The organism is Streptomyces sp. NPDC021212 (genome assembly GCF_044332925.1).
In the GTDB taxonomy this organism is placed as follows: domain Bacteria; phylum Actinomycetota; class Actinomycetes; order Streptomycetales; family Streptomycetaceae; genus Streptomyces.
In genome coordinates this window covers 1-451,743 of the sequence record NZ_JBIRPZ010000010.1, presented here as the reverse complement: position 1 = coordinate 451,743, position 451,743 = coordinate 1, and the positions used below count along the sequence as shown (strand labels likewise).

The 451,743-nt window shown below is 71.7% G+C and carries 387 protein-coding genes, 8 tRNA genes and 8 pseudogenes; 219 read left to right on the top strand and 184 right to left on the bottom strand.

All coding sequences use genetic code 11. The annotated features are described in order from the left end of the window. A partial coding sequence (locus ACH4SI_RS27925) for an acetyl-CoA carboxylase biotin carboxyl carrier protein subunit (protein WP_398300226.1) occupies positions 1 to 304 on the top strand: 304 nt, incomplete at its 5' end. Between the two features lie 92 nt (positions 305 to 396). Here the strand turns inward: ACH4SI_RS27925 and ACH4SI_RS27920 are convergent. Further along, positions 397 to 1,308 carry an alpha/beta hydrolase gene (locus tag ACH4SI_RS27920; RefSeq protein WP_398300224.1) on the bottom strand — a complete coding sequence of 304 codons (912 nt, stop codon included), beginning with the start codon at positions 1,306 to 1,308 and terminating at the stop codon, positions 397 to 399. A 226-nt stretch (positions 1,309 to 1,534) separates the two neighbouring features. Here ACH4SI_RS27920 and ACH4SI_RS27915 point away from each other — a divergent pair, with 226 nt between their 5' ends. Next, positions 1,535 to 2,347, top strand: a complete 813-nt coding sequence (locus ACH4SI_RS27915) for a 4'-phosphopantetheinyl transferase family protein (RefSeq protein WP_398300222.1) — start codon at positions 1,535 to 1,537, stop codon at positions 2,345 to 2,347. A gap of 21 nt (positions 2,348 to 2,368) precedes the next feature. Continuing rightward, positions 2,369 to 3,220 carry an alpha/beta fold hydrolase gene (locus ACH4SI_RS27910; RefSeq protein ID WP_398300220.1) on the top strand — a complete coding sequence of 284 codons (852 nt, stop codon included), beginning with the start codon at positions 2,369 to 2,371 and terminating at the stop codon, positions 3,218 to 3,220. Here ACH4SI_RS27910 and ACH4SI_RS27905 read toward each other — a convergent pair. Continuing rightward, complete coding sequence (locus ACH4SI_RS27905; RefSeq protein WP_398300218.1) at positions 3,217 to 3,852, bottom strand: TetR/AcrR family transcriptional regulator; 636 nt, start codon at positions 3,850 to 3,852, stop codon at positions 3,217 to 3,219. The genes ACH4SI_RS27910 and ACH4SI_RS27905 overlap by 4 nt on opposite strands. Positions 3,853 to 3,923: 71 nt before the next feature. On the opposite strand from ACH4SI_RS27905, the gene ACH4SI_RS27900 reads away from it, so the two are divergent. Beyond that, positions 3,924 to 4,577, top strand: coding sequence for an O-methyltransferase (locus tag ACH4SI_RS27900; RefSeq protein ID WP_398300216.1), 654 nt, complete (start codon positions 3,924 to 3,926; stop codon positions 4,575 to 4,577). 62 nt (positions 4,578 to 4,639) lie between these two features. After that, positions 4,640 to 4,858, top strand: a complete 219-nt coding sequence (locus tag ACH4SI_RS27895) for a DUF2277 domain-containing protein (RefSeq protein ID WP_398300214.1) — start codon at positions 4,640 to 4,642, stop codon at positions 4,856 to 4,858. A gap of 371 nt (positions 4,859 to 5,229) precedes the next feature. Here the strand turns inward: ACH4SI_RS27895 and ACH4SI_RS27890 are convergent, their stop codons facing one another. The 7 genes from ACH4SI_RS27890 to ehuB form a co-directional block, all read right to left on the bottom strand. Continuing rightward, positions 5,230 to 5,814, bottom strand: a complete 585-nt coding sequence (locus ACH4SI_RS27890) for a Uma2 family endonuclease (protein ID WP_398300212.1) — start codon at positions 5,812 to 5,814, stop codon at positions 5,230 to 5,232. A 200-nt stretch (positions 5,815 to 6,014) separates the two neighbouring features. Then, positions 6,015 to 6,088: transfer RNA gene (locus tag ACH4SI_RS27885), tRNA-Lys, on the bottom strand. A 64-nt stretch (positions 6,089 to 6,152) separates the two neighbouring features. Further along, complete coding sequence (locus ACH4SI_RS27880; protein WP_398300210.1) at positions 6,153 to 6,914, bottom strand: IclR family transcriptional regulator C-terminal domain-containing protein; 762 nt, start codon at positions 6,912 to 6,914, stop codon at positions 6,153 to 6,155. A 203-nt stretch (positions 6,915 to 7,117) separates the two neighbouring features. Further along, positions 7,118 to 7,888, bottom strand: coding sequence for an ectoine/hydroxyectoine ABC transporter ATP-binding protein EhuA (gene ehuA / locus ACH4SI_RS27875; RefSeq protein WP_398300209.1), 771 nt, complete (start codon positions 7,886 to 7,888; stop codon positions 7,118 to 7,120). Between the two features lie 22 nt (positions 7,889 to 7,910). After that, positions 7,911 to 8,561 (bottom strand): ectoine/hydroxyectoine ABC transporter permease subunit EhuD, encoded by a 651-nt coding sequence (gene ehuD / locus ACH4SI_RS27870; protein ID WP_398300207.1) that lies wholly within the window; start codon positions 8,559 to 8,561, stop codon positions 7,911 to 7,913. Next, positions 8,558 to 9,301: an ectoine/hydroxyectoine ABC transporter permease subunit EhuC gene (gene ehuC / locus ACH4SI_RS27865; protein WP_398300205.1), complete on the bottom strand. Its 744-nt coding sequence runs from the start codon at positions 9,299 to 9,301 to the stop codon at positions 8,558 to 8,560. Before ehuC ends, ehuD begins: the two co-directional genes overlap by 4 nt. Then, entirely contained in the window at positions 9,298 to 10,212 is a 915-nt protein-coding gene (gene ehuB / locus ACH4SI_RS27860) for an ectoine/hydroxyectoine ABC transporter substrate-binding protein EhuB (RefSeq protein ID WP_398300275.1), read from the bottom strand. The genes ehuC and ehuB overlap by 4 nt, the downstream gene beginning before the upstream one ends. 130 nt (positions 10,213 to 10,342) lie before the next feature. On the opposite strand from ehuB, the gene ACH4SI_RS27855 reads away from it, so the two are divergent. After that, entirely contained in the window at positions 10,343 to 10,852 is a 510-nt protein-coding gene (locus ACH4SI_RS27855) for a DUF3830 family protein (RefSeq protein WP_398300203.1), read from the top strand. A gap of 52 nt (positions 10,853 to 10,904) precedes the next feature. On the opposite strand, the gene ACH4SI_RS27850 is transcribed toward ACH4SI_RS27855, so the two are convergent. Then, entirely contained in the window at positions 10,905 to 12,317 is a 1,413-nt protein-coding gene (locus ACH4SI_RS27850) for an amidase (protein WP_398300202.1), read from the bottom strand. A gap of 43 nt (positions 12,318 to 12,360) precedes the next feature. Beyond that, on the bottom strand, positions 12,361 to 13,308 hold the full coding sequence (locus tag ACH4SI_RS27845; RefSeq protein ID WP_398300200.1) for a D-2-hydroxyacid dehydrogenase: 948 nt from the start codon (positions 13,306 to 13,308) through the stop codon (positions 12,361 to 12,363). 209 nt (positions 13,309 to 13,517) lie between these two features. Between ACH4SI_RS27845 and ACH4SI_RS27840 the strand changes: the two genes are divergently transcribed. The 6 genes from ACH4SI_RS27840 (at position 13,518) to ACH4SI_RS27815 (ending at position 21,196) form a co-directional block, all read left to right on the top strand. Next, a complete protein-coding gene (locus ACH4SI_RS27840; protein ID WP_398300199.1) occupies positions 13,518 to 14,489 on the top strand; it encodes a decarboxylase in 972 nt (323 codons plus the stop codon). A gap of 83 nt (positions 14,490 to 14,572) precedes the next feature. Next, entirely contained in the window at positions 14,573 to 15,316 is a 744-nt protein-coding gene (locus ACH4SI_RS27835; protein ID WP_398300198.1) for a decarboxylase, read from the top strand. A gap of 124 nt (positions 15,317 to 15,440) precedes the next feature. Further along, entirely contained in the window at positions 15,441 to 16,670 is a 1,230-nt protein-coding gene (locus tag ACH4SI_RS27830; protein WP_398300197.1) for an EfeM/EfeO family lipoprotein, read from the top strand. Next, positions 16,667 to 17,911, top strand: coding sequence for an iron uptake transporter deferrochelatase/peroxidase subunit (efeB, locus tag ACH4SI_RS27825; protein ID WP_398300196.1), 1,245 nt, complete (start codon positions 16,667 to 16,669; stop codon positions 17,909 to 17,911). Before ACH4SI_RS27830 ends, efeB begins: the two co-directional genes overlap by 4 nt. 170 nt (positions 17,912 to 18,081) lie before the next feature. Beyond that, positions 18,082 to 19,923 carry a phospholipase C gene (locus tag ACH4SI_RS27820; RefSeq protein WP_398300195.1) on the top strand — a complete coding sequence of 614 codons (1,842 nt, stop codon included), beginning with the start codon at positions 18,082 to 18,084 and terminating at the stop codon, positions 19,921 to 19,923. A gap of 139 nt (positions 19,924 to 20,062) precedes the next feature. Beyond that, the gene (locus ACH4SI_RS27815) at positions 20,063 to 21,196 is read left to right on the top strand and encodes an LLM class flavin-dependent oxidoreductase (protein ID WP_398300194.1); all 1,134 of its coding nucleotides are present in this window, start codon (positions 20,063 to 20,065) and stop codon (positions 21,194 to 21,196) included. Positions 21,197 to 21,210: 14 nt separating this feature from the next. On the opposite strand, the gene ACH4SI_RS27810 is transcribed toward ACH4SI_RS27815, so the two are convergent. After that, complete coding sequence (locus ACH4SI_RS27810; protein ID WP_398300273.1) at positions 21,211 to 22,857, bottom strand: putative bifunctional diguanylate cyclase/phosphodiesterase; 1,647 nt, start codon at positions 22,855 to 22,857, stop codon at positions 21,211 to 21,213. A gap of 634 nt (positions 22,858 to 23,491) precedes the next feature. Here ACH4SI_RS27810 and ACH4SI_RS27805 point away from each other — a divergent pair. The 3 genes from ACH4SI_RS27805 to ACH4SI_RS27795 all read left to right on the top strand — a co-directional run bounded on the left by ACH4SI_RS27805 (position 23,492) and on the right by ACH4SI_RS27795 (position 27,275). Beyond that, a complete protein-coding gene (locus tag ACH4SI_RS27805; protein WP_398300192.1) occupies positions 23,492 to 24,760 on the top strand; it encodes a M6 family metalloprotease domain-containing protein in 1,269 nt (422 codons plus the stop codon). 132 nt (positions 24,761 to 24,892) lie between these two features. After that, positions 24,893 to 26,548, top strand: a complete 1,656-nt coding sequence (locus ACH4SI_RS27800; RefSeq protein WP_398300190.1) for an AMP-binding protein — start codon at positions 24,893 to 24,895, stop codon at positions 26,546 to 26,548. A gap of 121 nt (positions 26,549 to 26,669) precedes the next feature. Continuing rightward, complete coding sequence (locus tag ACH4SI_RS27795; protein WP_398300188.1) at positions 26,670 to 27,275, top strand: DNA-binding response regulator; 606 nt, start codon at positions 26,670 to 26,672, stop codon at positions 27,273 to 27,275. A 40-nt stretch (positions 27,276 to 27,315) separates the two neighbouring features. Here the strand turns inward: ACH4SI_RS27795 and ACH4SI_RS27790 are convergent, their stop codons facing one another. From ACH4SI_RS27790 to ACH4SI_RS27780, 3 genes are all read right to left on the bottom strand, one after another. Then, entirely contained in the window at positions 27,316 to 28,566 is a 1,251-nt protein-coding gene (locus ACH4SI_RS27790; protein WP_398300186.1) for a sensor histidine kinase, read from the bottom strand. A 150-nt stretch (positions 28,567 to 28,716) separates the two neighbouring features. Continuing rightward, positions 28,717 to 31,167: a TOMM precursor leader peptide-binding protein gene (locus ACH4SI_RS27785; protein ID WP_398300184.1), complete on the bottom strand. Its 2,451-nt coding sequence runs from the start codon at positions 31,165 to 31,167 to the stop codon at positions 28,717 to 28,719. A 14-nt stretch (positions 31,168 to 31,181) separates the two neighbouring features. Then, positions 31,182 to 31,382, bottom strand: coding sequence for a hypothetical protein (locus tag ACH4SI_RS27780; protein ID WP_398300182.1), 201 nt, complete (start codon positions 31,380 to 31,382; stop codon positions 31,182 to 31,184). A gap of 176 nt (positions 31,383 to 31,558) precedes the next feature. On the opposite strand from ACH4SI_RS27780, the gene ACH4SI_RS27775 reads away from it, so the two are divergent. From ACH4SI_RS27775 to ACH4SI_RS27750, 6 genes and pseudogenes are all read left to right on the top strand, one after another. Then, a complete protein-coding gene (locus ACH4SI_RS27775; protein ID WP_398300180.1) occupies positions 31,559 to 32,383 on the top strand; it encodes a BTAD domain-containing putative transcriptional regulator in 825 nt (274 codons plus the stop codon). 355 nt (positions 32,384 to 32,738) lie between these two features. Then, a pseudogene (locus ACH4SI_RS27770) lies at positions 32,739 to 33,311 on the top strand (cyclase family protein); the annotation flags it as partial. 8 nt (positions 33,312 to 33,319) lie between these two features. Next, entirely contained in the window at positions 33,320 to 34,573 is a 1,254-nt protein-coding gene (locus ACH4SI_RS27765; RefSeq protein WP_398300178.1) for an FAD-dependent monooxygenase, read from the top strand. 127 nt (positions 34,574 to 34,700) lie between these two features. Next, positions 34,701 to 35,657 carry an NAD-dependent epimerase/dehydratase family protein gene (locus ACH4SI_RS27760; protein ID WP_398300176.1) on the top strand — a complete coding sequence of 319 codons (957 nt, stop codon included), beginning with the start codon at positions 34,701 to 34,703 and terminating at the stop codon, positions 35,655 to 35,657. Next, complete coding sequence (locus ACH4SI_RS27755; RefSeq protein WP_398300174.1) at positions 35,654 to 36,328, top strand: SDR family NAD(P)-dependent oxidoreductase; 675 nt, start codon at positions 35,654 to 35,656, stop codon at positions 36,326 to 36,328. Before ACH4SI_RS27760 ends, ACH4SI_RS27755 begins: the two co-directional genes overlap by 4 nt. A gap of 13 nt (positions 36,329 to 36,341) precedes the next feature. Continuing rightward, positions 36,342 to 37,574: a nucleotide disphospho-sugar-binding domain-containing protein gene (locus ACH4SI_RS27750; protein ID WP_398300173.1), complete on the top strand. Its 1,233-nt coding sequence runs from the start codon at positions 36,342 to 36,344 to the stop codon at positions 37,572 to 37,574. Between the two features lie 76 nt (positions 37,575 to 37,650). Here ACH4SI_RS27750 and ACH4SI_RS27745 read toward each other — a convergent pair. The 7 genes from ACH4SI_RS27745 to ACH4SI_RS27715 all read right to left on the bottom strand — a co-directional run bounded on the left by ACH4SI_RS27745 (position 37,651) and on the right by ACH4SI_RS27715 (position 44,345). Next, a tRNA-Lys gene (locus ACH4SI_RS27745) sits at positions 37,651 to 37,724 on the bottom strand. Positions 37,725 to 37,780: 56 nt separating this feature from the next. Further along, positions 37,781 to 38,419 carry a bifunctional DNA primase/polymerase gene (locus ACH4SI_RS27740; protein ID WP_398300171.1) on the bottom strand — a complete coding sequence of 213 codons (639 nt, stop codon included), beginning with the start codon at positions 38,417 to 38,419 and terminating at the stop codon, positions 37,781 to 37,783. 178 nt (positions 38,420 to 38,597) lie between these two features. After that, a complete protein-coding gene (locus tag ACH4SI_RS27735; RefSeq protein ID WP_398300169.1) occupies positions 38,598 to 38,963 on the bottom strand; it encodes a hypothetical protein in 366 nt (121 codons plus the stop codon). A gap of 166 nt (positions 38,964 to 39,129) precedes the next feature. Continuing rightward, entirely contained in the window at positions 39,130 to 40,497 is a 1,368-nt protein-coding gene (locus ACH4SI_RS27730; RefSeq protein WP_398300167.1) for an AAA family ATPase, read from the bottom strand. Continuing rightward, entirely contained in the window at positions 40,494 to 42,116 is a 1,623-nt protein-coding gene (locus tag ACH4SI_RS27725) for a hypothetical protein (RefSeq protein ID WP_398300165.1), read from the bottom strand. Before ACH4SI_RS27725 ends, ACH4SI_RS27730 begins: the two co-directional genes overlap by 4 nt. Continuing rightward, positions 42,107 to 43,381 (bottom strand): hypothetical protein, encoded by a 1,275-nt coding sequence (locus tag ACH4SI_RS27720; RefSeq protein WP_398300163.1) that lies wholly within the window; start codon positions 43,379 to 43,381, stop codon positions 42,107 to 42,109. Before ACH4SI_RS27720 ends, ACH4SI_RS27725 begins: the two co-directional genes overlap by 10 nt. After that, entirely contained in the window at positions 43,275 to 44,345 is a 1,071-nt protein-coding gene (locus tag ACH4SI_RS27715; protein ID WP_398300161.1) for a phosphatase PAP2 family protein, read from the bottom strand. The genes ACH4SI_RS27720 and ACH4SI_RS27715 overlap by 107 nt, the downstream gene beginning before the upstream one ends. Before the next feature lie 300 nt (positions 44,346 to 44,645). Here ACH4SI_RS27715 and ACH4SI_RS27710 point away from each other — a divergent pair, with 300 nt between their 5' ends. Beyond that, a complete protein-coding gene (locus ACH4SI_RS27710; RefSeq protein ID WP_398300159.1) occupies positions 44,646 to 45,239 on the top strand; it encodes a histidine phosphatase family protein in 594 nt (197 codons plus the stop codon). Positions 45,240 to 45,261: 22 nt separating this feature from the next. Here the strand turns inward: ACH4SI_RS27710 and ACH4SI_RS27705 are convergent, their stop codons facing one another. Next, positions 45,262 to 46,629, bottom strand: a complete 1,368-nt coding sequence (locus ACH4SI_RS27705; protein WP_398300157.1) for a tetratricopeptide repeat protein — start codon at positions 46,627 to 46,629, stop codon at positions 45,262 to 45,264. A gap of 186 nt (positions 46,630 to 46,815) precedes the next feature. On the opposite strand from ACH4SI_RS27705, the gene ACH4SI_RS27700 reads away from it, so the two are divergent. The 3 genes from ACH4SI_RS27700 (at position 46,816) to ACH4SI_RS27690 (ending at position 49,527) form a co-directional block, all read left to right on the top strand. Next, entirely contained in the window at positions 46,816 to 47,229 is a 414-nt protein-coding gene (locus ACH4SI_RS27700) for a hypothetical protein (RefSeq protein WP_398300155.1), read from the top strand. Positions 47,230 to 47,286: 57 nt separating this feature from the next. After that, entirely contained in the window at positions 47,287 to 48,180 is an 894-nt protein-coding gene (locus ACH4SI_RS27695) for a spermidine synthase (protein ID WP_398300153.1), read from the top strand. Positions 48,181 to 48,363: 183 nt separating this feature from the next. Then, entirely contained in the window at positions 48,364 to 49,527 is a 1,164-nt protein-coding gene (locus ACH4SI_RS27690) for a chitinase (RefSeq protein WP_398300151.1), read from the top strand. A gap of 17 nt (positions 49,528 to 49,544) precedes the next feature. Here ACH4SI_RS27690 and ACH4SI_RS27685 read toward each other — a convergent pair whose 3' ends face one another. From ACH4SI_RS27685 to ACH4SI_RS27665, 5 genes are all read right to left on the bottom strand, one after another. Further along, entirely contained in the window at positions 49,545 to 51,143 is a 1,599-nt protein-coding gene (locus ACH4SI_RS27685) for a cytochrome bc complex cytochrome b subunit (RefSeq protein ID WP_398300149.1), read from the bottom strand. Between the two features lie 152 nt (positions 51,144 to 51,295). Then, positions 51,296 to 52,726 (bottom strand): GH1 family beta-glucosidase, encoded by a 1,431-nt coding sequence (locus tag ACH4SI_RS27680; protein ID WP_398300147.1) that lies wholly within the window; start codon positions 52,724 to 52,726, stop codon positions 51,296 to 51,298. Between the two features lie 93 nt (positions 52,727 to 52,819). Next, entirely contained in the window at positions 52,820 to 53,734 is a 915-nt protein-coding gene (locus ACH4SI_RS27675) for a carbohydrate ABC transporter permease (protein WP_398300145.1), read from the bottom strand. Between the two features lie 16 nt (positions 53,735 to 53,750). Beyond that, entirely contained in the window at positions 53,751 to 54,776 is a 1,026-nt protein-coding gene (locus ACH4SI_RS27670; protein WP_398300143.1) for a carbohydrate ABC transporter permease, read from the bottom strand. A 6-nt stretch (positions 54,777 to 54,782) separates the two neighbouring features. Continuing rightward, positions 54,783 to 56,114, bottom strand: coding sequence for an ABC transporter substrate-binding protein (locus ACH4SI_RS27665; protein WP_398300141.1), 1,332 nt, complete (start codon positions 56,112 to 56,114; stop codon positions 54,783 to 54,785). Between the two features lie 276 nt (positions 56,115 to 56,390). Between ACH4SI_RS27665 and ACH4SI_RS27660 the strand changes: the two genes are divergently transcribed. Then, positions 56,391 to 57,437 (top strand): LacI family DNA-binding transcriptional regulator, encoded by a 1,047-nt coding sequence (locus ACH4SI_RS27660; protein ID WP_398300139.1) that lies wholly within the window; start codon positions 56,391 to 56,393, stop codon positions 57,435 to 57,437. Positions 57,438 to 57,489: 52 nt separating this feature from the next. Here the strand turns inward: ACH4SI_RS27660 and ACH4SI_RS27655 are convergent, their stop codons facing one another. After that, positions 57,490 to 58,920 (bottom strand): glycoside hydrolase family 6 protein, encoded by a 1,431-nt coding sequence (locus tag ACH4SI_RS27655; protein WP_398300137.1) that lies wholly within the window; start codon positions 58,918 to 58,920, stop codon positions 57,490 to 57,492. A 182-nt stretch (positions 58,921 to 59,102) separates the two neighbouring features. Here ACH4SI_RS27655 and ACH4SI_RS27650 point away from each other — a divergent pair, with 182 nt between their 5' ends. Further along, entirely contained in the window at positions 59,103 to 59,339 is a 237-nt protein-coding gene (locus ACH4SI_RS27650) for a hypothetical protein (RefSeq protein WP_398300135.1), read from the top strand. A gap of 316 nt (positions 59,340 to 59,655) precedes the next feature. Then, a complete protein-coding gene (locus tag ACH4SI_RS27645; protein WP_398300133.1) occupies positions 59,656 to 62,553 on the top strand; it encodes a glycoside hydrolase family 48 protein in 2,898 nt (965 codons plus the stop codon). Between the two features lie 39 nt (positions 62,554 to 62,592). Here the strand turns inward: ACH4SI_RS27645 and ACH4SI_RS27640 are convergent, their stop codons facing one another. From ACH4SI_RS27640 to ACH4SI_RS27620, 5 genes are all read right to left on the bottom strand, one after another. Continuing rightward, complete coding sequence (locus ACH4SI_RS27640; RefSeq protein WP_398300131.1) at positions 62,593 to 63,609, bottom strand: glycosyltransferase family 2 protein; 1,017 nt, start codon at positions 63,607 to 63,609, stop codon at positions 62,593 to 62,595. Next, positions 63,606 to 63,974 (bottom strand): hypothetical protein, encoded by a 369-nt coding sequence (locus tag ACH4SI_RS27635; RefSeq protein WP_398300129.1) that lies wholly within the window; start codon positions 63,972 to 63,974, stop codon positions 63,606 to 63,608. The genes ACH4SI_RS27640 and ACH4SI_RS27635 overlap by 4 nt, the downstream gene beginning before the upstream one ends. Positions 63,975 to 64,020: 46 nt before the next feature. Then, positions 64,021 to 66,501: a glycosyltransferase gene (locus ACH4SI_RS27630; protein ID WP_398300127.1), complete on the bottom strand. Its 2,481-nt coding sequence runs from the start codon at positions 66,499 to 66,501 to the stop codon at positions 64,021 to 64,023. A gap of 112 nt (positions 66,502 to 66,613) precedes the next feature. Further along, positions 66,614 to 67,975, bottom strand: a complete 1,362-nt coding sequence (locus ACH4SI_RS27625) for a hypothetical protein (RefSeq protein ID WP_398300125.1) — start codon at positions 67,973 to 67,975, stop codon at positions 66,614 to 66,616. A 199-nt stretch (positions 67,976 to 68,174) separates the two neighbouring features. Then, positions 68,175 to 69,701 carry a N,N-dimethylformamidase beta subunit family domain-containing protein gene (locus ACH4SI_RS27620; protein ID WP_398300123.1) on the bottom strand — a complete coding sequence of 509 codons (1,527 nt, stop codon included), beginning with the start codon at positions 69,699 to 69,701 and terminating at the stop codon, positions 68,175 to 68,177. A gap of 100 nt (positions 69,702 to 69,801) precedes the next feature. Here ACH4SI_RS27620 and ACH4SI_RS27615 point away from each other — a divergent pair, with 100 nt between their 5' ends. Continuing rightward, positions 69,802 to 70,074 carry a hypothetical protein gene (locus ACH4SI_RS27615; RefSeq protein WP_398300121.1) on the top strand — a complete coding sequence of 91 codons (273 nt, stop codon included), beginning with the start codon at positions 69,802 to 69,804 and terminating at the stop codon, positions 70,072 to 70,074. Between the two features lie 55 nt (positions 70,075 to 70,129). Here the strand turns inward: ACH4SI_RS27615 and ACH4SI_RS27610 are convergent, their stop codons facing one another. Genes ACH4SI_RS27610 through ACH4SI_RS27600 form a run of 3 tightly spaced genes read right to left on the bottom strand, consistent with a single transcriptional unit; the run spans position 70,130 to position 72,959 of the window. After that, on the bottom strand, positions 70,130 to 70,894 hold the full coding sequence (locus ACH4SI_RS27610; RefSeq protein ID WP_398300119.1) for a HEAT repeat domain-containing protein: 765 nt from the start codon (positions 70,892 to 70,894) through the stop codon (positions 70,130 to 70,132). A 41-nt stretch (positions 70,895 to 70,935) separates the two neighbouring features. Continuing rightward, the gene (locus ACH4SI_RS27605; protein ID WP_398300117.1) at positions 70,936 to 72,384 is read right to left on the bottom strand and encodes an MFS transporter; all 1,449 of its coding nucleotides are present in this window, start codon (positions 72,382 to 72,384) and stop codon (positions 70,936 to 70,938) included. Further along, a complete protein-coding gene (locus ACH4SI_RS27600; RefSeq protein ID WP_398300115.1) occupies positions 72,381 to 72,959 on the bottom strand; it encodes a TetR/AcrR family transcriptional regulator in 579 nt (192 codons plus the stop codon). The genes ACH4SI_RS27605 and ACH4SI_RS27600 overlap by 4 nt, the downstream gene beginning before the upstream one ends. A gap of 85 nt (positions 72,960 to 73,044) precedes the next feature. Between ACH4SI_RS27600 and ACH4SI_RS27595 the strand changes: the two genes are divergently transcribed. The 4 genes from ACH4SI_RS27595 (at position 73,045) to ACH4SI_RS27580 (ending at position 75,277) form a co-directional block, all read left to right on the top strand. Beyond that, the gene (locus ACH4SI_RS27595) at positions 73,045 to 73,782 is read left to right on the top strand and encodes a Clp protease N-terminal domain-containing protein (protein ID WP_398300113.1); all 738 of its coding nucleotides are present in this window, start codon (positions 73,045 to 73,047) and stop codon (positions 73,780 to 73,782) included. 123 nt (positions 73,783 to 73,905) lie between these two features. Then, on the top strand, positions 73,906 to 74,139 hold the full coding sequence (locus tag ACH4SI_RS27590; protein ID WP_398300111.1) for a hypothetical protein: 234 nt from the start codon (positions 73,906 to 73,908) through the stop codon (positions 74,137 to 74,139). A 153-nt stretch (positions 74,140 to 74,292) separates the two neighbouring features. Continuing rightward, on the top strand, positions 74,293 to 74,895 hold the full coding sequence (locus tag ACH4SI_RS27585; RefSeq protein ID WP_398300109.1) for a histidine phosphatase family protein: 603 nt from the start codon (positions 74,293 to 74,295) through the stop codon (positions 74,893 to 74,895). Positions 74,896 to 74,992: 97 nt separating this feature from the next. Next, complete coding sequence (locus ACH4SI_RS27580) at positions 74,993 to 75,277, top strand: hypothetical protein (protein WP_398300107.1); 285 nt, start codon at positions 74,993 to 74,995, stop codon at positions 75,275 to 75,277. 56 nt (positions 75,278 to 75,333) lie between these two features. Here the strand turns inward: ACH4SI_RS27580 and ACH4SI_RS27575 are convergent. From ACH4SI_RS27575 to ACH4SI_RS27560, 4 genes are all read right to left on the bottom strand, one after another. Then, positions 75,334 to 75,406 (bottom strand) — tRNA-His (locus tag ACH4SI_RS27575). 94 nt (positions 75,407 to 75,500) lie between these two features. Then, positions 75,501 to 76,109, bottom strand: coding sequence for an oligoribonuclease (gene orn / locus ACH4SI_RS27570; protein WP_398300105.1), 609 nt, complete (start codon positions 76,107 to 76,109; stop codon positions 75,501 to 75,503). Positions 76,110 to 76,114: 5 nt separating this feature from the next. Then, entirely contained in the window at positions 76,115 to 77,446 is a 1,332-nt protein-coding gene (locus ACH4SI_RS27565) for a helix-turn-helix domain-containing protein (protein ID WP_398300103.1), read from the bottom strand. Between the two features lie 501 nt (positions 77,447 to 77,947). Then, entirely contained in the window at positions 77,948 to 78,361 is a 414-nt protein-coding gene (locus ACH4SI_RS27560) for a hypothetical protein (protein WP_398300101.1), read from the bottom strand. 540 nt (positions 78,362 to 78,901) lie between these two features. On the opposite strand from ACH4SI_RS27560, the gene ACH4SI_RS27555 reads away from it, so the two are divergent. After that, positions 78,902 to 79,423 (top strand): universal stress protein, encoded by a 522-nt coding sequence (locus tag ACH4SI_RS27555; RefSeq protein WP_398300099.1) that lies wholly within the window; start codon positions 78,902 to 78,904, stop codon positions 79,421 to 79,423. Positions 79,424 to 79,780: 357 nt separating this feature from the next. Here the strand turns inward: ACH4SI_RS27555 and glmS are convergent, their stop codons facing one another. From glmS to ACH4SI_RS27540, 3 genes are all read right to left on the bottom strand, one after another. After that, positions 79,781 to 81,625 carry a glutamine--fructose-6-phosphate transaminase (isomerizing) gene (gene glmS / locus ACH4SI_RS27550; RefSeq protein ID WP_398300097.1) on the bottom strand — a complete coding sequence of 615 codons (1,845 nt, stop codon included), beginning with the start codon at positions 81,623 to 81,625 and terminating at the stop codon, positions 79,781 to 79,783. Positions 81,626 to 81,718: 93 nt separating this feature from the next. Then, on the bottom strand, positions 81,719 to 81,994 hold the full coding sequence (locus ACH4SI_RS27545; protein ID WP_398300095.1) for a hypothetical protein: 276 nt from the start codon (positions 81,992 to 81,994) through the stop codon (positions 81,719 to 81,721). A 67-nt stretch (positions 81,995 to 82,061) separates the two neighbouring features. After that, the gene (locus tag ACH4SI_RS27540; RefSeq protein WP_398300093.1) at positions 82,062 to 82,982 is read right to left on the bottom strand and encodes a DUF4429 domain-containing protein; all 921 of its coding nucleotides are present in this window, start codon (positions 82,980 to 82,982) and stop codon (positions 82,062 to 82,064) included. Positions 82,983 to 83,087: 105 nt separating this feature from the next. On the opposite strand from ACH4SI_RS27540, the gene ACH4SI_RS27535 reads away from it, so the two are divergent. Then, positions 83,088 to 84,761 (top strand): beta-N-acetylhexosaminidase, encoded by a 1,674-nt coding sequence (locus tag ACH4SI_RS27535; RefSeq protein ID WP_398300091.1) that lies wholly within the window; start codon positions 83,088 to 83,090, stop codon positions 84,759 to 84,761. Here ACH4SI_RS27535 and ACH4SI_RS27530 read toward each other — a convergent pair whose 3' ends face one another. Genes ACH4SI_RS27530 through ACH4SI_RS27515 form a run of 4 tightly spaced genes read right to left on the bottom strand, consistent with a single transcriptional unit; the run spans position 84,762 to position 90,629 of the window. After that, positions 84,762 to 85,928 (bottom strand): acyl-CoA dehydrogenase family protein, encoded by a 1,167-nt coding sequence (locus tag ACH4SI_RS27530; protein WP_398300089.1) that lies wholly within the window; start codon positions 85,926 to 85,928, stop codon positions 84,762 to 84,764. It lies immediately after the preceding gene. 3 nt (positions 85,929 to 85,931) lie between these two features. Further along, positions 85,932 to 86,864 carry a hydroxymethylglutaryl-CoA lyase gene (locus ACH4SI_RS27525; RefSeq protein ID WP_398300087.1) on the bottom strand — a complete coding sequence of 311 codons (933 nt, stop codon included), beginning with the start codon at positions 86,862 to 86,864 and terminating at the stop codon, positions 85,932 to 85,934. Further along, complete coding sequence (locus tag ACH4SI_RS27520) at positions 86,864 to 88,945, bottom strand: acetyl/propionyl/methylcrotonyl-CoA carboxylase subunit alpha (RefSeq protein WP_398300271.1); 2,082 nt, start codon at positions 88,943 to 88,945, stop codon at positions 86,864 to 86,866. The genes ACH4SI_RS27525 and ACH4SI_RS27520 overlap by 1 nt, the downstream gene beginning before the upstream one ends. 31 nt (positions 88,946 to 88,976) lie before the next feature. Further along, positions 88,977 to 90,629 (bottom strand): carboxyl transferase domain-containing protein, encoded by a 1,653-nt coding sequence (locus ACH4SI_RS27515; RefSeq protein ID WP_398300269.1) that lies wholly within the window; start codon positions 90,627 to 90,629, stop codon positions 88,977 to 88,979. A 98-nt stretch (positions 90,630 to 90,727) separates the two neighbouring features. Here ACH4SI_RS27515 and ACH4SI_RS27510 point away from each other — a divergent pair, with 98 nt between their 5' ends. The 3 genes from ACH4SI_RS27510 to ACH4SI_RS27500 all read left to right on the top strand — a co-directional run bounded on the left by ACH4SI_RS27510 (position 90,728) and on the right by ACH4SI_RS27500 (position 93,520). Further along, entirely contained in the window at positions 90,728 to 91,351 is a 624-nt protein-coding gene (locus ACH4SI_RS27510) for a TetR/AcrR family transcriptional regulator (RefSeq protein ID WP_398300085.1), read from the top strand. A gap of 52 nt (positions 91,352 to 91,403) precedes the next feature. Next, positions 91,404 to 92,561 (top strand): acyl-CoA dehydrogenase family protein, encoded by a 1,158-nt coding sequence (locus tag ACH4SI_RS27505; protein WP_398300083.1) that lies wholly within the window; start codon positions 91,404 to 91,406, stop codon positions 92,559 to 92,561. Between the two features lie 65 nt (positions 92,562 to 92,626). Beyond that, positions 92,627 to 93,520: an acyl-CoA thioesterase gene (locus ACH4SI_RS27500; protein ID WP_398300081.1), complete on the top strand. Its 894-nt coding sequence runs from the start codon at positions 92,627 to 92,629 to the stop codon at positions 93,518 to 93,520. A gap of 91 nt (positions 93,521 to 93,611) precedes the next feature. Here ACH4SI_RS27500 and ACH4SI_RS27495 read toward each other — a convergent pair whose 3' ends face one another. The 3 genes from ACH4SI_RS27495 to ACH4SI_RS27485 form a co-directional block, all read right to left on the bottom strand. Next, a complete protein-coding gene (locus ACH4SI_RS27495; protein ID WP_398300079.1) occupies positions 93,612 to 94,421 on the bottom strand; it encodes a phosphatase in 810 nt (269 codons plus the stop codon). Positions 94,422 to 94,598: 177 nt separating this feature from the next. Continuing rightward, complete coding sequence (locus tag ACH4SI_RS27490; RefSeq protein WP_398300077.1) at positions 94,599 to 96,182, bottom strand: DEAD/DEAH box helicase; 1,584 nt, start codon at positions 96,180 to 96,182, stop codon at positions 94,599 to 94,601. A 104-nt stretch (positions 96,183 to 96,286) separates the two neighbouring features. Continuing rightward, complete coding sequence (locus ACH4SI_RS27485) at positions 96,287 to 96,490, bottom strand: cold-shock protein (RefSeq protein ID WP_210986900.1); 204 nt, start codon at positions 96,488 to 96,490, stop codon at positions 96,287 to 96,289. Positions 96,491 to 96,882: 392 nt separating this feature from the next. Between ACH4SI_RS27485 and speB the strand changes: the two genes are divergently transcribed. The 5 genes and pseudogenes from speB (at position 96,883) to ACH4SI_RS27460 (ending at position 103,941) form a co-directional block, all read left to right on the top strand. Further along, entirely contained in the window at positions 96,883 to 97,869 is a 987-nt protein-coding gene (speB, locus tag ACH4SI_RS27480) for an agmatinase (RefSeq protein ID WP_398300074.1), read from the top strand. 143 nt (positions 97,870 to 98,012) lie between these two features. After that, a complete protein-coding gene (locus tag ACH4SI_RS27475; RefSeq protein WP_398300072.1) occupies positions 98,013 to 98,957 on the top strand; it encodes an alpha/beta hydrolase in 945 nt (314 codons plus the stop codon). Further along, positions 98,950 to 100,137 (top strand): acyltransferase, encoded by a 1,188-nt coding sequence (locus ACH4SI_RS27470; RefSeq protein ID WP_398300070.1) that lies wholly within the window; start codon positions 98,950 to 98,952, stop codon positions 100,135 to 100,137. Before ACH4SI_RS27475 ends, ACH4SI_RS27470 begins: the two co-directional genes overlap by 8 nt. A gap of 628 nt (positions 100,138 to 100,765) precedes the next feature. Further along, a pseudogene (locus ACH4SI_RS27465) lies at positions 100,766 to 101,091 on the top strand (response regulator transcription factor); the annotation flags it as partial. A 120-nt stretch (positions 101,092 to 101,211) separates the two neighbouring features. Further along, the gene (locus ACH4SI_RS27460; RefSeq protein WP_398300068.1) at positions 101,212 to 103,941 is read left to right on the top strand and encodes a discoidin domain-containing protein; all 2,730 of its coding nucleotides are present in this window, start codon (positions 101,212 to 101,214) and stop codon (positions 103,939 to 103,941) included. 126 nt (positions 103,942 to 104,067) lie between these two features. Here the strand turns inward: ACH4SI_RS27460 and ACH4SI_RS27455 are convergent, their stop codons facing one another. Together ACH4SI_RS27455 and map are read right to left on the bottom strand one after the other, a co-directional pair. Continuing rightward, on the bottom strand, positions 104,068 to 105,096 hold the full coding sequence (locus ACH4SI_RS27455; protein ID WP_398300066.1) for a helix-turn-helix domain-containing protein: 1,029 nt from the start codon (positions 105,094 to 105,096) through the stop codon (positions 104,068 to 104,070). Positions 105,097 to 105,183: 87 nt separating this feature from the next. Beyond that, positions 105,184 to 105,951, bottom strand: a complete 768-nt coding sequence (gene map, locus ACH4SI_RS27450; protein ID WP_398300064.1) for a type I methionyl aminopeptidase — start codon at positions 105,949 to 105,951, stop codon at positions 105,184 to 105,186. Positions 105,952 to 106,006: 55 nt separating this feature from the next. On the opposite strand from map, the gene ACH4SI_RS27445 reads away from it, so the two are divergent. Together ACH4SI_RS27445 and ACH4SI_RS27440 are read left to right on the top strand one after the other, a co-directional pair. Beyond that, positions 106,007 to 106,294: a helix-turn-helix domain-containing protein gene (locus ACH4SI_RS27445; RefSeq protein ID WP_398300062.1), complete on the top strand. Its 288-nt coding sequence runs from the start codon at positions 106,007 to 106,009 to the stop codon at positions 106,292 to 106,294. A gap of 178 nt (positions 106,295 to 106,472) precedes the next feature. Further along, positions 106,473 to 110,318 carry an ABC transporter ATP-binding protein gene (locus ACH4SI_RS27440; RefSeq protein ID WP_398300267.1) on the top strand — a complete coding sequence of 1,282 codons (3,846 nt, stop codon included), beginning with the start codon at positions 106,473 to 106,475 and terminating at the stop codon, positions 110,316 to 110,318. A gap of 105 nt (positions 110,319 to 110,423) precedes the next feature. Here ACH4SI_RS27440 and ACH4SI_RS27435 read toward each other — a convergent pair whose 3' ends face one another. Further along, on the bottom strand, positions 110,424 to 110,867 hold the full coding sequence (locus ACH4SI_RS27435; protein ID WP_398300060.1) for a hypothetical protein: 444 nt from the start codon (positions 110,865 to 110,867) through the stop codon (positions 110,424 to 110,426). Between the two features lie 165 nt (positions 110,868 to 111,032). Here ACH4SI_RS27435 and ACH4SI_RS27430 point away from each other — a divergent pair, with 165 nt between their 5' ends. Beyond that, on the top strand, positions 111,033 to 112,439 hold the full coding sequence (locus tag ACH4SI_RS27430; RefSeq protein WP_398300058.1) for a S28 family serine protease: 1,407 nt from the start codon (positions 111,033 to 111,035) through the stop codon (positions 112,437 to 112,439). Positions 112,440 to 112,578: 139 nt separating this feature from the next. Here the strand turns inward: ACH4SI_RS27430 and ACH4SI_RS27425 are convergent, their stop codons facing one another. The 3 genes from ACH4SI_RS27425 to ACH4SI_RS27415 all read right to left on the bottom strand — a co-directional run bounded on the left by ACH4SI_RS27425 (position 112,579) and on the right by ACH4SI_RS27415 (position 116,476). Continuing rightward, complete coding sequence (locus tag ACH4SI_RS27425; protein ID WP_398300056.1) at positions 112,579 to 114,468, bottom strand: glycoside hydrolase family 3 protein; 1,890 nt, start codon at positions 114,466 to 114,468, stop codon at positions 112,579 to 112,581. Positions 114,469 to 114,600: 132 nt separating this feature from the next. Continuing rightward, a complete protein-coding gene (locus ACH4SI_RS27420; protein WP_398300054.1) occupies positions 114,601 to 115,101 on the bottom strand; it encodes a hypothetical protein in 501 nt (166 codons plus the stop codon). Positions 115,102 to 115,561: 460 nt separating this feature from the next. Continuing rightward, positions 115,562 to 116,476, bottom strand: a complete 915-nt coding sequence (locus ACH4SI_RS27415) for a LysR family transcriptional regulator (RefSeq protein WP_398300052.1) — start codon at positions 116,474 to 116,476, stop codon at positions 115,562 to 115,564. Positions 116,477 to 116,568: 92 nt separating this feature from the next. Here ACH4SI_RS27415 and ACH4SI_RS27410 point away from each other — a divergent pair, with 92 nt between their 5' ends. Together ACH4SI_RS27410 and ACH4SI_RS27405 are read left to right on the top strand one after the other, a co-directional pair. Then, the gene (locus ACH4SI_RS27410; protein ID WP_398300050.1) at positions 116,569 to 117,531 is read left to right on the top strand and encodes an EamA family transporter; all 963 of its coding nucleotides are present in this window, start codon (positions 116,569 to 116,571) and stop codon (positions 117,529 to 117,531) included. Between the two features lie 100 nt (positions 117,532 to 117,631). After that, the gene (locus tag ACH4SI_RS27405; RefSeq protein ID WP_398300048.1) at positions 117,632 to 119,191 is read left to right on the top strand and encodes an alpha/beta fold hydrolase; all 1,560 of its coding nucleotides are present in this window, start codon (positions 117,632 to 117,634) and stop codon (positions 119,189 to 119,191) included. 26 nt (positions 119,192 to 119,217) lie between these two features. Here ACH4SI_RS27405 and ACH4SI_RS27400 read toward each other — a convergent pair whose 3' ends face one another. Beyond that, positions 119,218 to 120,015: a sugar phosphate isomerase/epimerase family protein gene (locus ACH4SI_RS27400; protein WP_398300045.1), complete on the bottom strand. Its 798-nt coding sequence runs from the start codon at positions 120,013 to 120,015 to the stop codon at positions 119,218 to 119,220. A 98-nt stretch (positions 120,016 to 120,113) separates the two neighbouring features. Then, positions 120,114 to 121,259, bottom strand: coding sequence for a methyltransferase (locus tag ACH4SI_RS27395; RefSeq protein ID WP_398300265.1), 1,146 nt, complete (start codon positions 121,257 to 121,259; stop codon positions 120,114 to 120,116). A gap of 209 nt (positions 121,260 to 121,468) precedes the next feature. Here ACH4SI_RS27395 and ACH4SI_RS27390 point away from each other — a divergent pair, with 209 nt between their 5' ends. From ACH4SI_RS27390 to ACH4SI_RS27365, 6 genes are all read left to right on the top strand, one after another. After that, positions 121,469 to 121,630 (top strand): hypothetical protein, encoded by a 162-nt coding sequence (locus tag ACH4SI_RS27390; protein WP_398300043.1) that lies wholly within the window; start codon positions 121,469 to 121,471, stop codon positions 121,628 to 121,630. 340 nt (positions 121,631 to 121,970) lie between these two features. Next, positions 121,971 to 122,312 carry a DUF6507 family protein gene (locus ACH4SI_RS27385; RefSeq protein ID WP_398300041.1) on the top strand — a complete coding sequence of 114 codons (342 nt, stop codon included), beginning with the start codon at positions 121,971 to 121,973 and terminating at the stop codon, positions 122,310 to 122,312. Further along, positions 122,313 to 123,386 carry a hypothetical protein gene (locus tag ACH4SI_RS27380; RefSeq protein WP_398300039.1) on the top strand — a complete coding sequence of 358 codons (1,074 nt, stop codon included), beginning with the start codon at positions 122,313 to 122,315 and terminating at the stop codon, positions 123,384 to 123,386. It abuts the gene before it with no gap. A gap of 7 nt (positions 123,387 to 123,393) precedes the next feature. Then, positions 123,394 to 124,320, top strand: a complete 927-nt coding sequence (locus ACH4SI_RS27375) for a hypothetical protein (RefSeq protein ID WP_398300038.1) — start codon at positions 123,394 to 123,396, stop codon at positions 124,318 to 124,320. Then, positions 124,317 to 124,766, top strand: coding sequence for a hypothetical protein (locus ACH4SI_RS27370; protein ID WP_398300036.1), 450 nt, complete (start codon positions 124,317 to 124,319; stop codon positions 124,764 to 124,766). The genes ACH4SI_RS27375 and ACH4SI_RS27370 overlap by 4 nt, the downstream gene beginning before the upstream one ends. Next, positions 124,763 to 125,557, top strand: coding sequence for a hypothetical protein (locus ACH4SI_RS27365; protein ID WP_398300034.1), 795 nt, complete (start codon positions 124,763 to 124,765; stop codon positions 125,555 to 125,557). The genes ACH4SI_RS27370 and ACH4SI_RS27365 overlap by 4 nt, the downstream gene beginning before the upstream one ends. Before the next feature lie 238 nt (positions 125,558 to 125,795). Here the strand turns inward: ACH4SI_RS27365 and ACH4SI_RS27360 are convergent, their stop codons facing one another. Beyond that, on the bottom strand, positions 125,796 to 126,488 hold the full coding sequence (locus tag ACH4SI_RS27360; RefSeq protein ID WP_398300032.1) for a cyclase family protein: 693 nt from the start codon (positions 126,486 to 126,488) through the stop codon (positions 125,796 to 125,798). Here ACH4SI_RS27360 and ACH4SI_RS27355 point away from each other — a divergent pair. Together ACH4SI_RS27355 and ACH4SI_RS27350 are read left to right on the top strand one after the other, a co-directional pair. Further along, positions 126,370 to 126,942, top strand: coding sequence for an IS607 family transposase (locus ACH4SI_RS27355; protein ID WP_398300263.1), 573 nt, complete (start codon positions 126,370 to 126,372; stop codon positions 126,940 to 126,942). The two genes, ACH4SI_RS27360 and ACH4SI_RS27355, sit on opposite strands and share 119 nt — an antisense overlap. After that, a pseudogene (locus ACH4SI_RS27350) lies at positions 126,935 to 128,582 on the top strand (IS200/IS605 family accessory protein TnpB-related protein). Before ACH4SI_RS27355 ends, ACH4SI_RS27350 begins: the two are co-directional and overlap by 8 nt. On the opposite strand, the gene ACH4SI_RS27345 reads toward ACH4SI_RS27350, so the two are convergent. The 6 genes and pseudogenes from ACH4SI_RS27345 to ACH4SI_RS27320 all read right to left on the bottom strand — a co-directional run bounded on the left by ACH4SI_RS27345 (position 128,562) and on the right by ACH4SI_RS27320 (position 133,176). After that, on the bottom strand, positions 128,562 to 129,068 hold the full coding sequence (locus ACH4SI_RS27345; protein ID WP_398300030.1) for a hypothetical protein: 507 nt from the start codon (positions 129,066 to 129,068) through the stop codon (positions 128,562 to 128,564). The pseudogene ACH4SI_RS27350 and the gene ACH4SI_RS27345 overlap by 21 nt on opposite strands. Before the next feature lie 32 nt (positions 129,069 to 129,100). Next, positions 129,101 to 129,541: an IclR family transcriptional regulator C-terminal domain-containing protein gene (locus tag ACH4SI_RS27340; protein WP_398300028.1), complete on the bottom strand. Its 441-nt coding sequence runs from the start codon at positions 129,539 to 129,541 to the stop codon at positions 129,101 to 129,103. Positions 129,542 to 129,620: 79 nt separating this feature from the next. Then, the gene (locus tag ACH4SI_RS27335) at positions 129,621 to 129,902 is read right to left on the bottom strand and encodes a hypothetical protein (RefSeq protein WP_398300026.1); all 282 of its coding nucleotides are present in this window, start codon (positions 129,900 to 129,902) and stop codon (positions 129,621 to 129,623) included. Positions 129,903 to 129,972: 70 nt separating this feature from the next. Next, complete coding sequence (locus ACH4SI_RS27330; protein WP_398300024.1) at positions 129,973 to 131,130, bottom strand: fumarylacetoacetate hydrolase family protein; 1,158 nt, start codon at positions 131,128 to 131,130, stop codon at positions 129,973 to 129,975. Positions 131,131 to 131,567: 437 nt separating this feature from the next. After that, positions 131,568 to 132,086 (bottom strand): annotated as a pseudogene (locus tag ACH4SI_RS27325) (GNAT family N-acetyltransferase); the annotation flags it as partial. 31 nt (positions 132,087 to 132,117) lie between these two features. Beyond that, entirely contained in the window at positions 132,118 to 133,176 is a 1,059-nt protein-coding gene (locus ACH4SI_RS27320) for a LacI family DNA-binding transcriptional regulator (RefSeq protein ID WP_398300023.1), read from the bottom strand. A 262-nt stretch (positions 133,177 to 133,438) separates the two neighbouring features. Between ACH4SI_RS27320 and ACH4SI_RS27315 the strand changes: the two genes are divergently transcribed. From ACH4SI_RS27315 to ACH4SI_RS27260, 12 genes are all read left to right on the top strand, one after another. Further along, positions 133,439 to 134,605 (top strand): Gfo/Idh/MocA family protein, encoded by a 1,167-nt coding sequence (locus tag ACH4SI_RS27315; protein WP_398300022.1) that lies wholly within the window; start codon positions 133,439 to 133,441, stop codon positions 134,603 to 134,605. Between the two features lie 7 nt (positions 134,606 to 134,612). Then, entirely contained in the window at positions 134,613 to 135,587 is a 975-nt protein-coding gene (locus ACH4SI_RS27310) for a PmoA family protein (RefSeq protein WP_398300021.1), read from the top strand. Between the two features lie 5 nt (positions 135,588 to 135,592). Beyond that, the gene (locus tag ACH4SI_RS27305; RefSeq protein WP_398300020.1) at positions 135,593 to 136,342 is read left to right on the top strand and encodes a cupin; all 750 of its coding nucleotides are present in this window, start codon (positions 135,593 to 135,595) and stop codon (positions 136,340 to 136,342) included. A 64-nt stretch (positions 136,343 to 136,406) separates the two neighbouring features. After that, positions 136,407 to 137,696: an ABC transporter substrate-binding protein gene (locus ACH4SI_RS27300; protein WP_398300018.1), complete on the top strand. Its 1,290-nt coding sequence runs from the start codon at positions 136,407 to 136,409 to the stop codon at positions 137,694 to 137,696. Continuing rightward, on the top strand, positions 137,693 to 138,655 hold the full coding sequence (locus ACH4SI_RS27295) for a carbohydrate ABC transporter permease (RefSeq protein ID WP_398300016.1): 963 nt from the start codon (positions 137,693 to 137,695) through the stop codon (positions 138,653 to 138,655). The genes ACH4SI_RS27300 and ACH4SI_RS27295 overlap by 4 nt, the downstream gene beginning before the upstream one ends. Continuing rightward, positions 138,652 to 139,527, top strand: coding sequence for a carbohydrate ABC transporter permease (locus ACH4SI_RS27290; RefSeq protein WP_398300014.1), 876 nt, complete (start codon positions 138,652 to 138,654; stop codon positions 139,525 to 139,527). Before ACH4SI_RS27295 ends, ACH4SI_RS27290 begins: the two co-directional genes overlap by 4 nt. A 6-nt stretch (positions 139,528 to 139,533) precedes the next feature. Then, positions 139,534 to 140,121, top strand: coding sequence for a hypothetical protein (locus ACH4SI_RS27285; protein WP_398300012.1), 588 nt, complete (start codon positions 139,534 to 139,536; stop codon positions 140,119 to 140,121). Next, positions 140,118 to 141,917, top strand: a complete 1,800-nt coding sequence (locus ACH4SI_RS27280; protein WP_398300010.1) for a hypothetical protein — start codon at positions 140,118 to 140,120, stop codon at positions 141,915 to 141,917. The genes ACH4SI_RS27285 and ACH4SI_RS27280 overlap by 4 nt, the downstream gene beginning before the upstream one ends. A gap of 139 nt (positions 141,918 to 142,056) precedes the next feature. Beyond that, positions 142,057 to 143,217 (top strand): Gfo/Idh/MocA family protein, encoded by a 1,161-nt coding sequence (locus tag ACH4SI_RS27275; RefSeq protein ID WP_398300008.1) that lies wholly within the window; start codon positions 142,057 to 142,059, stop codon positions 143,215 to 143,217. Next, positions 143,214 to 144,383 (top strand): dihydrodipicolinate synthase family protein, encoded by a 1,170-nt coding sequence (locus ACH4SI_RS27270; protein WP_398300006.1) that lies wholly within the window; start codon positions 143,214 to 143,216, stop codon positions 144,381 to 144,383. The genes ACH4SI_RS27275 and ACH4SI_RS27270 overlap by 4 nt, the downstream gene beginning before the upstream one ends. Beyond that, entirely contained in the window at positions 144,380 to 145,210 is an 831-nt protein-coding gene (locus ACH4SI_RS27265) for a sugar phosphate isomerase/epimerase family protein (protein WP_398300004.1), read from the top strand. Before ACH4SI_RS27270 ends, ACH4SI_RS27265 begins: the two co-directional genes overlap by 4 nt. A gap of 22 nt (positions 145,211 to 145,232) precedes the next feature. Then, entirely contained in the window at positions 145,233 to 145,640 is a 408-nt protein-coding gene (locus ACH4SI_RS27260; RefSeq protein ID WP_398300002.1) for a DUF6336 family protein, read from the top strand. Here the strand turns inward: ACH4SI_RS27260 and ACH4SI_RS27255 are convergent. The 4 genes from ACH4SI_RS27255 to ACH4SI_RS27240 form a co-directional block, all read right to left on the bottom strand. Next, positions 145,628 to 146,023: a signal peptidase I gene (locus ACH4SI_RS27255; RefSeq protein WP_398300261.1), complete on the bottom strand. Its 396-nt coding sequence runs from the start codon at positions 146,021 to 146,023 to the stop codon at positions 145,628 to 145,630. The genes ACH4SI_RS27260 and ACH4SI_RS27255 overlap by 13 nt on opposite strands. A gap of 86 nt (positions 146,024 to 146,109) precedes the next feature. After that, positions 146,110 to 146,451 (bottom strand): hypothetical protein, encoded by a 342-nt coding sequence (locus tag ACH4SI_RS27250; protein WP_398300000.1) that lies wholly within the window; start codon positions 146,449 to 146,451, stop codon positions 146,110 to 146,112. Further along, positions 146,448 to 147,080, bottom strand: coding sequence for a sigma-70 family RNA polymerase sigma factor (locus tag ACH4SI_RS27245; protein ID WP_398299998.1), 633 nt, complete (start codon positions 147,078 to 147,080; stop codon positions 146,448 to 146,450). The genes ACH4SI_RS27250 and ACH4SI_RS27245 overlap by 4 nt, the downstream gene beginning before the upstream one ends. A gap of 65 nt (positions 147,081 to 147,145) precedes the next feature. Then, complete coding sequence (locus tag ACH4SI_RS27240; RefSeq protein ID WP_398299996.1) at positions 147,146 to 147,475, bottom strand: hypothetical protein; 330 nt, start codon at positions 147,473 to 147,475, stop codon at positions 147,146 to 147,148. 233 nt (positions 147,476 to 147,708) lie between these two features. Here ACH4SI_RS27240 and ACH4SI_RS27235 point away from each other — a divergent pair, with 233 nt between their 5' ends. Beyond that, the gene (locus tag ACH4SI_RS27235; protein ID WP_398299994.1) at positions 147,709 to 148,875 is read left to right on the top strand and encodes a serine hydrolase domain-containing protein; all 1,167 of its coding nucleotides are present in this window, start codon (positions 147,709 to 147,711) and stop codon (positions 148,873 to 148,875) included. Positions 148,876 to 149,049: 174 nt separating this feature from the next. Here ACH4SI_RS27235 and rbsD read toward each other — a convergent pair whose 3' ends face one another. The 5 genes from rbsD to ACH4SI_RS27210 form a co-directional block, all read right to left on the bottom strand. Then, positions 149,050 to 149,448 carry a D-ribose pyranase gene (gene rbsD / locus ACH4SI_RS27230; RefSeq protein ID WP_398299992.1) on the bottom strand — a complete coding sequence of 133 codons (399 nt, stop codon included), beginning with the start codon at positions 149,446 to 149,448 and terminating at the stop codon, positions 149,050 to 149,052. Next, positions 149,445 to 150,371 (bottom strand): ribokinase, encoded by a 927-nt coding sequence (locus tag ACH4SI_RS27225; protein ID WP_398299990.1) that lies wholly within the window; start codon positions 150,369 to 150,371, stop codon positions 149,445 to 149,447. Before ACH4SI_RS27225 ends, rbsD begins: the two co-directional genes overlap by 4 nt. A 110-nt stretch (positions 150,372 to 150,481) precedes the next feature. Continuing rightward, positions 150,482 to 152,431, bottom strand: coding sequence for a substrate-binding domain-containing protein (locus ACH4SI_RS27220; protein WP_398299988.1), 1,950 nt, complete (start codon positions 152,429 to 152,431; stop codon positions 150,482 to 150,484). Continuing rightward, positions 152,421 to 154,085, bottom strand: coding sequence for a sugar ABC transporter ATP-binding protein (locus ACH4SI_RS27215; RefSeq protein ID WP_398299986.1), 1,665 nt, complete (start codon positions 154,083 to 154,085; stop codon positions 152,421 to 152,423). The genes ACH4SI_RS27220 and ACH4SI_RS27215 overlap by 11 nt, the downstream gene beginning before the upstream one ends. After that, complete coding sequence (locus tag ACH4SI_RS27210) at positions 154,082 to 155,098, bottom strand: LacI family DNA-binding transcriptional regulator (protein ID WP_398299984.1); 1,017 nt, start codon at positions 155,096 to 155,098, stop codon at positions 154,082 to 154,084. Before ACH4SI_RS27210 ends, ACH4SI_RS27215 begins: the two co-directional genes overlap by 4 nt. A 219-nt stretch (positions 155,099 to 155,317) precedes the next feature. Here ACH4SI_RS27210 and ACH4SI_RS27205 point away from each other — a divergent pair, with 219 nt between their 5' ends. Both ACH4SI_RS27205 and ACH4SI_RS27200 read left to right on the top strand, forming a co-directional pair. After that, positions 155,318 to 157,525, top strand: a complete 2,208-nt coding sequence (locus ACH4SI_RS27205) for an ATP-dependent RecD-like DNA helicase (protein WP_398299982.1) — start codon at positions 155,318 to 155,320, stop codon at positions 157,523 to 157,525. A 175-nt stretch (positions 157,526 to 157,700) separates the two neighbouring features. Next, a complete protein-coding gene (locus tag ACH4SI_RS27200) occupies positions 157,701 to 159,005 on the top strand; it encodes a citrate synthase (protein WP_398299980.1) in 1,305 nt (434 codons plus the stop codon). Positions 159,006 to 159,398: 393 nt separating this feature from the next. Here the strand turns inward: ACH4SI_RS27200 and ACH4SI_RS27195 are convergent, their stop codons facing one another. The 3 genes from ACH4SI_RS27195 to ACH4SI_RS27185 all read right to left on the bottom strand — a co-directional run bounded on the left by ACH4SI_RS27195 (position 159,399) and on the right by ACH4SI_RS27185 (position 162,715). Next, positions 159,399 to 161,693: a heavy metal translocating P-type ATPase gene (locus ACH4SI_RS27195; protein WP_398299978.1), complete on the bottom strand. Its 2,295-nt coding sequence runs from the start codon at positions 161,691 to 161,693 to the stop codon at positions 159,399 to 159,401. Beyond that, on the bottom strand, positions 161,690 to 161,911 hold the full coding sequence (locus tag ACH4SI_RS27190) for a heavy-metal-associated domain-containing protein (protein WP_398299976.1): 222 nt from the start codon (positions 161,909 to 161,911) through the stop codon (positions 161,690 to 161,692). The genes ACH4SI_RS27195 and ACH4SI_RS27190 overlap by 4 nt, the downstream gene beginning before the upstream one ends. Positions 161,912 to 162,064: 153 nt before the next feature. Then, positions 162,065 to 162,715, bottom strand: coding sequence for a TetR/AcrR family transcriptional regulator (locus ACH4SI_RS27185; RefSeq protein ID WP_398299974.1), 651 nt, complete (start codon positions 162,713 to 162,715; stop codon positions 162,065 to 162,067). Between the two features lie 175 nt (positions 162,716 to 162,890). Here ACH4SI_RS27185 and ACH4SI_RS27180 point away from each other — a divergent pair, with 175 nt between their 5' ends. Then, positions 162,891 to 165,248, top strand: a complete 2,358-nt coding sequence (locus ACH4SI_RS27180; RefSeq protein WP_398299972.1) for an MMPL family transporter — start codon at positions 162,891 to 162,893, stop codon at positions 165,246 to 165,248. A gap of 22 nt (positions 165,249 to 165,270) precedes the next feature. Here the strand turns inward: ACH4SI_RS27180 and ACH4SI_RS27175 are convergent, their stop codons facing one another. The 8 genes from ACH4SI_RS27175 to ACH4SI_RS27140 form a co-directional block, all read right to left on the bottom strand. Beyond that, positions 165,271 to 165,480, bottom strand: coding sequence for a helix-turn-helix transcriptional regulator (locus ACH4SI_RS27175; protein WP_398299970.1), 210 nt, complete (start codon positions 165,478 to 165,480; stop codon positions 165,271 to 165,273). Between the two features lie 140 nt (positions 165,481 to 165,620). Continuing rightward, positions 165,621 to 166,643: a Gfo/Idh/MocA family oxidoreductase gene (locus ACH4SI_RS27170; protein ID WP_398299968.1), complete on the bottom strand. Its 1,023-nt coding sequence runs from the start codon at positions 166,641 to 166,643 to the stop codon at positions 165,621 to 165,623. Between the two features lie 38 nt (positions 166,644 to 166,681). Then, positions 166,682 to 167,539: a sugar phosphate isomerase/epimerase family protein gene (locus ACH4SI_RS27165; protein ID WP_398299966.1), complete on the bottom strand. Its 858-nt coding sequence runs from the start codon at positions 167,537 to 167,539 to the stop codon at positions 166,682 to 166,684. A 96-nt stretch (positions 167,540 to 167,635) separates the two neighbouring features. After that, positions 167,636 to 168,655, bottom strand: coding sequence for a Gfo/Idh/MocA family protein (locus ACH4SI_RS27160; RefSeq protein WP_398299964.1), 1,020 nt, complete (start codon positions 168,653 to 168,655; stop codon positions 167,636 to 167,638). 44 nt (positions 168,656 to 168,699) lie between these two features. After that, a complete protein-coding gene (locus ACH4SI_RS27155) occupies positions 168,700 to 169,620 on the bottom strand; it encodes a sugar phosphate isomerase/epimerase family protein (RefSeq protein WP_398299962.1) in 921 nt (306 codons plus the stop codon). Between the two features lie 182 nt (positions 169,621 to 169,802). Then, complete coding sequence (locus ACH4SI_RS27150; RefSeq protein WP_398299960.1) at positions 169,803 to 170,675, bottom strand: ATP-binding cassette domain-containing protein; 873 nt, start codon at positions 170,673 to 170,675, stop codon at positions 169,803 to 169,805. Positions 170,676 to 170,680: 5 nt separating this feature from the next. Continuing rightward, entirely contained in the window at positions 170,681 to 171,748 is a 1,068-nt protein-coding gene (locus ACH4SI_RS27145) for an ABC transporter permease (protein ID WP_398299958.1), read from the bottom strand. Between the two features lie 7 nt (positions 171,749 to 171,755). Then, positions 171,756 to 172,769: a sugar ABC transporter substrate-binding protein gene (locus tag ACH4SI_RS27140; protein ID WP_398299956.1), complete on the bottom strand. Its 1,014-nt coding sequence runs from the start codon at positions 172,767 to 172,769 to the stop codon at positions 171,756 to 171,758. A 302-nt stretch (positions 172,770 to 173,071) separates the two neighbouring features. Here ACH4SI_RS27140 and iolC point away from each other — a divergent pair, with 302 nt between their 5' ends. The 7 genes from iolC (at position 173,072) to ACH4SI_RS27105 (ending at position 182,086) form a co-directional block, all read left to right on the top strand. Continuing rightward, positions 173,072 to 174,019: a 5-dehydro-2-deoxygluconokinase gene (iolC, locus tag ACH4SI_RS27135; RefSeq protein ID WP_398299954.1), complete on the top strand. Its 948-nt coding sequence runs from the start codon at positions 173,072 to 173,074 to the stop codon at positions 174,017 to 174,019. A 50-nt stretch (positions 174,020 to 174,069) separates the two neighbouring features. Further along, positions 174,070 to 174,948, top strand: coding sequence for a deoxyribose-phosphate aldolase (locus ACH4SI_RS27130; protein WP_398299952.1), 879 nt, complete (start codon positions 174,070 to 174,072; stop codon positions 174,946 to 174,948). Positions 174,949 to 174,981: 33 nt separating this feature from the next. Then, the gene (gene iolB / locus ACH4SI_RS27125; protein ID WP_398299950.1) at positions 174,982 to 175,896 is read left to right on the top strand and encodes a 5-deoxy-glucuronate isomerase; all 915 of its coding nucleotides are present in this window, start codon (positions 174,982 to 174,984) and stop codon (positions 175,894 to 175,896) included. Next, complete coding sequence (gene iolD / locus ACH4SI_RS27120) at positions 175,893 to 177,770, top strand: 3D-(3,5/4)-trihydroxycyclohexane-1,2-dione acylhydrolase (decyclizing) (RefSeq protein WP_398299947.1); 1,878 nt, start codon at positions 175,893 to 175,895, stop codon at positions 177,768 to 177,770. The genes iolB and iolD overlap by 4 nt, the downstream gene beginning before the upstream one ends. A gap of 28 nt (positions 177,771 to 177,798) precedes the next feature. Next, on the top strand, positions 177,799 to 179,304 hold the full coding sequence (locus tag ACH4SI_RS27115; protein ID WP_398299945.1) for a CoA-acylating methylmalonate-semialdehyde dehydrogenase: 1,506 nt from the start codon (positions 177,799 to 177,801) through the stop codon (positions 179,302 to 179,304). Between the two features lie 142 nt (positions 179,305 to 179,446). Then, positions 179,447 to 179,890: a hypothetical protein gene (locus ACH4SI_RS27110; protein ID WP_398299943.1), complete on the top strand. Its 444-nt coding sequence runs from the start codon at positions 179,447 to 179,449 to the stop codon at positions 179,888 to 179,890. Positions 179,891 to 179,965: 75 nt separating this feature from the next. Then, a complete protein-coding gene (locus ACH4SI_RS27105; RefSeq protein ID WP_398299941.1) occupies positions 179,966 to 182,086 on the top strand; it encodes an FUSC family protein in 2,121 nt (706 codons plus the stop codon). Positions 182,087 to 182,173: 87 nt separating this feature from the next. On the opposite strand, the gene ACH4SI_RS27100 is transcribed toward ACH4SI_RS27105, so the two are convergent. The 3 genes from ACH4SI_RS27100 to ACH4SI_RS27090 are packed head-to-tail and all read right to left on the bottom strand — an operon-like array spanning position 182,174 to position 185,659. Next, entirely contained in the window at positions 182,174 to 182,932 is a 759-nt protein-coding gene (locus ACH4SI_RS27100; protein WP_398299939.1) for a succinate dehydrogenase/fumarate reductase iron-sulfur subunit, read from the bottom strand. Beyond that, positions 182,929 to 184,911 carry a fumarate reductase/succinate dehydrogenase flavoprotein subunit gene (locus ACH4SI_RS27095; RefSeq protein ID WP_398299937.1) on the bottom strand — a complete coding sequence of 661 codons (1,983 nt, stop codon included), beginning with the start codon at positions 184,909 to 184,911 and terminating at the stop codon, positions 182,929 to 182,931. Before ACH4SI_RS27095 ends, ACH4SI_RS27100 begins: the two co-directional genes overlap by 4 nt. A 1-nt stretch (position 184,912) precedes the next feature. Continuing rightward, the gene (locus tag ACH4SI_RS27090) at positions 184,913 to 185,659 is read right to left on the bottom strand and encodes a succinate dehydrogenase cytochrome b subunit (RefSeq protein WP_398299935.1); all 747 of its coding nucleotides are present in this window, start codon (positions 185,657 to 185,659) and stop codon (positions 184,913 to 184,915) included. An 83-nt stretch (positions 185,660 to 185,742) separates the two neighbouring features. Here ACH4SI_RS27090 and ACH4SI_RS27085 point away from each other — a divergent pair, with 83 nt between their 5' ends. Beyond that, complete coding sequence (locus ACH4SI_RS27085) at positions 185,743 to 186,678, top strand: LysR family transcriptional regulator (protein WP_398299933.1); 936 nt, start codon at positions 185,743 to 185,745, stop codon at positions 186,676 to 186,678. Between the two features lie 15 nt (positions 186,679 to 186,693). On the opposite strand, the gene crcB is transcribed toward ACH4SI_RS27085, so the two are convergent. Genes crcB through ACH4SI_RS27070 form a run of 3 tightly spaced genes read right to left on the bottom strand, consistent with a single transcriptional unit; the run spans position 186,694 to position 187,846 of the window. Next, positions 186,694 to 187,068, bottom strand: coding sequence for a fluoride efflux transporter CrcB (crcB, locus tag ACH4SI_RS27080; protein ID WP_398299931.1), 375 nt, complete (start codon positions 187,066 to 187,068; stop codon positions 186,694 to 186,696). Beyond that, on the bottom strand, positions 187,065 to 187,397 hold the full coding sequence (locus ACH4SI_RS27075) for a DUF190 domain-containing protein (protein WP_398299929.1): 333 nt from the start codon (positions 187,395 to 187,397) through the stop codon (positions 187,065 to 187,067). The genes crcB and ACH4SI_RS27075 overlap by 4 nt, the downstream gene beginning before the upstream one ends. Further along, on the bottom strand, positions 187,394 to 187,846 hold the full coding sequence (locus ACH4SI_RS27070) for a fluoride efflux transporter FluC (RefSeq protein ID WP_398299927.1): 453 nt from the start codon (positions 187,844 to 187,846) through the stop codon (positions 187,394 to 187,396). Before ACH4SI_RS27070 ends, ACH4SI_RS27075 begins: the two co-directional genes overlap by 4 nt. Positions 187,847 to 187,965: 119 nt before the next feature. Here ACH4SI_RS27070 and ACH4SI_RS27065 point away from each other — a divergent pair, with 119 nt between their 5' ends. Together ACH4SI_RS27065 and ACH4SI_RS27060 are read left to right on the top strand one after the other, a co-directional pair. Beyond that, positions 187,966 to 188,187 carry an MbtH family protein gene (locus ACH4SI_RS27065; RefSeq protein WP_398299925.1) on the top strand — a complete coding sequence of 74 codons (222 nt, stop codon included), beginning with the start codon at positions 187,966 to 187,968 and terminating at the stop codon, positions 188,185 to 188,187. An 81-nt stretch (positions 188,188 to 188,268) separates the two neighbouring features. Further along, positions 188,269 to 189,258, top strand: coding sequence for a zinc-binding alcohol dehydrogenase family protein (locus ACH4SI_RS27060; protein ID WP_398300259.1), 990 nt, complete (start codon positions 188,269 to 188,271; stop codon positions 189,256 to 189,258). Position 189,259: 1 nt separating this feature from the next. Here the strand turns inward: ACH4SI_RS27060 and tgmB are convergent, their stop codons facing one another. Next, on the bottom strand, positions 189,260 to 190,192 hold the full coding sequence (tgmB, locus tag ACH4SI_RS27055) for an ATP-grasp ribosomal peptide maturase (RefSeq protein WP_398299923.1): 933 nt from the start codon (positions 190,190 to 190,192) through the stop codon (positions 189,260 to 189,262). 21 nt (positions 190,193 to 190,213) lie between these two features. After that, complete coding sequence (gene tgmA, locus ACH4SI_RS27050; RefSeq protein ID WP_398299921.1) at positions 190,214 to 190,405, bottom strand: putative ATP-grasp-modified RiPP; 192 nt, start codon at positions 190,403 to 190,405, stop codon at positions 190,214 to 190,216. Positions 190,406 to 191,275: 870 nt separating this feature from the next. Here tgmA and ACH4SI_RS27045 point away from each other — a divergent pair. The 3 genes from ACH4SI_RS27045 to ACH4SI_RS27035 all read left to right on the top strand — a co-directional run bounded on the left by ACH4SI_RS27045 (position 191,276) and on the right by ACH4SI_RS27035 (position 194,002). Continuing rightward, entirely contained in the window at positions 191,276 to 192,589 is a 1,314-nt protein-coding gene (locus ACH4SI_RS27045) for a hemolysin family protein (RefSeq protein WP_398300257.1), read from the top strand. After that, complete coding sequence (locus ACH4SI_RS27040; RefSeq protein WP_398299919.1) at positions 192,586 to 193,611, top strand: hemolysin family protein; 1,026 nt, start codon at positions 192,586 to 192,588, stop codon at positions 193,609 to 193,611. Before ACH4SI_RS27045 ends, ACH4SI_RS27040 begins: the two co-directional genes overlap by 4 nt. A gap of 124 nt (positions 193,612 to 193,735) precedes the next feature. Further along, positions 193,736 to 194,002 carry a GlsB/YeaQ/YmgE family stress response membrane protein gene (locus ACH4SI_RS27035; RefSeq protein ID WP_398299917.1) on the top strand — a complete coding sequence of 89 codons (267 nt, stop codon included), beginning with the start codon at positions 193,736 to 193,738 and terminating at the stop codon, positions 194,000 to 194,002. A 62-nt stretch (positions 194,003 to 194,064) separates the two neighbouring features. Here the strand turns inward: ACH4SI_RS27035 and ACH4SI_RS27030 are convergent, their stop codons facing one another. The 4 genes from ACH4SI_RS27030 to ACH4SI_RS27015 all read right to left on the bottom strand — a co-directional run bounded on the left by ACH4SI_RS27030 (position 194,065) and on the right by ACH4SI_RS27015 (position 200,227). Continuing rightward, complete coding sequence (locus tag ACH4SI_RS27030; RefSeq protein ID WP_398299915.1) at positions 194,065 to 195,288, bottom strand: MFS transporter; 1,224 nt, start codon at positions 195,286 to 195,288, stop codon at positions 194,065 to 194,067. Between the two features lie 82 nt (positions 195,289 to 195,370). After that, positions 195,371 to 196,111, bottom strand: a complete 741-nt coding sequence (locus ACH4SI_RS27025) for an arylmalonate decarboxylase (RefSeq protein WP_398299913.1) — start codon at positions 196,109 to 196,111, stop codon at positions 195,371 to 195,373. A 46-nt stretch (positions 196,112 to 196,157) separates the two neighbouring features. After that, positions 196,158 to 196,382: a tautomerase family protein gene (locus ACH4SI_RS27020; protein WP_398299911.1), complete on the bottom strand. Its 225-nt coding sequence runs from the start codon at positions 196,380 to 196,382 to the stop codon at positions 196,158 to 196,160. A gap of 17 nt (positions 196,383 to 196,399) precedes the next feature. Next, entirely contained in the window at positions 196,400 to 200,227 is a 3,828-nt protein-coding gene (locus ACH4SI_RS27015) for an amino acid adenylation domain-containing protein (protein WP_398299909.1), read from the bottom strand. A 406-nt stretch (positions 200,228 to 200,633) separates the two neighbouring features. Between ACH4SI_RS27015 and ACH4SI_RS27010 the strand changes: the two genes are divergently transcribed. Continuing rightward, positions 200,634 to 201,134, top strand: coding sequence for a MarR family winged helix-turn-helix transcriptional regulator (locus ACH4SI_RS27010; protein ID WP_398299906.1), 501 nt, complete (start codon positions 200,634 to 200,636; stop codon positions 201,132 to 201,134). Between the two features lie 153 nt (positions 201,135 to 201,287). Here the strand turns inward: ACH4SI_RS27010 and ACH4SI_RS27005 are convergent. After that, a tRNA-Arg gene (locus ACH4SI_RS27005) sits at positions 201,288 to 201,363 on the bottom strand. A 380-nt stretch (positions 201,364 to 201,743) separates the two neighbouring features. Here ACH4SI_RS27005 and ACH4SI_RS27000 point away from each other — a divergent pair. The 7 genes from ACH4SI_RS27000 to ACH4SI_RS26970 all read left to right on the top strand — a co-directional run bounded on the left by ACH4SI_RS27000 (position 201,744) and on the right by ACH4SI_RS26970 (position 210,941). Beyond that, positions 201,744 to 203,360, top strand: coding sequence for a dynamin family protein (locus ACH4SI_RS27000; RefSeq protein ID WP_398300255.1), 1,617 nt, complete (start codon positions 201,744 to 201,746; stop codon positions 203,358 to 203,360). 6 nt (positions 203,361 to 203,366) lie between these two features. Further along, complete coding sequence (locus ACH4SI_RS26995) at positions 203,367 to 205,472, top strand: GTPase (protein ID WP_398299903.1); 2,106 nt, start codon at positions 203,367 to 203,369, stop codon at positions 205,470 to 205,472. A 203-nt stretch (positions 205,473 to 205,675) separates the two neighbouring features. Further along, complete coding sequence (locus ACH4SI_RS26990; protein WP_398299901.1) at positions 205,676 to 206,128, top strand: single-stranded DNA-binding protein; 453 nt, start codon at positions 205,676 to 205,678, stop codon at positions 206,126 to 206,128. 207 nt (positions 206,129 to 206,335) lie between these two features. After that, positions 206,336 to 207,766, top strand: a complete 1,431-nt coding sequence (locus ACH4SI_RS26985) for a Cys-Gln thioester bond-forming surface protein (protein ID WP_398299899.1) — start codon at positions 206,336 to 206,338, stop codon at positions 207,764 to 207,766. 241 nt (positions 207,767 to 208,007) lie between these two features. After that, positions 208,008 to 209,672 (top strand): energy-dependent translational throttle protein EttA, encoded by a 1,665-nt coding sequence (ettA, locus tag ACH4SI_RS26980; RefSeq protein ID WP_398299897.1) that lies wholly within the window; start codon positions 208,008 to 208,010, stop codon positions 209,670 to 209,672. 4 nt (positions 209,673 to 209,676) lie between these two features. Then, complete coding sequence (locus tag ACH4SI_RS26975; RefSeq protein ID WP_398299895.1) at positions 209,677 to 210,147, top strand: acyl-CoA thioesterase; 471 nt, start codon at positions 209,677 to 209,679, stop codon at positions 210,145 to 210,147. Continuing rightward, on the top strand, positions 210,144 to 210,941 hold the full coding sequence (locus ACH4SI_RS26970) for a hypothetical protein (RefSeq protein WP_398299893.1): 798 nt from the start codon (positions 210,144 to 210,146) through the stop codon (positions 210,939 to 210,941). Before ACH4SI_RS26975 ends, ACH4SI_RS26970 begins: the two co-directional genes overlap by 4 nt. A gap of 14 nt (positions 210,942 to 210,955) precedes the next feature. On the opposite strand, the gene ACH4SI_RS26965 is transcribed toward ACH4SI_RS26970, so the two are convergent. Then, complete coding sequence (locus tag ACH4SI_RS26965) at positions 210,956 to 211,360, bottom strand: globin (RefSeq protein ID WP_358617572.1); 405 nt, start codon at positions 211,358 to 211,360, stop codon at positions 210,956 to 210,958. Positions 211,361 to 211,474: 114 nt separating this feature from the next. On the opposite strand from ACH4SI_RS26965, the gene ACH4SI_RS26960 reads away from it, so the two are divergent. After that, positions 211,475 to 212,509 carry a methyltransferase domain-containing protein gene (locus ACH4SI_RS26960; RefSeq protein WP_398299890.1) on the top strand — a complete coding sequence of 345 codons (1,035 nt, stop codon included), beginning with the start codon at positions 211,475 to 211,477 and terminating at the stop codon, positions 212,507 to 212,509. A 60-nt stretch (positions 212,510 to 212,569) separates the two neighbouring features. On the opposite strand, the gene ACH4SI_RS26955 is transcribed toward ACH4SI_RS26960, so the two are convergent. From ACH4SI_RS26955 to ACH4SI_RS26895, 13 genes are all read right to left on the bottom strand, one after another. Then, a complete protein-coding gene (locus ACH4SI_RS26955; RefSeq protein ID WP_398299888.1) occupies positions 212,570 to 213,814 on the bottom strand; it encodes an FHA domain-containing protein in 1,245 nt (414 codons plus the stop codon). 60 nt (positions 213,815 to 213,874) lie between these two features. After that, positions 213,875 to 215,242, bottom strand: a complete 1,368-nt coding sequence (locus ACH4SI_RS26950; protein ID WP_398299886.1) for a VWA domain-containing protein — start codon at positions 215,240 to 215,242, stop codon at positions 213,875 to 213,877. Positions 215,243 to 215,362: 120 nt separating this feature from the next. Continuing rightward, positions 215,363 to 216,646: a PP2C family protein-serine/threonine phosphatase gene (locus ACH4SI_RS26945; protein ID WP_398299884.1), complete on the bottom strand. Its 1,284-nt coding sequence runs from the start codon at positions 216,644 to 216,646 to the stop codon at positions 215,363 to 215,365. Between the two features lie 3 nt (positions 216,647 to 216,649). Next, positions 216,650 to 219,142, bottom strand: a complete 2,493-nt coding sequence (locus tag ACH4SI_RS26940) for a tetratricopeptide repeat protein (RefSeq protein WP_398299882.1) — start codon at positions 219,140 to 219,142, stop codon at positions 216,650 to 216,652. Beyond that, entirely contained in the window at positions 219,135 to 220,478 is a 1,344-nt protein-coding gene (locus ACH4SI_RS26935) for a hypothetical protein (protein WP_398299880.1), read from the bottom strand. Before ACH4SI_RS26935 ends, ACH4SI_RS26940 begins: the two co-directional genes overlap by 8 nt. Before the next feature lie 201 nt (positions 220,479 to 220,679). After that, positions 220,680 to 221,726 carry a glutamate ABC transporter substrate-binding protein gene (locus ACH4SI_RS26930; protein ID WP_398299878.1) on the bottom strand — a complete coding sequence of 349 codons (1,047 nt, stop codon included), beginning with the start codon at positions 221,724 to 221,726 and terminating at the stop codon, positions 220,680 to 220,682. Positions 221,727 to 221,746: 20 nt separating this feature from the next. Next, positions 221,747 to 223,156 (bottom strand): hypothetical protein, encoded by a 1,410-nt coding sequence (locus tag ACH4SI_RS26925; RefSeq protein WP_398299876.1) that lies wholly within the window; start codon positions 223,154 to 223,156, stop codon positions 221,747 to 221,749. Between the two features lie 124 nt (positions 223,157 to 223,280). Further along, positions 223,281 to 224,420, bottom strand: a complete 1,140-nt coding sequence (locus ACH4SI_RS26920; protein WP_398299874.1) for an N-acetylglucosamine kinase — start codon at positions 224,418 to 224,420, stop codon at positions 223,281 to 223,283. Beyond that, a complete protein-coding gene (locus ACH4SI_RS26915) occupies positions 224,411 to 225,673 on the bottom strand; it encodes a 6-phospho-beta-glucosidase (RefSeq protein WP_398299872.1) in 1,263 nt (420 codons plus the stop codon). The genes ACH4SI_RS26920 and ACH4SI_RS26915 overlap by 10 nt, the downstream gene beginning before the upstream one ends. Next, positions 225,670 to 226,575: a carbohydrate ABC transporter permease gene (locus ACH4SI_RS26910; protein WP_398299870.1), complete on the bottom strand. Its 906-nt coding sequence runs from the start codon at positions 226,573 to 226,575 to the stop codon at positions 225,670 to 225,672. Before ACH4SI_RS26910 ends, ACH4SI_RS26915 begins: the two co-directional genes overlap by 4 nt. Positions 226,576 to 226,589: 14 nt before the next feature. Beyond that, a complete protein-coding gene (locus ACH4SI_RS26905) occupies positions 226,590 to 227,543 on the bottom strand; it encodes a carbohydrate ABC transporter permease (RefSeq protein ID WP_398299868.1) in 954 nt (317 codons plus the stop codon). 11 nt (positions 227,544 to 227,554) lie between these two features. Then, positions 227,555 to 228,883, bottom strand: a complete 1,329-nt coding sequence (locus ACH4SI_RS26900) for an ABC transporter substrate-binding protein (protein WP_398299866.1) — start codon at positions 228,881 to 228,883, stop codon at positions 227,555 to 227,557. A 121-nt stretch (positions 228,884 to 229,004) separates the two neighbouring features. Then, on the bottom strand, positions 229,005 to 230,225 hold the full coding sequence (locus ACH4SI_RS26895) for an ROK family transcriptional regulator (protein WP_398299864.1): 1,221 nt from the start codon (positions 230,223 to 230,225) through the stop codon (positions 229,005 to 229,007). Between the two features lie 229 nt (positions 230,226 to 230,454). Here ACH4SI_RS26895 and ACH4SI_RS26890 point away from each other — a divergent pair, with 229 nt between their 5' ends. Beyond that, entirely contained in the window at positions 230,455 to 232,389 is a 1,935-nt protein-coding gene (locus ACH4SI_RS26890) for a protease pro-enzyme activation domain-containing protein (RefSeq protein WP_398299861.1), read from the top strand. A 31-nt stretch (positions 232,390 to 232,420) separates the two neighbouring features. Here ACH4SI_RS26890 and ACH4SI_RS26885 read toward each other — a convergent pair whose 3' ends face one another. Continuing rightward, positions 232,421 to 233,506, bottom strand: a complete 1,086-nt coding sequence (locus ACH4SI_RS26885) for a mechanosensitive ion channel family protein (RefSeq protein WP_398299859.1) — start codon at positions 233,504 to 233,506, stop codon at positions 232,421 to 232,423. Positions 233,507 to 233,920: 414 nt separating this feature from the next. Here ACH4SI_RS26885 and ACH4SI_RS26880 point away from each other — a divergent pair, with 414 nt between their 5' ends. Next, positions 233,921 to 234,457 carry an HNH endonuclease gene (locus ACH4SI_RS26880; RefSeq protein ID WP_055552818.1) on the top strand — a complete coding sequence of 179 codons (537 nt, stop codon included), beginning with the start codon at positions 233,921 to 233,923 and terminating at the stop codon, positions 234,455 to 234,457. A 73-nt stretch (positions 234,458 to 234,530) separates the two neighbouring features. On the opposite strand, the gene ACH4SI_RS26875 is transcribed toward ACH4SI_RS26880, so the two are convergent. Further along, positions 234,531 to 237,521 carry a beta-N-acetylglucosaminidase domain-containing protein gene (locus ACH4SI_RS26875; RefSeq protein WP_398300253.1) on the bottom strand — a complete coding sequence of 997 codons (2,991 nt, stop codon included), beginning with the start codon at positions 237,519 to 237,521 and terminating at the stop codon, positions 234,531 to 234,533. 453 nt (positions 237,522 to 237,974) lie between these two features. Here ACH4SI_RS26875 and ACH4SI_RS26870 point away from each other — a divergent pair, with 453 nt between their 5' ends. From ACH4SI_RS26870 to ACH4SI_RS26845, 6 genes are all read left to right on the top strand, one after another. Continuing rightward, entirely contained in the window at positions 237,975 to 238,232 is a 258-nt protein-coding gene (locus tag ACH4SI_RS26870) for a hypothetical protein (RefSeq protein ID WP_398299857.1), read from the top strand. Beyond that, entirely contained in the window at positions 238,232 to 240,334 is a 2,103-nt protein-coding gene (gene malQ / locus ACH4SI_RS26865) for a 4-alpha-glucanotransferase (protein WP_398299855.1), read from the top strand. Before ACH4SI_RS26870 ends, malQ begins: the two co-directional genes overlap by 1 nt. A gap of 308 nt (positions 240,335 to 240,642) precedes the next feature. Next, positions 240,643 to 242,322, top strand: coding sequence for an alpha-L-fucosidase (locus tag ACH4SI_RS26860; RefSeq protein ID WP_398299853.1), 1,680 nt, complete (start codon positions 240,643 to 240,645; stop codon positions 242,320 to 242,322). A 49-nt stretch (positions 242,323 to 242,371) separates the two neighbouring features. Further along, a complete protein-coding gene (locus tag ACH4SI_RS26855) occupies positions 242,372 to 242,614 on the top strand; it encodes a hypothetical protein (RefSeq protein ID WP_398299851.1) in 243 nt (80 codons plus the stop codon). Between the two features lie 215 nt (positions 242,615 to 242,829). After that, positions 242,830 to 243,804 carry an acyl-ACP desaturase gene (locus ACH4SI_RS26850; protein ID WP_398299849.1) on the top strand — a complete coding sequence of 325 codons (975 nt, stop codon included), beginning with the start codon at positions 242,830 to 242,832 and terminating at the stop codon, positions 243,802 to 243,804. A gap of 21 nt (positions 243,805 to 243,825) precedes the next feature. Further along, positions 243,826 to 245,619, top strand: a complete 1,794-nt coding sequence (locus ACH4SI_RS26845) for a tetratricopeptide repeat protein (protein ID WP_398299847.1) — start codon at positions 243,826 to 243,828, stop codon at positions 245,617 to 245,619. A 214-nt stretch (positions 245,620 to 245,833) separates the two neighbouring features. Here the strand turns inward: ACH4SI_RS26845 and pepN (ACH4SI_RS26840) are convergent, their stop codons facing one another. Both pepN (ACH4SI_RS26840) and ACH4SI_RS26835 read right to left on the bottom strand, forming a co-directional pair. Beyond that, positions 245,834 to 248,410, bottom strand: a complete 2,577-nt coding sequence (pepN, locus tag ACH4SI_RS26840; protein WP_398299845.1) for an aminopeptidase N — start codon at positions 248,408 to 248,410, stop codon at positions 245,834 to 245,836. Between the two features lie 187 nt (positions 248,411 to 248,597). Further along, complete coding sequence (locus tag ACH4SI_RS26835) at positions 248,598 to 249,623, bottom strand: aspartate-semialdehyde dehydrogenase (RefSeq protein WP_398299843.1); 1,026 nt, start codon at positions 249,621 to 249,623, stop codon at positions 248,598 to 248,600. Between the two features lie 336 nt (positions 249,624 to 249,959). Here ACH4SI_RS26835 and ACH4SI_RS26830 point away from each other — a divergent pair, with 336 nt between their 5' ends. After that, complete coding sequence (locus tag ACH4SI_RS26830) at positions 249,960 to 251,693, top strand: TIGR03767 family metallophosphoesterase (RefSeq protein WP_398299840.1); 1,734 nt, start codon at positions 249,960 to 249,962, stop codon at positions 251,691 to 251,693. Between the two features lie 22 nt (positions 251,694 to 251,715). On the opposite strand, the gene ACH4SI_RS26825 is transcribed toward ACH4SI_RS26830, so the two are convergent. Both ACH4SI_RS26825 and pepN (ACH4SI_RS26820) read right to left on the bottom strand, forming a co-directional pair. Then, the gene (locus tag ACH4SI_RS26825) at positions 251,716 to 252,762 is read right to left on the bottom strand and encodes a hypothetical protein (protein ID WP_398299838.1); all 1,047 of its coding nucleotides are present in this window, start codon (positions 252,760 to 252,762) and stop codon (positions 251,716 to 251,718) included. A gap of 136 nt (positions 252,763 to 252,898) precedes the next feature. After that, positions 252,899 to 255,547, bottom strand: coding sequence for an aminopeptidase N (pepN, locus tag ACH4SI_RS26820; RefSeq protein ID WP_398299836.1), 2,649 nt, complete (start codon positions 255,545 to 255,547; stop codon positions 252,899 to 252,901). Positions 255,548 to 255,702: 155 nt separating this feature from the next. Between pepN (ACH4SI_RS26820) and ACH4SI_RS26815 the strand changes: the two genes are divergently transcribed. After that, a complete protein-coding gene (locus ACH4SI_RS26815; RefSeq protein ID WP_398299833.1) occupies positions 255,703 to 256,338 on the top strand; it encodes a DsbA family protein in 636 nt (211 codons plus the stop codon). Between the two features lie 116 nt (positions 256,339 to 256,454). On the opposite strand, the gene ACH4SI_RS26810 is transcribed toward ACH4SI_RS26815, so the two are convergent. Both ACH4SI_RS26810 and ACH4SI_RS26805 read right to left on the bottom strand, forming a co-directional pair. After that, the gene (locus ACH4SI_RS26810) at positions 256,455 to 257,096 is read right to left on the bottom strand and encodes a superoxide dismutase (RefSeq protein ID WP_398299831.1); all 642 of its coding nucleotides are present in this window, start codon (positions 257,094 to 257,096) and stop codon (positions 256,455 to 256,457) included. A 173-nt stretch (positions 257,097 to 257,269) separates the two neighbouring features. After that, the gene (locus ACH4SI_RS26805; protein ID WP_398299829.1) at positions 257,270 to 258,691 is read right to left on the bottom strand and encodes an amino acid permease; all 1,422 of its coding nucleotides are present in this window, start codon (positions 258,689 to 258,691) and stop codon (positions 257,270 to 257,272) included. Positions 258,692 to 258,958: 267 nt separating this feature from the next. Between ACH4SI_RS26805 and ACH4SI_RS26800 the strand changes: the two genes are divergently transcribed. Next, positions 258,959 to 259,552: a biotin transporter BioY gene (locus ACH4SI_RS26800; protein WP_398299827.1), complete on the top strand. Its 594-nt coding sequence runs from the start codon at positions 258,959 to 258,961 to the stop codon at positions 259,550 to 259,552. A gap of 71 nt (positions 259,553 to 259,623) precedes the next feature. On the opposite strand, the gene ACH4SI_RS26795 is transcribed toward ACH4SI_RS26800, so the two are convergent. Continuing rightward, entirely contained in the window at positions 259,624 to 261,054 is a 1,431-nt protein-coding gene (locus ACH4SI_RS26795; RefSeq protein WP_398299825.1) for an amino acid permease, read from the bottom strand. A 182-nt stretch (positions 261,055 to 261,236) separates the two neighbouring features. Here ACH4SI_RS26795 and ACH4SI_RS26790 point away from each other — a divergent pair, with 182 nt between their 5' ends. Both ACH4SI_RS26790 and ACH4SI_RS26785 read left to right on the top strand, forming a co-directional pair. Continuing rightward, on the top strand, positions 261,237 to 261,725 hold the full coding sequence (locus ACH4SI_RS26790) for a ribose-5-phosphate isomerase (protein WP_398299823.1): 489 nt from the start codon (positions 261,237 to 261,239) through the stop codon (positions 261,723 to 261,725). Beyond that, a complete protein-coding gene (locus ACH4SI_RS26785; protein ID WP_398299821.1) occupies positions 261,725 to 262,534 on the top strand; it encodes an Fpg/Nei family DNA glycosylase in 810 nt (269 codons plus the stop codon). The genes ACH4SI_RS26790 and ACH4SI_RS26785 overlap by 1 nt, the downstream gene beginning before the upstream one ends. Before the next feature lie 33 nt (positions 262,535 to 262,567). Here ACH4SI_RS26785 and ACH4SI_RS26780 read toward each other — a convergent pair whose 3' ends face one another. Beyond that, positions 262,568 to 263,797 (bottom strand): GNAT family N-acetyltransferase, encoded by a 1,230-nt coding sequence (locus tag ACH4SI_RS26780; protein ID WP_398299819.1) that lies wholly within the window; start codon positions 263,795 to 263,797, stop codon positions 262,568 to 262,570. Between the two features lie 128 nt (positions 263,798 to 263,925). Between ACH4SI_RS26780 and ACH4SI_RS26775 the strand changes: the two genes are divergently transcribed. From ACH4SI_RS26775 to ACH4SI_RS26765, 3 genes and pseudogenes are all read left to right on the top strand, one after another. Beyond that, on the top strand, positions 263,926 to 265,071 hold the full coding sequence (locus ACH4SI_RS26775; protein WP_398299817.1) for a PP2C family protein-serine/threonine phosphatase: 1,146 nt from the start codon (positions 263,926 to 263,928) through the stop codon (positions 265,069 to 265,071). A 511-nt stretch (positions 265,072 to 265,582) separates the two neighbouring features. Then, positions 265,583 to 265,968, top strand: a pseudogene (locus tag ACH4SI_RS26770) (ATP-binding cassette domain-containing protein); the annotation flags it as partial. Then, a pseudogene (locus tag ACH4SI_RS26765) lies at positions 265,965 to 268,463 on the top strand (FtsX-like permease family protein). The pseudogenes ACH4SI_RS26770 and ACH4SI_RS26765, both read left to right, overlap by 4 nt. 62 nt (positions 268,464 to 268,525) lie before the next feature. Here the strand turns inward: ACH4SI_RS26765 and ACH4SI_RS26760 are convergent. Next, the gene (locus tag ACH4SI_RS26760; RefSeq protein ID WP_398299815.1) at positions 268,526 to 269,707 is read right to left on the bottom strand and encodes an acyltransferase family protein; all 1,182 of its coding nucleotides are present in this window, start codon (positions 269,705 to 269,707) and stop codon (positions 268,526 to 268,528) included. Between the two features lie 563 nt (positions 269,708 to 270,270). Between ACH4SI_RS26760 and ACH4SI_RS26755 the strand changes: the two genes are divergently transcribed. Next, positions 270,271 to 270,465 carry a hypothetical protein gene (locus ACH4SI_RS26755; protein WP_398299813.1) on the top strand — a complete coding sequence of 65 codons (195 nt, stop codon included), beginning with the start codon at positions 270,271 to 270,273 and terminating at the stop codon, positions 270,463 to 270,465. Positions 270,466 to 270,546: 81 nt separating this feature from the next. Here ACH4SI_RS26755 and ACH4SI_RS26750 read toward each other — a convergent pair. Then, a tRNA-Gly gene (locus ACH4SI_RS26750) sits at positions 270,547 to 270,620 on the bottom strand. A gap of 151 nt (positions 270,621 to 270,771) precedes the next feature. Between ACH4SI_RS26750 and ACH4SI_RS26745 the strand changes: the two genes are divergently transcribed. The 5 genes from ACH4SI_RS26745 to clpX all read left to right on the top strand — a co-directional run bounded on the left by ACH4SI_RS26745 (position 270,772) and on the right by clpX (position 275,559). Then, positions 270,772 to 270,848, top strand: a tRNA-Pro gene (locus ACH4SI_RS26745). A 154-nt stretch (positions 270,849 to 271,002) separates the two neighbouring features. Then, on the top strand, positions 271,003 to 272,472 hold the full coding sequence (gene tig, locus ACH4SI_RS26740; protein ID WP_398299811.1) for a trigger factor: 1,470 nt from the start codon (positions 271,003 to 271,005) through the stop codon (positions 272,470 to 272,472). A gap of 283 nt (positions 272,473 to 272,755) precedes the next feature. After that, the gene (locus ACH4SI_RS26735; RefSeq protein WP_361481694.1) at positions 272,756 to 273,370 is read left to right on the top strand and encodes an ATP-dependent Clp protease proteolytic subunit; all 615 of its coding nucleotides are present in this window, start codon (positions 272,756 to 272,758) and stop codon (positions 273,368 to 273,370) included. Positions 273,371 to 273,431: 61 nt separating this feature from the next. Next, complete coding sequence (locus tag ACH4SI_RS26730; protein WP_039941924.1) at positions 273,432 to 274,088, top strand: ATP-dependent Clp protease proteolytic subunit; 657 nt, start codon at positions 273,432 to 273,434, stop codon at positions 274,086 to 274,088. Between the two features lie 184 nt (positions 274,089 to 274,272). Then, positions 274,273 to 275,559, top strand: a complete 1,287-nt coding sequence (clpX, locus tag ACH4SI_RS26725; protein ID WP_123104843.1) for an ATP-dependent Clp protease ATP-binding subunit ClpX — start codon at positions 274,273 to 274,275, stop codon at positions 275,557 to 275,559. Between the two features lie 77 nt (positions 275,560 to 275,636). On the opposite strand, the gene ACH4SI_RS26720 is transcribed toward clpX, so the two are convergent. The 3 genes from ACH4SI_RS26720 to ACH4SI_RS26710 all read right to left on the bottom strand — a co-directional run bounded on the left by ACH4SI_RS26720 (position 275,637) and on the right by ACH4SI_RS26710 (position 278,511). Then, positions 275,637 to 276,488 (bottom strand): hypothetical protein, encoded by an 852-nt coding sequence (locus ACH4SI_RS26720; RefSeq protein ID WP_398299808.1) that lies wholly within the window; start codon positions 276,486 to 276,488, stop codon positions 275,637 to 275,639. Between the two features lie 75 nt (positions 276,489 to 276,563). Continuing rightward, complete coding sequence (locus ACH4SI_RS26715) at positions 276,564 to 277,553, bottom strand: hypothetical protein (protein ID WP_398299806.1); 990 nt, start codon at positions 277,551 to 277,553, stop codon at positions 276,564 to 276,566. Positions 277,554 to 277,584: 31 nt separating this feature from the next. Then, positions 277,585 to 278,511 carry a hypothetical protein gene (locus ACH4SI_RS26710; protein ID WP_398299804.1) on the bottom strand — a complete coding sequence of 309 codons (927 nt, stop codon included), beginning with the start codon at positions 278,509 to 278,511 and terminating at the stop codon, positions 277,585 to 277,587. Between the two features lie 120 nt (positions 278,512 to 278,631). On the opposite strand from ACH4SI_RS26710, the gene ACH4SI_RS26705 reads away from it, so the two are divergent. From ACH4SI_RS26705 to obgE, 17 genes are all read left to right on the top strand, one after another. Then, positions 278,632 to 281,265, top strand: coding sequence for a valine--tRNA ligase (locus ACH4SI_RS26705; RefSeq protein ID WP_398299802.1), 2,634 nt, complete (start codon positions 278,632 to 278,634; stop codon positions 281,263 to 281,265). A gap of 188 nt (positions 281,266 to 281,453) precedes the next feature. Next, positions 281,454 to 282,917 (top strand): peptidoglycan D,D-transpeptidase FtsI family protein, encoded by a 1,464-nt coding sequence (locus ACH4SI_RS26700; protein WP_398299800.1) that lies wholly within the window; start codon positions 281,454 to 281,456, stop codon positions 282,915 to 282,917. A gap of 66 nt (positions 282,918 to 282,983) precedes the next feature. After that, entirely contained in the window at positions 282,984 to 284,504 is a 1,521-nt protein-coding gene (locus ACH4SI_RS26695; RefSeq protein WP_398299798.1) for a bifunctional folylpolyglutamate synthase/dihydrofolate synthase, read from the top strand. A 1-nt stretch (position 284,505) separates the two neighbouring features. Further along, positions 284,506 to 284,859 (top strand): DUF4233 domain-containing protein, encoded by a 354-nt coding sequence (locus ACH4SI_RS26690; protein WP_123104829.1) that lies wholly within the window; start codon positions 284,506 to 284,508, stop codon positions 284,857 to 284,859. Positions 284,860 to 284,947: 88 nt separating this feature from the next. Next, positions 284,948 to 285,361: a nucleoside-diphosphate kinase gene (gene ndk, locus ACH4SI_RS26685; protein ID WP_398299795.1), complete on the top strand. Its 414-nt coding sequence runs from the start codon at positions 284,948 to 284,950 to the stop codon at positions 285,359 to 285,361. Positions 285,362 to 285,669: 308 nt separating this feature from the next. Continuing rightward, positions 285,670 to 286,689: a rod shape-determining protein gene (locus ACH4SI_RS26680; RefSeq protein WP_398300250.1), complete on the top strand. Its 1,020-nt coding sequence runs from the start codon at positions 285,670 to 285,672 to the stop codon at positions 286,687 to 286,689. Positions 286,690 to 286,841: 152 nt separating this feature from the next. Beyond that, complete coding sequence (mreC, locus tag ACH4SI_RS26675; RefSeq protein ID WP_398299793.1) at positions 286,842 to 287,783, top strand: rod shape-determining protein MreC; 942 nt, start codon at positions 286,842 to 286,844, stop codon at positions 287,781 to 287,783. A 6-nt stretch (positions 287,784 to 287,789) separates the two neighbouring features. Continuing rightward, the gene (mreD, locus tag ACH4SI_RS26670; RefSeq protein WP_398300248.1) at positions 287,790 to 288,590 is read left to right on the top strand and encodes a rod shape-determining protein MreD; all 801 of its coding nucleotides are present in this window, start codon (positions 287,790 to 287,792) and stop codon (positions 288,588 to 288,590) included. An 85-nt stretch (positions 288,591 to 288,675) separates the two neighbouring features. Beyond that, the gene (mrdA, locus tag ACH4SI_RS26665) at positions 288,676 to 290,823 is read left to right on the top strand and encodes a penicillin-binding protein 2 (RefSeq protein ID WP_398299791.1); all 2,148 of its coding nucleotides are present in this window, start codon (positions 288,676 to 288,678) and stop codon (positions 290,821 to 290,823) included. After that, complete coding sequence (rodA, locus tag ACH4SI_RS26660; protein ID WP_398299789.1) at positions 290,820 to 292,022, top strand: rod shape-determining protein RodA; 1,203 nt, start codon at positions 290,820 to 290,822, stop codon at positions 292,020 to 292,022. Before mrdA ends, rodA begins: the two co-directional genes overlap by 4 nt. Positions 292,023 to 292,073: 51 nt before the next feature. Continuing rightward, positions 292,074 to 293,666 carry a CHAD domain-containing protein gene (locus ACH4SI_RS26655; RefSeq protein ID WP_398299787.1) on the top strand — a complete coding sequence of 531 codons (1,593 nt, stop codon included), beginning with the start codon at positions 292,074 to 292,076 and terminating at the stop codon, positions 293,664 to 293,666. Between the two features lie 189 nt (positions 293,667 to 293,855). After that, positions 293,856 to 295,781, top strand: coding sequence for a TIGR03960 family B12-binding radical SAM protein (locus tag ACH4SI_RS26650; RefSeq protein WP_398299785.1), 1,926 nt, complete (start codon positions 293,856 to 293,858; stop codon positions 295,779 to 295,781). A 117-nt stretch (positions 295,782 to 295,898) separates the two neighbouring features. Continuing rightward, positions 295,899 to 296,678, top strand: coding sequence for a TIGR03936 family radical SAM-associated protein (locus tag ACH4SI_RS26645; protein ID WP_398299783.1), 780 nt, complete (start codon positions 295,899 to 295,901; stop codon positions 296,676 to 296,678). A gap of 223 nt (positions 296,679 to 296,901) precedes the next feature. Next, a complete protein-coding gene (locus ACH4SI_RS26640; protein WP_398299781.1) occupies positions 296,902 to 300,942 on the top strand; it encodes a ribonuclease E/G in 4,041 nt (1,346 codons plus the stop codon). A gap of 259 nt (positions 300,943 to 301,201) precedes the next feature. Beyond that, complete coding sequence (gene rplU, locus ACH4SI_RS26635) at positions 301,202 to 301,522, top strand: 50S ribosomal protein L21 (RefSeq protein ID WP_398299779.1); 321 nt, start codon at positions 301,202 to 301,204, stop codon at positions 301,520 to 301,522. Between the two features lie 14 nt (positions 301,523 to 301,536). Then, complete coding sequence (gene rpmA, locus ACH4SI_RS26630) at positions 301,537 to 301,794, top strand: 50S ribosomal protein L27 (protein ID WP_123101452.1); 258 nt, start codon at positions 301,537 to 301,539, stop codon at positions 301,792 to 301,794. Between the two features lie 138 nt (positions 301,795 to 301,932). Beyond that, the gene (obgE, locus tag ACH4SI_RS26625) at positions 301,933 to 303,366 is read left to right on the top strand and encodes a GTPase ObgE (RefSeq protein WP_398299776.1); all 1,434 of its coding nucleotides are present in this window, start codon (positions 301,933 to 301,935) and stop codon (positions 303,364 to 303,366) included. A 191-nt stretch (positions 303,367 to 303,557) separates the two neighbouring features. Here the strand turns inward: obgE and ACH4SI_RS26620 are convergent, their stop codons facing one another. Next, entirely contained in the window at positions 303,558 to 305,645 is a 2,088-nt protein-coding gene (locus tag ACH4SI_RS26620; protein ID WP_398299774.1) for a hypothetical protein, read from the bottom strand. A gap of 302 nt (positions 305,646 to 305,947) precedes the next feature. Between ACH4SI_RS26620 and proB the strand changes: the two genes are divergently transcribed. The 5 genes from proB to ACH4SI_RS26595 all read left to right on the top strand — a co-directional run bounded on the left by proB (position 305,948) and on the right by ACH4SI_RS26595 (position 311,190). Continuing rightward, positions 305,948 to 307,132, top strand: a complete 1,185-nt coding sequence (proB, locus tag ACH4SI_RS26615) for a glutamate 5-kinase (protein ID WP_398299772.1) — start codon at positions 305,948 to 305,950, stop codon at positions 307,130 to 307,132. Between the two features lie 212 nt (positions 307,133 to 307,344). Next, a complete protein-coding gene (locus ACH4SI_RS26610) occupies positions 307,345 to 307,836 on the top strand; it encodes a hypothetical protein (protein WP_398299770.1) in 492 nt (163 codons plus the stop codon). A 109-nt stretch (positions 307,837 to 307,945) separates the two neighbouring features. Further along, on the top strand, positions 307,946 to 309,250 hold the full coding sequence (locus ACH4SI_RS26605) for a glutamate-5-semialdehyde dehydrogenase (RefSeq protein ID WP_398299768.1): 1,305 nt from the start codon (positions 307,946 to 307,948) through the stop codon (positions 309,248 to 309,250). Positions 309,251 to 309,355: 105 nt separating this feature from the next. Then, positions 309,356 to 309,985: a hypothetical protein gene (locus ACH4SI_RS26600; protein ID WP_398299766.1), complete on the top strand. Its 630-nt coding sequence runs from the start codon at positions 309,356 to 309,358 to the stop codon at positions 309,983 to 309,985. A gap of 134 nt (positions 309,986 to 310,119) precedes the next feature. Further along, on the top strand, positions 310,120 to 311,190 hold the full coding sequence (locus ACH4SI_RS26595) for a hypothetical protein (protein WP_398299764.1): 1,071 nt from the start codon (positions 310,120 to 310,122) through the stop codon (positions 311,188 to 311,190). A gap of 20 nt (positions 311,191 to 311,210) precedes the next feature. Here the strand turns inward: ACH4SI_RS26595 and ACH4SI_RS26590 are convergent, their stop codons facing one another. Further along, positions 311,211 to 312,371, bottom strand: coding sequence for a M48 family metallopeptidase (locus tag ACH4SI_RS26590; protein WP_398299762.1), 1,161 nt, complete (start codon positions 312,369 to 312,371; stop codon positions 311,211 to 311,213). A gap of 118 nt (positions 312,372 to 312,489) precedes the next feature. On the opposite strand from ACH4SI_RS26590, the gene ACH4SI_RS26585 reads away from it, so the two are divergent. From ACH4SI_RS26585 to ACH4SI_RS26510, 16 genes and pseudogenes are all read left to right on the top strand, one after another. Beyond that, positions 312,490 to 312,639, top strand: coding sequence for a hypothetical protein (locus ACH4SI_RS26585; RefSeq protein ID WP_167542520.1), 150 nt, complete (start codon positions 312,490 to 312,492; stop codon positions 312,637 to 312,639). 101 nt (positions 312,640 to 312,740) lie between these two features. Continuing rightward, positions 312,741 to 312,911 carry a hypothetical protein gene (locus tag ACH4SI_RS26580; protein ID WP_039938999.1) on the top strand — a complete coding sequence of 57 codons (171 nt, stop codon included), beginning with the start codon at positions 312,741 to 312,743 and terminating at the stop codon, positions 312,909 to 312,911. 59 nt (positions 312,912 to 312,970) lie between these two features. Beyond that, the gene (nadD, locus tag ACH4SI_RS26575) at positions 312,971 to 313,582 is read left to right on the top strand and encodes a nicotinate-nucleotide adenylyltransferase (protein WP_398299759.1); all 612 of its coding nucleotides are present in this window, start codon (positions 312,971 to 312,973) and stop codon (positions 313,580 to 313,582) included. A gap of 10 nt (positions 313,583 to 313,592) precedes the next feature. After that, the gene (locus ACH4SI_RS26570) at positions 313,593 to 315,416 is read left to right on the top strand and encodes an LCP family protein (RefSeq protein ID WP_398299757.1); all 1,824 of its coding nucleotides are present in this window, start codon (positions 313,593 to 313,595) and stop codon (positions 315,414 to 315,416) included. Between the two features lie 144 nt (positions 315,417 to 315,560). Next, the gene (gene rsfS / locus ACH4SI_RS26565; protein WP_055552914.1) at positions 315,561 to 316,001 is read left to right on the top strand and encodes a ribosome silencing factor; all 441 of its coding nucleotides are present in this window, start codon (positions 315,561 to 315,563) and stop codon (positions 315,999 to 316,001) included. After that, positions 315,998 to 316,651, top strand: coding sequence for a histidine phosphatase family protein (locus ACH4SI_RS26560; protein WP_398300246.1), 654 nt, complete (start codon positions 315,998 to 316,000; stop codon positions 316,649 to 316,651). Before rsfS ends, ACH4SI_RS26560 begins: the two co-directional genes overlap by 4 nt. A gap of 121 nt (positions 316,652 to 316,772) precedes the next feature. Next, a tRNA-Ala gene (locus tag ACH4SI_RS26555) sits at positions 316,773 to 316,845 on the top strand. Between the two features lie 313 nt (positions 316,846 to 317,158). Next, a complete protein-coding gene (locus ACH4SI_RS26550; protein WP_358617751.1) occupies positions 317,159 to 317,317 on the top strand; it encodes a hypothetical protein in 159 nt (52 codons plus the stop codon). 5 nt (positions 317,318 to 317,322) lie between these two features. After that, positions 317,323 to 317,556: a hypothetical protein gene (locus ACH4SI_RS26545; protein WP_009717962.1), complete on the top strand. Its 234-nt coding sequence runs from the start codon at positions 317,323 to 317,325 to the stop codon at positions 317,554 to 317,556. A gap of 112 nt (positions 317,557 to 317,668) precedes the next feature. Further along, positions 317,669 to 317,741: transfer RNA gene (locus ACH4SI_RS26540), tRNA-Ala, on the top strand. Between the two features lie 287 nt (positions 317,742 to 318,028). Then, complete coding sequence (gene leuS, locus ACH4SI_RS26535; RefSeq protein ID WP_398299754.1) at positions 318,029 to 320,905, top strand: leucine--tRNA ligase; 2,877 nt, start codon at positions 318,029 to 318,031, stop codon at positions 320,903 to 320,905. A gap of 118 nt (positions 320,906 to 321,023) precedes the next feature. Continuing rightward, entirely contained in the window at positions 321,024 to 321,743 is a 720-nt protein-coding gene (locus tag ACH4SI_RS26530) for a hypothetical protein (protein WP_398299752.1), read from the top strand. Between the two features lie 81 nt (positions 321,744 to 321,824). Then, positions 321,825 to 322,670 carry a DegV family protein gene (locus ACH4SI_RS26525; RefSeq protein ID WP_398299750.1) on the top strand — a complete coding sequence of 282 codons (846 nt, stop codon included), beginning with the start codon at positions 321,825 to 321,827 and terminating at the stop codon, positions 322,668 to 322,670. Between the two features lie 791 nt (positions 322,671 to 323,461). Further along, a complete protein-coding gene (locus tag ACH4SI_RS26520; protein WP_398299748.1) occupies positions 323,462 to 324,256 on the top strand; it encodes a helix-hairpin-helix domain-containing protein in 795 nt (264 codons plus the stop codon). Further along, positions 324,253 to 326,745 (top strand): annotated as a pseudogene (locus ACH4SI_RS26515) (ComEC/Rec2 family competence protein); the annotation flags it as partial. The gene ACH4SI_RS26520 and the pseudogene ACH4SI_RS26515, both read left to right, overlap by 4 nt. Before the next feature lie 83 nt (positions 326,746 to 326,828). Continuing rightward, positions 326,829 to 327,497: an O-methyltransferase gene (locus ACH4SI_RS26510; protein ID WP_398300244.1), complete on the top strand. Its 669-nt coding sequence runs from the start codon at positions 326,829 to 326,831 to the stop codon at positions 327,495 to 327,497. A 131-nt stretch (positions 327,498 to 327,628) separates the two neighbouring features. On the opposite strand, the gene ACH4SI_RS26505 is transcribed toward ACH4SI_RS26510, so the two are convergent. Then, positions 327,629 to 327,874 (bottom strand): hypothetical protein, encoded by a 246-nt coding sequence (locus ACH4SI_RS26505; RefSeq protein ID WP_398300242.1) that lies wholly within the window; start codon positions 327,872 to 327,874, stop codon positions 327,629 to 327,631. Positions 327,875 to 327,951: 77 nt separating this feature from the next. Here ACH4SI_RS26505 and holA point away from each other — a divergent pair, with 77 nt between their 5' ends. Next, complete coding sequence (holA, locus tag ACH4SI_RS26500) at positions 327,952 to 328,941, top strand: DNA polymerase III subunit delta (protein ID WP_398299746.1); 990 nt, start codon at positions 327,952 to 327,954, stop codon at positions 328,939 to 328,941. A 25-nt stretch (positions 328,942 to 328,966) separates the two neighbouring features. On the opposite strand, the gene ACH4SI_RS26495 is transcribed toward holA, so the two are convergent. Together ACH4SI_RS26495 and rpsT are read right to left on the bottom strand one after the other, a co-directional pair. Then, a complete protein-coding gene (locus ACH4SI_RS26495) occupies positions 328,967 to 329,917 on the bottom strand; it encodes a hypothetical protein (protein ID WP_398299744.1) in 951 nt (316 codons plus the stop codon). 259 nt (positions 329,918 to 330,176) lie between these two features. Then, positions 330,177 to 330,443, bottom strand: coding sequence for a 30S ribosomal protein S20 (rpsT, locus tag ACH4SI_RS26490; protein WP_398299742.1), 267 nt, complete (start codon positions 330,441 to 330,443; stop codon positions 330,177 to 330,179). A gap of 194 nt (positions 330,444 to 330,637) precedes the next feature. Between rpsT and lepA the strand changes: the two genes are divergently transcribed. From lepA to hemW, 4 genes are all read left to right on the top strand, one after another. Next, complete coding sequence (gene lepA / locus ACH4SI_RS26485) at positions 330,638 to 332,521, top strand: translation elongation factor 4 (protein WP_398299739.1); 1,884 nt, start codon at positions 330,638 to 330,640, stop codon at positions 332,519 to 332,521. Between the two features lie 196 nt (positions 332,522 to 332,717). Then, on the top strand, positions 332,718 to 334,607 hold the full coding sequence (locus tag ACH4SI_RS26480) for an AMP-dependent synthetase/ligase (RefSeq protein WP_398299737.1): 1,890 nt from the start codon (positions 332,718 to 332,720) through the stop codon (positions 334,605 to 334,607). 116 nt (positions 334,608 to 334,723) lie between these two features. Continuing rightward, a complete protein-coding gene (locus ACH4SI_RS26475) occupies positions 334,724 to 336,688 on the top strand; it encodes a SpoIIE family protein phosphatase (protein ID WP_398299735.1) in 1,965 nt (654 codons plus the stop codon). Between the two features lie 157 nt (positions 336,689 to 336,845). Then, complete coding sequence (gene hemW, locus ACH4SI_RS26470) at positions 336,846 to 338,078, top strand: radical SAM family heme chaperone HemW (RefSeq protein ID WP_398299733.1); 1,233 nt, start codon at positions 336,846 to 336,848, stop codon at positions 338,076 to 338,078. A 134-nt stretch (positions 338,079 to 338,212) separates the two neighbouring features. Here the strand turns inward: hemW and ACH4SI_RS26465 are convergent, their stop codons facing one another. Together ACH4SI_RS26465 and ACH4SI_RS26460 are read right to left on the bottom strand one after the other, a co-directional pair. Next, positions 338,213 to 339,037, bottom strand: coding sequence for a DUF3097 domain-containing protein (locus ACH4SI_RS26465; protein ID WP_398299731.1), 825 nt, complete (start codon positions 339,035 to 339,037; stop codon positions 338,213 to 338,215). Positions 339,038 to 339,077: 40 nt separating this feature from the next. Beyond that, entirely contained in the window at positions 339,078 to 339,800 is a 723-nt protein-coding gene (locus tag ACH4SI_RS26460) for an MBL fold metallo-hydrolase (protein WP_398299729.1), read from the bottom strand. Between the two features lie 176 nt (positions 339,801 to 339,976). Between ACH4SI_RS26460 and hrcA the strand changes: the two genes are divergently transcribed. From hrcA to ACH4SI_RS26380, 16 genes are all read left to right on the top strand, one after another. Continuing rightward, entirely contained in the window at positions 339,977 to 340,993 is a 1,017-nt protein-coding gene (hrcA, locus tag ACH4SI_RS26455) for a heat-inducible transcriptional repressor HrcA (RefSeq protein ID WP_398300240.1), read from the top strand. Beyond that, positions 340,994 to 342,127: a molecular chaperone DnaJ gene (dnaJ, locus tag ACH4SI_RS26450; protein ID WP_123106629.1), complete on the top strand. Its 1,134-nt coding sequence runs from the start codon at positions 340,994 to 340,996 to the stop codon at positions 342,125 to 342,127. It begins immediately after the preceding gene. A 74-nt stretch (positions 342,128 to 342,201) separates the two neighbouring features. After that, positions 342,202 to 343,290, top strand: a complete 1,089-nt coding sequence (locus ACH4SI_RS26445) for a nitronate monooxygenase (protein WP_398299726.1) — start codon at positions 342,202 to 342,204, stop codon at positions 343,288 to 343,290. Then, positions 343,287 to 344,030, top strand: coding sequence for a 16S rRNA (uracil(1498)-N(3))-methyltransferase (locus tag ACH4SI_RS26440; protein ID WP_398299724.1), 744 nt, complete (start codon positions 343,287 to 343,289; stop codon positions 344,028 to 344,030). Before ACH4SI_RS26445 ends, ACH4SI_RS26440 begins: the two co-directional genes overlap by 4 nt. A 63-nt stretch (positions 344,031 to 344,093) precedes the next feature. Continuing rightward, positions 344,094 to 344,627: a hypothetical protein gene (locus ACH4SI_RS26435; protein ID WP_398299722.1), complete on the top strand. Its 534-nt coding sequence runs from the start codon at positions 344,094 to 344,096 to the stop codon at positions 344,625 to 344,627. 21 nt (positions 344,628 to 344,648) lie between these two features. Then, complete coding sequence (locus ACH4SI_RS26430) at positions 344,649 to 345,959, top strand: ATP-binding protein (protein ID WP_398299720.1); 1,311 nt, start codon at positions 344,649 to 344,651, stop codon at positions 345,957 to 345,959. 61 nt (positions 345,960 to 346,020) lie between these two features. Beyond that, the gene (locus ACH4SI_RS26425; protein WP_398299718.1) at positions 346,021 to 347,100 is read left to right on the top strand and encodes a tetratricopeptide repeat protein; all 1,080 of its coding nucleotides are present in this window, start codon (positions 346,021 to 346,023) and stop codon (positions 347,098 to 347,100) included. A 57-nt stretch (positions 347,101 to 347,157) separates the two neighbouring features. Then, positions 347,158 to 347,517, top strand: coding sequence for a histidine triad nucleotide-binding protein (locus tag ACH4SI_RS26420; RefSeq protein ID WP_398300238.1), 360 nt, complete (start codon positions 347,158 to 347,160; stop codon positions 347,515 to 347,517). A gap of 5 nt (positions 347,518 to 347,522) precedes the next feature. After that, complete coding sequence (locus ACH4SI_RS26415; protein WP_398299716.1) at positions 347,523 to 348,440, top strand: ribonuclease Z; 918 nt, start codon at positions 347,523 to 347,525, stop codon at positions 348,438 to 348,440. A gap of 134 nt (positions 348,441 to 348,574) precedes the next feature. Beyond that, a complete protein-coding gene (locus ACH4SI_RS26410; RefSeq protein ID WP_398299714.1) occupies positions 348,575 to 349,687 on the top strand; it encodes a PfkB family carbohydrate kinase in 1,113 nt (370 codons plus the stop codon). Between the two features lie 171 nt (positions 349,688 to 349,858). Continuing rightward, positions 349,859 to 350,863 carry a PhoH family protein gene (locus tag ACH4SI_RS26405; RefSeq protein WP_398299712.1) on the top strand — a complete coding sequence of 335 codons (1,005 nt, stop codon included), beginning with the start codon at positions 349,859 to 349,861 and terminating at the stop codon, positions 350,861 to 350,863. Positions 350,864 to 350,945: 82 nt separating this feature from the next. After that, on the top strand, positions 350,946 to 351,443 hold the full coding sequence (gene ybeY / locus ACH4SI_RS26400) for an rRNA maturation RNase YbeY (RefSeq protein WP_398299710.1): 498 nt from the start codon (positions 350,946 to 350,948) through the stop codon (positions 351,441 to 351,443). Beyond that, on the top strand, positions 351,440 to 352,747 hold the full coding sequence (locus ACH4SI_RS26395) for a hemolysin family protein (protein ID WP_398299707.1): 1,308 nt from the start codon (positions 351,440 to 351,442) through the stop codon (positions 352,745 to 352,747). Before ybeY ends, ACH4SI_RS26395 begins: the two co-directional genes overlap by 4 nt. Before the next feature lie 348 nt (positions 352,748 to 353,095). Further along, the gene (locus ACH4SI_RS26390) at positions 353,096 to 355,783 is read left to right on the top strand and encodes a beta strand repeat-containing protein (protein WP_398299705.1); all 2,688 of its coding nucleotides are present in this window, start codon (positions 353,096 to 353,098) and stop codon (positions 355,781 to 355,783) included. A gap of 123 nt (positions 355,784 to 355,906) precedes the next feature. Then, a complete protein-coding gene (locus ACH4SI_RS26385; protein WP_398299702.1) occupies positions 355,907 to 356,269 on the top strand; it encodes a cytidine deaminase in 363 nt (120 codons plus the stop codon). Between the two features lie 72 nt (positions 356,270 to 356,341). After that, positions 356,342 to 357,355: a GTPase Era gene (locus ACH4SI_RS26380; protein WP_398299700.1), complete on the top strand. Its 1,014-nt coding sequence runs from the start codon at positions 356,342 to 356,344 to the stop codon at positions 357,353 to 357,355. Positions 357,356 to 357,436: 81 nt separating this feature from the next. Here ACH4SI_RS26380 and ACH4SI_RS26375 read toward each other — a convergent pair whose 3' ends face one another. Continuing rightward, positions 357,437 to 357,703, bottom strand: coding sequence for a protealysin inhibitor emfourin (locus ACH4SI_RS26375; protein ID WP_398299698.1), 267 nt, complete (start codon positions 357,701 to 357,703; stop codon positions 357,437 to 357,439). Between the two features lie 28 nt (positions 357,704 to 357,731). Further along, positions 357,732 to 358,814, bottom strand: coding sequence for a M4 family metallopeptidase (locus ACH4SI_RS26370; protein WP_398299695.1), 1,083 nt, complete (start codon positions 358,812 to 358,814; stop codon positions 357,732 to 357,734). Positions 358,815 to 359,138: 324 nt separating this feature from the next. Between ACH4SI_RS26370 and leuA the strand changes: the two genes are divergently transcribed. Together leuA and ACH4SI_RS26360 are read left to right on the top strand one after the other, a co-directional pair. Further along, the gene (gene leuA, locus ACH4SI_RS26365; protein ID WP_398299692.1) at positions 359,139 to 360,917 is read left to right on the top strand and encodes a 2-isopropylmalate synthase; all 1,779 of its coding nucleotides are present in this window, start codon (positions 359,139 to 359,141) and stop codon (positions 360,915 to 360,917) included. 166 nt (positions 360,918 to 361,083) lie between these two features. Next, a complete protein-coding gene (locus tag ACH4SI_RS26360; RefSeq protein WP_398299690.1) occupies positions 361,084 to 361,797 on the top strand; it encodes a TerB family tellurite resistance protein in 714 nt (237 codons plus the stop codon). On the opposite strand, the gene ACH4SI_RS26355 is transcribed toward ACH4SI_RS26360, so the two are convergent. Further along, on the bottom strand, positions 361,794 to 362,258 hold the full coding sequence (locus ACH4SI_RS26355) for a carboxymuconolactone decarboxylase family protein (protein ID WP_398300236.1): 465 nt from the start codon (positions 362,256 to 362,258) through the stop codon (positions 361,794 to 361,796). The two genes, ACH4SI_RS26360 and ACH4SI_RS26355, sit on opposite strands and share 4 nt — an antisense overlap. Before the next feature lie 28 nt (positions 362,259 to 362,286). Here ACH4SI_RS26355 and ACH4SI_RS26350 point away from each other — a divergent pair. Next, positions 362,287 to 362,682 (top strand): annotated as a pseudogene (locus ACH4SI_RS26350) (MarR family winged helix-turn-helix transcriptional regulator); the annotation flags it as partial. A 16-nt stretch (positions 362,683 to 362,698) separates the two neighbouring features. Here the strand turns inward: ACH4SI_RS26350 and ACH4SI_RS26345 are convergent. The 3 genes from ACH4SI_RS26345 to ACH4SI_RS26335 form a co-directional block, all read right to left on the bottom strand. Next, on the bottom strand, positions 362,699 to 363,805 hold the full coding sequence (locus tag ACH4SI_RS26345) for a hypothetical protein (RefSeq protein ID WP_398299688.1): 1,107 nt from the start codon (positions 363,803 to 363,805) through the stop codon (positions 362,699 to 362,701). An 89-nt stretch (positions 363,806 to 363,894) separates the two neighbouring features. Further along, complete coding sequence (locus ACH4SI_RS26340; protein ID WP_398299686.1) at positions 363,895 to 364,086, bottom strand: YegP family protein; 192 nt, start codon at positions 364,084 to 364,086, stop codon at positions 363,895 to 363,897. Positions 364,087 to 364,154: 68 nt separating this feature from the next. Beyond that, complete coding sequence (locus ACH4SI_RS26335; protein WP_398299684.1) at positions 364,155 to 364,814, bottom strand: GNAT family N-acetyltransferase; 660 nt, start codon at positions 364,812 to 364,814, stop codon at positions 364,155 to 364,157. 102 nt (positions 364,815 to 364,916) lie between these two features. Between ACH4SI_RS26335 and ACH4SI_RS26330 the strand changes: the two genes are divergently transcribed. The 5 genes from ACH4SI_RS26330 to ACH4SI_RS26310 all read left to right on the top strand — a co-directional run bounded on the left by ACH4SI_RS26330 (position 364,917) and on the right by ACH4SI_RS26310 (position 368,826). Continuing rightward, entirely contained in the window at positions 364,917 to 365,126 is a 210-nt protein-coding gene (locus tag ACH4SI_RS26330) for a helix-turn-helix domain-containing protein (RefSeq protein ID WP_009718008.1), read from the top strand. Further along, the gene (locus tag ACH4SI_RS26325) at positions 365,126 to 365,674 is read left to right on the top strand and encodes a Clp protease N-terminal domain-containing protein (RefSeq protein ID WP_398299681.1); all 549 of its coding nucleotides are present in this window, start codon (positions 365,126 to 365,128) and stop codon (positions 365,672 to 365,674) included. Before ACH4SI_RS26330 ends, ACH4SI_RS26325 begins: the two co-directional genes overlap by 1 nt. Positions 365,675 to 365,715: 41 nt before the next feature. After that, positions 365,716 to 366,231 carry a GNAT family N-acetyltransferase gene (locus tag ACH4SI_RS26320; protein WP_398299679.1) on the top strand — a complete coding sequence of 172 codons (516 nt, stop codon included), beginning with the start codon at positions 365,716 to 365,718 and terminating at the stop codon, positions 366,229 to 366,231. A gap of 77 nt (positions 366,232 to 366,308) precedes the next feature. After that, positions 366,309 to 367,730 (top strand): M20 family metallopeptidase, encoded by a 1,422-nt coding sequence (locus ACH4SI_RS26315; RefSeq protein ID WP_398299677.1) that lies wholly within the window; start codon positions 366,309 to 366,311, stop codon positions 367,728 to 367,730. Positions 367,731 to 368,091: 361 nt separating this feature from the next. Next, on the top strand, positions 368,092 to 368,826 hold the full coding sequence (locus ACH4SI_RS26310) for a class I SAM-dependent methyltransferase (protein WP_398299675.1): 735 nt from the start codon (positions 368,092 to 368,094) through the stop codon (positions 368,824 to 368,826). Between the two features lie 17 nt (positions 368,827 to 368,843). Here ACH4SI_RS26310 and ACH4SI_RS26305 read toward each other — a convergent pair whose 3' ends face one another. Together ACH4SI_RS26305 and ACH4SI_RS26300 are read right to left on the bottom strand one after the other, a co-directional pair. Then, the gene (locus tag ACH4SI_RS26305; protein WP_398299673.1) at positions 368,844 to 369,068 is read right to left on the bottom strand and encodes a Clp protease N-terminal domain-containing protein; all 225 of its coding nucleotides are present in this window, start codon (positions 369,066 to 369,068) and stop codon (positions 368,844 to 368,846) included. After that, the gene (locus ACH4SI_RS26300) at positions 369,065 to 369,496 is read right to left on the bottom strand and encodes an ATP-binding protein (protein WP_398299671.1); all 432 of its coding nucleotides are present in this window, start codon (positions 369,494 to 369,496) and stop codon (positions 369,065 to 369,067) included. The genes ACH4SI_RS26305 and ACH4SI_RS26300 overlap by 4 nt, the downstream gene beginning before the upstream one ends. Before the next feature lie 161 nt (positions 369,497 to 369,657). On the opposite strand from ACH4SI_RS26300, the gene ACH4SI_RS26295 reads away from it, so the two are divergent. The 10 genes from ACH4SI_RS26295 to ACH4SI_RS26250 all read left to right on the top strand — a co-directional run bounded on the left by ACH4SI_RS26295 (position 369,658) and on the right by ACH4SI_RS26250 (position 380,466). Beyond that, entirely contained in the window at positions 369,658 to 370,509 is an 852-nt protein-coding gene (locus ACH4SI_RS26295) for a helix-turn-helix domain-containing protein (RefSeq protein WP_398300234.1), read from the top strand. A 10-nt stretch (positions 370,510 to 370,519) separates the two neighbouring features. Continuing rightward, positions 370,520 to 370,723 carry a DUF397 domain-containing protein gene (locus ACH4SI_RS26290; protein WP_398299669.1) on the top strand — a complete coding sequence of 68 codons (204 nt, stop codon included), beginning with the start codon at positions 370,520 to 370,522 and terminating at the stop codon, positions 370,721 to 370,723. 15 nt (positions 370,724 to 370,738) lie between these two features. Then, positions 370,739 to 371,485: a DNA repair protein RecO gene (gene recO / locus ACH4SI_RS26285; protein WP_063734250.1), complete on the top strand. Its 747-nt coding sequence runs from the start codon at positions 370,739 to 370,741 to the stop codon at positions 371,483 to 371,485. Positions 371,486 to 371,521: 36 nt separating this feature from the next. Next, positions 371,522 to 372,358 (top strand): isoprenyl transferase, encoded by an 837-nt coding sequence (locus ACH4SI_RS26280; RefSeq protein WP_398299666.1) that lies wholly within the window; start codon positions 371,522 to 371,524, stop codon positions 372,356 to 372,358. Positions 372,359 to 372,376: 18 nt separating this feature from the next. Continuing rightward, positions 372,377 to 372,904, top strand: coding sequence for a hypothetical protein (locus ACH4SI_RS26275; protein ID WP_398299664.1), 528 nt, complete (start codon positions 372,377 to 372,379; stop codon positions 372,902 to 372,904). A 110-nt stretch (positions 372,905 to 373,014) separates the two neighbouring features. Continuing rightward, positions 373,015 to 373,365: an SseB family protein gene (locus ACH4SI_RS26270; RefSeq protein WP_398299662.1), complete on the top strand. Its 351-nt coding sequence runs from the start codon at positions 373,015 to 373,017 to the stop codon at positions 373,363 to 373,365. Continuing rightward, on the top strand, positions 373,352 to 373,942 hold the full coding sequence (locus tag ACH4SI_RS26265; RefSeq protein WP_398299660.1) for a hypothetical protein: 591 nt from the start codon (positions 373,352 to 373,354) through the stop codon (positions 373,940 to 373,942). Before ACH4SI_RS26270 ends, ACH4SI_RS26265 begins: the two co-directional genes overlap by 14 nt. Then, positions 373,939 to 378,327 carry a DUF6531 domain-containing protein gene (locus ACH4SI_RS26260; RefSeq protein ID WP_398299657.1) on the top strand — a complete coding sequence of 1,463 codons (4,389 nt, stop codon included), beginning with the start codon at positions 373,939 to 373,941 and terminating at the stop codon, positions 378,325 to 378,327. The genes ACH4SI_RS26265 and ACH4SI_RS26260 overlap by 4 nt, the downstream gene beginning before the upstream one ends. 2 nt (positions 378,328 to 378,329) lie before the next feature. Continuing rightward, on the top strand, positions 378,330 to 378,692 hold the full coding sequence (locus ACH4SI_RS26255; RefSeq protein WP_398299655.1) for a DUF6188 family protein: 363 nt from the start codon (positions 378,330 to 378,332) through the stop codon (positions 378,690 to 378,692). 376 nt (positions 378,693 to 379,068) lie between these two features. Continuing rightward, positions 379,069 to 380,466: a cytochrome P450 gene (locus ACH4SI_RS26250; RefSeq protein ID WP_398299653.1), complete on the top strand. Its 1,398-nt coding sequence runs from the start codon at positions 379,069 to 379,071 to the stop codon at positions 380,464 to 380,466. A 134-nt stretch (positions 380,467 to 380,600) separates the two neighbouring features. Here the strand turns inward: ACH4SI_RS26250 and ACH4SI_RS26245 are convergent, their stop codons facing one another. Next, complete coding sequence (locus ACH4SI_RS26245) at positions 380,601 to 381,413, bottom strand: AraC family transcriptional regulator (RefSeq protein ID WP_398299651.1); 813 nt, start codon at positions 381,411 to 381,413, stop codon at positions 380,601 to 380,603. 49 nt (positions 381,414 to 381,462) lie between these two features. On the opposite strand from ACH4SI_RS26245, the gene ACH4SI_RS26240 reads away from it, so the two are divergent. After that, positions 381,463 to 381,897, top strand: coding sequence for a DUF2000 family protein (locus ACH4SI_RS26240; protein ID WP_398299649.1), 435 nt, complete (start codon positions 381,463 to 381,465; stop codon positions 381,895 to 381,897). A 40-nt stretch (positions 381,898 to 381,937) separates the two neighbouring features. Here the strand turns inward: ACH4SI_RS26240 and ACH4SI_RS26235 are convergent, their stop codons facing one another. Continuing rightward, positions 381,938 to 382,615 carry a hypothetical protein gene (locus ACH4SI_RS26235; protein WP_398299647.1) on the bottom strand — a complete coding sequence of 226 codons (678 nt, stop codon included), beginning with the start codon at positions 382,613 to 382,615 and terminating at the stop codon, positions 381,938 to 381,940. 152 nt (positions 382,616 to 382,767) lie between these two features. Here ACH4SI_RS26235 and ACH4SI_RS26230 point away from each other — a divergent pair, with 152 nt between their 5' ends. The 3 genes from ACH4SI_RS26230 to ACH4SI_RS26220 are packed head-to-tail and all read left to right on the top strand — an operon-like array spanning position 382,768 to position 384,110. Further along, positions 382,768 to 383,226: a hypothetical protein gene (locus tag ACH4SI_RS26230; RefSeq protein ID WP_398299645.1), complete on the top strand. Its 459-nt coding sequence runs from the start codon at positions 382,768 to 382,770 to the stop codon at positions 383,224 to 383,226. A 55-nt stretch (positions 383,227 to 383,281) separates the two neighbouring features. Continuing rightward, entirely contained in the window at positions 383,282 to 383,680 is a 399-nt protein-coding gene (locus ACH4SI_RS26225; RefSeq protein ID WP_398300232.1) for a helix-turn-helix transcriptional regulator, read from the top strand. A 10-nt stretch (positions 383,681 to 383,690) separates the two neighbouring features. After that, positions 383,691 to 384,110, top strand: a complete 420-nt coding sequence (locus ACH4SI_RS26220; protein ID WP_398299643.1) for a VOC family protein — start codon at positions 383,691 to 383,693, stop codon at positions 384,108 to 384,110. Between the two features lie 10 nt (positions 384,111 to 384,120). On the opposite strand, the gene ACH4SI_RS26215 is transcribed toward ACH4SI_RS26220, so the two are convergent. From ACH4SI_RS26215 to ACH4SI_RS26200, 4 genes are all read right to left on the bottom strand, one after another. Continuing rightward, positions 384,121 to 384,540 (bottom strand): Fur family transcriptional regulator, encoded by a 420-nt coding sequence (locus ACH4SI_RS26215; RefSeq protein WP_398299641.1) that lies wholly within the window; start codon positions 384,538 to 384,540, stop codon positions 384,121 to 384,123. Positions 384,541 to 384,650: 110 nt separating this feature from the next. Beyond that, the gene (locus ACH4SI_RS26210) at positions 384,651 to 385,538 is read right to left on the bottom strand and encodes a metal ABC transporter permease (RefSeq protein WP_398299639.1); all 888 of its coding nucleotides are present in this window, start codon (positions 385,536 to 385,538) and stop codon (positions 384,651 to 384,653) included. A gap of 1 nt (position 385,539) precedes the next feature. Continuing rightward, entirely contained in the window at positions 385,540 to 386,466 is a 927-nt protein-coding gene (locus ACH4SI_RS26205) for a metal ABC transporter ATP-binding protein (protein ID WP_398299637.1), read from the bottom strand. 26 nt (positions 386,467 to 386,492) lie between these two features. Continuing rightward, positions 386,493 to 387,464 carry a metal ABC transporter substrate-binding protein gene (locus ACH4SI_RS26200; RefSeq protein ID WP_398299635.1) on the bottom strand — a complete coding sequence of 324 codons (972 nt, stop codon included), beginning with the start codon at positions 387,462 to 387,464 and terminating at the stop codon, positions 386,493 to 386,495. A 153-nt stretch (positions 387,465 to 387,617) separates the two neighbouring features. Here ACH4SI_RS26200 and ACH4SI_RS26195 point away from each other — a divergent pair, with 153 nt between their 5' ends. The 3 genes from ACH4SI_RS26195 to ACH4SI_RS26185 all read left to right on the top strand — a co-directional run bounded on the left by ACH4SI_RS26195 (position 387,618) and on the right by ACH4SI_RS26185 (position 390,451). Next, positions 387,618 to 389,000 (top strand): glycine--tRNA ligase, encoded by a 1,383-nt coding sequence (locus tag ACH4SI_RS26195; RefSeq protein WP_398299633.1) that lies wholly within the window; start codon positions 387,618 to 387,620, stop codon positions 388,998 to 389,000. Positions 389,001 to 389,133: 133 nt separating this feature from the next. Next, on the top strand, positions 389,134 to 389,436 hold the full coding sequence (locus tag ACH4SI_RS26190; protein ID WP_398299632.1) for a hypothetical protein: 303 nt from the start codon (positions 389,134 to 389,136) through the stop codon (positions 389,434 to 389,436). A 178-nt stretch (positions 389,437 to 389,614) separates the two neighbouring features. Beyond that, the gene (locus ACH4SI_RS26185; RefSeq protein ID WP_398299629.1) at positions 389,615 to 390,451 is read left to right on the top strand and encodes a hypothetical protein; all 837 of its coding nucleotides are present in this window, start codon (positions 389,615 to 389,617) and stop codon (positions 390,449 to 390,451) included. Here the strand turns inward: ACH4SI_RS26185 and ACH4SI_RS26180 are convergent. Beyond that, entirely contained in the window at positions 390,448 to 390,900 is a 453-nt protein-coding gene (locus ACH4SI_RS26180) for a hypothetical protein (RefSeq protein ID WP_398299627.1), read from the bottom strand. The genes ACH4SI_RS26185 and ACH4SI_RS26180 overlap by 4 nt on opposite strands. Before the next feature lie 172 nt (positions 390,901 to 391,072). On the opposite strand from ACH4SI_RS26180, the gene ACH4SI_RS26175 reads away from it, so the two are divergent. Together ACH4SI_RS26175 and ACH4SI_RS26170 are read left to right on the top strand one after the other, a co-directional pair. Further along, a complete protein-coding gene (locus ACH4SI_RS26175) occupies positions 391,073 to 392,287 on the top strand; it encodes a sensor histidine kinase (RefSeq protein ID WP_398299625.1) in 1,215 nt (404 codons plus the stop codon). Then, complete coding sequence (locus ACH4SI_RS26170) at positions 392,275 to 392,919, top strand: response regulator (protein ID WP_398299623.1); 645 nt, start codon at positions 392,275 to 392,277, stop codon at positions 392,917 to 392,919. The genes ACH4SI_RS26175 and ACH4SI_RS26170 overlap by 13 nt, the downstream gene beginning before the upstream one ends. Before the next feature lie 26 nt (positions 392,920 to 392,945). Here ACH4SI_RS26170 and ACH4SI_RS26165 read toward each other — a convergent pair whose 3' ends face one another. From ACH4SI_RS26165 to ACH4SI_RS26155, 3 genes are all read right to left on the bottom strand, one after another. Further along, entirely contained in the window at positions 392,946 to 393,530 is a 585-nt protein-coding gene (locus ACH4SI_RS26165) for a TetR family transcriptional regulator (RefSeq protein WP_398299621.1), read from the bottom strand. 7 nt (positions 393,531 to 393,537) lie between these two features. Further along, complete coding sequence (locus ACH4SI_RS26160; protein ID WP_398299619.1) at positions 393,538 to 394,560, bottom strand: aldo/keto reductase; 1,023 nt, start codon at positions 394,558 to 394,560, stop codon at positions 393,538 to 393,540. A gap of 191 nt (positions 394,561 to 394,751) precedes the next feature. Continuing rightward, positions 394,752 to 396,221 (bottom strand): MFS transporter, encoded by a 1,470-nt coding sequence (locus tag ACH4SI_RS26155; RefSeq protein WP_398300230.1) that lies wholly within the window; start codon positions 396,219 to 396,221, stop codon positions 394,752 to 394,754. Positions 396,222 to 396,353: 132 nt separating this feature from the next. On the opposite strand from ACH4SI_RS26155, the gene ACH4SI_RS26150 reads away from it, so the two are divergent. Further along, positions 396,354 to 397,232 (top strand): helix-turn-helix transcriptional regulator, encoded by an 879-nt coding sequence (locus ACH4SI_RS26150; RefSeq protein WP_398299617.1) that lies wholly within the window; start codon positions 396,354 to 396,356, stop codon positions 397,230 to 397,232. Here the strand turns inward: ACH4SI_RS26150 and ACH4SI_RS26145 are convergent. Next, the gene (locus ACH4SI_RS26145) at positions 397,199 to 398,698 is read right to left on the bottom strand and encodes an MFS transporter (RefSeq protein WP_398299615.1); all 1,500 of its coding nucleotides are present in this window, start codon (positions 398,696 to 398,698) and stop codon (positions 397,199 to 397,201) included. The genes ACH4SI_RS26150 and ACH4SI_RS26145 overlap by 34 nt on opposite strands. A 124-nt stretch (positions 398,699 to 398,822) precedes the next feature. Between ACH4SI_RS26145 and dusB the strand changes: the two genes are divergently transcribed. The 5 genes from dusB (at position 398,823) to ACH4SI_RS26120 (ending at position 407,993) form a co-directional block, all read left to right on the top strand. Continuing rightward, positions 398,823 to 399,974: a tRNA dihydrouridine synthase DusB gene (gene dusB / locus ACH4SI_RS26140; protein ID WP_398299613.1), complete on the top strand. Its 1,152-nt coding sequence runs from the start codon at positions 398,823 to 398,825 to the stop codon at positions 399,972 to 399,974. A gap of 90 nt (positions 399,975 to 400,064) precedes the next feature. Continuing rightward, positions 400,065 to 401,315: a hypothetical protein gene (locus ACH4SI_RS26135; RefSeq protein WP_398299611.1), complete on the top strand. Its 1,251-nt coding sequence runs from the start codon at positions 400,065 to 400,067 to the stop codon at positions 401,313 to 401,315. Then, positions 401,312 to 403,525 (top strand): caspase family protein, encoded by a 2,214-nt coding sequence (locus ACH4SI_RS26130; protein ID WP_398299609.1) that lies wholly within the window; start codon positions 401,312 to 401,314, stop codon positions 403,523 to 403,525. The genes ACH4SI_RS26135 and ACH4SI_RS26130 overlap by 4 nt, the downstream gene beginning before the upstream one ends. Positions 403,526 to 403,551: 26 nt before the next feature. After that, positions 403,552 to 404,508, top strand: coding sequence for an AAA family ATPase (locus ACH4SI_RS26125; protein ID WP_398299607.1), 957 nt, complete (start codon positions 403,552 to 403,554; stop codon positions 404,506 to 404,508). Then, positions 404,508 to 407,993, top strand: coding sequence for an SAV_2336 N-terminal domain-related protein (locus ACH4SI_RS26120; RefSeq protein WP_398299605.1), 3,486 nt, complete (start codon positions 404,508 to 404,510; stop codon positions 407,991 to 407,993). The genes ACH4SI_RS26125 and ACH4SI_RS26120 overlap by 1 nt, the downstream gene beginning before the upstream one ends. Here the strand turns inward: ACH4SI_RS26120 and ACH4SI_RS26115 are convergent. Continuing rightward, on the bottom strand, positions 407,981 to 409,306 hold the full coding sequence (locus ACH4SI_RS26115; protein WP_398299602.1) for an MGH1-like glycoside hydrolase domain-containing protein: 1,326 nt from the start codon (positions 409,304 to 409,306) through the stop codon (positions 407,981 to 407,983). The two genes, ACH4SI_RS26120 and ACH4SI_RS26115, sit on opposite strands and share 13 nt — an antisense overlap. 492 nt (positions 409,307 to 409,798) lie before the next feature. On the opposite strand from ACH4SI_RS26115, the gene ppdK reads away from it, so the two are divergent. Then, a complete protein-coding gene (ppdK, locus tag ACH4SI_RS26110; RefSeq protein ID WP_398299600.1) occupies positions 409,799 to 412,516 on the top strand; it encodes a pyruvate, phosphate dikinase in 2,718 nt (905 codons plus the stop codon). A gap of 424 nt (positions 412,517 to 412,940) precedes the next feature. Further along, positions 412,941 to 414,008, top strand: coding sequence for an ArsR/SmtB family transcription factor (locus ACH4SI_RS26105; RefSeq protein WP_398299597.1), 1,068 nt, complete (start codon positions 412,941 to 412,943; stop codon positions 414,006 to 414,008). Here ACH4SI_RS26105 and ACH4SI_RS26100 read toward each other — a convergent pair. The 10 genes from ACH4SI_RS26100 to ACH4SI_RS26055 form a co-directional block, all read right to left on the bottom strand. Beyond that, on the bottom strand, positions 413,966 to 414,838 hold the full coding sequence (locus tag ACH4SI_RS26100) for a carbohydrate ABC transporter permease (protein ID WP_398299595.1): 873 nt from the start codon (positions 414,836 to 414,838) through the stop codon (positions 413,966 to 413,968). The two genes, ACH4SI_RS26105 and ACH4SI_RS26100, sit on opposite strands and share 43 nt — an antisense overlap. Continuing rightward, a complete protein-coding gene (locus ACH4SI_RS26095; RefSeq protein ID WP_398299592.1) occupies positions 414,838 to 415,752 on the bottom strand; it encodes a carbohydrate ABC transporter permease in 915 nt (304 codons plus the stop codon). Before ACH4SI_RS26095 ends, ACH4SI_RS26100 begins: the two co-directional genes overlap by 1 nt. Beyond that, complete coding sequence (locus ACH4SI_RS26090; protein WP_398299590.1) at positions 415,752 to 417,017, bottom strand: ABC transporter substrate-binding protein; 1,266 nt, start codon at positions 417,015 to 417,017, stop codon at positions 415,752 to 415,754. The genes ACH4SI_RS26095 and ACH4SI_RS26090 overlap by 1 nt, the downstream gene beginning before the upstream one ends. 95 nt (positions 417,018 to 417,112) lie before the next feature. Beyond that, the gene (gene pcaC / locus ACH4SI_RS26085) at positions 417,113 to 418,288 is read right to left on the bottom strand and encodes a 4-carboxymuconolactone decarboxylase (protein ID WP_398299588.1); all 1,176 of its coding nucleotides are present in this window, start codon (positions 418,286 to 418,288) and stop codon (positions 417,113 to 417,115) included. 324 nt (positions 418,289 to 418,612) lie between these two features. Further along, positions 418,613 to 419,998, bottom strand: coding sequence for a 3-carboxy-cis,cis-muconate cycloisomerase (gene pcaB, locus ACH4SI_RS26080; protein ID WP_398299586.1), 1,386 nt, complete (start codon positions 419,996 to 419,998; stop codon positions 418,613 to 418,615). A 4-nt stretch (positions 419,999 to 420,002) separates the two neighbouring features. Next, entirely contained in the window at positions 420,003 to 420,581 is a 579-nt protein-coding gene (pcaG, locus tag ACH4SI_RS26075) for a protocatechuate 3,4-dioxygenase subunit alpha (protein ID WP_398299584.1), read from the bottom strand. Next, positions 420,581 to 421,348 (bottom strand): protocatechuate 3,4-dioxygenase subunit beta, encoded by a 768-nt coding sequence (gene pcaH / locus ACH4SI_RS26070; RefSeq protein ID WP_398299582.1) that lies wholly within the window; start codon positions 421,346 to 421,348, stop codon positions 420,581 to 420,583. Before pcaH ends, pcaG begins: the two co-directional genes overlap by 1 nt. 11 nt (positions 421,349 to 421,359) lie before the next feature. Next, positions 421,360 to 422,565 carry a thiolase family protein gene (locus ACH4SI_RS26065; protein WP_398299580.1) on the bottom strand — a complete coding sequence of 402 codons (1,206 nt, stop codon included), beginning with the start codon at positions 422,563 to 422,565 and terminating at the stop codon, positions 421,360 to 421,362. After that, the gene (locus tag ACH4SI_RS26060; RefSeq protein WP_398299578.1) at positions 422,562 to 423,341 is read right to left on the bottom strand and encodes a CoA-transferase subunit beta; all 780 of its coding nucleotides are present in this window, start codon (positions 423,339 to 423,341) and stop codon (positions 422,562 to 422,564) included. Before ACH4SI_RS26060 ends, ACH4SI_RS26065 begins: the two co-directional genes overlap by 4 nt. Then, entirely contained in the window at positions 423,338 to 424,159 is an 822-nt protein-coding gene (locus ACH4SI_RS26055; RefSeq protein ID WP_398299576.1) for a CoA transferase subunit A, read from the bottom strand. The genes ACH4SI_RS26060 and ACH4SI_RS26055 overlap by 4 nt, the downstream gene beginning before the upstream one ends. Positions 424,160 to 424,369: 210 nt before the next feature. On the opposite strand from ACH4SI_RS26055, the gene ACH4SI_RS26050 reads away from it, so the two are divergent. Beyond that, entirely contained in the window at positions 424,370 to 424,807 is a 438-nt protein-coding gene (locus ACH4SI_RS26050; RefSeq protein ID WP_398299574.1) for a MarR family winged helix-turn-helix transcriptional regulator, read from the top strand. 43 nt (positions 424,808 to 424,850) lie between these two features. Here ACH4SI_RS26050 and ACH4SI_RS26045 read toward each other — a convergent pair whose 3' ends face one another. Continuing rightward, the gene (locus ACH4SI_RS26045; protein WP_398299572.1) at positions 424,851 to 425,657 is read right to left on the bottom strand and encodes an IclR family transcriptional regulator; all 807 of its coding nucleotides are present in this window, start codon (positions 425,655 to 425,657) and stop codon (positions 424,851 to 424,853) included. A gap of 253 nt (positions 425,658 to 425,910) precedes the next feature. Between ACH4SI_RS26045 and ACH4SI_RS26040 the strand changes: the two genes are divergently transcribed. The 3 genes from ACH4SI_RS26040 (at position 425,911) to ACH4SI_RS26030 (ending at position 428,760) form a co-directional block, all read left to right on the top strand. Then, positions 425,911 to 426,897, top strand: a complete 987-nt coding sequence (locus ACH4SI_RS26040) for a zinc-binding dehydrogenase (protein WP_398299570.1) — start codon at positions 425,911 to 425,913, stop codon at positions 426,895 to 426,897. Between the two features lie 81 nt (positions 426,898 to 426,978). Next, positions 426,979 to 428,343, top strand: coding sequence for an MFS transporter (locus ACH4SI_RS26035; RefSeq protein ID WP_398299568.1), 1,365 nt, complete (start codon positions 426,979 to 426,981; stop codon positions 428,341 to 428,343). A gap of 87 nt (positions 428,344 to 428,430) precedes the next feature. Further along, positions 428,431 to 428,760, top strand: a complete 330-nt coding sequence (locus tag ACH4SI_RS26030) for a hypothetical protein (protein WP_398299566.1) — start codon at positions 428,431 to 428,433, stop codon at positions 428,758 to 428,760. A gap of 166 nt (positions 428,761 to 428,926) precedes the next feature. Here ACH4SI_RS26030 and ACH4SI_RS26025 read toward each other — a convergent pair whose 3' ends face one another. From ACH4SI_RS26025 to ACH4SI_RS26015, 3 genes are all read right to left on the bottom strand, one after another. Continuing rightward, positions 428,927 to 429,739, bottom strand: a complete 813-nt coding sequence (locus tag ACH4SI_RS26025; RefSeq protein ID WP_398299564.1) for a putative protein N(5)-glutamine methyltransferase — start codon at positions 429,737 to 429,739, stop codon at positions 428,927 to 428,929. A 164-nt stretch (positions 429,740 to 429,903) separates the two neighbouring features. Beyond that, positions 429,904 to 430,833: an oxidoreductase gene (locus ACH4SI_RS26020; protein WP_398299562.1), complete on the bottom strand. Its 930-nt coding sequence runs from the start codon at positions 430,831 to 430,833 to the stop codon at positions 429,904 to 429,906. Between the two features lie 109 nt (positions 430,834 to 430,942). Continuing rightward, positions 430,943 to 431,368, bottom strand: a complete 426-nt coding sequence (locus tag ACH4SI_RS26015; RefSeq protein WP_398299560.1) for a hypothetical protein — start codon at positions 431,366 to 431,368, stop codon at positions 430,943 to 430,945. Position 431,369: 1 nt separating this feature from the next. Between ACH4SI_RS26015 and ACH4SI_RS26010 the strand changes: the two genes are divergently transcribed. Further along, positions 431,370 to 432,044, top strand: coding sequence for a hypothetical protein (locus ACH4SI_RS26010; protein WP_398299558.1), 675 nt, complete (start codon positions 431,370 to 431,372; stop codon positions 432,042 to 432,044). 26 nt (positions 432,045 to 432,070) lie between these two features. On the opposite strand, the gene ACH4SI_RS26005 is transcribed toward ACH4SI_RS26010, so the two are convergent. The 5 genes from ACH4SI_RS26005 to ACH4SI_RS25985 form a co-directional block, all read right to left on the bottom strand. Next, positions 432,071 to 434,440, bottom strand: coding sequence for a beta-glucosidase (locus ACH4SI_RS26005; RefSeq protein ID WP_398299556.1), 2,370 nt, complete (start codon positions 434,438 to 434,440; stop codon positions 432,071 to 432,073). A 39-nt stretch (positions 434,441 to 434,479) separates the two neighbouring features. After that, positions 434,480 to 435,328, bottom strand: a complete 849-nt coding sequence (locus tag ACH4SI_RS26000) for a carbohydrate ABC transporter permease (RefSeq protein ID WP_398299554.1) — start codon at positions 435,326 to 435,328, stop codon at positions 434,480 to 434,482. A gap of 56 nt (positions 435,329 to 435,384) precedes the next feature. Continuing rightward, the gene (locus ACH4SI_RS25995; RefSeq protein WP_398299552.1) at positions 435,385 to 436,284 is read right to left on the bottom strand and encodes a carbohydrate ABC transporter permease; all 900 of its coding nucleotides are present in this window, start codon (positions 436,282 to 436,284) and stop codon (positions 435,385 to 435,387) included. Continuing rightward, on the bottom strand, positions 436,284 to 437,594 hold the full coding sequence (locus tag ACH4SI_RS25990; protein WP_398299550.1) for an ABC transporter substrate-binding protein: 1,311 nt from the start codon (positions 437,592 to 437,594) through the stop codon (positions 436,284 to 436,286). Before ACH4SI_RS25990 ends, ACH4SI_RS25995 begins: the two co-directional genes overlap by 1 nt. A 213-nt stretch (positions 437,595 to 437,807) precedes the next feature. Further along, positions 437,808 to 438,851: a LacI family DNA-binding transcriptional regulator gene (locus tag ACH4SI_RS25985; protein ID WP_398299548.1), complete on the bottom strand. Its 1,044-nt coding sequence runs from the start codon at positions 438,849 to 438,851 to the stop codon at positions 437,808 to 437,810. 123 nt (positions 438,852 to 438,974) lie between these two features. Between ACH4SI_RS25985 and ACH4SI_RS25980 the strand changes: the two genes are divergently transcribed. Both ACH4SI_RS25980 and ACH4SI_RS25975 read left to right on the top strand, forming a co-directional pair. Then, entirely contained in the window at positions 438,975 to 440,039 is a 1,065-nt protein-coding gene (locus tag ACH4SI_RS25980) for an endo-1,4-beta-xylanase (RefSeq protein ID WP_398299546.1), read from the top strand. A 14-nt stretch (positions 440,040 to 440,053) separates the two neighbouring features. Further along, positions 440,054 to 441,469, top strand: coding sequence for an endo-1,4-beta-xylanase (locus ACH4SI_RS25975; protein WP_398299544.1), 1,416 nt, complete (start codon positions 440,054 to 440,056; stop codon positions 441,467 to 441,469). Here ACH4SI_RS25975 and nirD read toward each other — a convergent pair. The 8 genes from nirD to ACH4SI_RS25935 all read right to left on the bottom strand — a co-directional run bounded on the left by nirD (position 441,450) and on the right by ACH4SI_RS25935 (position 449,914). Further along, the gene (nirD, locus tag ACH4SI_RS25970) at positions 441,450 to 441,833 is read right to left on the bottom strand and encodes a nitrite reductase small subunit NirD (protein ID WP_398299542.1); all 384 of its coding nucleotides are present in this window, start codon (positions 441,831 to 441,833) and stop codon (positions 441,450 to 441,452) included. The genes ACH4SI_RS25975 and nirD overlap by 20 nt on opposite strands. After that, the gene (gene nirB, locus ACH4SI_RS25965; protein ID WP_398299539.1) at positions 441,830 to 444,451 is read right to left on the bottom strand and encodes a nitrite reductase large subunit NirB; all 2,622 of its coding nucleotides are present in this window, start codon (positions 444,449 to 444,451) and stop codon (positions 441,830 to 441,832) included. Before nirB ends, nirD begins: the two co-directional genes overlap by 4 nt. A 99-nt stretch (positions 444,452 to 444,550) precedes the next feature. Beyond that, entirely contained in the window at positions 444,551 to 445,786 is a 1,236-nt protein-coding gene (locus ACH4SI_RS25960; RefSeq protein WP_398299537.1) for a cytochrome P450, read from the bottom strand. Beyond that, positions 445,783 to 447,066, bottom strand: coding sequence for a cytochrome P450 (locus ACH4SI_RS25955; protein WP_398299535.1), 1,284 nt, complete (start codon positions 447,064 to 447,066; stop codon positions 445,783 to 445,785). Before ACH4SI_RS25955 ends, ACH4SI_RS25960 begins: the two co-directional genes overlap by 4 nt. Then, a complete protein-coding gene (locus ACH4SI_RS25950) occupies positions 447,063 to 447,692 on the bottom strand; it encodes a GTP-binding protein (protein WP_398300228.1) in 630 nt (209 codons plus the stop codon). The genes ACH4SI_RS25955 and ACH4SI_RS25950 overlap by 4 nt, the downstream gene beginning before the upstream one ends. A 64-nt stretch (positions 447,693 to 447,756) precedes the next feature. Continuing rightward, complete coding sequence (locus ACH4SI_RS25945; protein WP_398299533.1) at positions 447,757 to 448,116, bottom strand: DUF742 domain-containing protein; 360 nt, start codon at positions 448,114 to 448,116, stop codon at positions 447,757 to 447,759. Next, the gene (locus tag ACH4SI_RS25940) at positions 448,113 to 448,556 is read right to left on the bottom strand and encodes a roadblock/LC7 domain-containing protein (protein ID WP_398299531.1); all 444 of its coding nucleotides are present in this window, start codon (positions 448,554 to 448,556) and stop codon (positions 448,113 to 448,115) included. The genes ACH4SI_RS25945 and ACH4SI_RS25940 overlap by 4 nt, the downstream gene beginning before the upstream one ends. Further along, on the bottom strand, positions 448,556 to 449,914 hold the full coding sequence (locus ACH4SI_RS25935; protein ID WP_398299529.1) for an ATP-binding protein: 1,359 nt from the start codon (positions 449,912 to 449,914) through the stop codon (positions 448,556 to 448,558). The genes ACH4SI_RS25940 and ACH4SI_RS25935 overlap by 1 nt, the downstream gene beginning before the upstream one ends. Before the next feature lie 193 nt (positions 449,915 to 450,107). Here ACH4SI_RS25935 and ACH4SI_RS25930 point away from each other — a divergent pair, with 193 nt between their 5' ends. Further along, the gene (locus ACH4SI_RS25930; RefSeq protein ID WP_398299527.1) at positions 450,108 to 450,890 is read left to right on the top strand and encodes a sulfite exporter TauE/SafE family protein; all 783 of its coding nucleotides are present in this window, start codon (positions 450,108 to 450,110) and stop codon (positions 450,888 to 450,890) included. On the opposite strand, the gene ACH4SI_RS25925 is transcribed toward ACH4SI_RS25930, so the two are convergent. Next, on the bottom strand, positions 450,869 to 451,231 hold the full coding sequence (locus ACH4SI_RS25925; RefSeq protein WP_398299525.1) for a hypothetical protein: 363 nt from the start codon (positions 451,229 to 451,231) through the stop codon (positions 450,869 to 450,871). The two genes, ACH4SI_RS25930 and ACH4SI_RS25925, sit on opposite strands and share 22 nt — an antisense overlap. Next, positions 451,143 to 451,514: a TetR/AcrR family transcriptional regulator gene (locus tag ACH4SI_RS25920; protein WP_398299523.1), complete on the bottom strand. Its 372-nt coding sequence runs from the start codon at positions 451,512 to 451,514 to the stop codon at positions 451,143 to 451,145. Before ACH4SI_RS25920 ends, ACH4SI_RS25925 begins: the two co-directional genes overlap by 89 nt. On the opposite strand from ACH4SI_RS25920, the gene ACH4SI_RS25915 reads away from it, so the two are divergent. Beyond that, entirely contained in the window at positions 451,513 to 451,650 is a 138-nt protein-coding gene (locus ACH4SI_RS25915) for a hypothetical protein (protein WP_398299521.1), read from the top strand. The two genes, ACH4SI_RS25920 and ACH4SI_RS25915, sit on opposite strands and share 2 nt — an antisense overlap. Positions 451,651 to 451,743: the final 93 nt, after the last annotated feature.

Here is a 451,743-nt window from a genome sequence, read left to right as displayed (position 1 = left end):
CGCCTCGCTCGGCGTGGCTGCCGCCCCGGCCGCCGGGTCGAAGAAGCCCAAGCGCAAGGCGGTCAAGAAGGGCGGCTCCGCCGCCTCCGGCGACGTCCTGGCCTCCCCGATGCAGGGCACCATCGTCAAGGTCGCCGTCTCCGAGGGCGACACCGTGGCCGAAGGCGACCTCGTCGTCGTCCTCGAAGCCATGAAGATGGAACAGCCCCTCAACGCCCACCGCGCCGGGATCGTGAAGAACCTGAACGCGGACATCGGCGCCTCCGTCAGCTCCGGCGCCGTCGTCTGCGAGATCAAGGACTGACCCCGCACCGCTCTCCACTCATCGGCAGGCCCCACCCCGACCACGAGAATTCAAGCAGCGGGGGAGGGGCCTGCCGATGTTTCTTGAGGCGATCAGTCCTTCAGCGTCCGCTCCAAAAAGCCCAGCACCGTGTCCGCGTACACATCCGGCTGGCTCTTGATGCCCTGGAGATGCTCGGTGTCCGGCAGAGTGTGCACCTCGGCCAGCGGATAGCGCTCGCCCAGCGCCCGCACGCCCTCGGCCGGGATCATCGTGTCGCGCTCACCGGCCAGGAAGAGCATCGGCGTGCGCTCGTACGCCCCCTCCGCCGCCGGCGGCCACTGCACCCGCAGCATCGCCAGGGCCGACGACGCGGCCACCGTCTCCAGGGCCTTCCGGGACGGCCCGGTGCGCAGCGGTCCTGGGATCGGCAGCCCGTCGGCCGCGACGAAGTTGCGGAACAACGGGGAGAGTTCGAGGGCCGGGCCGCTGTCGCAGATCACCGCGTCGACCGGGCAGTCCGCCGCCCGTCCCAGCAGGTAGAAGGAGGGGAAGGCGGAGATGGAGAAGCCGAAGACGGCGAAGCGCGCCTCCGCGTACTCCTCCGTCGCGCGCAGATGCTTGATGACCGCCACCACGTCATCGGTGTGGCGGTCGCTCATCCCCCAGCACGCCGGGTCCGAGACGCTCTTGCCGTGGTTGCGGTGGTCGAACAGGGCGACCGTGTAGCCCGCCCGGTTCAGCATCGCCGCCTGTGCCAGGCTCGCCGACTTGCTCAGCCCCAGCCCGTGCCCGAGCACCACCACCCGCGACATATCGCCCGGGCAGAGCCACACATGCAGCCCGCGCGGCTTCCCGTTCAGCGGCACCTGGACGTCGGTGCTGGTCAGGCCCAGGTCCTCGGGCTTCTTGTGATGCGGCCGCCGGGGCGGGTGGTAGATGAAGTACGAGAGGAAGGCGCCGTAGAACGGAGCCACCGGGAGAGTCGCCGCGGAGGCCGCCTTCGTCAGGAATCCCGTCGCCATGTCGCAAACCCCCATTACAGATTGTGCCCGGTCGTGCGCGATCGTAGTGGTGTCGCCCGGTGACCGGGGCGGCCGGGATCGGAACGTGTCCGAAGTCACCGGGCGTTCCCGTACGGCAACGTCGCGTCGTGGCACGGGCGTTGCCGGTGCGACGGGCGGGTACGGTCGTCGGTGGACGGACGCCGGACGGCGGACACGGATGAACTCCAACGGAGGTAACGGAACAGTGCCGCTCATACGCCCTGCCGACGACCCTCCGGTCTCCGACGGCTGGGGACCCCTCGCCGCCCCGCCCCGCCCCGAGGACCGCCCCGGTCCCGGCGAGGTCGCCGTATGGCTGCTGCGGATCCCGCCGTCGGCCGCCGCTGCCGCCGCGGTCGCGGACCGGCTGCTGGACGCGCGCGAGCGCGAGCGCGCCGCGGGGATGCGGCACGAGACGGCGCGCGAGCGCTACGTCACCTCGCACGTGGGGCTGCGGACGCTGCTCGGCGGATACCTGGGGACGGACCCGGCGGACGTCGAGTTCATCCGCGAGACCTGCGGCATGCCGGACTGCGACAAGCCGCACGGCCGCCCCGCCGTCGCCGGTGACGGCACGTTGGCCTTCTCGCTCTCCCACGCCGGGGACGCCGCGCTGTGCGCCGTGTCGGGCGGCGCGCCCGTCGGCGCCGACATCGAGGAGCGCAGCCCCCGGCGCACCGGCGCCCGGCTCGACGGCCTGATCGGCCAGCTGCATCCCGGCGAGCGCGCGGCGATCGCGGCGCTGCCGGACGAGGAGCGGCGGGAGCGGGCGTTCATGAGCTGCTGGGTGCGCAAGGAGGCGTATCTGAAGGGGATCGGGACCGGGCTGCCGGGCGGTCTCCGCACCCACTACGTCGGCCTCGCGGAGGAACTGGGCGCCCCGGTCCCTGACGACGCGTCCACCCCGCCGGGCTGGGCCCTCGCCGACCTGCCCGCCCCGCCCGGCTACCACGCCGCCGTCGCCGTCCGCGCCGACACCGCCCCGGTCGTGACCCTCACCGGTCTACGGCTGGGGTGACGGCCGGAGTACCGTCGGCATATGGCGCATCGTGACGAGGTGGAACTCTCCGCAGGCACCATCGAGTACGAGGACACCGGGGGTGAGGGGCCGGTCGCCGTCCTGCTGCACGGCGTCGCCATGGACGGCTCGCTGTGGCGCGAAGTGGTCGCCGGGCTCCGCCCCGGCATCCGCTGCGTCGTCCCCACCCTGCCGCTGGGCGGTCACCGCCGCCCCATGCGCCCCGACGCCGATCTGTCCGTCCTCGGGGTGGCCCGGCTGGTCGCCGAATTCCTGGAGCGGCTGGACCTCACGGACGTCACCCTCGTCATGAACGACTGGGGCGGCGCCCAGGCCCTCGTCGCCGACGGCCGCGACGAGCGGATCGGGCGGCTGGTCATCACCTCGTGCGAGGCGTTCGAGAACTTCCCGCCGGGCCTGCCGGGCAGGAACCTGCACACCTCCGCCCGCCTCCCGGGCGGTCTGCGCACCGCCTTCACGCTGCTCAAGCTGCGCCCCATGCGGCGGCTGCCGATGACCTGGGGCTGGATGACCAAACGCCCGGTGCCGCCGGAGGTCATGGACGCCTGGTTCCGGCCGCTGTGGACCTCCCCGGACATCCGCCGCGACCTGCGGAAGTACGTGCTCGGCGTGCCGCCGGCCGCGGAGCTGCTGCGCTGGGCCGAGCGGCTGCGCGCCTTCGACCGGCCCGCGCTGGTGGCGTGGGCGTCCGAGGACCGCGTGATGCCCCCGGAACACGGCCTCCGGCTGGCGGCGCTGCTGCCGCAGGGCCGCCATGTGGAGATCCCCGACAGCTACACCCTGATCCCGCTGGACCAGCCCCACCGGCTGGCCGCGCTGACGCGCGCCTTCATGCTGGACGACGCCCTCTAGGCCAGCCCGTGGCGCCGTAGAAACGCGTCGACCAGCCGGTCGGTGAACTCCTCGTCTACGGGCTCGCCGGTCACCAGCACCCGGTAGTGGACGGGGCCCATGAGCTGGTCGAGCTCGGCAGCGAGATCCAGGCCGGACGGCAACTCGCCCCGCTCCACGGCGCGTTCCAGCGCGACGCGGTCGCGGCGGCGCTGCCCGTCCAAGTACCGGGCCCGGAACTCCCGGCCGAACTCCGGATCGTGCTGGGCCTGGGCGATCAGGGCCCGGAACACGGCGCCGGCGTCGGAGGCGCTGAGGAACCAGGCCAGCTGGCGCAGATAGCCGCGCAGGTCGACGGCGAGATCGCCGGAGTCCTGCTGGGTGACGTCCTCGGCCACGTCCTGGAGGAAGGCGTCCATGAGGACGTCGGTCTTGGTGCTCCACCAGCGGTAGATGGTCTGCTTGGCCACCCCCGCCCGGGTGGCGATGCCCTCCATCGTGACGCCCGCGAAGCCCTTCTCCACCAACAGGTCATCCGACGCCAGCAGCACCGCCTGCCGGGCCTCCTCGCTGCGCCCGTGCCGGTTGCCGTGGTGGCGCGGCGCCGATCGTCCGGTGTTGCCCGCCTCGGCGGTGTGTGTCGCGCGTGCCATCTCGCCTCCCCGGAACAGCATATCCATCGCCTTCCTAGACAAGACTCAACGTCGCGTCTACTCTAGCCGTCATGACACACACCCTTGCCGACCCCCGGGTCGAGACCGCCCTCAGCCGGATGTTCGCGCTGGCCGAGCAGGACGACGCCACCGCCGCGCGCCTCGGCGGGCTGGCGCCGGAGTCGACGCCCCACCGGGAGCTGGCCGACATCGCGGCCGGGATCTACATGCCGATATCCGCCGAGGGAGGGAAGCTGCTCTACAACCTGGTCCGCGCCATCCGCCCGGCCACCGTGGTCGAGTTCGGCATGTCCTTCGGGATCTCCACGCTCCATCTGGCCGCCGGCGTGCGGGACAACGGCACCGGGCGCGTCATCACCACCGAGATGAGCAAGGAGAAGATCGCCGCGGCCCACCGCACCTTCGCCGAGACCGGGCTCGACGACCTGATCACCGTCCTCGAAGGGGACGCCCAGGAGACCCTCGCCGACGTCGAAGGCCCGCTGGAGCTGGTCCTTCTCGACGGCTGGAAGGACCTCTGCCTGCCCGTGCTGCGGCAGCTCGAACCCCGCCTGCGGCCCGGCGCCCTCGTCGTGGCCGACGACGTCGACCAAGGCGAAGGCATGCTGCGGCCGTACCTCGACTACGTACGCGACCCCGCGAACGGCTACCGATGCGTGACGTTCCCCATCGAGGACGGCATGGAGATCAGCTGCCGCCTGTGAACCCCGGCCGCCGCTTCCGCTGACCGGCCGCGTTGTCGGACCGGCGGCGTACCGTCGTCGGTATGTGCAGATCCATCAAGACGCTCCGCCCGCCGTATGCCGAATCGGTCACCGAGGAGGACATGCGCGCGGCCGCGCTGCAGTACGTACGCAAGATCAGCGGCTTCCGCCGGCCCGCCCCGCACAACGCCGAGGCCTTCGACAAGGCGGTCGAGACGATCGCCGCAGCCACCGGGGAGCTGCTGGGCACGCTGGAGGTAAGGGGCGGCCGCACAAGCTGAATGGCCCGGGTGCCGTCACCCGGGCCATTCAGCTTGATCACTTGTGTGCCCCTGACGTCAGGGCTCAGCTGACGTGAACCTGGCGGCGCCGAGAGAGGCGTCCTTCACGGAGTGAATACAGTGATCATGGGCAAGAGCGGCAGCCGTATCCGTGGCAAGGTTTGAGAGCCGGGCGGGCACCTGCGACTCTCGTTCAATTGCGCATAGCACCCTGCGAAGGATGCTCCGGTTCCTTCCGGAGCTAACGATATGCAGTAGGGATGCGATGGACCCTAGTTCTGACTCCGCTTCACGCCAAGCCTTTTGACGAGGGCCGGGCGGCTTCTCAGGGCGCCGTAAGCGTGTGACGCGCGGCCGTGGCTGCCGGAGCCTCAGCGGACGTAGTTCTTCAGGAGCTCCGTGTCCAGCGTGATGCCCACCGGGTCGGGAAGGACTACCTGCTCGCCGAAGGGTGCCCGGTGGATGTCGAGGTAGCAGCCGCTCTTCGGGGCGGGGTTGGTGTGGACGATGACCGCACAGGCGTCACGGTCCACAAGCAGGTACACGGGGATGCCTGCGGTCGCGTAGGCAGTCGGCTTTTCCCGGCGGTCGCGGCTGTCGGTGTCCCGGTCGTACGACGTGACCTCCACGGTCATCAGCACCCCGTCGGGGTCGGCCCACTCGCCCTGCCCCGCGAAGTGCGCGACAGGTGCCAGCGAGCCGTCCGGGCGGGCCCGTCCCTTGTGGTACTCCCCGACCTTCAGCCCCTGAGACGTGTGCAGGTCGAATTCTGGGCGACTCTGCATGCATTGCCTGAGCAGCCACATGATGATCGTCTCGTGATCCCCGTCGGCCACGCACTTCTCCTCGATCCGCCCGTTGATGAACTCCAACGTGACGGTTTCGGGCGCGGTAGAGGCAATCTCCTCGAACTCCTCCACCAGCATGTGGGACGTGCGCTCGGTCATAACCGTCATGTTGCACCTCTTTCCTGGAGGAAGCCAGTGTTCCTGGGCGCGCGCGGCGGGGGCACAGTCTGTGGCAGATCACTCCCAGGAGTGACGGTTGGACGTCAGGCGGTGACGCGCGCGGAATGCGGGCGAGGCGGGAGCGAGCGTGTCTGCTGAAATGCGACTGGGGCTTCTCGATGAATCGAGAAGCCCCAGTCACTGCCATGTGCGCCGCCAGGGACTCGAACCCCGGACCCGCTGATTAAGAGTCAGCTGCTCTAACCAACTGAGCTAGCGGCGCCTGCTGACGACGTAAATACTACCTGGTCCGGGAGGGTGCTTTTGACCAACATGGGCGATCAAGATCAGATGGTCAGCGAGAGCAGCATCGGCGCCGCCTCACGATTGAGCAGGTAGGCGGCCTGCCGCAGCCGGTGGGCGCGCTCCAGGGGGAGGGACAGCGCCAGGCAGCCGACCGTATGCCCTGCCGTGACGGGGACGGCCGCGCAGACCGTGCCCACGGCGTACTCCTGGAGATCGAGCACGGGAACGGTGGGCGGCTGGCTGTCCAGCTTGCGGAAGAGCACCTTCTCGCTGGTCGTCGTCCGTGAGGTGAGCCGCACCGTCTTGTGGCGGGAGAGATGATCGCGGCGGCCGTCGTGGTCGAGCTGGGTGAGCAGGCACTTTCCGACCGCCATCGCATGTGCGGCGGAGCGGAAGTCCACCCACTCGTTGACCTTGGGCGTATGCGGGCTGTCCGCATACTGCGTGATCTTGACTTCGCCGTCCACGTAGCGACTGAAGTAGACCGCCGCGCCCACCGAGTCACGGAGCGCGCCGAGCGACTTCTGCAGCTTGTCCTCGACGTGGCGCCCGCGCCCCGGGGCCCCGGTGTCCAGCAGGGTGAGGGACGCGCCGCCGATGTACGCCCCGTCGGCGATCTGCTCGACGTACCCCTCGCGGCGCAGCATCCGCAGCAGCTCGGTGAGCCGGTCGCTCGGCAGCCGGGTCTCGCGGGCTATTCCGGCGTGGCTCACCCCGCCGGAATGCCGGGCGACGACCTCCAGGACGCGCAGGGCGTGCCGCACCGAGCGAAGCGGTGCGATCGGCTCGGGCCCCAGCACCACGGCGTCCCCTCTCGCAGGTGGTGACCGCTTGCGTCATCGCCGTCGCTGCGGGTCACGGTCGTGGGGTAGCCCGCACGGCGCCCGCAGGAGGCGGTTTCGTACCACGATAGCCGCCAAGGGGGCGATATGGAGCGGAAGTTGAGCGATGGCATGTGCCACCGTCAAACCGCCCACATCGCCCCCTTGCGCACGGGCCCACCGTGCTACAGCACGGCGCTCAGGAACTCCCGGGTCCGCTCGTGCTCCGGCTCCGAGAAGATCTTCTCCGGCGGCCCGGACTCGATGACCCGGCCCGCGTCGAACATCAGCACGTCGTCGGAGATGTCCCGCGCGAAGTTCATCTCGTGCGTCACGCACAGCATGGTGATGTCCGTCGTGTGCGCGATGTCCCGCAGGACGTCCAGCACGCCGGCCACCAGCTCCGGGTCGAGCGCCGAGGTCACCTCGTCCAGCAGCATCACCTGCGGCCGCATCGCCAGCGCGCGGGCGATCGCCACCCGCTGCTGCTGCCCGCCGGACAGCTGCGTCGGGTACATGTCGCGCTTGTCGCCGAGGCCGACGAGGTCGAGCAGCTCTCGCGCCCGCGTCTCGGCCTCGTCCTTGTCCAGGCCCAGGACGTGCACCGGGGCCTCGGTGATGTTCCGCAGCACCCGCATGTTGGGGAAGAGGTTGAACTGCTGGAAGACCATGCCGATCTTCTTGCGCACCTCACGGGTGTGCTTCTCGCCCGCCGGGACCAGCTTGCCGCCCCGGTCCTCGTGGGTGAGGTAGTCCCCGTCGACCTTGATCGTGCCCACATCGGGCTTGAGCAGCGTCATCAGCAGCCGCAGGATCGTGGTCTTGCCGGAGCCGGACGGGCCGATCAAGGTGACGTGCTTCCCGGAGGAGACCGAGAAGTCGAGGTCGTCCAGGACCGTATTGCTGCCGAAGCGCTTGGTCACCTTGTCGAAGCGGATCAGTTCACTGCCGTCCACGGCAGGATTCGTGTGGTCGGTTTCAGTGGCCAAGACGACGCTCCAGGGCTCGCATGAGAAGAGATGCCGGATAGGCGATGAGGATGAAGGCGATGCCGACCATCGTGAACGGCTCGATGTAGTGGAAGGACGACGAGGCCTCGCCCCGCGCCTTCTGCAGCATGTCGACGACGCCGATCAGCGCGAGCATCGGGGAGTCCTTCAGCATCGCGATCACGTAGTTGCCGAGGGCCGGCACCACGCGGCGGATCGCCTGCGGAAGGATCACCGCCAGCCAGGTACGCCTGCGGGGGAGGCTGAGCGCGGTGGCCGCCTCCCACTGGCCGACCGGCACGCCGTCGATACCGGCCCGGTAGACCTCGGCGGTGTACGTCGAGTAGTGCAGCCCGAGCGCGATCACACCGGTGGTGAGCGCCGAGAACTTGATGTCCCAGGTGGGCAGCACGTAGAAGAAGAAGAACAGCTGCACCAGCAGCGGGGTGTTGCGGATGAATTCCGTCACCGCCGACACCGGCCAGCGGACGAAGCGGCTCGGCGAGCGGAACGCCATCGCCCACACCAGCCCCAGCGCGAACGCCAGGATCGAGCCGAGGGCGGTGGCCTCCAGTGTGATCAGCAGCCCGTGGCCCAGCTGCGGGAGGAAATCCCTGGCCACGTCCCAGTTCCACTTCACTGGGCACCTCCTCCGACGACGATGTTGCGCGACTGCTCGGTCTCCTGCTTGCCCAGCAGCTTGCGCGTGACCAGCGAGCCCTTGGCCGGAGCCTGGCCGATATTCGCCTTGGCGCGCCGCTCCAGCAGCCGCATCAGCCGGGTCAGGACGAAGGCCAGCACGAAGTAGAGGACCAGGATGATCGAGTAGATCTGCGCACTCTCACCCGTCGCCAGCCGGGAGAGCTGGGCGGCGAAGGTGATGTCGGCGACGTTCACGGCCGAGACCAGGGCCGTCGCCTTCAGGATCTCGATCAGGAGGTTGTTGAACGGCGGGATCATCTCGGGGATCGCCTGCGGCAGGATCACCCGCCGCATCCGCTGCGCCGGGGTGAAGCTGAGCGCGATGGCCGCCTCGCCCTGCGCGGGCGCCACGGAGGCGATCGCGCCGCGGACGATCTCGGAGCCGTACGCCCCGTAGTTCAGCCCGATGGCCAGCACCGCCGCCCACATCGGGAACAGCTGCCAGCCGAAGGCCAGCGGCATCACGAAGGCCAGCCAGAACATCAGCACCAGGGCCGACGTACCGCGGAAGATCTCCACGTAAGCGCCGGTGAGGAAGCGGACGAGCCGCAGCCGGGAGGAGCGCGCCATGCCGATGCCGAAGGCGACGACGAGGGCGAAGAGCGCGCTGAACAGGGTCAGCTGGACCGTGATCCAGACGCCCGGAAGAAGCCAGTGTTCCCACAGCCCGGCCGTCATTTGCACAGCTCCTCTGCGGTCAGATCGGTCATCTCGCCCTCGGTGAAACCGAAGGGCCGCACGATGCGCAGCAGCTCACCGCTCTTCTTCATCTTGTGCAGCTCGACATTGAAGGCGTCACGGAGCTTGGTCTCCTCCGGACGGAAGGCGAAGCCGCCCGCCCCGATGTCCGGTTTGCCGTCGAGCATCGCCTGGAACGGCTCCGTGGCCTCGGCCCGTTTGCTGTTCCGCTGCTTGACCACGTTGTGCACGGTCACGGTCGTGCCCGCGAACACATCGGCCCGGCCCTGCTCCACCGCCAGCAGACCGGCCAGCTGGTCGGGGAGGATCAGCATGTCGCTCTCCTTGACCCCGGCGTTCTTGGCGTAGTCGATCTCGGCGTAAGCGGTGCCGGTGGCCATTTTGGCCTTCTGCTTGACGATGTCCTCGTAATTGTGAAGATTCTTGGGGTTGCCCTTGCGGACGATGAACGCGTCCCGCATGCGGTAGTCGGGGTCGGAAAAGATCACCTGGGCGCAGCGCTCGGGATTGATGTACATCCCCGCGGAGACCACGTCGAACTGCTGCGAACGGAGTCCCGGAATCAGGGAGCCGAACTCGGTCGGCACCGGCTGGACCTTGTCCACCCCCAGCCGCTTGAAGATGACCTTCGCGATCTCCGGTGCCTCACCGGTGAAATCGCCGTTTTTGTCGATATAGCCGAATGGGATCTCCCCCGCAATTCCCAGCCGGACCGTGCCCTGCGCCCGCAGGCGCTCCAGCAGATTGCCCCCGTCCTTGGCATTCGTGCTGGACACCCGGCTACAGCCGACCGCGCCCAGCAGACCAAGAGCCGCGCCGCCGACCAGAAGCGATCGACGAGTTGCCCCTTTTGCTCTGGTATCGATGTCTTTCCCACGTGGTGGAGCCATGGGCGCGCGGCTACCCGAACCCAGGAAAAATATGCAGGTCGTTTCCAGCCCTTGATACAGACGTTGCTGGGTATGCCCCCTGGGGAAGGACTGGTAAGCACTGGTTCCTAAGTGACCTGGAGGAATGTCGATGGTTGACCGAGCCGACCGGTTCATCGAGGTCTCGCTCGAGAAGCGTGGGGTGACCTGCACCGCGAAACTCCTCGACGACCGCGCGCCCATCACCTGCGAGGCGGTCTGGAACGCGCTGCCGCTGGGGGGCGACGTATATCACGCCAAGTACGCGCGGAACGAGATCTACACGCTGCTGGCACCCTTCGCCCCCGAGGAGCCACCGCTGGAGAACCCCACGATCACCCCCATCCCCGGGGACCTGTGCTACTTCACCTTCTCCGACACCCAGCTCGGCACGAAGTCCTACGGCTACGAGGCCCAGGCCAAGCACCAGGGCAAGCGCCAAGTGGTCGACCTCGCGCTGTTCTACGAGCGGAACAACCTGCTCATCAACGGCGACGCGGGCTGGGTCCCGGGCATCGTCTGGGGTTCGGTGGTCGACGGCCTCGACCGCATGGCCGACGCCTGCCAAGACCTCTGGCGCGCAGGCGCCCTGGGCGAAACCCTGAGCTTCCGCCGAGCCTGATCCCCCCCAGCCGGGCCCGGGGCTCGCGCCCCGGGCCCCGGGCCCCGCATCGTCACACCACCGGCGCCGGCACGCCCTCCGCGACCCCGGCCCCGTACAACGCATGCGCCACCCGCAACACCACCGCATCCGCATGCCGCGCCCCCACCAACTGCACCCCGATCGGCAAACCCGAGGCCGTCATCCCGCACGGCACGGACGCCGCCGGCTGCTGCGTCATGTTGAAGGGGTACGTGAACGGCGTCCACCCCGTCCACCGCGTGTGCCCCGACCCCTCGGGAACCTCCACCCCCGCCTCGAAGGCGGTGATCGGCACGGTCGGCGTGACCAGCAGGTCGTACGCGGAGTGGAAGCGCCCCATCGCATGCCCGAGGGCCATCCGTACGTCCACCGCCGCCAGATAGTCCAGCGCGCTGTACGCGGCCCCCTGGGCGCAGACCTCCCGCAGCCCCGGGTCGAGCAGCTCCCACTGTTCCTGGCCGAGCGGCTGCACCACCCGCGCCGCGCCGCTGAACCACAGCGTGTGGAAGGCCTCCACGGGGTCCTCGAACCCCGGATCGATCTCTTCCACGACCGCGCCGAGACCGGCCAGCAGATCCACGGCCCGCCGCACGGCAGCCGCCACCTCGGGGTCGACGTCGACCGCGCCGCCGAACGACGGGCTGTAGGCGACCCGCAGCCCGTCGACCGAGCCGCCGCCCGCGGAGATCGCCTCCCGGAAACTTCCCCCGAAGGGGGCGAGCTGCGACCAGTCGCGCCAGTCCGCCCCGGTGATGACGTCCATGACGAGCGCGGCATCGGCCGCGTCCCGGGTCATGGGCCCCACATGGGCGAGGGTCCCGAAGGCGCTGGCCGGGTATATCGGAACCCTCCCGTAGGTGGGTTTGAGCGCGAAGACGCCGCAGAAGGACGCGGGGATGCGGACCGATCCGCCGCCGTCCGTCCCGAGGGCGAGCGGACCGGCGCCCAGCGCGACCGCGGCCGCACCGCCGCCGCTGGAGCCCCCCGCGGTGCGCCCGGGGTCGTACGGATTGCCCGTCACCCCGTACACGGGGCTGTCCGTGACACCTTTCCAGCCGAATTCCGGGGTGGTCGTCTTGCCGAGAAACACCGCACCGTGGTCCCGCATCCGGGCCACCGCGGGCGCGTCCTCGTCCCACGGCCCGTCCGTCCGTGCCGTGCGCGACCCGCGCAGCGTGGGGCCGCCGCGCATCAGCAGGATGTCCTTCACCGAGACCGGAACGCCGTCCAGGAGCCCGACCGGTTCGCCGCGCCGCCACCGTTCGGCGGATTCCTCCGCCTGGCGCAGCGCTTCCTCGTGATCCACCCGGCAGTAGGCGTTGACCCTCGGCTGGATCTGCTCGATCCGGTCGAGGGCGGCTCGTGTGGCCTCGACGGGGGAGAGATCGCCGGAGCCGTACCGCTCGAGGAGTTGAACCGCTGTCAGGTCGTGCAGGTCGGTCATCCAGGTCTCCGTTCAGATCGTGCAGATCATCAAGGCCGTGCGATCAGTCCACCGGTACGTAGCCGAGGCGTTTGTCGACGATGTTGAGCAGGGGCTCGCCGGCGCTCCAGCGGTCGTAGTTGTCCTGGAACTGTTCGGCGAGATGGTCGCGCCAGCCGACCGTGTCGCCGCTCATATGGGGCGAGACGAAGAGCCCGGGCACGTCCCACAGGGGGTCGTCGGGGGCCAGCGGCTCGTTCTCGAAGACGTCCAGCGAGGCGCCCGCGATGTGCCGTCCGAGGAGGGCCGCCTTGAGGTCGTCCTCGATGACGAGGGGGCCGCGCCCGACGTTGATGAAGCGGGCGGTGGGCTTCATGCGGGCGAAGGCGGTCCGGTCGAACATGCCGCGCGTGGCGTCGGTGAGCGGGGCGGCGGAGATCACCCAGTCGGCCTGCGCGAGCAGCTCGGGCAGCTCGTCGTTGCCGCGTACGCCCGGGCGCGCCGTGCGTCCCACCAGGTCGACCTCGATGCCGAGCGCGGACAGGGTGGTGCCGATGGCCCGGCCGATGGGCCCGGCGCCGACGACGGCCGCGCGCGTCCCGGCCAGCCGCATCGTCTCGCGGTGCTGCCAGCGCCGCTGCCGCTGCAGCTCCCAACTGCCCAGGAAGTCCTTGCCCATGGCGATGACCAGGCCGGCGACGTACTCGGCGATGGGCTGCTCGAAGACGCCGCGCGCGTTGGTCAGCACGGTGTCGGAGGCGGTCAGTTCGGGGCTCAGCAGCCGGTCCACCCCGGCGCTGGCGGTGTGGACCCAAGCCGGCCGGGGGCCGTCGCCGGGCCAGGCGTCGCGTACCGCGTCGGAGGTGAAATTCCAGACCAGGAGGACATCCGCGGAAGGCAGGGCGTCGGGCAGGGTCTTTTCGTCGCACACCACGACCTGGGCCCGGCCGGCCAGCCGGTCCAGCCGGACCGGGGGCTGATCGCCGAAGACGAGAACAGTGCTTTCGGACATAGGCGGGAAACCGTTTCGAAACGTGGGTGGGTTTTGCTGACAACGGTTGGGGCAGGCGCCAAGGTTTGCGGGGATTGACCACGCTAGGCAGCGGAAACTACCGTCGTCAACAACGGCATCTGTCCCGACGTCCCGGCATCAGGCCGGTGCTCTCTCTTATATCTCTGGCCAATGGTCCAGCCCTCCCTTTCTGTATTGGGGCTCGATATATGGACGTCTCCTTTCTGGGTGGCCCGCAGCCGCAGCGTGGCGTGGGCGTCGTCGCACCGTTCGACTTCGCGCTTGATCGCGAACTGTGGCGCTGGGTGCCGGACGAGGTCTCCCTGCACCTCACCCGGACCCCCTTCGTCCCGGTCGAGGTCAGTCTCGACCTGGCACGGCTCGTGAGCGAGCACGAAACCCTTCAGGACGCGGTGCGGGCGCTGAGCGCGGTCGCACCGGAAGTGGCGGCTTACGCCTGCACGTCGGGCAGCTTCGTCGGCGGCGTGGCCGGTGAGCGCGCGATGTGCGCGGCGATGACGCAGGCGGGCGAGCTTCCGTCGCTCACCACCTCGGGCGCCCTGCTGGAGGCGCTGCGGGAGATCGGCGCCCGGCGGGTCGCGGTGGTGACCCCGTACACCCGGTCCGTGACCGACTCGCTGGAGGAGTACCTCGGCGAGGCCGGTATCACGGTGACGGGCCGGGCCTATCTCGGACTGACCCGGCACATCTGGAAGGTGCCCTACCGCGACGTGGTCGACATGGCGCGGGAGGCGGTGGTCGGGTCGCCCGACGCGCTCTTCATCAGCTGCACCAACTTGCCGACGTACGACGTGATTCCGCAGCTGGAGGCGGAGTTGCGGATGCCCGTGCTGTCGGCCAATCAGGTGACGATCTGGGCGGCGCTGAAGGAGGTCGGTGCCCAGGCCGTCGGCCCGTACCAGGCGCTGCTGGACCCGGCCGCGCGGCGGGGCCCGGCGGGGATGGCGGCGTCGTCGGCGCCGGTGGCCGACCCGATGGCCTCGATGGCCCCGCTGTCGGATCCGGTGGCGGACGCCGAGCCGGGGCCGGAGGCGGCGCTGGCCGGGGCCGCGTCGCCGGGGCCGGACGCCGATCCGGCGGACGGGCTCGACCCGGGGTTCGGGCCCGGGGTCGGCGAGGGCCCGTTCCTCGACGACTCGGGAGGCCCGTCTGCGAGGTGAGGGAACCCGCCGGGTGGCTGCGGTGTATCAAAAGTGACAGTGCAGGGGCGGCGCTCACGGGGGCCGCAGGTAAGGAGGCAGTCATGACGGAGGCGACGCACGCGACGCCGGACACGGTGGGTTTTCTCTACCCGGGCTATTCCGCCGAGGACGACTATCCGCGCCTGGAAGGGCTGCTCGGCGCCAGTGTGCGGCTCCCGCTCGTCCACACCGACATCGGTGAGGACGCGCACCGGGTGGACGCCCTGCTGGAAATGGGGTCCGGGGCCCGTCTCGCGGCCGGGGTCGCCGAGCTGAAGGAGCGCGGCGCCCAGGCGGTGATCTGGGCCTGTACCAGCGCGAGCTTCGTCTTCGGCTGGGAGGGCGCCCGGGAGCAGGTGCGCGAGCTGGAGGAGACGGCCGGGCTGCCCGCCTCCAGCACCTCCTTCGCCTTCGCCCACGCGGTGCAGGCGCTGGGCGTCGAGAAGCTGGCCATCGCCGCGACCTATCCGGAGGATGTCGCGGAGTATTTCAGGACGTTTCTGAAATCGGCGGGCGCGGAGGTCGTCTCCACCCAGGGCAGCGGCATCATCACCGCCGCCGAGGTCGGCACCTGGGGGAAGGACGAGGTGCTGAGGATGGCCCGCCATGGTGACCATCCCGACGCCCAGGCGGTGCTGCTGCCGGACACCGCCCTGCACACCGCCGCCTGGCTGCCCGACCTGGAGGCGGACTTGGGCAAGCCGGTGCTCACGGCGAACCAGGTCACGGTCTGGGAGGGGCTGCGGCTGCTGGGCCGCAGGCCGGTCCATGACCGGCTGGGCACGCTGTTCGCCGCGAGCGACTGAGAGAGGAGCAGGCGGCGGAAAAAGGGAGGCAGGCGGTGACGGATCGGTGAACCGGGCGGGAATTCCCTCTCTCCGGACATCCCCGGCAGGGTTCCGCTTCCAGGAATCTGCTTAGCATGCAGCCGTGCGCCGTCTTCCTCCCTCCTTCCCCGGGTCGCAACGCCCGCTGCTGATCACCGGTGCGGTGACGGTGGTCGCGGCGGTGGCCGCGGCCACGCTGGCCACCGGCGGAGGGGCGTCGGACGGCCGGGCGCCGGGGGCCTCCGCCACCGCGGCCGACGGGCTGCGGCACACCACGGTCGAGGTGTCGGAGGGCGGCTGCGGCAAGGGCTGGGCCCATCCTCACCGCGGTAAGCAGGTCTTCGACCTGACGAACACCTCCAGCAGGGCGGCCGAGGTCTATCTGACCAACCCGGCGAACGGCTCGGTCTACGGGGAGGTCGAGGGGCTGGGGCCGGGCACCACCCGCCCGCTGCGGGTCATCCTCGGCGGAGGCTCCTATGCCTTCCGCTGCCTGCCCGACGACACGGACGCGGTCACCGGACCCACGGTGACCGTGGCCGGACCGGCGCGCGGCGGCGGTCCGGCCGCCGTTCCGGTCACCCAGCAGGACCTGATCCCGCCGACCATCGCCTACCAGAGTTACGTCCAGGACCGCATGGGCGAGCTGGTCCGCCGCACCGACGCACTGCGCTCGGCCATCCGCCAGGACGATCCGGCCGCCGCCCGCGCGGCCTGGCTGCCGGCCCATCTGGTGTACGAGCGGATGGGCGCCGCCTACGGCACCTTCGGCGACGCGGACGGGGCGATCAACGGCACCACGGCGGGGCTGTCCGGCGGTGTCCACGATCCGGGCTTCACCGGCTTCCACCGCATCGAGTACGGGCTCTGGCACGACGCGTCCGCGAGCAGTCTGCGCGGTGCCGCCGACCAGCTCGACAAGGACGTCCGCGCGCTGCGGGAGCGCTGGCCGCAGCAGCGAATGGATCCCGCGGACCTGGGCCTGCGGGCGCACGAGATCATGGAGAACACCGTGCAGTTCGAGCTGACCGGCCGCACCGACTACGGCAGCGGCACCAACCTGGCCACCGCGCGGGCCAACCTCGACGGCACCCGGGCCGTGCTGGACCGGCTGCGCCCGCTGCTGACGTCCCGGGATCCCGGGCTGCCGGAGATCGACTCCTGGCTGGCCCGCACCCGCAAGGCCCTGGACGCCGCCCACCGGGGGGACCGCTGGATCCCGGTGGACCGGCTCGATCGCGGGCACCGGGAGAAGATCAACGCGGCGGCGGGCGCCCTGGTGGAGCGGCTGGCCGATGTGGCGGCACTGACGGATGTGCGGAGGACAGGGTGAGCGAGGTGCGGCGGCGGGGCTTTCTGTGGAGCGCCGCGGCGGGCACGGTCGGCGCGGTGGCGGGTGCCTCGGCCGCCCCGGCCGCCGTGCGGGCGGGTGACGCGGGGACGGACGGTCCGGGTAGTACGGGAGGGGCGCCCGCGCGGGTTCCGTTTCACGGCGGGCATCAGGCCGGGATTCTCACCCCGCCGCAGCGTGCCACCGCGTTCATCGCCTTCGACGCCACCGCCGAGGGGCGTGCCGAGCTGACCGAGCTGTTCCGTACCCTCACCGCGCGCTGCCGCTTCCTCACCGCCGGCGGCACCCCGGATCCGGTGGGGATCACCGCGCCGCCGGTCGACTCCGGCACCCTGGGGCCGCTGGTCACCGCCGACCGGCTGACGGCGACGGTCGGCGTGGGGGCCTCGCTCTTCGACGGGCGCTATGGGCTGAAGGACCACAAGCCCCGGCGACTGCGCGCCATGCCGTCCTTCCCCGACGACGACCTCGACCCCGCCTGGTGCCATGGCGATCTGAGCCTCCAGCTCTGCGCGGAGAACACGGACACGGTGCTGCACGCGCTGCGCGACATAGCCCGGCACACCCGGGGTGCGCTCCAGGTGCGCTGGCGCATGGACGGCTTCATCAGCCCGCCCCGCCCCTCCGGCACCCCGCGCAACCACATGGGCTTCAAGGACGGCACCGCCAACCCTGACGCCGGGGACGCCCGGCTGATGGACCGTCTGGTGTGGGCGGGCGGGCGCTCCGGGGAGCCGGGCTGGGCGACGGGCGGCAGCTATCAGGTGGTCCGGCTGATCCGGATGCTGGTGGAGTTCTGGGACCGGGTGTCGATCACCGAGCAGGAGCGGATGTTCGGCCGCAGCCGGGAGTCCGGCGCACCGCTGGACGGGCGGCACGAGTTCGACACCCCGCGCTTCGCCCAGGACCCCAAGGGCGACATCATCCCGCTGGACAGCCACATCAGGATGGCCAATCCCCGCACGGCGCGCACCGACGACCAGCGCATCCTGCGCCGTGCCTACAACTACGACCGGGGCATGGACGGCAACGGGAATCTGGACATGGGCCTGCTGTTCTGCTGCTATCAGCAGGATCCGACCCGGCAGTTCGAGGCCGTGCAAAAGCGTCTCGCGGGCGAGCCGCTGGTCGACTACATCAGCCCGTTCGGCGGCGGCTATTTCTTCGCGCTGCCGGGTGTGCGGGACCAAGCGGATTGGCTGGGCCGGGCCTTGCTCTCCTGAGCATCCGGTGCTGTCCCGCCCCACCCCCTGGTCAAGAATGCCTCAAGAATTCCTTGTGTTTTCCTGACCCTCTATTCATTCACCCTCCTCCGTGGATTCCATCGGGATGTCCGGCCCGCGGCCGAGGATCACGGCGCAGGCGTGAAAACGGATACGTGTGGAGGCATGGCATGGGCGGTAGAGGACGAGCGAAGCGCTGGAGTGCCCTGGCCGGCGCCGCGGTGCTGGCGACCGCGGGCGGGGTGGCACCCGCATGGGCCGCGCCCGCCGAGGAGGTGGCGCAGCGGACCGCGACGCCCGTGAAGCATGTGGTGGTGATCTTCGACGAGAACGTCTCGTTCGACCACTACTTCGGCACCTATCCCCAGGCCGCCAACACCGACGGCACGAAGTTCACGCCCGCCAAGGGCACCCCGAAGAACATCGACACCCTCGCCCACGCGGGCCTGCTGGAGAAGAACCCCAATCTCTACAAGCCCAAGCGGCTCGCGCCCTCGCAGGCCATGACCTGCGACCAGAACCATTCCTACGGCGCCGAGCAGTACGCGGCCGATGGCGGCAAGGCCGATAAGTTCGTGGAGAACACCGAGGTCAGCAAGTGCTCCGGGCTGTTCGGCGAGCCCGGTCTGGTGATGGACTACTACGACGGGAACACGGTCACCGGGCTGTGGAACTACGCCCAGCACTATGCGCTGAGCGACCGTTCCTTCAGCTCGGGCTACGGTCCGTCCAGCCCGGGCGCCGTCGAGCTGGTCTCCGGTCAGACCCACGGCATCATCTCCACCGACCCGAAGTCCTCCACCGAGGACCCGAAGCAGACCGACAAGCCGGATCCGGCCACCGTGGCCTCGCCCGACGCCCAGGGTGTGGGCACGATGATCAACGACCCGGACCCGGCCTTCGACGACTGCTCGGACAAGGACCACACCAGCAGCAGCGCCCTCGGGCAGCTCAAGGGCAAGAACATCGGCGACCTGCTCAACGCCAAGGACGTGAGCTGGGGCTGGTTCCAGGGCGGCTTCCGGCCCAGCACCCCCTGGGACGGCACGCAGGGCAGCTACGCCAAGTGCGCGGGCTCCACGCACACCAACGTCGGCGGCGCGTCCTCGGTGGACTACAGCCCGCACCACGCGCCGTTCCAGTACTACAAGTCCACGGCCAATCCCCATCACCTGCCGCCCAAGAGTGTGTCGGAGATCGGCCACAGCGGTCAGGCCAACCACAACTACGACCTGACCGACTTCGACGCCGCCCTCAAGACCGGCCATCTGCCCGCGGTCAGCTTCCTGAAGGCCGCCGAGTACCAGGACGGCCACGCGGGCTACTCGGACCCGGTCGACGAGCAGCACTTCCTCGTCAAGCAGATCAACGCGATCCAGCAGTCCCCGCAGTGGAAGGACACCGCGGTCGTCGTCGCCTACGACGACAGCGACGGCTGGTACGACCACGCGTACGCCAAGCCCGCCAACGGCTCCCGCGACACCACGACCGGCTCGAACGGCAAGGCGACCGACAGCCCCGCCTGCCAGTCCGCCCCTCGGCCCGCGGGCGGCTACCAGGACCGCTGCGGCCCCGGCCCGCGCCAGCCGCTGCTGGTGATCTCCCCGTACAGCACGTCCAACAAGGTCGACCACACCCCCACCGAGCAGACGTCGATCACCCGCTTCATCGAGGACAACTGGCACACGGGCCGGATCGGTGACGCCTCCTTCGACGCCCGGGCCAACTCGCTGTCCGGCATGTTCGACTTCCGCCACCCGAACAACACCCAGGTGCTGCTGAAGCAGGACGGTTCGGTGGACTCGGTGCACCGGTCCGGGCATTACACGACCAGCGCCCTGGCCGCCAGTGCCCCGATCGCCGACGCCCTCACCCCGCACCGCCTCGCCGCGGCCGACGGGAGCGCGGGCGCGGGCGGCTCGGCCACCCTGCCGATCGGCATCACCGCCGGTGCGCTCGTGTTCGGCAGCGCGGCCACCGTCCTGGTGCTGCGCCGCCGCCGTACCGCCTGACGCCGCCCGGCCCCCGGGACCCCATGGGACACACGAAACCCAGGGGTCCCGGGGCCGGGAATAAAGCGGAGCCTTCATCCGGTTGACTCTGCCCGGTGGACGAACGTGCACCGCAGTGCGACCAGGGAGGCGGGCCACCGTGGCCGATGAGCGGGACCGGCGGGACGAAGAGCGGGACGAAGAGCGCGACACCATCCGGGCCAGGGCCCGGGGGAGCGCACCCGTACCGCTGTCGGTGCTGGACCTGGCGACCGTCGGCAGCGGGCTGACCGCCACCCGGGCGCTGCGCACCACCACCGAGCTGGCCGGGCTCGCCGAGCGCCGCGGCTTCCACCGCTTCTGGGTGGCCGAGCACCACTCCATGCCGGGCGTCGCCAGTTCCTCCCCGGCCGTCATCCTCGCCCATCTGGCCGCGCACACCGAGCGCATCCGGCTCGGCTCGGGCGGGGTGATGCTGCCCAACCACGCCCCGCTCGTCATCGCCGAGCAGTTCGGCACGGTGGAGGCGCTCGCTCCCGGCCGGGTGGACCTCGGCCTCGGCCGCGCCCCCGGCACGGACGGCGCGACGGCGGCGGCGCTGCGCCGCACCGACCGGCTGCGCGAGGGCGCCGACGAGTTCCCGCAACAGCTCGCCGAGCTGATCCGGTTCCTGGACGACGACTTCCCCGACGGCCACCGGTACGCCCGTATCCACGCGGTGCCCGGGCCCGTCCAGGGGACGGTCCCCGGCGGGGTGCAGTCCGCCGGCCGGCCCTCGGTGTGGCTGCTGGGGTCCAGCGGGTTCAGCGCCCGGCTCGCGGGGCAGCTGGGCCTGCCGTTCTCCTTCGCGCACCACTTCTCCTCGGCCCACACGATCCCCGCGCTCGACCTCTACCGCGAGTCGTTCCGGCCGTCCGCGGTGCTGGACCGGCCGTACGCGTCGATCGGCGTCTCGGCGTTCGCGGCCGAGGACGCGAAGGAGGCCCACCGGCAGGTGCTCACCGGCGCCCTCTCCATGCTCCGGCTGCGCACCGGGCGCCCGGGTCTGGTGCCGTCGCCGGAGGAGGCCGAGGCACACGAATTCAGCGAGATCGAGCGCGACTTCGTGAACAGCTGGCTGGCCAACGTGGTGTACGGGACGCCGGACGAGGTCCGCGAGGGGCTGGACGACCTGGTCAAGCGCACCGGGACGGACGAACTCAAGATCACGACGACGGCGCACGGACCGGAGGCCAAGCTCCGTTCGTACGGCTTGATCGCGGACGCGTACGGCCTGCCGGACGCGCCCGCGTAAGCGCCCCCCAGCTCCTAGCCGACGGCCGGGCAGGCGGGGAGCATGGGAGGGATGCGGTCCGGCGGGACCGGGCGGGAGTAGAACCAGCCCTGGCCCGTGTCGCAGCCGATCCGCCCCAGCCGCTCCGCCTGCTCCGCGCTCTCCACGCACTCCGCCACCACCGTGAGCCCCAGCCGGTGCGCCAGCTCCACCAGCGCCCGGACGATCGTCTCGTCCGCCGGATTGGGGTGTTCCTCGGCCCGGAAGCCCTGGACGAAGGAGCCGTCCAGCTTGAGCGTGGAGACCGGCAGTCGGCTCAGATAGGCGAGGTTGGAGTAGCCGGTGCCGAAGTCGTCGATCGCGATGGCCACCCCCATGTCGCTCAGCTGCTGGAGCGCCTGGAGCGGACGGCCCGCCGAGCCCATGACCGCCGACTCGGTCAGCTCCAGCTGGAGCAGCCGCGGCGGCAGCCCCGTCTCGGCGAGGATCGTGCCCACGTCGGAGACCAGGTCGGAGTCCCACACCTGGCGCACGGCGACATTCACGCTGACCACCAGGGGATGCCGCGGATGGGCCTGCTGCCAGGCACGGGCCTGACGGCACGCGGTACGCAGCACCCAGCGCCCCAGCGGCACGATCGCGCCGTTCTCCTCGGCCAGCGGGACGAACCGATTCGGCGAGAGCCGGCCGAACTGCGGATGGTCCCAGCGCACCAGCGCCTCCACGCCCCGTACGACCCCGTCGACCAGGCCGACCAGCGGCTGGTAGTCCAGCACGAACTCCTCCCGCTCGACCGCCGGTCGCAGCGTGCTGGACAGCGCCTGACGCGTCATGCGGTGGGCGTTGCGCTCGGGGTCGAAGAGGGTCCAGCGCGCCTTGCCGTCCTCCTTGGCCCAGTAGAGCGTGGTGTCCGCGGCCTGCATGAGCCAGGTGGTGTGGGTGCCCGCCGCGGGCCGCTCCACGACGCCGATGCTCGCCGACACCGACAGCCGCTGCCCGCCCACGTCGAACGGCCGCTGGAGCGCGGCCAGCACGGAGCGGGCCAGCTCGCACACCTGCTCGGTGCCGCTGGACTCCCGCACCAGCAGGGCGAACTCGTCACCGCCGAGCCGTGCCACCAGATGGTCGCCGGGCGCCGCGCATTCGGTGAGCCGCTGGGCCACCGCGCGCAGCAGCCGGTCGCCGACCCGGTGGCCCAGGGTGTCGTTGATCGCCTTGAAGCCGTCCAGGTCGAGGTAGCACAGCCCGATCCGGCCGGTGCCCGCGCGGTCGTACGCCCCTGCCTCCAGCGCGGCGGCCAGCCGCTCGAAGAACAGGTTCCGGTTGGGCAGCCGGGTCACCGGGTCGTGCATCTGCAGATGGCGCAGCCTGCCCTGGAGGTCCCGGCGCTCGCTGATGTCGGCCATCGACAGCAGCAGACTGCAGCTGTCCGGGGCCGGTTCGACGGTGATCTCGGCCCACAGCGCATGGCCGTCGGAGTGATGCAGCCGACGGGTGCACGTCATCCGTTCGCGGCGGCCGAGCAGCACATCGCGGTAGTCGCTCCAGGCGCGCGCGTCCTCCTGTAACTCCGCCAGCTCGGCGGCGCCGCGGGCGGCCAGCTGGGCGGGGTCGGCGCCCAGCAGGGTGCCCAGCGCGGAGTTGGCGTCGAGGACCCTGCCCTCGCGGTCGATGACCGCCATGGCGAGCCGCGCCGCGTTGAAGGCGGCGCGGTAGTCGACGGGCACGGCGCCCGGGGGAGTGCCTGGGGGAGCTCCCGGTGGCGTGCCGGGGGCGCACGGTGGTGTGCCCGGTTGCGCGCCCGTGGCGGCTGCCGGAGCGGGGGGTGCACCGGCGCCCGCTCCGCTGGGGGGAGCGCTGGGGGGTGTATTACGCTCAGTGATCGTCGGCAGCGTCGCGCCGGGCGCGCGGCCCTGCCAGTCGGGGGTTCCGCTCACCGCTCGCTCCCGCGTGGCGTTTGTCTTGTCCAGGTATGTCATCTGTGTCGTACACGTCTCGTGCATCTCTCACACCGGGTGCCGGGCGGGCGGCAAGGGCCCGCCTGAATAGGTAATCCCCGCTGGAAATGTGCCGATCATAGAGGCTCGTACTCCGCGCGTTCCATCGACGCCATCGCGATCACCGCCGCCTTGACAAGGTGTTTGGTCGTATCTGTTCGACTCTGGCGCGGGCGCACCGCCCGCTTGACCGGATGTGACCGTCTGTTACGTACCCGGATCCCGGCCGGTTCACTCGACCGGTCCAGCCGAACAGGGCGCACCGCGCCAATCCGACCCAGGGTGGAGTGGGTGTTCCCACTTCGCCCGGGAGGTCGGCATGGCGCGTCCTCAAGCGGCCGCGGGGGCGTCGCGGCCGACCCGGTTGCGCCGGGCCCAGGCCGTGCTGACCTCGCTGAGCGCCGTGGTCGCCACCACCGTGGTGGCGGGCCCCGCCACGGCCGCGGGCGCGGGCGGCCCCTGCGCCCTGGAGCGCACCGGCGCCCACCACTCCGAGGGTCTTGACACCTGGAACGCCGACTACCCCCGCCCGGTCCGCTCGCTCCGCGCGGCCATGATCTTCCTGTCCTTCCCGGACGCCGCCCCCAAGGTCACCCCCGACCGGCTGGCCGCCGACCACACCCCCACGACCGGCGACTTCTTCCAGCGCGCCTCCTACGGACGCTTCTCGCTGCGCGTCCACCCGCTGCGGAAGTGGATCGCCATGCCGAAGGCGTCCACCGCGTACGCCATACAGCGCGACTGGAACTCCGCGCGCCGCGCCGCGTATCTGCGCGACGCCATCCGCGCCGCCGATCCGCACGTGAACTTCGGCCGTTACGACATCGTCTACCTCGTCGCCGATCCCGATGCCCCCGGCGTCGACGCCGACGCGACGAAAGTGGTCAACTTCGAGCGCCCGCTGCACGCCGACGGTAAGGATCTGCGCCGCCTGGTGACCGTCTTCGAGCACCATCCGCCCGATCGCAACGTCCTCGCCCATGAGACCGGGCACGTCTTCGACCTGCCCGACCTCTACCACCGCCCCAGCACCGCCGACAACAGCGGCGACTGGGACACCTACGTCGGCGACTGGGACCTGATGGGCAGCCAGTTCGGGCTCTCCCCCGACCCCTTCGGCTGGCACAAGTGGAAACTCGGCTGGCTCACCGGCCGGCAGGTGGCCTGCGCCCGGGACCTCGGCCCGAAGATGTACACCCTCCAGCCCCTCAGCGCCCCCATGGAGGGCCGCCCCCCCGGCGCCGACACCCGCACCCGGCTGGTGGTGGTCCGCACCGGCCCCACCACGGCCCTGGCCATCGAGGCGCGCGGCGCGCTGGGCAACGACGCGGGCACCTGCACCGAAGGCGTCCTGGTCTACCGGGTGCGCAACGACGCCGCCTCCGGCGAGGGCCCGGTCCGGGTGCTGGACGGCCACCCCGCCACCTCCGCCTGCTGGAACGAGTCCGTCTACCCGGAGCTGGCCGACGCCCCGCTCGGCGTCGGCGACTCCCTCCTGGCCAAGGAGGAGGCGGTCCGCGTGACCGTCACCGGCCGCGCCGCCGGAGGCTCCTGGGCCGTCCGGGTCACCCGCGGCGAGCGCTCCTAGACCGGTTCTCCGGCGGCCGGACCGGTCCTCACCGCGGCGCCGCACCGGCACCCGAACCGTGATCAAGCAGCGTTCGAGGTGGCGCTCCGAGACTGTGGCCTCGTTTTGATCTCCGGCGCCCGGGAGCTGACCATGCCACGACACGCGAATCTGGCCGAGGCACTGAGAGAACGGGCCCGGCACGGCGGCGCCCACACCGTGGCGCTGGCCCACCCGGACGGAACCGGCGGCGAGCGGCGAGTCTCCTACGCCGAACTCGACGCCCGCGCCGGCGCCGTCGCCGCCTGGCTGCGCGGACGGGACGCCGCCGGGCGCAGGGTGCTCGTCGTCATGGACCCCGGCCCGCACATCGCGGCCGCCCTGCTCGGCTGCCTGTACGCGGGCGCCGTCGCCGTCCCCGTGCCCGCGCCCACCGCCTCCCGCACCGCCGCCGAGCGCACCGCGGCGATCGCCCGGGACGCCGCCGTGGGCCTCGTCCTCACCGAGACCGCGCACGCCACCGAGACCTCCCGCCGCCTCTCGCTCGTCGGCCGTGCCGACCTCACCTGCCTGCCCGTCGACCGGCTGCCGCCCCACGGTGCCTCCGATCGGGCCCCCGAAAGGTCCGCCCCGACCGCGCGCACCGATCCGGACAGCCTCGCGCTGCTCGCGTACGACTCCGGGCCCGCCACCGCCCCGCGCGGCGCCCGGCTCACCCACGGCAACCTCCTCGCCGTCATGCACGCCCTGCGGGCCACCCTCGGTACCGGCCCCCGCTCCCGGATCGGCGCCTGGCTGCCCCGCCGCCATGCCCCCGGTCTGATCGGGCAGGTGCTGCACCCGCTGTGGCTGGGCGCCACCGCCGTCCCGCTGCCTGCGCGCCCGTTCCGTACCGACCCGGCCGCCTGGTTACGGGCCATCAGCCGCCACGGCATCACCGAAGCCGTCGCCCCCGACACCCACTACGCCCGCTGCGCCGCGTTGACCGCCGACGAACAGCCCACCGGGCTCGACCTCTCCCGCTGGCGGACCGCGCTCAACGCCGGGGAGCCCGTCTCGCCCGCCACCATGGCCGCCTTCGCCCGCCGCTACGCCTCCGCCGGGCTGCGCCCCGGAACCTTGGTCGCCGGATACGCGCCCGCCGAGGGCGCGCCCCTGCTGATCGCCGAGGGACGCGCCCCGGTGCCCGGCGCGGAGTTCGGCGTCGTCGACCCGCTGACCTGCCGTCGGCTGCCCGAGGGGGCGGCCGGAGAGATCTGGGCGCGCGGCGCCGCCGTCGCCGCGGGCCACTGGGGACGGCCCCTGGACACCCTGCCGCTCTTCGCCGCCCGGACCGCCGACGGACCGGGCGGATACCTGCGCACCGGCGACCTCGGGCACACGGCGGACGGCGGCATCCGCATGACCGGCCGGGTCCACGATGCCCTGCTGGTGGACGGGGTCACCGTGCATCCCCAGGACGTCGAGCGCGAACTGCTTTGCTGCGGGCGGGCCCTGGGGTCGGCCCGGGTGTTCTGCGCCGGGCCCGGCGCCGGGCCGCTGGTCGTCGTGCAGGAGGTCCGTACGGCGAGCGCCGCCCGGACCGGACTGCCCCGGCTCGCCGCCCGGATCCGGGCCCGGGTGGCGGAGGAGTTCGGCGTCACCACCGGCGCGGTGCTGCTCGTCCGCGCCGGTACGGTGCGCCGGGACGGAGCGGTGAAGGTACGCCGCGCCCAGCTGCGCGACTGGTATCTGCGCGGTGAACTGCGCGCCCTGCACGCGGAGTACGCGCCCGGACTCACCGAACCGTGCCGGGGCGGCGCGGCCTGAACGGCGGCCGCGGCGTAATACGTCTGTTCGGCACGGGGAATCGGGCGGAAAAAGCTGCGAGGCCCGGAAACCCTTGGGAATAATCGTCATACGGGGCCGGTGGGGGAAGGGGCGGGGTGAAATGGTCAGGGTGCTCATCGCCGAAGACATGCATATGCTGCGCAAGGCGCTGGTCGCCCTGCTGGAATTCGAACCCGATATCGAGGTCGTGGCCGAATTCTCCAGCGGCGCCGATATTCTGCCGCGGGCCCGTCAGCTCCGCCCGGACGTCGCGATTCTCGACATCGATCTGCCCGGCGTGGACGGGCTGACCGCCGCTGCCGAGCTGCACACCGCCGTTCCCGAATGCCGGACCATGATGCTCACCAGCCTCGGCCGCCCCGGAAATCTGCGGCGCGCCCTCGCGGCCCATGTCGCCGGTTTTCTGCTCAAGGACAGCAGCCCGGCCACCCTGTGCGATGCCATTCGCGCGGTCGCGCGGGGCGAGCGGGTCATCGATCCGCAACTCGCCCTGGCCGCCCTGGACGACGGCCCGCAGCCGCTGACCCCGCGCGAGCTGGAGGTGCTGCGGATGGCCTCCGAGGGTGAGGAGGCCACCCGTATCGCGGCCCGGCTCTTCCTGTCGGTGGGGACGGTGCGCAACTACCTGACCTCCGCCGTCACCAAGCTCAACGCGCGCAACCGGGTCGACGCCATCCGGATCGCCCGCGAGGCGGGCTGGCTGTAGCGGGCGCTGAGCAGGTATCCCCGTCAGACCGTCACGCCGTTCAAGCCGTCACCGCCGGGCCGAACTCCTCCTCCGTACCGCGCCCCCGCCCGCCGCGCGGCGCCTCCGTGGCCACCTCCAGCTCGGCCCGCAGCTCGAACCGGCCGTCGGACCGCAGGTCCGCGGACAGCCGCCCGCCGAGCCCCGACAGCCGCACCCGGAGGTTGCCGATCCCGCTGCCGCCGTCGGCACCGGCGGTGCCGGGGGCGCTGTCGGCGCGCAGGAGGGGGGATGGCTTGCCCACCCCGTCGTTCACCAGCGTCAGCCGTACCGTGGACCCCGCCCGCCGGGCCGTGATCGCGCAGTGGTCCGCCTTGCTGTGCCGCAGCACGTTGGTCAGCCCCTCGCGCAGCACGCTCGCCAGCACCGTGTCCACCCGCTCGGGCAGCGGCCCGCAGTCGATGTCCGCGGTGGCCCGGATGCCCGCCGCGGCCAGCATGGACCGGGCCGTCTCCGCCTCCGCGGCCAGCGACATCTTGCGGTAGCCGCTGGCCACCGCGCGTACGTCGGCGAGCGCCTGACGGGACGTCTGGAGGATCTCGGCCAGCTCCTGCCGGGCCCGGTCGTTCTGCCGGGGCACCAGCCGGTGCACCAGCTCGCACTTGAGGGTGATGGTGGAGAGGCTGAGCCCGAGCAGATCGTGGACGTCCCGGGAGAACCGCAGCCGCTCCTGCGCGACCGCCAGCCGGGCCAGCTCCGCGCGCGACCGGGAGACCTCGGCGACGAGCCCGGAGAGCCGGGAGAGGCCGAACACCACCAGCCCGGTGATCGTGGTGGAGACGGTCGTGTACGCGACCTTGTCCCAGCCGAACCCCACCTGGAACAGCAGCACATCGGTGATCACCAGGATCGCGGCGAACGTCGGCCACGACACCGCCGGAGCCAGCACCAGCAGCGCGGAGCCCGCAAGGAAGCCGGGCATGCCCAGCCACGCCTGCTCGAAGACGGCGAACGGCAGGAAGGTCAGCGTCGCCTGGAGCAGCAGCGTCCAGTGCCGGGCGGCGGCCAGCCGGGGCGCCAGCGCGGGGAAGGAGTGCGTCAGCTGGATGCCCAGCAGCACGGCCAGCACGGGCAGGATCTCCAGCATCCGCACCACCGCGTCCATCGCGCTCCCCGGGGGAAGCCCTTCGGCCACGTACGTCACGGCGACGGTGAAGTAGCCCAGGAGCACCACCACCGTGATCACCACGGCCAGGCGCGGCGCCAGGTCGTCGTGGTCGCGCGGCGGCTTTTTCCCGGCATCGTCGGGCAAGAGGCTCCTCTGCACTCGTCCTCCGGATGGTCGGGCCGGATTGGGCGGCTTGCCCGAGAGTATCCGATCTTTTGCGGGGGAGGAGGGGGTGCGGCGAAGACTCATGGTGTACACAGAGTTACGGGTTGTCACCGGCGATCACAGGAAGAATCACAGGAAAAGGGGAACGGGATTCAGCTCGCCGTACGCGGTCGGCCGCCGCAGCCGCCCCAGGGTCACCGGGACCTCGTAGAGCCGGCCGGGGGCGAACCGGGGCCAGTGCGGGCGCAGTCCGGGCACCAGCACCTTGGCCACGGGCAGTCCCACATCCGGCCGGGTCTGGTCCAGCACCAGCAGCTCCATCCCGCGCGCCCGGACCGCCTCCCGGACGGCCCGTACGGCGGCCAGGGCGTCACCGTCCGGGGGAGCCGCCATCCACGGTGGGGGCGCCGCGTCCCGGTCGGGCGTCAGATAGGGCTGGTTGGCGGTGGTCGCGGTACGGAACCAGCGCAGCGCCTCCGGGTCGGCCGCGCCGTATCCGCCGCCGTCGGCGCGGGCCTCGACCACCGCGGGCAGCATCTGGTTCAGCTCGGCGAAGGCGTGGCACAGCGCGGTGTGCCGGTCGAAGTGGGCGCCGAAGCCCAGCGTGATGTCCTCGGCGGGCTTGTCGGTCCGGCGGGAGAGCGCGGCGACCACCGGGATGCCGAAGTCGGTGGTGAGGTCCAGGGCCCACACCTCGCGCCGCAGTCCGGCGTGGGCGCGGCGCAGTTCGGTCAGCCAGGGGTCGTCGAAGGTGTCGAGGGCGAGCGCGGGCTGACGCGTGCGGTTGTACCACCACAGGGCGACAGCGTCCCGCTCCACCAGCTCCAGGAAGCCCCGTACGACGGCGTCGGCCAGGGTGGACCCGGCCGCCGCGCCGTTGGAGTCCGCCTGGCAGCAGCGGTGTCCCGGGGGCTGCGGGGCGCCGTAGTACAGCAGCGCGGTGGGCAGCAGCCGGTGCCGCTCGGCGGTGAGCGACCACACCGGCGTCCAGTCGAGTTCGGCGTCCACGTCGAACGGGTCGGGAAGCCGGTGGCGCGCGGGCGTGGCCCGGTCCGGGAGCCTTCGCGCGAACTGCCGCGGGTCCACGAGCTGGACGGTGTCCGGATGCACCGCCTCCGCCGGATCCAGCGCGCGGTAGGCGGCGCGGCGGCGCGGCTCGTCGCCCTGGAAGTGGCCGCTGTAGTGCTCCAGGGCCTCGCACAGGGCGCTCGCCCGGGCCTGCTCGGCGGTCCGCCCCTTGCCGTGGGCGGCGGCCCGCAGCCCGGACCGCACCGCGTCCAGCCCGCTCGGCGGGGCGGTCGGCCCGGCCGGGGTGGCGTGCGGGCTGTACGTGACGTACGCGGCGTAGGAGGGATGCCGGGCGTGGTAGCAGTTGAGGAACGCCGGGCCGCGCGGATCGCGGCGGATCTCGGTGACCAGCCCGGTGACGGGGTCGACCAGGTGGCCGTACCGCTCCATGACGCGGCGCGGTGAGGCGTCGTCGGCGGCGGCAGCGTCTCCATGGTTGTCATGCGGCTCACGCGGCGACGGCAGGGCCAGCGGTGCCCGTATCCGCTCCGCGACCAGCGCCGGATTCCCGCACCCGGCGCACTGCGGGCGGCGGGAGAGCGGATGGCGGTTCACGGTGGCGGTGAGGCTGTCCAGGGTGCACAGCGTCCGCTGCCCCGGATGCCGGTGCCCGGCCAGCCACTTGGCGGCCTCCAGCGCGGCCAGCTGGAGCGCGGCCGCGCGGCTCGCGGGCAGGGAGGCGGGCGGCCGCGGCACCGGCCCCGGGCGGCCCAGCCTGCGCTGGAGGTACGCCTCGGCCTGCCGTCCCCGCCAGAGCCGGTCGGCCAGACACGCCCAGCACGGGTCGTCGGGGGCGCCGAGGAACGGGCCGAGCCACGCCTGGGTGCCCACCGGTTTGACGGGCAGCCAGCGGCGGCCCGCGGCGCGATGGGCGGCGTCGACCGCGGCGAGCCGCGGATCGAGATAGTCGTCGCACACCACAAGGGTGAGTTCAGCGTCGCCGTGTTGACGCGGGTCGACTTGACGTACGGCCCATCGGCACTCCCGGCCCTGCGCGGCCGTCGCCGCCGCCCGGTCGTCCGGTTCCTCCTGCGCCGGGGACACCGGCCGCAGCCCCGCCGCCCGCAGCGCCCGGACGACTTCGGCGGGGTCGGCCGAACCGAGGATCACCGATGCCACGGAGGCGGCGGCCGGGCGGGCGGCCGGGCGCGCGGCCGGGCGTATGGAGCGGCCGTCGCCATCGCCGCCGCTCAGCCCGGCCAGCTCCCAGTACGCCTCCTCGGGCCCGGGTGTGTGCGCGGGCTCCCGCTCGGACACCAGCCCGGCCGCCCGCAGCCGCGCGATGACCCGCTCGGCCTGCCCCGCGGGCACCGCGTCCGGCCGGCCGCCGGGCGCGCGGGCGGCCTCGGTGAGGATGTGCGCGAGGTCCCGCGACCCGTCCAGCAGCGGCGCGAGCGCGGCGATCGCCCGGCCGTGCAGCGCGGTGACGCCGTGCTCGGAGACCAGATAGACGGCCTCGCCCGGCACCGGCTCGACCCGCAGATGCGGGGTGAATCCCAGTTCGCCCACCATGCGTCCGCGCCCCCTCATTCCCCGCTGAACGTGCAGATGCAGATGCGCGGTGCGACGACCGGCCAGGAGGCGTCGGTCAGGTCCTCGATGACCAGGTCGTCCAGGTCGGTCAGGTCGTGAGGGGCGTCCGGGCCGTCAGGGCCGGGATCCGGGACCACCCCGGCCGTGTCGGCCAGGGACTGCGTGGGTTGCGGGGGGATGGAGGCTTCCGTCATCACAGGCTCTCCTCGGGTGTGAATTTGTCATGGGTCGAACTCCCAGGACTCATACCGAGTTCGGGATTCCGGCACTGGTCGGATGCACCGCTCACCCGCGAGTCTTTTGTGTGCCTCGATGGCACGGCCGCGCGGCCAGGAGGCACCTGACGGACCGTTGACGGAGGTACAGGACCATGGACATCAAGGTGTTGGGGCCGCTGAGCGTCGAGGCGTGCGGTCAGTCGATCGTGCCCAGCGCGGGCAAGCCGCGGCAGATCCTTGCACTGCTTTCCGTCTACGCCAACCAGATGCTGCCGGTGCCCACTCTTATGGAGGAAATCTGGGGCACGCAGATGCCGCGCAGTGCGCCCACCACCTTGCAGACCTACATCCTCCAGCTCCGCCGCAGGCTGGCCGCCGCTTACGGCCCCCAGGCGCCGCAGGCGTCGAAGGACGTGCTGGCCACCCGGTACGGCGGCTATGTCCTGGAGGCGCAGCCCGGCGCGGTCGACATCCATGAGTACGACCGGCTGGTGGCCGCGGGGCGCGACGCGCTCGACGCCGGGGACGATGTCGAGGCGTCCCTGCTGCTGCGCGAGGCGCTCGCGGTCTGGCGCGGTCCGGCGCTGGTGGATGTGCGGGTCGGTCCGGTCCTGGAGATCGAGCTGGCCCGGCTGGAGGAGAGCCGACTCGGCGTCCTGGAGCGCCGCATCGAGGCCGATCTGCGGCTGGGCCGCCATGCCGAGCTGCTGACCGAGCTGACCGAGCTGACCGCCCGTCATCCGCTGCACGAGGGGCTGCACGCCCAGTGCATGGCCGCGCTGTACCGGGCGGGCCGCCCCTGGCAGGCGCTGGAGGTCTACCAGGGGCTGCGCGCCCGGCTGGTCGAGGACCTGGGGCTTGAGCCGTCGCCACGGCTCCAGAAGCTCCAGCAGGCGGTGCTCGCCTCCGACCCCGCGCTCGACGTCGACCTCGAAGGGCAGTGGCGCCGGCCGGTGCTCGACCTGTTCGCCGCCTGACCCGCCCTTCCGGGACGGTCCGTCCGACGCCCTGCCCCATTTGGCTGCTTGACCGCTCCACCGCTCCACCGCTCCACCGCTCCACCGCTCGACCCGCCGTACAGGCCCCGTCACCTCCCCAGGGCCCTCCCGGTGCCCCCTCCCCCCAACGCCCGGCGCCGCCCTTCAGCCGGGTCTGCTACGGCTCCGCTGCCCGATCCCCCCGCGCGGGCAAGCGGAGCCGTAGCGCATTTCCTGCCGACCGTCAGTCCGCTACACCCCGTCCGCTACACCCCGTCCGTAAAACTGCCCGCCCGACACACCGCCCGTCCGACACCAGCCGAGGGGGCGCGCCTTGCGCATCATCGATCTGTCCACACCGGTGGACGCCCCCGCGCCCTGCGGCGCCACCGGTGCGTACGGGAGGCCGCGCGTCATCGACCGGATGCCGGTGGAGTGGTGCCTGCGCCCGGCGCACGTCCTGGACATCACCGGCGCCGACCCGGACACCCGCACCGCCGGGGTCGAGGACATCGAGAAGGCGCTCGCCCGGACCGGCTGCCGCCCGCGCCCGCTGGACGTCGTCCTGCTGCAGACCGGCGCCGCCTGCTGGGCCGGTACGCCCCGCTACTTCACCGACTTCACCGGTCTCGACGGCCCCGCCACCGACTACCTCCTCGACCTGGGGGTCCGGGTGATCGGCACCGACGCGTTCAGCCTCGACGCGCCCTTCCGCGACATGATCCGCCGCTATCACGCCACCGGCGACCGGTCGGCGCTGTGGCCCGCGCACTTCGCGGGCCGCCGCCGGGAGTACTGCCAGATCGAGCGGCTGGCGGGGCTGGACACCCTGCCGCCCACCGGGTTCCGGGTCGCCTGCTTCCCCGCGCGGACCCCGGGTGCGGGCGCGGGCTGGACCCGCGCGGTGGCCCTTCTCGACGAGGTGTGAGCCCGGTGGTGACGGCGCACCAGGAGATCGACACCGAGGTCTGTGTGGTCGGCGGCGGCCCGGCCGGTCTCGTCCTGGCCCTGCTGATGCTGCGCTCGGGGGCGCGGGTGACGGTGCTGGAGCGCGCCCGCGCGCACGAGCGGGATTCCCGCGGCGAGATCCTGCAGCCCGGCGCGCTGGCGCTGCTGGACGAGCTGGGGGTGCTCGCCGGGGCGCGGGCGCGCGGCGCCCAGGAGCACGACCGGTTCCGGCTGTTCGAGGGTGACCGGATGCTGCTGGAGGCCGACTACCGGCTCCTCCCCGCCCCGTACGACCATCTGCTGTCCCTGCCCCGGACGCATCTGCTGGACGAACTCCTCGCCCACTGCCGCCGCTCGACCGGCTTCCGCTATCTGCCCGGCCGGAGGGTCGGCGGTCTGGTGTGGCGGGACGGGCGGATCGCGGGGGTCACCGCCGACGGTCCGGCCGGGCGCTGCACCGTGCGGGCCCGGGCCGTGGTCGGCGCGGACGGCCGCTACTCCCGGGTCCGGCGGCTGGCCGGTATCGCCGCGGGCCGCACCGAGTCGCTGCACCAGGTGCTGCTGTGGTGCACGCTCAGGGCGGGCGGCACGGACGCTCCGCCGCTCCGCGAGGTGCGGGTGTTCCGCACCGGGGACGGCCCGGTGGTGGTCTACGGTTCCTGGCCGGACCGCGTCCACCTCGGCTGGACGCTGCCCCAGCACGGCCACCGCGCCCTCACCGCGCTCGGCCCGGACCGGGTCAGGGAGCGGCTCGCGCGTGCCGTGCCGCCGTACGCCACGGCCATCCGCGAACAGGTCCGCGCCCTGGGCGACCTCGGGCTGCTGGACGTCTTCTCGGCCCGCGCCCGGCGCTGGGTGGACGACGGGCTGGTGCTGATCGGCGACGCCGCCCACACCCATGGCCCGATCGCCGCCCAGGGCATCACGCTCGCGATCCAGGACGCGGTGGTGCTGCACCCCGTGCTGGCCGGCGCGCTGGCCGCGGGCGACCTCGGCGCGGATCGCCTCGCCGCCTTCGAAGGGCGCCGGGGGCCCGATGTCGCGGCCGTCATACGGATGCAGACCCGGCAGAGCCAGGCCCTGCTCTCGGGCAGCGCGTTCGCCACCCGTGTGCGCCCCTGTCTCGCCCGCGCGCTGCGCCACACCCCACTGCACCGCAAGATGCTCCAACGCATCGCGTTCGGCGGTCCGTCGATCCGCGTCATGGATGCCCGGGACGCCAGGGCGTGCGGTCGCCCATGAGCGGGCCCCGGCCCGCGTTGGCCCCGGCCCGGGTCGAGGCGGGCTCGAGTCAGGGCGGCGACCATGGCGTTCTCACGAGAACGCCATGCCGGGATCGACCGCGAGGAGGGCGCCCATGGTGCCGACGGTGTCACACGCAGCCGGGCTGTCCGTCGTCGTGCTGGGCGGCACCGGGGCCATGGGCGGCGCGGTCCGGCGCGCCTTCGAGGCCGTGGGCGCCCGGGTGCTGGTGGTCTCCCGGCGTGAGCCGGAGCCCGGTGAGGTCGTCTCCTGGGCCGGGCTGGATCTGACCCGCGCACCGGCCGGGCAGCTCTCCGCCCTGCTCGCCGAGGCCGCCCCCGATGTCGTGGTGAACGCGGCGGGGCTCACCGGCGGCGCCACCGAGGAGCAGTTGGCCGAGGCCAACGCCGGGTTGGTGCGCACCCTGGTGGAGGCCGCCGCGGCGCTGCCGTACCGGACCCGGCTGGTGCAGCTGGGCACCGTCCACGAGTACGGCCCGGTGTGCCGCGGCGTCGGCATCACCGAGGACCTGCCGCCCGCGCCGGTCTGCGCGTACGGCCGTACCAAGCTGCTCGGCGCGCAAGCCCTGCTGCGCGCCACCCGGGCCGGCGCGGTGGACGGCACGGTGCTGCGGATCGCCCATGTCTTCGGCCCCGGGGCGCCCCGCGCCGACCTCCTGGGCACCGTCGCCCGCCATCTGGCCTCCCACGGCCCCGGCCCGCTGCGGCTGGAACCGCTGGCGGGGCGCTGGGACTTCGTGGACGTCCGTGATGTCGCCGCCGCGGCCCTCGCGGCGGCGACGGCGCCCCGGGCGAGCGGACAGGTCGTCAACATCGGCTGCGGCCAAGCGCTGAGCGTGCGCCGGCTGGTGGAGCGGATGATCGTGCTCAGCGGGCTCGGCGTGCCGCTGGTGGAGGAGCCGGGGGCCGGCGGTCACCCCGCGGGCCCCGCCTGGCAGCGGGTGGACATCTCCCGGGCCCGGCTGCTGCTGGGCTGGCGGCCGCGGTTCGGCACGGTCCGGTCGCTGCGCGACCAGCTGGCCGAGGCGGGAGCGCCGGACCGGGCGGTGGTGGCGCGACCATGATGGATCTCGGCCTGGCCGGGCGTACGGTCCTGGTCACCGGTGCCACCGGCGTCGTCGGCCGGGCCGCCGCCCGCGCCTTCGCGGCGCAGGGCGCGCGGGTGGCGTTGGCCTTCCGTAACCGCCGCGAGGTCGCCGAGGAGCTGGCCGCCGAGCTGGCGGGCCCCGACGGCAACCGGGCCTTCGCGGTGCCGTACGCACTGGAGGACTCCGCGTCGCCGCGCTGGGTCGTGGCCGCCGTCGAGGAGCGCTGGGGCGCGCTCGACGTCCTGGTGGCGAACGCGTGGCGGCGGGGCGCGCGATGCGATCCGCGCGCCCGTTTCGAGGACATCCCCGAGGGGGACTGGCTGCCGGTCGTCGCGGACAGCCTGGCCCCGGTGATCCGTACGGTGCAGTGCGCCGTCGTCGGGATGCGGGAGCGCGGCTGGGGCCGGATCGCGCTGGTGTCCTCACGCCGGGTGCCCGACGAGTTCCACGGCGCGGCCGAGGCCGGGCTGCAGGGCCTGGCCCGCGGCCTCAGCGGACAGGTGGCGACGGACGGCGTGCTGGTCAACGCGGTGTGCCCGGAGGGCGCGCCCTCCGGGGCCGGGGCCGCGGCGCGGACCCTGCTGTTCCTCTGCTCGGCGGCCAACACCCATCTCACCGGCCACACCCTCACGCTCACAGGCGGCTGACCGGGGAGGGATCGTGCGCGTCCTGTTCACGACCTGGGCCCCGGGCGGGCATCTGGTCGCGCTGGTGCCGCTCGCCCGGGCGTTCCTCGCGGCGGGGCACCAGGTGCGGGTCGCGGTCCCGGGCGGCTGCGCGGCGGCGGTCGCGCGGGCCGGGCTGATGCCGGTGCCCGCCGGTGTGCTGCCCCGCGCGCTCGGCACGCCACCGGCCGTGGCGCGCCGCTGGCGCGGCATCTGGCCCGCGGACTGGCCGGTGCGGCCCGGGGTGCTCGGCCCGGAGCAGCGCGGGGCGCTGCGCGCCCTCGGCGACCGGCGGGTGGCCATAGCCGAGGCGATGGCCCAGGGGCTGGTGGCCTACGCCCGCTGCTGGCAGCCGGAGCTGGTGGTGCACGACGCGAGCACGTACGCGGGCACGGTGGCCGCGGCGGCGCTGGGCGTGCCCGCGGTCGGCCAGCTGTGGGGGAGCGCGGCGCTGCTGCGCCTCGACCGGCAGCGGCTGGACGGGCCGCCGCTGCCCGGCTACGCCCGCCTGATGCGGCGTTACGGCGCGGACCCGGCGCGCGAACCGGAGCTATGGCTCGACCCCTGCCCGCCGAGCCTGGCCCTGCCCTCGCCGGAGCGGCGGCTTCCGGTGCGGTTCGTCCCGTACGAGTCGCCGTATGAGACGCCGTACGAGTCGCCGCATGGGGCGTGCGAAGGGGCGTACGGCGCGGCGGGCGACCCGTCGTACGATCCGGTCCGCCCCGGGCCGGGCCCCGGGCCCACCCGGATCTGTGCCGCGTGGGAGGACCCCGCGGGCCCGCCCGAAGCCGTGCGGGCGGCGCTGCGGGCGGCCGAGGCGCGCGGGGTGGAGGTCGTCCGGCTGGGCAGCGCCGCCGAGGGGCGGCCGCCCGCCGGACCGCTGCACCGGGCGCTGCCGGGCTGCCGCGCGGTGCTCCACCAGGGCGGCGGGGCCGCCGTGCTGGTCGCGGCCGCGGCCGGGGTGCCGCAGCTGATCGTCGCGCCCCGTCCCGAGCAGCAGCTCAACGGCGCGCGGGTGGCCCTCACGGGCGCCGGGGCGTATAGCCCCGCCGACGTCCTCGGCGGTTCGCCGCGCACCGCCCGGGCCGCCGGCGCCCAGCTGGCCCGGGACCTCTTCGCGCTGCTGGAACAGCCTTCGTACGTGGTCGCGGCCCGCGCGCTGCGGGAGGAGGCCCGGTCGATGCCCGGCCCGGAGGCGGCGGTCGTACGGCTGACGGCCCGCGCCTAGGCCGACCCCTGGGAGCTGGAACCCTGGGACATACGAAAGGCCCCTCACGCGTGGTGAGAGGCCCTTCGTATGTCGGTGCGCCGCCAGGGACTCGAACCCCGGACCCGCTGATTAAGAGTCAGCTGCTCTAACCAACTGAGCTAGCGGCGCCTGCTGACGTAGGAGACCTTAGCACCCGGGTCAGGCGAAGTGAAAATCGATACCTTTCAGCCCGGAAACAGCGCGGGTTCGCTGGTCACAGCCGTGTCGTCGGCGTCCGTATCGGCGTCCGTGTCGGCGGCGGCACGGAGCGTGCGGGCCGCCCGCACGCAGGCCCACAGCAGCACCTCGGGCCCGGGGAGCCACGGGCTGCGGACGTCGGGGGCGACGAGCCAGCGGGGCGAGGGGGCGTCGTACGAGGCGATCTCCGCCGGGGGCTCGGGCTCCGCCGGGCCGGGGTCCAGGGGGTCCAGGGGGTACAGGGGCGGCACGGTCACCGTGTCCCCCCAGCCGTAGCAGAGCAGCGGCGGCGCCGTGCCGCCCCACTCCTCCCAGCTGAGCAGCGCGGGCAGCCGCTGGGCCGCGCCCGGGGTGGCGAACAGCATGACCCGGCCGCCCTGAGCGGCCACCGGACCCGTGCCGGGTCCATCGGTCCATAACCGGCTCACCACCCGGCGCCCGAAGAGCGCGTCCATGCTGACGACGTCGAATGCGGTGCCGCACGGCAGCGGGACCGAGGCCGCCGGATGCTCTGCCCAGAGCGCGTGGACGCCGCGGGGGGACCGGCTGGCGGAGGCGAGCCAGTCCGCGCCGGCCGGGGTGACGTAGGAGGCGGTGTGAAGTGAGTCCCGAGGCGTTCTGCTCATGTTTCTACAATTACCGTCGGCAGGGGAGGCGTAGGGGGATGCGGCAAAACCGGGACATGGCGCGGGGCGATGGGGTACCTTCCCCTCGCATATGCCCCCGGCGCATGATCGCGGCAGGACGCCACTCGTTCGTGGGGTTTTTTCGTTTCGTGGGGTTTTTCCGTACGGAGCGCGCCCATCAGTCCGGCAGCTCGCCACTTTGTATTAGTTCGCGACCGAACTCGATCATCTTTTTGGCGTAGTCCTCGGTCCACTCCGCCCGCTCGGCGATCACGGCGGGGGTCAGCCGGTCGAACCGTCTCGGGTCGGCGAGCTGCGCGGCCGCCATCGCCTGGAACTCCATGGCCCGGTCCGTCGCCGCGCGGAACGCGAGCACCAGCTCGGTCGAGCGGGTGAGCAGTTCGCGGGGATCCTCGATCGACTCCAGGTCGAAGAAGTGCGCCTCGTCCTTGACCGCGGCGGCAGGTTCGAAGAGCAGCGCGGCCGGTTTCATTCGCCGTGGCGCGGCGCTGTGCGGGCCGTGAGCCGCATCCGGCTCGGGCATGTGATCTCTCCTCCTGGGTCGTGAGACACGTTCGGTGCACGGTGCGTCCTGCTCCCATTGTCGCGCGAGAGGCAAGAGCGCCGCCTTCACCAGGGGTGTCTCCCCACCGGCCCCTCTCCCGAACCCAGCGCCCGGCCCCGGGATCGGCCGGCGGACCGGCCCACCCCTAGGGTCGCCAGGAGACGCGGTGTTCGGCCAGATGCGACAGGACCGCGTGGTTCGCCTCCCAGCCGTCCGGGAACTTCACCGTCACCCCCAGCTGCACCGGCTCCGTCGACGGGTGCTCGTCCAGCAGCTCCGCCACCCCCGCCCGGCACACCACCACACACGCGTGCCGGTGGCGCGACGCCAGCACGCACAGCCGGCCCGTCTCCAGGTGGAAGGCCGTCGCGTCCGGGCGGCCGGACAGCGGGTGCAGCACCACCGTCAGATCGAACTCACGTCCCTGGAGTCGGTTCGCCGTATCGACGGTGACGCCCGACACGCCCAGCTCCGCCAGCGCCGCCCGCACGGCCGCCGCCTGGTCGCGGTGGGCGGTGCCGACGGCGATCCGGTCGGCGGTCAGCGGCACCGGCTCGTCGGCGCGCTCGCTGACCGCGGCGCCGCCCCGGTCCAGCGTCCGCCGGACCACCTGGGCCACGGCCGCCACCGCCTCCGGGTCGGTGCGCGGCGTACGGCGGGCGGGCAGCTCCAGCAGCCCCCACCCCGCGACGGCGGCCTCGTCCAGCACCCGGTCAGGGCCCGAACCGTCCGAGGCCACCCCGAAGCTCAGCCGCCGGTCGCCGTGGTCCGTACCGCTGCGGAAGGGCGTGTACGGATAGAACGCGTCCGAGACCAGCGGCGCCGCCGACGCGGGCAGCCGCCAGGACACCGGCAGCCGGTGCTGCGGGAGCTGCGGATTGTGGGCCAGGAGCGTGGTCACCGCGCTCGCCGACGGGTCGTACGAGAGCCCCGCCCACTGATCGGCGCCCACCACGCTGAACGGGTCGAGCTGCCCGGGGTCGCCGACGAACAGCGCCCGCTCGAAGAGCCCCGCGACGGCCAGCAGCGCGTCCGAGCGCATCTGGTACGCCTCGTCCACGATCGCGTGGCTCCACGGCTCGACGTTCTTGACGTGCGCCCACTTGGCGGCCGTGGAGACGACGATGCCGAGCCCGGCCAGATCGGCTACCTTCGCCGAGCAGCGCACCGCCGGATGCCCGTCGAGCACCGGGTCGTACGGATGCGGATCGCTGCTGTGCAGCCGGCCGACCGGAAGGTCCGGGTCCGCCGTGGCGAGCCGGTCCACCAGGTCGTCCACCTGCGCGTTGGTCTGCGCGACCACCATCAGCGGCCGCCCGGCGGCGGCCAGCTCCCGGGCCGCCCGGACGACCAGCGTGGACTTGCCCGCACCGGGCGGGGAGTCCACGACGACACCGCGGTGCGTGCCGTGCAGCGTGTCGTGCAGGATCGCGTCGGTCGCGCGCGCGGCCGCGGCCGACGGGTCGAACGGCTCGCCCCTCCCCGCACGGGCCGCCCGGTCCGTGGCGATCACAGATAATCCTCCTCGGTCACGGGGTCGGGGGCCTGATCGGGCGCGGCGGCGCCCGGCGGGCCGCCGTGGGTCCAGGGCGTGCTCTCGGGGTCGGGCAGGTCCGGGCCGCCGCGCGGGGCGTGCTCGAACAGGGTCCAGCACACCCGGTCGCCCGGCTCGGGCACCGAACCCGGCTCCGGCTCCTTGCCCCGGCCCATCCCACCGGTCAGCCGGACCACGAACGCGACGGACGCCCGCCCGGGCTCCACGGGCTCCTCGGCATCCCCGGGTTCGTCGGCCTCCCCGGCGAACTCCGCGGTCTGCGTCCGGCCGTCGTCCATCACCCGGTACAGCTTGATCCGCTCGGCCAGATGCGGACGGTCCGCGGTGCGCACCGTGACCAGCGGCCTCGGCCGCGGCACCTTCGCCTCCGACCAGGCCATCTCCACCTCGGTGACCTCGCCGGCGAACGCTTCACCGGACAGCCGCCGCCCCGCCATGACCAGCGGATCGTCCAGCGCCTCGTGCGCGTCCAGCTGGGCCTGCGCGGTCTCCCGCGCCGCGAGCTTCTGCGCCGCCGTCACCGCGTCGTCCCGCCTGGGCTGGGGCGGCTCACCGGCCCGGATCCGGTCCCGGTGGGCCGTGTACGACCAGCGGTCCCGCTTCCAGCGGTCCGCCACCCGTGCCCCCTCCGGCAGGCCCCGCAGCAGATCCACGCCCCGCCACAGCGCGTCCCAGGTGGGCCGTAGCTGGGACGCGAGCAGCTCGCGCAGCTCCGCCTCGGCCGCCCGCAGCCGCGCCTCCCCGCCCGCCACGCCGCCGGTCACCTCGGACCGCGCCGCGTCGTACCGGGACATCGCCGGGGCCAGCAGCTTGTTGTCGAAGGCCGGATCGGTGGCGGGGCCCGCGGGCGGGTGCAGCAGCTGCCCGTCCCCGTCCCGCGCCGACTCGGTGTGCAGCGCCGCCTCCGCGCCCGAAACACCCTCAGGCGGGTCGATCCAGGCCAGCAGCGACCCCAGGTGCTGGTCCTCCAGGTTGCTCTGCCCGGTCGCCCAGTGCCGGCCCAGCAGCTCGGTCAGCGACAGCAGCAGCGAGGAGCCGGGCACCCGGGACCGCTCCCCGTAGTGCGTCAGCCACCGGCCGAGCAGCGGCACGCGCGCGGGCGCGGGGAACGGCGTCTCCGGGTCCTGCTCGGCGGTGCGCCGGAACCGCATCGACCGCCCCAGCAGCCGTACGAACGCCACGCCCGCGCCGCTGGGCACCAGCAGCTGCGGCGCGTCCGCGCACAGCTCGACCTGGACCGGCACCTTCTTCCCGGTCTCCGGGTCGGTCTCCTTGCGCTCCTCCAGCTCGACGTCGTCCGCGTACCCCTCCAGGTACGGAAGCATCTCCTCCGCCAGCTCGGAGAGGAACGCGAACCGCAGGTCACGGTTGCGCGGCTGCGCCACGATCAGCAGCCGCGGCGCCTCCCGGTCGGTGCCCACCAGGGCGCCGAGCGGTGCGCCCGTCTCGCCCGCGGTGGTCAGCGGCACGAACGCCAGCGGCCGCCGTGAGAGATGACGGTGCCGCACCGTGGCGACGGGCCGCGCCCGGCCCGCCCGGACGGCCTCCATCCGGGCCAGCGTGGTGATCAGCGACATACCGCCTCCGCGGGTCCCGCGGCGAGGGCGAGGGCCTCGGCGCGCAGGGCCGCCGCGCGCCGCAGGGTGTCCACGGCCGGGTCGCCGGTCGGCGCCGGGTCGTCGCCACCCTCGAGGGCGGCCGCCAGCACGGCCTCCACCGTGGTCAGCCCGCCCAGCTCGCCCCGGACTCCGCGCCCCAGCGACTCGACGGCGCCCTCCGTCCGGGCCCGCGCCCGGCAGTGGAGGGCCAGTTCGCAGGTGGACAGGCACTCGGGCGCGTACGCCGCGTCCACCGCCTCGACCGCGGCGGTCAGCTCCTCGACGGGCCGGGTCGCGGTCCGGCCGTCCTCGGTGAGCCGCAGGTCGAAGGTGGTGCCCTCGGGGAGGGCGGCGGCGATCTCCTCGATCCGGGTGAGCCGGCCCAGCTGCCGCCGGGTCACGGAGAGCTGCTTGCGCACATCGACGAACTCGGCGGTCGGCAGGTTGGAGAAGTCCTTGGGACAGACGAGCAGCACCTCGTGGCGCACCCGGGCCGAGACGCCGTCCTGCTTGCCCTCCGGGCCCTCCACGGGCTCCCCGAGGTGGGCCGCGATCCGCTCCAGGGCCAGGGCGTAGACGGCCGACTGCCGGGCCGCCGCGCCGACCTTGGCCGGGTCGGCGGCGCCGTCCACCATGGGGAAGGACTTGATCTCGATGACCGTCCAGGAGCCGTCGGGGTGCACCACGACCGCGTCCGGCTCCAGGAAGGCGGGGGAGCCCGCGACGTCCAGGCTCACCATCGGGTGGTCGAACAGCGCCCACCGCCCTGCCGCCGTGGCCTCCCGCAGCGCCAGCGCCGTACGGGCCGTACGCCCCTGGGGACCGGCAGCGGTCAGGTCGGGGGTCGCGGTGGTGTCCGGATCGGGCGCGGCCGAACCGTCGGCCAGCCGCTCGTGCAGCAGCCGCATGAGCAGCGCCCCGCGGTCGGCCTTGACCCGGGCCTCGAAGCTGTTGCCGCGCTGGTGCGCGAACTGGGACTGACCGAAGGGCGCGGGCGTCCCGAGCGCCCGCGCGAGCGCCCCCTTGTCGACCCCGGCGCCGTCGAGCAACGAGCGGCGGCGGCAGCCGGGGTTGGCCGCCAGTGCGGCCAGCGCGCGGGCGTCCATCGGATGCGGATCGATGGACGGGCCGCGCAGCTCAGCGAGCTGTTGCCGGAGCGCCGTCGGAGCTGCCGCCGCCCGTGCCGGTGCCCCGGGCGCGGCCGGCACCGGCACCGGCTTCCCGTCCGACGCCGTCGCCGCCATCCGTACGTTGCCTGTCCGCGCCCCTGCCCTGCTGTCGGGGGATCCGTTCCCGTTCACGGGCCGAAGTCTCGCACTTGTCACTGACATTCGCGGCCGCGCCCGTGTTTCCGCCCGTGTTTCCGGTGGCGCCCGCCTCAACGGCAGCGTCGGCCGTACGGGCCGCGGGGACGGTCGCGGGGGTGGCGCCGGCCGGGCGGAAGCGCTCGCGGACGGCGGCCGCGAGCCGCAGCGCGGGCCGGGTCAGCAGGGCGCCGGCCCCGACGGCGGCGGCACCGGCGGCCGCGTCGAGGAAGTAGTGGTTCGCGGTGCCCATCACCACGAGGGCGATGACCAGCGGATAGACCACGGCGACGATCTTCGACCACACCGAGCGCCCCTGCCACCACAGCGCTATTCCGCACCACAGCGCCCAGCCCACATGGAGGCTCGGCATCGCCGCGTACTGGTTGGTGAGCCCGCCCATGCCGCGCGGTGCGCTCGCGTCGCCGCCCCACCAGCCGTACGAGCTGTACTGGGCCATCGTGTCGACGAAGCCCTGGCCCGCCTCCAGGAGCCGCGGCGGGCAGGTCGGCACCACGACGAACCCGATCAGGCCGATCATCGTGGTGATCAGCAGCCAGGTGCGGGCGAAGCGGTAGTCCGCGGCCCGGCCGCGCTTCCACAGCCACACCAGGACCGCCGGGGTGGCCGCGTAGTGCAGCGACGCGTACACGAAGTCGGCCGGTATGCCTATCCAGGCGTGGCTGGTGAACAGGTCGTTGAGCGGTGACTCGAAATCGATGTTGAACCGCCGCTCGAAACGGAGGATTCCCAGGCCGTGGTTGACGGCCGTGGTCACATCGCCTTGGCCCAGAAGCCGACCGCCCGCGTACGCGAGGTACACCACCGCGATCAGCGGCAGCTCGGTCCACCAACGGGGCCGACTGCCCAGTGTCACTCCGGCACGGGGCGCGGTTTGGGGCATCCGGACGCTCTCCCAGTCAAAAATCAGGCGGCCACGACATGGCGCGCGATCAACCGTACGGTGTAGTCGAGGCGGCCCCCGCACCGCCCCCGGGGTCCTACGGCCGATGACCGCGCGAGGGGGAAGACGCCGGGAGTCCCCCCGAGGTTGCCTCTCGATCACGTGCGCGATGATGGGTGGACAGCGGACGGACAGAGTCTTGTTCCCCAGGGCGCGTACAGCGCAGAAATCCGCGGGCGGCCGGGTGGCACGGCGCACGGGGCGCGCGGCAGGCACGTATCCGGTGAAAGGCGACCCCTCATGGCACCACGCATCCTCCTGGCCCGGCACGGACAGACGCAGTGGTCGCTCGCCGGTAAGCACACCGGCCGTACGGACATCGCGCTGCTGGACGAGGGGCGGCGCGGCGCCAAGCTGCTCGGTGAGCGGCTGCACCAGGCCCCCTGGGCGGGCCTGCCGGACGTCGAGGTGCGCACCAGCCCGCTCGTACGCGCCAAGGAGACCTGCGAACTGGCGGGCTTCGGCGACCGGGCCCAGCCGTGGGACGCCCTGCTGGAGTGGGACTACGGCGCGTACGAGGGGATGACCCCGGGCGAGATCAAGTCGGCCCGCCCCGGCTGGCTCATCTGGCGCGACGGCGTCCCGGAGGGCGAGTCGCTCGCCGCGATCACGGCCCGGGCGGATGAGGTGGTGGGGTGGGCGCGCTCCGCCGACCGCGATGTGCTGGTCTTCGCGCACGGCCACATCCTGCGGACCCTGGGGGCCCGCTGGCTCGGCTACGACGTCTCCTTCGCGGCCCGCATACGCCTCGACCCCACGTCCCTGTCGATCCTGGGCTGGGCGTACGGCGAACCGGCCATCGAGCGCTGGAACGACACCGGGCCCCTGGCCTGACCCTCCGCCACCGGATCCCCCGTCAGACCGGGCTCTCGCGGCCGGCCTGCTGATAGCGGGCGAGGAAGTCCGCGACCGCCGCGTTGCGGCCGTGCGGGCGCAGCAGGCGGGCGGTGTCCTCCAGCATGCGGCGGATCCGGGAGGACGTGACCTGGTTCAGCAGGCCCAGGGCGCGGCCCGCCGCCGCGGCGGCCGCCTCCGGCTCGCCGTCCGCGACCAGGTCGCTCGCCAGTTCCGTGGTGAACAGGGCGATGTTGCGGGTGAAATGGGGCTTCTGGAGGGAGACCGCGCGGCGCGCGTGCTTCGCCGCGCGCCCCCAGTCGCCCAGGGCCGACCAGCACTGCGCCTCCAGCCCCTCGAGTTCGGCCTCGCCGAAGAAGGTCATCCACTCCGGGTCGTCGCCGCAGGGGCCGCGGCCGAAGAGCGACTGGGCGCGCAGCAGGGCCCGTTCGCAGCCGCTGCGGTCCGCCAGCCAGGCCCGGCCGCCCGCCTCGCGCAGCGCGATGAGCGCCAGCAGCCGGGGCGAGGCGAGCCGCCGTGCGGCCCGCTGCGCGGCCTGGGCGGCGCGTACGGCCTCGCGCGGGCGGCCCGCGTCGCGGGCCAGGAACGCGGTGTTGCAGAACGCGTGGGCCTCCAGGGCGGGATCGCCCGTGACGCGTGCGGTGGCCAGCGCCTCCGCGTAGTGCGAGCGGGCGTCGGTGAGCCGCCCGGAGTCATGGGCGAGCCAGCCCACCGAGATGGCCAACTCGCCGGCGCCCGCGTACAGCCGCTCCGCGACGGACCGGTTGTAGCCGCCCGCGTCGAGCAGCGCGTAGGCGGCGCTCAGCGGGCGCGCGGTGTGGACGTAGAGACTGTCCGCGCCGTGCCGGTCGTCCAGCAGCCGGATCCGCCGCACGGCCTCCTCCACGGCGGACGCCTCGGCCTGCCCGGCCCGTCGGGGGGTCCGCACGGCCTCGGCGGCGGCCACCGCGCCGCCGGCCATGAACGCACGCCGTAGCAGTTCGCTCTCCTCGAAGACGTCGATGTCGGCCGGGGCGCGGGGCTCCGGCTCCGGAAGCGGCACCGGCTCCGGACGGGGCGCCGGTACCGCAGCGGGCCCGACCGGGCGGCCCCGGACCGCCTCGCGGGGAATGAACCCCAGGTCGGTGAGGGCGCGGCCGGGGAACATATGGCGGAAGACGCGCTCGTAGGCGTAGTTGGGGCAGCGGATCGCGCCCGACTCGACGCGGCCGATGTAGCGCGCGTCGCAGGAGACCTGTTCGCCGATCTCGCGGGCCGCCCGCCGTACGGACGCCGCGAACTCGGCAGGTGAGAGCTGCCCGCGTAACAGCCGGAACGCGGTGTTCGGCCGGGGGGGCGAGGAAGACGACGATTCCGGAAGCGGCCTCATGGTGACCCTCCCTACGGTGCTGCCGTATCGGCGGGGGAGAACCGTACCGGTTAAGGCGTTCCTGACATTGGGGCATTTCCGGCAAGAAAGACAAGTCACCTGCGATCTGCCATGAACTGCCATCCTTTACGGCGGCATTCGGCCGTAGCCGTTGACACTGCCGAGCGTTGAACCCTGTGCAACCCGATGAAGAGGGAGGCCGGAGTGGACATCAGCCGCTCGCGGACGACTGCCCAACATCACCCGCGCCAGGACTGCGATCTGGTCACCGTGCCGGCCCGTCAGGGACTGGAGGCGGTGGACATCCTGCGCCGCGGCTGCGACGGCCTCGGCCCCGTGATGCACGACAACGCCTGCGACACCCTCGGCTTCCTGGTGCCCCCCGGCACCGCGGACGGCTGGGACATGCCGGGCAGCGCCTGCACCGAGACCGCCGGGCGCGGCATGCGCATAAGCGACGGCGGCGCCGCGGGGCAGGGCCCCACCCACTGGCTGGTGCCGCCGGACGCCGCGTACACCGGCGCCACGGACCCCGCGGAGCTGCGGGCCGCGCTCGGTGAGGCGGCCCGCACGATCGAGGCCGTCGACCGCTGTCAGTAGCCGCTGGTCAGGAGGGTGGCGGACCGGCTGTCGGTGGCCCGGCCCATACTGGGGCACATGGCGAAAGGCACGAAGAAGCGAGCGGCGGCGCGCGGGCGCGCGGCGGGCCGGGGGCGTGCCCCCGAGCCGATCATCGCACCCGTCGACGGGGGCCTCGCCGAGCTGGTGCCGGACCGCGACCGCCCGCGCGGCTGGACGCTGCTGCTGGACGGCAAGCCGCAGTCACACGTGGACCTGGACGACCCCGCCCACCTCGACTTCGAGTATCAGCGGCGGCTCGGCCACGCCGCCGACCTCGCCGCTCCGCAGGGGCGCCCGCTGCACGCCGTCCATCTGGGCGGCGGTGCCTTCACCCTGGCCCGCTACATCGCGGCGACGCGGCCCCGCTCCACCCAGCAGATCGTCGAGATCGACGCCGCGCTCGTCCAGTTCGTACGGCGCGAGCTGCCGCTCGACCCGGGCGACCGGATACGGGTGCGGGGCGCCGACGCCCGGGCCGGGCTCGCCAAGGTGCCCGAGGGCTGGGCCGATCTGGTCATCGCGGACGTCTTCAGCGGGGCCCGCACCCCCGCGCACCTGACCAGCCTGGAGTTCCTGGCCGAGGTCCGGCGGGTGCTGCGCCCCGGCGGGCTGTACGCCGCGAACATCGCCGACGGCCCGCCGCTGGCCCATCTGCGCGCCCAGATCGCCACCGCCCGCGCCGCGTTCGCCGAGGTGTGCCTGACGGCCGACCCCGCCGTGCTGCGCGGCCGCCGCTTCGGCAACGCCGTCCTGCTGGCCGCCGACCACGAGCTGCCGGTGGCCGAGCTGACCCGCCGCGCCGCCGGGGACCCGCACGCCGCCCGGGTCGAGCACGGCCGTGCGCTGGCGGACTTCACCGGCGGCGCGGCCCCGGTCACCGACGCGACCGCCACGCGGTCCCCGGCGCCCCCGGCGGCCGTCTTCGACTGACCGTTTCGGCTGACGGTTTTCGACTGACCGGTCCTCGACCGGCCGGCGAGCGGTGCGGCCCTGCCGATCAAGCGGAACGGCAAAACTGTGGCCATTCCACAGAGCTCGTCGTGGACCCCCGATTCCGCTCACTACCGTGGCGCGCGTACGACCACCCCCAACTTCGTTATGCAGGGCAGGCAGATGATGAGCCGCAGAAGCCGCCGCCGCAGCAGCACCATGGGCCGGAGCACGATGGCGATCGGAGCGACCGCCGTCGTCCTCGTGGCCGGAGGGGCGGCGTTCGCGCTGAGCGGCGCGATCGGCGGCGGGGAGTCGGTGGACGAGGCACCGGACCTGGGAGCGGGCGCGGGAACCGGGACGGGACCGGGGGCCGCGCCGGGGACGACACCGGGCACGGAACCGGGGACGACACCGGGGGAGGAGCCGGGGAACGACGCGGGGAAGCCCGCGAACGCGCGCTTCGCCCCGTACATCGACACCTCGCTCCACGTCCCCTACGACATGGTCGGCACCGCGAAGAAGACCGGCGTCAAGGAGTTCACCCTCGGCTTCGTCTCCCCCGGCGGCGGCTGCACCCCCCAGTGGGGCGGCAGGACCGGTCTCGGCGCCGACAAGGTGGCCGGGCAGACCGCGGCGCTGCGCGCGGCGGGCGGCGACATCCGGGTCTCCTTCGGCGGCCAGTCCGGGAACGAACTGGCCCTGGCCTGTTCCTCGGTGGAGGAGCTGGCCGCGGCGTACGGCGAGGTCGTGGACCGGTTCGGGCTGACCAAGGTCGACTTCGACATCGAGGGCAAGGCGCTGGAGAACGCCGCGGCCAGCACCCGCCGGGCGAAGGCCCTCACCGCGTTACAGAAGCGGAAGCCGGGCCTGGACGTCTCCTTCACCCTGCCCGTGCTGCCCACCGGCCTCACCAAGGACGGCGCCGAGCTGGTCGCCGACGCCAGGGAGAACGGGGTGAAGGTCTCCGCGGTCAACATCATGGCCATGGACTACGGCACCTTCTTCGACGGCGACATGGGCCAGTACGCGATCGACGCGGCCACCGCGACCCAGAAGCAGCTCAAGCGCGCGCTCGGGCTGAGCGACGAGGCGGCGTGGAAGACCGTCGCCGTCACCCCGATGATCGGCGTCAACGACGTCAAGAACGAGATATTCACGGTCGACGACGCCGCACAGCTGGTGCGGTTCGCCGAGGCCAAGGGGCTGGGCCGGCTGTCGATGTGGTCCGCGACCCGCGACAAGCAGTGCGCGGGCGGCACCCGGAAGGCCGCGTCGGCCATCTGCAGCTCGGTCGAGCAGGACGCGCTCGCCTTCACCAAGGCGCTGGCCGGCTACCGCGGCTGACCCGCCCAAGGCCCCGGCTAGTGGTGTGGGGTCTCCTGGTGTTCGCGGTACTCCTCGGCCGTCGGCTTGGCGATCTGACCGCCCTCGCCGAAGTAGAAGCGGGACAGCCGCGCCCGCAGCCGCACCGTGCGGGACAGCTTCCGTTCGACCCCGGCCCCGTCGACGGCCGGTGGCAGCTCCAGGGGCTCGTACTGCTCGTCGGCCATCAGCGTGTACCGCTCGCCCGGTGACAGCGGCTCGTGCACCTCGATGTACTCGCCGTGCGGCAGCCGATGGATGGTGCCGGTCTCGCGGCCGTGCAGCACCTTGTCCCGGTCGCGCCGCTGCAGACCGAGACAGACCCGTCTGGTGGCGGCGAACACCACGAGCGGCACCAGGAAGAAGCCGATCCGGCCGGCCCAGGTGATCGCGTTGATCGACAGATGGAAGTGGGACGCGAAGAGGTCGTTGCCGCCGCCGATCAGCAGGACCGTGTAGAGGGCGATCCAGGCCGCTCCGAAGGCGGTGCGGGTGGGGGCGTTGCGCGGGCGCTGGTTCAGATGGTGTTCGCGCTTGTCGCCGGTGATCCACGCTTCGAGGAACGGATAGAGCCAGATGGCGAGCAGCACCATCGGGAAGACCACGAGGGGGATGAAGATACCCAGGACCAGGGTGTGGCCCCAGAGGTTGATCTCCCAGCCCGGCATCAGCCGGATCAGCCCCTCGGAGTAGCCCATGTACCAGTCGGGCTGGGCGTCGGTGGACACCTGGTCGGGCCGGTAGGGGCCGTACATCCAGATCGGATTGATCTGGGCGATGCCCGCCATCAGGGTGGTGATGCCGAAGACGAGGAAGAAGAACCCCCCGGATTTCGCGACGTAAACCGGCCACAGCGGGGGACCCACGATATTCATGTTCTTCTTGCCCGGCCCCGGGTGATGGGTGTGCTTGTGATAGACGAGCAGAATCATGTGGAGAGCCAGCAGGCCGAGCATGATACCGGGGATGAGCAGCACATGGAGGGTGAAAAGCCTGGAGACGATGATCGTCCCGGGGAACTGCCCGCCGAAGAAGAAGAACGACAGATACGTGCCAACGATCGGAACCGACAGCATCGCGCCCTCCATGAAGCGCAGCCCGGTGCCGGAGAGCAGGTCATCGGGGAGCGAATAGCCCATGAAGCCGTCGAACATGCCGAGAATCAGCAGTCCGGCGCCGGAGAGCCAGTTGATTTCGCGTGGCTTGCGGAAGACGCCGTTGAAGAACGTGCGCATCATATGGGCGATCATGCTCGCGATGAAGAGCACGGCCGCCCAGTGGTGGATCTGCCGCATCAGCAGGCCGCCGCGCACGTCGAAGCTGATGTCCATCGTGGACGCGAACGCCTGCGACATGCGGATGCCGTTGAGCGGCGTGTAGCGGCCGTTGTAGACGACCTCGTTCATGGCGGGTTCGAAGAACAAGGTCAGATAGACGCCCGTCAGAATGATGATGACGAACGTATAGAGGGCGATCTCGCCGATCAGGAAGGACCAGTGGTCGGGGAAGACCTTCCGCAGATTGGCCTTGGCCATCTTGAAGAGGCCGACGCGCCCGTCGAACCACCCGGCAAGTGCCTCGCCCTTTGCTTTGCTCATATCTCATGCATTTACCAGCACCTTCCGCCGTCCGCCCCGTCGGCCGGGCGTGTGGACCACGCCGTAATCCATTCGGCGGAATGCCGGTTGCGGGCGGTGATGAAAGCGCGACTCCGCCCACCCCCCAGGCTGGGCGGAGCCGCAGTCCGGGGTTATGCGTCCGGCAGCTCTCCGGTGCGGGCGACCTCCGCGTACCAGCGGGCGCTGGACTTGGGGACGCGGGCCTGGGTGGGGTAGTCGACGTAGACCGCGCCGAAGCGCTTGCTGTAGCCGTACGCCCATTCGAAGTTGTCCATGATCGACCAGAGGAAGTAGCCGCGCAGGTCGGCGCCGTCCTCGATGGCCCGGTGGGCGGTGGCCAGGTGGGCGCGGAGATACTCGATCCGCTCCGGGTCGTGGACCTGGCCGTCCGCGTCCGGCTTGTCGTCGTACGCGGCGCCGTTCTCGGTGATGTAGAGCGGCACGCCCGGAGCCTCCCGGGTGTAGCGCATCAGCAGGTCGTGCAGCCCGGTCGGGTCGACGGTCCAGCCCATCTCGGTGCGCTCGCCCGGCGTCTGGTGGAACGCGACCCGCTCGGAGCCCGGCCAGGGGGAGTGGGCGCTGGCCCCGTGGCCGTCGTGCCGGGCGGGCCGGCCCCCGTTGTCGGTGGCGGCTGATACCAATGAGGGCGTGTAGTAGTTGATGCCGAGCGCGTCGAGGGGGTGCTTGATGACGGCCAGGTCGCCATCGCGGACGAAGGACCAGTCGGTGATAGCCGCCGTGTCCTCGATGAGGTCGCTCGGATACGCGCCGCGCAGCAGCGGCCCGCTGAACACCCGGTTGGCCAGCGCGTCGATACGGCGCTGAGCGTCCAGGTCGGCGGGGTCCTGGGTGAGCGGGCGGACCACGGCCGGGTTGAGGCTGATGGCGATCTGGGCGCGGGCCGGGAGGACGGCCCGCAGCGCCTGCGCGCCGAGGCCATGGGCCAGGTTGAGGTGGTGGGCGGCGCGCAGCGGGGCGAGCCGCTCGGTGCGGCCCGGGGCGTGCACCCCGGAGCCGTAGCCGAGGAAGGCGCTGCACCACGGCTCGTTGAGGGTGGTCCAGAACTCGACGCGGTCGCCCAGCGCCTCCGCGACGATCCCGGCGTACTCGGCGAACCGCTCGGCCGTCTCGCGTTCCGGCCAGCCGCCCCCCGCGGCGGAGCCGCTGGGAAACCGGGTCTCCAGCTCCTGGGGGAGGTCCCAGTGGTAGAGGGTCAGCACCGGCTGGATCCCGGCGGACAGCAGCTCGTCCACCAGGCCGCGGTAGAAGTCGAGACCGCGCTGCACGGCGGGCCCGCGGCCGGTGGGCTGGACGCGTGACCAGGAGACCGAGAAGCGGTAGGCCCCCAGGTTGAGGTCGGCCATGAGCCGGATGTCCTCGCGGAAGCGGTGGTAGTGGTCGACCGCGACATCGCCGGTGTCGCCGCCGAGCACCTTGCCGGGGGTGTGGCTGAAGGTGTCCCAGATGGACGGGGTGCGGCCGTCCTCCTGCGCGGCGCCCTCGACCTGATAGGCGGCGGCGGCCGCGCCCCACAGGAATCCGGGCGGGAAGGAAAGGGTCATGGAAGCGCTCCCATTCGAGGTCGTGGTGCGGGGAGGGACGGGGAGAGGGAGGCGATGGCGGCGCGGGTGGCGCAGAGGGGGCGGGCCGGCGGCTCAGCCCTTGACCGCGCCCTGCATGATGCCTCCCACGATCTGCTTGCCGAAGAGCACGAACGCGATCAGCAGCGGCAGGGTGCCGAGCAGCGCCCCCGCCATGATCAGCGATTGATCGGGGGTGTACCCACGGCTCAGACCGGTCAACGCCACCTGCATGGTCGGGTTGCCGTTCTGCGTGAGCGCGATGAACGGCCAGAAGAAGTCGTTCCACGACTGGACGAAGGTGAGCATCCCCAGCACCGCCATTGCCGGGCGGGCCGCCGGGAAGACGACGTGCCAGATGATGCGCAGGCTGCTGGCGCCGTCCACCCGGGCCGCCTCGATCAGCTCGGTCGGCAGCGCCTGGGAGAGGTACTGCCGCATGAAGAAGACCCCGAAGGCACTGACGAGCGTCGGCACGATGACCGCCTGGAGCTGGTCGGTCCACTCCAGCTTGGCCACCATCATGTACAGCGGCACCACGCTGAGCTGCGGTGGCACCATCATCGTCCCGATGGTGAGCATCAGCAGGATGTTCTTGAAGCGGAAGCGCAGCTTGGCGAAGGCGAAGCCCGCGATGGTCGAGAACAGCACAGTTGACGCCGCGACCGTGCCCGCCACCACCGTCGTGTTGAGCAGCGCGGTGCCCATGTTGGCACCGTTCCACGCCTTGTCCAGGTTGTTGAAGAGGTTGCCGCCGAACCACAGGGGCGGGGGTGTCTGGGCCAGCCGGGTGTTGGTGCGGGAAGCGGCCATGGCGGTCCACACCAGCGGGAAGAGCGAGCCGACGGTGAACAGGATCAGCACGGCGTAGGTGATCTTGCCCCCGTGCAGCTGCCTGCCCGCTTGGTTGCGGCCCTTTCCGCTCCGTGGAGCGGTGCGCGTGGGAGCTGCCGCATCATGCCTGCGCCGGGAAGGGACAGTGACGCTCATGGTTTTCTCGTCTCCCTCACTGGCTCTTCCGCAGCCGTCGCGCGAACAGCGCGTTGGCCGCGGCGATCAGCAGCAGGATCAGGAACATCGTCCAGGCGATGGCGGAGGCCCGGCCCAGGTGCAGATTCACCCAGCCCTGCTCGTACATGTACAGGCCGAGCGTCTGGTACTGGTGATCGGCGCCGCCGGTGGCCGTCCCGGCGGTGTTGAACAGCAGCGGCTCACCGAAGAGCTGGGTGGCCCCGATCGTGGAGACGACGACCGTGAAGAGGATGGTGGGCCGCAGCGACGGGACGGTGACATGCAGGAACTGCTCCCAGCGCGATGCCCCGTCCAGCGCCGCCGACTCGTACAGATCGTTCGGCACGGCCTGCATGGCGGCCAGGTAGATCAGCGTGTTGTAGCCGGTCCACCGCCAGATGACGATCGTCGACACCGCGATCTGCGAGGTCCAGGTGCCGTTCTGCCAGTCGACGCCGTCCAGTCCGACCAGTCCCAGAGACCAGTTGACCATGCCGTAGTCACGCCCGAAGAGCAGCGCGAACACCAGGGTGGCGGCAGCGACGGAGGTGGCGTACGGGGTGAGGATCGCCACCCGGAAGAACATCGAGGCGCGCAGCCGGTAGTTGAGCAGATGCGCGATCCCGAGGGCCATCAGCAGCTGGGGAACGGTGGAGATCACCCCGATGGTGAAGGTGTTCCGCAGCGCTTTCCAGAAGAACTCGTCCTCCCACAGTCTGGAGTAGTTGTGCCACCCCGCCCACTCCATATGGGTGGGGTCGGTGAGTTCCACTTGGTGCAGCGAGGCCCACCCTGTGTAGAGCAGGGGGAAGAGGCCGAAGGCGGCGAAGAAGATGAAGAAGGGGGCGATGAAGGCGTACGGGCTCCATCGCACATCCCGGCGGTAGCGGCGGCTGCGCCGGTCACGACGCCGCTGCTCGGCCGGGTCGGGTGCCTGCGCGGTCCCGGCGCGCGGGGCCGCGCCCCCCTGCCCTGTGGGGGGCGCGGCCGTATCAGGGGTGGTACCGGAAGAGGTGGTCATTCCGGGTCACTTGTCCAGCGCGTTGTCGGTCGCCTTGATCGCGGCCTTCCAGCCCTCGTCGGCGGACTTGCCCTGCTGCTCGACCTGGAGCAGGCCGACATCGGTGAAGTTCTGCTTGATGATGGCGTCCTTCGGACCCAGGACCTGCGTCGGGCTGTCCTTGGCGGCCTGGGAGAAGATCTTGCCGATGGGCGCGTTGTCGTAGTACGGGAGCTTGGCGCCGGCCACCTGGGGCAGCTCGTACGCGGCCTGGGCACTGGGGAAGCTCGCCTGCTTCTCGAAGAGCGTGGCCTGCTGCTCGGGCGCGGTCAGCCAGGTGGCGAGCTTGACCGCCTCGTCCTTGTTCTTCGCGGCCTGTGGCACGGAGAGGAAGGAGCCGCCCCAGTTGGCGGGCTTGGGGGCGGCGGCGACGTCCCACTTGCCCTTGTACTTGTCCCCGGCGTACTCCTTGATCTGGCCGAGCATCCAGGCCGGGCAGGAGACGGTGGCGAACTTGCCGTTGGCGAGTGCCTGCTGCCAGGGCTTGGTGAACTCCTGGAGCCTGGCGGAGAGCTTGGACGCGGACGCCTCGGTCGCCAGCTTCCACGCCTGCTTGACGACCGGGCTGTCCTTGTAGACGGTCTTCCCGCTCTTGTCGTAGTAGACCTCCGAACTGCCGGAGACCGCCGCGTTGAACAGTCCGCCGGCCGAGTCCAGGAACGCGGCACCGCCCGGCGCCTTCTTCGCGTATTTCTTGCCGGCGTCGATGTACTTCTGCCAGTCGCCCGCCCAGAGCTGGGAGACCGCATCGCGGTCGGCCGGGAGTCCGGCCTGCTGGAAGAGGTCCTTGCGGTAGCAGATCGCCATCGGTCCCACGTCCGTGCCGAGGCCGATCGTCTTTCCGTCCTTGGTGGTGGCCTGCGCCCACTTCCAGCCGAGGAAGTTTTCCTTATTGACGCCGTCCGCCTTCGAAAGATCAACGAACTTGTCGGCCTGGGTGGTGGTGACCTCATTGATGTTGCCCACCTCGACCGCCTGGATGTCGGCGAGTCCACTGCCCGAGCCGAGATGGGTGAGCAGCTGCGGGTAGTAGTTCGAGGCCGGGTCGATCACACTCTCTTCGATCTTGATGTCCGGGTGCTGCTTCATGTACTCGTCATAGAGCCCGGACTGTTTGAAACCCATGACGCCGTACGTGCCGACGGTCACGACCGTCTTGCCCTTGCTGTCTCCGCCGCCGGACGAGTTGTCGTTGTCGTCGCCGTCGTCGGCGCAGCCGCTGAGCAGCCCGGCCCCTAACGCGGCGATGGCCGCCAGGGCCACCGCTCTGCTGCGGTACGTACCAGTGGTCCTGCGCATTCCGTCCTCCTAGCGCCCTGACGTACCGCTCCCGGCCAAAAAGGGGGAATCCATGGGGCTTTGAGATGCATCGGCACGGGCGGGCAGTGTGCGGGTTGTGTATGACTCAGGTACTGTGGGAGCGCTCCCAGGTTGATGTGTTGAAGGGTTGCGGCTCCCTGCTGGGGTGTCAAGGGACAGAGCGGAACAACTTCTGGAAACCACACTGCTGTTGAATGTCCACCGCAGCCGCCCAGATGGGGTGGATCTGCTGGGTACGGAGGCTGGAGGCGCGAGATGGCAGGAACCCGGCGGCATGGTGCGGGGCGCGGCAGGCCCACCCTCGAGGAGGTCGCGGCCCGCGCCGGCGTCGGCCGCGGCACCGTCTCCCGGGTGATCAACGGCTCGCCGAGGGTCAGCGACCGCACCCGTACGGCCGTCGAGCAGGCCGTCGCCGAACTCGGCTACGTGCCCAACCGGGTGGCCCGCGCGCTGGCCGCCAACCGGGCCGACGCCGTCGCGCTGGTCATACCCGAGCCCGAGACCCGGCTGTTCGCCGAGCCGTACTTCTCGGACATCATCCGCGGCGTCGGCGCCGAGCTGGCCGACACCGATCTGCAGCTGCTGCTGACCCTCATCCGCACGCCCAAGGAGCGGCAGCGCTTCGCCGATTACCTCTCCGCGCACCGGGTCGACGGCGTCCTGCTGGTGTCCGTCCACGCGGACGACCCGCTTCCGGACCTGCTGGAGCGGATCGAGATGCCCGCGGTGCTCAGCGGGCGCCGCTCGGCGCACGAGTCGGTGCCGTACGTCGACTCGGACAACACCGGCGGCGCGCAGTCCGCCGTGGAGCACCTCATCGGGCGTGGCCGCACGACCGTCGCCACCATCACCGGACCGCTGGACATGTACGTCGCCCAGTGCCGCCTGGACGGCTACCGCGCCGCGGTCCGGGCGGCGGGCCGCGAGCCGGAGCCCGAGCTGGTGGCGTCCGCCGACTTCACCGAGGAGGGCGGCCGCCGCGCCATGCGGCAACTGCTGGAGCTGCGCCCCCACCTCGACGCGGTGTTCGCGGCCTCGGACGTGATGGCCGCGGGCGCCCGGCAGGTGCTGCGCGAGTCCGGGCGGCGGGTCCCGGAGGACGTCGCGCTGGTCGGCTTCGAGGACTCCGCCGTCGCCCGCCACATGGACCCGCCGCTCACCAGCGTCCGGCAGGCGACCGAGGAGATGGGCCGGGCGATGGTGCGAGTGCTGCTGGAGGAGATCGAAGGCTCCTCGGAACGCCCCGTCAAGCGCCCCCAGGTGGTGCTGCCGACGCAGTTGGTGCGGCGCGGGTCTTCCTGAACAGATAAGGGCCCCGCGCACGTCCATGACGTGGCGGGGCCGACGGGACGGACTACAGCGCCGGGTAGGCGTTCCTCAGCAGCTCCTGGAACTGGGCCGAGAACCAGTGGCCCGACAGCGGCGCGTTCGCGAGCGCGCCGGACATGTTGTAGCCGTTGCGCGCGTTGCCCGTGTAGGTCGGGTCGCACATGCGGTCGAAGCCCTTGCCCTCGTCGTTGGGGACCTGGGAGCTGGCGCCGTCGGACTCGCCCGGGGGCTTCATCCACACGTACGCGTCGATCCCGGCGGCGGGCGACGCCTTGGGCCGTTCACCGAGCCCGGCCCCGGACTGGTTGCACCAGTTGCCGATGTGGATCCGGCGGTCGTAGCGACCGCCGTTGACGTACGTGTCGACATCGGACGTGGCGCCGGGGCCGGACGGGCGGGCGCTGCCGCCCCAGCCGTTGCGGGAGGTGTCGATGAGCGCGCCGATGTTGGAGGGGAAGCCGACGTTCACCAGTTCCTGGCGGAATCCCTGGGCGAAGGACAGCTCGTCGACGTAGCGGTTCCAGTCCACCCACTTGGACTGGCGGACCGTGGTCCCGTTGACGGTGTCGTTGATGGTGAAGTTGTTTTCCTTCAGGGCGCTGTAGTTGGCGGTGTTGACAATGATTCCGCTCACCTTGTCGACCGTGCTGCCCTCGGCGGTCGCGGCCTGCTTGATGATCTGGGCGGTGGGGTTGAAATTGCTGTCCCAGCCGATCCAGCCGTGGTGGCCGGCGTCCACGTAGTTGTAGACGTTGCCGACGGAGCCCAGCTTGTTGAGCGCGTAGCCGACGCCCTTCACATAGTTGCCGTTGGCCTTCATGGTGTCGCACTGCGGTGTGGCCGTTGCGCTGCCACTGGTGTTGGTGACCAGATTGGGCAGCGAGTCGAGCTCGACCGTGGTGACGATCCGCAGGTTGGAGTTGGCGTACTTCGACTCACCCAGGATCGATGCGATCGGGTCGATGAACTGCGTCTTGTACTTGTCGATCTCGGTCGGGCCGAGTTCGCCGTTGGACGCGAGCGCCGAGCAGTCGCGGCCGGGCAGGTCGTAGATGACGAGCTGGACCACGGTCGGCGAGCCGCCCGACTGGGACAGGGCGCGGTCCAGGTGGGCGCGCAGCCCCATCTTCCCGCTCGCTCCGTTGATCGCGGCGATCCGGTCCAGCCAGATGCCGGTGGGCTGATTGGAGACCTTGGAGCCGCCGGGCTCGGCGGCTGCGTTGGCGGACCATTCCGGGTTCACGTACACCTTGGCGCCCGCGTACGGGTTGTCGACCTTGGCGGCGGCCTTGGCGGCCCCGTCGGCCTGGGCCGACGCGGTGCCCGCGAGCGAGCCGACGGTCAGGGCGGTGGCGGCCAGCAGCGCGCCGCCCGCGAACGCGGCCGCGCGAGAGCGGGGGTGGGGGCGGGTGCGGGGCCTGTGGGCGGGTGGGGGAGGTGAGGCGATGCGGCTCATGACAGTCCTTTCAGGTGAACGCTGAGTCCGATGCCGAAGGGGGTCGGGGTGCCGGTGAAATCGCTGATGAGGGAGGGCCCAGCGGCCGCCGGGCGGCCCCGTTCTCGTCCACGAACGCGTTGCCCGAGACGCGCGGCTTCGGCGAGGTGTCGCCCTGACCCGGCGGGGGATCGGTCGGATCGGTGGGGTCCGTCGGATCCGTCGGGCCGGAGCCGCCGTCGCACGCCACGCCGTTGAGCCTGTACCCGGACGCCGCCGGGTTGGGCCCGGGGACGTTGCCCTGGAAGCCGGTATCCCACCGGTTCGTGGTGTACGCCACGGTGCACGCCGCGGCGGATGCGCTGGGCACCGCGGGCACCGCAGCGGCAGTGCCCGTCATGCCCGCGACGGTGGGCGACGCGGCGACCGCCAAGGCGTAAAGGCGCGGTGGTGCTCGCATGGAGCGACTCCTCGGGTCCACGCGCCGTCCCGTGCGGCGCTGACTGCTGGAACCGCTCCCACTGGTTGAGCAGACCGTAGCGCCAGAGGCGTACATGTCAACAGAGGCGTTCACAGATTTATCGGTCGAAGACGTTCGACCGGCCCGTTTTGTTCAAAGACTTGACACTTCTTCAGAGGGAACGGACGCTTGGGAGCGCTCCCACTGGTTCGCACACCCCCCTCATTTCCGGACCCGCGTGGAGGACCCCCATGCGCGTACAGCGAGGCTCACCCTTGTCAGGAGCGCGTCGGCGGATGAGGCGGCTGGTGATCGCGCTGGCCGCAGCCCTCTCGCTGCCCGTGGCCATGACCGCCGCCGGTGGGGCCGCCCCCGCCCACGCCGAGGCCGCCGCCGTGCAGTGCAACGTCGACTACAAGACCAACGACTGGGGCTCCGGCTTCACCGCCGATCTCACCATCTCCAACCCCGGCACCGAGGCCATCAACGGCTGGACCCTGACCTACGACTACGCGGGCAACCAGAAGCTCGGCAACGGCTGGAACGGCACCTGGTCGCAGTCCGGCAAGACCGTCACCGTCAAGAACGCGGCCCACAACGCGACCATCGCGGCCGGCGGCAACGTCACCACCGGCGCCCAGTTCAGCTACAGCGGCACCAACGCCGCGCCCACCGCCTTCGCCGTCAACGGCGTCACCTGCCGCGGCGCCCACCAGCCGCCGATCACCGTCCTCACCAGCCCCTCCCCGGGGGCCGTCTACACGACGGGCGGCACCGTGCCGATGGCGGCCACCGCCGCGGCCGCCGACGGCGCGACCATCACCAAGGTCGAGTTCTACAGCGACACCAAGCTGCTGGGCACCGACACCACCTCCCCGTACAGCTTCGACTACGCGGACGTCCCGGCGGGCGACCTCTCGCTGTACGCCAAGGCCTACGACAGCCAGGGCGCGTCCGCCGAGTCCAGCCCCGTCGGCATCCATGTCGCGGCCGGTCCGGCGCTGGTGGCGAGCCCGACCCAGCTCGGCGTCGAGCAGGGCAAGACCGGCACCTTCGGCATCCGGCTGTCCACCAAACCGTCCGCCGACGTGACCGTCTCGGTGGCCCGCACCTCCGGCAACACCGGGCTGACCCTCTCCTCCGGCGGCAGCCTCACCTTCACCCCCACCAACTGGAACACCGCCCAGCAGGTAACCGTTGCCGCCTCGAACTCCGGCACCGGCTCCGCGACCTTCACCGCGACCGCCACCGGTCACACCAAGGCCGAGGTCACCGTCACCCAGCTGGCCGCCGCCAAGACGTACGACGCCCGCTTCCTGGAGCTCTACAACAAGATCACCGCACCCTCGGCGGGCTACTTCTCGCCCGAGGGCATCCCGTACCACTCCGTGGAGACCCTGATCGTCGAGGCCCCCGACCAGGGCCATGAGACGACGTCCGAGGCGTACAGCTATCTGATCTGGCTCCAGGCGATGTACGGCAAGGTCACCGGCGACTGGTCCAAGTTCAACTCCGCGTGGGACATCATGGAGAAGTACATGATCCCCACCCATGCCGACCAGCCCACGAACAGCTTCTACAACGCCTCCAAGCCCGCCACCTACGCGCCCGAGTGGGACCAGCCGTCGCAGTACCCGTCGAAGCTCGACGGCAACGTGCCGGTGGGCCAGGACCCCATCGCGGGCGAGCTGAAGAGCGCGTACGGCACCGACGACATCTACGGCATGCACTGGATCCAGGACGTCGACAACACCTACGGCTACGGCAACGCGCCCGGCAAGTGCGAGGCCGGGCCCTCCGACACCGGCCCGTCCTACGTCAACACCTTCCAGCGCGGTTCGCAGGAGTCCGTCTGGGAGACGGTGACCCAGCCGACCTGTGACGGCTTCAAGTACGGCGGCAAGAACGGCTATCTGGACCTGTTCACCGGCGACTCCTCCTACTCCAAGCAGTGGAAGTTCACCAACGCCCCCGACGCCGACGCCCGCGTCGTCCAGGCCGCCTACTGGGCCTCCGAGTGGGCCAAGGCGCAGGGCAAGGGCAGCCAGATCTCCGGGAACATCGCCAAGGCCGCCAAGATGGGCGACTATCTGCGCTACGCGATGTACGACAAGTACTTCAAGAAGGTCGGCAACTGCGTCGGCGAGACCACCTGCCCGGCGGGCAGCGGCAAGAACAGCTCCAGCTATCTGCTCTCCTGGTACTACGCCTGGGGCGGCGCCACCGACACCTCCGCGGGCTGGGCCTGGCGCATCGGCTCCTCGCACGCCCACGGCGGCTACCAGAACCCCATGGCGGCCTGGGCGCTGAGCAATTACGCCGACCTCAAGCCCAAGTCCGCGACCGGCGCGAGCGACTGGTCCACCAGCCTCAAGCGGCAGCTCGAGTTCTACCGGTGGCTCCAGTCCAGCGAGGGAGCCATCGCGGGCGGCGCCACCAACAGCTGGCAGGGCCGCTACGCCACCCCGCCCGCTGGGAAGTCCACCTTCTACGGCATGTACTACGACGAGGCGCCCGTCTACCACGACCCGCCGTCCAACCAGTGGTTCGGCTTCCAGGCGTGGTCCATGGAGCGCGTCGCCGAGTACTACAACCGCACCGGTGACGCCTCGGCCAAGGCCGTCCTCGACAAGTGGGTCACCTGGGCGCTGTCCAAGACCACCATCAACCCCGACGGCACCTATCAGTTCCCGTCCACCCTCCAGTGGTCCGGCCAGCCCGACACCTGGAACGCCTCCAGCCCCGGCGCCAACACGGGCCTGCACGTCACCGTCGCCGACTACACCAACGACGTGGGCGTGGCCGCCGCGTACGCCAAGACGCTGTCCTACTACGCGGCCAAGTCGGGCGATACCGCAGCCAAGAACACCGCCAAGGCGCTTCTCGACGGTATGTGGGACCACTACCAGGACGCGCTGGGCATCGCGGTTCCCGAGTCCCGCGCCGACTACGACCGCTTCGACGACCCGGTGTACGTCCCCAGCGGCTGGACCGGCACCATGCCCAACGGTGACAAGATCGACTCCAGTTCCACCTTCCTGTCGATCCGCTCCTTCTACAAGAACGATCCGGCCTGGTCCAAGGTCGAGGCGTACCTGAAGGGCGGCGCGGTGCCGAGCTTCACGTACCACCGCTTCTGGGCCCAGGCGGACATCGCCCTGGCGATGGGCTCGTACGCGGAACTCTTCGAGTAGCGACTACGGCGGAACAGCGACTACGGCGAACAGCGACGACTACGGCACCGTGGCGGGGCTCCCGGGGACGGGGGCCCCGCCATCGTGCCCGGCCAGCGCCGTCTCCAGCCGCTGGATGTGGCGGTGCTGCAGACGCGCGGTGCGCTGGAGCGACATGACCACCCGCAGGAACTGGTCCATGTCGGCGGCCCGGCTGAGGATGTCGTCGGGCACCCGGTCGTCGGCCAGGCACTCCCGCTCGTCCTGGGCGAGCAGGGCCTGGGCCCAGGCCCGGGTGACCGGCTTGAACATCCCGGGATGGTTGGCCACGATCCTGGCCCGGACGGCCAGGTCGTTCTCGGCCGCCTCCACATGCAGACCGTCGTCCTTGTTGCGCGCGCCGAACAGCGGCTCGTGGAGGTGATGGGCGGTGAAGCCGCGCTCGGCACAAGCGATCCAGAAGTCCCAGTCCTCCCCGGTACGCATGTCCTCGGCGTAGCCGCCCACCTCCTGCCATACCTCGCGGCGGTAGAGCGAGCAGTAGAACATGATCAGCTGCCGCAGCAGCAGGTCCCGGTCGTACGCGGGGAGTTCCAGCGCCTGCCCGCGCGGGTCGTCGTCGGTGAAGACGGAGACGTCGGTGGAGACGATGGCGATGCCCGGGTTCTCGTCCAGCACCGCGACCGTCCGCTCCAGCATGGTGGGGGCGATCACGTCGTCGGCGTCCAGCGGCAGGACATAGCGGCCGGTGGTGGCCGCGATGCCCGCGTTACGGGCGGCCGAGACACCGGCGCCCGCCTGCTCCAGCAGCCGGATGCGCCGCCCGGGGTGGCCGGCGATCAGCGACCTGGCCACCGCGGCGGTGTCATCGGTGCTGCCGTCGTCGACGACGACCAGCTCCCAGTCCGGATAAGTCTGGGCCAGGACGCTCTCCACCGCGTGCGGCAGATAGTGGCCGTAGTCGCGGCAGGGGATGACCACCGAGACCGCCGGGAGCGTGCCGCGCGCCTCGTACGAGGCCCCCGGGAGACCGGCTTCCCGGGGGCTGTGTTCCGGTCCGGTCGGTTCCGGGGTCATCGGAGTCCGTTGCCGGGGACGGCGTAGCCGTACGTGTTGCGGTAGGCCGCGTCGGCCTTCGAGGGCTGGGCGGAGGCGGCGATGTTGGCACACTGGGAGCCCGCCGCGAGGGGCGTGGTGAAGACGAGGTTTCCCGTGTTGGAGGGGCCCGCGGAGTCACACCGGTTCTGCTGCACCACACCGTGCGGATCGCCGAAGATCTGCGCGAAGTTGAGGCAGCTCGACCCCTGTACCGATCCGAGGGCGTCGCACGCGTTGCTCTGTCTGGCGGGAAGGTCCAGATCGAGGGCGGCGGCGTCGGCTCCGCCGAAGGCCACCGCCCCGGCCGCCGCCGTCACCAAGGCGGCCGTCTTTCCGATATTCATAGATTCTCCTCTTTGTTGTACCGCGGAACAATCCACGGATAATCGGCTAACGAGCGCTCCCGGCGCGGGCTTCGGAAGCGGCGGCACCTTCACCTGCCTGGCTCATGGAGCGCTCGCCCGGGTGGTGGGGGTGCACCACCTCCACCGCGGGCAGCGCCCAGCACTCGACGCCCATGTCCTGGGCCAGCGCGGCCAGTCCCTCGGTCTCGATCAGCCTGCGGTGGGGAACGGCCGGGAACACCAGGCCGTCGCGGTGCAGATCGGCGTGGACCAGGAGGGCCGTACCGCCGACCGCGTCGACGCGGACCCTCTCGTGGGCGCGCAGCTCGTCGAGATAGATCCGGCCGAACCCCTTCGGCGGCTGCAGGATGCCGTCCCGGAGCCACTGATCCCAGTTCAGCGTGTGGGCGTCGGGGCGCAGCACGAAGGTGTTGAGGTCGAAGCTGGGCCCGGCGGGCTCGGTGACGCAGTGCGGGACGACGATCTCCCGGCGGGCGCCCAGCAGGCGCTGGGCGAGGTCGATCGGGTAGTCGGTCACATCGACGTCGAGCCACAGCACCCACCGCTCGTCGGCGAGGGCGCGGGACAGCAGGTGGTTACGGGCCCTCGCCAGCACCGACCGCCGCTGCCGCTGGACGGCGGGCTCCCAGCGCGGCCCGGCCAGCTCCAGGCCGAAGTGGCGCCGTACGAGGGTGACGCGCCGGAACTCCGCCTCCAGCGCGGGCAGCGCGTCCTGGAGGGCCTCCCAGGTCCCGTCCCGGCTGTCGCCCTCCAGCAGGCCCACGGAGACCGCGTCGCGGGGGTAGTCGAGGGTGTGGAGGTTGTCGAGGTAGCGCGGCAGGAAGGCGGCGGCGTCCTTGACGGGGGTGAGGACGAGGAGCGGTGGGTGCCCGTCGGTGTCGGCGCGCACGTCCACGGGGGCGGGGCGTCTGGTGCGGGGGACGCGCCCGGCGGTGTCCGGGGCCGTGGCCCGCGCGGCGGCGGCCGTGTCCCGTGCGGCGGCGGCCGAGTTCTCGGCGGCGAGGACATCCGCCGGGGCGAGGGGCAGCCGTGCCGCCATCGCGTGCACGTGGTCCGTATAGGAGTCGCCCGTGGGCCACACCTGGGTGGCGGCGTCGAAGAGGCTCGCGAAGTGCGGCTCGTCGAACGTGTTGGCCTCGTGGATCACGTACGTGTACAGCTCCGGCGCGTCCAGGGCCACCGTCCGTCCGCCGCGCACCACGGCCTCCGCGACCGGGGAGTCCTCGCCGCTCCGACGGTGCGGATAGCGGGGGAGCGCGTCCTTCGCGCAGAGCATGGAGCTTTCCCACACGCGTACCCCGGAGAGCGCCAGCTTGCGGCGCGCGGGCCACCACAGCCGCTCACGGGCCAGGAAGCACGCCGTGGCGTCCAGTCCGAGGACCGCCGCCATCTGGATCTCCAGCCGCTCCGGGTCGTACAGGTCGTCGTCGTCCCACTGGCACACGTACGCCCCGGTGGCCAGGTCCACCGCGACGTTGCGCAGCTCGCCCAGCGTCCGCCCCTCCGGCGGCAGCCGGTGCAGGCGGATCCGCGGGTCGGCGAGGGCGCGTACGTGCTCCTTGAGGGAGTCGTCCGCGCCGTCGTCCACCACGACCAGTTCCGCGCGGGTGTAGGTCTGGGCGAGGAAGCACCGGATCGCCCGTTCGGCCAACGGCAGCCGGTCCTTGGTCACCATCAGACAGGACACCGTCGGCGCGGCCGACCCCGAGGCCCACCGCCGGCGCTGGGCGTCGAGATCGACCACACCGTGGGCGCAGGGGTGCAGCTCCTGGCTCGTCCAGAACCTGACCTTCCGGCCGGTCGAGGCCGCCGGTGGACCGGAGTCCTCACGCGCCCAACTGCACGACCAGTGGTGCATGGCGTGGGCGCGGTCCCGATCCACGTCCCGCTGCCCGAACAACTCCTCCGCGTGGGCGCTCAGCGTGGGGTACACGGTTTCCGCGCCCAGGATCGTGATCGAGCAGTCCGCCGGCGCGCTGTCGACCGCGCGCGTGAGCAGGAACGGGCCCGTCGCGTCCAGCGGGCCGGGCATGGCGTGGGCGCCCACGAGCTGCCGGTGCACATGCGGCCAGAACGGATGCCCCGGCCGCGACGCCATGAACGCGTTGCCGACGATGCGCGCCAGACCGCTGCGGCGGTTCCACGGCAGTCCGGCGTGTTCCTCCGGCTCGAGACCGAGGACGAGTTCCTTCCCGGCGAGAAGCCCGGTCACCGGGCGCAGACACTCGAAGTCCATGTCGACGTACAGCCCGCCGAAATGGTCGAGGAGGAAGTAGCGGATCGCGTCCGCCCGTTTGATCGGCTCGGGATAGCCGTCATAGATGGGCAGGAACCAGGCGTAGTGCTCTTCGAGGAACGCCCGGTTGTCGGCGTCCGTCCACAGCCGGTACTCCCAGTCGGGATGGTGCCGGCGCCAGGTCTCGGACCACGTCCGCCAGTCGGGCGGTACGTCCGTGTTCTTCCAGGTCTGGTGAATAAGGTGCGGAATTCCCTGCTTCTCAGGCATCCGCACAGTATGTCCGTGCGACCTGTCCATCGGACGGGGCGCGTCGGCGGGGCGTCACCCGCCCGGCCCAGCGCACGCGCCGGACCGGGCGGGAAGGCCCTGCTGGAGGCGGTCAGCCGAGGGAGGACAACGGCACCGAGAACAGCACCCGTTCGGGCACCACCCGGTCCTCCCAGCCGCTGGACGCCGGGTCCTGCCAGTCCCCGTTCGCGTCGGCGGCCCATTCGGTCACCGACCACACCGTCTTCGTCCGCCACCACAGCGACATGCCCTCGGAGTGCTTGGCCCAGCACGCGACGGCCGGGCTGCCCGAACAGCTCGTCCCCGTGGCCCCGTCCGTGTTCTGCCGCCACATGATGCCGTGCTGGCCGGGACCGCCGCGCGCGCTGGGCACGTACCAGGTGTTCTGGTACGACAACGTCCCCTGCACGCCGACCGCCTTGGTCTCGTACGCGTCCGCGGCCGCCGCCTTCTTCGCACCGTTCACCGCGAGCGGCATGTCGTTCGTCACCGGCGCGAGGTCGTAGCGGAACAGCCGCGCGGGCTGCGTACCGCCCGAGGAGAACCATTCGTTCGCGACGATGCGGTGCGGGCTGCTGGAGCGGTCCAGCGAGAGGGAGGCGAAGCAGGGGATGGCGTCGTCGTTCGCCGACGAGCACTTCCCGCCCAGGCTGTACGAGCCGATGGCGGGCATCACGTACTGGTAGCCGTGGGCCGAGTAGCCGCCGTCGACCTTGCCGATCGCGTGGTCGCTCTTCGTGGCCTGGAGGATGTGCTTCATCGAGAAGACGAAGAGCGCGTTGTTGTGCGCGTCGCCGTTGGACGCGGTGACGATCAGCTTGTCCCCGTACCAGACCATCCCACCCAGGTGCGAGCCCAGCTTGGCGAAGTTCGCGCCGCCCTCGGTCGGCACCGCGAGCAGCACCCAGCGGTACTTCAGGTTCGCCGGGTCATTGGCGTCGATGAACGCGACCCGGGCGAGCGCCTTGTCCTCGTCGGGCTCGGAGGGGTACTCGTCGTTGAGGTGGTCGTTGTGCGTCCAGCCGGACAGGATCACCTTGTTGGTGCCCCACACGCCGTCGTCGTCCGCGTCCCCGGACGAGGTGACGGACTGCGGAAGCCACTGCTGGGTCAGCGCGTCGCCGTCGTCGAAGCAGTACGCCGAGGCGGCCTTCGGCGTGATCGGCAGCGCGGCCTTCTCCGAGGCGCGGCACCCCGAGTCGGTCCTCGTCATGGGGTGGTTGGCGCTGCTCAGCACCGTGTCGACGCCGACGTTGGGCAGCCGCGAGTCCAGCTCGGCGATGGTGTCCGGTGACACCGTGTTCTCGGTGAGCGTCAGCTTCGCCAGCTCCGACGAGGTGGTGAGCCGCTTCAGCGCACCGGGGTTGTCGGCCACGGCGGCCTGCGACGCCGCGCCCGTGAACAGCGTCGCACCGGCCGCGACCACCGCCGCGACGGCGGCCGGCCAGGCCATCCGGCGGCGTAACGCGCCGCGCCGGGTCTTCTTCGATCGCCGCGATTCCCGAGATTCCCGCGATTCTCGCGATTCCCGCATGAGAGCCTCCCGTTCCGTATCAGGCCGAGGGCACCGCCCCCACCCGTGGACCTGATCTTCGGCCCTTTCCCGGCCGTACGGAAGATCCCTGTTCGCCCGGCAATCATCAGGCCGGGGCCTACGCGCGGTACACGCTGCGCACGTTGTCCTTCGGTCGCGGCTGGGTCTTACCCGAAGGCCCCGCCGCGAAGGCGCGCAGCAGGTTCTCGGTGGTGCGGGTGACGAACTCTCGCGTGCGGGAGTCCATGCCGTGGTCACGGCCGTTCTCCTGGGTCCCCGCCATCAGCGCCTCGACCCAGCGCATCGTCCCGCTCGCGAAGACGCCCGCCCCGCTCTCCACGGTGTAGTACGCGGAGTCGGAATGGCTGTGCCTGCCCCGGCAGACCAGCGGCGAGTGGGCGATGATCTCCAGCGGCTCGGGGGTGGGGTCGCCCGGGGTGACCCGGTCGTACTCCACTCCCACCAGATGATCGAAGGCGGTCCCGCGCTCCGCTCCCGTCCCCTTGAACAGCCAGTGGCCGCCGTCCAGGACGACATAGGGTGCGTCCGTCGGATAGCCCTCGTACATCACTCCGATCAGCGACGACTCGGGATCGGCCCCCGGGGGCAGCCGGAAGTCGGTGGTCGCCATGTCGCGGCGGTGGCCGACCAGATAGGGGTCGTCGCGGTAGGCGGTCTTGTAGCAGACCACCGTGCGCGCGGGCGCCCCGCCCGGCCCCGGTTCGAGCCTGATCCGGCGGAAGCAGGCGTTCGCGCCGAGGAAGGCCAGATTGGTCCCCGCGTCCCGCGCCCGCGTGACATGCGCCCGCTGCTCCGGCGTCCAGTACTCGTCATGGCCGAGCGAGAGCGCGGCCGTCGCGGCGTCGAGCACGGCCGGGTCCAGGGCGACATCCACCCCGGTGGTGTACGCGAGCGGAATGCCCAGCCGCTCGGCGAGCACCACCGCCGCCCGCTCGTACACGAGGAACTTTTCGGCCCCGTTGCCCGCGTACGGCCGGTCGAAGCTCACCGCCAGCGAACGCGTCCCGTACGCGCCGTCCTGCCCCTGGTAGAGGCTGAAACCTCCCCATGTGTTGTACGCCTGCCACGTCGCCGCCGCGTGCATCAGCAGCGTCCGGCCGCGCGCCCGGCGGGAGCGGACGACGATCGGCACGTACCGCTGATGGCCGTGGTCCGCGTCCAGCCGCAGCAGATACGCGCCCTCGGGCCAGCCGGTGGTGCCGATCGTGAGGGACCGCCGCCAGCCGGCCTCGACCGTACGGGTGCCGACGGTGACCTCCGGGGCGCCCTGCCGCTTCCCGTCGACCCGCCGCGAACGCCACACCAGCCGCGCCTGCGCCCCGCCGTACCAGCCGACCCGGTACGCCGAGACCCGGAAGCCGGGCGCCGTCGTCGACACGTACAGCCCGAACTCCTCGCCCGGCACCACGCTCACCCGGTCCGCGTACCCCTGGACGGCGTCGGCCGGCCCGAGGGACCGGATGCGCCAGTCCGGGCTGCCGGGCAGGGCCCGTTCTGCCGCCTCGCGCGCGCGGCGCGAGGCACGGGACCTGGGCGTCGGCCTGCCCTTCCGGTCCGCGTCACAGCCCGCCACCGTGGCCCCGGCGGCCCCGGCGGCGGCTCCGAGGAAGCGTCTGCGGTCCACGGCCCCATCGTCCGGCGCCCCCCACCGACCGGCGAGCCGGAGTCGCCCGTCCGGGGCCTCCGGGGTAGCGACGACGGTTCCCGGGCCGCAGCGTGGAGCCATGACCGAGAGCGAGAGCCCGCGCGTCACCCGGCCGACGATGGTGGTGCTCGGCGTCCAGCACGGCACTCCGCCCTACCGCCTGGTGGAGGTCGCGGGGGAGCTGGTCGGCAAGGCGCACTCGGTCCTGGACATCATCGGGATCGCCCGCCAGCTCGGCTTCGAGGACATCGACCTGGACGACCCGGACGTCGTCCGCTGGGTCGGCGGCGACAAGTTCACCTGGACCCCTTGGTGGCCCCGCCACCCACCGAAATCCGAGCCGCGCGCCTGAGCGGCCGCCGGGTTCGTCGTTGTACCGCCGTACTGGCTGCCAACTGCCGTTGCCGTCACGGCTCGTCGGCCCGTGTCTCCGCGATCATCTCGGCGACCTCCCGGACTTCCGGATCGGGGTCGGTCGCGAGCCGGTCGAGCAGCGCGTCGACTCCCGGTGTCGACCACCGCGCGACGGCCTCGGCCAGCGCCGTCCGTACGCTCCCGTCGGGATGCCCGGCCAGCCGCGCCAGCCGCTCCACGGGCCCCCGGCGGCGCAGCCCGAACCAGCGCAGCGCCGTACACAGCTCCTCCACACCGGCCGCCGCCTCGATCCGTTCCAGCAGTACCGGGACCGGGGGAGCCGGCCCGTCGAGGGGATGCGGTCGTCGCTCGCGGAGCCGCCGCGACCCGTACTCCCCGCGTACCCGGCAGCCGGCGCAGGTGCACGGGATCACGCCGTGCGAGCCGGGGAAGTAGCGCCACCCGGTCACCTGTCGGGCCGCCCGGACGCGGTGCACCTCGCGCCGGGTGACGGCGCGCGGCACGAACACCTCCCAGCCCCGGGGGTCGGTCAGCGCGGCCACTCGCCGGACCGCATCGCTCGCGGTCGTCTCAACGGGGACGCCGTTGTACGGGCCCACCGTGACCCGCTCGTCGTCCGGCAGCCGCAGGCTTGTCGCGACGAGGCCGCGCGGCCCCTCGCGCCGGGCGAGTTCGCGCAACCACTGGTGGGTGAGCGTGTACGACGACAGCACGGGGAAGCAGAAGACTCCCCGCCCGCCCCCGTGCCCGCGGCTGACGGCCCTGATCCCCGCGCGCCGGACGCGGGCCTCGTTCACGCCGGGTGTCAAGGTGCACGAACATCGCCATGGCGCCGATGCTAGACGGGCCCTCCGCCGCTCCCCACGGCTTTTCGGGGCGGGGCTCCACGAACTCCCTCCGGATCTCCGCCGGGGGCTCCGTACGGGCCGGACCCACGGCCCGGCAGGGCGACCGTAAGCAGCGCGCCGAGTGCCGCGACCGCCGCGAGGACGGCCAGGGCGGGGCCCATGGCGGAGGCGAAGGCCCCGCTCCCGCCGCCCGGCAGCCGCAGCAGCATCGTCGCGGCGGCCACCCCCAGCGTCGGCCCGATGTTCATCGCGGTCTGCTGGAGGCCGCCCGCCACCCCCGCGTGCTCCAGGGACGCGTGGTGCACGATGACGGCCGTCGCGGTGACCATCACGGTGCCGAAACCGGCCCCGATCGCGAAGAAGCAGCCGCCGATCTCCGGGGCGGTCGCGGCCCGGTCGAGCCGGGAGAAGAGCAGGATGCCGAGCGCGACGAGGACCATCCCCGCGCCCGCCGTACGCCGTGCCCCGTACCGGTGCTGGAGGACGGCCGCGACCGGCGCGCCCAGCACCATCGTCGCGGCCAGCGGCAGCACCCGCAGCCCGCTCTCCAACGGGTCCAGGGCGAGGACGTCCTGGAGGAAGTACGTGCCGACGAACAGCGTCCCGAACAGCGCCGCCGACGCCGTCAGCAGCATCCCGAGCGCCGAGGCCACCGTCGCCGAGCGGAGCACGCCGGGCGGCACCAGCGGGTTCGGCGTCCGGCGCCCGTGACGTACGAACGCGCCCCCGGCGGCCGCCGCGGCGAGGAACCCGAGCGCGGTGGCCGCCGGTCGGCCGGTCTCCGGAATCCCGGCGAGGGTATGGACCAGGCACACCAGGGCCAGCGCCAGCAGACAGGCGCCCGGCAGGTCGAGCGCCACGCCGCCGCGCGGCCCGTCCGCCGGGACGCGTACGACGAGCGCCAGCACGCCGACCACGACCGCGGGCGCCACGCCGAGGAAGAAGACCGACCGCCAGCCGAACTGCGCGGCGAGCGCCCCGCCCACGATCGGCCCGGCGGCGGCCGCCACCCCGATGGCGCTGGTGCGCAGCGCGATCGGCATCCCGAGCCGGTCGCGCGGGTACGCGGCGCGCAGCATCCCGAGGGTGGCCGGCTGGAGCAGCGCGCCGAACACGCCCTGCGCGACCCGCAGCCCGATCACCCAGCCGATGCCGGGCGCCACCCCGATCCCCGCCGAGGCGGCGGCGAAGCCGAGCGTGCCGACCGCGAACACCCGGCGGTGGCCATACCGGTCGCCGAGGCGCCCGGCGAACACCAGCAGGCCGGCGACGGCGATGAGATAGCCCGTGCTGGTCCACTGGACCTGCACGAACGAGGCGTGCAGATCGCGCTGCAGGGCGGGCTGGACGACGGTCAGCACGGTGCCGTCGAGGGCGACGATCGCGGCGCCGGTGACGCTGCCGACGAGGGTGAGCCGCTGCCGCGACGTCGTCGTCATGCCGCCCCCAGGTGGGCGTCCATCGCCGCCCGCAGCAGCGGCTCGACGTCCTCGGAGCCGGTCGCGAGCCGGAGGCTGCCCCACTCCCGCAGCTGTGCGATGCCGTGCAGATTGGCCCACAGGGCCCCCGCGACGACGCCCGCCTCGGCGGCTTCCAGGGCCCGTACGCGTCGGACCAGCCCCACCAGCACCTCGAACAACGGCAGGCTGGACTCCCGCAGTCCCAACCGGTTGCTCTCCAGCAGGTCGTGACGGAACATCAGCTCGAACATGCCACGGTTGGCCCGCGCGAACTCCAGATAGACCCGGCCCAGCGCCATCAACTGTTCCCGGGGCCCCAACTCCCCGTCCCCGACCGCCGCCCCGGCCTCCCGGGCCAGCGCCTCGAAGCCGCGCCGTGCGATGGCCGACAGCAGCGACAGATGCGTCGGGAAGTAGCGCCGCGGGGCCCCGTGCGAGACCCCGGCCTGCCGCGCGATCTCGCGCAGCGTCAGGGCCGATACGCCCTCGCGGCCCACCAACTCGACGCCCACATCGACCAGTCGGGCCCGTAGGCCCGTGTCCTCGTCACTCATGGACAGTGTCTACCACTCGACAGTAGACACTGTCTACTGTCAACCATGGGTTGACATGAGGGGGGTGTCAACCCATAGTTGACACATGACGAACTCAGACCCGAAGCCCACCGGCACGACGCACCCCGTGCGCCTCGACGACCTGATCGAGGCCATCAAGAAGGTCCACACGGACGCCCTCGAACAGCTCACCGACGCCGTCCTCGCCGCCGATCACCTCGGCGAGGTGGCCGATCACCTCATCGGGCACTTCGTCGACCAGGCCCGCCGCTCGGGCGCCTCCTGGACCGACATCGGCAAGTGCATGGGAGTCACGCGGCAGGCGGCCCAGAAGCGCTTCGTCCCCAAGGGTGCCGCCGCCCAGGACCTCGACCCCGGCCAGGGCTTCTCCCGCTACACCCCGCGCGCCCGGAACGTCGTGGTCTCCGCCCAGAACGAGGCCCGCGCCGCCACCAACGCCGAGATCCTCCCCGCCCACCTCGTCCTCGGCCTGCTGGCCGAGCCCGAGGGCCTGGCCGCCAAGGCGATCCTCGCCCAGGACGTCCTCCTGGACTCCGTCCGCCAGGCCGCCACCGCCGCCCTCCCGCCCGCCGCCGACGACATGCCCGCACTCGTCCCCTTCGACGCGGGCGCCAAGAAGGTCCTCGAACTCACCTTCCGCGAGGCCCTGCGCCTGGGCCACAACTACATCGGCACCGAGCACATCCTGCTCGCCCTCCTCGAGCACGAGGACGGCTCGGGCGTGCTCGCGGACCTCGGCATCGACAAGGCCGGTGTCGAGGCGTCCGTGGCCCGGATGCTGGAGCAGATCCAGGCGAACTGAGCCACCGGGACCGGAGCGGCCTGCTGGATCTGCCCTGGGTCTGCCCGCTGAACGGGTCGTACGGGCGGCGTAGCGCGAGAGGTACGCACATACGCCCGAAGCGTCGGACTTATGATCCAACGCGTGGACATCCCCGACAGACTCATCTCCCTCCAGCAGGCCGCCGACGCCGAGCACGCCAAACTGGCCGGACTCGCGGACGCCGAACGCGAGACCCAGTGGAAGCACTGGTACGACGCCGCGGTCACCGTGCAGACCGCCGTCACCGAGCACGCCAAGGAAGCGGGCCTCAGCCGGGTCGCGCTGGAGTCCGCCGTGAAGAAGGCCGTACGACATCCGGCCCCGGCCGACGGCTGAGCCCGCGGACTCCGCGGCCCGGGGAGTGTGAGGTGCGCGACGCCGTCGCGTGTTCCCTCCCCGGACCGGCTGAGCGACGATGAGGACGGCGTCCCGGCCCCCGGCCGGGCGCCGCTCCCCGTGCCCGCTCCCCGGAGAGGACGCCCGCCGCACATGCGTCTCCTGCTCGTCCGCCATGGCCAGACCACCTCCAACGTCCGCCACGCCCTCGACACCGACATGCCGGGTGCCGAACTCACCGCGCTCGGGCAGCAGCAGGCGGAGAGGCTGGTGGAACGTCTCGCGGCCGAGCGGATCGACGCCCTGTACGCGTCCCCCCTCCGCCGCGCCCAGCAGACGGCGGCCCCCCTCGCCCGCGAGCGGGGCCTCGATGTCGTCGTCCGCGAGGGCGTGCGCGAACTGATCGCCGGCGACCTGGAGATGCGCGAGGACACCGAGTCCGTCCAGCTCTACCTCAAGACGGTCATGGCCTGGGCCGCGGGCCAGACGGACCTGCGGATGCCGGGAGGCCAGACGGGCGAGGAGGCCCTGGCCCGCTACGACGAGGTGATCGAGGAGATCGCCGCTTCGGGCGCGGAGCACGTCACCGTCGTCAGCCATGGCGCGTCCATCCGCACCTGGACCGCCGTCCGAGCCCACAACATCGACCCCGCCTATGCCGCCCGGAACCCCCTGGAGAACACCCAGACCATCACCCTGGACGGCGACCCCCGGCGAGGCTGGACCGTCACCCACTGGGGCACCGAGCCGGTCTGATCGCGGCAGGCAGGCAGGCAGGCACGGACTGTGTCAATCGCGCGGGCCTGGGCACACAAGGGTGGTCCCGAGGGGGAACCTCCGGAGGAGGACCACCGTGATCAAGAAACTCCACGACATGGGCCTGCGCAGCGAGCACGCCTACACCGCCGCCGTCGTCTCCATCGGACTGTCCGTGCTGACCTGGGCCGCCTCGCTGCGTGCCGAGCCCGGACGGGGCCTCGACCGGGCCGACCGGTGGGGAATCTTCGTCGGAGAGTGGGCGCCCACTTTCTTCGGCCTCGGTATCGCGCTGTCCCACTACGAGCAGGAAGAAGGCTCGCTGATGGGTGAGGCACACGCCGACGGGGAGCGGAAACGGCAGATGGCAGGTAGCGCGTAAGCACGGGCACGATGAAGGGCCGACCTGCTTCCGCAGGTCGGCCCTTCATCGTTCAGGGTGAGTAACGGGACTTGAACCCGCGACATCCTGGACCACAACCAGGTGCTCTACCATCTGAGCTATACCCACCACGACCGGCGTTCTTCGCACCGGCCGAGAAAAACTATACAGGGTCGGCGGGGGTGCTCGCTCCCGGCTTGTGGTGCGTGCCGGGAGCGAGTCGTCACGGCTGCCGGGCGGGCAGGACGTGGCGGGCCGCGATGGACTTCGCCGTGTCCGAGTCCGGGCCGGGCTGCGGGACGAAGACGGCCTCCCGGTAGTAGCGCAGTTCGGCGATCGACTCGTGGATGTCGGCGAGTGCGCGGTGGTTGCCGTTCTTCTTCGGGCTGTTGAAGTAGGCCCGCGGGTACCAGCGGCGGGCCAGCTCCTTGATCGACGAGACGTCGACGATCCGGTAGTGGAGGTACGCCTCGAGCGTCGGCATGTCGCGCAGGAGGAAACCGCGGTCGGTGGAGACCGAGTTTCCGCACAGCGGGGCCTTGCCGGCGTCCGGGACCTGCTCGCGGATGTACGCCAGGACCTGCGCCTCGGCATCCGCGAGCGTGGTCCCGCCGTCCAGCTCCGCGAGCAGTCCGGAGGCCGTGTGCATCTCCCGCACCACCTCGGGCATGGTGGTCAACGCCTCGGCGGGTGGCCGGACAACGATGTCCACTCCGTCGCCCAGAATGTTCAGCTCGGAGTCCGTGACCAGCGCGGCCACCTCGATGAGCGCGTCGTCCGACAGCGAGAGCCCGGTCATCTCGCAGTCGATCCACACCATGCGATCGTTCATACGTCTCACCCTACGGGGCGTTCCCGCTGGCCGGGCAGGGTCGGACGGCCCGGAGCGCGACCCGTGGCCTGCTCGGGCAGGCGGGGGGCGTACGCATCGGATTCCGGTTTGCCCGGTTCCGTACCGCCCGGTGGATGCGGCGAGTGCGGAGGGTGATGGTGGTGGCTCGTATGCGTGACGGGTCCGCCGGGCCGGCGCAGCGGCATGGCGTGCTCACCGGGGCGCTGTTCGAGCATCTCGGCGCGGTCGCCGCCGCCGAGCCGTTCGGCCCGCTCCATCCGGTCCAGCCGGTCCGGGCCGCGGTCCGGGGCGCCGCCCTGGGGCCTGCGGGCCCGGTACGCGGCCCGGTAGGCGGCCGGGGAGGACCCCAGCTGCCGCCGGAAGTGCCCGCGCAGCGCGACCGGGGACCGGAAGCCGCAGCGCCCGGCGACCTCGTCGACCGAGTAGTCGGAGGTCTCCAGGAGCCGCTGGGCCTGGAGCACCCGCTGGGTGATCAACCACTGGAGTGGAGCGCTCCCAGTGAGCGACCTGAACCGGCGGTCGAACGTGCGCCGGCTCATATAGGCGCGGGCGGCCAGGGCCTCGACGTCGAACTGCTCGTGCAGGTGCTCGAGCGCCCACGCCACGACCTCGGCGAGCGGATCCGCGCCGATCTCCTCTGGTAACGACCTGTCCAAGTAGCGCTCCTGCCCTCCACTGCGGCGCGGCGGTACGACGAGCCGGCGGGCCAGGGCCCCCGCGGCGTCCGCGCCGTGGTCGGTGCGCACGATGTGCAGGCACAGGTCGATCCCGGCGGCGGTGCCCGCCGAGGTCAGTACGTCGCCGTCGTCCACGAACAGCTCGCGCGGATCCACGTGGACGGATGGGTAGCGCTTGGCCAGCGTCGGCGCGTACATCCAGTGCGTGGTCGCCGGGCGGCCGTCGAGCAGCCCCGCGGCGGCCAGTACGAAGGCCCCGGTGCACAGGCCCACGATGCGCGCGCCCTCCTCGTGCGCGCGCCGCAGCGCGTCGAGCGCGGCGGCCGGTGGCGGCTGGGTGATCGACCGCCAGGCCGGTACGACGACGGTGCCGGCCCGGGACAGCGCCTCCAGGCCGTATGGTGCGGTCAGTTCCAGTCCGCCAGTCGTTCGCAGTGGCACATCTTCGCCCGCGCACACCAGCAATCGGTACCGAGGGACTCCGGCGTCCTGCCGGTCGATACCGAAGACGGAGAGCGGGATGGAGCTTTCGAAGATCGGTCCGCCGCTGAACAGCAGCACCGCGACGATTTCTCGTCGCCGGCGTCCGGAGAGCTTGCGCGAGGTCTCCGGTACGGTCGTCGTGGAGTCCTGGCTCATGGCTCTAAGCCCCCCTCGGTGGTCGCGTCCTCTCGGTCCTGCACGTTTCCCCTCGGTCCTGAACGGTTCCCCCGCCGGTCATGGCCAAGATCGAATCTACTGTGTCGCGTGTGGTCGCCGTGACCAGTTCACCACCCGCCACTATGTCGACATGACAACTTGGCGCGAAGCATTCGATCACGAAGCGTTGCACTCGTAGCCCTCGCTGTGAAGTGGGCCTCCAGCTGACGCCCACTTCCCGTAGGGGGTACGGGCCGCTCGTACCCCTTTCCACGCTGGCAGGAAGGGGGTTGAGCATGGCGTTTGCCAAGGGAAGAACTGGGATGCGAAGTTGGCTGAAAACCAGCGGGCGCAGACGTGCGGACGGGTACTTCGACCGGCGTACGACCGGCTCATCCCGCAGGGCGGTTGTGTGTACGGAGTACGACGTGGCGCGCTTCGGGCGTCGTCGGGAACCGTTTCCGGGCCTTGCCGGGTCGCGCCGTCGGCCCGGGGACGGCGTCAGCTCCGCCGGCCGCCCCGGTGCGTCCCGATCCCGGTGCGTCCGTGCCGCCCGCGGTGCGGGCTCGCCGCGCCGCCGCCCAGCCGGGCGATGGCGCGTTCGTAGTAGCGCAGAAGGGAGTGGCTGGCGGCGGTCACGGCGGCGAGGCCCACGGCGGCGCCCGCCGCGCCGCTCGGCGGTGATCCACAGAGGAGGAGGACGGCGGGGACCACGGCGCAGCCGAAGGCGGACCAGCGGATGACCTCGTTCACCGGGTCGCAGCCGGGGCCACTGGGGCCGGGGCCGCCTCGGGGGTCGCCCAGGGTGCCACCGCGAGGGCGGCCGGGGGTGCCGCGGCGGAGGCCGTCGTGGAGGTGCCCCGGGCCGTCGCCGGGCGGGGCGCCGGGGGCGTCGTACTCACGGATGCCTGACACGGTGGCGGCTCCTCTCGCGCGGTGGACAGATGGTGGACGGATGAGGGGAAAGCGGGTCGGCGGACGGTGGAAGAGCGGTGGAACGGGGCTCCGGCACGGGTCGGGACCGGCCTCCGGGAGGGTCCGTGGGGAGATGGTGGCGGCGGCCGGTACGGGCCGTCCGGTCTGTTCCGTACGGAGGTGATCGCTCCGCGGCTACTACAACGCCCGGCCCGCCGACAGGTCACTGCGGGGCGACCGCACGGCGTACGCGAGGGGTCGGCGCGGTCCGAGTCGGGACCACTTGGGGCATTGCGTTACGGGCCGCCCTCCGGCATGCTCCGGGGAACGCTTCGGCCGCTCCGCTGCCGGGGCAACCTCTGGGCGGGCTAGGAATGACGCCGTACCCTAGGGGGTAAGGGCTTGGAAAGATGAATCCCGGACGGATTTTCTTCGTTCGATACTCGTCTCAAGCTCTAGCGGAGCTCTAGTCCCCCGCCAACTTCAACCTGAGTCCCCGCCGTATTCCTCCGCACGAGGACACCCTTCGCCGAGACACCGATGGCCGGTCACGAAATCCCCGAACCCGCGGACCGCAAGCGGGTCGCCGATCACCTGGCGCACCCCCAAGCGGCGGAAGAAACACGTCATTCCTGCGATCCAGCCTTCCAGCACGGCGTCGTGGTCGGATTCGACGGTTCCACATCGAGCGAGCGCGCCCTCGCGTACGCCATCGGCATGGCCCGGCGTTCCGGCTCAGGTCTGATCATCGTCCATGTGGCCAACCGGCTGCCGACGACCGTCTGGGCGGGCTGTGAGCCCCCCGTCTTCGTCGACGTTCCCGATCACCGCACCGAGGTGCTGGGCCTCGAGCTGGCCTGTGCCGATCACCTCACCGAGGTGCCGTGGATCCTCGTCGAGCGGGGCGGCGACATCTGTCATGAGCTGGAGGAGGTCGGCCGGGAGTACGCGGCCGACGCCATCGTGGTCGGCTCCACGCACGGGCTGGTGGGGCGGATCTTCGGCTCCGTCGCGGGGCGCCTCGCGCGGCGCGCGCAGCGGCCCGTCATCGTCGTCCCCTGAGCCCGGACCCGGCCAAGGCCGGGTCTTGGCCTGGCCATCGAGCCCCGAGCTTTTCTCCAGCCGTCCCGCGCTGAAACCTCCGTTCGGGCACCGCTGTGGGCGGACGTTCAGAACTGGACAGCCTCAACTCCCTTTTCCCGCAGCCGAGATGGACCCAAGACCATCTTGACACCTGCGAAAACTACCCGTGCGTAGAGGTGGATTGGGCACGTGTGCGGGGCATAAACCGTTCGGCGTGGCGCCGGGCGGGAAGTGACGGTTCTCGCGCGGTGGCCAGCGCCGGCGTAAGGGCGACGCCGGCCCAGGGGCGGCCCCCGCGTGCGTGGTGGCGCACGCGGGGGACCGCCGGGCCCAAGGTCACTCCACGGTCACCGACTTCGCCAGGTTGCGCGGCTTGTCGATGTCCCGGCCGAGCGCCAGCGCCGTGTGGTACGCCAGCAGTTGCAGCGGGATGCCCATCAGGATCGGGTCCAGCTCGACCTCGTTGCGCGGTACCACGATCGTGTGGTCCGCCTTCTCCTGCCGCTGGTGCGCGACGGCCAGGATCCGGCCGCTGCGGGCCTTGATCTCCTCCAGCGTCGCGCGGTTCTTCTCCAGCAGATCGTCGTCCGGGAGAACCGCGACGGTGGGCACCTCGGGCTCGATGAGCGCGAGCGGCCCGTGCTTCAGCTCGGAGGCCGGGTACGCCTCGGCGTGGACGTAGGAGACCTCCTTCAGCTTCAGGGACGCCTCGCGCGCCACCGGGTAGCCGCGCACCCGCCCGACGAACATCATGCTCTTTGCATTCGCGTATTCCGCGGCGAGCTTCTTGATCTCTTCCTCGCCGCGCAGCACCTCCGCGATCTGCTCGGGCAGCTTGCGCAGCCCCGCGATGATCCGCTTGCCGTCGGCGACCGAAAGGTCGCGGATACGGCCCAGGTGGAGGGCGAGCAGCGCGAAGGCGACGGCGGTGTTGGTGAAGCACTTGGTGGAGACGACGCACACCTCCGGACCGGCGTGGACGTACACGCCGCCGTCCGTCTCGCGGGCGATCGCGCTGCCCACGACGTTGACGACGCCCAGCACCCGCGCGCCCTTGCGCTTCAGCTCCTGGACGGCGGCCAGCGTGTCGTACGTCTCGCCGGACTGGCTGACCGCGATGTAGAGGGTGTCCGGGTCCACGACCGGGTTGCGGTAGCGGAACTCGCTCGCGGGCTCGGCGTCCGCGGGGATCCGGGCCAGCTCCTCGATCAGCTGCGCGCCGATCAGACCCGTGTGGTACGCCGAACCGCAGCCGAGGATCTTCACCCGGCGGACGCCGCGCGCCTCGCGCGCGTCCAGGTTCAGCCCGCCCAGCCGGACGGTGGAGAAGCGGTCGTCGATCCGGCCGCGCAGCACCCGGTCCACGGCGTCGACCTGCTCGTGGATCTCCTTGTGCATGTATGTGTCGTGGCCGCCCATGTCGTACGACTCGGCCTCCCACTCCACCGTCGTCGGCGCGGGGGCGGTGCGGCTGCCCTCGGTGGTGTAGGTGCGGTAGTCGTCGGCCTTGATGGTGGCCATCTCGCCGTCGTCCAGGGTGATCACCTGGCGGGTGTGGCTGACCAGCGCGGCGACGTCCGAGGCGACGAACATCTCCTTCTCGCCGATGCCCAGCACCACGGGGGAGCCGTTGCGGGCGACGACGATGCGGTCCGGGAAGTCCGCGTGCAGCACGGCGATGCCGTACGTGCCCTCGACCAGGGCGAGCGCGTGGCGGACCTTCTCCTCCAGGGTGGCCGCCTGCGAGCGGCCGATGAGGTGGGTGAGGACCTCGGAGTCGGTGTCGGAGACCAGCTCCACACCGTCGGCGGCGAGCTTGGCGCGCAGGTCGGAGGCGTTGTCGATGATGCCGTTGTGGACGATCGCGACCTTGCCGTCCGCGTCCAGGTGCGGATGGGCGTTGACGTCATTGGGCGCGCCGTGGGTGGCCCAGCGGGTGTGCGCGATGCCCGCGGTGCCCGCGAAGCGCTTGGGCAGCTTGGCTTCGAGGTCGCGGACCCGGCCCTTGGCCTTGGCGGTCTTCAGCCCGGCGGCGGACTGCCCGTTCTGTGCGCCCTTGCCCGGCTTGGCCTGGACGGCGATGCCCGCGGAGTCGTAGCCGCGGTACTCCAGCCTCTGCAGCCCCTCCAGCAGCAGCGGCGCCACGTCGCGTTTCCCGATGTACCCGACGATTCCGCACATGGTGTTCAGGCCCTCCCGATTGAATCGATCATGAATGCTCGCGCCCGTTTCGTGCCGGCGGTGGCGGCCGCCTGTCCGGGCGTGGTGGCGACGTCAGCCGTAGACGATGCGGCGCAGCTGGCGCAGCGAGAGTTCGGGCGGTGCCACCGCGCGGTACGGCAGCTCGGCCGTGATCCGCTCGAAGATGTCCGTGTTGGTCAGTCCGCCGGACTGCAGCTCACGGTGGCGTCGCCGGACGAACTCCTCCGTCGTCTCGTCGAAGTACGCCAGCACGTCCAGCACCACCCGGGCCGCCTCGCCGCGGCTGAGCGGCGTACTGCGGACCAGGTGGTCGATGAGGTCGTCGTGGGACATCCGGCGATCGAGCATCCGTAGATACTGAGGCCCCGAGGGGTGTTTCGCAAAATTTCTGCCCGATATCGGGCAGGCTCTGACCTTAATGGCGAGAAAACCGGCGGAGCACGGCCTGTTTGGCGGTGGTGAACTCCTCCTCGGTGAGGACCCCGCTCTGGTGAAGATCGCCGAGTGCGCGCAGGCGTCGCAGCAGGGCGTCGTGGTCCTCGTCACCCTCCTCGGGTTTCTGGAGCCCGCCGGGGGCCGTGTCCAGGGCCGGGGGCGCGTCCAGGGCCGGGGGCGCGTCGGCGGGCTCCGGCGGGGCGAACGGATGCGGCATCCGGGCCGTGACGGCGGCCGCGACCAGCGCCATCAGCGGATCCTTGCGGAAGCCGTACAGGACGACGGCGTGCGGGTCGTACTTGGGCGCGGCCGTCGCCGTCGCCTTGCCCACGGTGAAGCGGAGGAAGCCGTTCTCCAGCCCGGCGGCGGGGAACCACTCCACCGCCGCCAGGTCCGCCAGCGGGATGGTGCGGGGGCCGCCGGACTTCTTCGACTCCTCCGTCTTCCAGTTCCATTCCAGCCGGATCCGCTCACCGTCGAAGGACGCGGTGGCGTCACCCGCCGTCGCCGACACCGGCACCGGAGGACCGGGCAGCAGATAGCGGTCGCACGGGCCGGACGGCACCTGGTCGAGCAGCAGGGCCTGCCGGACCTCGTCGACCAGATACTCGGCGACGCCGGTGCGGTCCGGGTCGACCGACAGCTGATACGGATCGGCCGCGTCCGGCAGCTTGCCGCCCGTGGCCTGCGCCAACGGATCGGCACCCGCGCGCAACCGCAGCCGCAGCCGACCGGACTTGCGCCCCGGTTCGTACGCGACGCCCGCCAGCGCCTCCAGGGGCACCGTCAGCTCGCCGAGCGCCTGCCGCGCCAGGTGCACGTTCTTGTCGCGCCCGGGGACGATCCGTACCGACTCACCGTCAAAGGTCCAGGCGCCATCGCGCTGGGTGATTTCCGCCATGGGGTGAATTCTGACAGGCACACAGCGACACATTGGTCTACACCTTGACCCCAACTGGGCGTCGCGGTACGCAAGATGCGACCCGCTTCGTTGAAGGGAACCCCTTTGAGACGACGCCGTGCTCGCCTGCTGTGCTCCCTCCTGCTGACCGTGGCGACGGGGGCGGGGGCAGGGACCGCCGCCACCGCCGCACCCTCTTCCTCGGCCACGTCCGGCGTCGCCGCCGGCGACGTGCCGGTGCCGCTGGACCGGGTCGTGCCCGCGCCCGCCTCCGTACGGCCCGGCAAGAGCCCGTACACGCTTCGCCCGACGACCCAGATCCGGGTGGCCCCCGGCTCCCGCGCCGCGCGCACGGCGGGCGACTATCTGGCGGGCGTGCTGCGCCCCTCCACCGGCTACCGGCTGCCGGTCACCGCGCGCGGGGGCGGGGACGGCATCCGGCTGCGGATCGTGCGCGACGTACGGCAACGCGACGCATCACGGCGCGACGCGGCACAGCGCGGCGCGCAGAGGCTCGGGGCGGAGAGGCTCGGCGCGGAGGGCTACCGGCTGGAGGTGACCCGGCGCGCCGTCACCATCAGCGCCCGTACGTCCGCCGGGCTCTTCCACGGCATCCAGACGCTGCGTCAGCTGCTGCCCGCGTCCGTCGAACGCGCCACCCGGCAGCCCGGCCCCTGGCGGATCTCCGGCGGCACCATCACCGATGTGCCGCGCTACGCCTGGCGGGGCGCGATGCTCGACGTCTCGCGGCACTTCTTCACCGTCGACCAGGTCAAGGCGTACGTCGACCAGCTCGCCCTCTACAAGATCAACAAGCTGCATCTGCATCTCTCCGACGACCAGGGCTGGCGGATCGCCATCGACTCCTGGCCCCGGCTGGCGACGTACGGCGGCTCCACCCAGGTCGGCGGCGGGCCCGGCGGCTTCTACACCAAGGCCGACTACCGGGAGATCGTGCGGTACGCGGCCTCCCGCCATCTCACCGTCGTCCCTGAGATCGACATGCCCGGCCACACCAACGCAGCCCTCGCCTCCTATGCCGACCTCAACTGCGACGGCGTCGCCCCGCCGCTCTACACCGGCACCGAGGTCGGCTTCAGCTCGCTGTGCGCGCCCAAGGAGGTGACGTACGACTTCGTCGACGACGTCATCCGCGAACTCGCCGCCCTCACCCCCGGCCGCTACCTCCACATCGGCGGCGACGAGGCGCACTCCACCAGCCACGCCGACTACGTGGCCTTCATGGACCGGGTCCAGCCGATCGTCGCCAAGTACGGCAAGACCGTGGTCGGCTGGCACCAGCTGACCGGCGCCCGCCCCGCGAAGGGGGCGATCGCCCAGTACTGGGGGACCAACGGCAGCGAGAAGGAGGTCGCCGACGCCGCCAAGAACGGCACCCGCCTCATCCTCTCGCCCGCCAACCGCGCCTACCTGGACATGAAGTACGACCCGAGCACCCCGCTGGGACTCAGCTGGGCCGGATACGTCGAGGCGAAGCAGTCCTACGACTGGGACCCGGGCAGCTACATCGCCGGTGCCCCGCCGTCCTCGGTCCTCGGCGTGGAGGCCCCGCTGTGGTCGGAGACCCTCTCCACCAGTGCCCACATCGCATACATGGCCTTCCCCCGCCTCCCCGGCATCGCGGAACTGGGCTGGTCGCCCCGGTCCACGCACAACTGGGACGACTATCGGGTGCGCCTCGCCGCCCAGGCGCCCCGCTGGGACGCCCTGGGCATCGACTATTACCGCTCCCCGCAGATCCCCTGGCCCGCCGGGTGATCAGCTTGCGAATCCCAACTCCCGTGCGATCAGCATCCGCTGCACCTCACTCGTCCCCTCGCCGATTTCCAGGATCTTGGAGTCCCGCCACATGCGGGCCACCGGGTATTCGTTCATGAAGCCGTATCCGCCGTGGATCTGTGTCGCCTCGCGGGCGTTGGTGACCGCGACCTCCGAGGAATACAGCTTCGCGATCGACGCCTCCTTCTTGAACGGCTCGCCGCTCACCAGGCGGGAGGCCGCGTCGCGCCAGGCGACGCGGGCCATGTGGGCGCGCATCTCCATGTCGGCGATCTTGAATTGGATGGCCTGGTTGGCGCCGATGGGGCGGCCGAAGGCCTCGCGGGTCCTGGCGTAGGACACCGACTCGTCCACGCAGCCCTGGGCCAGCCCGGTGGCCAGGGCGGAGATCGCGATGCGGCCCTCGTCGAGGATGCGGAGGAACTGGGCGTAGCCGCGGCCCAGGTCGCCCAGCAGGTTGGCGGCCGGGACGCGGCAGTCGGCGAAGGACAGCTCACGGGTGTCCGAGGCGTTCCAGCCGACCTTGGAGTAGGGGGCGGCGACGCTGAGGCCGGGGGTGCCGGACGGCACGATGATGGAGGAGATCTTGGGGCGGCCGTCCTCGGTGCGGTCGGTGACGGCGGTGACGGTGATCAGGGCGGTGATGTCCGTACCCGAGTTGGTGATGAAGCACTTGGTGCCGTTGATCACCCATTCGCCGGTGGTCTCGTCCAGCCGGGCCGTGGTGCGGGTGGCGCCCGCGTCGGAGCCGCCGCCCGGCTCGGTGAGGCCGAAGGCGCCCAGGGTCTCCCCGGAGCAGAGCCCGGGCAGCCACTGGCGCTTCTGCTCCTCCGTCCCGTACAGGAAGATCGGCATCGCGCCGAGGGAGACCCCGGCCTCCAGGGTGATCGCGACGGAGGAGTCCACCCGGGCCAGCTCCTCCAGGGCCAGGCACAGCGCGAAGTAGTCGCCGCCCATCCCGCCGTACTCCTCCGGGAAGGGCAGGCCGAACAGCCCCATCCGGCCCATCTCGCGGATGATCTCGTACGGGAACTCATGGTGCTCCCAGTACTCCCCGATCTTCGGGGCGACCACATCGTGCGCGAACGCCTCGACGGTGCGGCGCAGTTCCTCGTGCTCGGGGGAGAGACGATGGTCGATCGCCATGACTCACATCTCCTTCTGGGAGAGAGCGCGGACGGTGCGGGACGGGCTGGGTCGGCCCAGGTGCCGGGCCATCCACACGCTGGTGGCGGTGAGACGGCGGATGTCGACCCCGGTCTCGATGCCGAGGCCGTCGAGCATCCAGACCAGGTCCTCGGTGGCGAGGTTGCCGGTGGCGCTCTTGGCGTACGGACAGCCGCCCAGGCCGCCCGCGGAGGCGTCGACGGTGGTCACGCCGTACTGGAGGGCGGCGAGGGTGTTGGCGAGGGCCTGGCCGTAGGTGTCGTGGAAGTGGACGGCCAGCCGGTCGGCGGGGATGCCCGCCTCGCCCAGCGTGGCCAGCAGCTCCCGCACATGGCCGGGGGTGGCCACGCCGATGGTGTCGCCGAGGCTCACCTCGTCGCACCCCATGTCGATCAGGCGGCGGCTCACCGAGACGGTCTGCGAGATCGGGACCGGGCCCTCCCAGGGGTCGCCGAAGCACATCGACAGATAGCCGCGCACGGTCACGCCCGCCTCGCGCGCCGCGGTGACGACCGGCTCGAACATGGCGAGCGCGTCGTCCACCGTCCGGTTGAGGTTGGCCTTGGCGAACGACTCGGTCGCGCTGCCGAACACGGCGATCTCGCGCGCGCCCAGCGCGAGCGCGCGCTCCAGACCGCGCTGATTGGGCACCAGCACCGGGAGCCGGGCGCGCACGTCGTCGATCAGCGGCATCAGCTGCTCGGCGTCGGCCAACTGTGGCACCCACTCCGGGCGGACGAAGCTGGTGGCCTCGATGGTGGTCAGCCCCGCGTCGGCCAGCCGCCGGATGAACTCGGCCTTCACGGCGACCGGCACGAGCGTCTTCTCGTTCTGCAGCCCGTCCCGCGGCCCCACCTCATGGATGCGCACCCGGGCGGGCAGCCCCGGGGCCGGGACGGTCATGGGAAGGGTCATCACGCACGCTCCTCGGTCTCGGGGGTCTCGCGCGGGGCGACCACCGCCAGCAGCTGGTCCATGGCGACCGTGCTGCCGGGGGTCACCTCCAGCTCGGTGACGGTCCCGTCGTGCGGGGCGGAGATGAGGTGCTCCATCTTCATCGCCTCGACCACCAGCAGGCCCTGGCCCGCGGTGACCTCGTCCCCGACGGCCGCCTTCACGACGGTGACGGTGCCGGGCATGGGGGCCGTCAGCTCGCCTGCGTGCGCCGCGGCGGCCCCGCCGCGCAGCGCCTCCTCAATGGGGTCATGCCCCACCACCCGCCAGGCATCCCCGCCCTGCCCCAGCCAGTGGCTCGCGCCGTGGACGACATGCCGGAAGCGGTGGGTGACCCCGCCCAGCTCCAGCAGCACGGCCCCGTCGTCCAGCCCGATGAGCCGCGCCGCCGTGCCGTCCGGCTCGCCGCCGTGGCCGTCCGCGCGCTCGATACGGACCCGCGCTTCGTGGGCCCGGCCGCGCACGCGGACCGTCACCGGCTCGTGGCCGGGAATCCGCAGCCGGTGGACCGTCCAGGCGGGGTCGGCGCCCAGCCGCCAGCCGGTCGGGACCGAGAACGGATCGAGCCAGGCATCCGCACCGGACCCGCCGCCCCGCGAGGGACGCGGCTCCAGCGCCGCCTGGCGCAGCAGCGCCGCGGCCGCGTAGACCTCGTCGGGGATCGTGGACGGCAGGAGCGAGGCCGCCGCGCGGTCGACCAGACCGGTGTCCAGCTCACCCGAGGCGACCTCCGGGTGGGCGGCCAGGCGGCGGAGGAAGCCGGTGTTGGTGTCGACGCCGAGGACGGTCAGGGAGCCGAGGGCGGCGCGCAGCCGGCGCAGCGCCGTGGCGCGGTCCGGGCCGTGGGCGATGACCTTGGCGAGCATCGGGTCGTACACCGTGCCGACCTCCGTGCCGGTGCTCAGCCCGGAGTCCACGCGCACCCCCTCGCCCGCGGGCTCGTCCAGGGCGAGCACCGGCCCGGCCGACGGGAGGAAGTCCACCCGGCCGTCGCCCGCCACACGGGCGGTCTCGGCGCAGATGCGGGCCTCCACCGCATGGCCGTCGAAGGCGATGCCGTCCTGTCCGCAGGGCAGCGGTTCGCCCGCGGCGACCCGCAGCTGCCACTCCACCAGATCGAGCCCAGTGATCAGCTCGGTGACGGGGTGCTCGACCTGGAGGCGGGTGTTCATCTCCATGAAGCAGTACGCGGACGGGTCGGCGCCCGGCACGATGAACTCCACCGTGCCCGCGCCCACGTAGCCGCACGATCGGGCCGCCTGCACCGCGGCCTCACCCATCAGCGCCCGGGTGGTGTCGTCCAGCAGCGGGCTGGGCGCCTCCTCGATGATCTTCTGGTGGCGTCGCTGCAGCGAGCATTCGCGCTCGCCGAGATGGATCACCTGGCCGTGGCCGTCCGCCAGCACCTGGATCTCGATATGGCGCGGCCGGTCGATCCAGCGCTCGACCAGCAGCGTGTCATCGCCGAACGCGCCGCGCGCCTCGCGCCGGGCGGCCGCGATCTCGTCGGCGAGCAGCGCCTCGTCCCGCACCAGCCGCATGCCCTTGCCGCCGCCGCCCGCGGAGGGCTTGAGCAGCACGGGGGTGCCGATCTCCCGGGCGGCGTCGATGAGCTGGGCGTCGCCCAGCCCGCTGCCCGAGGAGCCCGGCACCACGGGCACCCCGGCCGCGCGCACGGTCTCCTTGGCGCGGATCTTGTCGCCCATCAGCTCGATGGCCCCGGCCGGCGGGCCGATGAAGACGAGCCCGGCGTCGGCGCAGGCGCGGGCGAACGCCGCGTTTTCCGCGAGGAAGCCATAGCCGGGGTGGACGGCCTGGGCGCCGGTGCGGGCCGCCGCCTCCAGCAGCCGCTCGATCGACAGATAGCTCTCCGCGGCGGCCGCCGGGCCGATCCGCACGGCCGTGTCCGCCTCCCGGACGTGCCGGGCGTCCGCGTCGGCATCGCTGTGGACGGCGACCGAGCGGACGCCGAGCCGCCGCAGGGTGCGGATGACGCGCACCGCGATCTCCCCGCGGTTGGCCACCAGGACCGTGTCGAACATCGCATGCGCCGCACTCATCGGGTGCATCCCCTCACATCCGGAAGACGCCGTAGCCGGGCGCCGCGGGTTCCTTGGGCGCCCGGTCGGGCAGCGGGGCGCTCGCGCACGCGGTGAGGGCGAGGCCGAGCACCGTACGGGTCTCCAGCGGGTCGATCACCCCGTCGTCCCACAGCCGCGCCGTGGCGTAGTACGCGCTGCCCTGCGTCTCGTACTGCTCGCGGACCGGCGCCCGGAACGCCTCCTCGTCCTCCGCGCTCCACTTCTCGCCGCGCGCCTCCAACTGGTCGCGCTTGACGGTCGCGAGGACGGAGGCGGCCTGCTCGCCGCCCATCACCGAGATCTTGGCGTTGGGCCACATCCACAGGAAGCGCGGCGAATAGGCGCGGCCGCACATCGAGTAGTTGCCCGCGCCGTAGGAGCCGCCGATGACGACCGTCAGCTTGGGAACGCGGGTGCAGGCGACGGCGGTGACCATCTTGGCGCCGTGCTTGGCGATGCCGCCCGCCTCATAGCTGCGGCCGACCATGAAGCCCGAGATGTTCTGCAAAAAGACCAGGGGGATGCCGCGCTGATCGCACAGCTCGATGAAGTGGGCGCCCTTCTGGGCGGATTCGGAGAACAGGATGCCGTTGTTGGCGACGATGCCCACGGGATGGCCCATGATCCGGGCGAAGCCGGTGACCAGCGTCGTCCCGAACTCGGCCTTGAACTCGGCGAACCGCGAGCCGTCCACCACCCGCGCGATCACCTCCCGCACGTCGTACGGCGTGCGGGAGTCGACCGGGACCGCCCCGTACATCCCCGCGGGGTCCACCGCGGGCTCCTCGGAGGGCGTGAGCGGCCAGGGCGGCGCGCCCTGCTGGGTGGGGGAGGGCGGCAGGGTGGAGACGATCGTACGGACGATGCGCAGGGCGTGGGCGTCGTCCTCCGCGAGGTGGTCGGTGACGCCCGAGACCCGGGAGTGGACCTCGCCGCCGCCCAGCTCCTCCGCGGTGACGACCTCGCCGGTGGCCGCCTTCACCAGCGGCGGCCCGCCCAGGAAGATCGTGCCCTGCCCGCGCACGATGACGGCCTCGTCGCTCATCGCCGGGACGTAGGCCCCGCCCGCCGTGCACGACCCGAGCACCGCCGCGACCTGCGGGATCCCGGCGCCGGACATCCGGGCCTGGTTGTAGAAGATCCGCCCGAAGTGGTCGCGGTCCGGGAAGACCTCGTCCTGCATGGGGAGGAACGCGCCGCCGGAGTCGACCAGATAGACGCACGGCAGCCGGTTCTCCAGCGCGACCTCCTGGGCGCGCAGATGCTTCTTCACCGTCATCGGGTAATACGTGCCGCCCTTGACCGTGGCGTCGTTGGCGATGACGACCACTTCGCGGCCCGCGACCCGGCCGATCCCGGCGATCACCCCCGCCGCCGGGGCCTGGCCCTCGTACAGCCCGTCGGCGGCGAGCGGTGCCAGCTCCAGGAACGGCGAGCCCGGGTCCAGCAGGGTGTCGACCCGGTCGCGCGGCAGCAGCTTGCCGCGCGCGGTGTGCCGGGCCCGCGCCTTCTCGCCGCCGCCCAGCCGGGCCGCGGCGAGCTTCTCGCGCAGCCGCGCGGCCAGCTCGCGGTGTGCGGCCTCGTTGGCCTGCCAGACGTCGGACCCCGGGTCGGCGCCGCTTCGCAGCACCGGTGCCTGCTCCATCGCTACGGGCCCCCTCAACTCGCCGTGCTGGTTAGTGGTCGTTAACATGATACCCATCAGGTTAACGACCACTAACCCGGCTGTCTAGAATTGCTTCCATGAGCACGCAAGCCCCTGCACCGACCCGCCGCGAACAGATCCTCAAGGAGGCCGCCCGCCTCTTCGCCGAGCGCGGCTTCCATGGCGTCGGCGTCGACGAGATAGGCGCGGCGGTCGGCATCAGCGGTCCCGGTCTCTACCGTCACTTCGCCGGGAAGGAGGCGATGCTGGCCGAGTTGCTGGTGGGTATCAGCGGCCGGCTGCTGACGGGCGGCAAGCTGCGCGCCGCGGAGGCGGCGGAGGCCGGGGACGCCCCGGCGGCGGCGCTGGACTCGCTCATCGAGGGCCACATCGACTTCGCCCTGGACGACCGCCCGCTGATCATCCTCCACGACCGCGAGCTGGACCGGCTCCGGGACACCGACCGCAAGCTGGTGCGCTCGCTCCAGCGGCAGTATGTGGAGCTGTGGGTCGAGGTCGTGCGGCAGGTCTATCCGAGGCTCGCCGAGGCCGAGGCCCGGGCCTGCGTCCACGCCGTGTTCGGGCTGCTCAACTCCACCCCGCACCTGGGTCGCCCCGGCGCCCTCCCCGGCCGCGCGGCCACGGCCGCCCTGCTGCACCGCCTGGCCCTCGGCGCGTTCGGCGCGGCCCACGCCTCGGACGGCTCTGGACAGGCGACGTGACCGGGCGGTAACTTCGACTGAGCAAGCGCTTAGCCAGAGGGAGGCCGCAGAGATGCGTCGCACGGTGTTCAACGAGGATCACGAGGCATTCCGGGAGACCATCCGCGACTTCATCGCCGCCGAGGTCGTGCCCTACTACGAGGAGTGGCGGGAGGCCGGTCAGGCCCCGCGCGACTTCTACAAGAAGCTCGGCGAGCTGGGCATCTTCGGCATCGAGGTCCCCGAGGAGTACGGCGGCGCGGGCGAGACCAGCTTCAAGTTCAACGCGGTCATCACCGAGGAGTGCGCCCGCGCCGGGGTGAGCTTCGGCGGCAGCGGCGTCCACACCGCGCTCTGTCTCCCGTACATCCTCAAGTACGCCAACGAGGAGCAGAAGCGGCGCTGGCTGCCCTCCTTCGTCTCGGGCGACATGATGACCGCCATCGCCATGACCGAGCCGGGCACCGGCTCGGACCTGGCGGGCATGAAGACGACCGCCAAGCTGTCCGAGGACGGCACGCACTACGTGCTCAACGGCGCCAAGACCTTCATCACCGGCGGGGTGCTCGCCGACCGCGTCCTGGTCTGCGCCCGCACCGCCCCCGCCACCCCCGAGGACCGCCGCGGGGGCATATCCATCCTGGTCGTGGACACCAAGAGCGAGGGCTACGCGGTCGGCCGCAAGCTGGAGAAGCTGGGGCTGAAGACGTCCGACACCGCCGAGCTGTCGTTCACCGACGTCAAGGTGCCGGTGGAGGACCTGCTGGGCGAGGAGGGCAAGGCCTTCGGCTACCTCGCCCACAACCTGCCGCAGGAGCGCCTGGGCATCGCGGTCAGCGCGTACGCGCAGTCCGCCGCCGCGGTCGAGTTCGCCAAGGCCTATGTCCGGGACCGCGAGGTCTTCGGCAAGAGCGTGGCGTCCTTCCAGAACACCAAGTTCACGCTGGCCGACTGCAAGGCCGAGGTGGACGCGATGCAGGCGGTCGTCGACCGGGCCCTGGACGCGCACGACGCCGGCGAGCTGACCGCCGCCGACGCCGCGTCCGCGAAGCTGTTCACCACCGAGCGCGCGGCCGTCGTCATCGACAAGTGCCTCCAGCTGCACGGCGGTTACGGCTACATGATGGAGTACCCCATCGCCCGGCTCTACACGGACACCCGCGTCACCCGCATCTACGGCGGGACCAGCGAGGTCATGCGCTCCATCGTCGCCAAGTCGATGGGGCTGTGACGGTCGCCATGTGCACGCTCGTCGGCAACGGTGCCGCAACACGGGTCTGCAAGACTGCTTGAACCATGAATGACGCACTACAGAGCCTGCTCGACCTGCTCGACCTGGAGCGGATCGAAGAGGACATGTTCCGCGGCACCAGCGATGCCGCACCCCTCGTGCCGCGGGTCTTCGGCGGCCAGGTGGCCGCCCAGGCCCTGGTCGCCGCGGGCCGCACGGTCCCGGAGGACCGTCCGCCGCACTCGCTGCACGCGTACTTCCTGCGGCCAGGCGACCCCGGCGCGCCGATCGTCTACACGGTCGACCGGATCCGCGACGGCTTCTCCTTCACGACGCGCCGCGTGGTCGCCGTCCAGCACGGGAAGCCGATCTTCCATCTGTCCGCCTCCTTCCAGCTGGTGGAGGAGGGGCTGGAGCACCAGGAGCCGATGCCGGACGTGCCGGATCCGCTCTCGCTGCCCACCGCCGAGGAACTGCTGCCCCGGTACGAGCACCTGTTCGCCGGGCCGGGGGTGGTCGACCGGATGCTGAAGGCACGGGCCGCCATCGACCTGCGGTACGTGGACGCTCCGCCGTACGGCAGCGTCGGACAGCCCCGCGATCCGAAGTCGCAGGTGTGGTTCCGGACCGACGGCAAACTGGACGGCGCCGCCGACGATCCGCTGCTGCACGTCTGCCTGGCCACCTATGTGTCCGACATGACGCTGCTGGACTCGATACTCCTCGCCCACGGCCGCGGTGGCTGGGCGGTCGGCGACATCGTCGGCGCCAGCCTCGACCACGCCATGTGGTTCCACCGGCCGTTCCGCGTGGACGACTGGCTGCTGTACGACCAGGAGAGCCCGTCCTCGTCCGGCGGCCGCGGCCTCGCCAAGGGCCGTATCTTCACGGCTGACGGGCGGCTGGCCGTCTCGGTGATCCAGGAAGGGGTCATGCGGGTCCCGCGCCCGAAGAAGTAACCCCCGGGACGGGCGGGGCGACGCGCGTCCGTCCCGGCGTGCGGGCGGTCCGGCGCGCGCCCCGATCCGGCGCGCCCCGATCCGGCGCGCGTCAGAACTGGGCCGTCAGCCCCGCCGCGTCCAGCAGATAGGCCGTCATCGGCGCGTAGAACCTCGGGTTGGTGACGTGGTCGTCCAGCGGGACCACCGCCTGGAGCGTTCCCTCCGCCTCGCCGAGGAACAGCGCCGGGTCGTTGCAGTCCGCGTACCCCACCGCGTCGATGCCGCGCTGCCCCGCGCACCCCGCCCAGCCGTGGTCGGCGACCACCAGGTCCGGCAGCTGCCGCCCCTCCCGGGCCAGCCCGTCCAGGATCGCCGCCATGGGGGCGGGGGAGTGGGTGTGCCACAGCGTCGCGCCGCGCTCCAGCATGGCCACGTCGCAGAACTGGAAGACGTACCCCTCGTCCGCGTGCAGCCCGCCCGGGATCTCGACGATCTCGCACCCCGCCGCGTGCAGCGCCGACGCCGTGGCGCTGTGCACCTCCAGCAGCCCGCCCGGGTGGCCCGTGGCGAACAGCACCCGCTGCCGCGCCTCGGCCGCCTTCCGCAGCACCGACGCCATCCGGTCCAGCGCGCCGACCGTCAGCTCCGGGTCGATCGTGTCCTGCCCGGTGCGGTGCTCCGGGTCGTCGACCACCCCGCACCGCTCCGCCATGACGGCCAGCACGTCCTGCTCGTCCACCCAGCGGTCGTCCAGCTCGAGCCCCAGCCAGTAGTGGCGGTCGCCGTTCGCGAGCTTGCGGTAGTGGGAGAGGTTGTTCTCGCGCGGGGTGGCGACGTCACCCGCGATGCGCGTACGGACGAGATGGTCGATCAGCTCGGCACGGCTGGGCACGGTACTGGGTATCGGCATGTGGCCCATTGTCGCCCCTGTGTCCGGCGAATGGGCGGCAATACTCGCCTGCGGACGGACGCGGATATGACGCGGCCATGACGAACGACCCATGGCGAACTGCGGTGACGAGCCCGAGCGCCCCGGGCTCGTCATGGCCGGGGCGGTCCCGGACCGCCACCGGCCACTGGATCCGCCGGACAGGCCCTAGCGGCCGGAACGGCGGCTACGGCCCACCCCGCCGCCGGAGCCCCGCCCCGCCCCGCCGGAGCCGCCGGAGCCCCGTCCCGACCCGCCGGATCCGCGCCCGGACGCGCCGCCGGAGCCCCGTCCCGACGCGCCGCCGGATCCGCGCCCGGATCCGCCGCCGGACCCGCGGCCCGAGCCGCCCCGGGAGCCGCGGCTCGAGCCACCGCCACCGCCGCTACCACCGCCGCCGCGGCGCGCCTGCCGGGGGCCGGGCGCCTGCTGCGGAGCCGGAGTGCTGATCGTCACCGGGACACCCGAGGGCTCCTGCGCGCCGGTGATGCGGGTCAGCTCGGCGTCGGTCGAGTGCACCCGGGCCGTGTTCGGGGTGATGCCCGCAGCGGACATCAGCCGGGTCATGTCGCGGCGCTGGTCGGGCAGGACGAGGGTGACGACGCTGCCGGAGCCGCCCGCGCGGGCGGTGCGCCCGCCACGGTGCAGATAGTCCTTGTGGTCCGCGGGCGGATCCACGTTGAGGACCAGGTCGAGGTCGTCGACATGGATGCCGCGGGCCGCGACGTTCGTGGCCACGAGCGCGGTGACGACGCCGGTCTTGAAGCGCTCCAGGGTCTTGGTGCGCTGCGGCTGGGACTTGCCGCCGTGCAGCGCGGCAGCCCGTACGCCGTTGGCCAGCAGATGGCGGGTCAGCCGGTCGACGGCGTGCTTGGTGTCCAGGAACATGATGACGCGGCCGTCCCGCGCGGCGACCCGGGTGGCGACGGAGCGCTTGTCGGTGTCCGCGATGTGCAGCACATGGTGCTCCATCGTGGTGACCGCGCCCGCCGAGGGGTCGACCGAGTGCAGCGCAGGGTCGGTGAGGAACTCGTTCACCAGCCGGCTGATGTTGTTGTCGAGGGTCGCGGAGAACAGCATGCGCTGGCCGTCGGCGGGCACCTGGCGCAGCAGCCGGGTCACCTGCGGGAGGAACCCCATGTCGGCCATCTGGTCGGCCTCGTCGAGGACGGTGATGCGCACCTGGTCCAGCCGGCAGTCGCCGCGTTCGATCAGATCGTGAAGGCGGCCCGGCGTCGCGATGACCACCTCGGCGCCGTTGCGCAGGGCGTCGGCCTGACGGTTGATCGACATGCCGCCCACCACGGTGGCCGGGCGCAGCCGCAGCCGGCGGGCGTAGGGCGTGAGCGCGTCGGAGACCTGCTGGGCCAGCTCCCGCGTGGGCACCAGGACCAGGCCGAGCGGACGGCGGGGTTCGGCGCGCCGCCCGGCGGTGCGGGCCAGCAGCGCGAGGCCGAAGGCCAGGGTCTTGCCGGAGCCGGTCTGGGCGCGCCCGAGTACGTCACGGCCCGTGAGCGCGCTGGGGAGGGTGGCCGCCTGGATCGGGAACGGCACGGTGACGCCCTGGTCCTTCAGCTCCGCGGCGAGGCCGTGCGGAAGGTCCAGCTCGGCGAACGTGGCGACGGCGGGCAGCACCGGGGTGGTGTCGCGCGGCAGGGCGAATTCGTTGCCGCCGTCGGAGGGACGGCTGGTACGAACGGTGGAACGGGAGTGTGACCGGGGCCTGCGGGACGGGCGGGCGTAACGGCTCATGCGGGGCCTTCCTGGAACGGGCGGGGATCGGCCCGCGGAAAGCGGGCACGAGCCGGGGCCCGCACCTCTTCAGGTGCGGGCCCCGGCTCGCGATATGCGCTGCGTCAGGCGGGAACGATGTTCTCGGCCTGCGGGCCCTTCTGGCCCTGCGTGACGTCGAACGACACCTTCTGGCCCTCCTGGAGCTCGCGGAAGCCCTGGGCGTTGATGTTCGAGTAGTGGGCGAAGACGTCGGCGCCGCCGCCGTCCTGCTCGATGAAGCCGAAGCCCTTTTCCGAGTTGAACCACTTCACGGTGCCGGTGGCCATGTCATTTCTCCTTCAATGGGGGTCGATCCGGAACCCGCGTTTGACGGATTCCGCGTCGCCGCATTGACCCCATCCGGAAATGACCGGTCAAAACAAAAATGCGCCTGAGGCTACATCCCGTCAGGCGCACATAACGTTCATGGGTACCAAAACTGCAACTGTCGCGAGCTTATCACGCGAGGGGCGCGAGCGGGGGAGACACCGATCACCCCGCCGGGCCGCGCCGCGACCTCGCGACATTGGATGCGACGTGCGAGTACGACCCATCCGCTCCCACCAGGCACGATACCGGCGAGGCCGTCCGGCCCATGGACGTGGTGTCCAAATCGCCCCGGCCGGGTGCTAGGGAACGTACATGTGGTCGAGCGACCGCTCTGCCTACGCTCGGATTCATGACCGCAAGCGACCGTGAGCCCACCGCAGCCCCCGTCGGCCCCGTCGACTCTTCCCGGGTCCCGCGCTACGCCGGCCCCGCCACCTTCGCCCGGCTGCCGCGCGTCGACGAGGTCGGCGGCACCGCGGACGTCGCCGTGGTCGGCGTGCCCTTCGACACCGGCGTCTCCTACCGCCCCGGCGCCCGCTTCGGCGGCAACGCCATCCGCGAGGCGTCCCGGCTGCTGCGCCCGTACAACCCGGCGCAGGACGCCGCGCCCTTCGCCCTCGCCCAGGTCGCCGACGCCGGGGACATCGCCGCGAACCCGTTCAACATCGACGAGGCGGTGGAGACGGTCCAGGCCGCCGCCGACGACCTCCTCGACAGCGGCGCCCGGCTCATGACCCTCGGCGGCGACCACACCATCGCCCTCCCGCTGCTGCGGTCCGTCGCCCGCAAGCACGGTCCGGTGGCGCTGCTGCACTTCGACGCCCATTTGGACACCTGGGACACGTACTTCGGCGCCGAGTACACCCACGGCACGCCCTTCCGGCGCGCCGTCGAGGAGGGCATCCTCGACACCGCCGCCCTCTCGCACGTCGGCATCCGCGGCCCGCTGTACGGCAAGCAGGACCTGGACGACGACGAGAAGATGGGCTTCGGCATCGTCACCTCCGCCGATGTCATGCGGCGCGGCGTGGACGAGGTCGCCGACCAGCTCCGGCAGCGCATCGGCGACCGTCCGCTCTACATCTCCATCGACATCGACGTCCTGGACCCGGCCCACGCCCCCGGCACCGGAACCCCCGAGGCGGGCGGCCTCACCTCCCGCGAGCTGCTGGAGATCCTGCGCGGCCTGGCCGGCTGCCACCTGGTCTCCGCCGACCTGGTCGAGGTCGCCCCGGCGTACGACCACGCGGAGATCACCGCGGTGGCGGCCTCCCACACGGCGTACGAACTGACGACGATCATGGCCCGCCAGATCGCCGCCTCGCGCGCCGCCTGAGCCCGGCGGGTCGGTTCGAGGGGGCGTCGTACCCGTAGTACCTGAGAGCTACGCGACGAGTGCACCCCCTGGAGTGACGCCAACTACCCGCGCTGCTCCCTACCTTCCGTAGGTACCAACATCCGGTACGGAAGGGGACAGGGATGGCATTCCGCGTGCGCGGCCGCATCCGCCGCACTCTGCTCGGTGTGCTCGTCGCGGCCTCGGTGGCCGTGCCGGTGGCGGGGGCCGCGCGGCCCGCGGCGGTGCCGGCGCCCGCCCCGTCGGTGCTCCCCGCGCTGACCGCCGCGACGCCCGCCGCCCTCGACGCGCGGTACGCCGCGCACCGCGCGGACATACGGGCCGCCGAGCGGATGGCCGCGGGGCACGGGGACCGGCGGCGGGCGGCCGCGCTGCGGGAAATGGCGGACCCGGCGCGGCAGTTCCTCTCCTTCGACGGGCGGGACGGGGGCCGTTCCGTCGAGGTCTTCGGGGATCTGTCGCGCGCCACGCGGGTCGCCGTCCTGGTGCCGGGGTCGGACACCGGCCTCGACCGGTACGGGCGCCTGCGCGCCGGAGCCGTCGCCCTGCGGCACCAACTCGGGCAGCGCGGCGCCGTCGTCGCCTGGCTGGGGTACGAGACGCCGGGCACGGTGAGCCCCGAGGTGCTGACGGCGGGGCTGGCCGACCGGGCGGCGCCCCGGCTCGCCTCCTTCGTCGGGGAGCTGGCCACCGCGGCGCCCCGGGCCCGGATATCGCTGCTCTGCCACTCCTACGGCTCCCTGCTCTGCGCGCGGGCCGCGTCCGGGACTGCGGCCGCGGACATCGTCCTGTACGGCAGCCCCGGCGTCGCCGCCGACGGCGTCGGCCAGCTGCACACCCGGGCCGCCGTCTGGGCGGGCCGGGGCGCGCACGACTGGATAGCCGACGTCCCGCACGTGCGGATCCCGCTGTTGTTCACCACCGTCGGGCTGGGGACCGATCCCGTCTCGAAGGGGTTCGGCGCCCGGATCTTCGACGCGGGCGACGGCGGCCACAGCGACTACCTCAAGCCCGGTTCCGTCAGCCTGCGGAGCCTGGCCCGGATCGTGGGGGACGGGCATGCGTGAGCTGATCCGGCGCGTCGACGCCGCCACCCCGCCCGAGCGCGACCGCGCCGTGGACGCGCTGCGTGCGTTCGCCATCCTCGGCGTGGTGCTCGGCCACTGGATGGTGACCGCCCTGGTCGCCGACAGCGGCACGGTGCGGGCCACCAGCCCGCTCCAGTACCAGCCCCATCTCGTCCCGCTCACCTGGGCGTTTCAGACCCTCGCGGTCTTCTTCCTGGTCGGAGGACAGATGGGCGCGCGCGGCCACGCGTCCGCCCGCGCCCGGGGCGTGACGTACCGCCAGTGGCTGGGTGCCCGGATGGCCCGGCTGTTCCGGCCGGTCGCCGCGGTGCTGGTGGTGTGGACCCTGGCGGCGGGCGCGATGCTGGCCTCCGGGGTGGGCCTGACGACCCTGCACAGCCTGCTCAAACTGGTGCTGTCGCCGCTCTGGTTCCTGCTGGTCTTCGCTGCGCTCACGGCGGCGACCCCGCTGGTGGCGCGGCTGCATCCGCTGTGGCCGCTCGCCATCGTCCTCCACGTCGACCTGCTCCGCTTCGGCCTCGGCGGCCCCGCCTGGCTCGGCTGGATCAACCTGGCGGCGGGCTGGCTGGTCCCGTACTGCCTGGGCGCGGCATGGGCGCGCGGGGGCTTGCGGGGGCGCATGACCGGCTGGGTGCTGCTGCTCGGGGGCGGGACGGTCACGGCCGGTCTCGTCCTGTTCGGCGGCTACCCGGCGGCCATGGTCGGGGTGCCCGGCGCCGCGATATCCAACCTCAACCCGCCGACCCTGGCCGCCGTCACCTTCGGCCTGGCCCAGTGCGGGGCGGCGCTGCTGCTGCTCGGCCCACTGCGCCGGGCGCTGGCCCGGCCCCCGGTGTGGGCGGTGGTGACACTGCTGAACGCATCCGCGATGACCGTCTTCCTGTGGCACCAGACCGCGATGATGGCGGTCACCTCGACCGCCCTGCGGCTGAGCGGCCCGCTGCCCGGCCTGCACACCGTGCCCGACGGACCGGCCTGGCTCGCCGCCCGCCTGGCCTGGCTGCCGGTGTTCGCGGCCGCGCTGCTGGTGTGCCGGGCGGCGTTCGGCACGTACGAACACGCCCGACCGCGCCCGGGTGGCCGGGTGGTGCGCGAGGGCCGTCCCGGCAGGGCGGTGGGGCAGGCGCGGAAGCGAGCGGGAGCGGTGCGGCGTGGATAGGCTCGCGTCCATGAGGGGGCGGGCGTGGGCGGGGCGGGCGTTGCGGGGGCTGCGGACGGTTCCGGTTACCTTGCGCGAGGACTTGTGGACGACGGCGGCCGATCCGCTGCCGCGCCGAAGCGGGCCGAGCTGGCTGGACCGGCTGCCCGCGTTCGCGCTGCCGGTGGTGCTGGGCGCGGTGGTGCTGTTCATCGCGTGCCTCGACAAGTACCCGGAGCTGTACGGGTTCGGCGCGGGCTGGGGCACGCTCTTCGCCGCCGTCCAGTCCACGGCGCTCGTCATGGCGCTGTTCCGGCCGGTCCCGGCCTGGTGGGCGACCACGGTCGCAACGGTCGCGCCGACGCTGTCGGCACGGCCCCTGATCGCCATCACCACGTTCCCCTGGTCCGGTGAAGGACTGACGGCGCAGGCGCTGAGCAATGTGCTGGGGCACGCGCCGGGCACGCAGGCGCGAGTGGAGCTGGGCTACCACGTGCGCGCCCTCGCCATACGGGTCAGCAACACTCCGCCGGACGGCCCCGCCCCGCCCTCGCCGGGCGCCGGGCACGGGCTGCTCGGGATGCGCGAGCGCACGGCGATGCTCGGGGGCGAGCTGGCCACCGGCCCGCTGCCGGGCGGCGGTTATGACGCGGTAAGGGTGGTGGCGGCCGGGGAAGCGCTGCTCGCCCCGAACATCACCAAGCGCCTCATCGCCGAGTTCTCCCGGTGACCGCCGGCGCCCTCCGCGCGCCCCTCAAGGAGCGCATCGGCGATCTGACGGAGCGTGAGACGGAGGTGCTGGCCCTGATCGCGCAGGGGCTGTCGAACGCGGAGATCGCCGCCCGGCTGGTGGTGGCGGAGCAGACGGTGAAGACCCATGTCGGCCGGATCCTGGTCAAGTTGGGCCTGCGTGACCGCACCCAGGCGGCGGTCTTCGCGTACGAGACGGGTCTGGTGCGCCCCACGGCGTTCTGACGATGTTCCGATGCGTGAACTCATGTTCAGGTAGTGAAGGCGTTGCGCCATTCATTGACCTGTTGTGTTCACCTCTTTATCGTCGCTGCGACCGTCACCGGCGAACCTCGACGGAGAACAATGACGTACTCCACCCCCCGGCTGCCGCGCGCCGCCCGGCTGATCGCCCCGCTGCTCGCCTGCGGGCTGGTCGCCGCCGTGCCGCCGGCGTCCGCCGCTCCCGAATCCGACTCCTCAGCGGCGGCCCGTGCCGGCGCCGGGGGTTGTGCGCGGGGGCCGTCCGACGGCTGGGCGCTGACCTCCGACCGCATCGACCCGAAGGACAGCTACCACGCGTACGTGGGCAACGGCTATCTCGGGCAGCGCGTGCCGCCGAACGGCACCGGTTACACGGGAGGCGGCGACAAGACCGGATGGCCGCTGTTCACGCCCCGCTACGACGGCGCGTTCGTCTCCGGCCTGTACGCGCACAACAAGAAGACCACCGAGAACCGGCAGGTCGCCGCCGCCATCCCCAACTGGTCGACCCTCAACGTGGCCACCGGGGGCAAGGGCGCGGAGACCTTCGGCTCCGGGACATCGGCGGGACGCGTCTCGCACTACCGGCAGACCGTCTTCATGCGCTGCGGCTTCGTCCGTACGTCCCTCACCTGGACGGCGTCCGACGGCCGCGCCACCGACCTCACCTACGACGTGCTCGCCGACCGCAACGACGCGCACGTGGGCGCCGTACGGCTGCGCATGACCCCGCACTGGAGCGGCGACGCCACCGTCACCGACCGCATCGACGGGCGTGGCGCGCGCCGCATGACGCAGACCGGCGGCGGAAACCATGGCGACCGTACGGTCGATGTGGCGTTCCGTACGGATGGCACCAGGACCGACGGCGCCGTCGCGTCCACCCTGCGGCCCGGCCGTTCCGTACAGAACACGAACGCGGAACGGGCGGACAAGGACGACTCGGACGAGAAGTTGAGCGCCCGGCAGGGCGTCCGCTTCCCGGTGCGGTCCGGCCGGGCGTATGAGTTCACCAAGTACGTCGGCGTCGACACCGCGCTGACCTCCCACGCCCCGCGCGCCGACGCCGTCGCCGCCTCCCGCCGGGCCGCCGACCGGGGCTGGCCCGCGCTGTTCGCCGAGCACACCGCCGCCTGGCGGAAGCTCTGGCGCTCCGACATCGAGATCGGCGGCCGCAGCCGGCGCGACCTCCAGGACTGGGTGCGCTCCGCGCAGTACGGGCTGCTGTCCGCCACTCGTGCGGGCTCCCGCAACAGCATCTCCCCGACCGGGCTGACCAGCGACAACTACGGCGGCCTGATCTTCTGGGACGCCGAGACCTGGATGTACCCGGGGCTGCTGGCGAGCCACCCCGAACTGGCCAAGTCCGTGGTCGAGTACCGCTACAAGACCCGCGCCGGTGCCCGCGGCAACGCGCGCAAGCTCGGCTACCCCGGCCTCTTCTACCCGTGGACCAGCGCGAGCAAGGGCGGGCTGTGGACCGAGTGCCACAGCTGGGACCCGCCGCACTGCCGCACCCAGAACCACCTCCAGAGCGACATCGCCCTCGCGGCCTGGCAGTACTACCAGGCCACCGGCGACGCCACCTGGCTGCGCCAGCGCGGCTGGCCGGTGCTCAAGGGCATCGCCGAGTTCTGGGCCGGGCGCGTCACCCACAACACCGACGGCAGCTACTCCATCAAGAACGTCGCGGGCCCCGACGAGTACAGCAACGGTGTGGACGACGCGGTGTTCACCAACGCCGGAGCCGCCACCGCCCTGCGCGACGCCGCCCGCGCCGCCCGCCTCCTCGGCGAGAAGCCCCCCGCCGCCTGGAGCCGGATCGCGGACAAGCTGCGCATCCCGTACGACAAGAAGAAGCAGGTCTTCCGGCAGTACGACGGCTACAAGGGCTCGCTGATCAAGCAGGCGGACACCGTGTTGCTCATGTATCCGCTGGAGTGGCCGATGTCCCGGGAGAGCGCCGCCAAGACGCTCGACTACTACGCGGCGCGCACCGACCCCGACGGCCCGGCGATGACCGACTCGGTGCACGCGATCGACGCCGCGTCCATCGGGGAGCCCGGCTGCTCTTCGTACACGTACCTGATGCGCTCCATCAAGCCGTTCGTGCGCGGCCCGTTCGACCAGTTCTCGGAGGCGCGCGGCCAGAAGGCGGGCGCCAACGACCCGCTGGCCGGGTCCCCCGCGCAGGACTTCCTCACCGGCAAGGGCGGCTTCCTCCAGGTCTTCACGCACGGCCTCACCGGGATGCGGATGGGCGAGGACGCCGTACGGCTCGACCCCACGCTGCCGCCGCAGCTCCGCGACGGCGTGCGCCTGCGGGGCCTGCGCTGGCAGGGCCGTACGTACGACGTGGCGATCGGCCCGCACGAGACGACGGTGCGGCTGACCGCCGGTGCGCCGTTCGCCATCGACACCCCGCAGGGCGGGAAGCAGGTCGTGAGCGAGGGCGCCCCCGCCGTCCTCAAGACCCGCCGCCCGGACCTCACCCCGACCACCAACCTGGCCCGCTGCCAGGAGGCGACCGCGAGTTCGCATGAGCCGGGCATGGAGCCCGGCGCCGCCCTCGACGGCAACGCGGCCACCGCCTGGGTTCCCGACGCCGCCCGGGGCACTCTCACCGCCGACCTCGGCCGGGCCGTACGGATCGGCGAGGTCACCCCGCGGTGGACCACCACCCGCCCCGCCTCGCACCGCACGCAGACCTCGCTCGACGGCCGGCACTGGCGCGACGGTACGACGGGCCCGGCCCGCTACGTCCGCGTCACGCTGCGCTCGGCGGACGACAAGAAGCGCGCGGGAATCGAGGAGCTGAAGGTGACGAAGTAACACCGGCACCGGGCGTAGGGTGCACGGAGCATCAAGAACTGTGCACCGCACGCCAACGACACCCGGCGGCTGCCGGTCCATGCTGAGCAGCGAAGGTGAGCAGGGCTTCGACGGGGGGAGTCCTGCTCACTTCTCCGTGTGTGCCGGCTGCGACAGCGCCGCCAGGCGGAAGTCCCGGGGCGGTACGCCATAGGCGCCGCGGAACGCCCGGCTGAAGTCGGCCGCGTGGGCGAAGCCCCAGCGCGCGGCGATGGCGTGGATGGGTATGCCGCTCTGCGCGGGGTCGGCCAGGTCGCGGCGGCAGCGCTCCAGGCGCTGGGCGCGGATCCAGGCGGCGACGGTGTGCCCCTGCCGCTCGAAGAGCCGATGGAGGTAGCGCACCGAGATGTGGTGGGCAGCGGCGATCGAGGCCGGGGTCAGGTCGGGGATGTGCAGGTTCCGTTGCACGAAGTCCTGGATCCGCAGGAGGAGGGCGCGCCGGTGGCTCTCGGGGGCCATCCGAGCACCGGCGCCCCCGGCCCCGGTCCCGCCCCCGCCCCCGGTTTCCGCGTCGCCGTCCAGCTCGTGCGCGAGCAGCGCGGTGAGCAGATCGACCACGACGGTGCCCAGGCGCGGCGCGTCGGCCGGGCGGTACGCGGCGTGTTCGGCGCCCAGCCTGACGAGGACGTCGGCGAGGAGGGCGCCGATGCCGGTCCGTCCCGACAGCCGCCGCCCGAGCAGCCGGTCGAGGTCGGCCGCCGGGAACGGCACCAGGGACGGCGGCACGGCGACCGTCATCGTGTCGGTCCTGCCGCGCCCGATGACCGCCTCGTAGGGCCGGGACGTGGAGGAGAGCATGAACTGCCGGGCGCCGAGCGTGGTGGTCGTGCCCGCGTGCCGGACGTCCGTCTCCCCGCGCAGATGCAGCTGGAGGTGGTACGTCTCCGGATCCGACCGGCGGATGTGGGCCGGTGTCCGGTGGTTCCACAGGGAGGGGACGGAGGTGCCGGACACGCTGACCTGCCCCAGGTGGATGCCCCACATCGTCGCCCGGAAGTCGTCCTCGTGGGTGCTGCGCAGCTCCATGGGGATCGTCGTCCGGTCGCACAGGGCGCGCCAGGCCGCGAACCGTTCCGAGGGCGGGATGTCGTCGATCCGGGCCACCATCTCGATCATCACCCTTCTGATGTGCGGTGATTCGCCTGGTGTGACCCTAGTCGGCACCCATAAGTGTTTGCTGAACGGTCTGAGTGCTCCGGGCGGTCAGGGCGCGGTGAGGACCCGCGGCCCGTCGTCCGTGATCGCCACGGTGTGCTCGCTGTGCGTGGCCCGGCTGCCGTCCACCGTGCGGAGCGTCCAGCCGTCGTCGTCCGTCCGGTACGCGTCGCGGCCGCCCGCCAGGAACATCGGCTCGATGGCCAGCACCAGCCCGTGCCGCAGCGGGTAACCGCGTCCCGGCCGCCCCTCGTTGGGCACCGCGGGGTCCTCGTGCATCTGCCGCCCCACGCCGTGGCCGCCGAAGTCCGTGATGATGCCGTAGCCGGCCGCCCGGCCCACGCTGCCGATGGCGTGGGCGATGTCGCCGATCCGGGCGCCGACGACGGCCGCAGCGATGCCCGCTTCCAGGGCCTTCCGGCCGGTCTCGTTGAGCAGCAGGTCCTCGGGGCGGGCGGTGCCGACGGTGAAGCTGGTCGCGCAGTCGCTGGCCCAGCCGTCGAGGACCGCGCCGCAGTCGATGGACACCAGGTCGCCGTCGCGCAGCCGGTAGCCGTTCGGGATGCCGTGCACGATCGCGTCGTTGACCGAGGCGCAGATGGTCGCGGGGAAGGGGGTCGGGGCGAACCGCGGCCGGTAGTGGAGGAACGGGGAGGTGGCCCCGGCTCGGCGCAGCACCTCCCGGGCCACCTCGTCCAGTTCGCGCAGGCTCACGCCGACGGTGGCGGCCTCGCGCACCGCCGTGAGGATGCCCGCGGCGACCCGGCCGGCCTCCCGCATGGCGTCCAGTGACGCGTCCGTCTTGATCTCGACCACGGTGCGGCCCTCCTGAGTGCGACCCAATTCTTATACCGGTATTAGTATCACGGCCATGGTGCGCACTCCTCTCACCCCGTTGGAACGTGAACGCGGCCGCTTCCTCGGCGTCCTGCTACGGCAGGCCCGCGGCGAACGCAGCATGGCGGACGTCGCCGCCGGGGCCGGGATCTCGGCGGAGACCCTCCGCAAGATCGAGACCGGCCGGGCTCCGACCCCCGCCTTCTTCACCCTCGCCGCCCTGGCCACCACCCTGGGCCTGCGGCTGGACGACATCGCCGCACGCTGCGCCGCGGTCACCGTCGTACCGGAGGAGGAGGTGTCGCGCGACAAGGCGGCGTAGCGACCTCACCCTCGGTCCGTTTGTTGCGGAAGGATGAAATCCGCACACGTGTGTGTTGGGCCTTCCGGCAGCAGTGGAAACCGGGAGGTCACGAGTGGCGGACGGCAAGGGTGACAAGGGCGACAAAACGGGTACCGGCGCGGAGCCCGGCTGGGCGCGGCGACTGTTCCGCCACTGCATGCGGTACCGGCGCAACGTGCTGCTCGCGCTCGGGGCCTCGCTCGCCGGGATGGGCGTCATGGCGCTGGTCCCGCTCGTCACCAAGCTGATCATCGACGAGGTGATCGTCCAGCACGACCGGGCGCTCGCGCCCTGGGCCGTCCTGCTGATCGTGGCGGCCCTCGTCGTCTACGCCCTCACCTACGTCCGCCGCTTCTACGGCGGACGGCTCGCGCTCGACGTCCAGCACGATCTGCGGACCCAGATGTACGACTCCCTGGTCCGCCTCGACGGCCGGCGCCAGGGCGAACTGTCCACCGGCCAGATCGTCGGCCGCGCCACCAGCGACCTCCAGCTCGTCCAGGGGCTGCTCTTCATGGTGCCGATGATGATCGGCAACGTGCTGCTCTTCCTGGTCTCGCTCGTCGTGATGGCGGTGCTCTCCCCGCTGCTCACCGTCGTCGCCCTCGCCGTCGCACCGGCCCTGTGGGTCCTCGCCTCGCGCAGCCGCATCCGGCTCTTCCCCGCCACCTGGTACGCCCAGGGGCAGGCCGCCGCCGTCGCCGGGGTCGTGGACGGGGCCGTCACCGGCGTCCGCGTCGTCAAGGGCTTCGGGCAGGAGGCCCAGGAGACGGGCAAGCTCCGCGAGGTCGGCCGACGCCTCTTCGCCGCCCGGCTGCGCACGGTCCGGCTGAACGCCCGCTACACCCCCGCCCTCCAGGCCGTCCCCGCCCTCGGCCAGGTCGCGATGCTGGCCCTCGGCGGCTGGATGGCCACCCGCGGGCAGATCACCCTCGGCACGTTCGTCGCCTTCTCGACATACCTCGCGCAGCTCGTCGGCCCGGTGCGGATGCTGACCATGATGCTGACCGTCGGGCAGCAGGCCCGGGCCGGTGTCGAGCGGGTCTACGAACTCATCGACACCGAACCGGTCATCAAGGAGCGCCCGGACGCCCGCGAACTGCCCGCCGACGCGCCCGCGACGGTCGAATTCGATCACGTCACCTTCGGCTACGACCCCGACCGGCCCGTGCTCTCCGACGTGTCGCTGCGCATCGAACCGGGCGAGACGGTCGCCGTGGTCGGCGCTTCCGGCAGCGGCAAATCCACCCTGTCCCTGCTGCTGCCCCGCTTCTACGACGTGACGGACGGCGCGGTGCGGGTCGGCGGCCACGATGTGCGCGAGCTGACGTACGCGTCGCTGCGCGCCGCCATCGGGCTCGTCCCCGAGGACAGCTTCCTCTTCTCCGACACCGTGCGCGCCAACCTCGCCTACGGGCTGCCGGACGCCGACGACGAGCAGATCAGGGCCGCCGCCCGCGCCGCCCAGGCCGACGGCTTCATCTCCGCCCTCCCGGACGGCTACGACACCGAGGTCGGCGAGCAGGGCCTCACTCTCTCCGGCGGCCAGCGCCAGCGCATGGCCCTGGCCCGCGCGATCCTCACCGACCCCCGGCTGCTCGTCCTCGACGACGCCACCTCGGCGGTGGACGCGCGCGTCGAGCACGAGATCCACGAGGCGCTGCGGGGCGTCATGGCGGGCCGTACGACCCTCCTCATCGCCCACCGCCTCTCCACCCTCGCCCTCGCCGACCGCATCGCCGTCCTGGACGGCGGCCGTCTGGTGGACCTCGGCACGGACGAGGAGCTGCGCAAGCGCTGCGAGCTGTACCGCCGCCTGCTGACGGACCCGGACGAGCTGAGCGGCATCACCCGCGACCCGGCCGGGCGCCCGGCCGTGCGGCCGCGCGGCGGGGACGACCCGGAGCACACGGGCCGCCCGGTGGCGGGGCTCGCCGGGGCGTTCGGCGGCGAAGCCGCCGCCACCGGACTGGTCGAGCCGTGCCAGGACGGCGACCGGCCGACGGCACGGCTGCGCGGCGGCGACGACCCCGAGCACGCCGTACCGCGCGCGGACGGCGTGACCCCCGAGCTGTGGGTGCGCCGCGACGGGGACGACCCGACCGCCCCGGAGACGCGTACCACCGCCACACCGGCCCCCGCCCCCGGGATGGCCGGGGCGCTGGCCGGGATGCCCGCCACGCCCGAACTGCTGGCCAAGGTCGAGGCCCTGCCGCCCGCCACCGACACACCCGACGTGGACGAGGAGCGGGCCGCACGGCCCGAGGGGAGTTACGGGCTACGGCAGTTGCTGCGCGGGTTCGGGGCGCCGCTGTTGTTCTGTCTGCTGCTGGTGGCGGTCGACGCGGTGTCCGGGCTGCTGCTGCCCGTGCTCATCCGGCACGGCATCGACCAGGGCGTCCAGCGCATGGCGCTGGGCGCGGTGTGGGCGGCGTCCGGGCTGGCGCTGGTCGTCGTCCTCGCGCAGTGGGCCGCGCAGTTCGGGGAGACGCGGCTGACCGGGCGCACGGGCGAGCGCATGCTGTACGCCCTGCGGGTCAAGATCTTCGCGCAGTTGCAGCGGCTCGGGCTCGACTACTACGAGCGCGAGCTGACCGGCAAGATCATGACGCGGATGACCACCGATGTCGACGCGTTGTCGTCGTTCCTCCAGACCGGTCTGGTCACCGCCGTCGTCAGCCTGCTGACCTTCTTCGGCATCCTTGTCGCGCTGCTGGTGATCGACGTCCAGCTGGCGCTGGTGGTGTTCGCCACCCTGCCGCCCCTGATCATCGGCACGTTCGTGTTCCGCCGCAAGAGCGTCAAGGCGTACGAACTCGCCCGCGAGCGCGTGGGCACCGTCAACGCCGACCTCCAGGAGAGCGTGGCGGGGCTGCGGATCGTGCAGGCGTTCCGGCGCGAGCGCGTCGGCCGGGAGCGGTTCGCGGGGCGCAGCGACGCGTACCGGCAGGCGCGGGTGCGCGGCCAGTGGCTGATCTCGGTGTACTTCCCGTTCGTGCAGCTGCTGTCGTCCACCGCCGCCGCGCTGGTGCTGGTCGTCGGCTCCGGGCGGGTGAGCGACGGGACGCTGACGGCGGGCGCGCTGGTCGCCTATCTGCTCTACATCGACCTGTTCTTCGCGCCCGTCCAGCAGCTGTCCCAGGTGTTCGACGGCTATCAGCAGGCAACGGTGTCGCTGGGCCGCATCCAGGAGCTGCTGCGGGAGCCGACCACCACCCCGGCGCCGGAGAGCCCGCGCGCGGTGCGGACGGTCCGCGGCGAGGTGGCCTTCGACGATGTGCACTTCCGCTATGGGGATGGCGAGGAGGCCCTGTCGGGCATCGATCTCACGATCCCGGCCGGGCAGACGGTGGCGTTCGTGGGGGAGACGGGAGCGGGCAAATCCACGCTCGTCAAGCTGGTCGCCCGCTTCTACGACCCCACCAGCGGCGCCGTACGGGTCGACGGTACGGATCTGCGCGAGCTGGACCTCACCGCGTACCGCAACCGGCTGGGCGTCGTACCGCAGGAGCCGTATCTCTTCCCGGGGACCGTGCGCGACGCCATCGCCTACGGGCGCCCCGGCGCGAGCGACGCCGAAGTGGAGGCGGCCGCCCGGGCGGTCGGCGCCCACGCCATGGTGGCCTCGCTCGACGGCGGCTATCTGCACGCGGTCTCCGAGCGCGGGCGCAATCTGTCGGCCGGGCAGCGTCAGCTGATCGCGCTCGCGCGCGCCGAGCTGGTCAACCCGGACATCCTGCTGCTCGACGAGGCCACGGCCGCGCTCGACCTGGCCACCGAGGGCCTGGTCAACCAGGCCACGGACCGGCTCGCGGGCCGGCGCACCACGCTGGTCGTCGCGCACCGGCTGACCACCGCGGCCCGCGCGGACCGCGTGGTGGTCCTGGACCACGGACGGGTGGTCGAGGACGGTACGCACGAGGAGCTGGTGGCGCGGCCGGACGGCCGGTATGCCGAGCTGTGGCGCACCTTCACGGGAGAGACGGCCCCGGTGGGGGCGTAACTCCCCACCCTCCGAGGCGGTTCGGCCGTCTCACGGGTGCGCCGCCCGGCCGTGACTATACGGCCGGTAACTCTCGGCGTTCACCGCTCGTCACATACCGTGACGTCACGGTTCCATGCCGCTCGCCCTCGCGATGCCCTCCACTTCGCGCCGGTCCGCCTCCCGCTGCTCCGCCTCGGCCGCCACCCGCTGCTTGTGGCGGTGCAGGAAGTCGGGGTCCCCCGCCCGGTCCTGGGGCACCAGCACCTTCATGCCCTTGGCGTGCGGGCTGTCGCCGAGGTCGACGACCACCCGCTCGTCCTGGGAGGTGAGCAGGCCGAACAGCACCAGCAGCTCGGCCTGGAGTGCGGGGGTGAACAGCTCCTTCTCCTCGGGCCCCATGCCGAGTTCGTACGTCCCCCCGCGGACGGCCGGTGAGGTGCTCAGCTCGCGCAGCAGCCGCATGAGCAGCTCCAGCGAGCGCGGATCGATTCGTTCCTGCAATTCGGTCAGATACTGCGTCAGCCGCTCGGCCCGTTCGCTCCGGTCGTGCCGTTCGTCTCGGTCCATGTAGGCAGGATGCGCCATCACAGCCCGCTACGAAAGGGGGTGACGGTAACAACTCTCCGTATTCGGCGGCAGGTTGGCCTGATCGGACGCCTCTAGCCACTCCGCCTGTGCCCCGATAGGTTCTCGGCGACCTGTGTGATTGATGTGCGTCCAAGGGGAGGGCGAATGGGCAAGGCGCTCAGATGGCTGTTGTCGCTCGTGATAATCGTGGGGGCGGTCGGCGCCGGTGCGGGCAGCACACCCGCCGCAGCGGCCGCCCCCACGGCCGAGCCGGACATCAAGGAACGCGTCCTGGCGATACCCGGGATGAGCTTCGTCGAGGAGCAGCCGTACGACGGCTACCGCTTCCTCGTCTTCACCTACCGGCAGCCGGTCGACCACCGGCACCCGTCCAAGGGCACCTTCGCGCAGCGGTTCACCCTGCTGCACAAGGCCACCGACCGGCCGACGGTGTTCTTCACCTCCGGCTACAACGTCGCCACCACGCCGCGCCGCAGTGAGCCCACGCAGATCGTGGACGGCAACCAGGTGTCCATGGAGTATCGGTTCTTCACGCCGTCGCGGCCCCAGCCCGCCGACTGGTCCAAGCTCGACATCTGGCAGGCCGCCAGCGACCAGCACCGGCTGTACCGGGCGCTGCACCGGGTCTACGGCAAGAACTGGCTCGCCACCGGCGGCAGCAAGGGCGGCATGACCGCCACCTACTACCGCCGCTTCTACCCGCACGACATGGCCGGCACCATCGCCTACGTCGCCCCCAACGACGTCGTCAACGACGAGGATTCGGCCTACGACCGTTTCTTCGCGGGCGTCGGCACCGCCGAATGCCGCACCAGGCTGAACGCGGTCCAGCGCGAGGCGCTCGTGCGGCGCGACGAGATCGTGGCGCGCTACCAGAAGTGGGCCGACGAGGAGAAGCAGACCTTCACGGTCGTCGGCAGCGCCGACAAGGCGTACGAGAACGTCGTCCTCGACCTGGTGTGGGCCTTCTGGCAGTACCACCTGCTGAAGGACTGTGCGGACGTTCCCGCCGCCACGGCCTCCACCGACGAGCTGTACAAGTTCATCGACGACATCTCCGGCTTCGCCGCCTACACCGACCAGGGCCTGGAGACGTACACCCCGTACTACTACCAGGCGGGCACCGAGCTGGGCGCCCCCACCTTCAAGACCCCGCACCTGGACGGCCTGCTGCGCTATCCCGGCATCTACAACCCGCGCAACTACGTCCCGCGCGACATCCCGATGCGCTTCAAGCCGGGCGCGATGCGCGACGTGGACCGCTGGGTCCGCCATGACGCGCGGCGGATGCTGTTCGTCTACGGACAGAACGACCCGTGGGGCGCCGAGCCGTTCCGCCTGGGCAAGGGCGCGCGCGACTCCTACGTCTACACGGCCCCCGGCGGCAACCACGGCTCCAACATCGCCCAGCTGACGGCGGACGAGAAGGCGAAGGCGACGGCCGCGGTCCAGAAGTGGGCAGGCGTCCCCACCTCCTTCAAGCCCCTGGCCCGCCACGACGCGAAGCTGGACCGCCGAGAGGCGGAGCGAGACCCGGCCCTGAGGCCGTAAGGCCCCCGGAGCGGCTCCGGGCCGCCCCGCCCCCGCACCGGGGGCTGCGGCATTCCAGGCCCCCGGGGCCCCCGGGGGCCCGGGGGTTTCCCCCGGTTTCGGGGAGGGGCGGGCTTACCGCCCCGCCCCCGCCCCGGTCTCAGTACGAGAGCCCGTGCCCGATCGGGTACAGCACCCGGGACGGGGCGTCGGCGCGCCGTACGGCGACCGGCAGTCGCCCGCGCGGGTTCCGCTTCCCGGCGATGCCCCGGGCCGCGGCGCGCACTTCGACGTCCGTCCAGCCGTAGGTGGCCAGCGACGCGCCCGGGTCGTTGCCCAACCGGGCGATGTCGTACGGATCCTTGATCGCGACGTGGACCACCGGCATCCCGGTGGCGGACAGCTCCGAGACCAGCCGCCGCTGACCGGACCCGGCGTCGACGTCGCGCGTCAGGACGATCACCGCGTCCCGCTCGCGCGCCGCCGCGACCACCTCGTCGATCCGCTCCGGGGACGGGGCGGGCGAGCTGCCGGTGCCGGTGGACAGGGCCTTCGCCGTGAAGCCGAGGGCGTCGAGGGCACGGGCGAGGACGGCTGTCGGCGGGCCGCCGGTGCCGGTCGGGGCGGCGGGGTCCACGCCGACCACGAGCAGCTTCCGGTGGCGTCGGCGGGACAGCGGCAGCAGCCCGCCGCGGTTGGTGATCAGGGTGGTGGTGCGGTCCGCGATCCGGTCGGCGGTGGCGGCGTGCTCGCGGGTGCCCACCGTACGGTCCACCGCGCGGCCGCTGGTGTACGGATCGTCCAACAGTCCCCGGCGCGCCTTGAGTTCCAGGATGCGCAGCACCGAGGCGTCGAGCCGGTCCTCGCTGATCTCGCCCTTCCGCACCGCCGTGTGCACGCTGTTCCAGGCGGCGGGCAGGTCGGGCGGGGTCAGCAGCTGGTCCACGCCCGCCTTCAGCGCGAGCACCGGCACCCGGTCGTCGCCGTACTTCTCGCGCACGCCCTGCATGCCGAGGGAGTCGGTGATCACGACGCCGTCGTAGCCGAGTTCGTCGCGCAGGACGCCGGTGATGATGGGGTGGGAGAGCGTGGCCGGGTCGTCGGCCGGGTCGAGCGCGGGGAACAGCAGATGCGCGGTCATGACCGAGTCGATCCCGGCGGCGATCGCGGCCCGGAACGGCGGCGCGTCCAGCCGCTCCCACTCCTTGCGGGAGTGGGTGATGGTCGGCAGCCCGACATGGCTGTCCACGGAGGTGTCGCCGTGCCCCGGGAAGTGCTTGGCCGTGGCCGCGACCCCGGCGCCCTGATACCCCTTGACCTGGGCCGCGACCAGCCGGGCGACCGCCTTGGGGTCGGCGCCGAAGGAACGTATGCCGATCACCGGGTTGGCCGGGTCGACGTTGACGTCCGCGTCCGGCGCGTAGTCCTGCCGGATGCCGAGCGCGGCCAGCTCCGCCCCGGCGACCCGGGCGGCGTCCCGTACGTCCGGCACGCTGCCGCCCGCGCCGAGCGCCATCGCGCCGGGGAGCAGCGTGGCCGGCGCCCCGATCCGGGCCACCATGCCGTGCTCCTGGTCGGTGGAGAGGAGCAGCGGCACGGGCGCCGAGCCGTCGAGGGCGGCCTTCTGGATGCCGTTGGAGAGGGCGGCGATCTGCCGGGGATCGCGGATGTTGTGCGCCCACTCGGTGTACATGATCCCGCCGAGGTGGTACCTGGCCACCAGCTCGGCGGCGCTGCCGACGCCGTACTTCTTGCGGTTGGCCGCGGCGTCGGCGGGGTCGGGGGCGGTGGCGGAGTGGCCGTAGACCGACAGGACGAAGAGCTGGCCGATCTTCTGGTCCAGCGTCATGCGGCCGAGCAGGTCCGAGGCGCGGTCCCGATCGCTGCGGGCGGCGGGCACGGGCCGCCGCGGGGCCGCGGACCTGGACGCCGGTGTGGCGGGGGCGGACGTGGACGTTTCGGGAGAGCTGAACGTTCGCGGGCTGCAGGCGGTGGCGACGGCGGCGGTCGCCGCGGCGAGCAGGGTGCGGCGCGAGGTCGGCTTGTGCACCCGCACTCCTTCCATGATCTTCGGAGGGGGGCGACTGGCGTTCATACGACACGCTCGTGTGCCGGGTGGGGCCTGGTCAATGGGAACCGGTAATTCGGTTCAACTTCGTTCATGAGCGGGCGGCTTCGGTCGTTACGGGGCGACGAAACGCGGCCGTACGGGCAGCCGATCCTTCGGCACGGTGAACACGGCGACGATGTGGAACGGTGCGAAACACTCGCGCGGCGGCGAGGGATGCGCGGCCGCGACGAGCGTGAGCCGATCGCCGCCCCCTGGGCGATGCAGGGTGGCGGACGGCCACTTGGAGCATCCGGTGGTCGCCGACCAGCCGACGAGGGCGTTGCGCCCGAAGTCGTTCTTCCCGGCCTTCGCGAGGATCGCCGGAGCCCGCTTCCCGAAGCGCCGGGCGAAGGCGGCGAGTCGGCCCTCGGTCCGCAGCACGGCATGCGCCTCCGGCACGGCGCCGGCCGTACTGGCCACATAGGCGAGCCCGGTGTCGATGCGGCCCGTGCCGCCGACGCTCTGGGAGGGGTGCGCGCCGGCGGCGGGGTGCTGGTGGCCGCAGGAGGCGAGGAGGGTGGCCAGCGACGCAGCCAGCAGCGAGGCCGATACCGCCGTGCGGAGACTCCCCATCAGCACGCCGCTTGGACGCCCCGCAAGGCCAGCCGGTTCCGCGCCCGACCGGGCCTTCGCGAATCGGTACGTACGGGTACGCATGCCCTCATGGTCACACCCGGCCCCGACCGAACTCCCGACCAACCCGCCTCGGGGTCGGGCCCGCCCCCGTCACCGCGCGCCTCTGCCCTCCGCGTGCTGCCCCCTGCGCGGCGCCCTGTTGTCGTGCGGCGCACGCCCCGCCCTGTCCGCCCTGCGGAGCCCCGCGTCGGGGCCTGCCCGACACCCGAACGACCCGGCGGGCTGATCGCCACCGCGGTGGTCGGATGCCACGCCAACCAGGCGCCCATTGCCGCGCGCGGGCCCATCCCGGCCCTGGACGGGCACGCCCCTGAACCCCGCCGAGCCGGGCGGCGTCCTCGGGCGGCCCCGGTTCGGGAAGGGGCGGGGTGGGGTGGGGAAAGAGCCGCCGGAGGCGTTACGCGGCGGCGGCCGCGCGGCGCGGCCACTCCTCGCGCAGCACCGCGACCGTCTCGGTGATCGCGGGGCGGCGCGCGGCGCCCTGGCGCCAGAGGGCGTAGAGGCGGCGTACCGGCACCGGCTCCAGCGGCACCGCCCGCACCCCCTCCGGCAGTGGCCCCCGCCCCAGGCGCGGCATCAGGGCGATGCCCAGGCCCGCCGCCACGAGCGCGATCTGGGTGTGGTTCTCCGCCGCCTGGTAGGCCAGGTCCGGTTCGCTGCCGGACGCCCGGAGCGTCCGTACGAGCCAGTCGTGACACACCGTCCCCGGCGGCTGGCAGGTCCACCGCTGGCCCGGCAGGTCGTCGCGCCGCAACGTCTCCCGCCCCGCCAGCGGATGACCCACCGGTACGAGGACATCGCACAGGTCGTCCCCGATCATCGCCCGCCCGAGCCCGTCCGGGGCGGGCAACGGGGCGATGTCCCAGTCGTGGGCGACGGCCAGGTCGATGACGCCCTGCGCCGCCAGATCCACCGACAGACGCGGGTCGACCTCGACGAGCCGGGCGTCCAGCGACGGGTGTTCCGCGGCGAGCCGGGCCAGTACGGCGGGCATCAACCCCCGCGCCGCGGACGGGAACGCGCCGATCACCAGCCGCCCGGTCGGCCGGCCCCGCCGTTCCTCCAGGCTGGTCTCCGCCTGTTCGACGATCGCGAGGAGCTGCTGGGCGGTGGCGGCCAGATGCCGGGCCGCGTCGGTGAGGACGACGCCGCGGCCCTGCCGCTCCAGCAGCGTCGTCCGGGTCTCCCGCTCCAACTTGGCGATCTGCTGCGACACGGCCGACGGGGTGTAGCCGAGTGCGATGGCGGCCGCGCTGACCGAACCGTGCACGCCCACCGCGTGCAGCGCTCGCAGCCGGGACAGATCCAGCATCGCCCCCACCTCCCACAATTCACGTTTTCTGCATCCAACCATGAAGTCATCCGCGCTGGTGCTAAAAGGTCCTGTCACCCGATCCTCTACCCATGCGACCTGCGCACATCGGCCTCGCCGTACTCGTCACGGCCCTGTGGGGCGTCAACTTCGTGGTCATCGACGTCGGCCTCGACCACTTCCCGCCCCTCCTCTTCTGCTCCCTCCGCTTCCTGGTGGCGGCGGTGCCCGCGATCTTCCTCGTCGGCCCGCCGCGGGTCTCCTGGCGGTGGATCCTGGGGGTCGGACTCGCGCTGGGCGTGGCGAAGTTCGGGCTGCTGTTCATCGGGATGCACGAGGGCATGCCGGCCGGGCTGTCCTCGCTGGTGCTCCAGATCCAGGCCGTGTTCACCGCCCTGTTCGCGGCCGTCTTCCTCTCCGAACGCCCCGGCCGCCGACGGCTGCTGGGCATGGCGGTGGCGCTCACCGGTATCGCCGTCGCCGCCGTCGACGAGGGCACCTCGGGCCCGCTGCTCGGCTTCGTCCTCGTCATCGCGGCCGCGGCCTTCTGGGGCGTCTCGAACGTCCTCACCCGCAAGGCCGCCCCGCCCGACCCGCTGAGCTTCATGGTGTGGGTGAGCGTGGTGCCCGTCCTGCCGCTGCTCGGCCTGTCCCTGATGTTCGAGGGTGCGGACCCCGGCCTGCACGCCCTGGCCGCGCTCGACTGGGCCGGGGCGGGCGCCATCGTCTACGTCGCCTGGGTCTCCACCGTGCTGGGCTTCGGCCTCTGGAACTTCCTGCTGCGCACGTACGACGCCTCCGCGGTGGCGCCCTTCTCCCTGCTGGTGCCGGTCTTCGGCATGTCCTCGGCGGCGCTGGTGCTGGGCGAGGGGGTCAGCCCGCTGCGCTGGCTGGCCGCGGCCCTGCTGGTGGGCGGCGTGGCGCTGACGTCGCTCCCGTCCGTACGCCCGCGCCTGCCGCTCCGGCGGCCGCGGTCCGGCGGTGATGCCACGGATGACGAATCCCCGGGGGCCAACCCCGACTCCCGCTCCGGAGCTTCCCTGGCCGCCCCCTGATCCCGGCCACGGACGGTTGTGGCCCCCTCGGCTCGCTGCAAGGGTTCGCCGAGGGGTGGCCACTCCTGATCCGTGTGCGAAGGACCATCAGGAGGAACCTGTGCAACCGTTGACCAGGGCGCTCGCCGGAGCGCTCACCGCCGCGGCGCTGGTGCTGGGCGCGGGCGTGGCGGACGCCGACACGTCGGTGGAAGCGGGGAGACCGTCCTCGACAAGCCCGGAAGAACCACCGTCCTCGATCGGCTGGAAGCCGTGCCCCGAGAACGGCACCCCCGCCGAGTGCGGAACCCTGCGCCTGCCCATCGACTGGGCCCGCCCGGGAGGCGAGAAGTTCGGCCTGGCGGTGGCCCGTCTCACGGCGGCCGACCCGGATCGTCGGGTCGGCGTACTGCTGGTCAACCCGGGAGGGCCGGGTGAGTCGGGGGTGAACTTCGTTCGTCAGCGTGCCGAGACCTACTTCAGCGCGGATGTGCGGGCGAGGTTCGACATCGTCGGTTTCGACCCGCGGGGCATCGGAGCCAGCAGCCCGGTGACATGCTCGCAGGGACTGCTCGACCGACAGCCGTCGCCGTACCCGCGTGATCAGGCGGAGTTCGACCGATTGGTGGCCTACAACCGGGAGCTGCGCGAGGACTGCCGCCGGCACAGCGGTCCGATCTTCGACCACGCCGACACCCTCGGCGTCGTCCGGGACATGGAAGCTTTCCGCAGATCACTCGGCGAACAGAAGATCACCTACTTCGGGCACTCCTACGGCACGCTGATCGGCGAACAGTACGCGGAGCTGTACGGCGACCGGATCCGCGCCATGGCCCTCACCGCGAACATCGACCACAGTCTCGGGGCCCGGGACTTCCTCGTCTCCTCGGCGGCCACCGCCGAGGACTCCTTCCGCCAGTTCGTGAGGTGGTGCGACCGCTCGCCCTCGTGTGCGCTGCACGGCCGGAATGTCACCGCCGTATGGGACGGTCTGCTCGCCAGGGCCGACCGGGGCGAGATACGGGATCCGGACCATCCGGACCAGGCCCTCACCGCGAACGCGATCACACGTACCGCCTTCACCATGTTCTACGGCCCGGACTGGGACCAACTGGCGGCCTACGTGGCCGAACTCGACGCGCAGACAGCAGCCGCGCCAGGGCCGGCCACGGCCTCGGACACCACGCGGGAGACGAAGGAATCGGAAGCCTTCCCAGCCGTGTTCTGCCAGGACTGGCGCATCCGGGCCAGGAACTACCCGGAATACGCACGCCTGACCGCGGCCGAACTACGGGCCGCACCGCACATGCGCGGCTCACCCCGCGTCCACGCCGGCGTGGCGGGATGCCTCGGCTGGCCGGACCAGGTGAACAACCCGCAACACCGTCTGCGCATCACCAAGGCCCCCAAGATCCTGCTGATGCACTCCCGCCACGACCCCGCGAACAACTACTCATGGGTGACCCATGTGCACCGGCAGACCCGCGGGACGACGGTCCTGCTGACGTACGAGGGCGCTGGGCACAGCGTCTACGGGCGCAGTGACTGCACCCGCGGCGCGGCGGACGGTTACCTCACGGCGCTGAAGGTGCCGGACGACGGAAGCCGCTGCGCCGCGGTCGAGCCGGTCGCCGACCCCGGGCCCGCCCCCGCCACGAGCGCGTCGCGCACCGGGCCCTGACGCCCCGGCCGTACAGCGCCCGGGGCTCAGGCGGCGTCGGCGAGCAGCCGCAGCAGGTGGTCCCGGCCAGGGCCCAGCAGGCCCGGGAGCTCCTGCGCCTGCGGGTACCACCGCTTCTCGTACTCCCAGCACAGCCAGCCGTCCCACCCCTCGCGGCTGAGCAGCTCCACGCACTCGGTCAGCGGCAGCACGCCCGCGCCCAGCGGCAGCGGCGTGGTGTCCTCGGCGGAGGCGATGTCCTTGACCTGGACGTAGCCCAGGTGCGGGGAGAGCGCCGCGTAGCTGGTGGCCGGGTCCTCGCCGCCCAGCCAGGAGTGCATCACGTCCCAGATCGCGCCGACGCTGCCGTGCCCGACCGGCCCCAGGACGCGGGCCGCGTCGGCGCCGGTGCGGTGCGAGTCGTGGGTCTCCAGCAGCAGCCGTACGCCCACATCGGCGGCGATCGGCGCTACGTCCCCCAGGCGGCGTGCGGCCGTGGCGTCGGCCTCGGCGGGGCTCTGGTCGCCGCCGCCCGGGAAGACGCGGGTGTACTTCGCGCCCAGGTCGTGGGCGAGCGCGAGGAGTTCCTTGAGCCCGGTCAGCACCGGCTCGTCGGGGCCCTCCGCCGCGACCCGTACGTACCCGGCGACGGTCAGGATCTCCACCCCGGCGTCCCGGAACTCCCCGGCCACCCGCGCGCGTTCGTCCACCCCGATCCCGGGGTGCACCGGCTCCTCGGGGTGCGCGCGCAGCTCGACCCCGTGATACCCGTTCCCGGCGGCGAGCCGGGCGACATCGGTCATGGGCAGGCCGGGGACGCCGAGGGTCGAGAAGGCGAGCTTCATGGCGGGCTCCGTGGGGTCGTGGGGGCTCAGCAGGGGGCGAGGTCAATCCTGCCGTGCCGAAGACCGGTATCCCGGGACCGCCGACCCCAAACGCTCCCTCACCCCGCCGCCAGGCGCCACAGGGACGTCACCTCCGCCGCGCGGGCCGCGTGCAGCGGGTCGGTGGGGTCGGTGGTGCGGCGGTGGGTGGGGCGGGTGTCCAGGCGGTCGACGACCGTCAGCCCGGCGGTCTCGAAGGCCCCCAGCAGTTCCTCACGGGTCCTCAGGCCCAGGTGTTCGGCGAGGTCGGAGAGGATGAGCCAGCCCTCGCCGTCGGGGGTGAGGGCGTCCGCGAGGCCGTTCAGGAAGCCGTGCAGCATGCGGCTGCCGGGGTCGTACACCGCGTACTCGACCGGTGAGCCGGGGCGCGCCGGGACCCAGGGCGGGTTGCAGACCACCAGCGGGGCGCGGCCCGGGGGGAAGAGGTCCGCCTGTACGACCTCCACCCGTTCGGCGACGCCCAGCCGCGCCACGTTCTCCCGCGCACAGGCCAGCGCCCGCGCGTCCTGGTCCGTGGCCACCACGCGTTCGACGCCGCGCCGCGCGAGCACGGCGGCCAGCACGCCCGTCCCGGTGCCGATGTCGAAGGCGGCCGTGCGGGAGGCGGGCAGCGGGGCCTCGGCCACCAGGTCGACGTATTCGCCGCGCACGGGTGAGAAGACCCCGTAGTACGGATGGATGCGGTCGCCGCCGAGCGCCGGGATCTCGACGCCCTTCTCGCGCCACTCGTGCGCGCCGATCAGTCCGAGCAACTCCCGCAGCGAGATCACCGAGGGGCCCTGCGCGGTGCCGTACACCTGCGTGCACGCGTCCCGCACGTCGGGCGCCCGGCGCAGCGGTACGGCGAGGTCGGCGTCCAGCGGCACCAGCAGCATGCCCAGCAACCGGGCCCGGCGGCCCTGTTCCTGCCGGTGCCGGTGGAACGCCTCGGCCGCGCTCTCCGCCGGCCCGCGCCGCCCCCGGGGGCGCCGCGGCCCGCGGTCGACGCGCCGCGCCAGCGCGGCGAGCAGCTGGCGGGCGCCCTGGTAGTCGCCGCGCCAGAGCAGCGCGGTGCCCTCGCAGACGAGGCGGTACGCGGCGTCGGCCGTCAGCCGGTCGTCCGCGAGCACGACCCGCCGCGGTGGCGGCGCGCCGCTTTCGGAGCGCCACTGGGCGGTTCGGGGATGGCCGTCCTCGGTCCACTCGATGAGGTGCTGCGTACTCAGGGGGTTCACCCTTTGCTCTTGTGCGGTTCGCACCAGTGGTGCGTATGGGAGCCGATCCTTCCGGTACGGCCGCCCCGGCGCGAGCGGTTTTTCAGAACATAGCGCCCGGACCACTCCGGCTTTGCGCGGATTGACAGACGGGTGCCCCTCGCGGGCGGGCGTTTTCTCCCTGGTTCACGAAGACGCGCCGGGTGGCCGGGCGGAAGGCTGTGCGGCGTCAGAACGGCAACGACAACATCACGGGCGGCACCGGGAACGACTACCTCTTCGGCGACAGCCCTGACAACGCCTCACACTCCGGCAACGACACCCTGGTCGGCGGCCCCGGCTACGACGCCGCCAACGGCGGACCCCGGGATCGACATCGGTGAGCCGCCGCACCCGCTGGAGACGGTAGTCCAGGGTCTGCAGGGCACTTCATCCGGCGGTGTCCGACATCCCCGGCAATAGCAGGCGCGCCCTTCGGGCCGGGGTTGTCCCGGCGCCGCGCGGTCGGGTTCACTGGGGGCGGTACGGGTGGACGCATCCGTATACCCGAGCGAGAGGACAACGGGGTGAGCCTCGAATTCAACCGGAGAAGCGAGACGCTGTCCGCGCTCTGTCGGCCGGTCCGTGGTGCTGCCGATGGCGGTCACTGGATGCCGGGGGAGCGAATCGTTGGCGCACGGCTATTCGAGAGTGCGTCGAACGGAATTCGCTGAGGGCCGAGTCATGAAATTCAACATTTCGCCGACCGGGATGCATGAGACGGGCCGGAAGGCCACCAGGCAGGGCGACGACATCGACACGGACGTCCGGATGCTGCTCGACGCCCTCGACGAAGCGGGGCTGGCGAGCGACGCTCCCGTCGCCGGCGCGCTGACCAGGCTCTCGGGAGACGTCCAGCAGAAGACCGGCATCATGTCGTCCCGGGTGACGCGCACGGTGGACGGCGCCGGGGAGGCGACCGGACTATTCGACGACGGGGACCATGAAATGCGGGGGAACGCACATCAGGGAATCGACCGGGCGAACTCCACGGGAAACGGCTGGCTCGGGCCGGGTGGTCGGTGAATGACGGATGCGCTGGTCGATCCCGAGGAAATTCCGACGCTGGACGACGTCCACTTCGGTGATCTGGAGACGGCGGTCAAGAAAATCCGCCATAACGCCTCCGGGCTGGAGCGCCGGGGCGGGGAAATCGATGTGGCGTGGGCCGAGGGTGTCGGTATGCACTACCTCGTGCCCAACGGCATCGTCCTCAGCGAGAAGATAACGCCCGTCAAGCAGCAGGCGAGCAAGGTCGCCGAGGCCGCCCGGACCACCGCCGACGCCCTGCAGGAATACGCCCACGTCGGCGCGCCGGTCAAGAAGTCGCTTCGGCAGCTGAAACGCGACGCCGAGAGCCTCGCCGCCAAGGCGAAGCCACTGGGCGACGGCTGGCGGCACAAGCCGGACCTGGTCGAGGAGAACGACCGCATCGCCTCGGCCGTTCGCGGCAAGGTCGCCGCGTATGACGAGGCCCTCCGGACCGCCGTGGACAAGATCAACGCCACGAATGACGGGCCCGGGACGAATTGGGCCGAGCAGGGACGTCAGACCCTGGGGTACGGCGGTTACGGGACGACGGGGCTCGGCGCCGCCGTGTCGTGGATGGGCTATTACAAATACGGCCGATTCGCGCCCAGAGGAGTGCTGCCGAGCGGCCGCTACGGCTACCTGGCGTGGAAGAACGAGCCGCTCTGGAAGAACACCTACCGGCGCATGTGGAGCAAGAACTGGCAGGCCAAGCCTTATGCGGCCGCGGCCCGCAATAAGTGGGGCACGGTCGGGAAGTGGGGTGGCCGGGCCAGCCTCGGTCTCACCGCCGTCACCTCGGGACTGAGCCAGTGGGGCGCCGACGCGCAGGACAAGAACATGTCCACCGGGAAGCGGGTTGCCCGTACCGCTACCAAATCCCTCGCGACGACCGGCGGAGCCTGGGCAGGAGCGGAGGGAGGCGCCGCGGCCGGTGCGGCGGTCGGTGCCGTGTTCGGCGGTGTCGGCGCGCCGGTGGGCGCGGTGGTCGGTGGTCTTGTCGGTGCTGCGGCAGGTTCCGGTATCGGCAGTGAAGCCGGCGACTGGCTCAACGGAATTATTGGGAAGTGAGGTAATCGTGGGGCGCCAGCGGACCCTGTCGATCTTTTCGCCGAGGTCGCCCGTGGTCGTCATGGGTCTGGTCTTCCTGGGCGGCTACCTGGAATTCGACCATGCGCAATCCTGGGGGGTCCGGGGCCTCCCCGCGACCGTCGTAGGCGGGGTCGGAAGTGTTTACACCGTCTGGTGCTGGCTCGGTCGTACGCTGCAGGCCCGTTCCTGGGCAGTCATCGACCGCGGCCCGAACCTGGCGCTCATCGGCATTCCCACCTTCGCCTTCGCGCTGTTCGGCGGCGGGATTTACTACCTCTTCGGCGTTCCCAAGTGGGTAGTCCTTCCCTTCGGCTTGATCAGCGCTGTGCATGCCCTGGTCCTGTTCGCCGGGTTCTTCAGCCTCCCGAAATGGTGGGGGCCTCGCTGGTTCCGTAGTGGCGAGTACAAGAAGGACTTCAAGGGCGCGCCGCCCCAGGGCGCGCTGACGACCCTGATCGACTCCTACGTCGAGGACGCTCCCGCCGTGCTCAGCCAGGAAGAGGTCCGGCGGGAGTTCGGGCACGTGGCCGAGCCCGTGGTGCAGTGGAAGGGCGGGTGGGTGCGTGATCCGGACACCGACGAGCAGGATCACGCGCTGGCCCGCAAGGGCACCGTCGAGGGCACGCTGGCCTGGTACCCGCAGGGCCTCGGCTTCGCCGCCACCAAGCGCGAGGACTCGCTGCGCGGGAAGGCGACCGTGGTGACGGTTCCCGCGGGGGAGATCACCGGGGTCGAGGTGGTGCCCGCGCGGGCGGGCGCGGACGGCCGCCCGCGCCGGGGGTTCTGGATGCGGTCGCCCTTCCGCCGGCTGGTCGTACGGACCGCGAGCGACGCCCACGTATTCGACGTGGCCAGGGGCAGGGCGCCGCAGGTGGCCGCGTTCATCAAGGAGCAGGCGGGGCAGCTCACGTGACCAGTACCGAACTGCGCCCTTACGAGGAGCGGGAGTTCCGTATCGCGCTGCCGGCGCGCTGGGAGCAGGTCGAGTCGCCGGGGCCGCCGGTCGCCCTGATCGCCGTGGAGCCGGGCGACGGCGCGGCGTTCCGTGCGAACGTCGTCGTCACGGCCGAGGACGTCCCCGACGGGCACCAGTGGCAGCGGATCGTGGCCCAGGCGCTGACGGACCACCTCCAGGACTACTTGCTGCTGGACGAGCAGCCCGCGGGCTCCGGTACGCGGCGGCTCTTCCACCACGTTCTCCCCGAGGCCGGGGCCATCACCGCGGAACAGTGGGCGTGGACGAGCGGGCGGCGCGGCTTCACCGTGACCGCCTCGGCCGCGACCTTCGACTACGACGCGAAGGCGGAGCTGTTCGCCTCGGTCGCGGGCCGCTTCCGGCTCCGGGAGGGGGTCGCGTGACCGGTAGGGCCGGTACGGCCACTGCGTATTTCGACCGTGACAGCGGGCGGCTGCGGCTGTCCCCGGAGCTGTTCGAGGCCTTTTACGACTGGGCGGAGGGCGAGCGGGCCGACGGCGCGGGGCTGCGGGCGCTGGCGGACGCCGGGGTGCTGTCCGACGGGCAGCCGCACCCGGCCGTCGCGCCGCTGGCGGAAGCCATCGCCGACCCCGTGTGCATGGTGTCCGTCCGTGGTGCCGCGGTGGACGGCAGCGGTGTGCACGGCGCCGGCTGGCTGGGCGCCGAGTCCGCGGCACTGCTCCTGGACGCCCCCGAGGTCCCGGACACCCCGGAGCCCCCGGACACCTCGAAGGCGCAAGACACCCCGGACGGCCTGGTGGAATTGGCCTGCCTGGTGCCCGTTTCGGTGCCGGCCGCGGTGGCCCGGGTCGTCGGGCTCGGGCCGCGGCCGGTGCCCGGCGCGGTGCCGGTGCCGCTGCCCGCCGCCGAGGTCGACGGCCTGTTCGGTGCCGCACCCGAGGAGCTGTCCGGTGCCGCGCCGCACGACGGTCCGCCGGCCGGGCTCCGGGTGCTGGCGGCGGTCGGCGCGTCCACCGCGGACGGCGCGCGGTGGTGGGAGGTGGCGACGCGGTGGCCCGATGCGTCGGGCAACACCTGCACGGGCACCCTGCGGGTCCTCGACACCGCCGACGGGCTGTGGGCCGTGACCGGGGCGGACGCCCGGACGGCCACCCTGACGCCGGTCTCGTCGACCGCGGCGTGGCGCCTGCTCCTGCGCAGCTTCCCCAGCTGAGTACTGCTTCCCAGCTGCTCGAGCCCGTACGCCGGAGCCTCTGCTCACCTCCACTCGGAGCCTCTGCTCACACCCGCTCGCCCCGTCCTGTGCGACGGGCTCAACCGTGGGCGATCGGGTGCAGAGACACCCGCGTGATGAGCTGTTCGTACGGCCACGAAGAGTGAGATCGGACCGAGCAGAGCAAGGACCTCACGCGGTGTACCGCCAAACGGGCACGGTGCGCGAAGGGCCTCGGTCAGCGCAGGGCGGTGGCGTTGGCGGGAGAGCCGACGCCGCCGGTGAGGTTGAGGGGCTTGACGGTCAGGAGGCTGGTCCAGTGGTCGGTGGCCCGGCAGTCGGCGGCCAGTGCGGTCAGGTTCCACAGCTCACCCAGGGGCAGGCCGAGTTTGGCGATGAGTTCCTGGTGCATCATGCCGCCGTCCTCGGGGGCGCTGTCGTGGAAGTCGCTGTCCGGGAGCACGGGGAGGGCTTCGACGGCGAAGGTGTCCGTGGCCAGCAGCGCGATGCGGTGGTCCCAGCACCAGGCGGCGAAGTCCCGGGACTGGACGAACCCGGTGGCGCGCCGTTCGGCGCGGACCGCGGCCCGTGCGCCGGGGTCGGTGGTGAGGTACCAGTGGGCCCAGCCGGTGTGGACGAGGACCAGATCGCCCGGTTCGACACGGCAACGCTGTGCCTCAAGTGCCGCATCGAGCAGATCGGGGCCGAGGGCGGGGCCGGTCGCGTGGTCGAGGGGTCGGAAACTGCTCTCACATAAGTGTCCATGAGTGTCTTTTAGATGTCGCGGATGTTGTACGGTCTTGCGTATGAATCTGACGGAATGGGCACGCGCGCAGGGGATCGCCCCGCGTACCGCGTATCGCTGGTTCCGTGAGGGCACATTGCCGGTACCTGCGGAACGCGTGGGACCGCGCACGATCCTGGTGAACATCGATGCGAACACCTCACTTTCCGTGACCGGCGGTGTAGGTCTGTATGCCCGTGTCTCCTCGCTCGATCAGAAGCCGGACCTGGAGCGGCAGACCGCTCGCCTGTCGGCATGGGCGGCAAAGGCTGGGCAGAAGGTTGTGCGGATCGAATCCGAGATCGCCTCGGGCATGAACGGCTGCCGCGCGAAGGCGAAGCGGCTGCTGGCCGACCCGGCGGTGACCACGGTTGTGGTCGAGCGCAAAGACCGCCTCGGACGGATGAATGTGGAGCTGATCGAGGCCGCCCTGTCCGCGACTGGTCGCCGACTCGTCGTCCTCGATGACGGCGAAGTTGAAGACGACCTGGCCCGGGACATGGTGGAGGTGCTGACGTCGTTCTGCGCCCGCCTGTACGGCCGCCGGTCGGCGAAGAACCGGGCGAGGAAGGCTCTCGAAGCGGCGGCTGCCGATGAGTGAGCCGAAGAAGAAGCAGCTCCGCACCATCGACGCGCCGTTCGTCGTGCTCGGGCCGTCCGGGGTGGCGATACGCGACCGCCTCAAGCACCTCACCGACGTGGACGACAAGGTGTTGCGGCTGGTCGGTGAACACCTCGGACGCCTTGCCTCGCTGGACATCAAGAACCGCTGCGCTGACGGCCTGGACCACAGCAGCGACACGTGGGCCGCCCGGAAGCAGGGCCTGACGGCCGATTCCTCATCCCGGTGGGCCGGTTCGATCACGAAGGCCACTCACGATCAGTGGGCGCTTTCCCGCCGCTGCCAGCTCGCCCACATCCAAGGGCTTGAGGCTGGTGTGCGGACGCTGATGCACCGCCTCTCCCAGCCGATCGGGGAGAAGGGCACCAAACGGGCACCCGGCGGATACCGCAGTCGGGGCGAGTGGTTCCACAAGTCGCGCCGTCTGGCGGCCCTGGAACACCGCCTGGACGTGGCCCGCGCTGAGCGTGAGACCGGTGTCGTGCACGTCGTGCGTGGCGGCCGGCGCCTCCTCAACAACCGTCACAACCTCGAAGCCGCGCAGCTCACTGCCGAGCAGTGGCGTGAGCGGTGGGAAGCCGAACGGTGGTTCCTCGCCGCCGACGGCGAGTCCGGCAAACGCTTCGGCAACGAGACCATCCGCGTCACACCGGATGGCGAGGTCAGCATCAAGCTGCCTGCCCCGCTCGCCCACTTGGCCAACAGCAAGCACGGTCGGTACGTCCTCGCCACCCGCGTGCGGTTCCAGCACAGGGGAGCCGAGTGGCGCGACCGGATCGAGGACAACCGGGCCGTGGCCTACCGCATCCACCTGGACATGGAGCGGGGCCGCTGGTACCTGACAGCGTCATGGACACGGCCCGTTGTCCAGGCGATCCCGCTTCAGACGGCGCGGTGTGAGGGCATGGTCGGCGTGGACACCAACGCCGACCACTTCGCCGCCTACCGGCTCGACCGGCACGGCAACCCGGTCGGCGACCCCAAGCGATTCTTCTACGACCTGTCCGGCCGCGCAGACCACCGTGACGCCCAGGTCCGGCATGCCATCAGCCAGTTGCTGCACTGGGCAGACCGGTGCGGCGTCAAAGCCATCGGCCTGGAGAACCTGGACTTCGCCACCGAGAAGACCCGCGAGAAGCACGGCAGACGTAAGCGCTTCAGGCAGATCATCTCCGGCATCCCCACCGGCAAGCTCAAGGCCCGGCTCGTGTCCATGGCGTCCGAACACGGCCTGTCGATCGTTGCCGTGGACCCTGCGTACACATCGATGTGGGGCGATCAGCACTGGAAGAAGCCCCTCACCTCGAGGAAACGAAAAATGTCCCGTCACGATGCCGCTGGCATCGCGATCGGGCGACGCGCCCTCGGGCACCCGATCCGGCGACGGACGGCACCGCCCCCGCAGTACCAGAGCGATGCTGCGGGGCATCGGACCGCCCAGGCCAGACCAGGCGCACGAGGGCGTGAGGAAACCCGCCCACCCGTCACGGAGCGTGCACACGATGCACGGCAGCCGGACGGGGACACAGCGAACGCGGGGGACCAGCGCATCCAACACCGTTCGGGACGCGCGCAGTTCCGGGAGCTGGCAGCAAATGTCACTCCTGCACACTGTTTAGGAACGGTGTGCCACGGTCGCGGAGCAGGCCGTCGATGTCGATGAGCAGTGCGCGGCCGGCCAGCGGGGTCTCGGCCCACAGCTGCACGCCCAGGCGGGGGCTGCGGGGCGCGATCTCGTGGTCGGGTACGGCGTTGTAGAAGCCGTGTCCGGAGGCGCGGCGGTGGCGCAGGCCGTCGATCTGGGTGGTGGCCTGGAGGAAGAATTCGTCCAGGACGTCGTCGCGCGCCTGGTCGTGCTTGGCGGTGATGCGGTGGTGGGGGATGCCGCGGGCCCGGGACATGGGCGGGTCGAAGGCGTCGAGGGCGTAGTCGAGGTTGAAGGCCCGGCCGTCGCGGACCTCGTGGGCCGCCTGCCGGATCTGCTCGGGGCCCGCGAAGTTGGCCATGCCGCGTTCGGGCTGGTCGGGGAAGAGGTGCCAGCTGGAGCCGGGCGGGGCGTCGGTGCGGTGCAGCAGCTGGCGGTAGGTGAGGGTGGGGTGGGGCACGGCGGCACTTTCTGTTTCAGGGGCAGCCTGTTTCAGGGGCAGCGCGCGGCGATGGCGTCGGCTGCCCGGCGTACTTCGGTGATGACGCGTGGGTGGTCGGCGGCGGGCAGGTCGCCGCTGGGACCGGCGACGCTGAGCGCGCCGAGGACCTGGTCGCCGCGGTGGATGGCGGCGCTGACGGCGGTGACGTCCAGGACGCGTTCGCTCAGGGAGACGGCGTGGTCTTCGTCCTTGGTGCGCTGGAGCTCGCCGCGCAGGTCATCGGCGCCGACCCGTTCCCCGGAGATCCGGGTGAACGGGGTGACGCTGTCGATGTAGGCATCGCGTTCGTCCTCGGGCATCCAGGCGGCCAGGGATTTCCCGGCGCCCGGGTGCAGGGGGAGCTTCTCGCCGATCGGCAGTTGGTAACGGAGGGGGTTCTGGCCCTCGACGCGGGCGATCAGCACACGGGCGAGGCCGACACGTACGTACAAGGGGTGGAACAAACCCGGTCCCGCACCGCGGACGGCGGCGCGGTGGTGGCCATCGAGAAGGCCACGAAGGAGCCGGTGATCACGAACGTCGGCCCGCTCGGCAGGAAGGTGAGCTCGCCGGTGCGCCGTGACAGCCGGGATGGCCCGAATGGGCCTTGAGCACCACCGGGCAACCGGCCGCCGGCGCGGAGGCGGTGTCGCCGCCCGCGACGCCGAAGGCGAACGCGAAGTTGCTCGCCGCGAACACCACCACGGCCCCATCGGCAAGAGCAGGCGTCTGAGGCCAGGGCGGGTGGCCCACATCGGCCGACTCGGGATCCCCGTGGCCGATACGGACGTCGAGGTAGTCGCCTTCGTCCACTTCCTCGGCCCGCGTCCCGCGATCGGCCCGCGTCCCGCGATCGGTCCGCGACCAGGCGCCGGGTCGCGCGCTAGGCGCCGGAACGCACGCTCAGGTGCCGGATCAGCTGCGCGATGCCGAATTCCCAGCGTGGCAGCTCCTCGGCGACCCCGACGGTGTTCACGAGCGTGCCGAGCCGGGCGCTGCTGATGCGCACGACGTCCCCGGGCTTGTGGGTGAAGCCCTGGCCGGGCTCGTCGCGGTCGGCCGTCGGGGCGAACAGCGTGCCCGTGTAGAGGGCGAATCCGTCCGGGTACTGGTGGTGGTCGCCGTACGTCGCGCCGATCAGCTCCTCGAAGCCGCGGCTGATGCGCGCCAGGCTGTTGCGGCCCTCCAGCTCGTAGCCCTCGGGCCCCGACACCTGGAGGGTGATCTCCTCCTCGCGGACGGTGTCGAGTGTGAAGGCCCCGTCGAAGAGACGGATGAAGGGGCCGATGGCGCTGGAGGCGTTGTTGTCCTTCGCCTTGCCCAGCAGGAGAGCGGAGCGCCCCTCGATGTCGCGCAGGTTCACGTCGTTGCCGAGCGTCGCGCCGACCGCCTCGCCGCGGGAGGTGACGACGAGGACCAGCTCGGGCTCCGGGTTGTTCCAGCTGGATGCGCGGGGCACGCCGATCTCGGCGCCCAGGCCGACGGAGGAGAGCACAGGCGCCTTGGTGAAGACCTCGGGGTCGGGGCCGATGCCGACCTCGAGGTACGGCGACCACAGCCCCTGTTCCCGCAGCACGCCCTTGACGCGCATCGCCGCCTCCGAGCCGGGCCGCACGTCGGCGAGGCTGCCGCCGATCGCCTCGGTGATGCGCCCGCGGGTCTCGGCGGCGCGGGCGGGGTCGCCGCCGACACGCTCCTCGATGACGCGCTCGATCATGCTGTCCACGAACGTGACGCCACACGCCTTGATCACCTGGAGGTCGACCGGCGCCAGGAAGTGAGGGCGGGAGCGGTCGCGGGCGAGCGAGGCCGCCACCACCTCGGCCGTCCGCCAGGAGGGGGTGCCGGCGACGGCCCGCCGGACGACCTCGACGCGGTCGTCGCGCTCCAGGAGCTCCGAGACCGTGCCGGTCTCCGCCGACAGGGCGTGGACACCCCGGCGGTCCACGGCCACCACGCACGGTCCGCGCCGGGCCGGATCCCAGAGGCGCCCCAGCAAGACGGCGGCGTCGTCCTCCGGCAGGATCGACTCGCTGTTCATCCTCACGGCTCCCTCGTTTCGTCGCGAGCTGCTTCGCCGCCCTGGCTCGCGGGCGGCGCCGTCATGATCGGCATCACCCTGGAGCGTGCCGAGTATGCAAACCGTCTCGGGAACGAGGGGTCTTCGAACAGACGTCGACGGCTCGTCGGTCAATCTGGCGCGTGTCGAAACCGGGTCGGACGCCGCGGGTTACGCCGATCAGGCCGGGGTCCAGCCGCTGCGGAGGACGTCGCGGAGGGCGTGACGACTGTCTCAGGCTACCCCCGCCGGTAGACCGAGGGCGGCACGCCTGCCTGCCGATCGCCCGCCTGGGCACCCGTCGCGACTACCGAGGCCGCGGTCTCACCACCGCCCTGCTGGCTCAAACCTGCGTGCAAGCGCCGCGGACGGTCTGACGCACCTCGGTCTCGAGGTGGACGCGGACAATCCCAGACGTTCTACTCGTGCAGTGATGTGATCTTCCCCGGCGGATGAGCCTTGAGGGGCAGCCGCCAGTCCTGTGCCGTGAGGGGGCCCGCGCCGTACCCCGGGTGCGGCGCCTCGGCGATCAGTTCGAACCCCGCCCGCTGGTAGATCCGGCGGGCGGTGGCCTGGACGTCGGTGGTCCACAGCACCAACTCGCGGTAGCCCGCCGCGCGGGCGAAGTCCACGCACGCCGCCACCAGCCGCTCGCCGAGCCGCAGGCCCCGCGCGTCCGGTTCGACGAACAGCAGTCGTAGCCGGGCCGTCGCGGGCGCCTCGTCCCGTACGCACATCACCGACCCGACGGGGCGGCCGTCGCGCTCGGCGATCCAAGTGCGTTCGTACGCCGGGTCGTGGCGGGTGCCGAAGTCGCCGACGATACGGGCCACCAGGGCCTCGAACTCGGTGTTCCAGCCGTACTCCCGGGTGTACTCGACGCCGTGCCGGTGGACGATCCACCCCAGGTCGCCGGGGGCGGGGGTGCGCAGGCGTACCGGGCGTTCCTCGGGTCCCATGACGGCCGCCTCAGTGCCGCGGCGGGGCCGTCGAGGCCCGTGCCATCAGTTCGGCGCGCACCATGGCCACCCCGCCCGGCGGCTGTGGTTCGCGGCCCAGGGCGAGGCGCCCGGCGCGTACCCCGGCGTCGTGCAGCGGCAGCCGGACCGTGGTCAGGGCGGGCACGGCGTCGGCGCTGAAGGGGAGGTCGTCGAAGCCCGCCACCGATACGTCGTCGGGGATCCGCAGGCCCTGGTCGCGCAGGGCCGCGCAGACGCCGAGCGCGATGGTGTCGTTGGCGGCCACGACGGCCGTCAAGTCGGCGTTGCGGCGGAGGAGTTCGAGGGTGGCGTCGTAGCCGGAGGCGCGGTCGTAGAGGCCGTGGACGGTCAGCCGCTCCGCGTCCGCGTCGAGCCCCGCCGCGGCCAGGGCCTCGCGGTGGCCCTCCAGGCGGTGGCGGGTAGTGGTGCGCTCGGCGGGGCCCGCGACGTAGCCGATGCGGCGGTGGCCCAGGGTCAGCAGGTGTTCGGTGAGCCGCCGGGCGCCGCCGCGGTTGTCGAAGGTGAGGGTGATCGCGTCCTCGATCGGGGGGCGCCCGCACAGCACCACCCGGGTGCCGGAGGCGGCGAGCCGGGACGCCTTGGCGGCGACCGCGGCGGCGTGGTCGGGGTGCTCGACCGCACCGCCGGTGAGGACGACGGCGGCGGCGCGCTGCCGCTGGAGCAGGGTGAGGTAGTTCAGCTCGCGCTCGGGCGAGCCGCCCGTATTGCAGATGACGGCCAGCTTCTCGGCGCCGGAGACACCGGAGCCGCCGTTGCCGCCCGGGGCGCCCATCTCGGACTGCACGGCGCCCGCGATGATGCCGAAGAAGGGGTCCGCGATGTCGTTGACCAGCACCCCGACCAGATCGGACGTGGCGGCGGCGAGAGCGCTTGCCGGACCGTTGACCACGTACTCCAGATCCTCGACGGCACGCAGCACCCGGGCCCGGGTCGATTCGGCAACCGGATAGTTGCCGCTCAGGACGCGCGACACGGTGGCCGCCGAGACCCGAGCCCGTGCGGCCACGTCGGCCAGGGTCACTGCCATGTTTCCTCCGTTGGATGGTCACCCGGGTCGCCAGGGGGTGTCTTGCCGATCATGCCGGGCTCCCGACGCCTGGCACGGCACCGCGTGCGCCGGTGGGGCCGGGTCCATGGTCTCACTGGTCAGCGCCGCCGCGGCCATCGCATATCGAACGGGGAACGGGCGGGGGAATCTGCTTGCCGGGGTCTTGTCCTGACATCCGGCCCGTGCCTAGGGTCGTCCCTCAGCAAGCGCTTTCCGTCCCGTTGGCGAGGAGCCCCACTCCATGGCCTCAGCAGCCACCGCCCGTATCCGTGCCGCAGTCATCGGCACCGGAGCCATCGTCACGGGCAGCCATCTGCCCGCCCTGCGCGATCACGCCGACCGGGTCGATCTGGTCGCCGCGGTCGACGTGGACGAGGACCGGCTCGACGCCTTCCGCGCGACGGCGGCCGAGAGCGCCGGATTCACCGTCGCCGGCTATCCCGATGTGTCCGCGATGCTGGAGGCCGAGCGCCCCGACCTGGTCCTCATCGGCACGCCGCCGTCCCTCCACCGCGAGCAGACGGTGGCCGCGCTCACAGCTGGGGCGTGGGTGCTGTGCGAGAAGCCGCTGTGCCTGACGCTCGCCGAGTACGACGAGATCGCACAAGCGGAAAAGGAGGCGGGAGGCCCGTACGCGTCCGTCGTCTTCCAGCACCGTTACGGCTCGGGCGCCGTCCACGCCCAGGACCTGCTGACCACCGGCGCCCTGGGCCGGCCGCTGGTGGCCCACTGCCAGACCACCTGGCACCGGGACACCGCGTACTACGCCGTGCCCTGGCGCGGCCGTTGGGACAGCGAGGGCGGCGGCCCCTCCATGGGCCACGGCATCCACCAGATGGATCTGCTGCTGCACCTCCTCGGCGACTGGACCGAGATCCGCGCCATGGCCGGGCGGCTGGTGCACGACGTGGAGAGCGAGGACGTGTCCACCGCGCTGGTCCGCTTCGCAAGCGGCGCCATGGCCACCGTCGTGAACAGCGTGCTCTCGCCCGATGAGGTCAGCCGCATCCGCATCGACTGCGCGGACGCCACCGTCGAGCTGACCCACCTCTACGGCCACCGCAACGACGACTGGGTCTACACCCCCGCCCCGCACGTCCGCGACGAGCCCGCCCGGCAGGAGCGCTGGCGCACCCCCGCCGCCGATCTGCCCAGCTCGCACGCGGCCCAGCTGACCGGGCTGCTGGACGCCATGCGGGACGGCGTACGGCCCCCGGGCAGCGGCCCGGACGCCCGCCGCACCCTCGAATTCATCGCCGCGCTCTACAAGGCGGCCTTCACCGGGCAGCCCGTGCACGCGGGAGAGATCGCGCCCGGCGACCCGTACTACGACGCCATGCACGGAAACCACCCCGAGTGGGCACCGAAGGCACCGAAGGCACCGAAGGCCACGAAGAAGGAGAGCTGAGGCCGTCATGACCCAGCAGATCACCGTCACCCACACCCACGGCGAGCGGATCTCGGTAGCCTCCGGCGGCGTCGAGCTGATGGCCTACGTCTACGCGCCCGACCCGGACGCCTTCGAGGCCCGTAAGCCGTATGCCCACCCGCTGCGCACCCTCGTCGGAAGCCCGGTCTCCGGCTACCGGCCCAACGACCACCGCTGGCACAAGGGCCTGCAGATGACGTCCAGCCATCTGTCCGGCCAGAACTTCTGGGGCGGCAACTCCTACCTCGGCCCCGACCAGGGCTATCAGCGGGTCGAGGAGCGGGTCGGCTCCATGCGGCACGACGGCTTCGAGGAGTTCACGGTCACCGACGACCGGCTGCGCTTCACCGAGAAGCTCACCTGGATCGCCAACCCTTCTGTACAACACAGCGGCGGCCAGGAGTGGGCGCGCGAGCTGCGCACCATCGAGCTGCACTCGGTCGAGCCGGACGAGGGCACCTGGGCCCTGGACTGGTCCATCCGGCTCACCAACACCCGCGGCGAGGCACTGCACTTCGGCTCCCCGACCACCGCGGGCCGCGAGATGGCCGGGTACACCGGGCTCAACTGGCGCGGCCCCCGCGACTTCACCGGCGGCGACGCCTTCGGCCCGGACGGGCGCGGCGGCGAGGGCGAGGCGGGCGCCTCGGACCTGATGGGCACCCCGGCCGCGGACGCCCCCTGGGTCGCCTTCACCGGCGAGCACGACGACATCGACGCGCACTCGACGCTGCTGTTCGCCCACGCCCCGGAAAACCTCGACAACGCGACCGCGATCCACGCCTCGCACTGGTTCGTGCGCTCCGAGCCGATCCCCTCGGTCGCCCCCTCGTGGGCGTTCTTCGAGGAGTTCGAGCTGCCGCCGGGCGAGTCCTTCGGCTACCGCTACCGCGTGGTGGTCGCCGACGGCGCGTGGGACCGGACGCGCGCCGAGAGCTACCTCAAGAACCACGGGTGGTGAGCGAGATGAGCGCGATGCCCGCCCCCCTGCCGGGCGGCGTGGGGATGTCCCACATCAGCGCGTACGAATGGGAGGCGGCCGACGGCGTGTGCGGCGGCAGCCCCCATCTCCACCTCGCCTGCACCGAGGCGTACGTGGTCACGGCCGGGCGCGGCGCCGTCCAGACCCTGACCGTGGCCGACGGCTTCACCGAGACGCCGCTGGAGCCGGGCGCGGTGGTGTGGTTCACCCCCGGCACGGTGCACCGCATGGTGCAGGGCGGCGGCCTCAAAGTGACCGTGCTGATGCAGAACAGCGGGCTGCCCGAGGCCGGGGACGCGGTGTTCACGTTCCCGCCGGAGGTGCTGGCCGACCCCGAGCGTTACGCGGCGGCCGCCGCACTGCCCGCCAAGGAGGGCCCGGAGGCGGACGCTGCCGCCCGGCGCCGCCGGGACCTGGCGGTCGAGGGCTATCTCGCCCTGCGGGCCGCCGCCGAGAAGGGCGACGACGCACCGCTGCGCGCCTTCCACGAGGCGGCGGTGCGGATCGTCGCGCCCAAGGTCAAGGGCTGGGAGCCGCGCTGGCGGGACGGCGCGCTCGCCGCCGCGCAGCGCACCGGTGAGCAACTGACCGCGCTCGCCGCGGGCGACCCGGCCCACCTCGCCGACGCGCGCGTCACCGCGACCGGGCCCAGCCGCCGCGGCGGCTACGGCATGTGCGGACGGCGGGACGAATACGAACTGCCCGGCGCCACGCTCCCGTACTACGGCGAATAAGCACCGGCATCCCCCCACACGAACAGGCACATCGGCACATCACAGGAGGGAGGTCGGCCCGGCGATGCGCAAAAAACGGACAACGGTGTCCTGCGCCCTGGCTCTCGTCCTCACACTCGGCGGGACCCTCACGGGCTGCGGCGGCGGTGAGGGCGGCGGCTCGGGTGGCAAGGTCACCCTGCGGTTCACCTGGTGGGGCAACCCCGACCGGGCGGCCCGTACGGAGAAGGTGGTCAAGCTGTTCGAGCAGCGCCACCCGGGCGTCGACATCAGCACGTCGTTCGCGGGCTTCGACACGTACAAGGCGAAGCTCGCCACCCAGGCCGCGGGCGGCGACGCACCCGATGTGATGCAGCTGGACTACCGGCAGATCAACCAGTACGCCACCTCCGGCATCCTGCTCGACCTCGGCAAGCACCGCGAGCTGCGCACCGCGGACATCGACAAGGGGCTGCTGGCCACCGGGGTCGTGGAGGGCAAGCAGTACGCGCTGCCGGTCGCCCGCGGCGCCGAGACCATCGCGTACGACGCGGCGCTGTGGCGCAAGGCGGGCGTCCCCGAGCCGACCGTCGACTGGACGTGGGACGACTGGACCGACGCGATGCGCAAGCTGACGAAGTCCAAGGCCACCGGCGGCCGGGTCGGCTCCACCGACCCGGGCCAGAGCGAGGACGTCTTCGAGATCTGGCTGCGCGGCCGGGGCAAGGCCCTCTACACCGACGGCGGCAAGCTGGGCTTCACGGCCGACGATCTGACCCGCTTCTGGGAGTTCACCACCAAGCTCCGCAAGGAGGGCGTGGTGGCCCCCGCCGAGCAGACCACCCAGATGGACGGCACGGTGGAGAACACCCCGCTCGGCCGCCTCAAGGCCGTCTCCGACTTCAACTGGGACGCGCCGTCCAGCGGTTACGACCCGATCGTCGGCAAGGGGCTGAAGCTGGCCCCGCTGCCCGCCGGTGACGACGGCAAGCCCGCCCTGTACTACAAGCCGTCGATGTTCTTCGGGGCCTCGGCCAAGACCCAGCACCCCAAGCAGGCCGCCCAGTTCATCGACTTCCTGCTCAACGACCCGGCGGCCGGGGCCATCCTCGGCGCCACCCGCGGCATCCCGGCCAACGACCCGATCCGGGACAAGGTGCTGCCCAAGCTGGAGGGCTTCGACCAGGTCATCTCCGCGTACCAGAAGCAGTTCGAGGGCAAGCTCAGCGCTCCGCCCGCCGCGCCGCCCAAGGGCGACGCCTCGTTGCAGTCCACCTTCAGCCGCGACTACGACCAGGTGTCGTACGAGCGCATGTCGCCGCGTGAAGCGGCGGAGAACTACATCACCGAGGCGAAGGCGGAGCTGAGGCAATGACCGCGACCGCGACCCGCTCCCAGGACGCCGCGCCCCCCGCCGCGGGCGCCAAGCGGGCACCGAAGCGCGAGAGGCAGGGCGCCGCCTGGGTGTTCCTGTCCCCATGGGTGATCGGCGCGACCGTGCTGACGCTGCTGCCGATGGCCGTCTCGCTGTATCTGTCGTTCACCGACTACGACATGTTCGACGCCCCGCAGTGGGTGGGCCTCCGCAACTACACGCAGATGTTCACCGAGGACCCCCGCTACTGGCGGTCGGTCGTCACGACGCTGACGTACGTCGTGATCGCGGTGCCGCTGCAGCTGGTGCTGGCCCTCGCCGTCGCGATCGCGCTCAAGTCCGTCAAGCGCGGCAAGGGCTTCTACCGCTCGGCGTTCTACGCCCCCTCGCTGCTCGGCGCGTCGATGTCCATCGCCCTCGTCTGGCGGGCGATCTTCAACGACGGCGGCACCGTCGACAACCTCCTCTCCGGCGTCGGCATCGACATCGGCGGCTGGATCAACAGGCCGGGCTGGGCGATCCTGTCGGTCGCGCTGCTGACCATCTGGCAGTTCGGCGCCCCCATGGTGATCTTCCTCGCCGGGCTCCAGCAGATCCCCGCCGAGCTGTACGAGGCGGCTGCGGTCGACGGGGCGTCCTGGTGGCGGCAGTTCCGCTCCATCACCATCCCGATGCTGTCACCGGTGCTCTTCTTCAACCTGGTGCTCCAGATGATCCAGGCGTTCCAGGTCTTCACCCCGGCCTTCGCGGTCAGCGCGGGCAAGGGCGGACCCGCGGACTCCACCCTCGTCTACACCCTCTACCTCTACGACCGCGCCTTCACCGCCTCCCACATGGGCTACGCCTCCGCCATGGCGTGGGCGCTGCTGCTCGCCATCGCCGCCGTCACCGCGGTGCTCTTCCGGACCTCCCGGGCCTGGGTCTTCTACGCCAACGACAACAACGAGGGGGCCCGATGACCACCGCCCCGATCAACGCCGGCGCGCCTGTGGCCCAGGGGCGTTCCACGGGCCGGATCGTGCTGCACGTCTGCCTGATCGCCGTCCTGCTGGTGATGCTGTATCCGCTGGCCTGGCTGGTGGCCACCTCGTTCAAACCGGCCGACGAGGTCATCGCCAGCCTCAAGCTGCTCCCCAGCCACCTGGAGTGGAGCAACTACAGCACCGCCATGGAGGGCGTGAACGAGGTCAGCGTCGGCCGGCTGCTGTGGAACTCGCTGCTCATCGCGTGCGGCGCCGTCCTCGGCAACGTCATCAGCTGCTCGCTCGCCGCGTACGCCTTCGCCCGGCTGCGGTTCCGGATGCGCGGGCCGCTGTTCGCCTTCATGATCGCGACGATCATGCTGCCGCACCACGCGATCCTCATCCCGCAGTACATCATCTTCAACCAGCTCGGCATGGTGAACACCTACTGGCCGATGATCCTGCCGAAGTTCCTGGCCACCGACGCCTTCTTCGTCTTCCTCATCGTCCAGTTCATGCGCGGGCTGCCGCGCGAGCTGGAGGAGGCGGCCCGGATCGACGGCTGCGGGCCCTTCCGCTCCTTCTTCAGCGTCATCCTGCCGCTGATCAGGCCCGCGCTGATCACCACGGCGATCTTCACCTTCATCTGGACCTGGAACGACTTCTTCACCCAGCTCATCTACCTCTTCGAGCCGGAGAAGTTCACCCTGACCCTGGCCCTGCGCTCCTTCGTGGACGCCTCCAGCCAGTCGGCCTTCGGCCCGATGTTCGCGATGTCGGTCTTCGCCCTGCTGCCCATCGTGCTCTTCTTCCTCGCCTTCCAGCGGTTCCTGGTCGAGGGCATGGCCAACTCCGGAATCAAGGGGTGAGCCGCCATGCCGTCCTCCGCGACCACCCGTGAACCGGGCGAGCTGACCGGCCCGCGCTTCGCCCTCTTCGCCGACGTCCTGGCGGTGGGGCTGGCCACCGCCGCCGCCTCGCTGCCGCTGATCACCGCGCCCGCCGCCATGTCCACGGCCTGCGCCGTCCTCGACCGGCGGGTACGGGAGGACGCGCCCGCCACCGCGGGCGGCTACCTCCGCGCCCTGCGGGCCCGGCTGCGCACCGGCGATCTGCTGGCCGGGGCCGGGACGCTGGCCGGCGGCGCGCTACTGCTGTTCAACGCGCTCGCGGCCGGGGCGGGGCTGCCCGGCGCGGTCGCCTTCCGGCCCGCGCTGCTGATCGTGGGCGGGCTGCTCGTCGTCGTCCTGCTGCGGGCCTGCGCCCGCCCCGAATCGGCGACGAGCTGGCGCACCGCGCTACGCTCGGCGGCGTACGCCACTGTGCGCACGCCCCGCGCGAGCCTCCTCCTGCTGCTGGCCGTGGCCACCGCCGCCGTCTGCGCCTGGGCCTATCCGCCCCTCGTGTTCCTCGTCCCCGGTCCGCTCGCGATCGCCGCCAGAGCCACGGAGCACCATCTATGAGCATGCCCCGCCGCCATTTCGTCACCGGATCCGCCGCCGCGGGCGGACTGCTCGCCGCGGGCGCCCCGGGCGCGTCGGCCGCCGCTGCCACCGGCCGTACCGACAAGCCGTTCCTGGAGCTGCTCACCAAGGCCGCCGACAAGCGGGTGGCCGAGGTGGTGGACGGGCTCGACGCCACCCTCGCCCAGCTGAACAACCTCGGCCAGGCCCGCCCCGCCGCCCGCAGTCTGCGCCTGCTCACCTCGGTCCATGTGTGGGCTGAAGCGGAGCACCACCACGACGCGGCGCTCATCGCGCCGATGACCCGGCTCGCCGACGCGCTGGCCGCCGCCCAGTTCGACGACGGCCTCTTCGACCAGGGCGCGGTGCACTCCCCGCCGGACACCGCCTTCTCGATCGTCGACCTGGGCCTGCTGTACGGCCTGCTGGACGACGACGACCACGCGTCCACCGCGACGATCCGCGCCACCCTGAAGAAGATCCTCCGCAAGGCCGGGTCGGGGCTCGCCACCGGCGGGCTGCACACCCCCAACCACCGCTGGAAGGTGTGCGCGGCGCTCGCCCGCATCCACTCCTTCTGGCCCGACGCCCGCTACACCCGCCGCATCGACGCCTGGCTGGCCGAGGGCATCGACCAGTACGAGGCGGGCCAGTACAGCGAGCGCAGCGCCACGTACGCGCCCATCGTCACCAACCCCGCGCTGCTGACCCTCGCCCGGCTCACCGGCCGCCCCGAGCTGTACGACAACGTCCGCCGCAACCTGGAGGCCACGCTCCACCTCGTCGAGCCCAACGGCGATGTGGAGACGGTGCATTCGCGCCGCCAGGACGAGAAGACGGTCAAGCATCTGTCCGAGTACTGGCTCCAGTACCGGGCGCTGGCGCTACGGGAGAAGGACGGGCGCTTCGCGGCCATGGCCGAAACCGTTCAGCGGCGCGGGGCGGACCAGACCTTCGACGAGACCCCGCTCGGGGATTTCCTCGCCGAGGTGCTGGACGAACCGGAGCTGGCCGCGCCGCTGCCGAAGGCCACCGCGGTGCCGTCCGAGTTCACCTGGCACGACAAGGACAGCGGGCTCGTGCGGATCGGCCGGGGCGCGACCCGTACGTCCCTCTTCGGCGGCACGGACTTCCCCGACGTCCACGCGATCTCCTCCGGGCTGTCCACCAACCCGACCTTCTTCAAGTGGCGCAAGGGCGCGGCGATCCTGGACTCGCTGCGGCTGTCCCCGCAGTTCTTCTCGCTCGGCCACTTCCGCGCCGAGAACGTCGAGCGCACGGCGGACGGCTGGCGCCTGTGGGCGGACGTCCGCGCCGGATTCCACCTACCGCTGCCGCCGCAACACCGCCGCCCCGACGGCCGCTACCCGCTGACCGACGACGGCCGCTTCTGGTCCGCCATGGACTTCCCGCACCGCCCCAAGCAGTGGCGCACCCTGCACACCGAGGTGCGGGCGGCCGAGGCGGACGGCGGCTGGAACCTGGACGTCGAGGTCGGCGAGTCCGAGGTCCCGCTCGCCCTCGAACTGTGCTTCCGCGCCGGGGGCACGCTGAGCGGCGTCGAGCCCGTGCCCGGCCAGAAGGACACATACCAGCTGGTCAAGGGGTACGGGACGTACACGTCGGGCGATGACGTGATCACCTTCGGCCCGGGCAACGGCAGCGGCCCGCGCCAGCCCGCCGTCGTGGACCCGGGGGAGCGCTACACCTGGATGGGCGGCGATCTGCCCGTGTCCGGGCTGCGCGTGCTGATCACCGGGCGTTCGCCTCTCGCATATCGCTTGACGCTGCGGTGACTTCACGCTGAAGCGCTGACCGCCTCTGTGTCTCCCCTGTGCCTGCTCTGTACAGGGGTGGCCGGGGCGGCTAGCGTTAGTTTTTAGAAAGCGCTTACTGCAAGCGCTTACGGTGACCCTGGTGAGGAGACGAAGCCACGTGACACGCAAGACCGTGCGGATCGCCATGAACGGTGTGACCGGCCGGATGGGATACCGCCAACACCTCGTCCGGTCACTCCTCGCCATCCGTGAACAAGGCGGCATCGACCTCGGCGACGGCAGCGTGCTGTGGCCCGAACCGCTGCTCGTCGGCCGCCGCGAGTACGCCCTGAAGGACATGGCCGAGCGCCACGGCCTCGACCCCGCCGCCGACGTCTCCACCGACCTGGACGCCGTGCTCGCCGACGACAGCGTCGAGATCTACTTCGACGCCCAGGTCACCGCCGCCCGCGAGGACGCCATCAAGAAGGCCATCGCGGCGGGCAAGCACATCTACACCGAGAAGCCGACCGCCACCGGCCTCGACGGCGCCCTCGAACTGGCCCGGCTCGCCCAGGCCGCGGGCATCAAGCACGGCGTCGTCCAGGACAAGATCTTCCTGCCGGGCCTGCTGAAGCTGAAGCGGCTCATCGACGGTGGCTTCTTCGGGAAGATCCTCTCGATCCGCGGCGAGTTCGGCTACTGGGTCTTCGAGGGCGACTGGCAGAGCGCCCAGCGCCCCTCCTGGAACTACCGCGCCGAGGACGGCGGTGGCATCGTCGTCGACATGTTCCCGCACTGGGAGTACGTCCTGCACGAGCTGTTCGGCGCGGTCCGCACCGTTCAGGCCCAGGCCACCACCCACATCCCGACCCGCTGGGACGAGCAGGGCAAGCCGTACGACGCCACCGCCGACGACGCGGCCTACGGCATCTTCCAGCTCGAAGGCGGCGCCATCGCCCAGATCAACTCCTCCTGGGCGGTCCGCGTCAACCGCGACGAGCTGGTCGAGTTCCAGGTCGACGGCACCGAGGGCTCGGCCGTCGCGGGCCTGCGCAAGTGCCGCGTCCAGCACCGTTCGGCCACCCCCAAGCCGGTCTGGAATCCCGACCTCCCGGCCACCGAGTCCTTCCGCGACCAGTGGCAGGAGATCCCCGACAACGAGGAGTTCGACAACGGCTTCAAGGCCCAGTGGGAGCTGTTCCTGCGCCACGTCGCCCTGGACGAGCCCTGGCGCTGGGACCTGCTGGCCGGCGCCCGCGGCGTCCAGCTCGCCGAGCTGGGCCTCGCGTCGTCGGCGGAGGGCCGCCGGCTGGACGTACCGGAGCTGAGCCTGTGACCCTCCACCTGCCCGGGCCGGGCGGCGCCACCCGCCCCTACGAGCCCCGCACCGAACCGCTGTCGCTGACATCCGGCGCCCCGCTCACCTCCCGGGTCGTCTTCTCGGCCGCCCACGTGGTCGCCGACCCGTACGCCGATGTCAGCCCCGACAGCCCCGCCGCCGTCGACTGGGACGCCACCCTCGCCTTTCGCCGCCACCTGTGGTCGCACGGGCTCGGCGTGGCCGAGGCCATGGACACCGCGCAGCGCGGCATGGGCCTGGACTGGGCCGGTGCCGCCGAACTCATCCGGCGCTCGGCGGCCGAGGCGAAGGCGGTCGGCGGGCGTATCGCGTGCGGCGTGGGCACCGATCAGCTCGCCGTCACCGAGATCGGCTACCCGTACAACCTGGACGAGGTCCGCGCGGCCTACGAGGAACAGCTCGCCGTCGTCGAGGAATCCGGCGCCCAGGCGATCCTCATGGCCTCCCGCGCCCTGTGCGCCGTGGCCAAGGGCCCCGACGACTATCTGGACGTGTACGGCCACCTGCTGCGCCAGGCCACCGAACCGGTCGTCCTGCACTGGCTGGGCCCGATGTTCGACCCGGCCCTGGAGGGCTACTGGGGCAGCACCGACCTGGACGCCGCCACGCGCACCTTCCTCGACGTGATCGCCGCCCACCCCGACAAGGTCGACGGCATCAAGGTCTCCCTGCTCGACGCCCAGCGCGAGATCGACCTGCGCCGCCGCCTCCCGGACGGCGTCCGCTGCTACACCGGCGACGACTTCAACTACCCCGAGCTGATCGCGGGCGACGACCGCGGCTTCAGCCACGCCCTGCTGGGCATCTTCGACCCGCTGGGCCCGCTCGCCGCCGAGGCCGTACGCCGCCTGGACACCGGCGACACCGCGGGCTTCCGCGCCCTGCTCGACCCCACGGTGGAACTCTCCCGCCACCTCTTCCAGGCCCCGACCCGCTACTACAAGACGGGCGTGGTCTTCCTCGCCTGGCTGGCGGGCCACCAGTCGCACTTCACGATGGTGGGCGGCCTGCAGTCGGCCCGTTCGCTGCCGCACCTGGCGCGGGCGTACGAACTGGCCGACGGCCTGGGCCTGTTCCCGGACTCGGCCCTGGCGGAGTCCCGTATGAAACACCTGCTGTCCGTCCATGGAATCGCCCAATGAGTTCCGTGCCGCGCCTGAGCCTGAACCAGGAAACGATCAAGCAGTGGTCGCTGCCGGAGCTGGCGGAGGGCTGCGTCAAGGCGGGCGTCACGGGCGTCGGCCTGTGGCGCGAGCCGGTCCAGAAGTACGGCGTGGAGGCCGTCGCCCGGCTGGTCCGCGACGCGGGGCTGACCGTCACGTCGCTGTGTCGCGGCGGCTTCTTCACCGCGATCGACCCCGCTGAGCGCGCCGCCGCCCTGGCCGACAACCGCGCCGCCATCGACGAGGCCGCCACCCTCGGCACCGACACCCTGGTCCTGGTCTCCGGCGGCCTCCCGCCCGGCAGCCGCGACCTGTTCGCCGCCCGCGAGCGCATCGCCGACGCGCTGGGGGAGCTGGGCCCGTACGCCGCCGAGCGCGGCGTCCGCCTGGCCATCGAACCCCTGCACCCGATGTACGCGTCCGACCGCTGCGTCGTCTCCACCCTCGCCCAGGCCCTCGACCTGGCGACACGCTTCCCGGCCGACCAGGTCGGCGTCGTCGTGGACACGTACCACCTGTGGTGGGACGACACGGTGGCCGCCCAGATCGCCCGCGCGGGCGCGGAGGGCCGCATCGCCGCCTTCCAGCTGGCCGACTGGGTCACGCCGCTGCCGGAGGGCGTGCTGCTGGGGCGCGGCCAGCTCGGTGACGGCGCGGTCGACTTCCGCTGGTTCCGCGAGCAGGTCGACGCGACCGGCTACGACGGCCCCATCGAGGTCGAGATCTTCAACCCGGACCTCTGGGCCCGCGACGGCGCCGAGGTCCTGGCAGAGGTGGCCGACCGCTACCGCGCGCTGGTGCTGTAGCCGCGCTGGATAGGGTGCGGCCATGAACTCGGGGGAGCGCGGAATCACCCGGCCACGGCTGCGGGTGCGTGACGTCCTGCTGCGCGGGGCGCTGTACGGACTGGCGTCGATCGTCGTCCTGCTGATCGCCATGTGGCGCGTCGGCGACCACAGCGACCGGGAGGAATTCCTCGCGGTCGTCGGCGGCATGGCGCTCGTCTTCGGCGGGGTGTTCGTCGTGTTCGGCGCGTTCCTCTGGGCGTGCTGCCGCGGCGACATCCGTCGGTGGCGCGACTTTCGCTCGCTCACCAGCCAGTACGAGGGCGCCACGATCATGGCCCCGACCATGGTCCGCTGCGGCGTCATGGTCCTGGTCCTGGCGTCCGCCGCGATCGGGCTCAACGGCGTGGTCGACGAGGCGGCCTACGGGAGCTGGCTCTACGGCAGCTGACGCCCGTCCGCCTCGCCCTCCCGGGGCACCGCGTAGCCGGGCACCGACGGCCACCGCACCGTCAGCACCACCGACTCCTCCTCCGCGACCCAGGAGTGGTCGACGCCGTGCCCCCACACGACGTAGTCACCCTGCTGCTCCAGCAGGACGCTGCGGCCGGGCAGCTCCACGCGGAAGCGGCCGCTGATGAGCACCAGCAGAGCCGTCCGCTCCTCGCCCCGCACCCACTCCGCCCGCTCGTCCCCGGGCGGGTGGACACCCCACTTGATCTCCACGTCCGCGCTGTGGCGGGGATCGTCGGCATCCTTGAAGTGCCCGAGGATCCACCCGCGGTCCAGTGCCGCGTCCTTGCCCGCGTTGCCCACGTACACGCTGTCGTTCACGCTGTCGTCCACGCCTCCGCAAGTTAGCAGCCGGCCGCGCGACCTTCCCCCGGTCGCATCGGCCGAACGAGCGTCGGCGTCCTTGATCAGCGGGGCGGTCCCGGGACCGGCTTCGAGGGGGACGGTCGGGGGCGGGGGCTATCGCTCGGCGTGGGGGTGGGGGTGGGGGTGTCCGAGATGCGGGGGTCGTGTGCCGGTGGCGCCGGGCGGCTTCGCTCCGGCGAGCCGGGGAGGAGCAGGAAACAGAGGACGGCGGTGGCGGCCGCGGCTACGACGACGAGGGACGCGGTCCGCCATATCCGGCGGGTGCCCCAGGCCCGGCCCGTGGGAGGCCGCGCCGGTGACAGGTCGTGGGCGGTGACGAGCCGCGCGCGGGCGTCGAGGGCGGTGCGCAGGCGTCGTTCGACGGCGGGACGCCTCGTTGTCATCGGTCCACCTCCAGCAGCTTCTCGAGGGTGTCCAGCGCGCGGCTCGCGGTGGACTTCACTGTTCCACGGGACACGCCCAGGGTCTCCGCTATCTGCGCCTCGGTCAGATCCGACCAGTAGCGCAGCACCAGTACCTCACGCTGGCGCCGGGTGAGTTTCGCCAGCGCGTCCAGAACCTGGCGGTGCTCCTCTGCGAGCAGCAGCCGCTCGTCGACCGGCGCGCCCTGCCCCTGGTGGGGTGGGGTGTACGCGCGCGCCGTGCGGCGTCTGCGCAGCACGGAGCGGGCGGCGTTGACGACAGCGGTGTGCAGATAGGCGTGCGCGTCCTCCAGGCTGTCCAACGCGGAACCGTGCCTGCGGCATACCGCGGCGAAGGCGTCCTGGACGACGTCCTCGGCGGTGTGCTGGTCGTCCACCAGGAACACCGCCAGCCGGACCATGTCCAGCCGCCGGGCCCGGTACAGATCGGCCAGCGTGGGGCCCGGCTCCCGGCCGTCCTGGCCTTCCACCGGCTTGAACAGCCGGAACCGCCGCCGGGCGGGTGGCGGTTCCACGCCCGGCGGGGAGGCGGTCGTCCGGGTGCGGCGGAGCAGCCGGACCCACCAGGGCAGGGCATGAGTGAGCTGCATCGTCCTCGTTCACCTCATCGGTGGGGCAGACCGGCTCCGGATCCGGCCTGCCCCGTCCGTGGCTGCTAGCGGCCGGCCTGAGCGGGCCCGGGCTCGGCGGGGGCGGGCAGGGGCCTGCCCTCCGCGTCACCGGGGACGGGGGCCGGCGCCGGAGTGTCCGGGGTGGACGGGACGGGCTTGGGCTTGGCCGGGGTGGACGGGACGGGCTTGGGGTTGGCCGGGGTCGGCACCGGGGTGTCCGGGGTGGAGGGGACCGGCTTGGGCGGTCGCGAGTGGTCGGCGGTGGCCGCCTGGGCGGCCATGCCGCCGCCCAGGATCAGGGCGATACCGGCGGCCGACCCCAGAACCCAGGCGCGTGCGGGGCGGTTCAGCTTCTTGGCGCGGATGTGCCGCATAGGACAACGACTCCAGGAGGTCGAAGGAGCACTGACGGGACAGGCGGCACCGAGGGGGCCGAACGGCCGTCCCGGGAACCCGCCTTCACCCCACCAGACGCGCGGCGCCACCCGAGGTTGTCGCACCACCCACACATTCTCCGGAGACCGGCCGGATCAACCCCTGGAACGCGGACCGCGTCACTCACACCACGGGGGCCACCCAGGCCCCTCGGTGAACCGGAGGTCTGCGGATGAGACAGAGAACGGCACGCGGCGGCTTATGCGCCTTGGTGGTGAGCCTGGCCGTGGGCGCCGCCACCCTCACGCCCGCGCACGCCGCCACGACGGACGGCCACGAGGCCACGCGTGACGCGCTGCGGGAGTGGGTGGAGGAGGGAGGAATGCCCGGGGTGGCGGCCATGGTGCGGGACGGTGGGGAGACCTGGTTCGGGTCGGCGGGGTACGCGGACACCGACACCAGTCGGAAACGGTCGCCCGGTGACCACTTCCGGGCGGCGAGCATTACCAAGCCGTTCATCGCGACCGTGCTCCTCCAACTGGAGGCGGAGGGACGGCTGAGCCTGGACGACTCGGTCGAGAAGTGGCTGCCCGGGCTGGTGCGGGGCAACGGGAACGACGGCGCCGGGATCACCCTGCGGCACCTGCTCAACCACACCAGCGGCCTCTACAACTACACCGACGACCCGGACCTCCAGCTCAACACCTCCGGCAGCGGCTTCCCCGAGCACCGCTACGACACCTACACGCCCGAGGACCTGGTGGCGGTCGCGATGAAGCATCCGCCGCACTCGGCGCCGGGCGGGGACCCGTGGTACTCGAACACCAACTACGTCCTCGCGGGGATGGTCATCGAGAAGGCGACGGGACATTCCTACGCGCAGGAGGTGACGCGGCGGATCATCAAGCCGCTGAAGCTGCGCGCGACGTCGTTCCCTGGCACCAGCTCGCGGATGCCGGGGCCGCACCCCGTCGCGTACTCATGGCTTCACGACGACTCCCCCGGCGCCCCGGTCCACGACGCCACCGAGCAGAACATGAGCTGGCTGGGCGCGGCGGGCGAGCTGATATCCACCGCCGGTGACCTCAACCGCTTCGACCGCGCCCTGATGCGCGGCCGACTGCTGCCCCGCGCCCAGCTGGACGAGATGCTGAACGAGATGCCCTCGGAGGGTGGTATCGGGTACGGGCTCGGGGTCGAAGTGGCCACCCTGTCCTGCGGGGTGAGCGTGGTGGGCAAGACCGGCCGCACCAATGGCTCGCTGTCGGCGGTGGTGGGCACGGAGGACGGCACGCATCAGCTGACGTTCAACGCCAACGGCGACCGGCTCCCGGACTCGTCCCGCTACTTCAAGGTGATCGAGGCGGAGTTCTGCGGAGCCGACGTCACAGATCGATAACTTCAGAAAATCGTGCAACCCTTCCCCGCCCTGGCCGGTCGTACCTGGCATCGGGCTTCCTGGGAGGGGATCTGGGGGGATTTCAGAGGGAGCCTGGGGAGGGGGAAACGAGGGGCCCGGTCGACGGACCGGGCCCCTCGAAACGCACCAGCACGGGTTCGGAACAGGGCACCGTCAGAACGGCACGCCGCACCGCAGCAGTACGTTCGCGTACGGCCGTGCCTCGCCGGTCCGCACGACCAGCTTCGCGTCGGAGGTCCGGGACTTCAGCTCCTCGTGCGACACGAGATCCAGCGCGGGGTACGGGAAGCAGGAGTCGAGCAGGGCCAACGCCGCCGGGTTGTACTCGCTCACCTCCCGCGCCGCGACGGCCCCCTCGGTCACCAGCTCGTCCAGCAGCCCGGTCAGCACCTGCTCGAACGACGGCACTCCCGCCGTTAAGGCCAGGTCGACGACGAGGGGACCGGAGGACGGTATCGGCAGGCCCGCGTCGCACACCATCACCGTGTCGGTGTGGCCCAACAGCGCGATGCCCGCGCTCAGATGACGGTTGAGGATCCCCGCACGCTTCACAGCGCCGCCACCTCGTCGGCGGTCGGGAACGACGCCTGCGCCCCGGCCCGGGTGACCGCGGCCGCGCCGACGCGCACGGCGTACCGGACGGCGGTCTCCAGGTCGTCGCCGACGCCCAGGCGCCAGGCGAGCGCACCGGTGAAGGCGTCACCGGCGCCCGTGGTGTCCACGGCCTCGACCGGCAGGCTGGGGATGCGCACCGTACGGTCGCGGTCGGCGACGAGCGCGCCCGCGCCGCCCAGGGTGACCACCACTGAGCGCGGGCCGCGCTCCAGCAGCGCCGACGCCCACGCCTCGGGGTCCGTGGCGGTCCCGGCCGGATGGTCGCTCAGCAGATACCGCGCCTCGTGCTCGTTGACGACGAGGGGATCGCACGCGGCCAGTACGTCGGCGGGCAGGGGCGCGGGCGGCGAGGGGTTGAGCACCACGCGCGGCCCGGGGCGGTCGCCGAAGCCCGCCGCCGCGGCGCGCACCACCTCGGCGACCGTCTCCAGCGGGATCTCCAGCTGGAGCGACACGACGCGAGCGGCGGCAAGCAGGCTCCCGGCGCCGCGCACGTCCCCGGGGGTGAGCCGGGAGTTGGCGCCGGGGGAGACCACGATGCTGTTGTCGCCCGAGGGGTCCACCGTGATCAGCGCGACCCCGGTGGGCGCGCCGCCGACCAGGACGCCGACGGTGTCGACCCCGGCCGCCCGCTGCGAGTCCAGCAGCAGCCGGCCGTGGTCGTCGTCGCCGACCCGGGCCAGCAGGGCCGTACGGGCCCCCAGGCGGCCCGCCGCGACGGCCTGGTTGGCGCCCTTGCCGCCCGGGTGGACGGACAGGTCGGAGCCGAGGACGGTCTCCCCGGCCCCGGGGCGGCGGTCGACGCCGACCACCAGATCGGCGTTGGCCGACCCCACGACCAGCAGGTCGTAGTCGTGCATGGGGTATGTCCTTTCAGACGCGCAATTTTGTCAGCTGATACCTGTCAGCCGTTACGTGTCAGCCGATACCTGTCACCTGTCAGCCGTTACGCGTCAGGCGGTGAGCCGGTTCACTTCGCCGCGACGACCTTCACCGGGACCTTGACCGCTCCGGCGATCTTCTGGCCCTTCGCCGCCTTGATCGCGTTCCGTACGACCAACCGCCCCAGCTCCTCGGGCTGCTGGGCGACGGTCGCGGTGAGCGTGCCGTTCCGCACCGCCTTGAGGCCGTCCGGTTCGCCGTCGAAGCCGACGACCTTGACGGACTTGCCCGCCTTGGAGCCCAGCGCCTTGATCGCGCCGAGCGCCATCTCGTCGTTCTCGGCGAAGACGCCGTCGACGCCGGAGTGGGCCTGGAGCAGGTTGGTCGTCACGTCCAGGGCCTTGGTGCGGTCGAAGTCCGCGGGCTGCTTGCCGACGACCTTGATGCCCGGGTACGCCTTCAGCCCCTCCGCGAAGCCCTGGCCGCGCTCGCGCGAGGCCGACGTACCGGCGACGCCCTGGAGGACCAGGATCTTGCCCTTGCCGCCGAGCCGTTCGGCCAGCGTCCTCGCGGCGAGCTTGCCGCCCGCGATGTTGTCGGAGGCCACCAGGGACTCGATGTCCGCCTTGTTGACCGTGCGGTCGGCGGCGAGCACCGGTATACCGGCCTTGTTGGCCGTCTTGACGGACGGGCTCGCCGCGTCGGAGTCGACCGGGTTGATGATGATCGACTTCATGCTCTGACTGGTGAAGTTCTGTATCTGATTGGCCTGCTGGGAGGCGTCGTTCTGGGCGTCGGTGACGGTGAGGCCGATCCCGGCGCGCTTGGCCTCGGCCTGCGCGCCCGACTTGAGCTGGACGAAGAAGGGGTTGTTGAGGGTCGAGAGCGACAGCCCCACCTTGGGCTTCGTACCGCCGTCCGAACCGGAGTGCCACAGGGACGAGCCGAAGGCGAACGCGGCGACGACCACGGCGGCGACCGCGAACTTCCCGGCGTTCACGGCCGCCTTACGGCCGCCACCGGACGGCCCGCCCGCCGACGCGCCCGGCGCCGCGGGCCGGGCCCCGGCGCGCCGCCGCACGGTGTCGAGCAGCACCGCCAGCGCGATGACGACGCCGATGACGACCTGCTGCCAGAAGGCGGAGACCTCCAGCAGGTTGAGCCCGTTGCGCAGCACCGCCAGGATCAGCGCGCCGACGAGCGTGCCGGACGCCTTGCCGACGCCGCCGGACAGGCTCGCGCCGCCGATGACGACCGCGGCGATCGCGTCGAGTTCGTAACCGACCGCGGCCTGCGGCTGCGCGGAGGAGAGCCGGGAGGCGAGCACGATGCCCGCGATCGCGGCGAAGCCGCCGGACAGGGCGTAGATGACGAGCTTCTGACGGCCCACCCGGATGCCGGAGAGCCGGGCCGCCTCCTCGTTGCCGCCGATCGCGTACATCGCGCGGCCCGCGTACGTACGGCCCAGCACCCCGGAGGTGATCAGGCCCATCGCGACCATCACGAGCACCGGGACCGGCAGCCAGCCGCCGAGGGTGTCGCCGAGGCCGGACACCGAGCCGGGGACGGAGAGGGGGCTGCCCTGCGAGATGACCAGGGCGAGGCCCCGGCCGACCGACAGCATCGCGAGCGTGGCGATGAACGGCGGCAGCTTGCCGAAGGAGACCAGCGCCCCGCTGACCAGGCCGCACGCGACACCCGTGGCGACGGCGAGCAGCGCAGCGAGCCACACCGGCAGCCCCTGCGAACTCGCCGACCAGGCGAGCACGGTGGCGGACAGCGCGGCCACCGAGCCGACCGACAGATCGATGCCCGCGGAGACGATGACGAAGGTGACGCCGAAGGCGAGGATCGCGGTGACCGCCGCCTGGACGCCGACGTTGAGGAGATTGTCGGGGTCAAGGAAGTCGCCGGACAGTAGCGACATCGCCGCCACCAGCAGCACCAGGGCGCTCAGCGCGCCGTTGTCGAGCAGCACGCGGCGCAGTACGGCCGGGCCCCCGGGGTCCTTCGTGGACGCGAGCGTGTCAGTGGCCACGGGAGCCCTCCTTTTCGTTGGCGCCGACTCCTTCGTCGGCGCCGTCTGTGCTTCCTTCGACGCCCTTGACGTCCTTCACCGCCAGGGCCATGACGGCGTCCTGGGTCGCTTCCCGCGCGGTCAGCTCCCCGGCGATCCGGCCCTGGGCCATGACCAGGACCCGGTCGCTCATGCCCAGCACCTCGGGGAGGTCGCTGGAGATCATCAGGACGGCGTGGCCGGACGCGGTGAGTTCGTTGATGAGCTGGTAGATCTCGACCTTGGCGCCCACGTCGATGCCGCGGGTCGGCTCGTCGAGGATGAGCACCTTGCTGTCGGCGAGCAGCCACTTGCCGATGACGATCTTCTGCTGGTTGCCGCCGGAGAGGGTGCGCGCCCGCTGGTCGAGACCGGCCATCCGGACGGCCAGCTGCTCGGCGATCCGCTCCGCCGCGCGGCGCTGCCCGGCCCGGTCGACGAGCCCGGCGCGGGTGGCGCCGCGCAGCGTGACCAGGCCCAGGTTCTCCTGCACGGACGCGTCCAGGACCAGCCCCTGGCCCTTGCGGTCCTCCGGTACGAGGCCGATCCCGGCGTCCATCGCGGCGACCACGTCATGGCGGGGCAGCGGTACGCCCCCGACCTCGACGGTTCCGGTGTCGTACGGATCGGCGCCGAAGAGCGCCCGTACGACCTCCGTACGGCCCGCCCCGACGAGCCCGGCGAGGCCGACCACCTCTCCGGCGTGCACGTCGAAGTCGATGCCGTGGAAGCTGCCGTCACGGGTGAGCCCCCGGACCTTCAGCAACGGCTTGCCGTCGCTTGCGGAAGTGTCGTCGGACGCGGGGCGCTCCCTCGGGTACTGCTGCTCGATGGACCGTCCGACCATCAGCCGCACCAGCTCGTCCCTGTCGGTGGCGGCCGGGACCTGGGTGACGCTGCGGCCGTCGCGCAGGACGGTCACGCGGTCGCCCAGGGCGGCGATCTCCTCCAGGTGGTGGGTGATGAAGACGACGCCCACCCCGTCCGCGCGCAGCGTGCGGACGATCCGGAAGAGCTTGTCGACCTCCTCCGTGGTGAGCACGGCGGTCGGCTCGTCCATGATCAGAACGCGGGCGTTCAGGCTGAGCGCCTTGGCGATCTCGACCATCTGGAGCCGGGCGATCCCGAGGTCGCGGACGCGGGTCCGGGGGGAGACGTCCACGCCGACGCGGGCGAGGAGTTCGGCGGCCCGCTCGTCCATCTTCGTGCGCTCGACCAGCCCGAAGCGGCGCGGCTGGCGGCCCAGGAAGATGTTCTCGGCGACGCTGAGGTCGGGGACGAGGTTGAACTCCTGGTAGATGGTGGCGATGCCCAGCCGCTCGGCATCCTGCGCCCCGTGAATACGGGCCGGGCTCCCGTCGACCAGAATGCGTCCCCCATCGGGGCGGTGCGCGCCGGAGAGCATCTTGATCAGCGTGCTCTTGCCCGCGCCGTTCTCGCCGAGGAGTACGTGCACCTCGCCCCGGCGGAGGTCGAAGTCGACGCCGTCCAGCGCGACCACGCCGGGAAACGTCTTCCGGACCCCCTCCATCCGCAGGATCTCCGCACCGTGGTCCGCGTTCGCGTGCGCGTCAGCGTCCGGGCCCGCGTGCGCGGGCGGCGCCGGTTCCGGCTCGGGGCTGGGCGTCGTGGTCATGGCGTGCTCCCTTCGGGCTCGCCGCAGGAGCGGCGGGGGACCAGGCGGGCGGACAGGGTCACCGATGCGGCGGGTCGCCCCTCGATGCGGTCGATCAGCGCGCGGACGGCGGCGTGGCCGAGGTCTCCGGTGGGCTGGGCGATGGCGGTGATCGGCGGATCGGTGTGGACGAACCACGGGATGTCGTCGAACGCGGCCAGCGCCACGTCGTCGGGCACCCGCAGCCCGCGCGAGCGGATCTCGTCCATCGCGCCGAGCGCCATCAGATTGTCGGCGGCGAAGATCGCTTCCGGGGGGTGGGGCAGATCGAGGAAGCGGGCGGTGACCCGCCGCCCGCTGCCGGCCTGGAAGTCGCCCTGGCCGATGTGGTCGGCGGGCAGGGCGAGGCCGAACTCGCGCAGGGCGGAGCGGAAGGCGTCCACCCGCTCGCGCCCGGTGGTGGTGGCGGCCGGGCCCGCGATGATGGCGAGCCGGCGGTGGCCGAGGGCGTGCAGATGGGCCACCAGATCGCGGACCGCGGCCCCGCCGTCGGTGCGGACGACGGGCACCTCGTCCAGCCCCTCGCCCTCGATCCAGCGGTCGACGAAGACCATGGGCGTGCCCGTACGGGCGGCGTCCAGCATCAGCGGGGAGCCGCCGTCGGTGGGGCTGACCAGCAGGCCGTCGATGCGGCGGTCCACCAGGGTGCCGACGTGATGGTCCTGGAGGTCGGGCCGCTCGTCGGCGTTGCCGATGACCACGCTGTAGCCACGGTCCCGGGCCGCGTCCTCGACCGAGCGGGCCAGCTCGGTGAAGAAAGGATTCAGTACATCGCTGATGACCAGCCCGAGGGCGCGGGTCTGATGGGTGCGCAGCGAGCGGGCGACGGCGTTGGGGCGGTAGCCGAGGTCGGCGACCGCGGCGAGCACCTTGTCCCGGGTGTCCGTACGGACGGCCGGGTGGTCGTTGAGCACCCGGGAGACCGTCGCGACGGAGACCCCGGCGCGCTGCGCCACGTCCTTGATGGCCGGCATCGCCCCACCTCCTCGTGGTCCTCGTGGAATCGATTACATCGATGACGCCGAGGGAGATTGGAATCGATTACACGAGTGTGGGGCAAGACGCCGGAACGGGCCGCAACCGGATCGTGATGATCCGCTCCGCCGGACGCGCCATCCCCTGGCCCTCCCGGTTGTCCACAGCCCGAGGTCCGCCCCTGACCCGGTGTCCGCCCCCGGCGGTACGGTCGGTGCATGCTCAAACTCGCGGTGGTCGAAGGGGTTCTGGAGCGGATCACCTACGCCAATGAGGAGAACGGGTACACGGTCGCCCGGGTCGACACGGGCCGTGGCGCGGGCGATCTGCTGACCGTCGTCGGCTCGCTGCTGGGCGCGCAGCCGGGCGAGTCGCTGCGGATGGAGGGTCGCTGGGGTTCCCATCCGCAATATGGCAAACAGTTCACCGTCGAGAACTACCAGACGGTCCTGCCCGCCACCGTGCAGGGCATCCGGCGCTATCTCGGATCGGGTCTCATCAAGGGCATCGGCCCGCGGATCGCCGACCGGATCACCGAGCACTTCGGCGTCGACACCCTCGATGTCATCGAAGAGCAGCCGAAGCGGCTGATCGAGGTCCCGGGCCTCGGCCCCAAGCGGACCAAGATGATCGCCGCGGCCTGGGAGGAGCAGAAGGCCATCAAGGAGGTGATGATCTTCCTCCAGGGCGTCGGCGTCTCCACCTCCATCGCGGTGCGGATCTACAAGAAGTACGGCGACGCGTCGATCGCGATAGTGAAGAACGAGCCGTATCGGCTGGCCGCCGACGTCTGGGGCATCGGCTTCCTCACCGCCGACAAGATCGCCCAATCGGTCGGCATCCCGCACGACAGCCCCGACCGGGTCAAGGCCGGTCTGCAGTACGCGCTGTCCCAGTCAGCCGACCAGGGCCACTGCTACCTCCCCGAGGAGCGACTGATCGGCGATGCCGTGAAGTTGCTCCAGGTCGACACGGGCCTGGTCATCGACTGCCTGGGCGAGCTGGCGGCCGAGGACGAGGGCGTGGTGCGCGAGCCGGTGCCGGGCCCGGAGGACGGCGAGCCGGTCTCGGCGGTCTATCTGGTGCCCTTCCACCGCGCCGAGATCTCGCTGGCCGGGCAGGTGCGGCGGCTGCTGCGCACCGAGGAGGACCGGATGCCCGCCTTCCAGGGCGTGGACTGGGACGCGGCGCTGGGCTGGCTCGCCAAGCGCACCGGCGCCGACCTGGCCCCCGAGCAGAGCCAGGCGGTGCGGCTGGCGCTCACCGAGAAGGTCGCGGTGCTCACCGGCGGCCCCGGCTGCGGCAAGTCGTTCACCGTGCGGTCCGTGGTGGAGCTGGCCCGCGCCAAGAAGGCCAAGGTGGTGCTCGCGGCCCCCACCGGCCGGGCCGCCAAGCGGCTCGCCGAGCTGACGGGGGCCGAGGCGTCCACGGTGCACCGGCTGCTGGAGCTGAAGCCCGGCGGGGACGCGGCGTACGACAAGGACCGCCCGCTGGACGCCGATCTGGTGGTCGTCGACGAGGCGTCGATGCTCGATCTGCTGCTGGCCAACAAGCTGGTCAAGGCGGTCCCGCCGGGCGCCCATCTGCTGTTCGTGGGGGATGTGGACCAGCTGCCGAGCGTCGGCGCCGGGGAGGTGCTGCGCGATCTGCTGGCCGACGGCAGCCCGGTGCCGGCCGTCCGGCTGACCCGGATCTTCCGCCAGGCACAGCAGTCCGGGGTGGTCACCAACGCCCACCGGATCAATTCCGGGACCCCGCCGATCACGCAGGGCCTGTCGGACTTCTTCCTCTTCGTGGAGGACGACACGGAGGAGGCCGGGCGGCTCACGGTGGACGTGGCGGCCCGCCGCGTGCCCGCGAAGTTCGGCCTCGACCCCCGCCGTGACGTGCAGGTCCTCGCCCCGATGCACCGCGGCCCGGCGGGCGCGGGCACCCTCAACGGACTGTTGCAGCAGGCCATCACCCCGGCCCGGCCGGACCTCCCGGAGCGGCGTTTCGGCGGCCGGGTCTTCCGTGTCGGCGACAAGGTGACGCAGATCCGCAACAATTATGAGAAAGGGGCCAATGGGGTCTTCAACGGCACGGTTGGAGTCGTCACCTCCCTCGACAACGACGAGCAGCGGCTGACCGTGCTGACCGACGAGGACGAGGAGGTGCCGTACGACTTCGACGAGCTGGATGAGCTGGCTCACGCCTATGCGGTGACCATCCACCGCTCCCAGGGCAGTGAGTACCCGGCCGTCGTGATCCCGGTGACCACCGGGGCCTGGATGATGTTGCAGCGGAACCTGCTGTATACGGCGGTGACCCGGGCCAAGCGCCTTGTGGTGCTGGTCGGCTCGCGCCGCGCGCTCGGGCAGGCGGTGCGTACCGTCTCGGCGGGCAGACGCTGTACGGCGCTGGATCACCGGCTCGGCGGGACATAGGAGTCGAGTGTGTCAAGAGGGTTTCCGAACGGTGACGATCGGGGCAGGATGGCCGTGGAGGGCGGCACTCAGTGCCGCCAAAAGGCCCTTCAAACGACCCCGAGTGCACACTCATCACCCGAGTAGGGGAAGGTGGGGGGAGTCAGGGCACCTCGAGGAAGAGAACCGGACGTCGGTGAGGGATGACGTGAGCGACGACAACTCTGTAGTACTGCGGTACGGAGACGACGAATACACCTACCCGGTGGTCGACAGCACCGTCGGCGACAAGGGCTTTGACATCGGCAAGCTGCGTGCCCAGACCGGTCTGGTGACCCTGGACTCCGGTTACGGCAATACCGCCGCGTACAAGTCCGGCGTCACCTACCTGGACGGCGAGCAGGGCATTCTGCGGTACCGCGGGTACCCCATCGAGCAGCTGGCGGAGCGCGCCTCCTTCGTGGAGACTGCCTTCCTCCTGATCAACGGCGAGCTGCCGACGGTCGACGAACTCGCCGCGTTCCGTGAGGACATCACCCGCCACACGCTGCTCCACGAGGACGTCAAACGGTTCTACGACGGCTTCCCGCGGGACGCCCACCCGATGGCGATGCTGTCCTCCGTGGTCAGCGCGCTGTCGACGTTCTACCAGGACAGCCACAACCCGTTCGACGAGAAGCAGCGCAACCTCTCGACGATCCGGCTGATGGCCAAGCTGCCGACCATCGCGGCGTACGCGTACAAGAAGTCGGTCGGTCACCCGTTCGTCTACCCGCGCAACGACCTCGGCTACGTCGAGAACTTCCTGCGGATGACGTTCTCGGTCCCGGCGCAGGAGTACGACCTGGACCCGGTCGTGGTCAGCGCGCTCGACAAGCTGCTGATCCTGCACGCCGACCACGAGCAGAACTGTTCGACCTCCACGGTCCGGCTCGTCGGCTCCTCGCAGGCCAACATGTTCGCCTCCATCTCGGCGGGCATCAACGCCCTGTGGGGCCCGCTGCACGGCGGCGCCAACCAGTCGGTGCTGGAGATGCTCGAGGGCATCCAGGCGTCCGGCGGCGACGTCGACACCTTCATCCGCAAGGTGAAGAACAAGGAAGACGGCGTGAAGCTCATGGGCTTCGGGCACCGCGTCTACAAGAACTTCGACCCCCGGGCGAAGATCATCAAGTCCGCGGCGCACGACGTCCTCTCCGCGCTCGGCAAGTCCGACGAGCTGCTCGACATCGCGCTCAAGCTCGAGGAGCACGCGCTCGCCGACGACTACTTCGTGGAGCGCAAGCTCTACCCGAACGTGGACTTCTACACCGGTCTGATCTACCGGGCGATGGGCTTCCCGACCGAGATGTTCACCGTGCTGTTCGCGCTCGGCCGGCTGCCGGGCTGGATCGCCCAGTGGCACGAGATGATCAAGGAGCCGGGCTCCCGCATCGGCCGCCCGCGCCAGATCTACACGGGCGTCGTCCAGCGCGACTTCGTCCCGGTCGAGGAGCGCTAGAAGACTGCGGCTGAAGACGGCGCCGAGATAAGCCAGAAGCGCCCCGCTGCCGATCCCCCCACGGGTCGGAGCGGGGCGCTTCCCTTGTCCCGGTTCGGATTCCCCCCACGGGATCCGGTCCGGGCGTTCAAGGGGCCCTACGGCCGTACGGACGCGATCTGCCGGGACGCGTACGTACGGGAGGGCCGCTCAAAGCTCCCCGGGTACGTCGCCCCGGCCACGCGTAGCAGGATGCGTCCCCCAAGACGTATCCTCACCGCCCCATTAGACCCGCGACCCCCCTCAATGGTTACGTTGGGTTGTCTGTGATCTGCGTCTCTTGCCATATGGGGGCGTAAAGGGCAAGAGCCCCGATTCAAATATCGAGGCTCTTGTGTATGGGTGTTGTGCGGCTTATGGGGACTTGGTGGAGACCGTGGACGCCGTGAAGGAACGCAGCCGCAGGCTGTTGCTCACGACGAACACGGAGGAGAACGCCATCGCGGCGCCCGCGATCATCGGGTTGAGCAGACCGGCCGCCGCGAGCGGCAGCGCGGCGACGTTGTAGCCGAACGCCCAGAACAGGTTGCCCTTGATGGTGGCCAGGGTCCGGCGGGCCAGCCGGATCGCGTCGGCGGCCACGCGCAGGTCGCCCCGGACGAGGGTGAGGTCGCCGGCCTCGATCGCCGCGTCCGTTCCGGTGCCCATGGCGAGCCCGAGGTCGGCGGTGGCCAGGGCGGCGGCGTCGTTGACCCCGTCGCCGACCATGGCGACCGTCCGGCCCTCGCCCTGCAGCCGCTTCACGACGTCGACCTTGTCCTGCGGCAGGACGTCGGCGATGATCTCGTCGATGCCGACCTCGCGGGCGACCGTCTCGGCGACGCGCCGGTTGTCGCCGGTCAGCAGCACCGGGGTGAGGCCCAGGGCCCGCAGCTGGGCGACGGCTTCGGCGCTGGTCTCCTTGACGGCGTCGGCGACGGTGAGGACGCCGCGGGCCCGCCCGTCCCAGGCCACGGCGACCGCCGTACGGCCTTCCGTCTCGGCCGCGGCCTTGGCGGCCGCCAGGTCCTCCGGCAGGTCGATGGCCCACTGGGCGAGCAGGGTGTCGCGGCCGACGAGCACCGCGTGTCCGTCCACGACGCCCTGGACGCCGAGCCCGGGCACCGATCCGAAGCTCTCGGGCACCGGGAGCGTCCCGGTGCGCTCGGCGGCGCCGTCCGCGATGGCGCGGGCGATGGGGTGCTCGCTGGCGTGCTCGACCGCGCCGGCGAGCCGCAGCAGCTCGTCCTCGCCGGTGCCCGGCGCCGGGATGATCTGGTGCAGCCGCATCCTGCCGGTGGTCACGGTGCCGGTCTTGTCGAGGACGACCGTGTCCACCCGGCGGGTCGACTCCAGCACCTCGGGGCCCTTGATGAGGATGCCCAGCTGGGCGCCGCGGCCGGTGCCGACCATGAGCGCGGTCGGGGTGGCCAGGCCCAGGGCGCACGGGCAGGCGATGATCAGGACGGCGACGGCGGCGGTGAAGGCGGCGGTCGCGTCGCCCGTCGTCAGCCACCAGGCCAGCAGGGTGCCCACGGCGATCAGCAGCACGATCGGCACGAAGACGCCGGAGACCCGGTCGGCGAGCCGCTGCACCTCGGCCTTGCCGTTCTGCGCGTCCTCCACCAGCCGGGCCATCCGGGACAGCTGGGTGTCGGCGCCCACCCGGGTGGCCTCCACGACGATGCGGCCCGCCGTGTTGACGGTCGCGCCCGCGACCGCGTCGCCCACCGCGACGTCCACCGGTACGGATTCGCCGGTCAGCATCGAGGCGTCGACGGCCGAGCTGCCCTCGGCGACCGTGCCGTCGGTGGCGATCTTCTCGCCGGGGCGTACGACGAAGCGGTCCCCGACGGCCAGTTCGCGCACCGGGATCCGTACCTCTTTGCCTCCGCGCAGGACGGCGACGTCCTTGGCGCCCAGCTCCATCAGGGCGCGCAGCGCCGCGCCCGCCCGCCGCTTGGACTTCGCCTCCAGGTAGCGGCCGATGAGGATGAACGTGGTCACTCCGGCGGCGGCCTCCAAGTAGATCGAGGAGGAGCCGTTCGCGCGGGTGACGGTGAGGTCGAAGCCGTGCTGCATGCCGGTCATGCCCGCGTCGCCGAAGAACAGGGCCCACAGGGACCAGCCGAGCGCCGCGAGGGTGCCGAGGGACACCAGGGTGTCCATGGTGGCCGCGCCGTGCCGGGCGTTGGTCCAGGCGGCCTTGTGGAACGGGGTCCCGCCCCAGACGACGACGGGCGCGGCGAGGGTGAGGGAGAGCCACTGCCAGTTGTCGAACTGGAGCGAGGGCACCATCGCCAGCACCACGACCGGCAGGGAGAGGACGAGCGAGACGAGCATGCGGTGGCGCAGCACGTCGTGCTCGCCCGCCGGGGGCGCGGCCTCGGCGCCGTCCGCCCCGCCGTCGGGCGCGGGCGCGGGCTCGGCCGGGGGCGGCTCCTCGGCGGTGTAGCCGGTCTTGACGACCGTGGCGATGAGGTCCGCGACCTCGATGCCGCTGCCGTAGGAGACCTGGGCCTTCTCGGTGGCGAAGTTCACCGTGGCGGTGACGCCGTCCAGCCGGTTGAGCTTCTTCTCGATGCGCGCCGCGCAGGAAGCGCAGGTCATGCCGCCGATGGCCAGCTCGACCCGCGCCTCGTGCCCGGCGACGGGAGCCGTGATGGTCATGCGAGTTCGTAACCTGCTTCGTCGACGGCGGCGCGGACGGCCTCGGCGTCCAGCGGGGCGGCCGAGACGACGGTGACCTGGCCGGTGGAGGCCACGGCCTTGACGGAGCTGACGCCGTCGAGGGCGCCGATTTCCTCGGCGACGGCCCCTTCGCAGTGGCCGCAGGTCATGCCGGTCACCTGGTAGACGGCGGTGACGGTGTTCGCCTCGGGGCTCATGGACTTCTCCTCTGTGGGGGAGTGGCTGACGGTACGCGAGGAGCGCCGGTTGGCGCAGCGCCTCCTGACTATTTCAACTCTATACCCCTAGGGGGTATTCCCGAAAGCCGGGGCCGTGCCGACTTCTGAGAGGGTGCCGTCAGCCTGTGGCGGTCAGTGCCGGACGGGGGCCGCCTCGGTGCCGATGGCGGGGGCCAGGTACCCGTACAGGGCGTTCTTCATCTCGGCGATGTACGCCTCCCGGTCCTCGCCCTCGTGGGAGAGGATCAGTTCAAGACCGGCCTTGAACAGGGTGAACGCCATGGTCGCGGTGCGCGTGCGGCGCTCCGGGGGCAGCTCGGGGGCGTAGGTGCCGATCAGCTCCTCGACCCGGGTCTGCAGCGCGGCGTGCACCGCCGCGTGCTTCTCGGTGACCGTGCCCGGGGTATCGGAGGAGCGGATCAGGGTGAGGAAGACGGGGTTGGCGCAGTTGAACTCGATCAACGGGTCGACGACCACGTCCAGCATCTCGCCCAGCGGCAGCGCGGCGTTCTCGTCGGTGAAGGCCGCGCCGTGGGTGTCCCGCATCTGCTGGGTGAGGCGGTCGCCCAGCTCGACGGCGATGGCCTCCTTGTTCGGGAAGAACTGGTACAGCGTGCCGGGGGAGACCCCGGCCTCGCGGGCGATCGCGTTGGTGCTCGCGGAGGTGTAGCCGGTGCGGCAGAAGACGCTGGCGGCGGCGTCCAGCAACTGCTGGATCCGGCGCTCGCCGCGCGCCTGCCTGCGGCGGGGGCTTACGGGTCGGGCTGCCTGGCTCTCGGTCACAATCCCCAGTTTCCCATGAGCGATTGACAAACACGAGCGACCGCTCGCATTCTTGAAAAATGCGAGCGGCCGCTCGTGTTTGCCGCTTCCGGCAATCGGCGATCCATGCTGCCTGTCCGCTTGCCTGCGCGAGCGGGACCGGCCGCATGGGCACATGTGAAGGGGACACCGCGTCATGACCGATGTCAGTCGGCCGCCCGGCGAGCGGATCGGAGGATGGACGCGCCTGGTCACCGCCAGACCGCGGCTGTCCCTGCTGGTCGCCCTGCTTTTCACGGCGCTGGCCGTCGTGGCCGGGAGCGGAGTCGCCGATCGGCTGTCCGGCGGCGGCTGGGAGGACCCGGCGTCCCAGTCCTCGTACGCCACGAAGGCGCTGGAGAAGCGCTTCCCCGCCTCCCAGCCCAACCTCATCCTGCTCCTCGACAGCGGCGGCACGAAGGTGGACGACCCGAAGGTCGCCACCGAGGCCCGGGCGCTCGCCAAGAAGCTCGCGGGCGAGAAGGCGGTCACCGGCGTCACGTCCTACTGGGACACCGGCGCGTCCGCGCTGCGCAGCAAGGACCGCGGCGAGGCGATCATCGCCGCGCGCATCACCGGCGACGAGACGGCCCAGGGCAAGGCGCTGGACCGCATCGCCCCCGACTACCGCGGGCAGCACGGACCGGTCGAGGTCGCCGTCGGCGGACCGGTCGCGGTCAAGCAGGAGATGCAGACCACCATCCAGGAAGACCTGCTGCGCGCCGAGATGATGGCCCTGCCCGTCACCCTGGTGCTGCTCGTCATGGTCTTCGGCAGCGCGGTAGCCGCCCTGCTGCCGCTCGGCATCGGCGTCATCGCGATCCTGGGCACCGACGCCGTGCTGCGCGTGCTCACCGAGTTCACCGATGTCTCGGTCTTCGCGCAGAACCTGACCACCGCGCTCGGCCTCGGACTCGCCATCGACTACGCCCTGTTCATCGTGCGGCGCTTCCGCGAAGAGCTGGCGGCGGGCGGGGAGACGCTCCCGGCCGTCGCCGCCACCCTGCGCACCGCCGGGCGGACCGTGCTCTTCTCGGCGCTGACCGTCGCCGTCTCGCTCGCCGCGATGATGGTCTTCCCGCAGTACTTCCTGCGCTCCTTCGCCTACGCGGGCATCGCCGTGGTGCTCATCGCCGCGGCCGCCGCCCTGGTGGTGCTGCCCGCCGCGCTCATCCTGCTCGGCGACCGGGTCAACAAGTGGGACCTCACCCGGCTGCTGCGCCGCGGCCGCCCCGCCGGCCGAGGGGCGGACGGGGCCGACGGGGCCGAACCGGGCGCGGGCTGGGGGCGGTTCGCCCGGCTGGTGATGCGGCGCGCCCCCGTCTTCGCGCTGGCCACCGTCGCCGGGCTGGTGGCGCTGGGGCTGCCCTTCCTGCGGGTGGAGTTCGGCACCGCGGACGACCGCCAGTTGCCCTCCGGCGCCGAATCGCACGTGGTCCAGCAGCACATCCGGGACGGCTTCGCGGGCGGACCCGGCGGCGGGGTGGAGATCCTCGCCGAGGGCAGGCCCGGTGCCGCGGCGCTCGCCGACTACAGCGCCAAGGTCTCCGTCCTTCCCGGGGTGCTCCGGGTGGACAGCCCGGCCGGTCACTTCTCGGACGGCCGCCAGGTGAGCAAGCCCGGCCCGGCCGAGGCGGCGCGGGCGGCCGGGGGCGCGGCGTATCTCAGCGTGCAGCCCAAGGGCGAGGGCGTGGAGCCCGCCACCCAGGACCTGGTGCGGGACATCCGCGCCCAGAGTCCCCCGTTCCGCACCTCGGTGACCGGCACCGCCGCCGTCCTGGTGGACACCAAGCAGTCCCTGGGCGAGCGGATCCCCTGGGCCGGGGCGATCATCATCGCCGTCACCCTGCTGCTGGTCTTCCTGCTCACCGGAAGCGTGCTGATCCCGATCCAGGCCGTGCTGCTCAACGCGCTCAGCCTCACCGCGATGTTCGGCGCCATGGTGTGGGTCTTCCAGGAGGGTCATCTGTCCGGGCCACTGGCCTTCACCAGCTCCGGAGACATAGAGACGACCCTGCCGGTGCTGATGTTCTGCGTCGCCTTCGGGCTCTCCATGGACTACGGCGTCTTCCTGCTCTCCCGTATCAAGGAGGAGTACGAGCGCACGGGGGACCATGAGGCGGCGGTGGAGTTCGGGCTGCGGCGCACCGGCGGGCTGATCACGGCGGCGGCGCTGATCCTGGCTGTGGTCATGGTGGCCATCGGCACCTCGCGGGTCACCAACACCAAGATGCTCGGCCTCGGTATCGCCCTGGCCGTCCTGATGGACGCGATGGTGGTGCGCAGTCTGCTGGTGCCGGCGGTGATGAAGCTGACCGGCCGGGCCACCTGGTGGGCCCCGGGCCCGCTGCGGCGGCTGCACACCCGGTTCGGGCTGAGCGAAGGGGAGCCCGCCGCCTCGTCCGCTCCCTCGTCCGGTGCCCCCTCCGATGGCTCCTCTTCCTCTTCCTCCGAAGATCCCGCCGGGGAGGAGAAGGGCAAGGGCCGCCGCCGGGACCGGGTGAGCATTCGCTGAGCCAGCCCGCGCCCGGTGATCGCTAGTCCTTGGTGTCGCGCCGGGCGCGGCGGTTGCCGGGTCTGCGGGCCACCCAGGCCCGGATCGTGTCCGCGTACCAATACGGCTTGCCGCCCTCCACCAGATCGGGGGACGGCATGTGACCGTGCTTGCGATAGGACCGTACGGTGTCGGTCTGCACACCGATATGTGCGGCGATCTCCTTGTAGGACCACAGCCTTCGATCGGTCATCACTCGCGCCCTTTCAGTCGGCCTGTGACCGGTGAACGACGCCGGGTGACGGGCGGCTAGGGGCTGTTGAACACCTGTGACGTAAGACGCGCGGAGATGTGACGGCCGTGACCGCCGGGTGACGCGGCGGCCCAACGGCCTCAAGCCTCCAGGTCGGACATCCGTTTGGTGATCTCGGTGAGCCGCACCGGGCGGTGCTCCTGCCGGGACAGCTCGCACGCCTCGGCCACCAGCAGCGCGTACAGCGCCTGCTGACCGGAGCACGGGTTGGGTGCCTCGCCCCGGGCCGCCTTGACGAAGGCCGCCAGCTCCGCCCGGTACGCGGCCTCGAATCGCTCCAGGAAGTTGGCCCAGGGCCGGGCGGGACCGGGCGGACCGCCCGGTTCGGCCGAGGTGAACGGCGTACGGTCGTCCAGGCCGACCACGAACTGGTCGCGCTCCCCGGACAGTTCCATTCGTACGTCGTAACCGGCGCCGTTGTAGCGGGTGGCGGTCGCGGTGACCAGCGTGCCGTCGTCCAGGGTGAGCAGCGCCGCCGCCGTGTCGACGTCGCCCGCCTCCCGGAAGAAGGCGGCGCCCCCGGCCGAGCCGGAGGCGAACACCTCCACCACCTCACGGCCGGTCAGCCAGCGCACGGCGTCGAAGTCGTGCACCAGGCAGTCCCGGATCAGCCCGCCCGAGTGGGGCAGGAACTCCGGCGGCGGGGGAGCGGCGTCGGAGGTGATCGCCCGCAGGGTGTGCACCCGGCCGAGCCTCCCCTCCCGCAGCGCCTCCCGCGCGGCCTGATATCCGGCGTCGAACCGGCGCTGGAACCCCATCTGGAGCATGGTCCCGGCCCGTTCGACCTCGCGCAGCGCGCGCACCGTGCCCGCGAGGTCCAGGGCGATGGGCTTCTCGCAGTACGTGGGCAGCCCGGCGCGCGCCGCCCGGGTGATCAGTTCGGCGTGGGTGACGGTCGGGGTGGCGATCACCAGGGCGTCGATGCCGTCCTCGAAGACCGCGTCCACCGACGCGGCGGCCCGGGCGCCGACGCGCATCGAGACCTCGGCGGCCCGCCCCGCGTCGGCGTCACCGATCAGCAGGTCGTCGACCCCGTCCGTACCGGTCAGGGCGGCGGCGTGGAAGGCGCCGATGCGGCCCGCGCCGAGGAATCCGATGCGCATGGAGGTGCGTTCCCGTCTGTCGTTACGTCCAGGAGGAGTTACTTCCAGGTGGACAGGTACTCGTCGATCTTCCGGCGCATGAAGCGGGACGATTCGTGGGCCCGGTCCTCCCAGGCGAAGACGCAGGAGGTCAGCGTGCCGTCGAAGTCGTTGTCGCGCAGCGCGCCGAACAGGGCGTCGAAGTCGACCTCGCCCTGCCCGATGTCCAGGTGCTGGTGGATGCGGGCCGGGGAACCGGGCGGGTTGATGATGTAGCGCAGCCCCGAGGACGCGGTGTGATCGAAGGTGTCGGCCAGGTGCACGTTCGTGAGCAGATCGCCCGCGTGCTTGATCAGTCCGGGGGCGTCGTTGCCGTGGTGGAAGGTGTGCGGGGCGCAGTAGAGGTAGGAGACCTGGGGGTGGTTGATGCCCCGGATCATGTTGATCGCCTCGTAGCCCTCCTCGATGAAGTCATCGGGGTGCGGCTCGAGCGTCAGCCGGATGGACTCGCGCTCGAAGACCGGCAGCAGCTCCTCGATCGACCGCCAGAACTGGCTTTCGCTGCGGCTGGGGTCCTCGGGGCGGCCGTTGAACTCCGAGATCATGCTGTCCACGCCCAGATCGGCGGTGATCTGGATGGCCCGCTTCCAGTAGCGGACGGCGGCCTGGCGCTCGTCCTCGTCCGGACCGGACCAGCGGAACAGCGGTAGTACGGAGGAGATCTTCACCCCGGCGGTGTCCAGCGCCTTGCGGAACTGCCGCACCGTGCCGTCGTCCACCCGGGGGTGCTTGAAGAAGGGGATGAAGTCGTCTCGGGGGGACAGCTCGATGTACTCGAAGCCCAGCTCGGCGACGAGGGCCGGGAGTTCGAGCAGGGGCCCCTTGCGCAGCATATGCGGGTCGAGGGCGATCTTCATGAGAAGGAGAAACCTTTCCAACAGGGAAAACGTGCAGGACGTGCGCAAGAGGGAGGGGCGGGCCGGCCGTGGTGGCGGCCGGCCCGCCCGTGGCCGTCAGGCGTAGAAGGCGGGGCGCACGATCATGTCGACGGGCGTGCGCTCGCCGGTGGTCTGCGCCCGCACCCCCGCCTCGCACACGGCGGCCGCGGCGTAGCCGTCCCACGCGCTCGGGCCCTCGACCTCGCCGCGCTTGGTCGCGTTGACCCAGGACTGCACCTCGCGGTCGTACGCCTCCTCGAAGCGGGCCACGAAGTCGGGGGCGATCTCGCCGCCCCAGGTGCCGGGGCGGTTGACCAGCATGCCGTGGGCGTCGCCGACGCGCGCCGTGCCCCGCTCGCAGACCGCCTCGGCCTGCACCTGGTAGCCGAAGCCGCAGGTCGCGAAGATCTCGACGTTGACGATCGCGCCGCCGGTGGTCTCGAAGATCACGACCTGGGGGTCGGCGAGCCCCTCGGGGGCGTGCGAGCTGGGGGTCGGCTTGAGCACGGTGACGTTGGCGATCTCCTGCTCCAGCAGCCAGCGCGACTGGTCCATCTCGTGCACCACGGAGTCGGTGATCAGCATCTCGGTGGTGAAGTACGAGTGCACCGACGCGTTGCGGTGGCGGCAGTGCATCAGCAGCGGCCGGCCCAGCTCACCGGTGGCGAGCAACTCCTTGAGCTTCATGAACTCGGTGTCGTAGCGGCGCATGAAGCCGACCTGGACGCGGCGGTGACCGAGCCGCTGCTCGGCCTCCAGCACCCGCAGCGCGGACTCCGAGTCCGGGGTCAGCGGCTTCTCGCACAGCACCGGCAGATCGTGCTCGAACGCGCTGAGCAGCGCGGCCTCGTGCGCGGGGCCGGGCGAGGCGATCAGCACCGCGTCCACGCCCGGCGCGGCCATGGCGGCGGCCGGGTCGGTGAACGCCTGACAGCCCTCGGAGGTGTCGGCGACGGCCTTGGCGCGGGCCTCGTCGATGTCGACCACGGCAGCCACCCGGGCGCCGCTGATCACGTCGTTGATGCGGCGGACGTGGTCGGCGCCCATCTTGCCGGTCCCGATGACGGCGACCCCGAGCGTGCCCTGCTGGGTCATAGGTGTCTCTCTTCTCTTTCTGCTCGTCCGGAGGGGGCGGAAGGTCAGGCGCCGCAGGAGCGCAGGAAGCGGCGGGTGCGCTCGGCGATCGGGAACGGCTGTTCGGGCGGGCAGGGGTACATGTCCTGCTCGACGATCGCGAACAGGTCCACGTCCAGCTTCTGGGCGGCCGCCAGGACCGGCTCCAGCTCCGGGACGCCCTTCGGCGGCTCGCACATCACGCCGCGCTTGACGGCCGGGCCGAACGGCACGCCGTTCTTGACCACGTCGGCCAGGATCTCCGGGTCGACCTGCTTGAGGTGGAGGTAGCCGATGCGCTCGCCGTAGGTCTCGATGAGCTTGACGCTGTCCCCGCCGCAGTAGGCGTAGTGGCCCGTGTCCAGGCAGAGATTGACCAGGTCGGAGTCGGTGGCGTCGAGGAAGCGGGCCACGTTCTCCTCGCCGTCGATGTGGGTGTCGGCGTGCGGGTGGACGACGATGTCGAGCCCGTAGCGCTCGCGCACCTCACGGCCGAGGCGCTCCATGCCGGTGGACAGATGGCGCCACTGCTCGGCGGTCAGCTCGGGCGGCTCGATGATCTCGGCGGTCTTGTCGTCGCGCCAGAAGGACGGGATGACCACGAGGTGCTTCGCGTTCATGGCCCGGGTCAGCTCCGCCACCTGGGAGACGTGCTCCCAGGTGGCGTCCCAGATCTCGGGGCCGCGATGCAGGGAGGTGAAGATCGTGCCCGCCGAGACGGTGAGGTTCCGGCGGGTGATCTCCTCGGTGAGCCGGGCGGGGTCGGTCGGCAGGTAGCCGTACGGGCCCAGCTCGATCCACTCGTAGCCGGCCTCCGCGACCTCGTCGAGGAAGCGCTGCCAGGGGACCTGCTGCGAGTCGTCGGGGAACCACACCCCCCATGAGTCGGGGGCCGAGCCGACCCGGATGCGGTCCAGAGCGGGTACGGGGGAGGCGGCGGCAGTCATGGAAGGGGGTTCTCCTCTCGCCGGTCGGGGACCGGGGAAGGGGGCAGTGCGGGTCGCTTGCTGTCGGTGCCGGCCGGGGCCCGCGTTTCATGCTGGTTTGGGCAGCTTTACGGGCCGGACCGGTGGCCGTCAAGAGTTCGTCAGGACATTCGGACGTAATGTCAGGATGTCAGGCCGAGGTGTCAGGGCGAAGGGGTGTTGACGACCTCGGGAAGCTCCTCCACATCGACCCCGCGCACCTGAGCGAGTTCGTGCTTGAGGGCGGCCAGCTCGGTGCCCCCGGCCATGTGGTTGGTGAGTTCCTCGAGGCTGACGTCGTCCCGGGCGGCGTTCAGCTCCAGGGCGCCGAGTCGCAGCACCGAGAAGTGGTCGCCGACCATGTACGCGTGGTGCGGGTTGTGGGTGATGAAGATGACGCCCAGGCCGCGCTCGCGGGCCGCCGCGATGTACTTCAGGACGACGCCCGACTGCTTGACGCCCAGCGCCGCGGTGGGCTCGTCCAGGATCAGCACTCTGGCGCCGAAGTACACCGCCCGCGCGATGGCCACGGACTGCCGCTGGCCTCCGGAGAGGGTGCCGATGGGCTGTTCCAGGTTGTCCAGGTGGATGCCCATGGCGGACAGCTCCGCCTGGGTGGTCTCCTTCATCCGCTCGATGTCGAGCCGCCGGACGGGCCAGGGGCCCCGGGTCAGCTCGGAGCCGAGGAAGAAGTTCCGCCACACCGGCATCAGGGGCACCGTGGCCAGGTCCTGGTAGACGGTGGCGATGCCGAGGTTGAGGGCCTCGCGCGGGTTGTTCAGCCGCACCGGCTTGCCGTCGACGACGTACTCGCCCTCGTCGTGCTGGTGCAGCCCGGAGATGATCTTGATGAGGGTGGACTTGCCGGCGCCGTTGTCGCCGAGTACGCAGGTCACCTGGCCCGGCCGGACGTCGAGGTCGATGTTCTCCAGGGCCCGGACGCTGCCGTAGAGCTTGCCGACGCCCTTGAGCTGGACGACCGGCTCCGGGCCGGCCTCGGTGGCGGGGGTGGCCTTCGTGAGGTCGTCTGCGGACATTTCCATCACCTCCTGGCGGCCTGACGGCGCACCCACAGATTCACGAGCGTCGCGAGCAGCAGCATCACGCCGACGAAGAACTTGAACCAGTCCGGGTTCCAGTTGGCGTAGACGATGCCCTGGTTGACCATGCCGAAGATGAACGCGCCGAGGAGCGCGCCGATCGCGGAGCCGTAGCCGCCGGTGAGCAGACAGCCGCCGATCACCGCCGCGATGATGTAGTAGAACTCGTTGCCGACGCCCTCACCGGCCTGCACGGTGTTGTACTCGAAGAGCAGGTGCATGCCGACGAACCAGGCCGCGAAGCCCACCGTCATGAAGAGCGCGATCTTGGTGAGGTTCACCGGCACGCCGACCGCCCGGGCGCTCTCCTTGGAGCCGCCGGCCGCGAAGATCCAGTTGCCGAACTTGGTGCGCAGCAGGACCCAGGTGGCGAGGGCGGCGAAGGCCAGCCAGTAGAACACGGTGATGTTCACATCGACGCCGAAGACCGTGACCTCGGAGGCGAAGACCGCCTTGGCCGAGTCGAAGCCGTCCATGTCGTTGATGGCGTTCGTGGCGACGTTGTCCGTCAGCAGCTTGGTGATGGCCAGGTTGAGGCCCTGGAGCATCAGGAAGCTGGCGAGGGAGACCAGAAAGCTGGGCAGCCCGGTCTTGATCAGCAGCAGGCCGTTGATCAGGCCGACCCCGAGCGAGATGACCAGGGCGACCCCGACGCCGACCCAGACGTTGGCGGTCATCTGGAAGCTGAGCATGCTCGCGGCCAGCGCCGAGGAGGTGACGGCGACACCGGCCGACAGGTCGAACTCGCCGCCGATCATCAGCAGGGAGACGGCGAGCGCCATGATCCCCAGGGTGGACCCCTGGTAGAGCACGGTGGCGAACGAGTCCGCCTGGCGGAAGGTCGGGGCGACGGCGAAGAAGAAGATGTAGACGCCGATGGCGGCGACCAGCGCGCCGATCTCCGGCCGGGCCAGCGCCCGGCGCGCCAGCGAGCGTTCGGCGGTACGGGTCTTGGGGCGCGCCGGCGGGGAGGCCGGCGGCGCGGCGGCGGGTGGGGCGGCGTGGGTCATGACCGGATCACCGCGTGCCCTTCTGCGCGAACTTCGCGATCTTCTCCACGTTGTCCTTGGTGACGAACGCGGGGCCGGTCAGCACGGGCTGCTCGCCGCCGCCGCTGAAGTTGCCGTTGTTCTTGTAGAGCCACAGGGAGTCGACGGACAGGTAGCCCTGGAGGTACGGCTGCTGGTCCACCGCGAACTGCACGTCCCCGCTCTTGACGGCGGCGATGAGGTCCTTGTTGAGGTCGAAGGTGGCGACCTTCGCCTTGCTGCCCGATTCCTTGGCGGACTGCACGGCGGTCAGGGCGAACGGCGCGCCGAGCGTGACGACGTAGTCGATGCTCGAGTCCTGCTTGAGCTTGGCGGAGATCGTGGACTTGACCGACGGCATGTCGGTCCCGTTGACGTAGAGGTTGTCCGTCTTGCCCTTGAAGGTCTTCTTCACACCCGCGCAGCGGGCCTCCAGGGCGACATGGCCCTGCTCCTGGATGACGCAGATGTTGTGCTTGGCGCCCACCTCGTTGAGGCGCTTGCCGAAGGCCTGACCGGCGAGGTTCTCGTCCTGGCCGAAGTATTCGAGCAGCCCCTGGGACTTCCAGTCCTCGAGGCCGGAGTTGAAGCCGACCACGGGGATCCCGGCCTTCTCGGCCTTGGCGATCGCGCCCTTCATCGCGCCGGGCTTGGCCAGCGTGACGGCGATGCCGTCGACCTTCTGGTTGATCGCGTTCTGGATGAGGTTGGCCTGGTCGCCGCCATTGGGATTGCTGGAGTAGACCAGTTCGACGTTGTCCTTGGCCGCGGCCGCCTTGGCGCCCTTGCGGACCGTGTCCCAGAAGGTGTCACCCGGGGCGGCGTGGGTGATCATCGCGATCTTCATTCGGGGGGTGTTGGCCTTGCCGGCGGATATGTCGTCCCCGGCGTCCTGTGCCTTCTTGCCCCCTTGGCTGCTGCACGCTGTTGCGAGGAGAACCGTTATGGCGGCGATGGTGGTGAGTCTCGCGCTGCGGCGTCGGCGGTCGAATCTGAGGTCCATCTCTTCCAGCACCTCTCAAGCCAGGTCCGGTGTTAACACGGCCGTTGCATGAGGGGGAGCCAACTCCTCGCGCCCACTACCTGTCAAGGGTTTGTCATGACAACATTTCATCTGGACGTAACGAGGCTATAACGCGCCCCGCGGTGACTCTCGGCGGCTCTCGTGGTTACGTCCGAATGTAATGACAAATCCTTGACAGGGGGCTGTGGGCGCGTCTAGACCTGAAGGGGCCGGGCGGGACCCTCTGTTCGCCCACGCCAACCCTGAGCTGCGTCTTTCCTGAATTTGCCGAAGGGGCACGCATGAGTGAGCCGTACGACCTGATCACGATGGGCCGCATCGGAGTGGACCTCTACCCGCTGCAGACCGGAGTGCCGCTGCCGCAGGTCGAGTCGTTCGGAAAGTTCCTGGGCGGCTCGGCGACCAACGTCGCGGTGGCCGCGGCCCGGTTCGGTCACCGCGCCGCGGTGATCAGCCGTACCGGCGCCGACCCGTTCGGCGAGTACATCCACCAGGAACTCCAGGGGTTCGGCGTGGACGACCGCTTCGTCACGCCGGTCGAGGACTACCCGACCCCGATCACCTTCTGCGAGATCTTCCCGCCCGACGACTTCCCGCTCTACTTCTACCGCCGTCCCAAGGCCCCCGACCTGGAGATCCACCCCGGCGAGCTGGACCTCGACGCGATCCGCGCCGCCCGGATCTTCTGGATGACCGGCACCGGCCTCAGCGAGGAACCCAGCCGCGGCAGCACCCTCACCGCCCTCGCCCACCGCGCCAGGAGCGGCATCACCGTCTTCGACCTCGACTGGCGCCCCATGTTCTGGAAGGACCCCGAGGCGGCGCGCCCCTTCTACGCCGAGGCCCTGCGCCACGCCACCGTCGCCGTCGGCAACGTGGACGAGTGCGAGATCGCCACCGGTGTACGCGAGCCCACGGCGTGCGCCCAGGCCCTGCTGGACGCGGGCGTCGAGCTGGCCGTCGTCAAACAGGGCCCCAAGGGAGTCCTCGCCGTGCACCGCGACGGCACATCCACCGAGGTCCCGCCCGTCCCGGTCGACGTCGTCAACGGCCTCGGCGCGGGCGACGCGTTCGGCGGCGCCCTGTGCCACGGGCTGCTGGCGGGCTGGGACCCGGAGCGGATCATGCGGTACGCCAACGCCGCGGGTGCGATCGTCGCGTCCCGCCTCGCCTGCTCCTCCGCGATGCCCACCGAGGCCGAGGTCGAGGCCCTGCTCAGCCAATCGTGATGCGGGCGCCCACGTCGCCATCGAGCCTCAAATAAGAGAGGACCCCTGCTTTGAGCATCAGCATCTCCGACCTCGTGACGGTGCGGAGCCGGCATCCCGAGGCCATCGCCGAGGCGGCCGCCCGCCGGGTCCGCCGCCCGCTGATCGGTGACAGCGGCCGACTGATGATCGTTGCCGCCGACCACCCGGCGCGCGGCGCCCTCGCCGTCGGCGGGCACAAGCTGGCCATGGCCAACCGGGCCGACCTGCTGGAGCGGCTGTGCGTGGCACTGTCCCGCCCTGGCGTCGACGGCGTGCTGGCCACCGCCGACATCCTGGAGGACCTGCTGCTGCTCGGCGCCCTCGACGGCAAGGTCGTCATGGGCTCGATGAACCGCGGCGGGCTGGCCGGTGCCTCGTTCGAGCTGGACGACCGCTTCACCGGCCACCGCCCCCAGGACATCGCCCGGCTCGGCTTCGACGCCGGGAAGCTGCTGCTGCGGGTCGACTACGACGACGCCGGGTCGCTCAACACCATGCTCACCACGGCCCGCGCCATCGACGAGATGGCGGAGCTGCGGCTGCCGGTGTTCGTCGAGCCGTTCATCTCCCGCCGGATAGACGGCCGGGTCTCCAACGATCTGAGCGCCGAGGCCGTCACCAAGTCCATCGCGATCGCCTCCGGGCTCGCCGGGACCTCCGCGTACACCTGGCTGAAGGTGCCGGTCACCGACGACCCGGACGAGATGGCCGCCGTCATGGAGACGAGCACGCTGCCGGCGGTGCTGCTCGGCGGCGAGGTGGGGAAGGACCAGGAGGGGGCGTACGAGAAGTGGCGCAAGGCGCTGCGTCTGCCCACCGTCCAGGGCCTGGTCGTGGGCCGCTCGCTGCTCTATCCGGCGGAGGGCAGCGTGGAGACCGCCGTGGACACTGCCGTCGGCCTGCTGTGAATCGGCCCCGGAACCGGAGGAAACACTGACGCCATGACCACCAACGAACCTTCCCTTGGCTTCCATGTGCAGGCCGGTAAGGCGGCCGACGGCCCGTATGCGCTGGACATCGATCCCGAGCGGGCCGGCTGGGGCTACTCCAGCCTGCGTGTGCTCGAACTGCCGCCCGGCGGCTCGCACCAGCTGGCCACCGGCGACAGCGAGTGGATCGTGCTGCCGCTCAGCGGCGGCTGCACGGTGATCACCGAGGGCGAGACCTTCGAACTGCACGGCCGCGACAGCGTGTTCAGCGGGGTGAGCGACTTCGCGTACGTCCCGCGCGACGCGCACGCCACGATCGCCAGCGGCGCCGGGGGCCGCTTCGCGCTCACCGGAGCCCGCTGCGAGCGCCGGCTGCCCGCCCGTTACGGGTCCGCCTCCGCCGTTCCCGTCGAGCTGCGCGGTACCGGCAACTGCTCGCGCCAGGTGAACAACTTCGCCGCCGCCGGCGTCTTCCAGTGCGACAAGCTCATCGCCGTCGAGGTGATCACCCCCGGCGGCAACTGGTCCTCGTACCCGCCGCACAAGCACGACGAGTGCCGCCCCGGCGAGGAGAGCGAGCTGGAGGAGATCTACTACTTCGAGATCGCCGAGGCCCACGGCAGCGAGGGCATCGGCTACCAGCGGGTCTCGCCCTCCGGCCACGGCCGTAACACCGATGTGCTGGCCGAGGTCCGCTCCGGTGACGCCGTGCTGATCCCGGACGGCTGGCACGGCCCCTCCATCGCCGCGCCCGGCCACGCCATGTACTACCTCAACGTCATGGCGGGCCCCGGCGAGGAGCGCGCCTGGCTGATCTGCGACCACCCCGACCACGGCTGGATCCGGTCCACCTGGCCCGACCAGCCCGTCGACCCCCGCCTTCCGCTGTACCAAGCCCCTGAAGCTCCCGCAGGAGACGCCCGATGACCACCCGCCGTCTCACCGTCGCCCAGGCCCTGGTCGAGTTCCTGGCGCACCAGTACACCGAGCGGGACGGGCAGCGGCACCGCCTGATCAACGCCACCTGGGGCATCTTCGGCCACGGCAACGTGGCCGGGCTCGGCCAGGCGCTGCTGGAGGCCGGGCAGGACACCATGCCGTACCTCCAGGGCCGCAACGAGCAGGCGATGGTGCACGCCGCGGTCGGCTACGCCCGCCAGTCCAACCGGCTCGCCGCCCAGGCCGTCACCACCTCCATCGGGCCCGGCGCCACCAACCTGGTCACCGGCGCCGCGCTGGCCACCGTCAACCGGCTGCCGGTGCTGCTGCTGCCCGGCGACATCTTCACGACCCGGCCCGCCGACCCCGTGCTCCAGCAGCTCGAAGTTCCGTACGCGGGCGACGTGTCCGTCAACGACGCGCTGCGCCCGGTCTCCCGCTACTTCGACCGCGTCGTACGCCCCGAGGCGCTGATCCCGGCCTCGCTCGCCGCGATGCGGGTGCTCGCCGATCCGGCCGAGACCGGCGCGGTCACCCTGGCGATGCCGCAGGACGTGCAGGCCGAGGCGTTCGACTGGCCGGAGGAGTTCTTCGCCGACCGGGTGTGGCGGGTGCGCCGCCCCGCGCCCGAGGCGCCCGAGACCGCCGCCGCGGCACAGCTGATCCGCGCCGCCCGGCGGCCGCTGGTCGTCGCGGGCGGCGGCGTCCACCACAGCGAGGCCGAGGGCGCCCTGCTGGCGTTCGCCGACGCCACCGGTATCCCGGTCGCCTCCACCCAGGCCGGCAAGGGGTCGCTGCGCCACGACCATCCCGGGGACATCGGCGGCATCGGGCACACCGGCACCGCCGTCGCCGACGACCTGGCCCGCACCGCGGACCTGATCATCGGGGTCGGCACCCGCTACAGCGACTTCACCACCGCCTCCGCGACCCTCTTCGCGGACCCGGACGTCCGGTTCCTCAACCTCAACATCACCGGCTTCGACGCGCACAAGCTGGCCGCCACCACGCTGGTCGCCGACGCCCGCGCCGGTCTTGAGGCGCTGACCGCCGAGCTGGCCGGTCACCGGGTCGACGAGACGTACGAGGCCGAGTACCGCACCGGCAAGACCCGGTGGGAGCGCCTGGTGGACGCCGCGTACGCCGCCGAGGACCCCTCCGTACGCCCCTCCCAGACCCAGGTGCTGGGCGCGCTGGACGCGACGGTCGGCGACGACGACGTGGTGATCAACGCGGCGGGCTCGCTCCCCGGCGACCTGCACAAGCTGTGGCGGGCCCGCTCGCCCCGCCAGTACCACCTGGAGTACGGCTACTCCTGCATGGGCTACGAGATCCCGGGCGCCATCGGCGTACGGCTCGCGGCCTCCGACCGCCCGGTGTGGGCGCTGGTCGGGGACGGTACGTACCTGATGATGCCGACCGAGATCGTCACCGCGGTCCAGGAGGGCATCAACATCAACGTCGTCCTCCTCCAGAACCACGGCTACGCCTCGATCGGCGGTCTGTCGGAGACGACCGGCGCCGAGCGGTTCGGCACCGCGTACCGCTTCCGGTCCGCCGACGGCACGTACACCGGCGATCCGCTCCCCGTGGACCTGGCCGCGAACGCCGCCTCGCTCGGCATGGACGTGCTGCGCGCCGCGACCGTGGCCGAGCTGCGGGAGGCGCTGGCGGCGGCCCGCGCCTCGGACCGTCCCACATGTGTCTACGTGGAGACGGAAACGGGCGACACAGTGTCGGGCGCACCCGACGCACAGGCGTGGTGGGATGTGCCTGTAGCCGAGACCGCGACCCGTCCCGCTGCCGTGAAGGCCCGCGAGGAGTACGACCGGCACGCCGCCGGCCGCCGCCGCCACCTCTGACGTTTTTCGAGAGAAAGGCTCCGCACCCATGAAGACCGTCAACCACTGGATCGGCGGAAAGTCCGTCGAGGGCACGTCCGGCAATCACGGCCCGGTGTTCAACCCCGCCACCGGCGCCCAGGACACCCGGGTCGCCCTCGCCTCGGTCGAGGAGGTCGACGCGGCCGTCGCCGCCGCGAAGGAGGCGTTCCGGTCCTGGGGCACCACGTCGCTGTCCAGGCGCACCGCGATCCTCTACAAGTACCGCGAGCTGCTGGACGCCCACCGCGACGAGATCGCGGAGCTGATCACCGCGGAGCACGGCAAGGTGCACTCGGACGCGCTCGGCGAGGTGGCCCGCGGGCTGGAGATCGTCGAGCTGGCCTGCGGTATCGCGGAGAAGCTCAAGGGCGAGCTGTCCACCCAGGTCTCGACCGGGGTCGACGTGTCCTCGATCCGTCAGCCGCTGGGGGTCGTCGCGGGCATCACGCCGTTCAACTTCCCGGCCATGGTGCCGATGTGGATGTTCCCGGTGGCCATCGCCTGCGGCAACACCTTCGTCCTCAAGCCCAGCGAGAAGGACCCGTCGGCCTCCCACCGGCTGGCCGAGCTGGCGGCCGAGGCGGGGCTGCCGGACGGTGTGCTCAATGTCGTCAACGGTGACAAGGTGGCCGTTGACCGGTTGCTGGAGCACCCGGACGTCGCCGCGGTCAGCTTCGTCGGCTCCACCCCGATCGCCCAGTACATCCAGTCCAAGGCCGTCGAGCACGGCAAGCGGGTGCAGGCGCTCGGCGGCGCCAAGAACCACATGCTGGTGCTGCCCGACGCCGACCTGGACTTCGCCGCGGACAACGCGATCAACGCGGCCTACGGCTCGGCCGGTGAGCGCTGCATGGCGGTCTCCGTCGTCGTCGCCGTCGGCGACATCGGCGACGACCTGGTGAAGAAGATCGCCGACCGCGCCGCCAAGCTCCGGATCGGCCCCGGCAACGACCCGTCCTCCGAGATGGGCCCGCTGATCACCAAGGAGCACCGGGACAAGGTGGCTTCGTACGTCCACGGGGCCGCGGCCCAGGGCGCCGAGGTGGTCGTGGACGGTACCGGCTACACGGTCGAGGGTCACCCTGAATGCGCTGCCGGCTTCTTCATCGGCGTCTCGCTGCTGGACAAGGTCCCCGCCACCGCCGACGCCTACCGCGACGAGATCTTCGGCCCGGTGCTGTGCGTGGTCCGCGCCGAGACGTACGACGAGGCCATCGAGCTGATCAACTCCTCGAAGTGGGGCAACGGCACCGCGATCTTCACCCGCGACGGCGGCGCCGCCCGGCGCTTCCAGCTGGAGGTCGAGGCGGGCATGGTCGGCGTCAACGTGCCGATCCCGGTGCCGGTGGGCTACCACTCCTTCGGCGGCTGGAAGGACTCGCTCTTCGGCGACCAGCACATCTACGGCAACGACGGGGTGCACTTCTACACCCGCGGCAAGGTCGTCACCACCCGCTGGCCGGAGCCGTCGGAAGAGGTCGGCATCAACCTGGGCTTCCCCAAGAACCACTGATCGCCTGACGGTCGCTTCCCCCGCCGGTCACCGACCGGCGGGGGTTTCCTCATGCCCCAGTGCAACCATCCACCTCTGGTGTAGGTCTTCTTGAGTGTTCGCCCGAACAATGGGCACACGACCGCATTCAGGGGGATCTCCTATGCTTCGTACCCTTCGTTGCTCCGCGGCCGCGCTCGGCTTTGGGCTCGTCCTCGCCGCGGGCGCACCCGCGGTCGCGGCGCCGCACGGCGTGAAGACCGACCCCAACGGCCGCTTCACCGCCGAGGAGATCCACCACTTCCTGGAGGGCTTCTACGGCAACCACGGGCCGCGCCCCTGGGAGCGCGAGAACCTGGTCTCCGACTACCTGAAGGAGCGGATCGCCCAGACCCCCGACTACGACCTGCTGCTGTGCGCGCAGAACACGCCGCGGCACATCGAGGTCGGCGAGGTGACCACGGCCCAGTCCGCTCGGGTCGGCTGGGCGACGATCACCACGTCCTGGGGCCAGGGCTCGCCCGGCTCCTTCACCGCGTACGTGGATCTCGACGCCAGCCGGCCGATCAAGCTGCTCGATGTGGACTGTGAGGCATCCGCGGCCTGATAGGGGCGGGTAAGCGAGGAATCGGCCAAAGACGGCCGGTTCCTCGCTTGCAGATCAAGGTCGTAGTCTCGCCGTATGAGCTGGTCACACGCGCTGAAGCAGACGGCCCAGTCGGGTTTGACGATCGAGCGCATCCGGCTGGAGCCGCTGGTCGCGGTCCGCGGCGCCTGCGGAGTGGCCATCGTCGTCGGGCTGACCCTCTGGTTCGGCTCGCCGACCCTCGCGGTGTCGTCGGCGTTCGGCGCGTTCTCCGCCGGGATCGCCATCTTCCAGAAGAGCTGGCGGCCCCGGCCGGAGCTGGCGCTGGCCGCGGCGTCGCTGCTCGCGGTCTCCACCTTCCTCGGCTATCTGGCCGCCGCCCACATCGCCACATTCGTCGTGATGCTCGCCGTGTGGACGCTGCTGACCGGCATGTCGTGGGCGGTCGGCCCGGTCTCCGGGCTGGTCTCGACCCAGATGGTCGCGGTGATGCTGGTCACCGTCACCCTCCCCACCTCCGTGCTCGGCGCCCTGGAGCACGCCGCGCTGATCGGGGTCGGCGGGGTCGTCCAGGCCGCGCTGATCGTGCTCTTCCCGGTGCGGCCCTGGGGCGTGCAGCGCGACGCCCTCGCGGACGCGCTCGCCGCCGTGGCCGACTACGCCCGTCGGCTGCGCCACGACCCGCAGGCGCCGTTCGACCCGAAGCCGCTGATGGACGCCCGCAGCGCCGCCGCCGTCACCGCGCGCGCGGCGAAGCGCCGCCCGAGCCAGCTGCGCGGCTACCGGCTGCTGGCCGAGCGGATCCGGCCGGTGCTCGCCTCGATGGCCGATCCCGTCGTCGGCGCCCCGATGCTCGGGCCCGAGCGCGACCGGGTGCGGGAGCTGCTGTCCGCGACCGCGACCGTGCTGGACGCGGTGGCCCACGCCATCCGCCGGAGCAGACCGGTCCGGCTGCCGCCCGAGGCGATGGCGGTGCTGGAGGTGCCGGAGAGCGGCCCGATGCTCAACGGGGCGGCCCGCCGCGCCGCGTTCCGGCTGTTGGCCCTGGTGAACGATGTCGTGGAGTCCTCGGACGAGCGGGTGGAGGCGGTGACCGCCGAGGGCGCCAAGGGGCGCCGCCATCTGCCCCGCCCCACCGTCCCCGGGCTGATACCGGTGGCGCTGCGCGCCCTGCGCCGCGAGGCCCGCTGGGACTCGCGGATCCTGCGGCACGCGGTGCGTCTGTGCGTGGTCGCGGTCTGCGGCTATCTGCTGGGCACCGTGCTGCCGTTCGGCCACGGCTACTGGGCGCCGCTGACCTCGGTGATGGTGCTGCGCCCGGACTTCGGCCAGACCTTCTCGCGCGGGGTCGCCCGGTTCTTCGGCACCCTGGCCGGGGTCCTGATCGGCGGGCTGGTGGTGACGCTGGCCCACCCCAGCCCGTACGTCAGCGCCGCGCTGGCCGTGGTGTCCGTGGCCGCCATGTACCTGCTGCTGCGCACCGGCTTCATCGTGGCCTCGCTGTGCGTGAGCGCGTACGTCGTCTTCCTGCTCGGCATCGCGGGCGCGGAGGTCGGCCAGACCGTTCAGGCGCGGGTGGCGCTGACGCTGATCGGCGGTCTGGTGGCGATGGCCGCGTACGTGGTCTTCCCCGCCTGGGAGACCCCATTGCTGCGCGACCGGCTGGCCGACTGGCTGGCCGCGGGCGGCCAGTACGCCATCGCCGTCTTCGACGCCCACGCCCACCCCGCCGACCGCCGCCCCCGCCAGGTGCGGGAGGCGCTGCTGGACCAGCGGGCGGCCCGCAGCGAGTACGAGCAACTGGAGGCCCGGGCGCAGCGGGAACCGGTGCGCCACCGGGGGCTCGGCCGCCGGGCGGCGCAGGCGGCGCAGACCGCGCTGTCCACCGCGGGCCGGGTCACCATGCTGCTGGAGGCGCATCCGCCGGACCGTGACGCGGCCCCGTCGAAGGAGGCCGAGGAGTTCGCCGCTGCGCTGCGGACGGCGGTCCCGAAGGCCGTGGCGGCGGTACGGGAGCGGCGGCCACTGGACTGGACCGCCGTACAGGAGGCGCTGGAGCACTGGCAGGAGCGCGCCGGGGAGCGCCCGGGGGTCGCGGTGCGCAGCGCGGACCTGCTGGTGGAGGCGCTGGACGACCTGGCGCAGGCGCTCGCCGGGGGCGCGCGGCAGCAGCCCGCGCTCCAAGACCCCACTCGTGAGGGTGACCCCGCACATTAGGGGTGCCCCTCCATCAATTGTCGTTGAGCGGCTGTTGCGACGGCGAAGCTGATGAGGGAAGACTTTTCACGTACATGGGTGCGCAACTCAGCGCGTGCCCCGGCCGCCGTTCTTGAGGCTCGCCCGCAGGAACTCCCGGTTCATGGCCGAGATGGACTGGAGCGGGATCCCCTTCGGGCAGGCCACCGCGCACTCCCCGGTGTTCGTGCAGCCGCCGAAGCCCTCCTCGTCCATCGTGCCGACCATGTCCAGCACCCGGGACTCCCGCTCGGGTTGCCCCTGCGGCAGCACGTTCAGATGCGTCACCTTCGCCGAGGTGAACAGCATCGCCGAACCATTCGGGCAGGCCGCCACGCACGCCCCGCACCCGATGCACTCCGCGTGCTCGAACGCGGTGTCCGCGACCGGCTTCGGCACGGGCGTGGCGTGCGCCTCCGGCGCGCTCCCGGTCGGCGCGGAGATGAAACCGCCCGACCCGATGATCCGGTCGAACGCCGACCGGTCCACCACCAGATCCTTCACGACCGGGAAGGCGGCGGCGCGCCACGGCTCCACGTCGATGGTGTCGCCGTCGTGGAAGTGCCGCATGTGCAGCTGACAGGTGGTGGTGCGCTCCGGGCCGTGCGCCTGCCCGTTGATCACCATGCCGCACGCCCCGCAGATGCCCTCGCGGCAGTCGTGGTCGAACGCGACGGGCTCCTCCCCGCGCAGGATCAGCCGCTCGTTGAGCGTGTCGAGCATCTCCAGGAAGGACATCTCGGGCGAGATGTCCTCGACCTCGTAGACGGACAGGGCGCCCGGCTCCTCGGGGCCGCGCTGGCGCCAGATCCGCAGGGTGAGCCTCATGCGTAACTCCGCTGGGTGGGGTGGACGTGCTCGAAGACCAGGTCTTCGCGGTGCAGTACGGGCGCAGCTCCGGTGCCTCTGCTGTGTTCTCCCGGGGGGCGACCCCCGGACCCCCGGAACTCCCAGGCGGCCACGTACGAGAAGCCCTCGTCGTCGCGGGCGGCCTCGCCGTCGGCGGTCTGGCTCTCCTCGCGGAAGTGGCCGCCGCAGGACTCGGTGCGGTGCAGCGCGTCCAGGCACATCAGCTCGGCCAGCTCCAGATAGTCGACGACCCGGTTCGCCTTCTCCAGCGACTGGTTCAGCTCCGTGCCGCGGCCCGGGACCTTGATCCGCCGCCAGAACTCCTCGCGCAGCGCCGGGATGCGGTCCAGCGCCTTGCGCAGACCGGTCTCGGTGCGGGCCATGCCGCACTCGTCCCACAGCAGCTCGCCCAGCTCACGGTGGAAGGAGTCCGGGGTGCGGTCGCCGTCGTTCTCCAGCAGCCGCCGCAGCCGGTCGGTGACCGACACCAGGGCCTCGGTCACCGCCGGGTGGGCCGGGTCGACCTCGTCGTGCGGATGGCGGGCGAGGTAGTCGTTGATGGTGGCCGGGAGGACGAAGTAGCCGTCGGCCAGGCCCTGCATCAGGGCGGAGGCGCCGAGCCGGTTGGCGCCGTGGTCGGAGAAGTTGGCCTCGCCGATCGCGAACAGCCCGGGCACCGTGGTCTGGAGGTCGTAGTCGACCCACAGTCCGCCCATCGTGTAGTGGATCGCGGGGTAGATGCGCATCGGCACCTCGTACGGATCCTCCGCCGTGATCAGCCGGTACATCTCGAAGAGGTTGCCGTACTTCTCCTCGACCGCCGCCCGGCCCATCCGCGCGATGGCGTCCGCGAAGTCCAGATAGACGCCCTGCTCGCCGGGGCCCACCCCGCGGCCCTCGTCGCACACGTTCTTCGCGGCGCGGGAGGCGATGTCGCGCGGCACCAGATTGCCGAACGCCGGGTAGATCCGCTCCAGGTAGTAGTCGCGCTCGTCCTCCGGGATCTCGGCGGGCGGGCGCGTGTCGCCCTGCGCCTTCGGCACCCAGATGCGGCCGTCGTTGCGCAGCGACTCGCTCATCAGCGTCAGCTTGGACTGGTGGTCGCCGGAGCGCGGGATGCAGGTGGGGTGGATCTGGGTGAAGCAGGGGTTGGCGAAGTACGCGCCGCGCCGGTGGGCCCGCCAGATCGCGGTGGCGTTGGAGTTCTTGGCGTTCGTGGAGAGGTAGAAGACATTGCCGTAGCCGCCGGAGGCCAGCACCACGGCGTCCGCGAAGTGGGTGGAGATCTGGCCGGTGATCAGATCGCGGGCCACGATGCCCCGGGCCCGCCCGCCCACGACGATCAGGTCGAGCATCTCGGTGCGCGCGTGCATCTCCACGGTCCCGGCGGCGATCTGGCGGCTGAGCGCCTGATACGCGCCGAGCAGCAGCTGCTGACCGGTCTGGCCGCGGGCGTAGAAGGTACGGGAGACCTGGACGCCGCCGAACGAGCGGGTGTCCAGCAGCCCGCCGTACTCCCGGGCGAACGGCACGCCCTGCGCCACGCACTGGTCGATGATCTCCACCGACACCTGGGCCAGCCGGTGGACGTTCGCCTCGCGGGCGCGGAAGTCGCCGCCCTTGACGGTGTCGTAGAACAGGCGGCGGATGGAGTCGCCGTCGTTGCGGTAGTTCTTGGCCGCGTTGATCCCGCCCTGGGCGGCGATGGAGTGCGCCCGGCGCGGCGAGTCCTGGTAGCAGAACTGCACGACGTGGTAGCCCTGTTCGGCCAGCGTCGCCCCGGCTGCCCCGCCCGCCAGCCCCGTACCGACCACGATGACCGTGTACTTGCGGCGATTGGCCGGGTTGACCAGCTTCGCCTCGAAGCGGCGGCGGTCCCAGCGCTCCTCCACGGGTCCGTCCGGAGCCTTGGTGTCGGCGATCGGCTCACCGGTCGCATAGTCCGTGTACGCGTGCATCTCAGCTCACCACTCCACTCATCACGCCGATGGGCACCGCGATGAAGCCGCAGGTCAGGATGGCGGCCAGGCCATTCGCGGCCAGTTTGAGGGCCCTGTCGCGGCCCGGCCGGCCCGCCCCGAGGGTCTGGGCGGCGCTCCAGAAGCCGTGCCGGATGTGCAGGCCGAGGGCGAGCATCGCCACGATGTAGACGGTGTTGCCGTACCAGGTGGAGAAGGTCGCCACGACGTTCTCGTACGGATGGCCGGGCTCGGCGCGCTCGTTCACCGTGAGCGTCGTCAGATCCAGGATGTGCCAGACGATGAACAGCCCGAGGATCACCCCGCCCCAGCGCATCGTGCGGGTCGCGTAGCTCGCCCGCCGCCGCTGATGGGCGTAACCGCGCGGCCGGGCGGCCAGATCCCGGCGGCTGAGCTGATACGCGGCCACGCCGTGCAGCACGACGGAGGCCAGCAGCCCGACGCGGGCCAGCCACAGGAACCCCTCGTGCGGGAGGAACGGTTCGCCGAGGGTGCGCAGCCAGTGCGCGTAGCCGTTGAGGTCGCCGGGCCCGAAGAAGATCTTCAGGTTGGCGAACATGTGGGCCACCAGATAGGCCAGCATGATCAGTCCGGTGACGGCCATCACGGCCTTCTTACCGATGGTCGACCGCCACACGGAGCCGATGAAGGACGGCTTCCGCGGCGGCTTCCGCTTCTGGCCGGGCCGCCGGTCGTGGCCCGTGTCCGTCCGTGTCGCCAGTGCCATGTCCGTGACGCTAGGCAGCGGCCGGGTGATTCGTCCAAGACATGCTGTGGCTGGATTCCATAGCCGGTGCCTATTATCGCTGGGTGCAGCTACAGCAGCTCCGCTATTTCGCCGCCGTCGCGGACACCCGCCACTTCACCCGCGCCGCGCAGCGGCTCCATGTCGCCCAGCCGTCGCTGTCCCAGCAGATCAGGGCGCTGGAGCGGGAGCTGGGCGCCGAGCTGTTCCACCGCGCCCGCGGCCACATCGCCCTCACCGACGCGGGGGAGGCGCTGCTTCCGCTGGCCCGCCAGATCCTCGCCGACACCGAGACCGCGCGTCGCGAGGTCCAGGAGGTCGCCCAGCTCCGGCGCGGCCGGGTACGGCTCGGCGCCCCGCCCAGTCTGTGCGCCAGCCTCGTCCCCGATGTGCTGCGCCGCTTCCACGACGAGTTCCCGGGAATCGAGCTGATCATCGACGAGGGCGGCTCCCAGGACCTCGTCCGCACCCTCGCCGCCGGTGAGCTGGACCTCGCGCTGATCATCACCCCGTTGCCCGGCCAGGCCCCCGCCCTCGCCACCACCGAGCTGCTGCGCGAGGAGCTGGTGGTCGCCTCCTCGCCCGCGTCCCCGCCGCCCACGAAAGCCCGCCGGATCCGGGTCGAGGACCTTCGCGACCGGCCGATGGTGATGTTCCGCCGCGGCTACGACCTGCGGGAATTCACCACGGCGGCCTGCCGGGCGGCCGGCTTCGAGCCTTCGTTCACCGTCGAGGGCGGCGAGATGGACGCGGTGCTCGGCTTCGTACGGGCGGGCCTCGGCATCGCCGTCCTCCCCGGCATGGTGGCGGCGCGCTCGGGGCTGCGGATCACGCCCTTCGCGGGCCACGCGATGCGGCGCACCATCGCCGTCGCCCACCGCAAGGACGTCGCCCCGCCGAGGGCCGCGCGCGAGCTGCGCCGGGTGCTGCTGGCGTATCTGCGCTCGGCCGGCGCGGACGACCTCCCGGGCCTGCCGCCCAGCACCCGCCTGCTGTCCTGAGACACGCGAGGGGGCTCAGCCCCAGAGCGCCGTGGCCGCCGCTCCGCCCGCGAAGGCGGCCGTCACCCCCGCCACCACACTGCCCACCGCGTTCGCGACCGCGAAACCGCGCGCGCCGTCCTCCGCCAGCCGCAGCGTCTCGTACGAGAACGTCGAGTACGTGGTCAGCGCACCGCACAGCCCGGTCCCCAGCAGCAACTGCACCTGCGACGACACGGCCCCGGCCGTCACCGCCCCGGTCAGCGCTCCCAGCACGGCGCACCCCACCACGTTCACCACGAACGTCCCCCAGGGGAACACCGAGTCGTGCCGGGCCTGCACCATCCGGTCGGTCAGATACCGCAGCGGGGCGCCGACCATCCCGCCGGCCACCACCAGGAGCCAGTTCACCGGTCGCGCTCCGGGAAGCGGACGATCTCGACCGGGTCCAGGATCACCGGACCGTCGCCGGCGATCTCCTCCAGCTCGGGCAGGAAGGCCCGCACCCGTTCCTCCGTATCGATGATCACCACGCAGACCGGCAGCTCCTCGCTGAGCGACAGCAGCCGCGAGGTGTGGACCAGCGACGAGGCGCCGAACCCCTCCACCCCGCGGAACACGCTCGCCCCCGCGAGACCCGCCCGGTGGGCGCGGTGCACGATCTCGGCGAAGACCGGTTTGTGGTGCCAGGTGTCGTTCTCGCCGACGAAGACGGTCAGCCTCAGCCCGTTCGCGTTCATCCCGTGCTCCCGTACGCTCCCACGGCCCCGACAACCCGACGGGTGCCCGCCACCGCGCCCCATACCGCCGCCATCGCCGCCAGCAGCGTCACCACCAGATAGGCCGCCCCGGTCGCGGCGTGGCCGTCCACGACGAGCCGCCGGAAGTCCACGGCGTACGTCGAGAAGGTGGTGAACCCGCCCAGCACCCCGGTGCCGACGAAGGGCCGCACCAGCCGGTGGGCCGCCCACACCTCGCCGATCAGCACCAGCAGGACGCCGATGAGCGCGCAGCCCACCACGTTCACCAGCAGCGTCGTCCAGGGGAAGGCGCCCGCCGGGGTCGGCCACAGCAGGGACGCCCCGTACCGGGCGGTCGCGCCGATGGCGCCTCCGACCGCGACCGCGCACACCACAGGACCCTGCCCGTGCCACGCGCCGTGCCGCGACCGCCGTGTGCCCTTTTCCATGTGGCTCAGGCTAGGTGGTGCAGGCACCACTTCACGACGTGTGTCCTGGCCCGGTACCGTCAGGCCCGGAAGATCGTGAGGCGTTCTGGGATACGAGTGAGACACCGAGGAGAGAGTCCATGAGCAACCCGTTCGACAATCCCGACGGCCGTTACCTCGTGCTGGTCAACGACGAAGGCCAGCACTCCCTGTGGCCCTCCTTCGCCGAGGTGCCCGAGGGCTGGACCGTCGCGCACGGCGAGGACGACCGCCAGGCGTGCCTGGACTACGTCGAGGAGCACTGGACCGACATGCGTCCGAAGAGCCTTGCGACCGCGATGGACAGCGCCGCAGCGTCCTGACCGGGTCATCGACTGCGGTCGGCCCCGCCACGGCGTTACGTTGGGCATGTGACGGGTGCGAAAGCTGACATCCCGGGCACCATGCGAGCCTGGGTGGTGCGCACGCCGGGCCGGATCGACCAGCTGGAGCTGCCGATTCCGCGCCCGGCGGCCGACGAGCTGCTGGTCCGGGTCCGGGCCTGCGGGGTGTGCCGCACCGATCTTCACGTCCGCGACGGCGACCTGCTGCCGCACCGCACCCCCGTCGTCCCCGGGCACGAGGCCGTCGGCGAAGTGATCGCGGCGGGCGAGCGGGCCGCCGGGCCCGCGCCCGGCGCCCGGGTGGGCGTCCCCTGGCTGCGCCGCACCTGCGGCCGCTGCCGCTTCTGCGTGCGCGGCCAGGAAAACCTGTGCCCCTCGTCCGTCTACACCGGCTGGGACGCGGACGGCGGATACGCCCCGTACGTCACCGTGCCGGCCGCGTACGCCTACGAGCTGCCCGCCGGATACGCCGACGAGGAACTGGCCCCGCTGCTGTGCGCGGGCATCATCGGCTACCGCGCCCTGCGCCGCGCCGACCTCCCGGCGGGCGGACGGCTCGGCATCTACGGCTTCGGCGGTTCCGCGCACCTCACCGCCCAGGTCGCCATCGCCCGCGGCGCCGTCGTCCATGTGCTGACCCGCTCGGCCGCCGCCCGGGCCCTCGCCCTCGAACTCGGCGCCGCCTCCGCGCGGGGCGCCCGCGACCGGCCGCCCGAACCGCTCGACGCCGCGATCCTCTTCGCCCCGGCGGGCGAGCTGGTGCCGGTGGCGCTGGAGGCACTGGACGCGGGCGGCACGCTGAGCGTCGCCGGAATCCACCTCTCCGACATCCCCGCGCTGACCTACGAGCGCCATCTGTTCCACGAGCGCACCCTGCGCAGCGTCACCGCCAACACGCGTGAGGACGGGCGCGAGTTCCTCACCGCGGCCGCCGCCCACCACATCCGCGCCAGGGTCGCCCCCTACCCCTTCGCCCGCGCGGACGCCGCCCTGGACGACCTCGGACACGACCGGGTGAACGGCGTCGCCGTCCTGACGGGCATCGGCTGAACTACGCGGGCCTGGGCGCTGCCAGCCAGGTGGCGATGGTGGCGGCGATCGGCTGGCCGGTCTCCAGCTCGATGAACCCGAACTGGCCGCCCTGATTGCACTCCAGAAACCACCAGGTGCCGTCCTCGTCCTCGGCGAAGTCGAAAGCTCCGTAGGCGAGACCGCCAAGGGTCATGTATTCCTGCACGGCCCGGGCGATCCGGCGGGGAACGTCCACCGCGCCCCATAGATGGCCATAGAAACCATACCTCCCATCAACCTGCCCGGAAGCGGTGGTCTTCCGGGCGGCGAACGAACGGTCACCGATGCAGGTCAGACGGATATCGGCCGTTTTGGGAATGTAGCGCTGAAGAAGTGTGGCACCTGCCGCGACGCCCGAGAAATCCGTGTCGGGGTCGATACGGGTGGTGGGCAGAGCTATTGGGGGATTGACCGGCGGGGGGCCGGAGACGGTCTTCACCACGATGTCCCGGAACTGACCGGCGAACTCCTTGGCGGCGCGCGGATAGGTGGTGATGAGCGTCGGGGGAACGGCGAATCCGCTGCGGTGGGCGGTGCGCAGCTGCCACGGTTTGGAACGGGCCTGGAGGGCGGCGCTGGGGTGGTTCATCCAGCGCGCCTCGGTGGAATACAGCATTCCGTACAGGGCCTGGCCGCACTCGGCGGTCAGCCACTCGGAGGGCTCGGGGGCGTGCGCCGCCGGTTGTCCCGGGCGGCGCACCCAGATGGACCGCAGGCTGTTCACGCTGACCAGGCGGCCGTCGGTGGACAGATAGCCGGTGAAGTCACCGCGTTCGAATTCGGTCGAGATCCCCGCCTGTCCGGGGAGATCGGCGGGATCGAATCGGATCAGAGGGACATTGCGCTCACGTAATTCGGCCACCACCAGGTCCGCTGTCACATCCTCCTGGCAGGTCAGGATGAGTACCGTCATCGACGTGGGGGCTCGGTGGGGTCAGTCGTCGAAGTGCGTCTTGGAGCCCGCGGTGGAGGTCGTCGTGCCGCATTCCAGAAGCACCCCCCGGTCGGAGATGGCGGGGCGGCCATCGGACAGCACATTCAACTGCAGGGCTGCGTTGTACGAGTACGGAATGACAGCCGGTGATTGTTCGGCTGGGACCGCATGGTTCAGGGCGAAGGGCTGCATGACTGTCCTCTAATGCTCCACGGGAATCGCTTGTTTCGAGAAGAGCTTCACCAACACACAACAGTACGTACTAAATTGGTAGGAGTCTCGCTACGCGGTGTTATGTCAGATCTGTGACAGCATGAAGTACGTCACACCACCCGCGCAATTCCATTACAGCCGACCGGTTCCGGGTCGCGGTCTGCGCTGCGACTGCCCCGGCGCGACGACCGGTCGCCTGCCGGAACCATGCCCCCACCTCCACGTTTGTGGAGGAGTCGTGCCCCTCCGTGAACAGCCCGCCATGCCCATCGGTCTTCAAGACGCCATTCGGGCCGTACGGGTTGGCCGATAAGGCCACTTCGGTCTCCTCGGCCGCGGGGGCGCACCGTGGCGCCGGTGTGAGCTGAATCCCTCGTTCCTCGTCCCGTGGCGGTCCGCCGGGGCGCACCGGACCGGCGGCCGGTGCCGGGTCCGCCGTGGGCCCGTCGGCACCGAAGGGGCCAGGCAGTTGTTTGAACCCCATCGCGGCGTTCACTCCTCCTCTGTGCGCCGTTCACCGTTCTCGCCGGACCGAACGCTCCGGCCGGGTAAAGCAACTCCCACGCCCATGTCATGGGTGGATCAATTCGGCCACCTGGCCGAGTGTCGCCCGCACTTCCCCGGGGCCCTTGCCAGGGCGAGGTGGCGGGGTGCCGGGCGGGAACCATGGATCGTGCTTTACCGTTCTTTTACCAACAACCCCTCGAGTCACGAAGGAGCCGCGGTCACCGCGATGGACGAGCCCCCAAGTACCCCCCTCCCCGTCCCCGGCGCGCACTCGCCGGTCCGCACTCATGAGCGATTCGTCCATGAGCGGTCCGCCGAGCGCGCAGGAAGGGGACCGGCGTGCTGACCGAAGTGCTGCTGGTCCTGCTGGCCCTGGCACTGACCCTGGCCTGTGCGCTCTTCGTCGCCGCGGAGTTCTCCCTGACCACGGTCGAGCGCGGTGAGCTGGAGCGCGCCGCCGCGGAGGGCGAGCGGGGCGCCGCGGGCGCGCTCAAGGCCGCCCGGAAGCTGACATTCCAGCTGTCCGGCGCCCAGCTGGGCATCACCGTGACCTCGCTGGTGATCGGCATGCTCGCCGAGCCCTCGCTGGCCGCCCTGCTGCACGGCCCGCTGCGTGCCGCGGGGCTGGGCTCCGCCGCCTCGTCCGTGGCCTCGGTGCTGGGCGTGGCGATGTCGACGGTCGTCCTGATGGTGGTCGGCGAGCTGGTGCCCAAGAACTGGGCGATCTCCCGGCCGCTGGCCGTGGCCAAGGTGGTCGCCGGCCCTCAGCGCGGCTTCACCGCCGCCTTCGCCCCGCTGATCCATCACCTCAACAACACCGCGAACCGCCTGGTGCGCCGCGCCGGCCTGGAGCCCGCCGAGGAGCTGGCCTCGGCGCGCACCCCGGACGAACTCGTCGCGCTGGCCCGCCATTCGGCCGCCGAGGGCGCGCTGGAGCCCGATTCGGCCGAGCTGTTCGTCCGTACGCTCCACCTGGGCGAGCTGACCGCCGAGAACGTGATGACCCCGCGGGTGGACGTCCAGGCGCTGGAGGCGCGCGCGACCGCCGCCGACGCCGCCAACCTCACGCTGGCCACCGGTCTGTCCCGGTTCCCCGTCTACCGCGACAGCCTGGACGAGGTGGTCGGCACCGTGCACATCCGCGACGTCCTCGCGCTGGACGCCGCCCGCCGGGCCACCACCCCGGTCACCGAGCTGGCCACCGCCCCGCTGCTGGTCCCGGACAGCCTGCCGGTGGACCGGCTGCTGGACCGGCTGCGCGGCGCCCACACCATGGCCGTCGTCATCGACGAGTACGGCGGCACCGCCGGGGTCGCCACCCTGGAGGACATCGTCGAGGAGGTCGTCGGCGACGTACGCGACGAACACGACCCCGACGAGACCCCCGCCCTGGTGCCCGCCGGACCCGGCACCTGGGAGGCCGACGGCGCCGTACGGCTGGACGAGCTGTCGGCGATCGCCCTGACCGTCCCCGAGGGCCCGTACGAAACCGTCGCGGGCCTGATGGCCACCGCCCTGGAGCGCATCCCCCGGGCGGGCGACGGCATCGAGACCGACGGCTGGCAGCTCACCGTGCTCAAGGTGGACCACCACCGCGCCGACCGCATACGGATCACCGCCCCGGCCTCCGCCGACGCGGGGGAGGACGCCCGATGACCCTGCTGCAACTGGCCATCGGTGCCCTCACCCTGCTCACCAACGCCTTCTTCGTCGGCGCCGAGTTCGCCCTGATCTCCGTGCGCCGCAGCCAGATCGAACCGCGCGCCAAGGAGGGCGGGAAGCGCGCCCGCACCGTGCTGTGGGCGCTGGAGCACCTGTCCGCCCTGCTGGCCACCGCCCAGCTGGGCATCACCATCTCCTCGCTCGTTCTCGGCGCGGTCGCCGAACCGGCCATCGCCCACCTGCTGGAGCCGGTGTTCGCCGCCGTCCGGGTCCCCGAGGCCCTGGTGCACCCGATCGCCTTCGTGCTCGCCCTGACCGCGGCCACCTATCTGCACATGCTCATCGGCGAGATGGTCCCCAAGAACATCGCCCTCGCCGCCCCGGAGCGCACCGCCCTGCTGCTCGGCCCGCCCCTGGTGGCCCTCACCCGCGCGCTGCGCCCCTTCGTCTTCGGCATCAACGCCTTCGCCAACGGGCTGCTGCGTCTGCTGAAGGTCGAGCCCAAGGACGAGGTCGAATCGGTCTACACCGACGCCGAACTCATCCGGCTGGTACGGGACTCCAGCGACGCGGGCCTCCTCGACGCCTCCGGCAGCGAGCGGCTGCGCGACGCCCTGGAGCTGGGCACCCGGCGGGCCGGGGACATCCTGGTCCCGCTCGGCGACATGGTCACCGTCGGCCACCGGATCACCCCCGCCGTGCTGGAGCGCACCGCGGCGGCCTCCGGTTTTTCCCGGCTGCCGGTCACCGGCCCCGGCGGCACCGTTCTGGGGTATCTCCACATCAAGGACACCCTCGGCGTGACCGACCGCGACCGGCCCTTCCCCCGTACCGCCCTGCACACCGTCACCCGCGTCCCGGCCGACACCCCGCTGGACGACACCCTGACGGCGATGCGCGGCGCCGGGACCCACCTGGCGGCGGTGACGGGCGACGGCGGCTCCGTCCTCGGCTTCGTGACGATGACGGACGTCCTGGAGGAGCTGGTGGGGGAGGCGGCGTCGGACGCTCCCTGACCGGGCCGGCGTGTGCCGTGCCCCTCACGTCTCCGACGTGAGGTTTGCCCCCAACGGCCCGGTAAAGAAGCCCAACGGGCAGACCAGCCCTGCACCCCGCACATCGAAAGGGCAGAACCGCACCATGAGCATCGTGAGCTGGATCGTCCTCGGGCTTCTCGCCGGAGCCATCGCCAAGTTCCTTCTTCCCGGCCGTGACCCGGGCGGTCTGATCGGCACCACCGTCATCGGCGTCGTCGGCTCCTTCATCGGCGGCTGGCTCTCCGCCAAGTTCCTCGACCGCCCCGTCGACGACCAGTTCTTCGACCCCGCCACCTGGGGAGCCGCCATCGGCGGCTCCCTGGTGCTGCTGATCGCCTACCGGCTGCTCTTCGGCCACTCCCGCCGCTGACGGGACGGCACGTGAAGGGGCCTCCTCCGCTGCCCGCGCAGGGGAGGAGGTCCACGGGGGATTCAGCCGTCGGTGACCCGGGGGCCGGGCTTGAAGCCGTGCCGATGGGCCAGGGCGACGACGGCGGTGGCCAGGAGGGTCAGTCCCAGCAGCACCCAGGGGATGGACCCGGCACCGGCCGACTCCAGCAGGAGACCGCCGAACACGCCGCCGCCCGCGACCGCGAGGTTGAAGACGGTGACGAACATCGACTGCGCGACGTCGGCCGCGTCCCCGGCCGCGTCGGCGTTGGCGGTCTGGAGCAGCGTGGGCGCCCCGCCGAACGTCACACCCCAGACGACGATGCCGAGGAACACCATCGGTACGGACGTGCCCATGGCCCCCAGCACCAGGGACGCGAGCGCGAACCCGGCGAGGCTGAGCAGGGTGACCGGGCGCAGCTTGCGGTCGACCAGGATTCCGGTGAACCAGATCCCCGCGATGGCCGCGGCGCCGAACACCAGCAGCGCGAGGTCGACACGCCCACCGAGACCGGACCGCTCCAGGAACGGGGCGATGTAGGTGTAGAGGATGTTGTGGGCCAGGATCCACAGGAACACCACGGCCAGCACGGAACTGATGCCCGGCATGGTGAAGATCTGTCGGATCGGCTGCCGCTCGGTGGCGCTCTGCCCGGGGAAGTCCGGGACCAGCGCACGGATCCAGAGCATCAGCAGCAGCGCGACGCCGGACATGATCCAGAACACGCCGCGCCAGTCGAACAGCGACCCGAGCCAGGTGCCCAGCGGGACCCCGAGGGTCAGCGCCACCGGCTGGCCCACCCCGACGATGGCCAGCGCCCGGCCCTGAAGGTGCTCGGGGACCAGCCGTCGCCCGTATCCGGCGAGCAGTCCCCAGACGACTCCGGCCGCCATACCGGCGATGAACCGGGCGACGAGGGTGAGTTCGTAGCTGGTGGACAGCGCCGTGACGGTGTTGAAGGCCAGCAGCCCGCCGACCGCGAGGAGCAGCAGCGGCCGTCGGCGCATGCTGCGGGTGGCGGCGATGACGGGGATGGCGGCGACCACGGAACCGATCGCGTAGAGCGTGACGAGCTGGCCCGCCAGCCCTTCGGAGACGCCGAGGCCGTCGCCGATCTGCGGAAGAAGACCCGCGGGCGTCGTCTCGGTCATGATGGCCAGGAACCCGGCCGTGGTCAGTGCCAGCAACTTTCCTATGGGAAGCCGGTCGTCCTCGATGACCCGCTGCGGGTCCACGGCAGTCTTTGCGCTGCCCGTATTGCTCATGTAGTTCTCCTGTCTTTCCTGTTGGCGCCGGGCGGGAGCGTTCAGACTCGCCCCCACCCGGCTGTTTTCAGGGGCTACTTTTTTAGAACGTGACGGCCAGGGAGCCGAATCCCCTGACGCGGTCGGCGATGCCGTTCTGCCGCAGCGCCCGCCAATAGAGCACCGTGTTGTTGGAGATGACCGGCTTGCCGAGCCATTCCTCGGCACCGGCGGCGACGCGCATCATGGCCATATTGGTCCCCACCTGCACGATCGCCTCCACATCCGGGGTGTCGACGGCCTTGATGGCCTCGCGCAGTTCGGGCTCCGGCACATGGGCGATCCGCTCGGGGCTGGCGCAACCCAGTCCCGTCATCGATACCACGTCATATCCGGATTCGGTGAAGAACCGGCTCACCGAGTCGTCACCGGCCGGAACGTACGGGGTGATGACCCCGAGCCGCCGGACGTCGTAGAGCGACAGCGCCGTGGTGAAGGCATCCGGGCTCATGGTGACCGGAAGGCCGCCGCTGGCGGACTTCATCGAAGCCACTACCTCGTCCTGGGATCCGGGCCCGTCCCAATAGATCTCGGGCGAGAAGGCGATGACGAAGCAATCGGGATTGCACGGCAGAAGACTGCCGATCGCCCGATGGGTCGCCTCCCGATAACTGCTGACCAGATCGTCGATGCCGCCCGTCAGCGAGGTGTCCTCGGTCTGCATGCGCCCGGTGTGGTTGGTAATCCCTTCCGGCCGCATGGCTTCCATTTCCGGCTGGACGGAGGTGTTGGTCGCGGGGAGGACCACGCCGACTTTGAGACGGGGTCCGAGGCAGTCGGTCATATCGCGCTCCTTGTGCCGTGGTGTGACGGGGAGTTGGGATCGTTTCTCAGTAGTCCGGGGCCTTGATGAGGAGGTGCTCCCGCCCTATGATTTCCGGAACGATGACGGCGTCGTTCCATGCCGACTGGTCCACCTGCTCCAGTGCGATCGAGACGGCGCCCTCGGGGACCTCGAAGTGCCGCATCACGAGCGCGGTGAGGTCCTCGGTGAGCTGCTTCCGCTGCTGTTCGCCGACGTCCTGGGGAAAGTGCTTGATGGTGAGATGAGGCATGTCTTCCTCCCTGGAGTTCAGTTGTCGAGGCGGGTGTGGATCGCCGAGACGAGTTCGCCGACCCCCTTTTCCTTCAGCACGCTGTAGTGGTCTCCGGCGAGCTTCACCATGGTCGGAGGCGTCGCGGAATAGCCCGAGCTGCCCTCGATGAACGAGTAGTCGTCGCCCGTTGCCTTGAAGATGGTCACGGGGGTGTTCAGCGTGCGCTCGGACAGTTCGTGGAAGCTGTACTCGAATTCGTACGTCGCCTCCACGATCCGGGTGATCCGGCGGATGAGCGCTTCGTCCAGTTGCGGGAGGAGTTCATGGATGAACGCCACGAACTCGTCCTCATTCCGGACCGTCTCCAGGCAGCGATCGCGGTCGGGACCGCTGATGCCGCCGGTGAAGACGGAGTAGAGGATCGTGAGGTAGGCCGGATTGCGGTACGTCGCCTCCCGTCCGTACTGCTCTCCGTCCGTCTCCCGGACCTGGGGATTCCCGGGGCAGATCAGAAACAGGTTCTCCACCTGTTCCCCCGCGTCCTCCAGTTGCCATGCCGTCTCGAAGGCGATCCGGGCGCCGAAGGAATAGCCCCACAGGGTGTACGGGCCTTCCGGCTGGATTTTCCGGATCTCGGCCACATCCGCCGCGGCCATGTCCCGGATCGTCGGGTACGGCGTCTCGCCGTCATTGATGCCGTGCGCCTGGATTCCGTAGAACGGCCGGTCCACATCGGCGGCCGAGGCGAGCTGCTGGAGATTCATCGGATAGCCGCCGAGCCCCGGCCAGCAGAAGACCGGCGGCTTGGTGCCCTCGGAATGCAGCCGCAGGAACCGGGATATCTCCCCGGTGGCGGTGCCGTCGACATGGCGGGCGAGCCGGGCGACCGTGGGCGCCTCGAAGAGCACCTGAACCGGCAGCCGGGTACCGAATCGCTTGTTGAGGCGATTGACGAGCGTGACCGCGATGAGCGAATTGCCGCCGGCTTCGAAGAAGTTGTCCTCGGTGGAGACCGGTTCGTACTTCAGCGCGGCCCCCCACAGCTCGGCGAGGGCCTTTTCGGCGTCGGTTTCCGGCGCCACGAAGGCGCGGCTCTCCAGCCCCTGGGACATCTCGTCGAAGGTGGCCAGCGTCTTCACGTCGATCTTGCCGTTGGCCGTCTGCGGCAGTGCGTCCAGGACGACGACCTTGTTGGGCAGCATGTATTCCGGCAGATAGGAGGCCAGGTCGTCCCTGATCACCTCGGTCGGGCCCTTCATGTGGACGATGTCCTCGCCCATGCCCTCGCTCGCCTCCTGCTCGGCCGAGATCCGGCCGCCGACGAAGAAGTAGGAGGCGCCGGCCGGGATCCCGCGCTCGGCCAGGATGGCGTCCAGGCGTCGCGCGGCGGGCAGCGGATTGCCGCTCTTGGAGCTGTATCCGGAGGACATCAGCCCCAGCCCCAGCTGGTTGGCCTGGAGGTGGTGGAGCTTCTTGCCGAGCGCGATGTACTCCAGCCACGGTTCGTCCGCCCGGCTGACGGCGCTGATACCGAAGGCGGCCCGTTCGTAGACCGCCTGATTGATGGCGATCACGTGCTTCTTCTGCACCAGCTCGTCGGAGATCTTCTCCAGGTCGCCGTCCCGGTAGCGGTACTGACCGCCCGGCAGGTCGGTGACCTTCCCGGGGTGGACCTGGAGGTAGACCTCGGTCGGGTCCTCCGGTGGCCGGCCGTCGCTCTGCCGGATGTCGAAGGTGCCCAGGTAGTGGTCGTCCTCGGCGACGTCGAACAGCGGCATCACCTCCGGCCGGAACCCGTCCGGATGGATGGACAGGCCGTGGGCGGGCAGCACCTGCTCGAACAGGCCGACCATATGGCCCGTCTCGAACTCCAGGACTTCGAGGATGTTGTTCTTGTAGACGGGCTCGATGGCCTGCCGCTTGCCGACGAAGTGGACCTTCAGCCGCGGGGAGTCGCCCCCCTCGACCGTGCGGATCCGGGTCAGCTGGTGGTCCAGCGGGTTGTAGTAGTAGACACCGGCCGGCAGCTCGCCGATGCCCGCGATCTCCAGATACATCTGGGTCGCGTACAGCGCGCCCGGCGAGGCGTACGCGTACTTCGGCAGCAGCCGCTCCTCGCTGTGGAACTGACCGAAGGACCGCAGCACCGTGCCCAGCCCCTGAAGCGTCAGCTCGCCCAGCGGCCGGGACGACAGCGGGTCGACACCGTGGTCGAGCAGCTTGAGGATGCGGGCGCGGCTGGTGTCCCCGCCCTCGTAGAAGCGGTAGGTCTTGCGGGCGAACGCCTCCCGGCGCAGCTCCGGGCTCGCCTCGCGCCCCGGCAGGTCCACGTGGGTCCGCCCGGCGAGCTGCTCGGACGAACGCAGCCCCGGGTTGGAGAGCTGCGCCTTGACCTGGAGCTTGTTGGACTTGGACTGGTGGTGGGAGCCGTGGTTGCCCTGGTCCATCAGGGCGGCTTCCTTGGGGTTCAGCTCCACGGCGGCGACGAGGTTCTGGGAGCCGGTACGCGCGTCATCCTTCACCAACACGGCGGCCCGTTTGACCCAGGCGTGGTTCTCGATGGTGCGTGCGACCTCGTCCAGCTCGACGCGGTAGCCGCGCAGCTTCACCTGGCTGTCGGTCCGGCCGAGGAAGTGGACGGTGCCGTCGGCGGCCTGGGACACCAGGTCGCCCGTCCGGTACAGCCGCACCGGGTCCTGCCCGGTGTCCGGCGCGAGGTGCGGGAAGCGCTCCTCGGTCAGCTCGTCCCGGTGCAGATAGCCGCGGGCGAGCTGGACGCCCGAGATGTACAGCTCACCGGTCTCGCCCCGCGGCACCGGCCGGTGGTTCTCGTCCAGCACGTGGTAGCCGGTGCGGGCGACCGGGGTGCCGATGGGGATGACGGTGGGTTCGTCGTCCACGGTGGCCGATTCGACCTCGTACGCCGAGGAGTTGATGGTGCACTCGGTCGGCCCGTAGAGGTTCACCAGCCGCGCCGTCGGCAGCGTCGCGAAGAACTCGGCGGCCAGCGCCCGGGTGAGCGCCTCGCCCCCGCTGAACACCCGGCGCAGGCTGGTGCAGTCGCCCAGCCGCTCGGTGTCCACCAGGGCCTGGAGCAGCGTCGGGACGCACTGGAGCGTGGTCACCCGGTGGCGGTCGATCGTGTCGATCAGCCCCTCCGGGTCGCGGTAGACGCCCGGGGCGCCCATCACCACCCGGGCGCCGCACGCCGAGCCGAGGATCTCCCACTGGGCGGCGTCGAAACTCATCGGGGTCTTCTGGAGGATGACGGTGTCACCGTCCAGATGGCCGGACTCCCGGAGCCAGCCGAGCTGGGCGACGATGCTGCGGTGCTCGACCATCACCCCCTTGGGCTTGCCGGTGCTCCCGGAGGTGTAGATGACGTAGGCGAGCCCGTCCGGCCGCGGCTCTTCCGCGGCGTCCGGCAGGGACGGCGGGGACCCGCTCGGCTCCTCGGCCAGGGCCTCGTCCACCGTGACGACGAGGGTGTCGCCCGGGGCGAGTTGGCGCAGACGGTCGGCCAGATGCGACTGGCAGACGATGACCTGCGCACGGGCGTTCTCGATGATGAAGCGCAGCCTCTCCTCGGGATAGTCCGGGGAGAGCGGCACATACGCGCCACCGGCGCTCAGGATGCCCCATGCGCCGACGATGAGGTCGAGGGACGGATCGGCGAAGAGCCCCACGCGGTGGTCGTGCCGCACGCCGGACTCCTGGAGCCGGCGAGTCAGACGTGCGCTTCGTTCGAGGAGACCCGCATAGGTGAGGTGGGTGTCCTCGGAGACGACGGCGATGTCGTCCGGTCGTGACGTGGCCTGTGCTCGAAGGAGCGCAGGCAGGGTGGTGTGGTTTCCGACAGGCATGAAAAACCTTCCCGCGTCATTTCTTGATGGCTTCCGGCGCACGGCTTCGGCCGCGAACGCCGTGGGATGAGATCAAGCGGTGCTGACGAGATGGGGTCTGTTCAGGTCTTCGGTGGTCACCCCAGACATGGCCCAGGCCGGGGCCTTCGGCCGAAAGGCATCCCGGGCCTGGCGCCGACCATGGGCATGGTTGAGGGTTGGTGTGCTCATGGGCGTGGCCGGGGGTGTTACCCGGTTGCGTACTCAGAGCTGTCCGACAGCCACTGACCGTAGAAAGTAGGCTCGGTTCATGTCAAATAGTTCGATGTTGAACTCGACCCGAAGAGGCGGGACCGACGGGGTGAACGAGTCGGCCGAAGAGGCGCCTGCTCAAGCGCCTGATCAGGCGCCTGAGCAGGCGGAGGACATGCTCGACCGCATCCTTCAGCAGTGGGCGGAGGTCCGTCCCGGGCTGGACGCGTGGTCCATGGGGCTGATGGGGCGGCTCTTCCGGGCGAATCGGCTGGTCGAGTGGGGGATGGTGGAGTACCTCGCCGCCGAGGGCATGGAGCGCTGGGAATTTGATGTGCTCGCAACATTGCGCCGCAGTGGCCCGCCGTACGCACTGTCCCCGAAAGCCCTGGCGACGACCATGATGATCAAGCCTCCGGCGCTGACCCACCGGGTCGACCGGCTGGTGCGCCGTGGCCTGGTCGACCGTGAACTCGACCCTGCCAGCCGCCGCCGCATGGTGATTTCACTCACCCCGGAGGGATTCGAGCTGGTGGACAACGCGGTGGAGGGGCATGTCCGCAACGGAGAACGCCTGTTCAGCGGGCTGGACCGGGCGGAGCAGGAGCAGCTGACCCATCTGATGCGCAAGCTGCTGCTCTCCTTCGGCGACACGCCTCCCCCCAGTTCCACCTGAGGAGCGGGCCGGGTGCCGTGTGAACTCCGCGACGTCCAGCGATGGGTCAGGCTTCGTCAGGAGTTCACACAAGCCCGGGGTCGGGGGTATCGGCGTGGGTGGCGGCCGGGGCCGGCGCGACTGGAGCTGCGCGCCCGGCCGGCGGTGAGCCGGTGGCGCCCCCGGCAGGACTCGAACCTGCGGCCAAGCGCTTAGAAGGCGCCTGCTCTATCCACTGAGCTACGGGGGCCGGTGGTGGGCCTGGAACTGCTGAGCCCCCGGGTGCCGGGTCCGCGGTGCGGCCGTGGTGCCGGTGGCCGGGCGCGGCGGATCCGTGACCTTGCCGGGGACAAGGATAGGGCTCCCTGCGCCTCGCCCCGGTTGCTTCACCTCCGTGGCACGTTGTGGAGGTTCGGTGAAGCGGTCCGATAATCGCAGGCAGGTACGAAACTCGCATCGTTTTTCACGCCTCAAGCGGCGGGTGTTGTCTACTCGTTATGCCTGAGTCCCGTCCGTCACGTCCACCCCGTGTCCGATCTGAGGTGATCCGGGTGGGTCTCTTTGGCGCGCACGAATGAGCATACGCTTCAAAAAGACATCAAAACCGGGCATTCTTCGCATGTGGCGATCTTGGACGTACGGCCCCGGCTGCTCGACGCGCTGACCGCACTGCGCGACCGCGTTGACGCCGCACGGTTTCCGCTCCCCCTTCCCGGTGCCGACCGCGCTCGCCGCAGCCGAGCCGAGTTGCTTGCTCAACTGGACGACTACCTCGTGCCCCGGTTGCGTGCCCCCGAAGCGCCGCTGCTGGCCGTGATCGGCGGATCGACCGGAGCCGGGAAGTCCACTCTGGTCAATTCGCTGGTCGGGCGGCGGGTGACGGAGGCCGGGGTGCTGCGGCCGACGACCCGTACGCCGGTGCTGGTGTGTCACCCCGACGATCACTCCTGGTTCGCCGGGAAACGGGTGCTGCCGCAGCTCACCAGGGTGTGGGTCCCGGCCCAGGGCGACCGGGCGGAGGGGGCGTACGACGAGGAGGAACGGGCGCGGGAGGGCGAGGGGCCGGCGGCGCTGCGGATCGAGACCGATCCGGGGCTCGCGCGGGGGCTGGCGCTGCTCGACGCGCCCGACATCGACTCGCTCGTCGCCCGCAACCGCGATCTCGCCGCCGAGCTGATCTGCGCCGCCGACATCTGGGTGCTGGTCACCACGGCCACCCGCTACGCCGACGCCGTCCCCTGGCATCTGCTGCGGACCGCGAAGGAGTACGACGTGACACTTGTCACCGTGCTCGACCGGGTGCCGCACCAGGTCGCCGCCGAGGTATCCGGGCAGTACGCCGCGCTCCTCGACGAGGCCGGGCTCGGCGACGTCCCCCGCTTCACCATCCCCGAGCTGCCCGAGTCGGCGGGTGGCGGCAGCGGGCTGCTCCCCGCCACCGCCGTCGCCGCGCTGCGCGGCTGGCTCACCCAGCACGCCCAGGACCCGCAGGCCCGTACCGTCGCCGCCGCCCGCACCGCGGCCGGGGTCCTCGCCTCGCTCCGGTCCCGGCTGCCCGCACTGGCCGGTGCGGCGGCGGCCCAGCACGCCGCGGCGGTGCGGCTGATCCAGCGGGTCGAGGGGGCGTACGCGGAGGCGGCCGAGCGGGTGCGGCGGGAGATCGCCGCGGGCGCGGCGCTCGCGGGCGGCGCGCTCACCCACTGGCACGGCCAGCCGCACGACAGCACCCCCGGTGAGCTTCTTACGGCGCTCACCGAATCCCTCGCCACCCTGCTGCGCAGCGCGGCGGCCGCCGCCGACGAGCGGGTCGCCGAGGCGGGGAAACGGGACCCCGCCGCAGGGACCGGGCTCGCCCCGGCCGACGCGCGCGAGGCCGGGGAGCGGATCGGCGTGGCCGTACGGCGCTGGCGGCGCTGCGTCGAGGAACTGGCCGAGGAGGAGACCCGTGCCCGGATCCCCGACGACGGCGGGCCCGACGCGTCCGATGAGGTCGCCGCCCTGCTGGTCGCCGCCCTGCTGGGCGGGCGCCGGGCCCGTAAGGCGGGCGAAAGGCTCGCCGAGACGCTGGGCGCGCACCGCGCGCTGCGGCTGGGCGACCGCGGCGGGCGGCTGCTCGACGGCTGTGTCGCGCGCGTCCTGGAGACGGAGCGCGATCGGCGGCTGGCGCCGCTCGACGCCCTGGACGCGACCCCGGACCACCAGGTCCAGCTGATCGCCGCGCTGTCCCTACTGCAGAAGGAGAGGTGACCGAAGGTGACGGCCACTGCAACCGGTCTCGACGGCGGGGAGGGGGTCGGGCGCGGGGACGACGCGACCTCCGAAGGTGTGGTGGGGGCGCGGCAGACCTGGGACGACGGCCTGATCGCCCGGCGCGCCGGGCGGCGGCCCGCCCGCCGCGCCCCCCGGGAGGTGCCCGGCCCGGCGGCGTCCGGCCCGGCGGCACCGGCAGCACCAGCGGCGTGGCCCGCCGCGGGGGCCTCCGGGACGCGGGAGGCGCGGGAGCCGGACGAGGCGTACGAGTCGTACGAGTCGTACGGGCCCCGCGATGCGCAGGAGCCCTGCGAGCCGTCGTACGAGTCCTACGGCTCCGGCGACGCCTATAAGGCGTACGCGGCCTACGAGGCGTACGCATCGTACGAGCGGCCCTTCGGGCCCGGCGCCCGCAGCTTCGCGGCCGGCAGTCTGCGGCCGCGCCTCGACGCCCTGCGGCAGCTCGTGGGGCTGTCCCGCACCCGGCTGGACGGACGCACCCTCGCCGGGGCCGGGCGGGTGCTGGACGAGGCCGCCGCGCGCGGACGGCATCCGCTCGGGCACACAGTCGTCGCCCTCGCCGGAGCCACCGGAAGCGGTAAGTCGACACTCTTCAACGCGCTCGCGGGGGCACCGCTCTCCGAGGCCGGGATCCGCCGGCCGACGACCGCCGCGCCGCTCTCCTGCGCCTGGACCGATCACGCCGACGGGCTGCTGGACCGGCTCGGCATCCCGCACGCGGACCGCCGCCGCCCGGCGTATCCGTACGATCCGGCGCTGCGCGGTCTGGTCCTGCTCGACCTGCCCGACCACGACTCGGCCGCCCCGGGCCACCGGGACCGGGTGGACCGGCTGCTGGGGCTGGTCGACGCGGTGGTGTGGGTGGTGGATCCCGAGAAGTACGCGGACGCGGTGCTGCACGAGCGCTATCTGCGGCCGCTCGCCGGTTATGCGGAGGTGACGTTCGTCGTCCTGAACCAGGTGGACCGGCTGCCGGGCGACGCCGCCGACCAGGTGCTGGACGATCTGCGGCGACTGCTGGACGAGGACGGTCTTGCGCTCGGCGAGCACGGGGAGCCGGGCGCGGCGGTGCTCGCCCTGTCCGCGCTCACCGGGGAGGGCGTCGGGGAGCTGCGGGACATGCTGGGCGGGCTCGCGGCCGAATGCGGCGCGGCGGAGCGGCGGCTGGCGGCGGACGTGGACGGCACGACCGCGCGGCTGCGGCCGCAGTACGTGGCGGACGGGGCACCGGTCGGGTTCACCGCCCGGGCGCGGGCGGAGTTCGAGGACCGGCTGGCGGAGGCGGCGGGCGCGGCGGCGGCCGGGCAGGCCGCGGAGCGGGCCTGGTTGCGGGACGCGCAGTGGGCGTGCGGGACGCCGTGGGGGCGGCTGGTGCGGGGGCGGAGGCCGGCCGGCGGCCGGACGGAGGGGATGTGGGGTTCGGCGGATCCGGAGGGTTCGACGGCCTCGGCGGCCTCGACGGGGGCCGGGCGTTCGGGGGAGCGGCGGGGCAGCCGTCGGCGGGCCGAGGATGAGCGGGAGGTCCCGGGGGCGCGGGCGAAGGCGGCGGCGATGGAAGCGGTCACGGCGCGGCCCGCGGTGGAGGAGGCCGTACGGACGCTCGCCGACGAGGCCACGACCGGGCTGCCCGGCCCCTGGGCCCAGGCGGTGCGGGAGGCGGCGGGGTGGGGCGGCCGGGGGCTGCCGGAGGCCGTGGACGAGGCGGTGGCGGCCGCGCGGCGCGGCCAGTGCCTGACGCGGCCCGCGTGGTGGTCGGTGATGGCGGCGACCCAGGTGGCCCTGCTGGTGCTCCAGGTGGTGGGGGTGGTCTGGCTGGTGGGGGCCGTGGCGGGGCTGTTCGGCGGGCCGGAGTGGTGGATGCCCGCGGCGCTGGTGGCGGGGTGCGCGCTGGCCGGGGCTGGGTTGGCGTGGTCGTGCGGCCTGGCGGCGCGGGGGCCCGCGCGGCGGTACGGGCAGGCGGCGGAGGCGCGGCTGCGGGAGGCGGCGGTGGGCTGTGGCCGGACGCGGGTGCTGGGGCCGGTGGGGGCGGAGCTGGCGCGGTACCGGGAGGTGCGGGCGCAGTACGTGATCGCGGCGGGGGAGGGGTGAGGGCTGCCCCGGGCCCGGGGGCGGGTCGCGGGGCGGCGGGGTGTGGCGGTTCACCGGGCGACGTTTCACCGGAACGGGGGAGCGGGTTGTCCACAGCCTGAGGGTTGTGCACAGGCTCCGGCGAGGATCGCGGATCGCGGGCAGCATGGGGGTCGGCGGTCCGGTGGGCCGCCGGGGGAGCGCGGGGGAGCGGGGGAGCGGGCATGAACGAGACCTGGACGACGGTGGTGGGGAACGCCGCCACGCGGCCGGACTTCTGGGAGACGGCGGCCGGGGTGGCGGTGGCCCGGTTCCGGCTTGCGGCGACGGTGCGCCGCTGGGACCGGAAGAGCGAGGGCTGGCAGGACGCGTACACGAGCTTCTACACGGTCTGGACCTGGCGGACCCTCGCGGCGAACGTGGCCGCTTCGGTGACGCTCGGCGAACCGCTGCTGGTCCACGGCACGCTGCGGGTGCGTGAGCGGGAGAAGGAGAGGGAGGGGGAGAAGGCGCGGCAGGGCGCGGGGGAGGGGGAGAGCGGACCCAGGCGGTGGATCACCGCGGAGATCGACGCGGTGGCGGTCGGGCACGATCTCACGCGCGGCACATCCGCCTTCCGGCGGGTATCCCAGGCCAAACCTCTTGTAAACGTACCGACCGGGGCAACGCCCCTGTGACCAGGGGTGATTTATCGATAATCCCAGGTCATATGCGGTCTGTGGGGCAGATAACAATTCCGATTCGGATCGGTTGGGGTCAGGGTCAACCGGGGATCGTGCGGCTTTTCGCTCCCTAGGATCCCTGAGTGCCCAACGGGGGTTACTGAGTTTCGAGTTCGCTGGCGAGGCGCACCAACTGACCGGCGCTCGTCCGGAGGGGAAATCATGATTTCTGTGAAGAGGCGGGGTGTCGCCCGTTTCGCGGCCGCCGTTCTGGTGTCAGGGCTGGTCGCCGTGGGCGCGATGGCCGGCGCCGGTACCGCCGCCGCGGACGATGTGCCTCCGGGAAGCGGTGGAGCCACCGCCACGCTGAGCGGTCTCAAGACCTTCGACAAGGCGGTCATTCACGACAAGGGTGACCAGGAAGTCGGCGCCGGTCTCTTCGAGATGGCCGTCGACAACGGCGGCAGCATCCAGACGTACTGCATCGATCTGCACAACCCGACGCAGAGCAAGGCGAAATACGAAGAGAAGCCCTGGAGTCAGACCTCGCTGGCGAACAACCGCGAAGCGGGCAAGATCAACTGGATTCTGCAGAATTCCTATCCCCAGGTGAACGACCTCGCCGAACTCGCCTCGAAGGCGGGCTCCGGTGCCCTCACCGAGAAGACCGCGGCCGCCGGTACCCAGGTCGCCATCTGGCGCTTCTCCGACCGGGCGAAGGTCGACGCGGTCGACCCGGCGGCCGAGAAGCTCGCCGACTACCTGGAGAAGAGCGCGCGGAACCTGGCCGAGCCCAAGGCGTCGCTGAGCCTCGAACCGCCGGCCGTCTCCGGCAAGGCGGGTGAGCGGCTCGGTCCGGTCAAGGTCCGCACCAACGCCGAGAGCGTCACCCTCACCCCGGGCACCGAGGCCGCCGGTTCCGGCGTCAGGCTCGTCGACAAGAGCGGCAAGACGATCACCAGCGCCGCCAACGGCGGCGAGGTCTACGTCGACGTGCCGTCCGACGCGGCCGACGGCTCCGCGACGCTGACCGCCCAGGCCGCCACCAAGGTTCCGGTCGGCCGCGCGTTCTCCAGCGACACCAAGAGCCAGACCCAGATACTCGCCGGTTCCAGCGAGAGCACCGTCTCCGCCTCGGCCACCGCCCACTGGGCGGAGAAGGGCGCGGTCCCGGCCGTCACCGCCGAGAAGGACTGCGCCGAGGGCGGTGTGGACGTCACGGCGACCAACAAGGGCGACGAGGCGTTCACCTTCACGCTGCTGAACCAGAAGTACACGGTCGAGGCCGGTCAGTCGAAGACCGTCACGGTGCCGGTGAACGAGGACCAGAGCTACAAGTTCAGCGTCCGGGGCCCGAACGGATTCGAGAAGAGCTTCTCGGGCGTCCTCGACTGCAAGACCGCGGGCAGCGCAAGCGGCGGCAGTGAGACCCCCTCCACCAAGGCGGGCCCGGCGTCGGCCGGGGGCGCCGGCGGCGAGGTCGTCAGCGGTGACACCACCGCCGTCGACGACACCGCCGGCGGTGACGACCTCGCCGAGACCGGCAGCAGCAGCTCCACCCCGGTGATCGCGGGCATCGCCATCGCGCTCGTCGTGGCCGGCGGCGGCGCGATCTTCTTCGTCCGCAAGAAGAAGACCTCCTCGGGCGAGTGACCGCCCGGCGGAGCGACCGCTGACGACGGACGGTGAGGAAGGGCCGGGGCCTCGGAAAGCGGGCTTCCGGCCCTTCGCGTCGGGGCGGCCGCCCCGGACGGCGGACCAACTGGTTTCCGCCTCGGGCCCGCCGTACGGCAAGATGGGGTGGGGTGTCTCTGCCCTGGACGCGGCGGAGCCCGCATGCACCCATGCGGCGCGGCCGCACATCGATACCTACCAGATTGCCGGACGGTTTCTCTTGGCTGAGTTCATCTACACCATGCGCAAGACGCGCAAGGCGCACGGCGACAAGGTGATCCTCGACGACGTCACGCTGAGCTTTCTGCCCGGCGCGAAGATCGGTGTCGTGGGCCCCAACGGCGCCGGTAAGTCGACGGTGCTGAAGATCATGGCCGGGCTGGAGCAGCCGTCCAACGGCGACGCCTTCCTCTCGCCGGGCTACAGCGTCGGCATCCTGCTCCAGGAGCCCCCGCTGGACGAGTCCAAGACCGTCCTGGAGAACGTCCAGGACGGCGTGGCGGAGACCAAGGGCAAGCTCGACCGCTTCAACGAGATCGCCGAGCAGATGGCGACCGACTACAGCGACGCGCTGCTCGAGGAGATGGGCAAGCTCCAGGAGGACCTGGACCACTCCAACGCATGGGACATGGACGCCCAGCTGGAGCAGGCCATGGACGCCCTCGGCTGCCCGCCCGGCGACTCGCCGGTCACCACCCTCTCCGGTGGTGAGAAGCGCCGCGTCGCGCTCTGCAAGCTGCTGCTGGAGGCCCCCGACCTGCTGCTCCTCGACGAGCCCACCAACCACCTGGACGCCGAGTCCGTGCAGTGGCTGGAGCAGCACCTCGCCAAGTACGCGGGCACCGTCGTGGCCATCACCCACGACCGGTACTTCCTGGACAACGTCGCCGAGTGGATCCTGGAGCTCGACCGCGGCCGCGCCATCGGCTACGAGGGCAACTACTCCACCTACCTGGAGAAGAAGCAGGCCCGCCTCAAGGTCGAGGGGCAGAAGGACGCCAAGCGCGCCAAGCGCCTCAAGGAAGAGCTGGAGTGGGTCCGCTCCAACGCCAAGGGCCGCCAGGCGAAGTCCAAGTCCCGGCTGACCCGTTACGAGGAGATGGCCGCCGAGGCCGAGAAGACCCGGAAGCTGGACTTCGAGGAGATCCAGATCCCGCCGGGCCCGCGGCTCGGCAACGTCGTGGTCGAGGTGGAGAACCTCTCCAAGGCGTTCGGTGAGAAGGTCCTCATCGACGACCTCTCGTTCACCCTGCCGCGCAACGGCATCGTCGGTGTCATCGGCCCCAATGGCGCGGGCAAGACCACGCTCTTCAAGATGATCCAGGGCCTGGAGACCGCGGACGCGGGCAAGATCAAGGTCGGCGAGACCGTCAAGATCTCCTACGTCGACCAGAGCCGCGCCAACATCGACCCCAAGAAGACGCTGTGGGCGGTCGTCTCCGACGAGCTGGACTACATCAACGTCGGCCAGGTCGAAATGCCGTCCCGCGCCTATGTCTCCGCCTTCGGCTTCAAGGGCCCGGACCAGCAGAAGCCGGCCGGGGTGCTCTCCGGCGGTGAGCGCAACCGCCTCAACCTCGCGCTCACCCTCAAGCAGGGCGGCAACCTGCTGCTCCTCGACGAGCCGACCAACGACCTCGACGTCGAGACTTTGTCCTCGCTGGAGAACGCGCTGCTCGACTTCCCCGGCTGCGCCGTGGTCGTCTCCCACGACCGCTGGTTCCTCGACCGCGTCGCCACGCACATCCTGGCGTACGAGGGCGAGTCCAAGTGGTTCTGGTTCGAGGGCAACTACGAGTCGTACGAGAAGAACAAGGTCGAGCGGCTCGGCCCGGACGCCGCCCGTCCGCACCGCGCCACCTACAAGAAGCTCACCCGGGGCTGAGGGGATGGCCCGGCACATCTACTCCTGTCCCCTGCGCTGGTCCGACATGGACGCGTTCGGCCATGTGAACAACGTGGTCTTCCTCCGCTATCTGGAGGAGGCGCGCGTCGACTTCATGTGGCGGCTGGCGCCGGGGAACGGGAGTGACGCGTTCACCGGCGGGGTGGTCGTGGCCCGGCACGAGATCGACTATCTGAAGCCGCTCGTCCACCGGCACGCACCGGTGACCATCGAGACCTGGGTGACGGATATCCGTGCCGCGTACATCAACCTCGCCTATGAGATCAAGGACGAGGAGACCGTGTACGTGCGGGCCGCCACCCGCATCGTCCCCTTCGACCTCGAAGCGGGCCGGCCGCGCCGCGTCACGTCCGAGGAGGAGACCTTCCTGACCGGCTACCTGGAGCCCGCGCCGGGCGCCGGGAAGGCGGCCGGGAGGGCCGGGAGGTCCGTCGAGGGGGCCGTCAGGGTATGACGGCCTTCCGGCACGAGTTGCACTTCGCCGACGCCGGGGAGGCGGCCGACCTCGCCGCCTTCCTGGCCCGGCTGATCCACTACGACCGCGCCGCGGCGGTCCGGCTGCAGGCGGGCGGCGGGGTGCTGGCCGTCTTCGGCCGTCCGCCGTCCTTCGAGGTGCTGGCCATCCGTACGGCACGGCTGGAGGCCGTCGTCACCGCGGGCGCCACGGACGCCGGGTCGCCCGGCGGGCCGGGCGCGCTGGACACCACCGTCTCGGCCGGTCAGTTCGCCGACGCGCTGGACGCGGCGGGCTACGGCCGCCCGGCGGACGGCGCGTCCAGCGGGCTCACCGTCGCCGTGCCGGAGGCCGTCACCGGTCCGCCCTGGGCCGGGGTGCTGCCGCCACGCGGCGGCTGGCGCCAGGTGCCGGGGCTGCCCGGCCCGGACGAGGCGCGCAGGGCGGTCGCGGCGGCGGTCGCCGAGTTCCGGGCCCGCGACGAGGCGCTCCCCGAGGAGGGACGCACGCGCGCCGAGCGCGACCGCATCGGCCACGAGATCTGGTCCCGCACCCTCGGGGACACCGGGCTGCCGCTGCGCGCCGTGCACGCCGCCCAGTCGCTGGGCTTCCTGCGTCCCACGCGGGCGGGCGCGCCCGCCGCCACCGGCTCCCGCGGCGCCACCGCCCTCGCCCCGGCGGCCGAGCCCCTGGCCCTGCTCGCCGCGGGCGGCTGGCTGCGGCTGCGCACCCCGTACGGCTCGATCGCGGTGCGTACGTCCGGGCTGTCCGGGCTGTCCGTGACGCCGGCCTGAGGCGCGGTGCCGCCTCAGCCCTCCGTGTTGACCATGGAGGCGGCCGCGTAGGTGAGGTAGTTCCACAGCTGGCGCTCGAGGTCGGGCGCCAGCTCCAGCTCGTCGACCGCGTCCCGCATATGGCGCAGCCAGGCGTCATGGGCCGCCCGGTTCACGGTGAACGGCGCGTGGCGCATGCGCAGCCGCGGATGGCCGCGGTTGTCGCTGTAGGTGCGGGGCCCGCCCCAGTACTGCATGAGGAAGAGCACCAGCCGCTCCTCCGCCGGGCCCAGATCGTCCTCGGGGTACATCGGCCGGAGCAGCGGGTCCTCCGCGACCCCCTGGTAGAAGCGTCGGACCAGGCGCCGGAAGGTCTGCTCGCCGCCGACCAGCTCGTAGAAGGTCTGCTCCTGAAGTGTGCCGCGCGGAATGTCTTTCACGCCTCCATGCTCTCAGACCGACCGTCCTAGGTAAGGGGGCGTAGGCCCTGCCCGCGCAGGCCCGCCCGGCAGACGGAGGTAGCGGGCCGGGGGCGGGCGCAGGACAGTGGAGGCATGGGCGGCGCGGGCGTGACGGAGACGGGCGGCGGGCGTGGACGTACGGGCGACCGGCCCGATCCGTACGCCGAGGCGGCCGCCGTGGCGCGGGCCGGGCTCGTCCGGGAGATGACGGCGGGCGGCGGGCTCACCGATCCGCGGTGGCGGGCGGCGTTCGAGGAGGTGCCGCGCCATCTGTTCGTGCCGTACTACTACCAGGCGGGCGCCGGCGGCGGGGCGGCGCTCACCACCCGGCTGTGGCGGGACGACCGGAACCCGGCGCACCGGGCCCGCTGGCTGGCCGGGGCGTACGCCGACGCGCCCCTGGCGACGCGCGTGCGCGACGGCGAGCTGATCTCCTCCAGCAGCCAGCCGTCCCTGATGGCGCGGATGCTCGACGCGCTGCGGGTGCGGGACGGGGACCGGGTGCTGGAGATCGGCGCGGGCAGCGGCTACAACGCGGCGCTGCTCGCCCATCGGCTCGGCGACGCCCGGGTGACGACCGTCGACCTCGACCCGGAGATCACCGAGGCCGCCCGCAGACATCTCGCCGCGGCCGGATTCCGTCCGGCCGTCATCACCGGTGACGGGGCGCGCGGCTGTTCCGCGCGAGCCCCCTACGACCGGATCATCGCGACGTGCGCCGTGCCGTCCGTACCGTCGGCGTGGCTCGGACAGTGCCGGCCCGGGGCGCTGATGCTGACGCCGCTGGCCACCGGGCTGGTGCGCCTGCGGGTTCGGGACGCGCGGCACGCGGAGGGCCGCTTTCTGGCCACGCCCGCGTACTTCGTCCCGCTGCGCGGCAGCGGGACGCCGGGCCACGTGTCCACGCACGGGCTGCCGTCGTGGCCGCTGCTGGACGATTCGTTCCGCTTCCTGCTGAATGTGGCCACGGGTCGGCTGGAGCCGGTCGAGGCGCTGGCGCTGTGGGAGCACGAGGGGCGCCCGGGGCGCGAGCGCTACGGGGTCACGGTGCGGGGCGAGCGGCAGTGGGCCTGGCTGGACGACGCGGAGGGCCCGTACGCCTGGCCGCTGGGCACGCGACTCACCTGATGGGGCATGGCCCCGCGGCCGGGCCGGGGCGACATGCCCCGGCCCGGCCGCGGTCAGGTCTCAGCCGCGGCGGACGGTGATCGTCGTCCAGGCGCCGACGTGCACGCGGTCGCCGTCCTGGAGCGGGATCGGGACGTACGGCTGGATCGGCTCCTCGCCGCCGTTGACCGTCGTGCCGTTCGTCGAGTCCTGGTCGACGACCGCCCAGCCGCCGTCCGGCTGCTGGACGAGGACCGCGTGCTGGTGCGAGACGCCCGGGTCCTCGGGCGCGCGCCCGAGGTCGATGTCCGGGGCCTCGCCCGTGCTGTGGCGGCGGCGGCCGATGGTGATCTGCTGGCCGTTGAGCGGCAGTTGCTGCTCGGGGGAGTACGCCGGGAGGTTCAGCCCGGCGGCTTCCGGGCCGCTGCGGTGCATCATCGCCGTGAAGTAGTCACGGTCCGGTGCGACGACCGCCGTCCAGTTCCCGGGGCCGGCCGGGGGCGGGGGCGTGTGGCCTCCGCCCTGTCCGTACGGGTTGGGCGGCGGGGGCGCGCCGGGGCCCTGGTACGCCTCGTTGCCGTAGGACGGGGCCGGGGGCGCGGGCGGCTGCGGTGCCTGGGGGTAGCCGTAGCCGTAACCCTGCTGCTGCGGCGGGGCCGGAGCCGGCGGAGCCGGCGGTGGCGGCGGGGCGGCGCCGGCGGACGCCTGCGGCGGCGCCAGCGGCCAGTCGTCCTCGGCGGCGCCGAAGGCCGGGCCGGAGGGCTGGTTCGGCTCCGACGGGGACAGCGGCTCGGCCGGGCGGTTGATCTGGGACGGACGCGAGGCCTGGTAGTCGCCGCCGGGCGGCTGGGGCGGCAGCGGCTGCCCCTGCGACGGCGGACCCTGCGGCGGCTGCCCGTGAGGGGGTTGACCCTGCGGCGGCTGCCCGTACGGCTGCGGCGGCCCGGGCGGCGGCGGGAAGCCCCCCTGCCCGGGGGGCGGCGGAGCGTACGAGGTGGGCTGCTGCGTCAGGAAGTTGTAGCGGCACTCCTCGCAGAACGGCGCCTGCGCCTCACGCGGCGTACGGCACTGCGGGCACAGCTCCGGCTGGTAACCGCCGCCCGGCTGCGGCGGGGCGGGGTAGCCGTAGCCGGACGGGGGCGGGCCACCCGGGGGCGGGCCGCCGTAGCCGCCGGGTCCGGGCGCACCCGGGCCGCCGGGCATCGGCGGGGGCGGCGGAGGCGGTGCGATGGGGTCGGAGGGCATGGGTGTCCCCGACATCCGGTGGCCACACACCTCGCACCAGTCGTCGGCCGTCGATTGGTGGCCGTTAGGGCAAGTCGGCATGTCGGTGATCCCCCTCTTGTGCCGTTCTTGGCATTTCTGCCGTAACGCGATCTATGTCTGCTACTTCTTGACGCGAACTGTCTTGGTTGAGCGAGTTTCGAGTGTCATCTCGTCCGCTTCCGCAACCTTCGCTTTCAGTCGCACAGTACCTGCCGCCGCGTCGACGACGTCCACCACCTTCGCAAGCAGTTTCGCCGTGTCCTTGTTCCCCGAGGCGTCCGCCAGCTGTACGGCCCTTCCCAGCTTGGCGGTCGCTCCCTCGACATCACCGGACTTACGCGCATTCATGCCCTGTTGGATGACCTGTGCCAGTTCGGCCTGGCCCGTGTAGTGCGCGACCTGCGGATTCATCGAGGTGGAGGCGGCCATGTCGGTCGTCCACACGGCCCGGACGAGCCCCTGGGCCGGCGGGGTCGGGGAGCCCTGGCCGTCCGGCTGCGGCAGGACGAGGGAGACCCGGGCCGCGAGCATTTCCTGGCCGATTTCCGCCGCCGGAACCCGCAGACACAGGTGGTAATCGCGGGATTCGTCCCCCCATGACCCCGTGGGGTAGTCGCCCGAGCGCGGTCCGGTGTCGGTGCGCCGCCCGGTCAGATCCTCGACCGTGGGTGCGACCTGTTTCACAAACACCACCTCGGCGCCCACCGGGGTCCACAGCCGCAGATGGACGTCCGCGACCTCCTTCCGCATGGCCGTCGCCATCATCTGCGTGAAGTCCGCGGACAGTTCGGCGGGATTCGCCACGATATCGGCCGTTCCGAGCAGGGCGGAGGCGATCCCGGTGACCTCCTTGACCTCCCAGTCCGTGCCGACCCCGCGGGCGTCGCAGGTGAAGCGGCCCGCGCAGGCGTCGAGCGCGGCCCGCAACTCCTCCGGCTTCTCGTGCTCGTTGCGGCCGTCGGTGAGCAGGATGCCGTGCCGGATCGAGACATCGGCCGTGCCCAGCAGCCGGTCGGCGAGCCTCAGCCAGGTGCCGATCGCCGTGCCGCCCGCCGTGGCGAGCCCGCGCAGCGCGTCCTTGGCGTCGGCGCGGGTGACCGGATCCGCGGTCGCCAGCCGCCCGTTGCCCGGAAAGACCTCGACCGCCTTGTGGGTGCCCGCGATCACCGCGAAGGCGACCCCGTCGCGCACCGTGTCGATCGCGGCGGCCGTCGCGTCCCGGGCGTTGCGCATCTTCGTCGGCGGATAGTCCATCGAGCCGGAGCAGTCCACCATGATCACCACGGCTGCGTCGGCCGAGCCGCCGCCCCGGGCGTACTGGCCCGGGGCGGCGACGGGAGCCGTGATCGGTATCCCTCCGGTCGTCCCGCCGCCGGTCGAGGTCACCGTGACGATCGCGTTGACCTCACGGCCTCCCTCCGGGAGGTACTCGTTCTGATAGACGTCGACCGAGAACCGCGGCGCTTGGGACTTGGAGAAATTGGCCATCTGATCCGCTCCTTGGCGCTCCACAGGGACGTACGGACATGGCATCGTGCCGCGAGAGCGTGAGCGGAGTGATGGCGTCCGGCCGTCGCCCCCGGGCCGGAGCCCGTCCCCCTCGGGCCGTCAGGCGGATCCTGCCCCGCCCGGCGCGGCGGGGAACGGCACCACGGCCACTGTTACGTTGTCGTGGCCCCCGCCGTTGAGGGCGTGGCCCACCAGGACCCGCGCACTCTGCAGCGGCCGGCCCCGGGCGTCCGGCGGCACCGCGCGGGCCATCTCCTCCGCCGACTCGGCGTAGTTCCACAGCCCGTCGGAGCACACCACCACGACCCCCGGCCGGTCGGGCTTGAACGAGGCGGTGTGCGGCTCCAGTTCGTAGGCGTCCGCACCGAGCCAGCCGGTGATGGCGTGCGCCCGCTCGTCCGCGTACGCCTCGGCCTCCGACATCAGCCCCGCCGCCACCATCTGGGCCGCCCACGAGTCGTCCTCGGTGAGCCGGGCGGGCTGAGTCGCCCGGTCGTCGGGCACCCAGTAGACGCGGCTGTCGCCGATCCATCCGACGGTGAGCATGTCGCCGGTGACCACGGCGCTGACGATGGTGCAGGCCGGAGCGTTCTGATGGCGCTGGGGCTCCTCCTGCGGGACCGGCGCGGCGGTCTCCGCGGCGAGCGCGGTGACCGCGTCGGCCGCGGCCACGATCGCCTCGTTCATGGCCTGCTTCGGGTGGGCGCCGCGGGGGAGCGAGGTGAGCAGCGACGCTTCCGCCGCGTGGGCGGCCGCGGCTGACGCGTCGTCGGGGCGGGTGGCCGAGGAGACCCCGTCGCAGACCACCGCGACGACGGCCGGTGAGCCGTCCGGGAGGGCCGCGGTGGCCACCGAGAACGCGTCCTCGTTGCGGTGGTGGCGCAGCCCGCGGTCACTGGCCGCGGCGACACCCGCCAACTCCCGCTCCATATGGTCGCGCTCACGCGCCTGCGCGTGCCCGCAGTGCTCGCAGTATCCGTCCCTGTCGATGGTGCCCTCCTGGCACGCGGCGCACCGGGGGCGGCTGTCGCCGCCGGACAGCCGGGGATCCGCCCCGGCGCCGGTGCCCGCGCTCGCTGCCGTGCCTGTACTGGTGTGCGTTTGAGTGTGCGGGGGCGGGCCGGCGGGTGCGCCGGCGGGGGTGGTCGGTTGTGTGGCGGGCGCTGCCGGGCCCGGCGGGGGTGGCGCGTCGAGCGCCGCCGCGGTCCGCGGGTCCACCGGGGCCGGGGCAGCCAGCCGGTAGTCCTCCGGCTCCTGCCGTGCGGACGGCACGGCGGCCGACAAGTCGGCCCCGCACCCGCCACAGTAGTTGTCTCCCGCCTCCAGCGGCTCTGCACAGGTCGGGCAGGCTGACAGCTGGGGCAGCTGTGGCATCTGCGACATCGATCACACCCACGTCCTGGGGCGGTAGCGGTTGGCCCGCTCCACCAGTTCGATCCTTTCCTCGCCGCGCTGCGCGAGCCTGGCGAGTACCCGGTACGAGCGCTCCAGTCCGAACCGCAGCCCGCGCTCGTCCAGGCTGCTGCCGAGCAGCGGCGGCCGGGCCTGGCCCGGCGGCGCGCCGCTGCTGCCGGACAGTACCCAATCCAGCGCAATGCCCAGGACTTCCGTGCACAGCCGCTCGCGCCGCACCGCGTCGAGGCCGAACTCGCCCAGCCGCTCCACCTGGAGGGCTGCCGCCGTCAGATCGGCGAACAGCGCCTCCCGCGCGGCACGCTGGCGCAGCCGGGACCGGACCGCGGCTACCCGGGCCGCCGTGTAGTGGATCGACGACTCCGGAATCGACTCCAGCACCCGCACCGCCTCCGCCCGGTCCCCGGAGCACAGCCGGACCCGGGCCAGCCCGAACGCGGCGCTCACGAAGCTCGGATCGGTCGTCCACACGAGCCGGTAGTACTCTGCCGCGTTGTCCAGCTGGCCCAGCACCTCGGCGCAGACGCCGAGCGCCAGCTTCGGCGCGGGCTCCCCGGGGAACGCGTCGTAGATGGCGTCGAAGGACAGCGCGGCCGTCTCGTGGTCGCCGATGGCCAGCGCGTGCACCCCCCGGTACCAGACGATCCGCCAGTCGTCGCGGTACGCGGCCTCCAGCCCCGTCAGCGCGACGCCCGCCTCCTGCGCCTGCCCCAGCTCCAGCAGGGCGCGCACCCGGCGCAGCCGCAGCTCGGGCGAGTCGACCGGCGCGGTGTGCAGCGCCGCGCCGACCTCGGCGGGCGGGGCGGACAGCAGCCCGGCCAGGAAACCGGCGTTGGGATCGGACGGATCCACCAGCGGCACGGGCAGGGCGAGGGCGGTGGCCCGGGTGTCCAGCGACGCGATGGCGGGCAGCGGCAGGGCCGGCGGGCCCTGCGGCGGTACGGGGCCGCCCGGCGGCGCGCCCCGGTCCGCGGTCCGCCCGCCCAGCAGGGACGGATCCTGGCCCTGCTCGGCGAACAACGCCGTGTCCACCACCCGGGTCTCCGGCCCGAAGAGCGTCGACAGCGCCGGCCGGGGCCGCCCGGTCTGCAGCGCCACGGCCTCCCGCAGTACGCCGGTCAGCTGGTCGGACATCTCCTGCGCGGAGGAGAACCGGCGCTCCGGGTCGGGGTCGGTGGCCCGCACCAGCAGCCGGTAGAACGACTCGTACCGCCGGAAGACCTCGATGTGCTCGGGGTCCGGGAGGCTGTCGACGAAGACGTTCGTATAGCCCTGGAAGTCGAAGGTGAGCACCGCGAGCGTGCGGGCCACCGTGTACAGGTCGGAAGCGACCGAGGGACCCTGCTCGGCGACCTCCGGGGCCTGGTAGCCGACCGTGCCGTAGATGGCGCTGTCCTCGTCGTCCAGCCGGCGGACCGCGCCCATGTCGATGAGCTTGAGCTGATCCTGCTGCTGTATGGCGTTGTCGACCTTGAAGTCGCAGTAGAGCAGGTTGCGGCTGTGCAGATGACCCAGGGCCTCCAGCGCCTCGATCCCGTACGCACACGCCTGCTCGACCGCCAGCGGATCGCGCCTGCCGTCCGGGGTGCGCCGCTCGTTGGCGATGTCCTTGAGGGACTTGCCGCCGACGTACTCCATGACGATGTAGCCGTCGAGGCTGCCGGTGTTCTGGTCGAGGTGCTCGACGAAGTTGTAGATCCGGACGATGTTGGAGTGCTCGATCTCGGCGAGGAAGCGGCGCTCGGACACCGCGGCCGCCAGCGCCTCCTCGTCACCGGTGTCCAGCAGGCCCTTGAGCACCACCCAGCGGTCCGACACCGCACGGTCGATGGCCAGATAGACCCAGCCGAGCCCGCCGTGCGCCAGACAGCCGGCCACCTCGTACTGCCCGTGCACGATGTCGCCGGGGCCGAGCTTCGGCACGAACGAGTAGGGGTGACCGCACTTGGTGCAGAAACCCTCGGTGCGGCCCGGCCGGTCGCCGCGCGCGCGGCCCACCGGCGCCCCGCAGTCGCCCCGGCTGCAGAACCGCTTCCGCTCCGGCACCTCGGGGTTGGCCAGGACCGCCGTCCGCGGATCGGGGCGCGGCACCCCCGGGACGCTGACCAGGCCCGCACCCAGCGCGTTCCGCCCCGAGGCGGCCGAGGAGGAGCCGGAGCCGCGCACCGAGACCGAACGCGAGGAGCGCCCGGAGGAGGTGCGGGACAGCCGCCCGGACACCGAGCGCCGGGACGACGACGACCGGGATGGCCGGGACGCACGCGAGGAGGAGCGGGCCGACGACGAGCGGGACGGGCCCGAGCCGCGGCCTCCGCCGCCCGCGACGCCGGTGGGCGGTGAACTCACCATGCCCTGCGGGGAGACCACCGGGGCCATCCCGCAGGTGTCGCAGTACAGCTCGCCGCCGCCCACGTCCTCGTACGCCCCGCCGCAGTCGCGCCGCTGACAGGTGACCGTGTCACTCATACCGCTCCCCCTCGCTGCCGTGCTCGGCGGCGCCGTGACCGGCGGTGTCCTGCTGCCGGGGCACCAGCGCCTCGGCGGCCGCCCGCTGGTAGCGCAGGACCGCCTGCTCGGCGACGCGCAGATCGCACGGGGCGCTCCACAGCATCCGGCGCGCCGCGTCGTACCGCTCCACCAGCAACGGATCCTCCGCCATACCGTGCTGGGCGACCTTCGCCTTGTACGCGTCCAGCCGGCCGCGCAGCTCGGCGCGGACCGCGAGCGGCGCGGTCACCGCCGTCAACGACTCGCGGGCGCGCAGCAGTTCGTCGTCGGCGCGCTGCTCCAGGCTCTCCAGCAGCGGGGAGAGCCGGTGCCACTGGGCGCGCCGGCGGTAGTCCGCGGCCGTGACCAGCTGCTCGTGCAGGGCGGTCGGCGGGCCGCTGACCGCGGGCACCTCGGAGGCCGCGATCTTCGCCAGCACCTCACCGCGTGCCTGCCGGGCCTCCGCGAGGGTGCGGTCGGCGCGGGACAGCACATCGCGCAGCCGCATCAGACGCCGCTCCGCGTCCTGCCGGACGTCCAGGACGGCCTCGATCTCGCGCCGCACGTCGTCCAGCGCACGGGCGGCGCGGTCGTAGCGGACGGTGTCCGGGCTGCCGCCGCCGGGCGCCGAGCTGCCGGCGGCCGGTTTCCAGAAGGCGAGCGGATCGGAGACCACCTCGGCGCGCAGCGCGGTCAGCTCGGCGGTGATCTGCTCCAGATCGTCGCCCGAGGGGTGATCCCCGGGCCGCACCCCGACCGAGTGGGCGAGCGAACGGGTGCGGTGCAGCTCGGCGGAGAGCATGTCGATCCGGGCGGGCAACGCGGACCACACGGCGTCGGCCGTGACGATGACGTCCAGCGCCTCGGCATACCAGCGGTTCATCCGGTCGACCAGCCGCTCCAGGCTCAACTGCTCGCTGAGCAGCGGCGATCCGGTGATGGTGGCGGTGCTGGGCAGGGTGATACCGGGGCCGCGCAGCAACTCGGTCAGCTCGGCCAACTCGCCCGGGGTGGACCAGCGGTGTCGGGAGCGCACCTCGCGGGCGCGCTGGAGGGCGTCCGTGTACGCGTCGAAATAGCTCCACAGAAGGGAGATGGCCTGCTCGGTGGTGGCCCACCGGTCCTTGGTGACGCCCGTCAGCTCGGCGCCCTCGAGCAGCCTTCTGCCCGCGTGGTCCTGGAGGGCGAGCAGCGACGTCTCGATCGCCTCGTGCTCGGCGCCGAGCCTCGCCAGCGCACGGTCCACCTCTTCGCGGCCCATGGCCGGCCCCTCGGGTGTCCCCGCGGTGCCGGGGAAGGGTCCCGGGACCCCCATCGATCACCTCTCCGAGTCCGTGTCCGTATCCGTCAGGCGTGATCCGTCTGCCGTCTGCCGTCTGCTGCGACATCCCTACGCGTATGAACCGGGCGCTAATCCTTGCCGGTCCGTGATGCTCGGCTCCCCGCCGGTCGTCGGCTCCTTGTGCCCTCTGGTTCTTGGCTCCTCAATTTCTGGCCCTTCTAGTCCTTGGCCCCTCTAGTCCTTGTACATGGGATCCGGAGGTGCCGGGTTCCGCTGTGTCCTGCCGAAATCGTCCGCGAGCCAGGTGCGGTAGGCGCGCTGCCAGGGACTGGCGGCGCCGCCTCTGCGGTAGTCCTCCAGGACCTTGTTGACCCGGCGTACCAGGTCGTCGTCGTTCTTGTTCATCGCCACGCCGTACAGCTCGTCGGTGAATCGGGGGCCGACCAGCTTGACGGAGGGGTCCTGGGCGGCCTGGCCAGCCGCCAGCGCATTGTCCGTGATCACCGCGTCCACCTGACCCATCTGCAGCCTGACCAGGCAGTCCAGCTGGTTGGGAACGGGCTTCACCTTGATCGCGCCGAGTGCCTTGGCGCCCTTTTCCGGCTCGTCCAGCACGGCCTCGGCGGTCGAACCCTGCGCTGTGCAGACCCTCTTGCCGCGCAGGGTCGAGTTGTAGCCGGTGATGGACGAGCCGTCGGGGACCAGCACCTGCTGTCCGGCCTGGAAGTAGGCGGTGGAGAAGGCCACGTCCTTGATCCGGTCGCAGTTGATGGTCATGGTGCGCACCACGATGTCCACCTTGCCCTGCTGGAGGGCCTTGATGCGCTGACTGGTCGGAATGGTGCGGTAGATGACCGCGTCCGGATCGCCGAAGATGTCCTTGGCGATCGCGCGCACGAGGTCGATGTCGAACCCGGTCAGCTCACCGGTGGCCGGGTCGCGATAGCCCCAGCGGTAGCTGTTCTGGTCGACGCCCGCGATCAGCTTGCCGACCTTGTGCCCATGGATCTTCCGTTCCTTGATCCGCTTGATGGCCGGGCCGCTCGCCCCTGAGGGCCGCAGGCTCGCCTCCGGCTTCTCGCAGCTCTCCGCCGCCGCCTCGGAACCGGCGCCCATGCCGTGTGGCCCCACGTGGGATCGGTCGGACGGCTGGGACCGCGGGGCGTCGCTCCCGCCGTCCACCAGCGCGGGCACCATGATGGCCGTGGTCACCCCGAGGGCGCACACCACCGCGGCGACGCCCGAGCGCAGTCGCGCGGAACGTGGTCGTGTCGGTCGCATGTCTCTTCCCCCCATCGCCGTCACCGGTACTCCGACAGCCTGCGGCCTATGCCCAGGACCGCGCCCGCCGCGCCCAGCGCCGCCAGCACCCCGGCCCCGACCGCCATCCCGGTGAACGCCCCGCGCCCGCCGTCGGCCGCCTCCTGGAACTGCCGCTGCTCATGGCCCAGCGCCTTCGCCAGCTCGTCGTCCACCCGGTCGAAGGACTCGCCCGAGCTGTCCTTGGCGCCGATGACCTTCTCCAGCGCCTCCTTGTAGTCGCCCGCGTCATCGGCGCTGCGCGCCGCCTTGTGGCGGGCCTGCCACGCGCGGACCGCCGTGGTGGCCGCCTCCACCGGCTCCCGGCCGCCGCCGTCGTCCGCGAGATCATGCGCCCGGTCCAGCAGGCTGCCCCCGGCGGGACGGTCGCCGGATCCGCTGCCGACGAGCCCGGCCATCCGGGAGGCGTAGCTGACCTCGTAGGCGTCCTTGCCCTTGTTGGCGCCGTCCTTGTCGACGACGACCGCGCCGCGCGCGACCAGCGTCAGATTCTCGTCGGCGCGGGCCCGCAGCGAGGCGATCCGCGCCTCGTTGAGCACCCGCAGGGACTTCGCCCCATGGTCGTCGGACTCGTTCAGATCGGCGCGGGCGAGGGCATGGCCGGCCACCAGCCACACCAGCACCACCGTGGCGGCGGCGGACGCGCCCAGCAGACCGTGGTTGAACACCCGGTTGGTCCGCCGGTAGTTACGGCGCTGGGCCCAGCCCAGGGCGGCCAGCGCGACCACGCCCACCCCTATCGCCGCCCATGGCCAGGACTTCGCGTCCCCGTAGTCCTCGCCGAGCCGGGCGGTCTCCGCCTCGTACAGCCGGTCGGCGGCGGGCAGCAGCCGGGTGCGCATCGTGTCGTTCGCATACCGCAGATACGCGCCGCCCAGCGGCAGCCCCTGGCGGTTGTTGGCTCGCGCGGACTCGACCAGCCCCGTGTAGACCGGCAGCAGTTGGCTGATCTTCCGTATCTCGGCGCGTGCCGAGGCCGAACCCTCCGTGTTCGCCGCGGCGCGCACCAGCAGCTCGGACGCGGTGTCGATGTCCCGCTCATACCGCCGACGGACCGCGGCGGGCTCCTGGCCGCCCGCGAGGAAGCCGCTCGCCGCCGTGGTGTCGGCGTCGGCCAGCGAGCGATAGATCCGGGCGGCATCCGCGCTCAGCGGCTGGCTGTGCTCGGCCACCGCGTCGGCCGCGGTCTCCCGGTCGGAGACCTGCCAGGCCGTCACCGCCCCGAACGCCACCACCAGCGCGGCCAGCACGGCTCCGATGATCCGCAGCCGCCCGGGCTCGGTCGTGGCACCGGCCCGCAACCGGTCCACGCCCTCTCGCCACGCGGTCCGCGGCGGGGCCGCGGGCGCGGGCGGCGGCGCGGGTCTGCCGGTGGTCGACAGGTGTGACACAAGACCTCCCCCTTGGTCCGGACCCCACGGTCACTGTCCGCAGAAGTATGGACCGCGCCCCCCGCCAAGGTCACCGGTCTTGCCTGGATCTTGCTCGGACCGCGATCTTTCCTCCCCACTCTGATTACGCTCCGGAAGGACCCCCGGTTCCCATGTCGTCACCGTCAGTTTCCGTGACGCCCGTTCGCACACGCTGCGTTCGCGTGCCCTGAGCCCGCGCATCCTCGTCGTAGTGTCCGCGCAGCCGGGCGTGCGCCGCGGGTGGCGCGCCGGTGCGGTCCAGGCCGAGCAGCGCCGCACCGAGCACGGGCGGGGCCGTGACGACCCGGGGTGCGGCCTTCGGGGCGCGCCCCGCGAGGAGTTCGCGGACCCGGTCGTCCAGCTGCGGATGCCGGGCCGCGAGCACCCCGCCGCCCAGGATCACCGGCGTCTCCTCGGCCAGCAGGCCCAGCCGGGTCAGCGCGACCGTGGCCATCGTGACCACCTCCTCCGCCTGGCGGTCGACGATCGCGCGCGCGACCGCGTCGCCGCCCGCGGCCACCGCGAAGAGCACCGGCGTCAGCGCATAGCGGTGGGACGGCTCCAACCGCCCCAGGTGGACGGCCTCGATCAGCTCGTACATCGTGGTCAGGCCGAAGTGCGCGGGGAGGGCGCGGGCCAGCTCGGTCGGTTCGCCCCGGCCGTCCTCCGCGCGCGCCGCCCACCACAGCGCCTCCTCCGACAGGAAGCCCCCGCCGCCCCAGTCGCCGGAGAGCCGCCCGATGGCGGGGAAGCGGGCGGTGCGCCCGCCGTGGCCAAGACCGGCGCAGTTGATGCCGGCGCCGCAGACGACGGCGACGCCGGTCGGCTCGCCGTCGTCCGCGACCCCGGCCCGCAGCAGCGCGAAGATGTCGTTGGCGACCGTGAGGGTGTCGCCCCAGCCGCGGCCGGTCAGCGCCTCCGTCAGCTGCTCCTCCTCGCTCGGCAGATCGACGTTGGCCAGGCACGCGGAGACGTGCCCGACCCGCGGCGGGCCGGAGCCACCGGCCCGCCGCGCCGCTTCCTCCACCAGCCGCGCGAGCCCGCCGACGGCCCGCTCGGTGCCCACGACGGGCGGCCGGAAGCCGCCGCCGCGGGCCGTGCCGAGCACGGTTCCGTCCGGGCCGACCAGCGCGACGTCGGTCTTGCTGTTGCCCGCGTCGATCGCCAGCACGGACGGCCGCCCCGCGGTGGAGGCGGTGGAGGCCGGTGCGGAACCGGCCGGTTCGGACTGCGTCAGGCCCACGCCAGGTGCTCCCGGTTGTGCGCGATCAGGTCGTCGGTCAGCTTCTCGGCGCAGTCGATCTGGCCGATGAGGGGGTGGGAGAGCAGCGCCTGGAAGACGCGCTCCCGCCCGCCCTTCAACGCTGCCTCCAGCGCCAGGTGTTCGTACGCCGTGACATGGGCGACCAACCCGGCGTACAGCGGCTCCAGGGGGCGTACCGGGAGCGGCTTCGCGCCGTGAGCGTCCACGGTGGCCGGGACCTCGATCACCGCGTCGTCGGGCAGGAAGGGCAGGGTGCCGCCGTTGAACGCGTTGACGATGCGGACCTCCCCGCTGTCGCGCAGCAGCGACGAGGTCAGATCGACCGCCGCCTCCGAGTAGAACGCGCCACCGCGCCGGCTCAGCAGCTCCGGCTTCTCGTCGAGCGCGGGGTCGCCGTACATCTCCAGCAGCTCGCGCTCGATCGCCGCGACCTCCGCCGCCCGCGACGGCTTCGTGCGCAGCTCCCGTACGACGGCGTCGTGCTGGTAGTAGTAGCGCAGGTAGTAGGACGGGACGACGCCCAGCCGGTCCACCAGGTCGCGCGGCATCCGCAGATCGTCGGCGATCGCCGCACCGTGCTCGGCGAGCAGCTTGGGCAGCACGTCCTCGCCGTCCGGCCCGCCGATGCGCACCGACCGCTCCCAGGTGAGGTGGTTGAGGCCGACGTGCTCCAGCGTCACGTCCCCGGGCGCCACGTTCAGCAGCTTCGCGAACTTGCGCTGGAAGCCGATGGCGACGTTGCACAGGCCGACGGCCCGGTGCCCGGCCGTCAGCAGCGCCCGGGTCACGATGCCGACCGGGTTGGTGAAGTCCACGATCCACGCGTCCGGGTTGCGGCGGCGCACCCGCTCCGCGATGTCCAGCACCACCGGGACGGTACGCAGCGCCTTGGCGAGCCCACCCGCGCCGGTGGTCTCCTGGCCGACGCAGCCGCACTCCAGCGGCCAGGTCTCGTCCTGGTTGCGCGCGGCCTGGCCGCCGACGCGCAACTGGAGGAGCACCGCGTCGGCGCCGTCCACGCCCGCGTCCAGGTCGTCCGTCCAGGAGATCTTCCCGGGATGGCCCTGCCTGGCGAAGATCCGGCGGGCGAGCCCGCCGACCAGCTCCAGCCGGTCCGTGGCCGGGTCGACCAGGACCAGTTCCTCCATGGGGAGCACATTCCGCAACCGGGCGAACCCGTCGATGAGTTCGGGGGTGTAGGTGGACCCGCCCCCCACGACTGCGAGTTTCAACCCTTGACTCCTGTCAGTGTGACGCCTTCGACGAAGGCTTTCTGAGCGAAGAAGAAGACGATGATGACGGGGGCCATGACCAGCAGTGTCGCGGCCATGGTCAGATTCCAGTTGACGCTGTGCGCGCTCTTGAAGCTCTCCAGCCCGTAACTGAGCGTCCAGGCGGCCGGGTTCTGCGCGGCGTAGATCTGCGGGCCGAAGTAGTCGTTCCAGCAGTAGAAGAACTGGAAGAGCGCGACGGCCGCGATGCCCGGCTTGGCCATCGGAACGATGATGCGCAGCAGGGTACGGAACTCCCCGCAGCCGTCGACCCTCGCCGACTCCAGGTACTCCCGTGGAATCGTCAGCAGGAACTGGCGCAGCAGGAAGATGGAGTACGCGTCGCCGAAGGCCATCGGGATGATCAGGGGCCACAGCGAGCCCGACAGGTGGAATTGCTGGGCCCAGACCAGATACATGGGCACTACGATGACCTGCGGCGGAAGCATCATCGTCGAGATGACCAGGAGCATGGCGGTACGGCGGCCACGGAAGCGGAACTTGGCGAGCGCGTACGCGACCGGGATGGACGAGCAGAGCGTGAACAGGGTGCCGAGCACCGCGTACATCAGCGAATTGCGCCACCAGTCGAGAAAACCGGGGGTCCGGAAGACGTCGGCGTAATTCGACCAGTGCCATTCGGTGGGCCACAGGGCGCCGCTCATCGCCTGCTCGTCGCTCATCACGGCGGTCAGGAAGACGAAGACGAACGGCAGCAGGAAGAAGAGCGCCGCGGCGATGGCGACCGTGTGCACGGCGATCCAGTGGAGCGCGGCGCGGCGGCGGGCGGCCGGGGCGGGGGAGGGCCGGGTGTGGGGACGGACGGGTGCGGAGGGTGCCGTGAGGGTGGTGGTTGCGGTCATGGCGGACGGTCCTCTCAGTCCTCGGCCGACAGCAGGCCGGCGCGCCGGCGCATCAGCAGCGTCGTCACTGCCATCGCGATCGCGAAGAGCACGAGCGAGAGCACGCAGGCGGCCCCGGTGTTGAAGTTCTGGAAGCCGAGCGAGTAGACGAGCTGCGGCACGGTGAGGGTGGAGTGGTCGGGATAGCCGGGCTGGATGACCGAACCGGGCCCGATGCTGACGCCGGAGGCGAGCTTTCCGGCCACCAGCGCCTGGGTGTAGTACTGCATGGTCTGGACGACACCCGTCACGACCGCGAACATCACGATCGGGGTGATCGACGGCCAGGTCACATAGCGGAACTTGTGGAGCGCGTTCGCGCCGTCCAGGTCGGCCGCCTCGTACTGGTCCTTCGGCACGTCCAGCAGTGCCGCCATGAAGATGACCATGAGGTCGCCGATGCCCCACAGGGACAGCAGGACGAGCGACGGCTTGGCCCACGTCGGGTCGTTGAACCAGTTGGGGGCGGAGATCCCGATCGATCCGAGAATGTCGTTCACCGGGCCGGTGCCGGGATTGAGCAGAAAGACGAAGGCGACGGTGGCCGCCACCGGGGGAGCCAGATACGGAAGGTAGAACGCGGTGCGGAAGAAACCGACCCCGGCCTTGACCTTGGTGACCAGAAGACCGATGCCGAGACCGAAGACGACCCGCAGCGCGACCATCACCACGACCAGCCAGAGCGTGTTCCACAGCGCCGGGCCGAACAACGGCATCTGCTCGAACACGTACCGCCAGTTCCGCAGCCCCACAAAGGTCGGGGCCTCGATCTGGTTGTAGTGCATGAACGAGAAATAGACGGTGGCGACCAGCGGATAGCCGAAGAAGACGGTGAAACCGACCAGCCAGGGGGAGAGGAAACCGAGGGTGCGCAGCCGCTCGCGCGCGGCCTTGCGGCGCAGGGCGGGGGAGTTCGTCACTGTGGCCATGTCGCGCTCCGTCAGTTCTGGGCCTGGAGATTGTCGGCGTCGATTTCCTTGTCGAGTTCCCGCAGGCCCTTGGCCAGGTCGTGCACCTTGCCCTCCTCGACGCCGTAGGAGAAGTCCTGGAGGGAGACCACGTACTGGCCGCCGTTGATCGAGGCGGGCAGGGCGGTGCTGTATCGGTTCTGCGCGATGTCCAGGAAGGCGCGGAAGGTGGGGTCGGGATCGAGCCTGGGGGAGGCGAGTGCGGCCTTGGTGGACGGTACGTTGTGGATGGCGTTGGCGAAGGAGACGACCTGGTTCGTGTCGGCGGTCAGGAACTTCACCAGTTCCCACGCCGCGTTCTGGTGTTTGCTGCTGTGCCCTATGCCGACCACCGTTCCGGTGAGATAGCCCCGGCCGTATGTCTCGGGCTGGTCGTCGGGCACCGGCAGGGGAGCGGTGCCCCACTTGAATTTTGCGCCCTTCATGTAGAGGCCGCGCCATTCGCCGTCCATGTGCATGGCCAGCTTCCCGGTGAGAAAGGCGTTCTGGGAGGACATCTCGTCGCCGAAGGACGTACGGAACTTCTCCAGCGGGCCGTAGCCGCCCTGGCTCCGTACCAGATCCCGGGTGGTGGCGAAGAAGTCCTTGGCGGCGCTTCCCTTCGCCAGCCGCGCCTTTCCGTCCTTGCCGAAGTAGGTCGGGCCCCACTGGGCGAAGAGGCGGTCCGGGCTGTTCTGGTAGAGCCGGAAGTTCGGCATGAAGCCGACCCGCTCGTAACCGCCGTTCTTGGTGCGCTTGGTGAGCTTGACGGCGTCCCGCTTCAGCTCCGACATGGTGCGCGGCGGCCGGGAGATTCCGGCTTCCCGGAACGCGTCCTTGTTGTAGTACATGCCGTACGCGTCGGCCAGCAGCGGCAGCGCGCACTGGTCGCCGTCGTAGCTGGTGTAGTCCAGCAGAGTCTTGGGGAAGACCTTGTTCTTGTCCATTCCGGTCTTCTTCATGAACGGGTCCAGGTCCGCCCACATCCCGGACGAGCAGTACTGTCCGACATTGTTGGTGGTGAACGACGAGGCGACGTCCGGAGCGTCGTTCCCGCCGGCCCGCAGCGCCTGGTTCAAGGTGGCGTCGGTGACGTTGCCGGTGATCTTCACCTTGATGTTGGGATGGATTTCCTCGAACCGGGCGATGCTGGCATCGATCGCCTTGACCTCCTTCTTCTCCGACCAGCCGTGCCAGAACTTCAGCGTGACGGGTTTGGTCGGATCGTCGGTCGCGCTGCCGGTGCTGGGATTGGCGCATCCGGTCAGCAGCAGGGCACCGGCGCTCAGTACCGAGACGAGGACAGCCGGCATTCGGGGCATGGGGATACTTCCTTTACTGCGGGGGACGGCAGGGGAAGCGGCGGTGCGGGCGCCGGATGAGAAAAGGAGCTCGGCCCGAACAAGGTTCAGGCGGGAACGGTTCAGGCGGGAACGGTCATTCTCATGCGGTGTCGAAAACGGTGTTACGGGCATCGGTGACCGCCTGACGCAGCGCGCCGATGAGTATCGGGTCCCCCTCGATATCGCTGATCCGCAATTCCGGCCGGGGCAGCGCGAGCCCCGTCAGCTCGGTCTCGACCAGCTCGCGCAGCCGCTCCCCACCGGCCTGCGCGACCTCCCCCGACAGCACCACCAGCTCCGGGTCGACCACCGCGACGACGGAGGCGAGCCCGGTGGCCAGCCGCCGGGCCAGCTCGGTCAGCACCTCGTCGCCCGCCCCCGGGGTGCGCAGTGCGGCGGTCAGCGCCTTGGCGGCCGTGGGTGCCTCGATGCCGTGCTCCCGGGCCAGTTCCACGACGGCGGGACAGCCGACCAGCTTCTGGAACCCGCCGCCGCCGTCCGGCGCGGCCGCGGCGTCCGGCCCGCCGCGGGCGAGCGGCGCCCCCGGCAGCGGCATGTAGCCGATCTCCCCCGCTCCGCCGGTGGCCCCGCGCAGCAGCGTGCCGCCGAGCACGATGGCCGCGCCGACCCCCTCGTCGGCCCAGACGAGGGCGAAGTCGTCGAAGTCCTGGGCGGTGCCGTGGTGCTGTTCGGCGACGGCCGCCAGATTGACGTCGTTCTCGATGACGATCGGGGTGTGCAGCACCTCGGCCAGCTCGTCCCGCAGGGCGCGCGACTGCCAGCCGGGCAGATGCGGTGCGTAGCGCAGGGTCCCGGTGCGCGGGTCGAGGGCGCCGGGGGTGCCGATGACGGTCCCGTGCAGGTCGGCCCGGTCGAGCCCGGCCGCGGCCAGGGCGCCGTCGACGGCCTCGGCCACCAGCTCCGCGGTGCGGCCGGTCAGGGACTCGTCGGTGGTGGGGGCGGTCACCCGGTGCTCGCCGACCACCTGGCCGGTGATGTCGGCGACGGCGGCGGTGATGCCCTCCTGGTCGACGGCGAGCGCCGCGACATGGGCGGCGGCCGGGTTGATCTCGTACAGCTGGGCGTTGGGCCCGGGCCGGCCGGTCACGTTGCCGGTCGGCCGGACAAGACCGGCGGACTCCAGGCGCGTCAGCAGTTGCGAGGCGGTCGGTTTGGACAGCCCGGTCAGCTCCCCGAGCCGGGTCCGGGTGAGCGGGCCGTGCGCGGCCAGCAGGTCCAGCGCGGCCCGGTCGTTCATGGCGCGCAGGACCCGGGGGGTCCCGGGGGTGCCGTTGGGGTTGCCGGGGGGTGGTGCGGCCATGGTGGTGCCCCGCCTCACTCTGTTAAGAAACTTTCCTATTGATGAAGAGGAAGGTAGGGCGCTTCCGGGGTGGCGTCAATGGGGGTGAGCATCCGGATTTGGCGTCTTCTTGGCGAAGACATGGACCTGGCATGGACAAGACACCGAGAGAGTGGCCTATCGACCATATGGATCATTCACAGGGGGCTACGTGAGATCCTCTTCTTTCGGTATACGCACGGCCTTGGTGATGGCAACGGCACTGCCGCTGGCCGCCGGTGCGCTCGTAGCGGGCATACCCGCCGCCCGGGCCGACTCCGCACCGTCCGACCGGGACACCCTGAGCGCGACCAAGCCCGGCTGGGCCACGGCGCGTTCGGACCGGGGTGCCGCCGCCGACAGCGGTAAGGTCACCGCGCGCGTCTACCTCGCCGGGCGGGACGCCAAGGGGCTCGCCGACTACGCGGCCGCCGTGTCCGACCCCTCCTCGCCCAGCTACCGCAGGTACCTGACGGCGCGGCAGACCCGGGCACGGTTCGGGCCGACCCGGCAGCAGACCGACGCCGTGACCACCTGGCTGCGGGGCTCAGGACTCACCGTCACCGGCCACAACCAGCACTACCTCTCGGTGACCGGTAAAGTGGCCGCCGCCGAGAAGGCGTTCGGCACCCAGCTGCACAACTACGCCAAGGACGGCAAGGTCTACCGGGCCCCGGCCAAGGCCGCCACCGTGCCCGCCTCGCTGGACGGCGCCGTCCTCACCGTCGTCGGCCTGGACAACGCGCCCAAGCGGGCGAAGCACATGGCCACCCAGGGGGAGACGCTGCCGCCGCCCGGAGCGGTCTTCAAGAACGCCGGGCCGTTCTCCAGTTACTACGGCTCCCGGACCGACAAGAGCCTGCCTTCCGCGTACGGCGCCAAGCAGCCGTACGCCGTCAAGGGCTACACCGGCAAGCAGTTGCGCGCCGCCTACGGTGCCAAGAGCCGCAACACCGGCAAGGGCGTGACGGTCGCCATCACCGACGCCTACGCCTCGCCGACCATCGCCGCCGACGCCGCCCGCTACGCGCGGAGCAACGGCGACCCCGGCTACCGCAAGGGCCAGCTGACGCAGGTGCTCCCCGCCGAGTACCGGCACACCGAGGAGTGCGACGCGAGCGGCTGGTACGGCGAGGAGACCCTCGACGTCGAGGCCGTGCACGCCCTGGCGCCCGCGTCCGACATCACGTACGTCGGCGGCGCGTCCTGCACGGACGACGATCTGCTGGACGCGCTCGCCAAGGTCGTCGACAACCGGCTGGCCGACATCGTCTCCAACTCCTGGGGCGATGTGGAGGCCCACCAGACCCCGGACCTCGCGCTCGCCTACGACCAGATCTTCCAGCAGGGCGCGGTCGAGGGCATCGGCTTCTACTTCTCCTCCGGCGACAACGGCGACAACGTCGCCTCCACCGGCACCAAGCAGGTCGACACCCCCGCCAACTCGGCGTGGGTGACGGCGGTCGGCGGCACCTCACTGGCCGTCGGCAAGGGGAACACGTACCAGTGGGAGACCGGCTGGGGCACCACCAAGTCCACCCTGACGGCGGACGGCGCCAACTGGAACTCCCTGCCCGGCGCGTTCACCTCGGGCGCCGGAGGCGGCACCAGCAAGACCGTGCCGCAGCCGTTCTACCAGCGCGGTGTGGTGCCCGACGCGCTCGCCAAGGCGAACGGCGGCAGCGCCAAGCAGCGCGTCACCCCGGACGTCGCGGCCGTCGCCGACCCCAACACCGGCTTCCTGGTGGGGCAGACGCAGACCTTCCCCGACGGTTCGCTCCAGTACGGCGAATACCGCATCGGCGGCACCTCGCTGGCCGCCCCGGTGATCGCCGGGGTTCAGGCGCTGGCCCAGCAGGCGGGCGGCGGACGGCCCCTCGGCTTCGCCAACCCGTCGCTGTACGGCCGGTACGGCACCGCCTCGTACCACGACGTGACCGACCATCCGCTGGGTGCCGGGGTCTCGCTCGGCGTGGTCCGGGTCGACTACGTCAACAGCCATGACGCCTCGGACGGCCTGGTCACCTCGCTGCGCAGCCTCGGCCGCGACAGCTCGCTGAGCGCGGTCGTGGGCTACGACGACGTGACCGGGGTGGGCACCCCGGCCGCCGGATACCTGGCGTCGTACGGGGCGCACCGGCGCTGAGCCGCCGCCTGGCGCTGAGCCGCCCGTCCTCTCACTTCGAGGGGGCGGGCGGTGTCGTCGTGGCGGGCGGCGTGAGGGGGCTGGCCGCCGCGGACTGCGGCGACTCCGGGTTGGCCAGTGCGGACGGCGCGGTCATGGACGCCGTCGGGTCGGCCGCGTCCGTCGCCAGGTTCGGCTCGGACGGGTGGCCGACCAGCTGGATGCCCGCCTCGTCCAGCGCCTTCTTGATCCGCCAGCGCAGCTCGCGCTCGACCCCGAGCGCCTTGCCCGGCATGGTCCGCGCCGAGACCTGGACGACCATGGAGTCCAGGTAGACCGCGGTGAGCCCCAGCACCTCGATCGGCTCCCACAGCCGCTCGTTCCACGGCTCGTCCTTGGCCATGTCCACTCCGACCTGGCTGATCACCGCGCGGACCCGGTCCAGGTCCTCGTCGGCGCGGATCTGGACGTCCACCCCGGCCGTCGCCCAGCCCTGGCTGAGGTTGCCGATCCGCTTGACCTCGCCGTTGCGGACGTACCAGATCTCGCCGCTGTCCCCGCGCAGCTTGGTGACCCGCAGGCCGACCTCGATCACCTCGCCGGAGGCCACCCCCGCGTCGATCGAGTCGCCCACCCCGTACTGGTCCTCGAGGATCATGAAGACTCCCGAGAGGAAGTCGGTGACCAGGTTGCGGGCGCCGAAACCGATTGCCACGCCCGCCACACCGGCGCTCGCGAGCAGCGGCGCCAGATTGATCTGGAGGGCGGAGAGGACCATCAGTCCCGCGGTCCCCATGATCGTGAACGAGGCGACCGAGCGCAGTACCGAGCCGATGGCCGCGGACCGCTGTCGCCGCCGCTCGACGTTGACCAGCAGTCCGCCGAGCGCGGTGCCGTTCCCGGCCGGGGTCGTGCGGTTCATGCGCTCTATCAGCTTGGTGATTCCCCGCCGTACGACGGACCGGAGCACAAACGCGATCACCAGGATCAGGGCTATGCGCAGCCCCACGCTGAGCCAGGTGGACCAGTTCTCCTCCACCCAGCCCGCAGCGTTGGTGGCGCTCCTGTGCGCATCGTCCAGCGTCGGGGTCGTGGGACGAGGCGTCGAGTCAGCGGCCAGAGCAGCGGACCAGAACACAGCGGAAACCCTTCGTGTGCGGCATGCCCGCGCGGCGCGCGGATGGCGCACGCGCAATTCCTTCACACAGTAGCGGGGCGCGGGAAAGCGCCGTTCCTGTGTTCGAGAGCACGCGAGCGCGCCGGGGGGCGCACGAAAGCAGGGGGACCGGCCTCAGCTCGCGGTTTCCGCCGCCGCCCGGGACCCGGTGATCGCCGGGGCGGACCCCGGACCGCCCGGGACCGTGATTCTTGCCACTCCGGCGAAGCTCTGGTGGGCCTCTGTGCAGTGTGCTCGGGTCGTATACGTGCGGTACGCGGAAATGCCTCTCAACCGTTAACCCGGTGATAGTGGCGTTCCGGCCAGGGTTCAGGGGAAACTGGGTGAGATCGTCCCGGCGCGAGCCACGCGCCGCCGGCGTACAAGGAGGCATCCGTGCCGCATGTCCTGGTCCTCAACGCGTCGTACGAGCCGCTCGGCGTCGTACCGCTCCGCCGCGCGCTCATTCTCGTCCTCAACGACAAGGCCGTCAGCCTCGAGGACTCAGGCGCCCTGATGCACAGCGCAACCCGCGCGATCCCCGCTCCCAGCGTCGTCAGGCTGAAGCGCTTCGTGAGGGTGCCCTTTCGCGGGCCCGTCCCGCTCACCCGCCGCGCCCTGTTCGCCCGCGACGGCGGCAGATGCGCCTATTGCGGTGGCGTCGCAACCAGCGTCGATCACGTCATCCCGCGCAGCCGTGGCGGGCAGCACACCTGGGAGAACGTGGTCGCCGCCTGCCGCAGGTGCAATCACGTCAAAGCCGACCGGCACGTCGCCGAGATCGGCTGGCGGCTGCGCCATCAACCCGCGCCGCCGTCCGGCCTCGCCTGGCGCATCATCGGCACCGGCCATAGGGACCCGCGCTGGCTGCCATACCTGGAGGCATTCGGCGCGGACGACGCGATGGCCCGGATCGACGGCAAATCCGCCTGAGATACCGGGCTGGTGCTTTTTCAGGGCTCGGTTCTCCCCTCAGCCGGCCGCTGGGGGAGAACCGAGAGGTTTTTCAGCCCTTGCCCTTCTCCACCGCGTACGCCGCGACCGACCAGAGCGAGTAGCCGAAGCGGGTGCCGCGCTCGATGCCCTGGATCCGGACGAACCGGGTGTCCGGGGCGTCCACCCCCACCATCTCCCGGCCGCCCTTGCCGTCGGTGACGGTCGCCGCCGTACGCCAGGTGCGGCCGTCGGCCGAGACCTGGACCCGGTAGCGCGAGGCGTACGCGTCCTGCCAGCGCAGATCGAGCCGCCCGAGGTGGGTCGGGCGGGCCAGTTCGAGCTGGAGCCACGCGCCGTCCTCGGCGGGGGAGGACCAGCGGGTCCCGGAGTCGCCGTCGACGGCCGCGGACGCCGGGAAGTCCGGGGTCTCGTCGCCGGACGAGGTCGCCTTCGTGCCCTTCGCGCGGGCCAGGTCGGGGCCGCTGGTGCGGGGCAGGGCCCGGACGCTCAGCATGCGCTGCTCGGACCCGAAGCGGACCGGGACGGCGTACGTGCCCGGCTTGGTGTCCTTGTCGACCGACATCTCGATACGGGCGGTTGCCGTGGCCCCGCGCGGGGCCGTCACCCCCTCGGGGGCCCGGGCCGTGATGCCGCGCGGGGTGCGCAGCGTGAGCTTGTCGTTCACATCGCCCGGGCGCAGTGAGGTCAGCTCGGCCTGGACGGTCGCCGACCGGCCGCCGACCTCGGCGTCCACCGATGCGCGCGACAGCCGCAGCTCGGCGGCCGGGGTGTCGGCGAACCAGGGGGCTATCTCGTGCACGGTGGGCGGGGTACTCCCCGCCGCCCAGCTGAGCCGGACCGCGTCGGCCCGTACGCCCTTGGCGCCGACCTGGGTGAAGCCGTCCGTGGCCAGCGCGCCGAGCCTGCGCCAGCCCTCGCCCGGCACATGGGCCTCGACGGTGCCCGAGCCCTCCGCTGACCGCCCGGTGAGCGCGGAGACCGACGACAGCGGGCGGGTGCGGCCGAAACGCACCGTGACCGGTTCGCCCGACGAGGCGACCGTGGTGGTCGCCTTGCCGTCGGCGGCCGCGTGGTCGGCCTCGTGGGTGCGGAGCCTCTCCTTGCCCGACCGCTTCACGCCGGACCAGTCGTCGGCCTGGGTCAGGGCCTTCTTCAGGAAGGGGTCCAGCACGTCCTTGCCCACCGTGACCCGGCTGTCCGAGATCTTCTCGCGCAGCCCCTCCACCGCCAGCCGGGCGGTCCAGGCCTTGTCGCCGTCGCCGTGCGCCTGGGCGGTGAGCATGTCCACCGCCCGGACGCCCGCGTCGCCGTAGCGCCCGAGCTGGTCGAGCCAGGGCCGTACGTCGTCGCCCAGCGTCCCGGACAGCCGCTCGGGGGCGTCGCGCATCGTGGCGAACGCCGCGCGCAGCCGGTCCGCCGCCCGGTCCAGCCGCTCCACGTCCGTACGGCCGACCGCCGACCAGAAGGCGTCGGTCAGGGGGCGCAGGTACGCGGACTCGTCGCCGCCGAGTACCGAGGACGCGTCGTTCCCGGCGAGCGCGTGCAGCGCCGCGCGGGTCCTGCCGTCCGGTCCGGCCAGGTCGTCGATGGCCGCCTGCCAGGACTCCTGGGGGCGGTAGCCGCGCGGGTTCCAGGCGAAGTCGGCCGCCGTGAACAGCGGGATGCGGGACGCGGTCGGCTGCTCCATGGCGTTGGCCAGCAGGGCGGAGGACTGCGTGGCCACGGCCGGGTCCCGGCCCGTGTAGGGGCCGAGGAAGATCCGGTCCTGGGCATAGTCGTTGACCGGGTAGTTGTCCATGGTCACCAGCCGGTGGCCGAAGGCGGACCGGGCGTCGGCCAGCTCACCGCCGGTGATCGTCCTGGGCACCACCCCGACGCCGGTCCAGGCCACCTCGACGGCGGTGTCCAGCTCGGCGGCCAGGGCGCGCCGGAAATCGGTGTCGCCGTCCTGGTAGTACTCGGTCGGCATCAGCGAGAGCGGGGCCGCGTCCGGATGGCGCCCGGCGAGGTGGTGGGCGAGCGCGTTGGCCATCTTGGCCTGCGCCTTGGCGGCCGCCTCGGGGCCGGAGCCGAAGGTGTCGGCGTCCTTGCCGCAGTGCCACTCGCTGTAGCTGACGTCCTGGAACTGGAGCTGGAAGGAGCGCACCCCGAGCGCCCACATGGCGTCGACCTTCTTCAGCAGCGCCTTCAGGTCGCTGTCGGAGGAGAAGCACATCTCCTGGCCGGGGGAGACCGCCCAGCCGAGGGTCACGTGGTTGCTGCGGGCCCGGGTGGCCAGCTCGCGGAACTCCGCGCGCCGCTCGGCGGGGTACGGATCGCGCCAGCGGGCCTGGCGGTACGGGTCGTCGCCGGGCGCGTAGAGGTAGCGGTTCTGCTTGGTGCGGCCCATGAAGTCGAGCTGGGCCAGCCGGTCCCGCTGCGACCAGGGGGAGCCGTAGAAGCCCTCGGTGGTGCCGCGGACCGCCGTACCGGGCCAGTCGCGGACGGTGACCCCGGCGAAGGCCTTGGCGTCCTTGGCGTCCTGCCCGGTCCGCTGGACGAGCAGCTGGCGCAGCGTCTGGACGGCGTGGAAGAGGCCGTCCGGCCCGACGCCGTCCAGCGCGACCGTGGCGCGCCCGTCCACCCGGCCGGTGGCCAGCCGGTAGCCGCCGGACGGAAGGTCGCCGCGCTCCGGCGCCCGCAGCGCCCGTAACGCGCTCTGCGCGCCCTTGCCTCCGGCGTGCACCACGAGCCCGCGCGCCGGGGGCGCGCCGCCCGGGGTGGCCTCGTTGACCGTACGCACCCCCGCGTCGTGCAGCAGGGCGCGCAGCGCGTCCAGCGCGTACGGATCGGCGTCGCCGTCGGCGACCAGCGTGGCCTCGCTGGATATCGCCACATCCGTCCCCTGTGCGCGCAGCGACTGCGGCCGTGGCCAGACGGGCGGTACGTCCCCGGTGCTCTTCCGGTCCGGTGTGGAGGCCCCGGCGGTGCCGGGATCCACGGGCGCGGCGCTCGCCCCTTGGGCGCCGCCGAGTAATCCGCCGATGACCGCGGCCGCCATGGCCGTCGCCCCCACTGCCCTCGGCTTCTTCCCCCGGAAGTGCACGGCGTCTCCTCGATTCAGCTAGCTGGCCCCGTCGTATCGGCCGCAAAAGGCGCCAATCGGCGACGAGCCCACCAGTGCGCCGGTGAGAGTGTCAACGCGCTTGACCGAGCTGTCGGCAATGCCGCAAGCACGGTGGTGCCGACGGATGTGCGCCCCCTGCGGTCCGCCCCCCTGCGCGCCGTCGTGTCGCCTCCGCAAGTCTGACGGATGAAGGAGGGCTCTGTCCGTAAGCTCTGTGTTCCCGACCCCTCTCGGCCGCGAAATCGCCTGTCTCGCGGGTGTGATGTACGGCACGTCCGGGTGTCGTTTACGTCTGCGGCCGGATTGAGTGGGTAGGGCTCGTCATTGACACACTGCCGACACCCCACGGAGGTCCGTGTGGCCGCGTCAGCTCTTCTCCCCGCCGCCATGTCCAAACCCGTGCCCGAAGCCGTGCGCGAGCCGGACCCGTTCGCCGGGGTCTCCGACCCCGACTGCGGACTGTGCGGACTGAACGGCTTCGGGTCCGGTGTCGCCACCGAGGCGCCCCTCACCAGCGAACCCCCACTCGCCGACAACGTTCCCCTGACCAGCGAGCCCCCGCTCGCCACCGAACTTCCCCTGACCAGTGAGCCGGTCGCCGCCGGGGCCGGCGCGGGCGCAGCCATGGGGCCGATGGAGTACTGATGGGCAGAGCGCGGCTCGCCGAGCTGCACGGTGTCGCCACCTCTTACGAGCCCGCCCCGGGCCGCACCGTCCAAGTGCCCGATGACACCGTCGTGGCCGTACTCGCCGCGCTGGGCGTGGACGCCTCCACCCCCCGATCAGTGAACGACGCGCTGGACCGGCACGAGGCCCGGCAGCGCGACCGGCTGCTGCCCCCCTGCGTGGTCCTGCGCCCTGGCGGAGCGCCGCGCCAGGCCCTGCCCGACGGCACGGAGCTGCGCGTGCGCACCGAGGACGGCGCGCCACGCGGGTGGGGGCCGGCGGCCGCCGAACGCCCGTTATTACCCGCGGGTACGCCGTGGCGGCCGGGCGCGGACCTACCCCTCGGTACGCACACCCTCACCGCGCACGCCCCCGACGGGCGCACCGCCACCGCCGCCCTCATCGTGGCCCCCGACCGGATGCCGTCGCCCCCGGCCCGCAGCCACGGCTTCCTCGTCCAGCTCTACTCGCTGCTGTCCGCCCGCTCCTGGGGCATGGGCGACCTCGGCGACCTGGCCGACCTCGCCGCCTGGTCCGGGCGCGCCTTCGGCACCGGATTCATCCAGCTCAACCCGCTGCACTCGGCGGTGCCCGGCACCCCGGCCGCCCCCACCGACCCCTCCCCCTACCGCCCCTCCTCGCGCCGCTTCCCCGACCCCGTCCACCTGCGGGTCGAGAACGTGCCCGAGTACGCCCACCTCGGCGGCGCCGCCCGCGAGCGGGCCGACCGGCTGCTGGAGGCCGCGGCGGCGCTCCGTACGTCCGTCCTGCACGACGGCGCCCTGATCGACCGGGACGCGGTATGGGCCCTCAAGCGGGAGGCCCTGGAGCTGGTACGGGCCGTCCCCCTCGGCCCTGGCCGCCGCGCCGCCTACTGCGACTTCCTCGCCGAGCGCGGCCAGGCCCTGGAGGACCACGCCCTGTGGTGCGCCCTCGCCGAGACCTACGGCCCCGACTGGCGCGGCTGGCCCGACGGCCTGGCCGACCCGCGCTCCGCCCGCACCGCCCGCGCCCGGGGCGAGCACCTGGACCGCACCGACTTCCACTCCTGGCTCGCCTGGCTCACCGACGGCCAGCTCGCCGCCGCCCAGCGCGCGGCGCTCGACGCGGGCATGGGCATCGGGCTGGTGCACGACCTGGCGGTCGGAGTCCACCCTTCCGGCGCCGACGCCTGGGCCCTCCAGGACGTCTTCGCCTCCGGTATGTCCATCGGCGCGCCCCCCGACGCCTTCAACTCCCGCGGCCAGGACTGGGGCCTCCCGCCCTGGCGCCCCGACGCCCTCGCCGCCACCGGCTACGCCCCGTACCGCGAGCTGCTGCGCGGCCTGCTGCGGCACGCGGGGGCGCTGCGCATCGACCATGTGATGGGCCTGTTCCGGCTGTGGTGGGTCCCGGAGGGCCGGCCGCCGACCGAGGGCACGTACGTGCGGTACGACGCGGACGCCATGCTCGGCGTGCTCGCCCTGGAGGCACACCGGGCGGGAGCCGCCGTCATCGGCGAGGACCTGGGGACCGTCGAGCCCGGCGTACGGGAGGCGCTGGCCGGGCGGGGCGTGCTCGGGACGTCGGTGCTGTGGTTCGAACGTGACTGGAACGGCGACGGCGCCGCCCGTCCGCTGGCCCCCGGGGAATGGCGCGCCGACTGCCTGGCCACGGCCACCACGCACGACCTCCCCAGCACCGCGGCCCGGCTCACGGGCGACCACGTCGCCCTCCGCCACCGCCTGGGCCTGCTCGGGGGTTCGCTCGCCGAGGAGCGCGCCGCGGAGGCGGCCGAGGTCGCCGAGTGGACGCAGCTGCTGGGGCGGCTCGGCCTGCTGCCGGAGGGGCCGGGCGACGAGGAGGCCACGATCAGGGCCGTCCACCGCTTCCTGCTGCGCACGCCCGCGCGGATGGTGGGCGTGTGGCTCCCCGACGCGGTGGGGGACCGGCGACCGCAGAACCTGCCGGGCACGTGGGATCAGTACCCGAACTGGCGACTGCCGATCGCCGACGCGGCGGGCCGCCCGATGACCCTGGAGGCCCTGGCGTCCTCCCCCCGCCTCCACGCCCTGATGACGACCCTGGCAAAGGGGACCTAGCCCCCACCCCGCCCCTCCCCGAACCCGGGGGCAAGCCCCCCCAACGCAGAGGCTCCGGCCCCGCACCCCCGCCGGGACTCCGCCCCTGGACCCCGTCGCCCCGGTGTGTGGGCAACTGTTCCGCAGAGGGGGCACCTCCCAGCGGTAGCTGGGGGAGGAACGGGTGGGCACAAACCGGCCACCGGGCCGCACCCGGCCGCGAGACCGTCGCCAGGTACGGCCCGGGGCCGGGGGCGTGCCCCCGGTTCGGGAACGGGCGGGGTGGGGGAAGAGGTGTCATGGACACAACCGCATATCGGAGGGGCCCCATGTCCGGACGACGACCCGCCCGAAGACTCCGCACCCTCGCCCTCGCCACCATGGCCGCCGCAGCGACGCTGATACCCATGGGCGGCGCGGCCGCCCAGGACAACTGCGACGCCCCCATCACCAACGCCCCGGCGCACGTCATCGAGACCTGCGACACCCCCACCCGCATCATCGACAAGGCCGTCCACACCGTCCCCACCCCCGGCCAGCTCGCCTGGCAGCAGCGGGAGGTCACCGCCTTCACCCACTTCGGCATGAACACCTTCACCAACCGCGAATGGGGCTCCGGCACCGAGGACGAGAAGCTGTTCGACCCCGCCGCGCTCGACTTCGACCAGTGGATGGGCGCCTACAAGGCGGCCGGAGCCGAGCAGGTCATGCTCACCGCCAAGCATCACGACGGCTTCACGCTCTACCCCAGCCGCTACACGGACCACGACGTGGCCGCCAGCCCCTGGTGGACCCGCGGCCCCGGCGGGCGGAACCCCGACGGGGACGTCCTCGGGGCGTACACGAAGGCGGCCCGCGCCGCAGGGCTGAGGGTCGGGGTGTACCTCTCGCCCGCCGACGGGGCCGAACTGCCGCACGCCTGGCACGCCCAGTGGGTCGAGAAGGTCCGCCAGAAGCAGGCGAACGGCGAACAGCTGTCGCTGCCGGAGCGCATGGCGCTGGAGGACGCCGGCCGCGCGCCCGCGGGCCAGGGGCGGTACGGAAACGGCAGCACGCCCACCGAGCGCACCATCCCGACCCTCGTGCCCGGCGACGACCGCGCCGCCGACGTCGCCTCCGGCAAGCTGCCCAGCTTCCGTTTCATGGCCGACGACTACGACGCGTACTACCTCAACCAGATCTACGAGATCCTCACCCAGTACGGCCCCGTCGACGAGTTCTGGCTGGACGGCGCGAACCCCTGGTCGGGCGCCGGGGTCACGCAGAAGTACAACGTCGCCAACTGGTTCCGGCTGATCCGCGCCCTCTCCTCGGACACCGTCGTCTTCCAGGGCGCCCAGGGCGTGCGCTGGGTGGGCAACGAGAGCGGCGTGGCCCGCGAGACGGAGTGGTCGGTGGCGCCGTCCGCCGTCGACCCCGGGACCGTGATCGGCGGGGGGCTGCCCAACGACTCGACCGACGCCGACATCGGCTCCCGGGCGAAGCTGACCGCCCCCGGCGTGAGGTACCTCCAGTGGTATCCGGCCGAGGCGGACGTCTCGCTGCGCCCCGGCTGGTTCCACCACCCCGCGGAGCGCCCCAAGACGGCCGCGCAGCTGATGTCGCTGTACGAGCGCAGTGTGGGCCGCAACGCCTCGCTGCTGCTCAACGTCCCGCCCGCGAAGAACGGCCGGATCGACGACGCCGACGTCGCGTCGCTCACCGCCTTCGGCACGGCTGTACGGAACACCTACGGCTCCGCCCTGCCGACCGGTGGCGGGTCCGTGACGTTCGACCGGGTGCGGCTCGGCGAGGACATCCGGTACGGGCAGCGGGTCGAGGCGTTCACCGTGCAGGCACGGACGGCGGGCGCCTGGCGGGACATCGCCTCCGGCACCACCATCGGCGCGCGCCGCATCCTGGCGCTGCCCACGGCGGTGACCGCCGACGCGGTGCGGGTGAAGGTCCAGGGGGCCCGCGCGACGCCACGGCTGCTGCCGGTGACCGTCCACCGGGCGGAAGGGCCTTAAGGGCCACCCCGCGCACGCGCCGCCCACAGGCGTCCGATAACTTGAGCGTGTGAGCAACAAGGTCAAAAAGAACGCCGTGCGCGCCGGTGCCGTCATCGCCGCGACGACGGCGATGCAGCTGATGTCGTCCCCCGCGTTCGCGCTCACCCGCGACGACGGTGACGACCCGGGTCCGGGCCTGAGCGTCGCCGAGACGCTGGGTCTCTTCGTCGTCGCCCCGATCGTGCTCTTCCTGGTGATCGCGGGCCTCGTCATGCTGGGTGACAAGAAGTCCCGTCAGCAGACCGACTGACGACGGGCGAGCGAGAGACGAAAGCGCTGTACGGCGCTGCGAGGGCGCCCCTGGCCGAACCGGCCGGGGGCGCCCTCGTCGTATCCGCGCACCCTCACCCGATTCGCGGCAGTTACGCACGGGACCCGGGCGGTTTATTTTCGCTTTAACCTACGGTGTCGTAACCTACGGAGCCGTAAGTAAAGTCCCCCGTACCCGTCCCCAGGAGCTCCGCAGTGACCCTCGCCCCCTCCAGCCGCAACGGTCAGGCCGCGTGGAGCGATACCCAGCTCCTGTACGCGCTCGAAGAGGTCGTCGAGACCGAGCTGAACAGGCACCTGGGTGTCGCCAAGGAATGGATGCCGCACGAGTACGTGCCGTGGAGCGACGGCCGTAACTTCGACGGGGTGATGGGCGGCGAGGCATGGGCCCCCGACCAGTCCAAGGTCAGCGACGTCGGCCGGATCGCGCTCGTGGTGAACCTCCTCACCGAGGACAACCTCCCCAGCTACCACCACGAGATCGCGACCCTCTTCGGCCGGGACGGCGCCTGGGGCACCTGGGTGCACCGCTGGACGGCGGAGGAGGGGCGGCACGGCATCGTCATGCGCGACTACCTGCTCACCAGCCGCGCCGTCGACCCGGTGCAGCTGGAGCGGTTCCGGATGACGCACATGGGCGAGGGCTTCGAGTCCGACAACAACCACAGCATGCTGCACACCGTGGCCTACGTCGCCTTCCAGGAGCTGGCCACCCGCATTTCGCACCGCAACACCGGCCACCACTCCGGCGACCCGGTCTGCGACCGGATGCTGGCGCGCATCGCCACCGACGAGAACCTGCACATGATCTTCTACCGGAACCTGCTCGCCAAGGCGTTCGAGCTGGCGCCCGACCAGACCATGTGTGCCGTCCGCGACGTCGTCGTCGGCTTCCGCATGCCCGGCCACGGCATGCCCGGCTTCGAGCGCGCCGCCGCGCAGATAGCGATCGGCGGCATTTACAACCTGCGCATCCACCACGACGACGTCCTCCAGCCGGTGCTGCGCTTCCTGAAGGTGCTGCAGATCGGCGGGCTCGGCCCCGACGGCCTCAAGGCGCAGGAGGAACTGGGCCTCTACATGGGCGGACTGGACGACCAGGCCACCAAGTTCGACGAGCGCCGCGAGGCACTGCTGGCCCGGCGCAGGGCCCGTGCCGAACAGGCTTGATCACTCTGGCACCATCGGGTGATGGTCGATCATCCTTCGCACGGGACGTCCGGCGCGGCCCCTACGGAAACCTCGGGCGAAAGCCGCGACGAGGCAGCCGAGTTGCGGGCCGCGGCGGCGGCCGGGGAGCCGGGCGCGTACCGCCGTTACGCCGAACTCCTCACCGGGCGCGGACAGTTGGACGCGGCCCTGCCCTGGTGGGCCAGGGCCGCCGACGCCGGTGACGCGGACGCCTCGCGCACCCTCGCGCAATGCCACAAGGACCGCGGCGACTTCGCCGAGGCCGAACGGTGGTACCGCACCGCCGCCGACCGCGACGGCGGCTGCGCCTTCGGGCTCGCCCGGCTCCTCCAGGAGGCGGGCGACCCGGCCGGTGCCGAGGAGTGGTACGGGCGCGGGGCCGCGCTCGGCAGCGTCGCCTGCACGACCAGCGGCGCCGTGATGCTGGCCGCCCGTGGCGAGTGGGACACCGCCCTGGAGCGGCTGGCCGAGGCGTCCGCCGAGGGCGACGACGTCGCCACCCGCACCCGCAAGGTGATCGAGGACCTCCTCGCCGAGCTGGCGGCCCGGCGTGACGCCCTCGCCGCGGCGGAGTCCGCGGGCGACCCCGACGCCGCGTACGAGGCGCTGCGCCCGCTGCTCGACCCCGACCGGGCGGCCCTGTACGACACCTATCCGCACCTGGTCGCCGAGGCCGAGGCGCTGTACGCCCGCGCCGCGGCGGCCGGCAGCGTCAAGGCCCTGGTCGACCAGGCCATCTTCGTCGCCCGCGACGCCGCCCGCCGGGACGAGGCCCGCGCCCTGGTCGAGCGCGCCCATGAACTCGGCTACGACGGAGCCGCCTTCGTGCTCGGCGTCTGGTCCGAGGAGCGCGGCGACCTGCGGGCCGCGGAGTCCTGGTACCGCACGGCCGACGACGCCGACGGCGGCCACTTCTGGGCCTGCTACAACCTCGGCGTGCTGTGCACCCGCCAGCGGCGGCTGGACGAGGCCGAGGAGTGGCTGCTGTCCACCGGCATCGACCCGGAGAACTGGGACCCGTTCTCGGAGAGCGAGGAACGGGTCGTCAGAGCCCTGGAGGACGTCGCCGCCATCCGCGACGACCCCGGGCGGCAGGGATCCGCCCGGTGGCGCGACCGCCTCCCCGGGCTGCGCGACCGCGCCCGGGACGGCGGGCCCGACGCCTGGTACGCCTACGCCGAGGCCCTCGACCACATCCACCGGCTCCCCGAGGCCGCCGAGTGGTACCGCAAGGCCGGCACCCCGCGCGCCCTCCTCGCCCTCGGCCGGATGCTGTACCGGTCGGGCGGCGCCAGGGGCACGCTCATGGTGCCGTACTACGAACCCGCAGCCGGCGAGGGCGACGCCTCCGCCGCGTACGACATCGGCCGCATCCACGACGAGGCCGGGCAGCGGCGCACCGCCGAGATCTGGTTCCACCGCGCGGCCGGGCTCGGCCACGGGGGCGCCGCGTGGTGGCTCGGCCGGACCTCCGAGGAGCGCGGCGGCGACCCGCAGCAGGCCGAGCGCTGGTACGTCCGCGCCGCCCGCACCGGCCTCGTGCCGCCCGCCTTCCTCGCCGGCCGCAGCATGGTCCGGCGCGGCGCCCACGCCGACGCCGTACCGCTGCTGCACACCGCGCACGACGGCGGCCACGCGGAGGCCGCGTACTGGCTGGCCAAGGCCGTACGGGGGCTCGGCCGCCCCGAGGAGGCCGACCGCTGGCTGCGCACGGCCGCCGAACGCCATCCCGAGGCCCTGAGCCGTTTCGGCCCCATGGTCCGCCAAGCCGTGCCGGATCCCAGCCGAAACTAGCCCCCGTTTGTGGGCAACTGTTCCGCCGGGGGGCACCTCCCAGCGGTAGCTGGGGGAGGAACGGGTGGGCACAAACGGGCCACCGGCGTGCACCCGGCCATGAAACCCTGGGCGTGGACGGCCTGGCCGGGGGCCACCTGGGCTTTCGTCGCCGTCCGCGGGGCGGTGGGTGGGTTGTGCCCACCCGTCTCGCCCCGCGGTTGCCCACAACGGGTCAGGCGGCGGCCGCCGCGTCCGCCGCGCGGGCCTTGAGGGCGCGCTCGACGCCCGCCCGAGCCTCGGTCACCAGCCGCCGCAACGCCGCACTGGGCTCGGCGGAGGCCAGCCACGCATCGGTGGCGTCCAGCGTGGCCTGAGAGACCTGGAGCGCCGGGTACAGCCCGATCGCGATCTGCTGCGCCATCTCATGGCTGCGGCTGTTCCAGACGTCCTTGACCGCCGCGAAGTACTTCTCGGCGTACGGCGCCAGCAGCTCCCGCTGATCGGTCTGGACGAATCCGCCGATCACCGCCTCCTGCACCGCGTTCGGCAACTTGTCGCCCTCGACGACCGACGCCCACGCCTCGGCCTTGGCGGCCTCGGTCGGCCGTGCCGCCCGCGCCGTGGCGGCGTGCCGCTCGCCCGCCGACGTCTTGTCGCGCTCCAGCTCGGCGGCGATCTCGGCCTCGTCGGCGCGCCCGGTCGCGGCGAGCCGCTCCACCAGCGCCCAGCGCAGCTCCGTGTCGATGGCCAGGCCGTCGATCGTCCGGCTGCCGTCCAGCAGCGCGGCGAGCAGGTCGAGCTGGGCGTCGGTGCGGGCCGTCGCGGCGAAGGCGCGGGCCCAGGCGAGCTGGTGGTCGCTGCCGGGGGCGGCGGCGCGCAGGTGCTCCAGCGTGGCCTCGGTCCACCGGGCGAGCCCGGTCTCACGCCAGTCCGGCGCGGCGTACAGCTCGAGCGCGAGCTTCACCTGGCGGTGCAGCGACTGCACCACGCCGATGTCCGACTCCTTGGCCACGCCGGACAGCACGAGCGCCAGGTAGTCGCGGGTGGCCATTTCGCCGTCCCGGGTCATGTCCCAGGCGGAGGCCCAGGACAGGGCCCGCGGCAGGGACGCCTCGAAGTCGCCCAGGTGCTCGGTGACGACGGCCAGGGAGTCGGCGTCGAGCCGGACCTTGGCGTACGAGAGGTCGTCGTCGTTGAGCAGGATGACGGCGGACCGCTTCGTGCCGACCAGGCCGGGCACCTCGGTCAGCTCGCCGTCCACGTCCAGCTCGATCCGCTCGGAGCGGACCAGCTTGCCGGTCGTGGCGAGGTCGTACAGCCCGATCGCGATGCGGTGCGGCCGCAGGGTCGGCTCGCCCTTGGCGCCCGTCGGAAGCGCCGGGGCCTCCTGCCGGATCGCGAAAGAGGTGATGGTGCCCGAGGCGTCCGTCCGGATCTCCGGGCGCAGCACATTGATGCCGGCGGTCTGCAGCCACGCCTTCGACCAGGTCTTGAGGTCGCGCCCGCTGGTCTCCTCCAGCGCGCCGAGCAGGTCGGTGAGCCGGGTGTTCTTGTAGGCGTGGCGCTTGAAGTACGCCTGGACGCCGCGGAAGAACTCGTCCATGCCGACGTACGCGACGAGCTGCTTGAGCACGCTCGCGCCCTTGGCGTACGTGATGCCGTCGAAGTTGACCAGGACGTCGTCAAGGTCGCTGATCTCGGCCATGATCGGGTGGGTGGACGGCAGCTGGTCCTGCCGGTAGGCCCAGGTCTTCATGGAGTTGGCGAAGGTGGTCCACGAGTGCGGCCACTTGCTGCCCGGCGCGTAGGCCTGGCAGGCGATGGAGGTGTAGGTGGCGAACGACTCGTTCAGCCACAGGTCGTTCCACCACTCCATGGTGACCAGGTCGCCGAACCACATGTGGGCCAGCTCGTGGAGGATGGTCTCGGCCCGCACCTCGTACGCCGCGTCCGTCACCTTGGAGCGGAAGACGTACTGGTCGCGGATGGTGACCGCGCCCGCGTTCTCCATCGCGCCCGCGTTGAACTCGGGCACGAAGAGCTGGTCGTACTTGGCGAACGGGTACGCGTAGTCGAACTTCTCCTCGAACCAGTCGAAGCCCTGCCGTGTCACCTCGAAGATGGCGTCCGAGTCGAGGAACTCGGCGAGCGAGGGCCGGCAGTAGATGCCGAGCGGCACCGACCGGCCGTCACTGCCGTCCCAGCTGCTGTGCACGCTGTGGTACGGGCCGACGATGAGCGCGGTGACGTACGTCGAGATGCGCGGCGTCGGCTCGAAGCGCCAGACGTTGTCCTTGGGCTCGGGCGTCGGCGAGTTGGAGATCACCGTCCAGCCCTCGGGCGCGGTCACGGTGAACTGGAAGGTGGCCTTCAGGTCCGGCTGCTCGAAGCTGGCGTACACCCGGCGGGCGTCCGGCACCTCGAACTGCGTGTAGAGGTAAGCCTGCTGGTCGACCGGGTCGACGAAGCGGTGCAGCCCCTCACCGGTGTTGGTGTACGCGCAGTCGGCGACGACCCGTAGCTCGTTGCGCCCGGCGTGCAGCGACGGCAGCGCGATCCGCGAGTCCTGGAAGACCTCGGCGGGGTCCAGGGCGTCCCCGTTGAGGACCACCTCGTGGACGGTGGGCGCCACCAGGTCGATGAACGAGGACACACCCGCCTCGGCGGCGTCGAAGCGCACCGAGGTCACCGATCGGTAGGTGCCGCCCTCCTGCGCGCCGCTCAGGTCCAGCTCGATCTCGTACGCGTCCACGGTCAGGAGGCGCGCTCGCTCTTGCGCTTCCTCCCGGGTGAGGTTGGTACCAGGCACGTCGGCTCTCTCCCGTTCGTCATGTGCGGTATGTGTGGTACGCCATGCGTCAGGCGGATTGCCATCCTCGCACGTCGGAACCGGTCAGCGCCGGTACACCGGCTTGTGGGACCGAGCATCGGCGCCGACCCGGGAAACGCCGAAGGGGGAGCGGCCGGCGGCCGCTCCCCCCTACCGGCGTCAGGCGTCAGCTCAGGTCGGCCGCCACCAGCTCGGCGATCTGCACCGCGTTCAGCGCCGCGCCCTTGCGCAGGTTGTCGTTGGACAGGAACAGCGCGAGACCGTTCTCGACCGTCTCGTCCACCCGGATCCGGCCCACGAAGCTCGGATCCTGCCCCGCGGCCTGCAGCGGGGTCGGGATGTCGCTGAGGGCCACGCCCGGGGCGCCGGCCAGCAGCTCCACGGCCCGCTCCACGCTGATCGGACGCTCGAAGCGGGCGTTCACCTGGAGCGAGTGGCCGCTGAAGACCGGGACCCGGACGCAGGTGCCGGAGACCTTCAGGTCCGGGATCTCCAGGATCTTGCGGCTCTCGTTGCGGAGCTTCTGCTCCTCGTCGGTCTCCAGCCGGCCGTCCTCGACGATCTTCCCGGCCAGCGGGAGCACGTTGAAGGCGATCGGGCGGGCGTAGACCTCCGGCTCGGGGAAGTCGATGGCCGCGCCGTCGTGGGTCAGCTCGGCCGCGCGGTCGGCGCCCTTGCGGATCTGGTTGTCCAGCTCGGCGACGCCGGCGAGCCCGGAGCCGGAGACGGCCTGGTAGGTGGTGGCCACCAGGGCGGTCAGCCCGGCCTCCTGGTGCAGTGGGCGCAGCACCGGCATGGCGGCCATGGTGGTGCAGTTCGGGTTGGCGATGATGCCCTTGGGGCGCTGCACCGCCGCATGCGGGTTGACCTCGGAGACGACCAGCGGAACGTCGGGGTCCATGCGGAAGGCGGACGAGTTGTCGATCACGACCGGGCCCTGCGAGGCGACCTTCTCGGCCAGCGCCCGGGAGGTGGCGCCGCCCGCCGAGAACAGCACGATGTCCAGCCCGGAGTAGTCGGCCGTGGCCGCGTCCTCGACGGTGACCTCGGTGCCGCCCCAGGGGAGCGCGCGCCCTGCGGAACGGGCGGATGCGAACAGCCGCAGCTGGTCGGCGGGGAAGTCGCGCTCGGCGAGTATCCTCCGCATCACTCCGCCGACCTGGCCGGTCGCTCCGACGATTCCGATCCTCATATCAACCCTTTTCCTTGATTGTGTCTCGTGATGGCCCCTACCCTTCCGGCCAGTGTCTCAGGCCCTGCCGTGACCCTTCCGTGACCAATGCCACGCTGGTCCGGCGCCCCGCTGCGGGACCCGGGCTTCCCGCGCGAGTGAACACGAAGTGAGCGGAAGAATTCCTGTTCGCGAGGGCGCGATGGCCTTTTTCTCCACGAAGATCGACGTGAGGAGATCGGCGACCGGCGTTGCCATGTCGTTCACTCCCAGGCCATCCCCGATGCCAACGATCCGAAGTGAGGACAGCCGCCGCTGTCCACCCGCTTCGCGAATCCACTCGGGGAGAGATCGCGCATGTCCCGCATACGGTCCGCTGCCTCCGCCGTCGCCGCGCTCGACCGTCGCACCTTCCTCACCGCCGCGGCAGCCTCCGGCGCCACGGCCGGCCTCGGCATCGCCTTCGGACCCGGCAGCGGATCGGCAAAGGCATCGCAGCCCGCCACGGCACGCGCGGCGGGAGCCAGGGTGGGCCAGGCGCCCGCCGCCCCCTCCAACGCCGGTACCACGCTGGAGACGTTCTCCGCGCCGACCACCACCGGCGGCTACCGGCGCCTCGGTGACGGTCCGGCCTGGGAGCGCCGGGTGCGCACCGACATCACCGGCGCCAAGGCGGGCCGGGAGGACCGGCGCACCGCCCTCGCCTCGTTCGTCCAGCTGACGGACCTGCACCTGACGGACGTCCAGAACCCGCTGCGCTACGAGTTCCTGCGCTCCGGGCGCACCGGCGCCTGGCGCCCCCACGAGGCGCTCACCGTCGTGGGCCTCGCCTCCCTCATCGAGCGGATCAACGGGCTGCGCGGCGGCCCGGCCACCGGCGCCCCGCTCTCCTTCGTGATGACCACCGGTGACAACACCGACAACAACTCGAAGATCGAGCTGGACTGGTTCCTCACCGCCATGAACGGCGGCCGGATCACCCCCAACACCGGCGACCCGCGCCACTACGAGGGCGTGCAGAACAGCGGCCTCAAGGAGTTCTGGCACCCGGACCAGGCGCTGCGCGACTCCGACAAGCAGGCCGGCTTCCCGCGCATCGACGGCTTCCTCGACGCCGCCCTGCGCACCGTCAACAGCCCCGGGCTGCGGCTGCCGTGGTACTCGACCATCGGCAACCACGACGATCTGGCGGGCGGTGTCTACTCGTTCGGCGGCGACTACCTGGAGGAGTGGGCCACCGGCAAGCGGAAGCTCCAGCTCATCCCGGCCGCCGAGGCCGAGAAGATCTACAAGGGCCAGCGCAAGGGCGCCGACCCCAAGGGCGACGACATGAAGGCGCTGCTGGAGGCGCACGCCAAGGAGATGCGCACGGTCACCCCCGACGAGCGCCGCGCGCCCTTCACCCAGAAGGGTTACGTCGCCGCCCACCTCGACCCGACGGCCGCCGGGCCGGGCCCGGTCGGCCACGGCTTCACCCAGGCCAACCTCGAAGAGGGCACCCTCTACTACTCGTTCCGGATCTCCGAGAACGTCGTCGGGATCAGCCTGGACACCACCGACCCGGGCGGCCACTACACCGGCTCGATCGGCACCGCCCAGCTGAAGTGGCTGGAGAAGAAGCTGAAGGAGCACAAGGACGACTACGTCATCGTCTACAGCCACCACTACAGCGACAGCCTGAACAACATGAACACCGACCCGTCCCACCCGGGCGAGGCCCGGCACGGCGGCGACGAGGTGGTCTCCCTCTTCCAGCGCCACCCCCAGGTGCTGGCTTGGATCAACGGCCACAGCCACCAGAACGAGATCACGCCGCACGACACCTTCTGGGAGATCACCACCGCCTCCCACGTCGACTTCCCCCAGCTGGCCCGGGTCATCGAGGTCGTGGACAACCACGACGGCACGCTGTCCCTGTTCACCACGCTCATCGAGGCGGCCGCCCCGCGCCGCACCGACTTCGAGGACCTGTCGCAGACCGGACTCGCCGCGCTCTACCGCGAACTGGCCTTCAACGCGCCCGGCGCCAGCCAGACCCTCGCCGGTGACCCGGACGACCGCAACACCGAGCTGCTGCTGCGCAAGCCCTGACCGGCGCGGGCGCCCACCCGGATCAGCGCGGCAGGAGCATCACATAGGGAGCCGGGCCGCGGTCGTACGACGCGATCAGCGCCGTACGGACGACCGCGGCCTGCTCCTCCAGGCCCTCCCGGAGCCGCTTGGGCGTGACGCGCACGACCGTGATGCCCATCCCCTCCAGACGTTCGCGCCGCCGGGCCTGGGCGGTGCCCGGGACGGGCCCGCCGTGGCGCGGTGCCCGGGCGTCGATCTCCAGCGCGACGCCCTGGTCCCGCCAGTACGCGTCCACCCCGCCGAGCGCGGGCCCGCCCGGCAGCCGCAGCTCCACGTTCCACAGCGGTTCGGGCAGGCCGTAGCCGTGCACCATGTCGTACAGCCGGCCCTCGGCGATGGCCCGGCCCTCGGCGAGCAGCGCGTCCACGGCGTCCATGACATGCGGCCGGGACAACAGCCGGGCCCCGCTCAGCTCCGTGACCACGGCCGCGGCGTCACAGTGCCCCTGGCGCACGGACTCGATGAGCAGTGCGCGCACCGTCACCGCGTCGGAGAGCCGGGCGACGGCGTCGGCCAGCGCCCGGGCGACCGGCGCGATCGGCATCCCGGCGCGGTCCTGCGGCGACGGGAGGGGCTGGGCGCGGACGAAGCGCACGAAGCCGGTGGAGCGCAGCCGCCGGGTGTGCGGCACGAGGACGTCGATGCGGTCGAGGGAGGCCAGCGGGGGAGCGGAGGAGAAGTGGTGGAGGGCGAGCGCCGCGAGCCCGGTGATCATCGCCTCGCCGTACCGGCCGTCCCGCGCGGCCTCCTCACCGCTCCCCTGGTCGCCCGTGTGATCGCCCGCGTGGCCGCGGCTCGCGGTGTACAGCAGCGCCGCGTACAACCGCTCCTCGCCGGTCGGCGGGCCCGGGTGCAGCAGATGCACCCCCGGCAGCATCCGCTGCCAGGGGCCACCGGGGCGGCAGCGCTCGGCGGTCTGGGCCGACGTCACGCCGTGCTCACGCAGTTGACGTGTCGTCAGGACCCGGCGGCGGGCGTCCGAGAGGTGGTGGAGGGGGCGGGGGGACAGCGGTGTGTTGTGGTTCATGACCCCGCCATTCCCGCCCGCTCCACCCCGCTCACCGCTGTGACAGAACCGTCGACAAAACCGGACAACACCGCACTAAAGTACGGCAGTTCGAATGCCGAAAGGGCCCCCGCCGCCATCGGTCATCGGGCGCCGGTCACCCGGCCGCCCGCGCGTCGCACTCCTGCCCGCGCAGGGTCCGCGCGAGGTCGTCGCGGGCCTCCAGCACCAGGCGGCGCAGCGCGGACGGTGCCTGAGGGTGACCGGACAGCCAGGCGTCGGTCGCGGCCAGGGTGGTCGCGTCGCCCTGGGTGGACGGGAACAGCCCGCGCACGATCGCCATGGCGATCTCGATCGATCGCTCCTGCCAGATCCGCTCGATCGCCTCGAAGTAGCGCGGGGCGTACGGGGTCAGCAGCTCGCGCTGGTTCGACTGGTCGAAGCCCGCGATGGTGGCCTCCACCAGCGCGTTCGACAGCCGGTCGGAGTCCACCACGGCCGCCCACGCCTCGGCCTTGACCGCGGCCGAGGGCCGGGCGGCCAGGAGGCGCACCTGATGGCGCTTGCCGGACGCGGTGTCGTCGCGGGACAGCTCCGCCGCGATCGCCTTCTCGTCGGCCTCACCCAGCGCGGCGAGCGACGCCAGGAACGTCCAGCGCAGCTCCTGGTCCACATCGAGCCCGTCGATCCGGGCCGAGCCGTCCAGCAGCCCGCGCAGCATCCGCACCTCGGCCTCGCCGGAGGCGACCTGGGCGAAGAACCGCGCCCAGGCGAGCTGGTGTCCGCTGCCCGGCGCGGCGAGCCGCAGCTCGCGCAGCGCGCCCTCGGCGATCCGGCCCCCGGCCTCCGGGCGCCGCTCCGGCGCGCTGTAGTGGTGCAGCGCGGACTGCGCCCACGCCTGGACCATCTGGAGCACGCCGATGTCGCTCTCCGCCCCGGCGAACCTGTCCACCAGCGCGAGGAAGTCGCGGGCGGGCATCAGCCCGTCCCGGGTGAGGTTCCACAGCGCGGACCAGCACAGCGCGCGGGCGAGGGGATCGCTCAGCTCGCCCAGGTGCTCGCGCAGGGTGTCCAGCGAGACCTCGTCGAAGCGGATCTTGCAGTACGTGAGGTCCTCGTCGTTGACCAGGATCAGATCGGGCCGCTCGGCCCCGGTCAGCTCGGTGACGACCGTACGGGGGCCGTCGACGTCCACCTCCGCGCGGGCGTAGCGCACCAGCGCCCCGGCGCGCTCCCCGGCGACCGCGTCCTTCCGGTACAGCCCGACCGCGACCCGGTGCGGGCGCAGTGTGCCACGCGGCGGAGCCGCATCATCGGGCACAGCGGTGTCTGCCCCGGCCTCCTGGAGGACGGCCAGCTCGGTGATGTGCCCCTCGGCGTCATAGACGGCCTGCGGGGTCAGCACATTGACCCCCGCGGTCTCCAGCCAGGCCCGCGACCAGGCCGCCATGTCCCGGCCCGAGGTCTCGGTGAGCACCGACAGCAGATCGGTCAGCCGGGTGTTCCCGTACGCATGCCGCTTGAAGTAGCGGCGGGCGCCCTCCAGGAAGGCGTCCTGCCCGGCGTAGGCCACCAGTTGCTTGAGCACGGACGCGCCCTTGGCGTAGGTGATCCCGTCGAAGTTGAGCTTGGCGTCCTCCAGGTCCCGGATGTCGGCCGTGACGGGATGGGTGGACGGCAGCTGGTCGGCCCGGTACGCCCAAGCCTTGCGGCGGTTGGCGAAGGTGACCCAGCCGTCGGTGAAGCGGGTCGCCCCGACCAGCGCGAAGGCCCCCATGAAGTCGGCGAACGACTCCTTGAGCCACAGGTCGTCCCACCACTCCATGGTGACCAGGTCGCCGAACCACATGTGCGCCATCTCGTGGAGCAGGACCGTCGCCCGGTGCTCGTACGACGCCTGGGTGACCTTGCCGCGGAAGACGAACTCCTCGCGGAAGGTCACGCATCCCGGGTTCTCCATCGCGCCGATGTTGTACTCCGGCACGAACGCCTGGTCGTACTTCCCGAAGGGGTACGGATAGTCGAAGTGGTCGTGGAAGAAGTCCAGGCCCTGCTTGGTGACGGCGAAGATGTCATCCGCGTCGAAGTGCTTGGCGAGCCCCTTGCGGCACAGCGCGCCGAGCGGGATGTCCAGCACCGAGCCGTCCGGCTGGGTGCGGCGGTACCGGTCGCTCTCGTAGTGGTACGGGCCCGCGACCACGGCCGTGATGTACGTCGAGATGGGCAGGGTCGGGGTGAAGCGGGTGGTCGCGGCCCCGTCGCCGTCACCGGCCGGCTCGGCTCCGGCGACCGTCCCGTTGCTCAGCACCGTCCAGCCCGCGGGGGCGGTCACCGAAAAGGTGAACGGCGCCTTCAGGTCGGGCTGCTCGAAGTTGGCGAAGACCCTGCGGGCGTCGGCCGGCTCGTACTGGGTGTACAGATACACCTCGCCGTCCTCGGGGTCCACGAAGCGGTGCAGCCCCTCGCCCGTGCGGCTGTACGCGCACCGCGCGTCCACCACCAGCTCGTTCTCCCCCGCCAGCCCCTCCAGGGCGATCCGGGCCCCGTCGAACACGGCCGCCGGGTCCAGCTCCCGCCCATTGAGCCGCACCGCGAGGACCTCCGGTGCCACCAGGTCGGCGAAGGACGCGGCGCCCGGCTCGGCGCAGCGGAAGCGCACGGTCGTCGTCGAGCGGAAGGTGCGCGGCCCCGGTCCGGTATCCGCCCCGACCGCGGACCGCAGATCGAGGGCCACGTCGTACGCGTCCACCGCCAGCAGCCTCGCCCGCTCGCGGGCCTCGTCACGGGTCAGGTTCTCACCGGGCACGTAAGCGCTCCCCTCGTGTTCCGTCTCGCCGTTCGGACAGCGGGAATCATGTCACGCGGCACTGACACTCGGTATCGGGGAATGGTCCCCGGGTCCGGCCACGTTGTCCCCACCAGATAGCTCTTTATTCGCACGTGCCCGTCTGAGGAGAGACCGTGACCGAGACCGTCAAGACTCCTGCCGACTTCTGGTTCGATCCGCTGTGTCCCTGGGCCTGGATGACCTCGCGCTGGATGCTCGAGGTGGAAAAGGTCCGCCCGGTCGAGGTGCGCTGGCATGTGATGAGCCTCGCCGTGCTCAACGAGCCCAAGCTCGACGAGATGCCCGAGAGGTACCAGGAGCTGATGAAGACCGCCTGGGGCCCGGTCCGGGTCTGCGTCGCCGCCGAGCAGAAGCACGGCAGCGATGTCCTCGGCCCCCTTTACACCGCCCTCGGCACCCGCTTCCACAACCAGGGCCTGGAGAAGGACCGCGCGACGATCGTCGCCGCCCTGGAGGAGGCCGGGCTGCCCGCCGACCTCGCGGACGCGGCCGACTCCGACGCGTACGACACCGAGCTGCGCGCCTCCCACAAGGCGGGCATCGACCTGGTCGGCCAGGAGGTCGGCACCCCGGTCATCGCCGTCCCCGGCTCGGACGGCGAGCAGATCGCCTTCTTCGGCCCGGTCGTCACCCCCGCCCCCAAGGGCGACGCCGCCGCCCAGCTCTGGGACGGCACCCTGATGGTCGCCTCCATCCCCGGCTTCTACGAGATCAAGCGCACCCGCACGGTCGGCCCCATCTTCGATTGACTTCTTCTGCCGACCCATTGATACGGCAGGGCCCCCGCGCGACTCCACCGCGCGGGGGCCCTGTTTTCCGCCTGCCCGTGAAGGTTGAGAAGACGATCACGTGAGCAGGAGGTCTCTTACGGCGCGAGCAGCAGATTGTGGGCGCGCTCCTTCGCCGCCGTGTAACGACGGGCGACATCCTGCCAGTTGACGACCTTCCACATGGCCTCGATGAAGTCCACCTTCTGATTCTTGTACTGCAGATAGAAGGCGTGCTCCCAGGCGTCGAAGACCAGGATCGGCACCGAGCCCTGCCCCACGTTCCCCTGGTGGTCGTAGACCTGCTCCACCACCAGCCGCCCGCTCACCGGCTCATACGCCAGCACCCCCCACCCGGACCCCTGGGTGGTCGCGGCCGCCTTCGACAGCTGCGCCTTGAACCGGTCGAAGGACCCGAAGTGCTCGGCGATGGCATCCGCCAGCTCGCCCACCCCGTCCTTCTCCAGCGGCTCCCCGCCACCATCGCCGGTCATGTTGTTCCAGTAGATGCTGTGCAGGATGTGGCCCGACAGATGGAAGGCCAGATTCTTCTCCAGCCCGTTGATCGACCCCCACTGGTCCTTCTCCCGCGCCTCCGCGAGCTGCTCCAGCGTGTCGTTCGCGCCCTTGACGTACGTGGCGTGGTGCTTGTCGTGATGCAGCTCGATGATCTCGGGGCTGATGACGGGGGCCAGCGCCGCGTAGTCGTACGGAAGTTCAGGGAGTGTGTAGATGGCCATGCCAAGCCCTCCGGACGCTTATCATTCTTATTGCAATTAACTTGCAACTGCACGCTACCAGCAAGAGCGTTTTCCGCCAGGGGTAACCCCGGGAAGTGCGCCAAAAGACCGAGGCGGGGCGGGCCCTTGGACTCAAGGACCCGCCCCGCCTGGGAAGCGGAGGAGAGGAGAGGTCAGTGCCGCACGGACATCGCCTTCTGCCGCGCGTAGCCGATGACCGCGAGCACCGCTGTCATGCCGAGCGTGAAGTAGAGCTGGGTGCTGGTGTCGTCCTCGCGGAGCATCAGCAGGAGGACGGCGATGGTGGCGGCCAGGGCCACGTAGGTGAGGTACGGGAAGAGCCACATCTTGACCACCAGCTTCTCGGGGGCCTCGCGCTGGAGGCGGCGGCGCATCACGAGCTGGGAGACGGCGATGAAGCCCCAGACGACCAGCACCGCGGCGCCGACCATGTTGAGGAGCCACTTGAAGATGGTGTCCGGCCACCAGTAGCTGAGCAGCACCGCGACGAAGCCGAAGAAGGACGAGGCGAGCACGGTGAGGCGGGGGACGCCGCCGGAGACCCGGCCGAGGACGGCGGGCCCTTCGCCGCGGACGACCAGGGAGTAGGACATGCGGGAGGCGCCGTAGATGTTGGCGTTCATCGCGGAGAGCAGGGCGACCAGCACGATGACGTTCATGATGTCGCCGGCCGCCGGGATGTCGAGGTGGTCGAGGACCGCCACGTACGGGCCGTCCTTGACGACCGACTTGTCGTTCCACGGGATGAGCGTGACCACGACGATCATCGAGCCGACGTAGAAGAGGGCGATGCGCCACATCGCGGTGCGCACCGCCCCGGCGACGCTCTTGACCGGGTTCTCGGACTCGGCCGCCGCGATGGTCACCGTCTCCAGGCCGCCGTAGGCGAAGACGGAGGCGAGCAGGCCGACGACGAGGCCGTTCGCGCCGTTGGGCATGAAGCCGCCCTCGCCGGTGAGGTTGCTGCCGCCGGGGGCGTCGGTGCCGGGCAGCACGCCGATGATGGCGAGGACGCCCAGTATGAGGAAGATCGAGATCGCGGCGATTTTCAGGGCGGCGAACCAGAACTCGAACTCGCCGAAGTTGCTGACGGCCGCGAGGTTCGTGCCGCAGAACATCGCCATGAAGAGGGCGACCCACATCCAGGAGTCGGTGCCCGGGAACCAGTGGACCATGATCCCGGCCGCGCCTATCGCCTCGGCGGCGATGCCCACGCACAGCAGCACCCAGAACATCCAGCCGACGGTGAATCCGGCCCATGGCCCGATCGAGCGCTCGGCGTGCACGGAGAACGAACCGGAGGCCGGGTTGGCCGCCGACATCTCGCCGAGCATCCGCATCACGAGCATCACGAGCAGCCCGGAGAGCGCGTAGGCGAGGATGATCGACGGTCCGGCGGCGGCGATTCCGGCACCGGAGCCGACGAACAGCCCGGCGCCGATGACCCCGCCGAGTGCGATCATCGACAGGTGGCGCTGCTTGAGGCCGTGCGAGAGCGGTCGCGAGGCGTCCGCGCCCGCGTCGCTCGCCTCGGTGCCGCTCTGCGGCGCTGAGGACGCAGGTGTCGGGTTCATGGCTGGTATCTGTCCCTTGTGTGAGGGGCGGGCGGATGCAAAACGCCCCCAGTGTGGGGCGTGCGTCCGATCAGGACAACATTTATGTCAAGCTTTTCTGGATATCGGACACGATGGTCACGCTCCGTATCGCGCCAATCTGCGTATCCATCTGCCGAAGCCGCCAAGTCCGGGGCCCGGCCTTTGTGCTCATCCGACGGTGTTCGGCGCCTCCACGCCGGGTTACCGTCGCGTAGTCCTCCCCCTCCCGACCTCGGAGTTCCGCTGATGAGCACTGTTTCCGCCGCCGCCTCGACCGGGACGGTCCTGGCCGACGCGGTCTTCCCCGCCCGGCGCGTTCTCGCCCGTGACACCGCGCTCGTCGTGGGCGGCGCCGTGCTCACCGGCCTCGCCGCGCAGATCTCGGTGCCCGTCCCCGGCTCGCCGGTGCCGGTGACCGGCCAGACGTTCGCCGCACTGCTGGTGGGCACCTCGCTCGGGGCCCGCCGCGGCTTCCTCTCCCTCGCGCTGTACGCGCTGGCCGGGATGGCGGGCATGCCCTGGTTCGCCGAGGGCGACTCCGGTGCCGCCATGCCGTCCTTCGGCTATGTGCTGGGCATGCTGCTCGCCGCGACCGTGGTGGGCGCGCTGGCGCGGCGCGGCGGCGACCGGGGGGCGCTGCGCACCGCGGGCACCATGGCGGTCGGCTCCGCGATCATCTACGCGGTCGGCGTCCCGTACCTGGCGCTCGCCATGGACATCTCCCTCGGCCGGGCGGTGGCCGCCGGGCTGACCCCGTTCCTGATCGGGGACGCGCTGAAGGCGGCGCTGGCGATGGGCGCGCTGCCGACCGCCTGGAAGCTGGTGGGCCGCCGCGGCTGAGCCGTCACCCTTGCCGATATGCGTCGGGCGGGCTGGAGAACCAGCCCGCCCGACGCATATCCGGTGGGCGGCTACGGGGCCACGGACTCGGACTCCTTGGAGGAGGTCTCGGCGGCGACCGGCTTGGGCCCGGCGACCTTGTCCCGTACCAGCGCGATGACCACCACGAGCGCCGCCGCGGCGGTGGACAGCAGCACCTGCTCGCGTCCGTCCTTGTCGGTGAGCATGTAGACCAGCACGAACGAGATCATCCCGATGGTCGCCCAGGTCAGATACGGGAAGCCCCACATCCGGACGACGAGCTTGTCCGGGTTCTCGCGCAGGATGATGCCGCGCATCCGCAGCTGGGTGAAACAGATCACCAGCCAGACGAAGAGCGCGACCGCGCCCGAGGAGTTCAGCAGGAAATCGAAGACCGTGTCCGGCCACTGGTAGTTGAACCAGACCGCGATGAAGCCGAAGACGACCGAGCCGAGGATCGCGGCCTGCGGCACACCGCGCGCGGTGGTCCTCGCGAACGCGGCCGGGGCGTCCCCGCGCTGACCGAGTGAGAAGGCCATCCGGGAGGCGGTGTAGAGGCCGGAGTTGAGACAGGAGAGCACGGCGGTCAGCACGATGACGTTCATGACCTGGCCGGCGTGCGGAATGCCGATCGAATCGAGCGCGGCGACGTACGACCCGTTCTTGGCGATCGACTTGGAGTCCCAGGGCAGCAGGGTGACCACGACGAAGATCGAGCCCAGGTAGAAGACCGCGATACGCCAGATCACGCTGTTGGTGGCCTTGGAGACGGCACGCTCCGGGTCCTCGGACTCACCGGCGGCCAGGGTGACGATCTCACTGCCCATGAAGGAGAAGACGACCAGCAGCACACCGGTGAGGATCGCGCCCGGACCGTTGGGCAGGAAGCCGCTGTGGTCGGTCAGATGGGCCAGTCCCGCGCCCTCGTTCTTGGAGCCGGGCAGGAGGCCGAAGACCGCGAGCCCGCCGATGACGATGAAGGCGGCGATCGCGACGACCTTGATCCCGGCGAACCAGAACTCGAACTCACCGTAGGAGGAGACCGAGACCAGGTTGGCTGCGGTGAGCACGACCATCACGATCAGCGCCCAGCCCCACTGCGGTACAGCGGGCCACCAACCCTCCAGGATCTTGGCACCGGCGGTCGCCTCGACCGCCAGCACCACGACCCAGAAGAACCAGTAGAGCCAGCCGATCGAGAAGCCCGCCCACCGGCCGAGCGCCCGGTCGGCATAGGCGGAGAAGGAGCCGGAGGTCGGGTTCGCGGCGGCCATTTCGCCCAGCATGCGCATCACGAGGACGACCATGAGCCCGACGAGTGCGTAGGAGACGAGGATGCCAGGACCGGCCTTGGCGATACCGGCGCTGGAGCCGACGAACAGCCCGGCGCCGATCACTCCGCCAATCGCGATCATGGACAGATGGCGGTTTTTGAGCCCGGCCTTGAGGCCGTCCTGGGAGGTTGCTGGTTGTGCGCTCATATGGCTCGATCCTTTGCTTCCGGAATAGGAGCGACGCCAGTGAATCTCAGGAGAACCATCAGGTGAACCTTCGCTTTCAAATTGTTACTTGAGGTTTCCATGAGGTTCCTTGGTGTTGCGACGTAATCACAGAGCGCCTACCCGGCGCGGCGGGAAAGACACGGCCATGCCACACTCGGGACATGCGCGTGTACCTCGGCTCCGATCATGCCGGTTACGAACTGAAGAATCACCTGGTGGAGTGGCTCAGGGCGGGCGGTCATGACCCCGTCGACTGCGGCCCGCACATCTACGACGCCCAGGACGACTACCCGCCGTTCTGCCTGCGCGCCGCCGAGCGGACCGCCGCCGACGCCGACAGCCTCGGCATCGTGATCGGCGGCTCCGGCAACGGCGAGCAGATCGCGGCGAACAAGGTCAAGGGGGTGCGCGCCGCGCTGGCCTGGAGCGAGCAGACCGCCGCCCTCGCGCGCGAGCACAACGACGCCAACGTGATCAGCATCGGCGGGCGCATGCACACCCGGGAAGAGGCGACCAAGTTCGTCGAGATCTTCCTGGCCACCCCGTACTCGGGCGAGGAGCGGCACACCCGCCGCATCGCCATGCTCGCCGACTACGAGACCACCGGCGAACTGCCGCCCGTCCCGGCCCATCACCCCGCCGGCGACTGATGCCCGAAGGGCACACGATCCACCGACTGGCCGCCGACCACCTCGACCGGTTCGGCGGCCGGTCCGTCCGCGCCACCAGTCCCCAGGGCAAGTTCGCCGACGGGGCGGCCCTGGTGGACGGGCAGGTGCTCGAGCACGCCGAGGCGCACGGCAAGCACCTCTTCCTGGACTTCGCGGCCACCGGCTGGGTCCATGTCCACCTCGGGCTCTTCGGCAAGTACACCTTCGGCCCGGCCCCCGCCCCGCCGTCCACCGAGACCGTGCGGCTGCGGCTGGCGGGCCCCGGGGGGTACGCGGATCTGCGCGGGCCGACCGCCTGCGCCCTGATCACCGACGCCGAGAAACAGGCGATCCACGACCGCCTCGGGCCCGATCCCCTGCGTCCCGACGACGACGCCGATGGCGCCTGGGCCCGGATCTCCCGCAGCCGGGTCAGCGTGGCCGCGCTGCTCATGGACCAGAAGGTGGTCTCGGGCGTCGGCAACGTCTACCGCGCCGAGGTCCTGTTCCGGCACGGCATCGACCCGTACCGCCCGGGCCGCGGGCTGGCCCGCGCCGAATGGGACGCGATCTGGTCCGATCTCGCGGAGTTGATGCGCGAGGGCGTACGGAACAACCGGATCGACACGGTCCGCCCCGAGCACACCCCCGAGGCCATGGGCCGTCCGCCGCGCGTGGACGACCACGGCGGCGAGGTCTACGTCTACCGCCGGGCCGGGCAGCCCTGTCACGTCTGCGGCGGCGAGATCCGTACCGCCGGTCTCGCCGCCCGCAATCTGTTCTGGTGCCCCGCCTGCCAGCGGGCTTAGACGGGCCGCCGACTGAAAAGCCGTCAGAGGCCCTCAGAAGTGGAGCGGAAGCCAGGGCGCGACGGGGGAGAGGAACGCGGTCGCCGCCTCCGCCAGCGCGCCCTGCCGTACCTCCTGGACCCGGCCCGCGCCCGCCAGCGCGGACAGCGAGACCCCGCCCAGGTAGGCCGCGCCCAATTCCCGTACGCCCAGCCGCAGATCGGCCGGGTCGGCGGTGCGCTCGCAGGAGGCGCCCTTGGTGTCGCCGGAGAGCCGCCAACGCCCCTCGTTCCAGGGGCAGAACGGGTCCGCGACCTCGAACACCACATCCACCGGGGTGGCGTACGCCCGCGCCGCGAGCGCCGCGCCGACGTCCACCGGCCGCAGGTGCAGCGCGTCCCTCAGCCGCACCCCGCACCGCCGGATGTCGGAGACCAGCTGCGTCCAGGGATCGTCGACCGGGCGGGTGCCCGTCCGGATCACCGAGGTCAGATCGAGGTCGAAGAGGAATCGCCACAGCGCCGCGCCGGACGCCGGGTCCAGGGCCTCCAGATCGCGCAGCACGACCACGCCCTTCGGCCCGGCCAGGTCCCAGTCCGGCTTGACCGCGAAGCGCGCGTACCCGCTGACCTCGCCGCCCGACTCGGCCAGCACACAGCGCAGCGGGGACGCCCCCTCGCGGTCGCCCGGCGGATCGAGCAGCGGAAGCCGCTCCCAGCCCGGTCGCCGTTCCAGCCTGCCCGGCCGGGTGGCCAGGAGCCGTGCGTAGACCGCCTCACACGCCTCCACGGCGGTGTCCGGGGGTACGGCGCGCAGCCGTACGCCGTCGGTGCCCTCCGGGACGGCCAGCCGCACCCGGGCGGTGTCGATCTCGGCGTACGCGCTCTGGGCGGCCACGCCGTACCCGAACCGTCCGTAGATGTCCGGTTCGGAGGCGGTCAGGATCGCCAGCGGCTCGCCCGTCGCGCGGATGTCGTCCAACTGGTGCCGCATCATGGCCCGCAGCACGCCGCGGCGCCGATGGGTGGCCTGCACGCTGACCATGGTGAGACCGGCCGCGGGCACGAGCGCGCCGCCCGGCACCGACAGCCGGAAGCTGTTGAGCGACGCCGTGCCGACGATGTCCTCGCCGTCCCAGGCGCCGATGGAGCGCTCGCATTCGGTCAACTCCCGCCAGAGCGCGGTTTCCTCCGGCGCTTCGGGAACGCCGCCGAAAGCAAGCTGTAGCTTTCCGTACCAATCATCCCAAACAGTCGGATCGAGCACCCTCAGCTCTAACGTCATATCCCCATCCCTAGCAGCGGTTTCCCGTACAGGCGAACGAATATCGCTTACGATTGCCCCCCTGGCTGGGTGGTTCAACGCGCCACGAATCGACGCGCGTCCGAACGGGTGGGTAGGGTCCCGATGCAATGACTGGCGGCGCGGACACTCCGATGGCCCGGATGCGCAAAGCTCTGCACCGGGCTCGCACAGGCGTGCGCAAAGCCGGAGTCGACTACTTCCGCGGCGAGGGTTCCGACCGCCTCGCCCTCACCCTGCTGCTCCTCGCCGTCCCCGCCATCGCCGGCGGCACCATCGCCACACCCGACTGGTGTGCCCCCTCCGCCCTCGTCCTGCCGATCGTCGCGGGCGGACTGCTGCTGCGCCCCGCCAGCCTGCTCGCCCTGTACGCGGCGGCCGCCACCGCCCTCATTGTGGAGTCCGCCGTCCTCGGCCCGTACACGGAGGAGGACACCTCCGCCCGGGTCACCCCCGGCACCATCCTCGTGGTCGCCGCCGTCGGCTTCTCCGGGCTGCTCATCGCCCAGTTCCGCAGCCGGGTCGGCGTGCCCTGGCGGCGCGGCGGCACCATGCTCTTCGACCTGCGCGAGCGCATCCGGGTCCAGAGCAAGCTGCCCGCCCTGCCGCGCGGCTGGCACCGCGAGATGGCCCTCCGCCCGGCCGGCGGCCAGTCCTTCTCCGGCGACTTCGTGGTCGCCGCCCGCACCGGCAACGGCGGCCGCACCCTCGAAGTCGTCCTCACCGACGTCTCCGGCAAGGGCATGGACGCGGCCTCCCGCGCCCTCCTGCTTTCCGGCGCCTTCGGCGGCCTGCTCGGCTCGCTACCCCCGCACGACTTCCTCCCGGCCGCCAACGGCTATCTCCTGCGCCAGGACTGGGAAGAGGGCTTCGCGACCTCCGTCCACCTCGTACTCGACCTCGACAGCGGCGACTTCGAGCTGTTCTCCGCCGGTCATCTGCCCGCGCTCCAGCTCAGCGCGGGCACCGGCAAATGGGAGGAGAAGTCCGCCGACGGCCCGCTGCTGGGCGTCTACGACGGCGCCCAGTTCGACCCCACCAAGGGCACCCTCCGCCCCGGGGACGTCCTGATGCTGTTCACCGACGGCCTCGTCGAGACCGCCGACCGCGACATCAGCGAGGGCATCGACCACCTCACGGGCGAGGCCGACCGCTACGTCGCCTCCGGCTTCCACGGCGCGGCCTGGCACCTGATCGAGACGGTGGCGAAGGACGTCAACGACGACCGGGCGCTCCTGCTGATCTGCCGCCAGTAGGACCGTCGTACCGAGGGTGGCAGCTGTTCGCGGGAGACTGTGTACGAGGTCGAGTTAGCTCGATCGTGTGATGGTGGGCTCGTGGGCTTGCGGCACCGTAGGTCGGGCGGGTTAGCGTGCTCGTGCGATCTGGGAGCCGGTACGGCGCCAGTGTGCGGGGCCCCCGCTCCACCAGAGGATGGTTCGGGGCCTCCCCGCCGCCTCTGGCCGTACCACCTGGCCAGGCCGCGCAGGGAACCGGCCTCCCGGGCCCGGACCACGCACAGGATGCGTGTCGCCGCCCCGGGGCTGAGTACGCCGGGGACCAGGGGGCACCTCCCAGCGGTAGCTGGGGGAGCGCCCACAACCGTTCGGGGCGTGCGGCTGATCAGGCTCACATCTGCTCAGTCCCCAGGAACGGTAAACCCCACCCCGATACGGTGGCGACCGCCATGGCTCCGGGAGCCCCCGACCCCTCAGCGCCGCTACGGCCGCGGCGGCAACGCCGTGCACGCGCTCCGTGGCATCGAGGCTGCACGAGCACGCCCGGCGCCGTCCGGGACAGCTGTCCGGCGGGCAACCAGGGGGCACCTCCCGGCCGAAGGCTGGGGGCGGGTGGCCATCGCCCGCGCCCTCGTCACCCACCCCGAGGTCGTCTTCGCCGACGAGCCGACCGGCGCCCTGGACACGGTCACCGCCGCCGAGGTGCTCGGGCTGCTGCGGCACGCGGTGGACGTGCTCGGCGCGACCGTGGTGATGGTCACGCATGACCCGGTGGCCGCGAGCTACGCCGACCGGGTGCTCTTCCTCGCGGATGGGGCGATCGCCGACCGGCTCACCTGCGCCCCTGCGCACGAGATCGCCGACCGGATGACCCGGCTCACCACCCGCACCCCGGCCGTCGCCGTCGTCCGGTGAGGGCGCTCACCAACGGACTGGCCCGCGCCTCCGTCCGCTTCAAGCCCGCCGCCTTCGCGGGCACCTTCGTCGCCCTGATGATGGCCGCGATGATCGTGTCCGCCTGCGGCATCCTGCTGGAGACCGGCGTACGGGCCTCCGTACCGCCCGAGCGCTACGCGAGCGCCCCGGTCGTCGTCGCCGCCGACCAGCGCGCACTACGTCATCGGCAGCGGCGAGGGCCGGTCGAACGAGTCCGAGCCGGTTCCCGACCGGGCCCGGCTCGACGCCGCGCTCGTCGCCACCGCCGCCCGCACCCCCGGCGCGGCGGTAGCCGCGCCCGACACGACCTTCCCGCTACGCGGTGCCGCCCAGCAAGCACTGACCGGCCACGGCTGGGGCGCGGCACCCTTCACGGGCGTGACGCCGGCCACCGGCACACCGCCCCGGACCGCGGGCGACGTCGTGCTCGACGAGGCGGCCGCCCGCGCGGCGGGCACCAGGGTCGGCGGCAGCGTCACGGTGTGCGCCCCGGACGGCCGGCACGTCTTCCGGGTGTCCGGCATCGCGCGGAACGCGGAGGACGGGCCCACGGCCTGGTTCACCGACGCCCGCGCCCGGGCCCTGTCCGGCCATCCGCGCACCGTCGACGCCGTCCTCGTCCGCCCCGCCGCCGGCACCGGCCCGGACTGCCTGGCCGCCCGCCTGAAGGACGCGTACGGGGACAGAGCACAGGTCCACACCGGCGACGGTCGCGGCGCGGTCGAGGACCCCTCGATCGCGGGGGCCAGGGAACTGCTCACCGGCCTCGGCGGCTCCTTCGGCGGGATCGCCACCGCCGTCGCCGTCTTCACGGCCGCCGGTACGGTGGCCCTCTCGGTCGGCCAGCGCGCCCGCGAGGTCGCCCTGCTGCGCGCGATCGGCGCCACCCCGCGCCAGATCCGCCGCTCCATCGCGGCCGAGGCGCTGCTCGTCGCCCCGCTGGCGGGCGCGCTCGGCTGCCTGCCCGGCATCGCCCTCGCGCGGTGGTGGTTCGGACAGCTCGAGGGCAAGGGGGCGATCCCCGCCGCCGTGGACCTCGCGGTCTCGTGGATTCCGCTGGTCACCGCCGTCGGCGCGGGGCTGGTCGCCTCGCTCCTCGCGGGCCTGATGGCCGCTCGCCGCCCGGCGCGGATCAAACCCGGCCAGGCGCTCGGCGAGGCGGCCGTCGAACGGCTGCGCCCCGGGGTCATCCGGACCCTGCTCGGCCTGGCGGCCCTGGCGGGCGGCGTCGTGCTGGCCGGGATCGCCGCGTCGACCTCCGGTGAGGACGCGGCCAACACCGCGCTCGGCATCGTGATGCTCTTCATGCTGGCCGTGGCCCTGCTCGGCCCGCTGGTCGCCCGGCTGTGCGCCTGGCTGATCGGACTGCCGCTGCGCGCGGGCGCGACCCCGGCCGTCCTGGCGTCGGCCAACACCCTGGCCAACGCCCGTCGGCTGGCCTCGGCGATCACACCGATCGTGCTGGCCATGGCGTTCTCCTCGACGCTCGTGTTCCTGCGCACCAGCGAGGACCATGCGATGGCCCGGCAGCGGCGCGCCGGAATCGTCGCCGACCAGGTCGTCTCCGCACCCGGCGGTCTCCCGGCCGACACGGCCGGCCGCGCCGCCTCCGTACCCGGTGTGGCGGCGGCGGTGGGCGTGCTGCGCACCGGGGTGCTCGTCACGGCGGGTTCCGCGCTGCAGAGCGCGACGGCCCAGGGCGTCTCCGGCACCGGCCGTGCGCTGGCGGCCGTGCAGGACCTGGACGTCCGCACCGGCCGCCTGAGGGACCTGGGGCCGGGCCGGGTGGCGGTCGACGCGAGCCTCGCGCGATCCGGGCACGTCCGCGTGGGCGACCGGCTACGGCTCCGCCTCCCGGACGGCACCAGGGCCGCGCCCGAGGTCGTCGCGACGTACGGCCGGGGCCTGGGCCTCGCCCGGGTCACCCTGCCCCGCGCGGCCCTGGCGGCCCACGTCACGTCGGCCTTCGACGGGGACGTACTGGTACGGGACGACGCGGGCGCGGACCGCGAAGCCGTCGCGGCGGGAAGCGGCTCGGCGAGCAGGTCACCGGCCGCGACGGCTACGTGGCCGCCGAGGACCGGGACCGTGCGCTCAACGCCTGGGCCAACACCACCATGGCCGCGGTCCTCGGCGGCTTCGCCGCGGTCGCCGCCGTCAACACCCTGGTGATGACGGTCCTCGATCGCCGCCGGGAGCTGGGCACCCTGCGGCTGATCGGATCGACCCGGCGGCAGGTGCTGGGGATGGTGCGCTGGGAGGCGCTGCTGGTGGCCACGGCCGGTGTCGCGCTGGGCACGGCGATCGCCCTGGCCACGCTCGTACCGATGGTGCGCGGGCTGACCGGCGGGAAACCGTACCTCCCGCCGCTGACCTACGCCGGGTTCGTGGGCGCCGCCGTCGCGCTCGGGCTCACGGCGACCGCACTGCCCGCCCGGGCGGCGCTGCGCGGGGAAGCACCGGAAAGGGAGTGAGCGGACCGCGAAAAGGGGCCGGGACCATGCGGTCCCGGCCCCTTCGGGCGTGCTGTGAGCCGTCAGGCGGCCGTGCGGTGACGGGCCTGCTCGGCGGGGTCCTTGCGGAAGGCCCACGTCATCTTCGGCTCCATCGCGAAGCGGAAGACGCGCTGCACCGGCGGCGTGCACAGCACGGTGATCACGGTGGCGGCCACGACGGTGACGGTGATCTCACCCAGCGGCTGGTGCAGCCACTTGATGTCGAACCAGCCCCAGAAGCGGGAGCCCTTGGCGAGGAAGCCGTGCAGCAGGTAGCCGTACAGCGTCCCGGCGCCCAGCACGGTGAACCACATGTGCCGACGCGGCACCCAGGCGAAGAAGCACGCGGTGAGGACCATCGAGCAGCCGAACATGGCCAGGGTCATCACGGGACCGGTCCACGCCGGGGCGTGCAGCTCCTGGACGCTGTCGCGGTGGTAGAACCAGGCCGAGTTCATCCGGGGGGCCGCCCAGTAGGCGAACAGCAGGGCGCACGCGAAGATCGGCACCGACGCGATGCGCGCCTTGCGGCCCCGCATCCGCTGGAAGTGCTCGGGCTTCATGCACAGGCCGATGACGAAGAACGGCAGGAACTGCAGGACCCGCTGGAGGTCGAGGTCGTCGCCGATGTCGGGCGAGACGGACGCCAGGGTGGCGATCGCCAGCGAGAGCGGGACCGGCCAGCGCACCAGCTTCCAGATCGGCGTCGTCAGCCGCCACACGAACAGCGCGACCAGGAACCACGTCAGGTACCAGGGGTCGAGCAGGCTGATCGGGTGGCCCGGGTCGTCGTCGGCCCAGCGCTTGAAGAAGCTGTACGCGACCTCGAACAGCACATAGGGCACCGCGATCCCGGTGATGAGCCGGCGGAGCCGGTCCGGTCGCATGTCGAAGCTGCGGGAGAAGAAGCCGGAGATGATGATGAAGGCCGGCATGTGGAAGGTGTACACCGTCATGTACAGGGCTTCCGCGGTGCGGCTCGTATCGGTGAGCGGCTCCCACGAGTGGGCCATCGCGACCAGCACGATCGCGAGGTACTTCGCGTTGTCGAAGAACGCGTCCCGCTGCTTCGGCTTCTGCCCGCCAGGGGCGCCGGCGGCGGGCGGAGACGCCTGGCGCCCTGCTTCTTCGCGCTGCGGCGTGGGGGGAGCCCCGGCCTCGGCCTCCCGGGCCGGGGGGAGCGGGGACCGCTGGGAACCGTGCGGGCGCAGGGAGTTGGTCACAGGCCCTCCCACCAGGAGCTGGGGGAGAGCACCCGGGACCGCACTGCGCGTAGGGGAGAGATGGCAGCGTGGAACATCTGAGGCACGATAGCGGCGAAACCTCTATTGCGTAAAACCTCGTCCAGGTCTTCCCCGGTAATACAGTTCACACTCCGGCCGATAGCCGACCGTTATCAAGTCGACATAGCGATCCGGCTGTTCGATATGAGGAACCAGACCGCCCGTTCTGTCGGGTTTCATCCCCCTTAAATGGTGCATATGCCCCTCGGGTGCCTCCGGCGGAATGTCTGATTCATGGAAATCGGAATTCCCATCCGGGTTATGTGATCAGGTCGAAAATTGACCCACGGAATTGTGGGGAGTGTCACCCGTGTCCGCCCGTGTAAGGGATTCCTGCGGGGGTACGAACAGGGCGGGTGTGGTGTGCACCGATGTAGGTGATCACCGCACCCTGCTGCTGTGGAGCCGTAGTTGATGGCACGATGGTTGCAGCGGGGGTGTGCGAGGTCGCGTGCTTCCGGGGCCGGGTGAAGACATGAGCGACCGAGGAAGCGTGATCAGCTGTGGTCATTTCCCTGTCATTGGTGGTGCTGGTGGGGATCATCCTCGTACTGATGATCCGTGCCGGGAAGACGAAACCGGGGCCGGCGCTCGTCGCCGCCCTCTTCGGCTTTCTCCTGGCCTCGTCCGATCTGGCGCCGAACATCCAGGACTTCCTCAACTCGGTCGCCAGCTCCATCAGCGACATCAACCTCTGAGTCGGGCCCGGGAGTCACGCCCTGGTACGCAAACGGCCCGGCCCCGGGGGGATCCCTCCGGGGCCGGGCCGTCGTACGTCATGGAGCGGGCGACGGGAATCGAACCCGCGTAGCCAGTTTGGAAGACTGGGGCTCTACCATTGAGCTACGCCCGCACGCGCCGCGCATCCCCCGGGTGTGATCACCCGGAGCGCGGCACGGAATGCATCGTAGCGGGTCCGGGCCCTCTCCCGCACACCCTTGCCCACCGGTGGAACAACCGGCAGCCGGGGCGTCCCCGGCCATGTACCCTACGTGTCGCACCGACGGGGTGTGGCGCAGCTTGGTAGCGCGTCCGCTTTGGGAGCGGAAGGTCGTCGGTTCGAATCCGGCCACCCCGACCATCCACAGGCGTCAAGATCGCGTTGTGGGCCGCGTCATGCTTGCGGTTACTATGCAAGCTGCGCGTCTGTGTCTTTCTTTACCGGGCGCGATCCGCTGCGAAGCATCAGTGCGAGGCAGCAGAACACCACACGTCAGCCCCAAGGAGACCGAACCGTGAAGAGCGCCGTGGAGAACCTGAACCCGACCCGGGTTCGGCTCACTGTCGAGGTGCCCTTCGAGGAGCTCAAGCCCAGCCTCGACGCGGCGTACAAGAAGATCAACCAGCAGGTCACGGTGCCAGGCTTCCGCAAGGGCAAGATCCCGGCCCGCATCATCGACCAGCGTTTCGGCCGCGGCGCGGTGCTGGAGGAGGCCGTCAACGACGCCCTCCCGAAGTTCTACACCGACGCGGTCAACGAGGGTGAGCTGAACCCGCTGGGCCAGCCCGAGGTCGACATCACCGAGCTCAAGGACAACGAGCTGCTGGCGTTCACCGCCGAGGTCGACATCCGCCCGACGATCGAGATCCCGGACTACTCCGGCATCGAGGTCACCGTCGACTCCGTCGAGGTCTCGGACGAGGACATCGACAAGTCGGTCGAGCAGCTGCGGGACCGCTTCGCCACCACCAGCCCTGTCGAGCGCGCCGCCGCCGAGGGCGACATCGTCGTGATCGACCTGGAGGCCAAGGTCGACGGCGAGGTGCTGGAGGACGGTGTCGCCGAGGGCGTCACCTACACCATCGGCTCCGGTGAGCTGCTCGACGGCATCGACGAGGCCGTGACCGGCCTGGAGGCCGGTGGCACCGCCACCTTCACCTCCGAGCTGAAGGGTGGCTCCGCGCAGGGCAAGGAGGCCGAGGTCTCCGTCAAGGTGAACGAGGTCAAGGCCCGGGAGCTGCCCGAGCTGGACGATGACTTCGCCCAGCTGGCCAGCGAGTTCGACACCCTTGAGGAGCTGCGCGCCGACAGCCGCAAGCGCCTGGAGCAGTCGAAGAAGTACGACCAGGCCACCCAGGCCCAGGAGAAGGTGCTGGACGCCCTCCTGGAGCTGGTCGAGGTCCCGATCCCCGAGAAGCTGCTCGAGGACGAGATCCAGACCCGGAAGCACAACCTGGAGCACCACCAGCTCGGCCAGATGGGCCTGAACCTGGACTCCTACCTGGAGATTCAGGGCAAGACCGCCGAGGAGTTCGACGCCGAGCTCAAGGAGCAGGCCGAGAAGGGCATCCGGACCCAGTTCGTCCTGGACGAGCTGGTCAACAAGGAGAAGCTGTCCGTCGGCCAGGAGGAGCTCACCGAGCACCTGATGCGCCGTGCGCAGTCCTCCGGCATGAGCCCGGACCAGTTCGCCCAGCAGGTCGTCGAGGGCGGCCAGGTGCCGATGCTCGTCGGCGAGGTCGCCCGCGGCAAGGCGCTCGCGGTCGTGGTCGAGGCCGCCAAGGTCGTGGACGACAAGGGCGAGACCGTCGACCTGGACGACGAGGACGAGACCGCCGAGACGGTCGAGGCCGCCGCCGAGGGCACCGTGACCGCCGAGGCGGGCGACGAGGCCGCTGAGGCCACCGAGACCGCTGAGGTCACAGAGGCCGCCGCCGAGGCCGCTCCCGAGCAGGAGAAGGCGCAGGACAAGGCCGAGGGCTGATCCTCGCCGCTCCGCAGCCCGTAACGAACGGGCCCGAACGTCTGCACGCGTCCGGGCCCGTTCGTGTTCCGGGAAGTCCGCGGGCCCGCGAGGCCGCGGAACCTGCGCTCAGAGCGAACAGTTCCTGATGCGGGATGGCGCCCGCCGACCAGCGCGTTAGGGTCCGTAGATACGAGGGCAGGGAGTCTCGCAGGCCGCCGGATCACACCGGCCGGCCCGTCCCCGAGCCCAAGAAGAAGACGCTGAGACGGCCAGTCGCCGTCAGAGACGAGCAGGTGGATACGTGACGAATACGATGCCTTCCGCCGCCGGCGAGCCGACCGGCGGTGGCCTCGGCGACCAGGTCTACAACCGGCTGCTCGGTGAGCGGATCATCTTCCTCGGCCAGCCGGTCGACGACGAAATCGCCAACAAGATCACCGCGCAGCTGCTCCTGCTCGCCGCGGACCCGGACAAGGACATCAACCTCTACATCAACTCTCCGGGCGGCTCGATCTCGGCGGGCATGGCGATCTACGACACCATGCAGTTCATCCCGAACGACGTCGTCACCATCGCCATGGGCCTCGCCGCCTCGATGGGACAGTTCCTGCTGAGCGCGGGCACCCCCGGCAAGCGCTTCGCGCTGCCGAACGCCGAGATCCTGATCCACCAGCCGTCCGCGGGCCTGGCCGGTTCGGCCTCGGACATCAAGATCCACGCCGAGCGGCTGCTGCACACCAAGAAGCGGATGGCCGAGCTGACCGCGTTCCACACCGGTCAGACCGTCGAGCAGATCACCCGCGACTCCGACCGCGACCGCTGGTTCTCCGCCCAGGAGGCCAAGGAATACGGTCTGGTCGACGACGTCATGGCCTCGGCCTCGGGCGTTCCGGGCGGGGGCGGCACCGGGGCCTGAGCCCCGCCGTCCCGTAGCCGACCTCCAGCCCTTTGATCGCCACAGGATGGTGAACACCCAGATGAACAACTTTCCCGGCAGCGGCCTCTACGACGGCCCGATGGCCGAATCGCGCTATGTCGTCCCGCGCTTCGTCGAGCGCACCTCCCAGGGTGTCCGGGAGTACGACCCGTATGCGAAGCTCTTCGAGGAGCGCGTGATCTTCCTGGGCGTCCAGATTGACGACGCCTCGGCCAACGACGTCATGGCGCAGCTCCTGTGCCTGGAGTCGATGGACCCGGATCGCGACATTTCGGTCTACATCAACTCGCCCGGCGGCTCGTTCACGGCGCTGACCGCCATTTACGACACGATGCAGTTCGTCAAGCCCGATATTCAGACGGTCTGCATGGGCCAGGCGGCGTCCGCCGCGGCCGTGCTGCTCGCCGCCGGTACCCCCGGCAAGCGAATGGCGCTGCCCAATGCACGTATCCTGATCCACCAGCCGTACAGCGAGACCGGCCGGGGTCAGGTCTCCGACCTGGAAATCGCGGCGAACGAGATCCTGCGAATGCGTTCGCAGCTGGAGGAGATGCTGGCCAAGCACTCCACCACGCCGATCGAGAAGATCCGTGACGACATCGAGCGGGACAAGATCCTGACCGCCGAGGAGTCGCTGGAATACGGTCTGGTCGACCAGATCGTCTCGACCCGTAAGACCTCGGTCGGCCTGGGCTGAAGCCCGGTCGACCCGGCGCCCCTTGGACCAGTTAGGTCCAAGGGGGGCCCGAACCGGGGGCCCGGCAAGGTACCGTCATAGAGGGCTGGGGGCCGGCCCCCGGGAAACATCAAGCGGAAAGCTCGCAGCGCAAGCACCCGGTTCCGCGGAGCAAAGCGGATCCAAGGCGAAGGGGAAGCACCTCGTGGCACGCATCGGTGACGGCGGCGACCTGCTCAAGTGCTCGTTCTGCGGGAAGAGCCAGAAGCAGGTGAAGAAGCTCATCGCGGGCCCTGGTGTGTACATCTGCGATGAGTGCATCGATCTCTGCAACGAGATCATCGAGGAAGAGCTGGCCGAGACCTCCGAGGTGCGGTGGGAGGAACTCCCCAAGCCGCGTGAGATCTACGAATTCCTCGAGGGCTATGTGGTCGGCCAGGAGGCCGCCAAGAAGGCCCTGTCCGTCGCGGTCTACAACCACTACAAGCGGGTTCAGGCCGGTGAGAACGGCAGCCACAGCAAGGACGACGGCATCGAGTTGGCGAAGTCCAACATCCTGCTGCTCGGTCCGACCGGCTCCGGGAAGACCCTGCTCGCGCAGACCCTCGCCCGGATGCTGAATGTTCCCTTCGCCATCGCCGACGCCACCGCGCTCACCGAGGCGGGTTACGTCGGCGAGGACGTGGAGAACATCCTCCTCAAGCTGATCCAGGCCGCCGACTACGACGTCAAGAAGGCCGAGACGGGCATCATCTACATCGATGAGATCGACAAGGTGGCCCGCAAGAGCGAGAACCCCTCGATCACCCGTGACGTCTCCGGCGAGGGCGTGCAGCAGGCGCTGCTGAAGATCCTCGAGGGCACCACGGCCTCCGTTCCGCCGCAGGGCGGCCGGAAGCACCCGCACCAGGAGTTCATCCAGATCGACACGACGAACGTGCTGTTCATCGTGGGCGGTGCCTTCGCCGGTCTGGAGAAGATCATCGAGTCGCGGGCCGGCGCCAAGGGCATCGGCTTCGGCGCCACGATCCGCTCCAAGCGCGAGATCGAGGCGAGCGACCAGTTCCAGGAGGTCATGCCGGAGGACCTGGTGAAGTTCGGGATGATCCCGGAGTTCATCGGCCGGCTCCCCGTCATCACCTCCGTCCACAACCTCGATCGCGAGGCGCTGCTGCAGATCCTGGTCGAGCCGCGCAACGCGCTCGTCAAGCAGTACCAGCGGCTGTTCGAACTCGACGGCGTGGAGCTGGACTTCGACCGCCCGGCCCTGGAGGCCATCGCCGACCAGGCGATCCTGCGCGGCACCGGCGCGCGCGGCCTGCGCGCCATCATCGAAGAGGTCCTGATGTCGGCGATGTACGAGGTGCCGTCCCGCAAGGACGTGGCCCGCGTCGTCATCACCGAGGACGTCGTCCACTCGAACGTCAACCCGACGCTGGTGCCCCGCTCGCGCGGCACCGAGCCGGGCGAACGGCACGAGAAGAGCGCGTGAGCGCCGCGTAGAGCGCACACGAAGAGGGCCCCGGTCTCCCGGGGCCCTCTTCGTGTCGTACGGCGTCTACGAGCCCTTCACGCGGGCTTGCGGGTGTCCTTGTAGATGCCCGCGGTCACCTTCGCGAAGGCTTCCACGTCGACGTCGGACGCGGAGATGTTCTCCGCGTTGACGTCCAGCACCATCGCCGCGTCCGTCTCCTCCGCCCACGCACACGCCGGGGCGTAGATCCGGTCGTACATCTTCACGACCTCGCAGTCGATGGCGGGGCCGTCCGCGCCGTCCGGCCGGAACGTCTTGCGCTCCTGCTCGACGGTCGGCGAGCCCTCGCCGTCCTCGAAGCCCCGGAACATTCCGTCCTGGACCCGGTCGGGGTCGTTGATCTCCCCGTACATGCCGGAGAACGCGAGCCCCGAGTTCTCGTCGTCGGCGCGCTGGTACTGACCGAGGACGGAGGTCGCGCCCTTGGGCATGCTGTCCTGCACGCTGGTGCCCTCGTCCTTGAGGTCATCGGTGCCCTTGGACAGGGTGTACGTGCCGTCGTCGAGCGTCTTCGGCGTGACGAGCCGCATCGGCGCGGGGCCGCTGTCGCCGCCGGACAGCACCACGGCGCCGGTGACGATCGCCCCCACCACCACGAGCCCCGCCGCCGACATCGCGATGATCTTGGTGCGATTGCGGCCCGGCGCGGGCCCGGGCGGCATCGGGTAGCCCGGCTGCGGAGGCTGTCCATAGGGACCCGGCGCCTGCGGATAGCCATACCCCGGCGGGGGCGCCTGCGGATAGCCGTAACCCGGGTTCTGGGCGTACGGGTTGGGCTCCGCGGACGGCTGCTGCCCCCCGCCGTACGGATTGGGCTGAGCGCCCCCGTACGGGCCGGGCCCGCCGCCGTAGGGACCGGGCGGCGGCGGTGGCTGATTGTGGCTCATGGGTGTGGGGGTATCCCTCCGGACGGTGGGCGGCGTGTGGACAGGGACGGCGCGGGACCGCGCCCGAGGGTGCGACTACTTGGGGATCTCGACGCGCGCGTCCTTGCGGACCTTCGCGGCGAGCGCCCCGGCCTCGTCGAGCGACAGGCCCTTGCCCGCCATGGCCAGCGCCCTGTCGCTGTGGATCACATAGGCGACCGTGCTGTAGTCGCCCCACATGCAGAGCGGAACGGTGAAGCCCTGCTTGGGAATGCCGGGGGAGTTGGCGGCCTGCCCGGTGGGCGTGAACTTCATGTTCTGGCACTTCATGACGGCGTTGTCGAGTTCGCTCGGGGACACCTCCTCGGGGCTGCCCACCAGTTCGGCCTTGAGCGCGCCGCTGCTGGACGAGTCCTTCTCGGACTCCTCGGCGATCTTCGCGAAGGCGCTGTCGACGACCTTCTCGGGGTCCTTCACCTCACCCCAGGCGCCGGTGATCTGGAGATCCTTCTCGGACAGGCCCGAGCCCGACTTGTAACTCCCGCTCACGCCCTTGGCGTTGGTGACCCCGTACTGCTTGAGGTCCTGGGTGAGTTCCGAGTCGGCCTCGTCGCCGCCGGAGCCGTCCTCCTTGGAGTACTCGCCGGCCACCGTCTGCGGAGTGGTGAGCTTGTAGCGCTTCCCGTCGTCGGAGAGGCCGCCGCTGTCCCCACCCGTGAACACGAGCACACCGCCGACCACCGCGGCCACCACGACCACCGCGCCGATGGCCATCGCCAGGCCCTTCTTCTTGCCGCCCTGACCCGGGCCCGGCTGGTACGGCCCCGGCATGCCCGGCTGACCGTACGGCTGCTGGCCGTAGGGCTGCTGACCGTACGGCTGCTGCTGCGGCTGGCCGTACGGGTTCGGGGGCTGGCCCGGCTGCTGCGGCTGGCCGTAGCCGGGCTGCGGCTGTCCGTACGGACCGGGCTGCTGGGGCGGCTGCTGCGGGTAGCCGTAGCCGGGCTGGCCGGCGGCACCGCCCTGTCCGTAGGGACCCGGCTGCTGGGGCTGCTGACCGTAGGGGCCCGGCTGGTTGTAGCTCATGTTTTTCCCTCGTTAGGTTGTGCTGTTGTAGCTATTTGTCGATTTCGACGCGTGCGTCCTCACGCACCTTGGCGGTCAGCCCCGCGGCGTCCTTCAGCGACATGCTGCCGCCGAGAACGGCCCCCGCCGGGTCCGCCGTCACCGCGACGCCCAGGGTGCTCTTGTCGCCCCAGACGCACGCGGGAGCCTCCATGGATCCCTGATCCGACGTGAACTTCAGGGACTGGCACTTCAAGACGTCCCCGTCGAAGCCGTCCGGCGAGAACTCCTGGGGGGTTCCGCTCGCCTGCGCGGTGCCGTTGTCCCGGAGCGCCTTGACGATGACCGCCAGGGCGAGGTCCGCGCCCCGCTCCGGGTCGGTCACCTCGCCCCAGACACCGGTGAACTTCAGCATCTCCTTGCCGGCGGTCTGGTAGTCGGCCGCCACCAGGTGCGGATCCTTGACCACCGGGACCTGCTGGAGGTCCTTCTTGCCCGCCGCCGACAGGTCGCCGTCGTCCGTGCCGTTGCCCTGCCGCTGGTAATCCTCCGCGACCGTCTTCGGGGTCGTGAGCTTGTACGGACCGCTGTCACCGCCGAACAGCAGGATCCCACCCGCCGTCAGCGCGCCCACGACCGCCAGCGCCCCCACCACCAGGCCGACGGTCCGGCCCTTGCCGCGGCCGCCGGGCGCGGCGGGCGGCGCCGGCGGACCGCCGTAGAAACCCTGGCCCGGCTGTCCCGGCTGCGGGGCCTGCCGGCCGTAGGGGTTCGCCGGAGCGGCGTACGGGTTGCCGCCGTTGTACGGAGACGGAGGGGGCGCCGGATAGCCCCCGGGCTGCGCGGGCTGTCCCGGCTGCGGGTGGCCGTAGCCGGTGGGCTGGGCATAAGGATTCGGCACAGGTGGCTGGCCGGCGCCGTGAGGACCCGGCTGTGCCCCGTAGGGACCGGGCTGCGGCGACGGCTGCTGATAGCTCATTGTGCCTCTCCTAGGAGCGCATGACAGGTCCCGAACATCCTTCCCGACGCGCATCGGCCGCGTTGCGGCGGGGCCGCAACGGGTTCGTAACGGAGTCCGGGGGCCCTTTAGACTGCGGGGGTGACCGAGAACTCTCAGCAGCGCCCCGACAGCGGGCCGAACAGCCACCCTGAACTGCCGACCCAGTACGCGCCGGCCGATGTAGAGGGGCAGCTGTACGAGCGCTGGGTAGAGCGCGGTTACTTCGAGGCGGACGCCAAGAGCGGCAAGGAGCCGTACACGATCGTCATTCCGCCGCCCAATGTGACCGGATCGCTCCACCTGGGCCACGCCTTCGAGCACACGATCATCGACGCGCTCACCCGCCGCAAGCGGATGCAGGGCTACGAGACGCTGTGGCAGCCGGGCATGGACCACGCCGGTATCGCCACCCAGAACGTGGTCGAGCGGGAGCTGGCCAAGGAGGGCGTCTCCCGCCACGACCTGGGCCGCGAGGCGTTCGTCGAGCGCGTGTGGCAGTGGAAGAACGAGTCCGGCGGGCAGATTTCGGGCCAGATGCGGCGGCTCGGCGACGGCGTCGCGTGGAACCGCGAGCGGTTCACCATGGACGAGGGGCTGTCCAAGTCCGTCCAGACCATCTTCAAGAAGCTCTACGACGATGAGCTGATCTACCGCGCCGAGCGCATCATCAACTGGTGTCCCCGTTGCCTTACGGCCATCTCCGACATCGAGGTGGAGTACCAGGACGACGACGGCGAGCTGGTGTCGATCCGGTACGGGGAGGGAGACGCGGCGATCGTCGTCGCCACGACCCGCGCCGAGACGATGCTGGGCGACACCGCGGTCGCCGTCCACCCCGACGACGACCGCTACCGGCACATGGTCGGCACCGAGATCGAGCTGCCGCTCACCGGTCGCCGCATCCCGGTCGTCGCCGACGAGCACGTGGACCCGGAGTTCGGCACCGGCGCGGTCAAGGTCACCCCGGCCCACGACCCGAACGACTTCGAGATCGGGCAGCGCCACGGCCTGCCGAACCTCAGCGTCATGGACGAGCACGCGGTGATCACCGCGCACGGCCCCTTCCAGGGCCTGGACCGGCTGGAGGCGCGCAGCGCCATCGTCGGCGCGCTGCGCGCCGAGGGCCGGATCGTCGCCGAGAAGCGCCCGTACACCCACTCCGTGGGCCACTGCTCGCGCTGCAAGACCACGATCGAGCCGCGGCTGTCGATGCAGTGGTGGGTCAAGGTCGGCCCGCTGGCCAAGGAGGCGGGCGACGCCGTCCGCGACGGCCGGGTCAGGATCCACCCGGAGGACATGTCGAAGCGCTACTTCGACTGGGTCGACAACCTGCACGACTGGTGCATCTCGCGCCAGCTGTGGTGGGGCCACCGGATCCCGGTCTGGTACGGGCCGAACGGCGAGGTCGTCTGCGTCGGACCGGACGAGGAACCGCCGAGCGGCGAGGGCTGGACGCAGGACAGCGACGTCCTGGACACCTGGTTCTCGTCCGGCCTGTGGCCGTTCTCCACCCTCGGCTGGCCCGAGCGGACCGAGAGCCTGTCGACGTTCTATCCGAACTCGGTGCTGGTCACCGGCTACGACATCCTCTTCTTCTGGGTCGCCCGGATGATGATGTTCGGCCTGTACGCGATGGACGGCACCCCGCCGTTCCGCACCATCGCCCTGCACGGGATGGTCCGCGACCAGTTCGGCAAGAAGATGTCCAAGTCCTTCGGGAACGCGGTCAATCCGCTGGACTGGATGGACGCCTACGGCTCCGACGCCGTCCGCTTCACCCTCGCCCGCGGCGCCAACCCCGGCGTGGACGTGCCGATCGGCGAGGACTGGGTCCAGGCGTCCCGCAACTTCGCCAACAAGATCTGGAACGCGACCCGCTTCGCGCTGATGAACGGCGCGACGGTCGAGGGCGAACTGCCCGCCCCCGAGCGGCTCTCGGCCACCGACCGCTGGATCCTGTCCCGGCTGAACGAGGTCGTCGCGGACGTCGACGCGTTCTACGACGACTACCAGTTCGCGAAGCTCTCGGACACCCTCTTCCACTTCGCGTGGGACGAGGTCTTCGACTGGTACGTCGAGCTGTCCAAGACCACCTTCCAGAAGGGCGGCGCGGAGGCCGACGCCTCGCGGCGCGTCCTCGGCGAGGTCCTGGACGTGACGCTGCGGCTGCTGCACCCGGTGGTCCCGTTCGTCACCGAGAAGCTGTGGACCGCGCTCACCGGCCAGGAGTCGGTCGTCATCGCCGACTGGCCGACGGACAGCGGCTTCCGCGACGAGGCCGCCGAGCGGGAGATCGAGAACCTTCAGCAGGTGGTCACCGAGGTCCGCCGGTTCCGCGCCGACCAGGGCCTTCAGCCCGGCCAGAAGGTCCCGGCCCGCCTGGAGCTGTCCGGCACCTCGCTCGCCGCGCACGAGGACGCCATGCGCTCCCTGCTGCGCCTCCAGCCGGCCGGGGAGGGCTTCACCGCCACCGCCTCGCTGCCGGTGGCGGGCGCCACCGTGGCGCTGGACCTGTCCGGCGCGATCGACGTCGAGGCCGAGCGGAAGCGGCTGGCCAAGGACCTCGCCGCGGCCGAGAAGGACAAGGCGCAGACCACGGCCAAGCTGTCCAACGACGGCTTCCTGGCCAAGGCGCCCGACCACGTGGTGGAGAAGATCCGCGTCCGGCAGGCGACCGCCGAGGCCGACATCGCGCGGATCACCGCCCAGTTGGCGTCCCTGCCGCAGGGCTGACCCCCGGACCGGTGCCCGAGCGCCCCCGCCCTTCACGGCGGGGGCGTTCCGCTTTTCCGGGCCCCGGGCCGGTGTGCGATGTCCCACAGTGGACCCGTCGGAGGCCCATCCGTACGGTGAGTGGGGAACCCGTAGCCGCCTTCCGGGAGTTATCCACCCGTACGTCCCGGAAGGAGCTCCCCCCTCCCATGAACAAAACGCTGCGGCGCGCCTCTGTCTTCTCCATGCTGCTCGTGCTGGTCCTGCTCGCCTGGGTCACCTATGTCCAGGTGGTGGAAGGGCCCGGTTTCCGGGACAACTCCCACAACGAACGCAACGCCATCAGTCAGTACGCGCACCCGATGGGCAACATCCTGGCCGGTGGTAAGTCCATCACCGGCTCCACCGCCACCACCGGCGACATGAAGTACAAGCGGACCTACCGCGACGGGAAGGTCTACGCACCGGTCACCGGCTATGCGTCGCAGTCGTACGGCAGCAACCAGCTGGAGGCCCTCGACCAGTCCGTGCTCGACGGCTCGGACACCCGGCTGAAGAACCCCCTCCAGGCGCTGATCCGCGAGCCGTCCAAGCCGGGCGACGTGATGACCACGATCGACCCCGCCGTGCAGAAGGCCGCGTACCGGGGGCTGGGGAACAACACCGGCGCGGCCGTGGCGATCGACCCGAAGACGGGCGCGGTGCGCGCCCTGGCCAGCACGCCCTCGTACAACCCGAGCGCCTTCTCCGGGTCCGGCACCTCCGACCAGAAGGCATGGCTGAAGCTGAACAAGGACAAGGACCAGCCGATGCTGAACCGGGCGCTGCGCCAGACGTATCCGCCGGGGTCGGCCTTCAAGCTGGTGGTCGCGGCGGCCGCCCTGGAGGACGGGCTGTACTCGTCGGTGGACGAGCCGACCAAGAGCCCGGACCCGTACCGGCTGCCGGGCACGGTCACCGACATGAAGAACGAGAACGCGTCGGCGCCCTGTGAGAACGCGACGATCCGCACGGCTCTGCAGTACTCGTGCAATACGGTCTTCGCGAAGCTGGCCGTGGACCTGGGCGAGTCCAAGCTGGGAGCCGAGGCCAAGAAGCTGGGCTTCGACGCCTCCGAGCTGGACATCCCGGTGCGCGCCGCCAAGAGCGTGTACCCGAGCGGGATGGACGACTCGCAGACGGCGCTGACCGGCATGGGCCAGTTCGACGTGACCGCGACGCCGCTGCAGATGGCGATGGTCTCCTCGGCGATCGCGGACGACGGCAAGCTGATGAAGCCGTACGAGGTGGACCGTACGACGGACGGGAGCGCGACCGCGCTGGATCGCACCGAGCCGAAGACGTTCACCCAGGCGATGTCGAAGTCCACGGCGAAGGAGCTGCGGTCCGCGATGGAAACGGTCGTGCAGAAGGGCACGGGCACCAACGCGAAGATCCCCGGGGTGGAGGTCGGCGGCAAGACCGGTACCGCGCAGCACGGGGAGAACAACAGCGGTAATCCGTTCGCGTGGTTCGTGAGTTACGCGGATGACAGCAGTGGCCACAAGATCGCGGTCGCGGTGGTGGTCGAGGACAGCGACGCGCCCCGGGCGGACATCTCCGGTGGCGGCCTGGCCGGACCGATCGCCAAGTCGATGATGTCCGCCGCGCTGAAGAGCGGGGCGGCGTCCTGAGGGACTCCTCCGGGACGGCGTGGGCGCTTCCGCGGCCTGTCAGGGGTCACTCGTAGACTGGTGCGTGTGAGCGAGCGCCCCCAGAACGAACCGGACGAACAGAACGAATCCGATGAATTCGAAGAGATCGTCGGAGCCGAGACCGACCGCGACCCCGACCTGGCGGTGATCGAAGCCGGCAGCCGGACGCTGCGCGCGCAGTCCGGCCCGCCGCAGGGCGACGGCATTCCGGCTCGTCCCTCCGATCCCGAGGTGGACCGCGCGCTGCGCGAGGTGGAGGCGGAGCTGGCCACGCGGTGGGAGGAGACCAAGCTCGACCCCTCGCTGGTGCGCGTCGAGGCGCTGCTGGACATCCTCGGCTCGCCGCACCGGGCCTATCCCTCGATCCACATCACAGGGACGAACGGCAAGACCAGCACCGCCCGCATGATCGAGTCGCTGCTGGGCTCCTTCGAGCTGCGCACCGGCCGCTACACGAGCCCGCACGTGCAGTCCATCACCGAGCGGATCAGCCTGGACGGGGCGCCGATCTCCGCCGAGCGCTTCATCGAGACGTACCGGGACATCGCGCCGTACATCGAGATGGTCGACGAGCGGCAGCAGTACCGGCTGTCGTTCTTCGAGGTGCTCACCGGCATGGCGTACGCGGCCTTCGCGGACGCGCCGGTGGACATCGCGGTGGTCGAGGTCGGCATGGGGGGCTCCTGGGACGCCACCAATGTGATCGACGCGGACGTCGCGGTGATCATGCCGATCTCGCTGGACCACACCGACCGGCTCGGCGCCACTCCGGCGGAGATCGCGGTCGAGAAGTCCGGGATAGTCAAGCAGGACGCCACGGTGGTGCTCGCGCAGCAGCCCGTGGAGGCCGCGTCCGTGGTGCTCAAGCGCGCCGTCGAGGTGGATGCCACGGTCGCCCGCGAGGGCATGGAGTTCGGCGTGGTCTCCCGTGAGGTGGCGGTCGGCGGCCAGCTGCTGACGCTGCGCGGCCTCGGCGGTGAGTACCCCGAGATCTTCCTCCCGCTGCACGGCGCCCACCAGGCGCACAACGCGGCGGTGGCGCTGTCCGCCGTCGAGGCGTTCTTCGGCGTCGGCTCCCAGCACGCCCGGCCGCTCGACCTGGACACCATCCGCTCCGCCTTCGCCGCCGTCAGCTCGCCGGGCCGGATGGAGGTGGTGCGCCGCAGTCCGACCGTGGTGCTGGACGCCGCCCACAACCCCGGGGGTGCCCGTGCGGCGGCCGAGGCGGTCACCGAGGCGTTCGACTTCAGCCGTCTCATCGGCGTGGTCGGGGCCAGCGACGGCAAGGACGTTCGCGGGTTCCTGGAAGCTTTCGAGCCGATTTTCGCCGACGTCGTGGTGACCCGTAATTCCAGCCCTCGTGCGATGGACGCGGATGAGTTGGCCGGGCTCGCGGTCGAGGTATTCGGCTCCGATCGCGTCCAGGTCGAGCCCCGCTTGGACGACGCCCTGGAGGCCGCGATCACCCTCGCGGAGGAGGAGGGCGAATACGCTGGTGCGGGGGTGCTGGTCACCGGGTCGGTCATCACGGTCGGCGAGGCCCGGCTGCTTCTGGGAAAGGGCTGAGATGCGGACGCTGTGCGCCTCCACTCTGATCGGTGAGTTCTTCGTGATCGGCTTCGCCGGGCTGGTCGCGATGAAGGTGTCCGGCCTGTCGATGGGCACCGTGTGGACGGTCTGCGGCATCGCCATGGCACTGTGTGTACTGCTGTGCGGCATGCTGAGCCGTCCCGGAGCGGTGCAGATCGGCTGGGCCCTCCAGATCGGGCTGGTGCTGAGCGGCTTCGTCGTGACCACCATGTTCTTCCTCGGCGTGGTCTTCGCCGCGCTGTGGTGGGCCTCGGTTCACTTCGGCCGCAAGGTGGACCGGGCGAAGGAGCGGTTCGCCGCGGCCTCCGCCGCATCCCCTGACGCTGCGTGACGTGGCCGGAGATCACCCATGTAGCCTCAGCCGCACAGCTTCACCCGCATGCCACTTCTTCCATGCCACTGCCAAAGGAGCCCGCACCGTGAGCCAGCGCACGCTCGTCCTTCTCAAGCCCGACGCCGTACGACGCGGACTGGTGGGCGAGATTCTCGGCCGGATCGAGCAGAAGGCGGGCTGGACGATCTCCGCCCTGGAGCTTCGCCATCTGGGCCGTGAGCTGCTGGAGCAGCACTACGCCGAGCACGTCGGCAAGCCCTTCTACGAGCCCCTGGTCGAGTTCATGTCCTCCGGGCCGGCCGTCGCGCTGGTCATCGAGGGCGAGCGCGTGATCGAGGGCGTCCGGGCGCTGGCGGGCCCCACTGACCCGATCGCCGCGGCGCCCGGTTCCATCCGTGGCGATTTCGGCACCATCGTTCGGGAAAATCTGATCCATGCCTCGGACTCCGAAGAGTCGGCCGAGCGGGAAATCAAGATTTTCTTTCCCGGTCTCGCCTGATCCCACCTGATCTGGCTCTGATCGATCATCGGGTGGTCACACCCCTGTTGACCTGGGGGCGGTCGAAATTGTCGGCCGCCTCTTGGCATATGCGAGCCGATCGGGGGAACGCATCTCCGCGACACGACGTCACCATTAGAGGGGGCGGGCTCGTGTTCTGCTGACAATGGCGGAGGACCCCCGCAGCGCGTTCGCGCGGGCGTGACTACGATGAAGCTTCCGCGCCTCGCAGCGCACCACATCCTGCCGACCTCAAGCAAGCAATCGCTCCAGCAGGGAAGGCCTGACGTATCCTCATGGGGAACAACATGTCGTTCATCGGCCGTGACATGGCTGTCGACCTCGGGACCGCCAACACGCTGGTGTACGTCAGGGGCCGCGGGATCGTCCTCAACGAGCCATCCGTCGTCGCCATCAACACCAACACCGGCGGAATTCTCGCCGTGGGCGCCGAGGCAAAGAAGATGATCGGCCGCACCCCTGGCAACATCGTCGCCGTGCGTCCGCTCAAGGACGGCGTTATCGCCGACTTCGAGATCACCGAGCGGATGCTGCGGTACTTCATTCTGAAGATCCATAAGCGCCGCTATCTGGCCCGGCCTCGGGTGGTCGTGTGCGTTCCTTCCGGTATCACCGGAGTCGAGCGCCGCGCCGTCATCGAGGCGTCCACGCAGGCGGGCGCCCGCCAGGTGCACATCATCGAAGAGCCGATGGCCGCGGCCATCGGCTCCGGCCTCCCGGTCCACGAGGCCACCGGCAACATGGTGGTGGACATCGGCGGCGGCACCACCGAGGTGGCCGTCATCTCGCTCGGCGGCATCGTCACCGCCCAGTCCATCCGGGTGGCCGGCGACGAGCTGGACAACGCGATCATCCAGCACATCAAGAAGGAATACAGCCTCCTCCTTGGTGAGCGCACCGCCGAGAACATCAAGATCACGATCGGCTCGGCGTACGAGAGCGAGGAAGAGGAGCACACCGAGATCCGCGGCCGTGACCTGGTCAGCGGGCTCCCCAAGACCGTCGTGATCTCCGCCGCCGAGGTCCGCAAGGCCATGGAGGAGCCGGTCAACTCCATCGTCGACGCGGTCAAGACCACGCTCGACAAGTGCCCGCCGGAGCTGTCCGGCGACGTCATGGACCGCGGCATCGTGCTCACCGGCGGCGGCGCGCTGCTCCGCGGCCTCGACGAGCGGCTGCGCCGCGAGACCGGCATGCCCATCCACATCGCCGAGGACCCGCTGGATTCGGTCGCGCTCGGCTCCGGCAAGTGCGTGGAGGAATTCGAGGCGCTCCAGCAGGTGCTGGACGCCCAGCCGCGCAGATGACAACCAGGCGGATCGGCCGTGCGGGCGGTGTGTCGCCCGTACGGCGCATCGGCGGATCCGCTGATATACAGGCATAAGGCTCCTTAAGGACCGGACGGCCACAACGAGATCGGGACCGGTCCGACTTCGACGAGGAAGGCACGTCGCCGCACGTGAGGGACACACGAGAGAGCCGGCTGCTCCTGGTGCTGCTGATCGCCATCGCGTTCGCACTGATCACGGTGGACATCCGCGGCGGCGAGGACTCGCCCCTCGACGGCGCCCGTCAGGCCGCCGCTTCCGCCTTCGGCCCGGTGGAGGACGGCGTCGCGAGCGCCGTCGATCCCGTCGGCAACGCCGTTGCCGCCGTCCGGGACTCCGACGCGCGGCACGATCGCATCAGCCAACTGGAGCAGGAGAACACCAGACTCAGGCAGCGGCTCGGCAGCGACGACCGCAACCGCGCCCGTACCGTCGAGCTCGACAAGCTGCGCCGGGTCGCCGGCGCCGGCCAGTACGGCATCAAGGGCGCCGAGGTCATCGGCATCGGCGCAGCCCAGGGCTTCTCCTGGACCATCACCCTCGACGTCGGCAGCGACGACGGGATCCAGCGCGACCAGACCGTCATCAACGGCGATGGGCTCGTCGGCCGGGTCACCACGGTCGGCCCCTCCACCTCCACCGTGCTGCTCGCCATCGACCCCGACTTCACCGTCGGCACCCGCATGGAGAAGTCCAGCGAGCTGGGCTTCGCCACCGGACGCGGCGACCGGTCCCTGCACGTCCAGCTCCTCAACGGCAAGGCCAAGATCAAGAAGGGCGACCGGCTCGTCACCTTCGGCTCCCAGGCCGACAAGCCGTTCGTGCCCGGCGTCCCGGTCGGCAAGGTGGTCCGCGTCGACCCCACCGGCGGCGACCTCACCCGCACCCTCCAGGTGCGCCCCTACGTCCACTTCAGCAGGCTGGACATCGTCGGCGTGGTCGTCCAGCCGCCGCGCTCCAACCCGCGCGACACCGTGCTGCCGCCCAAGCCCGCGAAGCCGAAGCCGACGCCCACGGTCACCGTCACGGCCACCCCCTCCGCCACCGCCACGAACCCGGCCAACAGGAGCTGACCGATGCTGCGCCTCAACCGTGTCCTCCTGTCCACCGTCCTCGTCGTCGTCGCCCTCGTCGTCCAGATCTGCGTCCTCGCCCGGCTGCAGCTGCCCGGCGCCGTCCCCGACCTGCTGCTGCTCGTCGTCCTCGGCCTCGCGCTGGTCTACGGCCACACCGGCGGCGCCTTGGTCGGCTTCGGCGCCGGTCTGCTCGCCGACCTCGCCCCGCCCGCCGATCACGCCGCCGGGCGCTATGCCCTGGTGCTGTGCGTCGTCGGCTATCTGGCGGGGCTCGCCAAGCCCGAGAGCGGCCAACTCCGGTCGGCCACCGGGCCGATGGTGGTGGTGGTCGCGGCGGCCATCGGCGCCACGCTGCTGTACGCGGGGGTCGGCATCCTCGTCGGCGACGACGCGGCCCGCCATGTTGGCCTGGGCCAGCTGCTGTTCACGGCCGCCCTCTACGACCTGCTGCTGGCGCCCTTCACGGTGCCGCTGATCATGGGGCTGGCCAGACGCGGGGAGAACGACCGGATGGCCGACAGCACCGGCGGCACCGGCACCGCCGAGGGCGGCACCCGCTGGATCACCTCGGCGGGCAGCGTCCGGGCCGGCCGGATGAGCCGGTTCCGTCGCCCCGGCCGGGCCGCCCGGCTCGGCGGTCTGGGTGGTCGCCTGGGTGGTGGTCTGGGTGGTCGCCTGGGCGGTGGTCTGGGCGGCGGTCGCCTGGGTGGTGGCCTGGGAGGCGGTCTGCTGTCGAAGGCGACGAAGCGGACCGGCCGCATCAAGAACGGCCGCGTCAAGCTCAAGGGGGTCAAGCGCCTGTGAGCCCCGCTGCGCGCCCCGCCGTGGGCCCCGCCCTCCGGTCGTCCTCAGCCCTTCCGTCTCCCGCCTCCACCCTCAACGGAGCGCCATGAGCAATATCCCGGAGACCGGACGGACTCCCCGGGTCACCGTCCGCCTCGTCGCCATCCAGATCCTCGTCTTCTCGCTCCTGCTCACCCTCGGCGGACGTCTCTGGTACCTGCAGATCCGCAACGGCGACGAATACACCGAGAAGGCCGCCAACAACCACGTCCAGCAGGTCGTCCACCCCGCCGTCCGCGGTTCGATACTGGACGCCCGCGGGGTCCCCATCGCCGACAACGAGACCCGGCTCGTCGTCTCCGCCAGCCGCACCGCGCTGATGAAGGAGCCCGACGACGGCGAGGCCGTCCTCACCCGGCTCGCGGGCGTCCTCCGCATGAAGCCCAAGGACGTCAAGGACAAGGTCCGGCTGTGCGACGCCGAGACCCCGCAGCCCTGCTGGAACGGCTCCCCGTACCAGCCCATCCCGATCACCGACGAGGCCAGCGCCAAGCAGGCGCTCCAGATCCGCGAGCGCGAAGAGGACTTTCCCGGGATCAGCGCCGAGCCCACCGCCGTGCGCCGCTACGCCGCCCCGGCCGGTTCGAACGCCGCCCAGGTGCTCGGCTACCTCTCGCCGGTCACCGATGAGCAGATCAAGAAGGCCGAGCACACCAAGTCGCCGCTGCTCCGCTCCGACCAGGTCGGCTCCAACGGGCTGGAGAGCGAGTACGACAGCAAGCTGCGCGGCAAGGCCGGGGTGACCCGCTACGAGGTCGACAACCTCGGCCGCGTCATCGGCCAGCGGGAGAGCCAGCAGGCCCGGCCCGGTGACAACGTCGTCACCAGCCTCGACGCACGCGTCCAGTCGGTCGCGGAGAGGGAGCTGGAGCAGGCGATGAAGGACGCCCGCAAGCAGTACGACCGGAACACCGGCACGAAGTACAAGGCGGACTCGGGCTCGGTCGTGGTCATGGAGGCCAAGACCGGCCGGGTGGTGGCGATGGCCTCCAACCCGAGTTACGACCCCAACGCCTGGGTCGGCGGCATCTCCGGCAAGGACTACAAGAAGCTCACCGGCAAGGACAGCAACTACCCCCTGCTGAACCGGGCCATCCAGGGCCAGGCGGCCCCCGGCTCGATCTTCAAGGTGATCCCGACGACCGCCGCGGTCAACGCCGGATACTCCTTCGACGGGCCCTACCCCTGCACCAGTTCGTTCAGCATCGGCGGCCAGGTCTTCAAGAACTTCGAGTCCGAGAGCCACGGCGGGATCAGCCTCGGCCGCGCGCTGGAGGTCTCCTGCGACACCGTCTTCTACCGCCTGGCCTACGAGCAGTGGAAGAAGGACGGCGGCAACAAGCCCAAGAAGAACCCGGCCGACTGGTTCTACAAGACCGCCCACCAGTTCGGTCTGGCCAAGAAGACCGGCGTCGACCTCCCCAACGAGGTCAGCGGCCGGGTCCCGGACCGGCAGTGGAAGAAGGACTTCTGGAAGGCGAACAAGGACGCCTGGTGCAAGAACGGCAAGAAGAACGGGAACTACACCCAGCGGCTCTCCTACGAGAACTGCCTCGAGGGCATGAAGATGCGCGCCGGTGACTCCGTCAACTACTCGATCGGCCAGGGCGACACCCTCGTCACCCCGATCCAGATGGCCACGATCTACGCGGCGATCAGCAACGGCGGCACGCTCTACAACCCGAGCATCGGCAAGGCGATCGTCAGCCCGGACGGCAAGCACATCCAGGAGATCAAGCCCACGTCCCACGGCAAGCTGCCGTTCAAGGGCCAGACGCACGAACAGATCGACAAGGCGCTCGCGGGCGTCGCCACCCGGGGCACCGCCGCCTGGCGGTTCCAGGGCTGGCCGCAGGACAAGATCCCGATGCATGCCAAGACCGGTACCGCCGAGGTCTACGGCAAGCAGACCACCTCGTGGTTCGCGACCTACACCAAGGACTACTCGGTCGTCATGACGATCTCGCAGGGCGGCACCGGCTCCGGCGCCTCGGGCCCGGCCGTGCGCAAGATCTACAACGCGCTGTACGGGGTCGACGGCAAGGGCAAGATCGACGAGAAGAAGGCGCTGCTGCCCAAGCCGCAGGCCGACCTTCCCAAGATCTCCTCCGACGGCTCGATCGAGGCCCAGCCGCTGGGCAAGCAGTTCTCCGCGCTGGGCGACACCCGGCGGCGGGGAGGTGCGCGGCGATGAGCGCGTCCACCCACGGCTACTCCGTCCCCCGCTTCACCCCCGAGCGCAGCACCTGGCGCAAGCTCATGGCGCGCGACTCGCTCCTGCGCCGCCTGGACTGGGTGCTGCTGCTCAGCTGCCTCGCGCTGTCCGCGATCGGCACCCTCCTGGTGTACTCGGCGACCCGTAACCGCACCGAGCTGAACCAGGGCGATCCGTATTACTTCCTGGTCCGCCACGCCCTGAACACCGGCATCGGGCTGCTGCTCGCGATCGGCACCGTCTGGCTCGGCCACCGCACCCTGCGCGGCGCGGTGCCGGTGCTGTACGGCCTGTCCGTCATCCTCGTCCTCGCCGTGCTCACCCCGCTGGGCTCGACCATCAACGGCGCGCACGCCTGGATCGTGATCGGCGCCGGGTTCTCCCTCCAGCCCGGCGAGTTCGCCAAGATCACGATCATTCTGGGCATGGCGATGCTGCTGGCCGCGCGCGTGGACGCGGGGGACCGGCTCAACCCCGACCACCGCACCGTCGTCCAGGCGCTCGGCCTGGCCGCGCTGCCCATCGCCATCGTGATGCTGATGCCGGACCTCGGCTCGGTGATGGTCATGGCGGTGATCGTGCTCGCGGTGCTCCTCGCCTCCGGCGCCTCCAACCGCTGGATCGCCGGGCTGATCACCACCGCGGTGATCGGTGCGCTGCTGATCTGGCAGCTGCACGTCCTCGACCAGTACCAGATCGACCGCTTCGCCGCCTTCGCCAACCCCGCCCTCGACCCGGCGGGCGTCGGCTACAACACCAACCAGGCGCGCATCGCGATCGGCTCGGGCGGTCTCACCGGCAAGGGGCTCTTCCACGGCACCCAGACCACCGGCCAGTTCGTGCCCGAGCAGCAGACGGACTTCGTCTTCTCGGTCGCGGGGGAGGAGCTGGGCTTCCTGGGCGGGGGCCTGATCATCGTGCTGCTGGGCGTCGTCCTGTGGCGCGCCTGCCGGATCGCCCGGGGCACCACGGAGCTGTACGGGACGGTCGTCGCGGCCGGAATCATCGCCTGGTTCGCGTTCCAGTCGTTCGAGAACATCGGCATGACGCTGGGCATCATGCCGGTCGCCGGTCTGCCGCTGCCCTTCGTCTCCTACGGCGGTTCGTCGATGTTCGCCGTATGGATCGGGATCGGGCTGCTCCAGTCCATCAAGGTGCAACGGCCCGTATCGGCCTGACCCGCACCGAGGGGCCTCCCGCGAGACGTCCCGGGCGACTACATTCAGGCCATGGTGGACATGATGCGGGAGATCGAACGCAAGTACGAGACCACCGACGACGGCGCCGCGGCCGGCGGCCTTCCCGAGCTGGCCGGGGTCGCGGGAATCGCGCAGGTCAGGGGCCAGGGCGTCGTCACGCTCGACGCCACGTACTACGACACCCCCGGGCAGCGGCTCGCCGCCGACGGCATCACCCTGCGCCGCCGCACCGGGGGCGACGACGCGGGCTGGCACCTCAAGCTGCCGGTGGGCCCGGACGTACGGGACGAGATCCGCGCCCCGCTCTCGGACGCGCTGCCGACCCGTCTCGCGGGCCTCGTGCGCTCCCGCGTCCGCGGCACCGGCCTCGTGCCCCTCGTCCACCTGCTGTCGGAGCGGCACGTCGGCCACCTCGTGGACGGCGACGGCACGCTGCTCGCCGAGCTGTCCGCCGACCGGGTCACCGCACGCCGCCTGGCCCCGGCCCCCGGCGACCCGGTGAGCTGGACCGAGGTCGAAGTGGAACTGGCCGAGGGCGGCGACCCCGCGCTGCTCGACACCCTGGAACCGCATCTGACGGGCGCCGGGCTGCGCCGCGCCGACCTCCCCTCCAAGCTCGCCCGGGCCCTGGCCGAAACCGAACCGGACCGGGGCGGCCGGAAAGCCGGGAAGAAGCCGGGAAAGCCGGGACAGAAGACCGGCAAGAAGAAGGCCGCGAAGAAGGCCCCGGCCAAGGACGCCACCGCTGGTGACATCGTCCTGGACTACGCACGCCGCCAGATCACCGCGATCGTCACCCTCGACCCCGCCGTACGCCTGGACACCCACGACTCCGTGCACCGCATGCGGGTCGCCACCCGTCGGCTGCGCAGCGCCTTCCGCTCGTACCGCAAGGTCCTGGACCGCACCGTCACCGACCCCATCGGCGCCGAGCTGAAGTGGCTGGCCGCCGAGTTGGGCATCGACCGGGACCGCGAAGTGCTCACCGCACGCATCGGCGAACGGCTCTCCGAGGTGCCCGTCGAACTGCGGCTCGGTCCCGTCGCCGCCCGGCTGAAGGTCTGGTCGCACGCCCGCCGCACGGGCTCGCGCGACCGGCTGATCGGCGTCCTCGACGGCGAGCGGTATCTCGCGCTGCTCGGCACCCTCGACGCGCTCCTGGCCGACCCCCCGCTGCGCCAAGCCGCCGGCCGCCCGGCCGCCGAGGTGATCCGCAAGGCCGTACTGCGCGACTACGAACGGCTCGCGGACCGCCTGGAACCGGTCCTGGACGCCCCCTCGGGGCCCGAGCGCGACATCGTCCTGCACGAGGCCCGCAAGGACGCCAAGCGGGCCCGCTACGCCGCCGAGGTCGCCCGCCCGGCGCTCGGCCCGCCCGCGAAGGCGTTCGCGGGGCTCATGACCGAGGTGCAGGAGCTGCTCGGCGACCACCAGGACAGCGTGGTCGCGCGGGAGGCGCTGCGCGAGCTGGCCATCCAGGCGCACGCGGCGGGGGAGTCCACCTTCACCGTCGGCCTGCTCTACGGCCGCGAGGAGGCCCTCGCGGCCGCCCGCGAGCGCGAACTGCCCGGTCTGTGGGCCGAGGTCTCCCGCCGGGAGCACCGGGCGGCGCTGGAGCCGTAACCGAACGGACGGCCGATCGTTGGTACGGGTGTACGGCTTTCCCCGCTCGCGCGGGGGTGGTCCGTGAGAGCCGTGCGATGTCCGTTGGGCACTGGTCCCCGCAATCGGGGTGCGTCAATCGCCGTGCGAGGGGTGGCCCCGGTCGCGTTAGTCTTGAGGGTCACCCCTGTCCGCGCACAAAGGTTACTGATGTCTGTCGAGTCGGTCTTCCCACAGCTCGAGGCCCTGCTCCCCCATGTGCAGAAGCCGATCCAGTACGTGGGCGGCGAGCTCAACTCCACGGTCAAGAGCTGGGACTCCTGCGACGTCCGCTGGGCGCTCATGTACCCGGATGCCTACGAGGTCGGGCTGCCCAACCAGGGCGTCATGATCCTCTACGAGGTGCTCAACGAGCGCGAGGGCGTGCTCGCCGAGCGCACGTACAGCGTCTGGCCGGACCTCGAAGAGCTGATGCGCGAGCACAAGGTGCCGCAGTTCACCGTGGACGCGCACCGTCCGGTGAGCGCGTTCGACGTCTTCGGCGTCTCCTTCTCGACCGAGCTGGGCTACACCAACCTGCTCACCGCGCTCGACCTCGCCGGTATCCCGCTGGACGCCGCCGACCGCACCGTCGACCACCCGGTCGTGGTCGCGGGCGGCCACGCCGCGTTCAACCCCGAGCCGATCGCGGACTTCATCGACTGCGCGGTGATCGGCGACGGCGAGCAGGCCGTGCTGGAGATGACCGAGATCATCCGCGCCTGGAAGGCCGAGGACCGCCCGGGCGGCCGCGACGAGCTGCTCTTCCGCCTCGCCCGCACCGGCAGCATCTACGTGCCGAAGTTCTACGACGTGGAGTACCTGGCCGACGGCCGGATCTCCCGCGTCGTGCCGAACCGCTCGGGCGTGCCGTGGCGCGTCTCCAAGCACACCGTCATGGACCTCGACGAGTGGCCCTACCCGAAGCAGCCGCTGGTGCCGCTCGCCGAGACCGTGCACGAGCGGATGTCGGTGGAGATCTTCCGCGGCTGCACCCGCGGCTGCCGCTTCTGCCAGGCGGGCATGATCACCCGCCCGGTGCGCGAGCGCTCGATCACCGGCATCGGCGAGATGGTCGACCGCGGTCTCAAGAACACCGGCTTCGAGGAGGTCGGCCTCCTGTCGCTCTCCTCGGCCGACCACACCGAGATCGGCGACATCGCCAAGGGCCTCGCCGACCGGTACGAGGAGGACAAGATCGGCCTGTCCCTCCCGTCGACCCGGGTGGACGCCTTCAACATCGACCTGGCCAACGAGCTGACCCGCAACGGCCGCCGCTCGGGCCTCACCTTCGCCCCCGAGGGCGGCTCCGAGCGCATCCGCAAGGTCATCAACAAGATGGTCTCGGAAGAGGACCTGATCCGTACGGTGTCCACCGCGTACGGCAACGGCTGGCGGCAGGTGAAGCTGTACTTCATGTGCGGCCTGCCGACCGAGACCGACGAGGACGTGCTCCAGATCGCCGACATGGCGACCAAGGTGATCGCCAAGGGCCGTGAGGTGTCCGGCAAGAACGATATCCGCTGCACCGTCTCGATCGGCGGGTTCGTCCCCAAGCCGCACACCCCGTTCCAGTGGGCGCCGCAGCTCAGCTCCGAGGACACCGACGCCCGGCTGGAGAAGCTGCGCGAGAAGATCCGCGGCGACAAGAAGTACGGCCGCTCGATCGGCTTCCGCTACCACGACGGCAAGCCCGGCATCGTCGAGGGCCTGCTCTCGCGCGGCGACCGCCGGGTGGGCGCGGTCATCCGCGCCGTCTACGAGGACGGCGGCCGGTTCGACGGCTGGCGCGAGCACTTTTCGTACGACCGCTGGATGGAGTGTGCCGAGCGCACCCTGCCCGAGGTCGGTCTTGACGTCGACTGGTACACCACCCGTGAGCGCACCTACGAGGAGGTCCTGCCCTGGGACCACCTCGACTCCGGTCTCGACAAGGACTGGCTGTGGGAGGACTGGCAGGACTCGCTCGACGAGACCGAGGTCGAGGACTGCCGCTGGACCCCGTGCTTCGACTGTGGCGTCTGCCCGCAGATGGACACGTCCATCCAGATCGGCCCCACCGGCCGCAAGCTGCTGCCGCTCTCGGTCGTGAAGTAACAAAGTACGCTGGAAGGCGCACGGGCCCGCACAGGCCCGTGCGCGACAAGCGAAGAAGCACAAGGAGACAGTCCCCTGGGCAAGCGACAGCCCGAAGGCCCGCCGCCCGCACCCGCGGTGCAGCGCATCCGTTTGCGTTACACCAAGCGCGGCCGCCTCCGGTTCACCAGCCACCGCGACTTCCAGCGCGCCTTCGAGCGGGCGCTGCGCCGTGCCGAGGTGCCCATGGCGTACTCGGCGGGCTTCACCCCGCACCCCAAGGTGTCGTACGCCAATGCCGCACCCACCGGCACCGGCAGTGAGGCCGAGTACCTGGAGATCCAGCTCACCGAGGCACGGGACCCCGAGACGCTGCGCAAGCTGCTCGACGAGTCGCTGCCGGCCGGGCTCGACATCACCGACGCCGTCGAGTCCCGCACCTCCGGGCTCGCCGACCGGCTCCAGGCGTCCGTATGGGAGATCCGGCTCGACCGGGTCGCCCCGGCGGAGGCCGAACGGGCCGTGGCCGCCTTCCTGGAGGCCGAGATCGTCGAGGTCGAGCGCCGGACGAAAAACGGCATGCGCACCTTCGACGCCCGGGCCGCGGTGGCCCGCCTGGAAGCGGTCGCAGGTCGGGGCGATAGGCCAGGCGACGATGGCTGTGCGATACTGCGGCTGGTAGTACGGCATCTGACACCTGCCGTGCGACCCGACGACGTCCTGTCCGGTCTCCGCGCCACGGCCGACCTGGCGCCGCCGGTCCCCGCAGCGGTGACCAGGCTGGCGCAGGGGCTGCTCGATGAGGAGTCCGGCACGGTGACCGACCCGCTCGCGCCCGATCGCGAGGCAGTTCAGGCCGCCCCACCCACGGCCGCCGAGCTGACCGCCGCGGTGGCGGCGCCGGAAGGTTCCGCGTAAGGACCGCCGTCGATGCGCCGCCCAGGCACTTGGGAGCCACCCGGGTCCGGCAGGCGCACTGACCAGGAGACTTTCGCCGGTCCCGGCCCTGAAAACCGGCCCGGCGAGCGATACGACAGCTCCCGTGCGGCGCCCGCGCCCCGGACGGCGGAACCCGCGCAGCGCGCGGGGCCCGGCCGGAAACAGGCGCGGCGCCCGGGAGCGTGACGGGAGAACCGCCCGCATGCTCGAGCCCATTGAGCCGACCGAACCTATCCAGCCCCAGGGACAGGCCGCGCCGCGCGCCGCCGCCGGGGATCCGACCTCACCCAGCGACACCCTGCCGCCGCGCCGTCGCCGCGCGGCCTCCCGGCCCGCCGGTCCGCCGGTGGGCACCGCGAGTGACGCCGAGGTGACCACGCCCGCCGTACCGGCCATACCGGCCGAATCGATCGCCGCCGGCGCCGCCATGGCCGCCGCGGAGGCATCCGCCGTCTCCGACGGTGACACCGGTTCCGCCGCTCCGCCCGCCCGTGCGCGCCGCCGGGCGACCCGTAGGACCGCCGCTCCGGCGGGTGCCCCGGAGGCCGCGGAGACCGTGGTTCCGGCGGACGCCGCCCCCCGCGAGGTCCCGGCCGCCGCCGAGCCGGAGCCCGCCGCCGAGCCCGCTCCGCCCGCCCGTGCGCGCCGCCGGGCCACCCGTAAGGCGACCGCCCCGGCCGGTGCGCCGCAGGCGGCGGAGACCGTGATGCCGGTGGACGAGCCCGCCGCGGTAGCGGAAGCGGCGGAGCCGGCCGAGGCCGCCGCCGAGCCCGCCCCGCCGGCCCGTGCCCGTCGCCGGGCGACCCGCAAGACCGCCGCCCCGGAGGGTGGTGCCCCGCAGGCGGAGCCCGCCGACGTGGACGCGTCGTCTGCGGCGGCCGCTGGTGGCAGTAACGACGAGGACACCGCCCCAGCCGCAGTCGCAGCCGACGCCCCGGCCGACGAGGCGCCCCGTGCCCGTACGCGCCGTCGTGCCACGCGTAAGTCGGCCGCGGCCGAGGAGCAGGCCGAGCCGCAGGCCGCCGCCGAGGCCGAGGCCGCCGCCGAGGCTCCCGCGGAGACCGCCCCGGCGCCGCGTACGCGCCGCCGGGCGACCCGTAAGGCGACCGCCTCCGAGGCCGAGACCGCCGAGCAGGCCGCCGCGGAAGCCCCCGAAGCCCCCGCCTCGGAGGCTTCGGAGGCTTCGGAGGAGAGCGCCGAGGACGTGCCCCGTGCCCGTACCCGCCGCCGTGCCACGCGTAAGTCGGCCGCGGCCGAGGAGCAGGCCGAGCTGCAGGCCGCCGCCGAGGCCGCCGAGCCCGAGGCCGAGCCGGAGCCCGCGCCGCGTGGTTCCCGCCGCCGGGCCGTGCGCCCGCCGACAGCGGTCTTCCAGGCGCCGGTCTTCACCGAGCCGGTCTTCCAGACCCCGGAGAGCGCCGCCGCCGAGGCCGCCGCGTCCGCCAGGGAAGAGGCCGACGAGGCCGAGGAGACCGAGGAGCAGCCCAAGGCCGCGGCCGCCGAGCCGGTGGCCCCCGCCGCGGGCGGCCGGCGCCGCCGGCGCCGCCGGGGCGAGCCCGCCGAGGAGCAGCGCCCGGCGGAGGCCGAGGAGCCGGCCGGTGCCGCCGAGGACGCCGAGCAGGACGGCCGTGCGGCCGACCGTGAGCAGGGCGACGAGGAGTCGGGCGACCGCCCGGCCCGTCGCCGTCGCCGTGGCGGCCGTCGCCGCCGCCGGGGCGAGGCGGCCGACGCCGAGGGCGCCGAGGGCCGTTCCGAGGGCGAGGACGGCGAGGCTTTCGAGGACGAGGCGGCCTCCGAGAGTGAGACCGGCGAGGAGCAGGGCGCCGACGAGGAGGGTGCCGAGGCCGGTGAGTCCGCCGGTGGCGGTTCCAGCAGCAGCCGTCGCCGCCGTCGTCGCCGCCGTCGCAGCGGGGACGCCGCCGAGGCGGACTCGGGCGGTGACGACCCGGAGCGTACGGTCGTCAAGGTCCGGGAGCCCCGTAAGAAGGAAGAGACCAGCTCCGACGAGGTCCAGTCGATCAAGGGCTCGACGCGTCTGGAGGCGAAGAAGCAGCGCCGCCGCGAGGGCCGCGAGCAGGGCCGCCGCCGGGTGCCGATCATCACCGAGGCCGAGTTCCTGGCCCGCCGCGAGGCGGTCGAGCGGGTGATGGTCGTCCGGCAGAACGGCGAGCGCACCCAGATCGGCGTGCTCGAGGACAACGTCCTCGTCGAGCACTTCGTCAACAAGGAGCAGGCCACCAGCTACGTCGGCAACGTCTACCTGGGCAAGGTCCAGAACGTGCTGCCGTCGATGGAGGCCGCCTTCGTCGACATCGGCAAGGGCCGCAACGCCGTGCTGTACGCGGGCGAGGTCAACTTCGAGGCGCTGGGGCTGTCCAACGGGCCGCGCCGCATCGAGACCGCCCTGAAGTCCGGGCAGTCCGTGCTCGTCCAGGTCACCAAGGACCCGATCGGCCACAAGGGTGCCCGGCTGACCAGCCAGGTCTCCCTGCCCGGCCGCTACCTGGTGTACGTCCCCGAGGGCTCCATGACGGGCATCAGCCGCAAGCTGCCCGACACCGAGCGCGCCCGGCTGAAGCAGATCCTCAAGAAGATCGTCCCCGAGGACGCGGGCGTGATCGTCCGCACCGCCGCGGAGGGCGCGAGCGAGGACGAGCTGGCCCGCGACGTCCAGCGGCTGCAGGCGCAGTGGGAAGAGATCAAGAAGAAGGCGAAGGGCGGCAACGCGCCGACGCTCCTCTACGGGGAGCCGGACATGACCGTCCGGGTCGTCCGCGACATCTTCAACGAGGACTTCTCCAAGGTCATCGTGAGCGGCGAGGACGCCTGGCAGACCATCCACGGCTATGTCTCGCACGTCGCGCCCGACCTCTCCGACCGGCTCCAGAAGTGGAACTCGGACGTCGACGTCTTCGCCACGTACCGGATCGACGAGCAGCTGATGAAGGCGCTGGACCGCAAGGTCTGGCTGCCCAGCGGCGGCTCCCTGGTGATCGACCGGACCGAGGCGATGGTCGTGGTCGACGTCAACACCGGCAAGTTCACCGGCCAGGGCGGCAACCTGGAGGAGACGGTCACCAGGAACAACCTGGAGGCGGCCGAGGAGATCGTGCGCCAGCTGCGGCTGCGCGACCTCGGCGGCATCATCGTGATCGACTTCATCGACATGGTGCTGGAGTCCAACCGGGACCTGGTGCTGCGGCGGCTGCTGGAGTGCCTGGGCCGCGACCGTACGAAGCACCAGGTGGCGGAGGTCACCTCGCTCGGCCTGGTGCAGATGACCCGTAAGCGGGTCGGCCAGGGCCTGCTGGAGTCGTTCTCCGAGTCCTGCGTCCACTGCAACGGCCGCGGCGTGATCGTCCACATGGACCAGCCGACGGTGGCCGGCGGCGGTGGCGGCGGCAAGCGCAAGAAGAAGAAGGCCGGCGGCCAGCAGGCGCCCGCGCCGGAGGAGACCTCCGTGGCCGACGCCGAGACGGTCGCCGAGGCCGCCGCGGAGATCGCCGCGGAGGTCGCGGAGCCCAAGGCGCTGCCGGAGCCGGTCTTCGCGGCCGACGAGGAGCTGTACAACAGCGCCGCCGAGGCCGAGGCCGCCGCGAGCCGCGGGCGTACCCGGCGCCGGGCGACGCGCAAGGTGTCCGCCCCTGCGGGCGCCCCGAAGAGCGCCGAGCAGGCGGAGACCGTGGTCGTCGTCGCGGACGAGCCGAAGCCGGAGGCGCCCGCCGAGGCGCCCGAGGCCGCCGCTCCCTCCGCCGAGCCCGAGGCCGTCGTTCCGGCCGCCGAGCCGGAGGCCGCTCCCGCGCCGCGTGCGCGCCGCCGGGCGACCCGTAAGGTGTCCGCCCCGGCGGGCTCGCCCACGGGCTCCGAGGACACCGCCGTGGTGGTCGTCGGCGCTCCCGCCCCGGAGGCGAAGCCGGAGGCCGGTGAGCCGACGGCGGCGCCCGCCGAGGGCGAGACCGCGGCGGACGGCGAGAAGGCGGCCGACGGCGAACCGGCGGCGGACGGCGAGGCCGAGGCACCGGCGAAGAAGACGGCCCGTAAGGCGGCCAAGAAGGCGCCGGCGAAGAAGACGGCCGCCAAGAAGACCGCCGCGAAGAAGACCGCGTCGAAGACGACCGCGGCCAAGAAGACGACAGCGAAGAAGACGACGGCGAAGAAGGCGACCACCAAGAAGGCGCCGTCGAAGAAGACCGCGGCGGCGGAGCAGCAGACGCCGCAGTCGGTCTCGGCCGCCGCCGAGGACTGAGCCGGACGAGCCGGATCATGAGAGCCCGGAGGGCGCCTACGCCGTTGCGTAGGCGCCCTCCGGGCTCTGGTAGCCTTGACCCTCGGCGTCTTACGCCAAGCCCCTGAGCACATCCCTCCTGTTCCGCGGGAGAGGCCGCTCGGCCGGTGCTGAACCGCGCTGAATCGCGAGGAATCACTCGGTTGTCATGACCCTCATGGGGTCATGTGGAGCGGCTGGCATCAGAGGTCCCGTTTACCAGCGAGAGAGTGAGAACCGCGTGTACGCAATTGTGCGCACCGGCGGCCGCCAGCAGAAGGTGGCCGTGGGCGATGTCATCGAGGTCGACCGCATCGGAACCAGCAACGTCGGCGACACCGTCGAGCTCTCGACGCTGCTCGTTGTCGACGGCGATGCCGTCACCAGCGACCCGTGGGTCCTGGCCGGTGTGAAGGTTCACGCCGAGGTCGTTGACCACCACAAGGGTGCCAAGATCGACATCCTGAAGTACAAGAACAAGACCGGTTACCGGAAGCGGATCGGCCACCGCCAGCTGCACACCGCGCTGAAGATCACCGGCATCGACTCGGCTGCGAAGTAAGGGACTGAGGAGACATGGCACACAAGAAGGGCGCATCGTCCACTCGGAACGGTCGCGACTCCAACGCCCAGCGGCTCGGGGTCAAGCGGTTCGGCGGCCAGGCCGTCAACGCGGGTGAGATCCTGGTCCGCCAGCGCGGCACGCACTTCCACCCGGGCGCGGGCGTCGGCCGCGGCGGCGACGACACGCTGTTCGCGCTGGCCGCCGGTGCGGTGCAGTTCGGCACCCACCGTGGCCGCAAGGTCGTGAACATCGTTCCGGTCGCCGAGTAATTCCGGCCCCGGCACGACGCCACACACCTTTCCGAGGGCGGACCGCTCTTTCCCGTGACGGGGAAGCGGGTCCGCCCTCGGCGCGTTACGCAAGTAACGACGACACAACGACCCCGTACGTAACTGGAGGCACCCGTCATGACCACCTTCGTGGACCGCGTCGAGCTGCACGTCGCCGCGGGTAACGGAGGCCACGGCTGCGCCTCCGTGCACCGCGAGAAGTTCAAGCCGCTCGGCGGCCCGGACGGCGGGAACGGCGGCCGGGGCGGCGATGTGATCCTGGTCGTCGACCAGTCGGTCACCACGCTGCTCGAATACCACCACAGCCCGCACCGCAAGGCCACGAACGGCAAGCCCGGCGAGGGCGGCCACCGCTCCGGCAAGGACGGCAGCGACCTAATCCTGCCGGTCCCGGACGGCACCGTCGTCCTCGACAAGCGGGGCAACGTCCTCGCCGACCTGATCGGCGAGGGCACCACCTACATCGCCGCCCAGGGCGGCCGCGGCGGCCTCGGCAACGCGGCCCTCGCCTCGGCCCGCCGCAAGGCCCCCGGCTTCGCGCTGCTGGGCGAGCCGGGCCACGCCGGGGACGTCGTCCTGGAGCTGAAGACCGTCGCGGACGTGGCCCTCGTCGGCTACCCCAGCGCCGGCAAGTCGTCGCTGATCTCGGTGGTCTCGGCCGCCAAGCCGAAGATCGCCGACTACCCCTTCACCACCCTGGTGCCCAACCTCGGCGTGGTGACGGCCGGTTCGACCGTCTACACCATCGCGGACGTGCCCGGTCTGATCCCGGGGGCCAGCCAGGGCAAGGGCCTCGGCCTGGAGTTCCTGCGCCACGTCGAGCGCTGCTCGGTGCTGGTGCACGTCCTGGACACCGCGGCCCTGGAGTCCGAGCGCGATCCGCTGACCGACCTCGACGTCATCGAGGCCGAACTCGCCGAGTACGGCGGCCTGGAGGACCGGCCCCGGCTCGTGGTCCTCAACAAGGTCGACATCCCCGACGGCAAGGACCTCGCCGACATCATCCGCCCGGACCTGGAGGCCCGCGGCTACCAGGTCTTCGAGGTCTCGGCCATCGCCCACCTCGGCCTCAAGGAGCTGTCGTTCGCCCTCGCGGACATCGTCGCGAAGGCACGGGCCGCCAAGCCGAAGGACGAGGCGACCAGGATCGTCATCCGCCCGAAGGCCGTGGACGACGCGGGCTTCAAGGTCGTCGTCGAGGACGGCTTCTACCGCGTCGTGGGCGAGAAGCCGGAACGCTGGGTCCACCAGACCGACTTCAACAACGACGAGGCCGTCGGCTACCTCGCCGACCGGCTGAACCGCCTCGGCGTCGAGGAGGAGCTGGTGAAGGCGGGCGCCCAGGCGGGCGACGAGGTCGTCATCGGCCCCGAGGAGAACGCGGTCGTCTTCGACTGGGAGCCGACGCTCGCCGCGGGCGCCGAGATGCTGGGCCGCCGCGGTGAGGATCACCGCTTCGAGGCCCCCCGCCCGGCGGCGCAGCGGCGCCGCGACCGGGACGCGGAGCGGGACGACGTGGACGAGGAGTACGAGTCGTTCAAGCCGTTCTAGGCGGCCCCGGGGCCGGACAGGCGCCGGACGGGGGCGGATAGAGGGCCGGACGGGGTCGGATAGAGGGCCGGGCGGGGGCGGACAGGCCCCGCCACGAGCCCTGGCGGCCCCTCTCGGCCGCGACGGACCGGCACCACGGGAAAGGGCCCGGGAGCGATGCTCCCGGGCCCTTGACGGTGGCAGGCGGCGCCTCAGACCGTCGCCGTCTCCTCCGACTCCGGCGATCCGGCTTCCATCTCCGCCTCCTCGGCCGCGTCCCGGGCCTCCCGCTGCGACGGGATCTCGTCGGCCAGCCGCGTGGCCATCCGCGCCCGCCGCTCGTCGGCCTTCCGGCACAGCGTCTGCGCGGCCTGGTCGAAGCGCACCAGGGACGGCGGGTCGGACGGGCCGAGGAGGTGCACCTTCAGCTCGGCGCGGGCGGCCGCGTGGGTGTCGTGCTCGGGTTCGCGGACGGTCTTCAGCAGCTCCGGGATCTCCGACGCCTCGGGGGTGAGGATCGTGGCGGCGCGCACCGTCGGGAAGTTCGTCCGGAACTCCTCCTCGGTCAGCCCGCTGGTGTTGGCCACCGCGTACGGCTTCTCGCTCGTCAGGTAGTCCGAGACGACGCTCGACACATCGCTGATCAGCACGTCGGCCTGGTTGAAGCAGGTGAAGATGGCCGGCCGCGGCCCGGTGACGATCTGGTGCTCCCAGTCCGGCAGCGACGTCCAGTAGGCGCTCTCCCAGGCGGCGGTGGCCGCCGCCACGCCCGCGGCGCGGTTGTCGTCCGGGGTGCCCTGGAGCATCATGCGCTCGATCTCGTCCGCGCTGCGGCGGAAGGACGTGCTGGTGAGCTGGTTCAGCTCCTCGGCGCGCCGGTTCAGCTCGGCCGCGGCCTCGGCGGGCGGACGGGCGCCGCCGCGCTGGGTGTTCGCCTCGGCGATCATCGCCTTGATGCGGTCGTTGGCCTGGCCGGCCCGCCGGTCGACGGAGCCGGTCATCGGGTGCGGCTTGTACAGCAGGCGCACCTTGGGGTCGGCGAGCAGCTCGCGGACGATGTTCTCGCCGGCCAGGATGACCGAGGTGTTGCCGGGGTTGCCGTCCCAGCCCTCCCAGGTCGGCGCGTACAGCACGGTGGTGTACTCGCCGGTCGGGACGCCCGCGTAGGGGCGGATCGGCGCCAGCTGCGGGCGGCCGACCTCCACGACGTCCTTGTCCTCGACGCCGATGTCGGCGAGCTGGTAGCGGTCGCGCGCGGCCGGGCCGGCGACCCATACCTCGTCGTACGCCTTGGCGTACGGGTTGCAGCTGGAGAGCTTGTCGCTCTCGCCGTGGTTGATGAACGCGTGCTTGATCGAGGGGATGCGCAGCACCTGCGAGGTCTTGCCCGAGTTGGCCGGGTGCAGCAGCACCTTGAGCGTCGAGTGCTCGATGCGCATCAGGTGGGCGACCTTGGGGAGGCAGACGATCGGGATGTCCGTCGCGTCGATCTTCTGCACCATGAACCGCTCGCGCAGCACGATGATGGGGTTGCCCTCGAGCGAGGCGAGGGTGGAGAGCCACATGTTCGCCTGGTACGCGGAGCTGGTGCCGCCGGAGAAGTACATGCCCACGGTCGGCTGGTACTCGGCCAGCCACGTGTCGAGCCACTCCAGGGCCTTCGCCTCGTTCGCCACCCGCTTGCGCGGCAGCAGCCAGGTGGCCAGGTGGACGGTGCCGGCGATGCCGATCAGCAGGGCGATCGAGAGGCCGACGGCCCCCCAGACGCCGTTCTTGGTGGCGGCCGTCAGCAGCAGTCCGGCGGTGGCCGGGGCGGCGAGCCGCAGGATCCGGCGGCCGTGCTGGCGGGAGAAGAACCGCGGCGGGGCCTCGCTCAGCCGCAGCGCGGACGCGTCGATGTTGCGCGTGACGAACGGCAGCTGGCGCGTGCGGCGCACCATTATGGCCGCCGCCTGGCAGGCGAAGTGCACCACGTAGAACAGCAGCAGCCCCACGGTGAGCGGCGCCTGCTCGTGCAGCGGATTGATTCCCTCGATGCGAAGCAGCCCGACCATGATGAGCATGTCGCGGAACAGCTGGCGCACCGTGATGTCGAAGCGCACCTTGCCGAGCAGCGACAGCAGGCCGGGCTGCTTTGTCTGCAGGAAGAGATCGAGGGCGAGGCCGCACGCCGAGGCGGCGATGAAGAGCGGTACGTTCGGAAGCACGGCGCCGACGAGCTGTGTGGTGAAGAACACCACCATGGCGAGCAGCGCCGTGAGCTGTACGACCCGGCGTGGGGCGAATCCGGCAGAGGGCACGGGTTGGGCTCCTGGCGGGAGGGCGGTGGACGGGTGGGGGGACCCCTGACCGTATGCCGCCGTCTGGCCCGGTGACAATCCGCGCAGGTGCCAACCGCCCCGAAACGGGCCCAAACGATCTGCCGGGCGTCTCGAGCGGTTCGCAGGTCGGCGGGCGCGGCGGTGAAATGGCCGGGCGGCCATGGACCCGGCTCCCGTAGATTGCCCCCTTGTCATGATGTGAGTGTGCAGGACACGCGTCTCCGCCTTCCGCGAGCTGCGCGTGAGGCCGGGGACGAGCCCGGGATGAGCAGGGGAGAGGCGTGGCAGAGCAGGACGGGTCGGCGGTACGGGACGAGGTGGCCGCGGCCCGCAGGATCGTGGTCAAGGTCGGTTCGTCTTCCCTCACCACCGCGGCAGGGGGTCTGGACGCGGACCGGGTTGACGCGCTGGTGGACGTGCTCGCGAAGGTGCTCGGGCGGGCCGACGGCGGGGACGGGGGCGCGGGCGGTGGCGCGGGCGGCAAGGAAATAGTCCTGGTCTCCTCCGGGGCCATCGCCGCCGGACTCGCCCCCCTGGGCCTGGACCGGCGCCCCCGCGACCTCGCCCGCCAGCAGGCCGCCGCGAGCGTCGGCCAGGGCCTGCTGGTGGCCCGCTACACCGCCTCCTTCGCGCGCTACGGGCGCCGGGTCGGCCAGGTGCTGCTCACCACGGACGACACCAGCCGCCGCGCCCACTACCGCAACGCCACCCGGACCCTGGACCAGCTGCTGGCCATGGGCGCCCTGCCCATCGTCAACGAGAACGACACCGTGGCCACCGACGAGATCCGGTTCGGGGACAACGACCGGCTCGCGGCCCTGGTCGCCCATCTCGTACGGGCCGATCTGCTGGTGCTGCTCTCCGACGTGGACGGGCTCTACGACGGCGACCCCAAGAAGCCCGGCACCTCGCGCATCGACGAGGTCAAGGGCCCCCAGGACCTCGCCGGGGTCACGATCGGCAGCGCGGGCCGCTCCGGGGTCGGTACGGGCGGCATGGTCACCAAGGTCGAGGCGGCCCGGATCGCCGCCGCGGCCGGGGTCCCCGTGGTGCTCACCTCTGCCAGCCGGGCCGGTGACGCCCTGCTGGGCCGCTCCACGGGTACGTACTTCCACCGCACCGGTCGCCGCTCGGCCGACCGCCTGCTGTGGCTCGCCCACGCCTCCGAGCCCCGCGGCGCGCTCACCCTGGACGACGGGGCGGTGCGGGCCGTCGTGGAGCGCCGCACGTCGCTGCTGCCGGCGGGAATCGCGGCGGTGGAGGGCGAGTTCACCGCCGGAGACCCGGTGGAGCTGCGCGACACCGAGGGCCGCGCGGTGGCCCGTGGCCTGGTGAACTTCGACGCCAAGGAGATCCCCCGGCTGATCGGCCGCTCGACCCGCGACCTCGCCCGCGAGCTGGGCCCCGCGTACGAGCGCGAGGTCGTGCACCGGGACGACCTGGTGGTCCTCCACCGCCACGGATGACCGGTCGGCTCGAAATTTTGCGCCCCGGAGGCGAGCCGAGCCCCTAAAAAAGGGGGCTTACCTTCCGCAAAAACGCCCCGCCGCCGCGCGAGGACTGGTCAACTTTGTTCAACGGGGTCGCGCGGGCAGCGGGCCCGCGGTGGAGGTACAGCACCACCGCCACAGTGCTCCGCCCGCGCGTGAGCGGAGCAGCGAGCTACAGGAGGCCGCCGGTGAGACGAGGGCGCCCGGGGGCGCCGCCCCGAGGGGCGGCGGAGCGCACCCTGACCAGTGTCGGGTTGAACGGTGTCGGCGCGAACGGCGCCGGGCCGGGCGACGCCGGGACGGAGGACGCGACCGCGCAGGGCAAGCGACGTGTCGAGGTGTCCCGGCTGTGGCACATCACCCTGAGCGTCTCGGGTGCCGAGGCGCCGCTGCGGGAGGTCAGGCGCGCTCTGGAGCAGCTGGCCCATGATCATCCCTTCCTGCTGACCAGCCGCTACGCCAACGATCACGCCGAGATCCGTTACTGGGAGGAGGCGCGTGATCTGCACGACGCGGCGGCGGTGGCGCTGCGGCTGTGGGGCGAGCACCGTTCCACGGCCAAGCTGCCCCCGTGGGAGATCGTGGGGCTCGAGGTCATCGACCGTGATACGTATCACCAGCGCATCGCGGAGGGATACGGGCCGCCACCGGCGTCCCCGGTGGGCGTGCACCCGTTCTGAATGGTCCGAAGGGCCTGAAAGCGCGGGCGGATCTTCAAGATGTGAGAAAGCCATCTCGAAGAGCGGAATACTTGAGGGGTTCCCGGGCTCGGCTCAGTAGGCTGCGTGCATGACCAGCGCACCCACGTCGCCGCTCACCGACCCCTGGCCGAAGTCCCCGGTGCTCCAGACCGCCTATCGGGCGCGAGCCGCGGCCGTCGACCTCGCCCCGCTGCCGCGTGCCCTGAAGGACGACGCGCTGCTGGCGATGGCCGACGCGCTGGAGGTGCGGACGAAGGAGATCGTCGAGGCCAACGCCGTCGATGTGGAGCGGGCCCGGGAGGCGGGCACGAGCGAGTCGATCGTCGACCGGCTGACCCTCACCCCGGAGCGGGTGCGGGCCATCGCCTCCGATGTCCGCGACGTGGTCGCGCTGCCCGACCCGGTCGGCGAGGTGGTGCGCGGCTCGACGCTCCCCAACGGCATCGACCTGCGCCAGGTGCGCGTCCCGCTGGGTGTCGTCGGCATCATCTACGAGGCCCGCCCGAACGTCACGGTGGACGCCGCCGCGCTGTGCCTGAAGTCGGGCAACGCCGTCCTGCTGCGCGGCTCTTCGTCGGCGTACCACTCGAACAGCGCGCTGGTGAAGGTGTTGCGCGACGCCGTCGGCGGCGCCGGACTGCCCGCGGACGCCGTCCAGTTGGTGCCGGGGGAGAGCCGGGAGTCGGTGCGCGAGCTGATGCGCGCCCGCGGCCTGGTGGACGTGCTGATTCCGCGGGGCGGCGCCTCGCTCATCCGTACCGTGGTCGAGGAGTCGACGGTTCCGGTCATCGAGACCGGCACCGGCAACTGCCATGTGTACGTGGACGCCCAGGCCGACCTCGACATGGCCGTGGACATCCTGGTGAACTCCAAGGCCCAGCGCCCCAGCGTGTGCAACGCGGCGGAGACGCTGCTGGTGCACCAGGACATCGCCGCGGAGTTCCTGCCGCGCGCCCTGGAGGCGCTGGCGGCGGCCGGTGTCACGGTGCACGCAGACGAGCGGGTGCAGGCGCTGGCCGAGGCCGAGGGGACGAAGGCCACGGTCGTCCCGGCGGCGATGGAGGACTGGGAGACCGAGTACCTGTCGTACGACATCGCCGCGGCGGTCGTGGACTCCCTGGAGGCCGCGGTGGCCCACATCGGCCTGTGGTCCTCCGGTCACACCGAGGCGATCGTCACCACGTCACAGGCGGCCGCCCGCCGCTTCACCCAATTGGTGGACTCCACCACGGTCGCCGTGAACGCGTCCACGCGCTTCACGGACGGCAGCCAGTTCGGCTTCGGTGCCGAGATCGGCATCTCCACCCAGAAGCTCCACGCCCGGGGCCCGATGGGCCTGCCCGAGCTGACGTCGACCAAGTACATCGTCACCGGCGACGGGCACACGCGCTGAGTCACCCGTTCGGGGGATGGTCGAACCCGGAGGTCAGCGGGTGGATCTTCCCCTGAATGCCATTTTGCCCTGCCCAAATTGACCCGTCCGGTCTACTCTGAATGGGTGCCGGACGACGTGGGGGGCAAGCCGTTCCCGGACGGCGACGAGCCCGACGAGCGCAGCCACGGAGAGGCGAACGACGAGTTCGCCACCGTGGTCTTCGACGAGGACTTCGTACGGTCCGCCGTCATCCATGAACCCACCGCCATCGAGCGCATGCTGGCCGCCGCGCAGGCCCGTGCCGAGGCCGAGGCGTCCCGGCGCAGCCGGGCCGGGGTGCCCCCCGAGGACGAGCTGTTCGACGACGCGTACGGCCCGGAGGGCGACGGCGAGTTCGGTGACGGCCCGTACGACGACTATGCCGACCCCGACGGCCGCTTCGGCCCGGGCCGGGGGCTGGACGGCGCCTACGGCCCGTACGGGCGCTACGGGAGCGCCGGGCGGCCCTATCGCGGCCATGCCCGCTGGCACCGCCCGGTGGCGTGGCTGCTGGCCGTCCTGATGGGCATCGGGGTGGTCGCGCTGGCCTTCACGGCGGTCTACCGGGGTACGTCGGGCAATCGCCAGGACCCGGCCCCGCCGCCCGCCACCAGCGGGGTCGACGGCACGCCCGCCGGGCGGCCGGGCGGTGCGCCGTCCACGTCGGCCGAGCGGGAGGAGCCGCCCGCCTCCGTCGTGCCGCGCACCCCGTGACGGCGGCGTCCGTCACATCCCCCCGTGCATACCCGTAGCACGTCGCGCCCTATGCGGCGTTTCCTCCCTACTGTGCGTGAAGTTGTGGAGTACCACGGCGTTTACCGCTGCCCCCGGCGACCTACTCTTGAGGTATGGCCGGGCGTGGAGACCCTCCCGAGGGGACACCCGAGGGCGTCCCGGGAGGTGGTGAGGACGAGTACCGTTCCGTCGTGTTCGACGAGTCGTTCGTTCGTGCTGCCCGGCTCCAGGAGTTCTCCGCCCAGGAGCGCATGGACGATCACTCCCGCGCGGTGCGCAGCCGCCACGCCTGGGCCCGCGCCGGGGCGTCGCGGCAGGCCGTCGTCCTCGTCCTGCTGATCGCCTTCGCCTTCGCCGCGGCCGTCTACATGGGCGTACGCCACCCCTACCAGGCCCCCGGGCCGCAGGCAGTCGAACCGCTGCGCAGCAGCGTGGTGCCGCTCTCGCCGCGCGGTGAGGTGCCCGGCGGGCGGCCGGCGGAGCTGTTCCGGGAGAGCCCGGCCGCCGCGTTCCGTACGGGCGCCGAGGGCGTCACCCTGCCCGCCGTGCGGCGCACCCAGGGTTTCTCCGAGAGCCAGGTGATGACGGCGCTCACCACGGCCAAGGACTACGTGGTGAAGTCCACCCTCGACCCGGACGTGCTCACCGGCGGCCCGGTGCAGTCGGTGCGGCTGCTGCTCGACCCCGCCCAGCAGCTCCAGTTCGACCAGAGCTTCGAACATCCGGTCGACGACGGCCGCCATGCGGCCACCGGCTGGCTGACCCGCTTCAACCCGGCCGAGGTGACGCTGGCGAACGCGCCCGTGCGGGTGCGCGGGGCGCTGACGGTCGTCGAGCGCACTCCCTCGACCCTGGAGGTCAGCGCCGACCACGTCTTCGTCTACGCGGTCCAGCGGGCCCACGAGCGGGCCCCGGACCACGCCTCGCTCTACACGGTCCGCCGGGAGACCCGGTTCCGCTTCGACCGCGGGGATCTGCGCGACCACCGGGTGGAGCTGGTGCAGAGTTCCGTGCTGGCGGGCCCGCAGGCGTGCGCGGCGAACGCCTCCGGCTATCTGCGGCCGCTGGTGGCCGGGCAGACCGTCCGGAACGACTCCCCGGCCGGCACCGACCCGTACGCCCCGGGCCGCACCCCGGTCTCCCTCTGCGGCGTGCTCTCCCCGGGCACGCAGCCCAGCTCCTAGGCCCCGCGCATCCCGCGCGGTCAGGGCCGGGGCGGCTCGTCCCCCTCGGGGCCGCCCTCGGAACCCTGCTGGTCCTCCGGCGGGGGTGTGCCCTCGGTGGTGTCCCCGCCCGGCCTGCTGCCGCCGCCGGTGAACCGGTCGCGCAGCTTGCCGCCCAGGTCCTCGGCGCCGCCCGCCACGTCCCGTACGAACGCGATCAGCGGGTCCTTGCTGGCGCGCACCGACTCCGCGTAGTGGCTCGCCGACTCCCGGAAGGAGTCGCTGACCGAGGTGTCCTTGTCCTCGTCGCGGCGCGGGTAGTGGCCGTCCATGAGCCGCTGGTGGTCCCGGCTCGCGGCCCACTTCTTCAGCTCGGCCGCGCGCACGGTGGTGAACGGGTGGCTGCGCGGCAGCATGTTCAGGATCTTGAGCACGGAGTCCCGCAGGTCACCGCTGCTCTCGTACTCCTCGGCCTGCTCCAGGAAGGCGTCCACGTTCATCTCGTGCAGATGGTGGCCGCCCGCGAGCTTCATCAGCCCGCGCATCGAGGCCCGCAGATCCTGCCCGACCAGCAGCCCCGCCCGGTCCGCCGACAGCTCCGACTTGCGGAACCACTCGCGCAGCGCCGTCACCAGGGCCAGCACCGCCACATTGCCGAGCGGGATCCAGGCGACCTTCAGCGCGAGGTTGGTCAGGAACAGCAGTATCGTCCGGTAGACGGAGTGGCCCGACAGCGCGTGGCCCACCTCGTGGCCGATGACCGCCCGCATCTCCTCCTCGTCGAGCAGCTCCACCAGCCCGGTGGTCAGCACGATGATCGGCGCGTCCATGCCGATGCACATAGCGTTCGGCTTCGGGTCCTGGGTGACGTACATCGCCGGGACCTGCTCCAGGTCGAGGATGTAGCAGGCGTCCCGCAGCATGTCGTGGAGGTGGGCGAACTGCCGGTCGCTCACCCGCACCGAATCGGACAGGTACAGCAGCCGCAGACTGCGCTCGGGCAGCAGCCCGCTCAGCGCCTTGAAGACGGTGTCGAAACCGGTCAGCTTGCGCAGCGCGACCAGCGCCGAGCGGTCAGCCGGATGTTCGTATGCGCGCGAGGAAATGCCCGGAAACCGCCGCCTCTCGCGGCTGGGCACATGCTCATGTCCCGCTCCGGCACCGCTGCCGTCCCCGGTCCCGTGCGTATGGCTGTCGCTCATTGGTCCCCCTCGTGCGGACTGTCTCGTGCGGACTGTTCGCCGGTCTGCCCCGGGCGTGCCCGTCCCCCCTGGCGGACCCCACCTTAGGCCCTGTCCGGCGGGGGGTTAGCGTGGAGACATGCCCGATATGACTGGCCTCACCGCCGTGCTCGCCGCCACTTCCAAGGACCAGGGACCGGGAGCGCTGCTGCGCACCGTCATCGTCGTCGGCGTCGTGGGATCCGTCCTGGTCGCGTGGTTCCTGCTGCGCGGGTACAAACAGGACTGAGCGCGGGCCCTGGGGAGGACTGAGAGCAGGCCCGGGATCCGGCTCGCATACGATGTTGCGGACGTGACGTGACGCCGAGACCCGGATAGGTATCGCCTGCGATGAGCGCTTTCAGCACCGCACATGCTGCCCTGACCACCCTCGCGGCCGAGGGCGGTGAGCACCACACCGACACCCACCCGAGCATCAGCCCCTTCATGACCGGCGGTGCGGCTCTCGTCATTCTGTTCCTGCTGCTGTGGATCACCACGCGCTTCAACCGGGACCGCTGACCAGGTCCGTTGCCTCTTGGGGCCCCGGTTTCGAGCCGGGCCCAGTAGGGTCTGCACGCATGGAAGAGGGAAAGGCGCCGGCCAAGCGGCGGCTCGGTGTGATGGGCGGGACGTTCGACCCGATCCACCACGGTCACTTGGTCGCCGCGAGCGAGGTGGCGTCGCAGTTCCACCTGGACGAGGTCGTTTTCGTGCCGACCGGGGAGCCATGGCAGAAGAGCCACAAAAAGGTTTCCCCGGCCGAGGACCGCTATCTGATGACGGTCATCGCGACCGCCTCGAACCCGCAGTTCTCGGTCAGCCGCATCGACATCGACCGCGGCGGTGCGACGTACACCACCGACACGCTCCGGGATCTGCGCGCGCTCAACGGTGACGCGGACCTGTTCTTCATCACCGGAGCGGACGCGCTCGCCCAGATCCTCACCTGGCGCGACGCCGAAGTGCTGTTCTCGCTCGCTCACTTCATCGGGGTGACGCGCCCCGGGCACATACTGGCCGACCCGGGGCTGCCGGAGGGCGGGGTGTCGCTGGTCGAGGTGCCGGCGCTGGCGATCTCGTCGTCGGACTGCCGGGCGCGTGTCGCACACGGCGAACCCGTCTGGTACCTGGTGCCGGACGGTGTGGTGCGGTACATCGACAAGCGAGAGCTGTACCGGCACGACTGCTGAAGGGGTACCGGTGAACGACGGACAGGACCCGTACGACCCGTACGCGCGGGATCCGTATGCCCAGGAGCCGCAGATCTACGGCTACGACGCCTATGGGCAACCGGTGTACCGGCCTCAGGGGGAGCAGCAGGGTTACGACCCGTCGTCGTACTACGGGCAGCAGCAGGGTCAGCGGCAGGACGGGTACGGCTACGGCTACGACCCGTACGGCCAGGCGCAGCAGGCACCGCAGGCCCAGGCCCAGCAGGCTCCGGCGCAGTATCCGCAGGCGCAGCCGTACGACCCGTACTACGGGCAGCAGCAGCACTATCCGCAGCACGTCCAGGAGCAGGGGCAGCGGGGGCAGTACGTCCAGCAGGGCTACGACTACGCCGAGCCTGCCGCGTCCGCCCAGTCCCCCGCACCCGCCGCACCCGCCGCGGCCACTCCGGACGCTCCGGCCGAGCAGGACGAGTCGAACCCGTACGCGGAACTGGCCGAGCTGGACCGGCAGGAGCCCGCCCACGGCGCCCCGGCCGGTGCCCCTCAGGGGCCCGGTAAGGGCAAGTCCGGCCCCCCGGACCCGGACGACCCGGAGTACCGCACCGAGCAGTTCTCCTTCGTGGAGGAGCCCGACGAGGACTCCGAAGACGTCATCGACTGGCTGAAGTTCGCCGAGACCCGCTCCGAGCGACGTGACGAGCGCCGCCGCAAGGGCCGCAACCGGTTCGTCGCGCTCGTCGTGGTGCTGGTCCTCGCCGCCGCGGGCGGGGTCGGCTACCTCTGGTACGCGGGCAAGCTGCCCGGTCTCTCCGCCGACGGCGACGCCCAGGCGGCGGCCGGCGGACCGCAGAAGCGGGACGTGATCGTCGTCCATCTGCGGGAGCTGAAGGGCGGCGGTACCTCCACCGCGCTGCTGGTGGACAACGAGACCACCAAGAAGGGCTCCACCGTCCTGCTGCCGAATTCGCTGTCCGTGTCCACCGAGGACGGCGGCTCCACCACGCTCGGCAAGTCGGTGACCGACGAGGGCTCCGACGCCACCCGCGACTCCCTGTCCACCCTGCTGGGCTCGAAGATCCAGGGCACCTGGCGGCTGGACACCCCCTATCTGGAGAACCTCGTCGAGCTGGTCGGCGGCATCACCCTGGACACCGATGCCACCGTCCCGGCCGCCCGGAGGGGCGAGCCCCCGCTGGTCAAGCGGGGCAAGGAGCAGGTTCTGAGCGGTCAGGCGGCTGTGGCGTACGCCACCTACCGGGCCCCGGGCGAGGCGCAGACCAAGCAGCTCGCGCGGTTCGGCCAGATCATGGACGCCACCTTCAAGAAGATCTCCAGCGATACGGGCGGCGCCACCAAGACCGTCGAGCAGCTGGCGCAGATCCCCGATCCGTCGCTGTCCGAAGCGCAGCTCGGCGCCTCGCTGGCGCGCCTCGCCGGGCAGGCCAAGAGCGGCGACTACGACACGATGGTGCTGCCGGTCCAGGGCGACGGCACGCTCAGCACCCAGGCGACGGACCGGGTGGTCAAGAACGTCCTCGGCGGCACGGTCAAGAACACCGACCCGGGCTCGGCGGCACGGGTGAGCGTGACCAGCGCGGGCGGGGGCAAGGACGCCTCAGGCGCCGCCCGGGTCGCGCTGGTCAACGGCGGTTTCACGGTCGTCGGCGCCACGGAGGGCGGCTCCCCCCGGCCGACCTCGCGGGTGACGTACGCGGACGCCGAACAGGCCGAGCAGGCCAAGGAGGTCGCCAAGACGCTCGGACTGCCCGCGACCTCGGTCACGAAGGGCAAGGGCGCCGCCAACGCGGACGTGACGGTGGTCCTCGGCGCGGACTACGACCCCCAGGGCTGACCGACCGCGCCGCCTTCGACTGCCGGGAGAGTCAGGAGAGTCACGGCGGTCGCGGGGGGAATGGCCGGGAGCCGTGACGGTGGGGCGTGAGACCCTTGGGGTTGCCAGACCCTGAGGGTCCCCACCGACCGGAAAGCCTCGCCTGTGACCGCCACGGACCGCTCCATCGAGCTCATCAACGCCGCCGCCCAGGCGGCCGCCGACAAGCTCGCGCACGACATCATCGCGTACGACGTCAGCGACGTGCTCTCGATCACCGACGCCTTCCTGCTGGCCTCGGCGCCCAACGACCGCCAGGTCAAGTCGATCGTCGACGAGATCGAGGAGCGGCTGAACAAGGACCTCGGCGCCAAGCCGGTCCGCCGCGAGGGCGACCGCGAGGCCCGCTGGGTGCTGCTGGACTACGTGGACATCGTGGTGCACGTCCAGCACAGCGAGGAGCGGGTCTTCTACGCCCTGGAGCGGCTGTGGAAGGACTGCCCGCAGCTGGAGCTGCCGGCGGACGCCGAGGCCACCCGCGGCAAGGCGGAGGAGTACGCGCAGGCGCAGGGCCCGGACGGCGGTGCGGGCGGTGAGCTGAGCTGAACGGCACCATGAGCGGCCGCGGCCGTCGCATAGTCCTGTGGCGGCACGGCCAGACGGCCTGGAACATCGAGCGCCGTTTCCAGGGCTCGCTGGACATCGAGCTGACCGACACCGGCGTCGCGCAGGCCCACCGCGCGGCCCGGTTGCTGGCCGGACTGCGGCCGGACGCGATCGTCGCCTCCGACCTCAAACGGGTCATGGCGACCGCCGCCGAGCTGGCGACCGTGACCGGGCTCACGGTCGCCCACTACGCGGGGTTGCGGGAGACCTACGCCGGTGAGTGGCAGGGGCTCACGCACGAGGAGATCATCGAGCGGTTCGGCGAGCAGTACGCGGCGTGGAAGCGCGGCGAGCCGGTGCGGCGCGGTGGCGGCGAGCTGGAGTCCGAGGTTGCCGACCGGGCGGCACCGGTCGTGCTGGAGGCCGCCGAGAAGCTGCCCGACGGCGGCACGCTCGTGGTGGTCAGCCACGGCGGCACCATCCGCACCACGATCGGGCGGCTGCTCGGCCTGGAACCGCACACCTGGGAGGCGCTCGGCGGCCTCTCGAACTGCTGCTGGTCGGTGCTGGGCGAGGGCGCGCGCGGCTGGCGGTTGCTGGAGCACAACGCCGGCTCCCTCCCCGAGCCCGTCCTCGGCGACGACGCCTAGACGACGCCCAGGGGGGGGCCTTACGGGCCGGCCGGCGGGCACCTCCCGGCTCGATTTCCTTTTCCGGCTGGTCACCGGCTATGCTCCTACTCGTTCGAAGCGCTTCGGCGCGGAGAGCGGCGGGGCTATAGCTCAGTTGGTAGAGCGCCTGCATGGCATGCAGGAGGTCAGGAGTTCAATTCTCCTTAGCTCCACAGACGGCGGCGATCCCGTCTCCCTCACCGGGAGGCGGGATCGCCGCTTTTGTGCGTGGCTGTCGGCGCGCTTTGACGTCGGCTCAACTCGACCCGGTGCCGGGGTGGCTGGGTTCGGTGCGATCTTCCTGGGTAGGTTGGACGAGACCGCATCGAGCGCGCGCCGCTCGGCGGAAGTGGCGGTGCGTGCGGGGCGCTTGTGAGTCTGGTGAGGCGTCTGTTGCATCTCCGCTGACCTGGGCGTCGCCCCGTGGCAGAATCGGACAGCCGGCGGGGGCGCAGGCCGATAGTCCGATGGGGAGGGACGGGTGGGATGCCGACCAGCATCCTCGACGCGTTCGAGGACCTTTCCGAGACGGCTCGGGAGGGCATCGAATGTCCGTCCTGCGGCTCCGGCCATGTGGCTCAGGTGCTCGGCGACAACGGCGGTGTTTCCTACGTGTGTACGGCCTGCGGCCACAGCTGGAGCTGAGTGACATGGGAGCACACAGCCGGAAATGCGACTGGTGCGGCGGCGGCACACCCATCGTCCGCGACATGGAACCGCTCAACTCCGATTACCAGTACTGGTGCGCGGAGTGCGCCCAGGCGCTGATCATCAAGGGCGATCCGATCGAGACGTACCGGGAGCTCGAAGGCGAGCCGATCTACGGTCGGCTCCTCGAAGAGCACTGCACGCTGAAGCGTTTCTACTCGTTCGCGACGGCGTGAGGCGGCGTGAAGCGGCAGGTCGCGGGGGCTGCGGCAATCGATTTGGCTAAAGCCCGGGGCGGCCGTGTAATGTAGGCGATGCCGCCGAGGGGAACCGGGCGGAGCAAGACCTGGGGCTATAGCTCAGTTGGTAGAGCGCCTGCATGGCATGCAGGAGGTCAGGAGTTCAATTCTCCTTAGCTCCACAGTGACAGAAGTGGGCCGTCCGCTACGGATGGCCCATTCGTCGTTTCCTCACCCCCCGGCCCACCGGCCACCTCGATGCGGGTCGTCGGTGCCCTGCGGTAACCTGACCCCATGCGTGCCGTACGCCTTCTGCTTAGCGGGCCGCGCTGATCAGTACCGACCGCGATCATCTTCGGTCGGCATCGGCGCGGCGTCCCCTCCTGTGCGAGGGGCCTTTTTGTTTCACCGGACAAGAGGGAATCGGCCTGTACCGCGGGCAGAGACGACCAATGGAGCTTTGAGGATCATGAGCGAGACCAATGCCGCAGCCGAGGTGGCCGCGCCGCACCGCTACACGGCCGCGCTGGCCGCTGACATCGAGGCCCGCTGGCAGGACTTCTGGGACGCGAACGGCACGTATGACGCGCCCAACCCGGGCGGCGACCTGAGTGGTGACGCCGATGTCGTCGCCCGCCCGAAGAAGTTCGTCATGGACATGTTCCCGTACCCGTCGGGCGCGGGGCTGCACGTGGGCCATCCGCTGGGCTACATCGCCACCGATGTGTACGCCCGCTACCACCGCATGACGGGCCACAACGTCCTGCACACCCTGGGCTTCGACGCCTTCGGCCTGCCCGCCGAGCAGTACGCGGTGCAGACCGGCACCCACCCCCGGGTGAGCACAGAGGCCAACATCGAGAACATGCGGCGCCAGCTGCGCCGCCTGGGCCTGGGCCACGACGCGCGCCGCTCCTTCGCCACGATCGACCCGGACTACTACAAGTGGACCCAGTGGATCTTCCTGCAGATCTTCAATTCCTGGTACGACCCGGAGGCGAAGCGGGCACGTCCGATCGACACCCTGGTCGAGCAGTTCGCCTCCGGTGAGCGCGCCACCCCCGACGGGCGCCCCTGGGACGCGCTGACCGAGGGCGAGCGGGCGGACGTCCTGGGCGGCTACCGCCTGGCGTACGCCTCGGACGCGCCCGTCAACTGGTGTCCCGGCCTGGGCACCGTGCTGGCCAACGAGGAGGTCACCGCCGACGGCCGCTCCGAGCGCGGCAACTTCCCCGTCTTCAAGGCCAAGCTGCGCCAGTGGAACATGCGGATCACCGCCTACGCGGACCGGCTGCTGGACGACCTGGACGCGCTGGACTGGCCCGAGGCCATCAAGCTGCAGCAGCGCAACTGGATCGGCCGCAGTGAGGGCGCCCGGATCGACTTCCCGGTGCAGGACCACCCCGACGCGCAGATCACGGTCTTCACCACCCGCCAGGACACCCTGTTCGGCGCGACCTACATGGTGCTGGCGCCCGAGCACGACCTGGTCGACTCCATCGTCCCGGCCGCCTGGCCCGAGGGCACCCACGACGTGTGGACCGGCGGGCACGCCACCCCGGCCGAGGCCGTCGACGCCTACCGCAAGCAGGCCGCGGCCAAGTCGGACGTCGAGCGGCAGGCCGAGGCCAAGGACAAGACCGGCGTCTTCACCGGTGCGTACGCGGTCAACCCGGTCAGCGGCGAGCGGGTCCCGGTCTTCATCGCCGACTACGTCCTGATGGGCTACGGCACCGGCGCGATCATGGCCGTTCCGGCACACGACTCCCGTGACTTCGCCTTCGCCCGCGCCTTCGAGCTGCCCATGCGCTGCGTCGTAGAGCCCTCCGACGAGCGCGGCACGGACCCGTCCACCTGGGACGACGCGTTCGCCTCGTACGACGCGAAGATCGTCAACTCGGCGGGTGAGGGTGTCTCCCTGGACGGCCTGGGCGTGACCGAGGCCAAGGCCCGGATCACCGAGTGGCTGGAGGCCCGCTCGATCGGCGAGGGCACCGTCAACTTCCGGCTGCGCGACTGGCTGTTCAGCCGTCAGCGCTACTGGGGCGAGCCCTTCCCGATCGTCTACGACGAGGACGGCGTGGCCCACGCGCTGCCCGAGTCGATGCTGCCGCTGGAACTGCCCGAGGTCGAGGACTACTCGCCGCGCACCTTCGACCCCGACGACGCCGACACCTCCCCGGAGACCCCGCTGTCCCGGAACGAGGAGTGGGTCAACGTGGAGCTGGACCTGGGCGACGGACGCGGCCCGCGGCCGTTCCGGCGCGAGACCAACACCATGCCCAACTGGGCCGGCTCCTGCTGGTACGAGCTGCGCTACCTGGACCCGCACAACAGCGAGCGGCTGGTCGACCCCGGCACCGAGCGCTACTGGATGGGCCCGCGTGAGGGTCAGCCGCATGGCGGAGTCGACCTGTACGTCGGCGGCGCCGAGCACGCCGTGCTGCACCTGCTGTACGCCCGCTTCTGGTCCAAGGTGCTGTTCGACCTGGGCCACGTCTCGTCGGCCGAGCCGTTCCACAAGCTGTACAACCAGGGCATGATCCAGGCGTACGTCTACCGGGACAGCCGCGGCATCGCCGTCCCGGCCGCCGAGGTCGAGGAGCGCGACGGGGCGTACTGGTACGAGGGCGAGAAGGTCACCCGGCTGCTGGGCAAGATGGGCAAGTCCCTGAAGAACGCCGTCACCCCGGACGAGATCTGCGCCGAGTACGGGGCCGACACGCTGCGCCTGTACGAGATGGCCATGGGCCCGCTGGACGTCTCGCGTCCCTGGGACACCCGCGCGGTCGTCGGCCAGTACCGGCTGCTGCAGCGGCTGTGGCGCAACGTCGTGGACGAGGCCACCGGCGAGGTCACCGTCGTCGACGCGGAACCCGACGAGGACACGCTGCGCGCCCTGCACAAGGCGATCGACGGCGTCCGGCAGGACATGGTGGGCCTGCGCTTCAACACCGCCATCGCCAAGATCACCGAGCTGAACAACCACGTCACCAAGGTGCGCGAGGTGCCGCGCTCGGTCGCCGAGCGGCTGGTGCTGCTGATCACGCCGCTGGCCCCGCACATCGCCGAGGAGCTGTGGCACAAGCTGGGCCACGACACCTCGGCGGTCCACGAGCCCTTCCCGGTCGCCGATCCGGCGTACGTCGTGGACGAGACGGTCACCTGCGTGGTCCAGGTCAAGGGCAAGGTCAAGGCCCGGCTGGAGGTCTCCCCCTCGGTCTCCGACGAGGAGCTGGAGGCGCAGGCCCTGGGCGACCCGGCAGTGGTCGCGGCGCTGAACGGCGCGGGCATCCGCAAGGTGATCGTGCGGGCGCCGAAGCTGGTGAACATCGTCCCGGCCTGATCGCTCGGGGGCCGTGTGCGGGCGGGCTGGGGGTTCGTCAGGAACCCCGGGCCCGCCCGGTCCGTTTACGCTGGGAGGACAGCTGCCACCGCGGTGACCGCCGCCCGAAGGAGCGCACATGGAAGCCATCTGGATCCTGTTGCTGCTTTTCGTCCTGTTCATCGTGACCGGCGCGTATGTCTCGGTGCGGGTGGTCCGGACGGCCAAGCGCAGCCTTGACCGCACCGTGGACCAGGCCCGCCGCACGGTCGAGGACACCCGGCTCCGGGCCCGCCAGTTCTCCCGGCCGGGGCCGGCCGGTGAGCTGGCCGAGCTGCGGCTGTCGCTGCGTACGTCGATGTCCGCCACCGAGCAGGCCCTGCACGCGGTGGCGGGCCAAGACCGCTCCGTCGCGGAGTCGTTGAACCTGTTCCGGCGGCTCGGCGAGCACGGCCGTGAGCTGGACGACGACCTGAAGCGCCTGGAGCGGGAGCCCGACAAGACCCGCCTCGCCGCCCTCCTCCCCGAGCTGCGGGAGCGTACGGAGCGGATCACGCACTCCGCGGACTCGCTGCGCTGGGCGGTGCGGGAGAGGGCCCAGCGGTTCGCCCACGACGAGCTGGACGCGCTGGGGCGCGAGATCGAGATGGAGGCGGGGGCGCTGCGGCACTGGACGTCGACGCCGACACCGACGCCGACATCGACGCCGGGGTCGGAGCCGAAGCCGGACCCGGAACCCGGGGCCGAGCCGCCGTCCTCCCCGCCCTCCCTGGAGACCTCGCCCCGACCCCAGCCGTACTCCTGGCAGAAGTGGCAGAAGCCCTGGCAGGAGTCCTCCCGCCCCGAGAACACCGCCTGAACACGGGCTTACCGGTAGGGTCGGTGATCACCGGTGGGGTCGCGCTGTCGGCACGGGGCTTCCCCGGATAATCTCCCTGTCATGTCCCGCCATGTCGCGATCGTGACCGATTCAACGGCTTACCTGCCGCAGGAGGCGATGGAGCGGCATCGCATCACCGCCGTGCCGCTGACGGTGGTGCTCGGAGACCGGGCGCTGGAGGAAGGGACCGAGATCTCGGCCCTGTCGCTCGCGGAGGCCCTGCGGAAGCGCAAGCCCGTGACCACGTCCCGGCCCAGCCCGGAGACCTTCGCGGATGCCTACCGCGCGGCCGCGGCGGAGGGCGCGACCGGCATCGTCTCGCTCCACCTCTCCGCCGAGATCTCCGGCACCTACGACGCGGCGGTGCTCGCCGCACAGGACGCGCCCGTACCGGTGCGGGTGGTGGACAGCGGCATGGTCGCGATGGCGCTCGGCTTCTGCGCGCTGGCGGCGGCGCAGGCCGCGGAGGGCGGCGGCACGCTGGACGAGGCCGTCGCTGCGGCTCAGAAGCGGGCCGACGGCACCGCCGCCTACTTCTACGTCGACACCCTCGACTATCTGCGCCGCGGCGGCCGCATCGGCGCGGCCCAGGCCCTCCTCGGCTCCGCACTCGCGGTCAAACCGCTGCTCCAGCTCGACGAGGGCCGGATCGAACTGCGGGAGAAGGTCCGCACCGCATCCAAGGCCATCGCCCGGCTCGAGGAGATCGTGGTGGAGCGGGCCGGCCGGAGCCCGGTGGACATCGCCGTCCAGCACCTCGCGGCGGGAGAGCGCGCGACGGCCCTCGCGGAGCGGCTGCGGGAGCGGGTACCGGGGCTCGTGGAGCTGTATGTGAGCGAGGTGGGCGCGGTGATCGGAGCCCACACCGGACCGGGTCTGCTGGGCGCGGTGGTCTCTCCGCGCTAGCGGACTCGTCCGGGTGACGGGGTTTTCCACAATCCGTGGGTTATCCCCGGAAATCGGAGGTGATCAGCGGGGTCGGGCGAAGGTGCCTACCGTCGGGTGGCATGAGGACCCGATCACGTACCGTTACGGCGCGACCGGCCCGGGGCCGCCACCGCCGCCCCCTCGCGATGCCCTGCGCCACCGCCCACCACACCCGCGCGGCGGCCCTCTTCCCCGCCCCGACCCCACCCATCCGAAGCCCGAACGCCTGTCCTTCCGCCCCCGTTTCGACGCCAACCCCCGCCCCCAGCCCGGCTTCGGGCTCGGCCCCTAGTCCGGCGTCCGCGCGAGGCCCCGCGCAGGCTCCGGGTTCGGTGCCTGCCCCGGAGGAGGTACCCGGCCCGGGGTCGGCGTCGGCCCTGAACGAGACGCCCGCTCCGGAGGCGGCATCTGTCCCGGGGCGCGAGCCCGTTTCGGTTCCGGCCTCCGATCCGGATTCGGCGCCTGCTCGGGGCTTGGCCCGGGCCCCGGGCCTGGCATCCCCTCCGGCCCCGGCGTCCGCTCCCAGCCCGGCCCCTGCCCCGCGGCCGGCGCCCGCTCGCGGCTCGGCCAAGGCCCCGGGCCCAGTGCCCGTCTCGGGCCACGCGCCCGGTGCGGGCCGGGCACGGGTCTCAGGGGTGCCTTCGACTGTGGGGTCGGAGTCCGTCGCCGTTCCGGGGGTGGCCCCGGGCCCCGAGCCGGAGGCCGACGGGGGAGTGCCCTCGGAGCAGGGGGCAGGCAGGGCCGCACGGCGGCGGGTGCCGCGTTGGGTCGTGCCGGAAGCCGAGGACGAGAAGGCGACGGCGGACGGAGCGGACGCCGAGGAGAAAGCCGACGCCGACGGCCAGGCGCTGCGCCGCCGCGACCGGATGCGGCTGGCGTTGCGCGAACGCCTTCCGCTGTGGCTTCAGCTGCGCTGCGGCATGGAGTTACGGACCGTCGCCGCGCTGGCCGTCGCCCTTGTCGTCGCGGTGGCCTTCGCGGTCTACCACTTCTGGAGCGGCCGACCGCAGACCGTACAGGCGCCCGAACCCGAACCTCCGCGCGCGGCAGCCGGACCGACGGCAGGGGTGCGGGCGACCGTTGGGGCGGGCGGCCGGTCCGTCGTGGTCGATGTGACGGGCAAGGTCCGCCGCCCGGGGCTGCGCCAACTGCCGTCCGGGGCGCGGGTCGCCGACGCGATCAAGGCGGCGGGCGGGGCGCGTCCGGGCGCGGACACCAGCGGGCTGAACCGGGCCCGGCCCCTGGTGGACGGTGAGCAGATCGTGGTCGGCGTCCCGGCAAACCAGGCCCCGGCGAACCCCGCCCCCACCGGCCCGGCCCCCGGACCCGGACCCGGACCCGGATCCGGCCCCGCCCCAGCCGCACCGCCCGGCGGGACGATCAGCCTCAACTCGGCGACGGCGGAACAGCTCGACACCCTGCCGGGGGTCGGCCCGGTCCTGGCCCGGCACATCCTCGACTACCGCACCCAGCACGGGGGATTCCGCTCGATCGATGAACTCCGCGAGGTCAACGGCATCGGCGACCGCCGGTTCGCCGATCTCCGCCCGCTGGTCCAGCCATGACGCCCGTACGGACGGCACGGCCCCGCGCACCGGTGCACGCGGCCGCCGCCTCGCCGCGCGGGGCGTCCGATCCCCGCCAGGAGGGCCCGGCGGACCTCCGCCTGGTGCCGCCCGCACTGGCGGCCTGGGCCGCGGCGGCGATCGCGTTGGGCGCGCCGGGCCGCGCGGTGGCCGTGGTCTGCGCGGGAGCCGGCCTGGTGGCAGCCGTCCTGCTCCACCTGGCCCGTCGGCGCAGGGCCGTCATGGGTCGGGCCGGGCGGCGGACTGCGGGGGCGCTGGCGGCGGTCCTGCTGTGCGGAGCGACGGCGGGGGCGGTCGCCGCGCTGCACGCGGCGGATGTGCGGCGCGGACCGGTCCCGGCGCTGGCCGGGGAGTTTGCCGAGGCGAACGCCGAGGTGACGGTCACGGGGGATCCGAGGCTCAGCCGCCCCCGGGTGCGTGGGGCCGCGCCCGCGCCCGTGTCGGTGGTGGTCGAGGCGGAGGCCACCAGGATCACCGGGCCCGACGGCACGACGACGGACACCCGGGCCCCGGTGCTGGTGACGGTCCGCCCGGAGACCCGGCAGCGAGCGGCGTGGCTCCGGCTGCTGCCGTCCACCCGGCTGCGGGTTCACGGCCGTCTGGCCCCGCCGCTGCGCGACGGGGACCGGGTCGCGGCGGTGGTGCGCGGAGGCGGCGGGCCACCGCGCGTCATCGGGGCACCCAGCTCCGTCCAGCGGCTGGCGGGCCGGTTGCGCGCCGGGCTGCGGACGGCGACCGACGGGCTGTCGCCGGACGCCCGGGCGCTGCTGCCGGGGCTGGTCGTGGGGGACACCTCACGGGTCCCGCCGGACCTCGACGAGGCGTTCCGGGCCACGGACATGACGCATCTGCTGGCCGTCTCCGGCAGCAACCTCACGCTGCTGCTGGCGCTGCTGACCGGCCCGCCCCACCTCGCCGCGCGGGCCGAGCGGCGCGGGCTGGCCGCGGCGCTCGGTATGCGGCTCCGGACGACGGCCCTGCTCGGGGGCGGGCTCACGCTCGCCTTCGTGATCGTCTGCAGACCCGACCCCAGCGTGCTGCGGGCGGCGGCATGCGGACTGATCACGCTGCTGGCCATCGGCACCGGGCGTCGCCGGTCCCTCCTCCCGGCCCTGGCCGCCGCGGTCCTCGCGCTGCTGCTGTACGACCCCTGGCTGGCCCGGAGCTATGGGTTCCTGCTCTCCGTCCTGGCCACCGGCGCGCTGCTCACCTTCGCCCCGGCGTGGGGCGCCGCCCTGCGGCGGCGTGGGATGCCGCCGCGTCCGGCCGAGATGCTGGCGGCCGCCGCGGCGGCGCAGGCGGTGTGTGCCCCGGTGGTGGTGATGATGGCCGCGCGGGTGAGCCTGGTGGCGATCCCCTGCAATCTGCTGGCCGAGCCGGCGGTGGGTCCCGCCATGATCATCGGCTCGGCCGCGCTCGCGGCGGCCCCGTTCGCGCCTCCGGTCGCCCGGTGGGTCGCCTGGCCCGCGGGCTGGCCGGCCGAGTGGATCGCCGGGGTGGCCCGCACCGGCGCGGGCCTTCCCGGCGCGGAGGCGGGCTGGCCGGGCGGCTGGCCCGGTGGGCTGCTGCTGGCGGGCGTCACCCTGGTCGCCGTCCTCCTGGGGCGTCGCCTGCTGCGGCACCGATGGCTGTGGGCGGTCTGCGCGCTGCTCCTGCTGCTCGCGGTGGTCCGCCCGGCGCCGCTGACCCGGGTCATCACCGGCTGGCCGCCGCCCGGCTGGCGGATGGTGGCGTGCGATGTGGGCCAGGGGGACGCCCTGGTGCTGGCCGCGGGGCCCGGCACGGCCGTCGTCGTGGACGCCGGTCCCGAGCCGCGGACCGTCGACCGCTGCCTGCGGACGCTGGGCGTGGTCCGCATCCCGCTGCTCGTCCTCACCCACTTCCATGCCGACCATGTGTCCGGGCTGCCCGGGGTGCTGCGCGGCCGCTCGGTGGGGGCGATCGAGACGACCGGCCTGGCGGAGCCGCCCGGCCAGGCCGCGGCCGTGCGGCGCGGGGCCGCGGCGGCGCGGGTGCCCGTGGTGACGGCCGGGCCGGGGGAGCGGCGCCGGTGGGGCCCGCTGTCCTGGGAAGTCCTGTGGCCGGGGCCCGGCACCCCGGCCGCCGCCCCGGCGCAGGACGGCCCGAACGACGCGAGCGTGACCCTTCTGGTCCGCACGGCGGGCCTGACCCTGCTGCTCCTCGGCGATCTGGAACCGCCCGCCCAGCAGGCGCTGCTGACGGCGCATCCGGATCTGCCCCCGGTGGATGTGCTCAAGGTCGCCCACCATGGCTCGGCGTACCAGGACCCGCGGCTGATCCACCGGCTGCGCCCGCGTATCGCCGTGATCTCCGCGGGCGCGGACAACCCGTACGGACATCCGTCGCCCCGCACCGTCGCGGCCCTGAAGGCCCGGGGCGCCGCCGTGCTGCGGACCGACCGGGACGGGCCGATCGCGGTGACCGGCCCGCGGCTGCGGGCGGTGGCCGGTGGGAAAAGGGGACGTGCGGTGAGCCGAGTGTCAGTAGGTTCCAGGGGCGGACTCAGTCGGTTCCGAAAGGAAGCTCGCTCATGTCGCTCGCGCAGTGGACCAAGGTCGATGACTACTTCAACGGCCTTCTGGCGCCGTCGGATCCGGCGCTGGACGCCGCCCTGGAGCACAGCGCGGCCGCCGGGCTGCCGCCGCATCAGGTGGCGCCCAATCAGGGGAAGCTGCTGCATCTGCTGGCCCGGATCCAGGGGGCGCGCACCGTCCTGGAGATCGGCACCCTGGGCGGGTACAGCACGATCTGGCTGGCCAGGGCGCTGCCCGAGGGCGGGCGGCTGGTCTCCCTGGAGGCCGACCCCCGGTGCGCGGAGGTGGCGCGGGCCAATGTGGAGCGGGCGGGCCTTGGCGAGGTCGTCGAGATCCGCACCGGCAAGGCGCTGGAGTCGCTGCCACGGCTGGCCGAGGAGGGGCACGGCCCCTTCGACGTGGTCTTCATCGACGCCGACAAGCCCGGCAACCCCGACTACCTCGCCTGGGCGCTGCGGCTCACCCGGCCCGGCAGCCTCATCATCGGGGACAACGTGGTGCGGGACGGGGAGGTGGCCGACCCCGCCAGCACGGATCCCCGCGTCCAGGGCGTGCGGCGTTTCACCCAGCTGATCGCGCGGGAGCCCCGGTTGACGGCGACGGCGGTGCAGACGGTCGGCGAGAAGGGGTACGACGGCTTCGCGCTGGCCCTGGTCACCGGGTAGCGGACGGGGGCCGCTTCAGGCCGGCGCCCCGACGCCCCGACGCCCCGACGCCCCGACGCCCCGACGCCCCGACGCCCCGACGCCCCGACGCCCCGACGCCTCTACGCCCCGGGGCCTCTGCGCCCCGACGGTCAGTCGGTCTCCAGCCAGCCCTCGTACTCCTCCGCGAAGGCGTCCAGCGCGGCCGCATCCAGCCGCGCGGCCGGGTCCTCGACGACCACCAGCCACTGGGCGTCCTCGGCGTCGTCCTCACCTGCCAGGGCGTCGCGCACCAGCTGGGGCTCTTCCGCGACGCCGAAGCGCTCGGGCAGCGCCTGGGCCACCTCCTCCGCCGCGTCGCGGTCGGGGAGCACCAGGACATGCCGTACGCCGTTCAGTCCTCCATCGATCACCGGAACATTGTCGGCCATGGCGAAGACCGGGCTGTCGGCGGTCCGTGGGATGCTGGACCGCGATGGCCAGGAAGACGACGACCGACGACCCCCTCGCCCCGGTGACCCTCGCCGTGGGCCAGGAGGACCTGCTGCTCGACCGCGCCGTGCAGCAGGTCGTGGCGGCGGCCCGCGCCGCGGATCCCGACACCGATGTGCGCGACCTCACGCCCGACGCGCTCCAGCCCGGCACCCTCGCCGAGCTGACCAGCCCGTCGCTCTTCGCGGAGCGCAAGGTCGTGGTGGTGCGCAGCGCACAGGATCTGTCGGCCGACACGATCAAGGACGTGAAGGGCTATCTCGGCGCCCCCGCCGAGGAGATCACCCTGGTCCTGCTCCACGCCGGTCAGGCCAAGGGCAAGGGGCTGCTCGACGCCGCCCGCAAGGCCGGGGCGCGCGAGGTCGCGTGCCCGAAGATGACCAAGCCCGCCGACCGGCTGGCGTTCGTCCGGTCGGAGTTCCGCGCCATCGGCCGGTCCGCGACGCCGGAAGCCTGCCAGGCGCTGGTGGACGCCATCGGAAGCGATCTCCGCGAGCTGGCCAGCGCGGTGTCCCAGCTCGCCGCCGATGTCGAGGGCACGATCGACGAGGCCGTCGTCGGCCGCTACTACACGGGCCGGGCCGAGGCGTCCAGCTTCACCGTCGCCGACCGCGCCGTCGAGGGGCGGGCGGCCGAGGCGCTGGAGGCGCTGCGCTGGGCCATGGCCACGGGCGTGGCACCGGTGCTGATCACCAGCGCCCTGGCCCAGGGCGTCCGCGCCATCGGCAAGCTCGCCTCCGCCCCGCGCGGCGCCCGCCCCGGCGATCTGGCCCGTGATCTGGGCATGCCGCCCTGGAAGATCGACCGGGTGCGGCAGCAGATGCGCGGCTGGTCGGCGGACGGGGTGTCGATCGCGCTGCGCGCGGTCGCCGAGGCCGACGCGGGCGTCAAGGGCGGTGGCGACGATCCGGAATACGCCCTGGAGAAGGCCGTCGTCACCATCGCCCGTGCCGCCCGCGCGGGCCGTCCCTAGTTCCTGGACAGCAGCGGCCTCGGCTCTACTCCTTCATCTTCGCCAGCGTTGCCCTGGCGCTCTTCTCGAGCATCTCGGTGGCCTCCCGCGACGACATGGCGTCGGCGCTCGATGAGCTGGAGACGTACTCCGACCACGTCGCCTGGTAGGTCATCCAGCCCTCCCGCACGCCGAGGATCACATACGCCCCGGTGTTGCTGCTGCCGGTGTTCTGCTGGGTGACGACGTACGCCTCGTCGCCGAGGTCGTCCACCTCGCTCACCCGGTAGGTGTAGCTGGACGTCCGCTGGTCCTCGTAACTGCGGTACTGGGCCTCGAACTCCGGCTCCGGGTCGGTCTTCCGGTGCAGATCGGCCGTCGTGGAGAGCCATTCCGAGGTGTAGTCGCTGCTGGACGCGTCGGTCGGCTCGAAGTCGATCTGGCAGGTCATCGAGTCCAGGGCCGGGTCCCGGGAGGCGCTGTGCCGCGGATTCGACGATCCGCTGGTGTCCTTCTGCTCGTAGCCGGCGTCCTCGACGGCCTTGAGGTCGGTCGAGGCGCACAGATTGCGCGTGTAGCCGTAGCCCGCGAGGTCGGCCTTCGGCTCGCCCCCGAAGCCGCCTGTCGCGAACACCACGCCCGCCCAGACCGCCGAGGCGACGACCACCCCGCCGAGCGCCCACAGCCAGCCCTTCCCGCCCCTGCTCCCGCCTCCGGCGCCGCCGCCGGGCGGGGGCGGCGCGGGAACGGCGTACGGCCCGTACTCGCCACCCACCTGCCCAGTGGGCCCAGCAGGCATCGCGGGCACCCCCGGCATGGTCGGCTGCGCGTACGCCGGGGCGTGCGGCGAAGGCTGCTGCGGATGTCCGTACGAGCCGGGCGGCGGCGCGCCCTGCTGAGGCGGCGGCTGAGGCTGAGGGTTCTGCTGGGGCGGAAGCGGCGGCTGAGGTGGCTGCGGCGGCCCGTACGTATTGGGTGTCTCCCCCGGTATCGACATGACGTGAACATACCCGAAGAAACCTCGGAAACCCCGCGCTGCGCAGGCACGATCCGGATACGGCACCGGAGCGGCACCGGATGCGATAAAGGGGTCCGGACACAGCAATGCCCCCGGAGTGGGCCCGGGGGCATTGAACGTAGCGTGGCGTACTACGAAGGCTGTCCGTGATCCGAGGTAGAGGGCTCGGACGTTCCCCACGGCGGGGTGGGGCGATGCGTCGCCCCGGTGGGTCACCCGTGCGGGTGGCCCGGAAGGGTCAGCCCTTGAGGCCGGCGACCTGCTGGGCGATCGCCGACTTCTTGTTGGCGGCGTTGTTCTTGTGGAGCACGCCCTTGCTGACGGCCTTGTCGAGCTTGCGCGCGGCGGCGCGGGCGGCGGCGGTGGCCTTCTCGGCGTCACCGGCGGCCACGGCCTCGCGGGTCCGGCGGATGGCGGTCTTCAGCTCGGACTTGACGGCCTTGTTGCGCTGACGCGCCTTCTCGTTCGTCTTGTTCCGCTTGATCTGGGACTTGATGTTCGCCACGTAAAGAGCCTTCGCAGGTTCGTTGGTTTTCGCTGTCTGTGGTGCTTCCGCGTCCCGCGCGAGAGGGGCGCGTAAGACACAGTCGGCCAGATTACCAGCAGCGCTGGGCGCCTCCCAAACCCGGAAGCGGTTGCCGTTCATGGGACCATGGAGGAACTGAGAACACCGAGTCCCGCCTAGACACAGGACCCTGCGTGCCCGCGACCCCTACCAATGTCCCGGAGCCGAGCCGTACCGACCCGGCTCTGATCCGTAACTTCTGCATCATCGCGCACATCGACCACGGCAAGTCGACGCTTGCCGACCGCATGCTTCAGCTGACCGGTGTGGTCGACCAGCGACAAATGCGCGCGCAGTACCTCGACCGCATGGACATCGAGCGCGAGCGCGGCATCACGATCAAGTCCCAGGCGGTCCGGCTGCCCTGGGCGCTGACCGAGGAGCAGGGGAACCCGCAGCCGGTCACCCATGTCCTCAACATGATCGACACCCCTGGCCACGTGGACTTCACCTATGAGGTCTCGCGTTCGCTGGCGGCCTGTGAGGGCTGCATCCTGCTGGTCGACGCGGCCCAGGGCATCGAGGCCCAGACCCTCGCCAACCTCTATCTGGCGATGGAGCACGAGCTCACGATCATCCCGGTCCTCAACAAGATCGATCTCCCGGCCGCCCAGCCCGAGAAGTACGCCGCCGAGCTGGCCCACCTCATCGGCTGTGACGTCTCCGATGTACTGAAGGTCTCCGCCAAGACCGGCGAGGGCGTCGACGAGCTGCTGGACACCGTGGTCCGGCTGGTCCCGCCGCCGGTGGGCGTCAAGGACTCGCCCGCCCGCGCGATGATCTTCGACTCCGTCTACGACGCGTACCGGGGCGTCGTCACGTACGTGAAGGTCGTGGACGGCACGCTCAACAAGCGTGAGCGCATCAAGATGATGTCCACCGGCGCCGCCCACGAGCTGCTGGAGATCGGCACCAACTCACCCGAGATGACCGCCTCCGACGGGCTGTCCGTCGGTGAGGTGGGCTATCTGATCACCGGTGTGAAGGACGTCCGCCAGTCCAAGGTCGGCGACACGATCACCCAGTTCACCAAGGGTGCCGAGAAGCCGCTGGGCGGCTACAAGGACCCCAAGCCGATGGTGTTCTCGGGCCTGTATCCGCTCGACGGCTCGGACTACCCGGTGCTCCGCGAGGCCCTGGACAAGCTCCAGCTCAACGACGCCGCCCTGGTCTACGAGCCGGAGACCTCCGCCGCCCTCGGTTTCGGCTTCCGCGTCGGCTTCCTCGGGCTGCTGCACCTGGAGGTCATCCGTGAGCGCCTGGAGCGCGAGTTCAATCTCGACCTGATCGCCACCGCGCCCAACGTGGTCTACCGGGTGGACATGGAGGACGGCGCCGTGCACACGGTGACCAACCCCAGCGAGTTCCCCGCGGGCAAGGTCGACAAGGTGCACGAGCCGGTCGTACGGGCCACGATCCTCGCCCCCAGCGAGTTCATCGGCGCGATCATGGAGCTGTGCCAGAACCGCCGCGGCGTGCTGCTCGGCATGGACTACCTCTCCGAGGACCGCGTCGAGATCCGCTACACGCTCCCGCTCGCCGAGGTCGTCTTCGACTTCTTCGACCAGCTGAAGTCCAAGACCCGCGGCTATGCCTCGCTCGACTACGAGCCCACCGGCGAGCAGGCGTCCGACCTGGTCAAGGTCGACATCCTGCTGCACGGCGACAAGGTCGACGCGTTCTCCGCGATCACTCACAAGGACAAGGCCTACGCGTACGGCGTCCGGCTGGTCGCCAAGCTGCGCGAGCTGATCCCGCGGCAGAGCTTCGAGGTGCCGATTCAGGCCGCCATCGGCTCCCGGGTCATCGCCCGGGAGACCGTCCGGGCCATCCGCAAGGACGTCCTCGCCAAGTGCTACGGCGGTGACATCTCCCGTAAGCGGAAGCTGCTGGAGAAGCAGAAGGAAGGCAAGAAGCGGATGAAGATGGTCGGCAGCGTGGAGGTGCCGCAGGAGGCCTTCATCGCGGTTCTGTCCTCCGACGACAGCGGCGGCGGAGACAGCAAGGGGAAGAAGTAGACGGAGTCGGCGGGCCCGGTGCGCAGGAAGCACCGGGCCCCTCGTCTTTGCCGCGCACCTCTCTTTTGAACGCACCCCTCATTTGAAGTACGTGGCCCGGAACCCCTTACGCAGTACGGTTTCGGCCTTTACGCTGATCGCCACGCGAAGGTTACTCGCGAGTCACCAAGCACTGAGGCGGGCCCCGGAGGATGCCGTGACCGACACCCAGAATCTGCTCGAGAACCGGCCGCCGTCCCTGGCGACGCACTTCCTCCAGCGCGTCGAGGCCACACCGGACAAGGAGGCGTACCGCTATCCCGTGCCGCCCGCCTCCGGCCGGGGGCCCGACGAGTGGCGGCCGTTGACCTGGCGCGAAAGCGCGGATCGCGTCTTCGCCATCGCCGCCGGGCTGATCGTCCTCGGCATCCGCCCCGAGGAGCGGGTGGCGCTCGCCGCCTCGACCCGCGTCGAATGGATCCTCGGCGATCTCGGCGTGCTGTGCGCGGGCGCGGCGACCACTACGGTCTACCCGAGCACCAACGCCGAGGAGACCGCCTTCATCCTCGCCGACTCCGGCAGCCGGGTCCTGATCGCCGAGGACGGCGCCCAGCTGGCCAAGGTCCGCGAGAAGCGCGACGAGCTGCCCGACCTCGCCCACGTGGTGGTGATCGAGGCCGGGGACGCGACGCCCGCCGGGGACGACCCGGAAGACTGGGTGCTCTCCCTCGCCGAGCTGGAGAAGCGCGGTGCGGCGCACCTGGACGAGCACCCCGACGCCGTACGGGAGCGTACGGACGCGCTCCGCGCCGACCAGCTGGCCACGCTCATCTACACCTCCGGTACCACCGGCCGCCCCAAGGGCGTACGGCTGGCGCATGACTCCTGGTCCTACATGGCCATCGCCATCGGCACCCAGGAGGGGCTGCTCTACCCCGACGACATGCAGTACCTGTGGCTGCCCCTCGCGCATGTCTTCGGCAAGGTGCTGACGGCGGGGCAGATCTACGTCGGACACACGACCGCGGTGGACGGCCGGGTCGACAAGATCATCGAAAATCTTCCGGTGGTCCGGCCCACCTATATGTGCGGTGTGCCGCGGATCTTCGAGAAGGTCTACAACGGGGTGGCGCAGAAGGCCCGCGAGGGCGGCGCCGCCAAGTACAAGATCTTCCAGTGGGCGGCCGGGATCGCCCGCGACTACGCCAAGACCTCCCAGGACAACTTCCGCCGCACCGGCACCCCGTCCGTCCCATTCGGTCTCAAGGTCCAGCACGCCGCCGCCGACAAGCTCGTCTACGGCAAGCTGCGCGAGGCGTTCGGCGGGCGGCTGCGCGCCGCCGTGTCCGGTTCGGCCGCGCTGGCCCCCGAGATCGGCTACTTCTTCGCGGGCGCCGGCATCAACATCCTGGAGGGGTACGGGCTCACCGAGTCCAGCGCCGCCAGCTTCCTCAACCCGCCGGACTACCGCACCGGCACGGTCGGCAAGGCGTTCCCGGGCCTGGAGGTGCGGTTCGCCGACGACGGCGAGGTGCTGCTTCGCGGCCCCGGCATCATGCAGGGCTACCACGGGCTGTCCGAGCTGACCTCGCAGGTGCTGGAGTCCGACGGCTGGTTCCACACCGGCGACATCGGGGAGCTGTCGCCCGACGGCTATCTGCGGATCACCGACCGCAAGAAGGACCTGATCAAGACCTCGGGCGGGAAGTACGTCGCCCCGGCGGAGGTCGAGGGCCAGTTCAAGGCGGTGTGCCCGTTCGTCTCCAACATCCTGGTGCACGGCTCCGACCGCAACTACTGCACCGCGCTGATCGCCCTCGACGAACCGACCATCATGGGCTGGGCGCAGGAGCACGGCCTGGCGGGGAAGTCCTACGCCGAGGTCGTGGACACCGAGGCGGTGCGGGAGTTGATCGACGGCTATGTGCGGCGGCTCAACGAGGGGCTGCAACGCTGGCAGACGATCAAGAAGTTCCGGCTGCTGCCGCGTGATCTGGACATCGAGCACGGCGAGCTGACGCCGAGTCTGAAGATGAAGCGTCCGGTGGTGGAACGCGAGTACAAGGACCTGATCGAGGACATGTACGCCGGCACGCGCGAGGCCTGACGTCGGGCCGGGGTTCTTTACCGGAACAGGCCCGGCGTACGCACGATTTTTCCCCTCAACACAGTTAACTTGCGTGACTCGGTGCATATAAGTGCGGTCCGTCTGTCACTCTGTCCATGCCGGATACGGCGCATATGACGGAGCTTCTCAGGAGCCGCACAGTGGGGACGTCATCTTCCACCCCGTCTGCATCCGCAGGCGGGGTGGCTCTGCCGGTCGGGGGAATCGGTCCTGTCCGTACCAGTGCCTCGGCCCGCGCGAGCCTGCCCGGCAGCCCGCTCGCGGCCGCCGCGGCACGCCGGTTCGTGCGTGCCGCGCTCGCCGAGTGGGTCGCGCTCGACGTACCGGCCGCCGACCGGATCACCGACCGGGTCGCGGACGAGGCCGTTCTGCTGGTGAGCGAGCTGGTCACCAACGCCGTCGTGCACGCGGGCACCGCGGTCGAGGTGTGCTGCGCGCTCGATGTGTCCAGCCACGAGGGCGAACCGCCCTCCCTCGTCGTGGAGGTGACCGACCACCACCCCAGCCGGGTGCTGCGCGGCGATCCGCCGCCCGACGCCGAGGGCGCGGAGTGCGCCGGCGGCCACGGGCTGCGGCTCGTCGCCGAGATCGCCGAGGCGTGGGGGACGACGTACCGGCGGGCCAGCAAGACGGTGTGGTTCCAGGTGTCGGTCGCGGCCGCCGCCGAACCGGCGGTGCCCGAGGAGCCCGCGGCCGGGGGCCTCGCGCCCCAGTGGGCCTCGCGCGGCACCGAGATCGTCGCCCCCGCGCCGCGCCGGGCGCCCGCCCGCCGCGCCGATCCGGAATGGACCCGGCACGGCGCGCTGTCCTTCCTCGCCGAGGCGTCCGACCTGCTCGCCGGGCAGTTCGACGAGGAGATGGTCACCTCGCTCGCCGGACAGCTGCTGGTGCCGCGGCTCGCCGACTGGTGCGCGGTCTGGCTCGACACCGGCAGCGGCCCGCCGCGGCTGGCCCGGGTCTGGCACGCCAGCGAGAGCCGCATGGAGGGGCTGCGGCAGGTGCTGGAGAAGGAACCACCCCAACTGCCCGCCACCGCGCGCGGCGGCGCCGTGGACTGGCCGTGGCCGGCCGACCCCGCGGCGTACGGGCCCGGCGGCGCGGCGCTCGCCTGCCGGCTGATCGCGGGCGGCCGCGCGGTGGGCACGCTGCTGCTCGGGCGGGCCGGGCTCGTCCGCATGCCGGACGAAGTGGTCGGCCTGATCGAGGACTTCACGCGCCGCGTGGCGCTCGCCCTCGCCTCCGCCCGGCGCTACACGCGCCAGGCCACCATCAGCTCGGTGCTCCAGCGCGGCCTGCTGCCGTCCGGGATCGCCCGGATCCCCGGCGTCGAGTCGGCCGTCGTGTACGAGCCGACCGGCGACATCTCGGCCGGAGGCGACTTCTACGACGTCTTCCCGGCCGGCGACGGGCGCTGGTGCTTCGTGCTGGGCGACGTCTGCGGAAACGGTCCTGAGGCGGCCGTGGTGACCGGCCTGGTGCGGCCCTGGCTGCGGCTGCTGGGCCGCGAGGGCTACGACGTGGGGCAGGTCCTCGACCGCCTCAACCAGCTGCTGGGCGAGGAGGCCGTCGGAGAGGCGGTCGAGGCGGCGGGCGGCGCCGACCCGGGCGGCGCGGGCCTGCCGCCGGGCGGCGGCCCGGCGCGGTTCCTCTCGCTCCTCTACGGGGAGCTGGTGCCGCTGGGGCAGGGCGGCGAAGGCGGGGTGCGGTGCACGCTGGCGAGCGCGGGTCATCCGCTGCCGCTGCTCCTCCAGCCCGATGGAACGGTACGAACGGTCGCCGTGCCGCAGATACTCCTCGGCGTGGTGGAGGACGCCGCGTACGAGAGTGAAACGTTCGATCTGGCGCCCGGCGAGACGCTCCTGTGCGTGACGGACGGAGTGACGGAGCACCGCTCCGGCAGCCGCCAGTTCGACGACGAGGACGGCCTGGCGGCGGTGCTCGCGGACTGCGCGGGGCTGAGCGCGCGGGAGGTCGCGGAGCGGGTACGACGGGCGGTGGACGAGTTCGCGGTGGAGCCGCCCGACGACGACCTGGCGATGCTGGTCCTGAGAGCCCTCTAGGGACGCTTGGCCGATCAGCCGCCCCTGGCGCGTGTACGCCGCCCGACGGCCGGACGCCCACGGGTGTGGAGCGGCCGCGTGGCGCGCGGGCGGAGCGGCGCGGGGCGGTCGCGGGGGCCGGTAGGGGAGGGGTGCGGCATGGCGGACAATGGGGCGTATGCCTTCCGTACTGCCCGACGGCGACCCCATGCCCCAGGACGGCGCGCTGCCCCTCGGCGCGCTCGCCGGGGCGGCCGGGCGGCCGCTGGGGTTCTATCTGCACGTGCCCTACTGCGCCACCCGCTGCGGGTACTGCGACTTCAACACGTACACCGCCGCCGAGCTGCGCGGTTCCGGAGGGGTGCTCGCCTCCCGGGACAACTACGCCGACCAGGTCGCGGAGGAGGTGCGGCTCGCGCGGAAGGTGCTGGGGGACGATCCGCGGCCGGTCGAGACCGTGTTCGTCGGCGGCGGCACGCCGACCCTGCTGGCGGCCGGGGACCTCGGGCGGATGCTCGCGGCCATCCGGGACGAGTTCGGGCTGGCGGAGGGGGCCGAGATCACGACCGAGGCCAATCCGGAGTCGGTCGATCCGCGGTATCTGGAGGCCCTGCGGGAGGCAGGGTTCAACCGGGTGTCGTTCGGGATGCAGAGCGCCCGGCAGCACGTGTTGAAGGTGCTGGATCGCACCCACACCCCCGGGCGGCCCGAGGCGTGCGTCGCGGAGGCGCGGGCCGCCGGGTTCGATCATGTGAACCTGGACCTGATCTACGGAACCCCCGGCGAGAGCGACGACGACTGGCGGGCCTCCCTGGACGCGGCGCTCGGCGCGGGTCCGGACCATGTGTCGGCGTACGCGCTGATCGTCGAGGAGGGCACCCAGCTGGCCCGCCGGATCCGGCGCGGCGAGGTGCCGATGACCGACGACGACGCGCACGCGGACCGGTATCTGATCGCCGAGGAGATGCTGGCGGCGGCGGGCTTCGCCTGGTACGAGGTCTCCAACTGGGCGACCTCGCCCGAGGGCCGGTGCCGCCACAACGAGCTGTACTGGCGCGGCGCCGACTGGTGGGGCGCCGGACCCGGCGCGCACAGCCACGTCGGCGGGGTGCGCTGGTGGAACGTCAAGCACCCCGGGGCGTACGCCCAGGCGATCGGCGAGGGCCGCTCACCGGGCGCCGGGCGGGAGCTGCTGTCCGACGAGGAGCGCCGGGTGGAGCGGATCCTGCTGGAGCTGCGGCTGGCCGAGGGGTGCCCGCTGGAGCTGCTGCGCCCGGCCGGTGCGGCGGCCGCGGCGCGGGCGCTGGAGGACGGTCTGCTGGAGCCGGAGCCCTACGGGCGGGGCCGGGCCGTGCTCACGCTCAGGGGCCGCCTGCTGGCCGACGCGGTGGTGCGGGACGTGGTGGACTGACCAGGCACCCCCGCTGACGCGGGGACTACGATCTGCTGGGCCGTGTGGACGAGCTGATCGACGGAACACCTCCGCAATGGCGGAGCGAACCGGCCGGCCCACCACCGTGCCAACGAATACCAGTGGCTGAGGTTTCAGGGGCCTACGGTGACGTGGTCAATCAATTCCTCCACCCGCCCCAGCAGCTCCGGCCGCAGGTCCTTGTAGGAGTGGACCGCGGACAGGATCCGCTGCCACGCGGCTCCCGTGTTCTCCGGCCAGCCCAGCGCCCGGCAGACGCCTGTCTTCCAGTCCTGGCCGCGCGGCACCGTCGGCCAGGCGGGAATGCCGAGCGAGGACGGCTTCACGGCCTCCCACACGTCGATGAAGGGGTGCCCGACGACCAGGACGTTCTCGTCGGTGATCTGCTCGGCGATACGGGACTCCTTGGATCCGGCGACCAGATGGTCCACCAGGACGCCGAGCCGGGCGTCCGGGCCGGGGGAGAAGTCGCGCACGATGGCGGGCAGATCGTCGACGCCCGCCAGATACTCCACGACGACGCCCTCGATGCGCAGGTCGTCACCCCAGACCCGCTCCACCAGCTCCGCGTCGTGGCGGCCCTCCACGTAGATGCGCCCGGCGCGGGCGACCCGTGCGCGGGCGCCCGGCACGGCGACCGAGCCGGAGGCCGTGCGCTGCGGCGCGCCGGGGGCCGTCGCGCGCGGGCGTACGAGGGTGACGACGCGGCCCTCCAGGAGGAAGCCGCGCGGCTCCATGGGGAAGACGCGGTGTTTGCCGAAGCGGTCCTCCAGAGTGACCGTCGGCCCTTGCGCGGTCTTCTCACAGCGGATCACGGCGCCACAGAACCCCGTGGTGACCTCCTCGACCACCAGGTCCACGTCCGCGGGAACCTCGGGAGCGGGCTGCTGCCGCTTCCAGGGCGGGGTCAGATCCGAGTCGTAGTGTCGGCTGCGCATCCGGATGACGATAGCGCGGCCGATCAACAGGAACGTGCCGTTACGGTGACACGCCGAAGCGCGCGGCCAGTTCGTCGCGTTGGTCACGTACGAAGGCCGCGTCCACGACCGACCCGTGGCCGGGCACGTACCGCGCGTCCTCGCCGCCGAGGGCGATCAGCCGGTCGAGGGCGGCGGGCCAGCGGGCGGGGATCGCGTCGGTCCCGGCCTGGGGCGGGCCCGACTCCTCGACGAGATCGCCGCAGAAGACCACCTCCGGCCGCCCCGGCACCAGAACGGCCAGGTCATGGGCGGTGTGCCCGGGGCCCACATTCGCCAGCAGCACCGACCGCCCGCCCAGGTCGAGGGTGATCTCCCCGGAGACCGCGTGATGCGGCGGTACGAGGTGATCGACGGCCTCGGCGGCGGCACCCGGGGCCACCCCGTGCCGTACCGCGTCCTCGCGCAGCGCGTCCCGGTCGCGGCGCAGCAGGCCGTCCATACCGGTGGCCCCGTACGCCTCGCAGCCCGCGAAGGCGGCCGTGCCCAGGACATGGTCGAAGTGCGGATGGGTGAGCGCGATCCGCGTCGGCCGGCGGCCGGTCAGCCGGGTGATCTCGGCCCGCAGCGCCGCGCCCTCGCGCAGCGTCGAGCCGGTGTCCACCACGAGGACGTCCGTACGGCCGACGATCACGCCGACCGTGCAGTCCCAGTCCGGCAGCCGGCGGCGGGCGACATCGGGCGCGAGCTCTTCCCACCCTGCCTCTTCCCAACACGTCTTCATACCGAGACGCTAGCTCCCATAGCGATAGCGTGACGTGTGGCCGGTGCGCCGGCGGGGGGCGGCTCTTGCCGTGGCCACCGCACCCCGCCGTACACTGGCTGAGGGGTTCTGGCACTCGTGACCATTGAGTGCCAGACGGACGACCTGATGACACGGCTGGACTGGAGGTGCGCGGGGTGCTCAGCGAACGCAGACTCGAAGTTCTGCGTGCCATTGTCCAGGACTATGTGGGCACCGAGGAGCCGGTCGGTTCCAAGGCGCTCACGGAGCGGCACCGGCTGGGAGTCTCCCCGGCCACGGTGCGCAACGACATGGCCGCGCTGGAGGACGAGGGCTTCATCGCCCAGCCGCACACCAGCGCCGGGCGCATCCCCACGGACAAGGGCTACCGGCTTTTCGTGGACAGGCTGGCCGGAGTGAAGCCGCTGTCCGCTCCGGAGCGGCGCGCCATTCAGAACTTCCTGGACAGCGCCGTCGATCTCGACGACGTGGTGGGGCGCACCGTCCGGCTGCTGGCGCAGCTGACCCGGCAGGTCGCGGTGGTGCAGTACCCGTCGCTGACCCGTTCGACGGTGCGGCACGTGGAACTGCTGCCGCTGGCCACTGCCCGGGTGATGCTGGTGCTGATCACCGACACCGGGCGGGTCGAGCAGCGCGTGGTGGACTGCCCGGCTCCGGTCAGTGACGACTCGCTGGCGGATCTGCGGGCCCGGCTCAACAGCCGGGTCGTGGGGCGGCGGTTCGCGGATGTGCCGCAATTGGTGCAGGATCTTCCGGAGTCCTTCGAACAGGAGGACCGGGGGACGGTCTCGACCGTGCTGGCGACATTGCTCGAAACGCTTGTCGAGGAGACCGAAGAGCGGCTGATGATCGGCGGCACCGCGAACCTCACGCGTTTCGTGCATGATTTCCCCCTGACGATCCGGCCCGTGCTGGAGGCACTTGAGGAGCAGGTCGTCCTCCTCAAGCTGCTCGGCGAGGCCAAAGACTCGGGTATGACCGTGCGCATCGGGCATGAGAATGCTCACGAGGGGCTGAATTCCACCTCGGTCGTCGCGGTCGGCTACGGTTCGGGCGACGAAGCCGTCGCCAAACTCGGCGTGGTCGGACCGACCCGCATGGACTACCCCGGAACGATGGGAGCGGTACGCGCAGTGGCACGTTACGTCGGACAGATCCTGGCGGAGTCGTAAGTGGCGACGGACTACTACGCAGTCCTGGGCGTGCAGCGCGATGCCTCGCAGGACGAGATCAAGAAGGCATTCCGCCGGCTCGCACGCGAGCTGCACCCGGACGTGAACCCGGATCCGAAGACCCAGGAGCGGTTCAAGGAGATCAACGCCGCTTACGAGGTCTTGTCGGACCCGCAGAAGAAGCAGGTCTACGACCTGGGCGGGGACCCGTCGGGTTCGGCCGCGGGCGGCGGCGCCGGTGGGTTCGGCGCGGGCTTCGGCAACTTCTCCGACATCATGGACGCCTTCTTCGGCACCGCCTCGCAGCGCGGCCCGCGGTCCCGGACCCGGCGCGGCCAGGACGCCATGATCCGCCTCGACGTGGAGCTGAACGAGGCAGCGTTCGGCACCACCAAGGACATCCAGGTCGACACCGCGGTGGTGTGCACCACCTGCAGCGGTGAGGGCGCGGCGCCGGGCACCTCGGCGCAGACGTGCGACATGTGCCGCGGCCGCGGTGAGGTCTCGCAGGTGACGCGGTCCTTCCTCGGCCAGGTCATGACGTCGCGGCCGTGCCCGCAGTGCCAGGGCTTCGGCACCGTGGTGCCGACCCCGTGCCCGGAGTGCGCGGGCGACGGGCGGATCCGCTCGCGGCGCACGCTGACCGTGAAGATCCCGGCCGGTGTGGACAACGGCACCCGGATCCAGCTCGCGGGCGAGGGCGAGGTCGGCCCGGGCGGCGGCCCGGCGGGCGACCTGTACGTGGAGATCCACGAGGTGCCGCACCCCGTCTTCCAGCGGCGCGGCGACGACATGCACTGCACGGTGACGATCCCGATGACCGCGGCGGCCCTCGGCACCAAGGTGCCGCTGGAGACGCTGGACGGCCTGGAGGAGATCGACATCCGGCCCGGCACCCAGTCCGGCCAGTCGGTCCCGCTGCACCAGCGCGGCGTCACCCATCTGCGCGGCGGCGGCCGTGGCGATCTCATCGTGCACGTCGAGGTGACGACCCCGACCAAGCTCGACCCGGAGCAGGAGGAGCTGCTGCGGCGGCTGTCCAAGCTGCGCGGCGAGGAGCGGCCGACAGGGGAATTCAAGCCCGGGCAGCAGGGGCTGTTCTCGCGCCTGAAGGACGCGTTCAACGGGCGGTAGGCGTCGCGGTGAACACCTTCGGTGGGCGCTGATCCGGTGACGGATCGCCGCGGGGGGCATGGCACGATGTGCCCATGTCCTCCGCGCTGACCGATCTCGCCCGCTACCCGATCGTGCAGGCTCCGATGGCGGGCGGGGCCTCCTGCCCGCAGCTCGCCGCCGCCGTCTGCGAGGCCGGGGGCCTCGGCTTCCTCGCCGCCGGTTACAAGACGCCGGAGGCGATGTACGAGGAGATCAAGCAGCTGCGCGGGCTGACCGGCCGCCCCTTCGGCGTCAACCTGTTCATGCCGCAGGCGCCCGGCGACCCGGCCGCCGTCGCGGTCTACGCCGACCGCATCGCGGGTGAGGCGTCCCGCTACCAGACCACGCTCGGGGACCCGGACGCCGGCGCCGACGACGCGTACGACGCCAAGCTGGCGGTCCTGCTGAACGACCCGGTCCCGGTGGTCTCGTTCACCTTCGGCTGTCCCACCCGCGCCGTGCTGGACGCGTTCGCCCGGGTGGGCACCCGGACCGTCGTCACCGTGACCACGCCGGTGGAGGCGGAGACGGCCCAGTGGGCGGGCGCCGCCGCCGTCTGCGTCCAGGGCGTGGAGGCCGGCGGCCACCAGGGCGGCTTCCGCAACGACCCGGCCGACGACGCGCCCGGTGCCACGCTCGGGTTGCTGTCGCTGGTCGCGCTGGTGCGCGAGACCGTGCAGATCCCGATCATCGCGGCGGGCGGGCTGATGCGCGGCTCGCAGATCGCCGCGGTGCTGGCCGCGGGCGCGGGCGCGGGACAGCTGGGCACCGCGTTCCTGGTCTGCCCCGAGTCGGGGGCGAACGCCCTGCACAAGGCGGCCATGACCGATCCGCTGTTCGGCCGGACCGAGCTGACCCGGGCCTTCTCCGGCCGCCCGGCCCGCGGTCTGGTCAACCGGTTCATCCACGAACACGGCCCGTACGCCCCGGCCGCCTACCCCCAGCTGCACCACCTCACCTCCGGACTGCGCAAGGCGGCGGCCAGGGAGGGCGATCCGCAGGGCATGGCGCTGTGGGCCGGGCAGGGGCACCGGCTGGCGCGCGACCTGCCCGCCGCGCGGCTGGTGGAGACCCTGGCCGCCGAGCTGGGCGCCGCGGGGGCCGCGTACGGGCTCCAGGACCCGCGAGGCGTGGTGTCGTGACCGCCCCGGTGTTCGTGGCCGACTCCCTTGCGGGCGCGGCCACGGGGGCCCGTATCGCGCTCGACGGCCCCGAGGGGCGGCACGCGGTGGCGGTGAAGCGGCTGCGGGTCGGCGAGGCCGTGGTCCTGACGGACGGCGCCGGTACGGGCGTATCGGGCACCGTGGCGGCCGTCGAGGGGAAGGACCGGCTGCTGGTCGAGGTGGACGACGTACGGCATGAGGCGGCGCCGAGCCCGCGGATCACCGTCGTCCAGGCGCTGCCCAAGGGAGACCGCGGCGAGGTGGCCGTGGAGACCATGACCGAGACGGGCGTCGACGCGATCGTGCCGTGGACGGCCGCCCGCTGCATCACCCAATGGAGGGGCGAGCGCGGGCAGAAGGCGCTCGGCAAGTGGCGGTCGACCGCGCGCGAGGCGGGCAAGCAGTCCCGTCGGCTGACCTTCCCCGAGATCGCGGACGCGATGACGACCAAGGAGGTTGCTCGACTTCTCGCCGATGCCGACCTCGCGGCCGTGCTCCACGAGGAGGGCAGCGACCCCCTGGCGACGGCCCAACTGCCCCAGGAGGGCCGCATCGTGCTGGTCGTGGGCCCCGAAGGGGGCATCTCGCCCGAGGAGTTGGCGGCCTTCGCCGAGGCGGGCGGGCGCCCGTACCGGCTGGGCCCGAGCGTCCTGCGCACCTCCACGGCCGGAACGGCCGCCACCGCGCTCCTGCTGGGCCGCACCGGCCGCTGGAGCTGAGAAGCCCCCGGGTGGCCGAGGTTGGTCTTCCGGATCGCCGTGCGTGATGGGAACCTGTCCTCTATGGGGGTATTGAGCCATCATGTACGGCACGGACGGCCGCTGCTGGCGGCCGTGGCCGCGGTGGTCGCGGCCGTCGCGATGACGGGGTGTGAGCCGAGGGACGGCGGGGTCACCGCGATCGCCGTCTCGGTCACCACGGACAAGGTCTCCACCTCCGCCCTGGAGCGGGGCGGCGTCGGGGTGCGCTGGCTGACCTGCAACGCGGATCTGAAGACCCGCCCCACGGCCGGGGCCTCGGCTTCCCGCGCCGGTGACTCGGGCACGACGGACGCCTCCGTGAACTGCCGCGGCAGGACCGAGGACGACAAGGCGATCGGGGTCAGCGGCAACGTCACCTATGTGCGCGAGAACCACTGCGTGCGCGGCGATCTGACCGGCAAGATCGCGGGAGCGAAGGTGTTCCGGGCCACCGTGATCGGCGAGTGCGACGGCGGCGACGACACGGGGAGCCCCACGGCGGAGCGCACCCACCCCTGGGACAAGGCCACCACCACCCACCCCTGGGACCGGAGGACCACCGAACCCGGGAAATAGGGTCCGCATAAGCTGTGGGCCATGCCGGACGAGTCACCGCTGATCCAGAGCCTGCGCGCGGCCGTGGCCGCCGCCCCGGACGACGTACCCCTGCGGCTGCACCTGGCCGGGCTGTTGCTGGAGGGCGGCCACGGGCAGGACGCGATATCCGAGATCGCGGCGGCCCTTCAACGCGATCCCGGGAACGCCGAAGCGCAGGCCCTGATGGTGCGCGCCGTAGCGCCCCCGGCCCCGCCCGCGCCCCCGACGCCGCCCGCCCCCGCCCCCGCGTCCGGAGACGGTTCGTACGACTGGCGGCGGGCCGAGGGTGAGTTGGCGGACGTCGTCCCGCCACGCTTCGTCGAGACCCCTGAAGACCCGGAGACGCCAGAGACCTCAGAGACACCAGAGGCCCCCGAACCGCACAGGCCGTTGGCCGCCGACGGCTCCGACGACCCCGGTGAGACCTCCGCGTGGGAAGTGGAGCGCACCGGTGTGCGCCTGGCCGACATCGGCGGCATGGACGAGGTCAAGCAGCGCCTCGAAGCCGCCTTCCTCGCCCCCATGCGCAACCCCGAGCTGCGCAAGCTCTACGGCAAGAGCCTGCGCGGCGGGCTGCTGATGTACGGGCCGCCCGGCTGCGGCAAGACGTTCATCGCGCGCGCCGTGGCCGGGGAGCTGGGCGCCCACTTCATGTCGGTCAGCATCAGCGACGTCCTCGACATGTGGATCGGGAATTCCGAACGCAACATGCGCGAGCTGTTCCAGACGGCCCGCCGCAGCGCCCCCTGCGTGCTCTTCCTGGACGAGCTGGACGCCCTGGGCGCCAAGCGCAGCCAGCTCCGCCACAGCGGACTGCGCACCACCGTCAACCAGCTGCTGGCCGAGCTGGACGGGGTCGACTCGGACGCCAACGAGGGGCTGTTCGTGCTCGCCGCCACCAACCACCCCTGGGACGTGGACGGCGCGCTGCGCCGCCCCGGCCGCCTCGACCGCACCCTGCTGGTGCTGCCGCCCGACCAGCCGGCGCGCGAGGAGATCCTCCGCCACCATCTGCGGGACCGCCCGATCGCGGGCGTCGACGTGCGCAAACTGGCCAAACGGACCGACGGCTTCTCCGGCGCGGACCTCAAGTACCTGTGCGAGACGGCGGCCGAGCGGGCGCTGATGGACTCCGTACGGACCGGACAGCCCCGGATGATCGGCCAGGATGATCTGCTGGCCGCGCTGGGCCAGGTGCGGCCCTCGACCCGCCCGTGGTTCGACACCGCGCGCAATGTGGCCCAGTTCGCCAACGAGGGCGGCACGTACGACGATCTGCTGGCGTACCTCAAGCGGAAGCGGATGCTGTGAACCTCGCGCACACAAACGCCGCGTACACAGACGACAGCGGGCACGGAGACGGGGGCCGTACATGAGCGAGACAGGGACCGAGCACCCGCTGACCGCGCAGGGGGCCGCGCTGCTCGAACTCGGACGGTTCGACCAGGCGAAGGAACTGCTGGCCCGCCGCCTGGCCAGTGATCCGGACGACGTCCGGGCCTGGGTGCGGCTGGCCATCTGCCACATCAACACCAAGGACTTCGAGGACGCGCTGCACGCGACCCAGGAGGCGCTGCGCCGCGCCCCGGAGGACTTCTCCGCGCACCGGTTCCGTTCGCTCGCCCTGCGCCGCACGGGCCGCTCGGACGAGTCGGTCGCCGCCGCCCGCGAGGCCATCCGCATCTCGCCGGACCACTGGATGGCGTACACGGCGCTCTCCGAGGCACTGATCATGCCGCCCGACCGCTGGCCCCAGGCGTACGAGGCGGCGGTGACGGCGGTGCGGCTCGGCCCGGAGGAGATCGAGACCCATTACGCCCTGTGGAAGGCGTCCCTGGCCCTCGGGCGGCGCGATGTGTGCGATCAGGCGGTGCGCGAGGTGCTGCGCATCGACCCGTCCAACGCCTGGGCGCTGCAGGAAGTCGCCACCGGCAAGGCGTACTCGAAGGACGCCAAGCTTCCGGAGGTCGCCGAGGGCTACGTCCAGGCGCTGGCCGCCGCCCCGGGCGACCAGCGGATGCGCAAGGGTCTTGAGGACACACTGTTCAGGATGGTGCGCGGCACCCGCTGGCTCGCCCTGCTGTGCCTGCTGATCGCCGTACTGACCGCCAGGGTCTTCCCCACCGGGGACGATGCGACCGCCCTGCCCGCGCCCCTCGGCACGAGGCTCTACGCGCTCGCCCTGATGGCGGTCGTCTGGGCCCTGGGCGCCTGGCGCGCGTACCGCAAGCTGCCACAGGGCGCCAGGCTGGGCGTCCGGTCGCTGGTGCGGCGGGAGTTCTGGGTGAAGGTCTCGTTCTACGAGGCCGTGTGGTCCACGTTGTGCGCGGTGCTGATCGTGACCGTCCCGTGGACGGACCGGCTGGTCCTCCAGGTGCTCACGCACGCGGGCTGGGTGCCACCCTTGATCACCATCTGGTTCGAGCGGGCTGCCCTGAGGGAGGCCCGGTAGCATCCGTGCAAAGCGTTGATGATCCGTAACGTGCCGACGATCCGTGAGGAGCCACCGGTGGCGGGAGAACCGCAGGCCGACTGCCTGTTCTGCAAGATTGTCTCGGGGGAGGTGCCGGCGACCGTCGTCCGCGAGACCGACACCACCGTCGCCTTCCGCGACATCAACCCCCAGGCCCCGACGCATGTCCTGGTGATCCCCAAGGTGCACTACCCGGACGCCGCGTCCCTGGCGGCCGCCGAGCCGCAGATCGCCGCGGACATACTGTGCGAGGCAGCCGCCGTCGCGGCCGACGAGAAGATCGACGGCACCGGCTTCCGGGTGGTGTACAACACCGGCTCGGGCGCCGGGCAGACCGTCTTCCACGCCCACGCCCATGTCCTCGGCGGCCGCGGCCTCAACTGGCCCCCCGGGTAATTCCGTTGTCCGCACGTGAACTGGTCGTCCTCGGCACCGCCAGCCAGGTGCCCACCCGGCACCGCAACCACAACGGCTATCTGCTGCGCTGGGACGGCGAGGGCGTGCTGTTCGACCCCGGCGAGGGGACGCAGCGGCAGATGCTGCGGGCCGGGGTGGCCGCCCATGACATCAACCGGATCTGCGTCACCCACTTCCATGGGGACCACTCGCTGGGGCTGGCCGGGGTCATCCAGCGGATCAACCTCGACCGCGTTCCCCATCCGGTGACCGCGCACTACCCGGCGAGCGGACAGCGCTTCTTCGACCGGCTGCGGTACGCCACCGCCTACCGCGAGACGGTCCAGCTGGCCGAGCAGCCGGTGAGCGGTGACGGCGAGGTGATCGCCCGTACCCCCGCGTACACCCTGGAGGCCGTCCGGCTCTCGCACCCGGTCGAGTCGTACGGCTACCGCCTGATCGAGCCCGACGGCCGCCGGATGCTGCCGGAGCGGCTCGCGGCGCACGGGGTGCGCGGGCCCGAGATCGGCCGGCTCCAGCGGGAGGGCGTGATCGAGCGGGACGGCCGCACGGTCACCCTCGAGGAGGTCAGCGAGGCCCGGCGCGGCCAGCGGTTCGCGTTCATCATGGACACCCGGCTGTGCGAGGGGGCGGAACGGCTGGCCGAGGGCTGCGACCTGCTGGCGATCGAGTCGACGTTCCTGGACGAGGACGAGCCGCTGGCCACCGAGCACGGCCATCTGACGGCCGGGCAGGCGGCCCGGATCGCGGCCGGGGCGGGCGTACGCCACCTGGTGCTGACGCACTTCTCGCAGCGGTACGGCGACCCGGCCGAGTTCGAGCGCCAGGCGCGGGCGGCGGGCTTCGACGGGGAGCTGACCGTCGCCCAGGACCTGATGAGCGTGGCCGTGCCGAAGCGCTAGGCCCCCTGTCCGGCGCCGTCACCCCGCCGCGGGGACCGGGCCTCATCGGGCACACTGGCCGCATCCGCCCCGGCGGCGGCAACAGAACGGAACGGTACAAAACGGAACAGAACGGTTCGACCTGGGAGCACACGGTGACGACACACGACGGTGACCAGCCCTCGCCCTGCCGCCCCCTGCTCGATCCGCTGGCGGCCGTCCGCGACCCCGGCGACCCGGGTTGTGACGTCTATCTCACCGGCACCGTCTTCCTCGACATCATCTTCACCGGCCTGGACTCCGCGCCCGTCCGCGGCACCGAGTCCTGGGCGCGCGGCATGGGTTCCAGCCCCGGCGGCGTCGCCAACATGGCCACCGCGCTGGCCCGGCTGGGGCTGCGCACCTCGCTCGCGGCCGCCTTCGGCGACGACCACTACGGCGACTACTGCCGGGACGCGCTGGAGCGCGGCGAGGGCATCGACCTGGCGCTGTCCCGCACCATCCCCGGCTGGCACTCCCCGGTGACCGTCTCCATGGCGTACGAGGGCGAGCGCACGATGGTCAGCCACGGCCACGAGGCGCCGCCGCCCGAGGAACCCGCGCCCAGCTGCCCGCCGCCGGCCCGGGCCGCCATCGCCTCCCTCGTCCCCGGCCGCCGGGAGGAGTGGGTCGCCGAGGCCGCCCGGCGCGGCAGCCGGATCTTCGCGGACGTCGGCTGGGACGACACCGGACGCTGGGACCCGGCGGACCTCGCCGACCTGGAGCACTGCGAGGCGTTCCTGCCCAACGCGGCCGAGGCGATGAGCTACACCCGCACCGACTGCCCGCGCGCCGCCGCCCGCGCGCTCGCCGACCTGGTGCCGCTCGCCGTGGTCACCCTGGGCTCGGAGGGGGCGTACGCGGTGGACGGCCGCACCGGCGAGACCGCCGAGGTGCCCGCGATCGCCGTAGAGGCCATGGACCCGACCGGCGCCGGGGACGTGTTCGTCGCGGGCTTCGTCACCGGCACCCTCGCCGACTGGCCGCTCGCCGACCGGCTCGCGTTCGCCGGGCTGACCGCCGCGCTGTCCGTCCAGGAGTTCGGCGGCTCGCTGTCCGCGCCCGGCTGGTGCGAGATCGGCGCCTGGTGGCAGCACGCCCGCTCCTACGACGACCAGGAGCCGAGCGCGCTGCGCCGCTACGCCTTCCTCGACCGCCTGTTGCCCACCGCCGCCCGCCCGAGCCTCCTGCGCCGGGCCGTCCCCACGATCGGCTTCCGCCGGGCGTGAACACCCGTGCCCCGTACCAGGCACTCAGGCGTCGAGGCCCGGTGTGATGAAGGGTGTGGAGTAAAAGCACTCGGGTCTTGTCGGTGGCCCGTCGTACCCTGGTATCTCAAGGTTGTCGAGCAACGAGAACCCTTGTCGCAGGAGGTAGGAGCAGGCCGCAGAGCCGAGCCCATGACGCAACCAACCACAGCACCGCAGGCGCACGCGCAGTTCACGGTCCCGACCAAGCACCCGATGGTCATGGTCCTGGGGTCCGGGGATTCGCTGCTGCGCGTGATCGAAAAGGCGTTCCCGTCGACCGATATCCATGTCCGGGGCAACGAAGTCAGCGCGACCGGGGACCCTGACGAAGTCGCCCTGGTCCAGCGTCTGTTCGATGAGATGATGCTGGTGCTCCGCACCGGTCAACCGATGACGGAGGACGCGGTGGAGCGCTCCATCTCCATGCTGCGCGCAGCCGAGAACGGCGAGGGCGAGGCGGCCGAGACGCCCGCAGAGGTGCTCACTCAGAACATCCTCTCCAACCGCGGCCGCACCATCCGCCCCAAGACGCTCAACCAGAAGCGCTATGTCGACGCGATAGACAAGCACACCGTCGTCTTCGGCATCGGCCCGGCCGGTACCGGCAAGACCTACCTGGCCATGGCCAAGGCGGTCCAGGCCCTGCAGTCCAAGCAGGTCACCCGGATCATCCTGACCCGGCCGGCGGTCGAGGCGGGGGAGCGGCTGGGCTTCCTGCCCGGCACGCTCTACGAGAAGATCGACCCGTATCTGCGGCCCCTGTACGACGCGCTGCACGACATGCTCGACCCCGACTCCATCCCGCGCCTGATGGCAGCGGGCACGATCGAGGTCGCCCCGCTGGCGTACATGCGCGGCCGGACGCTCAACGACGCGTTCATCATCCTCGACGAGGCGCAGAACACGAACCCCGAGCAGATGAAGATGTTCCTCACCCGGCTCGGCTTCGACTCGAAGATCGTGATCACGGGTGACGTCACCCAGGTCGACCTCCCGGGCGGCACCAAGAGCGGTCTGCGCCAGGTGCGGGACATCCTGGACGGCGTCGAGGACGTCCACTTCTCCCTGCTCACCAGCAAGGACGTGGTCCGGCACAAGCTGGTCGGCCGTATCGTCGACGCGTACGAGCAGTACGACAGCCGCAACGGGCAGTGACCCGGCCCGAAGAACCCGAGAAGCACCAGAAGTAACAGAAGCCCCAGAAGTCCGAGAAACCCGAGAAAAGACGAACCACCCCATGGCGATCGACGTCAACAACGAATCCGGTACGGACATCGACGAGCGCGCGATCCTGGACGTCGCCCGCTACGCACTGGCCCGGATGCGTATCCACCCGCTCTCCGAGCTGTCGCTGATCGTCGTCGACGCCGACGCCATGGAGCAGCTCCACATCCAGTGGATGGACCTGCCGGGGCCGACCGATGTCATGTCCTTCCCGATGGACGAGCTGCGGCCGCCCGCCAAGGACGAGGAGGAGCCCCCGCAGGGGCTCCTCGGGGACATCGTGCTCTGCCCCGACGTGGCCAAGAAGCAGGGGGAGGAGGCGCCGACCGGGCACTCCATGGACGAGGAGCTTCAGCTGCTCACCGTCCACGGCGTCCTCCACCTCCTCGGTTACGACCACGAGGAGCCGGACGAGCGCGCCGAGATGTTCGGCCTCCAGGCGGCGATCGTCGACGGCTGGCGGGCCGAGTACGGCCTGACCGGGCCCTCCCCGGCCCCCACCACGCGATGAACGGGCAGCTCCTCACGGCGACGGTCCTGCTGGTGGTGGTCGCCTGGCTGGCCGCCTGCGCCGAGGCGGGCCTCGCCCGCACCACCCGGTTCCGCGCCGAGGAAGCGGTGCGGAACGGGCGGCGGGGCAGCGCCAAGCTGATGCTGGTCGCCGAGGACCCCACCCGCTACCTCAACGTGGCGCTGCTGGTGCGGGTCGCGTGCGAGGTGGCGGCGGGTGCCGTCGTCACGTACGCCTGTCTGCACGCGTTCCCGGAGACGTGGAAGGCGCTGACCGTCGCGATCGGCGTGATGGTCCTGGTGTCGTACGTGGCCGTCGGCGTCTCGCCGCGCACCATCGGCGCGCAGCATCCGCTCAACACCGCGACCGTCGCCGCCTATGTGCTGATCCCGCTGGCCCGGATCATGGGCCCCATCCCGCCGCTGCTGATCCTCCTCGGTAACGCGCTCACCCCCGGAAAGGGCTTCCGCAAGGGCCCGTTCGCCTCCGAGGCCGAGCTGCGCGCGCTGGTCGACCTCGCCGAGCAGGAGTCGCTGATCGAGGACGACGAGCGGCGCATGGTGCACTCCGTCTTCGAGCTGGGCGACACCCTGGTGCGCGAGGTGATGGTCCCGCGCACCGACCTGGTGGCCATCGAGCGCTTCAAGACCATCCGCCAGGCGCTCACCCTCGCGCTGCGCTCCGGCTTCTCCAGGATCCCGGTCACCGGGGAGAACGAGGACGACATCGTCGGGATCGTCTATCTGAAGGATCTGGTCCGCAAGACGCACATCAACCGGGAGTCCGAGTCCGAGCTGGTCTCCACCGCCATGCGGCCCGCCGCCTTCGTCCCCGACACCAAGAACGCGGGCGACCTGCTGCGCGAGATGCAGCAGGCGCGCAACCATGTGGCCGTCGTGATCGACGAGTACGGCGGCACGGCGGGCATCGTCACCATCGAGGACATCCTCGAGGAGATCGTCGGCGAGATCACCGACGAGTACGACCGCGAACTGCCGCCCGTGGAGGACCTCGGCGACGGCACCCACCGGGTGACCGCCCGGCTCGGCCTCGGTGACCTCGGCGAGCTGTACGGCACGGCCCTGGAGGACGAGGACGTCGAGACGGTGGGCGGGCTGCTCGCCAAGTCGCTGGGGCGCGTGCCGATCGCGGGCGCCACGGCGCAGGTCGACGTCCCCGAAGGGGGCACCGACCCGGCCCTGAAGGCGCTGCGGCTGACCGCCGAATCCCCGGCGGGCCGGCGCAACCGCATCGTGACGGTGCTGGTGGAGCCCGTGCGGGAGACGGCGGCGGCCGAGTCGTAAGGCCCCCGGGGGACGCGCGGTAGGCGTTGGGGGAGCCGAGAGGGCGCGGGGGCGCCCCGTATCACGCCCGCGCGGGGAGGCGCACGGACGCGCGGGGTCGCGCTGCGCCATCCGGATGCATTCGCCCTCTGCGGTCTGGCCCATCTGGCGTAGGCGGCGGCTTACTTACAGATACCGACCGGTGGGCCGCCCATACCCCTGTCGGGGGACAGTCGGCCTGTCGTTCCGACGTAGGCAGGCCGGCCGTATGGGCACCCCCGGACAGAGGCCGTGGCTCCGCGCGGCGTACACGCCGCGCGGAGCCGGGCGGCTCACCTCTCCCTGAGAACAGGAAGGGCGGCCGCCTCCATGTCCTCCACCACGGTGACCTCCACACCGAATCCCTCCGTCTTCGGTCAATCCGTCACCTACACCGCCACCGTCACCGGCATCACCGCCGGTACCGCTCCATTCGGTGACGTGACCTTCGTCATCACCGGCGGGCCGACCATCGGCCCCGTGACGCTCACCCCCACCGGGCCCGACTCCGGCACGGCCAGCGTGACCGACTCGTCGCTCGCCGTCGGCTCCCATGTGGTCACGGCGAACTTCGTCAACAGCACCGACCCGCTGGACAATTCGTCCGGCACGACCATCCAGCTGGTGAACCAGGCGGCGACCATCACCACCGTCACCTTCACCCCGGTCGCGCCCGTCTGTGGAGAGACCGTGACGCTGACCGCCAACGTGGCGGCGGTGCCCCCGGGCAGTGGCACACCCACCGGCACGGTCAGCTTCATCATCAGCGCGGACGGACCCACGCTGACCGGGACTCTCGACGCCTCCGGGAACGCCTCCGTCACCGTCCCCGCCCTGAGCGTGGGCACTCACCAGGTCGCCGCGTTCTACAACGGCGACACCAACTTCGCCGCGTCCAACTCGCCCTTGACGCCGCTCACCATCAACCCGGCGTCCTCGACCACGACCGTCACGGTGTCCCCCGCCGCGCCGGTGTGTGGTGAGTCGGTGACCCTGTGCGCGCAGGTGGCGACCGTGGCTCCCGGCACCTGTACGCCGACCGGTACGGTGACGTTCGTGGTCGCGGGCGGTCCGACGCTGACCGGAACGCTCAACGCGAGTGGTCAGGCGTGCGTGACGACCAGCGCCATCCCGGTGGGGACGCACACGGTGACGGCCACCTACGGGGGCAACACCAACGTTGCGGGCTCCACGGGCACAGGAACGGTCACGGTCGGCCAGGGAACGTCGACCACGACCGTCACGGTCTCCCCCGCCACGTCGGTGTGCGGTGAGCCGGTGACCCTGTGCGCGCAGGTGACGACGGGATCGCCCAGCACCTGTACGCCGACCGGTACGGTGACGTTCGTGGTCGCGGGCGGTCCGACGCTGACCGGAACGCTCAACGCGAGCGGCCAGGCGTGCGTGACGACCAGCGCGATTCCCGCGGGCACGCACACGGTGACGGCCACCTACGGGGGCAGCACCAACGTGGCGGGCTCCACCGGGACCTCGACCGTGACGGTGGGGCAGGCAGCGTCGACCACCACGGTTCTCCCCTCCCTGCCCGCCGTATGTGGTGAGTCGGTGACTCTGTGCGCGCAGGTGGCGACCGTGGCTCCCGGCACCTGTACGCCGACCGGTACGGTGACGTTCGTGGTCGCGGGCGGTCCGACGCTGACCGGAACGCTCAACGCGAGTGGTCAGGCGTGCGTGACGACCAGCGCCATCCCGGTGGGGGCCCACACGGTGACGGCCACCTACGGGGGCAACACCGGCGTCGCGGGCTCGTCGGCCACGACGCCGATCACGGTGAACCCGGCGTCGTCTACCACCACGGTCACGGTCACGCCCTCCCCGTCGGTCTGCGGTCAGTCGGTCCAGCTGTGCGCCCAGGTGGCCACCGTGCCGCCCGGCACCTGCGCCCCGACCGGCACGGTGACCTTCGTGGTTGTCGGCGGCCCGACGCTGACGGCCACGGTCAACGCGAGCGGCCAGGCCTGCGTGACGACCAGCGCCATCCCGGTCGGCACCCACGCGGTGACGGCGATCTACGGGGGAGGCGGCGGCGTCGCGCCCTCGACGGGCAGCGGCACGGTCACCGTCAACCAGGCCACCTCCTCCATGGTGTTGACGATCACGCCCAACCCGTCCGTGTGCAGCCAGTCGGTGACGATCTGCGCCCAGGTGACGGTCGCGTCCCCGGGCACCTGCACCCCGACCGGCACGGTCACGTTCGCGATCAGCGGCGGTCCCACCCTGACCGGAACGCTCAACGCGAGCGGTCAGGCGTGTGTGACCACCACGGGGCTCAGCGTGGGTACGCACACGGTGACGGCCACGTACGCGGGCAGCACGGGCGTCGCGGGGTCGACGGCCACCGGCACCGCCACGGTGAGCACGGCGAACACCACCACCACGCTCACCTCCACCCCCAACCCCTCCGCGCCCGGCCAGACGGTGACCTTCACCGCCACCGTGGCCCCGGTGGCGCCGGGGACCGGCACCCCGACCGGCACCGTCACCTTCGTGATCAGCGGCGGTCCCACCCTCACCGGCACGCTCAACGGCGCGGGGCAGGCCACCGTCAGCACCAACGCCCTCACCACCGGACCGCACACGGTCACCGCCACCTACGGCGGCGACGGCTGCTTCGCCGGTTCGACCTCACCGACGATCACCCAGACCGTGGTCGTGCCGCCGACCGGGACCACCGTGACCGCGAACCCGGCCACGATCCGGCTGCGGTTCAACGGCACGTTCGTCATTCCGACCCTGAGCGCGACCCTGAGGGACGCGTCGAACAACCCGATCCCCGGCCAGACCATCACCTTCGTCGCCAACACCGCGGCGGGCCCGGTCGCCCTGGGCAGCGCGGTCACCAACGCCTCCGGCACGGCGACGCGGACCAACGTCACCGTCCCGGCGACGGTGCTGACCGCCAGCACGTACACCGCCTCCTTCGCGGGGGCGCCCGGTCTGAGCCCGTCGTCGGACTCCGCCTCGCTGACGTTCCAGCCGACGCCGCTCCTCCCCTGACGACCGCGGGGCACCACCCCTGAAAACCGCCCGCGCCGGGCCGTCGCCACTGCGGCCCGGCGCGGGTCCATGCGCGCCCGCCGGACGCACGACCGGTGTCACGCCCGGTCAGCGGCCCGTCCTATGCTCATCCGTATGAGCGATGCAGCGCAGCTGGACCCCGAAGACCGCAAGATCATCACGCTGGCCCGCTCCGCGCGGGCCCGCAACGGCGTCGCGGAGGGCGCCGCCGTACGCGACGAGACGGGCCGCACCTACGTCGCCGGCACCGTCGCCCTCGACTCGCTCCAGCTCAGCGCCGTGCGCACCGCCGTCGCGATGGCGGTCGCCAGCGGTGCGAAGTCGCTGGAGGCCGCGGCCGTGGTGACCGAGGCGGAGACCGCCACCGACGAGGACCGCGCGGCCGTAACGGACCTCGGCGGGCCCGGGACCCCGATCCTGCTGGCGGGCCCCGACGGCACCCTGCGCGCCACGGTGACCGACTGACCACCGCCCGGGGAGAGGGGCAGGACGGGCGGCTGGTCGGAGCGTGCCGGGGCATCGGGGAGAATGGTGGCCATGACTGCCGGTACCTTCCCGTCCCCGACCGAGCAGCGGGAGACCCCGCACCGCTCGGGTTTCGCCTGCTTCGTCGGCCGCCCCAACGCGGGCAAGTCGACCCTGACCAACGCGCTGGTGGGGACGAAGGTCGCGATCACCTCCAACCGCCCGCAGACCACCCGGCACACCGTGCGCGGCATCGTGCACCGCCCCGACGCACAGCTGGTGCTCGTCGACACCCCCGGTCTGCACAAGCCGCGCACCCTGCTCGGCGAGCGGCTGAACGACGTCGTACGGACCACCTGGGCCGAGGTCGACGTCATCGGCTTCTGTCTGCCCGCCGACCAGAAGCTCGGCCCCGGCGACCGTTTCATCGCCACCGAGCTGGCCGGGATCAAGAAGACGCCCAAGGTCGCGATCGTCACCAAGACCGACCTGGTCGAGTCGGAGCAACTGGCCCAGCAGCTTCTGGCCATCGACCGGCTCGGCAAGGAGCTGGGCATCGAGTGGGCCGAGATCGTCCCGGTGTCGGCGGTGGGCGCGGAAAAAGAGAGGGCGGGACGCAGTCCCTCGGATGAGGGTGGTGGTGGGAGAGGGGCCGGCCAGGTGGGCCTGCTGGCCGACCTGCTCGTCCCGCTGCTCCCCGAGGGCCCGACCCTCTACCCCGAGGGCGACCTCACCGACGAGCCGGAGCAGGTGATGGTCGCCGAGCTGATCCGCGAGGCGGCGCTGGAGGGCGTACGGGACGAGCTGCCGCACTCGATCGCGGTGGTCGTGGAGGAGATGCTGCCGCGTGAGGACCGCCCGGCGGACAAGCCGCTGCTGGACATCCACGCCAACCTGTACATCGAGCGGCCCAGCCAGAAGGGCATCGTCATCGGCCCGAAGGGCCGCCGCCTGAAGGACGTCGGCTCCAAGTCGCGCAAGCACATCGAGGCGCTGCTCGGTACGCCGGTCTTCCTCGACCTTCACGTCAAGGTCGCCAAGGACTGGCAGCGCGATCCGAAGCAGCTGCGCAGGCTGGGTTTCTGAGGGAGGCAGAGGGAGAGGGGCCCGAAGCGGTTGCGCAGGCTGCGGTTCTGAGGGCGCCTTTCTGAGGAGGGCGCCCGCGCGCTACGTGCCCTCCTTCAGCACCGTCCGCACCAGCTCGCGCTGGGCGTCGCTGAGGTGCGGGTCCGCGGCGTGGACCGTGCGGCCGTCCACCGTGATCTCGTAGTGGAAGCCGTCCGGGACGCCGCGCGTGGCCTCCGGGGCGCCGGTCTCGACGGCCTGGTGGGCCAAGGCGGCCAGATGGGTGGCGTCGGGCCGTCCGGAGGTGTCCAGATCGGCCCGGCGCTCGATTCCGGCGAATCCGCCGGAGCGGGTCACGGAGATACGCATAGGTCCATGAGTACCCCGAGGGCGGGCATCAGCGCGCGTCCAGGTCGGTGATTCCGACGCCCTCCCAGGCTCCCCGCACCGCGTCCCGCTCCTCGCCCTCGCCGTAGCGGGCCTGCGCCGCGGCCACCGTGAGCCGGGCGAAGTCGTCGAACTGCGCGTCCTGGGACAGCTCGCCGCCGGTCAGCACGTCGTACCAGATCCGCCCGGCCTTCTCCCACGCGTTGCCGCCGAGTGCCGTGGCGGCCAGGTAGAAGGCGTGGTTGGGGATGCCGGAGTTGATGTGGACGCCGCCGTTGTCGCGCGAGGTGCGCACGTAGTCGTCCATCGTGGCCGGCTGCGGGTCCTTGCCAAGGACATCGTCGTCGTACGCCGTGCCGGGGGCCTTCATCGAGCGCAGGGCCACCCCGGTGACCCGCTCCGCCAGCAGCCCGGCTCCGATCAGCCAGTCGGCCTCTTCGGCGCTCTGGCCGAGGGCGTGCTGCTTGACGAGCGAGCCGAAGACGTCGGACATCGACTCGTTGAGCGCCCCGGACTGGCCGAAGTAGTCCAGGTTGGCGGTGTACTGGGTGACGCCGTGGGTCAGTTCGTGGGCCATGACGTCGATGGGGATGGTGAAGTCGAGGAAGACCTCGCCGTCGCCGTCGCCGAAGACCATCTGCTCGCCGTTCCAGAAGGCGTTGTTGTAGTCCTGGCTGTAGTGGACGCTCGCGTCCAGCGCCAGGCCCGCGTCGTCGATCGAGTGGCGGCCGTAGACCTTGAGGAACAGCTCGAAGGTCGCGCCGAGACCGTTGTAGGCGCGGGTCACCGATTCGTCCGAGGTCGCGGTGTCGCCCTCGCCGCGCACCTTCTTGCCCGGCAGCGTGTCCTGGTGCTGGGAGTCGTAGATCGTCCGCTTGGGCCGGTCGGAGGGCGTGCCCTCCGGGGTGGGGGCGGCGATCCCGCGGACGGTGGTGATCCGGCGGCGCGTGCGCTCCAGGGCGTCCCGCTCCAGGGTGCGGCGGGCGGGGTCGGCGAGGGCGGAGTCCTCGGCTTGAGAGAGCTTGTCGAGGACATGCGGCGGCACGATCGTGCAGAAAACACCGCGCCTGCGGGAGTTCGCGTTGACATCCATCCAGGCAATGTCGCACCGTGTCGTCGGCTTGTCACGCCTTGCGGTCATGATTGATGAAATCGAGTGGTAGATATCCATTTCTCCGCGCGAGATGCCGTGGTCCGCATAGTGATACGGGGCCACACGCCGCGCGCGTCTCGGTTAGGCTGCTTGGCATCATGCGTTTCGGGCTGCTTCTTCTTAGCTGCCGCGGCGAGGGCCTGTAGTCGTAGGCCGACCCCCTCCCCGCGGAGTTCGGCGTTGCGGTGATTTCGCCCCGTCGGCCGCCCATGGACTTTCGTCCAGCGGACACCACGAGCGGCATTCAAGAGGAGCCCACGCATCATGAGCACGTCCGACAATCCCGGCCAGCGCGCCGTAGGCCGTCCCACCCCCATCACCGCCGCGACCGTCACCCAGAAGCCCTCGGGCATGCCGATCCACAAGTACGGCCCGTACGAGGCCGTCGACATCCCCGACCGCACCTGGCCGAACAACCGGATCACCGCGGCGCCGCGCTGGCTGTCCACCGACCTGCGGGACGGCAACCAGGCCCTGATCGACCCGATGTCCCCGGCGCGCAAGCGCGAGATGTTCGACCTGCTGGTCCGCATGGGATACAAGGAGATCGAGGTCGGCTTCCCCTCCTCCGGCCAGACCGACTTCGACTTCGTACGGTCGATCATCGAAGAGGGCGCGATCCCCGAGGACGTGACGATCTCCGTCCTCACCCAGGCCCGCGAAGAGCTGATCGAGCGCACCGTCGAGTCCCTGCGCGGCGCGCACCGGGCCACCGTGCACCTGTACAACGCCACCGCGCCCACCTTCCGCCGCGTCGTCTTCCGCGGCACCCGTGAGCAGGTCAAGCAGATCGCGGTGGACGGCACCCGGCTGGTGGTCGAGTACGCCGACAAGATCCTGGGCGACGACACGGTCTTCGGCTACCAGTACAGCCCGGAGATCTTCACCGACACCGAGCTGGACTTCGCGCTGGAGGTCTGTGAGGGCGTCATGGACGTCTGGCAGCCCGAGGCCGGGCGCGAGATCATCCTGAACCTGCCCGCGACCGTCGAGCGCTCGACGCCCTCCACCCACGCGGACCGGTTCGAGTGGATGTCGCGGAACCTGTCCCGCCGCGAGCACATCTGCCTGTCCGTCCACCCGCACAACGACCGCGGCACGGCCGTCGCCGCCGCCGAGCTGGCGATCATGGCCGGGGCGGACCGCATCGAGGGCTGCCTGTTCGGACAGGGCGAGCGCACCGGCAACGTCGACCTGGTGACCCTGGGCATGAACCTGTTCTCCCAGGGCGTCGACCCGCAGATCGACTTCTCGCAGATCGACGAGATCCGCCGCACCGCCGAGTACTGCAACCAGATGCAGATCCACCCGCGCCACCCCTACGCGGGCGACCTGGTCTACACCGCCTTCTCCGGCTCCCACCAGGACGCCATCAAGAAGGGGTTCGAGGCGATGGAGGCCGGCGCGGCCGAGCAGGGCAAGACGGTCGACGAGATCGAGTGGGCCGTCCCGTACCTGCCGATCGATCCCAAGGACGTCGGCCGCTCCTACGAGGCCGTCATCCGGGTCAACTCGCAGTCCGGCAAGGGCGGTATCGCCTATGTCCTGCGGAACGACCACAACCTGGATCTGCCGCGCCGCATGCAGATCGAGTTCTCCAAGACGATTCAGGCCAAGACCGACGCCGACGGCGGCGAGGTCACCCCGGCCCAGATCTGGGCCACCTTCCAGGACGAGTACCTGCCGACGGACGACAACCAGTGGGGCCGGATCGCGCTGCGCACCGCCCAGACGTCCACCACCAGCGAGGGCACCGACGCGCTCACCGTCGAGGCCGTCGTGGACGGCACCGAGACCGTCCTGACCGGCTCCGGCAACGGCCCGCTGGCCGCCTTCTTCGACGCCCTGGGCGCCATCGGCATCGACGTACGGCTGCTGGACTACTCCGAGCACACCCTGAGCGAGGGCGCGGCAGCCCAGGCCGCCGCGTACATCGAATGCGCGATCGACGGGAAGGTGCTGTGGGGCGTCGGGGTCGACGCCAACATCGTGCGGGCTTCCCTGAAGGCCGTGGTCTCGGCGGTCAACCGCGCACGGCGGTGACCACCCGCTGAGCCTGTCACCCACAAGGGGCCCCGTTCGCCGCATGAGGTGGGCGGGGCCTCGGGTTTGGCCTGTTGTCTCCGTTCGGGGTACTGACGGCACATCATGGATGTGGCTAGCATCACGTCAACGCGGCAACGTGGCCGAAGCGTTATGGAGGTGTGACGTGGTGCACGCGCGAGCCCATCGTGACCGGGACCTGTGTGTGGTAGGCGTCCGCACCCTGTGGCGGACGGTCGGCGACGGCGAGTTCTTCTGCCCCGACTGCGGGGGCGACCGCAACTACCGCCGCCGCACCGGCCGTCGGCGCATCGTGGTGCTCGGCCTGCCGCTGCTGCCCCGCGGCCCGGTCGCGCCCGTCGTCGAATGCGCCGCCTGCTCGGCCCGGTTCGGCACCGAGGTCCTGGACCACCCCACCACCACCCGCTTCTCCGCGATGCTGCGCGACGCCGTGCACACCGTCGCCCTCGCCGTCCTCGCCGCGGGCGGCACCGAGGCCACGGCGGTGCGGCAGGTGGCGGTCGGCGCCGTGCGCGCCGCCGGATTCGCCGACTGCGACGAGGGCCAGCTCCTCGCGCTCATCGAAGCGCTCGCCGCCGACACCGGCCGCCTCCCCGGCGCCGCCACCGGCGAGCGCGACGGCCTCGACCCGTGCGGTACGGCGCTCGCCATCGAACTGCACGAGGCCCTGGAACCCCTGGCCCCCCACCTCGCCCCCACGGGTCGCGAGGCGATCCTCCTCCAGGGCGCCCGCATCGCCGTCGCAGACGGCCCCTACCGCCCCGCCGAGCGCGCCGTCCTCGAAACGGTCGGCCGCGCGCTCATGATCTGCCCCGACGACACGTCCCGCCTCCTGGCCGCGACCCGCGCGGCGTTCTAGGCGATTTCCTCCGCGGACCAGGCGAACGGCGCGAGCCGCTCGTCCAGGGGCGCCCGGGTCATGCGGTTGGCGAACGTGGACAGGGTGTACGCGCCGACGCCGAGCACGACCTCCAGCGCGTTGCGCCGCGTGAACCCCCCTTCCAGAAAGGCGTTGAACACCTCGTCGCGCACGGCCCCGGCACCGTCCATGACGGCGAGCGTGAACGCCCGCAGGCACTCCAGCCGTTCGTCCCCGAGGGCGCGCTGCTCCCTCAGTGCGGCGACGAGTTCGCCGTCGGCGTCCAATGCGGTGAGCTTTCCGGTGTGCATGGCGACGCACACATGGCAGGCGTTGCGGGTGGCGACGGTCATGATGACCACCTCCCGGGCCAGCGGATCCAGCGTGGCCGCCTCGAACAGCCCGCTGAGCCGCAGGAACCCGTCCAGCGTCTCCGGTGACTCGGCCAGCCGCCCGATCAGCGCCGGAAGGTAACCGAGCCGCCGGGCGCTCCACGCCGAGCTGGCCCGCCAGGGCCACCCGGACGTCCGGCCGGCGCACGGCTTCGCCCTTCAGGCCATCGGGCGCGGCGGCGCCACCGCCAGCGAACTCGGCCGGCGCCTCGGCGTCTCGAAGCAGGCCGCGGGCAAGACCGTCGACCGTCTGGTGGCCCTGGGATACGCCGTACGGGCCGACGACCCCGCCGACGCCCGTCGTAAGGTCATCCGGCTCACCCCGCACGGCACCGACGCCCTGGCCCGCTCGGCGGCCATCTTCGAGGAGCTGCGCACCCGGTGGGCCACCGCCCTCGGCCCGGACCGCCTGCGCGCCCTTGAGGCGGACCTGCGTGCCGTGACTCCCGGGGCCGGCTTCCCGCTCGACGTGCCCGGCTGGTTCGGCGGCTGAGCGCGGCGGCGGGCCCTCAGTCCGTCTCCGCTGCGCCCCAACCCCGCTGGTACGCCGCCCAGTCCGCGTCCGTGGCGGTGAAGTCCACGTACAGGGCCACCCCGAACCGCTTCCGGCGGCGGTCCTCGTGGCCGAGGCCGAGGCGGGCGCCGCGGGTGGCGGCGGTGATGGTTTCGGCCCAGGCGTGACGGCCCCAGTTGTCGGTGTGGTAGCCGGGCAGGCCCATCAGCAGGTCCGTGCCCGGTGGGGTGGCCTCGAGGGCGAGTTCCGTCTGCTGGGCCACGTAGCCGCCGTACAGGCTCTCCAGCGGCATCGACGTGTCGTACGACATGACCGCGATCTGGTCGACCCGCCGCGCCACCTGTCCGAAGAACTTCTGTGACCACCACTTGGGGTGGTTGAAGAGGAAACCCGCCACCGAGTGCAGCGCGGGCAGTGGGTCGATCTGGTGGGCGGCGACCGAGAGCGGGGCGCGGCGGGCGCGGGTGAGGGCGTGCAGGTCGTCGAGGAGGGTGAGGTAGTCGCGGTCGTCGGAGTGCAGCGGCTCCAGGTCGAAGTGGACGCCGTCGAAGCCCGCGGCCAGCACCTGACGGGCGGAGCGCACCACATGGGCGCGGCTGCGCGGGTCGGTGAGCTGGAGCCCGGTCGGGCCCTCGGTGGCCAGGACGTCGCCGAGCCACGCCTGTACGCGGACGCCGGGCAGCTCGCGGTGGACGGCCTTCAGCAGCCACCCGGCGCGCGGGTAACGCTTCGCGGGCAGGGTGCCGTCGTGGCTCAGCGGGCCCGCGTGGACGTACAGGTCGCGCATACCGGTGCCGCGTATCCGCCGGGCCAGGGAGGCGAGTTCGGCGTCGCCGTTGCGGCCGTCCACCCAGGCGTGGCCGAGCCACACCGCGTCCCGGCCCCGGGTGCGGGTGCCGGGCTCCGGGTCGCCCGCGTAATTCAGCCGCAGCGCGACCCCGGCGGCGAGCAGGGACAGCACCAGGCACCCCACGAGGGCCGCCACGACGCGCTTGGGCCACCTGAGCCGGGGATGCGACCAGTGGCGGGCGGCTCCGGCGCGGATCCGGCGGAGCCGGGTTCGGGTGGCGGCCAGGGCCGGGGATATCCGGGGTGCGGTCACGCACGGGAGCGTAGCGAGCGCCGTAGGCGTAGCGAGCGCCGTACGGACGCCATCGGCCGTACGGCGCGGCTACCGCGCTCCGGCCGCGCCTACGACTTTTCGGTCGGGATCTCTTTGACCTCGGCCGTGGGCGCGTTCTTCTTGACCGACTCGACGCCTTTCTGGGCCGCGGACTTGGAGTCATACGACTCGCCGACCGCGATGATCTCGCCGTTGCCCGCTTTCAGGCGGAAGCGGTGCTTGCCGCGCTTGTCCTCGTAGATCTCGAACTTGCCCGCCATGTGATGCCACCTCCACGGGTCGTCGCGACCCCCTCGAACCACCGTAGAGCGGGCCATGCGCCCTCGCATCAGGGGCGCTCGGGCGCGGCCGCGCCGAACATCTCCCGGCACGCCTCAAGGCCACGCACCTCGACGGGGACGGTGCGCCGCTCCTCCCAGGCCGCGCGGTCCAGCCGCAGCCGCTGGAGCGTCCGGGCCTCGCCCCGCACGGCGACCGTCTGCAGGCCGTCGGGGCGGTAGCCGAGGCGGCGCGAGACGCCGAGCGAGCGCCCGTTCTCCATGAACGCGGCCGACGTGACGCTGTGCGCCCCCAGCCCGGCGAAGGCCAGATGCGCCACCGCCGCCCGCATCTCCGTGCCGAAGCCCTGCCCCTGGTGGGCGGTGCCGAGCCAGGAGCCGGTCGTCGCTTCCCGCGTCACCGCGAAGTCGGTGGCGGAGAGGTCCTGCCGTCCGATCGCCGTGCCCTCGTGCAGGACGGCGAAGCTCAGCGTCCAGTTCTCCGGCCGCCACTCGGCGATCGTGCTCAACACGTGCTGGAACGTCGCGCGGCCGCGTTCCTTCGGCGCGGCGTCGGACCACGGCACGCTGAACGGCATCTCCGCCGGGTCGTGCATTCCGCCCGCGGCGACGGTGGCCAGTTCGTCGGCGCAGGGGATGTCGGGAAGCCGCAGCTCAAGGCGCGGGGTGTGGAGGCGGAGCCCGTAGAGGGGCCAGTGATGCGGGTCCATGACGAGAGGTTGCCGGAGCCGCCGATGCGCGTCGAGCCAATTACCGCCGCCGCCAGTCAACCAGGGTTGACGCCATCGCTTGCGTCAACCTACATTGACAGCATGACCGAAGCAACGGATCTCGCCGAGCGCGCCGGCGACCGCGACCCCCGCGTCGGACTGCGCGCCGTCGCCGCGCTGCGCCGGCTGCTGGAGCAGCTGGAGGCCGTACAGGTGCGCAGCGCCCGCGCCAAGGGCTGGTCGTGGCAGGAGATCGCGGCCGAACTGGGCGTCAGCCGTCAGGCGGTTCACAAGAAGCACGGGAGGCGTTGATGTTCGAGAGGTTCACCACCAGTGCCCGCGAGGTCGTCCGCGAGGCCGTCCGGCGGGCGGACGAGATGGGCGGCGCCACGGCCGGCGAGCCCGAGCTGCTGCTCGCGCTCCTGGACCGTACGAACAGCCCCGCCGCCCACGTCCTGACCACCCTGGGCGCCACCGCGCGGCGCGCCTCGATCGAACGCGCCCTGGCCGACGTCCGCCGCCGCGGCGGCATCTCGGCCGCGGACGCGGAGGCGCTGGCGGGGCTCGGCATCGACGTCGACGCGATCGTCTCCCGCGTGGAGGAGGAGCACGGCGTCGGCGCCCTCGCAGCCACCCCGCGCCGCCGCCGCACCCGCGGCCGTTTCGACCCCGAGGCCAGGTCGGTGCTCGAACGGTCGCTGCGGATCGCGCTCGGCCGGGGCGACAAGCACATCGGCGACGAACACCTCCTGCTCGCCCTCCTCGCCCGCCCCGGTGTCGCCGCGAACGTCCTCGCCGATCACGACGTGACGTACGTCCAGGCCGAACGGGCCCTCGCCACCCACGCCCGGGCGAGCTAATTGGGTTGCCCCGGCCTCGATCCGCCGCGCATCCTGTGCCGATGCTGATCCGACGAGAAACCCCCTCCGACATCGCCGGTGTACGCGACGTCACGGCGGCAGCGTTCGGCAAGTCGGAGGCCGCGGTCCCGGTCGAGGTCACCCTCCTCGATGAACTCCGCACCTGCGACGCCTGGTTATCGGCGCTCTCGTTCGTCGCGGCCGACGACCGCGGTGACGTGATCGGCCATGTGGTGTGCACCCGCGGCCACGTCGGCCCCGACCTCGCCCTCGGGCTCGGCCCGCTCAGCGTCCGCCCGGCCCATCAGCGCAGGGGTGTGGGCCTGGCGCTGATGCACGCGATCCTGGGCGCCGCGGACGCGTTCGGCGAATCCCTGGTCGCCCTCCTCGGCAGCCCCGCGTACTACGGCCGCTTCGGCTTCCGCCCGGCGAGCGCGTACGGCATCACGGCCCCCGACCCGGCCTGGGGTGACTACTTCCAGGTCCGCCCCCTGACCGCGTATCAGCCCACCCTCAAGGGCCCCTTCGCCTACGCCGAGCCGTTCGACCGCGTCTGATCCGGGGGCTGCCCCGACTCCGCCCCTGAGGCTCGCCGGATGGGGCCACGGGCGGTGCGTGCGGCGATCGTGTCGTCATGACCGATCACGAAGGAAGAGCGGGGAGACCTCTCGCCCGCCGTACGCTGCTGGCCGGCGCGGCGGCAACCGGTACGGGGATGGCGTGGGCAACCGCGGGACGGGCCGCCGCGGACGGTCGGCGGCCGCCGGTGGCGCAGGGGGCGGTGGACGCCGAGGTGGCGCGTCTGGAGCGCGGGCTGATCGCGCTGCGGCGGGACATCCACCGGCACCCCGAGGCACCGGGGGAGGAGCGGCACACGGCCGGTGTGGTGGCCCGGGAGCTGCGGGCGGCCGGGCTGGACGTCACCACGGGGGTGGGCGGCCACGGCGTGGTCGGAGTCCTGCGGGGCGTACGGCCGGGCCGGACCGTGGCGTACCGGGCGGACATGGACGCGGTGCCGCCCAAGGACATCGTCGGGGGCGGCCCGGCGGCGGCACACCTCTGCGGGCACGACGTCCACACCGCGGTGGCCCTCGGCGTCGCGCGGGTCCTGGTGCGTCTGCGGCACCGTCCGCACGGAACGGTGGTGTTCCTCTTCCAGCCCGCCGAGGAGACGCTGTCCGGGGCCCGCGCGCTGATCGACGCGGGTGTGCTGGAGCGTAGCGGGGTGGCGGAGATCCACGCCCTGCACTGCGGGCCGTTCCCCGTCGGCCGGTTCGCGGTGACGGCGGGCTACGGGCTGCCGGGCCAGGACAAGGCCGTGGTGACGCTCTCGGGGCCGGACGCGCCCGGGGTCGCGCGGCGCTTGGCCGCCGAGATCGCCGCGCTCGCGACGGTGGCCCTGCCCCAGACCCCGGCCGACCTGGAGCGGCTGATCGCCGACGCCCAGGTGCCGGACGGGCCGCTGGCCCGGTTCGTGGCCGTCCGGGCCACCGCACAGGAGGACACGGTGAGCGTGGCCTACCGCTGCTGGCCGGAGGAGCGGTACCCGGAGGTCCGCGCGGACATCCGCCGGCTGGCCGCCTCGTATGCGGGGGCCGGGGGTGCCAGAGGTGCCGGGGGCGCCGAGGTGAGCTTTCCGGCCGAGCCGTTCCCCGCCATGGTCTGCCCGGAGCCCGACGGCCGCAGGCTCGCCCGCCATCTGGGCCGCTCGGTCGGCCGGGGCGCGGTGGTCGAGCTTCATGCCGCGTTCCCGCCCTTCAGCGGCGAGGACTTCGCCCTCTACCTGGACCGCGTCCCCGGTACGTACACCTTCCTCGGCGTCCGCGCCCCCGGCGCACCCGTCACCGCCGCCTACCCGCACTACCCCGACTTCGCCCCGGACGAGCGCGCCATCGGCCTCGGCGTACGGGCGATGGCGGGCTGGCTCGCGGAGCGGACGGCGGGTGTTCCGGCGGCCTCATCCCGGAACGAGCCGTCCGCCCTGCGGGCATGCCGGGACAGGAGGTGGTTGCTTGGGGGCAGTGCCGCCGGAAGCCCTTCTTCAGCAGATAGCTGATGCCGACCGTGCACACGTGCATCAGCCCCACGGCCGCGTTCTGCGCCATCCGCCCCAGCCACGACCTCGTACACGTCCCACAGGCTGTGACATCGGCGCCACGGCCGAGCACACCGTGAGGTGGTGATCACGGTCGGTCGAGGATCGTCCCGGATGGCGAACGTGATGAGCGTCACCCACTCCGGAGTCGATGCGCACCTTCACATCGGGCCTTCTCCCCAACTCGCCCCGTAACGCGACGAGGTCGATTACCCGGAGTTTCCTCGGCGGCCTTCCGTGCCGACCCCGCGTCATCGCGGGTGGGCACCATCACATGTGGAAGGATCTACCGATCCGAGGGTGGTTTGTAGCGTGCAGGGCCATGGACGACTCGATCACCACCCCGCACGACCGGGTCCTCGGGCAGAGCGGTGCCGGAGGCTGGATGTTTTTCCTCGAGGCAGCCCGGGACATCCGCACCACCGGGGCCCTCGCCCCCAGCGGCCGGGCGCTGGCCCACGCGCTGACCGAACCGGTGCGCTCCCAGGCAGGGCGGCCGCTGTGCGTCCTGGAGGCCGGCGCCGGTACCGGCTCGGTCACCCGCTCCCTCATCCACCAGCTCCCGGCGGGCAGCCGCCTGGACATCGTCGAGGCCAACCCCCGCTTCACCGGCCGGCTGCGCGACCTGGTCCGCACCCACCCGCACCTGGCCGGGCAGCGCGAGGGGGTCCGCGTACACGAGGCGTACGTCGAAGAGCTGGACGTAGGCCGTCGCTACGACGCGATCATCTCGGCCCTGCCCTTCGCCAACTTCGACCCGCCCCAGATAGAAGCGATCATGGGCCGGTATCTGGAGCTGCTGCGCCCCGGCGGCCTCCTGGCCTACTTCGCCTATCGCGGCACCCGGCAGGCCCGCAGCCTGCTGCCCTCCCGCACCCAGGCGCGGCGGCACCGGGCCGCCGAAGAGGTGCTGGCCGACTACCGCCGCCGCTACGCCACCGGCCGCAGCACGGTCTGGGCCAACCTCCCCCCGGCCGATGTCTGGCACCTTCAGCGCCCCACGGAAGGGCTCCCGGGGACGAGCCCCGCATCCGCCGGAGCCGCGACCGGCCGGTAGCCGTCCCGCCGAACCCCTTACGCTTCCGCCGGGTCCGTGCCCCCGTCCCCGCCCAGCGCCGCCGGGGCCGCGCCCGGCTCGCCGAGGATCGCCGCGGCCACCCCGCGGCCGATCCGGGCGAGGCCCAGCAGCAGGTGGTCGCAGTCGATACGCGTCGACCCCGCCTCCTCGGCCCGCCGTGCTGCACCGCGGCCCGCTTCACGTGCGTCATGAGGTCGTCCAGGTCTGGAAGCTGAGCTCATCCGCCGAGCGCGTCTTCGGCGGGGCCGCGCAGTTCGAACCAGATGTGCTTGCTGGTGGGTCGCAGCCCGCTCGCCCAGGTCACGCCCCAGGCGTACGCCAACTCCTGCATGAGCAGCAGCCCCCGCCCGCCCTCCTCGTCGGCGTCGACGTGACGGAGGTGGGGGTGACGGTCCGGCGAGCTGTCGCGTACGGCGATGGTCGCGATGCCGTCGTGGACGAGTGTGTCGATGTGGATCAGCTGGGTCGCGGTGTGCCGGTTGACGTTCGTCACGGCTTCGGAGACCAGGAGCTTCGCCGTGTCCGCGAGGTCGTGCAGGTCGTTGGCCTGGAGGAGAGCGGCGATCGCGTCCCGGCACGCTTTGGGGCTCGTGGGGGAGTTGGGTGCGCTGAGGCGGTAGGCGTACGGAGGGTTGGCGGCTTCGGGCATGGCGGTGCTCCCACTGCGGTGCGTAGTTGTTCCGATGCGCTGCGCTAGCAGGACCATAGGGCATGGAGGTGCACCCGTGCATCGCTTTCGTCGACACCGTGCATAGCTCGCGCCGCTTCGGTAAGGTCGCCGCGACGTACTGTGACGAAGGGGAGGATGCAGTGCCTCAGAGGTCAGTCCCAACCGTGAGGCAGCGTCGTCTCGGCGCGGAACTGCGCAAGATGCGCGAGCACGCAGGGATGAGCGTGACGGGTGCCGCCGAGCGGCTGGGGGCGGACCGCACTCGGATCAGCAACATGGAGGCCGGTCGTCTCGGGGTGAGCGAGGAACGCGTCAGGATGCTGGCGTCGATCTACTCGTGCGGGGACCAGTCCTACGTTGACGCCCTGGCGGCCATGGCCACCGAGCGCGGCCAGGGCTGGTGGGAGGAGTATCGCGGAAAGCTCGCCAGTGACGCCCTGGACCTGGCGGAGATCGAGCACCACGCGGTGCGCATGCGCGGCGTACAGGTCATGCACATCCCGGGGCTTCTGCAGACCGAGGACTACGCCAAGGCCGTGTTCTCCACAGCTGAGCCCGCGCCCACTGCAGTCCAGCTCCGCTCCAGGTTGTCCCACCGGCTACGGCGTCGAGACGTACTGGACAGGGATGACCCACCGCTGTGTACGTTCCTCATCCACGAGGCCGCGCTGAGGATGGAGTTCGGCGGGCCCAAGGTGGCTCGCGGGCAGTTGGGACACGTACTGGAGGCGTCAGAGCGAGCCAACGTCACCGTTCGGGTGATCCCGTTCGCTGCCGGAGGATTTCCGAACGCGAGCATTTCCTCGAATTACATCGGTGGTCCCGTTCCTCGGCTGGACACGGTGCAGCTCGATACGCCGACCGGTGTCGCTCTGCTCGACGCGGAGACGCATCTCGCCAACTACCGTAAGGTCCTGGACCGGACGGAAGGGCTGTCCCTCGACCCTGAGGGCACCCGCGACTTCATTCGCGCCATCGCGCGACGACTCTGAAGGCCTCGAGATGTCCCACATACAGTGGCGGAAGTCCTCCTACTCGGGAGACGTGGACGGCAACAACTGTGTAGAGCTGGCCCACGGCGCCGGCGTGAGCGTCCTCCTCCGCGAGAGCGACGAACCCAAGACCGTGATCGCCACCACCCCCGCCGCCCTCCGGGCGCTGGCCCGGGCCGCCAGGGCCGGGCGGTTCGACCACCTGTCCCGCTGAGGGACAATAAGGCGCATGAGTCTGTTCCGCGACGACGGCATCGTGCTGCGCACCCAGAAGCTGGGCGAAGCGGACCGGATCATCACCCTGCTCACCCGCAACCACGGCCGCGTCCGCGCCGTGGCCCGCGGGGTGCGCCGTACGAAGTCGAAGTTCGGCGCGCGCCTCGAACCGTTCTCCCACGTGGACGTGCAGTTCTTCGCCCGCGGCGGCGAGCTGATCGGCCGCGGGCTGCCGCTGTGCACGCAGAGTGAGACGATCGCTCCGTACGGCGGCGGGATCGTCACCGACTACGCCCGTTACACCGCCGGGACGGCGATGCTGGAGACGGCGGAGCGGTTCACGGACCACGAGGGCGAGCCCGCCGTGCAGCAGTATCTGCTCCTCGTCGGCGGGCTGCGTACGCTGGCCTCCGGTGAGCACGAGCCGCATCTCATCCTGGACGCGTTCCTGCTCCGCTCACTCGCCGTGAACGGCTACGCACCCAGCTTCGACGACTGCGCGAAGTGCGGGATGCCCGGTCCGAACCGGTTCTTCTCCGTCGGCGCGGGCGGGGTCATCTGCGGAGAGTGCCGGGTGCCGGGAAGCGTCGTACCCTCTGCGGAGTCGCTGACGTTGCTGGGCGCGCTGCTGACCGGGGACTGGGAGACGGCGGACGCGTGTGAGCTGCGCCATGCCCGGGAGGGCAGCGGGCTCGTCGCGGCGTACTTGCACTGGCACCTGGAGCGGGGCCTGAGGTCGCTCCGGTACGTAGAGAAATAGATCAAGCACACAGGACACTAGGGAGACGCGAAAGTCATGGCACGACGCGGGATTCTGGGCCGACAGCGGCGCGAGTACCGGGCCCCGGACCCGCACCCGTCCGGCGCCCGCCCGCCGAAGATCCCTGGCGAGCTGGTGCCGAACCACGTGGCCTGTGTGATGGACGGGAACGGCCGCTGGGCCAAGGAGCGCGGGCTGCCGCGTACGGAAGGGCACAAGGTCGGCGAGGGCGTCGTGCTGGACGTGCTCAAGGGCTGCCTGGAGATGGGCGTCAAGAACCTCTCCCTCTACGCCTTCTCCACGGAGAACTGGAAGCGCTCGCCCGACGAGGTGCGCTTCCTCATGAACTTCAACCGTGACGTCATCCGCCGCCGCCGCGACGAGATGGACGAGCTGGGCATCCGCATCCGCTGGGTGGGCCGGATGCCGAAGCTGTGGAAGTCGGTGGCCCAGGAGCTCCAGGTCGCGCAGGAGCAGACCAAGGACAACGACGCCATGACCCTGTACTTCTGCATGAACTACGGCGGCCGCGCCGAGATCGCGGATGCGGCGAAGGCGCTGGCGGAGGACGTGCGCGCGGGCAAGCTGGACCCGTCGAAGGTGAACGAGAAGACGCTCGCCAAGTACCTCTACTACCCCGACATGCCGGACGTGGACCTCTTCCTGCGCCCGTCGGGCGAGCAGCGCACGTCGAACTACCTGATCTGGCAGAGCGCGTACGCCGAGATGGTGTACCAGGACGTCCTGTGGCCGGATTTCGACCGCCGCGACCTGTGGCGCGCCTGCCTGGAGTACGCCTCCCGCGACCGCCGCTTCGGCGGGGCGATCCCGAACGAGGACCAGCTGAAGAAGGACGGGCCGCAGCCCGCGTAACGCGACAACGGGGGACACATGAGGGAACAGCGCGTGGTGGAACTGGTCTACCGGACCACCGTGGACGACATGACGGAGGCCCTGCGCGCCAGGGCGCGGCACACCGCCCAGGGCCGCGTCGCCCGGGTGGCGCGCGGCGTCGGGGCTGTGCTGCTCGGCATCGGGATCGCGACCGTGATCACGACGGGTGGTGGCACGCGGGAGCCCTGGATGCTGGTCGTAGCGGGGCTGGCGGTGAGCTTTGTGTACTTCAGGGCGCCCGTGATGCAGGCCAAGCAGCTTCAGAAGCTGTTCGACAAGCAGGGGGAGTACCGGGTCGTCGTCAGCGAGACCGGCATCGAGATGGTGACGGCGAACAGCACCACGGCACTGGGCTGGCAGATGTATCCGCGCTATCTGGAGACCCAGGGCCTGTTCGTGCTGCTGAGCGGAGACAAGGGCGCGACGGGCCTCGCGGTCCTTCCGAAGCGGGGTGTCACCGGAGGCCCGTACGAGGTCGACCGGCTCCGGAACGTTTTCGACGAGCGTCTGACCCGCCTCGCCTGAACCGTCCGGCGCGCACCGGCGTCCACAGCCTCAGACGGAACATGGAACCTCTGTGCGACCATACGCGCTGGGGATGATCCGGTGGCGGCGCCGGCGAAACGGGGGAACACATGTCGTTGCGGGATCTGGTGCGTGCGGAGGCGGCCGCGTCGATGTCCGATGCGGAGCGGCTGGCGGCGATGCGGCAGTGGCGTCTGTATTTCCAGCGGCCGGAGGAGCCGGGCTTTCTGGTCTCCGAGACCGACGAGGGTCCGATGGTTGCGGTGTTCACGTCCTGGGAGGGGCTCGCGCTGTTCGCGGGGCCGTGCGGATGGGCGTCGACGACGGTGGCGGATCTGGTGGAGCTGTTGCCAGAGGGCGTGCGCGCGCTGGTGGATCCGCTGGGCCCCCGGGCGTTCGTGCTCGACACCGAAGCGCTGAAGGCCGCGGACGACCAGGGGGATCGTGATGGCGGAGCATGACGGCGGGGCGGCGAGTTCTGGTGGGGCCGATGGCCCGAAGCCGGGCGACGGCTACAAGATCCAGATCGCGTCGGTGCGGAAGGTGCTGACTCCGCTGGAGGAGTCCGTGGTCGCCGCGCGGAAGATCAAGGGCGACTGGAAGAAGCTGTCCGAGCAGATTCAGAACTCGGCCGACTTCGACATTTACGACTCGACCGAGAAGATGCTCTCGTCCTGGGGTTTCGGCATGGGGCGGGTCGCCGAGCACACGGACACGGTGGTGTCGACGCTGCGTCAGGTGATCGCCGCGTACATGCTGGCGGATCTGCTGCACATCAAGGACTTCGCGCCCACCGAGGACAACATGGCGAAACTTCCCTTCGGTGAGGCCGGTATGAAGGCATGGGAGGCGGGTTCGCGGCCGAAGTTCGATCCGCCACCGGAGATCTATCAGGAGCCGTGGCTCGACGATGGCGGCAGCGGCGGCGGTAACGACAGCGGGGGCACGGGCGGGACGTATGAGCCGCCCAAGAATCCCCGCCGGCTCTACGGCGGGGGATGGGTCGATGACGGCGGGTCGAAGGGGACGATCGCGTGACGCAGCGTGATGCGACCGAGGGCGGGGCGACCGAGCGCATACCGCCGCATGCGAAGCCGTCGGACGTCATTCCCGGCAAGCCCTCGGGCATCGAGGACCTGGCGGTCAAGCTGCGCGCATATGCGGGGGCGTTCAAGGAGGGATACGACCAACTCGATGTCCTGTCGCTGATGGACTGGACCGGTGCGGCTTCGGAAGAGTTCCAGCAGACCACCCGGAAACTGCCCCGCGAACTGGAGTCCGCGCAGACCTACTTCAAAGCCGCCGCGAACGCGCTGGACGACTACGCGGAGAAGCTGCGGTCCGTCCAGACGCGGGTCAAACCGATCATTGACGACGCCGATGACGCGCGGGCGAAGTCCAAGAGTTACTGGGCGAAGGTCACCGACTACAACGCGGCGGTCGACCGAAAGGCCGAGACGTTGCCGGAGCGTCCGCCGGACGATGACCCGGGGCTGTCCGCGCTGGAAAAGTGCTACGGCCAGCTGGACAAGCTGGAGGGCGAGCTTCAGCCCGTCGTCGACGCGGCCAAACGCAAAATCGACAAAGCTGCCAGGAAAGCCCCGGACAAGCCTCCGGGCCCCAGCGGCATGCAGAGGTTCAAGGACTTCCTCGGTGGCACGGGCGACACCGTGGGCAGCTGGTACGAGGGTTTCGACGACCTGGTCCACGACGGGCCCGACGGCGTCGGCCTGCGGCTGGCGGGCACCGTCGACGGCGTCGCCTATGCCGCCGCGCACCCCAAGGAGTTCGCCAAGGCCGCCGTCAACTGGGACGAATGGCAGAAGAACCCCGCCCGCGCCGCCGGCCAGCTCACCCCCGAAATCCTCCTGGCCCTGGCCTCCGGCGGCGCCGGAGCCGCACGTCGCGGTGCCGGCGCGGCCAAGAGCGCCGCCCAGCGCCTCCTCAGCCGCGAACGCGGGCTGCGCCGCGACGGCAGCGCCCGCAAGCACGCCGACCACGACCCGAAGAAGAAGTGCACCTCGGGCGAGAACAAGACGTGCGACGGCGATCCGATCGACGTCGCGACCGGCGAGATGGTCATGTCCGCCACCGACGTCACCCTCCCCGGCGTGCTGCCCCTGGTGCTGGAGCGGCACTACGTCTCGGGCCACCCGTGCGGTGGCTGGTTCGGCCGCACCTGGGCGGGCACCCTCGACCAGCGCTTGGAGCTGGACGACAAGGGCGTCGTCTTCGTCACCGACGACGGCATGCTCCTCACCTACCCGGTGCCGCGGCCGGACGTTCCCGTGCTGCCCAGCCACGGGCCGCGCTGGCCGCTGTGCTGGGACGGCAAACCGGACGGCACGTTCACCGTCACCGACCCCGAACGCAACCGCACCCTGCACTTCGCCCCCCTTCCGGCGGGCGGCCGGGAGCTGGCCCTGACCGCGATCACCGACCGCACCGGGACCGGCGACCGCATCGACATCGCCTACGACACCCACGGCGCGCCGACACAGGTCACCCACTCCGGCGGCTACCGCATCGCCGTCGACACCGACCCGGGGCTCCTGCGCATCACCGCCCTGCGGCTGCTGCACGGCCAGGAACACGATCAGAGCACGACCCTGATCTCCTTCGGCTACAACCAGGCCGGAGACCTGACCGAGGTCATCAACTCCACCGGGCTGCCACTGCGGTACCAGTACGACGACAAGCACCGCATCACCTCCTGGACCGACCGCAACGGCACCTGCTTCGCCTACGTCTACGACCACCGCGGCCGGGTCCTGCGCTCCATCGGTCCCGACGGTTTCATGTCGGGCCGTCTCCACTACGACACAGCCGCCCGCACCACCCGCTACACCGACTCCCAGGGCCACACCACCACCTACGTCTGCAACGAGGCGTACAAGGTGATCGCGCAGACCGACCCGCTGGGCAACACCACCCGCACCGAATGGGACCCCGGCAACCGCCGTCCCGTGGCCGTCACCGACCCCCTGGGCCACACCACCCGCTACCGCTACGACGACGATGACCGGCTCATCGCCGTCGAACGCCCCGACGGCACCGTGGCCGAAGCCGTCTACGACGCCTGGGGCCTGCCGTTGGAGATCCGCGAGCCGGGAGGCGCGACCTGGCGCCACACCTACGACGAGCGCGGCGCCCGCACCGCCACCACCGACCCCACCGGCGCCACCACCCACTACGCCTACAACGCACGCGGCCACCTCACCGCCATCACCGACGCCCTGGGCCACACCACCGAGGTCACCCCGAACGCGGCGGGTCTACCGGTCGCGGTCACCGACCCGCTGGGCCAGACCACCGAGGTCCGCCGCGGCCCGCACGGCCGCATCACCGCCGTCACCGACCCCCTGGGACATACCACCCGCCACGGCTGGACCATCGAAGGCAAACCCGCCTGGCGCGAGGCCCCCGACGGCACCCGCGAGGAGTGGCAGTGGGACACCGAGGGCAACCTCGCCCGCCACACCGACCCCGCCGGCCACACCACCACCCACACCCACACGTACTTCGACCTCCCCGCCACCCGCACCGACCCCGACGGTGCCCACTACGCCTTCACTTATGACACCGAGCTGCGTCTCACCACCGTGACCAACCCCCAGGGCCTGACCTGGGACTACACCTATGACGCGGCGGGCCGCCTCACCGCCGAGACCGACTTCAACGGCCGCACCCTCGCCTACACCCACGACGCGTCGGGAAACCTGGTGTCCCGCACCAACGGGGCCGGCGAGCCCCTGCACTTCACCCGCGACAACCTCGGCCGCACCGTCGAACAACGCACCGACACCGGCGACGTCACGCGGTACACCTACAACGCCACAGGCCACCTGACCGGAGCAACCAACCCGGACTCCGACCTGACCATCGAACGGGACGCCCTGGGCCGGGTCCTCTCAGAAACCGTCAACGGCCGCACCACGACCTACGCCTACGACGCCGTCGGCCGCCGCACCGAACGCACCACCCCCAGTGGCCTGCGCTCCACCTGGACCTACGACGCAGCAGGCCGCCCTGTTGATCTCCGGAGTGATGCCGGGGCCCTGTCCTTCACCTACGACGCGGCGGGCCGCGAAACGGAACGCCGTCTGGGCGACGGCGTCACCCTCACCCAGACCTGGGACGCCTCGGACCGCCTGACCACCCAATCCCTCACCCGCGCCCCGGAGGCCGCGGACAGCCTCTTCCAGCACCGCTCGTACGCGTACCGCGCGGACGGCTACCTCACCGAGATCCGCGAACTCACCTCCGGCACGCGCCGCTTCGACCTCGACCCGGTCGGACGGGTCACCTCCGTCCACGCCCACGGCTGGACCGAGACCTACGCCTACGACACGACGGGCAACCTCACCCACGCCGCGGCCCCGGACCACGGCACCCCCGGCGACCGTGCCTTCACCGGCACGATCCTGCACCGTGCCGGCCGCACCACCTACGAACACGACGCCCAGGGCCGCCTGACCCGCCGCACCCGCAAACTCCTCAACGGCCAGACCCGCACCTGGACCTACACCTGGAACGCGGAAGACCGCCTCACGGACGCGACCACCCCCGAGGGCGAGCACTGGCACTACGCGTACGACCCCCTCGGCCGCCGCATCTCCAAACACCGCCTGGCCGACGACGGCACCGCGGCCGACGTTCTCCACTTCACCTGGGAAGACACCCGCCTGGCGGAACAGTCCACCCAGGACGGCGCCCACACCACCTGGGACTACGTCCCCAACACCCACCGCCCCCTCACCCAAACCCACCGCGACCTGGGCACGTCCCGCTTTCACGCCGTCATCACGGACCTGGTGGGCAGCCCCACCGAACTGGTCACCCCCGACGGCCACCTGGCCTGGCAAACCCGCACCACCCTCTGGGGCACTCCCCTCCCCGCCCCACCTGCCGCCCTGGACTGCCCCCTCCGCTTCCCTGGCCAATACGCCGACCCCGAAACGGGCCTGTACTACAACTACTTCCGCCACTACGACCCCGAAACCGCTCGCTACGTCACGCCAGACCTTCTGGGCCTGGACCCCGCTCCCAACCCGGTGACGTACGTCCGTAATCCCTACACCTGGAGTGATGCCCTTGGGTTGGAAGGATGTGGCAACGGCGCCGAAGGTAACTCGACACAACCGCCCACCTTCGGCCCGCAGCGTCCTACTGGAACGGGCGATGATTGGGTGGCAAGAACTGCCGATAATGGCAAGGGGAGCGTGTGGCAGGCCCCTGGCGCAAAGGGTAATGCTGACATGCTTCGCGTGATGAATCCGACCGGAAGGTACCCTGACGGTTATGTGCGTTTCTACAACGGACATGGTCAGCCGATCGGACTGAACGGGAAGCCGGGATCGAAAGCGGAAACGCACATTCCTATAAATCCCGACGGCACATATCCGCTACCGGCAGGATGGTAGACGTGGACTTGAATATTCGAGGCCAAGCAGTGATCCGTGTCTGTTTTGACATGGCTTTCACGATTCTCACCAGCGAGGATTGCGAGCTGCGTGTGGAGACAGACGCAAGCTTTCACACGTCTGGCGGGGAGCTTGTGTCGTTCGATCCGGAATCCCCGGAATCTGCTGCGGCTCACTTGGTGAGCCTGGTGAGTGATGTGATCACCTCGGCCGAGGTGGGGAGCGCTGGGGAGCTGTTTATCGTATTCGGCAGCGGTGCAGAACTTACTGTCGCTTCGGATCCGGATTACGAGGCATGGGGATTTGTGGGGGCCGGGCAGCGAGTGACGTGCATGCCCGGAGGCGAGGTTGCTACCTGGAGTTGAGCAGTAAGTAGGTCGGGTGGCGGGCGCAATCAGGAGCAGGGCACCGACGGCGACGGCCTCTCGTCTTCCTGCTGATGAGCTGAGTGAAGTGCGCCTCCCGCGACCGCCGCCTCGGGGGCGGTCCCGAACGAGGACCAGCTGAAGCAGGACGGACCGCAGTCGGCGTAGGTTTCTCCGGCTGGGCCGGGCGCCGCACTCCTGCCGCTCGGCCGCCGCGCTGTTCAGCAGGCGCTTTCGGCCGATAGTGTGGCTGCACCGTAGCGGGCCGCCCTCGCTCCGTGTTGCGCGACAGGATGCCCTGTGGCTTTTCCCCCACCCCCACGGACCTCAAGGCCGGTCCGGAATGGGCATTGCTGTCGCACTAAGGACATCGAACATGGAACTCTCCCCGTCCGAGCTGGCGTCCCTGGCCGTTGAACCGCTGATGACCCGGGACTTCGAGACCCGGCCCGGGGCGGTCTACGCACGGCTGAGGGGGCGGTACGGGCCGGTGGCGCCCGTGGATCTGTACGGGGTCCCGGTGTGGCTGGTTCTCGGCTACCGCGAGGTGTGGGAGGTCCTGCGGGACGAGAGCAAGTGGAAGAAGAACGTCCAGCACTGGCGGTTGATGCGTGAGGGCCTGGTGCCGTCCGACTGGCCGTATCTGCCCGGCTATCAGGTCGGCCATCTGCTGCTGAGCGACGATCAGGAGCGCAAGGCGACGCGCGCCGCCGTGGACGACGCGCTCGGTCCCTTCCAGGACACTCAGGCGCCACAGTCCTGGGACATGCAAAAGGCCATCTCCCGGCACGCCGACGAGCTGATCACGTTCTTCGCGGACGGCAGCGACGGCGGGTGGGTGGACCTGGGCGCACAGTTCGCGCGTCCGCTGCCGCTGATGGTCGTCAACCGGCTGTTCGGCTTCCCGGTCGACCAGGGTGACGACGTCTTCATGGACTCGTGGCGGATGGTGGACGGTGGCCCGGACGCCGGTGCGGCCGTCGGGCGGCTGGTGACGGCGACGACCGAGCTGGCCGCGTACAAGCGGGACAACCCGGGCGACGACCTGACCACACGGCTGCTCGCCGCCGACCCTCCACTGACGGTGGAACAGATCGGCATCGAGCTGTACGCGATCCTCGTCATCATGTCCGAGCTGGTCAGCCACGCCATCACCAACAGTGTGCTGGAGGTGCTGGACGGAGAGGCGGGGGCGCAGGCGGCCCTCATGGCGGGCCCCACCGAAGAGCTGGTCAACCGTGTGCACATCGCCTCGCCCCCGTGGGTCAACCTCACCGCCCGCTACCCGGTGGCCGACACCGACCTGGGGGACTTCCGGCTCGCCGCGGGCGACATGGTCATGCCCTCGATCGCAGCCGCGCACGGTGACCCGATGTTCATGACGACCAACAGCTATGAGAGGTCGACCAGCTCGCGCGCCCATCTGGCATGGGGCACGGGGCCGCACCAGTGCCCGGGGCGGGAACTCGCGGACATGATCGTGACCACGGCGGTGGGCAGGCTGTTCGAGCGGTGCGACTTCGAACTGGGGCTGCCCGCCGACCAGTTGCCGTGGCGCTCGTCGGCGTTCGTACGCGGCCTGAAGTCCTTCCCGGTCCGCTTCCGGATGCGCGCGCGTCAGGGCCCGGCCCAGGCCCCGATGCCGCCTGCCGCCGGGCTGCCCGCCCCCGTACCGGCCCCCGAGGCCGAGCCCGCCCCCGCCCCCCAGCCGGGACGGCCCCGCTCCGCGCTCTGGCGATTCCTGGCGAGCCTGCGCCGTCCGAGCCGGTCGTGATGTGGGTGGAGACCTCCGCGCTGTCCATCAGCCCCACATCCACCGGGCATGAGTTCAGCTGCATGGGCCCCACCCGCACCTGCACGGCTGGCGGCTGACGGCCGCGGGCATGGTGGAGGAGTGGTGCCGGGACATCAGCGTCGACTTTCCCGCGTGGTACGGGCGTACTGGCCCGGGGCGACCCCCACGACCCGCTTGAAGTGGCGCGTCAGATGCGACTGGTCGTAGAGGCCGACCGCGGTGGCCACCTCGCTCGGTGGGCGGCCGTCGAGGAGCAGGCGGCGGGCGAGGTCGATGCGGCGGGAGGTCACGTACTGGTGCGGTGCGATGCCGTACGCGGTGCTGAAGGCGCGTACAAGGTGTGCGGGGTGGGCGTGGAGGAGGCGCGCGGCCTCTTCCAGGGTGGGGGCTTCGACGTAACGCTCGTCGAGGAGGTCGCGCAGGCTGTGGGCGATGCTGCGGTCGGGCACCGCGCCGGCGGCGACGGCCGACCTCGGGCGCAGGTGCTCGCGCAGGCGCTGGCTGATGAGGGCCAGGCGGCTCTCCGCCTCGAGTTCGTCTCCCGGCGTGGCGAGGGCGGCGTGCAGCTGGCCGATGCGGGTGCGCAGGAGGGGATCGGTGAGGTCCGGGCCGTCGACCGCCGGACCGATGAGGCTCGCGTCCAGCTGCGTCATGTCGAGGTAGATCACCCGCTTGCGGAAGCCGTGAGAGGTGGCGGGCGAGCCGTTGTGCGGGACCTGCGGCGGCAGCAGGCTGACGGTGTCGTTCGGGGTGCCGCGTTCGTGGCGGTCCAGGTCGTAGCGGACCGCGCCGTCGTCGACGATCAGCAGGGTCCAGGCGTCGTGGACATGCATGGGGTACGCGTGCTCGGTGAAGTGGGCGTGGAAGACCTCGCTGACGCCCGGGACCGACGGGCGCCAGGCAGAGATGGTCTCTCGGGGCGCCATGCAAAGAAGGTACAAGACGGCGCGGGTGTGCGGCCTGCAGTCTCACTGCATGAGCACGAGTGATGAGACCCCGGTTCGCTTCGACACGAAGATCGCCGTACTGCTGCGCGACGACTTGGAGACCTGGCAGCGACTGAATGTGACCGCTTTCGTCGTCAGCGGCCTCGGCACGGTGGCCCCCGAGGTGATCGGCGAGCCGTACGCGGACGCCGACGACACCGCGTATCTGCCGATGTTCCGCCAGCCCGTGCTGGTCTTCGAGGGGACGAAGGAGACGTTGACGACCGCGCACGGTCGCGCGCTGTCCCGCGCGCTGCCGAGGGCCGTGTTCACCTCGGATCTGTTCAGCACGGGCAACGACCGGGACAACCGGGCAGCCGTACGCGCGGTGGGCACCGACCAGCTCGACCTGGTGGGGCTGGCCGTCTACGGGCCGCGCAACGCGGTGGACAAGGTCCTCAAGGGCGCGCGGATGCACCACTGAGCAGGCCGGCCGTGGGGCCGGCCGGTCGGCCTGCCTCTCGCTACGTGAACTTCGCGCCGACGGCGCGGACGAGTTCGGGGGTGACCTTGTCGCGCCAGTTGAAGGGCGCCGCGTCCGGCATGCCTTCGAACGTCGCGGTGGTCTGCCCGCCGACCGTGAACAGGAGCGGGCCCTTGCGGCACGTCCAGTTCTGGTCGAGAGCGAAGGCCATGACGCACTTGTCCGCCCCGTCCGTACTCCCGCCGGGGTTGGTTCCCGGCGCGCCGGACTCGAAGTATCGGGATATCAGCTTGGGGTCGGCCACGGCGTCGATGCGGATCCAGGCCTGGGTCGCGCTGTACGTCTCGCCCGGCAGCCGCATGACGTAGTCGCACTCGCCGGACGGGGCCCGGTTGCTCGGCTTCCACGAGGAGTCCGAGCGGAACTCCTTGATCGAGCGGGCAGAGACCGGGCGGTCCGCCTGCTGGATTTCCTCGGCGTCCGGAAGGATCGCCGCGATGTCCTCCTGGGTCACCAAGGAGCAGGCGTCCGGCCACTCGTCGGGGGGCAGGATCTTTCCGTCCTTCAGCGTGGGCACGTTGGCGGGCGGCCCGTGCGACGGGGCCTTCCCGACGGACGTCTCCTCGGCGGAAGAGGAGACCAGGAGGGTCGTCAGAACGGAGGCGGAGGCCACCAGGACGCCGAAGAGGGCGAACTGGCCGATGCGCTTTGTCTTCACGAGGGGCGATCCTGCCCAACGGGCCCGTGCCGAAGCGCGTTCGTGGCGATCTTCCCAGGGGCTTCACAGGGCCGGTGCCGCTATCACGGCAGACACGACGCGTTGTCTTGCCGTGACCGAAGGTGAGGGGAGAGCCGCTTAGCCTGGGGATCATGGAATTCGCGAGGGCTGAGTGGGACCCCGAGTGGCACGGGTTCCGGGTGGACGCGTCCGCGTATCTGGCGGAGCTGCCGAGGCTACGGGACGCGCTGCCGCCCGGGGCTCGGGCGTTCGTCTCCGATGCGGCGCATTTCGACTTCGGCAGCGGCACCCGGTGCGTGAAGGATCTGGGGCTGGCCGGGGTCGACATCCCCGGGGGCAAAGGCGGCGGGCTGACGCTCACCTTCTCGCCCAACAAGTGGAAGCACGACTCCGGGCTGCGCATCCGTTACGCCGGGGTCAGGCACTTCTCGATCGACTACGCGCACGCCATCGACTGGATGGAGACGGACACCGTCCTGCTCGACGAGATCCTTCCGCATGACGCCGGATGCAGCCACGAGATCGCGCTGACCGACGCGGTGATCACCGTGCACTGCCGGGATCTGGAAGCCGTCTGGGGCGACGTGTGATGCTGAGGGGGTGAATTTGGATGACCTGGTCCGATTGCGGCAGGCGCGGGACCGGATGGATCGGGACTACGCGCAGCCGCTGGACGTGCCGGCGCTGGCGCGCGGGGCGCTGATGTCGACGGGGCACTTCGCGCGGAGCTTCCGGGAGGCCTTCGGGGAGACGCCGTACAGCTACCTGATGACGCGCAGGATCGAGCGGGCCAAGGCGTTGCTGCGGCGGGGGGACCTGTCGGTGACGGAGGTCTGCTTCGCGGTCGGGTGTACGTCGCTGGGGTCGTTCAGCTCGCGGTTCACGGAGCTGGTGGGGGAGAGCCCCAGCGTGTACCGGGCCCGCGATCATGAGCACGGCGCGGACATTCCGGCCTGTGTGGCCAAGGTCTTCACGCGACCGGTCAGGGATCCGGCCAGGGAACCGGTCAGGAATGGAGAAGCGGATCGTGCCGCCCGGTCGTAGCGTGACAGACATGAACAACAACATCACGCTTTCGACCTGCTTCATAGCCGTCGACGACCATGACAAGGCGCTCACCTTCTACCGCGACATCCTGGGCCTGGAGGTCCGCAACGACGTCGGTTTCGAGGGGATGCGCTGGGTGACCGTGGGGTCGCCGTCACAGCCGGACGTCAGCATCGTCCTCGAACCGCCCGCCGCGAATCCCAACGCCTCGCCCGCCGACAAGCAGGCCATGGCGGAACTCCTCGCCAAGGGCATGCTGCGCGGGGTCCTCTTCGCGACGGACGACGTGGACGCCACGTTCGAGCACATCCGGGCGGCGGGCGGCGAGGTGCTGCAGGAGCCGATCGACCAGCCGTACGGCGTGCGCGACTGCGCCTTCCGCGACCCGGCCGGGAACCTGCTGCGCTTCAACCAGCCGAAGCGCTAGCCGTCAGCCGTCAGCCGGCCGCCGGGGCGGCGCAGTCGCCGCAGGTACCGAAGATCTCGATCGTGTGGGCGACGTCCACGAAGCCGTGCTCGGCGGCGATCGCGTCGGCCCACTTCTCGACCGCCGGGCCCTCGACCTCGACCGCCTTGCCGCAGGAGCGGCAGACCAGGTGGTGGTGGTGCTCCTCGCTGTTGCAGCGGCGGTAGACGGCCTCGCCCTCGGTGGTGCGGAGGACGTCGACCTCGCCGGCGTCGGCGAGGGACTGGAGGGTGCGGTAGACGGTGGTCAGGCCGACCGAGTCGCCCCGGTGCTTGAGCATGTCGTGAAGCTCCTGCGCGCTGCGGAACTCGTCCACCTCGTCCAGCGCCGCCGCCACCGCTGCGCGCTGCCTGGTGGACCGGCCGCGTACTGGGGGACCCGCGGTCGCCACAGTTGCCTCCTCAACCTCGCCTGCCCGTAAGCGCCTGTCTGCCGCTCTGTCTGCTTGGCCATTGTGCCAGCTAACGCATCCGCTACGGACTAGCTGTGGATGACTCCGCGCTACACGAGCACATCGTCCTTCAGGGTGCACCGCCCCTCGGCCGCTGACGAGGGGCGATGCGTGCGTCGTTTGGTGCGCAGCTTGGCCAGCGGCGCGGCGAGCGCGGTGATGACGGCGAAGACGCCGATGGCGAGGACGACGATACTCGCGCCGGGCGGCACGTTCTTGTAGAAGGAGAAGACCGTCCCGGACAGCGTCACCACGACGCCGATGCCGACCGCCAGGGCGAGCGTCATCGCGAAGCCGCGGGTGGCCTGCTGGGCGGCGGCGACCGGGACCACCATGAGGGCGCTGACCAGCAGCAGGCCGACGACGCGCATGGCGACGGTGACGGTGACGGCCGCGGTGACGGCCAGCAGCAGGTTGAGCGTACGGACGGGCAGCCCGGTCACCCGGGCGAACTCCTCGTCCTGGCAGACCGCGAACAGCTGCCGCCGCAGCCCGAGGGTGATCAGTACGACGAAGGCGGCGAGCAGGCTGATCACGACCACGTCCTGCTGCGACACGGTGGTGATCGAGCCGAAGAGATACGTCGTGAGGTTGGCGTTGGAGCCGGTCGGCGAGAGGTTGATCAGCAGGACGCCGCCGGCCATACCGCCGTAGAAGAGCATCGCGAGCGCGAGGTCGCCGCGGGTCTTGCCGTACCAGCGGATCAGCTCCATCAGGACGGCGCCCAGGGCGGAGACGATGACGGCGGTCCAGACCGGGTTGGTGCCGGTGAGGAAGCCGAGCGCGACCCCGGTGAGCGCGACGTGGCCGATGCCGTCGCCCATGATCGCCTGGCGGCGCTGGACGAGGTAGATGCCGACGGCGGGGGCGGTGATGCCGACGAGGACGGCGGCGAGCAAAGCCCGCTGCATAAAGGCGTAGTCGAGGACTTCCAGCATGTCAGGTCAGCAACCCTGTCCGGATCGGTTCGGCGTCGGGCGCCGCATGGGGATGGACGTGATCGTGGCCGGGCAGCGCATGCTGGCCGACGGCCTTGGGCGGCGGGCCGTCATGGACGACACAGCCGTCGCGGAGCACCACCGCGCGGTCGATCAGCGGCTCCAGCGGGCCCAGCTCATGGAGGACGAGGAGGACGGTGGTCCCCGCGGCGACCTGCTCGCGCAGCGTCCCGGCGAGGATCTCCTGGCTGGCCAGGTCGACCCCGGCCATCGGCTCGTCCATGATCAGCAGCTCGGGTTCACCGGCCAGCGCGCGGGCGATCAGCACCCGCTGGTGCTGGCCGCCGGAGAGGGCGCCGACCGGGTCACGGGTGCGGTCGGCCATGCCGACCAGCTCCAGGGCGCGGTGCACGGCCGCCCGGTCGGCCTTGCGCGGCGGTCCGAAGCGGCGGCGGGCGAGCCGTCCGGCCGAGACGACCTCGCGGACGGTCGCGGGGACGCCGCTGGCCGCGGTCGTACGCTGCGGTACGTAGCCGACGCGGGCCCAGTCGCGGAAGCGGCGGCCGGGGGTGCCGAACAGCGTCAGCTCGCCGCCGGTCAGCGGCACCTGGCCGACGACGGCGCGTACGGCGGTCGACTTGCCCGAGCCGTTCGCGCCGAGCAGCGCGACGACCTCGCCGCGGCCCACGGTCAGGTCGACGCCGCGCAGGATGGGGCGGCCGCCGAGCGAGGCGGTGGCGGCGCGCAGGGATATGACCGGGTCTATGACCGGGTCGGCGTCGGCGGCCGCCGCGCCGGAACCGGCCGCCCCCGAGGGGCCGGGTGCCGCGGTTGTCGCGGTTTTCCCGGTCGCCGTCCCGCGCTCCGCCGGTTCACCGGGCCGAGCGCTGCCACCCGGCCGTGCGCTGCCGTCGGGTTCCTTCGCCATGGGTTCCTCCGTCATGTCGCCGCGCGTCATCCCGCGCCGAGCGCTGTGCGCAGGGCCGTCAGGTTCGACCGCATGACCTCGAAGTAGTCGCGGCCCTTGGACTGCTTCCCGATCCCCTCGATGGGATCGAGGACGTCCGTCTTCAGGTGGAGATCACCCGCCAGGGTCTTCGCCGTCTTGTCGCTCACCAGCGTCTCGAAGAAGACGGTGCCGACCTTGTCCTTCTTGGCGGTCGTGTGCAGCTCGCGCATCCGCGCCGGGCTCGGCTCGGATTCCGGGTCGAGCCCGGAGATGGCCTCCTGGCGCAGCCCGTAGCGCTCGGAGAGGTAGCCGAACGCGGCGTGGGTGGTGATGAAGGTGTCCGTCGTACGGTTCTTCAAGCCGGCCCTGAACTCGTCGTTGAGGCCGCCGAGCCGCTTCACCAGAGCCGCGGTGTTCTTCTTGTACGTGGCGGCGTGGTCCGGGTCCGCCTTCTGCAGGGCCTTGCCGACGCCCTCGGCGACCTGGGCGTAGCGCACCGGGTCGAGCCAGATGTGCGGATCGGCGGCGGCGTCGCCCTCGTGTGCCTCGTGGCCGTGCTCATCGCCGTGCCCGTGGGCGTCCTCGCCCTCCACCTCCGTCCCGTGGTCCTCCAGCGAGGTGTACGAGGCGGCGTCGGCGACGTTCCGCGGCTCGGCCTGGCCGATGGCGCGGTCGACGGCCGGCTGGAGCCCCTTGAGGTAGACCACCAGCCCGGCCTCGCTGAGCTGGGCCGTCTGCCGGGGGCTGATCTCCAGGTCGTGCGGTTCGACGCCCGGTTTGGTCAGGGTGGAGACATGGACGTGGTTCCCCCCGATGCGCTGGGCGAGGAACTGCATCGGATAGAACGACGCCACCACATCGAGCTTGCCGTCCGTCCTTCCGTCTCCGGTGTGGTTGGAGCAGGCTGTGAGGGTGGTCAAGCCCATCGCGGCGGCCCCGACAAGGGCTGCCGCGGGGGAGAGGCGGCGTATGTTCATGACTCTCATTTTCAACAAAAATGGAAACGGTTGTCAACAAGGGTCTTGTTCTTGATCACTTCCGGTATCGATTTGATCCGGGGGGTGCCGCCGCCGGTAACCTGAAGCATTCGCTTCGCGTCCTCCAATGTCGTCATCAATGAAGAGAGCACCGTGGCCGCCGACAAGATCGACACCATCGTCAGCCTGAGCAAGCGCCGTGGCTTCGTCTATCCGTGCAGCGAGATCTACGGCGGCCAGCGGGCCGCCTGGGACTACGGACCGCTCGGCGTGGAGCTGAAGGAGAACATCAAGCGCCAGTGGTGGCGTTCCATGGTCACTTCGCGTGACGACGTCGTGGGACTCGACTCGTCCGTGATCCTCGCCCGCGAGGTCTGGGAGGCGTCCGGCCACGTCGCCACTTTCACCGACCCGCTGACCGAGTGCACCTCCTGCCACAAGCGGTTCCGCGCGGACCACCTGGAGGAGGCATACGAGGCCAAGCACGGCAAGCTGCCCGAGAACGGCATGGCCGACCTCAACTGCCCGCACTGCGGCAACAAGGGCAGCTTCACCGAGCCCAAGCAGTTCTCCGGGCTGCTCTCCACCCACCTCGGCCCGACCCAGGACTCCGGCTCGGTCGCGTACCTGCGCCCCGAGACCGCCCAGGGCATCTTCACCAACTTCCTCGCGGTGCAGCAGACGTCGCGCCGCAAGCCGCCGTTCGGTATCGCGCAGCTCGGCAAGTCCTTCCGGAACGAGATCACGCCGGGCAACTTCATCTTCCGGACCCGTGAGTTCGAGCAGATGGAGATGGAGTTCTTCGTCAAGCCGGGCGAGGACGAGACGTGGCACGAGTACTGGATGGAACAGCGCTACAACTGGTACCGCGAACTCGGTATCCAGGAGGCCAACCTCCGCTGGTACGAGCACCCGAAGGAGAAGCTCTCCCACTACTCGAAGCGCACCGCCGACATCGAGTACCGCTTCAGCTTCGGCGGCTCCGAGTGGGGTGAGCTGGAGGGCGTGGCCAACCGCACCGACTACGACCTCAAGGCGCACTCCGCGGCGTCCGGCCAGGACCTGTCGTACTTCGACCAGGAGGCCGGCGAGCGCTGGACCCCGTACGTCATCGAGCCTGCGGCGGGTGTCGGCCGCGCCATGCTGGCCTTCATGCTCGACGCGTACATCGAGGACGAGGCGCCCAACGCCAAGGGCAAGCTGGAGAAGCGCACCGTGATGCGGCTCGACCCGCGGCTCGCCCCGGTCAAGGTCGCGGTGCTGCCGCTGTCCCGCAACCCGCAGCTCTCCCCGAAGGCCAAGGGGCTCGCGGCGGACCTGCGCAAGCACTGGAACATCGAGTTCGACGACGCGGGCGCCATCGGCCGCCGCTACCGTCGCCAGGACGAGATCGGCACGCCCTTCTGCGTCACCGTCGACTTCGACACGCTCGACGACAACGCGGTGACCGTGCGCGAACGCGACACGATGAAGCAGGAGCGGGTCTCCCTCGACCAGATCCAGTCGTACCTGGGCGGCCGACTGATCGGCTGCTGACCAGCGCCTACGGCAGGTCGCACAGCACGAGGACGGGCTCCGGCACCGCGGATAGAATGCCGCGGCGCCGGAGCCCGTCGGCTTGGCAGGTTCGGTTCGGCAGGGGTTCGGCAGGAACGGGGGTCCACCAACCATGCGAGGCGTGACGCATCACATCACGGCCGTCGGCGAGGACGGCACCGTCTTCGAAGTGAGCTACGGCTACGGCCGTGGGCAGCGGCGGCTCCTCGGCTGCCGGCACTGCGACTGGCAGGAACAGATCACCTACGGCGGCGCCCGCCACAAGGGTCTCGACCACCTCGCCCAGGCCCACGGCGCCCTCGGCTCCCCGCGCATGACGGCGGACGCGGCGGCGCGGCGCCAGGCCCTGCTGGTCATGTTCGCGTGCTTCGCGGTGGCCGCGGTGATGCTGTGGTGGGCGATGGCGCAGGGGTGAGGCGCGAGGGTGCAGGGGTGAGGCGCGAGGGCGCAGGCGTGGCGCGCGAGGGTGCAGGCGTGACGCCGACGAGGTCGCGCATATCCGGGGTGAGCGGCGCGACCAAGATCGGCTAGGGTGACGGTTTGACATGCACCCGCTTATGTCGGGTGTGCATCACCTCGGGGGAGAAGCACAGTTGAACACGACTCGTCAGCGTTTGACGGCGCCTGTCCGGTCCCTGCCCAACCCGGTCACCGTTGCCACCACCCTGTCCGCCCCCTCGCGCCCGGGGCGCATCGAGGACCCGGTCATCGCCCGGCTGCAGCGGGGCCGGACGCTGCTCGGCCTCGCGGCCACCACCTGGCTGCTCTTCGCGTACCCGCTGACGAAGGGGCATGAGGAGTTCGTTTTCGGAAAGCTGGAGGAGCTGCTGTTCGGCTGCGGCGTCCTGCTGGTGGCCGGACTCATCGGCGTCACCGTCTTCATCCTCGCCGCCCGCCCACCCCTCAGGGGCCTGTACGCCGGCCGTGTCGGCGGCCCGCTGAGCGCCATCGGGACGCTGCCGCTCGGGGCGGTCGCGATCTGGCTGATGGTCGCGGCACTCAGCGGCAACATCATCTCCATGTCCGACATCGGCCCCGTCGACCTCCTCTTCGGGCTGTTGGGCGAGACGTTCGGCAGGATCGTCAGCGGCCTTGTGCTCGTCCTGCTCTTCATCGCCGCCGGGATCGTGTGCTGCATCTTCCTGCTGATGGCGGTGTGCTTCACCCTGATCTCCGCGGTGCTGGGGCTCAACTCCTGCTTCCGCGTCGGCGACATCCACGAGCTGCTCCCCGCCTTCCTCTCCCCGCTGCTGGTCTGGTCGCTCTTCGTCCTCCAGCTCTTCGACGACGCCGACGTGGCGGCCCCGGCCATCGTGCTGAACACCTTCCTGTTCGGCGGCCCGCTGTCGGTGACCGCGCTGTCGGTGTGGGAGGTGCGCCGCCTGCGCAGCAGGTACGGGGTGACCCTGCGGTCCGCGCTGGGACGTTAGGTCCTGTCCGGCGGGGTGCCGCGCCCGAGTGCCACGGCCGCGCACACCGCGGCCAGCGGCAGTTCCGCGCCCAGCGCCATCGCGACGGCGCCCGCCAGCTCCCCGCCCGAGGCGGCCGTCACCGTGTCGAACCACGCGTCCACCACCAGCAGCGCGCCGGTGGCGGCCGCGGTGAGGCGGTGGCGGTCGTCCCCGCGCATCCGCAGGACGGCGGTGGAGAGCAGCCCGAGCGCTTCGAGCGCGTCCAGGCCCACCCAGGCCGCGTTCCAGTGCGTGACCCGGGCGGTGGAGGGGAGCGTCCGCGCCAGTACGTACAGCCAGGGGACCAGCGCCACCCCCGAGGCGAGCAGCACCGGCTCGGGGCGTAGCCGGGGGATCCGGGTGATCCACGCCGGGCGGCGGCGAGAAGTGCTCCGGCCGGGCCGGGCGGGGGCGTACAGGGCGGTCATGGGGCGGGTCTCCTTCCGGACGGCCCGGGGATCGGGCCTGCCCACCAGCCTTGTCGGCGCCACCTCCCGTGTCGTTCATGGCAGTTGCCGATGTGGGGTGGCACCAATTGCACCCCTCTTCCGGGTCCGTGCTCCAGCGCGCGGCCGCACCGAGCCGCTCTAGAGTCGCCGTATGAGACTCCCCACCGCGCTGCGGCCCGCGTTCGAGCGGACGCTTCGGAGGCTGCGGCGCGACCTCCTTTTCGGCGCCGTCGGCGCCGCGGTGCAGTTCGTGGCCTGGGCGATACCCATGAGCATGCCGTGGCTGATCTACCAGGACACCACGACCCTGGGTGAAATCACGCTCGCCCTCACCCTCCCCCTCACGATCCCCGCCGTGGCCACGCCGGTGCTGACCCGCGTGCAGCGGTGGCGCTTCAAGGCGTTGCTCGGCATCGAGATCACCGGGCCCGCGAGCGCCCCGCGGCAGCTGTGGTACCACCTGCTGGCCGGACCGGCGGTCGCCTGGGGAGGGGTGCTGGCCGTCGTGATGGCGCTCGTCGGTCTTCCGGCCGCCACCGTGTACGTCTGGGTGTGGGGCGTCCCGCTGTCCTGGCGGCTCGACCACGTCGGGTACTCGACCCAGGCCGCGTACGTCACGGCCGGTGGCCTGATCCTGCTGGCTCTTGCCTACGCGCTCGTCGGCGCCCTCGTACGGCTCGACGCGCGCGCCGCGACCGCGCTGCTGGGTCCCGTACCGGCCAGGGAACTGAAGCGCCGGGTCGAGGACCTGACCGAGAGCCGGGCGGGCGCGGTCGACGCGGCCGATGCCGAGCGCCGCCGCATCGAACGCGATCTGCACGACGGCGCCCAGCAGCGGCTGGTCTCCATGGCGGTCAACCTGGGCCTGGCCAAGGCCACCCTGACCGATCTGCCGGACGAGGCCAGGCAGGTGATCGAAGAGGCCCACCGTGAGGCCAAGGGCGCCATCGACGAGCTGAGCAGCCTGGTGCGCGGGCTGCACCCGGCCGTCCTCGACGAACTCGGCCTGGACGCCGCCCTCTCCGGCATCGCGGCGCGCGCCCCGCTGCCGGTGCGGCTGCACGTCCATGTGCCGGAGCGGGCCGCCCCGACCGTCGAGGCCGTCGCGTACTTCGTCGTATCCGAGGCCCTCGCCAACGTCGCCAAGCACGCACGGGCGGAGCGGGCCGACGTCACGGTCGTCCGCACCGGGGACACGCTGCGGATCGTCGTCGAGGACGACGGGGAGGGCGGAGCCGACGCCGCCCGGGGCACTGGCCTGACCGGACTGGCCAAGCGGGCGGGTTCGGTGGACGGTACGTTCGGCATCAGCAGCCCCCGCGGGGGCCCGACCGTCATCACCGTGGAGCTGCCGTGCGTGCTGTGATCGCCGAGGACTCGGTCCTGCTGCGGATCGGCCTCGTCAAAGTCCTGCAGATGGCGGGCTTCGAGGTGACGGCGGAGGCGGCGGACGCGGAGGGTCTGCTGACGGCGGTGGAGGAGCACCGCCCGGACATCGCCGTGGTGGACGTACGGATGCCGCCGGGCTTCTCGGACGAGGGCGTCCGGGCCGCCCTGCTGATCCGGCAGCAGTGGCCGGACACGGCGGTGCTGCTGCTCTCGCAGTACGTGGAGGAGCGCTACGCGGCCGATCTGCTCACCGCGCACACGAGCGGGATCGGCTATCTGCTGAAGCAACGCGTCGCGGACGTGGAGGAGTTCATCGAGGCGCTGCGGCGGGTCGCGGGCGGCGGCACCGCGCTGGACCCGCAGGTCGTGTCCCAACTCCTCGTCCGCCGCCACAGCGACCCGCTGGACCGGCTGACGCGACGGGAGCGGGAGGTGCTGGAGCTGATGGCGGGCGGCCGGTCGAACGCGGGAATCGCCGCGGCGCTGGTGATCAGCGAGTCCGCGGTGGCGAAGCACATCAACAGCATCTTCGTGAAGCTGGACCTGCCGGTCGCCGACGCGGACCACCGACGGGTGCTGGCGGTGCTGCGGTTCCTGGGCGTGGGCTGAGCCCCGGGCCGGGGCTCAGCCCGGCCTCATGGCCGCAGGCCGTTCAGCAGCAGCTCGAAGAGGTCGGCGAAGGCCAGCTCCGCGCCCGGGTCCGACCACTCCTCCGCGTACACCGGGTCGTGGAAGTGGGCCGTCGCCGACCAGAGGGACCGGGCCGCCCTCCGGGCGTCGGGCGTCTTGAACTCGCCGCTCGCGATGCCGCCTTCGACGATCTTCGTGAGGTGGCCGACCATCGTCTCGATGTGCCGGGCGACGGTGCCGCTGTTCTCGGCGGCCAGGGAGAGGTACGTGGCGAACAGCTCCGGATCGTCGCCCGCCTTGTGCCGCTTGGCGGCGAAGAGGGCGGCCAGCCACTCGCGCAGCCGGTCGGCCGCCGGACCCTTGGAGCGGGCGATGGCGGCGAGTTCGTCCTGCGCCTGGTCGAGCCACCGCTCGGTGACCGCCTCGCGCAGGGCCGCCTTGGTGCGGAAGTGGCGGTAGACACTGCCGTGGCTGACCCCGAGCGCGCGGGCGACGTCCACGACCGTGGCCTTGGCCGGGCCGTAGCGGCGCAGCACGTCCTCGGTGGCTTCGAGGACGCGGTCGGGGGTCAGGGGCGTCTCGGGCGGCATCGGGTCCCTACTTCTTCTTCTCGCTGTCGAGGAAGGCCATTTGCGCCTCCCGGTAGCGGTCGCCCGCCGCGGCGCCGGCCGGAACGGCCCCCTCGATCGCGGCCAGGTCGTCGGCGTCGAGCGTAGCGCCCAACGAGCCCAGCGCCTCCGTCAGCTGTGCACGCGTGCGGGAGCCGATCAGCGGAACGATCGCCGTGGCGTGCTTGGGGCCCTGGGCGAGCACCCAGGCGATGGCGGTCTGCGCGACGCTGATGCCCTTGTCGTCGGCGACCTTGCGCAGGGCCTCGACCAGGCCGAGGTTGTGGTCGATGTTCTCGCCGCCGAAGCGCGGGCTGTGGCTGCGGAAGTCGGTGGCGGCGAGCTTGCGGTCCCGGCTCCAGTGGCCGCTGATCAGCCCGCGGGAGAGCACGCCGTACGCGGTGATGCCGACGCCCAGCTCACGGCAGACCGGCAGGATCTCGTCCTCGATGCCGCGGGAGATCAACGAGTACTCGATCTGCAGATCGCAGATCGGGGCGACGGCGGAGGCCCGGCGTATGGTCTCCGCGCCCGCTTCCGAGAGCCCGATGTGCCGTACGTACCCGGCCTCGACCAGCTCGGCGATGGCGCCCACGGTCTCCTCGATCGGGACGTCGGGGTCGACGCGGGCGATGCGGTAGACGTCGATGTGGTCGGTGCCGAGGCGCTGGAGCGAGTAGGCCGCGAAGTTCTTGACGGCGGCCGGGCGGCCGTCATAGCCGGACCAGCTGCCGTCGGGGCCGCGCAGGGCGCCGAACTTCACGCTGAGCAGGGCCTTTTCGCGGTGGGCGGCGGGGGCGGTGCGCAGGGCCTCGTTGATGAGGAGTTCGTTGTGGCCCATGGCGTAGAAGTCGCCGGTGTCCAGCAGGGTGACCCCGGCGTCGAGCGCGGCGTGGACGGTGGCGAGGGACTCGGCGCGGTCGACGGGGCCGTACAGGGCGGACATGCCCATGCAGCCGAGGCCGATCGCGGAGACCTGGGGGCCGGTGGTGCCGAGTGGGCGCAGCTGCATGGTGGTGCTCCTTGCGGGGACTCGGGATTCCATACGGGTGCGTTGCGTTGACAAGCGTGGCAGATGCGATGACAGATTTCAATATCTGTCATCTGCCATCCGTCATCTCATACTCGTCATCGCCTACCTGATACCGCCTGCCTGATATCGCCTATCCGTCATCCCTCATCCGTCGTCCCCACGCGCCCCGCTCACGCCACCACGCGCGGCAGCCGCAGGCTCAGCAGCACCGTCAGCGCCACCGCCGCGAGCTGCGCCGCGAGCGTGATCACCAGCGCGTCGCCCATTCCCGCCGACGGTGCCAGCGCGAGGAACAGCGAGCCCAGCGTGGCGACGCCCAGTGCCAGCGAGGACTGCTGGGTCGTGACCATCACGCCGCTGCCCACCCCGGCCCGCTCGGCCGGCACCTCGGCCAGCACGATCCGGATCAGGACCGGCAGTTGCAGCCCCTGCCCGAAGCCGGCCAGTGCGACCCCCGGCAGCAGCCCGGCCAGGGACAGGTCCGGCCAGTCGCGCGCCACGGCCAGCATCAGCAGCCCGAGGCCCACCGCCTGGAGCAGTCCGCCGGTGGTCACCACGCGGCTGCCGTACCGGCCGACCAGGCGCGGCCCCATGAGCGAGGCCACGAAGAAGGCGGCGGCCATCGGAGCCAGCGCCAGGCCGGCCGCGACCGGCCCGAACCGCAGCCCCTGCTGCAGGGCGACCGCGATGACGAACATGAAGCCGCCGAAGCCGATCGAGAACGGCAGCAGCATCGGCAGCCCGCGCCGCAGCCCGGGCAGCGCGAACAGGCTCGGCGGCAGCAGCGGAGTGAGGCCCGCCCGTCTCCCGCCACCACCCTCAACCGAGCTGCGCGCTGCCTGCTCTGCCCGGTCGGCGCGGCGCTCGATCACGTAGAACGCCGTCGCCACGAAGGGGAACGCGCCCAGCAGCAGCCAGGTCCACAGCGGCCAGCCCGCCGCCCGCCCCTCCGCCAGCGGCACCATCAGCGTGATCAGCGAGACGGCCAGCAGCACCGTGCCCGGCACGTCCACCGGCGCGGGCCGGTCCGAGCGGGTCGCGGGCACCGTACGCAGCGCCAGGACCAGGCCGATCAGCGCCACGGGCACGTTGACCAGGAAGACCGCGCGCCACCCGGTGCCCGCGATGTCCGCGGCCACCAGCACCCCGCCCAGGATCTGCCCCGCCACCATGGAGAGACCGGCCGTCGCGCCGTACATGCTGAGCGCGCGGGCGCGGCGCGAGCCGCTGGTGGAGGCATGGATGGTGGCGAGCACCTGCGGCAGCATCAGCGCCGCCGAGGCGCCCTGTGCGATGCGCGCCGCGACCAGGCTCCACGCGTCAGGGGCGAGCCCGCAGGCCAGCGAGGTCAGCCCGAAGGCCGCCATTCCGGCGAGGAAGAGCCGGCGCCGCCCGAAGGAGTCGCCCAGCCGTCCGCCGAGGACCAGCAGCACCGCGTACGCCACTCCGTACCCGGCGACGATCAGCTCCAGGACGGCCGGGCCCGCGTCCAGATCGCGGTCCATGGTGGGCAGGGCCACGTTGACGATGAAGAAGTCGATCAGAGGGAGGGCCGCCCCGAGCAGCAGGGTGAACAGCCCCGCGCCGCTCAGGGCCCCCTCGGACGATGTCGTGGCGGCGCCCCGGGAGGCCGGGGCGATGCTTCTGGCGGGAATTTCGGTATCGGTCACGCTTCAGACGATCCCACCCCGCTCAGCCGGGTACCAGAGTGTCTTTATCCTGGTACAAGAAGTACCTGGCAACTGGCTGAGCCCATGGGGCACTCTGGAGCCATGACCATCACGGTGCAGAGTGCCACGGCCGGCCGCGGGGCCGACATCAGACGGACCGAGCTGGCGGCCTTTCTGCGCAGCCGCCGGGAGCGGATCACCCCCGAGCAGGTGGGGCTGCCCCGCGGCCGTCGCCGACGGACCCCCGGGCTGCGCCGCGAGGAGGTCGCCCAGCTCTCCACGGTGGGCGTCACCTGGTACACCTGGCTGGAGCAGGCCCGGGACATCCATGTCTCGGTGCAGGTGCTCGACGCCATCGCCCGCGCGCTGCTCCTGGACCGCAGCGAGCGCGCGCATCTCTTCGCCCTCGCCGGGGAGGTCGATCCGACCTCCGGGAACGAGTGCTCCGGGGTGCCACAGTCGCTCCAGGTGATGCTGGAGCAGCTGGAGCCGTTCCCGGCGTGCGTGCAGAACGCCCGGTTCGACCTCCTCGCCTACAACCGCTCCTACCGGCTGCTGATGTGCGATCTGGACGCACTGCCGCCGGAGGACCGCAACTGCCTGTGGCTGGCCTTCACCCACGACGAGTGGCGGGCGAGCCTGGTCGAGCGGGAGGAGACGATCCGGCTGATGGCCGCGAAGTTCCGCGCCGCGATGGCCGAACACGTCGCCGAGCCCGCCTGGAAGGCACTGCTGAGGCGGCTGGAGGAGGCCTCACCGGAGTTCCGGGAGATCTGGGCGCGCCATGAGGTGCTGCGGCCCGGCGACAAGATCAAGCTCTTCCGGCAGTCGGAGGTGGGCGTGCTGCGGCTGACCTCGACCAGCCTGTGGACCGGCCCGAACCAGGGGCCCAAGCTGCTCACCTACACCCCGGTGGACACGGAGACCCGTGAGCGCCTGGAGCGGCTTCACGCCCTCGCGCTCGAACTGGCCGAGGTCTGACCCGTCGGCCCGCCCTCCTCGAACAGCGCGGCGGCGTGCTTCGTGGTGGCCAGCGCCCAGCGGCCGGTGGTCAGGGCGCCCAGCAGCAGGATGACGGCACCGCAACCGGCGATGATCCACCAGGCGGGGCGGGCGGCGTCCACGAACCCGGCGGCGGCCGCGGCCGACGCCTTCCGGCCCGCCGCAGCACCCGCCACCCCGGCCGCCGCGCCCGCGGCCAGCACCGCGCCGATCACCGCGACCCCCAGCGACTGGCCCACCTGGCGGCTGGTGGAGGCGACGGCCGACGCGACCCCGGCCTGCGAACGCGGCATCCCGGAGACCGCCGTATTGGTGATGGGCGCGTTGACCAGGCCGAATCCGATGCCGAACAGCAGATAGCCGGTCAGCAGCAGCGCATTGGTGGACTGGGCGTCGAACGCCGCGAAGAGCACCCCGCTGGCTCCTATCGTCACCCCGGCCAGCAGCAGCGGCAGCCGGGGCCCGCCGTGCCCCACCAGCCGCCCGGACAGCGGTGCGCAGACGAAGCACATGAATGCCATCGGCAGCATCCACAGCCCGGCGTGCAGGGCGTCGAGCCCGCGGACGTCCTGCAGATAGAGCGTGTTCATGAAGAGGAAGCCGCCGAGCGCCGCGAACGCGCTCACCGCGATGACCGTCGCCCCGCTGAACGGGGCGCTGTGGAAGAAGCGCACATCGATCAGCGGTTCGTCGCGCCGCCGCTCGTAGCGGATCAGCGCGACGAGCCCGACGACGGCGACCGCCGCGCAGACGGTGATCAGTGGCGAGCCCCAGCCGTGCCCCGGCGCCTCGATGATGGCGTACGTCAGGGAGCCGAGGACGGCGATGACCAGCAGCTGGCCGACGGGATCGGGCCTGCGGGGCTTCGGAGCGCGCGACTCCGGTACGAAGCGGGCGGTCAGTGCCACCGCCGCGAGCCCGACCGGAAGGTTTATCCAGAAGATCGAGCGCCAGCCGATCGACCCCACCAGCACCCCGCCGACGATCGGACCGGCCGCCATGCTGATGCCGACGACTCCGCCCCACACCCCGATCGCCCGGGCCCGCTCGCGGGGCTCGGTGAAGGTGTTGGTGATGATCGACATGGCCACGGGGTTGAGCATCGAACCGCCGATGGCCTGCACCATGCGGAAGCCGACCAGCGCTCCCAGGCTGGGCGCGAGGCTGCACAGCGCCGAGCCGAGGGTGAAGACCACCAGCCCGGTCTGGAAGACGCGCTTGCGCCCCAAACGGTCGGCCGTCGATCCGGCGAGCATCAGCAGCGCGGCGAGGACGAGCGTGTACGCGTCGATCGTCCACTGCATTCCGGAGACGGAGGCGTGCAGATCGCTCCGCATCGAGGGCAGGGCGACGTTGAGCACGGTGTTGTCGAGGCTTACGAGCAGCAGGCTCATGCAGCAGATCGCCAGCACGAGCATGCGCCGCCGGGGGCTTAGCTCAGGCATGGTTGAACGCTACAACGATGTCGGGGGTGCGCCGGTATGAACCGCCCGGCCGATCCCCTGTGCGGGTGCGGGACAATGAGAGGTCCCACGACCGTCCTACCCGCACCGCGAGGAAGCTCACCCCATGACCCAGACGCAGCTGCAGATCGGCCCGCACACGGTCCAGCCACCGGTCGTACTCGCGCCGATGGCCGGGATCACCAATGCGCCGTTCCGCACCCTGTGCCGGGAGTTCAGCGGCGGCAAGGGGCTGTTCGTCAGCGAGATGATCACCACCCGGGCGCTGGTCGAGCGGGACGCCAAGACCATGCGGCTGATCCACTTCGACGGCACCGAGAAGCCGCGCTCCATCCAGCTCTACGGGGTCGACCCGGTGACCGTCGGCAAGGCCGTACGGATGATCGTGGACGAGGACCTGGCCGACCACATCGACCTCAACTTCGGCTGCCCGGTGCCCAAGGTGACCCGTAAGGGCGGCGGCTCGGCGCTCCCGTACAAGCGGAACCTGCTGCGCGCGATCCTGCGCGAGGCCGTGGCGGGCGCCGGTTCGCTGCCGGTGACCATGAAGATGCGCAAGGGCATCGACGACGACCACATCACCTACCTCGACGCGGGCCGGATCGCGGTCGAGGAGGGCGTGACCGCGATCGCGCTGCACGGCCGCACGGCGGCCCAGCACTACGGCGGCACGGCGGACTGGGACGCCATCGCGCGGCTGAAGGAGACCGTCCCGGAGATCCCGGTGCTGGGCAACGGCGACATCTGGTCAGCCGAGGACGCGGTGCGGATGATGGCCCGGACCGGGTGCGACGGCGTGGTCGTCGGGCGCGGCTGCCTGGGGCGGCCGTGGCTCTTCGGCGACCTGGTGGCGGCGTTCACCCCGGACGGCGCACCGGGCGGCGGGGCCGGTTCCGCCCGGCCCACGCTGAAGGAGGTCGCCGCCGTGATGCGCCGCCACGCCGAGCTGCTCGTCGAGTGGCTGGAGGACGAGGAGCGCGGCGTGATCGACTTCCGTAAGCACGTCGCCTGGTACACCAAGGGCTTCTCGGTCGGTTCCGAGATGCGCAAGCGGCTCGCGATCACCTCGTCCCTGGCCGAGCTGGACGACCTGCTGGCAGGGCTGGACCTGGATCAGGAGTGGCCGCCCGGCGCCGACGGCCCCCGCGGCCGCACCTCGGGCCGCAACCGGGTGGTTCTCCCGGACGGCTGGCTGGCGGACCCGTACGACTGCGCGGGCGTCACCGAGGACGCGGAGCTGGCCACCTCCGGCGGCTGACCTCGGTAGTTCTGGGGTCACGCGGGGTCATCACGGGCTAAAGTGAGGGGCTCGTGGTCCCGGTGGGATCCGGACGATCTGGGGGGATCGGTGACAAGCGTCGTCTTCGTCCACGGCACGGGGGTCCGGGCCACGGCGTACGAGAAGAGCCTCGCGCGGGTCATGAGCGGCCTGGGGCGGGTGAGAGCCGACATCCGGGTCGTCCGCTGCTTCTGGGGCGAGCACCACGGAGCGTCGCTGGGGCTCGGCGGGGCGTCGGTCCCGGTGCGGGCGAAGAGCCGCGGCGTCGGCGGTGACGACCTGCTGGACGAGGACGATCCGCTGGCCGTATGGGCGCTGCTGGAGGTGGATCCGCTCGCCGAGCTGCGGGAGTTCGCGGAGGTGGCGAAGGCGCGGCGCGGCGGCGGCGCGCGGGCCGGATTCGCCCCCGGCCGTCAGGACCCCTGGCAGGCCGTCGCCGACCGGGTGCGCGGGCTGGGCCTGGATGCGGTGACCGGCGGCGGGGGCAGCCTGGACGAGCTGGTGTCCGACCTCGCGCCGCACCTCGGCCCGGCCGGCGGCCGCGTCGCCCAGGAGATCTCCCGCACCCTGGGCGGACTGCCGCCCGCCGACGGCATCGCGGCGATCGCGGCCCGCGCCGTGTACGCCCTGGCCGTCCAGCGGGCCGAGGGCCTGCACGGCGACGGCGAGCCGCTCGCGGTGGACGGCGCCGACCGGGACACCGTCGTCGGCGCGCTCACCGATCAGCTCGGCGGCGCCGACCGGGGCGGACCGGCCGTGCGCGCCGCGAAGGGCGTCGCCGTCCGGGCGCTCAACTCCTACCTCTCCCCGCTGTCTTCGCTGGCCCACACCTTCCGTGGCGGGATCACCAGGGGAGCCGTCCCGGCGAGCGGCGACATCCTCCGCTACCAGGTGCGCGGCGCCGGGGTGCGCGCCGCGATCCGCACGGCGGTGCGCGAGGCCGCGGCGGGCGATGCCGGGCCGGTGGTGCTGCTCGCCCACAGCCTCGGCGGCATCGCCTGCGTCGATCTGCTCGCCGACCCCACGGAGCGGCCGCCCGAGGTGGACCTGCTGGTGACGGTCGGCTCGCAGGCGCCGTTCCTCTACGAGCTGGACGCGCTCACCGCGCTGCGCCGCGGCGAACCGCTGCCCGGCGCCTTCCCCCGCTGGATCAACGTCTACGACGAGCAGGATCTGCTCGGCTTCGTCGGGGAGAAGGTCTTCCCCGGCCGGGTCACCGATCTGCGCGTCAACACCCGCCAGCCCTTCCCCCGAGCCCACACCTCGTACTTCGCCCACCAGCGGCTGTACGACCTGCTGGCCCCGGAGTTGCCGAAGTGACGGCGGTGGAACACGACTGGCGCCGCACTCATGCCGTGATCGTGGCGGTCGAGCGGTACCGCGGCAGCGACGCCTTGGACCTCGACGGGCCGGTACACGATGCCCTCGGGATGCGGACGTGGCTGACCGGGCGGGGCGTACCGCCGGAGAACATCCAGTTGCTGGCCTCGCCCATGGAGCGCAACAGGGCGGCCCTGGAGGCGGCACACCCCGGTTACCGCCCGGCGGAGCGCGCCGACGTACGCGAGGTCTTCCGGGAGGGACTGCGCGAGATCGACGGCGACTGGTTGTGGATCTACTGGGCCGGCCACGGGGTGCAGGCACCGGGCGGGCGGTGGAGCCTGCTGTACCCCGAGACCAGCAATACGGACCTCCTGGGGCTGGACGCCGACAGCCTGGTCGATCTGATGCGCACCGAGCATCTGCCCTGGGACGGAATGGACCGGGTCACCGTCATCGTCGACGCCTGCCGCCAGGCCCTCCCCACCGGCACCCATGAGCTGGTGGACACCCCGGATCTGCTCACCAGGTCGGCCCAGACCAGACCCGAGCGGCCGGTGTACTGGATGCGGGCCTGCCGGGCCGGGGCCGTCGCCAAGGAGCGCCAAGGGGCCGGGCGCTTCACCTCCGTGCTGTTACGGCAGCTCCACGCGGCCGGAACCGGCGGCACGGCGCTGGACCTCGGGCGCGTCTGGGACGGCGTACGGGGCGAGTTCGACCGGCTCCGCGCGGATGAGGACATCGACCAGTACCCGACCGTGTTCGTCGGCGACTGGTCCGGAAACGAGAACAAGTACAGCTGGCCCCCGCCGCTGGACGAGGAGCAGCGGCAGACCCGGTGGCGGCTCGTCCTGGGGACCGCGAGCCTCCTGGAGGCGCGGCCGGGCCGGGCGGCGGGCGTCGCCGCCCGGCTGTGCGAGGAGTTCACCACCGCGCCGCCCGCGGCGGTGCCCCCCACGGCGGACGATCTGGTCGACTGGGCGCTCGCCCATCCGCACGGCCTCGTCACCCTGCTCGCCGCGCTGGCCGAGCAGGCACCCGACGAGCCGATCCGGCCGGCGTTGCACGAAGCGTGCCAGGTCCTCCAGGGCCAATGGCTCACCAGCGGCGAGTACCGCACCCTCGTCGCGCTGCTGGGCCGGCTGGACGCGCGGGGACGGTACGGCGTCGCCGAGGCGGCGCGCGAGCTGTTCGCCGCAGCGGACGTCCCGTCGCCCGAGCCGGTCGCGCTCGCCGACAGCCTCGAAGCGCTGCTCCCCACCCCGGACCGGCTGCCACAGCTGCTCCGGGTGGTGGAGCACTTCGCGGCGCTCGACGGCGGCGTGGTCGCGGGGGAGCTGCGCGGCTGGTCGCTGGCGTGCGCGCGGCGGCTCGGCCTGGAGTCCGCGCTGCGGGACCGGCGCGCCGAAGCGGAGGAGCACGCGGCGCGGCTGCGCGTCGCCGCCGCGGACCGGCGCATCCAGATAAGACTCCATCCGCCGAGCGGCCCCGGACAGCGCCGGGCGTACGAGGTGTGGTCGCGGCGCGGCGAGGAAGCCGACGCGCTGGCGAAGGTCGACAGCCCGGCCTCCCTGGAGGAGATCCAGGGCCGGATCGACGCGCTGCTGGCCGCCCACGCCCGCGTCTCGGAGACCCTGGTGGAGTTCTTCGTCCCCTTCACCGACCTCGAACTGGGCGTGCACCGCTGGCCGCTGGACGCGGCACGGCCCCAGGAGCGCGCGCTCGGCACGGACTTCCCGGTCGTCCTGCGCTGCGCCGAACTGCGCCAGCCCCAGCGGCGTCATCTGTGGGAGCGGCGCTGGAAGCAGGTCGCCACGGCCACCACCGGGGATCTGCAGTGGCTGCTCGCCGGGGTGACGGGGTTCAAGCAGGTGCGGGCCGCCATCGAGCGCCGGGAGACCGCCCCCGGAGCGGTGGTCGCGGCGCCGAGGGCGGTCCGCGAGGCGGTCTTCACCGCCTGTCTCTTCGACGGCCTGCCCGTACTCGTCTGGGACAGCGACGCCGAACCGGCCCTCACGGACGACGAGCTGAAGGAGCTGCTGGGCCTCACGGAGCAGCCGGCTCCGCAGTTGGAGTTCCTGCCCCGGCACCTTCGCAAGCTCCGGCTGGAGAGCGACGGCGACGAAAGCCATCCGGGCCGCCATCTGGCCCTGTTGTGGGACGACCCGCACCGGCCCCTTCCCGGCCAACTCGACCTGTCGGCACCCTGAGCAGCCCCACGAGGAGAAGGACGACCATGGCACAGGACTGGAGGCTCTTCCAGGGTGGTGGCACCACACCCCACACTGTCGAGAGCTGGCCCAAGGCCCCGCCGTGGCGGCGCTTCGGCGACGACGCGCCGCGCCTCGCCGACACGGAACCGCTGCCGTACCTCATCACCGATGAGCACCGGGACATCGTCAACACGGCGCTGCATCTGCACCGCCCGCTGCTGGTCACCGGCCGGCCCGGCACCGGCAAGTCGACGCTCGCGCACGCCATCGCGCACGAACTGAAGCTCGGCGAGGTGCTGCACTGGCCGATCAACAGCCGCTCCACGCTCCACGACGGGCTGTATTCGTACGACGCGGTCGGGCGGCTGCGCGAGGCGTCCCTGCTCCGCCGGGTGGACGGGGATTCCACGCCCGAACCGGATATCGGGGACTATCTGCGGCTCGGCGCCCTCGGCACCGCCCTGCTGCCGGGCGACCAGCCGCGCGTCCTGCTCATCGACGAGCTGGACAAGGGCGATGTGGATCTTCCGAACGATCTGCTCACCGTCTTCGAGGAGGGCGAGTTCACCATCCCCGAGCTGGCCCGCCTCCAGGAAGCGCGGGCCGATGTGCGGGTCACCGGCACCGAGGAGAAGGAACGGATCGTGGAGGGCCGGGTCCGCTGCCGCGTGTTCCCGGTCGTCGTCATCACCAGCAACGGCGAGCGCGACTTCCCCCCGGCCTTCCTGCGCCGCTGTGTCCGGCTCGACCTCACCCAGCCCGACGCCCAGCAGCTCCAGCAGATCGTCACCATGCACCTCGGCGAGGAGACCGCGGCCCGCGCACAGGATCTGATCGAGGACTTCCTGGCATTGCGGGAGGAGGGCGAGCTGGCCACCGACCAGCTGCTCAACGCGGTCCATCTCCGCGCCTCCGACGTGCCGATCGATCACCACGTCCTGAGCAACGTCCTGCGCTCGCTGGACGAAGCGGACGCGTAATGATCCAACGACTGTCCGCCCTGCTGGAGGACGCGGGGGTCGAGCTCTCGACGGACGAGCTGCGCGACGCCCTGTGGCTCGCGGCCACCACCGCGCCCTCCGGCGGCACCGCCGACGGCGACGAGGCCGCCGGGGCGACCGGGCCGCTCGCCCCGCTCGCCCCCGCCGAGGACGCCGAGGAGCACGACAAGGCGGCACGGACCGGCCCCGCGGCGGACGTCCCCGTTCGTGAGCCGGAGCCCGAGCCGGCCGCGCCCGCCGGGCTGTTCGCCCCCGGCGCCCGGCCCGCCGCGGCCCGCCCGGCGCGCGCCGTCGGCGTACGCGGCGTACCGGCGCTCCCCGCGGCGCGCGGACTCTCCCGCGCGCTGCGCCCCCTGCGGCGCACCGTGCCGTCCCGGACCTCGTTCCGCCTGGACGAGGACGCCACCGCCGACTGGATCGCCGAGACCGGTCTGCCCGACGCGATGCTCCGGGCGCGGCGGGAGCGCTGGCTGAGCGCCGTGCTCGTGGTGGACGACGGCCCCTCGATGGTCCTGTGGCAGCAGCTCGCCGCCGAGGTGCGGGGGATGCTGGAGCGGCAGGGCGCGTTCCGTGCCGTGCGCACCTACGGACTGGACAGCGCGGTCGGCGCCGAACCGCGGCTGCGGGCCCGCCCGTACGCCCCGGAAGCCTCGCGCCGTACCGCACGGCAGCTCACCGACACCTCCGGCCGCACGATGATCCTCGTCCTCTCCGACGGAGTGGGGCCGGGGTGGCGCAGCGGCGCCATCCCGCGCCTGCTGCGCCGCTGGGCCCGGCACTCTCCCGTAGCGGTCGTCCAGCCGCTGCCCCCGCGCATGTGGCCGGAGCGCGGCATGCCCACCCAGCGGCTGCTGGTCGGCGCGCGCGGAAGGGCGGGCGCGCCGGGCCGGGCGCTGACGGTGCGCCACCCGGTGCTGCCGCCCGGCCTCGTCGCGTACACGGGAACCCCGGTGCCGGTGCTGCCGCTCGCGGAGGCCGAGCTGGGCGCGTGGGCCGCGCTCACCGGCACGGGCGAGGGGAGCGCGCTGCTCCCGGTGATGCTCCTGGAAGGCGGCGACAAGCCGGTCGCCGCTCCGGCCACCGCCGAGGTACCCGAGCCGACGCCGGAGGAGCGGCTGCGCCGCTTCGGGGGCGGCGCCTCCCCGGAGGGCCGGCGGCTGGCCGGTGCGCTCGCCACCGTCCATCCGCTGACGCTGCCGGTGATGCGGCTGATCCACCAGGCGAGCGGCACGGGTTCGGCGCAGCTCGCGGAGGTGTTCCTGGGCGGGCTGCTGCGGCGGCGGGAGGGGCGGGCCGACGAGTACGAGTTCTACCCCGGGGTGGCGGACCTGCTGCTGGACGGGGTGCGGACCTCGGACGCGCTGGACACGGCGAAGCGGGTCACAGAGTTCCTGCTGCGCCGCCGGGGGAGCGGGCCGGAGTTCCGGGCCCGGCTGTCCGGGGAGCGCGGCGACGCGGGCGTGGCGCCGGAGGCCCGGCCGTTCGCGGCCGCGTCGCCGGAGTTGTTGCGGCGGCTGGGGCTGCTGGGGGAGGAGCCGTACGAGCGCCCGGAGCCGGAGGAACCGCCGTCCGCGCCCGAGCCCCCGGTTCGCGATTTCACCGCCCGTTCCTATGTCTCGGAGCGCGTCCAGCCGCCGTTCCTCGCCCTGGTGCGCCGGATCGCGGCCGACAAGAGGATCGCGGCGCTGATGCGGGTCCACCTCGACCGGCTGCTGGGGGAGGCGGAGGAGCGGGACGAGAAGTCCGGCTGGGTGGGGGTCGGGCGGCTGCCCGGGTTGGCCGAGGCGCTGACCGAGGGCGGATGGCGGGACTACGCGGACGAACTGCGCGGCACGATTCTGGAACAGCTTCCCGTGGTGTCGTCCGGAGAGGAGCTGGAGTCGCGCAACCTTCGCGGCCATCTGGCCCTCGCGCTGAACAAGCTGGGCGAGCGCGAGGAGGCCGAGCGCCAGCTGAGAGCCGTCGTCGAGACCTCGGCCCTGGTGCACGGCAGGGACCACCAGTACACGCTCAATGCACGCGTTCACCTGGCCGCCCTGCTCGAGGACGCCGGGAATCTGATGGGCGCCGAGTGGGAGCGCCACGCGCTGATCGACGCGTATCTGCGCAGCCCGGAGGACCGGCGCGCGGAGGTCGCGGGACTGCGGGTGAAGCGTGGCCGCCTGCTGCTGCGCCTGGTGCGTCGGGAAGAGGCCGAGCGGGAGTTCCGCGTCGCGCGGCGGGAGTTGGGTGACCTCGAGGGCTGGGCCCACCCGGACACGGTCGATGCCAGGGTGTGGCTGTCCCACGCGCTGGCGCAGCTCGGTCGCTATGACGAGGCCGAGTCGGAGAGCCGGGCGGCCGTCGCGGACTGCGGACCCTCGGACGAGGGCGATCTCCTGGCGTGGGCCACCGCCGTCTTCCGGCTGGCGCAGCTCCTGGGGGAGCGGGGCCGCGAGGAGGAGGCCGAGGAGCTGTGGCGGGAGGCGGCCGAGCGGTTGGGGCGGGGCCACGGTCCGGAGCACCAGGGGACCCTGAGCGCGGCGTTCTGGCACATCACCGCGCTGCGCGGCCTGGACCGGTACGAGGAGGCGCAGACCGAGGTCTCGACGCTGATCGACGCGTCGGACCAGGCCCGTGGGGAGCAGCACGTCGGCTCCTTCGAGGCACGTCGTCTCCGGGCGATGATCCTGGGCGATCAGAAGAGATACGAGGAGGCGGAAGCGGCCTTCCGGGGCCTGTTGGCGATGCAGACCGACGTGCTGGGCCGGGAGCACCCCAGCACCCTGGCCACGGCTCATGGCCTGGGGGTCTGTCTGGCGGAGGCCGGGCGTTACGAGGAGGCGCTGACGGAGTTCACCGAGGTGCTGCGGAACCGGATCGCCACTCTGGGGGCCGAAACGGAGTCGACGCTCGTGACCCGGTACTGCCGCGCGAGCGCGCTGGCAGACCTCGGCCGAAGGGAGGAGGCCGAGGCCGAGTACCGCGTGACCATGGCGGCGGAGGCGCGAGTGCGGGGGCCGGACGACCCCGGCACCCTGCTGACCCATCGGATGCTCGCCGATCTGCTGCGGACCCAGGAGCGCTATGGCGAGGCCGAGGTGGAGTACCGGCACGTGGTCGACGGGCGTGCGAGGGTCCTGGGGCCCGAGGCCGAGGCGACGCTCGCGGTCCGGCACAGCCTCGGCAATGTGCTCAACAAACTGGGCCGCTTCGCGGAGGCGGAAGCGGAGATCCGGGCGACGGCCGCGCTGCGGGCGCGCGTCCTCGGGGCCGAGGATTCCGCCACCCTGTGGACCCGCTACAACCTGGGCACCGCCCTCAAGGGCCTCGGCCGCCTCGACGAGGCCGAGGCCGAGTGGCGCGCCGTACTCGACATCAGCGAACGCGTCCTGGGTGACGAGCACCGATGCACCCGGAAGACCCGCGAGGCACTGGCCGGGCTCCGGGCGGCCGATGGCGATGATGACGATCAGACGCCCTGATCCGCCGCCACCGCCAGGTCCAGCGCCAGGGCCGCCGTCCAGCTGAAGTCCCGGGTGCCGCGCGCCTCCTCCGTGTGCGGGTCGACGTACTCGGCGAACCCGGAGGCGGCGGCCGCCTCCAGGGCCGCCGCGCGCAGCGCGTCCGCCTCGGGTGCGGCACCGTGCAGTCGCAGGCCGCGCTCCAGGAGCCAGTTGACGTTGAACCAGGCGGGGCCGCGCCAGTAGCGGGACGGGTCGAAGGCGTGGCCGAGCAGGTCGTAGCTGGGGACCAGGCGCACCGAGGTGCCAAGACCGAAGTGCTCGCCCGCAGCCGTACGGAGCAGCGCGTCGACCGTGGCCCGGGGCAGCTCCGGGACGAGCAGAGGCAGCAGGCCCGCCGCGCTCAGTTCGGGGATCAGGCCGCCGCCGCGCACATCGCGGCACAGGAACAGCCCGGCGGCCGGGTCCCACAGGCGGTCCAGCAGGGCGGCCGTCAGATGGGCGGCCCGGGCGCGGTGCGGGCGGGGGTCCGCGCCGACGGTCCCCGCGATCTCGGCCAGGGCGTGTTCGGAGGCGATGAGCAGGGCGTTGAGGCCAGGGTCCTCGACGACGAAGCCGAGCGCGCCGGGGCGGTCCCGGTAGCCCCCGTCCCGGTAGTCCGCCGCGAGCCGTACGTACTGCCCGTAGTCCAGGTCCGTCGGGCGGTCGGCGGCCGCGCCGTGGTCGAGGTCCGCGCGGCGGAATGTCTCCGGCGGGACGGGCTCGACGCGGGCCAGCGGGGCGTCCCAGCAGGGGCTGTTGTCCATGCCCGGCTCCCACGGGTGGACCACCGACACCAGACCGCCGCCGCCCAGGTCGCGCCGGTCGGTCAGATAGCGGTGCCAGGCGGCGAGCCGGGGGTACGTACGGGCCAGGAAGCCGGACCGCAGCGAGGCGCGCGGGTCGGCGCGGTGCACCAGCAGACAGGCGAGCGCGTGCACCGGCGGCTGGACGATCCCGGACGTCGCGACGCCGGGCGGGGCGCCGGTGTTCCCCCGGGCCGGCCGCCAGAAGTCCGGGCCCGGGAAGTAGGCGCCCGGCGGTACCGCGGGGTTGTAGACGATGTGGGGGATCCGGCCGTCGTCCCACTGGGCCGCGAGCAGGGTTTCCAGCTCCCGCTGGGCGCGGCGTACCGAAAGATGACGCGATCCGATCGCGATGAACGCCGAATCCCAGCTCCACTGGTGCGGATAGAGACCGCGGGAGGGAACCGTGGAGGAGCCGGTCCAGTTCTCGTCGAGGACGCGCCGCGCACCGGGAACCACCTGCAAGAGCGCGCGCCGGGCGCTGGTCACGGGGCCTCCTCATCGTGGCGTGTGGGGGCACGATACCGGCCCCACGACCGGCGCTCACCTGCGCATCGCTCATCTGAGCGAGCAGTCTCTCGTTGTGTCCAAGGAGTGAGACGAGGCACTCTGGAGGGGGGTGATTCTCGCCACTCTGATCAAGTCTTCGCTCATATGAGCGGTGGCGAGGGGCTGCATCGACGGTCGTCCGTTGTGCTCACCTCCTCAATGCGTGGCACTGAGTGTCATGCCCTGGATGTTCGAGACCTCGAATCAGCGATAACGCACAGTAGTAAATCCCCGATCCGTCACATGCGTGGCGTGTGCATGTGTTCGACTCTTGAAGGAGTGGCTCATGGCACTCCGTTCGGCGGCACACTTTCGAACACGTGGCAGGCGGGTGGTTACAGCCGAATGACGGTGGAGTGGACATACTCAGGAGCCTTCGATCTGGGTACGCTCCCCGCCGTCAGGGCAGCTGAGCCGAGGAGATCGAGTCCCGTGCCGGAAAAACAAGATCAGCAGAAGTTCGTTTACGACTTCACCGAGGGCAACAAGGATCTCAAGGACCTGCTCGGCGGGAAGGGAGCGAACCTCGCCGAGATGACCAATCTCGGTCTCCCCGTGCCACCGGGATTCACCATCACCACCGAGGCGTGCAAGGTCTACCTCGACAGCGGTTCCGAGCCCGCGGCCCTCCGCGACGAGGTGAGTGCGCACCTCGAAGCCCTCGAGGGGAAGATGGGCAAGAAGCTCGGCCAGGCCGACGACCCGCTCCTGGTATCCGTACGCTCCGGCGCGAAGTTCTCGATGCCCGGGATGATGGACACCGTCCTCAACATCGGCCTCTCCGACGAGTCCGTCGCAGGTCTCGCCGCGCAGGCGGGCGACGACCGGTTCGCCTGGGACTCCTACCGCCGCCTGATCCAGATGTTCGGCAAGACCGTGCTGGGCGTGAACGGCGACCTCTTCGAGGAGGCCATCGACGCGGCCAAGCAGGCCAAGGGCGTCACCGTCGACATCGACCTCGACGCCGCCGACCTCAAGAAACTGGTCGCCGAGTTCAAGACGATCGTCTCCCAGGAGACCGGCCGCAGCTTCCCGCAGGAGCCGCGCGAGCAGATGGACCTCGCCGTCCGCGCCGTGTTCGACTCCTGGAACGGCGACCGCGCCAAGCTCTACCGCCGCCAGGAGCGCATCCCTCACGACCTGGGCACCGCGGTCAACATCTGCTCCATGGTCTTCGGCAACCTCGGCCCCGACTCGGGCACCGGCGTCGCCTTCACCCGCGACCCCGCCAGCGGCCACCAGGGCGTCTACGGCGACTACCTGCAGAACGCGCAGGGCGAGGACGTCGTCGCGGGCATCCGCAACACCGTCCCGCTCGCCGACCTCGAAGGCATCGACAAGCGCTCGTACGACGAGCTGATGCAGATCATGGAAACCCTCGAGACGCACTACAAGGACCTGTGCGACATCGAGTTCACCATCGAGAGCGGCAAACTGTGGATGCTGCAGACCCGGGTCGGCAAGCGCACCGCCGGTGCCGCCTTCCGGATCGCCACCCAACTGGTCGACCAGGGTCTGATCGACGAGGCCGAGGCGCTGCGCCGGGTCAACGGCGCGCAGCTCGCGCAGCTGATGTTCCCGCGCTTCGACGAGGAGGCCGCGGCGGGCGACGGCGTACGGAAGATCGGGCGCGGCATCGCCGCGTCACCGGGTGCCGCCGTCGGCAAGGCCGTCTTCGACTCGTACACCGCCGTCAAGTGGTCCCGCTCGGGTGAGAAGGTCATCCTCATCCGCCGCGAGACCAACCCCGACGACCTGGACGGCATGATCGCCGCCGAGGGAATCCTCACCTCCCGCGGCGGCAAGACCTCGCACGCCGCCGTCGTCGCCCGCGGCATGGGTAAGACCTGTGTGTGCGGCGCCGAGGAGCTGGAGGTCGACACCAAGCGCCGCCGCATGGTCGTGCCGGGCCAGGAGGAGCTGATCATCGAGGAGGGCGACGTCGTCTCGATCGACGGCTCCTCCGGCAAGGTCTACCTCGGCGAGGTGCCGGTCGTCCCGTCCCCGGTGGTCGAGTACTTCGAGGGCCGGATGCACGCGGGCGCCGACGACGCCGACGAACTGGTCGCCGCCGTGCACCGGATCATGGCGTACGCGGACCGGGTCCGCCGCCTGCGGGTTCGGGCCAACGCGGACAACGCCGAGGACGCCGCCCGCGCCCGCCGCTTCGGCGCCCAGGGCATCGGCCTGTGCCGCACCGAGCACATGTTCCTCGGCGAGCGCCGCGAGATGGTCGAGCGGCTGATCCTCGCCCACGGCGACGAGGAGCGCGACGCCGCCCTCGGCGAGCTGCTGCCGCTCCAGAAGAAGGACTTCGTGGAGCTGTTCGAGGCGATGGACGGGCTGCCCGTCACCGTCCGGCTGCTCGACCCGCCGCTGCACGAGTTCCTGCCCGACATCACCGAGCTGTCGGTGCGCGTCGCGCTCGCCGAGTCCCGCAAGGACCACAACGAGAACGACCTGCGGCTGCTCCAGGCCGTCCACCGGCTGCACGAGCAGAACCCGATGCTGGGCCTGCGGGGCGTACGCCTCGGGCTCGTCATCCCCGGCCTGTTCGCCATGCAGGTACGGGCCATCGCCGAGGCCGCCGCCGCACGCCGGGAGGCCAAGGGCGACCCGCGCGCCGAGATCATGATTCCGCTCGTCGGCACCGTGCAGGAGCTGGAGATCGTCCGCGAGGAGGCCGAGCAGATCATCGCCGAGGTCGAGCGGGTCCACGGCGTGGACCTCAAGCTCTCCCTCGGCACCATGATCGAGCTGCCCCGGGCCGCGCTGACCGCCGCCCAGATCGCCGAGTCCGCCGACTTCTTCTCCTTCGGCACCAACGACCTCACCCAGACCGTGTGGGGCTTCTCCCGCGACGACGTCGAGGCCAGCTTCTTCACCGCGTACCTGGAGAAGGGCATCTTCGGCGTCAGCCCCTTCGAGACCATCGACAAGGACGGCGTGGGCTCCCTGGTCCGCGACGCCGCCCGCGCCGGTCGCGCCACCCGCCCCGACCTCAAGCTCGGCGTCTGCGGTGAGCACGGCGGCGACCCTGAGTCCGTCCACTTCTTCCACGAGGTGGGCCTGGACTACGTCTCCTGCTCCCCGTTCCGCATCCCCGTCGCCCGCCTGGAGTCGGGCCGCGCGGCGGCCAACGGCCGGTGACGGCGAGCCGATAAGGCCACCGGGGCACCACAGCCGGGACACCCACCCTCACCCGGCATCCGGCCCCGGCTCTCAAAGGGGGCGGCACCTTGTGCGGAGGTGCCGCCCCCTCTCACTCCCCCCACGGGAGCCGTTGCCGCCCGGCATCGGATCGGGCGGCAACAAGTGCCCTGTCGCCGTCGCACACTCGTCACCCCCCACGGGAACGAGCAATACGGCCCAGAGCACCGCCTGTTGAATTACGGACGGACGTCGGTGGCGTTTCCCCGGCGCATCCGGTTTTCCCGTAGAACAGCTTTCCTCTTGGACGGGTCGTAGCGCTCCCCCTTTCACATCTGGCCAAAAGGGCGTGGTCACTGATCGTGCCACCGTGCATACTCAACGGTGGTCGGGGGGCGGTCACCATGTCACTTGTGAGGGTCTGGTGCTACGTGTTCATTTCAGTGAACTCGATCTGGCCCGGCTGCGGATGGCCATCCGCCCGGATGCACTCTGGGAGACCGTCCTAAGTTTCCACCGGCTGCGCGAGAACCGCGCCGAGACCGTATACGGGGAATGGCGTTCGGAGGCGCGTAACCGACTCAACGGCGAAGGGCGGCTGCTGGCCCCGCTCATTCCCTCGCGGGGCTATTTCCCCGACTTCCTGACGCCCGCCGAAGGCGTCATCGGGTGCGACGCCGCCATGGACGCGCTGCACGCGACGCCGGCCGAGCGGCTGCACGCCGAAATCGACCGGCTGCCGTCGGCCCGGGCCCTCCCGGGGTGGATACGCGGGCTGGCGCAGGGCGAACGGCGGCCGCTGGACCGATTGGTGAGCGTGCTGCGCTCGTATCACGAGGCCGCCGTCGCGCCGTACTGGCCGCACATACAGGCCCGTATCGAGGCCGACCGGGCGGCGCGCGGCCGGGCGCTGCTGGACGGGGGCGCGGACGGGCTGCTGGCCTCGTTGCCGCCGACCATGCGGTGGCGGGCGCCCGTGCTGGAGGTGGACTATCCCGTCGACCGGGACCTGGAGCTGCGCGGCCGGGGGCTGTTGCTCCTGCCGTCGTTCTTCTGCCGGAGGACGCCGGTGACCTACCTCAACCCGGAGCTGACCCCGGTCCTGGTCTATCCCGTGGAACATGCCCGGAGCGGTGTTCCGCAGCAGCCCTGTGCCGGTATGGCGCCCGCTCCCGCCGCGCCGGGCCAGACGCGGGTCCTCGGCAAGCTCGTCGGTCACACCCGCTCGGCGGTGCTGCTGGAGGTCGGCGGGGGCTGTACGACGAGCGAACTCGCCCGCCGCGTCGGCGTCTCGCTCGCCTCGGCCAGCCAGCACGCGAGCGTGCTGCGCGAGGCGGGGCTCGTCCACACGCTGCGCCAGGGCGGGGCCGTCCTGCACACCCTCACCCCGCTGGGCGCCGCCCTGCTGCGCGGCGGCGTCCCGGTGGCGCCGTCGCGGGGTGTGGGGCGTCAGTCGTCGATGCCGGTGCGCTCGACGCCCGCGACGATGTAGCGCTGGAGGAGGAGGAAGACGACCAGCAGCGGCACGATCGACACCGCGGCCGCCACGAACAGCTCATGCAGATTGACGCTCTGGGCCGTGGTGAACGTCGACAGGGCGACCTGGACCGTCCACGCCTCCCGGTCCTGGCCGATGACCAGCGGCCACAGGAACGCGTTCCAGGCGCCGATGAAGACGATCGTGCCGACCGCCGCGAAGACCGGCCGCGCGTTCGGCACCACGACCTGCCAGTACGTACGCCAGTAGCCGAGCCCGTCCACCCGCGCCGCGTCCTCCAGCTCCCTCGGGAAGCCCAGGAAGTACTGGCGGAAGATGAACGCCGCGACCGCGCTGAACAGCGTCGGCACGACGAGACCGCGCAGCGTGGAGATCCAGCCGAGCGAGCTGACCAGCACGAAGCTCGGTACGAAGGTGACCGCGGCCGGGACCATGAGGGTGCCCAGGATCCAGTAGAAGACGGCGTCGGCGTGCGCGTACGGGATGCGGGCCAGCCCGTACCCGGCCAGCGAGGCGAGCAGCACGGTGCCGAGGGTGGTGAGGACGGCGATCAGGGAGGAGTTGAGCAGTGCGTGCGCCATCGGCACATTCGGGTCGTCGAACAGCTCGCCGATGTTCGACCAGCGCAGCTCGCCGGGGAAGAACGTCCAGCCGGGCGAGGTGATGTCCGCCTCGCTCGACAGGCCGTTGCGTACGAGGAGATAGAACGGGATCAGGAACAGCAGCGCGAGGGCGATCAGGAGCACCAGTCGCACCGCGCGCCCCACGCCGACCAGGGCGTCCCGTACGTCACGCGTCTCGTGACGCGTCTGTCGGCGGCGCATCAGTCCTCCTTCCGGCCGAGGCCGAACCAGCGCGCCTGGATCACCGTCGCCACCGCGATGATCAGCGCCAGGATTACCGCGCCCGCGCTGCCCAGGCCCAGGTTCTGCCCCTGCCCGAGGGCCGTGTAGTAGAGGTAGACCAGCGGCGGGCGGGCGTACGGGGGGTAGCCGCGCGAGTCGGCCAGCAGGTTGTAGAACTCGTCGAACGCCTGGAACGCGTTGATCACCAGCAGCAGCACCACCGCGACCGATGTCGCCCGCAGCTGCGGAAAGGTGATGTGCCGGAACACCTGCCACCCCGGCCGGGCCCCGTCCACGGCGGCCGCCTCGTACAGCCGTGGCGAGACGCGCTGGAGCCCGGCCAGGAACAGCACCATGTAGAAGCCCGCCTGGAGCCACAGCCGTACGGTGACGATCACCAGCCAGTACCAGGGTGGATCGGTGGTCGACAGCCAGGCGATCTGATCGGCGCCGAACCAGCCGAGGACGGTGTTGGCCAGCCCGAACCGCACCCCGTTGAAGATCGACATCTTCCAGATCAGCGCCGCCACCACATAGCTGCACGCCACCGGCAGGAAGAACACCGACCGGAAGAACGCCTGCGCCCGGGGCAGCCGGTTCACCATCAGCGCGAGGGAGAGCGAGAGCACGTACGTCGCGGGGACGATGAAGGCGGTGAAGACCAGGAAGGTCACCAGGCTGGCGGTGAACGCGTCGTCGCGCAGCATCGCCGTGTAGTTGTCCAGCCCGACGAAGCGGGTCGGCGCGACGGTGTTGTGCGCGTCGAAGAAGCTGAGGTAGGCGCTCCAGGCGAGGGGGACGTACGTGAAGAGGGTCAGCCCGAGGGTGAAGGGGCCGACGAACACCCAGAACCAGAGCGTGCGGTCCCGACGGCCCCGCACCTTGGCCGGCATCAGCTCTTCTTCTGCACGCGCCGCAGCTCAGCGGCCGTCTTACGGACCACCTTCCGCAGCTCGCTCTCCGGGTTCGCGCCGCCCTTGATGATGCGGCTCAGCGCGTCCTGGTACGCGACCTTGCTCGCCGGCGTCCACAGCAGCGGCTCGGCGTGGCCGTGCTCGTTCGCGTACCGCACCGCGTCGGCCGCCGCGCCCTGCCGCAGCTTGGTGGCCTTCTGCGCGAGCGACATCCGGGCCGGGATGTGGAAGCCGTAGGTGAGCGCGAAGTCCTCCTGATACTCCGTCTTCTCCACCCACAGCCACTTCAGATAGGCCTTCGCCAGCTCCTTGTGCCTGCTGCGCGCGCTCACCGCAGCCCCGTACGCGCCCACCGGCACCGCGGGCTTCCCGTCCGCGCCCTCCTTGGGGAACGGCAGCACCCCGAAGTCGTCCCCCAGCGCCTTCTTCACCTGCGGCAGCGCCCACAGCCCCGACCACTGCATGGCCGTCAGCCCCTGGGTGAACGCGGCCGGATCCGACCAGTCCGAAGGCGCCCCCAGCAGCAGCGACTTCTCCGCGTACAGCTGGCGCACCTTGCCGAGCGCGCGGGCGGCGGCCGGGTCGTCGAAGCCGACCTTGCCGTCCTCGGTGATCAGCTCAAGACCGGCGGCGTTCAGCGGAGTGCCGCCGAGGACACCCGGGCCGCCGTCATTACCCAGGAACAGCCCCTTGACGTCTCCAGTGGTCAGTTTCTTCGCCGCGTCGACGAGTGCGTCCAGCGTCCGGGGCGGCTCCACGCCGGCGTCCTTGAGCATGCTCGTGCGGTAGTAGAGCAGCTGCATGTCCACGACTTGCGGGATCGCCCAGATCTTGCCCTCGTACGTCTTCGGCGCGAGCACGGCCGGGTTGATGTCGTCCTTCGCCTCCTTGAGGAGGTCCGTCAGATCGACCACCTGGCCGCCCTGGATCTGGTCCAGGGTCGGCCCGTTGACCTCGAAGACGTCCGGGCCGGATGTGGTGAGCAGCGCGGCGGCCGTCTGCTGGTCGTAGTTGCCCGGCCGCCACTGCACCTCGACCCGTGCGTCGTCGAAGTCGTCCGCGTACCGCTTCACCGCCTGCTCGGTGCCCGGCTCGCCGTACTGGTGGTACCACTGCGACAGCACCGGCTTCCCGCCCGCGTCGTCCCCGCCACGCCCGGTGTTGGACCCGCACCCGGCGGCCGTCGCCCCGGCCAGGACGAGCCCGCCGCCGGTGCCGAGCAGTCTCCTACGGCTGATGGACATGTGGCCGTGCCCCCTCGATGCCTTGTCTCCGCCTCACCGTATGAACAACGGTCAACGATGGGGCGGAATTACGACAGATGGGTTGCGGCCGTATATCAACTGCCGGTGGTGTCCTCGCTGTCGATTTCGTCGAACACCCGCTGGGCGGTGGCGAACGCGGAGTTGGCCGCCGGGACGCCGCAGTAGATCGCGCTCTGCAGCAGCACCTCGCCGATCTCGTCGCGGGTGAGGCCGTTGGTGAGCGCGGAACGGATGTGCATGGCCAGCTCGGCGTCGTGGCCGTGCGCGATGAGCGCGGTGAGGGTGATGGCGCTGCGCATCCGGCGGTCCAGCCCGTCCCCGGTCCAGATCTCGCCCCACGCGTAGCGGGTGATGAAGTCCTGGAAGCGGGCGGTGAACGGGGTCGTACGGGCCACCGCGCGGTCCACGTGGGCGTCGCCGAGTACGGCGCGGCGCACGGCCATTCCGGCGGCGTGCCGGGAGGCGTCGTCCGTGGCCGTTTCGGTCAAGTGGGTGACCAGCGCGGAGGTGACCGGCTCCGGGCACTCCACGCCTGCCAGGTGGGCCGCGTGGGCGACCTCCACCAGGCTCGCGCCCTGCACCCGGTCCGCGATGTCGCGGGCGTGCGGGGGAGGGGTGGCCGGGTCGTCGCGGCCCGCCACGACCAGGGTGGGGGCGGTGATGGACGGCAGTACGTCGCGTACGTCGTAGTCGGCGAGCACGTCGCAGCATGCGGCGTACCCGGCGGGGTCGGTGTCGCGCAGATCTTGCAGCAGTGCGCGGCCGCGGGGGGTGTCGGCGAACTCGGGTGAGAACCAGAGCCCGGGGCGGCTCGCCGCCATCGCCTCCGTGCCCTCGCTGCGTACGAGCTTCGCCCGCTCCCGCCAGACGGAGGGCTCGGCGAAGTGCGCCGAGGAGCACACGACGGCGAGGGACGCGATGCGGTCGGGGTGGTGGGCGGCGAGATGCAGCCCGACGGCGCCGCCGATGGAGATGCCCGCGTAGGCGAAGCGGTCCCAGTTGTGGGTGTCGGCGAGGCGCAGGACGAGCGCGGCGAGGTCGGCGATTTTCGCACTGCCGTCGTCGGGGAGGAGCCCGGCCGGAGACCCGCCGTGGCCCGGCAGGTCCCAGCGCAGGGTGCGGTGGGTGCGGGCGAGGGCGGGGAGTTGGGGCTCCCAGACGGCGAGCGACGTGCCGATGGAGGGGCCGAGGATGAGGGGCGGTGCGGTGGCTGGGCCGTCCAGTGTGGCGTGGAGTTGGTGCTGCGTCACGGGTCTGCGCTCCGGGGGCGGGTGGTGGCTACGGCTCGTGGTACCTGGGGTTTCGTCGCCGGGTGCGGGCCGGTGGGTGGGTTGTGCCCACCCGTTCCTCCTCCAGCTACCGCTGGGAGGTGCCCCCTCGCGGAACGATTGCCCACAACGGGTCATAATCCAGCCCCTCCGGTGCGTACCATCCAGCCCCTCCGGCGTTTGAGGAGCGGGGGTTTGGGGGCGGAGCCCCCGAATCCGGGGTCCGGGGGTGTCCCCCGCCACGCGGCGGAGCCGCATATCGGTGCCGCGGGGAGGGGCGGGATGGGGGAAAGGCACGGCGTTGGCTTACGCATCGCGGGTCAGGGCGCGGTCCACCAGGGCGGGGGCCGCGCCCAGGTAGGTGGTGGGGTCCAGCAGGTCGCGTAGCCGGTCGGGCGGAAGGACGTCCGCCAAGGCTTCGGACAGCGGCCTGCCGTCGCGCGCCGCTTCCGTCAGCCGGCGCTTCGCGCCCACGCGCCCCAGCGCCGGGGCAAGCGCGGCGATGAGGCGTTCGCTGACGATCAGGCCGTCGGTCAGCGACAGGTTCGCGGCCATGCGGTCGGGAAAGACCCGCAGGCCGTCGGCGAGTTCCGCGGCGTCGCGCGCGGCGCCCCCCGCGAGCCGCAGCAGGTCCCGCAGCGGCTGCCACTCCGCGTGCCACGCCCCGCCGGGGCGTTCGTCCTCGGCGGCGAGCGAGCCGAGCAGGCCCCCGGCGAGGCCGGGGGCCTGGCGGGCGGCGGACGCGATGAGGGTGGCGCGTACCGGGTTGGACTTGTGCGGCATCGCGGACGAGCCGCCGCCCGCGCCCTCCGCCACCTCTCCGATCTCCGTACGGGACAGCACCAGCACGTCGGCCGCCATTTTCCCGAGCGCGCCGACGGTGAAGGCGAGCGCGGAGCCGAGGTCGGCGACGGGGGTACGCAGGGTGTGCCACGGCAGGTCGGGTTCGGCGAGCCCGGTTTCCGCCGCGAAGCGGGCCAGCAGCGGGATGCCGTCGTCGAAGGCGGCCAGGGTGCCCGCCGCGCCGCCCAGTTGGGCCACCGGCCGCAACGCCGCGAGCCGGGCGCGGGCGTCGAGGACGAGCGAGCGCCAGCCCGCGGCCTTCAGGCCGAAGGTGGTGGGGACCGCGTGCTGGGTCAGGGTGCGGCCCGGCATCGGCGTGGCGCGGTGGGCGGAGGCGAGCCGCGCCAGCTCCGCCGCCGTACGGTCCAGGTCGGCGAGGATCAGCGGCAGGGCGCGGGCCGCGACGAGCATGGTGGCGGTGTCCAGGATGTCCTGGCTGGTCGCGCCCCGGTGGACGTACACGGCGGCGTCGGGGTCCGCACGGGCCACCGCCGCGGTGAGGTCGGCGACGAGCGGGATGACGGGGTTGCCGCCGGAGCGGGCCCGCCGGGCGAGGTCGCGCACGTCGTACAGCCCGGCGCGGGCCGCGCCCGCCACGACCGCCGCCGCGTCGGCCGGGGCCAGCGCCCGGGCGAGGGCGGCCTCGGCGTCGAGCATGGCCTGGAGGAACGCCGTATCGCCGGTGGCGTCCTCGACCGCCGACCCGGCGCGGGCGGGGGCCAGCAGTCCGACGTCATCCGGCTCCCCGCGCGCGTGGGCGGCCCGGTCCGGTGCCGCGTGGCCGCCGACGGCACCCGGACCGCCCGGGTCATCGGGCCCGCGCGCGGCGCCGGAACGCATCGGGCCCATGGGGTCACCTGAACTCAAGGAAAACCGTCTCTCCCTCACCCTGTAGCCGGATGTCGAAGCGGTACGTCCCCGGCTGGGGTTCCGCCGTCGCCACCAGGGTCTCCCGGCGGGCCGGATCCAGCGCGGCGAGGAGCTGGTCGGCGGCGCCCCGCTGCACGTCCTCGGGGAAGTACAGGCGCGTGTAGAGGTGGTGCAGCAGCCCGCGGGCGTGGACGCACACGCTGATGTACGGGGCGGCGGGGGCGCCCGGACGGAGCGTACGGGCCGTCCAGTGGCCGTCGGCGTCGGTGGCGATGCGCCCGAAGCCGGTGAAGTCGACGCCGTTGCGCCCCGCGAAGCCGCCGGTCACCGGGTCGCGGCGCATCGATCCGGGCGCGCCGGACAGCGAGCCGTCCGGGCCCGCCTGCCACAGCTCGATCAGGGCGTCCGGGACGGGTGCGCCCGCGCCGTCGAGGACCCGGCCGTGCACGGTGATGGCGTCGGGGTGGCCCGCGGGGGCGAGGTCGCCGCCGCCGGGGAAGGGAAGCGCGTAGCCGTAGAAGGGGCCGACGGTGTGGGACGGGGTGGGGGAGAGCGGGGTCATCAGCGGCCTTCCTCGATCCAGGTGGCCGAAGGGCCGTCCAGCACGATGTCCCAGCGGTAGCCCAGCGACCACTCCGGCTGGGACAGCGCGTGGTCGTAGGTCGCCACGAGCCGCTGCCGCGCCGATTCGTCCGTCACGGACTGGAGGATCGGGTCGTAGGCGAAGAGCGGGTCGCCGGGGAAGTACATCTGGGTGATGAGTCGCTGGGTGAAGGCCGAGCCGAAGAGGGAGAAGTGGAGGTGGGCGGGGCGCCACGCGTTCTCGTGGTTGCGCCACGGATAGGCGCCGGGCTTGATGGTGGTGAAGCGGTACGAGCCGTCGTCGCCGGTCAGGGTGCGCCCGACGCCGGTGAAGTTGGGGTCGAGGGGCGCCGGGTGCTGGTCGCGCAGATGGGCGTAGCGACCGGCCGCGTTGGCCTGCCACAGCTCGATGAGCTGGCCGCGCACCGGCCGTCCGTGGCTGTCCAGCAGCCGGCCGGAGACGGTGATGCGCTCGCCGAGGGGTTCGCCCTGGTGCTGGATGGTGAGGTCGTTGTCGATGTCGGTGATGTCGGTGTGGCCGAAGACCGGCGTGTGCAGTTCGACGGTCTCGGGGTCGCCCTCCACCGCGACCAGCGGCTGCTTCGGGTGGCGCAGCATGCTGCTGCGGTACGGACGGAAGTCGCGCGCGGGGTGGTCGGCGGCGGGGGCGCCGTCGGCCCGCGCCTTGTCGTACGCGGCGCGGCTGTCGGCGAGTTCGCGGTCGATGTCGGCCTGGGTGAGTGCCATGGGGGTGCGCCTTACCTTTCGAGGACGAGGGCGAGGCCCTGCCCGACGCCGATGCACAGGGAGGCCACGCCGGTGCCCGAGCCCGCCGCGGTGAGCTGGTGGGCGACGGCTCCGGCGAGGCGGGCGCCGGAGGCGCCGAGCGGGTGGCCGATGGCGATGGCGCCGCCGCGCGGGTTGACGATGTCCGGGTCGAGGCCGTCGTCCTGGGCGGACCATTCGGCGAGGCAGCCGAGCGCCTGGGCGGCGAATGCCTCGTTCAGCTCCAGGGTGGTCAGATCGGCGAAGCCACGGCCCGCCTTGGCCAGCGCGCGCTGTACGGCCTCGACCGGGCCGAGGCCGAAGTACTGCGGTGCGATGCCGGTGACGGCGGAGGCACCGATCCGGGCCAGGGGCTCGCGTCCGGTGGCCGCAAGGCCCTCGTCGTCGACGAGGAGGAGGGCCGCGGCGCCGTCGTTGAGCGGGGAGGAGTTGCCCGCGGTGACCGTGCCGGTGTCCTTGGGCCGGAAGGCGGGCTTCAGCTTGGCCAGCGACTCCATCGAGGTGGTGTCGCGGATGGTTTCGTCGCGGAGCAGTTCGGTGTCCGGGTAGGGCAGCACCTCGCCCTCGTACGCGCCGTCCTTCCACGCCCGCGCCGCCTTCTCGTGGCTGGCGAGCGCGAACGCGTCCTGTGCCTCGCGGGTGATGCCGTGCTTGTCGGCGATCAGCTCGGCGCCCTCGCCGAGGGCGACGGTCCACTCGGGCGGCATGTCGGGGTTGGTCATGCGCCAGCCGAGGGTGGTGGAGTACATCTGCTGATGCCCGGCCGGAAAGGCGCGCTCCGGCTTTTGCAGCACCCAGGGGGCGCGCGACATGGACTCCACGCCGCCCGCGAGCGCGATGTGCGCGTCGCCGACGGCGATGGCGCGGGCCGCCTGGAGCACGGCCTCAAGACCAGAGGCGCACAGCCGGTTGACGGTCGCGCCGGGCACGGTGACCGGCAGCCCGGCGAGCAGGACGGCCATGCGGGCGACGTCGCGGTTGTCCTCGCCCGCGCCGTTGGCGTTGCCGAGGTAGACGTCGTCGATACGGGCCGGGTCGAGCGCGGGCGTACGGGCGAGGAGGCCGCGGACGACATGGGCGGCGAGGTCGTCGGGGCGCACGCCCGCGAGCGCGCCGCCGTATTTGCCGATGGGCGTGCGGACGGCGTCCACGATGTAGACGTCACGCAAGGAGGTCATTCATTGTCCTTCCCGGCGGCCTTGAGCGCACGCAGTGCGGCCAGCTCCTGGGGGGTGGGCGGCTCGGTGGTGCCCACAGTGTCGGCGACGGTCAGCTCCCAGCCGGTGGCCTCCCGCACCCGCTCCACGGTGACGCCCGGGTGCAGCTCGGTCAGTGCCAGTTCGGCGGTGGCCGGGTCGGGGCGCAGGATGCCGAGGTCGGTGATGACGGCGACGGGGCCCGCGCCGGGCATCCCGAGCTTCGTGCGGTCGCCGGGGCCGCTGCCGTGGCCCATGGTGGTCACGAAGTCGAGTCGCCGCACGAAGTTGCGGGGGGAGTGGCGCAGCACCATCAGCACCCGGCCGCAGTTGGAGGCGATCTCGGGGGCGCCGCCCGCGCCGGGCAGCCGGCCCTCGGGCTTGTCCGGGCCGCGGTCCACGACGGTGGTGTTGATGTTGGCGTAGCGGTCGACCTGGGCGGCGCCGAGGAAGCCGACGTCGATCCGGCCGCCCTGGAGCCAGTAGTTGAACATCTCCGGCACCGGGACGACGGAGTCGGCGGTTTCCGCGAGTTCGCCGTCGCCGATGGACAGCGGGAGGCGGGTCGGCTTGGAGCCGATGGTGCCGGACTCGTAGATGAGGACCAGCCCGGGGTTGACGGTGGCGCGGGCGAGGTTGGCGGCGGTGCTGGGGAGGCCGATGCCGACGAAGCAGGTCTTGGCGCCGGCGAGGGCGCGGGCGGCGTTGACCTCCATCAGCTCGTCGCGGGTGAAGTCCTCGGTGGGGGTTTCGGTCATCGGGCGCCAGCCTTTTCGGTACGCACGTTCTCCTCGATCCACTGCGTGAACGTCTCGCGGTCCCGGGCGATCGGGTCCCATGCCTGGTAGAAGGCGTTGTCGCGCACCGAGTACCCGGTGGCGTACGAGGGGTGCGCGCCGCCGGGGACGACCGAGACGGCGTCGATCACCCAGGTCGGCAGGACGATCCCGCCCGGCCGCGGCTCCAGCTCCTCGACGATCTCCTCGACCGTGACCAGCACCCGCGTCGCGGCGAGCGCGGCCTCCTTCTGCACCCCGGTCAGGCCCCACAGCTGGACGTTGCCCGCGCGGTCGGCCTGCTGGGCGTGGATCACGGTGACGTCCGGGTTGAGCGCGGCGACGGCGGCCAGTTCCTCCCCGGTGAAGGGGCAGGTGACGGTGGAGATGGTGTCCGTACGGGCCGGGATGTCGCTGCCGCGGTAGCCGCGCAGCACGGCGAACGGCAGCTTGGACGCCCCCGCCACATAGCGGTTGGCCATGCCCGCGTGACTGTGCTCGTCCAGCTCCAGGGGCCGGGGCCAGCCGTTCTCGACGGCGTCGCGGAAGCGGTGCAGTGAGCCGACGCCGGGGTTTCCGCCCCAGGAGAAGACCAGCTTGCGGACGAGTCCGGCGCCGATGAGCTGGTCGTAGACGACGTCGGGGGTCATGCGGACGAGGGTGAGGTCGGTGATGCCCTGGCGGATGACCTCGTGCGCGGCGGCGTACGGGATCAGGTGGGTGAAACCCTCCATCGCCACGGTGTCCCCGTCGTGGACGAGGTCCGCCACGGCGTCGTGCAGGCTTCGGATGTCGGCCATCGTCACTCCGCGGTGATCGCACACGTCATACACCGTTTCGGGAATGCTCAGTGTGCTGACTATTTTCTTGCCGTTTCCGAACGTTCCCATCGCTCGGTGCGCTCGTCAAGGGAGTCTAGGGCGAATGTCCGCCGCTCGACACTGGTGCTTCCACAGGGCAGAATCGTTCAGTACACGAACCAAACGCTCCGGAACAGGGGAGGCCAGGGCATGGGTGCGGTCGATCTCACCACTCACCCCGGGCATCTGGCCCGCCGCCTCCAGCAGGCGCACTCGCTGCTGTGGGGCGCGATGGTCTCCGAGGAGACGACCTCGCCGCAGTTCGCGGTGCTCAACACGCTGATCGAGAAGCCGGACATCGACCAGCGCACCCTGAGCGAACACGTCCACCTGGACCGCTCCACGATCGCCGACGTGGTCGCCCGGCTCGGCCGGCGCGGGCTCCTGGAGCGGGTCCGAGACCCGCGCGACGGGCGCCGCAACGTCCTCAAGCTGACGGATGAGGGCGTGCGGCTGCACCGGAAGCTGGTGACGCGGACGGCGCGGATGAACCGGGTGTTCCTGGCGCCGCTGGACGAGGGCGAGCGGGAGCTGCTGCTGCGGCTGATCGGGCGGGTGGCGGACGCGGCGGAGGAGCTGCGGTCGTAGTCTCCGCGGGTAGCCGTACGCCGCGCCGGGGTATAGCCCCTGGTCACCCCTCCGTCGGAAGCGCGCCCAGGCCGCCCGCCACCGTACGGGCCGCGCCGGACAGCGAGGCCACGAACCTCGGCAGCCGCTCCGGCGTGAAGCGCGCCGACGGGCCGCCGAACGAGAGGGCCGCGACCACCTCGCCGCCCCGCCCGCGGACGGGCACGGCCACTGAGGACAGGCCCTCCTCGTGCTCGCCGTGGCTCACCGCGTACCCCTGGCGGGCCGTTTCCGCCGCCCAGCGGCGCAGCGTCCCGGCGTGGCCCGGGCCGTTCGGGGAGCGGCCGGCGATCCGGTCCAGGAGGGCATCGTCGGCGCCGAGGAGCAGGACCTTGGAGGGGCCGCCCGCCCACAGCGGCAGCTCGTCGCCGACCTGCACGATGTGGCGCAGCGCCTGTGGCCCCTCCTCCTGGGCGACGCAGACGCGGTGCACATCGCGCCGTACGTACAGGTGCACCGTCTCCCGGTGCTCGGCGGCCAGCTCGCGCAGGGCCCGCCGGGCGGGGGCGGGCAGGCGCCAGCCCTGGTCCGCCATGCGGACCCAGCGCAGGAAGGTGGGCCCGGCGGTGTAGCGGCCGTGTTCGTCGTGCCAGAGCAGCCCGTTGAGGCGCAGGGTCTGCAGGATGCGCAGGACGGTCGTCTTCGGCAGCCCGCTGGCCTCGACGATCTCGCGGATGGACAGGGCGGGCCGGTGCTCGCTGAAGAGGCCGAGGATGTCGATGGCCCGCTGGACCGTCCGCATGCCGCCGTTGCCGCCCCCGCCGCTGTCGCCGCCGCCGGACTCCGCGTCAGGCTCCGCGCCCTTGCCCATGCCGCCACTCCTCGTACCGGTCCGCCGGTCGGTCCGCCGACGGCCCCAGTATGGGCCCAGGTCCGCTGCGCGGACCAGCGGCCTCGGCGGAGGCCGGGACGTTCTGGCACGTCAGGGCGGTCCCCGGGGGCCGCGGGCCACGTTACGTCGCGGATACTCGCCCGCAACCTCTTGTCGATGCTCAGCATGCGTCCTATCGTCACCGTCATCCGGACCTCAGGGTCCATCCAGCGGACCAACGTCAGGAGTCACGGTGAAAGCAGCCGTTCTCACCGCACCCCGCCGCCTCCGGATCGCCGATGACTGGCCGGAACCCGTATGCGGCCCCCACGATGTCCTCGTCCAGGTCGACGGCCTGGGGATCTGCGGTTCCGACCTGGCCGTCTTCGACGGCACTCGCCAGATCCCCACCTTCCCCTGGGTGGTCGGCCACGAAGGCTTCGGCCGGATCGTCGCCGTCGGCGCCCAGGCCACCGCGGCACCCGCCCCCGGGACACGCGTCGTCATCGAGCCCAACTACGCCTGTCTCCAGTGCCCCGACTGCGCCCGCGGGCTCACCTCCGCCTGCGCCAAGCGCACCATCGTCGGCATGAACGCACCCGGCCTCCTCGCCGAACGCGTCGCCGTCCCCGCCCCCTTCGTCCACCCCGTCCCGTCCTCCGCCCGCGCCGAGGACCTGGCGTGCGCCGAGCCGTACACCGTGGCCCGTACCGCCGTACGCCGCGGGGGCGTCACCGCCGACGACAAGACCCTGGTGGTCGGCGCGGGCGCCCAGGGGCTGCTGCTCTGCCAGGCGCTGCTGGCCATCGGCGTGCGCCCGGCCGTCGTCGAACCCCATCCGCTCCGGCTGGCGCGCGCCGTGGCGCTGGGTGCACGCGCGGCGGCCGACGGCGAGGGCGGGTTCGGGTACGTCTTCGAGTCGTCCGGTGTCGACGCCGCACTGCGCGCCGCGCTGGAGCGCACGGTGCCGGGCGCCACGTTCGTCCTGGTCGGGCTCGGGTCGGAGCCGCTGCCGCTCACCCTGAACCAGCTCGTCCGCGCCCAGCTCACCCTGCGCGGCTCGCTCATCTACGACCATCCCGGCGACTTCACCGCCGCGCTGGCCGACATCGCCTCGGACGCGGTACGGCCCGGCGCCTCCATCGAGGCGTGCTTCCCGCTGGCGAGCGCGCAGGAGGCGTTCGCCGGGGCCCGCGAGCGCGCCGGCAAGACCTGGATCTCGCTCACCCCCGCGGACTGAGCCCCGCCGCGCCGCCTTTCCCTCCCCCATGCTCCCGTCCCCCCTCCCCGCGCCTCTCCCCGGAGACGAAGGAGTCTCACCATGAGCACCACCGGCACGCCTTCCACCGGCAGGCCCGCCCCCGCCGCGCCCCCGCCCCTCGTTCCCGACTCCGCCCGCCCGGCCGTCAGCCGGGCCCGCTACGGGCTGCTCACCTCGCTCTTCATCATCACCGCGATCAACTACCTGGACCGTACGAACCTTTCGGTCGCCCTCCCGCACATCAAGGACGACCTCCACCTCACCGCCACCCAGCAGGGCATCCTGCTCTCCTCCTTCGGCTGGGCCTATCTGCTGCTCCAGATCCCCACCGGCCGGCTCATCGACAAAGTCGGCGCCAAGCTGGCCTTCGGATACGCCCTGATCGGCTGGTCGCTCGCGACCGCCGCCGTGGTCCTCTCGCGCGGCTTCGGCTCGCTCGTCGGGATACGGGTCGCGCTCGGCGCCTTCGAGGCACCGGCGTTCCCGTCCAACAACCGCCTGGTGGTCAACTGGTTCCCGGGCAACGAGCGCGGCCGGGCCACCGCCACGTACACCTCCGGCGAGTACATCGGGCTCGCGATCGCCGCGCCCGTACTGTCGCTGCTCACCGTGCACTTCGGCTGGCGCTCGGTGTTCCTGGTCACCGGGGCGATCGGGCTGCTCTTCTCCGTCGTCTGGTTCCGCCGGGTCTACGACCGCCCCGAGCAGAGCCCGAAGGTGAGCACCCGGGAACTGGCCCACATCCAGCAGGCCGACGAGCGGGAGCCGGCGGACGCGGCGGAGAAGGCCGCCGAGGCGGAACTCTCGCATCTGCGGGCCGATCTGCGGGTGCTGTTCACCAACAAGCGGCTGTGGGGCATGTACATCGGCCAGTTCGCCAGCGCCTCCGTCCTCTTCTTCTTCCTCACCTGGTTCCCCAGCTATCTGGTGGAGGAGAAGGGGATGAGCATCATCAAGGCCGGGTTCTGGGCCTCCGCGCCCTATCTCGCGGCGCTGGTCGGCACGCTGGCGGGCGGCGCCTGGTCGGACCGGATGCTGAACAACGGCCGGTCCCGTACGGTCGCCCGCAAGCTTCCGGTGATGATCGGCTTCGTACTCGCCTCGATCATCGTCTGTGCGAACTTCACCGACTCCGCCCCCCTCGTGATCACCTTCATGTCGATCGCGTTCTTCGCCCAGGGGCTGATGCAGAACAGCTGGGCGCTGTTCGCGGACGCCGTGCCCCGGCGGCTCACCGGCACCGGCGGCGGGGTCTTCAACTTCATGGCCAACGCCGGCGGCGTGCTCACCCCGCTCGTCATCGGCTTCATCGTCGACGCGACCGGCTCCTTCGCCTGGGCGCTCGGCTACATCGGCATCGTCGTCGCCGTCGGGCTGGTGGCGTATGCGCTGCTCATCGACAAGGTGGAGCGCATCGAGGCGTAACCCTCGACGACTCTCGCCCGCCTTCCGGCAGGTCCACTGTGCGGACCAATTGACCCATTCACCGGTCCACGGCGTTACGATGGCCAGGTGACCGTGACTTCAGAACCCCCCACCCCCGGCGACTGGTGGGTGACCGCGGACCAGTCGCTCGGCCTCGTCGGCCACCACACCGACGCCGCCCACACCGCCCCCGATCTGCTCGCCACCCTGAGCCGGATCGGGGAGGCCCGCCGGGCCACCGATTCCGCGCTCGGCGCCGCCGTCCACGCGCTGCTCGCCTCGGGCCGCACCTGGGACGAGATCGCCGACGCGCTCGGCCACCCGGACGCCGCGTCCGCCCGGCAGGCCACCGCCACCGCCCTCGACGGCGCCCGCCGCGCGCTGGACCGGCGCATCGGCCACTCCCGCACCATCTGACCGGAGCGGCGAGTGGTCGCCGATCGGCAAGTTGGTCCGCTTCATGCGCGATGGACGCCACCTCGTCCTGGACTCCGGCCGCGCCAACCTCGCGATGGTCCGCCACCAGCTGAGAAGGATCGAGGCCGAACTGGAGGTCTGAGACCGTCACCGGACCGCGGTACGGTCAACCGCCGAGGGCCCCGATCACCACCGTCGCCTCCCGCTCCTCGCACACCGCCACCCGCGGAACGAGCCCGTCAGCGGCGACGATGTCGAGCGCGCGGGACGCCTGCCCTTCGCTCGTCTCGAACAGCAGGCTGCCGCCCGGCGCCAGCCACCCCGGCGCCCCGGCGGTCACCCGGCGCAGCACGTCGAGGCCGTCCGCGCCACCGTCCAGTGCCACCCGCGCCTCATGGACGCGCGCCTCCGGCGGCAGCAGCCCGACCTCCCCGGTGGGTACGTACGGCACGTTGGCCAGCAGCACATCGACCCGGCCGCGCAGCGCGGCGGGCAGCGGCTCGTACAGATCGCCCTCGTACACCGTGCCGCCCCCGGGCTCCACGTTGCGGCGGGCGCAGCGCACCGCGGCCGGGTCGATGTCGGCCGCGTACCACTCGGCCCGGCCGCCCAGCGCCGCCACCAGCGCGGCCCCCAACGCGCCCGACCCGCAGCACAGGTCGACCACCACCGCCCCGGGCCGCGCCAGCGCGGCCGCCCGCTCGACCAGGAACTCGGTGCGCCGCCGCGGTACGAAGACCCCGGCGTCCACGGATATCCGCAGCCCCCGGAACTCCGCCCAGCCCAGCACGTGCTCCAGCGGAAGCCCGGCCGCGCGCCGGTCGACCATGGCGCCGGTCTCGGCGGCGGTACGAGCGGTGTCGAGGATCAGTCGCGCCTCGTCCTCGGCGAACACACACCCGGCGGCGCGGAGCCGGGTGACGACGGCGGAAAAGCCGACGAGTGAGGACGACGACGAAGGTGAAGGTGAAGCCGACATGGAAGCCTGGAAGCCTTTCGGAATCCCCGAGGACGCTCCCGACGGTCGGCTATCCCGCGTATGCGCGACCCTGAGGCGAGAGCACCCAGCCTGAACTGGCGTTGATGGGTCTCACCTCCTTGGTGCGTACGGGTGACGGCCACATTACCCGATGCGCCTGCGGGTCAGGCCAGGGCCGGGTACCGGACGCCCGTGAGATGTTCCGAGGCCGTCCACAGCTGGCGGGCCGCCTTGTCGCTGAGGGTCCACTTGGCGCGGGCCGCGCGGGTGGGGGCGCCGGGCAGGAGGCCCTGGAGGGGTGGGCCGAAGTAGTCGTCCTGCCGGACGCCGGGGGCGGTGGCCGCGTAGAGGGTGGGGAGGGCGCCGCGCTCCGGAGGCTGGGCGAAGAAGCGGTTGCCGATGTCCATGAACCGCTCCTTCGCCCGGTGGCCCTCCATCTTCGCCGCCGCCGTCTGGAGGTTGGTGGAGGCGTAGCCGGGGTGGGCGGCGGCCGCCACCAGCGGGACGTTCGCGGTGCGCAGGCGGTGGGCCAGTTCGTGGGTGAAGAGGAGATTGGCGCTCTTGGAACGGGCGTAGGCGGCCCAACGCCGGTAGTTGCGCTGCATGGAGAGGTCGGCCGGATCGACCGTGCCCAGCAGGTGCATGAAGCTGGACACGGTGACCACCCGGGCCCCCGCCCCGGCCGCCAGCAGCTTCGGCAGCAGCAGCCCGGTGAGCGCGAAGTGGCCGAGGTGGTTGACGCCGAACTGCATCTCGAAGCCGTCGGCGGTCCTGCGGTACGGGAGGGCCATCACGCCCGCGTTGTTGATGAGCAGATCGAGCCGGTCGCCCGGGTACTCGGCCGCGAAGGCCCGTACGGACCTCAGATCCGCCAGGTCCAGCGACGCGAGGCGTAGGTCCGCGCCGGGCACCTCGGTGCGGATGCGCTCCTCGGCGTCCTTGCCGCGCCCCGCGTCCCGGCACGCCAGCACCACGTGGGCGCCGCGGCGGGCCAGTTCACGGGCGGTGGCCAGGCCGAGGCCGCTGTTGGCGCCGGTCACCACGGCGGTGCGGCCGGTCTGGTCGGGGATGTCGCTCGCGTTCCAGCCCTTCATCGCGCGCTCCTTCGCGGTCTGAGGCGCACTGCGCTACGCGCCGGTAGCCCTCGCTCGGAGCGACAGCCTAAGCGCGCGGCCGCGAAGGTGCGACACCACGTGCGGGGCCTCAGATTCCCGGGTCCAGCAGACGTGACGCGCCCTCCACCGCCAGCGTCCGGTGCCGCCCCTCGCCGAACAGCTCACCGATCACCATGCCCGGGAACTCGATCGGTTCCGTACGGCCCTCCAGCGCCACCCGCACCCGCCACCGCTCCCCGCGATGCTCCGCCAGCACATCCGCCCACCGACGCGACGGCACCTCCACCCCGCACAGCGTCGGGCCGCCCTCGCGCCCGTACTCCCTGAACGCCTGGACGAAGGGAAGCTCCCACAGGAGCCACGCCAGATGCGCCCACGCCGGGGAGGATGCCGTGGGCGCCCCACCGGCCGTGGCGACGACGCCCCGCGCGTCCGGTTCGGGTGCCTGGCGGAAGGCGGCACGGGCCACTGGGGGCCCGGGGCGCTCCGCCGCATCGAGCGGACCGGGGGTCACGGTGGACGACGGGCTCACCGTGGGGGCCGAGGGCCTGATCAACCGCTGGGGGGACCGGGACAACACCCGGCTGTTCTTCCGCCCCGCGCTCTACGGGGACGACGAGCGCTCCAAGCGGCTGTCGGCGGCGTCCGCGCCCGGGGTCGGCCGCCGCGAGCTGGAGACCGTGGAGTGGCTGCGCGGCCCGGTCTGCGCCCGCATCGTCGACCGGATCGCCTCCGCGGCGCTGCCCGCCGGGCGGTACGAGACGGACCCGGCGGCCTCGGCCCCCGGTGTGGTGGCGTCGGTGGCCGGGAAGCTGGGCCTCGATGAGGACCCGGCGGTCCTCTATCTCCAGCTCCTGGTCCTGCCCCGGCCGACCGACCGCGGCATCCGCACCTGGAACGGCTGGACGGCCGCCCGGCACCAGGAGGCCGCCGCCGCGCTCGTCGCCCGCGGGCTGGTGGTCGAGGACAAGCGGGACCGGGCCGGACGCCAGGTCTTCCTGCCCGGCGGCTGGGCGCCCGCGCCGAAGAAGTTCTACCAGCCGATCGAGGTGTGGAAGGCGGATCTCCTCGGTCTGCGGCTGCGCTACGGCGGACGTGTGGAGGACATGCTTCCGCTGCCCACCCGCACCCTGCCCGAGCTGTTCGCGGAAGGCTGGGCGCGCGTGGAGGCGGGGGAGGGCCCGCGCTGAAACCCTTCTCCGCCTCCACAGGGGCCCTACTTCACGCGCGCCTCGCACACCAGCCGCCGCCGGTGGTCCACCCGGCGCTCGGGGCCGGTCAGCGTCAGCGGGACGGTGTGGCGTACGTCGGCCTCGGCGCTGGAGGACGCCAACCGCAGCTCCAGCGCGCCCGGTTCCACGATCCGGGTGCCGTCCTGGTCCACCGGGTACGCGGCGAGGTCGGCGTGGAAGGTGAAGTGCACTTCGGCCGACTGGCCCGGTTCCAGCGGGACCCGGGTGTAGCTGACCAGCCGCGCCACGGGGCGGGCGGTGCGGGCCACCGGGTCGTGCAGATACAGCTGCACGACCTCGGTCCCGGCCCGGTCGCCGGTGTTGCGCACGGTCAGCCGTACCGTCGTCTCGCCGTCCGTCGCCACTTCGGCGGCGTCGGCCACCGGGTGCTCCCAGACGAACGTGGTGTACGTCAGCCCGTGGCCGAAGGCGAACAGCGGGGTCGGGTCGACGGTGCTCGCCCCGCTGAGGTGACCGAGTGGCGGTTGCAGATACGTCCAGGGCTGGCCGCCGGGCGCGTACGGCACGCTCACCGGCAGCCGCCCGGACGGGCTGACCCGCCCGCCCAGCACCCCGGCCACCGCCGGGCCGCCCTCCTCGCCGGGGAAGAACGCCTGCACGGCGCCGGCCAGCAGCCCCGACCAGCGGCCGAGGGCGTACGGGCGGCCGGTGAGCAGCACCAGCACCACGGGCGTACCGGTGGCCAGCAGGGTGTCGAGCAACGCGCCCTGTTCGCCGGGGAGTTCGAGGTCGGCGGCGTCGCATCCCTCGCCCGAGGTGCCGCGGCCGAAGAGCCCGGAGCGGTCGCCGAGCACGGCCACGCACACCTCGGCGTCGGCCGCCATCCGGGCGGCCTGCGCCAGCCGGCTCTCGGCGGTGAGCGCCGCCGCCCCCGCCGAACCGGACCCGGCCGGGGCGGCGGGCGCCGGGCCGGGCGCGGCGCATCCCTCGGCGTGGCTGATCCGGGCGTCGGGCAGCTCGGCGCGCAGCGCGGCGAGCAGCGTCGGCACCTCGACACCCATGGGCATATCGGGGTGTTCGATGCCGACGTGGCGGGGGAAGGTGTAGCAGCCGAGCATGGCGGCGGGGTCGTCGGCGAGCGGTCCGACGACGGCGATGCGGGCGGCGGGCGCCAGCGGCAGCACGTCCCCGTCGTTGGCGAGCAGCACCACGGACTCCTCGGCCAGCTGCCGCGCGACGGCCCGCATCGCGGGCGGATCGAGGTCGACCGGTGGCGTCGTGAGCGCCGTCGGCTCCGGCGACCAGTCCGGGTCCAGCAGCCCCAGTTCACACTTCTGGGTGAGCACCCGGCGAACGGCCCGGTCGACCAGCCGCTCCGGCACCTCCCCGGCCCGTACGGCGTCCCGCAGCGGGGTGCCGTAGCAGCGCACGGCCGGGAGTTCGACGTCCACGCCCGCCGCGAGGGCGAGGGCGGCGGCGCGCCCGGGGGAGTCGGCGACACGGTGGGCCAGCTCCAGGAAGGAGACGCCGAAGTAGTCGGCGACGACGGTGCCGGTGAAGCCCCAGCGCTCCCGCAGCAGTTCGGTCAGCAGCCAGGGATTGGCGGCGGAGGGGACGCCGTCGACGTCGTTGTAGGAGTGCATCACCGAGCGGGCGCCGCCGTCCCGCAGCGCCATCTCGAACGGCGGCAGGATCACCTCCGCCAGCTCGCGCGGGCCGATCGAGGCCGGCGCGTGGTTACGGGCGCCCCGCGAGGCCGAGTAGCCCGCGAAGTGCTTGAGCGTGGCGACGATCCCGGCGGATTCGAGGCCCCGGACGTACGCGGTGCCGACGGTCGCGACCAGGTACGGGTCCTCGCCGATCGACTCCTCCGTACGCCCCCAGCGCGCGTCCCGCACCACGTCCAGCACGGGCGAGAGCCCCTGGTGGATGCCGACCGACCGCATCGAGCCGCCGATCTGCCCGGCGGCGCGCTCCACCAGCGGCGGGTCGAAGGAGGCGCCCCAGGCGAGCGGGGTGGGGAAGACGGTGGCGCGCCAGGCGGTGAAGCCGGTCAGACACTCCTCGTGGACGAGCGCCGGGATCCCGAAGCGGTTCGCCGCGGTGATGCGGGCCTGGGTGCGGGCGAGCGTGGCGGCGCCCTCGGCGGGGTCGACGGGGGCGGTACCGAAGGGGCGGGTCAGCTGGCCGAGGCCGTGGGGGAGGAGACCGTCGAGGTCCACGGCCTCCGCCACCTCGTGCTGGAGCGGGGCGACGTCCTCGCCCTCCTCGGTCTCCGAGCCCGGCCACACGCTGTACAGCTGGGCGAGCTTCTCCTCCAGCGTCATGAGGGCGAGCAGTTCGTCCGCGCGGGCCTCGGCGGGGAGAGAGGTGTCCTGCCAGGAGTGAGGCATGAAGCTCCTTGTGGTGGGCGGTGCACGGGCATGGGCGGCTTACTTGCCGCCCATGCCCATCAGACCGTTGATCAGCTGGCGCCGCGCGAAGAGATACACGAGGAAGATCGGGACGATGGACAGCACGACCGCCGTGAGCAGCGCCGGGGTGTCCACCCGGAACTCGCCGACGTAGTCGTACAGGCCCAGTGTGAGCAGCCGGTTGCTCTTGGACTGGGTGAGGATCAGCGGGAAGAGGAACCCGTTCCAGGCGTGCAGCGCGGACATCACCCCGACCGTGGAGATCCCGGACCGGGACAGCGGTACGACGAGCTGGAGCAGCACCCGGGTCGGGCTCGCGCCGTCCAGCGCCATCGACTCGTACATCTCCTCGTCGATGTCGCGCATCGTGCCGACCAGGATGAGCACGCTGACGGGGAGGGAGAACGCGGCCGTCGGCAGGATGACCGCCAGCAGGGTGTCGTACAGATGCAGCTTGGTGATGACCAGATAGATCGGGATGATCACCGCTTGGGAGGGGATCGCGAGCCCGAGCAGGAAGATCTGGAAGATCCGGCGAGAGGTGCGGCTGCGGGTGCGGACGATGCTGTAGCCGACGGTCACCGACAGCACGATCACGAGCGCCGCGCAGACGACCGTGACCAGCGCGGTGTTGAGGAGGTAGTGCAGGAAGCCGGAGTCCAGCACCCGGCGGTAGTTGGCGAGGGTGGGGTGGTCGGGCAGGGCCAGCGGGCCGTCGTCGATGTAGCCGTTACGGGTCTGGAAGGTGGCCGCGACCAGCACGTACAGCGGCAGCCCGACGATGGCCAGCCAGATGAGCGAGCCGAGCCCGGCCGGATAGTTGCGGCGGGACGGGCCCCGGCGGCGCCGGCGGGGGCGTGACGCCACCGGGGTCCTTTTCGGCGTATGGACGCCGTCTCGGGGGCGGCCGTTCAGCACGTCGGTCACATTCCCTCCCGGCTGCTGCGCATCGCGGTGAAGCCGGTGATCCGTACGAGCAGCAGGGAGACGGTGGTGGCGACGACCACCAGGATGGTCGCGACGGCGCTCGCGTAGCCGAGGTCGAACGCCTGGAAGCCGTTCTTGTACATCAGGTACGGCATGATCGTGGTGTCGGTGCCGGGGCCGCCCTTGGTGAGGATCAGCACGGTGTCGAAGAAGGTCAGCGCGCCCACCACCATGATCACCGACGAGGTGACGATGGTGTTCCGCAGCTGCGGGAGGGTGATCGAGAAGAACTGGCGTACGGTGCCGGCGCCGTCGATCGCCGCCGCGTCGTAGAGCGAGCGCGGGACGGCCCGGGCTCCGCCCTGGTAGATCAGCGTGTGCAGCGGGATGAACTGCCACGCGGTGACGAAGAGGACCGCCCCGAACGCGCCCGTGGAGCTGCCCAGCAGGTCGCCGTCCGCGAACCCGAGGGCCGGGCCGATGTCGGCGATCAGGCCGAAGTTCGGGTCCAGCAGCGACTTCCAGACCAGCGCGAGCGCGACGGACGACCCCAGCAGCGGCAGGAAGAAGATCGCCGACAGCACGGCCCGGTTGCGCTGCCGCCCGGCCGCCCAGACCCCGAGCAGCAGCGCCAGCGGGGTCTGGACCAGCCAGGTCAGTACGGTGAGGACGAGGCTCAGCCGGATGGCCTGGTGGGTGTCGGGGTCGTCCCACAGCCGGGTCCAGTTGCTGAGGCCGGTCCACTGCGGGGTGCCGATGCCGTCCCAGTCGGTGAAGGCCAGCGCGCCGACGAGGATCATGGGGGCGACGGCGAAGAACACGAAGAACAGGGCGCCGGGGAGGGCCCAGGCGGCGCTCGGCCGCCCGACGCGTCTTGGTGTTGTGGCGTGGGCCATCACATGCCCTTCATGGCGTCGACGAACGCCGTCGGGCTGAGCTGGCCGTTGAACAGTTTCTGGACGTTGGTGTGCAGCGGCGGCGTGTACTTGGCGGGCAGCGCCTGGTCCCAGGAGAGCGTGAAGTCCGGGGCGTCACGCACCATGTCGTACTGGAACTTCGCGAACGTCGGGTTCTCGTGCCCGTTCAGCAGCGAGGACGCGTCGGAGGTGGTGGGGACGTCGCCGTTGGCGATCAGCGCCTTCGCGTAGTCCCGTTTGGCCGCGAACTTCACGAAGTCGATCGCCGCCTGCTGCTTCTTGCCCTTCAGCTTTCCGCTGATCGACCAGTAGTTGGTCGGGTTGCCGACCACGTTCTTGGGGTCGCCGGTGCCGCCGGGGACGGCCGGGAAGGTGGTCCAGCCGAGGCCCGACTTGGCGAACGCGGGCTGATTGGTCTTCTGGTTGGCGTACTCCCAGCTGCCCATCAGATGCATCGCGGCCTTGCCCTTGGCGAAGTACGTGGACGCGCCGTCGGCGGTGTAGTTGACCGACTTGTAGTTCTTGCCGAACGCACCGCGGTCCACCAGGTCCTTGATGGTCCGCGCCGCCTTCAGGACCGCCGGGTCGCCCCAGGCGTCCTTGCCCTCGCTCTGGATCTTCTTGAAGACCCCGGCGCCGCCGTAGCGGTCCACCAGGTACTCCACCCACATCAGCTCGGTCCACGGGTCCGTACCGGCCACGACGAACGGGGTGACGCCCTTGGCCTTGAAGGTGCCGATGAGCTTGATGATGTCGTTCCACGACGTGGGTGGCTGGGCGCCGGCCTGCTTGAAAACGTTCTTGTTGTAGAAGAGGATCACCGGCTGCATTCCGCGCATCGGGATGCCGTAGTGCTTTCCGTCGATGCCGCCCGCGTCGAGGATCGAGGGGATGAACCCCTTCCGCAGCGACGGGTCCTTCTTCATCGCGGGCCCGAGGTCGAGCAGCATGTCCTTCTTGACGAACTCGCTGATGCTGCCGCCGCCCCAGTTGAAGAACACGTCGGGGGCGTTGGGCGTGCCCATGGAGGTGCGCAGCTTGTCCGAGTAGCCGTCGCCCGGCACCTGGGTGAGCTTGACCTTGATCTTCGAGGTCTTGTTGAACCGGTCGACGACCTGGCGCTGCACCTTGGTCGAGGGGTCCTGGTAGACCCAGACGCTGATCTCCCCGTCGCCCGACCCTCCGGGCCCACTGCTTCCGCAGCCGCTGAGCGTTCCCCCCAGCACCAGCGCGGCTGCCGCCGCGAGGCCCGTCGCACGGAGGGATGACCTTGACCGAGGTATGCGCATCACGTGCCTTCCGGAAGTAGCCCGATAATTCTCGGAAGCGATTGCGTGGACCGTATGGGGGGCCTGATGCGGTGTCAATACCTCCGACCACGGCCGGTCTCTTTGCCCCACCTCGCCCCTTCCCGAACTGGGGCCCCGCCATGGGGGCCGCGCCCCCGAACTCCCGCGGCGGAGCCGCATATCCGGTGCTGCGGGAAGGGGCGGGGTGGGGAATCAGCCTGCGGCCGGGGGCGCGGTGCTGGCTCGGATCATCAGCTGGGTCGCCAGCTCCACGCGGGGCGAGTCGATCTCCTCGCCGCGGGCCTGCCGCAGCACAGTGCGGGCCGCCAGTTTGCCCATGTCGGCCAGCGGCTGACGCACCGTCGTCAGGGGCGGGGCCGACCAGCGGACCTCGGGGAGGTCGTCGAAGCCGACCACGCTCACATCCTCCGGCACCCGCAGCCCCCGCCTCCGCAGGGCCTCGATGGCGCCCAGCGCCATCTGGTCGCTGGAGGCGAAGACGGCGGTCGGCGGGGTGGGGGCGGCCATGAGCTGGTCGCAGCCGTGGAAACCGGACTCGTGGTAGAAGTCCCCCTGTGCGACGAGAGCTTGATCGAACGGAACACCCGCCGCCTCCAGGGCCGCCCGGTGTCCGTCCAGCCGCGCCCGGCTGCACAGCAGCCGGGGCGGGCCCGCGATGAGGCCGATCCTGCGGTGACCGAGGCCCAGCAGGTGTTCGGTGGCGGCCATGCCGCCCGCCCAGTTGGTCGCGCCGATGGTCGGGGCGTCGAGGGCGGGGGAGCCCGCCGGGTCGACGACCACGATGGGGACGTTCAGCCGCCGCAACTCGGCGTGGACCACCGGCTCCAGGACGGACGTCACCAGGATCACCCCGTCCGAGGCGCGGGCGCGCAGGTTCTTCATCCACTGCCGGGCCGAGCCCGCCCGCCCGTGGATGGCGGAGACGACCGTACCGACCCCGTCCCGGTGCGCGACCTCCTCCACACCGCGGATGATCTCCACGGCCCAGGGGCTGTCGAGGTCGTTGAAGACCAGGTCCACGAGGGCGGCGCGGTCGCCGGGGGCGGTCTGGCGGCGGCGGTAGCCGTGGAGGCGTAGCAGGTCCTCGACCCGGGCCCGGGTCTCGGGGGAGACGTCCGACCGTCCGTTGACGACCCGCGAGACCGTGGGCACGGACACCCCCGCCTCCTGGGCGATGGCGGTGATCGTCACCTTCGGCTTGGTGCCGCCGTCGGGGCCCGCGCTCTCCGTAGCCATTTCCGCCTCCTCCGTTGACGGGCGTCACGCCCGCCTCTAACTTTCCGGTCGCACCCTCGGAACCTTGCAGAAGTCTTCCGGAAAACCGGATCAGACGTGAAGAGAAGAGAGAGGGACACTCCCATGAAGCTCCAGCGCCAGCTCCTGAGCTTACGCAGAGCCTGCGGCGCCGCAGCGTTGGCTTCCGCGACGCTCGCCTTCGGCCTCGCGGCCCCGACCCAGGCGGCCCACGCCGCCAACCCCACGCTGCGCGAAGTGGCGAACCGCACCGGTCGCTTCGTCGGCACCGCCGTCAACGACGGCCGGCTCGGCGACGGCACCTACGCGAACATCGCCAAGAGCGAGTTCTCCAGCGTCACCGCCGAGAACGCCATGAAGTGGGGCTCGGTCGAGCCGAACCGCGGCCAGTTCAACTGGGCCCCCGCCGACCGCCTCGTCTCGTTCGCGCAGGCCAACAGCCAGAAGGTGTACGGCCACACCCTGGTCTGGCACAGCCAGATGCCAGGCTGGCTGGAGAACGGCTCGTTCTCCAACACCGAGCTGCGCACCCTCATGACCAACCACGTCACCACCCAGGTCGCCCGCTACAAGGGCAAGGTCCAGCGCTGGGACGTGGTCAACGAGGCGTTCAACGAGAACGGCACCCTCCGCGGGTCCAAGTTCTACAACCAGCTCGGCCAGTCGTACATCGCCGACGCCTTCCGGGCCGCCCGCGCCGCCGACCCGAGCGCCAAGCTGTTCATCAACGACTACAACACCGAGGGCACGAACGCCAAGAGCGACGGCCTCTACAACCTGGTCAAGTCGCTGAAGTCGCAGGGCGTGCCCATCGACGGCGTCGGCTTCCAGAGCCATCTCATCGTGGGCCAGGTCCCGTCGACGATGAAGGCCAACCTCCAGCGCTTCGCCGACCTCGGCGTGGACGTCGTGCTCAGTGAGCTGGACATCCGGATGACCACCCCCGCGGACGCCACCAAGCTCCAGCAGCAGGCGAACGACTACAGGACGGTGGCCCGGAACTGTCTGGCGGTCGCCCGCTGCGTCGGCATCACGGTGTGGGGCTTCGGCGACCGGGACTCCTGGGTGCCGGGCACCTTCCCCGGCCAGGGGGCGGCCAACCTGTACGACACCAACTACCAGCCCAAGCCCGCCTACAACGCCTTCCGCGACGGACTCGCCGGATCCTAGGAAGGGACAGGGCCATGAGACTCCACCACAGCGGGAAGCCGCGCGGCATGCGCAGGGCCGCCCTGGGCCTGGCCGCCGCCGGCGCCCTCCTGATCGGCCTCGCCGCCCCGTCCGGCGCGGCGGACGCCGTCGGCCCCGTCCTGCGCGACCTCGCTCAGGCCAAGGGGAAGTACGTGGGCACCGCCGTCACCGCGTCCAAACTGAACGGCACCTACGGCGACATCGCGGGCTCCCAGTTCAACTCCATCACGCCCGGCAACGAGATGAAGTGGGAGTCCGTCGAGCCGAGTCGCGGGAGCTACAACTGGTCCGGCGCGGACGCGGTCGTCGACTTCGCCGAGGCGCACGACATGCGGGTACGCGGCCACACCCTGGTCTGGCACAGCCAGCTGCCGGGCTGGCTGACGGGCGGCTCCTGGACCGCCGACCAGCTGCGCACCCTCATGACCGACCACATCACCACCGAGGTCGGCCGCTACAAGGGAAAGATCACGCACTGGGACGTGGTCAACGAGCCGTTCAACGAGGACGGCACCTTCCGCCAGTCCCTCTGGTACACCAAGCTCGGCCAGTCGTACATCGCGGACGCGCTGCGCGCCGCCCGCGCCGCCGACCCGGACGCCAAGCTGTACCTCAACGACTACAACACCGACGGGACCGGCGCGAAGAGCGACGGGATGTACAACCTGGTCAAGTCGCTGAAGGCACAGGGAGTGCCGATCGACGGCGTCGGCTTCCAGGGCCATCTCATCCTCGGCCAGGTGCCGTCCACGATGCGGGCCAACCTCCAGCGCTTCGCCGACCTCGGCGTCGATGTGGCCGTCACCGAACTCGACATCCGGATGACGCTCCCGGCCACCGACGCCAAGCTGGCCCAGCAGAAGGCCGACTACCGGGCGGTCATCGACGCCTGCGTGGCCGTCTCCCGCTGCCAGGGCGTCACCGTCTGGGGCTTCACCGACTCCGACTCCTGGATCCCGGACGTCTTCGAGGGCCAGGGCGCCGCCACTCCGTACGACGAGGGCTACCGTCCGAAACCCGCCTACTACGGCATCGCCGAATCCCTCGGCTGGACCGGCGACGGCGGCGATCCGGGTCCCGGGCCCGCCACCGGCTGCACGGTCGGCTACGCCGTCACCAGCCAGTGGAACACCGGCTTCACCGCGAACGTCACCGTCAGGAACACCGGATCGAGCCCGGTCAACGGCTGGCAGGTGGCCTGGACCTATCCCTCCGGTCAGCGGGTGACCTCCGCCTGGAACGCCACCGTCACCCAGTCCGGCGCCCAGGTGACGGCCTCGAACGCCCCGTACAACGCCACGATCGGGGCCGGCGGCTCGGTGTCGTTCGGCTTCAACGGCACCTGGTCGGGCGCCAACGCCGCGCCCACCGCGTTCACCCTCAACGGAACTACGTGCGCGACGGGCTGAGCAGCTCGGCGGGCAGCTCCGTACGCGTGGCGTACGCCTGGACGGTGACCGTCTCATCGTCCAGGCACCGCCCCGTCTCCAGGTCGAAACGCTGCTTGAGCAGCGGCGAGGCCACGAACGGCCGGCCGTCCGCCGAGCCCAGCAGCCCGCGGGAGAGGACGTACGCGCCGGTGAACGGGTCGCGGTTGTCGATCGCGTACGGGCGGCCCGCCCGGTCCAGGAAGACCGCCACCTGTGTGCCGTCCGGCAGCAGGGCGGCCACTCCGCGGCCGGGGATGAGGTCGGTGAGGTCGCAGACCGCGAACCACCGCTGGTCGAGGAGGAGTTCCACGCGGAGGCCGATCCGCTCGGGCGCCATGGTCATCGGCTCGAGGTCCCTTCGAGAGTGCGTTCGGTACGGACGGGGATGGTGGGGCCGGACAGCAGCGTCAGGTCCGGCTTGACCTGGTCGCGCTCGGGGACGAAGGCGACCGTCGGGTCGGGCGCCTCGGGCGCGTTGACGAAGGAGACGAACCGCCCCAGCCGCTCCGGGTCGTTGATGGTCTCGGCCCATTCGTCGCGGTAGCCCGCCACGTGGTCGGCCATCAGCGCCTCCAGCTCGGCGCACAGCCCCAGCGAGTCGTGGACCACGACGTCCCGTACGTGGTCCAGACCGCCCTCGATCCGCTCCAGCCAGGCCGAGGTGCGCTCCAGCCGGTCCGCGGTGCGGATGTAGAACATCAGGAAGCGGTCGATGAGCCGGATCAGCTCCTCGTCGTTCAGGTCCTGGGCGAGCAGATCGGCGTGGCGCGGCTCGGCGCCGCCGTTGCCGCCGACGTACAGGTTCCAGCCGGCTGCCGTGGCGATGATGCCGAAGTCCTTGCCGCGCGCCTCGGCGCATTCGCGGGCGCAGCCGGAGACGGCCGACTTCAGCTTGTGCGGGGAGCGCAGGCCCCGGTAGCGCAGCTCCAGGTCGATGGCCATGCGCACCGAGTCCTGGACGCCGTAGCGGCACCAGGTCTGGCCCACGCAGGACTTCACGGTGCGCAGCGCCTTGCCGTACGCGTGCCCGGACTCGAACCCGGCGTCCACCAGCTTGGCCCAGATCACCGGGAGCTGGTCCACCCGGGCGCCGAACAGGTCGATCCGCTGGCCGCCGGTGATCTTCGTGTAGAGGCCGAAGTCCCGGGCGATCTCGCCGATCACGATCAGCTTCTCGGGGGTGATCTCACCGCCGGGGATGCGGGGCACGATCGAATACGACCCGTTGCGCTGGAGGTTGGCCAGGAAGTGGTCGTTGGTGTCCTGGAGGGCGGCCTGTTCGCCGTCCAGGACGTAGCCGCTGGCGCCCAGCGTCGGGGCGAGCGAGGCGATGATCGAGCCGACGGCCGGCTTGCACACCTCGCAGCCGTCGCCGCTGCGCGCCTCCTCGCGGCCGTGGCCCTCCAGCAGCTGCGCGTAGGTGGTGATGCGCAGGGTGCGGACGATCTCGTACAGCTCGGCGCGGGTGTACGCGAAGCAGCCGCACAGCCCCTTGTCGACGCTGATCCCGCTCGCCTCCAGCTCGTCGTTCACGAGCGTGGTGAGCGTCTTGACGCAGCTGCCGCAGCCGGTGCCCGCCTTGGTGCACTTCTTCACCTCGGGCACGGTGGCGCACTCGTGCTCGGTGACCGCCGAACGGATCGAGCCCTTGGTGACGTTATGGCAGCTGCAGATGACCGCCTCGTCGGGCAGCGCCGACGGCCCGAGCGCGGCGGGCGCGCCAAGGCCCGCGGGCAGCACCAGCTGCTCGGGCGCGACGGGCGGCACGGATCCGGTCAGCGGCCGCAGCATGCCGTACGAGTCGGCGTCGCCGACCAGCACGCCGCCGAGCAGTTCGCCGCCCGCGCCGATCACCAGCTTCTTGTAGACGCCCGCGCGGGAGTCGGAGTAGACGACGTCGAGACAGCCGTCGGCGGTGCCGTGGGCGTCGCCGAAGGACGCCACGTCCACGCCGAGCAGCTTGAGCTTGGTGGAGGTGTCGGCGCCGGTGAAGCCCTCGCCGCTGTCCGCGGCCAGCTCGGCGGCGACGGTCTGCGCCATCTCGTACCCGGGCGCGACCAGCCCGTACACCCGCCCGTCGGCGGTCAGCGCGCATTCGCCGATCGCGTACACCGCCGGATCGCTGGTGCGGCACCGCTCGTCGACCGCGATGCCGCCGCGCTCGCCGACGTCCAGGCCGCAGTCCCGGGCGAGCTGATCGCGGGGGCGCACCCCGGCGGAGAAGATCACCAGGTCGGTGTCGATGGACGAGCCGTCCGAGAGCGCCATGGCGGTCACCGCGCCATTGGAATCGGCGGTGATCTCCTTGCCGCCGACGCCCGTGTGCACGATCAGCCCCATGTCCTCGACGGTGCGGCGCAGCGCGGCGCCGCCGCCGTCGTCCACCTGGAGCGCCATCAGCCGCGCGTTGAACTCCACGATGTGCGTGGTCAGCCCGAGCCCCTTCAGCGCGCCCGCCGCCTCCAAGCCGAGCAGCCCGCCGCCGACCACGGTGCCGGTCGCCCGGTCCTTGGCGTACTCCTCGATCGCGAGCAGGTCCTCGACCGTGCGGTAGACGAAGCAGCCCTCGCTGTCCTTGCCGGGCACCGGCGGCACGAACGGGTACGAGCCGGTGGCCAGCACGAGCGTGTCGTACGTGACGGTGAGCCCGGAGCGCGCGGTGACCGTGCGCGCCTCCCGGTCGATGGTCTCGGCCGGGTCGCCCAGGTGCAGCTCGATGCCGTGCCGCTCCATGAAGCCGTCCTCGACCATGCACAGATCGTCCGGGGTCCGGCCGGAGAAGTACGACGTCAGCTGCACGCGGTCGTATGCGGGCCGGGGCTCCTCGCACAGCACCACGACCCGGGCGCGGGTGGTCACACCCCGGTCGGCCAGGGCCTCCAGGAAGCGCTGGCCGACCATGCCGTGCCCGACGAGCACGATCGTGGGGGCGGTCTCGGTCTTCGGTGCGCTCTTCGTCATGCCAGGAAGCGTGCGGGAGCGCTGTTTCCCGACCGCATCACCGTCGTTTCCCGGACGCAACGCTGCCCTCAGCGCGCCGTAACTGTCGCTGTGAGCCCCCTACCCGAGCGTGATGGGCAGCTTCTGCGGGCTGTTGCCGACGAAGCTGCGGTGCGGCACCAGCTGATCGTCCGGGACGGCCAGGTCCAGGCCGGGGAAGCGGGTGAAGAGCGCTTCCAGCGCGATCACGGCCTCCATCCGGGCCAGCGGGGCGCCCAGGCAGAAGTGCGCGCCGTGGCCGAAGGACAGATGGCGCGCCGCCCGGGTCACGACGAAGCGGTCCGCGTCCGGTCCGTACGCCCGCTCGTCGCGCCCGGCGGACGTGTACGAGACGAGCACGGGCGCGCCCCGGGGGATCACCGCGTCGCCGACGGGGAGGTCCCTGGTGGGGTAGCGGAACGGGAAGTAGCTCACCGGGCTGTCGTACCGCAGCGTCTCCTCGACCACATCGTCCCAGGTCGCGGCCCCGGAGCGGACCAGCTCCAGCTGGTCGCGGTGGTTGCACAGGGCCCGCACGGCGTTGGTGATCAGGTTGAGCGTGGTCTCGTGCCCGGCGATGATCGTCAGCATCAGGGTGCCGATCAGCTCCTCCTCGCTGAGCCGGTCCCCGTCCTCCGCTCGCGTCGCGATCAGCGCACTGGTCAGGTCGTCCCCGGGATCCTTCATCCGGGCCGCGGCCACCTGGCCGAGAATCGCCACCATCTCGCGGTTGGCCTCCGGGACCCGCTCGGGGGCGGTGGCGGTGGAGACGATCTCGTTGGACAGCTCGTGCAGCCGGTCCTGGTACGCCTCGTCGACGCCCAGGAGCCGGGAGATCACGCTCATCGGCAGCGGCAGCGCGAAGTGGCGGCGCAGGTCGGCCACCCCGCCGGTGTCCGCGGCGGCGGCCTCGGCCAGCCGGTCCAGCAGCGAGCCGGTCAGCTCGTGGACGACCGGGCGCAGCGCCTCCATCCGGCGCGGGGTGAACGCGCGGGTCACCAGCGACCGCAGCCGCTTGTGGTCGTCGCCGTCGGCGGTGGTCATGCCCCGCACGGTGGCGAAGGTCAGCATCGGCCAGCCGGCCGGGATCCCGCCGCTGTGCAGGGCGGCGAAGTGGCAGGCGTTCTTGGCCACGTCGGGGTGGGTGAGGAAGCCCTTCAGCTCCTCGTGCCGGGTGACGGCGTACGCCGCTACGTCACCGGGCAGCAGGACCGGGACCGCGGCCCCGCGTGCGCGTAACCGGGCGTTGACCGCGTGCTGGTCGTCGGGTTCCAGCCGATGTGCGTCGTGCGGTACGGGGCAGCGGCCGTCGGTCATCTGCGGTCTCCTGGAGGCGAGTCGGGCCGGTGGGATGGCGGCGAAGCCGGGGCGTCGGCGGCGAGCTGCGGCGCGGAGAACCGCACGGGCAGCCCGGCCAGCCCCTTGGACCAGGGCGAGGTGATCCACGGAAGCTGCTCCTCCGGCACCGCGATCTCCAGATCGGGCAGCCGGTGGCGGAGCGTGTCCACGGCGGTACGAGTGATCAGCCGGGCCGGATCCTGCGCCGGGCAGGTGTGCGGGCCCGCGCCGAACGCGAGGTGCGAGCGGTTGCCGACCACCGGCCGGCCGTCCTCCGGCAGCACCTCCGGATCGGCGTTCGCCCCGGCAAGACCGAGGATCAGCATGTCCCCCGTACGAATGTCCTGGCCGGCCAGGCGCAGATCGCGGGTGGCGTAGCGGCCGGGGAAGTTCTGGGTCGGCGGCTGGCGCCACAGGACCAGATCGAGCGCGTCGTCCACGGTGAGATGGCCGCGGGCCAGGGAGGAGCGGAACGCGGGATCGGTGAGCAGGATCTGCGTGGTGGAGGCGATCCAGTTCACGGTGGTGTTGTTGCCCGCGACGATGATGACCACCAGGTTGTGCAGCACTTCCTCGTCGCTCAGCCCGACCGGGTGCTCCAGCAGCCAGGAGGTGAGGTCCGCGCCCGGCCGCTGCTTCTTCCAGGCGATCAGTTCCAGCAGGATGCGGCCCATCCGCTTGTTGGCGCCGGTGGCGGCCACGGTCGGGGCGACGATCGTGGTGAGCGTCTCGACCAGTTGCAGCCCGCGCTCCTCGTCAAGACCCAGTAGCTCGGTGACCACCTGGAGCGGCAGGACGCGCGCGTACTGCGCCACCAGATCGGCCCGGTGGTGATCGGCGAACCCGGCGACCAGCCGCTCCGCGGTGGCCCGCACCGTACGGATCAGCTCGTGCCCGTTCACCCGGCTCAGCGCGTCGGCCACCGCCGAACGCATCCGGCGGTGCTGCGTGCCGTCCGCGAACAGCAGCGCGGGCCGCCAGCCCACCAGCGGCATCAGCGGCGAATCGGCCGGCACCCGGCCGTCGCGCAGCGGCGTCCAGCGGCGCGGATCGTGCGAGAAGTACTGCTCGTCGCGGGTGAGATGGAGCAGCTCACGGTGGCCGATGACCAGCCACGCCTCGATCCCGGGCGCGATCTCGACCGGCACCACATTGCCGTGGTCGCGGCGCATCCGCTCGTAACTCTCGGTCAGCGGCCCGTCCAGCGCCGCCCCGTGCAGCGGCACCCGCCGCTTCGTCGCGGCACCCCCCGCCGTCATGTCGCCTCCGTTGCGGTCTCGATGAGATGGCTCACCAGCGAGATCAGCGCCTTGACGGACGAGTGGTGCTCGCGGGCGTCACAGATGACCAGCGGGGTGTGCGGGAGCAGATCGAGCGCCGAACGCAGATCCTCCTCGCTGTGCAGCACGCTGTCCGGGAAGGAGTTGACGGCCACCGAGAACGGAACGTCCAGGTCCTCGAGGTGGCCGATGGCGTCGAAGGACGCCTCCAGGTCGCGGGTGTCGACCAGCGCGAGCGCGCCCAGGGCGCCGCGCGCCAGGTCCTTCCACGCGGGGAGGAAACGCTGCTGGCCGGGGGTGCCGAAGAGGTACAGGACCAACTCGCCGCCCAGCGTGATCCGCCCGAAGTCCAGCGCCACGGTGGTGGTGGTCTTCGACGGACGCACCGGCGTGTCCAGCCGGGCGCCCGCCCGGCTCATGGTCGCCTCGGTGGACAGCGGCTTGATCTCCGAGACCGTGCCGATCAGCGTGGTCTTGCCGACCCCCATCGGCCCGACGACCAGGATCTTCGCCGCGCCGGACACGCTGGGCTGCACGTACATGACCGTCGCGTCGTCCAGGTCGTCCGTGGTGTCCGTGCCGTTCATGCCGTGGGTGTCATCCATGTCGTCGTCCACGCCGTTCGCGCCGTCCACGCCGTTTGTGCGGCCTGTGTCGGGCATCGAGATCTCAGAGCTTGCTTTCAAGCCCATCGAGCACCTTCCTCAGCAAGTCCATATCGGCGCGCTCGGCCACCCGGATGGGCGGGCGCGCCACGATGTGCCCCCAGTCGATGAGATCGGCGAGCAGCACCTGCACCACGGCCGGTGGCTGGCCGAGGTGAGCGGCGACCTCCGCCACCGACAGCAGCCCCTGACAGCGGCGGACGATCCGCCGGTACTCGGGCTGGAGGGGCGGGGGCAGAGCGCTTCCGGAGGCCCTCACCAGCGTCTCCAGCGACAGGGCATCCCGTGAGGAACCCGCGCGCCCCCGTGTGATCACGTATGGGCGCACCGCGGCCGTGGTCCGTTCCTCCCCGGGCTCGATCATGGCGCGCTGGTCTGCTCCCGCGGCCTGCTGCTCAGATGGGCGCCGATTCTCGCCACCAGCACTTGCATCTGCTGGGCCACCAGGCCGACATCCGCCTCCGTGCCGGTGGCCACCCCCAGCGAGGCGCCCTGACCGGCCGAGGTGAACAGCACGAAACCGCCGTCCGACTCGATCATCAGCTGTCTCACCCCCGCCTCCTCGCCGAACAGCAGCGACACCGTGGACTGGCCGGTCACCGTCAGCGCCGCGCAGGCCGCGGCCAGCGACTCGGCCTCGGCGAGGCCCAGTTCGGGGACCTCTCCCGTCAGTCCCTCGGCGGAGCCGTGCCCCATGCGCAGACCGTCCTCCGAGACGACGACGGCATGCCGTACCCCCGGAATCTGGGTCAAAGGACGCAGCATCCATCCAACGTCGGGCAGCCTGGATATGGTTCCGGCCACTACCGGCCTCCTTCTCGGTCCTCGTGATCTTCTCGGTCCCGGTCCCGGTCGTGATGAGGAACGCGCACCCGGTCAGGGTCCCCGTCCCCGTCCTCCGCAGCCTCCGCCGCCTCGGCCTCGGCCCGGCCGCGGCGGATGCCGGACACCACGCTCGCGATGGAGGCTCGGGCGGCTTCGGGGGTCCACGGGTCGGCGTCCGCTGCGGTGTCACCGGGGTCGTCGCGGGGTGCGTCGGGTCCCGGGGTGGACGTACGTGGCGCGGCCGTACGCGGGGTCGTACGGCGCCGGTTGCGGCGCTGCGGAAGGCCGCCGACCGCCGGGGCGGGGGTGTTCCCGGCCGGGGCCGGGGTCACCGGCGCCGGTTCGATGACCACGGGCTCGGCGTCCTCCTCCGGGGCGCTGTCCAGCGGTTCGGTCAGCAGGCGGTGCGGTACGAAGACCACGACCCGGGTCCCGCCGTACGCCGAGGCGGTCGACAGCTCGACGCCGAAGCCCAGCTCCCGCGACCAGCGCCCCACACAGGCGAGCCCCAGCCGTGGGACCGCTCCCAACTGGGCCAGATCCAGCCCCTCGCGCAGCTGTCCGGTGGCCTGTTCGAGGACGTCCGGCGGCATCCCGAGCCCCGCGTCGTCGATCTCGATGACCGCGCCCGCCGCCACCTCCCGGACGGAGACGGCCACCTGGGTGCGGGACGGGGAGAACACCGTCGCGTTCTCCAGCAGCTCGGCGACCGCGTGCATCAGCCCTTCGACGGCCGGCGCCACCGCGTACAGCGTCTGCCCGCCGTGCACGTCCACCCGCCCGAACTCCACGATCCGCGACTGGGCGCCGCGCACGCAGTCGAAGAGCGTCACCGGCCGGGTCTCCCGCCGCGCGGGCCAGATCCCGCACATCACCAGCAGTGTCTGCGCCTTGCGGGTCATCTGGGCGGCGGCGTGGTCGGCCTTCATCACCTCGGCCATCAGCCGCGCGTCGGCCACATGCTGCTCCAGGCCGTCGAGCACCTGCTGCTGGACGGTCGACATGGCGTGCATGTTCCGGGCCACGGACTCGAACGCCGCCTGTACGGAGTCGCGCAGCATCCGCTCCCGGCGGGCCGCCTCGTCCAGCTCCGCCCGTACGGCAGCCAGCCGGGTGATCTCCTCGGCGCGCTCGGCGGCGCGCGCCCGCTCCCGCTCGGCGGTCGCGCGTTCCTGATCGGCGATGGCCCGTTCCCGCTCCGTCGCCGCCCGCGCCCTGGCGAGGGCTCTGCGCAGTCTGGAGACCCACAGCAGCGCCAGGAGCAACACCAGCACCACCATGATGGACAAGGCCACGATGACGGCCACCGTCCCCGACAGCACCTTTGACACCTCCATCCGGGACACGGCCACGAACCGGGCAGATACTACTCATCAACTGATCAGTTGCGTCTGGTAGTTGCCAAACTCTCACCCGTGACGGATCACGCCTTCACAGCGGGTCAAACATGCGGTAAACGCGGCCCCACCCGGACCATCTCAGCCGGACCTCCCACCGAGCCCGGCACACCCGGCCCATAAGCTCCTGACCATGCCTGACATACCCCTGATGACGTTGCTCCTGCTCTGTCTGGCCGCCGGGGCGGCCGGCTGGATCGACGCCGTGGTGGGAGGCGGGGGACTGCTGCTGCTCCCCGCCCTGCTGGTCGGGCTGCCGGGCTTCCCGCCCGCGTTCGTCCTCGGCACCAACAAGGCGATCGCCATCTGGGGTACGACGGGCGCCGCCGTCACGTACACCCGCAAGACCCCGGTGGACGTCCGGATCGCCGTACGCATCGGCATCGCGGCCGCGATCGGCTCCCTCGCCGGTGCCTCCCTCGCCTCCGGCATCGACGGCGCCGTCCTGCGCCCCCTCATCATGGTCGTCCTGCTGGCGGTCCTCGCGTTCGTCCTGCTCCGCCCCGCCTTCGGCACCGCCCCCGCCCTGACCGGCCCACTCTCCCGCCACCGCGTCCTCGCCGCGGTGCTGGGCGTGGGCCTCGGCATCGGCTTCTACGACGGCCTGATCGGCCCGGGCACCGGCACCTTCCTGGTCATCGCACTGGCCGCGACGCTCGGCATGGACCTGGTCACCTCCTCGGCCACCGCGAAGGTCGTCAACGTCTGCACGAACCTGGGCGCGCTGGTGACCTTCGGCTCCCAGGGCACGGTGCTGTGGGGCCTGGCCGCCCTCCTGGCCTGTTTCAACCTGGCGGGCGGCATGGTGGGTGCGCGCATGGCCCTGAAGCGGGGGAGCGGCTTCGTGCGCGGGGTGCTGGTGCTGGTCGTCGTCTCGCTGGTGGTCAAGCTGGGCTACGACCAGTGGCTGTCCTGACCCGCCCCACCGGGCGCGAGGCCGTCGAAGACGATGGCGAGCATCCGGTCCCGTACCTCCTCCGCGAGGCGGGTGTGCGCGGAGGCCCGTGACGTGGCCACGAGTAGGGCGTATACCTCCGGCAGTTCGACATCGTCCCGGACGGCGCCGGCGCGTTGGGCCTGCCGCAGCAGAGCGCCGACGGCTCGGCGCATGCCGTCCGATGCCCGGGCGGCGTCGCCGCCGCCGTCACCACCGGCCTCGCGCAGGGCCTCACCGATGGCGATCTTGCCGGACGCGTCGGTGACGAGATGGCGGAAGAAGCCGAAGAACGCCGCCCCCGGGTCCGTGGCGTGAAGCAACCTCCGCCTGCTCCCGCAGGCGATCGAACCGCTGCACGAGAACGGCCTCCAAGAGTGCCGCCTTGGTGGGGAAGTGCCGAAAGACAGTGGCGATGCCGACGCCCGCCAGGCGGGCCACCTCCTCGGTGGACGCGGACCGGCCACCCTGCCCGAAGACCTCTTCGGCAACGCTCAGGATCCGCTCGCGGTTGGTCCGCGCGTCGGAGCGTTGCGGCCGCCCGCCGCCCGTCTGCCGACACTTCGGGACCACCGCACGTCGGCGTGGACCACAGGAGAGTGCCATGACCCAAGCCCCCAGCCCGCAAGAGGTTTTCCTCGCGCTCGTGAACGGCGTCGCGGAGGGCCGTTGGAACGAACTGCCCGATCTGTACGCGGAGCAGACCCACGTCGTGCACCGTTCCTATTGCCTGAGTGGGTGAAGCTCCTATAGATCGTCAAGCGGCTTGCTTGAACTGGTCAGCGGTGATGTGAGGGTGGGGTAGATGCCGGTAGACCTCGCGGGCGACGAACCG

What these genes read in the sequence shown, in the direction of transcription:
- ACH4SI_RS27920 (WP_398300224.1), bottom strand. Translation starts at nt 1,308, where the DNA reads ATGGCGACGGGATTCCTGACGAAGGCGGCCTCCGCGGCGACTCTCCCG.
- ACH4SI_RS27910 (WP_398300220.1), top strand. Translation starts at nt 2,369, where the DNA reads ATGGCGCATCGTGACGAGGTGGAACTCTCCGCAGGCACCATCGAGTAC.
- ACH4SI_RS27905 (WP_398300218.1), bottom strand. Translation starts at nt 3,852, where the DNA reads ATGGCACGCGCGACACACACCGCCGAGGCGGGCAACACCGGACGATCG.
- ACH4SI_RS27900 (WP_398300216.1), top strand. Translation starts at nt 3,924, where the DNA reads ATGACACACACCCTTGCCGACCCCCGGGTCGAGACCGCCCTCAGCCGG.
- ACH4SI_RS27895 (WP_398300214.1), top strand. Translation starts at nt 4,640, where the DNA reads ATGTGCAGATCCATCAAGACGCTCCGCCCGCCGTATGCCGAATCGGTC.
- ACH4SI_RS27890 (WP_398300212.1), bottom strand. Translation starts at nt 5,814, where the DNA reads ATGACGGTTATGACCGAGCGCACGTCCCACATGCTGGTGGAGGAGTTC.
- ehuC (WP_398300205.1), bottom strand. Translation starts at nt 9,301, where the DNA reads ATGACGGCCGGGCTGTGGGAACACTGGCTTCTTCCGGGCGTCTGGATC.
- ehuB (WP_398300275.1), bottom strand. Translation starts at nt 10,212, where the DNA reads ATGGCTCCACCACGTGGGAAAGACATCGATACCAGAGCAAAAGGGGCA.
- ACH4SI_RS27855 (WP_398300203.1), top strand. Translation starts at nt 10,343, where the DNA reads ATGGTTGACCGAGCCGACCGGTTCATCGAGGTCTCGCTCGAGAAGCGT.
- ACH4SI_RS27850 (WP_398300202.1), bottom strand. Translation starts at nt 12,317, where the DNA reads ATGACCGACCTGCACGACCTGACAGCGGTTCAACTCCTCGAGCGGTAC.
- ACH4SI_RS27845 (WP_398300200.1), bottom strand. Translation starts at nt 13,308, where the DNA reads ATGTCCGAAAGCACTGTTCTCGTCTTCGGCGATCAGCCCCCGGTCCGG.
- ACH4SI_RS27840 (WP_398300199.1), top strand. Translation starts at nt 13,518, where the DNA reads ATGGACGTCTCCTTTCTGGGTGGCCCGCAGCCGCAGCGTGGCGTGGGC.
- ACH4SI_RS27835 (WP_398300198.1), top strand. Translation starts at nt 14,573, where the DNA reads ATGACGGAGGCGACGCACGCGACGCCGGACACGGTGGGTTTTCTCTAC.
- ACH4SI_RS27820 (WP_398300195.1), top strand. Translation starts at nt 18,082, where the DNA reads ATGGGCGGTAGAGGACGAGCGAAGCGCTGGAGTGCCCTGGCCGGCGCC.
- ACH4SI_RS27810 (WP_398300273.1), bottom strand. Translation starts at nt 22,857, where the DNA reads ATGGCGGTCATCGACCGCGAGGGCAGGGTCCTCGACGCCAACTCCGCG.
- ACH4SI_RS27805 (WP_398300192.1), top strand. Translation starts at nt 23,492, where the DNA reads ATGGCGCGTCCTCAAGCGGCCGCGGGGGCGTCGCGGCCGACCCGGTTG.
- ACH4SI_RS27800 (WP_398300190.1), top strand. Translation starts at nt 24,893, where the DNA reads ATGCCACGACACGCGAATCTGGCCGAGGCACTGAGAGAACGGGCCCGG.
- ACH4SI_RS27795 (WP_398300188.1), top strand. Translation starts at nt 26,670, where the DNA reads ATGGTCAGGGTGCTCATCGCCGAAGACATGCATATGCTGCGCAAGGCG.
- ACH4SI_RS27785 (WP_398300184.1), bottom strand. Translation starts at nt 31,167, where the DNA reads ATGGTGGGCGAACTGGGATTCACCCCGCATCTGCGGGTCGAGCCGGTG.
- ACH4SI_RS27780 (WP_398300182.1), bottom strand. Translation starts at nt 31,382, where the DNA reads ATGACGGAAGCCTCCATCCCCCCGCAACCCACGCAGTCCCTGGCCGAC.
- ACH4SI_RS27775 (WP_398300180.1), top strand. Translation starts at nt 31,559, where the DNA reads ATGGACATCAAGGTGTTGGGGCCGCTGAGCGTCGAGGCGTGCGGTCAG.
- ACH4SI_RS27755 (WP_398300174.1), top strand. Translation starts at nt 35,654, where the DNA reads ATGATGGATCTCGGCCTGGCCGGGCGTACGGTCCTGGTCACCGGTGCC.
- ACH4SI_RS27740 (WP_398300171.1), bottom strand. Translation starts at nt 38,419, where the DNA reads ATGAGCAGAACGCCTCGGGACTCACTTCACACCGCCTCCTACGTCACC.
- ACH4SI_RS27735 (WP_398300169.1), bottom strand. Translation starts at nt 38,963, where the DNA reads ATGCCCGAGCCGGATGCGGCTCACGGCCCGCACAGCGCCGCGCCACGG.
- ACH4SI_RS27725 (WP_398300165.1), bottom strand. Translation starts at nt 42,116, where the DNA reads ATGTCGCTGATCACCACGCTGGCCCGGATGGAGGCCGTCCGGGCGGGC.
- ACH4SI_RS27720 (WP_398300163.1), bottom strand. Translation starts at nt 43,381, where the DNA reads ATGGCGGCGACGGCGTCGGACGGGAAGCCGGTGCCGGTGCCGGCCGCG.
- ACH4SI_RS27715 (WP_398300161.1), bottom strand. Translation starts at nt 44,345, where the DNA reads ATGCCCCAAACCGCGCCCCGTGCCGGAGTGACACTGGGCAGTCGGCCC.
- ACH4SI_RS27710 (WP_398300159.1), top strand. Translation starts at nt 44,646, where the DNA reads ATGGCACCACGCATCCTCCTGGCCCGGCACGGACAGACGCAGTGGTCG.
- ACH4SI_RS27705 (WP_398300157.1), bottom strand. Translation starts at nt 46,629, where the DNA reads ATGAGGCCGCTTCCGGAATCGTCGTCTTCCTCGCCCCCCCGGCCGAAC.
- ACH4SI_RS27700 (WP_398300155.1), top strand. Translation starts at nt 46,816, where the DNA reads ATGAAGAGGGAGGCCGGAGTGGACATCAGCCGCTCGCGGACGACTGCC.
- ACH4SI_RS27695 (WP_398300153.1), top strand. Translation starts at nt 47,287, where the DNA reads ATGGCGAAAGGCACGAAGAAGCGAGCGGCGGCGCGCGGGCGCGCGGCG.
- ACH4SI_RS27690 (WP_398300151.1), top strand. Translation starts at nt 48,364, where the DNA reads ATGATGAGCCGCAGAAGCCGCCGCCGCAGCAGCACCATGGGCCGGAGC.
- ACH4SI_RS27685 (WP_398300149.1), bottom strand. Translation starts at nt 51,143, where the DNA reads ATGAGCAAAGCAAAGGGCGAGGCACTTGCCGGGTGGTTCGACGGGCGC.
- ACH4SI_RS27680 (WP_398300147.1), bottom strand. Translation starts at nt 52,726, where the DNA reads ATGACCCTTTCCTTCCCGCCCGGATTCCTGTGGGGCGCGGCCGCCGCC.
- ACH4SI_RS27675 (WP_398300145.1), bottom strand. Translation starts at nt 53,734, where the DNA reads ATGAGCGTCACTGTCCCTTCCCGGCGCAGGCATGATGCGGCAGCTCCC.
- ACH4SI_RS27670 (WP_398300143.1), bottom strand. Translation starts at nt 54,776, where the DNA reads ATGACCACCTCTTCCGGTACCACCCCTGATACGGCCGCGCCCCCCACA.
- ACH4SI_RS27665 (WP_398300141.1), bottom strand. Translation starts at nt 56,114, where the DNA reads ATGCGCAGGACCACTGGTACGTACCGCAGCAGAGCGGTGGCCCTGGCG.
- ACH4SI_RS27660 (WP_398300139.1), top strand. Translation starts at nt 56,391, where the DNA reads ATGGCAGGAACCCGGCGGCATGGTGCGGGGCGCGGCAGGCCCACCCTC.
- ACH4SI_RS27655 (WP_398300137.1), bottom strand. Translation starts at nt 58,920, where the DNA reads ATGAGCCGCATCGCCTCACCTCCCCCACCCGCCCACAGGCCCCGCACC.
- ACH4SI_RS27645 (WP_398300133.1), top strand. Translation starts at nt 59,656, where the DNA reads ATGAGGCGGCTGGTGATCGCGCTGGCCGCAGCCCTCTCGCTGCCCGTG.
- ACH4SI_RS27640 (WP_398300131.1), bottom strand. Translation starts at nt 63,609, where the DNA reads ATGACCCCGGAACCGACCGGACCGGAACACAGCCCCCGGGAAGCCGGT.
- ACH4SI_RS27635 (WP_398300129.1), bottom strand. Translation starts at nt 63,974, where the DNA reads ATGAATATCGGAAAGACGGCCGCCTTGGTGACGGCGGCGGCCGGGGCG.
- ACH4SI_RS27630 (WP_398300127.1), bottom strand. Translation starts at nt 66,501, where the DNA reads ATGCCTGAGAAGCAGGGAATTCCGCACCTTATTCACCAGACCTGGAAG.
- ACH4SI_RS27625 (WP_398300125.1), bottom strand. Translation starts at nt 67,975, where the DNA reads ATGGCCTGGCCGGCCGCCGTCGCGGCGGTGGTCGCGGCCGGTGCGACG.
- ACH4SI_RS27615 (WP_398300121.1), top strand. Translation starts at nt 69,802, where the DNA reads ATGACCGAGAGCGAGAGCCCGCGCGTCACCCGGCCGACGATGGTGGTG.
- ACH4SI_RS27605 (WP_398300117.1), bottom strand. Translation starts at nt 72,384, where the DNA reads ATGACGACGACGTCGCGGCAGCGGCTCACCCTCGTCGGCAGCGTCACC.
- ACH4SI_RS27600 (WP_398300115.1), bottom strand. Translation starts at nt 72,959, where the DNA reads ATGAGTGACGAGGACACGGGCCTACGGGCCCGACTGGTCGATGTGGGC.
- ACH4SI_RS27595 (WP_398300113.1), top strand. Translation starts at nt 73,045, where the DNA reads ATGACGAACTCAGACCCGAAGCCCACCGGCACGACGCACCCCGTGCGC.
- ACH4SI_RS27585 (WP_398300109.1), top strand. Translation starts at nt 74,293, where the DNA reads ATGCGTCTCCTGCTCGTCCGCCATGGCCAGACCACCTCCAACGTCCGC.
- orn (WP_398300105.1), bottom strand. Translation starts at nt 76,109, where the DNA reads ATGAACGATCGCATGGTGTGGATCGACTGCGAGATGACCGGGCTCTCG.
- ACH4SI_RS27565 (WP_398300103.1), bottom strand. Translation starts at nt 77,446, where the DNA reads ATGAGCCAGGACTCCACGACGACCGTACCGGAGACCTCGCGCAAGCTC.
- ACH4SI_RS27555 (WP_398300099.1), top strand. Translation starts at nt 78,902, where the DNA reads ATGGCCGGTCACGAAATCCCCGAACCCGCGGACCGCAAGCGGGTCGCC.
- glmS (WP_398300097.1), bottom strand. Translation starts at nt 81,625, where the DNA reads ATGTGCGGAATCGTCGGGTACATCGGGAAACGCGACGTGGCGCCGCTG.
- ACH4SI_RS27545 (WP_398300095.1), bottom strand. Translation starts at nt 81,994, where the DNA reads ATGCTCGATCGCCGGATGTCCCACGACGACCTCATCGACCACCTGGTC.
- ACH4SI_RS27540 (WP_398300093.1), bottom strand. Translation starts at nt 82,982, where the DNA reads ATGGCGGAAATCACCCAGCGCGATGGCGCCTGGACCTTTGACGGTGAG.
- ACH4SI_RS27530 (WP_398300089.1), bottom strand. Translation starts at nt 85,928, where the DNA reads ATGGCGATCGACCATCGTCTCTCCCCCGAGCACGAGGAACTGCGCCGC.
- ACH4SI_RS27525 (WP_398300087.1), bottom strand. Translation starts at nt 86,864, where the DNA reads ATGACCCTTCCCATGACCGTCCCGGCCCCGGGGCTGCCCGCCCGGGTG.
- ACH4SI_RS27520 (WP_398300271.1), bottom strand. Translation starts at nt 88,945, where the DNA reads ATGTTCGACACGGTCCTGGTGGCCAACCGCGGGGAGATCGCGGTGCGC.
- ACH4SI_RS27515 (WP_398300269.1), bottom strand. Translation starts at nt 90,629, where the DNA reads ATGGAGCAGGCACCGGTGCTGCGAAGCGGCGCCGACCCGGGGTCCGAC.
- ACH4SI_RS27510 (WP_398300085.1), top strand. Translation starts at nt 90,728, where the DNA reads ATGAGCACGCAAGCCCCTGCACCGACCCGCCGCGAACAGATCCTCAAG.
- ACH4SI_RS27505 (WP_398300083.1), top strand. Translation starts at nt 91,404, where the DNA reads ATGCGTCGCACGGTGTTCAACGAGGATCACGAGGCATTCCGGGAGACC.
- ACH4SI_RS27500 (WP_398300081.1), top strand. Translation starts at nt 92,627, where the DNA reads ATGAATGACGCACTACAGAGCCTGCTCGACCTGCTCGACCTGGAGCGG.
- ACH4SI_RS27495 (WP_398300079.1), bottom strand. Translation starts at nt 94,421, where the DNA reads ATGGGCCACATGCCGATACCCAGTACCGTGCCCAGCCGTGCCGAGCTG.
- ACH4SI_RS27490 (WP_398300077.1), bottom strand. Translation starts at nt 96,182, where the DNA reads ATGAGCCGTTACGCCCGCCCGTCCCGCAGGCCCCGGTCACACTCCCGT.
- ACH4SI_RS27485 (WP_210986900.1), bottom strand. Translation starts at nt 96,490, where the DNA reads ATGGCCACCGGCACCGTGAAGTGGTTCAACTCGGAAAAGGGCTTCGGC.
- speB (WP_398300074.1), top strand. Translation starts at nt 96,883, where the DNA reads ATGACCGCAAGCGACCGTGAGCCCACCGCAGCCCCCGTCGGCCCCGTC.
- ACH4SI_RS27475 (WP_398300072.1), top strand. Translation starts at nt 98,013, where the DNA reads ATGGCATTCCGCGTGCGCGGCCGCATCCGCCGCACTCTGCTCGGTGTG.
- ACH4SI_RS27470 (WP_398300070.1), top strand. Translation starts at nt 98,950, where the DNA reads ATGCGTGAGCTGATCCGGCGCGTCGACGCCGCCACCCCGCCCGAGCGC.
- ACH4SI_RS27460 (WP_398300068.1), top strand. Translation starts at nt 101,212, where the DNA reads ATGACGTACTCCACCCCCCGGCTGCCGCGCGCCGCCCGGCTGATCGCC.
- ACH4SI_RS27455 (WP_398300066.1), bottom strand. Translation starts at nt 105,096, where the DNA reads ATGATCGAGATGGTGGCCCGGATCGACGACATCCCGCCCTCGGAACGG.
- ACH4SI_RS27445 (WP_398300062.1), top strand. Translation starts at nt 106,007, where the DNA reads ATGGTGCGCACTCCTCTCACCCCGTTGGAACGTGAACGCGGCCGCTTC.
- ACH4SI_RS27440 (WP_398300267.1), top strand. Translation starts at nt 106,473, where the DNA reads ATGCGGTACCGGCGCAACGTGCTGCTCGCGCTCGGGGCCTCGCTCGCC.
- ACH4SI_RS27435 (WP_398300060.1), bottom strand. Translation starts at nt 110,867, where the DNA reads ATGGACCGAGACGAACGGCACGACCGGAGCGAACGGGCCGAGCGGCTG.
- ACH4SI_RS27430 (WP_398300058.1), top strand. Translation starts at nt 111,033, where the DNA reads ATGGGCAAGGCGCTCAGATGGCTGTTGTCGCTCGTGATAATCGTGGGG.
- ACH4SI_RS27420 (WP_398300054.1), bottom strand. Translation starts at nt 115,101, where the DNA reads ATGGGGAGTCTCCGCACGGCGGTATCGGCCTCGCTGCTGGCTGCGTCG.
- ACH4SI_RS27415 (WP_398300052.1), bottom strand. Translation starts at nt 116,476, where the DNA reads ATGCTGGATCTGTCCCGGCTGCGAGCGCTGCACGCGGTGGGCGTGCAC.
- ACH4SI_RS27410 (WP_398300050.1), top strand. Translation starts at nt 116,569, where the DNA reads ATGCGACCTGCGCACATCGGCCTCGCCGTACTCGTCACGGCCCTGTGG.
- ACH4SI_RS27400 (WP_398300045.1), bottom strand. Translation starts at nt 120,015, where the DNA reads ATGAAGCTCGCCTTCTCGACCCTCGGCGTCCCCGGCCTGCCCATGACC.
- ACH4SI_RS27385 (WP_398300041.1), top strand. Translation starts at nt 121,971, where the DNA reads ATGAAATTCAACATTTCGCCGACCGGGATGCATGAGACGGGCCGGAAG.
- ACH4SI_RS27380 (WP_398300039.1), top strand. Translation starts at nt 122,313, where the DNA reads ATGACGGATGCGCTGGTCGATCCCGAGGAAATTCCGACGCTGGACGAC.
- ACH4SI_RS27360 (WP_398300032.1), bottom strand. Translation starts at nt 126,488, where the DNA reads ATGTTCACCAGGATCGTGCGCGGTCCCACGCGTTCCGCAGGTACCGGC.
- ACH4SI_RS27330 (WP_398300024.1), bottom strand. Translation starts at nt 131,130, where the DNA reads ATGAACAGCGAGTCGATCCTGCCGGAGGACGACGCCGCCGTCTTGCTG.
- ACH4SI_RS27320 (WP_398300023.1), bottom strand. Translation starts at nt 133,176, where the DNA reads ATGGCAGTGACCCTGGCCGACGTGGCCGCACGGGCTCGGGTCTCGGCG.
- ACH4SI_RS27315 (WP_398300022.1), top strand. Translation starts at nt 133,439, where the DNA reads ATGGCCTCAGCAGCCACCGCCCGTATCCGTGCCGCAGTCATCGGCACC.
- ACH4SI_RS27310 (WP_398300021.1), top strand. Translation starts at nt 134,613, where the DNA reads ATGACCCAGCAGATCACCGTCACCCACACCCACGGCGAGCGGATCTCG.
- ACH4SI_RS27305 (WP_398300020.1), top strand. Translation starts at nt 135,593, where the DNA reads ATGAGCGCGATGCCCGCCCCCCTGCCGGGCGGCGTGGGGATGTCCCAC.
- ACH4SI_RS27300 (WP_398300018.1), top strand. Translation starts at nt 136,407, where the DNA reads ATGCGCAAAAAACGGACAACGGTGTCCTGCGCCCTGGCTCTCGTCCTC.
- ACH4SI_RS27295 (WP_398300016.1), top strand. Translation starts at nt 137,693, where the DNA reads ATGACCGCGACCGCGACCCGCTCCCAGGACGCCGCGCCCCCCGCCGCG.
- ACH4SI_RS27290 (WP_398300014.1), top strand. Translation starts at nt 138,652, where the DNA reads ATGACCACCGCCCCGATCAACGCCGGCGCGCCTGTGGCCCAGGGGCGT.
- ACH4SI_RS27285 (WP_398300012.1), top strand. Translation starts at nt 139,534, where the DNA reads ATGCCGTCCTCCGCGACCACCCGTGAACCGGGCGAGCTGACCGGCCCG.
- ACH4SI_RS27280 (WP_398300010.1), top strand. Translation starts at nt 140,118, where the DNA reads ATGAGCATGCCCCGCCGCCATTTCGTCACCGGATCCGCCGCCGCGGGC.
- ACH4SI_RS27265 (WP_398300004.1), top strand. Translation starts at nt 144,380, where the DNA reads ATGAGTTCCGTGCCGCGCCTGAGCCTGAACCAGGAAACGATCAAGCAG.
- ACH4SI_RS27260 (WP_398300002.1), top strand. Translation starts at nt 145,233, where the DNA reads ATGAACTCGGGGGAGCGCGGAATCACCCGGCCACGGCTGCGGGTGCGT.
- ACH4SI_RS27250 (WP_398300000.1), bottom strand. Translation starts at nt 146,451, where the DNA reads ATGACAACGAGGCGTCCCGCCGTCGAACGACGCCTGCGCACCGCCCTC.
- ACH4SI_RS27245 (WP_398299998.1), bottom strand. Translation starts at nt 147,080, where the DNA reads ATGCAGCTCACTCATGCCCTGCCCTGGTGGGTCCGGCTGCTCCGCCGC.
- ACH4SI_RS27240 (WP_398299996.1), bottom strand. Translation starts at nt 147,475, where the DNA reads ATGCGGCACATCCGCGCCAAGAAGCTGAACCGCCCCGCACGCGCCTGG.
- ACH4SI_RS27235 (WP_398299994.1), top strand. Translation starts at nt 147,709, where the DNA reads ATGAGACAGAGAACGGCACGCGGCGGCTTATGCGCCTTGGTGGTGAGC.
- ACH4SI_RS27225 (WP_398299990.1), bottom strand. Translation starts at nt 150,371, where the DNA reads ATGCACGACTACGACCTGCTGGTCGTGGGGTCGGCCAACGCCGATCTG.
- ACH4SI_RS27215 (WP_398299986.1), bottom strand. Translation starts at nt 154,085, where the DNA reads ATGACCACGACGCCCAGCCCCGAGCCGGAACCGGCGCCGCCCGCGCAC.
- ACH4SI_RS27210 (WP_398299984.1), bottom strand. Translation starts at nt 155,098, where the DNA reads ATGCCGGCCATCAAGGACGTGGCGCAGCGCGCCGGGGTCTCCGTCGCG.
- ACH4SI_RS27205 (WP_398299982.1), top strand. Translation starts at nt 155,318, where the DNA reads ATGCTCAAACTCGCGGTGGTCGAAGGGGTTCTGGAGCGGATCACCTAC.
- ACH4SI_RS27195 (WP_398299978.1), bottom strand. Translation starts at nt 161,693, where the DNA reads ATGACCATCACGGCTCCCGTCGCCGGGCACGAGGCGCGGGTCGAGCTG.
- ACH4SI_RS27190 (WP_398299976.1), bottom strand. Translation starts at nt 161,911, where the DNA reads ATGAGCCCCGAGGCGAACACCGTCACCGCCGTCTACCAGGTGACCGGC.
- ACH4SI_RS27180 (WP_398299972.1), top strand. Translation starts at nt 162,891, where the DNA reads ATGACCGATGTCAGTCGGCCGCCCGGCGAGCGGATCGGAGGATGGACG.
- ACH4SI_RS27175 (WP_398299970.1), bottom strand. Translation starts at nt 165,480, where the DNA reads ATGACCGATCGAAGGCTGTGGTCCTACAAGGAGATCGCCGCACATATC.
- ACH4SI_RS27170 (WP_398299968.1), bottom strand. Translation starts at nt 166,643, where the DNA reads ATGCGCATCGGATTCCTCGGCGCGGGCCGCATCGGCGCCTTCCACGCC.
- ACH4SI_RS27165 (WP_398299966.1), bottom strand. Translation starts at nt 167,539, where the DNA reads ATGAAGATCGCCCTCGACCCGCATATGCTGCGCAAGGGGCCCCTGCTC.
- ACH4SI_RS27160 (WP_398299964.1), bottom strand. Translation starts at nt 168,655, where the DNA reads ATGACCCAGCAGGGCACGCTCGGGGTCGCCGTCATCGGGACCGGCAAG.
- ACH4SI_RS27155 (WP_398299962.1), bottom strand. Translation starts at nt 169,620, where the DNA reads ATGACTGCCGCCGCCTCCCCCGTACCCGCTCTGGACCGCATCCGGGTC.
- ACH4SI_RS27150 (WP_398299960.1), bottom strand. Translation starts at nt 170,675, where the DNA reads ATGTCCGCAGACGACCTCACGAAGGCCACCCCCGCCACCGAGGCCGGC.
- ACH4SI_RS27145 (WP_398299958.1), bottom strand. Translation starts at nt 171,748, where the DNA reads ATGACCCACGCCGCCCCACCCGCCGCCGCGCCGCCGGCCTCCCCGCCG.
- ACH4SI_RS27140 (WP_398299956.1), bottom strand. Translation starts at nt 172,769, where the DNA reads ATGGACCTCAGATTCGACCGCCGACGCCGCAGCGCGAGACTCACCACC.
- iolC (WP_398299954.1), top strand. Translation starts at nt 173,072, where the DNA reads ATGAGTGAGCCGTACGACCTGATCACGATGGGCCGCATCGGAGTGGAC.
- iolB (WP_398299950.1), top strand. Translation starts at nt 174,982, where the DNA reads ATGACCACCAACGAACCTTCCCTTGGCTTCCATGTGCAGGCCGGTAAG.
- iolD (WP_398299947.1), top strand. Translation starts at nt 175,893, where the DNA reads ATGACCACCCGCCGTCTCACCGTCGCCCAGGCCCTGGTCGAGTTCCTG.
- ACH4SI_RS27115 (WP_398299945.1), top strand. Translation starts at nt 177,799, where the DNA reads ATGAAGACCGTCAACCACTGGATCGGCGGAAAGTCCGTCGAGGGCACG.
- ACH4SI_RS27110 (WP_398299943.1), top strand. Translation starts at nt 179,447, where the DNA reads ATGCTTCGTACCCTTCGTTGCTCCGCGGCCGCGCTCGGCTTTGGGCTC.
- ACH4SI_RS27105 (WP_398299941.1), top strand. Translation starts at nt 179,966, where the DNA reads ATGAGCTGGTCACACGCGCTGAAGCAGACGGCCCAGTCGGGTTTGACG.
- ACH4SI_RS27100 (WP_398299939.1), bottom strand. Translation starts at nt 182,932, where the DNA reads ATGAGGCTCACCCTGCGGATCTGGCGCCAGCGCGGCCCCGAGGAGCCG.
- ACH4SI_RS27095 (WP_398299937.1), bottom strand. Translation starts at nt 184,911, where the DNA reads ATGCACGCGTACACGGACTATGCGACCGGTGAGCCGATCGCCGACACC.
- ACH4SI_RS27090 (WP_398299935.1), bottom strand. Translation starts at nt 185,659, where the DNA reads ATGGCACTGGCGACACGGACGGACACGGGCCACGACCGGCGGCCCGGC.
- ACH4SI_RS27075 (WP_398299929.1), bottom strand. Translation starts at nt 187,397, where the DNA reads ATGAACGCGAACGGGCTGAGGCTGACCGTCTTCGTCGGCGAGAACGAC.
- ACH4SI_RS27070 (WP_398299927.1), bottom strand. Translation starts at nt 187,846, where the DNA reads ATGGAAAAGGGCACACGGCGGTCGCGGCACGGCGCGTGGCACGGGCAG.
- ACH4SI_RS27065 (WP_398299925.1), top strand. Translation starts at nt 187,966, where the DNA reads ATGAGCAACCCGTTCGACAATCCCGACGGCCGTTACCTCGTGCTGGTC.
- ACH4SI_RS27060 (WP_398300259.1), top strand. Translation starts at nt 188,269, where the DNA reads ATGCGAGCCTGGGTGGTGCGCACGCCGGGCCGGATCGACCAGCTGGAG.
- tgmB (WP_398299923.1), bottom strand. Translation starts at nt 190,192, where the DNA reads ATGACGGTACTCATCCTGACCTGCCAGGAGGATGTGACAGCGGACCTG.
- tgmA (WP_398299921.1), bottom strand. Translation starts at nt 190,405, where the DNA reads ATGCAGCCCTTCGCCCTGAACCATGCGGTCCCAGCCGAACAATCACCG.
- ACH4SI_RS27040 (WP_398299919.1), top strand. Translation starts at nt 192,586, where the DNA reads ATGACCCTGCTGCAACTGGCCATCGGTGCCCTCACCCTGCTCACCAAC.
- ACH4SI_RS27035 (WP_398299917.1), top strand. Translation starts at nt 193,736, where the DNA reads ATGAGCATCGTGAGCTGGATCGTCCTCGGGCTTCTCGCCGGAGCCATC.
- ACH4SI_RS27030 (WP_398299915.1), bottom strand. Translation starts at nt 195,288, where the DNA reads ATGAGCAATACGGGCAGCGCAAAGACTGCCGTGGACCCGCAGCGGGTC.
- ACH4SI_RS27025 (WP_398299913.1), bottom strand. Translation starts at nt 196,111, where the DNA reads ATGACCGACTGCCTCGGACCCCGTCTCAAAGTCGGCGTGGTCCTCCCC.
- ACH4SI_RS27020 (WP_398299911.1), bottom strand. Translation starts at nt 196,382, where the DNA reads ATGCCTCATCTCACCATCAAGCACTTTCCCCAGGACGTCGGCGAACAG.
- ACH4SI_RS27015 (WP_398299909.1), bottom strand. Translation starts at nt 200,227, where the DNA reads ATGCCTGTCGGAAACCACACCACCCTGCCTGCGCTCCTTCGAGCACAG.
- ACH4SI_RS27010 (WP_398299906.1), top strand. Translation starts at nt 200,634, where the DNA reads ATGCTCGACCGCATCCTTCAGCAGTGGGCGGAGGTCCGTCCCGGGCTG.
- ACH4SI_RS26990 (WP_398299901.1), top strand. Translation starts at nt 205,676, where the DNA reads ATGAACGAGACCTGGACGACGGTGGTGGGGAACGCCGCCACGCGGCCG.
- ACH4SI_RS26985 (WP_398299899.1), top strand. Translation starts at nt 206,336, where the DNA reads ATGATTTCTGTGAAGAGGCGGGGTGTCGCCCGTTTCGCGGCCGCCGTT.
- ACH4SI_RS26975 (WP_398299895.1), top strand. Translation starts at nt 209,677, where the DNA reads ATGGCCCGGCACATCTACTCCTGTCCCCTGCGCTGGTCCGACATGGAC.
- ACH4SI_RS26970 (WP_398299893.1), top strand. Translation starts at nt 210,144, where the DNA reads ATGACGGCCTTCCGGCACGAGTTGCACTTCGCCGACGCCGGGGAGGCG.
- ACH4SI_RS26960 (WP_398299890.1), top strand. Translation starts at nt 211,475, where the DNA reads ATGGGCGGCGCGGGCGTGACGGAGACGGGCGGCGGGCGTGGACGTACG.
- ACH4SI_RS26955 (WP_398299888.1), bottom strand. Translation starts at nt 213,814, where the DNA reads ATGCCGACTTGCCCTAACGGCCACCAATCGACGGCCGACGACTGGTGC.
- ACH4SI_RS26950 (WP_398299886.1), bottom strand. Translation starts at nt 215,242, where the DNA reads ATGGCCAATTTCTCCAAGTCCCAAGCGCCGCGGTTCTCGGTCGACGTC.
- ACH4SI_RS26945 (WP_398299884.1), bottom strand. Translation starts at nt 216,646, where the DNA reads ATGTCGCAGATGCCACAGCTGCCCCAGCTGTCAGCCTGCCCGACCTGT.
- ACH4SI_RS26940 (WP_398299882.1), bottom strand. Translation starts at nt 219,142, where the DNA reads ATGAGTGACACGGTCACCTGTCAGCGGCGCGACTGCGGCGGGGCGTAC.
- ACH4SI_RS26935 (WP_398299880.1), bottom strand. Translation starts at nt 220,478, where the DNA reads ATGGGGGTCCCGGGACCCTTCCCCGGCACCGCGGGGACACCCGAGGGG.
- ACH4SI_RS26930 (WP_398299878.1), bottom strand. Translation starts at nt 221,726, where the DNA reads ATGCGACCGACACGACCACGTTCCGCGCGACTGCGCTCGGGCGTCGCC.
- ACH4SI_RS26910 (WP_398299870.1), bottom strand. Translation starts at nt 226,575, where the DNA reads ATGACCGCAACCACCACCCTCACGGCACCCTCCGCACCCGTCCGTCCC.
- ACH4SI_RS26905 (WP_398299868.1), bottom strand. Translation starts at nt 227,543, where the DNA reads ATGGCCACAGTGACGAACTCCCCCGCCCTGCGCCGCAAGGCCGCGCGC.
- ACH4SI_RS26900 (WP_398299866.1), bottom strand. Translation starts at nt 228,883, where the DNA reads ATGCCCCGAATGCCGGCTGTCCTCGTCTCGGTACTGAGCGCCGGTGCC.
- ACH4SI_RS26895 (WP_398299864.1), bottom strand. Translation starts at nt 230,225, where the DNA reads ATGGCCGCACCACCCCCCGGCAACCCCAACGGCACCCCCGGGACCCCC.
- ACH4SI_RS26890 (WP_398299861.1), top strand. Translation starts at nt 230,455, where the DNA reads ATGGCAACGGCACTGCCGCTGGCCGCCGGTGCGCTCGTAGCGGGCATA.
- ACH4SI_RS26875 (WP_398300253.1), bottom strand. Translation starts at nt 237,521, where the DNA reads ATGGCGGCCGCGGTCATCGGCGGATTACTCGGCGGCGCCCAAGGGGCG.
- ACH4SI_RS26870 (WP_398299857.1), top strand. Translation starts at nt 237,975, where the DNA reads ATGTCCAAACCCGTGCCCGAAGCCGTGCGCGAGCCGGACCCGTTCGCC.
- malQ (WP_398299855.1), top strand. Translation starts at nt 238,232, where the DNA reads ATGGGCAGAGCGCGGCTCGCCGAGCTGCACGGTGTCGCCACCTCTTAC.
- ACH4SI_RS26860 (WP_398299853.1), top strand. Translation starts at nt 240,643, where the DNA reads ATGTCCGGACGACGACCCGCCCGAAGACTCCGCACCCTCGCCCTCGCC.
- ACH4SI_RS26845 (WP_398299847.1), top strand. Translation starts at nt 243,826, where the DNA reads ATGGTCGATCATCCTTCGCACGGGACGTCCGGCGCGGCCCCTACGGAA.
- ACH4SI_RS26835 (WP_398299843.1), bottom strand. Translation starts at nt 249,623, where the DNA reads ATGAGGATCGGAATCGTCGGAGCGACCGGCCAGGTCGGCGGAGTGATG.
- ACH4SI_RS26830 (WP_398299840.1), top strand. Translation starts at nt 249,960, where the DNA reads ATGTCCCGCATACGGTCCGCTGCCTCCGCCGTCGCCGCGCTCGACCGT.
- ACH4SI_RS26825 (WP_398299838.1), bottom strand. Translation starts at nt 252,762, where the DNA reads ATGAACCACAACACACCGCTGTCCCCCCGCCCCCTCCACCACCTCTCG.
- ACH4SI_RS26810 (WP_398299831.1), bottom strand. Translation starts at nt 257,096, where the DNA reads ATGGCCATCTACACACTCCCTGAACTTCCGTACGACTACGCGGCGCTG.
- ACH4SI_RS26805 (WP_398299829.1), bottom strand. Translation starts at nt 258,691, where the DNA reads ATGAACCCGACACCTGCGTCCTCAGCGCCGCAGAGCGGCACCGAGGCG.
- ACH4SI_RS26800 (WP_398299827.1), top strand. Translation starts at nt 258,959, where the DNA reads ATGAGCACTGTTTCCGCCGCCGCCTCGACCGGGACGGTCCTGGCCGAC.
- ACH4SI_RS26795 (WP_398299825.1), bottom strand. Translation starts at nt 261,054, where the DNA reads ATGAGCGCACAACCAGCAACCTCCCAGGACGGCCTCAAGGCCGGGCTC.
- ACH4SI_RS26790 (WP_398299823.1), top strand. Translation starts at nt 261,237, where the DNA reads ATGCGCGTGTACCTCGGCTCCGATCATGCCGGTTACGAACTGAAGAAT.
- ACH4SI_RS26785 (WP_398299821.1), top strand. Translation starts at nt 261,725, where the DNA reads ATGCCCGAAGGGCACACGATCCACCGACTGGCCGCCGACCACCTCGAC.
- ACH4SI_RS26780 (WP_398299819.1), bottom strand. Translation starts at nt 263,797, where the DNA reads ATGACGTTAGAGCTGAGGGTGCTCGATCCGACTGTTTGGGATGATTGG.
- ACH4SI_RS26775 (WP_398299817.1), top strand. Translation starts at nt 263,926, where the DNA reads ATGACTGGCGGCGCGGACACTCCGATGGCCCGGATGCGCAAAGCTCTG.
- ACH4SI_RS26730 (WP_039941924.1), top strand. Translation starts at nt 273,432, where the DNA reads ATGAACAACTTTCCCGGCAGCGGCCTCTACGACGGCCCGATGGCCGAA.
- ACH4SI_RS26720 (WP_398299808.1), bottom strand. Translation starts at nt 276,488, where the DNA reads ATGAGCCACAATCAGCCACCGCCGCCGCCCGGTCCCTACGGCGGCGGG.
- ACH4SI_RS26715 (WP_398299806.1), bottom strand. Translation starts at nt 277,553, where the DNA reads ATGAGCTACAACCAGCCGGGCCCCTACGGTCAGCAGCCCCAGCAGCCG.
- ACH4SI_RS26710 (WP_398299804.1), bottom strand. Translation starts at nt 278,511, where the DNA reads ATGAGCTATCAGCAGCCGTCGCCGCAGCCCGGTCCCTACGGGGCACAG.
- ACH4SI_RS26700 (WP_398299800.1), top strand. Translation starts at nt 281,454, where the DNA reads ATGAACAAAACGCTGCGGCGCGCCTCTGTCTTCTCCATGCTGCTCGTG.
- ACH4SI_RS26690 (WP_123104829.1), top strand. Translation starts at nt 284,506, where the DNA reads ATGCGGACGCTGTGCGCCTCCACTCTGATCGGTGAGTTCTTCGTGATC.
- ACH4SI_RS26680 (WP_398300250.1), top strand. Translation starts at nt 285,670, where the DNA reads ATGTCGTTCATCGGCCGTGACATGGCTGTCGACCTCGGGACCGCCAAC.
- mrdA (WP_398299791.1), top strand. Translation starts at nt 288,676, where the DNA reads ATGAGCAATATCCCGGAGACCGGACGGACTCCCCGGGTCACCGTCCGC.
- rodA (WP_398299789.1), top strand. Translation starts at nt 290,820, where the DNA reads ATGAGCGCGTCCACCCACGGCTACTCCGTCCCCCGCTTCACCCCCGAG.
- ACH4SI_RS26655 (WP_398299787.1), top strand. Translation starts at nt 292,074, where the DNA reads ATGGTGGACATGATGCGGGAGATCGAACGCAAGTACGAGACCACCGAC.
- ACH4SI_RS26650 (WP_398299785.1), top strand. Translation starts at nt 293,856, where the DNA reads ATGTCTGTCGAGTCGGTCTTCCCACAGCTCGAGGCCCTGCTCCCCCAT.
- ACH4SI_RS26640 (WP_398299781.1), top strand. Translation starts at nt 296,902, where the DNA reads ATGCTCGAGCCCATTGAGCCGACCGAACCTATCCAGCCCCAGGGACAG.
- rpmA (WP_123101452.1), top strand. Translation starts at nt 301,537, where the DNA reads ATGGCACACAAGAAGGGCGCATCGTCCACTCGGAACGGTCGCGACTCC.
- obgE (WP_398299776.1), top strand. Translation starts at nt 301,933, where the DNA reads ATGACCACCTTCGTGGACCGCGTCGAGCTGCACGTCGCCGCGGGTAAC.
- ACH4SI_RS26605 (WP_398299768.1), top strand. Translation starts at nt 307,946, where the DNA reads ATGACCAGCGCACCCACGTCGCCGCTCACCGACCCCTGGCCGAAGTCC.
- ACH4SI_RS26595 (WP_398299764.1), top strand. Translation starts at nt 310,120, where the DNA reads ATGGCCGGGCGTGGAGACCCTCCCGAGGGGACACCCGAGGGCGTCCCG.
- ACH4SI_RS26590 (WP_398299762.1), bottom strand. Translation starts at nt 312,371, where the DNA reads ATGAGCGACAGCCATACGCACGGGACCGGGGACGGCAGCGGTGCCGGA.
- ACH4SI_RS26585 (WP_167542520.1), top strand. Translation starts at nt 312,490, where the DNA reads ATGCCCGATATGACTGGCCTCACCGCCGTGCTCGCCGCCACTTCCAAG.
- ACH4SI_RS26580 (WP_039938999.1), top strand. Translation starts at nt 312,741, where the DNA reads ATGAGCGCTTTCAGCACCGCACATGCTGCCCTGACCACCCTCGCGGCC.
- nadD (WP_398299759.1), top strand. Translation starts at nt 312,971, where the DNA reads ATGGAAGAGGGAAAGGCGCCGGCCAAGCGGCGGCTCGGTGTGATGGGC.
- ACH4SI_RS26550 (WP_358617751.1), top strand. Translation starts at nt 317,159, where the DNA reads ATGCCGACCAGCATCCTCGACGCGTTCGAGGACCTTTCCGAGACGGCT.
- ACH4SI_RS26545 (WP_009717962.1), top strand. Translation starts at nt 317,323, where the DNA reads ATGGGAGCACACAGCCGGAAATGCGACTGGTGCGGCGGCGGCACACCC.
- leuS (WP_398299754.1), top strand. Translation starts at nt 318,029, where the DNA reads ATGAGCGAGACCAATGCCGCAGCCGAGGTGGCCGCGCCGCACCGCTAC.
- ACH4SI_RS26530 (WP_398299752.1), top strand. Translation starts at nt 321,024, where the DNA reads ATGGAAGCCATCTGGATCCTGTTGCTGCTTTTCGTCCTGTTCATCGTG.
- ACH4SI_RS26525 (WP_398299750.1), top strand. Translation starts at nt 321,825, where the DNA reads ATGTCCCGCCATGTCGCGATCGTGACCGATTCAACGGCTTACCTGCCG.
- ACH4SI_RS26510 (WP_398300244.1), top strand. Translation starts at nt 326,829, where the DNA reads ATGTCGCTCGCGCAGTGGACCAAGGTCGATGACTACTTCAACGGCCTT.
- holA (WP_398299746.1), top strand. Translation starts at nt 327,952, where the DNA reads ATGGCCAGGAAGACGACGACCGACGACCCCCTCGCCCCGGTGACCCTC.
- ACH4SI_RS26495 (WP_398299744.1), bottom strand. Translation starts at nt 329,917, where the DNA reads ATGTCGATACCGGGGGAGACACCCAATACGTACGGGCCGCCGCAGCCA.
- ACH4SI_RS26475 (WP_398299735.1), top strand. Translation starts at nt 334,724, where the DNA reads ATGCCGGATACGGCGCATATGACGGAGCTTCTCAGGAGCCGCACAGTG.
- hemW (WP_398299733.1), top strand. Translation starts at nt 336,846, where the DNA reads ATGCCTTCCGTACTGCCCGACGGCGACCCCATGCCCCAGGACGGCGCG.
- ACH4SI_RS26465 (WP_398299731.1), bottom strand. Translation starts at nt 339,037, where the DNA reads ATGCGCAGCCGACACTACGACTCGGATCTGACCCCGCCCTGGAAGCGG.
- ACH4SI_RS26460 (WP_398299729.1), bottom strand. Translation starts at nt 339,800, where the DNA reads ATGAAGACGTGTTGGGAAGAGGCAGGGTGGGAAGAGCTCGCGCCCGAT.
- ACH4SI_RS26445 (WP_398299726.1), top strand. Translation starts at nt 342,202, where the DNA reads ATGTCCTCCGCGCTGACCGATCTCGCCCGCTACCCGATCGTGCAGGCT.
- ACH4SI_RS26435 (WP_398299722.1), top strand. Translation starts at nt 344,094, where the DNA reads ATGGGGGTATTGAGCCATCATGTACGGCACGGACGGCCGCTGCTGGCG.
- ACH4SI_RS26430 (WP_398299720.1), top strand. Translation starts at nt 344,649, where the DNA reads ATGCCGGACGAGTCACCGCTGATCCAGAGCCTGCGCGCGGCCGTGGCC.
- ACH4SI_RS26425 (WP_398299718.1), top strand. Translation starts at nt 346,021, where the DNA reads ATGAGCGAGACAGGGACCGAGCACCCGCTGACCGCGCAGGGGGCCGCG.
- ACH4SI_RS26405 (WP_398299712.1), top strand. Translation starts at nt 349,859, where the DNA reads ATGACGCAACCAACCACAGCACCGCAGGCGCACGCGCAGTTCACGGTC.
- ybeY (WP_398299710.1), top strand. Translation starts at nt 350,946, where the DNA reads ATGGCGATCGACGTCAACAACGAATCCGGTACGGACATCGACGAGCGC.
- ACH4SI_RS26395 (WP_398299707.1), top strand. Translation starts at nt 351,440, where the DNA reads ATGAACGGGCAGCTCCTCACGGCGACGGTCCTGCTGGTGGTGGTCGCC.
- ACH4SI_RS26390 (WP_398299705.1), top strand. Translation starts at nt 353,096, where the DNA reads ATGTCCTCCACCACGGTGACCTCCACACCGAATCCCTCCGTCTTCGGT.
- ACH4SI_RS26385 (WP_398299702.1), top strand. Translation starts at nt 355,907, where the DNA reads ATGCTCATCCGTATGAGCGATGCAGCGCAGCTGGACCCCGAAGACCGC.
- ACH4SI_RS26380 (WP_398299700.1), top strand. Translation starts at nt 356,342, where the DNA reads ATGACTGCCGGTACCTTCCCGTCCCCGACCGAGCAGCGGGAGACCCCG.
- ACH4SI_RS26375 (WP_398299698.1), bottom strand. Translation starts at nt 357,703, where the DNA reads ATGCGTATCTCCGTGACCCGCTCCGGCGGATTCGCCGGAATCGAGCGC.
- ACH4SI_RS26370 (WP_398299695.1), bottom strand. Translation starts at nt 358,814, where the DNA reads ATGGATGTCAACGCGAACTCCCGCAGGCGCGGTGTTTTCTGCACGATC.
- leuA (WP_398299692.1), top strand. Translation starts at nt 359,139, where the DNA reads ATGAGCACGTCCGACAATCCCGGCCAGCGCGCCGTAGGCCGTCCCACC.
- ACH4SI_RS26340 (WP_398299686.1), bottom strand. Translation starts at nt 364,086, where the DNA reads ATGGCGGGCAAGTTCGAGATCTACGAGGACAAGCGCGGCAAGCACCGC.
- ACH4SI_RS26335 (WP_398299684.1), bottom strand. Translation starts at nt 364,814, where the DNA reads ATGGACCCGCATCACTGGCCCCTCTACGGGCTCCGCCTCCACACCCCG.
- ACH4SI_RS26330 (WP_009718008.1), top strand. Translation starts at nt 364,917, where the DNA reads ATGACCGAAGCAACGGATCTCGCCGAGCGCGCCGGCGACCGCGACCCC.
- ACH4SI_RS26325 (WP_398299681.1), top strand. Translation starts at nt 365,126, where the DNA reads ATGTTCGAGAGGTTCACCACCAGTGCCCGCGAGGTCGTCCGCGAGGCC.
- ACH4SI_RS26320 (WP_398299679.1), top strand. Translation starts at nt 365,716, where the DNA reads ATGCTGATCCGACGAGAAACCCCCTCCGACATCGCCGGTGTACGCGAC.
- ACH4SI_RS26315 (WP_398299677.1), top strand. Translation starts at nt 366,309, where the DNA reads ATGACCGATCACGAAGGAAGAGCGGGGAGACCTCTCGCCCGCCGTACG.
- ACH4SI_RS26310 (WP_398299675.1), top strand. Translation starts at nt 368,092, where the DNA reads ATGGACGACTCGATCACCACCCCGCACGACCGGGTCCTCGGGCAGAGC.
- ACH4SI_RS26305 (WP_398299673.1), bottom strand. Translation starts at nt 369,068, where the DNA reads ATGAGCTCAGCTTCCAGACCTGGACGACCTCATGACGCACGTGAAGCG.
- ACH4SI_RS26300 (WP_398299671.1), bottom strand. Translation starts at nt 369,496, where the DNA reads ATGCCCGAAGCCGCCAACCCTCCGTACGCCTACCGCCTCAGCGCACCC.
- ACH4SI_RS26290 (WP_398299669.1), top strand. Translation starts at nt 370,520, where the DNA reads ATGTCCCACATACAGTGGCGGAAGTCCTCCTACTCGGGAGACGTGGAC.
- recO (WP_063734250.1), top strand. Translation starts at nt 370,739, where the DNA reads ATGAGTCTGTTCCGCGACGACGGCATCGTGCTGCGCACCCAGAAGCTG.
- ACH4SI_RS26280 (WP_398299666.1), top strand. Translation starts at nt 371,522, where the DNA reads ATGGCACGACGCGGGATTCTGGGCCGACAGCGGCGCGAGTACCGGGCC.
- ACH4SI_RS26275 (WP_398299664.1), top strand. Translation starts at nt 372,377, where the DNA reads ATGAGGGAACAGCGCGTGGTGGAACTGGTCTACCGGACCACCGTGGAC.
- ACH4SI_RS26270 (WP_398299662.1), top strand. Translation starts at nt 373,015, where the DNA reads ATGTCGTTGCGGGATCTGGTGCGTGCGGAGGCGGCCGCGTCGATGTCC.
- ACH4SI_RS26265 (WP_398299660.1), top strand. Translation starts at nt 373,352, where the DNA reads ATGGCGGAGCATGACGGCGGGGCGGCGAGTTCTGGTGGGGCCGATGGC.
- ACH4SI_RS26250 (WP_398299653.1), top strand. Translation starts at nt 379,069, where the DNA reads ATGGAACTCTCCCCGTCCGAGCTGGCGTCCCTGGCCGTTGAACCGCTG.
- ACH4SI_RS26245 (WP_398299651.1), bottom strand. Translation starts at nt 381,413, where the DNA reads ATGGCGCCCCGAGAGACCATCTCTGCCTGGCGCCCGTCGGTCCCGGGC.
- ACH4SI_RS26240 (WP_398299649.1), top strand. Translation starts at nt 381,463, where the DNA reads ATGAGCACGAGTGATGAGACCCCGGTTCGCTTCGACACGAAGATCGCC.
- ACH4SI_RS26230 (WP_398299645.1), top strand. Translation starts at nt 382,768, where the DNA reads ATGGAATTCGCGAGGGCTGAGTGGGACCCCGAGTGGCACGGGTTCCGG.
- ACH4SI_RS26225 (WP_398300232.1), top strand. Translation starts at nt 383,282, where the DNA reads ATGGATCGGGACTACGCGCAGCCGCTGGACGTGCCGGCGCTGGCGCGC.
- ACH4SI_RS26220 (WP_398299643.1), top strand. Translation starts at nt 383,691, where the DNA reads ATGAACAACAACATCACGCTTTCGACCTGCTTCATAGCCGTCGACGAC.
- ACH4SI_RS26210 (WP_398299639.1), bottom strand. Translation starts at nt 385,538, where the DNA reads ATGCTGGAAGTCCTCGACTACGCCTTTATGCAGCGGGCTTTGCTCGCC.
- ACH4SI_RS26205 (WP_398299637.1), bottom strand. Translation starts at nt 386,466, where the DNA reads ATGGCGAAGGAACCCGACGGCAGCGCACGGCCGGGTGGCAGCGCTCGG.
- ACH4SI_RS26200 (WP_398299635.1), bottom strand. Translation starts at nt 387,464, where the DNA reads ATGAACATACGCCGCCTCTCCCCCGCGGCAGCCCTTGTCGGGGCCGCC.
- ACH4SI_RS26190 (WP_398299632.1), top strand. Translation starts at nt 389,134, where the DNA reads ATGCGAGGCGTGACGCATCACATCACGGCCGTCGGCGAGGACGGCACC.
- ACH4SI_RS26180 (WP_398299627.1), bottom strand. Translation starts at nt 390,900, where the DNA reads ATGACCGCCCTGTACGCCCCCGCCCGGCCCGGCCGGAGCACTTCTCGC.
- ACH4SI_RS26175 (WP_398299625.1), top strand. Translation starts at nt 391,073, where the DNA reads ATGAGACTCCCCACCGCGCTGCGGCCCGCGTTCGAGCGGACGCTTCGG.
- ACH4SI_RS26165 (WP_398299621.1), bottom strand. Translation starts at nt 393,530, where the DNA reads ATGCCGCCCGAGACGCCCCTGACCCCCGACCGCGTCCTCGAAGCCACC.
- ACH4SI_RS26160 (WP_398299619.1), bottom strand. Translation starts at nt 394,560, where the DNA reads ATGCAGCTGCGCCCACTCGGCACCACCGGCCCCCAGGTCTCCGCGATC.
- ACH4SI_RS26150 (WP_398299617.1), top strand. Translation starts at nt 396,354, where the DNA reads ATGACCATCACGGTGCAGAGTGCCACGGCCGGCCGCGGGGCCGACATC.
- ACH4SI_RS26145 (WP_398299615.1), bottom strand. Translation starts at nt 398,698, where the DNA reads ATGCCTGAGCTAAGCCCCCGGCGGCGCATGCTCGTGCTGGCGATCTGC.
- dusB (WP_398299613.1), top strand. Translation starts at nt 398,823, where the DNA reads ATGACCCAGACGCAGCTGCAGATCGGCCCGCACACGGTCCAGCCACCG.
- ACH4SI_RS26125 (WP_398299607.1), top strand. Translation starts at nt 403,552, where the DNA reads ATGGCACAGGACTGGAGGCTCTTCCAGGGTGGTGGCACCACACCCCAC.
- ACH4SI_RS26120 (WP_398299605.1), top strand. Translation starts at nt 404,508, where the DNA reads ATGATCCAACGACTGTCCGCCCTGCTGGAGGACGCGGGGGTCGAGCTC.
- ACH4SI_RS26100 (WP_398299595.1), bottom strand. Translation starts at nt 414,838, where the DNA reads ATGCGCCGCCGACAGACGCGTCACGAGACGCGTGACGTACGGGACGCC.
- ACH4SI_RS26095 (WP_398299592.1), bottom strand. Translation starts at nt 415,752, where the DNA reads ATGCCGGCCAAGGTGCGGGGCCGTCGGGACCGCACGCTCTGGTTCTGG.
- ACH4SI_RS26090 (WP_398299590.1), bottom strand. Translation starts at nt 417,017, where the DNA reads ATGTCCATCAGCCGTAGGAGACTGCTCGGCACCGGCGGCGGGCTCGTC.
- pcaB (WP_398299586.1), bottom strand. Translation starts at nt 419,998, where the DNA reads ATGGGCCCGATGCGTTCCGGCGCCGCGCGCGGGCCCGATGACCCGGGC.
- pcaG (WP_398299584.1), bottom strand. Translation starts at nt 420,581, where the DNA reads ATGACCCCGCTCTCCCCCACCCCGTCCCACACCGTCGGCCCCTTCTAC.
- pcaH (WP_398299582.1), bottom strand. Translation starts at nt 421,348, where the DNA reads ATGGCACTCACCCAGGCCGACATCGACCGCGAACTCGCCGACAGCCGC.
- ACH4SI_RS26065 (WP_398299580.1), bottom strand. Translation starts at nt 422,565, where the DNA reads ATGACCTCCTTGCGTGACGTCTACATCGTGGACGCCGTCCGCACGCCC.
- ACH4SI_RS26060 (WP_398299578.1), bottom strand. Translation starts at nt 423,341, where the DNA reads ATGACCGAAACCCCCACCGAGGACTTCACCCGCGACGAGCTGATGGAG.
- ACH4SI_RS26055 (WP_398299576.1), bottom strand. Translation starts at nt 424,159, where the DNA reads ATGGCCGACATCCGAAGCCTGCACGACGCCGTGGCGGACCTCGTCCAC.
- ACH4SI_RS26050 (WP_398299574.1), top strand. Translation starts at nt 424,370, where the DNA reads ATGGGTGCGGTCGATCTCACCACTCACCCCGGGCATCTGGCCCGCCGC.
- ACH4SI_RS26045 (WP_398299572.1), bottom strand. Translation starts at nt 425,657, where the DNA reads ATGGGCAAGGGCGCGGAGCCTGACGCGGAGTCCGGCGGCGGCGACAGC.
- ACH4SI_RS26035 (WP_398299568.1), top strand. Translation starts at nt 426,979, where the DNA reads ATGAGCACCACCGGCACGCCTTCCACCGGCAGGCCCGCCCCCGCCGCG.
- ACH4SI_RS26025 (WP_398299564.1), bottom strand. Translation starts at nt 429,739, where the DNA reads ATGTCGGCTTCACCTTCACCTTCGTCGTCGTCCTCACTCGTCGGCTTT.
- ACH4SI_RS26020 (WP_398299562.1), bottom strand. Translation starts at nt 430,833, where the DNA reads ATGAAGGGCTGGAACGCGAGCGACATCCCCGACCAGACCGGCCGCACC.
- ACH4SI_RS26005 (WP_398299556.1), bottom strand. Translation starts at nt 434,440, where the DNA reads ATGCCTCACTCCTGGCAGGACACCTCTCTCCCCGCCGAGGCCCGCGCG.
- ACH4SI_RS25995 (WP_398299552.1), bottom strand. Translation starts at nt 436,284, where the DNA reads ATGGCCCACGCCACAACACCAAGACGCGTCGGGCGGCCGAGCGCCGCC.
- ACH4SI_RS25990 (WP_398299550.1), bottom strand. Translation starts at nt 437,594, where the DNA reads ATGCGCATACCTCGGTCAAGGTCATCCCTCCGTGCGACGGGCCTCGCG.
- ACH4SI_RS25985 (WP_398299548.1), bottom strand. Translation starts at nt 438,851, where the DNA reads ATGGCTACGGAGAGCGCGGGCCCCGACGGCGGCACCAAGCCGAAGGTG.
- ACH4SI_RS25980 (WP_398299546.1), top strand. Translation starts at nt 438,975, where the DNA reads ATGAAGCTCCAGCGCCAGCTCCTGAGCTTACGCAGAGCCTGCGGCGCC.
- ACH4SI_RS25975 (WP_398299544.1), top strand. Translation starts at nt 440,054, where the DNA reads ATGAGACTCCACCACAGCGGGAAGCCGCGCGGCATGCGCAGGGCCGCC.
- nirD (WP_398299542.1), bottom strand. Translation starts at nt 441,833, where the DNA reads ATGACCATGGCGCCCGAGCGGATCGGCCTCCGCGTGGAACTCCTCCTC.
- nirB (WP_398299539.1), bottom strand. Translation starts at nt 444,451, where the DNA reads ATGACGAAGAGCGCACCGAAGACCGAGACCGCCCCCACGATCGTGCTC.
- ACH4SI_RS25960 (WP_398299537.1), bottom strand. Translation starts at nt 445,786, where the DNA reads ATGACCGACGGCCGCTGCCCCGTACCGCACGACGCACATCGGCTGGAA.
- ACH4SI_RS25955 (WP_398299535.1), bottom strand. Translation starts at nt 447,066, where the DNA reads ATGACGGCGGGGGGTGCCGCGACGAAGCGGCGGGTGCCGCTGCACGGG.
- ACH4SI_RS25950 (WP_398300228.1), bottom strand. Translation starts at nt 447,692, where the DNA reads ATGGATGACACCCACGGCATGAACGGCACGGACACCACGGACGACCTG.
- ACH4SI_RS25945 (WP_398299533.1), bottom strand. Translation starts at nt 448,116, where the DNA reads ATGATCGAGCCCGGGGAGGAACGGACCACGGCCGCGGTGCGCCCATAC.
- ACH4SI_RS25935 (WP_398299529.1), bottom strand. Translation starts at nt 449,914, where the DNA reads ATGGAGGTGTCAAAGGTGCTGTCGGGGACGGTGGCCGTCATCGTGGCC.
- ACH4SI_RS25930 (WP_398299527.1), top strand. Translation starts at nt 450,108, where the DNA reads ATGCCTGACATACCCCTGATGACGTTGCTCCTGCTCTGTCTGGCCGCC.
- ACH4SI_RS25915 (WP_398299521.1), top strand. Translation starts at nt 451,513, where the DNA reads ATGACCCAAGCCCCCAGCCCGCAAGAGGTTTTCCTCGCGCTCGTGAAC.
- ACH4SI_RS25920 (WP_398299523.1), bottom strand. Translation starts at nt 451,514, where the DNA reads ATGGCACTCTCCTGTGGTCCACGCCGACGTGCGGTGGTCCCGAAGTGT.